The sequence below is a fragment of the Thalassotalea atypica genome, from assembly GCF_030295975.1.
GTDB lineage: Bacteria > Pseudomonadota > Gammaproteobacteria > Enterobacterales > Alteromonadaceae > Thalassotalea_F > Thalassotalea_F atypica.
The window spans coordinates 1,845,486-2,306,858 of sequence record NZ_AP027364.1 but is presented as its reverse complement, the minus strand read 5'-3'; the positions used below and the strand labels follow the sequence as shown (position 1 = coordinate 2,306,858).

The window sequence follows — 461,373 nt, the reverse complement described above, 5'->3', positions numbered from 1 at the left end:
GAATACTTCATCACCAACAGTAAGTTCAATCTTCCCTTCCACAATATAGCCTGCTTCTTCAGCATCGTTTTCTAACATCTCTGTGCCTGTATCGGCTTCAGGGGGGTAAGACTCTGCAAGAAAGGTCATTTGTCGGTTTGGAAAAGCTTTACCTACCAGTGCCATACACACATCGCCTGTACCAATGTTCATCAATTCTTCAGGAGAATAGACAACCTGTTGGGCATGGTCTGACTCTTCTTCTTCAGCAAAAAAATCAACCAATGAGATTGGAATACCATTAAGTACTTTTTTAAGTGAACTTATTGAAGGACTAACACTATTTTTTTCGATCATTGAAATTGTGCTATTAGTCACCCCAGCTTTTTTAGCTAATTCTCGCTGGGATAAATTGTTTAACATTCGAACTGTTTTCAGTCGGGCACCAACGTCCAATGGAATATCCTTAAAATACGCTTTTACAAGAAGTTAAATGATATCGATGTAAGCCTAATAAAGCAATTGTGTTCAATATATTGTTCGAATTACTGGACATTAAATTATTATTCGATAGTATGTTTTATATAATTTACGCTTGGGTAATATAATTTACAACAGGGCTTCACAATGACCGTTATTCATACTAACGAATATCCAGAATCTTATTATGTTTCTAGCATTAATAGAGTTCCTACATACAGTTCACTAGAAGAGTCGTTGACGGCTGATGTTTGTATTGTTGGTGGTGGTTTTAGCGGTATTGCGTCGGCGCTTGAGTTGGCAGAACGTGGCTATAGCGTTGTAGTTTTGGAAGCAAGAAAAGTCGCCTGGGGAGCATCTGGTCGAAATGGCGGCCAAATTATACGAGGCGTAGGACATGACTTATCCATATTTAAAAATCAAATCGGTCAAGAGGGGGTTGATGCGATATCAGCCATGGGCTTTGAGGCAAACAAAATAGTGATTGACCGTATCAAAAAGTACGATATTAGTTGCGATCTACGCCTGGGTTATTGTGACTTGGCTACTCGTCCCAAAGACATGCGTTCGTTGGAAAAAGATTACGAGCATTTAAGTCAAACCTATTACGGCCGCAATGTTACATTGCTAGACAAAAGTCAATTGAAGCAAAATGTCGTCGGCTCTGATCGCTATATAGGGGGGCTCGAGGATTTGGCGAGTGGCCATTTGCATCCACTCAATTTTTGTTTAGGGGAAGCAGAGATCGCCGTATCCTTAGGTGTTAAAATTTTTCAAGACTCACCTGTTGTAAAAATTGATAAAGGTTCAACGGTTACAGTAAGTACCAGTTCGGGCCAAGTGCATGCCAAACAGCTTATTTTAGCGGGTAATGCATATTTAGGTGATCTAGAGCCTAAAATATCAGGGAAAGTATTACCTGCGGGCAGTTATATCATTGCCACAGAGCAGCTTCCTGAATCGGTTTATCAAACATTGCTACCGCAAAATCATGCGGTTTGCGACATGAAAATCGACCTTGATTACTTCAGGCTGTCAGCGGATAAACGAATGCTTTTTGGCGGAATGTGCAACTATTCAGGCCGAGATCCAAAAAGCATAAAAGCTGCGTTATTGCCTAAAATGCTGAAAATATTTCCTCAATTAGTAAATACCCAAATCGAGTACCAATGGGGAGGAATGATTGGTATTGGTGCTAATAGGCTACCTCAAATTGGCAGGATTGACCGCAATATATACTATGCGCAGGCGTATTCTGGACATGGTGTTAATGTGACACATTTAGCTGCTAAGTTGTTGGCAGAGTCAATTCATGGCGAAACTCACCGATTGGAGCATTTCGCCAAAGTAAAACATATGACCTTTCCTGGCGGAAAATACTTACGCTCTCCATTGCTTGCGCTGGGTATGATGTATCACAAAATGATCGATGCCTTTTAAATAAAAATTTTCATTAACAATAAGAAGAAATGACTATGAAACACTATTTAGTTTTAGCCTTAGCTGGTTTTTTAATCACTAGCCAAAAGGCTGACAGTAAAACAACTTCAGCGGATCTTATTCTAACCAACGGCGCTGTTTACACGGTTAATGAAAAACAACCATGGGCGCAAGCGGTAGCGGTGAGTAAAGGTGAAATAGTAGCGGTTGGTACGAACCAAGAGATCCTATCGTTAGCCGGAAAGGGCACTAAGCAACAGAATCTGAAAGGTAAAATGTTATTACCTGGATTTATCGATTCACATGCTCATCCTGTTATGGGCGGCGCATATATGAGAAGCCTGTCTTTAGACAGTTTTGCTACACCTGAACATTGGGTTAAACAATTAGCTGAATTTTCAGCACAAAACCCTAATGAACGCGTTTTATTTGGCTATGGATTTTTGGCCAGCGCCTTTGGCCCTCAAGGCCCAACAAGTGCGATGTTAGATAAGGTGGTTACTGATCGTCCGGTGATAATCATGGACGAAGGATTTCATGGCGCTTGGGCTAATACCAAGGCAATGAAGATACTTGGTGTTAATCAAGATACACCGGATCCCGTTCCTGAGTTTAGCTACTACAAGCGAGATGAGCATGGTAGGCCAACAGGTTACTTGCTTGAAGGCACGGCAACGGCAGCGATAGAAAAACTCGAAGTCATAACCGCTGAGAGTATTGCACTTGGTACAAGTGATGTGATCGAGCTTATGAATCGCTATGGCATAACCTCAGTATTTGATGCAGGGGCGTTAGATGTCGATTCTTTGCAACTTGAAGTCCTAGAAAAATTGACCAAGCAAGGAAAAATGACGGTTCGCATGGTTGCCTCTCATATGATTGGTAAAAGTGAAGCCGCCAAGGATGCCATTAAGATAGCAAGTCATAAACGCGCTGTTAGCAAGCATGAAATGTATCATATCAATACCTTAAAAATCATGAATGACGGTACTATTGAAGGGAAAACCGCAGCCATGTTTGAGGATTACCAAGGAGAAAAGGGCAATAAAGGCGTTAGTGTATTTAGCCAAGAGCAAATGAATGCACTGATTGAACAGGCCAGTGACGCGAATATGGATGTTCATATTCATGCGTTAGGAGAGCGTGCTATTTCTGAAACGCTTAATGCCATTGAGCTTATTAGAAACAATCCTAAACATAATCAAAGTACTAGTCGTTACGCAATTTGTCATATCCAAGTGATGACCGATGAAGACGTTAAAAGGTTTGCCAAATTAAACGTGGTCGCACAAAGTACACCGCTTTGGGCTTCATATGACGAGTACGGGAAAGCCTTTGTCAGTGATGATCAATTTAGCCGTTATTTTCGATTTAACAGCTTAAAAGAAGCCGGTGTCAAAATGGCATTTGGTAGCGATTTTCCTGCATCGGGTGCAGGTACTTTGGGTATGTCTCCGTTGTTTAATATGGAGATTGGGCACACAAGACAAACCCCTGAGCAAGAGAATGCGCCTATTCAGCCAGGTATAGAAGAACGACTAGACATCGCATCGTTAATCAAAGGTTACACCTTAGATGGCGCTTACCAATTGCACCTTGAAGATCAAATAGGCTCAATCGAAGTAGGTAAAAAAGCGGACTTTGTTTTACTTGATCAAAATTTATTTGCAGTAGACAAATACAACATCCATAAAGTGAAAGTACTGCAAACGATACTGGCGGGGAACACGGTATATTCATCAGGTGCATTAAACAACTAATAGCACTGAATGCTGTAACATATAGGTTATTTCGTATGGAATACTCTAAAGGGCTACCTAACGACGAGTTATTTAATGATCGAAAATCGCTTGATTTTGCGGGCTTAAAGCGAGTGATAACACACCCGCTTAGAGAAAAATTATACAGTGAGCTGCACAATCGTCCGTTTCAATCTTTGACTAATCCTACCCAAATTAGCCATATTGCTATTCAACATGAAGGAAAACTAAAGCAACAAGAATATGATTTCTTATCACTCTTGTGCGAAAGGTTTCAAGTAAACTCACCAACCCAAGACATGCCTTGTTTTTATCAATGCTTTGGTTTGTTTCGTTTGCGTTGGGAAAGACATATGGAGTATTCAACCTATACAATAATCCATGACACGCCCCAATCGATATTACCTTTTACAAAGAATGCCATTGATTATGTTCCTATGGATTGGTTAGAGAAGATTCCAGGGCAGGTGATAGCGGCGGTGCATTTGGTCGTTGGCAAAGAAGAAACAATCGATGAAAAACAAATTACCAATTGTTTTGATAATATGCGATTGATCGCCAGCGCCCCTTATAATGGACTTGCTAAGGTATGGACATCCTACAAGCTGCACGAGGATGGCTTTGCACGCTTTCTGGTTTGTACCAACACCTTATCGCCAGAGCAACTTGGTCGGTTAATTCAACAATTGTTGCAACTAGATACCTATCGCTTAATGGCCACGCTCGGTTTACCTTTAGCGCAAAAGATAAACGGCGAGTTAAATACAATTGATATTGAGCTTAAACAGGTCACCAGTCTAATCGCGATGGGCAATGAACATGATGACCGAGAGCTACTCAATACGGTGTTAGCGCTCGCGGTAAAAGTTGAAGGCTTGCGTAGCCAAAGCAATTACCGATTTTCAGCCACGAATGCGTATTACGATGTTGCCTTGCAACGCATGGAAGAGTTAAAAGAAGATGAGCTGTTTGGCTACATGCGACTGCAAGAGTTCTTAATGCGTCGTATAACCCCTGCGGTAAAAACATGTCGAACAGCTGCAAATCATTTAGAAGATATTTCGAGAAGGGTAAGCCGCGCAAGTGACCTACTCAGAGCACGTGTAGAAATGGTGCTACAAGAGCAAAATCAAAAACTGCTTAAATCAATGAATCGTCGAGCACACATCCAAATGCGACTCCAACAAACCGTTGAAGGGTTGTCGGTCGCAGCGATTAGTTATTATGCCATTCAGTTACTGGATATATTACTTACCTCAACGACAGGTCTAGGATTGGATGTTGATCATAACCTTGTTAAAGGAATTGCGGTGCCTACGGTAATTGTGAGTGTTTTTATTGGTACCAGATATATACATCACAAATTAACGAAACAACCAGCCAGTTAGTTAGTATATGTTTGCATTTTCAGTGTCCTGTTGTTTTCGAAAATAGGTGAATAACAACAACCCCTAAAACAATAAAAAACATGCCTAACATGGCTGGAATATCGGGCTTTTGTTGATAAAGAAAGAGGCCGGCAATGGTCACTAATACGATGCCAGCGCCAGACCATATCGCATAAGTAATACCGACCGGTAATTGCCGCAATACCAACATCATAAAATAGAAAGAGGCCAAATAGCCCAATATCACAATGAGACTGGGCCATAGCTTAGTGAACTCGTCGGCTGACTTTAACGCACTGGTTGCAATCACTTCGGTGACAATTGCGCATATTAAGTACCAATACGTTATGGGCATCTAGGTTATTCCTTCACTTACGAGTGAGTATTTTCATCGCTAGCATGGCTGTTTCGTTCAGCGATTTCCGCCTGCCATTCAAAGATATTGCGCTCGATTAACACAAACGCGACAATCCATAAAAATGCATCCCAAAACTCAAGGAAATTACCGGTAACACCCCAAAAAACAGCAGCCATAAACAAAATGCTGTAAATGGTGACCTTGACATACACATTGTATTTTTCCCATAATTTACTGGAAATATTACCTAGCTGGGTGTGCACATCAATCTCTAGCATGATCACAACACCAACCCAAGCACTGGCATTAATGACGTCAACCCAGGCCAACATTTTGACATCAGTTAAGGTGCTACTGTCAACGATAACTTTAAAAGGTGCATGGATATAAAACTCTGTACTAGCTGCGGCAATGGTTTTACAGGTTTGCGGCGTAATTTCATTGTAAACGTTCAGCGTTTCCATAAACTTCCACTCTTTAACCATGTCACATAAATTACCGACTTGATGCGGCGTAAATTGGCCTATTAATCCCACTTTGGTCATGTAACCGTACAAAGAATATAAAATGAAGAGGTAGCAAAATGCGCGTATACCGTGCAGTACTCTTTTCGTTCCGGCGGTAAGTTTACTATCGTCAATAACATAAGTTTCTAGTTCAAATAACAACAGCAATACTAGCCACGCACCGGTATCAATGGTAGAAGAAAATGCTTCAATCAAATTGCTAAACGTAATACCGCCAGCAAATACCACGCTACTTGCTAGCCACTCTTCCTGAAAAAATAAATACACGTTATAGGCGAGTGCGGTATAGACCAAGTATTTGAACGCTTGAAATCCCCACGCGTGAAAATGTTTTTTCATGGTTTGATTCATCGTAAGTTCCGACATCTGATTAACCTTATTATCTTTCTTTTCTTATTTTTATTCGGCCATAAAAAAGCCGCTATAAGTTAGCGGCCTATTTAAATTATATCAAGTTGTAAAACTTAGCAGTGTCATCTAGTGTTTTTAACGCTTTGTTTATCAACTCATCCACTTCTTGTTTTGAGATAACCAATGGCGGCGAAATAATCATGGTATCGCCACAAGGTCGCATGATTAAGCCGTTTGCAATCGAGAAGTCTCGACAAACACCTCCGGCTGCACTTTTAGGCGCGATACGCTCATTGGTGTTTTTATCTTTCACTAACTCGATACCGGCTACCATACCTAATCCGCGCGCTTCACCAACGATTGGATGTTCTGCAAGTTCTCGCCATCTTTTTTGAAGATAAGGTGAAATTTCATTTTTAACCCGTTCAACAACACCTTCAGATTCCATTAATTCGATATTTTTTAATGCTACAGCTGCTGCAACAGGGTGTCCTGAATAAGTATAGCCATGGTTAAAGTCACCACCTTGACCAATGACCACATCAGCGACTTTGTCAGAAACAATCACGCCGCCTATTGGTAAATAGCCAGAAGACATACCCTTAGCAATGGTAATCAGATCTGGCTTTAAATCAAAGTACTCACTAGCGAACCATTCACCCGTGCGGCCAAAGCCTGAGATCACTTCGTCGACAATCAGCAAGATGTCGTATTTAGCCAGTATTTTTTTGATTTCCGGCCAATACGAGTCAGGAGGCGTGATTACACCACCTGCACCTTGAAATGGTTCGGCGATGAAAGCGGCAATGTTTTCTTCACCAAGTTCTAAAATTTTACTTTCTAATGATTGCGCGGCTTTGATACCAAATTCTTCTGGCGATAAATCACCACCTTCGGCGAACCAGTATGGTTGATCTATATGCGTGATGCCTTCAATTGGCAGGTCACCTTGTTCATGCATGTAACCCATGCCGCCTAAACTAGCTGCAGCAACGGTTGAACCGTGATAAGCGTTTTTTCGGCTAATGAATACTTTCTTTGATGACTGACCTTTTAAATCCCAGTAACGACGTACCATTCTAAAGTTGGTGTCATTTGCTTCTGAGCCAGAGCCAGTAAAGAAGACTTTGTTCATATGAGCTGGTGCAAGTTGTGCTATTTTTGCAGCTAATTCGGTAGCTGGTGCAGTCGTAGTTTTAAAAAACAAATTATAATAGGGCAATTCGCTCATTTGTTGAGTCGCGGCTTCGACTAACTCTTGTCGACCGTAGCCGATATTTACACACCATAGGCCTGCCATACCATCAAGCAGTTTATTGCCTTTATCATCGTAAATATAAACCCCTTCAGCTTTACTGATGAGTTTTATTCCTTTTTCAGCAAGCTCTTTATTATCACTAAACGGTTGAAAATGATGTGCATTATTTTTTAGTTGAAATGCATTTTGTTGATTGTTGTTTTGCATAATAAAACCTTACTTATACTGCTGTTAATAAAAAGTGGCGTTCCCACGCACTAATCACATTTTTGTAGTTTTCGTAGTCCGCGATACGTGTTTGGGTAAAGCCTCTAATAAAATCATTACCTAGATATGTTTTTAACGCACTGCTGTTTTCCATCATGGATATGGCTGCATCGATATTAAGCGGTAGTTCGGTACATCGTTGCTTATTGGCCTTGGTGGATGTTTCAGCCGATGGCTCAATTTCTTCAACCATACCAATGTATCCGCACAGCAAGGTTGCTGCGACTGCCAAATAAGGGTTTGAATCTGCGCCTGGAAGTCTATTCTCAACACGTCTTGCGTGAGGGGGAGACTCTGGAACACGCAATCCCACGGTTCTGTTTTCAACACCCCAATGTAGATTTACCGGTGCTGCGATGCCTGCTACAAATCGACGATATGAGTTAACATTTGGTGCAAAAATTGCCATAACTTCAGGCGTATAACGTTGCAGCCCACCTAGGTAATGTCCAAACGCTTTTGTGTTACCTGACTCGCTAGTAAAAATATTATCGCCTGTTTCAATATCGACAATGCTTTGATGGATGTGCATGGCATTACCCGGCTCATTACTGATTGGCTTTGCCATAAAAGTAGCGGTAAAACCATGTTTTGTTGCGGCCTCTTTGACCATAAGCTTGAACATGAACACCTGATCCGCAAGTGATATGGGATCACCGTGATTAAAGTTAAACTCAAACTGTGCAGGGCCTTCCTCGTGAACAACGGCATCTATATCTAGCCCTAACTTTTCTGCCCAGTCATAAACGTCATTAATAAACGGGTCAAACTCACTAACCGCTTCTATTCCAAATGATTGTCTGCCTGACTCTATACGTCCTGAACGGCCTGTAGGCGGCTGTAATGGTTGGTTTGGGTCATCAGACGTTTTAATTAAGTAAAGTTCCATTTCCGGCGCAACAACAGCTTTAAGGCCTTTCTCTTTATATAAAGCGATTACCTGCTTCAAAATATTGCGAGGAGAGAGTGTGATTGGTTTGTGCTGCTGATTGAAACAATCGTGAATAATCATAGCCGTTGGCTTTTTAGTCCAAGGTAAAACATAACAAGCGTTATTGTCAGGTTTTAAGAACATGTCTAAGTCGCGAGGATCAATCAAAGAAAATAAAATATCATCTTCTATCAAGTCACCGCAGGCAGCTTGTAATAAAATACCTTCTGCAATCCTGAATCCCTCGTCTGCGACAAAGGTTTTAACAGGCAAAATTTTTCCGCGAGCAATGCCCGTATGATCTCCAGTAACACATTGTACTTCTTGGATATTATTTTCATGCAACCATGTTTTTATTTTATCCATTATTTTCTCTCATTTGCTTTCTGGTTATGCAGGCTTGGCCAAAGGCGCTAAATAATTTACTACTAATCGGGTTGTTTTCTACTTGCCATTCCGGATGCCACTGAACGGCTAATGCAAAATTGTTTTCGCCGTTAACTGATATTGCTTCAATCAATCCATCAGGTGCGGTTGCCTCAATCGTGAGGTTTTGACCTAATTGATTGATGCCTTGAGTGTGCAGTGAATTTACTGTTAACGATTGCTCACCAACGATTTGGTATAGTTTGCCATTAGTATTTACAGACACCTCATGACTTGAACCATATTGCTCGGCTAGAGGCAGTTCTTTGTTTTCTCTATGCTCAATAAATTCATCTTGTTGATGCAGTTTTTGATGCAACGTGCCTTTTTGAGCGACATTCATTTCTTGAAAGCCACGACAGATCCCTAATAAAGGCACGTTGTTGGCAATCGCTTTCTTAATCAGTAGTAAACTTGTATTGTCTCGATGGTTGTCCAGTTTGGTGCCTTCCTCAGCTATTTCATCCTGATAGTGCAACGGGTTGACCATTGAGTAACCACCTGTTAACAAAATGCCATCAAGCGTCTGTATCAATTGCTCAATATGTGACTTGGTTGCTAGAGCAGGGATTAATACCGGCAGACAATTGCTATGCTCAGCAATAGCATTTAAGTATTTTTCGCCCGCCACATGAAAAGGGTGAGGACCGATCATTTCTCGATCACAAATCAATCCCACAAGCGGTAACTCACTTTGTTTCATATTGTTGATTATTCTTTAAGGTGTTCAATTTAACAAACAGTAGCATATCAAAATAATGAACGTCTAATGTTTTTTAAATGAAACAGTAAAATAGTCTATAAATATCGCTAAAAAGTAGCGGTTAGTCTCTAATACGATATTGATTTTATCTAACTATAACAGAAGCTTGCTGGGGTTCTTTTGATGGTATAGGGAAAGAGTTTGTGATTGAAATATTTTACAGTAACAGCCACTCTCCATTGATAGTAAAGCGGCTTAAGTAGATTAGACTGAAGTGGATTAGCTAAAAGGTTTGGATAAAGTGAATATGCAGCTTTTGCTTAAATTCATTAGTAATTGGCTGTGGTTTCTTCTCTTTATAATTATAATGTACCATCACTGCTGTACCAGATACGTGCTTTACGTTGTTTTGCCATGCTTCTTGATAAATGTCTAAAGATGTATTACCGATACGTTTGATGTAGGTTTTAATTTCAACATCATTGCCAAATTTAAGTGGCGCATGAAAATCAATATTCATGTTTGCCAACGTTAAATTCCACTGCGTTAAGTTAAGTGATTGATCAGGATTAAAAAGTTTAAAAATAGGGTTTCTAGCGGCCTCAAACCATTGTGGAAATACGGTATTGTTTATATGGCCTAACGCATCCGTTTCACCGACCCTAGGTTTGATTACTTCGTAGAACATTAACTTTTCCTTAAATGGCACTTAATACATTTGATATATTACACAATATGTTTGATAAGTTGAACAAAAAAGAAAACAAACATTGTACTAAATCATGTACATTTGTTTTGTTAACTAGGGCGCTACATTCTTAAATAGGTGCAGAATTTTCATGAGTTTTTTTGGCAGAGTTACTGTAGGAGTGGATCGCTAGTGCAACTCCCATAACACGACTACCATTTCCAAAGCTTAATTCTTCTGTCTTTATCTAATTGTTGAATAACTATTTTTAATGTTCAATCGTTCAGTGTTTGTTATGCATTGTGGTGTGTATTGGTTATTATCAATGACCACATAAGTCCTAGTGTTAATAATAAAACTAGTATTGATTTAGGCTCAGAAACATCTATCGATTCTTCAGGTCGCTGCATAACACCATGAAAGCTAGCGCCTTGACCATCACCATTAAAATATGCTGTAACGCCACTCATATTAAAATAACCAGAGTTTTCAATAATAGTGATAAAAAACTGCTCTGTTAAAGGCGTTAAATTTAGCGTGTCACCGAAGCCAAAACCACTAATGTTATCTACATCAAAGTTTACATTTAGTGCAGAAGCAAGCTCGCTCGATCCAGGCGATGCACCAGTCAATAAGTCGAATGAATCACCTATATCTAGTTTGTCTGGTCCAAAGAATAAATGCACTCCAGATGACTCAATACCGACAAAGCCAACGTCAGTAATTATAGCATTATCAAATTGACAAATTAATGCTGCATAGGTATGCGAACTTACCACTATTAAACAGCACAAAGTAACCGCTTTACATATTGTTTTTATGCTAATTTTTACCACGTTCGTCACTCCACTTATCTACATCGGTTGATTAGTTTATTATTTAATGCGTTGGCCAAAATGGGATCACGCCAGGCACTCTTTTCTTATAATCAAGATAGGTATCTCCAAAATGTTTGATAAGCGATTTTTCTTCAAAATATAGGCCCACAACGATATAAAAAGTTAAACCAATTGACATGATGAACTGGGTCATACTCATGTAAGCAGTTGACCAAACCCCCATTAATACGCCGGTTTGAATCGGGTGCCTTACTATGCTGTATAAAAAGTTCTCTTTGAGTTTTTTTCCTTCAGCAACATCGGTGGTGATACTTTGTTTTAACCCCATTAAGTGAAAATGATCAATTTCAAATGTCGCGCCAACCAAGACAAGCCACCCGATAATATGAACAATTTTCAGTAAGATTGTGATGACTGCATTGTCTATATTCCAAACAGTGCCCGCTACAGGCTGCCAATAAAAACACAAAATGTACATAAAAATGCCTGATACAAGCACATAAGTGCTACGTTCTAGTTCTGCGGGAATATACTGTGTTAACTTTTCTTTAAATGAGGCTCGAGCAGCAATACTATGGTGCAAGCCAAATAGTGTTAAAATTAACAGATTAACTATAACGGCCTGCATCGAACTACTTGAAGCAATGTTAGAGTTAATGTGGATGGGTAGAATTTGCCATCCCCCCATAAAGAGAATAAAGGCGGTAAGCCCAGACAAACCGATGAGGTACGCGAAAATTCCGTAAAGAGAAATAACAAGTTTTTTCATTTTATCGACTCCATTTTAAAATCATTCAATACACTAGTACGTTACAACGCTGGTACTTCACATTTGATTTAATGCATCCATTGGCGAATAGCGTATCGCCGCACGTACTAGCAGTAAAATTAATAATTTTAATAGGGGTATTAATTAAGCTTTAAAGCTATATAAACAAAAGGTTAGGGGAGTTAATTTCAATAACTTTTATTTAGGAGAATAAGAAATTAGTTGCTCACTATAAATAGGAGGGGACATTTTGCTCTAAATGTTCAATGATTTGTTTTTGTAAAGTAGACAAGTATCGGTCTTTGACATAGCCAAGTACAACAGGGCTTTGAAATGGATTCTCATGTGGAACCACTTCTATACAATCATCTTCTTTTATCATGTGCTGGGAAATAATCGCTTCACCAAACCCTAGTCTTACGCCGTCTAAAATGCCATATACATCATCATAAAAACTACGATCAAACTCAAAATCCGAAAGACCTTGTGCCGAGAAAAAGTTAAAGGTAGTCATGTCGTGCACGTCGTGATCTAAAAAACAGGGAGGTATGACTTGATGGGAAAGCGTTTTATTACGAACATGTACTAATGTTTCAGCACCAAGGACAATAGATTCAATAAGCGGATCATCCAGCACTTCGTCTGTCACAATAAAATCAACCTCCCCAGACATCAACAAGGGCAATAATTCTCTCAATTCCTTTGAATAAAACTCAGCTTTCAATTGATGTGGGGAATTTATCAGTGGGATGAGCGACGGCATGATCACTGAACGCATCACAGAGCTAAATGCCCCAATACGCACTATACCATTGGCTATAGCACTGCGACCTGAAATACCGTTTAAAACATCTTGTTCTCTTGCTTGCTGTTCAGATGCATACTGAAATAGCTGTTTACCCTGTTCAGTTAAACCAATGCCATCATTGCCACGTATCAGGAGTTTACTCCCAACTTCTTGCTCCATTTTTAGTACACGTTGAGATAGGGCAGATTGAGTAATACAGAGCGTATCCGCCGCTTTGCAAAAACTTTTATCAAGTGCTACTTGATAGAAAGCATTCAGCCTGTCGGTATTGAGTTTCATCATTTACTGTCTCAACTTGCTTTGTATTTTGGCACCATATTAGACATCGTCTGCGCTTATTTATTAGTCATAGCTCATTAAGCTTAGCTCTACTGCTTATATTTTGAAATGAACAGGATAAAACTACTTTTGTCGAGTTGGGTATATATGAGCGTATTAGCCTCTCGATCAAAGTTACGTATAAAAGCTTTGCGCCATATCTCTTTAGTAAAGTTAGTTTTATAATCTACGCCAATGTATTTTACGTTATCATGAGTTAGCGCCAACAATGAATTTATATCATCAACAGTCAATTGCTCTTTTAAAAGCCTTGTTAAGCGTTTTCCCGCTTTGAACTAAAATGATAGCCTGTTGAAAACTATGCCAATTCAATAGATTTTCTTAATACTTTCAGACCTTACCCTTTAGCTCGTTAGCATAAGAATCGAATAAAAACATCAACTAATCCAGCGGAGCACAATTGATCATGAGTTGCGGAGTTGCCATGATAATGTGGTTGCTGAAAGCTTTTCGGGCTCCATAAGCGTGAGCGAATTAAGTGATGCAAATACAAAAATAGAGAAAAGGCTAAGGAAGATATTTTCGATTACATCGAAATGTTTTATAACAGTAAATGAAAACATGGTTATTTAAATAATTAGTCACCAGCTGACTATGACAGAACCAATTTTATGAACCAATAAAATGTCTAGGTTAGTTTGGTCGATTCATCCAGCGCTTCTTTTTTATTTATTGCTGACATTGTAAGGGTAATTGCTTTTGATAATATTTCTGTAGGCTGCCATCTTCGCGCATGCTGTTTAATACTTTATCAAATTGCTCCAAAAATACAGCAGAGACTGAGTTTTTGTTAAAAATAAAATGCACAGATGTTTCAAATAGTGCGATTGGATGGATATTTATATTGTTGTAGGTGGGTAGCAGCAATTCGGTGCATAAGACAATCTCATCTTCGACCACGATGTCGACTCTATTCGCTGTTAGCATTTTCAATCGCCTGACCAACGTTGGACTGTGGCTAAAATGGGGGTAGTTCTTTTTAGCTTGTTCGATTTCTTCGCCATACCAACCTGCGTCATTAATGGCGATAACCTTGTTCATATCTAGTAACTCTTTTAACGATGAACTTATAGCAACATCTTGATCATCAGCTCTAAAGGCAAATTTATTACTTTCATGACGATAAGGTAATGAGTATAAAAATTTCTTGAGACGATTCGCATTTTTACTAGCCCCGACGCCAATATCAAAATGCCCTTGGCTTAGCTCGTATAGTGCGCGACGTTCTGGAAAGTGGATAACCTCTAATTCACAACCCATGCGCTTTAAAATAATGATAAGTAATTCGACATCTAAACCGGTACTTTCTCCTTTATCGTTTTGATAAATATAAGGGTGCCATTGTGTTGTAGATGATAATTTTAAAGGTGAGTCGCATTCGGGCAAAGTTGCCATTGCTTTACCTGAACTAAACATAGTTAAAACAATGGTTATTAGAACCACGAGTCTTGTGTAATTCATTATTTGCATGCATAGAGCGTTATCACTACAGCTTAATTTTAGTTGGTAGTGTTGTCAATTGGATATCTTTGGCACGAATGTTTAACTCACTCTTTCTGTCGATAACTATTTGAAGTTCAAATTGTTGAGAACTAATCACCCGTAGCTTGATAATGAAATAAGGCTGTCTTGCACTAGATAATTTTTTATTTACAATTCGAAACTACTCATTGCACAGTCATAAAACCGTACATACCAAGCATAAACCCCAAAACAGCACCCATAGGGGGCGCCCAATGATTTTCTAATTTTACCTGAGGAGCTATGTCTTGGAATACTGAATAAAGAATACCACCTGAAGCAAAAAGCATAATACTAGCAATAACCTCTGGGTACCCTGATAACCATAGATAACCAGACACTCCTGCTACAGGTCCAAATAGTGCCATCAAAGAAAATATAATGATAATTTTACGAGGGCTATATGTTGAAGTAGTATTTAGCTCCCGATATGCACTAAATCCTTCAGGTATGTTTTGTAGTGCAATTAAACCTGCAAGTAATAAGGCGCTATTACTTCCAATTGCAAATGCCGCACCTAGCGCTATAGATTCAGGGATAAAATCAGATAACATGGCTGCTAATTGACTTGCTTGAGTATTTATTTTCTTAAGATATATATCGAGAAGCATAAAAGCGATACCGCCCAGTAAGAACCATATGCAAGCAAATAGTGGATTAAGTGCCTCTACACTATCAGGCACCAGGACTAAAGCTACGGCTGACAATAAAGCTCCTCCACCAAAAGCCAGTACACCATGCCTAAACTCTTCCCCAATTTTTTCAAAACATGCAATCACAGCACCGAATGGCATTGCTAATCCAGCAAGTAAAGTTGATAAAATAACTATTAATAAAGGATGCATTGCCTATCCGAACTGGAGTGTAACGCCCCATTTAGGGGCTAATAAAAGTTTGCTGAAATTGTATATCGGGGCAAAACTGAGCAAACTGTTATCAGTCATGAGCTTAATGCGCCTGTTATACATTACTCGCCACTTTCTTCACGAAATTTTAAGCCTAATGTTTTTTGGTCAAAACGAATTTGCAGAGGCTGCTTTTCCTTCCATGCAGCGATATGTAAATGAGGATTACGGCTATAGCCGTTATTACCAATGGTCGCTACAGCATTACCTGCGCTGACAACATCACCTTTAGATACATTGGTGTTATCAATATGAGCGATAAGAACTATAGTTCCATCAGCTTTTTTAAACGATATTGAACCCGCTCTTCCAGGAGTCATAATTCCTGGTTCATTTGTTACATTATTTTTATTAATAGATTCAACGGTGCAATCACAAGGCGCTAGTACATTTTTACCAAAACCATACCAATCTTCATTTTTATGTCCGTTGTTTTTAAATGTTCTCATAAACAAACGTTCACCAGACTCGTAAAAATTTTGGACTACACAGTCAGTACCTAGGGCGTCCCCCACATACTTAAATTGACCATCCCAATGCTCTGTACAATTGAATGATTCTGCGACGGGAGCGTGAATTTTAACAGTGTTATTAGCGAATACCTGAAAAGAATAAAACATACTTATAAATAGAAAATGTGACTTCATTGAATATCCTTATATGCATAACGATTGATATGAACCCCAACTCGGCATCTATCGCTAGCAAATGTGCCATAGTGAAATTGATTAATAGCTTCAATTGATGAAAGTCCATACGTCACTAACTAAAGCAATTGGCATCCTTAATATTAGATAAAAGGCGTCAAATTAGTTTCAGTATTCATGGCAGTAATTAATATAGCAAGTGCAAATTACGTAAAACAGTCAAGCGAACCAATCTGTTAGCACAAATTGCTAAATACTTGATGAGTATTCCCGCGGGGGTGATGAAATTGCTGCAATCGCCGTTTTTGTGAAGGTCAATGCTGCTAAGCACTTTGACACCAGTCGCTTGTCCGCCGCTTGGATAGGTTTAGTCCCTAAACAATACAGCACAAGTGAAAAAATGCATTTAGCCCACATTAGTATACGATACGCAGCGTTTGCTACAGATTCATGAATCTAGTAGCACTGAAAAGAAAGCTTGTTTCTCGTCGCCTGCGTTTTTATTTTTCATTTCGTGACGCTGTTACGTCTGTCATGACCTGATCAACGTTTAGCGTTTAACGTTGAGAATTTCAAGGTAAAGCATTAATAAATGTGCGGCGCTCCAACTAAAATTATTTGCCCCTTGTACCGCGCCTGTTTCTGGGTTGTAGTTTTCCCTTATAGCTCCTTTCTTGCTTAGTCCTTCAGCGTTGACCAGTAATTTGCTTATTAGATGTTTTACGTGGGTTTGATAGCCGTAGTTGTCTAGCGCGATTAACCCAAAATACACTTGATCAAGCCATACACGTCCACGCCAATAAATATCGGGATCATAAGCAGGGTTTGATAGTGATGCCGTTCCAAGTGGAATTTTAGTATTAAACTCTTGCTCGTTTAGCATTACATTTTTTACTTTTTCGGCTTTGTCTTTATCAGCTATGTTTGCCCATAATGGACTCCAGCCTTCAGGCCCTCGACCACGTTTGGTTAATAACTCACCGTTGCATTTGTTGCTAGTTTTTCCGTTGCTCTTTGTTATTTTTCTATCATAGTAAAAGCCCGATACGTCGTCGAAAAAGCATTGGTTAACTCGCAGTGCTAAAGCATTGGCTGAGATCTCGTAATGTTTCGCGAGCTCAAATTGTTGAAGCAATGTTGCCATTTTCGACAGCAGTAATTTTTCATGAGCTAAATACGAGTTCAGCTCTACGGATTCTTGATTGATAGAAAAACCCAGTAATTGGCCTTGCTCATCTCGGTTTTCAAAAAATTCGACTTGCCAGTCTTTACGGGCTTCTTTGATATCTCCTTGGTAATGATTTCTGGCGTAGGCGTTTAGTTGTTCGTTGGTGATAAAGCCAAATCTTGCGGCATTGTCCATGCCTGACTCCCACGCCGCACCATGCTGAACACCAATATCGATATCGTTGTAGTTCGCTTGAGCAATTATTTCCTGATATAACTCTATTCCAGTGCACTGATACCATGACTGCTCTATTAGTTGACAGGGGGTTAAAGCGGCTTTTGTTGCTCGATCTGGCGTAGTGTATTGCACTTTGAACTTAAGATTGCCTTGCTCATCATTATGGTAGCGATGCTTTGTGGCGCCATATTCTACAAGGCCGTTTTTATTGTGGTCTCGATTCCTATACCACCACTGATGATAACGCTGAAGTTTGGGGAACATTTCCTCGATGAAAGCTATATCGTTAGTGGCCAAGTAAACTTGCCATACAGACCAGCTAGCCAGTGGTGGTTTAGTGTTTCGCTCATTCCAATTACCACCATCACCACCACGAGGAAGGTCTTTGTTGTAAAATATGGCATCAATTACCATGCCTTCATCTTGTGGCCTTACAGCATCGGTTGACGCTATTTGATAGTCAAACATGGCTCTTATATTGTCTTTTGCTGTGTCACCATTAAAACTTGCCATGGCATAGGCGTGTTTCCAACTGTCCCATGCCCAAGTACCATTAAACCACCTTGCAGTGACTGACGGGGTAACGCTGTCATGTAGTAAGCTGCCGGCGGCACTGCGCCAATTTCCCGTTAAGGTCTCAATCGACTTAACCGCTATTTTAGTGTGTTGTGGATTAGTGTTTTTTGTATTGGTTAACGACTGTAGGTAATTTTGCCACCTGAGTTTTGTTGCATTGATGTGCGGCGCTGGGGAACTCAGTATGTTACTGATAAGTGTTTGCTCTTCGTTGGCTTCTTGTTGAGTATGGAAGTAGCTTTGGGTGGTAAATAAGGTTAATTCATTATTGGCTAAAATGTCGACTTGTGCTGTGCTGGTGTAGCTATGGTTGTTTGAATCAACTTTACTCTTACTCGCGATCGAGCGTTTTATTTGAAATTGAGCGCTGTCACTGGTTAATGCATTCCACGTTGATCTCACTTTACTAAAAGCGATAACAACGCCATCCTCAGCAGGTGATAGTGTTCTTGTCCAATTTGGCATCGTCCGTTCGACAGAGCTTTTATCATCCCAAGCGGCTAGCAATTTGCCTTGCCACCTAAGCTGCAACGACAGAGGTTTGCTAGTTTTGTTCTCAAAGTGCGTAGTCACTAGCGCTGTGCGGTTGCTGACGTAGCGTAATACCAGCTTAATGGACAACTGTGGGAATCTATATTGCTGAACAAGTGCTCCAGGTTGTGAATATACTTCAGCTTTTGCTGTCGCAAAATCAAATGCCTTTTGTGTTTTATTATCAACTACGCTTAGCTGCTCAAACGCGTTGGAAATAAATAAACCATACTCTTGAGCGATTACTAAAGGCCCTGTGAATGTGCCATAAGTATTTTGGTTATCAGGTAGTAAATAACCATGCCATGCGCCTAAGTCAAAAAACGGGTTAAATTGCTGGTTGCCGTATTTATCGTAGTCTTTGTGTTTAGTAGGATTGCCTGTGCGATCAATCACATTTCGTAAGACCAAGCTATCGGGGTTTATATGGCTAGGTTTGGGTAGCTCAGTATCAGGTGCTAAATGATCTTGTTTAGCATGTAGACCTAATGGAACGGTTAGCCATAACCCCAAAATATAGGCCATTCGAACTGGGTAAAACCTTCGTTTCATTAAAATTCTCCACACTGCTTTGTCTATTTTACTCGCGCCAATGTACTCAATCTTTTTGATTCTATCATCGCGCAATTAATTGTCATTCTTCGAATATACCAAAATAAATAGCATTTTTACCACTAATATTATTTGTATGATAAATATTGTAATATGACTTTTGTCGATATAGTATTGACGTGATCGATTATAAAATCGGCAGATTATACACATAACAATAAAACATGATTTGGCGAGTTATTACCCGATAGCGCCGCCATCGGAGAGTTTACAATGCACATTAAAAAGCCAAAGCTCAAATATCTATCAATGCTGATAATGCTGAATTTAGGGATTGCTAGTTCAGTAAATGCGGCAGATTTGAACGATAAAGAGAAAGCAGAAGATGAAACTGAAGTGATCACAATTAGTGGTATTCGCGGAAGTTTAATTAAATCACAAGATATTAAAATGGATGCAGATACCGTTGTTGATGCTATTACGGCGGAAGATATAGGTAAGTTTCCAGATCAAAACGTTGCCGAATCATTACAACGCATAACCGGCGTTTCAATCGACCGTAAAGGCGGTGAAGGTCAGTTAATTACTGTTCGTGGTATGGGGCCAGAATTTACGTCAGTACTCCTTAACCGTAGAACATTAGCGACAACCAGCGGTGGCCGTGCTTTCAGTTTTGACATCTTAGCGTCTGAGTTAATCAGTGGTGCTGAAGTACACAAAACACAGTCGGCACATTTGCAAGAAGGGGCGATCGGTGCAACAGTTAATGTTACAACGCTTAAACCTTTTGATATTGATGGTTCAACATTGATCGGTAGTGTTAAAGCACAATACGATGATATGACCGAAGATACTAAGCCGCAGTTTTCTGGTTTATACAGTAATACCTTTGACGATGATAAATTCGGCGTTCTGTTCTCATTCGCGCATAGCGAACGTAAAAGCCGCTACGACTCTGCAAATACTGCATATTACTGGCATACCGATTTAACCATGGATGACGGAACGTATTACGATGATGTTTATTTTCCTCAAAACTATGACCAAATAGCACAAACGGAAGAACGAACGCGTACAGGCGGTACTGCTGTATTTCAATATAAACCTAACGATGATTTAGTGTTTACTGTTGATGCTTTGTATTCAAAATATGATGTTGAATACCGTCAGGATATACTGGCGCATTGGTTCACTAAAAGTCAGTTGACTGACGTGCAACTTGATGAAAATGGCACATTGGTCAAACTTTCAATGGGCAAAGGTAGTAACAGTGATGTAATGGTTCGCCAATCAGAAACATCAAATGAGTTGATGGCCTTTGGCTTTAATGCTGACTGGCAAGTGCAAGATGACTTAAACCTCAACTTTGATGTGAGTTATTCGGAGGCAGAATCTGATCCTAAAAAGGGCTCAACTGATACTGTTGCGTCAAGGCCGGGTGATTATACTTACGACCGTACTTCTGGACAATTGCCTGAATTAACGTTTGATCGAACGGACTCTACAGCTGGCTTAAAAGCAGGGTGGGGAGAACGATTTGGATCAGTTCGTAAAGATGATGTACTTGAGCTTAAAGTTGATGGTATATGGACCGTAGATACAGGCGCGCTGGCAAAAATTGGCTTTGGCGCAATGATGTCTGATCGTACGTTATCAAGTAAATACCAAAGAACGACTAGACCAATGCCTTGGTTGTGGGGTGATAACAGCACGCCAATCTGGTTACCTGAGAGCATGTTTAGTGAATATGACGCAGACGGCTTTTTATCAGGCGGTAGCGGCTCACCAGAGCAAAGTTGGTTAACGTTCGATTCTGAAGATTTCTTTGACTACTTAACGTCAGATGAAGTGATCGCGATGATGGACGATCCTGAATATACCCGTCAATTAATTGAAGAAAATGAAGGTCATACCATGCATCAAGTGCCATGGACCTATGAAATTCAGGAGGAGCTAAAAGCAATTTATGCTGATTTCTATTTTGATGGTGAAGTAGCCGACATGCCTTGGACAATCACCACAGGTATGCGCTACGTAGAAACAACCAGTACGGCTGATGGTTTTGCTATTCCGTTACTTGACCTTGAACCGTCTACGTCTAAACCAGGTTTTGTGAATGCTATAGAAGGTGATGATTATACACCCGTTACGGTAAAGCATACCTATGACAATTGGCTGCCAAGTGTAAATGCCAAATTAGAAATTACTGATGACATTATTGCGCGCTTTGCTTATTCACGAAGCATCACTCGACCAGAATTAGACGAAATGTCACCAGAGTCTGGTTATGGCGGTGGCGATGTTAATAACTTAACTGGTTGGGGTTCAAATCCTAAATTAATGCCATTTGAGTCTGACAATTTAGATTTGGCCTTGGAATGGTACTACGATGAAGGTAGTTATGCGGCTGTAGCGATGTTTACTAAAGACGTTGATGGTTACTTAGCTTCAGACGAAGTCGAAGAAGTTGTAACGGTGCCTAGTGGTACATACAACTACAAGATTTCTCGTCCGGTAAATTCAGACGAGGCAGAAATTGAAGGCGTTGAGGTTGCTATTCAGCACATGTTTACTGGCCTACCTGCACCGTTAGATGGTTTAGGCTTCATAGCAAACAAAACATTTGTTGATAGTGAATCAACGGCTGATGATGAAGACAACCCATTACCATTAATTGGTTTAGGTGATTCAGCGAACTTTATCTTATTCTATGAAAAGGACGCTATTCAGTTCCGCGTTGCTTACAACAAACGTGACCGCTTTATGCAATCAAAGCCACGTTCATGGCGTGACGGACATTATGTTGATGATTACTCACAAGTGGATATCAGCGGTAGTTACGACATCAATGAAAACTTCACTGTTTTCTTTGAAGGCATTAACGTAACTAATGAGCTTTATACAACTACAGCTAAATACTCGAATCAGTACCTCGATATTACTGAAACGGGCGCTCGTTACTCTGTAGGTATACGTGGTTCATTTTAGGGTGTAACTTGCAAAAGGATTTGCATTTTTTATCAGGTGCTAAGATTTTACGTGCCTTAGCACCTTTTTTTTAAAGTGACGTATTTGAAATTACAATCATGACTAAACTACATATTTGGCTTCGAGCTGAAACTAAACCAGATGAACAAAGAACTGCGCTAACACCTGAGGGGGCAGCGACTTTGATTGAAGCTGGTTTCAAAGTGACCATTGAGCGCTCTTCTCAAAATATTTTTCAACAGCATTTATATGAAGCGCTAAATGTTGACATAGCCCCACCGGGCAGTTGGGTTAGTGCCCCCCAAGATGCCATTATTTTAGGCTTAAAAGAGTTACCTGAAGATACTTTCCCACTGATTCATCAGCATATTTATTTTGCCCATGCTTATAAAGAACAGGCTGGTTGGCAGGCGTTATTGTCACGATTTAAATCAGGTGGTGGAGAGTTATTTGACTTAGAATATCTAGTCGATGAGCAACAAAGACGAATTGCAGCGTTTGGTTATTGGGCAGGTTTTGCAGGCGCGGCATTATCGGTGCTCGCTTGGATTAATCAGCAAGAAGATACCGCCAAAGAACTCACTAATATTTCATCTTATCGTGACAAACAGCAACTACTTTCAGAGCTAGGGAATGGTTTAGCAACATGTATCAACAAACCTAAAGTATTGGTGATTGGCGCTAAAGGCCGAAGCGGCAGTGGCGCGGTTGACCTAGCAAAAGCATTATCGTTAGAGGTTATTGAGTGGGATTTGGCTGAAACGAAAAAGGGTGGACCTTTTATTGAAATCAACCAAGCAGATATATTCATCAATTGCGTGCTTATTAATAGGGACTTACCGCCATTTATTACCCATGAATTGCTACGCAAAAACGATAGAAAACTATCCGTAATTGCTGACGTTAGCTGCGACCCTTACGGTAGTTATAATCCATTACCCATTTATCATCAATGTACAACCTTTAAAGTGCCTTGCTTAATACTTGATAAAGTAAACAGGCTTGATTTAATTGCAATTGATCATTTACCTTCATTGCTACCTAAAGAAAGTAGTGAGGACTATTGTCAGCAGCTACTGGTACATTTACTGACCTTAGCCGATAATACTCAGGGTGTGTGGTCACGTGCACTCGCACTATTTAATGAAAAAACCAAAGCAATATAGAATTAAAGAGACACTATGAAAAATACTATCCATTGGCTAGGTGCTGGACTTTCTTCTGCCCCTGGTATTAAAGAACTAGCCAATAAAGAAACGCCGTTAATTGTTTGGAATCGTAGTTTAGAGAAAGCTCAACGAACATTAGCAGATAACACCATCGATATACGTCAATTAGACTGGGAAGCATTAACCAAGGTGGTTAAACAAGGTGACGTTCTTGTCTCAATGCTGCCAGCAACGTTACACACTAAAATTGCTGAGTTTTGTTTGGAGAAAAAGGCACATTTTGTATCAAGCAGCTATATTTCACCAGAAATGGATGCGCTAAACAATCAAGTAAAATTGGCGGGGCTGTGTTTTGTTAACGAAGTAGGGTTAGACCCAGGTATCGATCATCTTCTTGCTCACTTGCTAGTTGATAAGTATCGCCAAAGCGCTGAGTTTTCGCCACAAAATCATCATTATTTCCGCTCATACTGCGGCGGTTTTCCTGCCGTGGCTAATGATTTTAAATATAAATTCAGCTGGTCTCCATTAGGGGTGTTAAAAGCTTTACGTTCTAAAGCGCAATGGCAAGAAAATGGTCGCCTAAACACGTCAAATGCGCCATGGGAAGCGTTAAGTCGTTATGAAGCACAGTTATCAAATGGCAAAGAAGTATTTCAAGCGTACCCTAATAGGGACTCTCTGCCATTTTTAAAACAGTATCATTTTGGTGACGATTGGGATGTGCAGCAGTTTGTTCGAGGGACATTGCGTTTAGACGGGTGGTCAACTGCTTGGCAGCAACTGTTTGATGAAATTGCGACGCTAACCGGCGAAGAAGGTGAACAGCGACTGTGTGCGCTAAGCGAAGAGCTTGAAGCAAAATACAGCTATCAAGGTGGAGAGCCTGATAGGGTGGTGATGTGTGTTGAATTAGAAATTAGACAAGCCGGTAAAGCCGTTTGGCATCAAGGGTATTATCTTGATAGTGAAGGTGATAAACGAGGTCAGGCTATGGCTCGTCTTGTTTCACTACCTGTGAGTCTTGCGATTGAATCTATCATTAAAGGTGAAATGCCATTTGGCGTAACCGCCGCACCAGATGAGCCTGAGCAAATTAATGCTTGGTTAAAGTCACTGGAAGAACTCGGTGAAACCATTGTTCATAAGGACTATTTGAACTAATAAAAGCCCCGCTTAACATCGACGTTGAACGGGGCTTTTTATTAAGCGACAATTTTAATAGCAGCTAAGGGAGCGCATAAGGTGAGCTGGTGGACTTAAAAATCCAACTTACCCATCGAGACTTACATGGATAAAAACAATAAAAAATCAGCTTCATTATTCGATGCACTTTTCCCCATTGCCATATTGCTAGTGCTACTTGCATTAGCGGTCTATTTTTTTGGTAATGATTCATCGTCAGGCCCTAATCAAATAGCGCTAATTTTATGCGCAGGTGTTGCCTGTTTGATCGGTTTGAAAAATGGCTACACTCGTCAGGAAATTGAGGAGGGGATAGTCAAAGGCATAAGTCTGACCTTAGGCGCTATCCTAATTTTGCTCGCGGTCGGCTCTCTTATTGGTACGTGGTTATTGGCCGGCACGGTACCGACCATGATCTACCTCGGTTTACAGATAATAGACCCTCAATATTTTTATGTAAGTTGTACTATTCTTTGTGCGCTTGTCGCGCTGTGTATAGGTAGCAGTTGGACTGTCGCAGCAACCATCGGCGTTGCATTGATGGGGGTTTCTGCTGGGTTAGGTGCATCGGCACCCATAACAGCGGGTGCTATTATTAGCGGGGCCTATTTTGGTGATAAATTATCACCACTATCTGATACGACCAACCTTGCTGCAGCGGTCTCTGATACTGAACTTTTTACCCATATTAAAAATATGCTTTGGAGCACAGTACCGAGCTTTATCATTACTTTGGTGATATTTTTCTTTTTAGGCTTAAGCAGCGCAGAACAGGAAAGTACCAGACAAGTAGAGCTGTTATTAACTAGCTTAGAAAGCGAATTTCATATTGCTTGGTATCTTTTATTACCATTAGTTGTCACACTATTTTTAGCGATGAAAAAAATGCCAGCCTTTCCCGCCATAGGTATCGGGGCATTGGCTGGCGCAATTTTCGCTATATTCTTTCAACAGGATCTCATCGTAGATTACGCGAACGAAGGCATGCCCGTTATTGAAGCGAATATTATGGTGGTGTGGCAAGTGATGTTTGCTGGCGTTGCACTTGATACTGGCAATGAAATGGTCGACGATTTGCTCAGTGGTGGTGGTATGGCATCGATGCTCAATACCATTTGGTTGATCATTTCGGCCATGGTATTTGGCTCGATCATGGAAAAAGTGGGTTTATTACAACGCGTTGTAGAGAGCTTACTCAGCGTCACGAAAAAAGCAGGCTCGTTAATTTCCACTACGATTGTTACCGCCTTTGGCATTAATTGTATTTCTGCGGATCAATATATTTCCATCGTGATGACCGGCAGAATGTATAAAAATAACTATAAAGAGCGTGGGCTGAAACCCGAGAATTTATCTCGAGCTATAGAAGACGGCGGTACAGTGACTTCTGTACTGGTTCCGTGGAACACTTGCGGTGCGTATATGCAATCAGTTTTACTCGTTAGCCCGTTAGAATTTGCCGTGTTTTGTTTCTTTAATTGGTTGTCACCGTTAATTGGTATAACGTGTGCGCTTGCTGGCTTTAAAGTGAAGACCTTACTTGTTCCCGCTAAGACAAGTACTGTGCCTATATCGAGTTAACTTTTAAAGGTTTGTATTAGCCTTCTAAAATGACAAAACTGATTCAAATAATTTTCTAAGGTAAATATTGAGAGTTCTCAGTAATTCGCCAGTGCAATGATGTACTCTCTATAATGTATTGATAGTAATGAATAAATTGATTTTATGACTTTGGGATATTACTACGAATGCTCAGTAATAACTCTGTATTTGTTATTTAGCATAGTTATCGTGAATTTAACAGGTTGAATTATTTGATTTTTCTGATAATTTAAGGGAAAAATCGTAGACGGATATTACTGAGACGTCTACATAATATACTGTTAACTGGCTTACTATTTGCCATTATTTAGGTTAAGGATAAAGAAAGAATGGCAAATCAAAAGTGGTATAAAAACCCGGAAATGATAGTTGCTCTATCAGCATTATTGATCGGATTGGTTACAGCTTTTACTTCAATTTATTCAGCTTACGTTGACCGTGAATATGCTAGATCTTCAGTTTGGCCTAGGTTAGAAATATTTAGGAGCGTTAGTGGAGATTCATTTAGCTACGGCGTGAGTAACAACGGTACTGGGCCTGCACTAGTGCAGTACGCGAAAATTTATGACGGTTCAAAATATATAAAAATGTGGGCGGATATAGAGCTATTTAGAAATATTAGGCAATCACATATTGGTAACCGTACATTACCTCATCAAAATACTATTACTCCAGTTGTATATAAAGGTGAAAATGTAGAAGAGCTTGTAAGTCTTGATAATTCAATACGTATAGAGCTTTGTTATTGTTCAATTTACGAGGAGTGTTGGATCATAGATAGAGCTAATCAACCTAAAACTGTAGAAGCCTGTTTTATCAATGATGAGCAGAGGTTTTTACAATAAGTAGCCAGTTAACAAGTCGTTATAGCTGGACAGTGGCCTTCGTCCACTTTAGTGGGCACCACCTCATCACAGTGAGGAGGTTAAATACCAATAGATAGAGCCAAACCGCCAATAGATTGGAACCGCTACTTCTGTAATTTCATAGATGTATAAGCATTCGATGAAGGGCGTGCTGTTTCAACTGATTTTTAAATACAGTTGTTAATATAATCCAATACTACGATAACAGGCGTTTTCAAGCGCGAAGTTAAAAATATGCCATCGAATATTGGACAGGTGATAATGTAAAACCTGTAACGCGCTACTCTGTTGCAAAATAACTCAATAGCTAGATTGAAATAGGCGCCTAATGGCGCCTCATTTTTCTTGCTTAATCAAGATCGGCGAGTGTAATTAGCGGAAATGAATTAGCTCTAATAGGTGTTTAAGGTCCACGATCAAGCTCTGTGCATTGCCTCTAAATAGGCAAATTATTGTTGGCTTAGTTCTTTTAATCCTAGCTCAAGCACGTTAATAAATTTATCCGCATCAGATTGAGTAAAGGCGAGCGGCGGTTTTATTTTTAATATATTGTAAAATGGGCCTTCAGTGCTTAGTAGTATTTGGTGTTGTTTGAAGAACTCAACCAACCACGAGGTTTTCTCGGTTGCGGGTTGTTTAGTGAGCTTATCTTCAACTAGTTCAACTCCAATGAACAAGCCTAAGCCACGAACATCGCCAATCAACTCAAAGCGTTGCTGAAGTTGTTTTAGTTTCTCTTGAAAATAGTTCCCTGTGTTTAGCGCATGTTTTTGTAAGTTTTCTTGCTCAATCACATCAAGTACAGCGTGTCCTATGGCACAAGAAACGGGATTTCCGCCAAAGGTGTTGAAATACTCCATACCCGTGACAAAAGCGTCGGCAATGGCTTGTGTGGTAATAACTGCAGCCATGGGGTGGCCGTTACCAATCGGTTTTCCTAAAGTGACGATATCAGGGGTTACGTTTTGCGTCTCAAATGCCCACATATGCGTACCCACTCGGCCAAAACCTACTTGCACTTCGTCGGCAATACAAACACCGCCAGCAGCTCTAACATGCTGGTAAACTGAGGACAAATAACCGTCAGGCATAATAATTTGGCCAGCGACTCCCTGTAGTGACTCACAGATAAAAGCACTTGGTTTTTTGCCTGCTTTAGCTAAGTTTTCAAGTGTTTCTTTAACACTCCTTGCGTAGTTATCCGCGGTTTCTTGAGTATTCCCTTGAAACTTTCCTCGATAAGGGTCTGGCAAAGAAACAGTATGAACATAAGGTTGTTCACCTTCACCGCCTGGGCCATTAAACTTATACGGACTGGCTTCGATACAGGCATTGGTATTGCCATGATATGCGCCATCAACCACCAAGAGCTCTTTGGACTTGGTAAAACAGCGAGCAAGACGAAAAGCCAATTCATTGGCTTCACTTCCTGAATTTACAAGCATACAAACGGACAACTCATCAGGCATTGTCGATAGTAGCTTGTTTGAATAATTAATGATGTTATCGTGTAAATAGCGTGTGTTAGTGTTTAATTTTGCTAACTGTTCTTGACCGGCGGCAACAACTTTAGGATGACAGTGACCTACGTGACAGACGTTGTTAACCATGTCCAAATAGGGCGTTCCTTGCTCATCGTATAAGTACGCGCCTTGGCCTTGCACTATTTTCAAGGGAGCTTGGTAACTTAGGCTAAGTGTTTTGCCTAAGTGTTTTTTTCGGTAGTTTATGATGCTGTCTTTTGATTGCCCCGTATCAACGGGTAAATGACAAGCGCCGCGCAGTTGACACAAAACGGCAAAAGGATTTAACGCTTTTAGTTGCTCAAGCAAATCCCATGCGGGCTTAATTGAAACGAGTAAATAGTCGTTATCTGGTTGCTGAGAAAACGCCACCGCACCATTACAGACTGTCGTACATAAACGTAATGAGATTAAAGAGAGCAAGACTTCGAGCTCAGCATCTTGTAAAGGACGAACTTGATAATAACTAGCAACGATTGTTTTAAGTACGGTAAGCACGTCGTACGTTTCGTTTTTCTCGTTCATTAATGCATACGCACATGCTATGGCCAATTCATTAATGATATGGCTGTGAACCATGTCGCCAAAATCAATTAGCCCTGCAATTTTTGATGGTGCAGTTTTGCAATCAATTAGCAAATTGTAGTCGTTAGCATCGTTATGAATAACCCCTTGTGGAAGGTGAGTCAGTAACGGTAAAGTTTGTGTTTGATAACGTTTTAAATAATATTCAACGAGTTCGCGTTGTTGGTTATCAAGTATATGCTTTTTGTTCATGCATATACGATAACCTTGTGCTAAATCCCACTCCAAATATCGATAAGCACCTGCATGGTCAAAGTCAGCTAAGGCAAGGTCAATTTCTCCAATGAACTTGCCTAAATCAGACCACAGTTGTGGCGTATGCGTTAACGATGGCGCATCAACGTAAAAGTCTCCCGGTAGATAGGTTAATACCCGCAAAAAACAACATTGTTGGTCTTTTACTATACGTAGTAATGATTCATTATTTTTGTTAACAAGCGCATGAGGCACTGCACATTCTTTGGATGCTAAATGTGCCATTGCAGCGTTTTGCATTTCTAGTTCAAGTCGTGGTTCGTCAACGTTGGCAATTTTTACTATGTATTGATTACCATTTTCGCAATTGAGTCTGAAATTTTGATCACAATAGCCGGGTAACTTTTTTAATTCGCCGGATAACTGGTACTGCGCTGACAGTATCGTTAAGAGCTCGTGGTCAGAAAATTCAACAGGGGTTAAAGTTGTCATTGTTTATCTCTTCGGGATTGAACGAGCTAATTTACTAACGGTTAATTTATTTTTATGTAAATCGGTAACGTTAAACGGTACCAGAGTAAAGCCATATTGGTAACTCTTTGCCGGTATTGTGTATTCTTTATGAACCAATCGGCCCCAAGATGTATCGCCACCTACGCCCATTTGTTTATGGTCAATATTAAGTGTAACCAAGTTGCGCATCGGCACTTCGGCGCCTCTTTTTGTAGTCACTGGCACTAATCCAGATGCTGATGCTGAGCCATCTTTTCCTGCGATAAAATCAATGTCACTTTGCCTGTAAGGCCAGGCACTGGTGCTTAGGGGGTTATCACCAACGGCAACTATACCTGTTCCTTGTTCATTTTTAAGGGCAACCCAACGGACATCTGTTTTGTTTGCATTTTCCTGTGGGCGCGCATAGTGGTGAATTTGATCTTTCACAGCGTTTTTATATAGAGAAACTTGTGCTGATGTTTTTCTGTCGGCATAGCTTTCATGTGGACCTCTGCCATACCAAGAAAGCTTTTGGAAGCTGCCAGGTAACGTTAGCTGCATCCCTAAGCGTGGGATATTGGGTAGTGTTTGTCCAGTTGTTATCTGTAAGTCATTTAACACATGAATCTGACCCGAGTGATTAATACTGTATTCAACAGCATAATGTCCTTTGAATGCATCACTTGTGTATCGAACACTGACATTAAATCCATCGGATAGAGACTTATAACTGATGTTTTCAAGCTGTAAGCTTTCTGCTGCCGTTTGCCATATTGCAGCCCAATTTTGCATACCATTACCTAAATCATTATCGGTGGGGGCACGCCAAAAATTTGCTTTCATAGGTGATTTCAATAATGACTTGTTTTGGTGTTGATACTGGGTAAGCCAGCCTGTTTTCTTATTAAATCCTATTTGAGTTTCACCGTTATCAAAACGAAGCATTTGTTCATTGTCTTCAGTCATCTTGACTTTGGTTTTCGTGACTTGGGTTGGTGCTAATTCTAAACTGACCGGCAGTTTAAACTGTTCAAACGCTAACTCATGACCACTATTTAGCAATCCGTCTGGCTCACGTAATACCGCACTAAGGGTAATGAAATATTCTTTGTCATCACTCTGAGGAAGTTTAGGTAATGAAAGCGATATTGCTTTTTTACTGCTTGGCTTTATTGCAGGTAAGGGCTGTTGACCTTTTGCAAAAGTCTGACCATCCACTTCTATTTTCCAACGTAAATCAAACTGAGCCAAATCGATGAAGTCATATCGGTTTTCAACAATAAATTCGCCACTGGCGCTTGCTTTGTCATGGAAACGCACGGCTTGGTACACCTTTTTAACTTCAAAGGCATGAGGGTGTGGTTTTCTATCTGGCGTCATTAAACCATTATTTAAAAAATTACCATCGCTCGGTAGAGTGGGGTGAAAGTCTTTTCCATAAGCCCAAAACCTCACACCGTCTTCATTAGTATATTCGAGAGATTGATCGACCCAATCCCAGATAAAGCCACCTTGTAGTACGTCATACTTTTCTATTGCGTGCCAATAGTCTTTTAGGTTGCCGACAGAATTCCCCATCGCATGAGCATATTCAATCATAATGGCTGGGCGTGTCGGGTTTGATTTCGCGTAATTAACTAAACGTTCAATTGATGGATACATCGGTGCGAAAACGTCAGTGTAATGTTCTTTCTCGGCTGGCTCGTATTGCACTAATCGGCTGCTATCATTGTCTTTCAACCATTGATAGGTTGCCTCAAATATCTTTCCTTTTCCGGCCTCATTTCCCAATGACCAAATAATGATCGAAGGGTGGTTTTTATCACGTTCGAACATTCGTTGAGTTCGATCTAAATGAGCTGGTAACCAACTCATTTCATTGCCTAGCTGAGTTTTGTCACTAATGGCGAGAGGATGAGATTCAATATTGGCTTCATCAATAACATAAAGACCATATTTGTCGGTGAGTTCGTACCAATAAGGGTTGTTTGGGTAATGACTAGAGCGTACGGCATTAATATTGAACTGTTTCATTAATTTAATGTCATGTTCCATCGATGCTTTGCTCACAACGTGGCCTCGGTGAGGATCAGTTTCATGGCGATCTACGCCGCGAATAGTAATCGCCTTGCCATTGATGGTGAGCTGGCTATTAACGACTTCTAAATGCCTAAAGCCAATATCATCACGAATAGACTCGATGACCTCTCCCTGCTCATTCTTCAAATTGATCAATAGGGTATACAGGTTTGGTGTTTCTGCTGACCAAAGGGCGGGGCTATTTACTTTATCCGCAAGCGAGACTTCGGTTGATGTATTTTCTTTTAACTTAAGCGTTTGCTGTTGAGAAAGTAAAACTGACATATTATTTCGTGGGTCGAGCAGTTGTAGCTCTACCGTTTGAATTGATGTTTTCTGTTCAAAGTTTTTCAGCGTAATATCGACGGCTAAATTACCCTGTGTAAATTTATCGTTTAGTGTTGGTTTTGCGTGAAAGTCAAAGATATGCTGTTTAGGGGTAGCATATAAGTATACGTCGCGTTCGATACCCGAAATGCGCAACATGTCTTGGCTTTCTAAATAACTCGCGTCTGTCCAGCGGCGTATTTGAAAAGCAAGCAGGTTGTCGTCTTGTGTTACGTATGAGGTGAGGTCGAACTCAGCTGGGGTCTTTGAACCTTGGCTAAAACCAACTTTCTCTCCATTTAGCCATACATCTAACGATGATTTTGCGGCGCCGACATGAAGAAATATTTGCTTATTTTTCCATGATGCAGGTAAGGAGAAGGCTTTGCGGTAAGAGCCTATAGGATTGTAGTCCTTTGGGGCATCAGGCCATGTTGTTGTGAAAGGGAAACGTTCATCCAGATATATCGGGTAACCAAAACCTTCTGTCTCCCAATTTCCCGGTACAGGGATACTTGACCAGCTTGTGTCGTCAAATGAAGCTTGCTCAAAACCTTCCGGTTTGTTCTTTGGCGAACGCTGCCAATCGAACTTCCAAAGCCCGTTGAGTAATAGAAAATTATTACTTTGTTCTTTGTTATTTGTGAGTGATTCATAGGTTGATTGAAATGGAAACAGTGTCGCGTGCGGATCTTCTTTGTTAATAGCAAAAACTTGGTGGTTTTCCCACGGCGCACGCGAATCGGTATTTTCTTGTGCGCTTGAGGCAAACGCCAATAAAGCAAAAGGAATTGCGGTATATAATTTCATTCTGAATGTTCACTCAATATACAATACTATTTATAATACAAATATAAAAACTGAGCGCAAGTTATTTCTATTTTTGACTAGATTATCGGGCCAATTAGATAGTGCAATTAGCATGAGACTCATTTATCATACAATTAACAATAAGATAGAGTTAAAACCACAACATGCAGCCATCACACCTTAATTTAACCCAACAAGTTGTACATGAATTGGGTAAAAAGATAATGCAGGGTAAATACAAAATTGGTGATAGCCTGCCATCTGAAGCTGACCTGTGTACAGAGTTTAATATTAGTCGCACGGCAACGCGTGAAGCGGTTAAAATGTTAACAGCGAAAGGACTGATCAGTTCTCGCCCGAGACAAGGTATCAAAGTTGTTGATTCTAAACATTGGAATCTGTTTGATGTAGATGTTCTAAATTGGATACTCCTTGGTAAGCCCGATTTATACTTACTACGACATTTTTTACAATTGCGACTAGCGATTGAGCCGGAAGCCGCGTTTTTAGCAGCGCAATATGCACAAGAAGCTGATTTAAAAGCAATTGAAGAAGCATTACTTAGAATGAAAGACGCGACTAATGGTCAAGACGATACGCATGAAGCGGACATAGAGTTTCATCAGAGTGTATTAACGGCAAGTAATAATCCGTTTTTTATTCAATTAATAAATTTCATCACAACGGCACTTAAAGTCAACATAAGGTTCACTAATCGCATGATCCCAGTAACGATGGAAGAGTATCAAGCCCATGTTGATATTTTTGAACATATCAAAAATAAGGAAGCCCAAGCGGCATTTGATGCGGCATTACTGACTCAAAAAGCTACTGTTGCGATTGTAAATGCACAAATTTCCGAGATGGAAAATAAGACATCTTAGATAAAGGCGTATTTACTAATGCCGACTATAAGGCCAGTTAAAAAGGGTTGCATAAACTTTTGCGTTATTAATGTGAATTAACGATTGCGGCGACTGGTAATGAAATTGTTGCAGTAACGCCTTGCACATCAACACGGTTTTGTAGATTCAATAATCCACCATGATTAGACATGATTTGCCGACAAAGGGTTAAACCTATGCCGCTCCCTTGAGGTTTTGTACTATAAAAGGGGACAAATAAGTTGCTTTGGTTAGCGATGCCTGTACCGAAGTCATGTATGTGGAGGTGAAAATATTTGCCTTCTTGGCTGCAAGTTATTTCCAACAAGTTAGCAGCAGTTTGTTGCATTGCTTCATGAGCGTTTTTAAATAGATTAATTAGCACTTGCTCTAATTGATTTTTATCTGCCTCAATCCAAATAAGGGATAAAGGCTCAGTGTCTATAGAGAAATCAACTTTTGTGTCAAATAAGGCTGCAATCTTAGAGAGTACATCAAGTAACGAGAATGCACTTTTATTAGGTTGAGGTAAATGGGACAGTTGGCTATAACTGGCGATAAAAGTACTTAAAGATTCTGCTCGCTCATTAATGATGCTGACGCCGTCATGGAGTGATGTCCTGTTTAATGGTTTTGTCTTATCCTTGAGTTTTTGTTTCATGGACTGGCTAACACTGGCTATTGGTGTCAATGAATTATTCATTTCATGGCTTAATACCCTGAGCAAGCTTTGCCATGCTTTACGTTCTTTTTCTAGCAACAAACGTTCTGCGCTAGTGATCAAATAGAGCTGATGACGTTTACCTTCACTTAAAAACGTTTCTTTAAAAAGAAAATGCTCGCCTTTAAGTTGAGGATGCAAAAAATCAACGATGCCTGTTTGAGACTGATGAATGATTTTGCCTATATCAAATGAGTCAAGTTTAACGTTGTGATGCTCATTGATATTACTCAAGATCAGCTTCTTAGCTGATAAATTAGCCATAACAATGCAGTTTTTCTCGTCAACGGCTAGTACCATGGCGTCCATTTGCTCCATGATTTTTTCTAATAGCTGGCGACTTTCCTTAGCTTCAATTTTATGTTGTGCAAGAGTGTCGGCCAGACTATTAACTAAGCAGAGTAATTCTTGAAATGCTTGATTGGTTTGCAAACGTCCCCTTAACGAGTAATCTCCACCAATCATTGATTCGAGTATATTGGATAAGGTTCTTATTTGTTGCTCAGCGCGTTGTCGGCTGTTAATGATGACAAAACTGCAAAGCAGTATTAGAACAATAACAATAAACGTGATCAGGTAGGGTGAGGTATCCGCTTTATACAACGAAAAGCTGGTGATAATAATGCTAGGAATACAAATAACCCAAGCCAGTTCATTATGATCTGACGCTTGTGCGCTTTTCCTTTTCAATGTGCTTATAAAGCGATTAAGCCAAGCCATATTTACTCATGCGTCGATAAAATCCGCTTCTACTTAACCCTAAAGATTTTGCTGTTTCAGAAGCATTACCTTGATAGTGCTTTAGTCGATTGATTAGTGCTATCTGTTCAATTTCTTCCATGGTCAGATTCAACTTCTCAGCCCTGTTTTGGGAAATGTTTGTATCCTCGAGCAATAAATCACGTGCAGAAATTGTAGGTTTTTTGCAGGTGAAGAGGAGCTTTTCCATCAAATGGCTTAATTCTCTGATATTGCCGGGCCAGCTATATTGTTGTAATGATTTAGTCGCATCTTCGCTTAATGCCGGAGTGGTTACATTATATTTAACGCTAAAATTGCTCAGAAAGTAGTTAGCTAATGGGACAATATCTTCTTTACGTTCACTTAATGAAGGAACGCGCAATTGTATTGTGTTTAATCGATAATATAAGTCTTGGCGAAATTTTTGTTCACTGATCGCTTGTGGTAAATCGCAGTTTGTCGCTGAGATTATGCGTACATCTGCATGTTGTACTTTGCTGCTGCCGACCACTTCGTATTGTTGCTCTTCTAATACCCTGAGTAATTTTGCTTGTTGAGCAATAGGAATATTGGCCAGCTCATCTAAGAACAATGTGCCTTGCTCTGCCATTTCAAAGCGGCCAATGCGGCTTTCCTTGGCATCTGTGAAGGCACCTTTAACGTGTCCAAACATTTCACTTTCAAAAAGGTTTTCAGGGATAGCGCCCATATTCACGGCAACAAATGAATTATCTGCTCTTGAAGAAAGTTTATGGACATAAGCAGCAAGCATGCTTTTACCCGTTCCATTATCACCGGTTAGCAATATACTCATGTCGCTTTGAGCCAAATCTGACAGGGTTGCTAGCAACTGTTTCATTGCCGGGGATTGCGCGATAATACTGTCTTGAGTTTTTGGATGATTTTGCGATTTTAGCAAACTGTTTTCTTGGCTTAACCGTTTTAGTTTTTTATTGGCAACTGCTAACTTCAATTGAGTACTAATTGCTGTAATTATGCGTTCATTGTTCCAGGGCTTTTGGACAAAATCTTTAGCACCAGCTTGCATTGCATCTACGGCAATGTCTATAGTGGCCCAGCCGGTCATGACAATAATGGGCAGTGAACTGTCGAATTGTCTGATTGCTTCAACCAGTTGTAAACCTTCAGTACCAGAGGTGGTATCTTGTTGAAAATTCATGTCCAGTAAGACTAAGTCAACTGCGGTTTGTTTTAGGTTATCTAACACCGCTTGTGGCGTCGTTACGGTAACGATATCGAAATTTTCTTCTGATAAGATATATTTCAAACTAGCGATAATATTCAAGTCATCATCAGCTATCAGTATTTTTTTGTTTTTCACTTAGTGTTTAACCTAGGTATACGTGGGATTACGATAGAAAATATCAATCTTTAATGCAAGTTATGTTGCGTGCAGAATTTTGTTAGCCGCCATATAAGCGGCTAACAAACAACACATTAATAAAGTTTACTCGTACCTTAATGCTAAACTAGGCTCCATCTTGACTGCTCGCGTGGTAGGCATAAAAATGGCAAACATCACAACCACAGACAAGGCGGTAACCACGCCAATCGCCAATATAAAGTAGAAAGACACAGGGAAAAGCCCTAGGGTAAAATTATGAAAGCCATACGCCAGCAATGCAAATATGACCAAAGCGAGTCCTAGACCAATGATGAGCTGTCTAGCGCCTTGCTTTAAGAACATGTAGATAATGTCCCTATCGCTTGCACCTACAGCGCGTCTAATGCCAACTTCATGAGTACGTTGGGCGACTGCATTTGCAGTTAAGCCATAAATACCAACCATTGCCAATAACAGCGCGATAAACCCAGTACCAAAGGTAATATTGGATAGTAATTTCATCGACTCTCGCATTTTATTTCGGTTATTAATCGCCGGTTGTACTTGAAACGTTAATTCGATATTCCGATCGACTTTGAACATGGCTTGATAAAATATCTCTTCAACGTTTTTGGCGTTGGGCAAAACATGATAATAAAAAATTTGAAATGTACTGGCGAATTGTAAGCCAGACACGTATATCTCGTCTGCACTGTCTAGTTTGCTAAATAAGGTGCTTGGATTCATTCGATCGGTAACAACACCAACGATATACAACTGCTCATCTTTATCGTCTATCGTAATAGTAAAGTCCTTTTCTAACGGTGACTCGCCGGGCCAATATCTATTTGCCATTGACTGACTGATGATTGCTGTTTTGCGACTGCCCAACTTATCGAGCCTTGAAAACTGGCGACCAGCCACTAAGTTTACACCGACTGTAGACGTTTCACCGATCACACTGATGGTATCAACCAACGGCTTGTCTTCTTCCGCGCCGTAATCAAGCCCTGTGATGGTTAACTTCATTGAGCCTATCCAATTATTAGTAACAACATTAGTCACTTGAGGGTGCTGTTTTACTTGTTCCATTAATGTTTGAATTAGCGCCGTTTGCTGTTCAGGCTGAGAGTATTTGTTCTCAGGAATAGTCATACGTGCAGTGATAACGTCAGTATAATCATCACCTAACTCCAAATTAATGAACTTATGTGCAATAAACCCTGAAATAGAACCGATGAGCATTAATAGGGCCACTAGAAACACTTGTGTTGTTACTAAAATTTTGGAGATGCGTCCTGCTTTTTTACTTTTTGCACCTCGGGTACCGTCTCTTAATGCTAGATTAATGTCTTGTCTGGCTGAGCGCCAGGCAGGGAGTAATGACGACAGAACAATGGTGACTAAAGTAAACACCACTGCCATCATCACGGTTTCGCTGTCCATGCCCCAATGCCACCAAAAGGAACCGCCACTAGGCAACCAAGAGTGCAGTAATATCTCGGTATAATCTAATGCCGCTCCCACAAGCAACAATGATAAGATGCCGCCAATAATTGAAATGATGATCCCTTCCCACATGAGTTGACTAACCAAACGGAAGGTGGTAGCTCCCAGTGCCGCTCGTATAGCGGTTTCTTTTTGACGTTCTACCGCTCTAGCCAATAATAAGTTACCCACGTTGATACAGGCGAGTAACATGATTAACCATGAAACGGTATTTAAAAATGCGAAAACAACAGTACCTTGCCCACCCGTTTGTGCCATTTGAAAGGTCATGATCTTTGCTACTTTATCCACGTCGGGTAAATCGTATAGCTTGATATTATTTTGATGCACTCGGTTTATTGCTTGGCTAAGCTCTAGTTCGGCCTGGGCTAAATTAACTGAGCGTTTAATTCGGCCAAATGCGTAATAACTATCTGTCGATTTGGGTGTTTCATTAAGTACGTCATCTGATAGAGGCAACCAAAGCTGCTCTTTGTTTGGAAAACGATAGCCTTTAGGCATAACGCCAATGACGCTAGTTACTTGCCCATTGAGTATTAGGGTCTTCGATAACACATCTTCATCACCATTGAGTTCATTTTGCCAAACTTGGTAACTGATGAGTGTCACTGGCTCCGCGCCTATTTTTGTGTCGTCGGCATTAATGGTGCGTCCGATAATTGGTTGGGTGCGGCTAAATTCAAAAAAACCAGCTCTTACATAACTTCCGTCTATACCTTTGCCTGACTGCTCGATTGACAATCTGATATCACGATTAATGTATATACCAAACTCAGAAAAACTAGTCAGTTGGTCTTTTACATTAGCGTATTCATTCCCGGTTATTAAATCGTATTGGCCATCTTTAAAGACCGAAACAGACATGGCTGTTTCACCTTCAGGTATGGGTAGGGCTTTGTATACAACAGAATAGAAAAATGAAAAGGTGAATAAGCTAATAGATAACCCGCCTATTAACACTGCTAAGGTCATCGCCGTAAATTTAGGTGATTTGTAAAGCAGGCGAATAGCGTACTTAATATCGATTAATACTGACATGGTGGTGCTCCTATCCCGCTACTAGTTCAGGTATTTCTTTGGCTAAAGTAGCTGGACTATCGAGTTTTTCCTTAGTTTGTGGGTTGGCATTGTCGGCAATAAGTCTACCATCGAACATTTCCAAACAACGGCTAGCGCGCTTCGCCGAAGCGGGGTCGTGAGTCACCATACAAATGGTTGCGCCATCTTGATGTAATTGATCAAAGAGCTGCAACACTGCTTCAGCGTTAGCTGAATCTAAATTACCTGTCGGCTCATCAGCAAGGATAATGGTTGGGTCATTTACTAAGGCCCTTGCCACCGCGACGCGTTGCTGTTGTCCACCAGAAAGTTGAGAGGGGTAGTGATTTTTTCGATGGGACATTTGTACTTTTTCCAAGACTTCATTCACCTTATCTAAGATCGCTTGTTTTGATAGTCCTGACTGGTAAGTTAACGGCAGCATGACATTTTCAACAACCGTGAGATCAGAAATCAAATTAAATGACTGAAAAACAAATCCAATTTGTTCGCTTCTAATTTTTGCCCTTTGATCTCTGTTTAATCCCGACATATCGGTATCGTTGATTAGGTAGCGACCTTCTGTAGGTGCGTCAAGTAAACCAAGTAATGACAGTAAGGTTGACTTGCCACAACCTGACTGTCCGCTTAATGATAAATATTCACCTTTATTGATGGTTATGTTGATATTATTTAGCGCGCGCGTTTCAATTTCTTCCGTTAAAAAGGTTTTGCTGATATTGGTTAGTTCAATCAATGCCGTCATTTTGTCTCTCCGTAATATTTGTCTATTATTCAATGTCATATGCACATTTAATATCAGTTAATCATTATTTCGTTATGTTCTTGCCAACTAGAGGTGTCTGAGATGATCACGTGATCACCAGCACTTAATCCTGAAATTATTTGAATTTGGTTGACCGAACTTTGTCCTAAGCTAACAAGATGCTTTTGGGCGAATTGATTGTCACTGGACAGTTTGTACAAGTTAGTCTGACTAAAACGAGGTGCAAAAGCAGGGCGCTTCAGATACAGCGCGTTTTCAATGTTACTGATTTCGATGTTACCGTCGACAGTTAGATCTGGGCGTGCTTCTTGTGGTAATTCGCTCGTTAGCGCTACATCAACTTGTACCATTCCGCCATTCACGGCAGGATCAATTCGGATCACTTTGCCAGATATTTGGCTTGTTCGAGTATCAATAATTACTAATTGATCTATAGCAATGTCTCTCACTTTAACTTCTTGAACTTGAAGCTCGGCAAATAACGTACGTTGATCTGCGATTAACATGACACTATCACCGACTTGTGCTCTTTCACCTAACTCAAGTGATACGGTTTGTACTACGCCGTCTGTTGTAGCTTTTATCGTCAAGGCACTTACCTGATCTTTAATGCGTGAGTGATTGTTTTCTAATAGGCCAAGGCGAGCATTATGAGCCGTTTTTGTAGCTGAAAGGTTAGCTTTCATCTTCTCGACTTTTTCTATCTGAGATTGCCAGTATTGGTGTTGTTGTTTAACTGTCAGTTGACTACGTTGATAATCTAGTGCTGACACCGTGCCATTTCCTTGTTTAAGTAATTGGGTTTCCGCATCAAGTTTTAGTTTGGCGCCTTGATAACTGTAATTTGCTGCCAATACTGTGTTTTCAAGATCGACAAGTTGTGACTCTAGGGCAACATAAGATGCGTGGCTTTCTGCTCTGGTTGCAGCTAGATCCCACCGAGCCTGTTCAAGTGAACGATGTAATTCAGGGTTAGACAATTGCATCAGAATTTGCCCCTTGGCGACATGCGTGCCAGCTTTAATGAAAACCTGTTCAACACGTCCTGAAACTTGTGAAGATACCCAACGTATGTCTTGTGGTTTTAATACGCCAGTTGCTCGCACATTGACGCGAAAATTGCCTTGCTCTACCGTGGCTGTGAGCAATTCATTTCTTTGTACAATATATGATGCATCACCAAGTATGCTCTTGACGACGTATAGGCTAACAATAACCAAACTAATGGCGGCTACATACCAATACTTGCGCCACCAAGGGGCTGAACTACTTTTTCGTACGACATCCATAATTTATCTATAAACCTATCTAAGCTTAGTTATTGAAAAATAGTTACAAGTAGCATGCCGATTTGGTTAATTGCTGATATTTATGAATATTATTGAATTAGCGGCCAGCTCAGTAATATAGGTGTGTCGATATCGGGACAGTTATATAGCGATGGTTTCGCATAATTGCGACACATGAGATAAACAAAGTAAATTCAAAATATACATGAGACAAAACCATTCTTGGAATGGTGCTACATATATTGTAGCATTAGGTAATCAAAACAACTGATAGGTGGTATATGCCATTACCCATTCCAGGTACAAGAGTTCGAGGCTCCGCCACGGGTAAGCCTATTATGGCGTTGCTTGATTTGCTTGGCCGAACATGGGGCTTAGGGATTATTTGGAATTTGAGCGAAGGTCCCGCTACATTCAGAGAGCTTCAACAACGCTGTGAAAAAATATCACCGACACTATTAAATACCCGATTGAAAGAACTAAAAGCGTTGCAGCTAGTTGAGTTACATAAAGAGGGATATCAACTATCAACATTAGGGACACATTTGTTTGAGATTGTATTGCCGTTAGGTGATTGGTCAAAACAATGGGCAAATCATCTAAGTAAGGAAGTATTGCAGTGAATTTACCGTATACCCATATGCCGTTAGAGCGCTGTACTAATGAGAGAAAGAATAGCGCATGGCTTAAAAAGCAATTTAATCATAAAGATACCGTATTTTGCCTAATTAATGATGGAAAAAGTTTTTTCGCTAAAGAGTCAGTTGAACCACTTTTTATTGAAAAGTCGAAATTGGCAACATTGAACTTAGACAGCTGTATTTATCTAGGGAAGAATAGTGATCACACCAATAATTCAGGCTCCTTTTTTGCCATTGACTTTAATAAGCTTAGGTTTTCAACTCAGGAAGAGTTGATGGAAATAGGCCAGTGGTTGCCTTTACGTCAAGCAACCCCATTACTCAACTTACTTGATGCTGCTATTTTGGCCTTAGCTAAAGGGCTGGTGCACTGGCACAACACGCATCAGTATTGTGGACTTTGCGGTAATATGAATCGCTCGACAGAAGCGGGTCATGCAAGAAAATGTACTAATTGTCGTAACATGAGCTTTCCTAGAACGGATCCCGCTGTAATTATGTTAGTAGAGCGCCTTTTCGAAGACGGCATTCCGCGATGTTTGCTTGGTCGACAAGCCAGTTGGCCACAAGGTGTTTACTCAACTTTGGCTGGTTTTGTTGACCCCGGCGAAACTTTAGAACAAGCGGTCATAAGAGAGGTCGATGAAGAAACACACGTTAAAGTGGAAAACCCTGTTTACGTAACTTCGCAGCCCTGGCCGTTTCCTGCGTCAATCATGTTGGGATTTGTCGCTACAGCAACGAGTCAAGATATTGATGTTAGTCATGATGATTTAGAGCAAGCGCATTGGTTTACCAGACAACAACTACAAGAATTTGCTGATAATAAAAATGCTGAAAACCAGATGGGATTCAAAATGAGCAGTGGTGATTCGATTTCTTCGTTTTTGATCAACGCTTGGAAAGATAAAACGATAGGACAATATTAGTCGTTGTATAGTCTTTAGGTAGATTAAATAGTTTATAAAGAGGCTAGCTATTACCGTTTTGACCTTTTTGGTGCATAGTTTTTGGGCGCATTCAATGAATTAGAAAATAACTTAAGGCAAGTTATGCTCAACTATCGTCAAATTTGTATTTGACTTAAAAATGAGCAAGTATAGACGCATAATAATAAAAAGCAGTAGTATGAAATGCTTAAGACGATACCGATTGATGAACTTGAAGTAGGTATGTTTGTTCAAGACATCAAATTAAAAAACAGCAGACATAAAGTTAAAAATCAGGGCAAAGTAAATTCACCTCGCACGATAGAGCTTCTTAAAAAGCAAGGAGCAGTAAGTATTGTTGTTAAGCTTGAACCTGAAAACCTATCTCATGCCGCGAATGACAACTCTAAATCTCATACACAGCTCCAGAGTAGCGAAAGCTATACTAACGCGCTGGCTCAGTCACAGCAACTTTATGACCAAGCGACTGAAAATGTTAAAAAGCTGTTTTCTCAAGCGGCAACAGGCCAAAAACTAACGACTGATAACATTAAGGTGTTAGCGGGTGAAATTACCGAATCGGTTATGCGTAACGAATACGCGATAACTTTGCTTACCCGCATAAGACAGCAGTCAAACTATCAGTGGGAACATTCTATCAATACAGCTGTACTCGTTTGTGGCTTTGGTTTGTATTTAGGCATGGGTAAAAATACGCTGACCAAAATAGCGCTTGGTGCATTGTTTCATGACATAGGCTGCGCTCGAGTGTCGAGAGCAATACTCGATAAGAACTCAGCGTTAAGCAAAAATGAAACCTCGATAATTAAAAAACACATTCATTGGGGCATTGAAATGGGTAAGCGTGACAAGTTTCTCGATAACGTCATTATTGACATGATGGTTAACCATCATGAACGACTTGATGGATCAGGATATCCAAGGGGGGTTGATAAAGCACAATTATCTAAATTAGCGCGTATTATTGCCATTGTTGATGTTTACGACGCAATGACCGCCGATAAACCATATAAAAAAGGTCTTCAACCTATGGCTGCGATGAGGTATTTATTGTCAAATAAGGATAAGTTTGATGCTGAATTGGTCCATCAATTTATCAAGTTTTTAGGCGTTTATCCCGTTGGCTCTTTAGTTTCACTGTCAAATGATAGGCTAGCCATTATCACGGAAGGAAACAGAAATAATCCTTTAAAGCCTAATATCGCTATGGTTTATAGTACTAAGCTTAATGCTATGATTAAGCCAAAGTTTTGCAATCTAGCATCTACTGCAATTGAAATAGTAACTGAAGTGAAGAGTGAAGATTTTCAAATTAACTTGCCGAAGTTGATTCGATCGTTTGCAATATAAGTTGTGCTAAATGAATGAGTATTTGGCTGTTTTTTTGAAATGAGTGTTACGACAGGTGAGTTGATTCTTTAAATATTTTCATTAGGTTTTTTACAAATTGATTGTTGTTGATGTCCAGATTCGAGACAGCTAGACCAAGCGGGGCAGATTTTAAAATCCTTGCAAAGTCATCTACCGACATATTGACTCGCTCTAAGGTTAATCGATTGGCATTGATCTCTTTGTTTAACCTCAGCTTAATACAATTAAATAAAGAGCTTTCTTCTGCTTCAATAATGTCTTGGCAAAACTCTTGTCCAGCGTGCATCAAATCGGCCCTTACTAATGCACTTCGAACTTCTTCAAACATTTCTACGCAACGCTCTTGAATAATATTTTCAGTTTCTTGCCAAAAATTTTGTTCGGAGTTGCGATAAACAGTGAGATTGGCCATGCTTTCATCTATATGCTGGCGTACAACGGCTCTAAAAAGATCTTCTTTAGATTTGAATTGTTTGTGGATAGTGACGCGAGATATTCCAGCATACCGACTGATCATTGATATATTAGCGGTGTTATAACCATGCTGGAAAAAACACTCGACGGCGGCTTTTAGTATTTTTTCAGTCGAATTTGGCAAAGCACATTCTCTGATTGAACAAGGATTTACACATAGTAACCTCACTTGACAAAAGAAACAACAGGTTTACATAAGTTGTTAATGTGTAAACCTGTGTTATAATTGTCACAACTTAGTATCTGGCTAACCCCAGACCAAAATATGTTGGAGCTCGCGTGATTCGAATTTTAGCCATAGGTATTTGCTTGTTATTGCAAGCCTGTACCGAACCAAACAACGTAAACATCGAACAAGAAATGAAAGTGGTGCAGCTCTCTCGAGCGACTTTAACGGGAATTGATAATGGTTATGAATTTCCCGCAACGGTTAAAGCGGTAAAAGATGTAGATTTGAAATTTGAAGTGTCCGGTCGTTTAGTCTATGAGAACTTAATTGAAGGAAGTGAAGTTAAAAAAGGGCAAGTGCTGGCTAAAATTGACCCAACTCCTTTTCAACGGAAAGTTGATGAGAGTAGAATTCGCTTTGAAGATGCTATTCGTGATTTAAAACGTGTTGAAGAGGTATTTGCCAAACAAGTGGCATCGCAGCGAGAGCTTGATGATGCTAAATCTCAATATTCAATCACTAAATTGGCGTTAGAAAATGCACAACAAGATTTGAGCTATTGCACGATCACTGCGCCGTTTGATGCGGTTGTGGGAGAACGATACACTGAAAACAATAGTTATATTAGAGCTGGTGATACTTTAGCTAACTTGCAAGATAGATCAAAACTGTATTTTTCCTTCGAAGTACCCGAGCGCATTATGACCGCGAACGCTGGAAACCGTGACTTAGTTGCTACTGCTCGCATTATTGGTCGTGAAGAAAAAGACTTTGATCTTTACTATGTAGAACACCAAACCACGCCTGACCCAATAACACAAACCTATGGTGTTACTTTTGCACTTGAAGGTGAAACTACCACATCCTTTTATCAGGGCTCTAGAGCGACAGTCACTGTGATGTCGAAACAAACACAGCAACGTGTTTTACTTATTCCTGTTAATGCACTTGTCGGTGATAAAGCGTCAGGGTTTAGTGCCTGGTTATTTAATGGCGAAAATCAAACGATTCATAAAACCGAAATAGTTGTAGCTAAATTGCTTGGAGACACCGCTGTTATCTCTGAGGGGTTATCTGATGGAGACAAAGTTGTTTCAGCTGCGGTAGGGCAAATGCGAGAAGGACTGAAAGTTAAAGAATATAAGGCTGAATATTAATGGATATTGCTCGTTATTCTTTAACTAAACCGGTTAACATTTGGTTGCTTACGCTTTGTTTTATTATTGGCGGTGTTGTTGCCATGAACAAAATAGGCAGGCTAGAAGATCCTGCGTTTACCATCAAACAAGCGGTAATCTATACCTACTATCCAGGTGCAAGTGCTGAAAAAGTAGAAAAAGAAGTTACTGAGCAAGTTGAAATTGCTTTACAACAAATGTGGCAATTAGATTTGCTTGAGTCTGTTAGTAAGCCTGGCTTTTCTAGAATTACCATGGAAGTTCAGCCGAAAATTGATGGTCCTTTATTGCCACAGATTTGGGATGAATTACGTAAACGCTTACGTGATGTGCGTTCATCATTGCCATTAGGAGCCAGTGATCCCATTGTTGTTGATGATTTTGGCGATGTATATGGTAATTACTATGCACTTTCAGCACCTGATTTTTCTGCTTACCAAATGCGTGAATTTTCACGCACTATTCGACGAGAGTTGCTTACGGTAGATGGCGTTGCCAAAGTTACTGTTGACGGTATCATCGAAGAACAAATTGTTGCAGAAATCGACAGCTATCAAATAGCGGGCCTAGGGCTTTCCTTTCCCGATATTCAACAGGTACTGGCGAGTAACTTAAAGCCGTTTAATGGCGGTCGATTGTTCGTTGGTGATAAACAAATACGAATTCCCGTCGCCAATTCTACAAATCGGATTGAAGAAATTGAAAACCTGTCTATCGTGATCCCCGGCAAAAACGCGTCGATAAAAATTGGTGACATCGCTAGCTTGAGTATACAACCGGTTGATATTCCAAGTGGGCTAAAACGATACAACGGTCATAGCGCGATTACTTTAGGTATTTCAGCTCAAAGTGATGTCAATATTGTAAAAGTTGGACGTGAAATTGAAACAAAGTTAAAGGATGTACTAGCGCAGCTTCCAGCGGGTATTGATATTTCACCGATCTATAACCAAGCAAGAATTGTTGAAAAGTCAGTAGACGGCTTTATCTTAAACCTAGAAGTATCAGTTGCGGTTGTCACCATCGCATTATGTTTGTTTATGGGCTGGCGTTCAGGTGTAGTTGTTGGCGGAACATTACTTGTTACCGTGTTAGGCACGGTCCTTATCATGTGGTTGTACGATTTACAGTTGGAGCGTATTTCACTTGGCGCCATGGTAATAGCCATGGGGATGCTTGTTGATAATGCTATAGTTGTTGCCGAAGGCATGATGCTGCGTATGGAAAAAGGCAAGTCAGCATTAGAGTCGGCAAGCTTTATTGTAAAGCGAACTCAGTGGCCTTTATTGGGTGCTACGGTTATTGGTATCGCGGCTTTTTCAGGCATTGGCTTGTCTGATGATGCAACTGGTGAATTTTTGTTTTCGTTATTTGCTGTTGTGCTTATCTCCTTAATGCTCAGTTGGGTATTAGCTGTATCGTTAACGCCCTTGTTGGGTCGGTATTTTTATCAAGTTTCAGAAAATTCATCAGAAGATGATAAGCCTTCACTTTTTCATCAATGGTATTTGGTTGCATTAAAATTTGCATTGAAGTGGCGAGGAGTAACTATTGCGTTGTTGGTTATGGTAACTTTGGGCGCATACGCTAGCTTTGGTTTATTAAAACAAGGTTTTTTCCCTCAATCAAATACACCTGTTTTCTTTGTTCATTATTGGGGCGCACAAGACTCAGATATTCGAGCCACTGAAAAGTACATGAAATCGGGTGAAAGATTCATTTTAGAAACAGAAGGAATAGAATCGCTGACGACCTTTGTTGGCGAGAGCTCTGATCGCTTCACGTTAGTGTTTGGGCCTGAAATGCCTAATGAAAGTTACGGTTTATATTTGGTGCGTGCAAAGAATGCAGCTGATATTCCAATACTAGCCAAGAAAATAACGGAGCAATTGAGGGCTAATACACCACAGGCTGAATTTTACTCAGAGATTATGCAATTTGGCCCAGGTGCAGGGGCTAAATTACAAGCTAGATTCTCAGGTGAAGACCCTGAAACGTTGAGGAAATTAGCAGAACAAGCAAAAGCGATTTACTTTGAAGATGGGCTAATTCGTGATATTCGTGATGATTGGAGAGAGAAAGGTATCGTTTTGTCTCCTGAGTATGATGAAATTGCTGCAGGAATTGCCGGGGTGTCTCGTAACGACTTTAGTGAAGCGATTCAGTTTTATACTGACGGCTTAACCATTGGGCAACTTCAAGATGGTGATTACCTTTATCCCATTGTCGCTAAAAACAGTAGTGGCATGATTGACCAATTGGTCGGTATAGAAAACAGTTTGGTTTGGAGTAGTAGCCAACGTACCTATATACCGTTTAAACAAGTCAGTGGAAAAATGATCTATACCAGTGAAGAACTATTGATCAATCGCCGAGATCGAGTACGAACAATTACGGTAAAAGCAGAGGCAGGTTATAACGAAACTGCTGGTGAAGCATTTGCCCGAACGCAAAACAAGATTGAGTCTATTACATTGCCCGATGGCTATACATTTGAATGGGGTGGAGAATATGAGTCATCAAGTGATGCGCAAGCCGCACTAGGACAAGGGTTACCTATGGGCTTTTTAGTGATGTTTATTATTAGTGTCTTACTCTTTGGCCGAGCAAGGCAGCCGCTAATTATCTGGCTAATTGTTCCGATGGCGGTAGTTGGTGTTGTTGCAGGACTTTTGTTAGCAGACTTGCCTTTTGGTTTTATGTCTTTACTCGGGTTTTTAAGCTTATTTGGTATGCTGATTAAAAATGCGATTGTATTGCTTGAAGAAATTGATCTGCAAATTGATGAAGGTAAAGAGGAGGCTCTAGCTATTGTTGAAGCAAGCCTAAGTCGGTTGAGACCTGTCTCTTTGGCCGCAATCACGACGATACTGGGCGTTATGCCATTAATTTTCGACCCATTTTTTGCTGATATGTCAGTAACGATTATGGGAGGTTTGGCTTTTGCAACCATACTAACGATGATTGCAGTGCCAGTACTTTACAGCGCTCTTTATAAAATAGACGTGAAAGCCTAAATTTCTATTTTATAATGCGATTTAAATGTGTAAGGCTGACTGACACAAAAAAAGCGAACTGAATTCAGTTCGCTTTTTTTATTGAAACGGAGAGTACATAGCACTAATTCAAAAGAGGGTGGTCAGCAGGTAATTGTTTGCTGATCCAGATAGCCAGTTTATGTTTCATGTGTAGCAAATTTTCTTGGTCTTTGGCCAACGGAGTTACCAATTTGTCTTGTAGTAGTAAGCGATACAAACATTCTATTTTCTGATCGGCAGAAGTTGTTCCTTCAAATGCTTTGAAACCACGATTACTGGCATAGGCTTGGCCCACTTGTAATGCTTTTTTGAGCAATTGATTTTCATTCTTTATTTTTTTCATAATAGATAATTTACCTTAAAGCCTGCTATGGCGTCTAAGATAGCAGGCTTTAAATGCAAAATAACCCTCTAATGATATTTAATATGAAAAAGATCGTGTATAAAAAATATGTACTAGGTTGTCGACATCCCCGGTATTTGGTGCCAAAAGCCATTACATTCTTTTTGATTGTTCAAAGTATGCTTTGTGGGGCTTTCTAGTTGCTGCTTATATCGATTAATTTTTTCAAAAGCTTCGATGCTATCGGCGCTCACGCGTGCGATATCGACGCCCATTTTTTCTAATTGTGGTAGCTCATTTATGAGGTTGTATTGATAACCTGACATGGTTTGAATACCGTTGAGTACGAAAATTTCATCACCTTCTTGGCTTTTCATCGTTCGTCCTTGAGGGTAATTAATACAACAGTACTGGCAATCATCTTTTGGTCTATCTTCAGAACGCGCAGTAAAACAACGGGCGGAATAGGCAAGCGGTAAATACCCCCAAGAAAACACCTCGCATTCAAACTTGTCTCGTAGGTTTTCTGCTTCTGCTTGTTGTAATAGCTGATTTAGCCAATCACCTGATAATTCGACGGGCATGACCCACCGCGTCATTCCTTGTTTAATCAGTACTTTTAGGGTGGATAAGTTATAGCAATTAATCGCAGGTCCCGCGACAAAAGGCAATTTAAGATCACGCATGATATTTACGGCACTTAAATCATTTGCTTCAATGAGAAAGTCACCGTTGTCACACAGGTGACGCATCACTTTAAGTTCAGGGGCTGTTTCAAGTAAGGTCATGGTTGAAACAACCACTTGTTTATTGCAGTTCTTTGCTAAATCAGCAGCCAGAGTTAACCAATCCTTTGCTTTTAGCTCGCGGCGTTTTGAACAAACGGTTTCGCCTAGATAAATGATATCAGCATTTGACTCTGCCGCTTGTTGATAATAATTTTCTACTTCGGCTTTAGGCCAGAAAAATAGGCTAGGGCCTAATGATACTTTCATAATATTTCCAATTCGTTAGGTTACTAGCGTTAACTACTTCCATTTACGATGATAAGCGCCCAATGTGGTTTGACTACCTTCTGATAAGTTGGCCAATGTTTGCATCCATTTTGACTCAACAGCGAAATCCTCAGGTGCTTGTTGACAGGCGTCTATTGCTTGTCGCCATGTTTTTGCCACCTGTTCAACATATGCAGGACTGCGTTGTCTACCTTCAATTTTCACTGACGCAATGCCCATTTTTATCAGCTCAGGAATAAGTTCTAATGTATTTAAGCTCGTTGGTTCTTCAAGGGTATGATAGACATTGTTATCGACTTCAAAGCGTCCTTTACAAAGCGTCGGATAACCTGCGTTTTCTCCTTCTTGGTAGCGATCAATCAATACATCATTTAAGCGGCTTTCCAACCCTTGTTCAGTTTCTTCCCAACGAACATATTTAGCAGGAGAGCAAGCGCCTACAGTATTAGGAGATTCTCCGGTCATATAAGAAGATAGGTAACAACGACCTTCAGCCATGATACACAAGCTACCAAAAGCGAATACTTCTAAAGGAACAGGGCTTAGTTTTGCCAAGTGCCTAACTTGTTGAACAGACAGTACGCGGGGTAATACGACTCTATCGACGTCAAAGTTATTTTTAAAAAACTTAATTGCTTCGATATTAGTGGTAGAGGCTTGAACGGAAACGTGTCGTTCAATATCAGGGTATTTGTTCGCGGCATAATCAAGTACACCCAAGTCGGCAATAATTAAAGCATCAGTACCGATTTCTACAGCAGTATCTACAGCCTGTTTCCATCTTGTTTCATTGTCAGGGTGTGCGAAAGTATTGATGGCAACATGGAGTTTTTTACCATGTTCATGCACGTAATCTGCAGCTTTAAAGAGTTTTTTATCGTTAAAGTTTAAACCAGCAAAGTGACGGGCATTGGTATCGTCTTTTAAGCCAATGTAAACGGCGTCAGCACCGTTATTAATTGCTGTTTTTAGCGCAGGAAAGTTACCTGCGGGGCATAATAATTCCATGTTTAGTTCACATGCTTAAAATTTTAGAGAGCAATCATAAAGCAATATAAATTTTAAAATTTGATATAGATTAAGTGATTAGATCATTTAAAAGTACGGTGACATATTTAGCCGTCTAGTGTTGGAATGTTGTTCAGTGACCCTCTTTTTTGATCTGGTTCACAGATGAACTTTTGTAGATAGGGTAGTCTACTCATCTTATTAACTTGTCGGAAGTATAGTGTTGTCTGTTTTACTGAGTTTACCTTTATCAATTCGTTCAAATTCTTTGAAATTTATACCAAGTATTGCTCGCCCTGCATTGAAATACTGTCCGTTTAATGTAATCAGATCTATATTATTGCCTGCACTTAACTCAATATTTAGAGAAGCGTTAGATGATGGAGATTTTGAATTTCTTGAGAATAAGTGGCTATCTATCTTGGTACCTGATTTGGGGTTTGAATTTTGGATAAGTTTTTCCGATGATAAACTGGTGTTGTCTTTACCTGTTGATGGTCAAAATCAAGACGCCAGCTTTAAAGCTAACTCTGAAGATCTTCTACTTATTGCTGGGCGCAAACAAGATCCGGATACCCTATTTTTTCAACGCCGTTTGTTGATTGAAGGAGACACTGAACTCGGCTTGGAAGTTAAAAATTTGATTGACTCTATTGATTTAGATAACTTGCCTAGTATTGTTCATTACTTTGTCGAAAATGCCGCAGGAATGATTGAACATACTCGAAATGAAGAGAAAGGGATTTGACAGTAACTTTGCGCTATTGAATCATAAATCTAACGCGTAAGTGATTTATTTTTGCATTTGAACTGTTTAAAACGATTAACCACATCCCTTGTTATGAAATAAGGGATTAAGACTATAAGAACAATCACCAAAATAGTCATTACTACATAAATGTAATGAAAAATTTCCCATTGTGCGTATAAGTCTAAAATAAGAGCAATTATTGTTACAGGCAAAATATCACGAAAGGCTTGTTTAAAAGTAGCTAGTTTCTCGTTACCGCTGAACATTTTTGTCAGCAAGGGCGAAACATTTTCTTGTGCATCACGATGACCGTGTCTAAAGCCCCTTATTAAGGCCATAATCGGTTGGAAATAAAAACGAAATGCACCAGCGCCTTTTAATGCGGCAACAAACATCTTAAACATACAAAGTACCTTTCACGGGAAACAGTCTGATTTAGAACTCCTGTAAATTAAAGGCATCCTTACGTTAAATCAGTTTTAGAGCTGAACCATTTTACGCAACCATTATTTGAAAATATAAGCCAAAAATGTATTGGTTCTGTGTGATTTTGTAACCTGGAAGTGTTGTTGCAAGCGGGTGTTTTGAACCACACTTTGTGTAGCTATGTGTTTTGTTTTGGATAAGTTTATTAGTGCCATCTATAGGTCGGCCACTTTGAGTATGCCATGGTTTTTAAATATACTAGGTTCCATTTCATTGACTTAGCTTCGTCTTTGTTTGTAAAGGTCTAGTTGAATTTATAGTGTGGGAGATTAGGTGCCGATATAAACTTTAACTAAACAAACGAAAATCCGATGAGTTATATAGGTTACATCGAAAAGAGAAGCTGACATGTAATCAATGAGTAATGGGCTACTTAACTCGAGTGAAATGCTTTACGCCTTGCTCATTGATTTGTTCAGTGACTCTGCCACTTTCAAGTAAGTAATTAAAATGTGCGAAACTCTCACCTGTTGCCATGATCCTATTATTTTTATCGATCTTGGCTTTAAACAGAACAGGGAATCCTTCAACAACAGTACGTGGCACGTCACAAAATTGCTCTAATTTATCAAGATCTTCATTATGTTCATCAATTAGCGCTTGTAGACGGTGCTTTGCTCCTATGAAAGGGAGCCCATGGGCGGGTAAAACTGTAACATCATTGCCTATAACCTGCTTTAAAAATTCACAAGATTGTAACCACTGTTTTAGTGGATTAGAAAATGGCTCCATTGGCCAAACGCTAATGTTTGATGAAATATTGGGGAGAATTTGGTCACCAGAAATAACCAGCTTCAATTTTTCGTTATATAAGCAAACATGCTCTGGAGAATGGCCTCGACCCACAAGTACTCGCCATTGATGGCTACCAATTTTGATAGTATCGTCTTGTTCTAAGCGTTTGAATTGATGGGGCAGTGCTTTAACTAATTTGCCGAACCAGCCAAAATGAGCGCTGTAATGGAATATTTCTTCTTTGGTAAATCCAGCGCTTCGATAAAATGCTATTGCCTCATCAGGCGCTTCTCGGCCTTTCTCTGCTAAAAGTGTTCTACAGTATGTATATTCGGCCAAAGACATGTGTAATATGCCCTTGTCTCTTTTGCAAAGCCATCCGGCAAGGCCGACATGATCAGGGTGCATGTGAGTGCAGATTACCCGTTTAATAGGTTTGCCTTTTAAATGATTCTCAAAGATATCTTCCCAAATTTCGACTATGGCATCTGTGGCTAAACCACTATCGACTACTGTCCATTGATGCTCCTCCTCTAATAACCATAAATTGATATGATCCAGTGCAAAGGGCATCGGCATACGTATCCAAAAGATACCTTCAGCGATTTCTACTAACTCGCCTGGATTTGGCGCTTGTTCATATGGAAAGTTGATCGATGAAGAAGTGTTGGTCATAACTACTGCCTGATTCTATTTAGGTATGCGAATTGAAACGATGAATCGCGCTCATCTCTAAAAGATAACATTAGTGATTATAAATAGATATTACCTTTAGTCGTTGAATTGAAACGTAGTTTTGAGGTTTAACTTTGATTGGCAAGAGAGTCTCGCATGATTAAGCTAGGTTTAAAAACGAGATCAATATCAAGGTTCTTATTCTGATAAACTTCTTTGAGCACAAGCTTTGCCGTCATTCTTCCCATTCGCGCGACAGGGTTATCAATAGTAGTTAAGGTAGGATAGAGGTAATTGGCAAAAATGACATTATCGAACCCGATCACCGATAAATCTTCTGGCAGTTGGTAGCCGTGTTCTCTAGCGTACTTCATCGCGCCAGATGCCATTTCATCATTGGCACAAACTAGTGCGGTAAATTTGTACTTTTTATCGATAAAGTGCTTTAGTGCGTCACTTCCGCCAGTTTCCTTAAAGTCGCCAATGTAAAATAGATTTTCATTGAAAGGAAGATTATGCTCTTCTAGTGCACGCTTATGACCCAACAAGCGATTAGATGCATCCGCCTTAAATTGGGGACCTGCGATGTAGGCGATATCTTTATGACCATGCTCGATCATTGACTTTGTTGCTAAATAACCACCTAATTCATTATCTAAACTAATGCATTGATCCTTTAGTTCTTCTACATATCGGCTCATTAAGTATATTGGTGTTTTTCCTTTACTTAGTTTAATTAGATATTCGTCAGATACAGCTTCAACATGAGCAATGATAGCGTCACAATTGCGGCTGATTAAGAACTCAATGCCGTCTTTTTCTTTGTCTGCTTCACTGTGACCAGTGGTAATAATGACGTGTTTTCCAGCGGCTCGTAATTCTGCTTCAATTCCCGCCATCATTTGACCGAAAAATGGACCATGTAGTTCAGAAACAAGAACCCCAACACTGTTGGCACGGCTTGAAGCTAACGATTGTGCAATAGAGTTCGGGCGATAACCTAAGCTATCCATGGCGTCTAATACTTTTTGTTTCGTTTTTTCACTGACACGGGCATTTTTATTCATTACACGAGATACCGTTGCTAATGAAACGCCTGCAAGTTTTGAAACTTCGTATATTGTTGCCATATATTCCCTATGTATTTACGACGTATGAATTAAAACCGAGCAAAATAATACCTCACTCTTATCCTATTAACTAGCTGTAATAGATAGCTTTCCTTGTATCTTCTCGAGCTTGTCATTGGTTAATGTATATTTTTTCATTATCGCTGCAACAAAGAAAGAGCCTAGTGCAGGTAACACGGTAAAGGATAACAAGATACCTTGCTGAGTGGCAGCAGTTTGCTCTACGTCAGCTTGATATCCATAAAAAGCCAATAACCACCCGGCAATCGCGCCACCAAGGGCCACGCCCATTTTAATGAAAAATATCACACCAGAATAAACTAGTCCTGTAATTCGGATACCTGTTTTCTCGTGGCCATAGTCAATGGTGTCTGCCATTTTTGCCCATAATAATGGCGTGGCCATATCTAGGAAGAACTTCCATAAAATAAAGGCGGCAAAGGCGAGTATGATTTGATCTGATTGAATAAAGAAACTTAACGCACAAATGATGGCTGAAATGACTTGTAGCCAAATATACGCCTTAATTTTACAAACCCTTTTTGCTAACGGTTGGGCAACCGCACAGCCTATCATACTGGCGATAACGCCTAGTGTCATAAATGACGTAATTAAGTCTTCTCGCCCTAGAAAATACTTTACGTAGTAGACAGCAAGTGTAAAACGTAGCACTTGCCCAGTTAATAGAAATACAGCCGCTAAACATAAAATACGCCATTGGTCGTTTTGCCACAGTGACTTGGCGCTTTCTTTAAAGGTTACACTTTGCGACTTTGGCTGTTCAATACGTTCTTTGGTACCTAAAAAACAAAGTAAGAACATCACTAAGCCCAAGGTGCTCATCGCCGTCATGGTGTATTGATAACCTTTAGCGCTATCACCTTGACCAAAATACTCAACCATAGGCATAGTGCAGCCTGCAACGATAACGCCACCTAACATGCCAAAGACGAATCGGTATGATTGAACGGTTACGCGTTCCTTTGCGTCGGCAGTAATAACACCGCCTAGCGCACAATAAGGAATGTTAATGGCAGTGTAGGCCACCATCAATAATGTATAAGTGGTAAAAGCGTAAATTATTTTATTATTTCCAGTTAAGTCAGGAGTAGTAAAAGCGAGAATACTGATTATGGCGAAGGGGAGAGCAAGCCAAAGGAGGTAAGGTCTAAAGTGCCCCCATTTGGTATGAGTTTTGTCTGCGATGTTACCCATTAAAGGGTCGGTTACAGCATCAAATACCCTAACCAAAAGGAACATTGTACCGACGACAGCTGGGGACAATCCGACAACATCGGTATAATACAACATCAAAAACATCATCACGGTTTGAAAGATAATATTACTTGCCGTATCGCCCAAACCATAGGCTATTTTTTCTCTTACACTGACCATATTCTTAATACTCGTTATATTTTTAATTATTTGAATAAGATTGCGCTAAAATCGTACGCTTAGAACTAGCGTGACGTTATTAAATTTTTGTATGCCTTACCACTTGCTTTTATCGTACGTAGTTGGTTTTGATAATCAACATAAACTATGCCGAATCGTTTGAGGTACCCCTCAGCCCATTCAAAATTGTCCATTAAACTCCAAGCGAAATATCCTTGAACATTTACACCTTGAATCATGGCATCATGCAGTGCGTTTAAATGTTCTTGATAGTAATCGATTCGGTCGGTGTCATTGACGATTCCGTCAACGATCTTATCATCCATTGCTGCACCGTTTTCGGTAATATAGATGGGTGGCAAGTCATATTTTTCGTTCAATGATACTAGTAACTCGGAAAATGCTTTAGGGTAAATTTCCCAGCCAATATCAGTTAATGGTGCTTTAGCTGGTAGTACTTGATAAATTTCTTGCTCGTCTGCTTGATAAATACAGCGTGTATAAAAATTAATTCCTAGAAAATCAACTGCGCCTGAAATAATTTCCATATCACCAGATTCAATCTCTGGTTGTATATTTTCCGGCATTGTGTCGATGATCTCAGGATATTGACCGTCGAAAATAGGCTTGATGTACCATTGGTTAATATAGTCGTCTGCATAGCTTGTCGCTGCTTTATCTGCTTCACTTTCACTGGCGGAATAGCACGGGGTAAAATTCAGAACAATACCGTTTAATGTGTTTGGGCTATTTTTCCGCAACACTTGCATTGCAAGTCCATGAGCAAGTAGCAAATGATGTGCGGCTTTTCGGCCATATTCTTTACCTACTTTTCCTGGTGCATGAATACCTACCTCATACCCTAAAAAAGCACTACAAAATGGCTCATTGAGTGTGGCATAAGAAAATACACGATCGCCAAATGCCTTAGAGATAAGGTCAGCATAGTGTTGAAACTGATAGGCAGTTTCTCTGTTTAACCAGCCTCCGTTATCTTCAAGATGTTGGGGGAGGTCCCAATGATAAAGTGTCACGTAGGCTTTAATATTACGACGTCTAAGTTCGTCCAAAATCTCAATGTAGAATTGAACACCTTCAGTGTTTAGCCTTCCATTTTGAGTTATGACGCGTGGCCACGAAATTGACATACGATAGGCATCAACACCTAATGAATCAATTAGTTCTATATCTTCTTTCCAGCGGGTGTAGTGTTCGCATGCGAAAAAGCCATTAGAGTTGTCGGCTATCTTTCCATCGGTTGCGCAAAATGTATCCCAAATACAAGGAAGTCTATGCTCATGTCCGCCTTCAATTTGAAAAGATGCTGTAGCCACGCCGTAAGTAAATTCTTTCGACAATAACGGGGAATTAAGTGGCAGTGATAGTGTTGTCATCAAAGGTAACCTTACTTAGCTATATTGAATACCTGCATATTACTTATCAAGTATTCGATTAATCGTTATATGTTAATTTTGAAAGCGCTTACAATTAGGTTGAAAATTTTTCATTATTCGTATTAAATAAAAGGTGAAAGCGCTTACATTTTTAATTTAGTGCTTATTTGGGCTAAGGTCAACCGTTTAATAAATATTACTGTTGAAAATACGCTCATAGTAAAAAAAGGCAATACATAAAAACTAAAAGTCTATAAACAATAAGGAATTAAAATGGCGGTCACATCAAGTTATCCAACACAATCTCTGCACCAGAGCAACGGTAATAAAGACCATGGATTCGCGTTAACGTCTTTAACGTCGTTATTTTTTATGTGGGGCTTTATTACCTGCCTAAATGATATTTTGATCCCTCATTTAAAAGCCGTGTTTGACCTAACGTATGTTCAAGCAATGCTTATTCAGTTTTGTTTCTTTGGCGCGTACTTTTTAATGTCTATCCCTTCAGGTTTAATTGTAAAGAAAATGGGATTTCAAAAAGGTATCGTTATTGGATTAGTCATAGCTGCTGTAGGATGCTTGGGATTTTATCCTGCGGCATCAATGAATAATTACAGCGTATTTTTAATCGCTCTGTTTGTATTGGCCAGTGGTATAACGCTATTGCAAGTAGCGGCTAACCCTTTTGTAAGCTTACTTGGCGCCCCTGAAACCGCATCTTCACGTTTAACAATGACTCAAGCATTTAATTCTTTAGGCACTACGGTTGCGCCTTTTTTTGGTGCATTTTTGATTTTAGAATCAACTGCAAACGCCATGTCAGAAGCCGCCTCAAATGCGGAAGCAGTACAGCTACCTTATGTGCTGTTAGCGAGTATGCTTCTTATTTTAGCCGCGATATTTTCTTGGCTGAAACTACCCAATACAGCTGCAGATGAACCTGACGAAAATACTGAAAAAGGTTTGAATGATATTGAAGGAAGTGCATGGCAGTACCGGCACTTAGTGCTAGGCGCTGTAGGTATTTTTATGTACGTAGGGGCTGAGGTATCAATAGGCAGTTTTCTTGTTAATTTTATCGGTGAAGCTAATATCGCGGGGCTAGCTGAATCAGAAGCTGCACATTATATCCCGTATTACTGGGGCGGAGCTATGGTTGGACGCTTTATAGGCGCAGGTGTTATGCAGCGTATAGCAGCAGGTAAAGTGTTAGGGTTTAATGCCATCATGGCGGTGGTGCTGATCAGTGTCACCATTTTTAGCTCAGGACAGGTGGCGATGTGGTCAATTTTATTAGTGGGTTTGTGTAATTCAATCATGTTTCCAACCATTTTTAGTTTGGCATTAACTGGTCTAGGCAAACATACCGCACAAGGCTCAGGCATTTTATGTTTGGCTATTGTTGGCGGTGCAATTGTACCTTTATTACAGGCATATTTTGCCGATACTATGGGGGTACAATTGTCATTCTTCTTACCTATATTCTGTTATTTATTCATCGTTTACTACGGATTAAAGGGCAGTAAACCAGCGCAATGTCACGTGAACTAGCGTCTAGATGTCAAATAACACTTTAAAAATAACTACATAAAGATTAACAGCATGAATGATAAATTTACTCAAAATAGAAAATGGTTAACATCAACATTGAGCACACTCGTGTTAGCAGGTTCAACGTTAGTGCTAGCCAGTTGTGATAATACAAAACAAGTACAACAAAACAGTACAGCAACCCAAAACACTAAACTACAAGCTACAGAAGCCAACCAAAGTGCCAAAAGCATATGGCCAAAGCTCCAATTTGAAGTTAAGCAAGACCCCGTGATAGAGAAACGAGTCAATGCGATATTGGGTCAAATGACGTTAGAGCAAAAAATTGCACAGATGATCCAACCGGAAATCCGTGATATTACGGTTGAAGACATGAGAAAATATGGCTTTGGCTCGTACCTTAACGGTGGCGGTGCGTTTCCTAACAACAATAAGCATTCGACGCCTCAAGATTGGATAGCCCTAGCAGAAAGCCTTTATCAAGCATCAGTTGATGACAGTATAGACGGCAGTAATATCCCGACTATGTGGGGAACTGACGCTGTTCATGGTCACAATAATGTTATTGGCGCAACATTGTTTCCACATAATATAGGTTTGGGGGCAGCCAATAACCCCGCGCTTATCGAAAAAATAGCAGAAATTACCGCACGAGAAGTAATGGTTACAGGTATTGATTGGGTATTTGCACCTACCGTCGCTGTTGTGCGTGATGATCGGTGGGGTCGAACTTATGAGGGTTACTCTGAAGATCCAGAGATTGTAAAGAGTTACGCGGCGTCAATAGTGAAAGGACTACAAGGACATGCTGATGGTGATTTTTTAAGTGATCAACGAGTAATTAGTACCGTAAAACATTTTCTTGGCGATGGAGGAACGGTTGACGGAGATGATCAAGGGGATAATATTGCCTCGGAGCAAGAATTGTTTGATATTCATGCTCAAGGGTATGTAGGTGGTCTAACGGCTGGCTCTCAATCTGTGATGGCATCCTTTAATAGTTGGCATGGTAAGAAAAACCACGGCAGTAAGTATCTGTTAAATGATGTGTTAAAAAATAAAATGGGCTTTGACGGCTTTGTTGTGGGTGACTGGAATGGTCACGGGCAAGTTAAAGGATGTTCCAATGAGTCTTGTGCACAAGCAGTAAATGCAGGGTTAGACATATTTATGGTACCAACAGCAGCGTGGAAACCTTTATATGAAAATACTATCGCCCAAGTTCAAAGTGGCGAGATTGCATTATCCCGTATTAATGATGCCGTCAGTCGAATTCTACGGGTTAAAATTAGAGCAGGGCTGTTTGAAAAACCAAGCCCAGCACATCGCCCGTTCTCTGGTAAAACAGAGTTAATTGGTAGTGAAGCGCATCGAGCTGTTGCCCGTCAAGCAGTACGTGAATCTCTAGTGTTACTTAAAAACAAGAATAATTTGTTGCCACTGTCTCCAAAACTTAACGTGTTGGTAGCAGGCGATGGGGCAGACAATATTGGTAAGCAATCTGGCGGTTGGACTATCACTTGGCAGGGCACAGGTAATAATAACAATGATTTCCCCGATGGGAGTTCAGTGTTTGATGGTATAAATCATCAAGTAACAAAGGCTGGCGGCAAGGCAGTATTGAGCGTTGACGGTAGTTTTGAGCAAAAACCAGATGTTGCAATCGTTGTTTTTGGTGAAGATCCTTATGCTGAAGGTCACGGTGATAGAGAAAACCTATGGTATCAGCAAGGGGATAAGCACGATCTAGCGCTACTTCATTCACTAAAAAAACAAGGCATTCCAGTGGTTTCATTGTTTGTTAGTGGTCGACCAATGTGGGTTAACGCTGAGTTAAATGCGTCCGATGCATTTGCTGCAATTTGGCTGCCAGGATCTGAAGGTAATGGTGTTGCAGAGGTGTTATTTACCGACATTGATGGTCAAACCCAATATGATTTTACCGGTAAGTTGTCTTATTCATGGCCTAATTCAGCGCATCAAACCGTTATTAATAAAGGCGATAAAGACTATCAACCGCTTTTGCCTTTTGGCTTCGGATTACGTTACGGTGATAACAATGTACTTGAAGATAATTTAAGTGAACGAGTCATTATTGATGAGAGCCAAATTGGTACTCGGTCACTGTTTACTGGCGGTAAAATGCATAAACCATGGTTGATGTGGCTATTTTCGGAAAATGAAAAAATTCAAACCAGTGCCAATACCCACCAGCTAGGATCATTATCTTATAGAACTATCGATCGAGATGTGCAGGAAGATGCAATACAAATTACCCTTTCAGGTAGTGAAAAAGCAGGTGTTAGGTTTGTCAGTAAGAGTAACTTTAGAGAAGACCTACGCTCTGTTATCGAACATCAATCATCATTGAATTTCTGGATAAATTTAAAGGCTACACCGCAAGGTCAAATCAAGCTTAGCACTCACTGTGATATAGCTGAAGGTTTTGAGGATAATTGCATAGGTACAGTCGATCTCACTAAAAAGCTTAGTACGTTTGAACTCGGCAGTTGGCAAAAAGTCAATGTTGACCTTAAATGTTTTGCAGATCAAAAGATGCAATTTGCTAACACAGTAAGTCCGTTTGAGCTGTCTTCGTCGGGCAAAAACATATTTGGACTGTCAGATGTTACTATTGAGCCAAATGTGGGAAGTAATGCAGATATTTCATGTCAGTAAAGAAGCAAGGGCTACATAGGTAGCCTTTTTTAATGGAATATGAAGATGAAAACTCTAATTGGGTTACTGCCGATAATATTTGTTATTGGGGGCTGTGCAGGCTCTGAAAAGTCTGCATTACAGGTGTCGATGAATCTAGAGCAAAGAAAGGGAGATAGTGGAGACAATACAGCTCCAAGTGTGAGTGAACATTGGCAGCTCGTGTGGTCTGATGAATTTGATAGTGCGGCGTTAGATTCTGAAAAATGGAGCGTTGAAAATAATTGTTTTGGTGGCGGCAATAATGAACGTCAATGTTATACCACACGATTAGACAATGCCTTCATAGAGAATGACAAGTTAGTTATTACGGCGATCGAAGAAGACTACAGGGGACCTGCGAGTCATGATGATGCGCCTGACTACAATGTAAATATCACAAAAACTCAGCCTTATACTTCTGCGCGTTTAAGAACCTTGCATAAAGGCGAATGGCAGTATGGCCGCTTTGAGATTAAGGCCAAGTTACCGCATGGGCAAGGCACCTGGCCTGCCATCTGGATGTTACCATCACATTGGTTTTTTGGCGGTTGGGCAGGCTCTGGTGAGATAGATATAATGGAAGCGGTAAATTTAGGGGCTAAGTCTGATTTACCTGATGCGTTATCAACTGGGACTGAAACCAGAGTACATGGCACATTACATTACGGTAGAAAATACCCTGATAATATATATTCCGGTACCTATTATTTACTCGAGGATAATCAGAATCCGGCAGATGACTTCCATGTTTATGCAATTGAATGGGAGCAGGATGAAATTAGGTGGTACGTCGATGGCATTCACTATGCGACTCAAAATAAACAAGGCTGGTATACACAATACCTTAATGAACAAGGTGATTGGATCAATGGAGGACAACATGCGCCTTTTGATCAAAAATTTCATTTGTTGATCAATTTTGCAGTAGGTGGGGCTTGGCCAGAGAGCGTCAATGAAAAAGGAATAGATAATTCAGTTTTTCCTCAGCGATTCGAAATAGATTATGTTAGGGTTTACCAGTGCAGTTTGTCTCCAACCACAGGTGAAGGCTGTGCGACGGTAGGAAATAGCCCTAAACTTGTTAGAGGCCATTCGCGACCAGCTCTTTGACTAAATTTATTGTTTAGAACTACGGCATTAAGGTAATAAAACGACTAAAATTATCAGCTATTTTAGCGACATCATCAGGGGCGAACTTAACATGAGATAGCGATGCCATATCAATTGGTTTGCTTTGTTGAGCGTTATCTTCGAGGTTGTCAAATAGTGCGAGCAAATCTACTTTAAAATTTACGATTTCTTTATTTTCTTGGAATTTGCTATCCAGTGTGAATTTGACTCTGGTATAACTTTTATCAAAGCCTATGTGGTAAACCAATGGAAGTTGTTTTTTCGTTGTGGTTAATGTCCCTTCTACCAAGAGAAACTTATAGCCAACTTCCCAGTTCCATGCCATTCGGCTATTCGGATCTAAATCACCTGCAATGGTAATCGTACCATTAGCTTTAGGGTCTACTCCAATGCCGAATGAAACTGATGAAACGGACTCTTTATTCGTAATTGGTACTGTGAATTGGTAATGTGGCTCGTTACCATCAAATCGCGCTAAATGATAGCTTTCGTTCTCTCGCTCTTTTTCCGTTTGAAAGTGGAGTACAACATTGCTAATAAAGACCTGGAAATCCCTTACAGAAAATTTGCCTTCACCGCCGGGGTTTTGGTAGCTTCCTGTATTTAGTGCTAAAGGTGTATCTCCAACGTAAGGATGAAACCGCAGTGTAAGTGTTGAAGGCGTATTGTTTGAGCACCCTATGAGCATAAACATGATTGTTAAAAGGCTGATTGCTCTAACTTTGGTGATGTTAGTCATTTCGGTCTTCTTGATTAAAAGGGCTTGAAAACTGTACGTCAGTTAAAAAATCGTGATCAGTTAACGTATGTAAAAATGCAATAATAGCATCTTCTTCTTCGCTAGTTAGATTTAAGCTGATGTGGTTCATTTGAGTGCTAGGAATGTTATCGGCTTCGATAATTAAAGGGCTTAGTGTTTTACTTCGCTTAATCCCGCCATTGTAATGCCCGAGTACTTCTTTTAAGGTTTTAAAGCGCCCATCGTGCATGTAGGGCGCAGTTACCGCAATATTGCGTAGCGTTGGTGCCTTAAATAGCCCTTTATGGGCAATATTGTTGGTTGTTGCGTACAAGCCAGAGGGCAAATTATTGTCGTTATCCAAACCGTTATTACTAAAACCATCAAAAGCAGTACTGAATCCACTGGTTAAGAATTGGCTGTGACAATCAATGCAATTGCCTCCGCGTAATGATACTTTTACGTCGGGGTGAGCCATAAATAGCTTGCGACCTTTTTCCTCATTAGCTGATAAGCTAACTTCACCGCGTAAATATTTATCGTATTTTGAATTGGCTGAAATTAGCGTGCGTTGAAAATTAGCCAGCGCCTTTGCGATAGATTGTGCATTGATATCACCATAGGCCTTGTCGAATAAAGTGACATAAATAGGATCATTTACTAAATCGTCTACTAAGTCATCAAGGTTTTTGTTCATTTCATTTTTGTCTTGAATTGGTAGTAGTGCTTGGTGTTCTAGCGAGGGTGAGCGACCATCCCAAAATAACTGCCTAGGCCCCCACAGTAAATTGACCAAACTCATGGCGTTAAACGCTAAAGGTTTTGCTGATACACCTATCGAAGTTGTAAGCCCATCAGTAAAAGCCAACGATTGTTGATGACACGTAGCGCAAGAAATTTGTTTATTGCTAGAAAGAACAGGATCGTAAAATAGTCGCCTGCCGAGCTGTACTGACTCCTCCGTTAATGGGTTATCAGCGGGGATATTAAACCGGCCGTATATAAACGGTGCGGTAAATTCCAGCAAGTGCGTTGTTGGTTTTTGTTTTTCTAAAAAACTAAAGGTTGCCGCAATAATAATGAGACCGGCAACCACTAATATAATTGCTCTATACATTTTAGCTAATGGTGATGTGTAAACCCTGAGCCAAATAATGCCTCAATATTATCAATGCCTTTTTTATATCGTTCTTTAAAGTTGATTTCGCCTAAACGTTCACCAGTGTTTAAGTCGTGTACCGTCACTGAATGATGATTCAGCTTCGCGATAAAATCTGTGTCAGTTGGATCGTTATCTGCCGCATCTCCTAAATTTAACAGGTTATTTTGCACGGCAATGAGTTGACGTCCAGCGGAGTTTTTATAAAAAATCATGTGATGCGCGCCGCTTTCAGCCTTAATATCTTCCCCTGATGAAACCAAATCTGGTAGCTGATTTAAGTCATAGCGTTTTACGACTCCAGGAATCCCATGACTAATAAATAGCTCTTTTTCGTTACCATAAAACTCTAAAGGTACAGCAGTGCCTTCGGTTGCGCCGTCATAGAGTTTTATAGGCTCTCCGAAGGTTTTATCTTGTTCATTGTAGGGTATTTTCCAAGTTTCAAAACCAAACATGGTGTTAACCAAAATGGCAGGGGGGACGTTTTCTACTATGCTAGGTCTGACAAATAACACTTCAACGGGAGATGATGGAAAGCCAACAGGCGTAGCATCTTGAATAACTATTGTTTCAATCGGCTCAAAAGTATTTAAATTAATAATCGTCACGGTATTGCCGACTTCTGTCGCAATGGTGGGGTGAATAGTAGAGGCGACTACCATTCTGTCACCGTATGCAGAGATGCCGTGTGGATACATTATATACGGAGCTCCTTCAGCGACTTGAGATTTCCTTGCTTCGATGATCTTCACTACTTCATTGGTTTGAGCGTTAAAAACACCAACAGAGCCAGCATCAATATGTGACAAATCGGTGCCGCCCATAAAGGTGACAAACATATATAACTCACCGTTTACACTATGCCACATGATATCTTCACCGACATTTTGCCCTTTGGTATCAAGGCAATCAAAACTGCTAATGATTGGCGCTGCACTGGCGTTTCTGACTAATCCAATTTCAGCTAAACTGCATTCTGTACCAAGCCCTGTTGCGTATAATCTGCCATTTGGACTGTAGTACAAGTGGTGCATAGGGGCGTCGAGTTTAGGTAAAGGGTAATCGTATAGAATATCACCAAATTTTTCGGATGCTGGATCAAGTTCGATGATGGCGATGCTGTCTGTTGTATCGAGGGTAGGTAGGCCGCTTAGCAAGACAATAGCTTGCGTTTCTTCGATGTTAACTGGTTCTTTAGGCAATACCTGTGTTTCTTTTTCTGCCAGCGTTGAGTTTGTATCTGCGCTATTTTTGTTTGGTTCGCTACACCCAATAATCGCGACTAGCAATATTGGCAAAAACATTTGTTTATAAGCGTGCATAACAATATCCCTTTCCTTGGTTTGTATGTTTCGAACAATCTCATGAAAACAGAAGCATAGTTGATAAATATAAGTTAACTCTAATGTTGTACTGTTGCTCAAATACACACGGTTTATTATGTGGTTAAAGGTACTGCAAGGTTCACTTTTTACGATATTATTGCAAGTGAATCTTCTATTAGATTAGTAGAAAACCTAAGTAACTCAACTGTTATTATTACGTAGTAATACATCTACGTTTTTTTTAGGTAAGGTCATCTGCGAGTAGGACATTGATGGAAAGGCTTAGTTTATCTGAGATTGGACAGATTGTTGACGGGTAATACGTTGATTGTATTGATTCATATAAATGCTGATATTGCGATAAGTATCAACCCAGTAATGTTCCGAGTGATTAGCTAAGTACCTTAACAATTGATTATGGGCATGCTTCGATACCGACAGATGATCTCCACCAATACCGTGGAAAGTAATGTTGGCAACGACAGGCTGATCGTTATCAAGAGCTATAGTCTTGATTTTCTGAACATGGGCAATCAGTTGTTCTCCTGTAATAGCGTTAGGTACCCATACAATACCTCGTAATGGCGAGAACGATGTCACGTCTGTGTGTTTATCAATTGGTGTTTTTAAGACGTGGGTTTTCATGCCGACAAACAGGTGCTCAACAAGTGGGTAATAAGATCTACTATCGACAAATTCATCAGCACAGGGCGCAGTATAGGTGCGAAGTGTTTGCCCATCGATGGCATAAAGAAAACTATTGGTTAACTTGATATCATCTATTAGTGCTTCCATCGAAATATTATTTAAATTCTGGTGTGGCTTGACCCATCCTCTATCTGTACCTGAGCTACTGCAATAATGGTAGAGTGTATGATTACCAAGTTCGTGACCATCAATAGCGGCCTGTTGCCATTCCTTAAGCCGAGAATAAATGCTGTTTGCGTTCATGGTTAAATAAAATGAGCCATGTAATTGAAAGTGATTCAATGATGGAATGGCGTTATCAAGATGAGAATCTAATGCGTCATCGTAGGATAGGCTGACGGCAATTTTGGCCTTATTCGGCCACGTAAAATAAGGCGTGTTTACATTTCCGGAGTTGGCAAATCCGCACGTGGAAGATAAGCAAAAAGTGAGCAACAAAGAGTGTGTTTTTGACATTTTACTTATCAAGTTTACGTTAGAATTATGTTGGACAAAACTGTTCAATAAATGCTTGGTGGGGTGGTAATTGGTTTACCACGCCACTCACGTTTGATTTTATATGCGCTAAGAAGCGTTTGAGCTCTTCATCGCTCATGTTATCAACAATAGGGTGATAGCTTTCTGGAATTAACCCTTGGCCAATCATCACCTGCATCCATGAGTCATCGAATAGTTCGTTGTTCTTTCTAAATACTCGTCCCGTTTCCTTGAAGAGCTGAATACGGTGAGCAAGCTTCTCGGGTATTTCCATTTGACGACAATGATGCCAAAACGGAGAGTCATCTCTGTTATGTACTTTATAATGAAGGATGATAAAGTCGCGCGCGGTTTCCCATTCGAAACGGTTTTGTTCGTTAAACTCGTCGATATCGTTTTCACTGATGCCGTTTTGGGGAAACATGCGCAACAAGCGAACAACAGTCTGTTGTATTAAATGAATGCTGGTTGACTCTAATGGCTCAAGGAAACCACTAGAAAGGCCAATGGCAATACAGTTTTTATTCCAATGTTTTCGGCGCATGCCTGTTTTAAATTTGATTACGCGAGGCTCAGTAAGTTTATCACCCTCAATGTTACCAAGCAGTGCCGATTTTGCGTCTTCATCACTGACATATTTACTGCAGTAAACGATGCCATTGCCGACTCTGTTTTGTAGCGGTATGCGCCATTGCCAACCAAATGGATGTGCAATAGAACGAGTGTAAGCCTTAGGGGCTTCGGTTGATGTGGTTTGTACAGCAATCGCAGAATCAGATGGTAGCCAATGTGACCAGTCTTCATAACCTGTATGTAAGGCTTCTTCAATTAACAGTGCGCGTTGGCCGGTACAGTCGAGAAACAAATCCCCACTGATGTGTTCACCATTAGTCAAAACAAGTGTTTGTATGAAACCTGTTTTATCGTCTTTGACGACCTGGTCTATTTTACCTTCTACACGTTTAGTGCCCTGTTGTTCTGCTATTTTGCGGAGAAATTGACCATAACGAGTCGCGTCCATATGGTAAGCGTAATTCAATCCATTGTTTGGCAGTTGAGCGAATTTGTTATTGATCGCAGCTTCTCGCTCTAAACAGTAGTCACCAAAATCACCAGCAAAACCCTTCTCTCGACCTTTTAACCAAAAATGCTGAAAACCTGCGGCCCAGCAATCATTGCCAGTCACGCCAAAGGCATGCAGGTAATGTTCATCAATATTGCGCCAATGTTCAAAATTAATCCCTAACTTAAAAGTCCCGTGAGTCTCTTTTAAAAACTCTGCTTCGTTTATCTTGAGTAGTTGATGAAAGTACTGCAGCGTCGGAATCGTGGCTTCACCAACACCTACAGTGCCAATTTCATCCGATTCAACTAAGACGATATCTAAGTGTTTACCGATGGTCTTGGCGATCGCTGCTGCCGCCATCCAACCAGCAGTGCCGCCACCAGCAATCACGACTTTTTTAACTTGTGTATTTTTCATAGTAACCTTCGTATCTGTTACGCTAGTTAGCGATTGAGTTTATTTAATAACATGGCTCTGATTTTTCGGACTGATATTTCAGATTTTTTATCTAAGATACCCAAAGCCTCTTTCGGGATATGATCAAGTGCGGTTTCGTCTTCATTGAACACGTAAAAATCAAAAAGATGCTTCATTGCCTGTTTTTGCTGAGCAGAGAGCGAACCAATGTTCATGATGGCGTGCGTTAGTGCATCTATTGGTGCTCCAGTTGCCTTATTGCTTTCCTGCCACCAGTAGTTAATCAATACATTAAATGATTCAAGACTTTCAACATTATGCCACCATAGGCTTGGTAAAAATAACGCGTCACCGGCGGCTAACTCGGCCACTTGAGCATGTTCAAGTGCAGTTTTAAATTTTGGAAACACGTCAAAATCTGGAGCATTCAAATTAACTAAGCTGATCGGTTGTCCTGCTGGCGTAAGATCTATAGGCCCTATGTATAAATTGTCGATTTGCGATGGAGGAAATAGAGTAAAGCGCCGTCTACCCGCGATACCACACGCAAGGTTATCTGGTAAATCCTGATGCGTTGCAACTTGTGTTTGATTGCTGATCCAAATACTAACTAAGGGGGATTTAGATGCTAATGCACCGATATCATTAATCAGACGAAATTTGGGCATTAGTCTGTCAACCGAAGTTGAACCCATATAGTGTCCGTCACCATTTTTTTGAGTTATTACCGTGTTCATTGTTTCCAAAAATGTTGAGAACTCTTCGCTACGGCGCTCAAAATTAAAACCGTCAAACCGTTCATTATAAAATAGGCGTCCTGCAGCCTGCTTTGGTATTTGCCCGACACCAACTTGCATTGGCTCGCTACGCTCCGCCAAATATTGGATTGAGGACTTAGGAGATGCTTTACCAGCCTTTACTGCGGGCCAATCGTTAATGAGCCCTTTGAATAAAACTGGTTGCTCGATGCCAGTACTCAGGAACTCAGCTAATGAATCGGGTGAAACATCATTAACTTCTTTTACTGCTGGAAGCTGTTTTAACATGATCTATCTATTTACCAACTCAATTCAACTGAGCTAGTTTGTCTTTCTTTTGGATTAATGACGTTAAATTAGCATGTGAAGCTATCACCATATAAATAAGGTGCAACAGTCCTGATTTATTAAGCTCTTCTAACTGTTGTCCGTTTAAACTCGTGAGTTTGTCTTCATTGATGGTATAAAAACCGCTAAGGCGGTTATTGGTGCCGTCGTTGAGTTTAATATCTAAATTTAACGGCTCGATAAGTTCAAGTTCAGTAACGCGCTTAATGAATAACTCGGTTGACGCCTTGCTGTCATGGATGGTTTTTAAAATAGTGCTGATTCGATTAATGTAATCGCTGTTGCCACCATGTTCTAAAAATACCGATGTACCAGATTCCGTTCCAACTCGTGGGCTTTCCATATCTATGTGAATGACGGGTTGTACTTCACTTGCTTCATCGTTTTTTTGATAACCGATGAGAAACGGTTCACGTTCAATCATCATTGGGATATAACTTGCCTGCCAGCCTTCATCTGTTAAAAACAAATTCTCGCTTTGCTCAAAGCCAAAAAGGGCAATAGCATTGAAGGAATCTGATGATTTATCTTTAAGAAAAAAGATTGGGTAGTCCGCTTGAACATGTTTGAACTCAAACGGGTAGACCAAAGTGTAAGTTGTGTTGTTTCCTAAAACAGCCGATTTTTCCGTGTTGATTTTTAATTCTTTATGTTCGATGTTGTTTAGTAATTCGTGTCTAGCCATACAGCCCCCTTAAAATGGTTTTGATAAGATCATATGCTAACTTGCTTTTTGTTGTTTAAATTGTGAAACAAGGTAGTTGATCAGCTCTCGATTGGTGGGTAAACCAGCCAAGTATTTTTGTGTTAGTGATTGATTTTCTTTGAAATGTTTTTCGCTAAGTAATTCATTGTTTAAGCGCGACTGTGTAACTCTTGCTTGCGTATGAAAGCCCATGCCATAAAGTATGTATTGGTAACTGGCTGCTGGGAAAACTTCTTCTATTTGGGTAAAGTCATTGTAACTTGGAGGTTGATAAGCCCATAACTCTAGCAGCTCTTGCAGTCTTGATGGGATAGAAGATGCGGCTCTGTTATCTTGCCAGTAATCGCTTGTTCGCTGACTTAAAACATAATGTAATTTGAGAAACTCGATAACACGTTGCCAACGATAACTAAAACGGTCATTAAATCGTTTAGCTGTAGTGGCCATGATTGCAGTATCTGTTGGTAGCTCTTTGGCGATCATTTTTGCAGCTAATTCAACAAGGGCAATGGCTGATGCTTCGAGCGGCTCGATAAATCCTGCGGCCATACCTACGGCTACACAGTTCTTATGCCAAAGAGTTTCGCGATAACCGGGCGTAAATTTGAGCGACTTAATTGATAATGTATCAATGTGCTTTGTTGGCATGAAAGATGAAAGATGCTGATGCAATGCTTTCGCTGCTGCTTCTTCATTCATGTGCTCGCTAGAGTATACACAGCCAATGCCTCGTCGTGCTGGCAAGCCGATGTCCCAAAACCAGCCAGCGTCATGGGCGGTTGAGATAGTATGGCTAGCAATTTTAGCCTGTGGATTTTCTTGCTCACCATCAAAGTAGGGCACTTGTACTGCTAATGCACAATCATTAAATAGGATATTCTTTTGTTTAATTAATGGTATATGGTAGTGCTTATTGATGAGAAGGCCATTCATGCCAGAGCAATCGATAAATAAATCAGCACCCACTTTCCCATGTTCTTTTGTTATCAGCGCTTCTATTTTCTCACTTTTATCACCAACGATTGATTGAACGTCATCCAATATGTGTTTAACGCCTAACTTAGTCGTGCAATGTTTTGTTAACAGCGCTGCAAATTTTCCCGCATCTAAGTGGTAGCCATAGTTCGCTACGGCGGCGAATTCAGGTGTTTGAATTTGTTTTGGAGCCTTGCCTCTATCGCACAAATGTGGTTGAAAGCTTAGTGCATGAGCAAAGGGGGTGGTTTGGTGCTTTGCGTGCCAATAATCTACTTGATTGCTGGCGCCAAACCCATGTGGGGCAATAAAAGGGTGGTAGTAACTGTCATGGACCTCACCGGTATTCCAACCAACAAATTGCGATCCCTGTTTAAATGACGCATTACAACAGCTGATAAATTCTTTTTCACTGATACCAATTGTACTAAGTGTTTCACGCATGGTGGGCCATGTACCTTCGCCAACACCAATGGTTTTGATATTTTTTGATTCGATTAAGGTTATTTCTATGCCTTGCGCTAAGTGCGCATTATGTTCGGCAGCAATTATTCCCGCTGTTAACCAGCCCGCTGTACCGCCGCCTAGGATGACGATTTTCTTCAGAGGATTGTTCATACGACTTCGACAACCTGATTAAACGAAATTTTGTATAATTTCAGAGTAATAAAAGTGCCTCTATAAATCAAAAATAAAGGCTCTTTATGTAGTAAAAACAATGGCGGCGCTAATTTTACCGCCATTGTCTTCTTGCTCGCTAGAACTTGTAGCGAAGACCAATGTTATATCGAGGGCCCATTTGCTGAATGTTTTTAACCATCAACTTATGACGACCATATGAACGAGTATATTCATCAGTGAGGTTTATCCCTTCAACAAACACGGTCAAATTGTCGTTGTAGTCATAACTGATATTTGCATCTAGTTGACCATAATCTTCAACATAGACCGGGTTTGAACCTTGACCATCATTCAGACCTTGTAAGAAGTCATCACGCCAGTTGTAGGCAACACGTACTTGAAGGCCGTCTTTGTCATAAAAACCGACGATGTTGTATGAATCACTTACGCCAAGTAATGGTGTATTTTCATCACCATGATCAGCATCATCATACTCAACGTCGCTATCTACGATCGTGTAGTTGACGATAGCACCGAAGCCGGTATCACTAAACAAATGTTGAACAGCAAACTCAAAACCATCAACTTTGTTTGAGCCTTGGTTATACGGCTGGCTAAACAAAACGCTTAATGGGTCGTTGCCCGTAGGGTGACCCCAAATTTGGTTTTTAACCGGGTCACCGCCTGGATCTACAATTACGTACTCTCCGTCTGCGTAGTTAGCGGCAAGATAAGCGCGAATCGCAGCACTATTAGATGGATCACCACCTGTTGCTGCCACAGCTTCTTGGTAACGAGCACCTTCTACGGGGCTTGTTGTGTCATAAGGTTGTTCAGTGACTTCTCGTGTACCAATAACATTATCAACATCTTTACGGAAGTAGCCAATTGACGCATAGCTACCTTCGTCGTAGTAATATTCAAATGACAAGTCAATGTTTTGAGACTCTAATGGCTCTAAACCAACGTTACCACGTGAACCACGTCCGTTATCAACATTACGTACTTCGTCTAAACTAGAACCTGCTGTTAGGTTACCGTAACCAGGGCGGGTAATAGTTTCGCTGTATGACGCACGGAATACCATGTCATCAGTGACTTCAATGTCAAAGTCAACACTAGGTAGAATGTAATCGTAATCACCTTCATCAGTAAAGAACTGTGCATCACCACGAACAATTTGGAACTCATTCGTTGAAACCCAGCCTATAGCATTAATTTCAGGCAATAACGTTTTTGACGTTACATCAGTTTGTTCATAACGTAAGCCAACGACTAAGTTTGCTGGTCGGTCGCCAATTTCAAAACTCATGTTTGCTTTAATATAAGCGCTAACAGATTCTTCTTCAGTACGACGATCAGTTTCAAACTCACTTGGTGCACAAATCGTTGTACCGCAAGGCCACGCAGTAGGGTCGTTTGGATCACCGTATAGGCTTCCGACTAAATCAGCAATGGTATTGAAATCTGTAGCCCAGAACTGGTTAATCATGTTCGATTTATCACCGGGTAGGTTGTCAAAACGGTCAACCATAGTATCCATGCTATCAAGTAAGAATGCATCGTCGATGTCATCTGGTGAACCTGTACCACCCCAGTTAGGACGTTCTGCACGGCCAAATGCGTTACGGTTGTCTACCTTATTGAAACCAACACCAAAATCGATACTTTCAACAATACCTTCATCAAAGATGTATGTACCGTTTAGTTGCAATTGGTCGATTTCTGATTTCATGTAACTGTTTCTGAAGCTTGTACCTGTGGTCATTACACCTTCTGGTGTTAAACCGGCAGTGCCATCAGGGAAAACTACTTCTACAACAGGAAAGCCCGAAGAAAAGTCAACTTTGGTTTCAGCACGTGTCCATGTCGCCATTTGGATGGTATTACTGTTACCGTAAATGCTGTCTGGTTTTGCTTCAGCTTCTGAACTGTGGAAATCCAAGTTGAATGATAAGTTAGCATTCACAAGGTATTCCAAGTTGAAACCTAACGACTTGTTTTCATTTACTTGGGCACTTTGCTCAACTTGACTAACTAAGTCAGAAGGACCGTCCATATCGTGAATAAAGATAGGTGCAGCAACATTACTACCGTTTGGATCAGTCCACTCAGAGCCTGTAGGTTGGCCAGCATAGTTTAAGCTCATCCAAACAGAGTGAATATTCTGATTCAATTCTTGTTCAAGCTTAGAGTAGGTATAGTCAAAGGTAGCTGTTACGTTTTCAACTGGTTGGTATTGTAACGTTAATTGACCATTAGTACGGGTTCTCTCTGTTTCGCTAAAACCATAAAGTACGTTATGTGGTACAGCGTAAGTAACACCATCAGCAGGTACGTTGATTTGATTTGGACCGTCACCAACAGAGCCCCAGTCACCAACGCCTCCAGTTTGTGGACGCCAACCGTTATCAACACCAGCTCGAGCAGAGCCACTATCGCGTTCTTGTACGCTTGCAGTCAGTGCAATACCAAACGTGTTATCCGCAAATGTATTACTATATAAGGCTGAAATTTCAGGAGTTAAGCTTCTGCCATCTTCTGACGAAGTATCATGAACACCTTTAACACCAATAGAAGCACGTTCTTCACCAATGGCCAGTGGTTTAATTGTTATGATGTTAATTGTTGAACCGATACCACCTGTCGGTATATCAGCGCGACCTGTTTTATAGACTTCAACAGCGCTGACGCCTTCAGAGGCGAGGTTTGCGAAATCAAAAGAGCGAGAATCTGACGCACTAGTATCGTTAATGTTAGCTGTTGGCATTTGGCGACCATTTAACGTTACTACGTTATAGTCAGGGCCAAAACCACGAACAGTCACTTTTGAACCTTCGCCGTTGTCACGGTCAATAGAAACACCCGTAATGCGTTGCAATGATTCTGCAAGGTTAGTATCTGGGAATTTACCCATATCCTCAGCATTGATTGCGTCTACGACACCATTTGCATTACGTTTGATATCCATCGCTTTAACAAGGCTGCCACGAATACCTCTAACTTCAATTACTTCAATTTCGTCTTTCTCATCTTCTGGTGCAGCGTGAGCAGGTATTGCTACTGATGCGCCTAAAATCAAAGATAGACTGGTAGCTAACTTTGTTTTATTAAACTTTTTATACGTCATTTTTCCCCCTCGATTTCCTTTTTTATCATTATTATAAATTAATGACTATTTGTAAGCGCTTACATTGTATTTTAAAAAAAATACCTCTTCTAAAGAGGGTTTTAACTTTGAAAGCGCTTACATAAAGCTAGTTTAAATTAAAATAGACGTCAATAGTTATTTTGATTATTTGTTAACAATACAGGTTGTTTTTTCTCCAGCTGTAACTTAACTGTAACGCAACTGGCCGGCTAACTAATTGAATATTAACCGTTAAAAAGCAGTAATGATATGTTTATTTGTGTAATTTTATTAGGGTTGTGTTTTTTTTATACAAAAGCTATATTAAATGAAAGCGCTTACATTGGGTTTGTTTTTACTTATAGATTTTCACTCTTAAATTAATGAAATAATTTGTTTAACTATTAGCTTTGGGATGTAAGCGTTCTCATTAGGTTTGCAGTTTATAGATATATCATGAATACCAAGTAAAGGTTTTTGTCACAAGGACGTGACTCTCTTATAAGAACAATAGAGGAAGAATAGAGTTGCTTATCCGAAACACACATAAACTATCAATATCCGAAAAAGTGGGGTACGCCTGTGGCGATGTCGCTAGCAATTTTTATTGGCGGGTATTTGATGTATTTCTTTTTATTTTTTATACCGATGTTTTTGGTCTACCTGCCGCGGCAGTTGGGACTATGATGTTGGTTACACGCGTTATTGACGCGGTTTCTGATCCACTTATGGGCGCTTTTGCTGATCGCACTAATTCTCGATACGGGAAGTTTAGACCTTATCTGGTTTGGGGCATATTACCGATAATGGCGGCTGGGGTGCTCACTTTTACCGTGCCTGATTTGGGCGACGATGGAAAACTTATCTGGGCCTACTTTACTTATATTTTGATGATGCTTAGTTATACGTTTATTAATGTACCTTATGGTGCATTACTAGGTGTTGTTACAAGTGATACTAAAGAACGAACAGCACTTACAAGCTTTAGGTTTATCGGCGCTTTTTCTGGTGGCAGTTTGGTCGCTTATTTGACCCCAGAATTAGTGAGTTATCTGGGGCAAGGAGATGAAAAGTTAGGGTGGCAAATGACGATGCTGTGTTATGGCGTAGTGGCAGCTGTTTTATTTTTTGTAACGTTTAAAACGACTAAAGAACGTATTCATCCTCCTAAACATCAAAAAACTGCTGTGCTTGATGATATTTTGGACCTTACAAGAAACAAACCTTGGCTGATTTTATTTGCTATGGCACTCATTATTATGATGACCATAACTCTTAGAGCCAGTACTGGCACCTTTTACTTTAAATACTATGTAACACGGCCCGATTTAATAGGCAGTTTTTCTATGGCCTATTTACTTGCTTTAGCAACGGGCGCGGCAATAACGCCCATGCTAACTAGATGGCTAGATAAAAAAACATTATTGCTGATTCTGATGAGTATTGTTGCAGTGTTATCTGCATGTTTTTATTTTGTCGACAGTCAAAGTATAACCACTATGTATGTCTTACAAATTATGATTGGCTTAGCTTTGGGGCCAAAGTCGCCCATTGTTTTTTCTATGTATGCTGACTGTGCAGACTATTCCACCTGGAAAAATGGTCGTAGAGCTACAGCCATGGTGTTTTCTGCTGCTGCATTTGCACAAAAATTAGGTGGTGCTATTGCAGGTGCGATGATCGGCTGGGTACTCGCTTCTATGGGTTATGTGGCTAATATAGAACAAACGGATGCATCTGAGCAGGGGATTGTTTTATTGATGACGATTATTCCTGCGGGATTTGCGTTTGTTGCTGTAATGCTAATTCGTTATTACCCGTTATCTGATGAGCAACTAAGCAAGATACAAATGGAATTAGCTGAGGAAACAGAAAGTGATTTGCAGTTTGAAGCACAGCAACTGGATGAGAGTGGGTTGAAGCATGGCAGATCGTAATTCAACGCCACTTGTTGTTATGCCGAATGATAATCGAATGGTAAATTTAACCTGCCCACTCGCTATGCCAAATGCGTGCGGCTATTTATGGAATAGTGAACTGTTAGTTCAAATGAATTGTCGAGGATATGCTATTGCACAATTTTTGCAACCAGAGCCGAGTAAATATAGCCAAAGTCCGGCATTAGAAGCGAAAACGTTTGTTCAGCCGGAGCATCCTTATTTTGCTCATCATCCAGGGAGATTTATTTACGTTAAAGATGAAAACAGTGGTGAAGTATTCTCTGCACCTCACGAACCTTGTCGTAAAAAACCAGATGAGTTTGTTTTTTCCGTAGGTCCTTCAGAGATTAGTTGGACGGTCAAACGGCTTGACTTAACAGTGTTCCTATCGGTTTCGTTACCAATTAATGGAGCTGAAGAGATCTGGACAATGAAACTTAAAAACAATAGTAAAACGGTCAGAAATATCAGTGTTTATCCCTATTTTTCAGTTGGTTATAAATCTTGGATGAACCAAAGTGCGGATTATGACGCATGTTTAAATGCTATTATTGCAAAATCAATAACTCCCTATCAAAAAACTGAGGAATATCAAAAGAATAAAAAGTTGAAAGACATCACTTTTTTGCTTTCAAAAAATAAACCGTGCGCATGGACTACGATAAGTTCAAGCTTCGAAGGTGAGGGTGGTTTAAGCAAACCTGATCAAATTCGAAAGGCTTATTTATCATGTCAGCGAGCCGTATATGAAACGCCCGTTGCTGTGATGCAATTTCAACATAAGTTGTCTGCTAAGCAATCTATAGAACATCAGTTTGTTTTCGGTGCTGTTAAAGATCAAACTGAGCTAAGTAAGATAAGAGATAAGTATTTTTCACACGATAATAACGTGACGAATATTAAACAGGAATATGAGCAATATATTTCCCAATCTTTTAATGTTCTGACTATAGACTGTGAAGATAAGGAGTTTAGTCAATTTGCAAACACTTGGTTACCTCGACAAGTATTTTATCACGGTGGTGTGAATCGTTTGACCACCGATCCGCAAACGCGGAATTACTTGCAAGATAATATGGGCTTATGTTTTATCGAACCAGCTAAAGCTCGAAGTGCATTCTTAACTGCATTAGCGCAGCAAAGTGTCGATGGTTCAATGCCGGACGGTATATTGCTCCACCCTGAAGCAACACTAAAATACATCAACCAAATTCCACATGCGGATCACGGTGTCTGGTTGACGATATTTTTGCAGGCCTATTTAGATGAAACAAATGACGCTAATTTACTAACCCACACCTTGCCTTTTAGTGATAGCCAGACACCACAAACTGTAATCACTCATATAGAAAAAGGGCTAGCGAGATTAATTGCTGCCAGAGATCATAGGGGCCTTAGCTATATAGAACAAGGTGATTGGTGTGACCCAATGAATATGGTTGGTCATAAAGGAAGAGGGGTGTCTAGTTGGTTGTCGTTAGCCACGGCTTATGCCATCAATTGTTGGTGTCAAACTGCTGAACAGTATATTGAAAACTATTCAGCCGAAAAAATATCGGATTATAAACGCACAAGTCATGATATTAATAACGCTGTAAATCATTATCTTTGGGATGGCAGTTGGTATGCTCGAGGGATCACAGATGATGATACGGTTTTTGGTGTCAAAGATGACGATGAAGGTCGTATTTATCTAAACCCTCAAAGCTGGGCATTGCTCAGCGGGGCAGCAGGAACTGCTAAAAAGTTTAGTATGCTCAATGAAATTGAACGTCAGTTAAACACGCCTTTTGGCGTGATGATGTTAGCGCCCAGTTATACCAAAATGAGAGAAGACATAGGGCGTTTAACTCAAAAACATCCGGGAGTTGCTGAAAATGGCTCAGTCTATAACCATGCTAGCGCATTTTATGTATATAGTTTGTATCAGGTTGGTGAGTATAATCAGGCTTTTCAATTACTAAAAAAGATGATTCCGACAAAATCAGACATGATTAAAAAGGGACAACTACCGGTCTATATTCCGAATTACTATCGGGGAGCATATTATCAGTTTCCTGAGCAGGCAGGGCGTTCGAGTCATCTATTCAATACTGGCACAGTTGCATGGGTTTATCGCTGCATTATAGAAGAATTGTGCGGTCTTAAAGGCTATAAAGGTCATTTAACTGTAAATCCTAAATTACCTGATTGCTTGGATACAATATCAGGGAAACGCCAGTTTAAAGGCGCTTGGTATGAATTTACGATTTCAAGACATGAGCAACAAGAGGTTCAGGTGATACAAGACGGTAATTTACTAAATGACAACGTTATTACGGATGCAGAGCTTGGCAATACCTACGTCCTTGAAATAAGAGTACCGAGAAAATGACAAGAGTTCTGTTAAACACTAAACCCTTATTGATTATTGTGATGGGAGTCAGTGGCACCGGTAAATCTACGTTAGCAAAGCATTTGTCAGAAGCATTTGCCTTTGATTTTATCGAGGCTGATGACTTCCACACGACTAAAGCAAAATCTATGATGTCAAACGGTGTTCCATTAACTGCGGCCATCAGGCAGGAGTGGGTTAATAGGTTGTGTTCGTACTTAGCCAATGGAACTAAAAGTATTGATTCTGTTATTCTCGCTTATTCAGGTTTGAAAAAGGCGCACCGACAGCAGTTTAGAGAAATAGGTTTTAATCAACTTTTTATCATGTTGACTGCGAACAAACGTACGATCAAACAACGAATGGAAAATAGAGAAGGACACTTCGTTAGCGTAGACTTTCTTGATAGCCAACTGACTGATTTGGAATATCCCACTATAGAAGAGTCAGATGTCGAAATACTCGATGCTAATGAGAGTTTTACGAATTTAACTACGCGCGCATCAGAGCTTTGTATCGCTCACAAAATTACTTCGGAACTGACGACATGAAGATAGCAACATGCTTTAAGAAAACCACACTACAAATATTGTTTGGTTTGTTGATTTTGATTATGTGTACTACGTCAAAAGTTACAGTGGCAGCAACATCAAAGAAAAGTGCGAGCTTGTTGAATGTTGAGCGCAGTAGCGCGCCAATAAAAATTGACGGGCAACTAGCCGAATCAGCGTGGAATAGCGCAGATTGGCGAGATATCAACCATCATATTTTAGGGGAAATGCCAACAGAAAAGGACTTCTCTGGTCGTTATAAATTGTTGTGGGATACGAGTTATCTATATATTGCTGCAGAAATTACCGATGATATTTTGTTTGACCAGCACGCCGATCCTCTAATTAAGTATTGGGATGACGACTGTTTAGAGGTTTTTGTCGATGAAGACAATTCAGGAGGCGATCACCAGTTTAATTTTAACGCTTTCGCCTACCATATTGCGTTAGACAATCAAGTGGTCGATATCGGAAAACTAGACGAAAGAAAAGCACCAACATTTCTTTTACTAAATGATCACGTTAATAGCCAATGGCGAAGACAACAGACACCACCTTATCAAATGGTTTGGGAAGTCGCTGTGACGCTATATGATGATAGTTATGAATTAGGATCAAATGATAATCACCCTGTAGAACTAAAACGGGGTAAAAAAATTGGTTTTATGTTGGCGTATTGCGATAACGATGGTAGCACTGAACGAGAACACTTTGTTGGCTCTACTGCTATAACCCCAATAAACGGCGACAAAAATTTAGGGTATAAAACAGCGGATGTCTTTGACACCATTTTTCTTGTAGACAAGGTAGGTTCTCAACCTAAATAAAGTGCTGTCACGTCGGCTTCCTGCGTTTTTTAATATTTGTGATAACCTCAATATAAAGAAAGTGGAGTGTTACAATGGAAATGGGCCGTGATCACACATTAAAGTACTTATTGTGGGAAACCAAAAAACCACAACGTACGTTAGAGCAATACTATATTAATCTTGAGGTTAAGTTCTATAGTCATTCAGTCACAAAAGAAGCCCAAAACAATGTTGTTTTTGACAAGATTCACGAATTGTTGAAGGAACAAAAACATTCTTGGCATAGCGCTTACAAAATAGAACAGTACCTCGCTAAAATTTGTGACGAGCAAACGCTAAATAGTGATTTGAATTTGACTCTAGTCAGTGTAAAACACCACCTTAGCGCCAATAAATTTAATGCGTACAAAAAAGAAGTCGATCAATGTCATCGTGATAATATTGTCGAGCATCGACGTATTATATTACAAAAAATGCTGTCCGAGCTGCATTCGTTCTTTATTAATCGTTCAGAAAGTTATGAGTATGGCCTACTTATTCGAGTAAGATTGGCGTTTATTTTGTCTATAGGGTTATTTTGCTTTGTCATGTCATTGGTTTATACCTCCTACATACATCATATTCTGACAGCCGGTGAAATGTTAATTATCGCTTGTGCTTCTGGGTTTTTAGGAGCAGGTTTTAGTATGATTGCACGGCTTAAGGGTCAGTTGTCTCAATCTTCAATGGAACAGCTTAAAACCATGCATTGTAATATTTATTTGATAAAAAGGTTGTCGCTTGGCACAACCGCTGCCTTGGTGGTGTACTTTTTAATTCAGTCCGGATTTTTAGGTCAATTGATTAATCCTGATTTACTACCGAAGCTTCCTATAAATTATCTACCATCAATAGTTAGTGAACACACCAATACTTTTAATGAGACAGTTAAAGAAGTATATCTAAATGTTAGTGTACTGATCGTCTGGAGTTTTGTTGCAGGTTTTTCAGAGATGTTGGTGCCTAATCTAATCTCGAAAGTAGAAAAACGGTTTAGCACCAGTAATTAACGCGATTGAAAAAGCAATTAAGTGGCCTTCGGCGAGGCCACAGGTTTCAGCGAAATATTGGAGTGAACTAACCCAACGCTGGCACTACTGCTGTTTTGTAGATTAACTCATGAAACAGTTGAATACCTTTGATGTAATCGTCTGTTGGAATTCGTTCATCGATACCGTGCATACCTGAAAGAAGCTCATTGTCCACTTTTACACGCATAAAGCGGTATATCGAGTCTGAAACACGATAAAAATATTTAGCGTCTGTTCCACCTTGAACCATATATGGTGCGACTAATACATTTTTATCAAATTCTCTTATCGTTTGTTCAAGCAATTTGTAACCCAACGCCTCTGTAGTTGACACTGGCGAGGCATTATTCGCCATGAATACTTCTAACTTCACTTTTGGATCGTCGATCACTTGCTCAACGTAGGATTTTATTTCGTCTATTGAGTGGTTTGGCATGATTCTAAAATTGACTACTGCGGTAGATTGGGTGGGCAATACGTTTGACTTACTGCTAGCCGATAACATGGTGGCGGCTGTTGTTGTTCGAATGCTTGCTGCCGTTTTGCTATTTGAAAGCAGTACGTGCTTAACAATAGGCGCTGTTAACCATTGGTTTGACATCACCACTCTTGCGCCGAAATCCGCATAACTGCCAAGTTTATCAAAGGTAAGGTTTGTAAAAGACAAATCCGCTGGGAAGGGGGCGTTTTCCAATTTTACGATTGCCTGCGCTATTATTCCTGCACCTGTGTGCTCAGGAGGTGTAGAAGAATGCCCACCATCTTGTTCAACAACTAACCTAATATTCATGAAGCCTTTTTCAGCAACGCCTATAATAGCCACCTCTTGACTAATGTTGGGCATCATACCAGGTTTTAAAATCACACCGCCTTCATCTAATACAAACTCAAACTTCGTACCTGATTGTTCAAAATATTCTGCAATGCGTTTAGCCCCTTGTTTACCGCCAACTTCTTCATCATGGCCAAAGGCAAAATAAATGGTGCGTTTTAACGTATGACCCTCTGTTAAATGGTGTTCCATTGCTTCCATTAAGGCCATAACAGTGGACTTATCGTCTATAGCGCCACGACCATAGATCATGCCATTTTCGACTGTGCCGCTAAAAGGCGGGTGGGTCCATTTATCGAGCGTTATTTCATCGACCGAAACAACGTCCATGTGCCCCATAAATAGCGCCGGCTTTAATGACGGATCGCTGCCTTTAAATTTATACACAAGACTGTAATCGTTGATTTTTGTTCGTTCTGCAGCTGTGTGTATATTGGGAAATTCATCCACTAACATTGATGCCATTGAGTTAAATGAGGCAGGCTCAAAATTTTCAGGATCATCATACGATACTGTTGGGATCCTGATTGCTTTAGCTAGGCGATTTATCGCTTTTTGTTCATTAAATACAATGGGGGTTATGTAAGATTTTGGATGGTATTGCTGATCAGTATAGTGCGTCACACCTTTAACTAATGCGACAATGACAATCAGCGAAAATACGCCTAAAACAGATAAGCCAACTTTTTTCATTTTTGTTGTTATTAATGATGGAAATTACTAAATAACCTAACAGTTTTTTATTACATGATTCAAATTATTCATAATGTTTAATTCATTACATAGAATATGAAGTATGCTCTTTTATATATGCTGATCAAATAAGATCGTATTACCGTCGGGATCTTCTATGGAAAAGCTTGCAGGCCCGCTATTACTGTCTATTGATGCTTGACTGATTCTAACCCCTTGCGCCAAAAACTCACGATGTAGATCTCTAACATCATCATAAGAAGATAATGTATTACATGATTTATCCCAGCCAGGATTAAAGGTCATGATGTTGTTTTCAAACATGCCTTGAAATAGACCTACGGTATGATCGCCGTTTCTAAGTACTAGCCAGTTTTGATCTTGGTCTCCACCAATAATACTAAAACCTAATTTTTGGTAAAATACTTTTGAATTTTCTATGTTATTAACCGCTAAACTGATTGAAAATGCGCCTAGATTCATTATCTGTTCCTGTTTAGGTTGAGAATGTTACTATTCATATCATAGTCAACAAATCCCGGTTTACGTGGATATTAAGTTTTTAGTAGAGAGTTTTTATGCCTGAACATGTTCAGCAGAATATTTTAAATACGGCATTGGTGGTAGAAGATTATGATGATGCTATTGCGTTTTATACCACCAAACTGCAGTTCACTGTTATTGAAGATACTCCTTTAGGACAGGGAAAGCGTTGGGTGTTGATTGCTCCTCCTAATTCTACAGGAACAAATTTACTGCTAGCAAAAGCGAGCTCGAAAGAACAAGAGTCAGCAATCGGTAATCAAAGCGGTGGCCGGGTCTTTTTGTTTCTACAAACTAATGATTTTTGGCGAGATTACCAGTTGATGAAAGCAAATGGTGTTTTATTTAATGAAGAGCCAAGGCTAGAGCCATATGGAACCGTCGTGGTATTCCAAGACCTTTATGGCAACAAGTGGGACTTACTTCAGTTAACAAATTAGTACATTTTGAGTGGCAGAATAATTTTTGATAGAACAATGTTCTAGATTATTTTTGCTTAGCTGTGCAAAACTGAGGCCTTCTACTTACTTGTAGAAGGTTCGTTTTTAATTATTAAATCATCAGCGCCAGGCCCTAAAGGCTGCCCATAACTAAATTCAACGAAATGGCCGTCTGGATCCTTGACGCCACAATAATAGCCAACAGGGTAAGGCTCCTGCTTACAGGGCCAAACTAAGATTCCTTCGCGTTCTGCTTGAGCAGCTATTTCATTTACAGCAGCCTTTGATGCTAATGCAAACCCTAAATGCGAGAAGTCGTCCTCACTTTGTTTCTTGGGCGGACCACCAGGTAGAAGAACAAGAATAAATGACGTTTCTCTTCCTTGTTCACAAAGCCAAACGATGCGTTTGCCATGTGCGCCATGTGGGCGACGATCTCTGAGCATGCACAGTCCAGCATATTCGGTATAAAAAGCGATACAGGCGTCAAGATCTGTAACGTGCAGAGCAATATGGGTTAATGAACAAGCACTCATTCGTTTTTTACTCTCTTAGCAATCACTCGTTAAGTGTAAGTATAGTCGAGCAAAAACTTACAACTTTCCAATTTATGTCTTGCCTATTTCTAATGTAAATCTAAATAAGAATAATTATCACTTGCAATAAAGGGCTGCAGCAGTAGAATACTCTAAAAAATAATAAGTCATCTCGAAATATCATTGGATTTACAAAAACATGAGAAAAAAAATAGCTAAAGTTACTTCTACTATCGCAATCGCTTTATCAGCATCAACTGTTGTCGCGGGTGAAAATTTATGGGTTTACGCTAAAGGTACCGATACCAGACCCCAAGGCAGTTATGAATTTAAACTCGCAGACACGATTCGATTAAACAAAAATGCTGGAGATCACTACACCTTTCACGATATTCGTCCGGAAGTAGAATACGGTATTACTAATAGTTTAACCGTGGCTATTGAAGCCATTATTTTTGACCATGATTACGATGTGGGTACCGAGGAAGAGGGCGCACCATGCCCTATGTGTGAAGCTAGTGATGGTACGGGTAAGTTTGATAAAACTCAGTTTGCTGGTTACGAATTATCGATGAAATACAATGTACTAAGCCCTTACAAAGATGCTTTTGGTTTCTCATATGGGTTGAGTTATGAACGTCGTGATAAATATCGCTTGGATGGTGCTGATATTGATCAAGACTCTTTTGTTGGAACGCTTTACTTTCAAAAAGATTTCTTAGACGACACGGTCGTGACGGTACTAAATATCAAAACAGAATTTGAACGTCGTAAGTCAGGTACTGTAGTAGAAGATGAATTTGCTGTAGACATTGCCATGGGTGTGTCATACCGCTTTGCGCCACAATGGTTTGCTGGGCTTGAATTTAGACACCAGTCTGATTACTTAAATCCGCAAGACAAAGCCGAAGCCGGCAACACTGAGGGTGGGTTTGATAAAGACGGGTACACGCTTGGGTTGTCTAAAACCAATTTTGACTTATCGGATTTTCGAATTGGTAGCCAACATCAAAATGGTAACTACTTTGGGCCGACTTTACATTTTGCTGAACAAAAGTGGTGGGTAACCGGTGGTGTGTTATGGCAAATCAGTGGCGGTGGCTCAGAGCATGCCGATGTGAGAAATGGTCGTAACTGGGATGAGCACGAAAAAATGCACATTGGCTTGTCGTATGGCTACGAGTTTTAATTAACTTCATATCTGTACGCATGGCCTGAAATGCTCACCTTAAGGTTTCGTTTCAGGCTGATTTTCGTTTAATTTTCACCTAAAGTGAACACAAAGATGTTAAGACGACAGTTTATTAAGAGTATGTTTGGCACCGCAACCGTGTTTGGACTACCGATCCGATTTGCTTATGCAAAAACATACTTAACCATTGAACAAGCAAAGCAGATCATTTGGCCAAACTTGCTATTTTCTCCTTCACCAATAACGCTAACGGATGCACAAGCGGAGTTAATTGAAGAAAAATCTGATATTCGAGTGAGAAATTTAAATATCAATGCATGGAAGAACAGTGAGGGTGATTGGTTTATCGTCGATCAAGTCATTGGTAAACATGAAAACATTGATATTGCAGTTGGACTAGATAATAAGGGTAAGGTTGTTGGTATTGAAGTGTTAACGTATCGAGAAACTTATGGCGATCAAATAATGAACCCAAAATGGAGAGCTCAATTTCATGGCAAAGACAGCTCAGAGCATTTGAAGCTCGATCATCAAATCAAGAATATCTCTGGAGCGACTCTGTCTTGCAGGCATGTTACCGATGGTATTAATCGCCTTACACAAACATGGGATTTGGTCTTAAAACACGTTTAAAATGAATAGCCTTACTCGTTGTAAACCACTACTTGGAACATTTGTTGAGGTAAGTATTGGCTGTAATTGTCCAGATAAGTTACTGGTCGATTATAGCCAGCGCGCTTTTAATGAAATTAGTCGTATTCATGGTCTATTGGGGTTCCATGACGAAAATAGCGAACTATCAGCACTAAATCGTTTTCTATTGACAGCCAATAATACTTTCATGACGATCAGTGATGATTTAGTTACTGTACTTGATTTAGCTTTTTCATTAAGTGAAAAAACTAATGGCCGATACGATGTTGCTATCGCTCCTTATCTGGTACAGGCCAATAATTTGCCTAACCATTTGAATTTAAGTGATAAAATTCATGGTAATTCGGCTGATATTCAATTGTGTGGAAACAATATTAGATCTACAAAACCTGCTTGTATCGATTTGGGCGGTATTGCCAAGGGGTATGCCGTTGATTGTGCAATTAGAGCTTTACCAAATGGCCTTGATGTTACCATTAATGCAGGCGGTGATATATATAAACGTTATTGGAAAGAGGCAAAGGTTGCGATCAAGTACGCGAAAAAATTATCAGCACTCAAAACAGTTAAAATGCAAAACGCCGCAGTCGCCACCAGTGGCGATTACGAAGCAAACCTACACAGACATATTGTTGATCCACTAGATGGAACACCTGTTTCAATCTGTGGCTCAGTCTCTGTTTTTGCTCATTCGGCGATGATAGCTGATGCATTGACTAAAGTGGTTACACTAGTCGCACCAAAAGTCTCAACTACTATATTAAACTCCTACCAGGCGAAGGCGGTTAAGCTAAACCGTTTAGGCTATAGAAAGCTACGTTAAAAATTAAACTAAATGCAAAAAATAAACACCAAAATCACCCGAGCATATCGTTATTTCTTTTACACCTTGCTTGTATTGCTAATAACAACAGGGAGTAGTTTTTGGCTTTTAAGGCGCTTTGGCATGGTAGAAGGTGATTTTGGTCCTGAGTCACATTATCTACAATATCCAGCACTACAGCTTCATGGGTTGTGTGCGTTTTTAATGCTGATGTCATTAGGGGCTATTTTTGCTTCGCATGTGCCGCGAACATGGTCTACCTTGCGAGCAAGAAAATCTGGGATTAGTATTTTAGTTGCTGTTTCTGTGAGCGCCTTGTCGGCCTACAGTTTATATTATTTGGTGAGCCAAGATTGGCACACTTTATTAGGGAATAGTCATGCCATTGTAGGCTTAGTTTTACCTCTTTTTTTGTGGCTTCATATATATTCAGCTAGCCACTCAATACGCAAAAAAACTAAGGAAAAGGTCATCAAGAAATCACGATTTAAGCAGAAAGTAAAAAAAGAAAAAACATGAAGCGTAGGTCTTTTCTAAAATCTGTTGCAACAATCACTACCGTGTCTCTAGTTGGTTGTAAGTCTACGTCCGCTCATTACCGACCTTTGCATTTAAATAATCGCTTGGTGATTAATAAAAGTCATCTAGCAAATAAGAGTCGATTCACCGTTGCGTTCAAAGATCAGATCATTGCCATCATACAGCATGGTGCTGATAGTTATATTGCCTTAGGCATGAATTGTACGCATTTGGGCTGTGAAATATCGCCGGTTGAAGACGGCTATATTTGCCCATGCCACGGTGCTAAGTTTGACCAAGTCGGTGTCGCTCTTAAAGGGCCAACAAACATAAATCTGCCTCGTTTTAAGACAGATGCCGATGATACAAACATTTATGTCGAATTTTAATGACATTTATGTACTTAAGAGACGATTTAAAAAGAGGTGTCATCAAAATAACAATGAGGTGTTATAAAACTTGGCTATTTAGCCGTCGTTTGGCTTAGTATGAGCATGGAATTACCGAGTAAAATGTAAATGATGACTCATCAATTTAAGATTATTGAACAAGATTGGTACAAACGACGTGTCCCAACGAATAAACGAAATAGGCCGGTATCTGTTTCAATTCCTGATTATCAACAAGTACCCAATCATATGTGCCAAATGATTGTCACTTATGACGATGGTTTTAAGAAAGAATTACTCGCAAGAGTCATTCAAAATCAAATAACGAAAAATTGGACAGTTGACGCAATGGAAGTTGCTGTGCAGGTATTGCCTAAAGGTTAAACACTTTAAAAGGGTGAACGACGTTGACATTAACGGCTACAATGAATTGAATTGTAGCCGTAATCATCGATTATTTTTTAGGTATCTTTGTAGCTTGCCATGCAACGACTTGCCACGTTCCATCTCGTTTTAGTAAAGTACCTGTATTAAAATATGATTGTGTTTTAATTGCATCGTCTTCTTTCCATTTTGCTTGAAGCTTGAAAGCAACAATTGCAGTGGTACCGTACAGGCGGATATCAGTTTCTTCAGCCCAATATGTTGGGGCGTCAGTAATTTCATCTTTCCCATTTTTTTCAGCTTTAATGCCTTCAATTATCACACTCTTATCAAAACGAGTACCTGATGAGCTGGTGTAAACTAAATCATTAGCCCAAAAGCGCTGATGATTTTTTAAATCATCTTGCACCTTATTGGCGAGAAAGTCATCGAGTAGCTGGTTAAGCTCGCTTTTATCGTCAGCTGAGGCAACGGTACTTAAAATGGTAAGTGTAACGGCTGTAATCAGGTGTAAGAGCTTCATAATATAATTTCCTATTGTTATTGTTTTAAATGGTAAAATATAACGATTAACACACTTTGTCAGTATTTAATGGTCTCTGAGCCATGATGCCTATGAGTGTTTCATCAGGATCGCGAATGAACCCCATCCATAATCGGTGATCAGCCATGTCAGCAACAAACTGAGGCTTCTGCTCTGACGTTACTCCAAGCGCCTTTAGCTGTTCAAATGTCGTCTCAATATCACTGACTCTGTAGTAAATTACTGAATTTTGGTGCTCTCGCTCTTGGCCTTGACAGGTAGTTAACATCAATCGAACATCCCCAACCTGATAAAATGCTAAATGTGGTGGAGCTTCAAAGAGCAATGGTAAACCGAGTACCTTGTTGTAAAAATGACATGATTTGTTCAAGTCACTGACGGCAATAGCGATCTGGCCTATATCATTAATGTTGATTGAGTCTGACATTTGCTCTTAACTTTGATTCGTTTTATTAGTTTACTAAAAACCGTTTACTCTTCAATAAGCTGCTGGAGAGTATATGTTGAATTTTCATTACCCAGTTTTGATGTTAAGTATGGAAGAATTTCTCCTAGTTGTTCTGACAATTGCCAAGGTGGGTTGATAATAAACAGCCCTGTACCTGTCATGCCATATTCAGGAGAATCTGGTTTTAAACATAACTCTATTTTAAGTAAGTTTTTGATATTGCTATCTAAAAGCTGTAATTCCATATTCTCAATGTAGTCACGCGTAACTACTGGATACCACAAAATGTAGGTACCGCTACTAAATTTACTGTACCCTTTTACTAGCGTGGCCACCGCTTTTCTATAGTCTTCTTTTAGCTCATAAGGAGGGTCAATAAGTAAGACGGCTCGACGCGTTGGCGGTGGTAATTGCCCTAAAGCACCTTTATAACCGTCACTTTGGTTTACACGTGCTTTACGCCATCGTTCGCAAAAGTTAGTTAAATGAGCAATATCTGTATTGTGAAGTTCAAAGAGATGAGCGGCGTCTTGACGGCGTAATATTTGTTTCGCTATACCAGGCGAACCAGGATACAAGCTCAACTGTTTTTCGCCATTGAGTTCTTTTATCAATGATATATATGGCATTAAAGCAGAAGGGGCTTTAGAGTCGTTGAGTAACTTCTCAATTCCGTCCTTATATTCTCCTGTTTTTTGAGCATATTCATCGCTTAATTGGTACATACCTGCACCAGAGTGACTATCAATATAGCTAAACCCTTTCTCTTTTCGAGTCATGTATTCTAAGGTCAGTGTTAAGACACTGTGTTTGAGAACATCGGCAAAATTTCCAGCGTGAAAGGCATGTCTGTAGCTTAGCAAGGTGAATCCTATTGTAATGAAGGAGGTAACGTTTAGTGAGTATTTTATCAGGAATAGCCCTGTTAACGCATTCTTTGTTCAGTATCTATTGAAGTAAATTGCAATCGACTAGGGAGTTATAATTGCCGCACGCTCCTATTTTGTGTGATCAACTCCTTGACTCCGTTGAATTGATCAAACAGTTTTCTGTGCGCTAGGTAAGAAAATTCATCAGTTCGATCTTGATATTGTGAGATCCATTGAATTAGCATGTTTAGATTTTCATCTTGCGCTTGTTTGCTTGGATATTTATGCGGCTCCCAGGGCCTTGCTTTTGCGTTTTCTATGCATGATGCAATTGGCAAATTTAGAAAATAAACCTTAGTTGCATTAGGTAGCACTAAAGCTAATATGTCTGAATAACACCCTTCAATGACCCAGTTTTTTGTGTGCAGCAATTCTTGGCATAGCGTGGTCTCTACTTCCTCTATTGGTGAACGGGTAGGAGGTTTATTGCCTTTGGCAGGTTGCCATGCGTAGGTATCTAAATCGACATGTTGTAACTGGTGTCGGTGTGACAGTTGCTTTGCTAATGTGGACTTCCCAGAGCCTGAGTTACCGAAGATAACTATTCTTGTTTCCATAATTTAATGTATCAAATTAGTGTAGGGCACTTTCGGGTAAAGCACCATATTGAACAAGGGATTGCTTAGCAATAGTTATGCGCTTAGTTTTAAGTTCATTAAAGGTTTTATCGTTCATATTGAAGGCGAAATAAAAGGGGACATGGTTGTAAATAGTGTAACCAACATACCAACCAAGTGCTTTACTAGCAGCTATTTGTCCTCCACCAGTTTTTGCATACAGTTGATAAGTTTGAGATCTCTCGGCTTCCATAATTTGTTCTAGTTTTTGATAGCTTTCATCTTTTAGCTCAAATTCACGTTTATGGAGTTTTTTAAGGAACTGCACCTGTTCAATGGCCGAAATAGCAATGCTTTTGTCTAGCCAAAAAGAATCTAACCCCGATGAGATATCGCGGTTTCCATAATTGAATGCATTAAGTTTAATTTGCATTTCTTTCTCCCCAATTTTCGTTGCTATGGTGCGATAAATGGGGAGTACCGAATTTTTAAAAGCTTGCTCAAGCGTATGTTCTGTTTTGAGCCAAGACTGTGGCCACCAATTTTGAGCTGGATAAACGTCAGCATTGTAAACAATTGGTTCATCTACGGTATCGATAATGCCTGTTTCTAAGGCGATTAGTGAATTTGGAATCTTGAAGGTTGAAAACGGAGGTAACCTAGTTTTGGCTCGTTGCTTATTACTAATGATCAGCTTGTTAGTTTTGCCGTTTAATAACACGAAAGTACAATGATTATTATTATCGTCACAATACATATTAGGCTGTCTTGCAGAGACAGTAATAGTTAACATAGAAAAGAGCAATGCTAATAAATAAAGGGTAGAGGAGTTGTAAAACGCCATAAAGATTGAATTCCTTTTCAATAATTAAATGAGTAGTGAAAGGTTTATCCATTAATATGCAACGGCTATTACTCAACGCTACTCATGATAATTTTTTTATATTAATGTAGTGCGGCTCTAAATGGTAGTTGTTCACAGATTTTAGCTTCTGCGATCAGTATTTCTTCAAGTCGTATGTCTACTTCTTCTTTGTCGAAATATTCATATGCTAGTTCAACAAATAAATCTTTATGCTTAGCTTCCGATTTTGCTATCGCATCATAAAACTCCTTGTCCTTGCCAGGCTCAAGGGCTTGTGCTACAAGCGAAAAACGTTCGTAACCGCGCGCTTCTATGACGGCTGCTACTAATAGCCGATCCATCAAGAATACATCTCTGCCGTTTCTAAATAATTTGCGAATATCAGATATGTATTTATCTTTCTTGTCATCCGCAAGGGTAACATCTCTGGCAGTCATTAATTTTAAAACTTGCTTAAAATGTATGAGCTCTTCTAGCGCTAGATCAGTCATCGCTCTGACGAGTTTTTTGCGATCAGGGTAATGGGATAACATGGACATCGCCATGCCTGATGCTTTTTTTTCAGCAGCGGCATGATCTTGTAAGAAAGTGTTAAAATCAGCTAATACGGGCTCGGTCCATTCAAAAGGAGTGTGATATTTCAGTTCAAACATGATTACTTCTATGCTGGAGTTAGTTAAATGGCGCAATTCTACCTGTAATCAATGCATTAAAACAGTATATATGTGCTTATTCGAATAACAATTTATCTATTTTGCCAAGGGTGGTCGAAGCTATTTTATTTGGATGTTTGATGTCATTCCAAGCTGTGACTTTACCTGCAATATTGATCCTCTTAAAGTTTTGTTCATTAACATTCTTAGGCTCACTCTCTAAAAAATTAACAAGTTTTTGATAGCTGTCGTTCTTAGCAACGTCTATTGATAATAAGTCCTGAGGGCGATCTAGAAAGTACTGCTTTATTTTTCGCTCATGTTGCCGGTAACAATGAATTAAAAATTCGTCGTTATTTATATTTGGTAAAGTAAAAGGAGAGAATACTTCACAATAGCTTTTCTTTAAATGAGGATTAAAACCACCGTCAGTGCGCAACAGATTTTTCGACATCCGATTTAATAATTGCTTAATTGACGGCAACCAAAGTTCTAAATCACGTTGTAAATATATAAATTTGGCGCCAGGAAATTTATGATCGAGTTTTGGATATTCACTGAAAATAGGCGTGTCAGCAATGACTTGAGCGTTTGACAATGCCGCGTTGGTATAGGCGGTATGAGCGGTTTTAAATCCTAGCTCTAAACAGGCAACGCATAAACTAGTTGTTGCTGTTCGAGGTAGGCCAATTATGAATATTTTCTGCACGTTCATGAACAATGTTGTTTCTTGGCGCTTTGTTTATTAGTTGTGTTAAACGTGTAGGCGACTATTCTAGTTCTATATTGTTGTATTGTTCGTTCAACCACTGCAGCGCTTCACTCTTTTCACCGAACAATAAAAATTCACCAACGACAACCTTTCTAACCAACATACGTTGAACTGCATTACTTACAACAAAAGTAAAACTGTCACAACCGTTCTCGTGATACCAATTAAAAAGTCCATCAGCAATTTCTAAAGCTTCCGGTGTACCAAGTGCGTTTTCTTCAAAGACGGCTAAGAATTGCCAAGACGAGACTTCTCTCGAAAGTACAACCTCTTTAATATCTTGAATATAATTTTGTATTCCTTCACGATTAAACGCGCTACAAAATTCAACCATCAATAAACTGCCGCACCAACAAATTCTCCAATCACCATGAGCTGCAAACCTTTTGGGACTCAATTTAAAATCCTTTTAAATATATTAGTTGGTATAGGTTTTCTACATCAGTTAGTCAATTTAGCAAAGTACTCAATCATCACATTATAGCTAGATACTTTATTTACGCTAACTTTCATGAAACTCTTAGTTAGTCAGTAGTTGTTTGAATAACTTTTTAGCTAGATCGGTATTGTCTTGAGAGCCAGCAAATATTTGTCTATTTTTTCCTAAGGCAATTACAGGAACATCAATAGCGATATGCCCACTGGTTGTCCATCCGGTATTAGTGCGGACATCTATGATAGCTTTCATCGCTTTTTCAATGGTATAGGCAACACTAGGTTTACGATTTTTCTTTTGTTTTTCCTTAGATAGCGCTAGATAGTCGTTCAACTTAGTTTGCCCATCGCTTTTAGCTTGTTGTAGTTTTGTTAATTCTTTGTTAGTTAATTCAAAGCTTAATAACTTGTTTGCGGCTTTCTCTGTTAGTTCGTTCTGTACGAAGTGTTTTGCAAAGAAAACAGGGGTATGGCGCAAAGTTTTAAGTATTTCAGGGTTCCACTCATATTTACCATTGAGGCCTAAAGTCATGCCACCAGTACTATGATCGGCTGTTAGGAGTACAGTCGTATTGGGATGTTGTTGTACATAAGATTCCAAATACTCCATGGTTTTCGCTAAGTCATCCATTTCTGACATTGCACTTGCAATATCATTCGAATGCCCAGCCCAATCCACTTGGCTTGCTTCAACGAGTAAAAAATAACCTTTGTCATTTTTTAAAATACGCAAAGCTTGCTCTGTCATTAAAGAAAGACGGTATTTATTTGTATCATCTATGGCAAAAGGAAGGCCAGTATCGGCGAATAGACCTATAGCAGGATTTTTTGTATCTAACGATGATAAATCATCATATTGATCAATATATTGAAAACCATCCGCTTTCATTTCATCAATAATGTTTCTGTCATCTCTCAAAAAATACTGCCATCCACCGCCGAGTAATATATCAAATTTGTACTGGTTGTTGATTCTATCATCAGCATAGCTATCAGCAATTTCATTGTAGTTTCTTCTGTATTCATTGTGAGCTATAAATGAGGCAGGAGTCGCGTGATTTATTTGTGATGTCACAACTGCGCCAGTTTTAAGGCCAATAGCTTTTGCTCTTTCAAGTACAGTTTCAATCGGTTTTTTGTTTACGTCAACTGCAATTGCTCCGTTGTATGACTTAACGCCAGTAGAAAGGGCAGTTGCGGCTGCAGCTGAATCGGTGACATAACCGGACACTGGAGCAGGGTACGTACTTGCGCTTCCAAGCAAGTATTTGTCGAATATTGTCCGTTCTACTTCAGGCGTACTCTTATCGTCTTTAAAGTAACGATAGGCTGTAGTGTATTCTGGCCCCATTCCGTCAGCAATCACCATAATAACTTGTGTTGGTTCTTCTGCGATTGCGACTTGGCTTACTAAAAGCAAGCTTGTTAATAATTTCTTCATAAATTCTGTATCTCGCTATTTAAGTTCTACGTCTATCCATACAAGGCGATGGTCTGAAGAAGCCGCTCGATCTTTTATCAGTCTATAGTCTTCGGATTCGATAGTTGGCCAAAATACACCAGAATTAAGCAAATTCATACCATAGCTTGAGGGTAATACGTAATCTGCACGCATGCGCCAGTGTGCAGTATGATGTTTACCGTGTTTATTTTCTAGAGAGTGAGCTTTTGCACCGTCACTCGCAGGCATAGGATCTATGAGGAGTCTATTTGTTGTTAAGCCGTTAATGCCGTCGTTGATTGCATCACCATCTACACTTGATGCATTCAAATCCCCTAAGATGACAAAACGCTTGTTTTTACCTAACCCCCCATAACGCTTATTATCATCATAAATATAGCTGTCTTTTCCTGTTGAAATGTAGTCATTAACCAAGCGAATTTCATCATGGTTTCGTTTACCGTTTCTATCTTCTGGCCCGTCAAACACTGGAGGTGTTGGGTGACTAGCTATAATATGTAAGGTTTTATCACCAACTTTTACTGGGATATCCCACATTGACTTAGATGGCAACCTAAACTCTTGCCATGCTTCATCGTTGTAGTAGTTTGAATTGTCCGAAGGATTCACGGGTTTTAATGCACCGGGCATATCTTTCCATTTGAAGTATTGGAATGTTCTAATGAGCTCTTCATTGATAGGGTATTTAGATAACATGGCCATACCAAAATGACCTGGGAATAGGCCAAAACCATAGGTGTCTGTAGGAGTTTCAGCAGATTTCCCGTTGTTATTGAAATCTACACTACTTTTAACTCCGGTATTTACAGGTCCTTGGAATAAATACGGGTATTTTATTGGTGTGGAATTTTGCTGACTCTTTTCTAAATATTTATCCAAAAATAGTTTTAATGTCGCTAGATTATCGTCTTGGCGATCAAATTCATTGAGTAGAATGATATCTGGGTTTGTTTTTTGAATGATCTCCGCAATGTTATTAATCTGCTTATGATTACTGGTTAATGCGTGTTCAAGCTCTTTGCCAGTTGGTTTTTGCGACCGATCACCTAAATAGTTAAACGCTTCCATACTGACGTTAAACGTGGCAATACGTAATTTTTCGCCACTATTGGCTATTGCGTTAAATGAAGAAAGTAACAAACTACCGACAGCAAGGCCGGTGGATATTTTTTTCATGTCTACATCCATTTTTGAATTTTAAAAATTAATTGAATACTATTTTTCGCCTGAATTTCATATGCATTGCTATTTTTTCACCGTATTTGAGATCCATTTATTAACTGAAAATAATATCATTACACAGCAATTACTAAGTGAATAAGATAGTCATTAACTTATTGAACAATAATAATCTCTGTGGCTGTACGACTTCAATATCTCACTTTAGCTGACTCTTTTACTCGTTTTATAATTGTTAACGACATATTCGCGCCCTATATAAACACTATCGACATATGCATCAATACCTAGATCAGTAGTAATAATATGATCTTGTAAACTCATACTACGAATAAATACCGCGGTATTAAAAGAGTTATCAGCTCAATAGCGATTAATGCTTAGGTTAGGAACGTATTTACAAATGTCATCTAAGATTCCAATATTGGCGTCTTCTATAATAAATCACTACTAACAGCAGTGATTGCTGTGGGTGATTTATATAGACTCTTAATACGCTTATGAACCGTTGCCTTGAACGTTTCTATCTCTTCTTGTTTTAATAATAGTCACTAGTCAGACCTGACTAATTGGTTAAGTATTATACCCAACTAATAAATGATAAGAAACGTTAATTAATGTTATTGAAATTTAGGCTCTTTCATTCACTTTTCTTTGTAAGATAGTGGACAGACTATATTTAGTTAAACAGGATGGTTCTAATAAAAAAGCTTCATTGGTTGATGAAGCTTTTATTGAAGGTTGAATGTAAAGAAGAGTGGTTGGCGTATTATTGTTGAATACCGCAACCTCTTAAAACGAAGTCCGTTAAAAATTTAGTGATTAGATCGGCATCCTCTTCTTCAAATTCATTTCGGTTCATCACTGTCAAAATTTGCGTTTCAAAGTCAGCGTAGTGTTGGGTCGTAGACCAAATTAAAAATATCAAACCGTATGGATCAACATTACTCATTTCGCCACGATCTATCCATGCTTGAAACATCGCTACTTTTTCTTTTACCCATTTGCGTAAGTAAGTTCGAGTGAATTCTTTTAGGTGCTGAGCCCCTTGAATAATCTCCATAGCATAGATTTTAGATGCTCGTGGATTTTCAAAAGACATTTTAATTTTTGAGGCAACAATTTTTTCAATTGCTACTTTAGGCCCATCTTCGATTCTAATGTCGCCGATACCTTCATCCCACATATTCAGTGTTTGTTCTAACACCGCGTGATAAAGATTTTCCTTATTTTTGAAATAATAAAGAATGTTTGCTTTAGGTAACCCAGCTCTGTCTGCAATTGATTGAACCGTAGCACCTTTAAATCCTTGGATAATAAACTCTTCCTGAGCGGCTTCAATAATTTTGGCTTCACTTTTTATTCTTATTTTTCCCTGTTTAACGGCTTTGATAGGGTCATTCATTGTGAGTATTCCAATAGACTTTGATTAGGTATTTTTTAATTATTTTACACGAGTTTACCTGAGAATGACCAAACAACACAACCTATTAACCAAATAGTCAGATTTCTGATTCACCTGAGGGGTTAAGAACAATAAACAAGCTTAAAATGATGGATAATTAACCAGTTAAGCACGTAAAATTGCAACAAAAGTTTAATTGTTTTGTAATTAAAATGTTAGCGAAAATAGAAAAAACTACTATAAATAATGATGTCGGTAAATTTAAAAGAAATACAAAAACCTAACAAAATAAGGGGGTGCGTAAATATAGAATCGTCTTTAGAAGCTGGTAGTCCAGTTGTTATTTATTTTATTCATATTGGCAATAACAAAAAATAATCTAATTATGTTGACCAAATAGACAAGATGTAATGATTTTGTCATAAATTTCTGGTTTAATAACATGTGTAATTAATTGTAATTGTCTTCAACTGACTAATTACAGAATAAAAAAATATAAAAACATTAAAACACTCAAGGGAAAATAACTGATGAAAAGTCATCGTCTCTCTCAAATCGCTGGTGCTGTGGTTATTGCACTCGGCCTATCTACTTCGGCTATGGCCGCTGATACAACATCTGCAGGTATTCGCGGTAATGTTGTTTCACCGGCAGGTGAATTCGTAACTGGAGCGGAAATTACAGTTTTTGACAACAGAACGGGTAGCGTACGTACCTTTAATTCTAACGAATCAGGCTCTTTTAGTGCTCGCGGTTTGCAAGTAGGTGGTCCTTACACGATCTCTGTTAAAAGCGGCGCGGGACAACGGGTTATTAGCGATGTGTACCTAACATTAGGCGATACACTGAACCTAAGTTTGAACCTAGAACAGCAAATGGAAACGATTCAAGTCACTGGTGCTCGTTTTCATCAAAGTGCAGGTGAAAAAGGGCCGTCAACTAATTTTGGTTTGACAGATTTAGAAAACGCTCCTGCTATTAACCGTGATATTAAAGATTTGGTTCGAATCGACCCTCGTATTTATATTAATGAGAGCCGAGGAGACGGAATCCAGTGTGCTGGTGCAAGTTCTCGCTTCAACAGTTTCACGGTAGACGGCATCCGTACAAATGATAACTTTGGTTTAGGTACCAGTGGCTACCCAACGATTCGTATTCCATTTTCTTACGATTCAATTTCGCAAGTCAGTGTTGAACTAGCACCATTCGATGTTCAATATGGTGGTTTTACCTCTTGTAACATCAATGCGGTAACAAAATCAGGTACGAATGATTTTGAAGGCAGCTTCTTCTACGATTACACCAGCGACTCTTTACGCGGTGACCAATTAGAAGGTGAAGACATCGCAACGGGCGATTTTGATGAAAAGCGTTATGGTTTTAATGTGGGTGGCGCGCTAATTGAAGATAAATTATTCTTCTTCGCCTCTTACGAAAAACTTGAAGGCTCTGACCTATTTGACCGTGGCACTGCTGACTCAAACGCTGCTGTTCCGGTCGAAGGGTTTTCACAAGCTCAGTACGATGAAATTTTAGATATCGCGCAGAACATCTATGGTTATGAGCCGGGTGACTTAATTACAAGCAAGCCGGTTGAAGATGAAAAAATCATGGTAAAACTTGATTGGAACATCAACGATGACCACCGTGCCGCGTTTGTTTATAACTTCAACGATGGTAACGCTATTCGTGAATCTGATGGTGATTCAAATGAATTTGAATTTTCTAACCATTACTATGATCAATACGCAGAGTTTAAATCATACGTAGCATCTGTATATTCAGATTGGACGGATGATTTCGCTACTGAAGTTCGTATTGGTACATCTGAATTTGAACAATCAGTTACACCATTAGGTGGTACTGACTTTGGTGAAGTACAAATTAGAACTGAAAACGATGGCTCTCGAGCGACTGTTTACCTAGGTGCTGATGACTCACGTCATGCTAACCGTTTGACGTATGATACAGATACCATAAAAATAGCCGGTACTTATTTAGTGGGTGATCACATTATTACTGGTGGTTACGAGTACGAGAAGTTAGACGTATTTAACTTATTTGTTCAACACACTGAAGGTGAATTCCGTTTCGATTCAATCGATGATTTCAGAAACGGTAATGCTGCCCGTGTTTATTATTACAATGCAACAGGCTCAAACGATCCAACAGATGCTGCTGCAGAATTTGGCTACGAAATTCATACCGTTTACTTACAAGACGAGTACTTCTCATACGAACATGACTTAACAGTTACTTTCGGTGTACGTTATGACTGGTATACAAGTGATGACTTCCCAGAAGAAAATACACAGATTGAAGAACTGTATGGCTTCTCAAACCGCCAAAACTTAGATGGTGAAGGTCTACTTCAACCGCGTTTAGGTATTAATTGGCAACCGTATGAAGATATCGAAGTGCGTGGTGGTATCGGTCTATACTCAGGTGGTAACCCGAATGTATGGTTAGGTAATAACTACCAAAACAATGGTGTTGTCCAAACACAAACACAAGAACGTGGCGTTGATTTATTCAATACACCTCACACCGGTGATGGTCGTCCAGTTTGGAATGTTCCACAAGGTCAATTTGATGACGTAACTAACGGCGTTGGTGCTGCTGGTGGTATCAATATTTTAGACCCTGATTTCGAAGTACCTTCTGAGTGGAAGTATGCAATTGGTGCAACGGTTTACTTAGAAAACGACTATGTATTCATGGCTGATTTCTTATATACCGACGTTAAAGATGCAGCGATCATCAGTGATGTAACTCGTGTTGATACTGGCGTAAATGCTCCTGATGGACGCCCAATTTACGACAGTGTAAACGGCCGTAGCCAAGACTTTATGCTAACTAACGTTAAAGGTGATTCTGGTAGCAGAAAATCATTCTCAATGGCATTATCAAAAACTCATGACTTTGGTTTAGATTGGACATTAGCTTACGCATACACAGACACGGAAGAAGTAAGTCCAATGACAAGTTCAGTAGCGTTCTCTAACTACTTGAACAATACCTCAGATCCAGAAAACCCTGGATTAGGTACGTCAAACTACGAGATCCCTCATCGCTTTACGTTAAAAATGAACTACACACATGAGTTCTTTGATAACTACGCGACTAAGTTCACCATCTTTGCTTCTGCAAACGAAGGTCGTCCTTATAGCTATACCTTTGATGGTGGTTTCCAATTTGGTGACTCGGTTGGTTTCATCGACCGTCACTTAGTTTACATCCCTGACGGTGCAAACGATCCAAACGTTGTATTTGGTCCTGACTTCGATCAAGACGCGTTCTTTGATTATGTAGACAAAGAAGGTCTAAATAAATACAAAGGCGGAATCATGGATCGTAATGGTATCAATAGTGACTGGTGGACTAAAGTTGATATTAAAGTGACACAAGAGCTTCCTGGATTTACACCAGATCATAAAGCAAGCGTATTCTTTATGATTGAAAACGTTGGTAACTTTATCAATGATGATTGGGGTGTGATGTATGAAACTAGCTTCCCACGTGCACAGGAAATGGTTGATGCTTCAATCAATGCTAATGGTCAATATGTATTTGAAGAGTTCATTCAACCGGTTGGTCAAACACGCGTAGCTGATGCTTCATTATGGGAAATGCGTATGGGTGTTAAATACGATTTCTAATAAGCTAATACTGTTTACGTACATAAAGCCGCGCTTCTTGCGCGGTTTTTTTATGCCTTTGTCAGACTGACTTGTCCTATTATTAGTATTATTCGCAGTAATTGCTTGATCTAAAGGTAACATTAAGTATAAAGTTGACCATATGGTCAGAATTATTTGAGCGCACGGTCTAAGGAAAATATGTATGTCAGTAATTAAATGGCAATCTTTGGTAGAAGCTGCCAAAAAAGGTTATCAACGAGCTTATGCTCCATACAGCAAATTCCATGTCGGTGCAGCAGCGCAGACAGTGAATAATGAAATATTAAACGGATGTAATGTAGAAAATGCTTCGTATGGCTTAACGGTTTGTGCCGAGCGAAACTGTATTGCACAAGTGGTAGTTTCAGGTGAACAAAAGATTAACGCACTTGTTGTTTATACCGAGCAGGAAAAATTAACGCCTCCGTGTGGTGCATGTAGACAAGTGATTGCGGAATTCATGGCGCAAGACGCTCCAGTCAAAGCGGTCAACCACCTGAATAATGAAAAAACATGGACAGTAGCACAGTTGCTGCCCGATGCCTTTACGCCAAAAGATTTACTATAGAGAGTTTATGTCAATGTTATTACCTCAAGAAGTGATTAGAGCAAAAAGAGATGGTTTTGTACTTTCCCCTGATCAAATACAGTACTTCGTTGACGGCTTGTCATCAGGTCACTTTAATGATGCACAAGTGGGCTCTATGGCGATGGCTATATTCCAGCGTGGTATGCAAACTCAAGAAATCGTCGAGTTGACCAAAGCAATGATGCATTCGGGTCAGGTGCTTTCTTGGCCAGAGCTAGATAGACCTGTGGTAGATAAGCACTCCACTGGTGGAGTAGGTGATAAAGTCAGTTTTATGCTTGCAGCTATCGTTTCGGCTTGCGGTGCATATGTACCGATGGTATCTGGGCGTGGTTTAGGCCATACAGGCGGTACTTCAGATAAATTAGAAGCCATCAAAGGCTTTAATGTTCAGCCATCAATCAGTGAGTTTAAATCCATTGTTAAAGAGTTGGGTATGGCGATAATTTCACAAACTGACGACTTAGCTCCTGCAGATAAACGCCTATATGGGATCAGAGATGTTACAGCGACGGTAGAATCGATTCCATTAATAACCGCATCAATACTTTCAAAGAAACTAGCATCAGGTTTAGATGCATTAGTTATGGATGTAAAAGTGGGCAATGGTGCGATGATGCACAATATCGATGACTCTGTTGCATTAGCGAAAAGTATTTGTAATGTTGCTAATGGTGCGGGGGTGAAAACAGAAGCTGTTATCACTGATATGAATCAGGTATTAGGCTTCAGTGCTGGTAATGCGCTTGAAATGATAGAAACAGTTGATTATCTCACGGGTAAATCAAGAGAGTCACGCTTGCATGAAGTGACAGTAGCGTTAGCAGTACCTATGCTTGTTAATACAAAACTGGCAACAGGTAAAGATGATGCGATATCTAAGGTAAACAAGGTTTTGGCTAATGGTAGTGCGGCAGAGCTGTTTTCTAAAATGATTGCAAGGTTAGGCGGACCAAGTAATTTGCTTGAAAATCCTTGGGCTTCAATGTCTAAAGCGAATATTATTCAAGACGTTAAAGCTTCGAAAAGTGGCTATATTTCAGCCATGCAAACCAGAGATATTGGTATGGCGATTGTTGAGTTAGGTGGTGGAAGACTTGCAAATGGCCAAGCAATTGATCACAGCGTAGGTCTCGATCAAATCTTACCGGTAGGTACTAAAGTTGAGGCCGGTGATACTATTGCTAGGCTTCATGCCAGTACAGAAGATAAAGCGAATGTAGCGACCGCGCACTTATTCAAAGCGATTGAAATAGGTGATCAAACGCCAAATGAATCACCTGTGATTTATCAGACAATCGCATAATCTATTTAGGATTAAACCTTAAGATAATGAAAAGGCAGTGCCAAATGTAGCACTGCCTTTTTACTGTATAACGTTTGGTTAATTGGTTTACTGAATCAAAGCGTACCGAATAGCTTATCGCCAGCGTCACCTAGTCCCGGCAAGATGTATCCTTGTTCATTCAAATGATCATCAATTGAAGCAATATACATATCAACGTCACCGTGTAATTCTTGCATTTTAGCGACTCCTTCCGGTGCGGCAACTAAAAAGAGGGCGATGATGTTTTTACAGCCAGTTTGTTTAAGTAAATCTACAGTGGCAATTGCAGAGCCGCCAGTCGCTAACATCGGATCAATAATAATCGCGGTGCGTTCACTAATGTCATTCACAATGTTTTGATAGTAACACTCAGGCTCTAATGTTTCTTCATTGCGCTGTAAGCCAACTACACTGACTTTAGCGCAAGGTAACACTTTAAGTGTGCCATCCATCATACCAAGACCCGCACGTAAAATAGGTACCAAGGTTGGGTTTTTATCCGCTAGTAATGGCGCCGATATCGTACCCGACCAACAATTAATTGGTTTTTGTACAGTGGCTAAATTAGCAGTTGCTTCTACGGTCAACAACATTGCTATTTCATTGGCCAGTTCACGAAACGATTTAACGGAGATATTATCTTCTCTAAGTAAGCTTATTTTATGCTTTACCAGAGGGTGGTTACTTTCAAAAACAGCCATGAGCGTCCTCAAATATTAAAGTGAAAATTATTGCTGCCAAACTAACTCTCTAAAGTGCTTTCGGCACATTGACTCGTAACGATCATTACCACCAACTTCAACCTGTTCACCTTGAGTCATGGCATGACCAGCCTCATCTAAACGTACAACAAAATTTGCCTTTTTGCCGCAATGACAAATAGTTTTCAGTTCAATTAACTTATCTGCCCATGCTAACAAAGCGGCTGAGCCTGAAAATGTTTCACCTAAAAAATCTGTTCGAATACCGTATGCGAGCACGGGTATTTTTAGTAAATCAACTATTTCACAAAGTTGCTTAACTTGTTGTGCCGTTAAAAATTGAGCTTCGTCTACTAGTACACAGTCTATCTGTTTTTGACTGCAGGCACTTTGAACTTGATCAAGAATATGCGTGTCATTATTAAATAGCTCAGCATCGGCATTAATACCCAAGCGTGAAGCTATTTTACCGGTTTCAAACCTATCATCAATTTGAGCGGTAAAAAGCATGCAAGACATGCCACGCTCTCGATAGTTATAGCTAGATTGCAACAGGTGAGTTGATTTACCTGCATTCATCGCAGAATAATAAAAATAAAGTTGAGCCATAAACTTAACGCCGGTTAATAGTTACTAGTAGGTTGGCTGGTTGAACAGCCTTTACCAAGCGTTTCCAATAAGTTTGCTAATAGGCTACTCGCGCCAAACCTAAAGTGATGAGCGTTTAACCAGTCATTGCCTAAAAGTTCGCTGGCCAAATCTAGGTATATTTTTGCATCAGCAGCGCTTTTTACGCCACCAGCGGCCTTGAAACCTACCTTTGGATTATGTTGTTTAATCTGGTTCAACATGATTTTAGCAGCATCAGGCGTAGCATTTACTGGTACTTTACCGGTTGAGGTTTTAATGAAATCTGCGCCGGCTTTAATACAAATTTCACTTGCCTGTGCGATGAGCGCTGCTGTTTTTAATTCACCACTTTCGATGATGACTTTAAGTGCGACATTGCTTTGTGCACAAACCGTTTTACAAGCTTTCACCATATCAAAACCAATATCAGTGTTACCTTGCATTAATGCTGGGTATGGGAACACTAAGTCGACTTCATCAGCGCCATAAGCAATTGCCGCTTTTGTTTCCGCTAACGCGATATCTAAATCATCATTACCATGAGGGAAATTGGTCACGGTTGCTATTTTAATGTCACTTGCATTTAATTGACTAAGCGCTTTTTTTGCTACAGGTATAAAGCGTGGAAAGATACAAATTGCCGCAGTATTTCCGGCCGCCGATTTCGCTTGCTGACATAAGTTAACAATGTCTTGTGAAGACTCTTGATCCGTAAGACTTGTTAAATCCATTAAGTTAAGTGCTTGTTGAGCGTAGTCTTGTAATGATGCAGTCATGAGTGTTCCTATAATCCGATAAATACGCCGGCAATCGCCGCGCTCATTAAGTTGGCAAGGGTAGCCGCAAGCATAGCTTTAAAGCCTAGTCGTGCGATATCCGGTCGTCTGTTTGGTGCCATTGAGCCAATACCACCGAGTAAAATAGCAATTGACGATAAATTAGCAAAGTCACAAAGAGCGAAAGTAATAATGGCTTGTGTGGACGCTGAAAGCGTTTCTTTTATTTCGACAAACTGTACGTAGGCAAAAAACTCATTCACGACGACCTTTTGCCCGATAAAACTACCGGCAACAAGCATTTCGTTCACTGGAACGCCGATGATAAAGGCAATAGGGGCAAACAAGTAACCTAAGAACCACTCAATGGTAATGCCTTCAAAACCCAGCATATTACCCATGCCATTTACTAAGGTATTGAGTAAAGCAATTAAAGCGATAAAAGCCAATAACATTGCGCCAACATTAACTGCCAATTTTAATCCAGATGCGGCGCCTTGTGCTGCTGCATCTATGACATTGGTCGGCTTATCAGAATCATCAGTGATATTATCAATGGTATTACTTTCATCAACTTCTTCAGTTTCAGGCATAATGATCTTAGCCATTAATAAACCGCCTGGCGCTGCCATAAATGAAGCAGCTATCAAGTACTTAAGTTCTACGCCTAAACCGGCATAGCCTGCGAGCACGGAGCCTGCAACTGAAGCTAAACCACCAACCATAATGGCAAAAAGCTCTGATTGCGTCATTTTAGAAATAAACGGTCTAACCACAAGTGGCGCTTCTGTTTGACCAACAAAAATATTGGCGGTCGCTGAAAGCGATTCAGGTTTTGATGTTTTTAACGCTTTTTGCAGGGCACCACCAATAACAGCAATAACCTTTTGCATGATATTTAAGTAGTAAAGTACAGCAATAAGAGAAGAGAAAAAGATAATGACAGGTAGTACGCGAATAGCAAAAACAAAACCTACACCATTATCAAACATAGCATCAGTGCCTAAACCTCCAAAAAGAAAGTCTATACCTGCTTTGGCACTGTCAATGACTTGTTGCACCCCGTTAGACATCGAGGCCAATACGTCTTTACCAAAGGGGACGTACAGAACGAAAGCGCCAAGACTTATTTGAAGCAAGAAGGCGATTGAAACAGTTCGCCAATTGATTGATTTTTTCTTATACGAAAGTGCATAGGCTATCACCAACAATGCAATGATCCCTAAAACGCCCCTTAATGCCGTAATATCCATGTATTCCTCGTTATTATTATTTTGATAGCTGACGGATTTTAGCTTTTATTAATTCTATCGCCATTCTGTTTTTACCGCCGCGAGTAATGACAATATCTGCAAATGTTTTTGCGGGCTCAATATGTTGATAATACATTGGGCGCACTGTTTCTATATACTGACTCGTGATCGACTCTAATGTGCGACCGCGTTCGATAGTATCTCTTTTTATCCGTCTAATTAAACAAATATCTAACGGTGTATCCATATAAACCTTAATATCGAAGCAATTTCTTAGTGCAGCATTGCTTAACAGCATAATACCTTCAATCAATATAATAGGCGTTGCATTTAGCGTATTTGTTTCTTTGGTACGCGTATGTGTTTGATAGCAATAAATAGGGCTGTCTGCGGCTCCGCCGTTTGAAAGTTCCTGTAAATGCTCTTGCAATAACTCATGTTCAAACGCAGAAGGGTGGTCATAGTTAGTTAATACCCTTTGTTCCATAGGCAAATGGTCTTGGCATCGGTAATAAGCATCTTCTTTTATAATGGAAATGCCATCTTCACCGAGCTCTGGTAATAGTTCATCGTAAACTGTTTGTGCAAAAAGGGTTTTACCGGATGCTGACGCCCCAACAACGGCAATGATTGTTGGCTTTGTGTTTGTGCTTGAAGAATCCAAAGCAGAATGTTCCATAAGTAATTGTATGAATCTTAAAGTGATACTATGAGCGAAAAATAGTTAATTTAATTATCTAGATTTACTACCTATACTAATAATTCAATTTTGAAGTCAATAATATGAAGGTATTAGCTAAATTATACATCACAAGATTGTAAATTTATTCTTGTGTAATAAACTATCATATCCTGACCATTTGGTCATGTATTACTTAGTGAATTTAGATAATAAGTTTGTAGTCTGTAAATATAGCCTACCAACACAATAAGGTGGAGATAATATGGCGAGAGTCATAATAATGGTAATAGATGGTTTTGGCGTAGGTCATGCGCCAGATGCTGAACAATTTGGCGATGTTGGTGCTAATAGTTTTTTTAATATTGGCGAATGTTACAAAAATGAATTCAATAAACCCATGGTGTTGCCTAACTTAGCCCGTATGGGATTAGTTAGAGCGTGCCAGCAAGCGTCGAATAAAGTAATTAATGTCGAAGATGTCGATCAACATAAAGGCGCATATGGGTATGCCGCCGAGATAAGTACGGGTAAAGATACTCCGTCAGGTCACTGGGAAATGGCAGGGGTACCAGTACTTTTTGATTGGCACTATTTTACTGATAAAGAAAACAGCTTTCCTAAAGAGTTACAACAACAAATCAATAGTGCCACGGGTTTTGAAGGAATGTTAGCCAACTGTCACGCGTCAGGCACTGACATAATAGCTAAGTTAGGTGAAGAGCATATCAAAACAGGATTGCCTATTTGTTATACCTCCGCCGATAGCGTTTTTCAGGTAGCGGCTCATGAAGAACATTTTGGTTTGGATAACCTGTATCAATATTGTCAAACTGTACAAAAAATTGTTGGTCCGATGAATATTGGTCGTGTAATTGCTCGTCCATTTATAGGTGATAATGCGAGTAATTTTGCGAGAACAGGCAATCGCCGCGACTTTTCAATACTGCCGCCAGCGAAAACAGTATTAGACAAGTTAACCGATGCAGGTGGCACAGTGATTAGTGTAGGGAAGATTGCTGATATTTTCGCTCACCAAGGTGTAAGTATTAAAACTAAGGCGACGGGTATAAATGCGCTTGTCGATGCAACTATCGAGCATATTAAAACTGCTGACGATAATAGTCTCATTTTTACTAACTTAGTCAATTTTGATCAAGATTTCGGTCACCGTCGTGATCCCATTGGTTATGCGCAGGCTTTAGAGAGCTTTGATAAGAGGCTAGACGAAATCAAAACTACTATGAATGATGATGACGTATTGTTTTTAACCTCTGATCATGGCTGCGATCCGACATGGCAGGGCAGTGATCATACTCGCGAATACGTACCTGTATTAGCTTATCATCATCATATAGCAAGTGTAGATTTAGGCGAAAGGTCAACGTTCGCTGATTTAGGTCAAACAATTGCCAGCATATTTGAATTGGAAAAATTAACTTATGGGACAAGTTTTTTAGACGAACTTGGTTTTAACATGTAAAATGCTGTTCGAAAATGTAACCGGTCACAATCACTTAATAACAACAATATGACCGAACTATAAAAATACACTAACCCCTTGGGAGAATACAATGAAAGCCTTCAAGCAATCTACCATTGCTTTGTGTGTGCATGCGTCTTTAATCGCGGGCATGGCAAGTTTCACAAGCGTAGTACAAGCTGCAGAACAAGCAGATAAAGTAGTCGGATTAGAAGTTATTGAGGTTACAGCACGAAAGCGTGTTGAGAATGCTCAAGAAGTTCCTGTAGCAATCTCTGCACTTCAAGGCGATAACCTTGACGCGTTTAGTTCAGCTGCAATGGATATTCGTTTTATGAACGCTCGCGTTCCAAGCCTTTCGGTAGAATCTTCATTTGGCCGTACTTTCCCTCGTTTTTATATGCGTGGGTTAGGTAACTCAGATTTTGATTTAAACGCATCACAACCTGTTTCTTTAGTGGTAGACAATGTTGTTCAAGAAAACCCAATTTTAAAAGGTTTTCCTGTATTTGATATAGAGCGTATTGAAGTATTACGTGGTCCACAAGGTACATTATTTGGACGAAACACACCGGCAGGGCTTATAAAGTTCGATTCTGTGAAGCCTTCACAAGATTTTGAAGGATTCGCCTCATTATCATATGGTAGCAAAAGCACGACAGATTTTCGTGGTGCAGTTGGCGGCGGATTAACAGATAAACTTTCTGCCCGTGTTTCATACTTAAGACAAGAACGTGATGATTACATCGACAATGAAGCACCAGATATTTTTGGTGAAGACTTCAAACGTAAAGATGTTTTAGGTGGTTACACTGATGAAGCGTTACGAGTACAGTTTTTGTATGAAGGTGACGACTTTAACGCCTTATTTAATTACCACATGCGTGATTTGGACGGTAAGCCAGTCACATTTTACGCTAATGCGTTCAAACCAGGCTCTAATGATTTAGTGAGTGGCTTTGACCGTGACACAGTAACCCATGATTCTGCAGATCGCGCAACTCAGCAAGTTGAAACTGAAGGTGCGAGCTTAACGCTAGATTTCGATCTTGACGATTATACCATTACTTATATCTTCGGTTGGGAAAGTGCTGATATCTTCTCTCGCGCGGACGTTGACGGTGGTTACGGTACTGTATTTACACCAATACAAGGCCCTGGCGTTATTTCTATTAGCTCTGAAACAGCAGATGCTATTCCAGATCATGATCAATTAACGCAAGAGCTACGCTTGACAAGTAACTTCGATGGTCAATTCAATTACCAAGTAGGTGTATTCTATTTCGATGAAGACCTAGAAATCGAAAGCTTTGCATACGATGCATTATTTGGTGCAGGCGGACCACAAACGGGTTATGTAGTACAAAAGCAAGAAACTAAAGCATGGGCTTTATTCGGTTCATTTGATTATGACTATACTGACGAAACTCAAGTGACCTTAGGCTTACGCTACTCTGCAGATGATAAGCAATACTCATCACAACGTTTCCAAGCACCATTAAATGGCTGTTGTGGACAACCTAATGAAGCATACGGTGAAGTTAACCCTGACGATAGCCACGTAAGTTGGGACATCAGCGTTACGCATAAATTAAATGACGATGTTAACGTATATGGTCGCGTGGCTGATAGTTTCCGTGCACCAAGTATCCAAGGTCGTTCTCTATTTGCATGGGATGACGGTATTTCTGTTGCAGATTCTGAGACTATTTTATCGTTTGAAACTGGTGTTAAAGCTGACGTATTAGACGGGTTTGGTCGTGTAAACGCGTCTGTGTTCTATTTCACTATGGATGATCAACAATTGACATCTGTAGGTGGTGACAGTAACACGGCTCGTTTATTAAATGCTGATGAAACTAAAGGGTATGGTTTCGAGGTTGATTCAGAATTTATGATCACAGATAACTTTTTTATTACTGCAAGTGTTAGCTACAATAACACTGAACTTAATGACAAAGGTTTAACCGTTCCTGTATGTGCTCAATGTACTGTTACTGATACGGTTGTTGACGGTCGTGCTATTATTGATGGTAATAGCCTACCGCATGCCCCAGAGTGGATCAGCGTATTTACAGCACGTTACATGAAAGAAATTGGTGACGGTGAATTCTATGCTTACACTGATTGGTCATACCGCGATGACATTAGCTTCTTCTTATACGAGTCAAAAGAATTTACTGGTAAGTCATTATTAGAAGGCGGTGTTCGTGTAGGTTATAGCTGGTACAGCGGTGATAACGAATATGATGTAGCAATCTTCGGTCGTAACATTACTGATGAACAACAAGCAATTGGCGCGGTTGACTTCAGTAACAACACCGCCATTGTTAACGAAGAACGTTTTGTTGGCGCAGAGTTCAAGGTGTCTTTCTTCTAAAGAACCCTTTTCAATACACAGAAACTAAAAACGACTCCATATGGAGTCGTTTTTTATTAGTGGGTAATAAGTTTACAAGCTTGCTAATTTAGCCTTGTACAATAGGTACTTCAGATTTTTCTATTACTGTTTTACTGTTTAATAAAGCATTAGCAACATCGGCAGGAATAAACCCTTGGGCAGAAGAAACGATGTTCTTTTGTGACATACCAACCACTCGTGCGTTAACTAAATATCCACCTTGATGTTTTACCAAATTGCCCGTAAACACATATTTGATGTTCAACTTAGGGCTTAATTCCAAAAAATTCTTGGTGTAAATAAAGTCGCCATCTTCTGTAACGCGAATATAATCTGTCACTTTGTGATCTAATACAGGTATTCCCGCTTTGTAGATCTCATGTAAAAGGCTCTGTGATAATTGATTACCTAATAGGCTTGATTTATCTTCGGGTCCATCCAAATATATAAAGCTAGTAACGATAACTGGCGTTTCATTTTCAACGTGTTGTAGGTTTGCAACTAAGTCTTGCATTAATCCACGAACATAAAAATTTATGTTTTTTGGTAAGGGGTCACTATTAAAATGCTCCTGGACGGACTTATCTGTACTTACTTGTTTAGGGAACTGGTATATCCCATCCCGCATTAGATCTGTTGCACTCATCACGTCGTGGCTAAGCTGCTCTTCTTGAATGTTCGAACATGATGCCAACAAACTTGTGGTCAGAGAAGCGAAGACTAGGGAGGCTATTTTTTTCATGGTTATTCCTTAATACGCTTTTCTATATAGCATTTCATGTTTTATTGATGTTTTTTGGCTCTTGAATAATACGTTTAATGGTATGTAGTCAGTAGCCGCTGCAACAACTGTTTTGGTTTCTAAGTCGATAATACGCGCATTGACGATATAACTGTGTTCTTGCTCTGTGTAAGTACCGGTTAAGAAGTACTGTGCATTGATGGATTCATCTACACGTTTGGCATCACGTGACAGCATAAGATCGTGGTTTTCTTTGAATGTAATTGCAGGTGTAGTTTTGAATTCGATTATATTTAGCCCAGCTTGAGTCCCAACGGTGACAAAGCTTTCCTGTATTTGGTGTCCCAGGAAGTCATCGCTAGGCAAAGAGTTGCCGTTTAACTTATTAATTGGAATGAATGTGCCAATAGCGACACCTTGCTTCAATTTAATATGTTTAGAAGATTTGAAGAGCTTATTTCCAATTCGAGTGACGTGGTCATGAATTGTTAACGTTTGATCTTGGTTTGCCTCAACTAACGTTGTTGATGAAACATCCTCGTAGGGTGTTTGAGAGCAACCTAATGCAAATAATGATAATGAGATAGCAATCGTTAATTTCATACTTAAACCTTGTATATCTTAATTCTTAACTTTAACTGCAAAGTAAGAGATTATTTTACTAATTTTGCGATTAAATACTGTGGTATTAACTTTGATGTTGAAGCAACAACAAGTTCGGAATTTAAATCGATTACTTTTACATAAAGCATAACGCCAATATCGCTTGTTCTAATCGTACCTTTTAATAGATAGCCAAATTTTTGACTAAACTTTAACGACTCAACAAGCTCGTTAAAGTCTTCATGAGAATTAATGCTATCATGCGTTAACTGATACTCAGCAACTGGAAAACCAATGTTTTGGAGATCAGCGATAAAAAATTCTGGCAAGTCTCGAGTCATTGCTTGTTGATTTGGTAATTCGTCTGCTAACGATAAGAATGGTGGGACTGCAATTATCCCAGAGATATGCTGAACGCTAAGTCTTTTGTTTAGCTCATGCACCATCTGTTCTGTGTATTCACCTAATGTTTGAAAGTTTACCGCAGGCGTAAACAGGGTTGAGGCTACTACTTTTTTGTCGGTAACGTTATGTTCGTCTGGGCACTGATTGTCATACTGTTGGCTTGATTCACACCAAGTAAATTGACTCAGCCATGTCGTAGAACAGGCAGATAAAAGCATTGGTAAAGCAAAAAATACACTATAGCGCTTTAACTTTTGCATGATAAGGATTCTCTACAATTATATATCTTCAGTAATACTAGCAATTACCATGCCTAAAGATAGCGTAAAGTACTTAAAGGAAGGGGAGCAAGCCCAGTATTATTACTGAACTTGCTTATTGAAATTAGAAAACAAGCGTTTAGATAATACTCTCTAACGTCAGCTCCATCATTTCTTTAAAGGTATTTTCACGCTCATCGGCGGTAGTTTGTTCACCAGTTTTTATATGGTCACTTACTGTTAATACTGTTAGTGCCTTTTTACCCAATTCAGCAGCTACGCCATATAGACCAGCAGCTTCCATTTCAACTGCCAAAATACCACGACTCTCCATTAAGCTGAACATCTCAGGTTGTGGGGTGTAGAATAAATCTGCAGTGAAAATATTCCCAACATTGACTTTTAATTCCATTTTTTCGGCAGTATCTACAACACTTTTCAATAATGAAAAGTCAGCACATGCAGCAAAATCAAAGTTATTGAATCGACTACGGTTTACATTTGAGTCTGTGCTAGCCGCCATACCAACAATAATATCACGAACTTTTATGTCATCACGCACAGCGCCACAAGAGCCGATGCGAATAATATTTTCCACGCCATATTCTTTATAAAGTTCAGTAGCGTAGATTGAAATGGATGGAACACCCATGCCTGAGCCCATCACTGAAATGCGCTTACCTTTATAGGTACCCGTATAGCCGTACATGTTTCTTACGCGAGTGACACATTTAGCGTCTTCAAGAAAATTTTCAGCAATAAATTTAGCGCGCAGCGGATCACCTGGCATTAATACCGTTTCTGCAAAATCACCTGCTGCTGCTTCAATATGTGGAGTTGTCATTAATAAAACCTTTTTTGTTTAGGTTTCAGTAAGTTTCAAGCCAGATAAACCTGCTATCAAGGATGTTTTACTGAGAGTTGTTTATTATAGTTTAGCTAAAAAATCTTTCGATAATCCAATTATAACCGACGGCGCCGATATAAATACCGAAAATGCCCGCGATGCCGGATAAAACTGGTGGCGCTGGAATAGGTAATTTAAGTATTGAAAAAATTAAACCTACTATAGCACCCGTTGCTAAGGCTAGAAGTACTTCAGTCATACTGCCTCCATTTATTTGACTATGTTACTTATCTAACAAAGCTTTTTTCTCACTATCTGATAAGAAGCTCATGTTTAGTGCATTGAGTTGCAATTGCTTAAATTGCGCTTCGTTCAGATTTAATTTGTGCTTTGCTACATCAAACTCATGTTTTAATTCTATTCCTGATACTGCGGGATCATCAGTGTTTAAACACACTTGAACGCCTTTTTCTAAGAACGTAGTTAAAGGGTGTTTAGACAAATCAGTAACCGTACCTGTTTGGTAATTTGAGGTTAAACATGATTCAACACCAATATTATAACTGACCATATGGTCAAGTAAATAAGGATCTTGACAACTTTTTACGCCATGACCAATTCGTTCGGCTCCAAGCAACTTTATTGCCTTCCATACACTCTCTGGGCCCGCGGCTTCACCTGCATGTACCGTAATACGAAAATTGTTATGTCTGGCTTTAGTGAATAGGTCTTCAAACAACTCGGCAGGAAAATTAACTTCGTCGCCCGCCAAGTCAAGGGCAGTTATGTGCTGCTTATGGGCTAGTATGCCATTTAATTCATTAGTGCAATGAGCTAAACCAAATGTTCTAGACAAAATTCCAATCAAATTGATTTTAACGGGAAAGTCTTTCTGGCCAGCATTAATACCGTCGATTACCGCTTCAACAACATCGGCTACAGGAAGATTAAAGGCCTTTGACATATAATAGGGTGAAAAACGCAATTCCGCATAATCTAGGCCTGCACTATGCGCATCTTCGACATTTTCATAAGCAATGCGACGGCAATTATCTAATGATTTTAGTACGTTAACGCCCCAATCCAGCTTGGCTAAAAAAGCCATAAGATCAGGTTCACTGCGCTGTATTTGAATATGTGGTAAAAACTGTTCGAATGAAGATTCGGGTAATGTTATTTCATTTTCTTGAGCCAACTCCCACACAGTTGACGGTCGGATATTACCGTCTAAATGACGGTGTAAATCAATGAGAGGAAGAGTAGGATCAATTGCATTCATAAAAACTCTGTATCCTTTGGTTGACGTAATATACTTGGTAATGTTGTTTTAAAACAACAGAGAAGTTTGTAATCCTTAAATTATACCGTTTTTTCTCAATATATGTTGGTAATCGCAAAATATCCTTGTTAGATTAGCTTTGGGTTTAGTCATCTAGGTGTCTAGAAGTAAATATAAATTAATTAAATGTAGTAAAAGAGAGTTTTCATGAGTTATCAAACCGACGACGTTCGCATCAGTAAAATCAAAGAATTACTTCCTCCTGTGGCTCTTATAGAACGATTTCCTGCCACTGAAAAAGCGTCGGGTTCGGTCGTTGCTGGACGCAATGCAATACACAATATATTAAACGGTGAGGATAAGCGCTTATTGGTGGTAATAGGTCCTTGCTCTATTCATGATACCAATGCGGCTATCGAATATGGCCAGAAGCTGGTAGAAATGCGCGAGAAGTTTAAAGATAATCTCGAAATTGTTATGCGTGTTTATTTTGAAAAACCACGCACAACGGTTGGTTGGAAAGGATTAATTAACGATCCATATCTGGATAATAGCTTTAAACTTAATGATGGCTTGCGGATGGGTCGCAAATTATTACTCGACCTTAACGACTTGGGATTACCCACCGCAGGCGAATTTTTAGATATGATCACGCCTCAGTACATGGCGGATTTTATGTGTTGGGGAGCCATTGGCGCTCGAACAACAGAATCTCAAGTTCATCGTGAGTTAGCATCTGGTTTATCTTGTCCAGTTGGCTTTAAAAATGGCACTGACGGTACCATTAAAGTTGCAATTGACGCCATCGGAGCTGCTAGTGCTTCACACCATTTTTTATCAGTAACTAAATATGGTCATTCTGCAATTGTTGAAACCGCCGGTAACTCAGATTGTCACATCATTTTACGTGGTGGTAAGACGACTAATTACGATGCTGATAGCGTTACTGATGTCACCACACAACTTAAGAATGCAAACTTGAATACTAAGATCATGATTGACTTTAGTCACGCCAACAGCAGTAAGAAATTTGAAAACCAGATGCTTGTTTGTAACGACGTATGTCAACAAATTAGCCAAGGTAATGATGATATTTTTGGTGTTATGGTAGAAAGCCACTTAGTAGAAGGACGTCAAGATTTGATCGATGGCAGTGCGTCAACGTATGGGCAAAGTATTACTGATGCATGTATTGGTTGGGATGCTACAGAGACATTGTTATCGCAGCTAAACGATGCCGTAGCTGCCCGAAACTCTTAATCATTTAATTGAAGAATCCAAAACCGTATCAGCTTAATTGTTGATACGGTTTTTTTTATTTGAGATAGTGTCCAAAAAAGAGAGGTCGTATGGAAACACTCGTTGCAAAAGTATTAACGCAAATTGGTGCAGTGGTGATGGGCAAACCTCATCAAATAAAGCTCGCTCTGTCTTGTTTATTGGCTAAGGGCCATATTCTTATTGAAGATTTACCCGGCATGGGTAAAACAACGCTTGCACAAGTATTATCAAAAACATTGGGATTAAGTTATCAAAGAACCCAATTCACTAGTGACTTGATGCCGTCTGATGTTATTGGCATATCCATTTTTGAACAAGCCAGCAATCAATTTGTGCTCCATAAAGGACCTATTTTTAATCAAGTCGTCTTAGCGGATGAAATCAATCGTGCAAGCCCAAAAACCCAAAGTGCTTTGCTTGAAGCAATGGAAGAGCACCAAGTGAGCATCGACGGTATCACGCATCCATTGCCTTTACCGTTTTTTGTCATCGCTACGCAAAACCCATTGTTTCATTCAGGAACTAACCCTTTGCCAGAATCTCAACTTGATCGGTTTATGATGCGTATTTCGATAGGGTTCCCAAGTGTTCAAGCAGAGCGTGAAATATTACTTGCGCAAGAGTTACACCAAAAAGTGGAAAATATTGGCCCAATCCTGTCTGGCGAACAACTTAAAAGTCTCCAAGAAGCTGTTGAAAACGTCAGTGTTAATGAACAAATTATTGATTACATTATTGGCCTTTGTCGATATAGTCGAAGGGATGTGTTTAACGGTAACCCATTATCGCCAAGAGCAGGGAAGTCACTGCTAAAAGCTGCGAAAGCTTGGGCTTTTATAGATAACCGTGATTATGTTTCACCAGATGATGTACAAGCGGTATTTCCATCCGTTTGCGAACACAGATTAGACGCTGGTATCAACACTATTGATCAAGTGAGTGATGTATTGTCTAAAACCATTTTAGAACGTGTTGATGTATTGAATCCGCTTTGATAATGAAAGTGTGGAACAAGTTAATGTCATCAGTTAAAAAACGTTTACATCATCGGTTTGACCAATGGTTAAAACGCAGAGTCCCGCCATCTCTTCATAAAATATTAGATAATCGTTCTATCTTCATTTTTCCTACGCGGCTTGGTTTTATTTACTTGTTCGTAATGATATTAGTGTTTGTATTGGGTACAAACTATCAAAACAATGTCATTATTTTATTGGCTTATTTGCTGGCAAGTATATTTATTACCGTTATGCTGCAAAGCTATTTTAATTTCAAAGGACTCTCCATAATAGGCACGGCTCAAGTAGTGGGGTTTGCCAATCAGCAATTTAATATACCGTTCACATTGGAATCGAGTAAACCGAGACAGTCATTGAATTTACGGTTTATCGGTCAACCGACTACCACTGTTGATTATCTTGAGAATAAATTATCTACTACTGTCGTATATACTCCTCTTCGTCGTGGTGAAATCAGTCTTGAACGGCTCAATATTAGAAGCCAACATGTTTTAGGGTTATTTAATACATGGACATGGTGTGATTTTGGTATCACCGCGATTGTGTACCCGGAAGCAAAGCCTGTTTCTACCCGAACCTTGAGTAAAAAACTTGAAACTGGAAAGGTTGAAGATGGCGACAGTGGTAAATTTATTGACGGGAATGATGACTTCCAAGAGCTAAATAGATACCGACAAGGCGAACCCTTAAGTCAAATTGCATGGAAACAATTCGCTCGAGGTCAAGGTAAATATACCAAGAAATATCATCAACCCGTATCAAATGATGTTTGGCTAAACCTAGATGATATGCCTACATATGATATAGAGGTAAAACTCTCGTACTTATGCTATCTCGTGGGTCAATATGCGGGTCAAAACACTAATTTCGGCTTGAACCTTAAAGAGAAAATAATAGCTCCTAGTACTGGTCACGAACATATCCAATCCTGTTTATACGCATTAGCGACTTACGGCAAACAAGGTGAGTTGTGATGTTTGGTCTATTATCAACAAAGAAATCAGCGACGCGGCCTAAAGCTATTCCCGCTATTAGATTTGAGCAAAACCATCGCTGGCTTTTATTACTCAGTCAAGTGTTAGTGCTGTTGTCATTAGCAGTTGAACTACAACTGTGGATGAATGCAATAATTAGTTTGTGTTTTGTTTGGCAAAGCGCCTTTATTTTAAAAGTGCTGGCAAAGCCAAACAGAGTGTTAGTTTTTACTATTGCATTGACTGGTGCAGTCGTTATTGCGTTATCAGGGCCCCAGCTTGGTTTGCTGCTCAGTATGATCCACTTGATTTGTTTTGCTTATGCCATTAAGTCGATGGAACTCAATAGTAGGAAAGATCTGCTTCAAATAGTTTTACTTGGCATATTTTTACTTGCTTGCGCATTCATCTTTCGCCAGTCCATATGGTTTGCCTTTGGCGTTACTGTGTTTTTGATCATTAACTTAACCGTACTGTATCTATATTTTGCACCGAAAGAAGACTGCGTTAAGGCGATCAAAAACAATGCTGCAATAGTAATGCTAAGCATACCATTAGCATTGACTATGTTTGTTTTGTTTCCACGCCTACAGCCCTTTTGGCAAATGCCTATCGCTAAATCTGCAAAAACAGGGTTAGGAGATCAGGTTAAGCCAGGAGATATTGCTTCACTAGCGAGATCTAGTGAGTTGGCGTTTAGGGTAAACTTTGTCTCCTCAGTGCCCGTTCAAACACAAATGTATTGGCGTGCAATGACGTTACCTTATTATGATGGGCAAGGGTGGCAGCTTAAGCGAGATCAAAACTCAGAAACAAATTGGAGCCTTTTACAAGCATACAGTCGCGCACAAAATATTTCTGTAGATACCACAGGGCCATTTTATCAATATCAAGTTATTGCGGAGCCGAGCTATCAACATTGGCTATTTGCGTTGGACGCAGCGCAAATTCAAAATCCAACTATTTTTCAACTCAGCGACTATAGTATTCGTTCAAATAAACCCATTTCCAAAACCATTGCATATGATATTAAGAGCTATCCGTCTTCACAGCTAGAGCCGAAATTATCAGCACACCGTAAACAACGTTTTTTGACGATACCCGTAGACGCAAACCCTAGATTGGTTGCGTTTGCAAATAATCTAAAAACACAACATCAAAACTCGGAGCAAATTATTGCATCTGTATTAAACACATTTGCTACACAAGCTTATGTTTATACCTTGCAACCACCAATGTTGATCAACAACAGTTTGGATCAGTTCTTTTTCGACACTAAATCAGGCTTTTGTGAGCATTATGCCAGCACGTTTAGTTTCATTATGCGTGCTGCGGGCATTCCCTCCCGTGTTGTTACTGGCTATATGGGGGGAAAATATAATCCAGAAGGTGAATATTATAGTGTCTATCAATATGATGCCCATGCATGGTCTGAAGTGTGGTTAGCGGATCAAGGGTGGACCAGAGTTGATCCCACAGCAGCAGTCAGTCCAGAGCGCGTTTCTTTAGGGCTTTCACTGGCGTTGGCCGATGAACAATCAGCGCTAGCCAATGATTATTTTAACTTTTCTACGTTTTCACATTTGGCAATTATTGCCAAACTTAAATTGCAGATTGAAGCTATTGATTATCAGTGGACACGTTTAGTCGTTGGTTACTCAATGGATAAACAATCTAAATTACTTAAAGAACTATTAGGTAGCGGGAAGTTATGGAAAACAGCGCTCATATTTGTTTGTTCACTATTGTTAGTTATCGGGGTGCTCTATTTACTGAATCAACGCACAACTAAACCGAAAGGGCAAGAAAAATGGCAACGTGAATTTGACAAGCTATTAAATCTTCTGAATAAAAGAGGCCATGTTCGTCAATCAGGACAAACGATAAAATCATTTTTACAAGCACTTGAAAAGCAACTCAAACATAAAGAGGGAAAAATCACCTGTCTTTGGCTAAGTTATTACCGCCTAAGCTATCAAAACTTATCGCCTGAAGATAAGAACCAAGAACTGATACTATTTTCCCGCTACCTAATAGAAATCAAAACACTGGTAGGTACTACTGACACTGTGTCGCATTAATCTAGCTTAGTACTGACATAGTTTTGACAATCTCTTAACAATTGAACGAACAGAGTTATTTCTCGATCTAGTGCAGTATTTGGAATATACAGTTGGAAGCCAAAAATTTGTTCCAAAATTTTTGTTTGATGAAGAAACGCTGCTAGTGGCCCTGTAACTTCCTTCTTATCTGTTAATTTATAAGGGGTAAAATTAATCAGGCTTTGCTCGTATGTGATCATGTGATGATTTACAGCCCAAATTAATAAAAATTTTTGCTCGTGTAACAATTTATTCGCTAGCCTTGCGGACATAACATTTACTAAGTGTTCAGTGTCTTTTAATTTAATGCCAATATACGGTAGTGTTACTTGCTCAACACCTTGGGTAGTCTTGACCACTGAAATATGAGCTATGTCACCCCACGGTAGTCTCCAACATCCTGACAATTGGATATATTGTAAGGCATCCTTACTGATGATCATGCTATACCTTGGCTGTAGTTTTTTTAAAGCCCCTGTCACAAAGATTATGCCTGAAATCAAATAAGCGCCTATCAAAGACAGCCGCCAATTGGGCCATAGCCATGAAGAGAGCAGCAGTAGAAATAAAATCATGCACAACGCGAGTGTGATTAAAAATAATCCATGATGATTTGATTGTGGTTTTATTTGAATAACATTTTTGAGCATACACGCTAGTTGATTGATTATTATACGCTTAACCAATATGGCAAAAAAAAGGCTTGTTGAATAGAAATTTTACGGCTAAATTTTAATAAGGAAGTAGTTGTAATAGGGGGTGATATGTCACAGTTACATGCACAGTCACACACGGATGAAGATTTAGCGAAAGTTATAGCAGTAGTTAGCTATATGACCTTAATTGGCTGGTTAATTTCGGTCTATATCTACGGACAACATAAATCGTGCTTGGCGCGGTTCCACATTCGTCAATCACTTGGTTTAATTGTTACGGCAGCGTTTTTATCCTTTATACCATTTGTTGGTTGGGGCTTGACTTTTGTACTCGCCATTTTCTGGCTAATTGCTGCCTACCATGCCTTTAAAGGTGAATGTTACCCTGTGCCAATATTAGGGCAATTATTTCAAGAGCATTTAGATTTTATTACCTAAAACTTTTGTGTGTAAGTAGCGGATATGGTTAAATTTGAATACTTAATTTTGCCATATCTGAGCTACCATTGATTTACCTTTATCCCGCTAACAAGATGGAAAATCTTTTAGCCATTTTCAATAAAATTCAGCAAGTCTCTCCACTCCCGTTTTTTAGTCAAGAAACCGTTATCGTGCAAAATGCCGGCATGCAGCACTGGCTCAATATGTCGGTGGCAAAAACTCGCGGTATCTCTATGAATATTGATTACGCGTTACCGGCTCAATATTTATGGAAGCTATTGAAATCCTTGGCTAGTGAGGACAACGCATTAGATCAATCACCATACTCTAGAGAGGTATTAACGTGGCGAATTTATCAGTTAATGGCTGACAAAAGGGTGATAAATGAACCAGTTTTTAACCATGTAAATCAATATTGGCAAAACGAAACGTCATTAGAGCAGGGGCTGTTTAAACGGTATCAATTAGCGCAAAAACTGGCAGACTTATACGAGCAATACTTGATTTTTCGCCCTGAATGGATTGATGCATGGTGTAGTGGCGATTATAAGCTAGAAACAGTCCTATTTAACCAGTGTTCAAATTCTATACCATTAGACGCGACAGATATTCAGTGGCAAGGTCAATTGTGGCAAATGCTACACCAACATATATCTTATAACCCCGTTGTTATGATGCAAGATGCTATTGAAAATTTAGAGCATAAACAGGATTTTTTACCTAAACGCCTTTCGCTATTTGCCATTAATGCTATGGCGCCAATGTGGCTAAATTTCTTAGAAAAAATAGGGCAATACACGCAAATTCATTTTTACCATTTGAATCCATGTTTTGACTATTGGGGGGATTTAATCACGGAGAAAACTGCCATTAAACGCCTTAACCAATGGACAAAGGATATTGATGTCAGCATGAACGCTGATATTGAAGTGGTTTCAAATAACGAAGAAGTTGGAAATCCGTTATTAGCAAATTTAGGTCAACAAGGAAGAGAATTTATCGCTTTGCTACAGTCAATTAGCACCATTGACGTAGAAGCCTACGAACAATTAGTTGTTGAAGAAGGCAAGGTAAGTGATTCAGTATTAAAGCACGTTCAACAGGATATATTGACCTTAGTTGATCGTCGAAAATCACCAGTACTAAAAATAGATGAATCGATTATTATAACAAGCTGTCATAGTGCTTTGCGCGAAGTTCAAGCACTCCATGACTGGCTGTTACATCAATTTAATGATGACAGTAATTTAACGCCGAAAGATGTTTTGGTAATGTGCCCGCAAATTGAAGACTATGCGCCATATGTCAACGCGGTATTTGCGCGTGGCTGGCAAGATATTGATGAAGGGATACCTCCTTTGCCTTGCTCCATTGCCGACAGAAACTCAAAGGATTCAGATCCTATCGTTGCAGGTTTTATGGAATTATTGTCATTGCCTGACAGTCGCTTTCAAGTGACCCATATCCTCGGCTTATTAAGGTTACCCGCGATTCAGGAAAAACTCGATATTGGCATAAATGAAGTTGATATCATTGCCACTTGGCTAGATAAAGCCGCGATACATTGGGGCTTAAACGATGAACATAAAAATACACACTTAGAAAGTGAATCATTAAACAGTCAATACACTTGGCAGCACGGATTTTCGCGTTTACTCAGAGGATTTGCCTACAGCGATCATGATCAAGTAGTAGATCAGCAATTACTAATTGGTCATGTAGAAGGGCAAGCTGGGGAATTGCTGGGTAAGATGATGTTGTTCATTGAACAATTACAAACTTATTTAGCAAAACTAAGTAAAACAAGAACCGTGAGCCAGTGGCAGCTACTATTATCTGAAATGTTAACGCAATCTTTTGCGGTAACTAATGAGTACAGTATCGATATCATTGTCAAAGCAATCACAGCGCTTGGTGAATACACAACGCAAGCCCACTTGGCAGAAGAATTACCCTTGACCATTGTAAAAGACTTTTTATCAAGCCATTTCTCTGAGCCTGATACCAGTCGCCAATTTATGGTCGGGCAAGTTACATTTTGTTCAATGCTACCCATGCGAAGCATTCCGTTTAAAGTTATTGCGGTGCTAGGGCTTAACGATGGACAGTATCCTCGTCAACGCCAACCTTTAGCATTTGATTTAATAGCTAATACAGCGCCTCAATTAGGTGATCGTTCAAGACGAGGTGACGACAGGTACCTCTTTTTAGAGGCCATAATTTCAGCTAGACAAGCGCTATACTTGAGTTTTCAAGGGCGAAGTATTAAAACCAATGCCTCTCAGCAACCCTCTATCGTACTCAATGAACTGTTCGATTATCTCACTCAAGGCTATGGTTGGAATTTTACCTCTGGTGCAAATTCACAGCTTCGCCAAACACCAATGCAGCCCTTTAGCGAGCATAATTACATAATCGAGTCAAAAGATAGTCACAATGACAATATTGCAACAAATCCTTATCCAAGTTTCGATGCAAAGTGGCTTACATTGGTTGATGATACACCGATAACAGAGTATATCTTACCTGCAACTAATCAAACAGCGAATGCAGCGACCATAAACACTGACTATAGCAGTGACGAACTCATCAAGTTTTATCAGCATCCAGCAAAAGAATACGCAAAGAAAATACTTGATCTTAATTTCGACGACTACGACACCAGGCTCAGTGATGATGAGCCATTTGTCGCAGATGGCCTTGCAACCTACCAATTACGTGAACAATTGCTGGACGCTTATGTGCAAAATGACGACTCAGAAAAGCAAGTTGAAGATGTAATAGAAACTGCAATTCTAAGTGGAAAATATTCAGACACTCCAGTGACAGATCTCTCCATAGAAAGTTGGCGTCATGATAGCGAAGAATTTTCCAATCTAATAACCAATTGTTTCAACCCGCCAGTCATTGGCGAATCTATATCAGTGAGCCTTGCGTTTACAGATGAAAAACAAATAGTTTGGCACTCACTTTTGCCAATTACAGATGGCTGCGTACTGTGTTATCGAAGTTCAACGCCAAAATTTAAAGATTTTTTGACCCTATTTCTACATCAAATAAGCTTACAACTGGCCCATTTAGAGGGGTTACTATCTAACGTGAGCACGGTGCAAGGTGCGTATTTTAATACCAAATCTCAAAAAATAGTGCGTTATCAAGTGAGTGAAATACAAGATCCCTTATGTGTACTGGAACAACTGGTAAACACTTTTGAAGTCGGTCAATCACAACCCTTGCTACTTAATGGCGCGCTGGTCGACAAAGTATTAACCTCGAAGAACTTTACAGATAACGCTCTCAAGAAGTTTTGGTCTGGAGATCAAAATACCTTAGGGTTTGGCCGCGACCATTATGTTCAATATTTTTGGCAAACATGCCCGCCTCTTGACGAAATTGAAGCGCCAATCTCTGAGTTGTTTCAGGTCGTTTATGACCATGTAGTGAGGGCCAAATAATGGAATTTAAACCGCTTATTGCCCAGCAATTACCTCTCGACGGCAAGCACTTAATTGAAGCGAGCGCAGGGACAGGTAAAACATTCAACATCACACGTATATATTTGCGTTTACTACTTGAAAGTGAGCTGTGTGTTGAGCAGATATTAGTGATGACGTTCACTAAAGATGCCACAGAAGAAATTAGAGGCCGCATTGGTGAAGTTATTCGAGACAGCCTAACAAACTGGTCATCATTAGTTGAAACTGACGAATTTTATCAAGCGCTGTCTAAAACACTAAATGAACAGCAAGCAAAAAGTCGACTAAGACAAGCGTTGTTGTATCTTGATGAAGCGGCTATTTTTACGCTGCATGGGTTTTGTAAAAGACTACTGAGCCAGTACGCGTTTAATACTGGTTTAGCTTTTAACCTAAATATGGAATCGTCTGGTAAAGATTTGACTCTTGAAGCCTGCCAAGATTGGTATCGTTTGTTGGCCAAGGAAGCACCAGAGCAATATATTTTACTGAGTCATTACTGGTCACACCCGCACAGTTTTATGCAACATTTTGCTACTGCTATTGGCAGACATGAACAGTTACTTCTCACCGATGAACATACGGTAAGGGAAAAATTTAGGGCGCTAGTCATGGCGGTGCAACAAGATTTAGCATCAAACCACTGCTTTATCGTCGAGAATTTAATAAATAATAAAAAAAGCAAAGACAAAGCAGTACGCGAACAAGAGTTTGAAGCGCTCAACCTTTGGTTGTCAAACCAACTAGGATCAAGCGAAATTACAGAGCAATCATTAAAAGAAAATCCATATCCGGTTAAGTTTTTTAATGGTGGTAGATTTCCCAAGGCGCTAAAACCGCAACTTTATCAAATATTTGCTAATGCTAACCAGTTAAAAGATGAAGTAAAATCACTTGGCGATAGAATAACTAAGGCCAAAGCATACCTGGTCGTAAAACAAGGACTTGGTAAAATCGCCTCACTTGTTGAGGCAAAAAAATCCCAGTTAAAATTACTGACCTTTGACGATTTGATAACAACGTTAGCAGATCAATTGGCACAAGATGATGCAGGCAAACTGGCACAGCTTGTACGCCAGCAATATCCAGCTGCCTTAGTTGATGAGTTTCAAGACACCGACCCAAAACAATTCAGCATACTACAATCTATTTACCCTTCATCTATGCCTAACGCACTTTATTTGATTGGCGATCCTAAACAAGCCATTTATGGTTTTCGTGGTGGCGATATTTTCACTTACCTAAGTGCACGAGAATACTGTCAGTACCATTGGGTGATGGACACTAATTGGCGTTCAAGCCAGCAAATGATCACAGCATATAATCGTTTGTTTTATGGTGATAATCTTGCACGGGCAGGTAAAGAGGTGTTCGGCTACAACATTCCTTATCAACCTGTCAAAGCTTCGCCAAAGGCTAGTTCATTCTCCAGCAGTAGTTTAAATGACAAAGCATTACAATTTGTTCATTTTAAGCCAGCTGATGTAGAAGAGGGGGGAGTGGTTAAGCAAAGCTACCGTACAGAAATGGCCACTTGGTGTGCGAACAAGATTGTCGAATTGCTATCCACTCAGTCTAAAGAATATCAGGCGCAAGATATCGCAATACTTGTACGCGATGGCGGTGAAGCCCAAGAAATTAAAAATGCACTAAGTGCCTCAGGGCTAGCGGGGGTGTTCTTATCAAACAAAGCTAATTTGTGGCAATCTGAACAAGCATTGCAATTGACACGGCTTTTAAAAGCGGTGTTATTTGTCGAAAACGATCATTATTTTATTGCTGGACTAGCCTGTGGCTTACTCTCTTTTAGTCACCAAAAGTTACTTGAATTACAAGCGGATGAAAAACAATGGCAAACATTAAAGTTCGCCTTTCTAGCGCTAAGAGATGATTGGCATTATAAAGGTTTTATCGCCATGGCGATTCAATTATTGCATGATCATATGCGTGTGCCAGCCCATGACAATGATCGCGTGCTGACCAATATCCTTCATTTGTTTGAGCTATTACAGTCTGCTAGCCAACGATATAAGCAGCCGCAAGAACTGCTCTACTGGCTAGAGCAACAAATGTCACTAGACCTTGTTGAAAATGAAGCGGAATTGCGCTTAGAAAGCGACGCCGATTTAATTAAGATAGTCACACAACATGGTTCTAAAGGGTTAGAGTACCCTGTGGTTTTTGTACCATTTTCCGCGAGATATAAAGATCCAACAAGAGTGGGCGCTCGAAAAGTCAACGTTATTGACTACCATGACAAACAAGGGAAACAGCAAGTAACGCTCGGTGCTGATTCTATCTTTTTACAAAATATGGCCGCTGAAGCATATGCGGAATCGATAAGGTTATTGTATGTTGCGGTAACACGGGCAGAGAGACAGTGCTACATGTTGACTACTCAGTTTGATAAATGTCATTTATCACCGTTAGGACAAACGTTAAAATGGCAAGCAGAGGAAGATATTGAACAGTCATTATTAGGGTTAGAGAATGAATATCCAGAGGCTATCGGTTTAACAACTGTCGATGCGGTTGAAGAGGTTAAGCAGCTTGATGTCAGACAATGTATTGATAAACCAGAAGTTCCTGTATTTAACGGCAAGATTGAACGTGATTGGTGGTTGAGTTCTTTTACTGCCCTAAGCAAGAATCTACGCCATGTTGGAATGTCATTACCCGATCGCGATTTAGAAACAGTACCGTTAGTTCAAATCAATGAAAACCCATGTGCTTCAGCTATGCGCTTTCTACTGACGAAAGGAGCTAATGCCGGTAACTTATTACACGAAATTTTTGAATATACTGATTTTAGCAAGCCTGAATGGCAACAGGATATTGCACAATATTTTGAACGCTACCCTGAGTTACTCAATTCTTGGCAGCACAGTGAGCTACAAATATGGCTGGAAGAAATAGTAAGTGCCAAATTTATTGGTGATACAAGTTTTAGGCAATTGGATCGCGCCCATATGCTTCACGAAACGGAGTTTTATTTTCCTATGTCAGAAGCAAATGGAGCGGCGCTGACCCAATTGTTATGGCACCATCGCCAGCAACATCGGGTTGATGAAAGTACCGTTAGGCAAGTTCAGCTTCCTCATTACCAGCAACTTAAAGGTATGATGCATGGGTTTATTGATTTAATTTTTGAACATGAAGGTAAGTATTTTGTTTGTGACTACAAATCAACTTACCTCGGCGACAGTTTTATCGGCTATCAGCATCAAGCGATGCTTGAAAATAATGAGAAGCATCATTATGACTTACAATATTTGATTTACTCTCTTGCTTTACACCGACAGTTAAAATTGGCTGTTAACGACTACGATCCTCAACGGCACTTTGGCGGTGTTTATTACTGTTATTTGCGCGGTATGAGCAGTAAATCAGACGTTCAATACTCTGGTGTATTTCACCGAGAAATAACAGCGGATGAATTGAATCAACTAGATCTAATATTTAATGGCGAACAGGGGAGTAAGTCATGATGAAATCAATTGTCGAGAATACTACAGCTGTTTATCCTAGTTATGCCATGGTGAGTCAAGAAATTAATGAAATAGCGCCGATTGATTATTTCTTTGCTAAAGAAATGTTGATGTTCCATAAAAGCCACAATAAAAGTTTAACATTTCATTTGTTACTTGCCCTTAGTCAAAGTGCGCGTTTAGGCCATACGTGTTTACCGATAGTAACAATTGCTCAGCATTGTTTCGGCTTTAAAAGTGATGTTAGTGGGGTAATCACTCATCACGGTTTTAACTTTCCAGCACTTGGTGAGTTAGAAAAATTTGTCGAAGATACATTTTTTGAACCCGATCACAATAAACCTGTATGCCTTTTAAACGGTTGTTTGTACATGCGTCGTAATTTCAAGTTTGAACAAGAACTACAACAGCAATTAAGTCAACGTGCTCAGCTAACTACAACCAAAGAAATAAACGCATATAAACAAGTAATTGAGGAATTATTTCCAGATAATTCAAGTAATGAAATCGACTGGCAAAAGATTGCAGTAGCCAATGCACTCAACAAAAAAATCAGCATCATTGCAGGTGGCCCAGGTACAGGAAAAACCTATACGGTGACTAAACTTATTGCCGCTATTATCTCACTACAGCAGCGATCTTCAGACAATACAACACCACTTTCAATTTCTTTAGTTGCACCAACTGGGAAGGCGGCGCAACGTTTATCAGAATCAATAATTCAAGCGATAACTGGCTTTAAAGGTCAAATAGATCAAGAGGTTTTAGAATTAGTTCCAACAGACGCTCAGACTCTACATCGATTTTTAGGAGTGATCCCCAACCAGTTGCAATTTAGACATCATCAAGACAATAAATTGAATTGTGATGTGTTGATTCTTGATGAAGTGTCGATGGTCGATTTGGCGTTGATGACTCGATTGTTTAGAGCGTTACCCAAACACACACAAATCATTATGTTAGGCGATGCTGATCAATTACCGTCTGTCGCTTTAGGCAGCGTTTTAGCTGATACCGCGCCTAAACCTCACCCAGGCTATTCTGGCGAAAACTTAGAATATTTAGCACAATGCACGCAAGAAAAATCAATCGACAACGTACTCAAGAAGCTAGCTAAAACTGATAATACTAAACAGCGTATTGGCTACGCAGATCATTTATCGTTTTTATATAAAAGCCGACGATTTGATGGCGAAGGAGGCATAGGCTTAATTGCTAATGCTGTGATCAACAGTAAAAGTGAGGCAAGTTGGGCGCTGCTTGAGAGCAAAGCGCCAAACCCTCAATTATCTTTTACGAGAAGTGTTGAACAATCATTACCTGCGCTTGTACAAAAATATTACATGCCGCTTTTAACGGCCAAAGATATCAATCAAGCATTTATACAGCTTAACGCCTTTCGAGTGTTGTGTGCCGCTCGAAAAGGCCTAAACGGTGTTGAACAACTTAATGAAAAAATAGCTGAATTGTTAGGTAAGACATTGAATCAAAGAGAGTTATTATATCACGGCATGCCTATCATGATAAACGAAAATGATTACACGCTTGGATTGTATAATGGCGATATTGGTCTTGTTTGGCGAAATGAACAAGGGCAATTATTGGTTGCTTTTGAGGATGCAGAGCAAGGTTATCGATACATTATGCCAACACGTTTACCAAGTTTTGAGCCGGTATACGCGATGACCATACATAAAACGCAAGGCAGCGAATTTAGTCATGTTTATATGGTGCTATCTAATCAACTTGAGAGTAAACTTCTTTCCCGTGAACTCATGTATACAGGGATCACTCGTGCTAAAAAGCACTTAACCATTACCGCCACTGAACCCGTATGGTTTAACGGGGTAGAGACCAAAGTGAAACGATTCTCCAATTTATCCTTATCGACAACTGAATAACGACCGAGTAAAGCTGAGTATTTAATGAAACTACAAGATATAAACAAAGCCCACTACCGTAAACGATTAAACACAGTCATAGCTGCCTTTATTAGCTGTTTCGCGCTATTAGCGGTGATTTTTGGTAGCCTTTTAATAACCTTATTTGCAACACCCATTGTAGACCCTGAGGTGCAGAGTAACTTCAAGTTCAATATCGCTGGGGTGATCATCGCCTTGTTAACGATGTCTGTCATCATGAATCATTTTAAAAAACACCCATTGATGACTGAGGTTTATTACGTGTGGCAATTGAAACAGATTCATAATCAAATTTATCGAAAACTCGTTAAAATTAAAGATGCAGCGACAGAAAAAGACACTAATGCATTAGTTATATTATCGTTCTATTACTTGAGCTTAGAGCAGGTTTACCATCTTGATAATAATACCTTGACTATGTCAGCAGTTAAAAAGGATCAGGTAAAAATACAGACACTGCTTGGTGACAAAAAGATTGAACAACAGGCTGAACAATTCCAGGTAGATTTAATCAAAGAATTCTAATCGTTACTTTAGGTCAGTTAATTGTTGGGGCGGTAGGAGATGCATCGAAGAGATAAAAATCGAAAAATCAATACCTACCGCTGTTTTTAACATATGATTTCGCTTCAAAAGGCACTCCATATATGGAATTTGAGAAAAGCTCAACAACATTACAATATTCTTAAAATCATTAAATTCTATTAGAGCAATGTTCGAAAAGTAACGACCTGCTGCGTGCAATATTGTTATTAGGTTAGCTTCGTTTTCAGGATCAAGATTAATACTGACGATCCCATCTTCGCTTACTGAATGACTTAGTCGTTGATAAAATGATATTTGGTTAATACAAAAAACATTTTTTTGTTCACTGAAAATATCACACAGGATGACATCGAAGCGCTGTGTGCATCCAGTCAAATATTCTTCGGCTTGCTGACAATGCGTAGTCACTTGGTTCGGTAAATAAAAATAGCGCTTAGCTATGTCTATCACTTCAGCTGAGTTGTCTACTGAAGTGATATCTACATTCTGGTTTTTACTAAAAAATCGCTCAAAGGTGGCGCCGCCAGTGCCGAGATTTAGAATTGATTTAGGCGAATCTTGCCACAACAAAAACATCAACATCGCTTGACAAACCGGCATTATTACTTGCTCTGTTTGGTTTTTATTCATTAATGATTGAATGATAGAACCGCCAAAATTAAACCAGCGATAGTTTTCTGCGTCTCTCACTTCAAGACGAGTGCCATTTATTTCTTGTGAATGAATTACCTGACTGTTCAGTTTGTCTAACGATGAAAAATTCAATTGATTAGCCCAAGATTAATAAACTCATGCACATGGTAAGCAATACTTTAAGCATAATATTCCATAGTATCAATATATTAAGAACTGAAATGAATTCGTATGCATGATCTTCACTACAATAGCCAATTGTGGTTAAAGTAGATTAACATTCAAATATAGTCGGATTTATGACCAACTCACCCTCATACCTACACCACCTGCATGCTTTTAGAGGCTTTGCAATTTTGAATGTGGTTGGCGCACACGCGTGGTCATTTATGATTTTTTGGACTGGTGATTTAAGCTCAGAAGGGATTAGTCGGCTATTCTGGCTCACTGAAACCATTTTCCATGGCTCCACAGTATATTTTGCTCTTATTTCTGGCCTGCTATTTAGCAAAATACTCGAAACGCGTGGATGGCAAGCTTTCTTTACCAGCAAGTTCACAAATGTGGTAATTCCTTACATCATTATTTCACTGTTTCTAACTTGGCATTATTGGCAATATTTAGTTCAAGATCCCGTTTTAAACATCTCACTTAAAGACTATTTAATCGTTGTCTGGTCAAACTTAATTTCAGGCAAGGCATCAATCCACTTTTGGTATATTCCCGTACTTATGGTAATGTTTTTAGTGACGCCACTTCTGGCGTGGATTCAAAAGCACTCCATTATTGCAATGAATTTAATCGCGCTTTTGCCTTTGGTTATTTCGCGAAGTCCTTTTCCAGACTTTTTAAAACCTCAAACCTTTATTTTCTTTATTGGCGCTTATGTTTTAGGCATGGTCGTGGGGCAGCACTACGAACAATTTAAACTCTTTGTTGCGAAGTACCAGCGATGGTTGCTTGTTTTGGTGTTATTGACTTCTTTTGTTTTGTTTTCGCTTTATCTGTATGGCTATCAAGCCGAAGGTTTTTATTCCGTTCGACAAACCTTGGTGTATTTACAAAAAACAGCTATCTGCGCGTTAGCCCTATACTGGCTTTCACAAAGAGAAGATAAATTACCCAATTGGCTATTAAACCTTGGTAGCTACGCTTTTGCGATATTCTTTTTACACGTTATTTTTATTGACTTGGTTATTCAATCTTCGCGTGACATTGTAGCTGCATCAAGGACGGTAGAGTTAATTGCTTTGTTAGGTAGCTTGAATTTTGTCGCTGCAATAGTTGGTAGTATGTTGATAGCGCTTATTGTAAAACGTATATTCGCTCGCCATGCCAGAAAAATAGTAGGGGCGTAGTTGCGAGCGCTCTCTTTTGACTGAAAAGCTAGGTTAATAAAGTAACTAAAAGTTAATATCAATAATCAAGTTATTGTCGATTGGGTTCAAATTCGTCATATCGAGGTAAATTCTCGTCAAAATTATCCCAGTTAGCTTTCGACGAGACAAAGTTGTGAGATATAGGCCTTTCATCTATGTCTGAGTCTAAAATCCCTAATCTTATTCGGAATCGACTTGGATCTTGTTCGTTTGAACTGTATACCGGAGAGCCGCAATGAGTGCAAAAATGTCTATTTCGCCCCGGCTTAAATGAAAAAGTACTTAAGCTGTCATGGCCAGCTAAGATTTCAAAGTCTGCAGAATTAATAAAACCATTTGTCGCATAAGCTGTTCCACTGTTTTTCCTGCATAAGGAGCAATGGCAGTGAATGATATCGCTTATTGGTCCATTGATCCTAACTGCCACCTTTTTACACAAACATTTTCCTAAATACATCGTTAACTTAACTCTTGTATGTAATTGGCTATTAATGGAGCACAATAATCAAAATGTTCAGTACAATAAAGTAAAAACAGATAAATACTGGTTTTTCTTTAAAACAATGGCTTAAAACCAGCATACACCATGCGGTTAGCATCAAAACCTGAACTAGCTTGTGCGATTAACTCTTCCATTCTTGGGTCTAGCGCTACTTTCGCATTAATGGAATCTCGTGCGTCTTTGTTTTTAAAAGCTACCCAACCAAATATGACCACCTCATTTGTTTTTGCTTCCACAATTTCAGTGAATGACTTAGTTCCAGCCAACGTTAGCTCGTCACCTACAAACTCTTGGTAATCAAGCGCTCCATATTCCTTCCAAATCAGCGCGATTTTTTGCGAAAGGTGCTTGTAGTTGTTTAAGCTTTTGCTTGGAATGGGTAGGGTGAACCCGTCAATATAATGCGTCATAACGTTTTAATGGTTATCGTTGAATTATTTAATCTATAAGTGTAGTAAGATTTTGCCGAAAGGCTTTTTACGCGTGTACTTATATGCCTGCATTACACTTGTTGGACTGAAAGGAAACATAACCGCAAAATGATTCTGACAAACTAAACATCAGTTTGTTTGAAGTCACTACAAACTTGTACCAACATATTTCTTATCCAACGTTGCGGCTGACTGTGCTCAACGTTGCCGTGCCAAGTCATGTAAACGGGCATTACTTGGGAATCTGTAAAGGGAATGACAAATAATGCAAGTCTATTCTGTAATGTTAGAATACTCTGCTTAGTTGTAATCGCCAAAAAATCAGTCCGAAGTACCGCTTGAATAACATCTTTTAAGTTTGCAGCACTAAATCCAACCTGACGTTCTGCAATGGATTGAACAAGTTGGCTTGCAGGATGTTCTTCTGAGCTAATTGAAGTTAGCACTGCGTGTTTCTCTTTTAAATAATCATCAAGTGATATTTTGTCTTTATTACTTAGCCTAGGATGATCTTTACGGCATATAATAACGGGATTATCGTTGTATAAAATCTTGTTGAAACATGCTTTGCTTCTACTTTCGAATACATCTATATGTAAGTCATACTCTTTGTTTCTTAGCTCTTTTTCAATGTCTTTAGGCACATTATTGGTAATAATAATATTAATGTTAGGTGACTCTTTTGAAGTAAGTTCCAGCAAATCAAATATATAAGGGTAATGAGCCAAATAAGGAATATTGATCTTAATTTCCATGTCAATTTCTTTAGGATCAAATCGTCCTTTTATGGGTAATGTATCACGGATATTGTCCAACATATTTGCGACAATGGGCGAAATTTTTTTAGCTTTCCGTGTTGGCTTCATCTCCCGGTTAGTACGAACAAAAAGTGGATCATCATACATTTGTTGTAATCGCTTTAGTGCCTGTGAAACTGAAGGTTGGGCGAGCCCAAGCGCCTCTGCCGTGTGGCTTAAGTTATGCGTTTGCATCAAAGATTCAAAAATCGTTAATAGATTTAAGTCAACTTGTCTTAGGTTAACGCTCATTTGCTGTAATCTCTCTTTTCTGCTGCATGATTATTATAGGTCTAGATATAAGTAATATAAAACTTTTCTACTATAGTTTCTGTCTATATATGTATAAGGAATATCCATTTCCGCTGTCGCTAAGCTCAGGCTACCATTCCCTTGAAATTTGATTCCAACAGAAAACTACTAAGTTACTGTTCACTTCGATTATTTAAGAGGTATTTATGAAAGGTAAATCACTATTAGCGCTTGCTTTAGTTTCAGTCCTTGCGACAACGGCGACAACTGCTAACGCAACAACTGACAAATCACGTCCAAATGTCTTAGCTATTTGGGGTGACGACATTGGTATTGATAACCTGAGCGCATACACTCGCGGTCAAGCCGGTCACTGGACACCAAACATCGATCGTATTGCAAACGAAGGTGTACTATTCACTGATTTCTATGGCGAAAATTCTTGTACAGCGGGTCGTTCAGCGTTTATTACCGGTCAACATCCTATTCGTACTGGTTTAACTAAAGTAGGTATGCCAGGTGCTACCCAAGGCTTAAGAGCTGAAGATCCTACTATTGCAGTGATGTTAAAAGATAAAGGCTACATGACGGGTCAATTTGGTAAAAACCATTTAGGTGATTTAGATGAGCATTTACCATCAAACCATGGTTTTGACGAATTTTTTGGTAATTTATACCATTTAAATGCAGAAGAAGAACCTGAACATTCAGATTATCCTAAAGCACCAGGCTTTAAAAAGCGTTTTGGACCACGAGGTGTTATACACTCCTATGGCGACGGCCGCATTGAAGACACAGGCCCGTTAACTAAGAAACGTATGGAAACTGTAGATGAAGAGTTCTTGAGTGCGACACTAAATTTTATTGATAAGGCTCATGAAAAGAAAAAACCTTTCTTTGTATGGTTTAACTCAACACGGATGCATGTATGGACCCACTTAAAGGATGAATCAGAAGGGATTTCAAACGGTGGTGGTCTATACGGAGACGGCTTAGTTGAGCATGACGGACATGTAGGTCAACTGCTAGATAAGCTAGATGAATTAAAAATAGCAGACAACACTATCGTAACGTATACAACAGATAACGGTGCAGAAAAATTAACTTGGCCTGACGGCGGAACATCACGTTTTCGTGGCGAGAAAAACTCTACATGGGAAGGTGGATTCCGTGTACCAGCAATGATGCGTTTCCCAGGTAAAATTCCAGCGGGTAGTGTTGCTAATAAAATGGCGTCACACAATGATTGGGCACCAACATTCTTAGCAGCTGCTGGAAATGACACTATTGTTGCGGACCTTAAAAAAGGCAAAACACTAAACGGCAAGCATTATAAAGTACATTTAGACGGCTATAATATGCTACCTGCCCTTAAAACGGGTAAAGCTAACACGGCAAATAACATTGATTGGCCACGTAAAGCTTTCTTTTACGCTACAGATACGGGCGACATTTCAGCAGTGCGTGTTGGTGACTACAAATTAATGTTCTCAGTGAATAACTGTCATGGCCTTGAGACTTGGATGTGTAGCTTTGAAGAGTTAAGAGCGCCTAAAATGTTCAACTTACGTCAAGACCCTTATGAAATTGCAGATCACGAAGCTGGCGGCTATGACAAATGGTTTATCGAACATTTACCGTACATGTACATGGGGGCAGGTGCTACAGCTCAATGGTTACAAACATTTAAAGCATTCCCACCACGTCAAGTACCGGGTTCTTTCTCCATCGACCAAATCGTAGATAAAATGCAAATTTGGCAGAACGCTCAGTACAAATAACTGAGTAGGTAAGTGGTATCATTTAGCCTCTAAATTGATACAGCTATTATTACAAAGCCCGTTCAAATTGAATGGGCTTTTTCTAGTTTATAGTGAGTTTAACTATGCTTATTAAAAAACTCGATCACCGCTTGATTAAATAACTCAGGTTGTTCCCATTGCACAGCATGGCCAGCTTCTTGTACGACAAGCGTTTGGCTCCCAGGTATTTCTCGTGCTGCCGCTCTCATCATAGAAGGTGGCTGATATAAGTCAGCTCCACCGGCAATAAAGAAAGTAGGGATATTACCGGCTCGAATTTTTTCCCACGTGATATTACTTTTGGCACTTTGGCCATGCCGTTTGCCATCACCACGAGATTTTTTTTCCATTTTTATCCATTCTCTAACTCCTTCAGGATGTGCCCAGCGATATGAAGGCCCAATTTCTTTAAATTCAGGAGGTAAACCACCAAAGCTTTTAGGGAGAATAGCATCAAGGCGTTCATCAATATTTTTGTCCCATAAACCAAAAAGGCTACAAACAATAACCATGCTAAGTAACTTCTCTGGATAAGAAACCGCATAATCTGATACGGCAAAACCACCCGCGGCAAGACCTAAGATATGAAACTTCTCGACATTTAAATGCTCAACCAAGGCATTAAGATCGTCAGCATAATTGCCGGTATCGTCTTTTGAGCCAGCAGGGGAACCATAATAACCACGTCTTGAATACGCGATAACTCGATAGCCAGCGGCCGAAAATATCGGTTGCTGATAAGGCCAAGTTAATGCACTGCCTCTACCCGGATGGGAAAGCACAATAGCGGGACCATCGCCACCGGTATCCCAATAGTAAAGTCCCGCACCACCAGATAATGCTAATACCCCCTCGGTTACAGGAGCCTGTTTAGGGCTTGGTAAGTACTTGGGCTCTGTTTTTCCCGTATGGCTGAGTGAGTTTTGGCGATGCGCATTAACATTTCGGGACATTCCACAAGTCGCAGCAAGGGCGACAACCGCAGTCGCTTTTTTTAGCATGCTTCTGCGATTGGTACTGATTTTATCTGTTTTTGTCATAATCTCTTCCTTGTTTACAAACTAGGCTGCACTTTATTCGTTAATAACTATTATTTTTGAGGTTTTCTCGTGAAAGTACTTAACGCTATAAATGCATTACCATAGGTAGCTTCTGCAGTAGGCGTGGTGTCTTTTTTATCAGCCCAAATGCTCAAATAATGTGTGGCTCATCTGGTGCAATGAAAGGCTGAGCAGTTAATTTAATTAAAATCATGTCAAAATACCTGATGTTCATATGATTTTTTTATGATTTTCTACTGACGGTAATAGTCAGCTTATTAGGGGTTATAAAGCGCTCTGGTTTGTCTTCAATTGGACTTAACTATCAGACACTAATAAATTTCGGTTAGTTTTATGCCTGTTAATCGCTCGAACAGCCATTGAGTAAACTTATGTGTATTTTCAAGGATTTTAAACCAAGGGGATTTGTTATTGAGGTGTCTGATTTAAAGCGGAACAACTATTGTCCCGCTTGCTAAATGCCTAACTATAAAAAGCTTCAACCGTTCCTTTTAGTTTAATTAGCATGGGTTGTCCTCGACGATCTAATGATTTAGGAGATGGAATTTTTATCCAACCTTCACTAATACAATATTCTTCAACATCAGTACGTTCTTTGCCGTTCAATCGAATACCAATATTGTGTTCGAAAATTTCTGCTACATGATGAGGGCTACGAGGGTTTCCTGAAAGGCGATCAGGTAAAGCAGGAAGAGATTTAGTATCGTTCATAGTTTTAACTTAACATTTAATAAAAGTACGCCATTGTAGATAATATAGATTTGGCGCTCAATAGTTTACTACTTGCTTACGCATATGACGACCATATAAACGAGTAATTTTCATTCTGAAATGAACGGGGTAAAACCACTTTTTTCTAGGCATTTAATCCTCCTCACTGTAGAGGAGGTATCCACTAAAGTGGGGGGAGGCCACAGTCCTGTTGAACAGCTTATTAGCTTGTATGTACTACAAAGCTATCCTTTGATATCACATGTCTTTAGCTTAATGCTCAAAGGTCTCAATATTCCCTCGCTCAGTACCGCGGGATAAAATAAGACAACTAAATTAACAGCTGATGCTCTTAAAAACACAAAGTTATCATAAGTATCAATGTTACCAAGTATTCCGATAAAACCAATGATTAAACCAATTAAAGAACCACCGTATAAAAATTTAACCTGGCTATTGTATAGCTCGCCCAAGTATTTTGCTTGAGAGCCACCTATCATTTCTTCTGTAAACAAATATTTAAATCCAGATAATGATTGGAGCATTCCTCTTGTGCCAAAGCTAACAATAGTCGCGTACATAACGAGCTATTTGAGGCGCTTTGCCAGAAAGTGATGTATTGTGGCTTTAATGTCGCCAATATTTTTACGAAGCCTGCTATACCTTTAGTTAATAACCACAACATATCTGTTACAGATTGTAGTTTTTACCGGTTAATCCATTCAGATCAATAAGTGAAATTTTTCAGCCTATATACTCCTTGTTTTTGTTTTGACAGAGCATCGCGATGATTTTAGATTTGAACGGCCTAACGCCACAAGCTTTCCTTGATGAGTATTGGCAAAAGAAACCATTTGTGATCAGACAAGGGTTTAAAGATTTCCAAGACATACTCTCACCAGAAGAACTGGCAGGTCTTGCTTGTGAAGAGCGAGTAGAGTCTCGTCGCGTGTTCAAAGAAAATAATCAATGGCAGGCTGAGTTTGGCCCGTTTGAGTCTTACGATCATTTAGGCAGTGAAGGGTGGACCTTTATCGTTCAAGCACTGAATAATTGGGTGCCAGAAGGTAATGATTTAATCAAATGTTTTGATTTTATCCCACGGTGGCGTTTAGATGACTTAATGGTCAGTTATGGCACTCCCGGTGGTGGCGTAGGCCCGCACATTGATTTGTATGATGTGTTTATTTGCCAAGGCTCAGGCAGTCGTCGATGGCGAGTAGGGAGTTTAGGCCCACACAAAGAATTTGCCGCTCATCCCGCATTGTTGCATACCGAAGCGTTTGATCCGATCATTGATGTTGAGTTAAAAACAGGTGACATTTTATATATTCCACCAGGATTCCCACACGATGGCGTTTCACTTGAAAACTCGATGAGCTTCTCTGTAGGTTTTCGCACAGACTCTGCCCAAAACATGCACAGCGCGTTAGCAGATCACATGATTGATCATGGACTTGCTCAACAGCAAATTAGTGATCCGGTACGTAAAGTAGCAACTCAATCGGGCCTTATTATTGATGAAGATCTTGAAAAGATTAAGCAGCACCTATTTGATGCGCTAGATGATAATTTAATAGCCTCGTTTGCTGGGGAGTTTTTAACACGCTCAAAATGTCCACTAGACATTGATGAAGACGGTTTATCTGGGGATGAAGAATTTACTTCTGCTGAAATTGTTGAGCTGCTAGATCAACAGCCTTTAGTCAAACTAGGGGGGGTACGTTGTTTATATTTTGAAAGCTACAATGAAACGGGTGATTTTTATGTTAATGGTGAAAAAATAACATTGCCAAAAAAACTGCGTCCGTTAATTCCTGCTTTTTGTAATGAGTACGAAATTAGCATACAACAGTTGTCCGATTTCATAGAGCATAACGAATTGCTTTATCTATTAACGCGTTGGGTAAATAATGGCTACTGGTATTTTGAAGAATAAACGATAAAACAGTATAAGCTTATATTTAGAAATGTTGATAGAAGAAGGTTGACAGTAATTTTTAGTGTTAACCTTCTTTTCAATCACTAATATGAACTTTTTTAGCTCAATACGTATTGACTGATTAAACGGTTAAACGAGACGATATCGAAGCTCCCGTTAATTTCAAAGGTAACCTTGCCAACCGCACTGATATACAGCTGAATTTCACAGTCGAGATCCAAACTGCCAGAAGTTTCAATAGAAAATGTCTGAATTTTACTGAATGGGATAGACGTGTAATCCACTTTGGAACCAGTGATCCCTTGTACATTTGCCGCGATTACGCGCTTATTCGTAAATACGACCTGATCGCGAATGGTTTTAAACGAGGCAAAAATTTCTTCATCGTCAATTAAAAAGGCCGAAATGTCGTCACGCGCTTTATCGTTAGATATAGGCTTAAGTTTAAATACCGACGAGTCATCAAAATCAATCATGAAATTTCCTTATTATAATTTGTGCTGAACGTTTAGTTTGTTATTTACAAACCTAGTTTGAGTTTAATCATAACGCTATCTAAAAATTTAACTAGGCGAACTACCAAGTTTTTCTATTTTTAAAGGGTTTAGCCCTGTCAGCGTCGTGAATTTGATTATAGGTTTTGATCCGCTGATTTTTACCCATAATAATTTTAATTTGATACCACGACTCCTTGGCCAACGCATAGGCTTGCGAGCGCCAAGTACTTTGATTGTATAATTTTTTTACTCCTGCAACTGAGTCTGGCGATTGCATTTTAATATCATTTACAATTGACAATGCACGTGACAAAGGCTTATCAGATACTTCCGTCACTAAATTGTATGATAACGCTTGTTCTGCGCTGAGCTCTTTACCAGTCATTGCAAGATACTTTGCCTTATCGGTCACCATTTGCTCACGCAATGCTAGCGATCCTCCCATATCAGGAATTAAGCCCCATCGCGCTTCTAAAATAGATAACTTTGCGTCAGCATCAGCAATTCTAAAGTCACCACCTAAAGCAATTTGTAAACCACCGCCCCAGCATTTTCCATGAATAACCATGATCACCGGACAAGGAATCTCTCGCCATCCTGTGGAAACAAACTGCGCCAAATTGGCTTGGCCGGGTAGCCATTTAAACAATAATTTTGCGGCATTTTTCTTTGAACCCAATGCTGATTTAACATCTATACCAGAGCAAAAACTTTCGCCTTCACCTGCTACGACAACTGCCCGCAACGATTTGTCTCGTTTGAGCTTTTTAATCAACTGCTTTATTTCTTCAAACATTTGCATATCAATTGCATTATGTTTATCTGGGCGATTGATTAACACTCTTGCCACATTATCTTCAACCGACAATGTTATTCTTTTTGTAGTCATGGCGTCACCTCTGGTTAGACCAGACAAAAGTAAAACAATCTCATCTCAATGTAAATGCAATTCATCGTTTCTTTGAGGTAACTTACTTTACTGATAGAGAATATTTGCTAATGTGAAGGCACAAGCTAAGTTAATTAAATATAAGAAGTATCATGAAATTAAATTCATTTAAAAAGCTCTTTGTTGCCACATTGTTGACCTTACCCATTTCTACTGTCTCAGCATTTGAAGCGGATTTTGCCATCGCGATCCATGGTGGCGCTGGCACCATAAATAAAGCGAAAATGACGCCAGAAAAACGTGCCGGTTATGAGAAAAAATTAACCGAAGCAGTGAACGCAGGTTACCGCTTACTTGAGCAAGGTAAATCAAGTCAAGCCGCTATTATTGCAGCAATACAAGTACTCGAGGACTCACCATTGTTTAACGCAGGCCGTGGTGCTGTGTATACCTTTGAAGGTACTCACGAACTAGATGCATCTATCATGGACGGAAGAACGTTAAACGCAGGCGCTGTTTCAGGGGTTAAAAATGTAAAAAGCCCAATCGCATTGGCTGAACAAGTCATGGAAAACTCAGTTCATGTCATGTTAAGTGGCGACGGGGCGGAGACCTTTGCTGAAAAACAAGGGCTTGAGCTTGTTGAAAATAGCTATTTCAACACCGAAGCGCGTTATAAATCATTGTTACGAGCTAAAAAGAAACTTGCCGTAAAAGAGAAAGAGTTAAAAGACTTTCAAGCAGCTCATGAAACATTAGAGAATGAATATAAATATGGTACGGTTGGCGCAGTTGCCTTAGATAAAAATGGCAATATTTCTGCTGGTACGTCAACAGGAGGCATGACAGCTAAACGTTACGGACGTATTGGTGATGCGCCCATCATTGGCGCTGGTACATATGCCAATAACAACAGCTGTGCTGTATCGGCAACTGGACACGGAGAATATTTCATTCGTTACCATGTAGCGGCTGACATTTGTGCTCGTATGGAATATCAAGGTATTTCATTAGAAGAAGCATCAAGCAAGGTGGTTAATGAGGTGCTAGTTAAAGCGGGGGGCTCAGGTGGCATTATCGCAATTGACGCTAAGGGTAATATCAGTATGCCGTTTAACAGTACAGGTATGTATCGCGCGTATCGAAAAGCCGGCCAACAAGCTCATGCCGCAATATTTAGAAATGAATAAAAAATAGTGGAATATGAGTGATTTGCAGCTAAAGTTAAGGTAAAGACTTGTTAAATTATCGGTAATTCAAGGTATAAAATATGGAATCAGTACAAGTACGAGAATATATGAACCATTATCCGGTCACTTTCACACCAGAAATGGTGGTAGAGGAGGCTTCGTTAAGGTTTCTAAAAACAAAACAAATCGGCGGACCTGTAATTGATAGCAATAAGCGCTTAGTGGGCTTTTTATCAGAAAGTGATGTGTTAGCGACGATGCTTGAAACCATTTATCACAATGAACACAAATCGAATGTTGAAGATTTAATGCGCAAGGATGTGTTATCTGTAAAACCCTACGACAGCGTCATAGAACTGGCACAAAACATGTTAAAAAACAAACCCAAAGTTTATCCTGTGGTTGACGATGACGGTAACTTAGTCGGCACTATTTGTCGAAATGATGTGCTGATGGCGCTTGATAAGCATATGCGCTCTAGCTTTCAGGCAGGGAAATAATAAAACACTAGATAGTAGAATCATAAGATGTGTTTGTTAAGCGCCATGTACAAACATGGCGTTTTTATTTATAGCAAATACTGCTTATTACCCTTCAATTTGATAATATTCGCGCCAAATAATTCCAATAGGCTGATCAATTGTTATGGTCTGGCCAATCAAGAAAAGAAAATATGATCTCAGCGCAAAGCCTTTATCCATTACTTGCAAACGTTAAATTGGCCGACAAAGCGCGGTTGAAAAAGCGCATTCAAGGCGTGTCGAAAATACAAACGCCAGAAAAACAACAAAAAGCCCTTGCGACAATCGAAAACGCTATTAATAAATCGATAGAAAATAAAGCATTAAAAATTGCGTCGCTACCTAAAGTAACATATGCCGAAGGGCTACCTGTTTCTGAACACGTTGATCAAATTGGCCAAGCCATACTTGAAAACCAAGTTGTGATCATTGCGGGTGAAACTGGCTCAGGTAAAACCACTCAAATTCCTAAGATTTGTTTAGAGTTGGGTCGCGGTATTGATGGCATGATTGGCCATACACAGCCAAGAAGAATTGCTGCCCGTACCGTCGCTAATCGTATTGCAGACGAACTTAACTCTCCACTTGGGGAAACTGTCGGTTATAAAGTGCGATTTAACGATCAAGTCAGTGATGTCAGTTTTATTAAATTAATGACTGACGGTATTTTATTGGCAGAAATGCAAAAAGATAGGCTTCTGCGTCAGTACGACACAATCATTATTGATGAGGCGCACGAGCGTAGTTTAAATATTGATTTTATTCTTGGATATTTAAAACAGGTTTTAGTAAAACGCTCTGACTTAAAAGTAATTATTACGTCCGCGACAATTGACCCTGAACGTTTTTCAAAACATTTTAATAACGCACCAATTATTGAGGTTTCCGGCCGTACCTATCCAGTAGAAATGCGTTACCGAGCGTTAAATGAAGAAGATGAAAATCAAGATATAATCTCAGGCATTATTGGTGCTGTTGAAGAGTTGTCAACTATCAGTCAAGGCGACATTTTAATTTTCCTGAACGGTGAGCGTGAAATTCGTGATACTGCGGCGGCATTAGAGAAAGAAAACTTACGCAACACCAATGTTTTACCTTTATACGCAAGGTTAACAGTTCAAGAACAAAATAGAATATTCCAAAGCCACAGTGGCCGTAATATTGTATTAGCAACAAACGTAGCGGAAACCAGTTTAACAGTACCGGGTATTAAATACGTTATTGACCCCGGCACGGCGCGTATATCAAGGTACAGTTATCGTACTAAAGTACAACGATTACCGATTGAGCCGATATCCCAAGCCAGCGCAAACCAAAGAGCAGGGCGTTGTGGTCGAGTATCTGCGGGTGTTTGTATTCGTCTTTATTCAGAAGACGATTTTTTATCTAGACCTGAATTTACCGATCCGGAAATATTGCGTACTAATCTTGCTACTGTGATATTACAAATGTTGTCATTGGACTTAGGTGACATTGCCGACTTCCCATTTGTACAAGCGCCCGATAACCGAAATATTAATGATGGCGTGCGGTTGTTAGAAGAGCTAGCAGCAATAAAAAAAGTAGGGCAATCATCAAAGCTTACGCCTGTAGGTCGTCAATTATCACGATTTCCTATTGATCCACGTTTATCTAAAATGGTCTTGGCCGCAAGCGATTTAGGTTGTTTACAGCAAGTTTGCGCTATTGTGAGTGCGTTAAGTATTCAAGATCCGCGTGAGCGCCCACACGAAAAACAACAGGCAGCAGACGAAAAGCACAATCGTTTTAAAGACAAACAGTCAGATTTTGTCTCTTTACTTAATCTATGGCACTACGTCACTCAGCAGCAAAAAACGCTATCACAAAACCAGTTTAGAAAGCTTTGTCAAAAGGAATATTTGTCCTATATCAGAATTCGAGAGTGGCAAGACATTTACAGTCAATTAAAGCAAACACTCCGTGAAATGGACATTAGCATGTCTACCTTGGACGTTGAGTTTACTCCGCAATATACTGACAACGACTCTAAACAAGAAAAAGCTAAGCGAGAAAATAGCCTTAATATTATTCACCAAGCATTGTTGTCAGGTTTATTAAGTCACTTAGGGCAACTTGATGAAAATAGAGAATTCAAAGGCGCGCGAGGCAGCAAATTCTTTATCTTTCCTGGCTCAGGCGTCGCTAAGAAGCCACCTAAATGGATCATGGCCGCAGAGCTAGTGGAAACGAGTCGACTGTTTGCTCGTATGGTTGCCAAAATTGATCCGTTATGGATTGAACCGTTAGCTGGTCATTTAATGAAGAAAAGCTATAGCGAACCGCACTGGGAGAAAAAACAAGGTGCGGTAATGGCATATGAACAAATATCGCTATACGGCATGGTCATTGTGCCAAAGCGTAAAATTAATTTTAACAAAATTGAACCCAAAACCTGTCAGGAACTATTCATCAGAGAAGCACTTGTTAACGGTGATGTAAACCTTAATGAAGCATTTTATACATATAATCTAAAATTGATTGATGAAGTTGAATTACTTGAAAAGAAAGCCCGTCGTAAAGGCATCTTAGCTGACGAAGAAATACTGTTTGAATTTTATAAAGAGCGCTTACCTGAGCAGGTTATTTGCTTACGCAGCTTTTTATCTTGGTGGAAAAAAGAAAAGCAGAAACAACCAAAACTGCTTAATTTTACCAAGGCATTTTTATTGCAAGATAATACGAATAAGGTTACTAAGCAGCTGTATCCAGAAACTTGGCAACAAGACAATATCACGTTGCCACTAAGCTATCATTTTTCACCTGGCGACGAAGACGACGGGATCAGTGTCCATATTCCTATCGGTATTTTAAACCAAGTACAAGATATTGGCTTTGACTGGTTAATCCCTGCTTTACGCGAAGAATTGATAATTTCTTATATTAAGGGGCTGCCAAAGGCCTCTAGGCGAAATTTTGTACCAGCACCTAATTATGCACAAGCGAGCTTAGCTAACATGCAGCCATTCGATGGCCGGCTTTCAGATTCCTTAGCTAAACAGTTGCTTAGAATGACTGGCGTTCGTCTACATGAAGATGTTTGGAAAGATCTATCATTGCCGGCTCATTTAGTGATGAATTTTAAAGCTCTTGATAACAAAGGCAATGTTATCGGACAAAGTCGTGACTTGAGTAGTCTGCAAGAGAACTTACAAGGGAAGGTAAAAGCGACGATTCAAAAAGTCGCTGAAAAAGGCATCGAGCAAAAACAATTAACAACATGGAGTTTTGGTCAGTTACCTAAAAGCTATGAAAAGAAAATGGCGAATATCACCATTAAAGCTTTTCCAGCGATAGTTGATCATCAAAAAGATGTCGCAATTGAACTATTTGAACATCAAGCCCAGGCAGAACTGGCTAATTTAAAAGGGATCAGCCGTTTAGTTTTATTGAATATTCCATCTCCGGTTAAATATTTGCAGGAAAAATTGCCAAACAAAGCAAAACTCGGTTTGTACTTTAATCCTTTTGGCTCCATTGCTGATTTACTAGAAGATTGTATCGTAGCAGCTAGCCAATACTTAATAAAAAACGGTGCCGCGTTACCAAGTTCAGAGCAAGAGTTTATTGCCTGCAAAGATAGAGTACGAGCGGAGTTGGCCGACTGTGTGCTTGATGCAGCAGTGAAAGTGGAAAGGGTTTTGTCATTAAGTCATGAAATCCGTAAAAAGCTTAAAGGTGCCGTTTCGTTAACCATGATTCAAGGCCAAGGAGATATAAAAGCACAAATAGAGCAGCTAGTCTTTAAGGGCTTTGTTACTGCATCCGGGGTTGATAAATTAGATCATATCGTGCGCTATCTAAATGGTGTATTGAAGCGATTAGAAAAGCTACCCATCGACCCGAATCAAGATCGGTTAAAAATGATCGAAGTTGAAAAAGTGACGAAATTGCTAGATAGCGAAATCTCGAAACAACGTAAAGATCAGCCAATACCACAATATTTAACCGATTGTCGCTGGATGATTGAAGAACTGCGAGTCAGTTTATTTGCACAAAATTTAGGTACGGCTCAACCGATATCAGTTAAACGTATAGAGAACTTCATTAAAGAGCATCAAGAATAAATGAGCAGTAATTTGACATTAAATGCTGGGCTCAAGTATAAATGGGTTAGGAGCTAAAAATAAATCACTTGGAGTAGTCATGGTAAATTACGATGATAAGCGCGGTTTTTATCGAATGCTGTTAAATAGCGAAGTCAGCATCACGGTAATTGACGATGAAGTTAATAGTAATTTCGTTGCGACGTGCAGGGATTTAAGTGCCACAGGCATGGCGATTGAAATGAGTCATCCTATCGAGGAAGGGACTAATATTCGTGCTAAGGTCGAATCGTCGAACAGTAGTATTCAAGCATTGGATGTAAGGGGGCGCGTCATACGCGTTGTCGAAGACTCTCCTGATTGCTATCTTGTTGGTTTATCAATTGACGATATTGATTAGAAAAATATAAATAACTTTATGATTAAAAAAAGCTTGTCGGTAAAAACCGCAAGCTTTTTTAGTTTGATACGTCAATTAAACGCCTGATCGTATCGATTAACTCACTTGGCAAACTAGCCCTTTCAAATAATAACCTTCAGGGTAATTCGATGAAATTGGATGATCCGCAGCTTGTTGTAATCGCTCGACAAAATGACATGACTTATTCGCATCTAACGCTGCATCAGCAACGACTTTTTGAAATAAACCAACATCGAGTAGACCTGAACATGAAAACGTCAGCAGTAGTCCGTTAGGGTTTAGTAGCTGCATAGCTAACATATTGATGTCTTTGTAACCGCGACAAGCATTAGTCAGTTGTGATTTTGAATCAACAAATTTTGGAGGGTCCAGTATAATCATATCAAACTTCTTGCCTTCATCACGATAACGTCTTAACAGTTTAAACACGTCTTCTTTAATAAAATCAACAGGCTTATCTGAAAGGCCGTTCAGTTCTAAATTTCTGGCAGCTAAATCGAGTGCTGTTTGTGAAACATCAACGTTAGTTACCGACTTTGCGCCGTTAGCAGCACAGTGCAGTGAAAAAGTACCAGTGTATGAGAAACAGTTTAATACGGATTTACCCTTCGCGTATTTACCAGCAGCAAGCCTGGAGTCGCGTTGGTCAAGGTAAAAGCCCGTTTTATGACCTTTTTCCACATCAACGTAAATCTTAATGCCGTGTTCGCTGATCACACGCTCAGTCGAGTCAGTCTCTTTTGATAGCCAACCTGTTTGTTTTGGTAGCCCTTCTTTCTTGCGGACATCAACATCGGAACGTTCGTAAATAGCATGTTGAGGGTATAGCTCGTTTAAGCAATCAACTAAGGTGTGACGATGAAACTCAGCACCAGCGCTGAGTAACTGACAGACAATTAAGTCGTCATATATGTCGATAGTAATGCCCGGTAGCCCATCTGACTCACCAGCAATAAGCCGATACCCCGTCAATTGTCCCTGCTCGATAAACCAGTCTCGGCGAGATTGTGCACTAATCAGTTTATTTAAGAAAAAGGTACGATCAATTTCTTCGTGTTCATCAAAACTCCAAACACGAATACGCATTTGGGACTCAGGAGAATATGCACCTTTAGCGAGCCAATTTCCTTTATTATCAAACACGTCAACGGTCTCTCCCTGCATGGGATTTCCTTTAACTTTGTTAATAGCTTTTGAAAAAATCCAAGGATGATTTCGCAATAATGACTTTTCTCTGCCAATATTTAAGTAAATTCTTGCTGACATATGCCTATACTTATCAGTAATAATAATTGTCGCAGATTGTAGTTGTTGCTTTGCACAGGTGCAACACAGGAGAGCAAAATGATGATGTGCTGTTTAGCTAATGTATCAGGAAAAGTACAAGGGGTGTTTTTTAGGGCATCCTGCCAACAAGTCGCTATCGACTTTCAATTAAGTGGTTATGCAAAGAACCTGTCTGACGGGGATGTGCAAGTATTGATGTGCGGCGAAGAAGAAAATATCAATAAAATGTTAGCTTGGTTAGAAGAGGGGCCTGAGCAGGCTGCAGTTAGTTCTGTGCAACATAAAAATGTACCCTGGCAAGATCACAATCATTTTTCGATAGGCTAGTGCTATTATTTTACGCTTTGCTTCGTTAAAGTGACAAGGCTATTTTACCCGATAACTTGTAAGAGTAATGCTGTGCAGTATATTCAAGTAAAGCAAGGTCTTTTAGGCTTTGCTGAAATGGAAAAACCAACACCTGCTGTTGACGAGTGTTTAATAAAAATCAAAGCAATTGGCGTTAACCGTGCAGATATTTTACAGCGACAAGGGAAATATCCCGCTCCAGCGGGCGAATCAGAGGTACTTGGATTAGAGGTTTCTGGCGAAGTTGTACAACTAGGGGCACAGGTTACTAACTGGCAAATAGGGCAACGAATATTTGGTCTTGTTACAGGTGGTGCCTATGCACAATACGTTGTCATTAAAGCTGCGCATATGATGTTATTACCGGAAAATTTATGTTTTGAGCAAGGCGCCGCAATTGCAGAAACTTATTTAACTGCATATCAATGTTTATTTCTTTTAGGCAATATTCAGGCATGCCAAAAAGTATTAATTCACGCAGGGGCAAGTGGCGTAGGGACAGCCGCAATCCAACTCGCCAAGCAAGCTCATTGTTTTGTTGCGACAACCGTAAGCTCAATCACTAAAGCGGAAGCGTGTCAAAAAATTGGTGCAGACGAAGTAATTTTATACAAAGAAAATGATTTTGAAGAAACGTTTAAACAATTTAAATTAGAATTTGATGTCATAATCGATGTTGTTGCTGCTAACTATATTAACAAGAATGTGTCTGTTTGTGCTTTGGATGGAAAAATCATTGTGCTTTCCATGTTAGGCGGACGATACGCAGAACAACTGGATGTTGCTAAAATGCTACTTAAACGTGTACAACTCATTGCCTCAACATTACGTAATCAGCCTATCGAATATAAAAGTAACTTGGTTAGCCAATTTAGTCGTAGATTTTCAACTGCATTAAACCAAGGCCATATTAGCCCAGTAATTGACAGCGTAATGCCTTGGCAAGAAGCTGAAATTGCGCATCAAAAGATGATGGACAATAAGAATATTGGTAAGTTGGTGTTAAGAATAGAAGATAACTAAATATCAGCGACAAGAATGACTTAGAAGAAGGAGAACGATATATCGCTCTTTATCCCGACTAAAGGATTAACGAAGAATTATTTGTCGCTAGAATTGCTAACAACGATTAATCTGCTACTTTAGCAAATCGTTTTATCGTTTTACCGTCCCTTTCAATGACTTCATCAAACATTGCTAATGGTCTAACCCAAACATCTGGCTTTGTTCCATATAACGGTAAGTAAACTACCATCCATTCTTCTGTTTCGCTGTGTTTGGCGACATTCAATACTTGGTAAAAATTTCCCTTAAAATGTTGATATTTTCCTAGTTCAATCATGATTCGTATTTTGAGTGATGTTTGTAATAGTCAAAGAATATCATGGTTTTCAAAGAGTATTTACTTTAATTTTAAGGTATTGATTTCATGAATTTTCACTATAAATAGGAGTTATAACAACTTAATTCGTACAAGCGTTTGAACGCAAAGCTAGCTCACACACTGGTTTAACCAGTGTGTCCAAATAATAGCCCTTCTTTAAGCCAATGAAAATAGAGTGGGTACTCTATCGGAATCGTTGACATATAGCGTTTGTCTCTACAAATTAGTAATTGATTAAAATACAGTCGCTTTGAATGAAAAATAATTAGTTTCACAAATGCAGTGCATTTAAAAGTGAGCGTCAAACAAGACTGAATCTTAAAAATAATAATGAGCGGGCATAAATCTGCCAATGTCTATTAATGGGGAAAGAAAATATGAGTAAACGTGCACCTATATTTTATAAGCCGTCAAAGTTAGCTATAGCAATTACCACATCGTTAAGCCTTGCATCAGGAAGTGTTTATGCTGATGACGAGCCCAAAAAGGGTGAAGAAGCAGGGTTGGAAGTAATTACAGTAACGGCACAAAAACGTATTCAAAACTTACAAGAAGTTCCTATTGCAGTAACTGCTATTTCAGGTGATGAAATGACACAAGCTGTGATAAAAGACATCTACGATTTACAATCATCAGTTCCTGGCTTAGGGGCGTTCCAATCGCAAAGTGCAACTAATTCGAGTTTCTCTATCCGTGGTGTTGGTACATCATCTCAAAACTTTGGTTTGGAATCATCTGTCGGTTTATATGTAGATGGCGTTTATAGAGCACGTCAAAACTCGATGATTAACAACTTGGTAGATGTTGAAGCGGTTGAAGTACTGCGCGGTCCGCAAGGTACTTTATTCGGTAAAAATACCCCTTCTGGGGCAATTCAAATTAAAACCGTTGCCCCTAGTCATGATGGCGAAGATGGTTTTGTAGAAGCAACTGTGGGTAACTTTGGTTTAGTGAACTATTCAGGCGCAGCGTCATTTTCCGCAATTGATGATGTATTGGCTTTTCGCGTCACTGCGTTTGGTAGTCAACGTGACGGCATCATAGACGATGTTAATTTAGGTGAAGAGACCATTAACGATCGAGACAGATGGGGTACTCGATTGCAGGCTCTATATACACCGAGTGACGACTTATCAATCCGTATTATTGCAGATTACTCGGAAATTGATGAAATTTGTTGTGGCGCACCAGTACAACTAAGTAATCTTCAAGCGAATGAGATACCTGGTAAGTTTGGTAGTGATGCGGTTTTACCCCAGTTAGGCGGTACCGTATTTCCTGGCGGCAATGAATTCTACGACCGCGAAGTTGCTCTGTCGTTTTTACCTGAGTCCACGATGACTGATAAGGGCCTTTCATTAGAGCTAAATTGGGATATTGATGACAATTACAGCATAGTAGCCATTTCTGCTTTTCGTAGCTTTGAGTCGTACGATAATATTGATACTGACTTTACTGATGTAGACCTGTTTGGTACGAGTAATGACTCTGAGCAAAGTTCATTTTCACAGGAAATTCGCTTAAATTACGTCGGTAAAGATCTAAACTATATTGTTGGCGCATATTACTTTAGCCAAGATTTAGATTTAGACTACAGCCTGTACACAGATTCATTATTTAACCCCTTCGTTATGTCTAGTTTTGGCGGGGCATTAGATCCGTTACTCGGTGGTATAGACGCGTTGAGCGCAGCGACAGGTGGATTGATTGCACCGTCAGCTGAAGCAGGTCCTGCTGGCACAGGCTTTGATCATGTCGCAGAGCAGGAGCATGAAAGTTATGCCATTTTTGGCCAGTTTGACTACAAATTGACGGATCAGTTAACGCTAACCGCTGGTTTACGTTACACCGATGAAACGAAAGACTTAAGCACTAAGTTTTATGAAAATATGGCAAGTGGAGCTGAGTTCCCAACCTATTTCTCATCAATTGGCGATCCTTCAAATCCAGATACTGTAGTACCGGGCACATTGTTATATGGTGCTACTGTTGCGGGTGCGATGTTAGGTGCAGTCGGTGCGGGTCAAATGAGTCCGTTTGATCCTGCATTCCAGCAAGCTATTTTGCCCTTCCAATCAGAAGGTTGGGCATTAAAAGCACTAGGAGCGACCACATCAGATCGACCTGATATTAATGAAACATTAGATGATGAACAGGTTACAGGTACTGCGAAACTGAGTTACCAATACGATAACAATACCATGATGTATGTATCGTATGGTACGGGTTATAAATCAGGTGGTACCAATACCGACCGTATACGTGCGGGTTTTGAACCTGTGTTTGAAGCCGAAACCTCAGAGTCTCTTGAAGTTGGTCTAAAGAAAGACTTTGTAGAGCAAAACGTACGTATCAATGCTGCGGCACATTACACAACGGTTGAGGACTTCCAAGCGAACACCTTTACTGGTAACGGCTTTAATTTGCAAAATGCAGGTGACTATAAAATTTCTGGTTTTGAAGTGGAAGCAACATGGTTCCCCACAGACACGATGGAAGTTAATTTTTCATATGCTCGCGTAGATGCTGAGTACGATAGCTTCGAACGAGGTAACTGTTGGGTTGCTTATACATGGCACACAGGTGTTGTTGATCCTGGCCAAGAAAGCACCGACCCTGCAAACCCGAATCCATACTGTAATCGTAAAGGCGACCGTCCAGGTGGAGAACCGGAAAATACTGCAGTGCTTAAGGTGAAACAAGAGTATTACTTAAGTGAGTCTGTCTATTCTTATATTCAGTTAGAATACAGCTATACAGGTGATATGGTTCTTGATGGTAGTAATGATCCATACGCAGTACAAGATTCATACAATCTGTTGAATGCACGTTATTTCATTAACTTTGAAGAATATGACATGGATATTATATTGTGGGGCCGAAATGTCTTAGATGAAGAGTACATTAACCGCACTAACTTCAATACTCCACTTCAACCGGGTAAGTTAAATGCATACGTTACTGAACCAGCAACATATGGCGTGACCTTTAAAAAACGCTTTTAAGTTGAACGGTTTAGATAAGGGCTCGTACTTTAATTAGTACGAGTCCTTATTATTTGGAGTCTGTCATTATTTTGTGGTCAATTGTAGCCATTGATTTATTTTTACGTTTTAATAAATTTCCCAGTAAATAACCTGTTATAAGGTTATTGCTTTTTTAGATTTAATCTCAAGAGTAGTTAAGATGTCAGTAATTAATGCCTTAGAAAAACGAGTTTCTACCCGCGCCTTTAGCCCGAATGAAGTATCAAAAGAGTTATTAGCAACAATTTTCAAGCAAGCACAATCATCGCCATCGAACTGTAATGTTCAGCCATGGCAATGCTACGTGGTATCGGGGAAAACTAAAGATTTACTAAAAGACAAATTGATCTCTTGTGTTGTGAGTGGTGCAAAACCAAATCCAGATTTTAATTGGCTACCAACATATGAGGGCGTTCATCGTGACCGCCAATTTGGCTCTGCTAATACATTATATACTGCCATGGGCATTGCACGTGAAGATAAACAAGCACGGCAGATGGCAATGATAAGAAATTGGTGCTTTTTTGATGCACCACATGCCGTGTTTTTCACGATGGATAAGTACTTAGATATCATGGGAGCGGTAGATTTAGGAATTTACGCTCAATCATTGGCATTAGTTATGACCGAAAAAGGAGTGGCGAGTTGTATGCAAGGAGCACTTGGACAGTTTCCTGATCCCGTACGGGAAGTGTTGGGTATACCAGAGCAGCGCGGAATATTGTTTGGTATGTCATTTGGTTATGCTGATGATAGTGCCCCTGCTAATTCAGCAAAAACAGAGCGAGAGCAGTTAGATAATGCGGTTAGTTTTTTCGATTAGTTAATACATAACGTTTAGCGCAGGCCAGATTGTTTTCCTTGAATAATTTGGCCGAACCCTTTCTAAAGTTTACAAATAAACCGACCATAATAAAAATGTAAATAGGGGCATTATATGGCAATAGAACATAAAAATACTCTTATCGATGGGGTAAATATTCATTATGTGCAAGCAGGGCAACACAATGCTCATCAAAAGCCCACGGTATTTTTTTTACATGGTTTTCCTGAATATTGGGAAACATGGTCAGCACAACTCAAGCATTTTTCAAAGCAATATCGTGTAATAGCGCCAGATTTACCTGGCTATAATCTCAGCGATAAACCTAATGAGTTATCGTTTTTTTCGGTACCTAATCTGGTTAAGTTCTTTGCTAATTTTATACAAGCCGTTGCGCCTAATGAAGAAGTCTATTTGGTTGCTCATGACTGGGGCGGGGCAATTGCTTGGCCGTTAACTGCGTTCTTTCCACATATCATTCAAAAACTAGTTATTTTAAATGCCGCTCACCCAAGTGCGTTCACACGTGAGATGATCAATAACCCTGAACAACGTAAGAAAAGTGAATACATTCACGAATTGATAGCGGAAAATGCCATCGAAAAATTATTAGCTAATGAGTGTGACTACTTGTTCAATAAAATGATGTCAACAATGCAGGTCAATGTCTTAACTGAGCAAAAAAAACAAGACTACTTACAAGTATGGCGACAATCAGGATCCATTAATGGCATGTTACAATATTACCGAGCGATGCCTCAAATAGCCCCATCTCTAAGATATTCAAACAAAAGTGATAGCAAAGCAGGACCTGTCAAAGATACCGGTGATATGGTTATTCCAAATATTCGAATTGATGTACCCACGTTGATTTTATGGGGAGAACAAGACCAAGCTTTTGTAAGAGAAAATTTGTTGGGTTTAGAAGAGTATGTTAAAGATTGCACCATTAAGCGTTTTCCTCAGGCAAGTCACTGGTTACAACATGAATACCCGGAACAGGTTAATGAAAACGTCTCCGTTTTCTTCGAACGTTAACGTTGTGATTAGCTCAAGTTTTTATTAGTCATACGCTAATGAAAATCCCTTGAACGCGTTGTAAAGTTGGGCAAGGTATCCGTTAGATCAATCAACTTGCCAGCAATGATATGAACGACATCACCTTCACGCTCAAGTATGCCCGTTACCTTTAATATTTTTGCTGTTAGGTAAGCTTGTTTTTGCGCTCTGGCGGTGCCTGCCCATACAATGACATTAATATTACCTGTGTCATCTTCCAAGGTGAAAAAAGTAACGCCAGCAGCCGTTCCTGGCGATTGCTTTCCGGTAACAACACCGACAACAGAGACAAGTGATTTATGTGATTTTTCATGGAGGTCTTGCATGCGAATAAACCGACCTAATTTACCCGCTTGGGTTAATAATGTAATGGGATGATGGTTTAGCGAAAGTCCTAATGCCGCATAGTCTTCGTGCAGTTCATCGAACAAATTCAGAGTCTGTTGATGATCAGGTGCTGAAACTGCTGTTTCATTAAATAAAGGCAGGCTATTTTCCGTGTTCATGAGCGACCAGCGCGTTGCATAACGATCGCCGCCGAATACCTTTAATGCATCGGCAGATGCTAATAATTCAATGTCTCTCTTATTCAGCTCTAACTTATTCAACTGTTGAATATGCGTGAAACCGAGTTGTGGGCGATTTTCAATTACTTGAATTGCTGTTTCCTTACCTAAGCCTTTAATTAGTCGCATACCTAAGCGAATAGCCATGTTGCTGGTAGTTCTCTGTTCTTTATTTGATGGCTGGGCGATAAGTGTGTGTTCATATTCGGAATGATTGATGCAAACGCCATATACTGTAATTCCATGGCGACGGGCATCTTGTATTAATTGAGAACTACTATAAAAGCCCATCGGCAAACTGTTCAGCAAAGAGGTATAAAATACTGCTGGGTAATAATGTTTTAGCCATGCTGAAGCATAAGCTAATACAGCGAATGACGCAGAGTGACTTTCTGGAAAACCATACTCACCAAAACCTTGAATTTGCTCAAAAATACGTTCTGCAAAAGCAACATCGTAGCCTCTTGTTTGCATACCGTTAATCAGCTTTGTTTTAAATTGCAGTAATTCGCCATTTTTCTTCCACTTTGCCATTGCTCGCCTGAGTTGATCCGCTTCACCACCCGTAAAACCTGCAGCAACCATCGCCAGTTTAATCACTTGCTCTTGAAAAATAGGAACACCTAAGGTGCGCGACAATACATCTTTAACCGCAGCAGACGGGTAGGTGACTTCTTCTTCTCCATTACGGCGTTTTAAAAAAGGGTGGACCATGTCACCTTGGATAGGACCTGGCCGCACAATCGCTATTTGAATGACTAAATCATAATAAGACGCAGGCTTTAACCGAGGCAGCATACTCATTTGTGCTCGAGATTCTATTTGAAAAACGCCAACGGTATCTGCTTTTTGAATCATCCTATACACATCCGCATCATCTTTTTTTCGAGTAATGTCGGCAATAGAAAGTGTTTGTTGATAGTGACGTTCAATCAATGAAAATGACTTCCTAATTGCCGTTAACATGCCTAATGCCAATACATCAACTTTAAGCAGCCCTAAGCTTTCTAGATCGTCTTTATCCCATTGAATTACAGTACGTTCAGCCATTGATGCATTTTCAACCGGTACTAACTCATACAAGGGGCCAGATGAAATAACAAAGCCCCCAACATGCTGGGATAAATGACGAGGAAAGCCGATAATTGCTTCAACCAACGAGATAAAGAGTTGCCCTTGTAAAGACGTAGGTTCTATACCTAATTCGATAATTTGCTTTTGCCAAGGGAGTTCTCGGTCACGTCGGTTGACATTCTTTATGAAGTAATCCAATTGCGTGTCGTTAAAACCAAGCGCTTTACCAACATCACGTACTGCACTTTTAAAACGATAGGTGATCACAGTTGCTGCTAAGGCGGCTCGCTCTCGACCGTATTTTTTATAGATGTACTGGATCACTTCTTCACGGCGTTCATGTTCAAAATCAACATCAATATCTGGTGGCTCATTACGCTCTTTACTGATAAACCGTTCAAACAGTACTGAAATTTGCCTTGGATCAACAGCGGTTATTTCCAAACAATAACAAACTATGGAATTAGCTGCTGAGCCACGACCTTGATACAAAATACCTTGTTGCTTAGCGAACATCACAATGTCATGAATGGTGAGGAAGAAAAACGGATAATCTAACTCTTCAATCAGTAGCAATTCTTTATCAATAACACTTTTAATTGTTTTATCAACCCCTTGCGGGAAGCGAATTGTAATGCCTTTATCCACCAATAAACGTAAATGTTCCATCGGCGTTTTTCCTGTAGGAACTAATTCATTGGGGTATTCATAACGTAACTCTTGTAAATTGAAAGTGCACCGTTTGGCAATAAGAAGACTTTCGGTTAACCAGTTAGAAGGATAAAGTTTGCTTAACTTTTCTTTCGAGCGAAGGGCTCGCTCGGCGTTACACAATAGCGCATGGCCAGCCTTTTTAATTGGAGTACCTAATCGGATCGCTGTTAGAGTATGTTGTAAAGGTAAAGAGTGGGGATTATGCATTAGTACACCACCACAAGCGGTTATTGGTATCTCATAACACTGCGACAATTGTTCACAGTGGTGCATATAGTGCTTATCTTCAGACTTTAAGTGCCGCTGAACACCAAGCCATAATCGTTTGTCGTGATACTTTTTTAACCATTTCCCCCAATGACGATCAGTCGTACTACCTTGAGGGAGCCACAAGTAAAAGCAGTATTGTATCGACATCAAGTCCCATTGTGAGATTTGATAAGCACCTTTATTTGCTCTTCTGCGTGCGTTAGTGATGATGCGACAAAGCTCAGCGTAGGCAAGGCGGTTGGGGCAAATTAGAATAACGCTTAATTCACTTTCAATATGAAACAAGCTACCAACGATTAATTGAATATTAAGTTGTTCTTTTTCAATGACCGAATAAGCCCGAACAACTCCTGCTACAGAACATTCATCCGTTATAGCCAGCGCTTGATAACCCAAAGCACTTGCTTGCTTGATCAATGCTTCAGGGTGAGAGGCGCCTTGTAAAAAGGAAAAGTTACTTTGGCAAAAAAGCTCAGCATATTGCATATTCTGATAACCTAACTAAACGTGCCGTGGGTGAACCATTCTTGCTCAGGGGTTCGGTACACCCAAAGCCAGCGCCCTTGCTCAGATCGTGCAATAAAGTAATCTCGTATAATAGGAGAACCATCCCACCAACCTGTAGCGATTCGCTCTGGACCTTGCATTACAGTCACTTTATCTTTTAACGGCTCAGGTACGGGAAACAATAAACTTGGGCGTAACTTAGTGGCTGTGCTGGGAGTATTCTTTGGTGCTGATAAAGGTTGGCATAATTTATTGGCGTTTTCTGGCCGTGCATCGGGTATATATTGAACTCCCATGATGGCAGCTTCGCCTAATTTTGCCTGTAACGTTGAAATGAGCTCAGTCTCGGTTATTGCTCCTTGTTTATCTGAAAAGAGAGTAAATTCCGTCGCTTGCTTAGCCACTTGATGCTTAGTTTCTAATGTTAATCGAGTAATAGGTGCATCTAACTCAACAGACCCTAAACGAAGCTGTAAAAGCACCAACCATTTGCTTTGTTGGTATTCACCCGCAGCAGAACATAAGCTAAGTGAAATATCTTTGGTGTCCCGTTGGTGAAGTATCAACTGCAATTCATGTGCAACTAATCCTCTAATAAACAAAAACTGCTCTAATTGCTTTAACAATATACTCAAAGGGCGCTCTAGCCATAAAAGGTTTTCAATATCGTACAGGCATTCAATATGGCGCTTAAATGATTCCGGTGGTTGATAAAACACCACAGGGTGTTTAAATTGTCCGGATAATTGACCAACGTAATTCACTAAATCACCATCAAAGCGTTTTGCTAATTCAACTAATGGTGTATCAAGTAAAGCTTTGAGCTGCTTAATGCCTACTCGGGTCAACTGCTTAATTGTTTTACTTGGTAACTCTGTCATTACCAATGGCTGTAATGCGATGCGCTCAAGGACAAGGGTTTGGTTGTGAGTGATCAAATTGGTTCCTGCTTTGGCCAGCAATTGAGCTGCATAAGGAGTAAACCCTGTCGCATAGTGAAAATGAATCCCCAAGTGAACAATATGCTCTTTTAACGCCCGCCAGTAGTTCTCTAACCCATCATATAATGCCAACATATTGTTAGTTCGAAGCAATAGCCCTTTGGGTTCTACCAAGCTAATGTCAGACGTATGCATATAAAGCCAATCAGCAATTTCACTCAATTTTTCTTGCTCAAGCTGTTCGTTGTACGGGTGTATTTGCAGTTGCTGACAAAGCGCTGTTGCGGTGCCTATCCCCATGCCGAGTGTTATGCCAGAGTGCAAAGCAACATGATTGAGCTGTACAATGGTATTGTTACGACCGTCAACAATTACAATCGCGGCTTGATTGTCTACATGATAAAGCGTATCTAGCTGTAATATTGGAAAATCTAAGTAAAGCCATACCGTCATCTCTATAACACATGTGCTTTTGGAAACGGGACAACATTCTCCGCAGAAGATGGTACGATAAGCTCAGACCAATGCTTAGACATATCTACTGAAAACTTCGGGATAGGCCAGCCACCTTTGCGTTTAGGAATAGAAACATTTACCCCTTTGCTATGTGTCGTTAACTTCATACTCAAAGTGACAGGTAAAGACAGAGCATATTGCTGCTGTTTTTTAAACAATACATGAAGGCTTTCACCGACATTGGTGGCATTTTTCAGCCGTTTAACTTGATGTATCGCTAAATTTTGATACCACTGTATAACTGCACAACAAGCACCACTTTTTAGACATTGTTCAGCAGCCCATAATGCGTCTTTCTCTAGTTCTACCTGAATGATGATGACTTGAGCTAAGGCGATTCCTTCGCGATATAAGTACTCCGCACTGATGTAAGCAGGAGGATTAATAAAAACGACAAGCCGTTGTTGAGCCAGCTGTGCGACATATGGCATCATTAATCTCAATTCACCAATTCCCATGTCAGTATCAATATCTATAATGCCTGTTTTTGGTAGGCCTCCTTGAAGCTTTTCATCAATTTCTCGGTAGCCTGAAGGAACTTGCTCTGGCTGAATGTTTTTTCGGGAGCCTTGCCAAACAAGCTGTTTTTTCTTTAGTTCTTGAATTAGTTTATTCATAAGTTCACCTGTATATATTTACAGTATATTTTTAAATGGAAGATCCTGCAAGCTGACTGAAGCGTGAAAATTAAAATTATGGCTAGATTCAGTGCAACATTTAATACAAGGTGATGAAACTGTTTACTTTTCAATATGGTTAAATACAGTTTAATAAACCATTATGTAACGGATTATTAATAGTAGAGTGCAGGGCAAGCCTTTTTGATGATTTTGTCATATGCTTAATATATGAGCAATTTGTAACAGAGGGGCAGTATGCTTAAATTTCCAGTATTGGGATGGGTTTTCTTTTGTCTCTTTGTTAGTGGCTGTCAAACGACCAAGATTTATAAAACTGAATTAAACCAAACCCCTGAATCATTGCTCAAAGATGAATTGTTTATTGGCCAAGAGGCCGTATATATAGAACCTCCCCAGGAAATTTTTGCACTTACCGATGACATTAAGAAAACTGTCAGGGGTAAAGTACTTATAGAAAAAGACTTTCATGCCCGTTCAGTAAAGCTGATTAAATTTATTTTTGGCACTGACAGTAATAATTTAGCATATCGCAGTAATGCCACCATGATTGCACAAGATGCTTACAATCAAAAAACCGCAAATTGTATTTCTTTAACCATATTAGCCTATTCGTTAGCAGAACTTGCAGGCTTAGATGCTGAATTTCAAGACGTTCGTGTGCCAGAATACTGGGTACGCAATGGTGATTACAACATGTTGTCAGGGCATGTTAATTTACAAATTAAAAGACCGAAACAAGTATCAAGCCTCTTATTGTTTGATAGCAAAGGCATAGAAGTCGACTTTGATCCTTTTATTCAAAAGCAAAACTTCCCTAAAACACCCGTCAGCAAAAACACCGTAACGGCTATGTTTTACAATAATAAAGGGGCAATGGCATTAGTTGATAAAAATTACATTGAAGCGTACCGCTATTTTAAAGCAGCTATCGAGGTTGAACCCAAATACCATGCGTCATGGGCTAATTTAGGTATTTTATATCGCTTCAATGATCACGTTAATTTAGCCGAACAAAGCTATCGTCATGCCATAGCTATCGATCCTAACAGCTTAAACACCTTAACGAACTTGTCGATATTGTTAGAAATGCGTGGTGATTTTGACGAATCAAGAAAAATTGACAGCGCCATTATTAAACATCGCATTAATAATCCCTATTACCATGCACTTTTAGCTGATGAAGCCATGTATGACGGTTTGCCATATCAAGCCATTAAACACTTTAAACGGGCCATCAACTTAGACTCTCGCTTACATGAACTCTATTTTGGTCTAGCCAAAGCTTATACTGCTACAGGAAACAACGAAAAAGCTCAAAGTGCCATGAGAAAAGCAATTAAAACCAACAGAATTCAAAGTATTGATGACAAATATATCGCAAAATTAGACTTACTAAGACGACGTGATTAAAGACCTTTATTCATTATTATTGTTCTTATTACTTATGGGCTGTGCAGGCTCTCCACCTGACGCCGCCCACACATTACACATAGCTAACTATCAAATAGACAAAACAGTATTACAAAAACATTTGGCTTATTTGTCTTCTGATCAATTAGCTGGACGAAAAGTGGGGACTACTGGTAGTCAATCAGCACAGCGCTATTTAATCGCTCAATTAACTAAGTTCAATATAAAACCTTTTCTCTCGAACGAATACCTTCACCCATTTAGTTTTGAATATGGATTAACGAATTATCATGCGAATAATATTGTTGGTGTGATTGAAAGTAAATTGCCATCTAATAAGTTCATTGTGTTATCAGCACACTATGATCATTTAGGTGTAAAGAATAAAGCCATTTACAATGGCGCTGACGATAATGCATCCGGTGTATCAGCCTTGCTTATGATAGCGCAACAAATTGCAAAATCACCATTAGCGCAAAATGTCATCGTTCTATTAAGTGACGCAGAAGAGAATAACTTAATGGGCGCAACTTATTTTTTGAAACACCACCGTACGCTGACCCAACACATATTGTTGAATATGAATTTAGATATGCTCTCAGGTAGCAAAACGACAAAAGCCTTACATTATATTTCAGATGATCTATTACAGATATTAACTCGAAAAGAATACCTTGAGTTTAAAGACAGACACTATCAACAAAACATAAAAATAAAACGAGGTTTTAAGAGAGCTGTAGGCTCTGGCTCTAGCGCCAATTTAAGAAGAAGTTGGCAGACGGCTAGTGATCATGGCGCTTTTTACCGTAAAAACATTCCTTTTATATACTATGGAGTCGGCCTACACGAAAATTACCATACCAAAAACGATGATTATCTTCATGCAAATAAGCCTTTTCTTTGGCATTCAACTAATATTATCTATGATCAACTACGCTTTATATCTGAGCATATTAACAATAAATAATTAACCAATTGGTCAATTAATTGTATAATGGTCCGATATCTCTGCTATTCATTTTTATAAGGTACTTTGTGCAATGGAAAAAAAATTCATCACAGCGCAAGAATTACTCGAAGACTCATTTAAAGTTGCTGCTAAAGTTTACGAAGACGGCTTTCGCCCTGAATTTATTGTAGGCATATGGCGTGGTGGTGCGCCTATTGGTATTGCTGTACAAGAGTTTTTTGACTTTAAAAAAGTAGAAACGGATCATATTGCGGTACGTACTTCTTCTTATTACGGCATTAATCAACAAAGTAAGGAAATAAAAGTACACGGTTTGCATTACATTATTGAAAATGCAAACGCCTCTGATAGCTTACTTATTGTTGATGATGTTTTTGATTCTGGCCGCAGTATTGACGCACTGATCAAACAGTTGTCTCATCTTATGCGTAAAAATATGCCACAAGACATACGAATTGCTTGTCCTTGGTATAAACCTAAGAATACTAAAGTCGATATTGTTCCTGACTATTACGTACATGAATCTGAAGACTGGTTAGTTTTCCCTCATGAGTTATCAGGCCTTAGCCCTGATGAGATTGCAAACGGAAAAACAGACCTAGCCAATATAAAAGAATTATTTATCTAATTTTGACATAACAAAAGCGTCATCTATAAATGCTATCATGATGACGCTTATTTATATTGCTGCAATTAAAGGAAGATTGCATGAATAAATTTCTCTTTGTATTTTCTTGCATATTTTGCGTAAATGTTGAAGCCAGCAGTGCACCAGTCGTTGTACTATCAATCGACGGTTTCTCTGCAGAATATATAGAGCGATACCAGCCCAAACACTTACTTGATATAAAAAATCAAGGGCTATCAAGCCCAGCATTAGCACCTGTTTTTCCAACCAAAACCTTTCCAAACCATTTAACCATGGTTACCGGAAAATACCCCAGTCAACACGGTATTATTCACAACAGTTTTTACGATCGAGTGAAACAAAAAAAATATAAAGTAGGGGATGGACGAAAAGACTCGAGCTGGCTTAAGGCTGAACCCATTTGGATCACTGCTGAAAAAAATGGTATTACCTCGGCAAGCTACTTTTGGCCAGAATCAGAAGCAACAATAAATAACTTCAAACCAACATATCGCTACGCTTATGATGAAGCAATTACAAGTAAAGAGCGGCTAAACCAAATTATACGGTGGTTACAAATGCCAACCGATACAAAGCCTTACTTTATTGCCAGTTATTTTTCGTTGGTCGATAACGCAGGCCATCGCTTTGGCCCTAACTCGATTCAGGTAAAAAAGGCCGTTGCACAAATTGATCAACTCATTGGTGAATTTACCCAGCAATTAGCACAACTTGATATTGAGGTAAATTTAGTCATCGTCTCAGACCATGGCATGATCAACATTGGTCAAGATAATGCCATTTTATTAACTGATTTACCTTTATCATCAGCGTTAGATTTGGTTCACAATGGAGAAAGTCAGCTTTATATTTATGAACAAAATAAAAGTTTAGTAAATGAAACCGTTATAGCGCTAAATTCGTCATCGAAAAATAGATATCAAGCCTATGCTAATGGTCAGTTTCCAAAGCATTGGCACTTTAACCAGCTTGATGACACTATGCCAGATATCATTGTTAATGCGTTACCACCGTATAGTTTTAGCTATGGTGGCAGTGGCTCAACAAATAAAGCAACGCATGGTTATGATCCATTATCGAGCAAAAAACTCAATGGTATTTTCATTAGCCAAGGGCCAAATATTAAACCTGGCCGAGTTAGTGGCTTTAGCAATATATATATTCACTCGTTCTTATGTGCGCTACTTAATTTGCCCACTACTGAGCACTCGAATACCAACCCATTACTTGAGTATAAGGTAGAATAAAGTGGGTATTGCTGTCGACTTAATGCCTTTTACAGTAATGAAAGGCCATCAAGTTGCTTCGGGGCTTGCTATAAACTCTCCATACCCTCAGGGTACAATTGCATTGCAATCGCCTTTTTTTAGACAACAAGGATTAGATCTAACGCCATATTTCATGGGAACAATTAATGCCGCTTTCGCATGCAAAAGCATTAAGTTAAAAGCATGGGATCATGAAGTTAAGCGCTTAGTTTGGTTCCCTGAATTGCCTTGTGAAGATTTTAAGTTTGCCCATTGTCACGTTATATATCAAAATCAAAGCTATCCTGCGCTAATTTACCAACCAACGGCAGAAACAAAAATTGGACATTTTCAACCAAAAAACACATTGGAAATTATCAGCGAAGAAATTAAAGGATTAAAGTACGGAGTACAAGCGACATTACAAATCGCCAAGCAATACCTTATTTTTGAATATGATTAGTAGTTTTAACCTATGAGAGAACTCAACTTAATCGTTGTTTTCTAGCTATATCCTTTGCTCTGTTACAAAATTCAGTAATAAAAAAGCCTATATCTCTATAGGCTTTAGTTTTCAACGATGAAGTTAAAAAATTACCTGCGCCTTCTCGTTCGACGTTTTAGTTTTTTATCTTGTTCATCTTCTGCAATGTTTGGCTGATTAGCCGCTTTTTTTTCTTCTTCAGCTTCTTCCATCGCAAGTAATTTACTTAAGCTGTTTTCTTGAATTTCCGAGCTGTCTTCATCGCCTTTAAAGACTGACTTAATTAGGCTTTTCATACCGGTAAAACCAGTCTTATCTTGTTGCTCTTGTGGTAAGGAATTCGTTTCATCAACAGTTTCGGTTGCAGGTTGAGTGACACTAGTGACTTCCTGTGCAGCGTCTTGTGCTAACGCATTCACTTCAACCAATTTTACTTTGCGTTGGTTAACCTGCTTAGTTGGTGTTGCGTCAATATCAACAATTTCTTCAGGCTCTGCATTAACTACTAGAGCAGGGGGCTCATTCATCTGCTCTTCTAAAAAAGCTTCAGCTGTTTGCTCTTGTTTCTTAATGTTTGCCTTAATCACCTTAGCGTTACTTTGATTCGCTACATCTTTTCTTGCAACGTTATTTGCATTAGCTTTATCGCTAATGCGGCTATTAAATTCATTGACTAAAGTATCTATTTCCATCATTGAAATAGAAGACGCCTCATGCAGTCGAGATTGTTTCTCTTGTAATGCCAAATACTGTTGTTCAATACCTTTTATTGCCCCTTTAACGCCATCACTCAGGTTAGCTGTCAATTTTTTATAAACGGTGATTTCTTCATGTAGGGTGGAAAGGAGGTTTTCATTTACTTCAATTCGTTGCTCAATCACCGATAATTTCTTATCTAGTCTTTGCTTCTTAATTTTAAATTTTTCTACTAACTCTGTTAACAGGTGAATTGAAGGTTTAGTTGTCGCAACAATATTACCTAACTCCATGATAAGAGAAACAGGTTTCCATTGTTTAAACGATGGGTGCCACCCATAAATGTCTGGATTCGCTTGAGCGTATGCCTGCGCTTCTTCCAAATTCACTGGGCCAGTGACACTACCGTTTTTTGAAAAATACCATTTTTTCATAGTCATAATATTTACTTCATTAGTTGAAAAATCAATCTGTATACTGCATTACAGCATATATGAGAAATTAAACGCTTTACTAAACGTCAGCAATATTTTTTTGTAGAGCTTCAAATTGCTGCTCAATATTACGTAACGTTGTTCTAACTTCTTCGTTCAAGTGTTTTGATTTTGAGATATAAGAATCAATATCTAATTCGCTCAATGACGTAACCGTATTAGCTAGCGTACTTTCAATTCGAGACATGGTATTAAGCATTTCTCGCTCTTCATTGATAAAATTTTCAAATAATTCCGTAGGAATTGCTTGGGGTGGCTTGGGAATAGATATCTCAGTATCGAATTCATCAATACAATCGACGGGCAACCATTGCGCATAGCTCGGGTGCCAAGCGTATAAGTTTTCATGTTTAGCAATAAACTTATTTGATTCTTCCAATCCTAATGGTCCGCTAATATCGCCATCTTTGGAAAAATACCACTTCATCATTGTCACAGTCCTTTTTTATTTTAATTTTCGAGCCGAACAGTTGCTTAAGGCTAAAACAGCAAATTCACCATTCGGAACCTTAAAAACTAACAACTTTTAACCAAATAATCACGATAAATTTTAACTAACTTGCAATAATTTCAAAAAATCAGTTTGCGAGAGCTTTACTTAAGAGCGACCAAACTGGCGATAAAACCACTGAAACAGGGTGCCTGAGGCAAAAATTCTAAAAAATGATGCTGATATGAAAAAAAATACGATCAAATAATTGCATAACTCTCTATAGATTTTTGCGAACATAAACTAAGCTATTCTTTGATCTTTTTCTTCCTTCCTGATTGATGGCGCTCACGTAAATCTGAGTCTATATATCTATCTGTTGTCGCCATACTGGCATGACCCGCATCATCACGAACATGCTCGCGAGGACGGTTTTTAACGTCTTCTGAAATACCGGTATGCCTTAACCAGTGAACAGTTGCCGCTTTTAATTCCATCGCATCATCTTGTAAACCGTGGCTTTTCATGCGCTCAAAAGCCGTGTCAAAACAATGTTGTACAATGCGCCTAATATGACGCGTAGAAGAAATAGGGCCTTTACCTTTTGATTTTATAATCAGTGGCTCATATTCACCTGGTACTGGAAAACGCGATAACCCACGCGAACCACGATAACGACCGAGTGCATTTAGTACTTCATCACAAACGGTAATAATGCGATTCTTATTACCTTTACCTAAGACGTGAAACCACCAACTTCCGTCATGATCCTTTCTAAAATCGTCCATCATAGGTGTAGAGCGTTCATCAGCGGCCAGTTCAGAAATACGTAAATACATGCCAAAAAAGCAATTCATCATAAACAGGGTGCGTTCATGTTCGTCAGGGTTTTCTTGTGCCATTAATTCAGCCGTTTCAATAACATATTCCCATTGTAAGGTACTGATCCTACGAACAGTCGGGCGAGACTCTTTGCGTATAAACTTACTTTTTTGACGAATGAGTGCAATGGGGTTTGATTCAGTTAATCCTTCTTGGATTAAAAACTCATAAAAGGAAGACAACGCCGTGAATATTGCTTTTACCGCAGCTTGCGACAATTCGTAGTCACTATGTTCAGCCGACAATCCTTTTTTATGATCGGTCTTAGAAACGCTAACAACGAAAGGTTTCCATTCGGGGTTGGCAATACGATGGCCAGCATTAGATTTAAAGCGAGCGACATTTTTAAGGCCAATCCAGTGTTTAGGTGGCGTCTTACAAAATTCTATATATTCTTCAATGTCGTGTCGTTTTAATTCACTGATCGATAATCTGGCAATGTTCCAAGACCATTGCAGCAAACGTTCAATCTCACGACGATAGCTATTAAAAGTCGCTTTACTACCGTTATAGCTATAAAGAAATTTTAAAGAGAATTCTAAATCTTCTTTTTGATTTTCAATGCCGCGACATTGCTCAGGAATAGAAACAACAATTTGTTTAAACGGATTTCCAATGAACTCAATATTATCAATTATGGGTACAGGGTTATTTTTAGATTTAGCCATAAACAACAAAGATATAGTAATGATGGACGCATAGTAGCGTATCTTAAGCACCTTTACAATAAGTCCGATATTCACAAATATCGGACTTATTGGGTGTTAGTAAGAGCCCTCAAATTTAGCTTCTGTACAGTTATCTAGTTAATTGATAAATAACGTCATTACTACAGGCGCGAAATTTAAAATCTAGTGTGTAATGTATGACAAACTGACTCAGATTTTAAAATCGGGTATGTTTTGTTATCCGTCCCACCTAATAATCAAAAATCTTATTTAAATTCGAAATTTAAAATCTAGTACTTAATGTGTGCCATCCTGACTCAGATTTTAAAATTGAAGGCTCGCTTTCAATCTACATACCAAATTCTTAATTAAAGCATTGGGCAAACACACTATTTTTGGGTTTTTATTAGTCTAATTCTACTTTTGAAACTGAGAATTTATAATTTTGCCTAACTCACCGTTAGCTTGTAGTTTTGATATCGCTTGGTTGAATTGCTGTAATAATTCAATCGAGCAAGACTTCTTACTCAACATTATGTGGATAGTGTCTTGATAAATAGGTAAAGAATGCAATTCAAACTCTTCTTCCATTTGATACTTTTTAGCAAATGCAGCCAGGGTTAATGGATCAACAAGAAAACCGTCAATATGACCTTTGATTAACATGGTTACGTTTTCTTCAATGTCAATCACTTCACTAATATGCTCTTGAAATTTTGGATTCTTAATGAGTTCTTGATATTCAGCGCCGTAAAAATAACCACCTTCAACGCCAATCAAATATGAACTGTCAACAAGATCGGATAATTGCGTCAGCTTGATGTTTTCTACATTTCCTTTTCTTACAAACAGATTAACTTGCTCTTTCCGGTAAGGCTTTGTGAAATATGCATACTCTTCACGTTCTGCAGTGAATGAAGCACCAAATGCAATATCCATTTGACCATTTTTAAGGAGTTGTAAATGACGCTTCCAGGGTAATTCGTCATACGAATACTTTATGCCAACTTGTTTACCGATGGCATTAAACGACTCGATATCGATGCCAACGAGCTGACCTTTTTTGTCATGGTATTGATAAGGGTACCAAAGCTCCCATCCTACGTGCATATTGGCATGTTCAGCGTAGGCATTGAAACTGCATATAAGTGCTATGTAAACAGAAATTATATATGCAGTCTTTTTCATATTATTGAATGGGCTTAATTTTTAACGCTAAGGCTGGATCTAGCCTAACATCAAACCAATTAACTCTCCAATCCAAATGAGGTCCTGTTGAACGCCCTGTTGAACCTACAGCCGCAACCACATCTCCCTGCTTTACTGCGTCGCCTACTTTTACATAGGAGTCACTTAAATGTAGAAATGTAGAGTTAATACCATGTCCATGATCAATAATGATAGTGCCGCCTGAATAAAACATATCTGGGACATTCAAGGTAACAACACCATCAGCCGGAGCTTTAACAGGATCACCCTTTTTTCCTGCATAATCTAAACCAAAGTGAGGCGATTTAGGTATACCATTGTATACACGATGACTGCCATAAACCCCGGTAATAATCCCTTTGATGGGCGGAATAAATCCATAAGCAAAGTGAACTAATTCACTGTCAGCTTTTCGTGCTGCTTTGACTTGTTTGCTGTCTTTTTTAGCTCGCGCAACGGCTTTCGGATCTGGGTTCATAATTTTTTTTGAAATCCCATTGACCTTTTGTACCTTGTAATTTTGTTTTGTAGGGGTAAGGACTCTTTCTTCCACAGCCCCTGAAGCAGATACAATTTTCAAAATGTGTTTTTCTTCATCCATCCAGCTAAAACCAAAGGTATAATCACCGTCACGAGAAACTTTAAGTGGAATATCATCTAAATAAACGGTTGCACTAGGAGATGTCTTTCCTACCATCAAACCGCCCTGCTTTATTTCACCCGTTAGCTTAATCTCAGCCGTGCTATAAAAGCTCACCGTAAACATCAAGGTACTTAAACAAACAGGCCATAATTTAAACACTTGCTATTGCTCCTTTACCAACGCCTTCATACGCAACAACCTTTAGTTGATGTTCAGGATGCTGCGCTTTTAACTGCCTTGCGATGTAATCAGCTAATAGCTCAACTGTCGAATCACAATCGACGACCTCTAATACACATTCTTGCACCGCAATATCAAATCGGCCTTGTGGTGCCATATAGGAAAAGAAACGGTGATCGGGTTTCAAATTTTCAATGGCATACTCAGATAGCTGAGCTTTCTCCTTAGCTATTTCATCTGAGTCAGTAGCAATATAGATATCACGCCAGCGCTCGCACCAATAACTTTCCAACCCTTGATCCCGTCGTTCGTCCTTGAACAGTTGAATGGTAGAGCGGTGACCGTGAGCAATGCGCTGACAATTACCATCATGCTTTTTAAGACCATGAGTGTAATGATAATAATCACTTGTTATGTGTTCAGGTCTTAATGTTAATACTAAGTTTTTTACGTTAGTAGGTAGCTGCTCTAAAATGATTTCTTTGAGGTGTTTAGTTACGGACTCAACGGCAATCTCATCCGTATCAATTTTGGCATAAGCACACGCTGGAGATTGTAAGTAGAAAACAGCTCTTTCACTTTCAAAGTCTACAAATTCGTGACCTTCATTATAGACTGAGTTGGTAACACGTAACGCGCAATCTTGAGTTGGTAACAATAATTTGTGATCTACTGCGTCATCTATAATGGCTTTTATCTGTTTTTTAACAATACCAAAATCTAACACCATACTTTGATCGTTTAAGTCTCCATCAAGAAGTACATCCACTATCCAACTTTCCCCCACCACACCACGTTGACGGCAAAGATAAGAAAAATCTATTACAGTGAGATCATTAACAAATAATTGCATCGACAAATTACCCTTTTACTTTCCAGTTCATTTGCTCGCCAGCCTTAATTGGCACAACTTGGTTTGGACCAAAATTCATTGTTTCAGGCACTTGCCAAGCTTCTTTTACCAAAGTAATGGTATCTGAGTTTACTGGTAAACCATAAAATCCAGGTCCATTTAAACTAGCAAATGCTTCTAGTTGCTCCAGTGCATTTTCTTGCTCGAACACTTCTGCATATAATTCAATGGCGGCGTGAGCCGTATAAGAGCCTGCACAACCACAAGCACTTTCTTTTGCTTCTTTAGCATGTGGTGCAGAATCTGTTCCTAAGAAAAACTTTGCATTGCCACTTGTTGCCGCTTCTACTAATGCTTGCTGATGAATATTGCGTTTTAAAATAGGCAAACAGAAAAAGTGCGGTCGAATTCCGCCTACAAGCATGTGATTACGGTTGAACATTAGGTGGTGCGCTGTAATAGTTGCAGCAACATTAGTTCCAGCACTTTTAACAAAATCCACAGCATCTTTTGTAGTAATGTGTTCAAGTACTATTTTCAGTTCAGTGAAGCGTTCTGCTAATGGCGTGAGAATAGTTTCGATAAAACGTGCTTCTCGGTCAAAAATATCTATATCATCCGTAGTAACTTCACCATGGATCAACAAAGGCATGTCATTATCTTGTAATGCCTGAAGCGCAGGTAAGACATTTTCGATGTCTGTCACGCCTGAAGAAGAGTTTGTTGTTGCCCCCGCAGGGTAAAGTTTTGCTGCATACACTAAACCACTTTCTTTTGCTTTGACAATATCTTCTGCAGTTGTGTTATCTGTAAGGTATAGCACCATCAAAGGCTTGAAATTAGGGGTCGGATTTACAGCCATAATACGGTCATAGTAGGCTTTTGCGTCATCGGCATTCACAACTGGTGGTACTAAATTTGGCATCACGATAGCGCGACCAAAATAGCGACTAATATCAGCAACTGTATTGTTAAGCGCTTCACCATCGCGTAGGTGAACATGCCAATCGTCTGGTCTTGTGATTGTTAAACTACTCATTTTCTATCCTATAATTTAGTGCAAATAATATTCAGTTAGTCTTGGTTGTTAAGCAACTGAAGTAATTGTTCTTTTAAGTTTGGCGGTACTTTATAAATGGTCAAACTGTCGTTAGCTGCATTATATACTACATCTTCTCCAAAGTGACTGCGTTCGAAGCTAATACTGATACCATTTCCATAACCAGAATATTTCGTCACCTTATTTACTATCGCTTGTTCATGAGGGAATGATTCTTCAATCTCGTAGTTTTGTTCTTGAACAAACTGATAAAAATCTTGTTCACCATTGTCTTTGCTGATGACTTTACCAATTTCTTGCAGTGAAACGTCTTGTGAAGCTTCTTTTTGCTCTTTGCAGTAGCCTAGCAGTTCCTTGCGAGTTTGTTGTTTTTCTTGAGCATCAAGTTGATTAACACTGACGTAATCTTCAACGGCCTGAACGAGGTTTTGTGTTTGCTCTTTAGTATTTAGACCTTCCTCGCAGCCAAGAAAATCAAGGAAAAAGTCAGAAACTTTTCTGCCTGCACGGCCACGAATAAACGACACATAACGATTACCCTGAGCGTTTTGTTGGTAATCAAATAAATCAATACGAGCAGCCAACTGTAGCTTATCAGTATCTAGGTGTTTGGCCGCCGAAATATTTAGTTCACTATCAACTGAGTAATGCTCACTGATCGGGATAATAGCCGCAATAATATACCGTCCGCCCATGTGTTCGTAATGACAAAGCACCAAATAGCCAGTTTCTGCTAGGTCATATTTAGTGAGCTCATTTTTCAATAAGTTGGTTGATTGCACACCGAACTCATTAAACCCTTGGACATCATTTAAGTAGCTTTCCATCACATCAACAAAACACGCTTGGTCTCCTTCGGCGGGCATGGTTGAGAAATGACCATACCCTTTATTGCCTTTTTGGTTATAAATGCCATGTAACGCTTCAACAAAGTCTTGAATTTTTGTATCTACTTCTAGCGACTCAGGTCCAAAACGTACCTGAACTTCACCTGTTTCTTCTTTTTTTGTTAGAAAATGCAGTGCAATGTTTGAAATTATTAAACTCATAAATAAAGGCCAGTATTATAATGTGATTGCATTTGATAAACTTCGCTTATCAATCACTAAAAGTATTTAAAGATGCCTATTGTATCCAAGTATTCTAACGAACGTGTAGAAAAAATTATCGAAAAATTAATGGATGTCCTTGTTGACGAGTCAGTTTCAGCTGATTTAGCATTAATGTGTTTAGGAAATACCATTACCGAAGTTATTACACAGCAAGTTCCGGAGGCGCAACGTCAAGCAATTGTTGACAATTTCACCAGCGCACTGAAACAATCAATTAATTCTTCAAAGTAACCAAATAAAAGAGAATAACAAAAACAAATGGTATCTTTTGATTCAAAAGCTTATAGCAAAAAACTATTACATTTAATAAGTTGGAGCCATTGGTTTACTTTTTTTAATATTATAGCCGCGATATTGCTGTCGTCGGTTTATCTTATCAATGAAGTAAGCCCAACCACTGTTACTGGTACTATCTACTTAGTAACGAATTGGTTGAGTCATATGGCATTTTTAACCTTTATTACTTTTGTATTAACGGTATTTCCCTTAACACTCATTTTTCCAAGAACGCGATTTATACGCGCGAGTGCTTCGATAATATTCACCATTGTTTTGTTATTATTGTTACTCGATGCGTTTATTTTTAACCGCTTGGGTTATCACATAAATGCATCGTCTAACTCCCAAATCATTGATTTAATCGCACAGGAAATACAGCAAGACCGCAGAATGTTTTGGTTCTCTAGCCTTATATTATGTCTATTGATCCTAACCTTTGAACTCGTGGTCAGTAACTATGCATGGAAGCACCTTAAAAGTTTACAAAAAACAGTTTTTGCACGCTATACCGTATTTGGCTTGGTTGCTTGTTTTTTTACTAGTCATATCATGCACATCATTGCCGATGCAAATTTAAACTACGACATCTTAAAGCAAGATACCGTGCTACCCGTATCTTATCCTACAACAGCTAAAACTCTATTGACCAAGTATGGGCTATTCAACCAAGCTGATTATTTAGAGCGTAAGACCAGTCCATTGTCTTTTAGTAAAGATATTCCGACATACCCTGTTATTGAGCAGCAATGTAAAGGTGTTATTAACAAACAGTCAGTGTTTATGGTGCTAACTAAAAATGGGCTAACTGAACGACAAATGAATCAGTTCTCACAACGTTCAGATGCTCAAACGATCAACTTAACCCATCATATCGACAATGCACTGTTTAATGATGCCTGGTTTAACTTATTATATGGTTTACCTACGATTTACAAACAAGGCATTGTAGAGCAACAAAGTGTTCCACCTATTTTGATGCAAGCCATTAAGCAGCAAGGGCTATCGACAAGCTTGGCAGTCATCAGCCAAAATGTTCAAAGCATCGATATACCTTGGCTGTCACAACTTTTTGACCAGCAACATACAATCAATAACATCGCAGACTTTATCTTCTCTAACAAGCTTAATGATATGGATACAGGTTTACATGTGATCTACTTTGATGACGAAGACAGCTATCAATTCGAGGTGTTTATGGACGCCCTGTTACTTGGACAACGCTACAGAGATGCTAAAGATATCATTTGGATAAGTTCAATTGGTAATGCTGATCAAATCAGTGGATTGTCTATTAAGCCTGCGTTGTTGTTATGGCCAGAGAAGAGAGAGCGCACCATCTCACATTTAACCAGCCAGATGGATGTGTCGTCGACGCTAACTCGACATTGGCTAAATTGCGGAAAAACCTATCAGCCATACACTAACGGCACCAGTTTGCTAAAACTTAAGAAAGATCGCGTGATTGCCAACACCATGACTAACGGCATTATGGTTTTTAATAAGGATAAGTCAGTATTGATCGATCAAAATGGTAATTTCCAAAGTTATTCAAGGCAATTACAAGCGCCAATCAGTGAAAGTTCAGACTTCCCGTTAATGATAGATGGTGTACATTTTATTAAAAAATTTAGTGATTTAGCCGAAACTGAACAATAAAACATCGGTTAACTAAAATACAACGATAATACGTTGCAATACTCATTTAATTTATTATTATACATACCCTCATCGGGATATAGCGCAGTCTGGTAGCGCGTGCGTCTGGGGGACGTGAGGTCGCAGGTTCAAGTCCTGCTATCCCGACCATATTCAATAAAAAGCCTGTTTTTACAGGCTTTTTTTATTCCTAATTTTTGAGCTTGCTAACTGCAGACCTTTGCATCGATTATCTTAAAGCCCTCTGATGCCTTTTCTTTTGCTAGACAAATTGCCCTGCTCATCCATTACCTTATACTCAACGTCTCGTAATGCATACGGTCGATATTCTGGCAACGCCTTAAATCGCTTTACGACAGAATGGTGAATAATGGGACATTCAGCTGATTTTGCATCATCAATATTTACCCGTGGCACTCGTGGCGCTAGTGTTTTAGCATTGGTATTGGTTCGAACTTGCGTATGCATTTTTCCTTTTGCTAAAGGCAATATATTTAAATCGTCTTTACATATGGTATCTTGTGCACCCTTAATTTTAAGGCGTTCAAAGTCAATGTCATCAACATCTAATACAGTTAAACCGAATTCAGCAACGACCCTATCAATCATAAACTGCAAGGTAATGTCTGATAATCCATCAAACCAGTAGCCACCACCAATATCTGAATGAACACCAGAGAACCATACTTCTTGCACGCGATCATCTGCATTAAATAACGTCGGTTGAAACAAAATGCGCTTTTCATCTAAAGACAGCAGATGCAATGCATTTTCAATATGATCAGCAATTGTGCCGTTCTCAAAAACTATACCGCTAGCTGGAAAGCTTTCGGGGTTGAGATCGAGCGATCCTCTTGTCGCCGCTACGGTATCAAATACACCTAAAAATGTGACCTTCATCGGCGGTTTAATATTGGCGGCAAACATTCTTGCCAAAGCAGCTCCGCGGCTAAAGCCAAAAACGAAAATTTCGTCATCGGCTAGCCACTTTACGTCACGTAAATCTTTATCCGCTTCATCCAATATGTCGTCCATATCTCCATACGGCGGCGCAAACATCGCGTTAAACTTTTGTTTTAACCAATTACCACGCGTACCAACGCCACTGTAATAAAAACTGCGTTGATTTGGCATGTTTGAATTTTGTTCATTAAGTGGAGTGAGTGCACCACCAAAAAAAGCGTGAAGTTTTAAAATATTACTGACACTAGAATCTTCGAAATAGTCATCTGAGTCTTCAGGAGAATTACAAGTGCCGTCAAAACAAAATATTAATTTTCTCATTTTTGATCTCCATATCCCATCTTAAGCCTAGTAGCTTAGGGTGTTTCTTATACAAAAAGTCTAGGGGAGAACAAAAGAAAAGCAAATAACACTAAAGCTTCTATTGTTTATCAGAGATATTGCTAATAAAAACTTAAAATGCTACACAAGGAAAACAAAGTTAATTACTTGATCTTGAGAAGTTTTTACTAACCTAATTTATAACCGCCAATCAGACAATATCGCTCTTTTTATAATCCTGTGGCTCCTGAATTTTAACAGCAGACTGACAAAATTGTTAAAGAATACATTAGGCGATATGGTATGCAGGCTCAGCATATGACTTGCAGTAAATCACCTACAACCCGAACAAATACAGTGAAGCACATATGCATTAAATTAATCAATTTTAGTACGGTTTATGATATCGACTTAGTTGAGTGATGAAACTTCACGAGCTTTTTTTATTAACGCGCCACGGCGGATTCAAACGATTTTCACCAGCCCAATATAACTTAATTTTATTGCCTGATGGATCGTACAATATAGCTTCACGCCAAAGATGACGCTGGTCTTTAGGATCCTGCTCAAACACTAGTCCTTTATTCTTTAGAGCGCAGACCCATTCGTCGAGTTTTTCATGTTCAAAATAAACAATAGCACCGTTATTAAACTCATTTTCACTTAATGATAGTGAAAATGTTGCCCCATCATCAGGACATTCGAAACGAGCATAATGTGGCGTTTCCACAATTTGCGTAAAGCCGAGTGTTAGGTAGAACTCGCAGGCTTTATTCATGTCTTTTACTGGTAGGGTTACTTGGTTTAGGTTCACCGTATTTCCTTATAATATGTATGTTAGACACTCCTCTTTGTATCAACACACTAGCATAAATACTTTCACCCACAAATGTTAGACAGAACAAGCGGTTTGAACTTAATTGAAATCTAATTTTCTTAATAGAGGAGCTATTTATGAGATCAGGCAACGCTAAAGCGATTAATTCTGTTTTTTGTCGAGAATGATTAGCTTAAAGATTGCCAGTAGGTTTACAAACCTACTGGCAATCATTATATTTTGGATGATGAACGAATTGTAAACGAACGATTAATCTAGGGGAATGACCTTACCTACATAAGGTAAATGCCTGTACTTTTGTGCGTAATCAATCCCGACACCAACCACAAATTCATCAGGTATATCAAAACCAACCCACTCAACATCTACGGGGACTTCACGACGACTAGGCTTATCTAACAGAGTGCAAATTTTAATTGACTTAGGTGAGCGTAGTTGGAGAATTTCTAGGACCTTTTTAAGCGTATTACCCGTGTCTATAATATCTTCTACAAGTAGAACATCTTTACCTTCAATGCTGTCATCGAGATCTTTTAATATATGAACTTCTCGAGAGCTCTCCATGTTATTGCCATAGCTAGAAGCGGTCATGAAATCAACACTGTGATTAACATTAATAGCGCGCGCTAAATCCGCCATAAATACAAACGATCCCCTTAACAAGCCTACCATTACTAGATCACTACTATCTTTATAATAGTCGCTAATTCTTACGCCTAGCTCAGCTACTCTGATTTTAACTTGTTGTTCAGAGAACATAACATCGATTTTATGTTTCATTAAATGCCTTAAATTATCTTGATAATGCTTACCAGCGGATAATATCACTGTACTAAAATTAATATACACAAACTACATCAATAAATTTACTAATTAATTGTAATGCCATAATTGTTCGCTACTAATACGACAAATAGCTCATATACATACAACAGAGTAATCTAACAACAATAATGTTGCGTGCAATTGCTATTTTTATTTTCGCGTATTAATCATCATCCATTACATTTGGTTTGTAACTGAACATCTATCTAGACTTTTTGCCAATGACTCGTTTTTTCTCCTTTAGTTAACAGCTTAGGCGAAACAGATATTGGCTCCAATAACCTATTTGATGAGACAATAAATTACTGTTGAGTGCACCTAGCAAGCCATTTGGCCCCTCAATGGTCACGTCGCATAGCGAGCAACTTTAAAATTTGGCCTGTTCTGCTCCTTGACGTTCAACAGAAAGTCTCTTGATGTAATTAATGAACAAACTAGCTTGAGATCTGATAGATATGATAAATGCCTCGCCTTGCAGTAATCGCAATCGCATTCACGCGGATGATACATTGACAATGCATTAGGCAAGGTTAATGTAAAATCAACATCGCCGCAATCACACTGCCCTATATAATCAGACACTACTTATCCCTTTTATACTTATCTAAATTTTTCTCTTCTTGAATATCTTCGATATGATAATAAGCAGTAATTTGTCAATAAGCCCATGTTGAAATTTGTACTATTCACTAACCTCTAAAGTGGAGTCATTTTGAACTGCTGTATAGCGAACCCTGGCCCTATCACTCTCATAAAGTACATTGTGAATAATAAGCGATAACCTAGAAATTTGTCTTTGTACTCGCTAATTCGAAATAAGATTGCTTACCTTTAACGGTACCAAAGGGACTTGTATGTTCAAAATCATCGCCGATTGGTAACTCGATATAGCCATTTTTCAAACCAACTTTCTATTAGCTTTTTGAGCTCATCTCCTACAAACTGACTCAGCAAATCACTCGTTTACTATTAGCTTACTTTAGCAATAGTCCTGGGAAAAATAACTTCAACTGTACCAGACCAACTTTATTAATTAGCCCGACATATAGCATCAGTCGCTAGTTAGAAAATATGACTGGTATTCTGAACATATCTCACACAGCTAATATGATTTTGTTGAGTTCTCTCGCAAAACGGCATTTCAATTTGTTCCGCTACAGCATTCAAAATTTCTAAACTTCGATTATTTACCTATTTATCTAAATAGACCGTTCAATAAACCTATACACCTATAAACAAAGCATTAATTTGAAAGTGAACATTTACTAGCTTTACGTAGCAGAGTTACTAGAGTTACCACCCACACCACACAGGGAGTTACCAGGGTTATTTTGAAACACCCAGACGGGGTTGTTGGGGTTATTACCAAAAAAACATACAGAGTTAGCAGGGTTATCAATTTTGGTTGAAAAGGAGGGTTATTGGAGGTACTATAAACGCTAAAATAAACGAGGTAATTACATGTTCTACCCTGTTGTATTGCGCTTTGATTCTGAGCAAAATCACTATCAAATATCGGTACCTGATCTACCAGGATGTGATGAAATTTGTCAGACAATAGACAATGGTTTGCATCAGGTAAAATTTACGATTGCTAACCATTTATCAATTTTGGCTGAATATGGTGAGGCTATTCCTCAAGCAAAGGAGGTTGGCTTTTGGCAGCAACAACAGCCTACGGGGATATGGGCTCTAGTAGAAATTGATATAACTCCCTATTTGGGAAAAAGTCATAAAATTAATGTCACGTTACCTGAGCTGTTGATCAAACAGATTGATGATAGAGTCAGTAAATCAGATAATTACAAAACCCGCTCAGGGTTCATTGCAACAGCTTGTATTAACGAGCTCACTTTAAAAGATTAACATCCATGAAAAATTTATTATTACTTAGCAGTTCTCGTGAAAATCAATCTGGTTATTTAGAGCATGCATTAGAGATGATCACCGAACATTTAGGTGGGATAGCAGAATTGCTCTTTGTTCCTTATGCTGGTGTATCGATTAGTTATGATACCTACACAGATATGGTACAAACAGCACTTTCACCACTTGGCATTAAAGTGACTGGTATACATACTTGCTCTAATCCCAAACAAGCAATTAACAATGCCAAAGCCATCGCCGTAGGTGGCGGTAATACTTTCCACTTACTGCATCAATTACAAGAAAATGGATTAATTGAAATCATTCAAGAAAATGTTGAGCAAGGTATGCCGTATATTGGCTGGAGTGCAGGTTCAAATGTTGCAGGCTTATCAATTCGTACCACCAACGATATGCCAATCATTGAACCAAAAACTTTTAAGGCCTTGTCTTTAGTTGAATTCCAATTAAATCCACATTACACCGACTATAACCCTCCGGGCCATAATGGTGAAACCAGAGAGCAACGATTGAATGAATTTATGGTAATAAACCCTGAAATGCCAATTGTAGCTATTGTCGAAGGTACTGCCTTGAAACGCACAGGGGATAAATTGCAATTAATTGGACCGAGCCAAGGGTATTTATTTAAGAATGGCAATAAATCAGACCTACTAGAGAATGCTGATTTATCTTATTTATTATAGGTAATTTGTCAAAGGTACTAACTATTATAGAAGTGGTGTAACATCTAATTTATCCACCACTTCATCAATATTGTTTACAAATGGAATCACCCCTAATAAGGGCGCGTCAAGCAATTTTGTAAGTTCATCAATATTTTCTTTTTGATAATTCATTGTTTCTGGGCAATTTGCAACCCAGCCTACACAATCTAGACCATCATTAATTATCGACTCGTAACTAAGTACCGCATGATTTAAGCACCCTAGTTTCATATTCACAACAAGGATCACCGATTGTTTAGTTTGCTTAGCAAACTCAGATAAGAATTTGTTATTCCCTAGTGGTAACCGCCAGCCTCCTGCACCTTCTGTTATTAAGACATCAGGCATTAAGGATTCAATAGCGTGAAAGTGTTTAGTAACGTCTTCTAATATAATATCAACACCGTTATTTGCAGCTGCTATATGTGGTGCGATAGGCTCCTTAAAAGCAATTGGATTGACACTACTTATAGATTGCTGACAATTAGCCTGAGCTGTTAGTAGTGCCGCATCTTCATTAATTAGTTGATCACCAACTAACTCGCAACCAGCTGAAATAGGCTTGAATGCGGCGACATTATACTGTTGAGCCAACATCTTAATCAAAGCGCTTGCGATAAGTGTCTTTCCTGCGTCGGTATCAGTTGCGGTGATAAAGAATTTAATCATTGAGTTTTACTGCTAGCCCTGAAAATACTTTATACGTTGCAGGATAAATTTCACCTGGTTCTAAAAAGTCTTGATAAGACTCCATCATTTTTTTCCACTTATCTTTGCCTGCCAACCCTTTAATCTTTTTATTAGGTAAATGATTTGCCCCCAAGCCTTTTAACTCATGAGCCAAGTGCATAGGATTTTCATATTCTAAAATTACATCATCCACTTGGCTTTGCAGCAAACTAGAAGTCGGCGTATTAACTATACGTTCTAATTCCTCAGGTGTTCTAAAGTCGATCACATGTTGATCGTCATCCACTTGGCGCCAAGACGACTTTAATTCAAACAAGGTACCGTCAACTAGAGTTGAAAAGATTAAAAGTCCGCCGGGCTTTAACACTCGAAAAATTTCCTCAAGTGCTTCTTCTAATGGATTACACCATTGGATCACCAAATTCGAATAGATACAGTCAATGCTGTTATCAGCGAATGGCATCTTGTATGCATCACCCGCCACTAACTGTATTGACTCATCGCGATTCTCTTGCGTAAATTGCAACATTTTAGAAGAGATATCCACGCCAATCACACGTTTAAAAGTGCTTGCAAGTAACTCGGTAAAAAAGCCAGTACCACAGCCTAAATCTAGCACTGTAATATCATTTCTATTTGGCATTAAAGGTAATAGATGTTTGCCACTAAAGCGCTGCAATCGAGCAGAAACATCATAAGAGTCTGTGGCCGAATCAAAAGATTTCGCTATTTTTATTCTATTTAATGTATTTGGCATTACACCAAAACCTCATTCAACATGTTTGCTAATCCTTTGATATCCTTATCATTATGATGAGCACAAATGGTAACACGTAACCTTGAACTGCCTTTAGGTACGGTTGGTGGGCGTATTGGTGTAACCCAATATCCACCTTCTTTCAATTTACGACTTACGTTGATCGCTTGTAATTCGTCTTTTAATACAACAGCGTGTATTGACGACTCTGTTGGTAACACGTCAATAGTGTCATCTAGTGTTGCTAAAAACAGCTTGCTCAGTTCAACTATTTTATCACGGCGCCACTGCTCTTTTTGCGCAAGTTCAATACTTTTTATGGTTGCCCAAGCGATAGCAGGAGGTACTGCCGTTGAATAGATATAATGCCTAGCCACATTAATTAAATAGTCATGCAATGCTTCATTGCACGCGACAAAAGCCCCACTTGTTGCCAATGCTTTACCAAACGTTGCCATAACAATATCAACGTTGCCTTGTGCAACACTACCTTCACCATGTTCACCACACACACCTATACTGTGAGCATCATCTAAATACAGCCATGCTTGGTGTGCTTGTGCTATTGTTGCGAGTTGTTCTACATTGGCTTTGTCGCCATCCATACTAAAAACGCCCTCAGAAACAATGAGTTTGTTTGCACTTGGGTAGTGATTTAGAAGCTGCTTTAGGTGACCATAATTATTATGTTTAAAGCGCTTTAACATAGCATTGCTAGATAACGCTCCATCAATAATAGACGCATGGCTCAATTTATCCAGCAGCAATAACGTTTCTTTTTCACCTAACGCATTTAATACAGCTACGTTAGCCGCAAAACCACTTGAAAACAGTAAACAACGTGGCATGTTTAGCCACTGACAAATGTCTTCTTCTAATGACTGATGGGCGTAATGAAACCCTGTGATCAGGCTCGATGAACTAGCACTTGTACCAAAACGTTCAGCGCCTTCTTGCAGGGCTTTTTTTAGTTCTGGATGCTCATTCAGTCCTAAATAGTCATTAGATGAAAAATTAACATAAGGTTGGCCATCGATTACAACGTGACTACCACCATGGTTTTCTACACAAACGCGTGAGCGAAACAAGTGTTTGCTTCGTTGTGCGCTAAGCTTTTCACTTAAGAATTCAAAGGCCACTGGAATTAGTCAGCAGCGTTATAAAACAGATCTGAATTTTGTTGATCGGACATCTTTGTTTGTAACTTTACAGATTCCAACCCTTCATCAATAGAATCGATTGTTTCTGTATTAATGCCTAATCGTTTAAACAACGCTATATCCTGATTCGACTCAGGATTTGCCGCGGTAAGTAATTTACAACCGTAGAATATTGAATTTGCGCCGGCTAGGAAACACATTGCCTGCATTTGCTCATTCATTGCATCTCGACCCGCAGACAAACGAACATGACTCTTAGGCATCATAATGCGTGCAACGGCAATACAGCGAATAAAGTCAAAATCGTCTAAATCAGCGACTTCAGCTAATGGCGTACCATCGACTTTAACTAACATATTAATAGGAACACTTTCTGGCTGTGGTGATAAATTAGCCAGCTGAGCCAGTAATGAAGCACGATCGTGTGCTTTTTCACCTAAGCCAACAATACCGCCACTACACACCTTCATGCCAGCAGAGCGCACATTACCAAGCGTATCTAAGCGATCTTGATAACTACGTGTCGTAATAATTTGATTATAATGCTCAGGCGACGTATCAAGGTTATGGTTATAATAGTCCAAACCCGCGTCTTGTAAGGTATCGGCTTGCTCTTTAGATAGCATGCCTAAAGTCATACACGTTTCTAATCCAAGTGCTTTCACGCCTTTAACCATATCAGTCACGTATGGCATATCGCGCTCTTTAGGATTTCGCCATGCAGCGCCCATACAAAAACGTGTTGAACCTTGCGCTTTTGCTTGTTTTGCAGCTTCAAGTACTTTTTCCACTTCCATCAGACGCTCTTTGTCGATGTCTGTTTTATAGCGAGCGCTTTGCGAACAATATTTACAGTCTTCGGGACATGCGCCTGTCTTAATCGACAATAAAGTACTCACTTGCACTTCATTAGGATTAAAATTTGCTCGATGCGCTAATTGCGCTTCAAACATTAAATCGTTGAATGGAAGATCAAAGAGCTTATTAACTTCTTCTACTGTCCAGTTGTGTCTAATTGGTGTACTTGATGATGGAGATAACGACATATTTTCACGATTGCATCTGTATAGGTTAACGGGTAGTCTAGCCATCTAAAAATTGTTGTCAACGTAGTCAAGAGCATTTACTTTACAAATGAGCAAAAAACACACAATCAGTTTGGCCTTTGATAAAAATCATATTTGGCATCCATATACGTCAATGTCTAATCCTCTCCCTTCTTATATGGTTGAGTCTGCTCAAGGCATTAATATCAATTTAGCTACTGGCGAATCTCTTATTGACGGTATGTCGTCTTGGTGGTCAGTCTTACATGGTTATAACCATCCAGTGCTAAATGACGCGCTGCACAAACAATCCCAGAAAATGTCTCATGTTATGTTTGGCGGCCTTACTCATCAGCCGGCGATTTCACTTTGTGAAACACTAATTGATATAACTCCATCAGGGCTTAATCGCGTGTTTCTTAGTGACAGTGGCTCTGTCGCAGTTGAAGTAGCGATGAAAATGGCTATTCAGTATTGGCAAAGTTTACAAAAACCTGAGAAACATAAGTTGCTCACGGTAAGAAATGGCTATCACGGTGATACTTTTGCCGCGATGTCAGTTTGTGACCCGGTAACAGGTATGCACCAAATTTTTGAACCGGTGCTGATAAAGAATTATTTCGCTCCTGCCCCTAAATCTGCATTTCACGGAGAATGGAACGAGGACGAAAGATCTTCACTCGAGCGTTATTTTGAACAACATCATCATGAATTAGCCGCATTTATTATCGAGCCAATCGTACAAGGTACAGGTGGTATGCGTTTTTATCATCCTAATTATTTAAAAGCGGCTAAAAAGTTATGCGAGCAATACAATGTACTTTTCATCGCAGATGAAATCGCAACAGGTTTGGGCAGAACAGGTAAACTATTCGCCTGCGAATGGGCCGACATCTCGCCTGATATTATGTGTTTGGGTAAAACACTAACGGGCGGCTATCTATCCCTTGCTGCAACCTTGTGCACTGAACATATTGCAAATGTTATCAGTAATGGCGAAGCCGGTTGTTTTATGCATGGACCAACATACATGGGTAACCCTTTAGCATGCGCGGTCGCAAATGCAAGCATAAACTTGCTGTTATCCTCACAGTGGCAAGACAAAGTTACTCGTATTGAATCAGTACTCGAACAAAACATATTGCCTCTTGCCTCTTACGATAGAGTTAACGCCTGCCGAGTGCTAGGCTCAATCGGCGTGGTAGAAGTTACTGAAAATGTTAACGTGGCTAATATTCAAAAACGCTTTGTTGAGCTTGGCGTTTGGATTCGCCCGTTTGGCAAACTAATTTACATTATGCCACCACTGATCATTAACGATGAAGATATCGTTACTTTAGTGAATGCGATTAGAACCGTACTTAATGAAGACGATTGTTTTAACCAACCTGTAGGTATTATGTCTGAGCTTGGATAGCGATATATATCGCCCAAGTGACACAAATGATCATGAGTAACCAAAAGTTGTAGTATTTATCGTCAGATGCGCGGCGCACCCGAAAATGACTGACGATAATACTGATGAAGCTAAACAGCGCTGTTAACCACAATAAAGCGTATAAATAATCTGTCAGCGGATTGAGCCATACATCTCTAGTTTGAATATTATGATAGCTAAGTAGGCCAAATTTTTTATCGGGCGTCGCATAAAACGAAATAACCAATGAAATGGTAAACAGCGTCCAACCAATGAGCGATAAAACTCGAAAAATTTTTACCCAAAAGCTATCGCCTGTTCTGCGTTCAATTCCGTCCCAAACCAAGTTAAATGACCCTTTTTACCATTATTTTAATTTTTTTCGTTAAAAACCGCATTTTTAGCAAGTTTTTACTTGTTAAAAGCAATTGTGACGTTAACATATTACGCCCTTAATTTAAGTAAATTTGATAAATAAACGAGGTCGATAAATGTCAGTCATATCGATTACTGATGTACTAGCCGGTAAGTATCCGGTTGAAGAACAAATAACCGTACACGGTTGGATCCGCACACGTCGTGATTCTAAAGCCGGTATTTCATTTTTAGCCATTCACGATGGCTCTTGCTTTGACGCAATTCAAGCAATTGTTCCTAATGATCTTAATAATTATCAAACTGATGTATTAAAGCTAACTACAGGTAGCTCAGTAAAAGTTACTGGTAATCTTGTAGAGTCTCCAGGCAAAGGTCAGTCATTTGAAATTCAAGCCACTGAAGTGGAAGTATTAGGTTTTGTAGAAGATCCTGACACTTACCCTATGGCAGCAAAACGTCACAGCATCGAGTTTTTACGTGAGCAAGCTCATTTGCGTGCGCGCACCAACTTAGGTGGCGCGGTAACACGTGTAAGAAACACTTTAGCACAAGCTATTCACCGCTTCTTCCATGAAAAAGGTTACTTCTGGATTGCAACGCCTTTAATCACGGGTAGTGATACTGAAGGTGCCGGTGAAATGTTTCGCGTAAGTACGTTAGACATGGAAAATTTACCGCGTGACGATAAAGGCGCGGTAGATTACAACCAAGACTTCTTTGGGAAGGAAACGTTCCTAACAGTTTCTGGTCAATTAAACGTTGAGACGTACTGTAACGCCTTGTCTAAAGTATATACCTTTGGTCCAACATTTAGAGCTGAAAACTCAAATACCAGCCGCCACTTGGCCGAGTTTTGGATGGTAGAGCCAGAAATCGCGTTTGCCAACTTATCAGATGCTGCTGATTTAGCGGAAGATATGCTTAAATATGTATTAAAGGCATTACTTGAAGAGCGTGCTGATGACATGGCGTTTTTCCAACAACGTGTTGATAAAACGGTATTAGATCGTTTAAACGCTGTGATTAATTCAGAATTTGTTCGTATGGATTACACTGACGCCATTGAAATCCTAGAAAACTGTGGTAAAAAGTTTGAAAATCCTGTCTCTTGGGGCGTAGATTTAAACTCTGAACATGAGCGCTACCTTGCAGAAGAACATGTGGGAGGTCCTATTGTCCTCCAAAACTACCCTAAAGATATCAAAGCATTCTATATGCGCTTGAATGACGACGGTAAAACTGTTGCCGCTATGGATATTTTAGCACCAGGCATCGGTGAGATTATTGGTGGTGCTCAACGTGAAGAACGTTTAGATGTACTTGATCAACGCCTAGAAGAAATGGGCTTGGCACAAGAAGATTACAGCTGGTACCGCGATTTACGTCGCTACGGTACCGTGCCTCATGCTGGTTTCGGGTTAGGTTTTGAACGTTTAATTGCCTATGCAACAGGCGTTGCAAACGTAAGAGACGTGATCCCGTTCCCTAGAACTCCAAATAATGCGGCATTCTAGATAGCATTCACAAATAAATAAAAAGCCCTCTTCTGAGGGCTTTTTTATTGGAAAGTAAATACTTAACAAAGTACGTACATTAGCTCATTTTTTATAGAATTGTTATATGCCCTTCTGCTGGCTTTCTTTGTTTAGGGGGAAGTTGCTTCTCCACTGTACCAATATATAAAAAACCAACAATATCTTCACTGCATTCGATACCTAATCCCGCTTTAACGATGTCACTATACGCCATATCTCCAGTGCGCCACATCGCACCAAAGCCAAGAGAATAAGCCGACATTTGCATTGCATGTGCTGCACAACCTGCCGCAATCAGTTGTTCTTGTTTTGGTACTTTGGGGTGATCTTTATATTGTGTTGAAACGGCAATGATCAAAGGAGCTCTGTATGGCATTTTAGCCGCCTTCATTACCTTAACGTCATCACCATTTTCTGCTTTAACGGCTTTAACAAATACATCACTTAATTTAGCTAAACTTGCTTCACCTTTGATCAAGGTGAAATGAAACGGAGATAATGCGCCATGATCTGGAACTGCCATTGCACTGGCGAAAATGGTCGCAATTATTTCGTCATTAGGCGCAGGCGCTATTAATGTTGGGTTAGATAAACGGTGTAACAAAAGTTCTTGGGCTGAAAGTAATTCAAACATAAATTTATTATTATTCTTAATTAAATTAGTGACAGTGTAACTGTTTTACAGAGAATAAAAACCCGCAAGTTATGCGGGCTTTATAAATTTAAAACTTAGATGGCTCTTTGAAAAGCCTTTGCGCGGAGTAGTAATCAATACTCGTGAAACGTCCAGCACCAATAAAGAATAGCGCCAGCAACATGATAAAATAAGTTACTGCAAATTCAACACCGTTGTTAAGAACAACGATACTGCCTTTTTCATATAGCCACTCTGTATTGCCATTGTCTTCCAATATACTGCGCATTCGGTTAAGGCGTTCGCCAGTGTCTGTACTATTCAGAAGGCTCTGCTCTGCACTATCAAATCCTAACCAAGACACCATTTTAGCTGGGCTCGTGTCGGGGTTAGTTGGTGTAATAGCAAACCAACCATTATCGGCATGAACACTGGTCGCTGCGATAAACATGGTAAACATTAACGGGATCGAAACAAGGCGTGTCAATACACCAAATAGTAACATCCAACCACCAAGAAACTCTGTCCATGCTGCTAGATTAGCCAGCAACGAAGGAAATGGTAAACCAAGCCCCCAATCTGCATTTCCAAACCAACTGACGACATTAGGATCTGCCATGAGACTAGCAATGCCAGTGACATCAGGATTTCCTAGCTGAAGTTTGCTATAACCAGCCATCACGAAAATAGGCGCTAAATATATGCGTATCAGTAATGCAGGAACGCCGTCTAAATAGTGTAATTTGTCAATTAAGTTTTGATAAAGTTTTACTAAAGCCATAGTGTTGCCGTGTTTCAATATTTGAAGGATAAGACCCTGTTAATGTAGAATTTATTTCAAACCTATGCAACCAGCTACAACTATTTACAAAATAAGCTAGGTCGATAGTGAAAGTTTCAGTAGCATAGTATGATCATGTAAATACGTGGTACATCCACAGACTCAAGACTAAGAGCCAAACTAAATGAAAAAACTTTTCGCCGGTATATGGCACATATTTAATACCTTCAAAAAAATTGTGTTGAATTTAATTTTCTTCACATTTTTGATCCTATTCGTTGTCTTAATTAGCTCAGGGAAAGAAGAGGTTATTGTTCCTCAAAACACTGCCTTAGTACTTAACCTGTATGGCGATATAGTCGAACAAAAGCAGTACGTGGATCCGATGGACGCTTTTATGGCTGAAGCGTTAGGCCGGAAAGAAGAAAACCCTGAAATATTACTCAGTAACATATTAGACGTCATTGAGACTGCAAAAAGCGATGACCGCATTTCTCTACTTGTACTTCATCTTCAAAATTTAGATCGTACTGGACTGAGTAAACTTCAAGAGATTGGCAGCGCGCTATCTGACTTTAAATCTTCAGGAAAGCAAATTATCGCGCTAGGGGATTTTTATTCTCAAACGCAATATTATTTAGCAAGTTATGCCGACGACATCTGGCTTAATAAAAAGGGCTATTTGTTACTAGATGGCTTTGGCCGTTATCAACTTTACTTCAAATCCGCGTTAGAAAAACTCGCAATATCACAACACATATTCCGTGTCGGCACGTTTAAGTCTGCGGTTGAACCTTATATCAGAGACGATATGTCAGATGAGGCCAAAGAAGCAAATAAGCTGTGGTTAAATGATTTATGGGCACAATACAAACAAGACGTCGCCGAACAACGAAACATTAAACTCAACGACTTTGATGAAACAACCGATGCACTATTGACTAAGTTTAAAGCATCAAAAGGCAGTTTTGCAGAATACGCTCTAAATAATCACTGGGTAGATGCACTCAAAACTCGCGAAGAGATGCGAAACGACATTATCGACATAGTCGGTAAAAACGACCACGGCGACAGTTTTAAGCAAATCGGATTTAAGGAATACCTTACCTCACTAACAACTGAATCACCATTTAGCTCTTCAAAAGACAAAGTGGGTATCATTGTTGCGCAAGGCGAAATTCTAGATGGTAATAAAGCACCGGGGTTAATCGGTGGTGATAGTACCGCAAGACTATTAAGAGAAGCTCGATATGCCGATAATGTAAAAGCAGTCGTTTTAAGAGTAGATAGCCCTGGCGGTAGCGCTTATGCCTCAGAGATCATTAGACAAGAAGTTGATTTATTAAAGGCTGCTGGAAAACCTGTTATTGCTTCAATGGGCAATGTCGCAGCATCAGGCGGATACTGGATTTCTACATCTGCAGATAAAATTTACGCATCACCTACAACAATTACTGGCTCAATTGGTATTTTTGGCATGATGATGACCTTTGAAAACTCGCTTAGTAAATTGGGCATCTATACTGACGGTGTAGGCACAACTGAACTTGCTGGGTTTGGTATCACCCGCCCAATGACAGATGGTATGTCTGAATTATTCCAGACTAGCATCAATCGTGGCTATCAAGATTTTATTTCTTTAGTTTCAGAGCACAGAAACATGAGCCTTGAAGAAGTTGATGCTATTGCTCAGGGCCGAGTATGGTCAGGTATGAAAGCCAAAGAACTGGGCTTGGTTGATGAACTAGGGAATTTAAATGATGCAGTGTTAGCTGCAGCAAGCTTGGCTGAATTAGATGATTTTGAAACAGAAATCATTGAACAAGAGCAAAGTGCGCAAGATAAATTATTACAGAGCTTATTAGGTGGTAGCGCATCATATTTAACTCCAGTAATAGAAAACAACACCGGTCCTGCGACAAAGCTGTTGAAAAACCTGTCGAATGAAATCAAACGACTTGATCGATTTAACGATCCTCAAGGAATCTATTCATTTTGTTTGACATGTGGCACGTTTTAATCCTTAATGCCCCGATTATTCGGGGCAACCCTTATTGATTAATTACAAACTGGTTCAACAATGAAAAAACGCATTTATGTCGCCTACACTGGCGGTACTATCGGAATGAAAACAAGTCAGCAAGGATATGTTCCTGCAAAAGGCCATTTAACTGAGGCGATCAATAATATGCCTGAGTTTCACCGTGAAGAAATGCCTGACTTTATCATTAATGAATATCATCCATTAATTGATTCTTCCAATATGACCCCAAATGACTGGCAGCGTATCGCCGATGACATCAAAGCTAATTATGATGCTTTTGATGGTTTTGTTGTGCTTCATGGCACAGATACAATGGCTTACACAAGTTCTGCGCTATCTTTTATGTTTGAGAACTTAGCAAAGCCCATCATAGTAACTGGCTCACAAATTCCATTCAGTCAGCTCCGCTCTGACGGACAAGTTAATGTACTTAACTCTTTATTTATAGCCGCAAATTACCCTATCAATGAAGTTGGGCTGTTCTTTAATAACAAGTTATATCGCGGAAATCGTTGCATCAAAGCTTATGCAGACGGCTTTAACGCTTTCGACTCACCTAATTTGGAGCCTTTGTTGGAAGCCGGTATCAACATTAAGTTGATTCAAGGACAAATATCACCAAATGTCACTCAATCGCCCAGTGATATAAAAATGTCTTCAATAATCCCCCAGCCTATTGGCGTGGTTCACTTATACCCCGGCATTAGCGTTGAGTTGATAAAGAATGTACTTAAACAACCTGTCAAAGCACTAATATTAAGAAGCTACGGTGTTGGAAACGCACCACAAGATGAAGCGTTATTAGAGACACTAACAAATGCAACAGCCGAAGGCATCGTAATTATTAATTGCAGTCAATGTATTAAAGGCCAGGTCAATATGGAAGGCTATGCTACAGGCACAAGTTTAAGTCGCTGTGGTGTCGTAAGTGGCCATGACATGACGCTAGAAGCCACTCTCACCAAACTACATTACTTGTTAAGCAAAGAGTTGACTCCTGAACAAATTCGGGTGCAAATGGAGTTAAGTCTTCGTGGTGAACTAACTCGATAAACGCCCAAAACACCTGTCATTATTCTCATTTGTTTGAATGTATTAACATAACAAAAAACAAAATCTATGACTTAACGATTAATATGCGCCGTTTTTATTTAAGTCACTTTTCAACTCGAGTAAGTCTAATGGAGACAAGATTCACTATACAGCGACAAGAATTCTTGAGAGTGGCTTAACTCATCCAAAATTAAGTTAATCGCCTTGATGACTAGTTTTCCTTGATCGCTTTTAGAGCAAGAAAATTACGCATTTAAGTATTTAGGTGCATTTGCAATAGTGTACCTTTGCAATTGTTGCTTTTGAAATTGGTTTGTTTTATTGAGAGAGAAAATCGACATTTTCTTCTACAAGCCATAGACGTGTCTCTTTATGTTGGCTTGCGCTACTCTCCTTTTGTGCTCAGCCGCAGAGCTTGATAATGTAATAAAGGCTAAAAGCACAAGGTAGAGCAACATCAAAACATACTCATACTCTACTTTGGATTTTCCACTCTTTAATTTCTGATCTCAACACGAAAGTTGTTTCATGGTTAACTTGAGGTATTTTGACTAAAGCATGCGGTTACATCTAATCACATGCTTTATTTGTTAATTATCGCCGTATAGTTATTTAATAAAAATCGGCTTAATGCGTGCCAAATAAGCTTGATCATCTTCGCCAATATGCGCAACGGCAATCCAGTCAACAAACGCTTTGTTTAAATCAACTGATTGGCCAGACGTCATTTTCTCTTGCATTAGTTCCACTTGTACTTGCATTCTCGTTGCTTGATCACTAGCTGGCGACTCTACCCCTGCCATGACTTCAAGTTCAATGGTTTTTACTAAGCGATCTCCGCCGTTTTCTTTAGTTAATGCATCGATTAAGCGCTTCTGTTTAACATGAGGTAAAGCAATAAATTCTTCAACATTTTCAAGCTGTTCAATTGACAAATTACCACTACTTAATTTTTCAAGTATCGCAAAGGTATCTAACCAACTTTGTTTTTCTAGGTTAGCGTTTAGTGCTTTAATCTTGTCATCTAGTAGTTTTTGCTGTGCTTCTATTTTCACCATGATTTGCTTGAGTACGGGTTTCTTTTGCAATTGCTGGTCACGTAACTCATTAAGCGTGTTACCAAGCATTTGTAATTCAGTCTTGGTCGTTGTTGTTTGAATACGTTGCTCGTACGCTGTTATCACGGCTGATACTTTTTCAACTCGCGCATCTATATCACTTTGATGTTTCGATTTCTCTTCATCTCGTTGAGCAAATATCACATCGTTGGCTTTTCGAAACTCATTCCAAAGCTTGTTCTCAAGTTTTGCACCAGCATAGCCAATCGATTTCCATTTAGATTGCAACACCTTAACTTGGTTTACGGCATCATAAATATCTTCATTATTATGTTGTGCTTTTACTTGCTCAATGAGTTTGTCTTTTAGTTGTGCATTGTCTTGATGATAATCAAAAATATACGTTTTAACAGGCTTAATAGCATCAATAAACTGTTTGTTCAGTTTTTGATATATAGTGCGATCAACATCACCAGCATCTTTCCATGCCAACAGCAGTTTATTGAGGCTAACTTCTACGTGTTTAACTGCCATGTTGTCGTGTTTATATTCATTCCCTAATGACTTTGCTTGTTCCACTAACTGATTTCTGATCACTAGGTGTTGTTCACGAGTTTTTTCTTGCTCTGCATACCATAATCTGCAAGGCGCAAATGCTTTTTCTAATGCATCATTGAACGAATCATTAAATGCTTGATCAACGTCTTCATCTGCATGACCTAACGAATTCCATATTTTTCGATATTGCTTAACTTGATTCGCTTGTTCGTTAGGATTGTCCAGTGGTTGTGCCGCTAATTTTTGCACTTCTTCCAACAGCTGCTGCTTTCTTGGTGTTGCGATGTAATGTTCCCAATCACTTAGCTCGGTAAGCTTTTCGTTTAATTGATCATAGTCACGTTGTAAACGGTGCTGGTGGTGGTTAGATAATTGTTCAAATATTTTTTTAAGTCGTTTGAAAACGCCAAAGCTAGCATTGTATTTACCTGTAGATATCAACCGTTTTAATTCTGCTACTTTCTTTTGAGCCTGATTGAACAATTGTTTTTGTTCTTTTTGTAATGGTGCCAATGCCTCTCGCCATTGATTGTCAATCTGAGCTTTAGCATCAGCGATAGATTGAGGAATCACACCACTAATGACCGCTTCAACTGCTCGCCATTGTTTTTGCCACTCATTAAAATAAGCTGAACGTTCAGTAAACTGTTCCATCGTTTCTGGAGGCAACTGTTGAGAAATTTTAGAAATAAGGTGTGTCGCTTTTGTAACAGACTCAGCTATCTCTGGAATTTGTTCTAATTTTTGTAATTGCTTACTAAATTGTTCAGTAAAATTTGATTTTTCCTTGTTATTGAGCGCTGAATGCTCTATTTCGACCAGGATTTCATCAAGTTCATTTTTTAAAGCAATTTCATCAATCTCTTGGTTTTCAAATACCGCATTAGCAATTAACTGGTTATAAGTAGACAGTTTTTCCCTAAATTCCTTTATAGTTTGTTCTTTTTGCTCATCAAGCTTTCTAACGATCTGGGCTTGTTCAAACTGCTCTTTTATGTGAGCAAAGGCTTTATCTAATTGTTCATTGATGGTGCTGTATTTAATTAATGCTTGTTCTTTATCTGATTGAGATAAACAAGCAAAATCCTGTACTAACCAATTCCACTCATCATTTAACAAGGTTCTTTTTTCTAACACTAATTCGTAATCATTTTGTTCTTTTAAAGCTAACAGTTTAGACAACACCATTTGCGTATCTTTTAACAACTTAACCGGCTTTTCTTTTTCCAGTGCTATAATTGCAAGTTTTTCTTTGATCAACGACTTAACTGCGTCACCATCCGCTTTCTTAAGTAATTTTTCTAGTGTATTGATGTCAGATGTTTGACTTAAAATATACTGCTGCACAGTAAGATCAGTTTTCTTCACAAACAAGCTGGGCCATGTCTGAGGTTTGTTAATTTTATCAATCAGCGCAATTATGATCGTACTACAATTGGCCTTCTCTAACACTTTTTCAGCCATGCTAGTGGTAATATGTTGCTCAATATAAGAGAGCTTATTTTCTTTTGAATACACATCAGAAGAATCACTGGCTAAGATATTGATCAAATTATCGTATGCAAAATTCTTTACGCTGCTATTTTTCTCTTGCTCAAATGCCTTTAGCCAAACGGAAAAGTCATTTAATTTGATTAACGCACTTCGTCGAACAAGATCATTTTCGTCTTCGGATGCTAGTCGCTTAAGTACTTGCACATCCTGGCTATTTGATAATTGAAGTTCGTCTTTGATAGCCGCAATACGAATATTACTGTTTTTGTGTTGCCACTGCGCTTTAGAATTGAATAATTTAGAAAAAATCATAAATCTTTAAACCTAGCAATAGAGTCTTTTTCTTTGAACTCTCTTCTTAATTGAGATTTAGTCTTGTCAACGATTTCACCGTTAGAGCCAACCGAGAAAATTTCATCCATGTCGAGTCGACGTGCTTGATACGCCATTACTATTTGCATTGCGGATTCACGTTGGCTTTGCTCAACAGGTGCTCCTTCAGGCCACTTTCCTGTTTCTACTGCACTTTTAAAACGTAAATACATCTCTTCAGTTAAATTATCAACTACTTGTATTAAATCCATAATGTCTATTTTTTCCGCTTTATGAGGATAAGCCTAACACGAGTTACAAGGTACATAATAAAGCCAAGGACTGTACTCGTAATTGAGGTAATATACTGCCAACTACCAGGTTGGGCGTTTTGCCAAAATAAGAATAAAAAACCACCACAAAAAAGCAGCATGGCAAAAAACGATTGATTCATTAATGACTGCTTTTTCTTAAGACGCTGTTCGAGTTCTATAGCTTTTAATTTGTCTTGATCAATATTTTGTAACGCAACACTGCAATGGTTACAAGTTTTAGCTTTATCTGAAATTTTCTTATTGCAAGCAGGACAGTTAATTATGGCCATAGTTTTCTCTATAAAAATTTTATGCTGTATTTTAACCAAAAAAAACGCCCTTGCGGGCGTTTTATCTTGATTAATTTATAATTAATTCATTATTTTTTGTTTTGCCACAACTCTGCGTTTTTAATCCCAAGCTTTTCAGGATCAAAGGTGTATTTTTCAACACCAGCTTTTTGTTGCGCTTCGTAATCTCTTAAGGCTTTGATTGCCGGTTTTGCCATAAAGAATATTATTAATATACCTATGATGTTTAACCATGCCATTAAGCCAACACCAATATCACCTAATACCCAAGCAGCGCTTGGTTCAGCTACGGTACCGTAGAATACTGCTGCCATAATTCCGATTTTTAAGACAAACCGAAGGAATGGTTTCTTAAAGGTTCTGTTGATATAAGAAATATTATTATCAGCGATAAAGAAATAAGCCAAGATGGTGGTAAAAGCAAAGAAAAATAAGGCTAAGGCGATAAATGGTTTACCTACACCCGGTAATACACTATCTACGGCTAGTTGAGTAAATGCAGGTCCATTAATTTCCGTAGCTAAAGCGATATTACTAACTATAGCTTCAGTCGCTCCATCAGGCACAACATTATACTGCTGTGTTATCAAGATCATAAACGCTGTAGCCGAACATACAAACAAAGTATCAATATACACTGAGAATGCTTGAACTAAACCTTGTTGCGCAGGGTGGTCTACTTCTGCCGATGCTGCTGCATGAGGGCCAGTACCTTGTCCCGCCTCGTTTGAATAAACACCACGTTTTACGCCCCAACCAATAGCTGCGCCTACACCAGCCATAGGTGAAAAGGCATCAGTAATGATTAAAGAAACCACGCCAGGTAACATATCAAGGTTAAGCGCAATAATTGAACAGGCAATGATAATATAAGCTAATGCCATAAACGGCACGACAACCTGCGTAAAGCTAGCAATGCGTTTAACACCACCAAAAATGATAAAGCCTAACAGTAATACGATGAAAACCGCTGCGTATACTTTAGTTAACGCCAGTTCACCTAAGAAAGAATTAACTGTTCCACCATTACCAAATACGTTAACAAGTGAGTCACCAATACCATTTGATTGCACTACTGGAAGTAACGCTCCACACGCTAGAATAGTAGAAAAAGCAAATATCCATGCATACCACTTTTGTCCCATAGCTTTTTCAATGTAATAAGCTGGACCACCACGATAAATACCGTCTTCTTCTTCTTTGTATATTTGTGCATTAGTCGATTCAACATACGCTGTTGCAGCGCCTAAAAAGGCAACGACCCACATCCAAAAAACAGCACCCGGACCACCAAAACCAATTGCAGCGGCAACGCCTGCAATATTACCGGTACCGACGCGACCAGAAAGAGATACGGCTAGTGCTTGAAACGATGAAATCCCCTTTTCTGAACTCTTGCCTGATAGCAGCAGACGCCACATTTCTCGAAAATGCCTGATTTGTACAAAGCGTGTAATGATGGAAAAGAACAAACCTGCACCTAAACATAAGTAAATAAGCGCTGGGCTCCAAATCACACTATTTAGTGATTGAACGAATTCTAACAAAATTTAAACTCCGAATTATTATAATTATTAGTAAAATTAATTGGTTATATACTTTCTACAACATGATATATTGCCGTTAGCATATCACGGCCAAATATTGCACTGCGTGCATCCGACCAACCTACAGCATAGTCAGGCAATAAATCATTATCTTTAAAAGGCATTTCTACGGTATAAGCCAAACATTTAAAATTCTCGCCTACCCAATTACTACCCACTGTCAGATTAGCCTTACCCGGCTCATCTTTGTCGTATCCTTTGTCATCTTGGAACTCTGGGGTAACCGCGAGAAGTATTTCCTTAAATTTCTCTTCTAGTTGATGATGTCTTTCGTCATATGAAGGGCACCCTTCACAGCCCGCAACAAAGTTAAACGGCAATGCTTCATCACCATGAATATCAAGATGCATATCAACGCCGGTTTCTTTCATCTTATTTCTAACGAGGAATACTTCTGGTGATTTTTCCATTGAAGGCTCTTGCCACTCACGGTTTAAGTTCACACCAATTGCATTGGTTCTAAGATGGCCTCTAACACTCCCGTCTGGGTTCATATTGGGCACTAAATAAAACACGGCATTATCTAACAAAGAACGCGCAACACCATCGTCTTCATCGAGTAAACGGTCAATAAAACCTTCCATAAACCATTCGGCCATAGACTCACCGGGGTGCTGTCTTGCCGTTAACCATATAATTTTCTTACCCTCGCCTTCTTCTCCAATTTTTAACAGAGACATATCACGGCCATCATGAGTTTGCCCTAACACCTGTAACTGACAATCAATATGTAACTGAGCATTGTGAATGAGGTCTTGATGACGGTCGTAGCTATATGGTGCAAAGTAGGCAAAATAGATAGAGTCGTGTTCTGGCATAAAGCTGATGGTGAGTTTAGCGCCATCAAACTCTGTAGGTACTCTAAACCAATGCTCACGATCATAAGACGCTACGGCTTGATAATTTTCCCAGCCTTCAATATAAGCTGATTGACCTGCATTATTAATATGCATTACGTGCTCTTGATGCTCATTGTTATGCAGTTTAAAGTGAAACCATTGGTAAAATTCAGATTGGTTATCTTTTTTAATTTCTAGTTGGATATTTTTTGGATCAGAGATATCGATTACACGAATGTTGCCGCTATCAAAATTATCAGATATTTGCATAACTTAATTCTTATACCATCAGTAATGAAAGCCTAAGTGTACACAAACAACTATTAGATCAGAAGCGTTAAAGTGATCTTAAGTAGATCCCTAGCTCTGTGGAGTAGCCCATTGATTTACTAGCGATTAAATTTTGTTCATTTATAACATAATAACTGGGGTAACCTTGTACCTTAAAATTTGATTTGGTGCGATGATCGCCCAGTGCGATTGGAAAGGTTAATTTATGCTGGCGGGTAAATTTTTCTACTTCTGCTTGAGATGTAAAATCCATAGCAACCGCTATCACATCAATAGCATCGTTCTTTTCATAAATAGATTGTAAATTACCAATACTTGCGTGACAGACTTGACACCAAGGCGCAAAAAAATACACCACCAAAGGCTTATTGTCGGAACTCAGGGTAATTTCTTCACCATGTAACGTTGGCAATGTATGGTTTGTATTAACAGGGCTATCCGTCGAAAGCATACTGGTTTCACGAATGAATGAAGTAAACTGAAAAATGCAGATAAATATGATTGTTTGTATGGCAAGACTTTTAAACAAAACACCCTCTTTTATACGGTTGATAACGCTTACAGCAGATATGACCTGAGATAGCCTTTTTTAATTCGATCAAAAGTATTGTTTCGTTAAAACACATTCAAAACCACTGAAAACAAAAATGCCAGTAGCACACAGCATACTGGCATTTATCAAATCGACATGAATATGATTGTCTATATATTAAAAAAGCCTTCAGGCTTTGCCAATATGAGTTTGTCCACCCATGTATGGTTGCAATACTGTTGGAATTTCAATGCTACCATCAGCTTGTTGATAGTTTTCCAATATAGCCACTAACGTACGTCCTACCGCTAAACCAGAGCCATTTAACGTGTGCAGAAGCTCAGGCTTGTTCGTCTCACTGTTTCTATAGCGTGCTTGCATGCGTCGTGCTTGGAAGTCGCCCATATTTGAACACGATGAAATTTCACGATAAGTATTTTGTGCCGGTAACCATACTTCTAAATCATATGTTTTAGTCGCGCTAAAACCGATATCACCCGTACATAGAATCACTGTTCTAAATGGCAATTCTAATTTCTTTAAGATATTTTCAGCATGAGAGGTTAACTGCTCTAACGCTTCAAATGAATCTTCTGGCTTAACTAATTGCACCATTTCAACTTTGTCGAATTGATGCTGACGGATCAAACCGCGAATATCACGGCCTGATGAACCGGCTTCACTTCTAAAGCACGGGGTGTGAGCCGTCATTTTAATTGGGAGCTTATTCTCGTCAATAATCTCATCACGAGCCAAGTTCGTTAACGGCACTTCAGCTGTTGGAATAAGAGAAAAAGTGCGAGTAGCAAGATCGGTGTGGAATAAATCTTCACCAAATTTAGGTAACTGACCCGTTCCATACAAAGAATCGTGGTTAACCAGATACGGAACATACATTTCTTCGTAGCCATGTTCTAATGAATGCACATCAAGCATAAATTGTGCTAACGCACGATGCATACGAGCAATTTGACCACGCATAACAACAAAACGAGTTCCGGCAAGCTTTGCACCGCTTTCAAAATCTAAGCCTTTATCAAGCGCAGTGGCAACATCAACATGATCTTTTACTTCAAAATCAAATTCACGTGGTGTCCCCCAAGAACGCACTTCAACGTTATCGTCTTCACTATCACCAGCTGGGACTGATTCATGAATTAGATTAGGTATTGCTGCAGCTATATCGTTAATCTTTTTAAGAATAACGTTCTGCTCTTCTTTTGCAGATTCTAATTCATTACCCAGTTGAGACACTTCAGCTAAAAGAGGCTGTATATCTTCACCGCGTGCTTTTGCTTGGCCGATAGATTTTGAACGCGTATTACGTTGGCTTTGTAATTCCTGCGTTTTTACTTGAATGGCTTTGCGCTGCTCTTCTAGCGCTATAAGCTTTTTGGTATCAAGTGTATAGCCACGTTTCGCTAATAAACTTGCTGTTTGTTCGATATCTGATCTTAAAAGTTTTGCGTCAAGCATTTTTCTTCACTTGTTTATTGGTTAGAGACGATAAACATTCCTAATGCCGCAGCGCTCACGCAAAACACAACATTAAAAACAATATTCGCCATTGCTTTAAAAATTTCACCTTGTTGCATCAGCAACAAAGTATCTAATGAAAACGTTGAAAATGTGGTAAAGGCACCTAGAAACCCTATTCCTATGAGCGTGCGATATACACCAAGCTCAATTGTACCTTGTTCAATCAACCCGTATAAAAGGCCCATTATAAACGAGCCGGAAATATTAACCATCAATGTTGCAAAAGGGAATCCTTTTCCGAGCCAATTTAAGATTATTTGTGAAAAAAAGAACCGTAAACTGGCACCGCAGGCTCCTCCTATGGCAACGAAAAAATACAAATTTAGATTACTTATAGCGCTGCTCATCACTTTGCCTATTTAATTCATCAAGGTATCGTTGTTTTTCTTTGAGCTGTTTTTCCAATCCCCTGTCCGTTGGCTGGTACAACCTAGTATCTGCTATTTCTGGCGGGAAATAATTCTCGCCAGCCGCAAATGAGTTCTGCTCATCATGAGCGTACCTATAACCAGCTCCATGACCAAGCTTTTCAGTTATTGAACTCGTCGCATTTCTTAAGTGAAACGGTACTTCCAAAGCTGATGTTTCCTTCGCTAACGTTTGTGCCTGTTTAAATGCTGTATATACGGCATTACTTTTAGGTGCAAGTGCCATATAGACTGCAGCTTGGGCAATAGCGCGTTCTCCTTCAGCCGGTCCAACACGTTGAAATGTATCCCAAGCACTAATAGCAATTTGCAAGGCACGAGGATCTGCATTACCCACATCTTCACTAGCAATGGCGAGCAGCCGACGAGCAACATACAAAGCATCGCCACCTGCAATAATAATTCTTGAATACCAATACAAGGCAGCATCAGGGTCGGAGCCCCGTACAGATTTATGAAATGCACTAATCAAATCATAAAAAGCATCACCACCTTTATCATACAACGGGATATTACTGCCGCTGATTTCCAGTATTAACGCTTCATTGATGTTTATTAGTGTTTCACTCGGATAAATATCAAGACAATTCTCAAAGAGATTAAGCAACCGCCTCGCATCGCCATTAGCGATGGTAACTAAGCTTTTTTTTGCTTGTTGTTGAAATTCAACCGTACAATTTCGATCGACCTGTTCTATTTCTATTGCTTTTTTCAGTACTAATTCAAGGTCTTGCGCTGTTAACTTATTAAGTGTGTATAGGCGTGTTCTCGACAATAGTGCTCGATTAAGCTCAAATGCTGGGTTTTCTGTGGTCGCACCAATAAAAATAACCGTGCCATCTTCTATGTGTGGTAAAAAGGCATCTTGTTGGCTTTTATTAAAGCGGTGTACTTCATCAACAAACAAAACAGTTCGTTGTTGATGATGAATTAGACGTGATTTGGCATTATCAATGGCTTGTCGAATTTCTTTAATGCCTGATGTTACCGCTGATACTCGTTCAATTTCGGCATCAGAATGCGTCGCGATTATCTCTGCAAGCGTTGTTTTGCCTGTGCCAGGAGGTCCCCAAAATATAACCGATTGACATTGTTTGTTTTCAATTGCGACGCGTAAAGGCGAGCCTTTGCCCAAGATATGCTGTTGACCTACATAATCACTTAATTGCTTAGGTCGTAGCTTTGCCGCTAGCGGTTTAAAGCTTCCCTGCTCTTCAAATGATAAGTCTAAGGTACCGTTATCGCTGGTCATCTAATTGAACACCTTCTGGTACAACGAAATTAAATATCTGATTGCTTAATGCGGGGTTTAACGTAAAAGCAGATAAAGCTATTTCACTGCGCTGTCCTGTTGCATCCAATATGATAAATTTTTTGATCGCTGTACCAGTTTCATCAAATACTATCGTTAATTCTTTGACTTGCGAGTTATCATCGATTGATTTAATCACAAATTCCATTATGGCCGTTTGTTTTATATCATATTGTTGCCACAAGGATTGGTCATTACTCGAAAGTAGTAAAATCGGCGTATTAGTCAAAGACGCATCTAAAGCATACGCGGTAACTTGTTCGATAAATGGATCAAACAACCATAGTGACTTACCATCAGAAAGTATTTGATTTTCATCGGGAGATTTTGTGTGCCAATTCACAAGGTTTGGCTTCTTAACGATAATATTCCCTATAGATACTTGTAACGCGTTACTTTCCTCATCATAGATACTTTGTTCAAAATCAGCCGTAAAGGAAGTAATTTTACTTAATATTTCCAATAACTTAGCTTTATCAATTTCATCTTGACTCGCTTTTTTAACGCTACTTGAATTTTCATTAAGCAAGGTAATGTTTGGCTTAGCTATATTGGCTGTCGCTAAAGGAAGTGCCAATACATTCCCAGCCATAATGATTGATGTAATGGGAAATACTAACGATTTTTTCAATTTTATAATCATAAATTCTTTATTTATTCTTTTACTGGAGGTGGCGCTATTACTTCACGCGCCCCATTGTGCCCTGGAGTAGATACGACCCCGTGATTTTCCATTTGTTCCACGATACGTGCGGCCCTATTGTAACCAATTCTGAATTTACGTTGGACACTTGATATTGATACACGGCGAGTTTCTGTGACAAAACTTAATGCTTCATCATAAAGCGCATCTAACTCATCATCTTCCGTCGCTTCTGCTTGCTCACCTGGAAGTAGGATGTCTTGATCATTCTCACCTGACAATATTTCTTCTACATAGTTAGGCTCGCCTCGAGATTTCCAATCACTGACAACGGCGTGCACTTCGTGATCATCAACAAAAGCACCATGCACTCGAATTGGAACGGCTTCTCCTGGTGGCAGATAAAACATATCCCCCATCCCCAAGAGTTGCTCCGCGCCTTGTTGGTCGAGAATAATTCTCGACTCAATACGTGATTGTACTCGTAATGCCATACGTGTCGGGATATTTGCTTTAATTAATCCGGTAATAACATCTGCAGAAGGTCTTTGAGTTGCAAGAATTAAGTGAATGCCAGCTGCACGCGCTTTTTGGGCTATACGTGCGATAAGCTCTTCAACTTTTTTACCCACAATCATCATCATATCGGCAAATTCATCAACGATGATCACAATAGAAGGTAGTTTCTCCAAAGTTGGTGGTGTTTGGCTAAAGGCATCACTAGGTTGCCATAAGGGGTCAATAATCGGCTCGCCTGCAGTAATCGCAGTAGTAACTTTTTCATTATATCCTTTGAGGTTTCTTACGCCCAATTTAGACATTAACTGATAGCGCCTCTCCATTTCACCAACACACCACCTAAGCGCGTTTGACGCCTCTTTCATGTCTGTTACCACTTCAGAAAGTAAATGAGGTATACCGTCATACACTGACAATTCTACTTGCTTAGGATCAATCATGATCATGCGCACATCTTCAGGTGAAGATTTATACAATATACTGACGATCATGGTATTAACTGCTACAGATTTACCCGACCCCGTCGTTCCTGCCACTAACAAATGAGGCATTTTAGCCAAGTCAGCTACAACAGGCTTTCCTGAGATGTCACTACCAATGGCCATTGCTAAATTCGACGGTGACTGTTCAAACTTTTCACAGGCTAATACATCTGCGAAAAATACCGTGTCTCGATTCTTGTTCGGTAGTTCGATACCAATGACTGACTTACCTTCAATCACTTCAACAACACGAACACTTTTAGCAGATAGAGAACGTGCAATATCTTTTGAAAGGTTAGTGATTTTACTAACCTTTACACCAGGAGCTAAATCAAGCTCAAACCTCGTAATGACGGGCCCTGGAAAAACATCAACCACATCCGCCTTAACACCAAATTCAATCAATTTGGCTTCAACTAGCCTAGAAACTTTATCCAATTGCTCTTTATCAATTGGGTTTTTAACGCGATCAGACCGGTCAAGTAAATCTAAAGACGGTAATGAAACATAATCCGGTTCACTTTCTTTTGCGTTTGCCAACTGCTGATGAATTTTGTCATGCAGAGTGGCTGGCTCTTCGACCTGTATTTTCTCTACTGGTTCAAATGCTGCTGCAATTTCTTCTTTACTGACATTTTCCTGGACATTAACGGATAGAGGCTCATTAAGTAAATCGTCAATTTCAATAAAGGGTTCAATACGTTCTTCATTCGGAATAACTTCATCATCATTGTCTTGTTGAGCTAAAACCTCTGTTTGTCCAAATGCATCTCTTACTCTTTCACGACTTTCATCAAGCTCTTTGTTAGCTTCATCTTTAAGGCTTTGTTCTTGTGCACCAACTAATTTAGCCGAGTCACTAAAAGAAGGTTCAATATCACTTGTGCCAAATTTGTCTTGCAATAATTTGGGTAAAGCAATAAGGAATAAAGCGGCTGATATGGTGTATTGGCCTATGTTATCAATAATAGTAAGCCATGAAATACCTGTAAGAAATACAAAGCCTGTACACGTTAACATCAAAAATAAAAGCGTACTGCCTACAAAGGAAAGGTACACGATAAAGGTACCGCTTATTATATCGCCTAATATCCCTCCCGCAGAGAAATAGAAGATATCGTCAAAGTTCATACTGGCTAATGATGTCACGCCAATATAAAACATAAAGAAGCCGATAAACTTGAGGCCAAGGGTTAAGTAATCTAATTGCATCAATCGATAGAATTTTTGGAAGAGTAACCAGCCAATAAAAGCAATAACAAAGGGTAAGCTATATGCGATAACACCGAAAAAATTTAACAGCAAATCAGACAAATAGGCGCCAACAGAGCCACCTAAATTTCTCACCGGTGTTTTGTACCCTGTTTGAGACCAACCAGGATCTGCAGGGTCAAAAGTAAATAGCGCTAACATAAGGTACATTGCAATGACGGTGCAAAATAACAACCCTGCTTCAAGTAAGCGTTGAGCTCCTGATAATTTTCGAGATTCTGAAGACAATATGGCAACCATAGTAATTTCTTTTTATAACTACCTAAAATAACAAACTATTACGCTATAGAAAACGACTTATCGTCTGATCGGCAAAACATTAGACGATTTTACTTCTTCCATGACCACATATGTACGACTTTCACTCACTGCAGGCAATCTTAATAGGGTATCACCTAATAATTGACGATAAGCGGCCATGTCTTTAACTCGTGTTTTTAATAAGAAATCAAAGTCACCTGAAACTAAATGACACTCCTGTATAACATCGAGTTCATGAACTGCCTTCGAAAAATCATCAAACACATCAGGACTAGTTTTAGTCAACGTGATCTCAACAATAACCAGTAACGCCGCGTCGAGTAGCTCAGGGTTTAAGATCGCTTTGTAGCCTGAAATATAACCTTCGTTTTCAAGCCGTTTTACGCGTTCTAGACAAGGCGTTGGACTCAAGCCTACTCTTTTTGATAGTTCAACATTCGATAAGCGACCATTTTTTTGAAGTTCATCTAAAATATTACGATCGATGCGATCAATTTGTTTGACTGTAGACATCATAATAGTTTTTTATTCTTTATTTGCGCATTTCATTAGTTCTATATATCGCAAACTAACAAATAACAGCAAGTTATTCTATAAAAACATCATTATACTAGTTGGTAATTTCAATTCAAATAAGCCTGAGAGTTTAAAATTATGATTATTGGTGTACCAAAAGAAATTAAAAACCATGAATATCGTGTTGGTATGGTACCAGCAAGCGTACGTGAGTTAATTAACCATGGCCATAGTGTGATTGTCGAAACTAATGCTGGTATGGGTATTGGTTTTACAGATCAGAACTACATTGAAGTTGGCGCCACGATCTTATCCACAGCTGCAGAAGTTTTCGCACAAGCGGAAATGATCGTAAAGGTAAAAGAGCCACAAGCGGTTGAACGTGCAATGTTGCGTGAAGGACAAGTATTATTTACTTATTTACACTTAGCCCCTGACTTACCTCAAACTCAAGACTTAGTTAAAAGCAAAGCAATTTGTATTGCTTATGAAACAGTTACTGACGCATCTGGTGGCTTACCATTATTAGCACCAATGTCTGAAGTTGCCGGTCGTATGTCAATTCAAGCTGGTGCACAAGCATTAGAAAAATCTAATGCAGGTCGCGGTATGTTATTAGGTGGCGTACCTGGTGTAGAGCCAGCAAAAGTTGTTGTGATTGGTGGTGGCATGGTAGGTAACAATGCTGCACAAATGGCTGTTGGCATGGGCGCTGACGTTGTCATTCTTGATAGAAATATTAACGTACTTCGTAAGTTAGATGCTCAGTTCGGTAACAAAGTGAAAGCGATTTACTCAACAGCTGACGCTTTAGAAAAACATGTGCTTGAAGCAGATCTAGTTATTGGTGGCGTATTAATTCCAGGTGCTGCGGCGCCAAAATTAGTCACTAAAGAGCACATAAAGAACATGAAGCCTGGCTCTGCCATTGTTGATGTTGCTATAGATCAAGGTGGCTGTATTGAGACTTCCACGGCAACAACCCATGCCGACCCAACGTTCATCATTGATGATGTTGTTCATTACTGTGTAGCTAACATGCCAGGCGCTGTACCTCGCACGTCAACGTTTGCATTAAATAATGCCACATTGCCATACATCATTAACTTAGCCAACAAAGGCTATAAGCAAGCTTTACAAGATGATAAGCACTTGCTAAACGGTTTAAACGTTATTGATGGCAAAGTTACCGTAAAAGAAGTTGCGGAAAACTTAGGTTTTGAATTTACTGCGCCACAAGACGCAATCGCATCTGTTTAATGTGCATAATTGCACTTAAAATACACTGCTCATCCGTTAAAAGGTGAATAGTGTAAAAAAAAGAGCGCACTTTATAAGTTGCGCTCTTTTTATTTGTCTAAAAGTTATTTTACCCTCTTGATATATTTCCTTAGAATCCCAATCAATTAATTAATTGTATTGATATATTTTGGAGAATTCATGAGCGACGTAAGACATTGTCCTCTACTTATTTTAGGCTCAGGCCCAGCAGGTTACACTGCCGCAGTTTACGCAGCCCGCGCAAACTTAAACCCAGTTATGATCACAGGCATGCAACAAGGTGGCCAATTAACAACAACAACAGATGTTGAAAACTGGCCGGGTGATGCGGACGACTTAACCGGTCCAGCATTAATGGAACGTATGCAAAAGCATGCAGAAAAATTCGACACTGAGATTATTTTTGATCACATTGAAGAAGTTGATTTAGAGTCTCGTCCATTTAAGCTCAAAGGAAGCAGTGAATATACGTGTGACGCATTAATTATTTGTACTGGCGCTTCAGCACAGTATTTAGGTTTAGAATCTGAAACTGCGTTCATGGGTAAAGGTATTTCAGCTTGTGCAACGTGCGACGGATTTTTCTACAGAAATCAAAAAGTAGCGGTTGTAGGTGGCGGTAACACTGCCGTAGAAGAAGCACTTTATTTGTCAAATATTGCTTCTGAAGTACACCTTATCCATAGACGTGATACATTCCGCTCTGAAAAAATCTTGACCGATAGGTTAATGAATAAAGTAGCTAACGGTAATATTACCTTGCACACAGATCGTACTTTGGATGAAGTGCTGGGTGATAATATGGGCGTTACAGGTATTCGTATTAAAGATACAAATTCTGAGGCTACCGAAGAAATTGATGTAGCAGGTTGTTTCATAGCTATTGGCCATAAACCAAATACGGATATTTTCAAAGGTCAGTTAGACATGAAAGATGGCTACCTTACGATTCAAAGCGGTACAAGCGGTAATGCAACGCAAACGAGTATAGAAGGTGTATTTGCAGCAGGTGATGTTGCAGACCATATATACAGACAAGCGATTACATCTGCTGGTGCAGGTTGTATGGCGGCACTTGACGCTGAGCGATACTTAGACGCTAAATAAGGTCATAAAACGACTGATGACCAATGTAAACCAGACTCTTACTTTCTTATCTGAAGAGAGTCTGGATTTTCCTCCTGTTAATAACGCCTTGCCAGATCCAAATGGGTTATTAGCTGTTGGTGGCGATCTCTCTCCTCCTCGTATTTTAAATGCTTACAATCACGGCATATTCCCTTGGTATAGTGACGGGGAGCCCATTATGTGGTGGTCTCCGGATCCAAGGGCAATTATTTTTACTCGTGAAATCAAAATAAACCGTACCTTAAGAAAATTCATTAATCGACAACCGTACCAAATAACGTTAAACACCGCCTTTGATCAAGTTATTTCATTATGCGCAGACGCTCCCTTTAGAAAAGAAGACACTTGGATCGTCAACGAGATGCAACTTGCTTATCAGCAGCTCCACCAACTTGGCTACGCACACTCTATCGAAGTTTGGTTAGAAGATGAATTAGTCGGTGGGCTATATGGTGTCGCCATAAATGGACTGTTTTCTGGTGAATCAATGTTCTATAGAAAGGCTAATGCATCAAAGTTTGCACTTGTAGCAATGTGTCAACTACTTGCAGAGCAAAATATCTCATTTATTGATTGCCAAATATCCAATGAATTTCTACAAGATATGGGCTGTGTTAGTATTTCAAGAAATAAATTTATATCCTTAAAACAAGAAGTACTTAACGTTGAATTGTCAAATCAGTTTTGGCACGCTCGGCCTTTAACATTGAAGTAGTAAATGACTCAAGATTTTAAACTAGGGATAACACAAGAGTTTCCTTGCAACTACCTTTCGAACAAAAACGAACGACTGCTAATTGCAGTAGATGAACGGTTTCATGACCAGTCCCATTACAATTGGCTGATGCATCAAGGCTTTAGACGTAGTGGCGATCAAATATACCGCCCTCATTGCCAAGCATGTACGGCTTGTCATTCGTTAAGAGTAATGTGTGAACTATTTACGCCAAGTAAGAGTCAAAAGCGTTTACTCAAAAAAAATGCCCAGTTCAATATAAAAATTTCTGATACTGTTCAAGATAACTATTATCCGTTGTACGAACAGTACATCAATACCATACATAGTGATGGGGCTATGTACCCGGCAACTAAGGAACAATTTGCCGGCTTTGTAAACTGCACTGTGTGCCCGGTACGGTATATTGAAATATGGGACAGCAACAAATTAATAAGTGTCGCAGTGACAGACGAACTTAAAGACGGGTTATCAGCGGTTTATACTTTTTATGATCCAACCTATCGACAATCTGGTCTCGGTGTTTATTCCATTCTCAAACAAATAGAAACTAGCGTCAATTTACAAAAACCATTTTTATACCTTGGTTACCAAATAGATGATTGTAAAAAGATGAACTATAAAAACAAATATTTCCCGCACCAAAGATTAATCAACCAAACGTGGCAAATCATAAATAAATAGTACTCTGTGCTTTACATTGTCCTCGCAATTGGGCATGATCGCGGCAGTTTTTTATTTAAGCACAATTTAGAGGGTTACCGCCCAATGGCGAAAGAAGAAAATATTGAAATGCAAGGTACTGTGTTAGATACACTGCCTAATACTATGTTCCGCGTTGAATTAGAAAATGGACACGTTGTTACTGCACATATTTCTGGCAAAATGCGTAAAAACTATATTCGTATTTTAACTGGAGATAAAGTTACGGTTGAATTAACACCTTATGACTTATCGAAAGGTCGCATTATTTTCCGTGCTAGATAATTAAAATTCATTATCTTATGAAAAAGCCCTGTAATAACAGGGCTTTTTTTTTGTCCGCTATTTAGAACTTGAAAAACTAGTGCTCGACTAATTCCTTTTTACTTTCCGTGTTGATGACGAGCTTTCCTTTCTTCACGCCAACTTTAGCCACGCCACCTTGAGTAAGGTCACCGAACAACAATTCGTTAGCTAATGGTTTCTTGAGCTGCTCTTGAATTAAGCGTGCCATTGGGCGAGCACCCATGGCCTTATCATAGCCTTTGTCTGCTAGCCATGCTTTAGCATCTTTAGTTAGCTCTAACGACACACCTTTTTCATCAAGAAGTGCTTGAAGCTCAACAATGAATTTATCGATCACCTGATTAATCACTTCGGTCGATAAATGATTAAACCACACAATGTTATCTAATCGATTTCTAAATTCTGGCGTAAACACTTTATTGATTTCATTCATAGCATCGACACTGTGATCTTGTTGTTTAAAACCAATTGATTGGCGTGTAGTTTCTTGCACACCCGCATTGGTTGTTAGTACAATCACTACGTTTCTAAAGTCAGCCTTACGACCATTATTATCAGTCAGTGTTCCGTGATCCATAACTTGTAATAAGATGTTGTAAACGTCTTCATGGGCTTTTTCTATTTCATCTAACAATACAACGCAATGAGGGTGTTTTATAACGGCATCAGTTAACAGCCCACCTTGCTCATATCCAACGTATCCAGGAGGTGCGCCAATTAAGCGACTAACTGCATGTTTTTCCATATATTCAGACATATCAAAACGAAGTAACTCCAATCCCATAGTTTTAGCCAATTGCTGTGTAACCTCTGTTTTACCAACACCAGTAGGGCCAGCAAATAGAAATGAACCTACAGGCTTTTGCTCATTACCTAACCCTGCCCTAGATAAACGTATAACTGAAGAAAGTTCTTCAATGGCATGATCTTGACCAAACACTACTAATTTTAGATTACGATCTAAGTTTTTAAGGCTATCTTTTTCCGTCGAAGATACAGATTTTTCCGGTATCCTGGCTATTTTTGCAACAATAGATTCGATTTCATGATTGTTGATCACTTTTTTACGCTTAGATGGTGCTACCAATTGTTGCTTTGCTCCAGCCTCATCAATGATGTCTATGGCCTTGTCCGGCAAAAAACGTTCGTTAATATATTTGTCAGCTAATTGTGCAGCCGCACGCAATGCTTTATTGGTATATCGAATACCGTGATGGGCTTCATACTTGTCTTTCAAACCCAACAGTATTTTCGTGGTATCATCAACACTTGGCTCAGCGATATCAATTTTTTGGAAACGTCTAGCTAATGCGCGATCTTTTTCAAAAATACTTTGATACTCTTGATAGGTTGTTGAACCGATGCATCGTAATTTACCGCCAGATAATAAAGGTTTGATCAAGTTAGACGCATCCATCATACCGCCAGATGCTGCACCAGCGCCAATAATGGTGTGAATTTCATCAATAAACAAAATAGCTTTCTTATCTTGTTCTAATTCTTTTAATAACGACTTAAACCGTTTTTCAAAATCGCCACGATATTTGGTGCCAGCAAGTAATGCCCCCATGTCCAACGAATAAATAGTTGCCCCATTTAAAAAGTCAGGTACCTTATCCGACTCAATTAAGTTCGCTAGTCCTTCGGCGATAGCTGTTTTGCCAACACCTGCTTCACCAACAAACAACGGATTATTTTTTCTACGACGGCTTAACACTTGAAGTGTTCGCTCTGTTTCGTCATCACGGCCAATAAGCGGATCAATATTACCTTTCTTGGCTTCATCATTTAGGTTAACGGCGAAACTTTCTACAACACGTGGTTCTTCTTCAGTTTGCGGTTCAATATCATCTGAAATTTGGCCTGGCTCACCGTGATCAACTTTTGAAATACCATGAGAGATATAATTAACAATATCTAAGCGTGTAATATCTGATTTTTTCAGGATATAGGCTGCTTGAGATTCTTGCTCGCTGAAAATGGCAACTAATACATTTGAACCGTTTACTTCACTCTTGCCTGAAGATTGGACATGAAATACAGCGCGTTGTAATACACGCTGAAAACCTAAAGTTGGCTGAGTTTCTCTTTCCTCTTCTTCAACTGGAATAACGGGGGTCGTTTCACCAATAAATTCCAACAGGCTTTTACGCAGTTTAGGCATATCTGCACCGCAAGCTTTAAGTGCATCAATTGCAGAAGGGTTATCCAATAATGCAAGTAATAAATGCTCTACCGTCATAAATTCGTGTCGAGACTCCTTAGCTTGACGGAAAGCTAGGTTTAACGAAATTTCTAAATCTTTATTTAGCATAGGTTACTCCAATCAATACCTTGCATTTTATGCTTGCTCCATTGAACACTGCAACGGGTGTTCATTTTCGATAGCAAAACGAATGACCTGATCTACTTTTGTCTCTGCAACTTCTGCAGTAAATGTGCCACAACGGGCCTTACCTTTGTAGTGAATCGTCAACATAATATCGGTCGCCTTATCAGAGTCCATGTTAAAAAACCGATTTAGAACTTCAACTACAAAATCCATTGGTGTGTAGTCATCGTTTAACAAAATCACATGGTATCGAGGAGGCTCTTCTAATCGTTCCTTTACTAGCTCCTCTTCAATTGCCTGTGATTCTGTTAATTCTTTCCAGTTACTCATAAATTTATTTTAGTCTCTACTAGTTAATTTTGCTCATTCTTTTTCGAATTTACAAACATTAAAAATTTGTAAATATTTTTGTAATTCTCTTGACTAATTCCATATTTTATCTACGATTTAGAAGTGACTAATTTTTAGTCATCTTTTCGTCGCGCAACAACACTTATGGAAGCGTAACGAAAATATACCGCAGGAAAAAGAAGGAAGTAGAAGTATGGCTCACGGTACAGTAAAATGGTTTAACAATGCTAAAGGGTTCGGTTTTATCCGACCTGAAGACGGTGGTGAAGACATTTTCGCTCATTACTCCACTATTCAAATGGACGGTTACAGAACTCTTAAAGCAGGACAGGACGTTAACTACGAGCTCAATGAAGGTCCCAAAGGTCACCATGCTGCAAGCATAAAGCCATCAGAAAAAGATTCAGAAAGCTAATTTAGCTGAATCTGCGTTTCAAAGCAAAAAAACACAGCTTAAGCTGTGTTTTTTTATAGTTTATTTTGTAACTTTAAGCTTTTATAGGTGATTTATAATTTCTTCAGCGAATTCTGAACAAGACACCAATGTCGCTCCTTCCATTAAACGTTCAAAATCATAAGTCACCGTTTTGGCGCCGATTGCGCCTGACATACCTTTTAGCATTAAATCTGCAGCCTCTACCCACCCCATATGCCGTAACATCATTTCCGCCGATAAAATAACGGAGCCAGGATTTACTTTGTTTTGTCCCGCATATTTAGGCGCAGTGCCATGTGTCGCTTCAAATACAGCAACTTCATCACTGATATTTGCACCAGGAGCAATGCCTATCCCACCTACTTGTGCTGCGAGAGCGTCTGAAAGGTAATCCCCATTTAAGTTTAACGTTGCAATAACGTCATACTCTTCAGGTCTAAGTAATATTTGCTGTAACATTGCGTCGGCAATCACGTCTTTAATGATAATTTCTTTACCTGTATTCGGGTTGGTTAATGATAACCACGGTCCACCATGCAGTATATCAGCGCCGAATTCATCATGTGCCAATTGATAGCCCCAGTCTTTAAAAGCACCTTCGGTATACTTCATGATGTTGCCTTTGTGAACTAGTGTTACAGAATCACGATTATTATCGATAGCGTATTGTATTGCTTTACGCACTAGCCGCTCAGTTCCCTCTTTTGACACTGGCTTAATACCAATACCACATTGTTCAACAAATCTTATAGAAGACACACCCATTTCTTCTGTTAGGAAGTTAATAACCTTAGTCGCGTCTTCCGTACCGGCTTTGTATTCAATTCCTGCGTAAATATCTTCAGAGTTTTCCCTAAAAATAACCATATCCACAGCTTCAGGATGTTTAACTGGGCTTGGGACACCAGTAAACCACTGCACAGGACGTTGACACACGTACAAATCCAGTACCTGACGTAGTGCTACATTCAATGAGCGAATACCACCGCCAACAGGGGTGGTTAATGGGCCTTTGATGCCAACTCGATACTCTTTGAACATTTCGAGGGTTTCTTCAGGTAACCATGTTTCAGAGTCATACACCTGCGTTGCTTTTTCTCCTGCATACACCTCCATCCAATGTATTCTGCGTTCCCCTTGATATGCTTTATTTACCGCTGCATTTACTACTTTCATCATTTGCGGAGTAACGTCAATTCCAATTCCATCGCCTTCAATGTAAGGAATGATCGGGTTTTGTGGGACAACTAAGCATCCGTTATCTAAGGTAATTTTTGAGCCTTCACTTGGAACCGTTACTTTATTAGACATATGCGTATCTCCGAGAAGAAAATGATTTTTGATTTGCGATGCAATATAAGCAAATTAATTTGCTTCATGGTCTAAAGCTAAACGAAAAAGAGCATTTACACTAATCACCAATGCGTGATAGTGAACATTTATTAGGTGAATAGTGAGTTTTATGATGCATAAATATTCAGCTATTGATTAATAAAGACCCATATAAATGATTATAGACAAAATAACTAGTCAATCGAGAATGCAAAAAATTTAGCTTAACAATTCATCAACTATTTTATTGGCTAGCATTTTGCAGCTCTTTGCTGAAGGGTGGTATCCATCTATCGCAAACAAGCTTTCATCCGCTTCAATATCCACCCTCATAAAGCTCACTTGATGAAATTTCTGGCAAAGCGCTTCACTAACCAAATTTAATTTTTTACTTCGGGAGCCAAGCACTTTGGCAAGTGGATTTGGTAAAAGAGGAAATTGCTCCATTGGAGGAATAGCCAATAAGAGTATTTTGCTGTTAGGGCTTTGAGTAATTAACTTTTGAAATAATTGACGCATGGTATATTGCCACTTATCAGCAGATGTAAACGCCGTAACATCATTAACACCAATTGAAATGACGATGTAATCAGCTTGCACATCTATATCATTTAGTTTCGCTGTTAAGTCTTTTAATTTATCTCCTGATTTCGCATATACATACCATGAGATATTATCAGTCGTTAATTTCATAAGTTTGTTTTTTAATGCGCCAACCAATGAGCTATTAATGTCTTCGACACCTACGCCTGCAGCCACAGAATCACCAATTACAGCGACGCAAGGAACGTCATCAATTTGGTGCATCCTTGTGCCTGCGGCTTCGGGTAGTTTTATAGCCCGCTGTTTTACTAATATCGCTTGAACAAACCATATCGGAAACGTAATGATATATTTAAGAGTTGTATACATGAATGAATCTCTTATTTTTACAATCTACTTATTTATAAGTTGGTATTTATTCAAAATTAGATTAATCCTGCCGTCAGCTTTTATTCTTTGAATTGCGTCATTAATACGAGGTAAGAGCCCTTTCATATCTGCTCTTAATCTGATGTGTAGTTTTCCAGCTGAATGATTTGGACCAAAACTAACGGGAATTCTTAATTTAGAAGACCAATAAATGGCGGGCAAATCCCCCATGATTGCATACTTAATTCTTTTTGAATAAAGCGCAAATATTAGTTCCCTTTCAGAGCTAAAATCAGCACGAATAAATTTGTCATCGTCATGGTAATAGTAGCCTCTTATTGTCCCTACTTCTTCTCCAAGAATAATTGATTTAGATGGTAACTCTTCAAAGGTGTTAGGCAAATAAATGATAAACTCTTGAATAGCAATAAGTGGTTTACTAAAAACATAGTTAGCTGACATCTCTTCTTTATTAAGCCAGCTAGGGCTGACTGTATCAAAGTCCAATATACCGTGTTGTAAGGCTAAATTAGTACGCTTAGGAGGCAATGTTACTTGACGACCTTCTATATTCGCTTCTTCAAGTATAAGTGGGATTAACTCACCTAAAATCCCTGGGGTTTCTTTGTTATCAATATAGTATGGGATCCAGCTACTGGAACCTGAAAGATCATATTTCAATACGAAAGATGTATCATTCGCCAAAGTCCTACAGGTAACTAAAACTAATAATAATGTGTAAATAACACGATTCATTTAACGACATGAACCCAATAACAAAGCAAACTTATCTTTAGTATGGTCGTTATTATTATGAATTAGAAAGAAAATACAAAAAATTTACAGAACTTTTATCAATTAGTTTAGGAATTCTCATCGGAATTAAGTGATGTAGAATAATACGCGCTAGTTCAGGGGATTGAGGCTACATCGACACGCCCTTACCAATGGCGGGTTTTAAATTCTTGAATTAAGGAAACTGTGAAGAGTTTATGTTTAAATGTTATTTGATTTTCACTATAAATATTATTTATGAAAGTTAACATTGCTAAATATACGTATCAAATCAGTATAACGTCTTATTAAACCAAAATTTAAACGAGTTAATACTTATAAATCAATATCAATTACATAAGAAATGATAAACTTCACATCATCATTATCTAAATCAGTATTTGATACTCCAAATGAAAAGCCATTTTTACTCAAACTGGCACCATATTCAACAAACGATTCCCCTGCATAAAAATCATCTGTACCTGCTCCTACATGCAAGGATAATCCAATACCCGACGCTACTGTGAAGTCTGCATCCAGAGAAATGTATGAATCGTCACCAAAATCGACACCTTCTGCATTGGCTAATACGGCATATCCAAATGTAATAGCACCATAAGCCACACTTGCATTTACTTCGGTAAAATCTACATCATTTAGACTATCTGGGTATGCATAATGTACAAAACCTACATCATAACTTAAATTTTTTATCACTCCTGTGTAACCACCATAAAAATCAAGTTCATAGGTCATTTCTTTATCCCAATCCGCATTAGAAACCCATGTACCTACATAAAACCCTGATTGACTTTCATAATCAATACCACCCGATATCGCAGAATCTCCGTTAGTCTGTTCTAGACCTCTCCACAAATAACTATTAGTAAAACCAACATTTGCATACAAACCATCAACGGCATAAACCGATGTTGGTATTGCAATTAGCGAAGATAATATTACCATTGACGACATATTGAGAAGCTTAAATTTATTCATGGTACACACCTTTATTTATTAGCTAGTTATTTGGTTTTAAATGCGGTTGATTCTTTTTCCAACTCGGTTGCTAAACGAGCTAGCTCTACACTTGATTCTGAAATATTATCAGTTGCATGACTTGTTTCAGTTACTCCTGAGTTTAACGTTTCAACGTTTTGTAGAATTTCTTCTACAACCACTGATTGTTCTTCAGCAGCAGTGGCTATTTGCGCACTTAGATCACTAATTTCATTTATATCACCTGCTATTATTTGATTAAGATCTCTAGCTTCTTTAGCATGTTCCTGTACAGAATTAGCTTGGGTTACGCTACTTGCCATAACTTCAACTGATGAATTAGCACCATCCATGATGGTATTGATCATATCGTCTATCTCTTTAGTTGAATCTTGCGTTCTTTGTGCAAGTTGACGAACTTCGTCGGCGACTACCGCAAAACCTCGACCTTGTTCACCAGCACGAGCCGCTTCAATCGCAGCATTTAGTGCTAATAAATTCGTTTGATCGGCAATACCTTTTATTACACCGAGAACATTAACAACTTGATCGAAATCTTTTCGTACTTGTTGAACACTTAACTCCGACTGCTGAATGTGTTCAGTCATTGATACGATTGAGTGATATGTTCCGTCTAACTTACTCGCACCATCATTTACTTTTTCTTTAATATTATTGACCGCAGATGATGTACTCGTCGTACTAGCGGCGACTTCATTAACGGTTGCCCCCATTTCCTGCATCGCCGCAGCGAGTTGCTCTGAAATCGCCTGTTGTTCGCTAACCGTAGTGCTTGTTTGCGTAGTTATTGCCGCAAGCTCTTCAGAAGTAGAAGCTTGTTGAATGGCTATCCCTGATATATTGCTAACCATTCGAGATAAGTTGGCTATCATTTTGCTAATAGCTCCCTGTAGTTGACCTACCTCATCATTAGATGATTGTTCAACTTCCATGGTTAAGTCGCCACGGGCTACTTTTTGTGCGACAACTGAAATGTCAATAATTGGGGTAGTAATTCGTTTAGCAACAAATAAACCTATTAACACCACCACAGCAATTATGGTCATCATTAAGATGACCATAAATAGCGTATTAGTGCGAATTGAGGCAAACGCTTCTGGCTCATCGATTTCCGATAATATCGCCCAATTAAAATGACCAAACTCTATATGATCAAAGGACGAAAGTACCGGGTTGCCATTATAATCAATGATAATATCGGTGCCTTTTTCTCCATTAAGAGCTCTTTTAGCAGCTTCAGTGTCGACGCCATTTTCTGTGATCGAACCCGCAAAGCTTGCTTTGACGTTATGACCTTTAGGATCAAGAAATGAATTGCTACGCATTCTCAAATCATTACCGACTAAATAGCTTTCCCCCGTTTTTCCCATGCCTTCCCTAATGCCCATAATTTTTTGTATACCCTCAAGTGGCAACTGCAAAGCAACATACATCATGGTTTGTCCATCAGAGTTTAGTAAAGGCTGTGCAATAAATGAGGCAGGATCACCGTTGCTAGGTTCGTAAGGAGCAAAATCAACAAAACCGTATTGCTTGCTTTGTTTAATGTCTGTAATTAAACGGCCCAAATTGGAAGTTGAATATTTACCCGTTAAAATATTTGTATTAAAATCAGCCTCTTTGGTTACTGTGTAAAATATATGACCGTTTGGTTCGATCAGAAATAAATCATAATAGCCATACTTTTCAATATAACTTTTATAAAAATCTTCATTATTAGCTGTTTTAGGGTTATATGCTTCAGAGACATCAATTTCGGAAATTATTGCCCAACGTACACCACTACCAATATCAATATAATCCCAACTACTCACTACAGGATTACCGTTATAATCCATAATGACATCGGTGTTTTTTATTCCATTCAATGCATTTTGCGCAGCCTGTGTTTGTACCTTATTTTCATTAGCGAAAGAGGCTATAACAGAATATTCTGTCGGGTTTAAGTAAGAGTCTGAGCGCATGAGTTTATCTTGACCAACAAGATATGACTCACCCGATATCCCCATTCCTTCCCTATCACCTAAAATGCTATTAATTCTATCCAATGGTTGCTGATAAGCAATGTAACCAATACGTTTTCCATTCACCTCTACTGGTTTAATTACGAATGCAGCAGGGTCGTTATTACTGGGGGCATAGGGAAGAAAGTCAGCAAATTTAGCTTCTACAGTCCCCGATTGCTTGGCTAAATTGAAAGCTTGATAGAGTGAACTGTCCGCTAAATCTTCAGGAATTTTTTTCCCTAAATCATTTTCTCGAGCGACAGAATAAACAATGGTACCTTTAGTACTAATGATAAAAAAATCGTACCAGCCAAAATACGACAACAACGGTTTATAATTTTTATCGTATTTATTAAGTGAGTTTTGCCATTGATTCTTATTTGAAAAATTATTAACTAATTCAGTGATAGCTTGGTGAGTACTTTCTTCTTTTGCAAGAATTTCCAATTGAACAGTATTGTTAATAAAATAATCACTAAGCTGAGATTTTTTAAGTTTGTTTATTGCCGATAACTTCATAAAAGCTTGTTGTTGCATGGTATCGGCAATATTGATAAGAACTCCCATGTCCCCTTGCCGTTCAGCAAAGTAGTTTTCAATGGCCTGCTTTTTAATTTGGTTAATCGCGGTAAGTTGGTTATAAACTTTCTCTGTTACATCTGTTGAGCTATTTATTGTAGAAATAACACTAGTAACTATTGCTGGAGTTAAACCTATCGCAATGAAAATCAGTATAAATTTTACTTTTAAACTTCGTAGATTCATCATAAAAATAACAACTTAAAGATTATTACAAAGTCATCCTTGAGCCACTAATTGTCCATAACAAACAATATATTTATGTTTTCCAACCTTTATAGTAGATTAAATTTACAAATAGCGCTGAATATTCCGAAAATTTAGAAGGGTAGTTTTTAGTTTTTTTACTAATCAAAACAGTATATTTTGCAAAATCAATTGTTAGAAATCTAATTTTTTAAAGTTGAATTGAGTATTCATTAGTTAGAAATCGATTTATTGCTTACGTTTATAAACGTAGGTTTTAAGAGTATGAAGTTATTGAAATTATCGAACTGATATGACAGTAATAAAATGGTACCCGGAGACGGACTTGAACCGTCACGCTTATTCAGCGAGGGATTTTAAATCCCTTGTGTCTACCAATTCCACCACCCGGGCATAAGGGAAGTTTTTTATACTAAGTATTGGATCACCTAGTTCTTTTAATAACTAAAAGGGAGATTGGAGCGGCTAACGAGACTCGAACTCGTGACATTCACGTTGGCAACGTGATGCTCTACCAGCTGAGCTACAGCCGCTTCATATGTTCAAAGATGAAATGGTACCCGGAGACGGACTTGAACCGTCACGCTTATTCAGCGAGGGATTTTAAATCCCTTGTGTCTACCAATTCCACCACCCGGGCAACGAATTGCCTAATTTTCATCTCGAACGAATAGTAAAATTTTGGAGCGGCTAACGAGACTCGAACTCGTGACATTCACGTTGGCAACGTGATGCTCTACCAGCTGAGCTACAGCCGCTTAAATTTTTCTTGCCTTAAAAATAAAGACTTTTACTGTTGAAATTGGAGCGGCTAACGAGACTCGAACTCGTGACATTCACGTTGGCAACGTGATGCTCTACCAGCTGAGCTACAGCCGCTTAAATTTTCAACACTGTAGACGCTAATCTACATTTCTTCTATACAACCAATGTATGTGAAATGGTACCCGGAGACGGACTTGAACCGTCACGCTTATTCAGCGAGGGATTTTAAATCCCTTGTGTCTACCAATTCCACCACCCGGGCATTGTGGAGGCGGGTCCCGGAGTCGAACCGAGGTCCACGGATTTGCAATCCGCTGCATAGCCACTCTGCCAACCCGCCATATTTCACTACAACTGGATAGTATTTCCTTAGATCATCTTTCAAACCTTACGATAAGAAAGAAATTGGAGCGGCTAACGAGACTCGAACTCGTGACATTCACGTTGGCAACGTGATGCTCTACCAACTGAGCTACAGCCGCTTTACTGGTTGACTCCCTGTCAACTGGAAACGCATTCTACATTGAATTTAAAACGAGTCAACCATTAAATATCAAATTTATTTCAACTGATTAAAAAGCGTCTAAAATGATGATTTTTTAACTATAAGTGACTAAAAACAACCAATAACTAACTGCTTTTTAGCTCCGGCCATGCTGCTTTAAAGTAAGACATCATTGACCAAACGGTTAAAATTGTAGCAACAAAGTAAAAACCGTATGCTGCAAACATTAAAATTTCCCAAGGGAAGTTAAAAATGATTAGGGGAATATCATAATCAGGCTGCCAAATTAAACCCATAATCCCCAACATTTGTGCTGCCGTTTTATATTTACCCATTGTTGAAACTGCAATAACGTCCCTTTTGCCACGAGAAGACATAAATTCGCGTAAGGCACTAATAAATATTTCTCGAGCGATCATAATCATTGCTGGTATGGATATATACCAAACTCCATAATCATCGGCTAACATAATTAAAGCTGCTGCGACCATTAATTTGTCAGCAACGGGATCTATGAACGCCCCAAATGCTGAAGATTGATTTAGCTTACGCGCAAGATAGCCATCTAGCGCATCACTAATAGCTGCTAGCCAAAAGATAGCGAAAGCACCAAAATTATTCCACGAAATAGGTAAATAAAAAACAATGATAAAAATAGGTATTAGAATGATTCTAAATAAGGTGATCTGGTTTGGAATGGTCCACATAGTACTTCACAAGTTGTTTCTGCTTAATTACAGAGAGCTATTTCACACTTTTTTTATATATGACTAAAAAAAGTATACTGCTTTTTAACGTTGAAACTATTCTACACGGGTTGCACTTTAGTTGTCATGTAATGCATCGTAAATAATCTGTGCAAGGGAGTCACTAATACCAGGAACCTTTGTTAGTGTCCCTATATCTGCCTGTTTAACTTCTTGCATCCCGCCTAAATACTTTAATAACGCTTGTCTTTTCTTTGCACCAATACCAGGAATAGATTCTAGCGTTGACGTTTTGGCGACTTTTTGCCGCTTTGCTCTATGTCCTGCTATGGCAAATCGGTGAGATTCATCCCTAATATGTTGAACCAGATGTAACGCAGGAGATGTAGCGGGAAGTGAGATAAGTTGATGGCTGCCTGCTAAAATTAGCGTTTCCAAACCTGGCTTTCTAGACTCCCCTTTTGCAACCCCAACAAGCAGCGGTATTTTTTCTAAGTCCAATTCTGCAAAAAAATGTTCCGCTTTAGCAAGTTGCCCTTTTCCACCATCAATAAACACGATATCAGGTAACACACTTTCGTTAGTTGATTTGCCATAGCGTTTATTTAATGCAAAAGCCATTGCGGCATAGTCATCGCCCGGTGTGATACCGGTCACATTGTAGCGGCGGTATTCACTTTTCAAAGGGCCATTGGGGTCAAACACTACACATGAAGCAACTGTTTGTTGTCCCATTGTATGACTGATGTCGAAACACTCTAACCTTGAAATCTCTTGATCAAGTTCAAACACTGCATTGAGTTGTGTAAAACGAGAAAGCATAGACTCTTTATGGCTGTTTTTAGCTGCTAAGGCATGTTCAGCATTAGTCATAGCTAGTTTTAAGTATTGACCTCGCTCCGTTCTAACTTTACCCGAAATTTTCACTTCATAACTGGCACGAGCAGTGAGTAACCCTTCTAAATCTTTTTGATGTTCTAAGGTTTGTCCAACCACAATTTCTTTGGGTATTAATCCGTGAAATGCTTCATTGACTAAATAATGTTGTCCAATGAATGCTGAAATTATCTCTTGTTCAGTATTGTCGGCTTGAATGGAAGGAAAAAAGCTTTTGCTGCCGAGTACTTTATGATCACGAATAAAAAGCAAATGGACACAAACTTGAGCTTTATGTTTATATAAACCAACAACGTCTAATTCTGAAGCAATACCACTTACAAACTGTTGCTGTTGCACTTTCCGTAATGTTGCAATTTGATCTCTATATTTAGCTGCACTTTCAAAATTTAACGAACTGCTCGCCACTTCCATCTTCTCAACCAATGTATCAACAACAGTTGAACTTTTCCCTCTAAGAAACAATTTAGCTAAACTTACCTGTTCCTTATATTGCGTTTCAGTAATTCGATCAACACATGGTGCTGAGCAACGACCTAACTGATGTTGTAAACACGGACGGGTTCTAGCTCGATAGTATGAATCTTCACATTGTCTGACAGGAAAAAGCTTTTGCATTAAGCGTAGTGATTCCCAAACAGCACCAACTGTAGGGAAAGGGCCAAAATACTCTCCCTTAATCCGTTTGACTCCGCGATGCAGCGCTAATCGAGGATGTTTATGATCGGTCACTAACAAATAAGGATAAGACTTATCATCCCTTAAAAGAATGTTGTATTTCGGCTGATATTTTTTGATGTAGTTATTTTCAAGAATTAACGCTTCACCTTCAGTGTGCGTTATTGTTACATCAATAGCAGTGATTTGTTTGACTAACGACTTAGTTTTAGTGCTTGATACGTTTTTTTGGAAATAACTGGACAGTCTATTCTTAAGGTTTTTAGCCTTACCTACATAAATAACCGTTTGCTCTGCATTGTACATCCGATAAACCCCTGGTTTATCGGTAACTGCAGCTAAAAAGGCTTTGTGATCAAATGTAGGTTTTGATGTATTTTCAGTATCTGTATTCAACGTTAGAGTTTTTCGGTTTTTAACATTCCGTGGCGTATAGCCAAATGTGTTAGCTCAACATCGTTACTTACTTTCAATTTATCAAACATTCTATAGCGATAACTGTTTATTGTTTTAGTGCTTAATACTAATTGCTCAGAAATGTCGGGCACTTTTTCTCCCCTAGTGATCATCAGCATAATTTGCAACTCACGTTCAGACAGTGAATTGAACGGATTCTCTTCAGCTGACTTAAATTGATTAAGTGCCATTTGTTGAGCAATTTCAGGTGTAATATAGCGTTGACCACTGTTAACAGCTCTTATTGCATTAACCATTTCATCAGGACCAGTGCCTTTAGTTAAATAACCCGCTGCGCCAATTTGCATCACTTTTGTCGGGAATGGATCTTCACTATGAACAGTGAGCACAATGACTTTTACATCAGGTGCATATCGAATAATTTTCTTAGTTGCTTCCAAGCCACCAATACCCGGCATATTCATGTCCATTAAAACGACATCAGGCTCTTCTTTTCGACAAAATTGAACAGCTTCCTCACCCGTTTCCGCTTCACCAACAACTTTGATCCCTTTAATATCATCCAGTATCTTACGGATTCCGGTACGGACCAGTTCATGATCATCAACGAGCAAAACATTAATCAATGGAAAATACCTTCTACTTTTTCAATTTAGTTTTTTAGAAACTACGAAATAATTCTTATAATCCAACTGAATATATAGTGAAATGTGGCTTAACTCAACGAAAACTCGACCAAGTGTTTTATATTTCAGCTAATGAATTGATTTTATAAGTCGTTTTTTGTCAGCCAATTATTTAACAAACCGATTTGGCCGTTTTTATAAGCGGCATATGTTAGACGAACGGCATTGCTTAATATGGTCGAGTCAGACCAATTCGTTTGCTCCGCTATCAATTTATAGCACTCTAACGCCTCTGGTGACAGGTAGCCACGCATTTCTTTCTTACCAATGTCTTTTTGTCTTTCACGGTAACGTTTTTGCTTTTCCGCGTTAGTTAATGCTTTCTTTTTCTCTGTCATGTTTCAAACCTTAATATTATTCATCCACAATGGTTACGCATAACTAAAATAAATGCAACTTTTTAACTGTTCGGAGTTGTTTAGCGTACAAGTGTTCGCTAAAGTAGCGCTTTGATTTTACACAAGCAATTTAAAGACTATTTATGGAACAGAAAAACGCATTCTCAAAAGAAGACTTAGTGCTGGCGGGTACAACTGATTACTTTGGCGAAGGAAATAGTAAGTTACCTAAAGACAACATGTTAATGATGGACCGTATTAACCTAATCACCGAAGAAGGCGGCGAGTTCGGTAAAGGCGAGATAATTGCTGAATTAGATATCACACCTGATTTATGGTTCTTTGATTGTCACTTTAAAGGTGACCCAGTAATGCCTGGCTGTTTAGGCTTAGATGCTATGTGGCAATTAGTTGGGTTTTATTTAGCATGGGCCGGTGGTCCAGGTCGTGGCCGTGCCTTAGGTGTAGGTGAAGTTAAATTCACAGGTCAAATTTTACCAACGGCGAAAAAAGTTACCTATAACATTCAATTAAAGCGTGTAATTAAACGCAAGTTATTTATGGGGATCGCTGATGGTACCGTGTCAGTAGACGGTAAAGTGATTTACACAGCTAAAGATCTAAAAGTTGGTTTATTCGAAGATACAACTAAATTCTAAAGAAAATAGTCGTTTAAATGCTAAAGCCCAGTATTGCTGGGCTTTTTTATGAATGAAAAAATTACTTGTAAAGGCCTTGTTGCCGATCCGAAATTGCCTCCCGCCAACCGCCTAGCCACTCCGATTTAATTTCTGTAGTTTGATACGGACATGTTTCTTTTGATTTTCCTGCTACGCCAGCTTGATATCCCCTTGAATAAGCTCTGTCTTGACGATCTCTTTTCTGTCTTTTCATCATCAATAATATCTCCTTTGTATTTAGTCACCACTTTAACGAATAGCTAAGGAATCAAAATAATTCAATGTGATGATCGGGCATTTTTATTAAGATGCTGAATTGAATTGACTTTTAATTTGATCTTTTTTATTGGTATGAACAAATAAAAAAGGCGCCTTAAGCGCCTTTTAATATAACGTCTACAATAAAGACTAAGCTTTGCGTCTAAAGCCAAAGCTGATTAATAAACCTAATAAGCCCCAACCCAAAGCGCCACCTTTGCGTTCAACTTTATCTTCAACCTTAGAACAGTCTTCGACTTCACCTGGGATAGGCTTTAAGGTAACTGCACGAACAACATCTTCAACCAGCTGTTCACCGTCTTCACCTAACATTAATTCGCCTTTCGAATCTCTTCTAGGCGCTTTCACGATAGCTGTGGCTGAAATTTCATTTAATTCGTTAATATCACGTGCTTCAATAATGGTGTAATCTGAATTACAGCTTAAAAACGAATTCAAGTCAGTAAACTTATCTTCGGCAATGTCATATAAAAAAGCATGGGTACGGCGTGGGTTTGATGCACTATCATTATGAGTTTCAACTTCCCCCTCACCTACAATAAAGCCATTTTCGTTTATCGCACGTGCTGTACTTGACGAGCCCTCAAAGAAATCATTTGGTGAAACAAAGGCCATTTCTGATGCTGGAGCATTAGTATCAACATAATAGAACTTTGTACGTAAATTGCCGTTAATATAAGTATTTACATGGCCTACAGCGATACCACTATCATTTATATCGTACGCACGTGAGTCAAAATGCTCGTTGTGATCAGGTGTAAAGCTAATCACTTCTCCATCTTTAAATACTACGGCATAAAATGAACGAGCTTCATTGTCACTTGGCGTCGTTTCTTTTTCATCTATCCAACCGTGTGAGAAGCCTACTGCAACGCCATGTGAATTCACCGATTGAGCATAACTCTGGAAAATTCGATCATCATTTTCATGAGGTGTCACTAACAAACCGAGTTCTTTCTCATCGAGAAGCTGACCATCATCACTAAAGTTCCATTGATAGGCCATTAAGTGGTAAAGATTGTTCGCCTGGTTTTGAACACAGGCATTAAATGGTAAATCTTCAAGTACATCAGGATCAGAACACCCACCAGTGGTATCCAAAATGTAATCTTCCACTAAATCAGTATTAAGCTTGTTACTGACATAACCTACAGCGGTACGATTAGTTGCATCTAAAAAAGCTGAACGCCCGCCAGCAAAACTTGCTTCAGGTGGTACGAGTTCGAATATTGTTTGTCCCATATCAGGTGAAACATAACCACGTTCTTGGAAGTCTCGGATCCAATGAGTTACTTCATCACCATCACTTTCAGTAAAAGGCTCAGGGAAATAAGGTGCTGAGCCTGTTCCGTATACCCACCCTTCATTGGTAATACCTGCAATACTGTCCTTAGTTGATCGCGTTAACGTGTCAGTGCCTTCAAATGGCTTATCGTAAACAACAAATTCAGTACTCTGGCTGCCGTCATTTACCATGGAAACTTGATCACCTACTTTCTGATATAAGCTGCTTCCATTTGCTTCAAGAAAACGAATTGCCCAAGACAAATCGTTCGCTGTAGGGTTGCCCGCTTTTAACGCTTCGAAGTCTTCTAAATCTTCTAACTCATGAACCAGTTCATGTTGCCTGTCTGCAAGTGATTCAATATCATCAAAATCATCATCATCTAGATATTGAAATTGAACCGGAAAATTGTACACATCTGTACCTGATATCGCCGCATCTCCGGATTCATTCGCAGTATGTGAATAGGTGTACTTAAGTGAGTCAACATCCCCTTTGTCGAAAACTTCATACGTGGCAGCATTTGCTATGGTAATTGTACATGCACTAGCAACACTCAGGGCAACCAATGACTTAAACATCTTATTCATGTATTTCTTAATCTCACTTATTGTTTAGCATCTAACTCTTGCCACCTTTCATAGGCAGCCTCGAGCTTTGACTCACTTTCAGTTAGCTGGTTCAATATTTTTGTCGTTGCTTCATTTTCTTGCGAAAAGAAGTTTGGATCATTCACTTGTTCTTGTAGTGAAGCAATTAAAGATTCCAGATTATCTATTTCATTTGGCAAAGACTCAAGCTCTCTGTTCTCTTTATAAGATAATTTTTTCTTTACCTGTTGTTTAGTTGCTACTTTAACAGCCTTATCTTCAACAGTAGGCGCGTATTTTTTTTCTAACGCTTGAGCTTGTTTTGCTTTATATTCTAGGTGTTGGTCTACATCATCATAACCACCAACAATTTGTTCTATACTGCCACTACCGTCGAAATACAAACAGGTATTAACACAATTATTAACAAAATCCCGATCATGGCTCACTAAAATGACCGTGCCATTATAATTGGCAACAACTTCTTCTAAAAGTTCAAGTGTTTCTATATCTAGGTCGTTAGTTGGCTCATCGAGAATCAATAGATTACTTGGTCGTAAAAACAAACGTGCCAGTAATAATCTGTTCTTCTCTCCTCCGGAAAGCGCTCGAACAGGCGTTCTAGCACGTTTTGGACTAAATAGAAAATCTTGTAAGTAACCTAAGACATGCCGAGAGCGACCATTAATCATCACTTCTTGCTTACCGTCTGCAACGGTGTCTTGCACTGTTTTCATCGGGTCAAGTTGTTCACGATGCTGATCAAAGTAGGCGATATCCAAATTAACACCAACTCGCATTTTTCCAGAGCTTGGCTGAATTTGTTCCATCAGCAGCTTAATCAACGTTGATTTACCTGTTCCGTTAGCTCCAATAAGCGCTAAACGATCGCCTCGGCTAATCAACAAATCCAACTGTTTAATAACATGCTTGTCACCAAATGACATAGACAAGTTTTCAGACTCAAACACTAATTTACCTGAACGCTCACCACTGGAGATTTGCATATCTCCTTGAGAGCGAAGCTCTCTACGTTGCTGACGCTCAACCCTGAGCTTCTCTAATGCTCTTACGCGGCCTTCATTACGTGTACGCCTCGCTTTAATACCTTGTCTGATCCACACTTCTTCATCTGCTAAGCGTTTATCAAACAACGCATTCTGCTGTGCTTCAACTTGTAAATCATGTTGTTTTTGCTCTACATAAGTATCGTAGTTACCAGGGTAACTAGTGAGATTGCCACGATCTAAATCAACAATACGTGTCGCTAAAGAGCGAATGAATGCCCTGTCGTGACTAATAAATACAATAGTACCGGTAAAGTCTTTTAAAAAGTTCTCTAACCACAGAACACTTTTAATATCTAAGTGGTTAGTGGGCTCATCAAGCAACAATACATCAGGGTTTGTAACTAACGCTTGTGCAAGCGCTAGTTTTCGAAGCCAACCTCCGGATAAATCACTGACTTTTTGATTAGCGTCGAGCGATAAAATAGACATTACTTGCTCTATTCGCTGTTCATCTTGCCATGCATTGGCTTGTTCAAGTTGTAATTGAACTGATGATAGTTTTTCTAAATTGTTCTCTGAAGGTTCAGTGGCGACAAGGTTAACTAAGTCGTGGTATTTTTGGATAAGCGTGGCGTTTTCTTTTAAACCTGATGATACATAATCAAAAATACTCAGCTCACAAGACTCTGGTGGATCTTGCGCTAACATTGCTATTTTAATGTTATTTAAATTGATGATCTGACCATCGTCGAGTTGACTTTCGCCGCTTATCACTTTAAGTAATGAAGACTTACCGGCGCCGTTACGCCCCACTAAACAAACTCTTTCACCTTTGTTAATACGGACATCGGCGTCATCTAGTATTTTATCTTCACCAAAAGCGAGTTCGGCATTAGTAATTCTGATTAATTCCATCTTAGGTTTTATTTCTCTTCAATAAATTTACATAGCGTGGCTAAATCAAAAGGCCAGAACAGCTCTTTGCCATCAAAGTCACGCTGTAGGACAGGAATATGCTGGCCATATTGTTCAACCAGATCATTATGCTCAACAATATCAACTACGGTTAACAGTATTTGACTAGGTACTTGATGGCAAAGCGCAAGCGCGTCTTCGCACAAGTGGCACCCTTCACTGCTATATAAAATAAATGCGTTTAACATCTCTATATAAGTTCCTGCATTAACTGAGTGTCACTCGTGATCACTTAATTCTTTTCAAAGACCAACTATTATGAATGTGCTTATTTCGAGCAAAATCTTTGTCACGCGTTTTTTCTGTTAAACTCTCGACTTTAAGACCAATTGCTTGCAGCGCATCTGTATCTATTTTGAAGTTGCGCTTGTTATTAGTAAAAACAATCTCACCGTTATCTGCTAATACATTGAGCGCATCTGTCAACATAGCAACGTGATCACGTTGTACGTCAAACGTATCTTCCATGCGTTTAGAGTTTGAAAACGTTGGAGGATCAATAAACACAACATCGTACTTTTCGCTTTGCTCTTTAAGCCATTGTAAGCAGTTTGCTTGTATAAACTGATATTTATGTCCCACCAGTTTGTTAAGTGCAAAATTCTCTTCAGCCCATTGCAAGTAGGTTTTTGACATATCAACCGTTGTCACTTGCGAAGCACCATGTAAAGCAGCTTGCACAGAAACGGAGCCCGTGTAGGCAAATAAATTCAACAGTGATTTATGTTTTGACTTTTTAGCGACCATTTGACGTGTTTTGCGATGATCTAAGAACAAACCCGTATCGAGATAATCCCAAAGGTTAACTTTTAGCTTTGCGCCATACTCATTGACGACAAGGCTTTGATTTTTCTTATCTACACGCTGATACTGACTAGCACCCTTTTGTTTTGCTCGTGTTTTTAATACCACTTTGCTGGTATCAACACCAGTGATTTTAGGAGCCCAAAATATTACTTCTTGTAGGCGTTTAGCGGCTTTTTCAGGCTCGATATTTTTAGGTGGAGCGTACTCATGGATCACTAAATAATCGCCATATAAATCGACCGCAACATTAAACTCTGGAATGTCGGCGTCGTAACAACGGTAGCACTCGATACCTTCCGATTTAACCCAACCTTTAAGCGTTTTAATGTTTTTCTTTAAGCGATTAGCAAAATCAGAATTTTGATCACTTAAATCAATATTTCCAGTTACCGCGTCTCGCTCAACCTGTTTTTCATTCATATGATACAAAGCAAACTGACAATCCAACGGCCCGTTTTTAAACTTATATCGTTTTGTCGTCGCCAACTTTAGCATCGCCAACAATTCTTTATTCGCCGTAAGTATTGCAACTTGCCATTGCTGATATTGTTGTTTGAGTTTTTGCCCAAGCATGGCAAAGCTCTCTACAAGCTCAGGTAGTTCACCAATACGCTCACCGTAAGGAGGGTTAAACAGCAGAACTCCAGGTGTTGAAAAAACATTATCGACTCTGTTTACGTCTTTCACACTAAATTCTATGTTGGCAGAAAAGCCAGCATTTCTGGCATTTTGTTTTGCGGTATTTAGCACTCTGCTATCTAGATCGCTACCGTAAACTTTGCCCGTATAATTGTCTAAACCTTTTTCTGAAGCTTCTTGTGCTTCAATGACTTTTGATTGCCATAAGGCTTCATCATGATCAAGCCAGTTATCAAAACCCCACACAGTACGAGCAAGTCCTGGCGCCTGTTTCGCCGCCATAGACACAGCTTCGATAACAACCGTGCCTGAACCGCACATAGGATCCACAAGAGGCTTACTTGTATCTTCTAGCCAACCAGAGCGTTTTACCATCGCTGCTGCTAGGTTCTCTTTAAGTGGTGCAGCACCGGTATGCTCTCGGTATCCACGCTGAAATAAACTACGACCAGAAAAATCAAGATATATAGCGATGTTATCTTTTAATAGACGGGCTTGAAATCGAACGTCTGGTTGATTTTTGTCAACTGATGGCCTTTCATCATTTAATGCCATGAAATGATCAACCACAGCATCTTTAACCGTTAACGCACCAAATTGCGTGTTACGTATGTCTTCGCTTTTACCTACAAAATCAATAGCAAACGTATGCTCAGGAGCAAAAATACCAGACCAATTTACCGCATTGGCACTTTCGATCAATTTATCTTTCGAGCTGGCATCGCCTTCTCCAATTCTCAGAAGGATTCGTGTTGCAAATCGAGTCCATAAACAAATGTGATAACCTGTCGCAAGATCACCATCAAAATACACGCCCTCAGGCTTTTGCACTACATTAGTAGCACCTAATGTTTTAACTTCATCTGCAAGGAGTACTTCAATACCTGGAGAGGTTAAAGCTAAATAACGAAACATGGCGAATTTCCACAAGAAATAATGGCGGCGATTATACTTAAACCTTAAGTGTTTGTCTCAATGTTCGGCAAAAATTAGAACTTATCTACGTTTAATTAACATAATGAAATATAAACTGAATGTGACTTACTATTTCACCGCTTAAAAACGAGCGATAAGGTAGCTTGAAATTAGCCAAATAGATATTGCTTCGCACAATGGTTGAGCAATCTGTATTATCTTTAAACAATAAGGCGTTAATTGTTATTTTTTTCATGAAACGTCTTGCAAATTCAAATAGAGATCACTATGATACGCCTCGCTTTCAAGGAAGCAGTTTTTACAAACATTTTCTTGAAATCTAAGTAGTCTATAATCTTTTTATATACTGCGTCGGACGCGGGATGGAGCAGCTTGGTAGCTCGTCGGGCTCATAACCCGAAGGTCGTTGGTTCAAATCCAGCTCCCGCAACCAATTCTTTTAGAGTGAATTAAAACTTCTAAGGCTTATTTAAGTGAAAACTTAAATCATTCGGACGCGGGATGGAGCAGCCTAAAAGTTCAACCTCGTCGGGCTGTTATATAAAAGAATAGCCGAAGGTCGTCATGTTTATTTTAAAATCTGGCTGCCGCAACCAATTCTTAAGTTTGAATTAAAACTAACTTGGCTTCCTACAAATGTAGGTCATTCGGACGCGGGATGGAGCAGCCTGGTAGCTCGTCGGGCTCATAACCCGAAGGTCGTCAGTTCAAATCTGGCTCCCGCAACCAATTCTTAAGTTTGAATTAAAACAACTTGGCTTTCCTACTTTTTGTAGGTCATTCGGACGCGGGATGGAGCAGCCTGGTAGCTCGTCGGGCTCATAACCCGAAGGTCGTCAGTTCAAATCTGGCTCCCGCAACCAATTCTTTTAGAATGAATTAAAACTTCTAAGGCTTGTTTAAGTGTTCACTTAAACCATTCGGACGCGGGATGGAGCAGCCTGGTAGCTCGTCGGGCTCATAACCCGAAGGTCGTCAGTTCAAATCTGGCTCCCGCAACCAACTTTTATCTAATTCTGAAACTTAATAAGTATTCATTTCATTATGTACGACCTTAGGTCGTCAGTTCACTCTTTTCTAAAACAGTGGCTCCCGCAACCAATTCTTTTCTATTTCTTTAATTAAGCAAGCAAATATATTTCCATAGATTGTCAGAATTAATGAGTAAATAAATCAAAAACATTACCGAGCGTGCTTGTCTTGCCTCGGTAAAACTCTGTGTAAGAGCAATTCGAGCAAATTACCGCTGTAAATTTACGATTTTGCATATCAAATATTTTTGACCAACCACTGCCCGTAGTAGCAATAGTATCAGTATCAAATTCTCGGCAATCGCATTTAGGACATTTCCATTTATTTGACATATTAACTCCTTGTTTATTTTATCATTAATTTATATCTGGTAGCCTAACTACAACACTTCTACACAATCACATCAATATTGGTTTCCACAACGTTTCCATGCTCAACGAAAACCATAGAAACACTTTTGGCTTGTTCTGCTGACATCCTTCGATACAGGCCGTCATTGTCATTGTTTTTATCGCCCGAAATATAAAATTGTGTCGTTAACAATTCGTGGTCGCTATCAAGTACTTTGACGTGAATATGCGGTGTACGGCCAGGGTAAACGGTAGGCTTTATAGTGGTAAATCTATAATTGCCGTTTCCATCGGTAATATCATGGCCAAATCCTTGAAAGCCATTGTCATAGCCATCGTGTCTACTATCACCAGAATGTAGGTACCTGCCATTAACGTCACACTGCCAGATTTCGATGCGGTGCTTTGCCAAAGGGTTTCCTTTTCTATCTAAGATCTTGCCTTTAAGGTGGATGATTTCACCACCCGCTTGTTCTACTTTGCCTTTGATCTTCACGAGGTTGTTGTCTATGTCGTCAAACCGCATTGATGAGTTTGGGTAAAAAGGTCCCTCCGTTGCGCTAGGTGTTAACACTTGAGCAACCGCACTGCGTGAAAGTACGGTTAAACCCGTAATCGCCGCAAAACCTTTTAGTAATCTTCTGCGAGTAAATAATGTCATTTAGACTATCTCCTTAATATCTAAACCAATTTAATTAATAAGCAACTCATACAAATAAACACATCAAAATAAATAGCCACGGCAGTTTATCTAACTTTTAATGATCTCTGTTATTGACTATGTAGATTCAATTTCATCAGTAGAATCTCGTAACATTGCGAGACCTAACACTAAAAACCAAAGAATTTGCCCTAAACCGAAAATAGCCGTGGTTAGTTCGAAAAATGGATTTTGCGATAAAAATGAAAGGCCAGAAAAAAGCGTTAAAATGCCCGCAACACCAACCAGTACGCCCCAATAATGCAGTAAAGCGCTATATATTTTATTTTTTAAACCGACATAACTAATAGCAAGCACCCATACAGCGCCTACTAATTCAATGCCGCCTCCCAGCGCATCCACAACGATGGAAATACTACGATTAATTGCCAACGCTTGTTCGGGATCTAATGCATGGTATTTGGCAATTGCGCCAAGACTGGTCAGAAATATAAAACTACTTGCTAGTACTATACATACCCACAGATAACCCACTGTAGTGGTAAATTTCATAAACTCTGGAGAAGCATCCTTAAAACGTTGATAAATCGATTGAACTAGAATGATGAGCGCAAAGCTAAATAAAATGCCACTGACAAGGTAACCGATAAAATAGGTGTCTCTATTCTCAATAAAAAACTCTAAATACTGCTCTGGCGTATTGTGCCCACTGGCATCTAGTACGCCGAAAAATAAGATGAACCCAAATATATAAGTACAAGCCTCAGTAATTGCGGCAACCCCGCCCCATTTTTGCAATGTCATTAGCATTATCCGTATTGATGTTATTTTTATAGAATTATTGTTTGAGTATCTCTGATGACAAATAACAACGCCATACGTGGCTAAATATTACTTGTAAAAATGTGTTGCAAAAGAAAGCTGCCAAATAGCTCGTCGGTTCTTAGTAACTTAGCCGAGTCGCTTGATAAGTCTACTTACAAGCAAACTTTTAGCTTTCGTCCAGTGAATGTAAAACCGTTTTTCTCATAAAACTTAAACGTACGATCCCACTTCTCACGCGCAGGTGCAGACACATCAATTCGTTTCCAGCCTCTCTCAGATCCTAGTATACGATCTCGTGAATTACCTTTTCACCTTCGCCTTTAGATCTAGACTTTTATTAACCCAAAGCCCATTAATAACCTCGTATGTTCCATGCGCAAATATTGATAACGACTCCCACAGCCTGAAAAAGGCAATTTTTATCTACTACTTTTAGACAATAGGCATCATGGTTATTCTCAGACTGTTCTAACTGAGAAAAAAGCTGCTCAATTTCAAAATAAGCTTCCTTGATTTATTCATTGTTCATCAAGCTAGCCTATTCATCTTTTCTTTACCAATCAGATGGTTAATTAATTTTTGATTAATTCAGGGGCACAAAAGTAAGTATGTTGCTTACATTCATGGTAGAAAGGAAGATTCTTTCTTATTTGGTGCCAGAATAACCTTCGACACCTAATACGTGAGTAAATTTTCGTTAGTAAAAACGAATAGACATTGTTAGAAAAATGCCGAAACGACAATCAATGATGGGAATAAAATCAGATAAGCGCGCATTAAAAAGCGCAAATTTTTGTGCCCTCCTTTAAGTTCCATAAAATGATCAATCACCACTAATCCTTTGTACATTACCGTCAAAGCAATTAACACGCTCACCAAAACTGTTGAACTAAAGTTTTCACCAACAAAGGTATTTAACAACGTTATACCAATAAGGCCGAGCCAAAATATTTCTAATTTTCCAAATTTCATGATCTGTCCTACCTTAGTACATATAACAGCGGAAAAATAAGGATCCACATTAAATCAATCATGTGCCAATAAACGGCAAGTGCTTCAAGCCCTGAATGTTCTTTGCTTGAATACGCGCCTGAACGCAAGCGAAAAATCACGTATACAACCGCACAGGCTGCCCAACCTACATGTAAAAAGTGGTTAAAGGTCATGTAGTAATAAACAGTAAAAAACGTGCTGGTATTGGTGTGAATATTTTCTAAATCATTCCAATAAAACTCATAGGTTTTTAAAATTAAATAGGTAGCACCACATGCCACGGCTAGCCATAAGTAGCGTTCACAACGCTTAAAATTGTCAACTCTAATGTTGGCCATTGCTTTGGCCATAAAATAGCTACTTGATAACAAGACTAAGGTATTGGTAACACCAATGCTGGTATGGAGATATTTAGGGCCTTCTGAGAAAGCCTCCGGGTAATGATATTTTGCAATAAAATAAGCAACAAAAAATATGCCGAACTCTGTTAGCTCAGACAAAATACCAACCCAAATAGGAATGTTCCCAGGGATTCTACCAGCTTTATCTTCGCTCCAAGAACGAGGAAATATGCCTAATGATTTTTGTTGAGTTGTAATACTCATAAGCTTACCGTCTAGTCTAACGATCCAATTTACATCGTCTTTGTCTATTTGGCGCATATTATACACCTAAAGATGCATTTTGAATACCTCTTTAAATACTTTGATCTAATTTAGCTAAGAACTGCTTTAATCATCTGCTCTCGAAGCCAAATGTTTGCAGGGTCTTTATCGACATTTAAGTGCCAATATAAGTGCACATCAATACTAGGAAGTTCGACAGGAATATCAATAATTGTAAGGTCTAGCAGTTCACTGTAAATTTTGGCGGCATTTTCTGGCAGCGTTAACATCATATTACTGGTGGCAATAATGCGACAAGCCGAAAATAAGTGCTGGCACCTTAGCCCTATCTTACGCTGTAAGCCTAAGCGGCCTAGTTCGAAATCTTCAATACTAGGGCCAGAGGTTCTTGACGAAACCAATACATGAGATTGAGACAAATAATTATCAAGATCGAACGCTTGTGTAAGTGCTGGATGGTCTTTCCGTGCAACCGCCACTAACCTATCGCTTTTGATTTGTTTATGCATTACGTTGTCGTTGACTGGCAGTAAAATATCAAGTGCAAAATCTATTTCACCGCTTGAAAGTTTATTCTCTAACTCACTACGTCTTACTCTATTGCTGATCAAGTTAATTTGGGGAGCGTTTTGACTAAGGCGTTCCATAAACTTTGGTAATAACGATGCATCTAAAGCACTGAGTAAAGAAACCGTACAAACCTTTCTTGAGCTTTCTGGCTCGAAATGGCGCGACTGAACTAGACTTAGCTGCAATTGGCGTAACGACTCCCGAACATCGACAATAACGTTTTTAGCCAAAGCAGTGGGCCGCATTAAATTAGCCTGCCTTACAAAAAGCTTATCATCAAAATGTACTCTCAGTTTTGCCAACGCATGGCTTACCGCCGGTTGCGACAGATTCAAGGCCGAAGCGGCTTTACTGATATTACCTTCACAATAAATCGCTTCAAACACCGTAAATAAATTTAGATCTACTTTCATGATACCTCTGTTTATCTTTTAATTGAGCGACTACTAAACACCTATGTATTCGTAAAACTTATAGTTTGTTATTCACATTATTCATTTGTTTAATTTTAATAGCAAGCTTAGGATAAATTAACGATTGGCATTTAGTTTCAACAACAAGGTATAGGGAATACGTGGCTGCTCTTTATTTAGTACGACATGGTCAAGCCTCTTTTGGTCAGGCTGATTACGATCAATTATCAGATAAAGGCATGAAGCAAGCCGAAATACTCGGGAGTTTTTGGCAACAACAAACGCCACCAACAACCTGTTACACGGGCAGCTTATTGCGCCACCGACAAACTCATCAACATTTTTGTCAAGGTTTTGAAAAGTCACAAGTCTCTTCAAAAGAGCTTGAAGAATTTAACGAATTTGATCACCTAGAAATCATTACTCGTTACAATCCAGAATGGGCTAACTTTGAAGTAATGAATACATTTTTCTCCAACCTAGCAGCACCAAAACAAGCATTTAACATCGAGTTTAATAGTGCAATTGAACGCTGGATGTCACCAGAATATCAACATGATTATCAAGAAAACTGGCAACAATTTAAACAGCGTTGCGTGTCTGGTTTATATCAAGTCATCGAACAAAGTCTAGCGACGAAAAGCAAAGTTAAAGAAGAACCCAAAGATATTATGGTGTTTACCTCAGGCGGCCCAATTTCGGTCATCGTGCAACATATCCTGCAGCTTGACGACAGCTACAGCCTTAAACTCAACCAAATGATACGAAACACCAGTGTCACCAAGATTTTGTTTTCAAAGAACAAGTTAAGTATTGATTACTTCAATAATTACAGTCACTTAGAACAAAAAGGTAATAATTGGGCAACGTTTCGTTAGCACAACGAATTACATTTAAATAGAGAGAGAACTTTTATGAGCAACCAGCAACTATTCGATTTAACCGGGAAAGTCGCGCTTGTTACAGGCGCAAGTCGAGGTATTGGCGAGCACATTGCTAAAACACTTGCACAAAGTGGTGCACACGTCATTGTATCGAGTCGTAAGCTAGAAGGCTGCCAACTGGTTGTTGACCAAATTATAGAAGCAGGCGGTAATGCACAGGCGATTCCTTGTCATATTGGTGAAATGGATCAAATTGACTCAATTTTTGCTCAAATAGAAAAAGAACACGGTCGTTTAGATATCCTCGTTAATAACGCAGCGGCCAATCCTTATTTTGGTCACATTTTAGAAACTGATTTGAGCGCTTTTCAAAAAACCGTTGATGTGAATATTCGTGGTTATTTTTTCATGTCGACGCAAGGAGCAAAACTGATGAAAGAAAGTGGCGGAGGTGCCATTGTTAACGTTGCTTCAATTAACGGCGTGACACCAGGCGACTTCCAAGGGATTTATTCAATCACCAAAGCCGCCGTTATCTCCATGACTAAAGCGTTCGCTAAAGAATGCGCACAGTTTAATATCCGCGTTAATGCCCTACTACCTGGCGCTACAGATACAAAATTTGCATCTACACTGGTTAACAATCCACAAATTTTAAAACAAGCAATGGCCCATGTGCCTATGAAGCGTGTCGCTGAGCCAGGTGAAATGGCCGGAACTGTGTTGTACTTAGTTTCGAATGCATCAACTTATACAACAGGCACAAGCATCAATGTCGATGGCGGATATTTGATCGGCTAAACATAAGCCAGTAAACAAGAATGGCTAATCGACAATAGTTGAAACTACAGGAATACAATGATGAACTTTGAATATAGCGACAAAGTAAAAGACTTATTAACACGTGTTTGTGCATTTATGGACGAATATGTCTATCCCAATGAACAAGCAATGCATGAACAAGTAGCCAACGACCCGTGGAATACACCTCCGTTAATGCAAGAGCTTAAAGCCATTGCAAAAGAACAAGGTTTATGGAATTTATTTTTGCCCGTTAGTTACGGAAAATATAGCGCGGGGCTAACCAACTTAGAGTACGCACCACTTGCTGAGCAAATGGGTAAAGTGATTTGGGCCTCTGAAGTGTTCAACTGCGCTGCACCAGATACAGGCAATATGGAAGTTTTAGCAAAATATGGTAATGAAGAGCAGAAAAAGCAATGGCTTGAGCCATTACTCGCCGGCGAAATACGCTCTGCGTTTGCAATGACTGAGCCAGAAGTCGCATCGAGTGATGCAACCAATATTGAAACCTTAATTGAGCGTGATGGCGATGAATACGTCATCAACGGACGTAAGTTTTACATCAGCGGTGCTTGTCGTAAGCAATGCGAAATCATGATCGTTATGGGTAAAACGGATCCTACCAATGCCAACCGTTATATTCAGCAATCCCAAGTATTAGTCCCTATGAACACGCCGGGCGTAAAAGTGGTTCGTCCGATGAAAGTGTTTGGCTATGACGATGCACCAGAAGGTCATGCAGAAATTATCTTTGATAATGTCCGTGTGCCTGTAGGTAACATTATCGTTGGTGAAGGAAAAGGGTTTGAAATCGCCCAGGGCCGGTTAGGGCCAGGACGTATTCATCACTGTATGCGTTGTATTGGTGCAGCTCAACGTGCTTTAGAAGCCATGGGCAAACGCGTTTCTGAGCGTGTTGTCTTTGGTCAGCCAATGATCAAACAACAATCCGTACGTGAAGATATGGCCATGTCTGCCTGTCAAATTGAACAAGCTCGATTATTAACCTTACAAGCCGCTGAAAAAATGGATACTGTAGGTAACAAAGCAGCTCAAGATCTAATCGCGATGATAAAAATAATTGCACCGAATATGGCACTAGACGTGTTAGACCGTGCTATTCAGTGTCATGGCGCAGTAGGCGTTAGTCAAGATACCTTTTTGGCTCATATGTTTGCCGCCCTGCGCACATTACGATTAGCAGACGGGCCTGATCAAGTACATATGATGCAGCTAGGTCGAAACCTGGCAAAAAAATACGCTCAATAAAAACGCATTAACGAGGAAAAGCATGTCACAACAGAGTGTCGATAGTACAACAAAACAAATTGATATCGAAAAGCTAACGCAATACCTTACGGCGAATATTGATGGCTTTGAAGGCCCAATCACGTTGGAGAAGTTTGCGGGCGGGCAATCAAACCCTACATTTAGGCTAATCGCGAACTCTGGCGTGTACGTTCTACGTAAACAACCGCCAGGGAAGTTACTTAAATCAGCGCACGCTGTCGATCGTGAGTATCAGGTTATCAACGCCCTGTCTAATACTGACGTGCCGGTAGCTAAAGTATTTCACCTTTGTGAAGACATTGATGTTATAGGTTCAATGTTTTACGTCATGGAATTTTGTGATGGCAATATATTCTGGGATGCAGCTTTAGAAAAAATCACGACAAATGAGCAGCGCAGCGATATGTACGATGCGATGAACAAGACACTAGTCGCCATTCACAGTGTTGATTTATCTAAAGCGAACCTAACAGAATACGGCAAGTCGGGTAATTACTTTGAACGACAGCTTGCGAGATGGACTACGCAGTATCGTGCATCTGAAACCCATAAAATTGAAGCCGTCGACCAATTAAGCGAATGGCTAAACGTAAATACGCCAGAAGATGACGGTAAACTCTGTTTAGTCCATGGCGATTATCGCCTTGATAACATCATGTTTGCCAAAGGCAGTGCAGAAATAATCGCAGTGCTTGATTGGGAGCTATCAACATTAGGACATCCCTACTCTGATTTGGCCTATCAGTGTATGCAACTGCGTATGCCTCAAGGTTTAGGTGCTGCTGATGGGTTACTTGGTATCGACCGCGCGGCGTTAGGGATTCCTTCAGAACAAGAGTATGTTGATAAATACTGTCAACGAATGGGTATTGATCGCATAGACAACTGGCACTTTTATCTAGCGTTCAGTTTTTTCCGCCTTGCAGCCATAGTTCAAGGCGTAGCTAAACGCGCGAGCCAAGGCAATGCTTCAAATGACAATGCCAGTAAAATTGGCGCATTTGTAGAGCCATTGGCACAAATGGCCTTGGGTGTCATTAAAGAACACAAAGCACAAAATAACAAATAAATAATTTATAGACGAAAGGAATAATTCATGGACAGCTTGTTAGATTTTCAATCCAAAGTAGTTTTGATTACTGGCGCAGCTCAAGGCTTTGGCAAATTGTTAGCACAAGAATTTGCACAGCGTGGTGCACGCCTTGTGATTAGTGATGTTAAAGAAGATGCAGTGATGAAAGTGGGCGAAGATATTAACGCCAATGGTGCTGAAGTCGTTGCAATGGGCTGTGACGTTTCAAAATCAGAGGACTGTAAGGCCATGGTCGATAAGGCCGTCGAAGTGTTTGGTCGAGTGGATATTGCCGTGAATAATGCAGGTATAGCACCCGCTATGTCGCCACTTCATTTAACCGATGAAGCAACCATGGATAGGCAATTTGGCGTTAATGTTAAAGGTGTTCAATTTGGCATGCGCTTTCAAATCGAACAAATGCTAAAACAAGACAGCGGCGCCATATTAAATGTCAGTTCAATGGCAGGTTTAGGTGGCGCGCCGATGGTTGCATCCTATTCTGCCGCAAAACATGCTGTTGTTGGGCTAACAAAAACTGGTGCTGTTGAATATGCCGCAAGCAATATCAGAATAAACGCTATTTGCCCATTTTTTACCTTAACCAATATGGTTACCGATATGGCAGACGATGACTTGCAAAGTACCTTTGCACGTCGCGCGCCGATGAAGAGATTAGCAGAGCCAAAAGAAGTTGTTGCAACGATACTACTTATGCTTTCACCTGCAAATACTTATATGACAGGCCAATGTATCGCAGTATGTGGTGGCGTTTCGGCAATGTAATTGCCCCCCTTTACGCCAATCACTTAACGCTAAAATAAAATCGGAACAAGAAAATACTATGACTGCCCCCATGCTTAACGAACGCGACTTGGATTTTATGCTGTATGAATTTTTTGATACGGAGTCGCTAAATAAGCGTGAACGTTATCAAGATCATGATCGTCATACCTTCAATGAGGTGATAAACACAGCCAAAGTGATCGCCGAAAAGCACTTTCTACCTATCAGACAAAAACTTGATATTCACCAACCAACATTTGATGGCAAAGAGATTAGCTTGATCCCAGAATTAAAACCGGCAATCGACGCAGTCATTGAATCAGGCTTAGCTTCTGCTACCGCTGACTATGAATTTAGTGGCATGCAATTACCCCCTATCGTTGCAAGTGTTGCAGGAGCGTATCTTTCCATCGCGGGTGGCAACAGCATGGGCTATACCGCACTAACCAATGCAAACGCCAATTTGTTGCAAGCACATGGTAGCAATGAACTAATCGAGAAATGGGTTCGTCCGATGCGAGACGGACGTTTTGCAGGCACTATGGCTATGACCGAGCCAGGCGCAGGCTCAGGCTTGGCTGATTTATCAACCAGTGCAGTTAAAACTGATGACGGTAATTATCGTATTTCAGGATCAAAAATATTCATTTCCGGTGGCGATCATACTTTAAATGAGAACATCGTACATTTAGTGCTTGCTCGCGTGAAAGGTGCACCAAAAGGAATTAAAGGGATCTCTTTATTTGTTGTACCTAAATATCTAGTTAATGATGACGGTAGCTTAGGCAAAGACAACGAAGTCGCCCTGTCTGGTTTATTCCACAAAATGGGTGGTCGTGCGCAAACATCGACTGCACTTAGTTTTGGCGAGCAAGAAGGCTCTGTCGGCTATTTAGTCGGTGAAGAAAACCACGGCCTTAAATACATGTTCCATATGATGAACGAAGCACGCGTCATGGTGGGTACCAGTGGCGCAGTTTTTGGTCTTGCAGGTTACAACTACTCACTAGATTATGCCAGAAACCGTCCACAAGGACGCCTGCCATCATGTAAAGATCCTCTATCTCCGATGGTTAACATCATCGAACATGCGGACGTAAAGCGTATGTTACTTGCACAAAAGTCTTACACAGAAGGTGCTTTGGCCTTGGTTTTATATGGTAGTCAGCTATCAGATGACGAACACACCGCGCCTACAAAAGAAGAACGAGAGCAGGCACATTTGTTATTGGACTTTTTAACACCAATCATTAAAACATGGCCATCAGAGTACGGGCCTAAAGCCAATGACTTGGCGATACAAGTACTTGGCGGTCACGGTTATATTAACGAACATCCAGTCGAAATGTTTTATCGCGATAACCGATTAAACCCGATACACGAAGGGACGACTTGTATTCAGTCATTAGATCTGCTTGCTCGCAAAGTACCGATGAATAATCTAAAGGGTTACATTGCTACTTTGACTGAAGTAAACAAAACCATTGCCCTCGCCAGCAAATATGATGAACTAACTCCGTATGCTGAGCAGCTTAAGAGCGCAGTTTCAACATTAAAACACACCACCAATACGCTATTAACCGCAATGGGCGAAAAAAACATCGACCTTGTTTTAGCCAACTCTGTGAAGTATTTAGAGTTTTTTGGTCATGTCACTATCGCATGGATTTGGTTAAAACAAGCCATGATAGCCAAAACGGCCCTTTCGAAAGCACAACACGAAAATGAGCAACATTTTTACCAAGGTAAATTGCAAGCTATGAAGTATTTCTTCAAGTTTGAACTGCCTAAGGTAGAGCATTGGTCAAAAATACTTAGTGAGTTAGACAGCACAACTCACGACATGCAGGACGCATGGTTTTAACCATCTAACAATAATAGCAAGCGATACAACGAAACTAATTCTAGGAGTCAACATGCCGACCATGATCAACAAAAGCGATATAAACGACTACATCGGTTTCCAAGCGGAGCCAACACAATGGCACCAAGTAACGCAAGAGCAAATAGATCAATTTGCCGATTGCACGCGAGATCACCAATTTATTCACATTGATCCTGAGAAAGCTAAACAAACACCGTTTGGCTCTACCATTGCACATGGTTTTCTTACGTTATCAATGCTTTCACATTTTGCTGAGCAAAACACTGTCATTATTGATGGCTTTTACATGGGTATTAACTCCGGTTTTGACAAAATCCGTTTTTTGCAACCCGTCACTGTTAATAGTCGCATTCGCTCACATGCTAAAACGTTAGAAATTGAAGAAAAGAAACCTGGCCAATATCGATTAAAAACAGAAGTAAGCATTGAAATAGAAGGTGTAGATACCCCGGCCCTCATTGCAGAGTGGATTTCAATTCAAATGGTGAAATAGCCAATTCCCTGCATCTACATAAAAACACAAAAGATAGGAACCGATCAAAATGACAATTAGTTTCAAAGGAAAAGTCGCTATAGTTACAGGCGCAGGGAATGGTTTGGGCCGTTCACACGCATTAGAGTTAGCCGCTCGAGGAGCAAAAGTTGTAGTTAATGATCTAGGCGGTGCAAGAGACGGTACGGGACAATCTTCGGCCGCCTCTGAAGAAGTCGTAGCATTAATAAAGCAGGCCGGTGGCGACGCCATTAGCCATGGTGCTAACGTAGCTAATTTTGATGAAGTACAAGACATGGTTCAGCAAGCCATGGAGAAATGGGGACGGGTAGACATTCTGATCAACAATGCCGGTATTTTACGCGATAAATCATTTACCAAAATGTCCCTTGAAGAGTTTCAATTGGTGGTTGATGTTCACCTAATGGGCAGCGTTAATTGTACTAAGGCAGTATGGGACATCATGCGCGAGCAAAATTATGGCCGCATTGTCATGACTACCTCTTCAAGCGGTATGTACGGAAACTTCGGACAATCAAATTACGGCGCGGCAAAAATGGCCGTGCTCGGACTAATGAACACCTTAGTACTAGAAGGTGCTAAAAATAATATTCGTATCAATGCCCTTGCCCCAACAGCAGGCACTCGCATGACAGAAGATTTGATGCCAGAAGATTTAGTTAAATTACTTTCCCCTGAGTCAGTGACGGCAGGCGCGCTAACCCTATGTGATGACGACGCGCCAAATCGAATGATTTTAGCCGCTGGTGCTGGCGGCTATGCCAGTGCTTCGATGTTTGAGACCGACGGCACTTTTATTCCTGCCCGCCAACAAACCCCAGAAAGTGTTCGAGCTGCTTTGTCAGAAATTTCAAATATTGAACATCAAAAAGCACCACAATCAGGCGTTGAGCAAGGCGAAAAATTTGTAGGCAAAGCCATGGCTTACCTAGCAAGCAAAAACTAGAAAAGGACTATAGTCGTGAGAGAAGCAGTAATAGTTTCAGCAGCAAGAACACCCATTGGCAAAGCATATAAAGGTGCATTTAACAACTTGACCTCACCTTCATTAGCCGCACATGCGATAAAAGCGGCTGTTCAGCGCTCAGGCATTTCAGGTGATGAAGTTGACGATTGCATAATAGGCGCTGCAATTCAACAAGGGACTCAAGGAATGAACTTTGGTCGCCAAGCTGCAATGGCTGCTGGATTACCCACATCAGTGGCTGGTATGACAATCGATAGACAATGCTCTTCAGGGTTAATGGCGATTGCCGCAGGTGCACAGCAAATTATTGTTGATGGTTCGTCAGTTATCGTCGCTGGTGGCTGTGAATCTATATCATTAGCGCAAACAGACAAAATGAATATGTTCAAGGCCGTTGATGCACAAGTTAAAGCCTTAACACCTGCTGTTTATATGCCAATGTTAGACACCGCTGAAATCGTTGCTGAGCGCTATAACGTGTCACGCGAAACACAGGATGAATATGCGCTAAGGTCACAACTACGTACTGCGGCTGCGCAGTCTGCTGGTAAGTTTAATGACGAAATTGTGCCGGTAACCTGTACGAAAGTAGCATTTGATAAGGCCACGGGGGAAACATCTAAAGTAGAAGTCACATTATCGCAAGACGAAGGTAATCGCTCAAATACCACGTTAGCAGGTTTATCCTCATTAAACGCAGTAAACAACAATGGCACAATTACGGGTGGTAACGCATCGCAACTATCTGATGGTGCTGCTGCGGTAGTATTAATGGAAAAAGACCTTGCTGAGCAGCGAGGTTTGGCTCCACTTGGCAAATATGTTGGTTTGGCCGTTGCAGGTTGTGACCCCGACGAAATGGGCATAGGTCCAATTTATGCTATCCCGAAACTTCTAAAACGCCATACCTTAACCATCGATGACATTGGTCTTTGGGAGATCAATGAAGCGTTTGCGGTTCAAGTGGACTACTGCGCAAAAACACTCGGCATTAATGAAAATAAGCTAAACGTAAATGGCGGTGCTATCTCCATTGGCCACCCCTACGGCATGAGCGGTGCTCGTATGGTAATGCATGCGCTTATCGAAGGAAAAAGACGTGGCGTTAAATATGTGGTTATCAGTATGTGTATAGGCGGTGGTCAAGGAGCGGCGGGATTGTTTGAAGTGCTTTAGCATGTAATACTGGTCTTATCTGTGGTTAAAATGAGCAATAAGTTGTATAAAATCACTGATAAAACATAAAAACTTATAAAAATAGAATAAATAATTATTACACGAATGCGATTAGAAGGAAGGAAGAATGGAAAAGTTTTGGCTTGAAAAAAGTTATCCACCCGGTGTTCCCTTTGAAATAAATCCCGATAAATATCAGTCTATCCCAGAGATGTTCACAAAGTACACATCGATGCACCGTGAGAACACTGCTTATATCAATATGGGCGCGGAAATCACCTATAGTGAGCTTGCCGAGCAAGCAACAAATTTTGCCGCTTACCTGCAACAAACGTTAGGCTTCGAAAAAGGTGATAAGTTTGCCATTATGCTGCCTAATACCTTGCAATACCCTGTTGCGTTATTTGGCGCATTATTGGCAGGCTTAACCGTGGTAAACGTTAATCCGCTCTATACCTCCAGAGAACTTCAACATCAACTTAAAGATTCTGACGCTAAAGGTATTTTAATTATTGAAAATTTTGCGTCAACGTTAGAACAAGTCATTGATAGCACAAACGTAAAACACGTCATATTGACAGGTCTAGGGGATCGCTTGGGTGGCTTAAAAGGCATCATGGTGAACAGCGCGGTTAAATACATCAAAAAAATGGTGCCAAGCTTTAGCCTGCCTAACGCATTAAAATTTAACGCTGTATTAAAAAAAGGCAAAAACCTTTCTTTAACACCTGTTACTGTCAATAGTGAAGACTTAGCCTTTTTACAATATACGGGCGGTACTACGGGCGCATCGAAAGGCGTAATGCTCACCCATCGCAACATGATTGCTAACATTGAACAATCTAACGCGATGACAGGACCTGTTTTTGATAACGACAATGAGTTTATGGTTACAGCATTGCCGCTTTATCATATCTTTGCACTCAACGCGAACTGCCTATCCTTCCTTTGTTACGGAGGCAAAAATTTACTGATCACCAACCCTAGAGACATGCCGGGCTTTGTCAAAGAGTTGGCTAAATACCCATTTACCGCCATTACCGGTGTGAATACGTTATTTAATGGCTTACTGCATACTGAAGGTTTCGATAAGCTCGATTTTAGCCAATTAAAAGTTGCGTTAGGCGGCGGTATGTCGGTACAACGCCCCGTTGCAGAAATGTGGCAAAAAGTGACAGGAACTAGACTACTCGAAGGGTATGGCTTAACAGAATGTGCGCCAATGGTCAGCATGAGTCCCTATAACCAAGAAGAATATAACGGCACGATTGGTATCCCTGCTGCATCTACAGACATTCGTTTAGTCACCGATGAAGGCAAAGACGCTGAATTTGGTGAGCCTGGTGAAATGTGGGTTAAAGGCCCACAAGTAATGCAAGGCTACTACAATAGACCTGATGCAACTGCCGAAGTGTTAGAAGATGGCTGGTTAAAAACTGGCGATATTGCAACGGTAGACACTGACGGACATTTTACTATCGTTGATCGTAAAAAAGACATGATCATTGTCTCAGGCTTTAATGTATACCCCAATGAAATTGAAGAAGTCATCGTAATGCACGAAGGAATACTAGAGGCAGCCGCTATAGGCATTCCTTGTGAGGCGACTGGCGAGCTCGTGAAAGTCTATATCGTTAAAACTGACCCCGAAATTGATGAAAATGCGGTTATCGAGCATTGCCACAAATACTTGACCAACTATAAGGTGCCTAAGCAAGTCGAGTTTATCGATGAAATGCCGAAAACCAATGTAGGCAAGATTTTACGTAAAGAACTACGACCTCAACCTGCGTAATGCAGGTTGATTTTTCCACTCAAAAAACGAAGTATAAAGAACACATGATAGAAATTTATGCGGGTGAAAACGCGCACAAAACAATCTTAGAAAATGGATTCTCTGCCAGTATGTTTAATTCATTTTTGGGCGCTAGCGGCGGGCCAAAATGGTTTACACTTTTTGGGCTAGACCAGTACGTTTTTGGAGAGTTTTTCAAAGGACGTCAACAACCACTGAATATAATAGGATCTAGTGCGGGTGCTTTTAGGGCTGCCTGTTTTGCACAAAACGATCCGGTTGCCGCTATAAAGCGTCTAGCTTATCGCTACGCGGACACGGTCTATTCAGATGATGCTAAACCTGCTGAAATCACTCAAAAAGGCCGAGAGCTGCTCGACTATGTTTATGGTGATAATGGTACAACTGAAATCATTAACAACCCCATCTTTAGGGCTCACTTTATCGTTGCAAAGTCTAATGGGCTGGTTGCATCTGAGCGAAAAGCACTGCAATTATTGGGGCTTACAGGGAGTTACCTTAGAAATAAGATTAGTCGTCCATTGCTTAAAGCTCAATATGAGCGCTTTATTTTTCAACCCAAAAGCTCGACTTTAGACATTCAAGATCCAGATAACATTCCAACTACAATTATTCATTTAACCGAAGCCAACATCAAAGATGCGCTGATGGCGTCAGGCTCTATCCCTATGGTGATGGAAGGCATTCCAGATATAAGCGGCTGCCCTTCGGGTATGTACAGAGATGGTGGAATTATTGATTATCATTTTGATTTCGATATCAACAATGACGGATTAACGTTATATCCCCACTTTAGTTCAACAATTAAAGCCGGTTGGTTTGACAAAAGTTCATCACGAAAGGTACGAGCACAGCATTACAAAAATACCGTACTTATTTGCCCTACTCAGCAATTTATTAATTCACTACCGCACAATAAAATACCCGATAGAACAGACTTTACCAAAATGTCGTCACAAGCACGTATTAACTATTGGTATCAAGTGCTAGAGGCGAGTGAACGACTTGGCGAGGCATTTCGTACTTTTGTAGATAATCAATCAATTGAAATGATAAAGCCCATTTCATTGTTAACAGATTAACACGGCACAAACCTAGATTAGTTATTTAAAACGTTCAAATAAAAGCAAAGTTAACAGGAACAATACATGAGTACATTTACAGCTATTAATTTAGTCGCCCGTCCTGATGGCGGCCCCGTTGGACCACATTGGTTTGAAGTAGTACAAAAAGAACGACCAACTGTAGGTGCTGGTCAGTTTTTGGTAAAGCAAACACATATGTCGCTCGATCCAGCGATGTTCGGTTGGATGAGCCCTGATACTGAAAGTTATATTCCACCTGTAGCATTAGGTGAGGTGATGCGTAGCTCAGGTATCGGTGAAATCATAGAGAGTAATCATGAAGGCTTTAACGTTGGCGATCGCGTTATGGGTTTATTGGGCTGGCAAGAGTTGATCCTATCCGATGGACAAGGTTTAAATAAAGTTGAAGCCCCATTACCCGATGAAGCTATTTTATCAGTGTTTGCCCTGCCCGGCCTGACCGCAACTCAGGGCTTGTATAGCATTGGGAAACCAAAAGCTGGCGAGACAATAGTCGTTTCGGGCGCTGCGGGCTCTGTTGGCTCAATTGTGGGCCAATTAGCAAAAGCTGACGGTTTAACGGTTGTTGGTGTTGTTGGCACCGATGAGAAAGCTAATTGGATTGTAAATGAACTTGGTTTCGATGGTGCCATTAATTACAAAACCGATAACCTCGAACAAAAGCTCGCTGAGCTAACACCAAACGGTATCGATATCTATTTTGAAAATACGGGCGGCCCTATTCAACAACACGTTTTTGAGCGCATGAATACTCATGGACGAATCGCCGTATGTGGCATGATTGCAGATTATCCTAAACCCGTACCAACGCCCGGCCCTAACTGGATCCCAATGATTAAAAAACGTTTAACCGTTCAAGGTTTTGCGATGCCAGATCATTTTGGTGAAGTGCCAGCGTTATTGGCCAAATTGACACCTTATGTGATGCAAGGAAAAATAAAACATCGCACGCATGTGCTTAATGGACTTGAATCTGCAATGACAGGCTTAAACTTATTTTTTACTGGTGAAAATAAAGGCAAGTTGATTGTTAAGTTATAAAAATAGACACCATGGCGAGAGTTATCACTTTCGTCATGGTACTGTTACAAAAATTGCGAACAAAATAGAGCTATTTATTTAAACGATTCGATCTCCGCTAGCGCTTGAGTAAAGTCGGCCAATTCAACTTCTAAACAAGTTTCATCACCCGCCCAATTAACACCAATAATGATGTCATCTTCATTTAAGTCTTCGACCCAAAACTCAAACCAGTCGGACAATGAAATTTTATTTGGAACATAATCAGCCCACTCTTCAACACAGTGCACCATTGCTAAGTCGCTACTTGACCATAATGGCATAGCTTCAGCGTTTTCAAAGTTGATTGAGTCCAATACCACCCAGTCCTCACCATCTTTTTCTTGCAGCGCCCAGATTTCCTGTGATTCCTTCACAGCGTCTAAAAACTGCGTTAGTACATTTTTACTTTCTTGTGTCATGCGATTTCTCATTAATATTTAATGGTGAGATTATACCGCATAGTTTAGGTTAAGGTTTAAATGCTACTCAAATAAGTGGCCTTATTTATAACATCACTACTAATTGAGGGCCTTAAACCGATTAACTCGCGGCGATAAGTGCCATCAACAGATGTACAGAGACGAAGCCCCCGATAAAGAAAATTAAGCTAACGCGGTTAAAAAGTTTTGCTATGCTTTGCTGGTTCTCGTTGCTCGCTATACCTGAAGATAAGGCAGAGCCTAGCAATGTTAAAAATATCGTCCCCATCGTCAAGCCATTAGCCATATCAATAAGGGTAACAATACCAACACCAGGTAAGTGATTCATGTTCATGTAGCTGCTACCGACAGAGGCAAAAAATGCACCTACACCTAAACTAAACCGCTCTTTTGCGGAAGAACCTAGAATGAAAGCCAATAAGGCAATCGCAACAGAGGCAAATAACCCTTGGAACATTTTAAAATAAAGCCCCCAATCAGGGCGTTCGATATTTATTCCGTAGGTGATTTGTGAATAAACGGCTTGATAATTATCAGGTAGGGCTGGGTTACCACGATTTGTCTTGTACGCATGAGGTTTGGAGATAATATCAACGTTGGTTAGTTTGTAACCCGGTACTTTTATTCGTGAACTATAAGTCGTTGCACGTTGATCAGGAACATAACGAAGCATATGCCATGGATGCTTTTTATCTTCAATATGGATAGACAACATATGATGATCGAGTGGGTAACTAACCACATTAAAAAATTTAGTAATTCGCGCTTTTACTCGGTACAACGCATAATATTGGCCATCATGACTCATGTTTTTAAGGCGTACTTTTGACTTAATTTCGCCGTCAACTATTTGGAATGTTTCTCCAGGATTTAACGCTTCATTATCCCAGTTAAACCAGATGTAAAAATCAACACTCCACCCGGTTAGTTTAGCTGAGAGATCGATAATACGATCCGCATAAATACCTACAATAACTTCATCATAATCGTCGTTAGCCTGTTGTAACAACGCCTGTGCATTTACTTGGGTTTTCCCATTTTCAGTCATTTTTGGGTCAATTCGCTGTTTCTGCCTTTGCTCAGATTCTACTTTGTCATCATAAATTCGGGTGGTCGCAATGTAACCCGAAGTTAAATAAAATATTGTTAAAAAGATTATCCATACAATGGTTATAAGTCTTCCGTTACTCGCTAACATGTTTTCTCAACCTCTATTGTAAGTTATTAAAGTGATCGGCAATGACATCAATTAGCCCCTATGTCGCGACAGTACGACGTTTGCGCAACGACTCGTTGTATTTGCTTGGTAAATATTCACGTTCATTCGTTTAAGTCACTATTCAAATTTACCTTTGCTGCAATGTTTTCTTCAGCATTCTTGGCCATAAATAACTGAATCCAAACAACAGAAATTAATAAGAAAAGTATTAATGATGATAAAACCATGATTAGTGTTAGCATCCAATCGGTTCTATACCTAACATCTTGAGCATTTCTACTGACTCTATTTTGCATGGTCTCAATAAAGGTACTTATAGGGTTCATGATCTGTAACTTCGTTTGATAATATTGTTCATCAAACATAATCTCGCGGGCTTTTTTTACCTTTTCACCATCAGATAATGCATAGTCATCAACGGTTAGACGAAACTCACGAACTGCATTTGGCATCATTTGTTCTGGAACACCAATCACCAAAAGTATCAATTTCATACTTCGTATTTCTGTTAACACTAAATTGTCAGAGTTTCTTTTGGCTTGTTCCAATAAAGCTAATTCCTTACTAGGTGCACCTAAATATTCCAGTCGGTCCAGTACTTTTTCTCTCGTTCGAGTCTTATCTATTTCAACCCAATAATTTTGAAGATGTTTACTTGCCCCATTCATTACAAATGCCCGCACTTCGGTGGTTAGGTAGTCTGACGCGTTAGAAAGATCATTGCTTAAATTAGTGTATTCCACCTGATGTGCTAGCGCCTGCCTTTCTGAAGTTATATCGTTAGAAAAAAGCCAAAGTGAAATACATAATGTAATAGATAAAATAAATAAACTGATCCATAGCCAAGTAATATCGGGTAAGTTCAGCTGTAGTTCTTTATGTTGAGACATATTCAATCCGATCACTTGATTAAATAGTTGAGTATGAACATGGCACATATCAATCCTGTAGCCATGGTGAAAAAGATGTATACGTTAACAAGTACATGATCACTTCTAAAATGCGTAAATTCGTATTTAATTCCAAGAATACCGGCAAAGAAAATAACGATGGTGTATATAAGGCACAAAGGGAAGCTCATCACGTAGCGTATTAATATGTTTTTGTGCGCAGGCATTCTTTTAATAAGGGGTAGTAAAAAGGTCACAGCAAAGGCATTTTCCATCAACCAAATGACAAAAAAATTATTAATTGCGGTATACAATAGTATGAAAATAGCAATCCAAACAAAAATACGTCCTCTATCAAAACCGTAATCCCACCAATAATGCTCAATCTTGTCTCTTAACCACTGATTATTTATTTTAAAATCATAGCGTTGCTGCTCTATTGAAAGTTTTCGATAATCTTCATACATTCCCCTTTGCTCAAAGTCATTCAATAAAGCGGCATATACGTCAGAACGATTCTTTGCGGTTGTGTTACTTGGGAAATATAATTTGAAATCTTGGTAGTTAATTTTAATTTTGTTGATGTTTGCACCCAGCAAATTGATTGCTGTCTGTTCTCCGTATGCAGGAGGTTTGGCTACTGTTAAATCTAAAATATGCTCAAGTTCATGAAGGCCAGTAAGGTTTAATTTTTCAGGTAGTCGAGCACCGTAAAAGTTAATTCTCCCCATAAATTTAACGCCTTCTAAATTCAAATAGCGTATAAATATTGCACGAGAAAAACTCACATCGCCTCTGAAAGTACTATGACTTAGATCGACTTGCTGATTAAACCGACTATTATAAAAAGTGGCCTCCTTATTAAATTGGCTGTTGTAGTATGTAATCGATTGATAAGCCGTTATATTCGAAAAATCGAATGCACCGTCAAATACCGAGCCACTAAAGTCTGTTTCTCCAGAAAATTGGCTACCATAAAATGAAACGGAATGACCTTCAAAACCGGATTGATAGAAGCCAACTTCACCGTAAAAACGGCTATGAGAAAAGTTAGCTTCTCCTTTGAACTTGGCCCATTCGAACTTAACGTCATGTCGAAATTTAGTACTTTTAAATAAAGCATCCTTATGGAATTGTACTAACGAGAAATTGATTGATTGGCTGAAATCTGCAAGTACAGCCGAGAAAGATCCATCAAAATGATATTTTTGATAGTTGCTTATTTCGTCCCTTAGAACACTATAATCGTCCGCTATTACAGCACCAATACTTTGATAATTTAACGCTAATTTGTCAGCATTAAGTTGACTTAGATTCGCAAGCCGCTCAATAGCATGACTGTCTTCTGCAATTGCATAATCCACGGCTATTCCGTTAAACACCGTCAATAATATGAACAAAACAAACGAGGAGCGCTTTGACAAACTAAAGTCCATTTGATTTCTCTTTTTATTACTCAATTAAGTGTTTTTTGTTTGTCGCTCGCTGTAATGCTTTATTCCCAAGCTCTGTCGCCTCATTTTCAAGCGAAGGATTGTCATTTACCGCTACCCCATCGACATTTGTCGTCGCTTGTACCCTACCTTGAGCTTGTTGTACAACATGTCCTAATTCATGGGGCAAGTGTTTTTCTTGACCACTCCCTAGGTGAATTTCACTACCTTGTGCATATGCATGAGCCTGAACGGCTGCCGGTTTAGCTGAGTTGTAGTGAACTTTAACGTGATCCAATGACATGCCCGATAGGTTTTCCATCCCTAATTTCAGGTTGTCGGGTAAACCCGTTTTGTTGGATGTTTTTTGCATAGGTGGTGTTGTTTTTGAACAATCTGACTGTAAATAACTAAGCTGTTGCTGTACTGATTTCAATTTCCTCTGGTGCAATTTACTTTCATCAAATTCTTCATCTTCTAAGGCATGTTTTTGTACTAAAGTTGTAGCATTGGCTGCAGACTTTAATTGCCTCTGAATAGCGGTAGTAGCCCTTTTATCCGTAAAAAAGTGACTGCCGCTTTTGTTATTTTGACTATAGCTATTTGAATTGGCCTTTACTTTACTGGCAACTTGTCGAGATTGTTCACTGTATGTTTTCATCATTTATCCATTCGATTAACACAGCATGTTGATTAACACCTGACAACTGTTCTACCTATATTTTAATCCACATAGCTGCCGCTATTAGTACAATCACGGCAACTGCTTTTTTTTGATATTAATAATGTAGTTGCCAATAAAATAAAACACAATTGTGACAACCACCCCAGACATTGCTTTGTCTGCATGTTCTTGAAAAAATCGATCACAACCAAGCATCGCAAGTACCAAAACTAAAGTAGCAATCCATGAAGATAAATACGTACGTTGGTATTGTTCAATAATTTTGCAGACATAACATGATGAGCTTTTGGCGAAAGCAGAAACGACTAGAAAAAACACAAGCGTCCCTAATACGGTTCTGAAGTACCCCCGCTGAGTGCAGATGAAATCACACATTTCTATAGGCAGTACTTTACTAACAAGTTTCTCTATGTATTTTTGTTCGGCATTGTTAAAAAGGTGCGTGTTGATAATACCCTGTAGTTTTTTGAACGAAGGCTCTCCCTCAAGTGGAAGTGGCCAAAAACCAATGCCGCCAAAATTATGTTTCGCATAGACGATATCATCTTCAACTTGTTCGAAACTCTGTTCTTGAGATAAGTCGTAAGGCACTATGATAGGGATGATTTTATTTAACATTTTACTACGACCTTCTCCTTTAAAGGTGTTTTCTATTACTCTTCGTAAGTGCTTTTTGGTTTCGGTTGTTTTCTCTGGTAAATAAATCAATACGTAATTTAATGTTTCCATATCGACTTTGTGTTTAGCGGCCTCTTGCTCTTCTATCGTGGCGCCCTCCGATTTAACCACAGCGCATCGGCTACTTTCTTCTTGCTTCTTAATTTTTCCACCAATGGCAATTTCACACGTTTTCAAGTCAACTAGTGGTGTGTTCAATTTCGCGGTAGAGCAATCGATATTGGCCCCGCAAATTGCTATATCTAGCAAAACGTTGACATGAAATTCAGCGTGATCCTTCTTTAAGCTAATAAATTCATCAGCGATTTCTGATAATTGAAGATTAAACTCTGAAGAATAGTCAGGAAAATATAAAGTAACACCATCTATTGGCATGGATTTGGAGCTGGCAGCATAGTGTTCAGGGTTTAAGATATTGTATTTAAAACTGGTAAGCGCTTCCTTAATAGTTAATTTATCCCACGATTTCCAGTTTTCTAATTCTACGATAATATCCTTTTTACTGTAGTGCTGGTTAGCTTGCTTAATAAATTTTTCACTGGCCTTATACCAATACTTTAAAGCTGTTTCGTGATTAAATTTGCCATTTTCACTAAGGCTTAGCCCTTGATAACCTATCCGGGAAATAGTGCTGTAATCAATTTTCTTTAATTTGTCTGTCTTTGCTTTTTCTTTATCCTTCGACATTGGTGCTACGTGTTCTTTATCAGCTGCAGAATACAACCAACCAGGATATATGTTGTAAGTTACTTTATTATCTTCAATATTTTTTACACAACCACAATCAGCACTGCCCAAAACCGTATTATTAATCTCTATACCTTTGTTAGCCAGAGATTCTACACCCGCGAATTGTGGCGATGTTAAATCTTCCTTTAAAATAGAATGTAATGTTTTGGCAAATAGTCGATAAGTTGGAAATGGTTTATCTTGTACTAGTTTCAGGGTATCCAATATTTTCTGTGGAAATTCAACTTCCATAGTTAAATTGTTTGGCGCTTTATTCGATTCATCTTTTTTGGAGATAGTTTTCATGTCTTCCGCCGTTAACATGTAGTAGTTTGGTTTATATGACTTCTGCCCTATCAATGTTTCTGCTGAATCAAGGCTGCATTGGCGCAGCAACCCTTGGACCCACTCTTTTTCTATCCCTTGTGTTTGTTTGTTAAACCACTGATTTAACATTGAAATGTTACTGACGGCTTTACAATCTGGCTCAACTTTTTTAATGGCCGAATAAATAAATAATGTAGCGATCACGTTGGCTTTCTGATATTCAATTAACGACGAACAAAAACTACTGAGCCATTGGCGAGTTACCTTTCCGACGACACTGTCTGAGAGTAGTTTTGCGTCCTGTTTGTATTGTTGCACATCGTCTTTGAACTCCATATTGACATGGTACAGCCCCACTTGAATTAACATATTTTGTAATTTAGTTAACTGATGATTTTCGTCCAACGCCTGCTCACAAGACAACTCAGCGCTACTGCTTTTGACATCATTAGCAATTGTAAGAGTTGAAATACAACTCAATATGAAACATATATAAAAGGTTCTCATATTGAAGCAGCTAATTTTTCGAACTGATAATACGGTGCTCACGATATCACCTTCCCTTCTTTAAGCATTTCCTTTCTAATGCCTTGAATAAAATCCTGTTGATGAAACAGTTCCTTTTTATTGCGTAGCACATTGATGGCTGCGTGTCTGACAACATTGATAATAGAGCCTCCAGATAATTCGTAGTGCTCCGCAAGGGCATGTATATCAACATCATCGGCAAGGCGGCACCTGTCTCCGATAATATTTCGCCATAATTTTGCTCTAAGTGTTTCGTCTGGCATTGGAAAATAGATGACTGACTGAAACCGTCTGACAAATGCGTCATCCATATTACATTTTAAGTTTGTCGCTAAGATGATGACCCCTGGAAAACTCTCAGTTCGCTGCAATAAATAAGCGATTTCTTGGTTAGCATGACGGTCATTCGATGAAGATTCTCCAGTGCGTTTTCCAAACAAAGCATCAGCCTCATCAAAAAACAGTATCCAGTTTTTATTTTCAGCCTGGTCAAAGACATTTGCTAGGTTCTTTTCCGTCTCGCCAATATATTTAGAAACAATAGCAGATAGATCAATTCGATAAACATCCATTCCTGTTTTCTTGCCTATCAATGTTGCAGTCAGTGACTTCCCGGTACCTGGGGGACCGTATAGTGCAGCGCGATAGCCCGGCTTGATATTCTTTGATAATTCCCACTCGCCCATAATGGTATTTTGAAAATTAACCCAACTCGTGATTTGTTCAATTTCGTCAAGCACATTATGATTTAAGACAAGTTCTTCCCATGCTAACGGAGTTGAGATCCTCTTGGCTGGAAACGACATACTAAAATCAGGTTTGTGTACTACACCAGTAGTAAATAGATTGAGATAGTCGACACCAATTCTAAGACCACTTGATAAAAATGGCTCATCCTTGTGCTCACGGTTTATTTCCACCACTTTGTTCTTTATTAAAGTGCTTTCGTCATCAAACAAGTGTAATGCTGTAAAGCGTTCATTCATGTTGTTCCCTGACAAAATAAAAATTAATGTTTCAACTGTTGGTAAGAAGCCTGTATGCGCTTTTCCTTGAAGTCCTCCAAACTCGGTATAATTTCTTTCAAGGTTAGTATTCTTAATAAAAAATGTATCCAGAACACCCGGCTTAACATGAGGCATTAACGCCAATAAAATAGCTAATCGTTGGCAGTAATTTAAGTTGTTTTGACATATAAATTGCGCATACGCCGAGCTATGTTCATTAATATTTGGAGGGACAATGGTTGAAACATCAAATTCCTGATCTAATTCGAAATAATGAGTTAGGCGTTGTGTCAAAACTGTTTGAAACCATTGCACTTCAAATTCCATCACTTCTGCATTGAGCGCTTTGAGATCATCACTTTTGTTTAATGCGATATACAATTGCTGGGCGTTTATCATAGATAACTCCTTTTGAACCACCACAAGAAGAAATCATGTACGTTATCCGGATTCACTATGAATCCCTCCATGTAGTTGATAATAAACCCGTCATCCAAGAATACTTAAACGTTGAATAGGTCCATGGAAGCCCGTCTAATAAGATGTCAAATGGCTCTGGTAATACGTCAAGATGCCAGTTGTTTTCTTCCCTATACAATGCACCTTCCCTGGCTAAAAATGTTTGGCGTAAACCATTAATACTGGTATTTCCAAGTGCTGGCCATTGTTTGATTACTTCAGAGAGTAAATCATTGATGACTTCTTTTTGTTTATCGCTCAGAGTGGGATCTGGCTTTACGCTTTGGCTTAACTCCATGCCACACATTAATTTGTTTAATGCCAGTTGATGCTCATGAAATTCGCGTTCAGGCGCTATAATATGTTGTAAGACATTTACTGCTTTTGTTTGGTGATATTGATCGCGAAATTTTCCGTGTTGTGTCAACTCCATAATCGAGAATAATCTAGGTAAATATGGAGATAACAACACTAAACCTGCATTATTGATATACGCGATTTGTGGTTTATCATGTTTAAATGCGTCATCTCTCACATTATCTTGTTGATGAGTATCCGTTGCCACTAATGGTGCTTGCCCCCTTTCATTTGAAATATTTCCCGATAGGGTTTTAACTAACCCTTCAACAGTCTTTTTGAAAGAAATTTCAGCAAAGCCAAGTTGATAAAACGAAAGTTCACTGATCAGTAATTCAAGCTCAGAGCTCAATTGAGTAGATACGTTTTTGTACTTAAGAATATATGAATGAAAGTATTGATGAATAAACCAGGCAAGATTAAAACTTAGTCCTTGAATTAGGAAATAATCAAAAATAACTTTCCATTGATGCAGGTTTATTTCTGCCTGAGTAACACCAATGTTCCTCCTCGATAGCAGCATCTGCAATATTGTGGTCAATTCTAGCGTCTTACCTAAGCTCTTAACGTTAAAATAAGACAAAATGATAAGTAAGTCAGATTCCGACACACAATTGGTTAGCTGCATAAACACGTTATCATTAGTCAAAAAGTCAATTAACTCATAATGATTGGCATGCGTTTCGATGTATTGTTGTATTTCAAATACAATTTTCTGAGCGTTTCCCGCTTTAAGGGCAGCACTCAATGCGGGCAGTTTAGCAAGTTCAGGTGAATGTTTTTCCAAAGTGAGCTTTTTATAAGTCTCGTCGCTTGGAATATTCTTATTCTCTTGATAATCATTAATACGGTTTTGGATTTCAATACTCGAAAAATCTATGAACTTCGTTGTGACTAATTGTATTAAACTATAAATTAGGGCCTGCTTTTCATAGCTATGCTTTGTAATATATGTCGCCAATTGAATCATATAATCAGCACATGTTTGCTTGTCTTGGATGATCAAATTCAAATAGTTTTTAATTAGTTCATTAAGCTGATTAACCGATAATGCATTAAGGTTTTTCTTTGAAAGTTGGCAATTCACTAGCCAGTTGTAAAACGCTAGTGCTTCCATAGCGCATTGCTTGCACATTTGACCAATACTAGAAAGTAACTCTGCGGAAATGGGTAATATTAAGAACTGATTCTTTATTTGACTCAATTTCTCACGTTTAGCCATTAATGCTGTAGTATCTTCACTGTCACCACTTGATGCTTGACGATTTCTGACTTTTTCCCACATAGCACAATATCGGTTTCGAACGTTGGCATTATCGTCAAGGCATACACCGGGCTCGGTTAAATAAATATTATTCCTTTGAAACTCGGTAGATAAATAATCAATACACTGTTCAAGTACGAAGTCTTCAGTCCCTTGATTATGAAAGTAACTCAGTAAGCAAGACCATATGATGCGGTCTACACTTTTTGTGCCTTGTAGCCCACCGCAATAAGTATTTAAAGATAACTCATCAAACAGTTTGCACAATAGACCATCGTATTTTTCGTTGAACAATATCGAACAGGTCTGTTGAAGTGCATTGTTCGATATGTTGCTAATGAAACAATTGCGATGCTGAGTATTCCCCACGTATTGAGTGAAGTATTGCCTGACTATATCAGCACTTGCCTCTAAGACTCTGATATACGCTGACATCGAAATGTTAGCGTTTTTCCTGGTAAACAGAGTGAATAGTATTGACTCAAAGTAATTATATTCACTGTGATTGCTTGACAGTTTTGGGCTTAATTTCTTTTCAAAGTCTATTTCACGTGCGGAATTTACGAGCTGATTTGTGGTATCTGTTCTAAAAAAATCCAACACATTTTTATCATCAAGATATTTTTCATCGATGTAATATGATAGTTTTTTCATGATGATATTTTTAGTCAGTCTGCGTGGTTTATCTACTTTATTAGCAACCTGTTTGACCCAGCTATCTACACCATCAACGCCATTATCGAAATGCACATCAGCCTGCAACTGAAGAAATAAGTGATTCCATTTCAATAAATTAAAGTTACCTCCTGAATAGACGCTGTTGTACGTAGCCATATATAACCACTTGTAACGACGGTAGATATCAACAAATCGATTACTATTGAGTAACATAGCTAATCGAATTAACAATGACTCTTTCAAGTGCTGAATGAAACTATAAAATGATGTCTCATTATGTAGTGCGTGTTCGACTTTTTTGCGCAAAAAATCAGGGCACTGCTCAAGCGCTCCCATAACCATGTCGTTGTGAAATAGTTTTGCTCGTTCAGAGCTTTTCATCGCAATAGCCAACGCATTGTTAGGCTCTAAAAATTCAGTTAAGTAGTTTACAATTTCATTCCTCTCAACTGGCTCAGCATCATAATGGCTAGTAGCAGATAAAGAGTTAGTTTGGTCAAGACCTGAATTTAGGACATTTTTTTGCACATACTGGCTTAGCAGCCTTATATCAATAGCCTCATTTAGTAAGTTTTTTTCGAGTGACAATAGGTAATACTTTGACTTTTCATGCTCATTTACCGCTATTCGATTTATTGAGTTCAATAGCTGATTGCTGTTTTCTTGACTCCAGTGACTTAATGTCATCAGGCTAGTTTTTAGTAACTCAGATAGTGTTTTATTGCTCAGTTGAACGTCAATCCCAATACCCTTTATTACTTGCGCTTTTAACGCTTGAAATAACATCAACTTGGTAAATGACGAACCGTTTAGTAACGAAATCACAATTCGATTTAACTGCTGTTCTCTATTATTTTTTAGTTTATAGGTACTTTCTATCAATAGCTCTATGTCTTGATGGTGAACAATTTGCTGATCAATATCGTTGATATATTTTTGTTTCACCGATTCAGACTCATAGTCACTTTCTAGTGTTATAAATAAACTATCCAACAAACATTTAAGAGAATTAGCTCCTGATAAACTGCGGATGCTAAAACGAAAATACTCAAGCAACGACGTTGGTTTTAAACCATTGTTGTTGGCCAAGTTGTAGAGTAAGTAACACAAAAATGCTTGTTGAGTATTAAGGTGTCTTTTTTGAACAAAGAGATATTCAAGCGTTATCGACCAAAACAAATGTCGCCATGCCTCTTTGGCGATTATTGATGCAATGCTTTTACTTTCTTGTCTGCTAATTTTCATCGAGGACAAAGGCAATGTTTCTAATGATATCGACAGGGTAAAAAATGGCAGCCAATCGACTAATTCTGTATGCTCTTTGTCATAATGCGTAATGACATTTATCAGCTGTTTATCTAGTAAATGGTGGCACAATGTTTTAATGATCAACTGCTTATTTTGATAGCATCGAATAAATTCAACTAGTGCGAGTGGAGAATTAAGTAGCAAAAGTTCTAGGTATTTTCTACAAGCATCGCGATCATTTGTTTTTAACGCTCTGGAAAATCCGCTCAGCAATGAACAGCCTTCATTATTTTCATATACAATTGCTTGGTTAACTCTTCGACAATGCGAAGGCTCTGTGAATATAGATGATAATGTATCATCAGATATGGTGTTAAATTCTAGTTTTAGTCCTAATTTTCTAATTATGTGTTTTATGTTATAAGCATCAAAACCACTGAAGTTAGATTGGGCTGAGAAGCAAATAAGCGACGCAAGTAACTGCTCTGTATGATATTTTTGCGCCGTAGTCAATTCTCTATTTTCAATCGTTTTACTAAAAATCTCTTGCAGAAAATGAATTTTCTCAGTACTCAATTTTTTACACAATTCTTTAAAAATTTTCGTTAGTTGTTCATGGTCAATCAAACTGACTAGACGCTTTACGTTTTCAATGCTATCTACATGCTCACGTAAAACTATTGCAATAATACGTGGCTGTAGTTCAATTACTTTCTTCAACAAATTGTATATATCTTGGTAGTGTGCCGCTAATTCTTTGTCTGAAAAGCTGGCTACATTAAGTAGCCAGCTGATTAATTGACACTTTTCTGAATCCTGTAGTTTTTCTTTTTTGGTGCATAACTTGACTAAGTCTTGTTCATTTTTAGACTTATTGCTATTTACTTCACCTAAAATCCGTTCTAACTCAAAGGCCAATCTGAATGTCATCTCATTTTGCAAATTTGCGCTATTTAGCGTGCCCAAATTAAGCTCGAGGTAGTCAATAGTTTGCGACTTTAAAGACAATGCCGAGCTAAGCTTACGTTCAATAATGGGCAATAACGAATCCTGACAAATTGCGGTCAATTCATGCTCGTAACTTGTTGCCTGAGTATGATTTTGAAAAGTTACTTCAAGCGCTGCTTGATCTATGACAATGTTATTGTTCATTTACCCCCCTCTCTTCACTAATGTGAAGATGGTAGATAAAATGAAGCAATTGCTGTGTGAGCTTATTTGTCTGTTTTACATCAACATCATTAGTTGCTATAGCCTTAAGCCACTTCCGGTAACGCACTTCCAGGTGATACATTCGTCTTAGATCTAACCACAAAAACATAGGGTATATATGCGCAGGACAATGCATAGCAATTGTTTCCTCTGCCAGTTTTTGAAAAGTTCGAGTAGAGGTTTTAGCAGTCCAATTTGGCAATATAACTGTCACTCTACTTCCAAAAAAGCTAATTGGATAATTCTCTTTCAATTGCTCTACATCACTGTATTGAGCCAAGAGGCTGTGCTCAATAATGTGCATACCTTCAGATTGTTTACTGATACTTTGGAAGTAGGATATTAATGTATTAGCTGCGGTGATGGCGGTAGCTAAGTCTTGAAAACTGCCAATTGAAAAGTGGCTATTTTCTTCTTGGTCGTAAAAAGCAATATGGGACAAATCTTCAAATGACTCTATTGCTGAAATATCAGAATTTCCTTGAGTAAAGCGTCCTATTTTATAATTTTCAATATTAGTCGCTGATTGAAGAAAACGTTGACTGATAGGTTTTTCTTTACAAGTAAATTTAAGCGGGAAATACTTGTTAATCGACGTCAGAGTCACTTGTTTTATAGCTTGATAAGGTAAGGCGTGGAAGTGTTGATATATATCTTCTGTATCAATATGAAAATCAAAAAATGACTCTGACAACGCTGAGTCCAGTTTATCTTTACTTTCATGGTCTTGAGCAAAATCTATATTTACGTCGTTTCTAAAGACACCAAAGCTTAACGATTGTAACTTCAAGCAACCAAACCCAAGTAAAATGCTGACTTTAAGTTGCCAGCCACTAATATTATCCGTATTCCAGGCAAATTGCGTTACATCCGTTGCTTTAAGTCTGTTTTTGGTTACCTTACCAATATGTGATAACAGCCTTAATTTATGTTCATAGGCGATTCTATCGGTAATCTTATTACCATTATTCGTACCATATTGCTGAAATATATATTGACCGAACTCCTCACCATATAATGCAAGCAAATAATCGACAACTTTATTAGCACGCCGATAAAAACTACTGAACCTGCCATCCTGCTCCATTAGTTTTTGCTCATAATTCTCGTTTTTGATTTGATCAAAATCCGGGATGATGTTGTTATTTAGGAAAACTGAAGTTGGATCTTTATGGACGTGCAATAATGGCGAAAAGAGATATCTTATTTCATCTATTTTATGGATTTGATTTAGTATGATCTGCTCAAAAATCGCCAAATATCCTTTCAACTGAAATGCTTGTGCTCTGCGTTGAGCCGTATATGAAATCGGTATACCTCGAAAATTAATACCATAGTTCGCAGGAAATTGATCTTGAAGTCCTGAATATTGTGTTAGGTAAAGTTCTTTGCTTTTGGTTTTTTTGGAAAAATCATCAAATTGCCTTTTATGGTATTTATTACTGAAATGTTCGGTGATTAACTCGTGATATTTCATTTGATAATTTGAAAAATTAGTCGGTATAATCCGTCCATTAGCAACCAGATTAATTTTAATACCTTCAGAACTGTCAGGGAGTGTAAGACGAATATGCTGTTTATAGTTTTCTACAGATAAGGCATCAACTCGATTTCCTTTCTTGTCGAAAAATGATAACGATTTGATTGCTTTGACTTCAGAAATTTCGTTGATTACCGCATAAAATTCGAATACTGGGATTATCGTTTTATGGCTAATATCGTAGTGTTGACGTTCATGAATAACGCTTGGGCCAATCAATGACTGCTGTAATGATAATTCTTTAGTGTCCTCTGACGCTTTACTTGAACTAATTTGATTGGCTATTTTATGGGTGCAATTCAAGTATATGTTTGCCAAAACTTCAGCACTATTATTGCTATCGTCAACTTCAATTTCAGCCTCAATGGTAAATGGAACATCTTCACTGATATGTATTTCATTTATGTTTTCACACAAATTTCGGTTGGCACCATAACAAGCTAAGACCCTATGTTTGAGGGCGGACTTTTCGATGTCTGAGTTCTCTATCTTGGCTAATGGACTGATGCTGATATATACGTTGTACAAACCAAAACGGTAAGGTTGCTCTCCTATTGTTTCGATATGTATATTGTCCAATTCGGGGACAGCGTCTAGTATTATTTGCTTTAGATCCATTAACGTCGTAGCGTGACACGGAAATGCATCTTCCGGTGCCAGTAGCGAGGAGCGGTTTAATAATTGCTTTACTGTATTTTCGCCTAAGTAATCAGTAACATCTGCACCTGCACGATAAGAGACATCAGATAGTACAAAGCAGAGTTGCTCAAGAATAGTAACGCCGGGATCATGTACGTTATAATCCGTCCAAACATGCCCTGATAGTTCTTGTACTTTTAATAAGCCTTGTTTTTTAAGCGCGTCGAATGAACATGGGTCAACTAGGCTGTGTTTGTCTATAAATACTGATTCGGCTTTCATCCGCTGGCCTTACTCGCACTTATCTGCATTAGACGCTGTATCGCTATTAGAAGCTTTCACGTTATCCAAGGTGTTTTCATCCGGCGCTGTTTCTAAGCAGCTCGACATAAACGGATCATGCCAAAGAAATGTTAAGTGGTATCTGACCCTGACTTTTTCACTATTTGACTTGGCTGTGTCTTGGTGTTTTTTTGAATAATCGCAATGAGTTCCTAATTGTAGATAATATTTTCCATCAACTTTTTTGTGCCATCGCAACTTAATTCGGTGGGAAAAAGAAGAATAATAACTGTGCTGTTTTTTAATCCTTTTTTTAAATGAAAATATTTTTTCGAACAAATTATCTGGATGAAATGTGTTCATTGCCGTTGCGTGTAAGAGTGCATACATGCCTGAGAATTTAAGACCAACTCCAGCCACTACATCAATGGCATGACAGCCGTCTAGGCCTTCAGTAATATCATAAAATGTAGAATCGGCATAAACAACTTTTGGCTCAGCTCCTTCCCTGCCATGTGCTCTGATATTACCATTGACATCTAGCGCTCGCGCAGGAGAGTCATTATTGATGCCGACATAACCTAAAGGATTAAATGACACTATATTACGAGGTTGCTTTTCGTTAATCTTTTGTACCAGATCCAAGTTATTTAGAGTGCTTTCATTAAACTTGAACGACCATATTGGCTCATTAAAGTCATTACGTTGATAAAAGCTGATTAACGAATTTTTGTTCGCCAAAGTAGATATTTGAAAACCCTCTTCAGGTGTTTTGCTAAAACCGTCTTCCCGCATATTCAATGATGAATCAATAAAATCTGAAAAATGATCTGCTGAAGGTAAAGCCCCCCGTTGAAAGAATCGCTTTAAAGTTTCTCTATCACGCTTTGCCATATTCCGGTTAACTCCCGACAATAAAGTTATTTCCAATTTCCATTTCATTAATGCCTGTAACATTAGCCATTTGTACTTTATTTTCCGACAGAATTTCTATGGCATGCACCTTATCAGGTACAGGTAAACACCACGGATAGGTAGATTCGATTACTGTCACGCCTTGCTGTTTCATGGTTACCGTATCGTTAAGCACATAACGTTTTTTGGCATATTCAGAAATATGCAAAACAGAAAAATTAGTTACCGCAGAAACATTCGTTTGTTGCAGTATGAAAGAAACAATCTCTTCGCAAGTAAGCTGCCAGCCAAATAACATAGGTTTTCCTATTGATTTCCATACACTAAAATATTCAGACACTTTTTCATTAAGTTCTTGGCAGTATTTTCCTGAAAGTATTGGGTTATCAAAAAGTACTGAACACCTTACCTGTATCCGCTCGTATCTTGGGTTACTGACTTCAATGGTTGAATAACCAGAGATATAAGGTTTAACTTCTTGGTATATGCTTCTGAGTAATGTGGTATCTGCTCGCACACCGTCAGATATGTTTTGTGATGTTTTTAGTTTTGGAACAACAATTATCAAAACATTGCCTGGCTGAGGCTCTACAGATCGAGAAGACAAGTTTGAAAAGCATTTAACTAAATGCAATTCCGGAAATTTATTCAAAATAAACCGTTCATAATCCCATGGTGTTACCAATCGGTTTTTGTGTCGTAACGATTCACTTGTAGATGTTATTAGTTGCCGTTTATTGGTTTGGTAATGCAAAGGTCTATGCGTTATTACTGCCTTTAAGCCTCTTATACCTTCGATTGGAATGCTTGGCGTCCATTTGTTACCTATTTGATGTTTTTCTTCTCCGTTATGAATGCGTTCTACTTCAATACAGTTGGTGACCACTCGCGCTACGCTGGAAAAATACTCTAAACTAGCATCCGCTGAGAGTCTTACCCAATAGAGATTATTAGGTACGGCATTGATATCAATGGCCATATTCGCGGGCAAACTTAGTGTCACGACTCCCGCAACAGTTAAGGATGAAGTGCCGTCATGTAAGATCTGGTTTGTTGAAAGATTAACCCAGCCAGATAGCGTATAAACAGCCCATTCAATGCCTGGAGTCTTCTCTTTTACTTGTAATGTACTGTCATCAAGTAACTGGAAAAACAAGGAAAGCGTTTGGGGTAATTTTTCACCAGAAAGGCCAATGTATAAGAAACCATCTTTGCAAAAATCAGGCAAAACGGTTGGCAAGAAATTTTTACTTTGTATATGAGCCAGAGTATTGCCATTACCGTGGCAGTGAATAAACTGACTTTTTGAAAAATTTCTATTTTTCTTCTTAAGGTTAAAGTCTATTTTTTCTGTTGAACTATAATCAAGTGATAACGACTCAATATTGGGTGTAAAAGGTTTTTGAGGTAGTTCTTTCGGTACCTTTAACTTGGTATTCTGGGTCATTATCGAAGACATAATTTTAGGGTATACATCATGTCCGAACCCCGTAAATGGCTCTGATAAAGAAAACTTATAGAACCCATTTTTCACATGGGTAAAGCCATTAAAATCTTCCTCACTGACGTGCTCTCGAATTGGTGAAATAACTTCGGCCATACGATATTTTAATGTTTTATATTTTGAAAGAAATTCTTCATCCTCCATTGAGAACATGTTGATATTATCAACGAATTTCCATTGACCATCTTGTAAAATAGATTGCGACAGCTTAAAACTGTCATTGTCGATATGTAGATCATAATCTTTAAAATATGAATAAAAACCACCAGATATTGCCGGGAGGTTTCCCCATCGAATATTCAAAGATAATTCTGTGATATTTTTTTTAGCCGGTTCAAAACTACCTATCATTAAATACGAATGTTGATGAGGGATCGGGCCAAAGACATCAAACGGTTTACTACTATCAATTTGCCCATATTGATTAAAAGCAACAAACGTAGAGAGATCTTTAACGCGCGTATCAATGGTGAGAACGGAAAGGTTAAAATCTGAAAATAACGAATAAGCGTAAAAATTAGCCCCGCTGTTAAGAGAAAATTTCAATATTGGTAACTTGGAATGAAAATGTTCCCCATGAATTTCCGGTTGATAACCTATCACCGACTCTTCACCAGCAGATAAGTGCAATACTACTTTTATTTGAAAGTTCCCGTTAGCATTAGGTAGTATTTCCAAACGTTGATGATCAACCTCTGTCCAGCCACTTTCCGTGGTAATTCTTAATGTAAATGCATTGCTGATAATATGATTGTGTTCGTAAGGCTCAACACTTGTTAAAATATTGTGTATAGCTTCATAGGGGACTTTTTCAAAGCCTTGCTGTAGAAGTTTCTCCTGATTAATAACAAGAATTTGTGACAACTCTTTGCTAGTTAACCATTGAGTTTTAGATAAAAGTTGACGATTAAAGATTTTACCAATTGCAAAGAAGTAATCTTTAGTAGCAAATGAATGCTCTAACAAGTTCAAAAGGAAAAACTTCAATAGAGCATCTTGTTGCCTCTTGATACTTTGTCCAAAGTAATTGCTGATATAACAACGATTAATTCTCATGCTCAATTCATCAAAATTCATGATCGGCTCAAATGACATTGATTTACATACTTCATGAAAACAATTGCTTAAACATTGCAGATTCAGCGCTTCTTGCTGATGTGGTAAGGCTGTTTGCTTGCGCTCTGCATTTTGAATTAACGTGTGATTTATCGTTGAGTTATGCTCATCTTTTTCAACAAGTTCAAACTCTAACGAAACGGCCCGGCAACCTTCTTTCAATTGAAACGAATTGGATGCAATAGCAAAACCTAAATCGGCATCTATTCCTTCTGTTTTGTATGACGAACGACTGTTTTTCCCAAAGAGAGGCCAACTTTTCAATTCAGATTCATCGAGTTCTAATGTCTGCAGCAGCAGGTTATTTCGCTTAATACGAGTCACATAATTAAACAAATACTCAGGTGAAATATAGCTATCACGCTCTAGATAAACGGTAAACAATTGCTCAACTTTCATCTGGCTGACTAAATAATCAGACTGGCTTTTAAAAAGGTTACTGTCCCTCGTTGTTGCTTGGTCTCTAAACTGTTGACCTTTAACAATAGTGGCATATGGTACTTGCACTTGGGGCTCAACCCTCAATATGGCGCGTTCAAAGTTTTCGCGTTCATTCCTAATTTCTAATAGTTCAAAATAATAATGATCCCGATGATTTGATGCATATGCGTTTATCTTATTTTGAACTTGTTCATAAAGCGTTAGAAACGTAATGAAAAGTGCGATGGTTGGTTCATGTTCTTGCTTAGATAAAGTTTCGCACAATTGAGTTGCACATAAAGACTTAAGATACGAAATACGGCTTACAACAGACAAATATATACCGTCATTCACGGTATGAAGTTGCTCTTTATTAATCGAATCATCTACGTTTGAATACGGAAATAAATCATCACATGAAAGGCCAAACTTCCATAGACGATCAAACTCATGAAAAGGTTGCGTTATATTAACGTTGAGAAAAGTTGGAAAACGCTCAATTAAGAATCCTAACGTATGAATTTCCCTAGCCAGTTTATCCTCAACCAGATTTTTTATTTCTTCGGCTAAAATACTGCCTTCATGTTGCCCATATGCGCATAAACGACGATACCACTGATCTAATCTAACTGCATGTTCATAGCTCATTTGTGCTTTTTCATTGGCACCTATACAGGCTGAACTTGACGACTTTTTCTCAATGCTAATATCACAATAACTAATAATATCTGCAAAAATTGATACTTTACTGTGTTCAAATAAAGAAGACCAATCCCCCTCGCGTTGAAGGTTTAGATTATAAAAACTGAATAAACTCGACAACTCAGCACTGTATGCAAGCAACTCTTCAAATGTTGCATCATCAACCAACGCATAATTGTCTTCTAAAGCAGGCGGGTACCTTTGTTCCTGAAAAGAAACACGATGAATATTATATCGCTTAACGTCTGATATTTTGTTTTTCATGATGATGGCAAGTCCGTGCCTTCAGAGAAGTAAAATGGGTAAACCATGTTACTTCTGGTATTGATTTTTCTGATCGTATAGTCCAATAAAATATCGATCCGCCCTTCATAAAAGTCATCAATATTTACAACGACTTCATTGAGCGTTATACGTGTTTCAAAAAACAGAATCGCTCGTTCCACTAGATCGATGATTTCAGTCACAGTACTTTCCGTTATAACATCAAACACCATCAATTTTAGCCCGCAACCAAAAGTCGGATGCATTACTCTTTCTCCAGGATTAGTAGAAAGGATGATTATTAAGCTTTGATAAATGTCGTCTTCATAGGAAACTATATCAACACGTTTATTTTGTTGACTAAACGTAGGAGGAAAGCTCCAACCCTTGCCTAAAAATAATGTTGTAGACTCACTCATTATTAACCTCCTATGATCACAGTCGGTAAACCAATAACAATTGAGCCACCATGGGCAGTGTTATCACCTACTCGGGCTGCAGGTTTTCCACCTATCATTACAGTCGCCGAGCCCTTTATAATGGTGTCAGGAGGGCCAACACAAATAGCACTATCACCAACTACAGCAGCGGGAATACTTCCTATCAATACAGTGACAACACCAGGTCCTATAACTGGACCGCCCACATGAGGGATCGGCGGTAAGCCAGGTGTTACCATAGGACAGGCATGTAAGTCGGTAAGTCTTGCTGCTGGAGGCATAATTTATCCTTACATTGTTCTAATTTAGTTAATCATGACGATCGCACCTTTTACGGTGGTTTGTCCCGATGCAGATAGTTCGGCAGTTGCATTACCTTTTGCAGTAAAACCAACGTTGGCAGTATTACTTATATTTAAACCTGACTGCGCAATATCTGCCTTTGATGAAACCGAGATTTTCCCTACAGCATCAATATTAATAGTCCCCTTGGCTTTGATTGAGATGTCTTTGGGGCTGTCTAACGCAATACCGCTGGTATTTAATGTCACCGTATTACTATTTTGGTCAGCTAAGGTGATTGATTTATCGTCATCACTTAAAACGATCGAGTTTTCACTCGGTGTGACAATAGTGATAATTTTTTTATCATCATCAAATTCCACCTTATGACCACTTCTAGTTACTAAGGCCTTAATAAAGTTATCAGCAGTAAGATCGTAAGGTGGCGTGTGTTTGCTGCTATATAAACTCCCCAAAACAACAGGATTTGAAGGGTCATTATTGAAATAGCCAAGCACCACTTCATCGCCAATTTCGGGAATAAAGAAATTACCAAACCCCGACGAACCGTAGTATTGAACTAGCCTCGCCCACACTCCTTGTGTTTCAGCTTGTAAAACGGGTACCACCACTTTGATCCTATTTTGCCCTTGAGGATCTTCGTCTAACTGTTCTACTATTCCTGTCATTAACCCTTCAACGCCTGGTGTTAGGCCAGCAGCTTTTGAGCTATGAACATTATTCTCATCGGTATAAAATTTTGCATCTAAGCCAAACTGGACTTCGGTAATCCAATTGCCATTGACCACTTCATGACGCACACCACTGATAAATACATTGCCACTAAATCGTTTACCGACACCCTTTATTTCAATAACACCAGCAAGTTTCGCCTTTGCACTTCCTTGAAATGTCATACGACCACATATTTTAGAGAGACTGGATTTTTGTTGCTGTCCGGTCGCCCATTCTTTAAGTGCAGATTGCTCTAATGGCACAGTAGTTTGTAACCTATATGAATCAAGTTTTAATATCTCAGCGAGCGTTGATTCAGTTAGGTTCCCTTGTTTGTTGAGAGCTAAAGAAGAGATTGCTTCTTCTTGTGTTGCTAAATTATCTAAATTCCAACCAATCGATTTAACCTCTTTATATAATTGCTGGGCGTTAATATCGGCTTCAAATTCGATCAAGTCTTCTCCGTATGTAACCGTTAACAGAGCATCACCTTGTGTTTTTGGGTTAAAAACTGACACTTTACCGTCTTCTACAGCCACCAATAAACCGCTTGATTCTGCCCTTGCCACCATAAAATCCCAATCACTAGCATTGTATTGAACTAGCTCAGCAAATTTAGTGGTGCTTTCAGTCACTTCATTAGTAATTTGGTTATATTGATTGAGGATTTGAGAAATAATGTCACTGTTTTTCAAATCGATAAAATTGGCGTTTTTGCGGCCAACAGTCATTGCCAACGCCTCGTCGAAACAATGTATTTTCAATATTGATGTGCTTTCATCTATATGCAAACCGTGTCTTATCACGATACCTTCAAAAATCTGATCTTCAGAATTACCATAGCCCACTTTGATAGTGATTTTTTTTCCTGGACTAACTTCTTCAGCATCACTTAACGGAAATTTTTTGTTGGGCATATCACCGTCGCTAAACACTAATTCAGCTCTGGCAATCTTATTAATCCTCTTTTCGATAACAATGGATATCAACCGATAGTTTTGGTTTAACGAATTTCCTTCGCTAAAAATGGTGCATTTGATCACACCGCTAGAGTTAAGTGCTGGAGAGTCGGCCATGATTATCTCAAGGGCGGAAAGTGGAGTTTGGTACCAGGCTGTAAGTGGCGAAAATCAACTAAGTTGTTTACTCTGGCCACTTCTCGATAATAGCTACAATCTTTGTAAACTTGATAACAAAGCAACGGTAGTGTATCGCCTGCTTTTACTTCAATTAAATGCGATAAATCGGGGGACGAACGGTTTGCTTTTAATGCCTCTTCTTCTTTACTTAAAAAGCCAACAAACGCCAAATTCACTTTGGCGCGTAAAGGATCGCCATTGGGCTTAAACAAGGTAAAGTCAGTCGTCATAGACTCTAAGCGACCAAATAAAATAAAGCTACCCCATAGTAAGCGAACTTGATTCGGTTCATGGTCATTACCGTCATATTTATAAACAACACTATTGAGTTGTCTAATTTGGGTTTTAACGTCCGGTGAGCCAATTCCTGGAATAGGTAGATTTACGACTCCAGTTCCATCAATCATAATGGAAAAGTTAACGTTATCTGAATTAAGTGCGTTAAATTTATTTTCGCTGCCTAATTGCCCCAATGTCTTCTTCTTATTGTAGCAAATAGACTGCTTATGCGAATAATTTGACGGATTTAACATCACTTCAAATTTATTGCTTTGAACAATAGAAATTTGACCATCGTTGAGCTTACATTCATTAATGGTTAACTTTTGTTTCAACCCTGTACTAATACCGCTCACTTACCTTTCCTTAGATTTTCGTAGTTGTTCAGCTACAATTTTACGGCAATGATTTAGTAGCTCTGTTTTAAATTCATCCAATTCACAACTAATATCAGCACCATTTACTTGTGCGATTTCATTATTATCTTTGTCTTTAACTTCAGACTTAATAACCAATTGTTTTATTTCTAAACTCATAAGTTAAAGCATCCGATTTGAATAGTTATACCTAAGTTCAATCTTCTCAATCGCTACTTCATTTTTAGTTGAATTAAATGTTTCAACTTCCCAATTGACCGGATACGCATTGGCAAAAGACCAAATACGGCTTGGCATGCCTTTCTCGTTTACCAAAAATACGAGAATCGGCATGGGTACAATTGGCACCATAAAATCACCTTCAAAAACACTTTTACACCAAATCACCAAAGGCGAACTTAGCTTCGCAATACCGCGTTTAAGCACCAATTTGGGGTGTTTAACAGCTTTGGGTAAATTGTGTAGATATCTGTTTTCACCGCCCTCTGCATATTCTTCGGTATCTATTTCCGAACTAATGCCAGAGACTTCCTGAAACGCCGTATCAGAAAGTCCAGCCGTGGCAGAGAAAACCACCTTAAAGTGAAATGCTGGTGGTGGATATTCATCACTTTTCAATAATGAAGGGACAGATAAAGACAAACTTAAGCTCCTTAGCAAAGCAAGTGTTGTTAACAACACAACTAGCAATTAACTAACCATTAGCAATCACTAAACCTTCATGTGCAATTTCTATCGACTCGATCGCCACTTCATTACCGTCGGACTTAAGATCAGTCCCTGTTATTTTTGTTGGCCAAGCATTTGCTAGAGTCCAAACCATTGTTGGTGCGCCCGTTTCATCTAGCAAGCTAATAGTGACTGGTACTCTTTTAATGGTGTTCATCTTAATTTGACTAAACCAATCCCAAAACTTGTTGTCTGATTTAAATACCCCTTTTTTCATGGTGACATTGCCTGATTTTTGTATGCCTGGCATTTTCACTGTAGAAAATTGTTTGCTATCACCTGAGCGATACTCAATGATTTGAGCTTCAAGATCCAAGCCTGAAACCTCTTGAAATGACATGACCTCCGAGTCCCACTTCACTTGAAAGTGAAATTTGGGCATTGGCCATACTGTTGTTGATTGTGCACTTCCATCATCAGCCATGATGTTCTCCTAAACTAGACGTTTACTTAAATGAGTTAATATGCAAATTAAGATTTTTGCATTTGTTGTTTAAAGGTAATTTCAATAAATTCTGCTGGCCGGGTCATGGCAACTAAAACAGAAACTCTCATGATCCCTTCTAAAATATCTTCAGGTGTCATGGTTTCCCCTAACCCTACATGAACACTAAAGGCATCAGACGGAGATGCACCAGCGAGTCCTCCTCGTTTCCAGATACCCGTTAAGAAATTACTGATCATGCTTTTAACGGTAACCCAAGTTTGGGCGTCATTGGCTTCAAAGACATAAGCCTTGGTAGCAAGTTTTATCGATTGCTGAAGCATTATCATCGTGCGGCGCACACTGATGTAGCGCCAATCTAGGCTGTTGCCATCAAGTGTTCTTGCACCCCAAACAAGCGTTCCTTCACCGATGAACGAACGAATAGCGTTGATTGACTTACCATTTACATCAACATTTAAGGTTTCTTGTTCTTCATGTGAAATTTCAATTGAAGGTCCACTAACACCATTGACGCCGACATTGGCAGGCGCCTTCCAAACACCTCGTGAATTATCAATGGCAGTGTATATACCTGCCATAGCACCTGATGGCGGCATCAAATTCAATGCACTTTGAATTTCCTTAAGTAGCATTTTGTATTCATCACTCATTGCTTTTAAGCTGTTATCAAGCTCTTTTGATTTTTCATCGTCTTTGATCACTTCATCATCAAGTATTAATTGGATTTTATCGTTTTTCTCTTGAGCTTGGGGTTGTTCCTTTTCTGGCAATGCAGCAATTTCAGCATCACTAACACCAACATCTTTTATAATGATATCAACCAGTTTCGCCGCTCCGCCGTCGTCTGTTTCATCTGTTTCGCGACTAAAGTTCTTATAACTGACTTCGTATTCTGCAACGACATTGGCTTTTAACCACGGGTAATATGCCGCGCCAAAATCTAATCTATTACCAATAATTCCATCTCGAAACTCCTTAACCGAATCGCCACCGTCTGCACCGTTATAGACGTCAAGTAAAGCAACTCGGCTTTTCATGACTTCACCACAGTGCTTTAACATTGCTTGTTGTACGGTATAGCAAACAGTCCCTGTGCTTAACGATACCGCATCAGGTATAACGACCATGGTAGGCTCTTGCTCTTTTAGTAGTGTTTTAATGCCATCTGTCATGTCGCTTTCTTTTATGGCTTCAATCGCATCATTTCCACTTTTGTAGTCACCAACAGAAACGATATAACATGGCCCACCACCGTTTTGAAAGAACATTTTCATGCTGTAATACAGGCGATATACAGGGGAAAACTTAGATCGTTCTAATGTATAATTGATTGAACCTATTTGAAGATCGGATTCCAATTTAGTATCTGAACCATCACCTTTAAATTCTTTAATATAAAACGTCGGCTGTGGCGCCTCACCAAAATAATTGTGAAATTCAGCCATCGATGAAATTCGAATCGGCTTTTTAGTCAATGACTTTTTGTCTTTTATCGCTTTTTCTGTATATCCAATAAAAGCAGGTACTGCTGTCGCTACTTCAACCACTGAATTAGGAAAGGCATTTTTTTCTAGAATATAAACACCAGGTGTTTTCATGGTTCCCATCTTTTTTTCCTCAAATTAGTTATAAATTTACAAATATTTCAGATACTACTGTTTGTTTACCATTGAGTGTCTTCGAATTTACTTGCGTTATTGACGCTAAAGGCAGCCGCTTTATTAATATGGTCTCTATTTCGTTAACTTCAGCTTTTAGCTGAAAGCGTTGATTAGTATTTTCCTTGAGTTTTACTGGTTCTTTAGATGTGTAAACTAATGATGTTTTTCCACCTACAGTTTCGCTTCCTTCAAATTGAAAGTTGACGTTGTTATCTAAATCTTTGATTGTGATTCCTTGATATTTTTCCGCACCAAAAATTAGATACTTCCAAATGTTTTGTCTTGGTTCAAAGCCTATGGTGTAGTTAAGGCCATGGTCACTTTCTTGGTTTTGATTCAATTGGAGCAAAACATCGGAAAGATAAAAGCAAAAGAGGATGACAGGTGTATTAAACCAGTCCTTTCTAACTAACCAAGGCATCAGTTCAACATGATTTAAACTCTTAACGTTTTCTTCACCAACATATTGATTAACATGTAAAAATGGTAAATTACTCAACTGGGCAGTTATGTTGGATATGAAATAACATGTGTTATTAGGGCGTATGGATGTACTTGTTAATTGAATAAAACGTCTATCTACATCATAAGCCCTGACAATAATTGCAGGCGGTGTCGGCAATGCGACTTTTTCGTCATTTTTCGTTTTGTTAACGTTTACCTTTTTAGCTTCAATAACGTCGGTTTCGTATTCATTAACCAACTCTTGAAATATGTTTCGCGTTTCCTCTGTCGCTAATATTTCAAAGCCGTTAATATGTGTTCGAAAAATCGCATCAGCATTATGAAATAGGATCTTGGATTGATTACTTAATTGATAATCAAACGCCTGCAAAAAGCCGCCTACATAGTAGTCGTGTCTAACTGATACATTCACAATAGTGCTATGCATGGCGATTACTCGGCACCTACATCGACAGAAGGAGAATCAGCAAGTTCTTTACGCCCGATGATATTGTCTGAATTCAATATCACGGTTCTGAGTTTGTAAATAACAGAGGGAAGATATTTACCACCAATGATACTCCATAAACTACTGAGATCTTGAAGGCTTAAATTTTCAAATTCCAAGATTAGCTTATGGATATTGGCATCGAGATCGGGAGAATTATGGTGATCAAAAACAGGTTGGATTTGAAAATACTGACAGGTAGCAGACAGTAACTTTAGTCCCTCGGAATATTTTGCAAAATTAGCAGAAACTATAATATTAAAATTAATATAAAGCGGAGGTGATTTAACGCCGACACTGTCTTTCCCGGGTAAAGCTTGTCTTTGATTTTTGAAGCCGTGATCTTTTTCAATATTAATGATTGAAATAACGATTCTATTTTGAATATCAATAGGTGAAGCGCCGTCGATACCAACCAAGTTTGAAACCACAACTATATCTTCATGCAGCTCAAACTGACGCTGTAGAAACTGGTTCAAATAGTTAGCAATATGCGATACGGCCAAGTTAAACAAAGACAACACTCCCTGTTATTGTTACTTTCCTAGTAAAAGTGATTTAAACCAAATCACCTCCCATGCATCTAAATTGCATTGGGTGCTAATAACAATAGTAGAAATAATTTCTATTTCAAAAAATTGACATAAAAATTTTATTTTGGCAGTTATGTTATTGATTGGTGCTGTTTACCAAACGTTAAAAAACTATGGCTATGTGGTTTTGTCTTTTAAGGAGGTGTGGCAATTCACGCAATTGATCATGTAAATGGGATTTTTACGGGATTTAAGCTTGGGACTATTTTGTAATATAGCCACTGCCAATTGCGCTAAATGGTAAGTCTAATTCAAGCTCTGGGACTTGCTGCCCTACCCATGCAACAAAAGTGTTACTGTTTGGTCCTGGGAATACCGTGTATTCATTTGCCCATGGGTAACGATGAATCGCATCTTGAATTTTAGGGATAAGCTTAGCCGCTTGCTCTCCTTTTATTGAAAGTAATAACTTAGGTTTTGAGCCATACCAATATCTGTCTGGCGTCTCTGTTTTATAATCCCTAACTACGGAAAGGCCACGATTCAAGCGCCAACCAATCACTTCATAGACCGTATATTGCGATGCATTAGCTCCCTTTAATGCAATCCAAGGGTGAACCGCAAACCAACCTCGCCAGCTAAAGGCATCAGCAGCATAAAATTCAATTACCGCCCTAGTATCTTCCTTAGGCGTAGAAGCTATTCCAGCAGGCTCTCTACTTGCCGTTCGCCAATCCTGATTACTACAGCTAGACAGCAACAATACAAAGCACAACAAGACAATACGATTCATCATGTATTTTATCTCTAACAAAGATTAAAAGTCATAAAATGTTAATTTGATTATTGCGTAGGTTAACAAATCTGAGCACAGACAAAAGAAACAATAATGGTAATTTGTAAGCAGACCTTTCGTCTGAAAACATTAATAAATTTTTAAAAAGAATGACATCAAAATGAAACAAATATGTTGCTGTCATCCTAAACAATAGCAAACGATTTTTTGGTCATATAATTCCTTATTATTATTAATTATTTTGAGTAAATGTGGTATAAAGTAGCCATAGATTTTATGAGTACAATCACGAATAGATTAGAGAGGGATTATGAGACGTTCGTCATCAATATTAAAGAAACATCGCGCCGGAGAACACGTGTATTTGCCAAGTGATTCACGTGACAACCAATACATTTTAGCTGAAATACCACTTACCGATAAATTAATTGAGTTAGTTTGCGGCAACGTTGACGAGTCATCAGCTAAACCTTACCAAAAATTTTACCAAACGCTATCACATAAGATCTTTGAAATTGTCGAAAAGCATGGACTTGCACATGTAAATTTTGTCGCTAATAACCGTTTAATCCGTGTAAGGTATAGTGGCGAGCAACAAGTTCTGCATTCTGAACAACAATCATTTTTCTTCTACTGCCCACAGCACAACAGTACGTTCAAATGCTACTTCGACGCAAATGTACGAGCTCGTAAAGTAAAAGTACTCTTCTTAGCAACAGGTGAAGAGCTAAGATTAAACTCAGGAAAATTCCATAATCAGGTGTATAAAGCTGTTAAAGACATTTCCAATAGCATTGGTCTAGCAGAGCATGAAATTAAACTACGAGATCATCAGCATTTAACTTTTGATGTTTTCGCACGTGATAAAGGTGCTAGTAATACGCTTAGCCACACTTTCCGTGAAATAGCTGATCGTTATAAAAGCCAAGATCAAGATATAAAAGATGAGCATACGTCAATTACTTACGCTGTAGCCAGTATTCCAATGGCACGTCGATTATTGAAAGGTGCCGATATTGACTATACGTCAGATACACCTTTTACTAAGCTTTATGAAAAAATTGAACAGGCATTCAGTTCGTCATGTAATGCCAACAAAATTAACCAAGCCGCATTGCTTGCAAATGGCGTTTCACCATTTGTTCGATATGACGAAAGCGAAACATCAGAAATCCGCGGCGAGCTTATTTCCATTGGCATAAACCCTAACAATGCTGAAACGCGTTTTTGCGTGCATTGGGATGCCGACAAATTGGTAGATACACTACGTTTTGTCTTTATTGCAGATAATAGCGATGAAACTCATCACAACTACGGTAAATTTGTTAACCAAGCCATCAATGCGGTTAGAGCCTTTGCTGATGAGGTTAATTGGAAAAAAGACAGTGATGATATTATGGTTCGTGTTCATCAACACATTATGATGCAAGTGTAGTTTTTCTTTTAAACGACTGATCATCAAACCACAAAGAAAACCAGCAACCATTGCTGGTTTTCTTATTTAGGTCTCTCAGTTTATTACGTTATGCGATCACCTTTAAACGCGTTAAGTTTTGCACGAGCTCCAAATTCAATCGATTGCATAATAAGACAACAACACAATAGCACCATACCCAACCAGCCAATCATCTGAAGTTTTTCACCTATAATAATTACAGCCAAAATAGTCGCCACCAGTGGCTCAATCAAAGTAATAAGTGTCACTTTACTTGCTTCGATGCGTTTCAGTCCAAAGCCAAACAGCAAATAACCCAAAAACATCGGGATAATCGCCATGTACAAAGATACACAAATATTACGTATACTAGAAAAGAGATTTTCACCCGTAAACCACAACGATGGCAGCAATATCAATGCGGCGAAGCCAAATAGGCTCGCCACTGCTGACTGAGCATTTACGCCGCTATCAATGAAGTGTTTGGCAGCCCAAGAATAATTTGCATAAGTTAAACCTGCGATTAAACCAAGCACTATGCCAATGCTTTGCAAAAGCGCATCATCTGACGATAGGCTTCGAAGATCTTTTCCCATCGTTAACAAAATAATACCAAGTGCGCCAATTATAAAACTAAACACCCATTGCCGCGATATTAGCTTTTTACTGATAAGGCACTCCAATATAGCAGAAAACATTGGTGCGCTGGCCAAAGAAACGACGGTACCAATGGCAACGCCTGACAATCGCATTGAGCTATAAAACGCCAATGGATAAATTGCCACAGAAAAAGTACCTGTCAGCAATACCCAAGGTTGAGCTACCATCACTTTTAAATGAGAAAACAATGCTTTTCGAGCAGTAACAACTAGTAAAATTCCAGCACTTCCCGTTGAAAACGCGCCGATTGCCATCGCACTAATATCAGGAGAAAAACTAGCGACAGTCCCTGTTGTTCCCCACAGAAAACTTGCCAAGATAATGGCAAACACTCCGTTTAACTCTTTATTGTATCTAATCATAAAAATACTGAGTCTTGATAAATTTTTAATAGTTACAAGCGTACACTTTTATCAACATAATAATTGACAATTACGACGCTATTATTAACTAATGAGACTGAAGTTATTTTTTGAATTGTGTAGGAGGAAGGCCAAAATACTGCGAAAAACGTCGGCTAAAAGTAGACAGTTCTTTATAGCCGACTTTCTCGCCAATGATCTGTAACGGATAATCTGTATGGGTAAGTAATGCTTGGGCTTTATCCATTCTCTGCTTTGTGACATATCCCATCACCGTCAAGCCGATTTGTTGTTTAAACAGCTTTTTAAACTGTGTTTCACTTAAGCAAGAAATTTTAGCCAAAGACTTAATATGGAGAGGCTCCGCAATATATTGTTCAATAAATAAAAGTGCGGCACCAATTCGGCTGTCAACCTTAGGCAGCAACGCTTGCTCTAACAGTAGTAAATTAAATGTTTCAAGCATTGCCTGTTCCAAAAACACATTTATTTGCTGCTCTAACTGTTTCTCAACAAAAGCCAAGTAACTAATTAATGAGCTATTTATTGCGAAAACAACACGGGAAGTCGAACAAATATTATTTGGAAGGTCTTGCAAGTCTGCGACAACAAATCGCGCTTCAGTGTTGGCGGTAAAAAAGTGTTGTTCATTGGCTTTTACAACGACACATTCGCCAGGAGCTACTTTGCCGTTAAAATTGCCAACCTCAATTTGTATCACGCCACGTAATGGCAATACCAATTGGTTATAATAATGGGTGTGACTAACTGGTTTTGTGCTGTATGAGCGAATTGATAATGAATTTTCCATATTAGCTATACGGTCAACGCTAACCTTTCACTATTTATTGTGTTTGTAGCATAACGAGTATTTAGACGAATTGTTACCCATTCTAGGTAATATTTTATTTGACATAACAGACGCTAACTAAAGAAATGTTAAAAGGCCAATAATGCGCAATTGATTACTGGCCCTTTATCAGTTAAAACAATAATTAATAGCCAACAACGTCTCAGTGATTAGCCCTCAAGTTGAAAGGTTAACCCGGCATTTTCTGTCAGGCGTTCAATGAGTAACGTGCCCATGGCCGAAGCAGGCGTCCAAATTCCACCACCGGCTATGTCTAAATTCTTTAATAAGCAAACAGCACTTTCACTGATCATTTTACAAGTAGAGCCATAACCGGGATCTTTATCACCTTTGACGCTCGCTATTAACGTATCTCCGTTATCGTTACTTCCAACGAATAACACATCATAAAAACCTGTTTCTCTCGATTCTTTGGATGGGCCTTCGCCCGGCTTCATTGGATCATTGGCCATAGACTTGTCTTCAGCCACCATATTTGCCATAGCTTCGCCCTTTTCACCTGCGCCCGTTAACATCATCTCATCGTAAACAAAATCTTCACCATATTGATGATCCAATAAGAAATTACTGCGATGGATATTCTTAGTATTAATCGTTGCCATGACAAAAGGCGCTGACCAACTATTTAAGTCTTCTTCAAAAATAGGTTTCATACCAGACGGTTGTTGTGGCCCGGTAAATGAATCAGACAATGAGAAAGGATTGGTTAATACTTTAATTAATTCTGGGTTTTTGGCTGCGGCTTTCATGGTTAAGCGAAAACTCTCTAACGTGCCCCCAGAAAATGTGCCTTTCATTGCACGGACACGACCTTTTACTCGCGGAAGAGCTTTACCCAGCTTATCAATAGCGTGTTTTTGTAGAAAATGAACACCTAAATCAAACGGTACGGAATCAAAGCCACAAGAAAACACAATACGTGCACCACTCGCTTTTGCAGTTAGAGCATGAGCCCTTATCATTTCGTGCATCCACGCAGGCTCACCACATAAGTCAACATAATCAGTGCCTATTTCACTGCACAGCCTCACCAAATCACTACCATATTTTTGATAAGGTCCAACAGTTGTTAAAACTACTTGAGTGCTTTCAAGCATGTCTTTTAGTGAGTCAATATTATTTGCATCGGCAACAACTAATGGCACAGTATGTGGTATCTGCATTTCATCACGAACTTGCGCTAATTTATCAAGGCTTCTACCTGCCATTGCCCAATTAACCTCACCATTAACGCCGTACTGTTTATTTAAATATTCACACACTAGCCGACCTGTGTAGCCTGTAGCGCCGTATACGACAATGCCAAATTGCTTTTCTGTAGACATAATATTTCCTTAATTTATTTTTTTGACGCGTCCGGTCAAAATATGTTTTTTACTCATTTAGCGTAAAGCGCAACATCTTCATCGAGAACACTACTTAGCAATTCACTTTGCTCCGCACGGGCAAAAGCATCATCAATCGCCTGAAAGCGTTTATTCACGACTTTGCGATAATTTGGATGGGTAAAAATGTAAAGTTCCTTATTACCGACAGCTTCAACAACACGTTCACCAACAAGCTCTGGCGACAAACCATTGTCAATCACTTTTTGCATATGCTTAGCCGCCGATAAAAGTGACGCATCGCCACCTTTTTCTCTATGACTCTTAATCTCATCAGGTTTATTTCTGCCGGATAAGTTAATTCTCGTTTTAACGAACGCAGGACAAAGTACAGAGACTTGGATATTGTGAGGTTTTAACTCCACGTACCAACTTTCAGACATGCCTACTACCGCAACTTTAGTAGCGGTATAGGCGCCAGCAGTAGGAACGCCGATCATACCGGCCATAGACGCTACGTTGATGACCCAGCCTTGTTCATCATGTTGTTTCATTAAAGGCACCATGGTTTGCGTACCATAAATAACACCCATGAGGTTAACGTCGAGTACCCAACGCCAATCCTTATCGTCAGTTTGCTCTACCGTACCAGGAATACTGCCAACGCCAGCATTGTTAACTAACATATGAATTTGTCCAAAACGTGTTATGGCTTTATCAGCTAGACTTTGCCACTGAGCAAGCTGAGTCACGTCCATTTGAACCGTTAATACCTCAATTCCATCGTTCTCTAGCTTTGTACGGGCAATATCAAGCTGCTTATTGTCAATGTCTCCGAGTACCACATTCATGCCTTGTTTTCCCATAGCACGAGCAATACCAAAACCAATACCTTCTGCGCCGCCTCCACTAACAACAACGGTTTTTCCTGAAAACTGATTCATTTCTACGGCCTTCTTTTTATATTGTATTTGTCAATTAAGGTATCGCCAATGACAATCCATCTCTCATACAACGTTCAGCGATATACGACCACATTGCTTAACGTATCATTTCTAAGCATGGTGTATAAATTATGACAAGTTTTTGAGCTAGCCTTATCTTCACACAGGCAATATGAAATCAAAAATTCTAATTTCGAATAGAGCTGTATAAGCTTGGCGAATAAAACACCGGCCTTAAAATCAATTCATCTAATAATTTATTTATCGAGGGCAAGAATGTGTTGGTGTATCCGCTAGCCAAAAAAAACTAGAGGATAGGTTAGTTACGACTAGAGCTATGTATTAAACTGAAAACACGTTTAACTTAGCCAAACTCAAATTAAAGCTGGACAAATACTAGCATGGTGTATGTGGAAAAGTTTGAACGCTGCATCAGGTGTAACGCCGAAAGGCCGTAATCATTGATCATGACAACCGTTTAATAACTTTTGATAATGTCTTTAGTGTAGTCATGACACTAAGTAACGGTTTAGGTTGTTTGATTGGCAACGTCAAGTCCCCCCCCCGTAACTAGTACTTTCACTTTATTACTTTAAGACGTCAAAAAGGCCAATGACTTGGCCTTTTGTTATTGATATTCCTTTTTATAATTTATCGGATAGATTTATTACCACCATGTAGCATATAAAGCGCTAAGTATAAGCACTACGCCCACAGCAGCCACATTAAATGACTTGGTCGTATCAAAGCTCACTTGCGCTAGGCTAACACTGCTGTCATTTATGTCTGTTCTACTGTCTTTGCCCATCAATGAAACGATATAACAAAGCCCTAAACACAGTAAAAACACTAAACCAACACGGTCCATAAACGGTAATTCTGGCCATGCAAATTTAAGAACTAAAGAAAAGATAGCTGAGCCTAAAGCTGCTGATAGCGCCCCCATAGAACTCGTACGCTTCCAGAACATGCCCATAACAAAGATCACCACAATGCCAGGGGTAAAGAAGCCTGTGAACTCCTGGATGTATTGGAACGCTTGATCAAACTTACCCAGTAATGGCTGAGCAACAATGAGCGCAATACATAGAGATACTAAGGCAGCAATTCGGCCAATATGAACATAATGACGCTGACTTTCATTCGGCTTGAAACGGCTATAAATATCCATAGTAAAAATAGTGGAAATACTATTTGTCATTGAGGCCAGTGAAGAGACAATTGCTGCAACTAAAGCGGCAAAAACTAAACCTTTGATACCAACAGGCATCAATGCCATCATTGATGGATATGCTTGGTCTGGCGTGGTTAAAGACGGATAAAGAACTACCGCGGCAATACCTGGTAACACCACAATTAATGGCATTAATAATTTAAGATAAGCAGCAAAAGCGATACCCTTTTGCGCTTCTTTAATATCTTTAGCGGCTAATGCGCGCTGAATAATATATTGGTTAAAGCCCCAGTAACTAAAGTTCATCACCCACATACCACCGATTAATACTGAAATACCTGGCAGGCTCATGTAATGTTCATTTTCAGGGCTTAAAATCATATCAAAGTGCTCAGGCATTTTTTCGGTAAGAATACCAAAGCCCGCTAATACACCTTGGCCATCAGCAACTGCATCTAGAGCTAAGTAACTCAGTAATAAACCACCAAAAACTAACAGCACCACTTGTAAAATATCAGTAAAAGCAACCGCTTTTAAACCACCGTATAGCGAATAAGCCACTGAAAATACCGCAAGGAATATCATGCCAAACATCCAATCAACGCCAGCAACAGTCTCAATAGCTAAGCCGCCCAGCCATAACACCGCAGTTAAGTTAACAAAGGTATAAACCGCTAACCAAAACACCGCCATGGTGGTTTTAACTTTGTTATCAAAGCGCTGTTCAAGGTATTGCGGCATAGTGAAAATTTTATTTTCTAAGAAAATAGGCAACATGTACTTACCCACTAATATAAGGGTAATAGCAGCCATCCATTCATATGACGCTATCGCTAGGCCAATAGCATAACCTGAGCCTGACATACCAATGATTTGCTCAGCAGAAATATTAGCAGCAATTAATGATGCCCCAATTGCCCACCAAGGTAATGATTTACTAGCCAAAAAGTAATCTTCAGTATTAGCGCCTTCCTTTTTCTCATTACGAGAAATCCAAAGCGCAAGGCACAGTAATCCAATGACATAAACAATAAAAATAGTACTGTCTATCGTCCCCAGTTTATTTGCGAAATCCATATTATTTTACCTTTTCGTTATAGTTATAATTCTATGTTCGAGCTAATTTTTAGTTTGTGAATTATTGTTATTTTTTACATCAAATAATTGCTTAGTTAGCTGACCTAAACGCACCTTGAGTGGCGGTACATAAATAGATGCTAGGCTTTAAGCCAAATTCACTTTCGTACTTGTCATTCACCACCTCATTGACTTTTGTCACAAGGTCATTAGGTACTAAAGCGATAACACAACCACCAAAACCGCCGCCTGTCATTCTAACGCCGCCCTTATCACCTAATACGTCGTCAATCATTTCAACCAAACCATCCATCTCTTTAGTGGTTACTTCAAAATCATCACGTAAAGAAATATGAGAGGCTTTCATTGTCTCACTGATTGTCATCATATCGTTAACTTTCAATGCCTTGAAGGTATTAACGGCTCGGTGATTTTCCGTAATGACATGTCGAGCTCGCTTATATAATATCGGTTCAATTTGTGCTTTGGCTGAATTTAGTTGGGCTAAAGTAACATCACGTAACGCGGTCACACCAAAATACTGGGCAACTGTTTCACACTGTTCTCGTCTTAAGTTGTATTCACTGCCCACCAAACCACGCTTAACATTAGAGTTAATAATAACGAGCGTTAGTTCATCAGGAATGGGCGCATCTTCAAAAGATAAATCTTTGCAATCAAGTAACATAGCATGACCCTGTTGTCCCATTGCCGAAATAAGTTGATCCATGATGCCGCAATTACAACCGACAAAATCATTTTCAGCTTGTTGACCAAGCAGCGCAGCCTCAACTCCCGTTAGATCTAATTGATAAAGCAGAGCAAAAGTTTTCAACAAGGCGATTTCAAAGCTCGCTGATGAACTTAACCCAGCGCCTTGCGGTACATTTCCTGTAACGACTAAATTTGCTCCTTTAATATCTGGGTATTTTTTCAGTAATGCTTGTATTGTACCTTTAACATAATTACTCCACATCATCTGCTCATCAAACACTATCTCATTGAGCGTAAACTCGCTGATTTGCTGCTCACAATCGTGCGCATAAACCTTAACAATACTGTCCTCACGCTTTGCTGAAGCGATACTCGTGCCATAGTTAATTGCGGCGGGAAGGACAAAACCATCGTTATAATCCGTATGATCACCAATCAAGTTAACGCGACCGGGTGCATAACAAACTTGCACCGCAGAACATTGGAACTGTTGTTCAAATAAAACTTTTACCAAGGCTTGCTCGTCAAGCTCCAATTGCCCTAAAACAACTGACGTCATTAATTTTCCTCCTTATAGTGAACTGTCGGCAAATCTCGTAAACGTTTTGCTGCTTGCTCTGCAGTTAAATCACGTTGTGCTTCAGCCATCATTTCGTAGCCCACCATAAATTTTCGTACCGTTGCCGATCTCAACAGTGGTGGAAAGAAGCTCGCATGCAATGTCCATTCATCATGCTGCTGACCATCAAAAGGTGCGCCATGCCAGCCCATTGAATATGGAAAAGAACAATTAAATAAATTGTCGTATTTGATGGTTGTTTGTTTGATAACATCAGCAAGAGACAGCTTTTGTGCCTCGGTTAACTCTGTCATTCGGGCAATAGTAAAACGTGGAAGTAGTAACGTTTCAAATGGCCACGCCGCCCAATAAGGTACAACGACAAGCCAATCTTCATTAGACACTACAATCCGCTCTTTATTTTCAGTTTCCCTTGCAACGTAGTCTTGTAATAAATTACTGCCATGTTCTTCGAAATAAGCTAATTGTGCTTGTTGTTTTCTCTGCACTAACGAGGGTAATTGCTGTTGCGCCCAAATTTGACCATGAGGGTGAGGATTAGAGCATCCCATAACACTGCCCTTGTTTTCAAAAACTTGCACTGATAAATACGTTTTTCCCAGCTCTTCACACTGACGCTGCCAGGTATCAACCACGCAAGTGATTTCATTTACGGAAAGTTGAGGCAACGTTTTACTGTGATCTGATGAAAAACATATCACTCTACTTTCACCTTGCTCCGTTGCCATCTTAAAAAGTGGATCGTCAATACATACTTGAGGGGTATCTTGTTTTATCGCGGCAAAGTCATTGGTAAAAACAAACGTTTCCTTATAGTCATCATTTATTTCACCATTGATACGAGTGTTACCGGCACATAAAAAGCAGTCTTTGTCATAGGCTGGCTTTTCTAATTCATCAAGCTTTTCTACTTGTCCCTGCCAAGGCCGTTTAGCACGATGTGGGGAAACCAAAATCCATTCATTGATTAATGGGTTATATCTTCTATGGGGATGTTCCGTCGGATCAAACTCAGTTGTCATAGTACTTTTGAACCATAAAGATTGAAAACATGAAGCAAGGGTAATCGTTTACCCCTGTTTGTACAAGTAGTTGTTATATATTATTGTTCACTTGATGAACATATCAGTATTAGTGTATATTTCAAGCATGATTAAGAAGAACATTAGAAATGTAAACATTTACCCTTATGGCAACAATTAAAGACGTAGCTCGTGTTGCTGGCGTTTCCGTCGCATCCGTCTCACGAGTATTAAATAACGGTCCTAAAGTCAGTAAAGATACAATTGATAAAGTATCAAGGGTAATGCAAGAGCTGAACTATACCCCTAATGCTAATGCTAGGGCACTAGTGACTCAAAAAAGCACCACCCTCGGTGTTGTTATACCTGATTTGGTTGACCCTTTTTTCGCCTCGTTGGCTCACGGTGTTGAACAAGTCGCCCGACAAAAAAACATGCAATTGTTATTAAGTACTGGCTTAGTGAGCGCTGAAACTGAAATGCAGGCCATCAATTTACTCATTGAGAGGCAATGTGATGTCATGGTGGTACATAGCAAAAAGCTATCAGATCAAGCCTTAATCGAATTGGCTAATAAAGTGACCGGCTTAGTGTTGATTGACCGTTTTATTGAAGAAATTGCCCCTCGATGTGTTTGGCTAGATAACCTTGAGGGAGGAAAAATTGCGGCGCGTCACCTACTCGCATTAGATCACAAAAACCTTGCCTGTATTTCAAGCAAACATCAAATTGACGATCCGCTACTGAGGTTACAAGGTTTTCAAAGTGAGTTAACAGCTGCTGGTGTTGAACTAGATGCAGAGTTAGTTGAATATGGAGAGCCCACGCTGCAGGGGGGAGAACTTGCCACACAGAAACTACTGTCCTCAGGAAAAAGATTTTCTGCGTTGTTTGTGTACAATGACGCTATGGCTATTGGCGCTATTTCAACATTAGAAGATAATGGTTTTAAAGTGCCTTCAGATATTTCAGTTATTGGTTTTGATGATGTTTTACTATCAAGGTATTCACGACCTAAATTGAGCACATTAAACTACCCTGTTGAAGAAATGGCAATTCAAGCAGCGACAATTGCTATTGAACTAACTCAACAGCGAGAAAAGGAACTACCTAAGGTCAACTGCAAGTATATTCCAAGGCTTGTGAAACGTGAATCTACTAATTTTAACTCAAAATAACGACCTACATTTGCAAGTAAATATGTTTGTGTTGGAGTAATACGCCCTATAAATACGATACCAACATTAGGTTAATTGTTGAATTAACCAATCGTGTGCTTCTTGCCAGCCAAGGTCTAAACCATTAAATGATTTAATATTGAGTTGATCCGTAGCGCGAATGTCTATGATACTTTGCGTTATTGCTGACGAATTCTCATTGTAATTAACCGATGCTATTGCCTTCATTTTCTCCATAGAGCCTAAATTTAACTTAGCTTCAAGCGTGTAAGAAAAAGGAAATAGTTTGTTCACCAAAACCCCAAAATCTTGGTCAAACTTATCGCACACAAAGGTTTCAATATTTTCCATCATTTCGATTGAAACATTAACACCCTTATCAAAAACAACTTCTGCAATACGATCATTTAAAATATTTATTTTGGCAAAACTCAGCCGATGTTTTTCCACTTTTTATGCCCTTATAAGAAAGTATTATAATTACCAACCTCAAACGAGTTAAACTTAACTTAAGACACGGTATAAAGGAAATCAATTTATAATATAGTATTACATAAAAATTGTAGACTATAAGTTAGCCTATTCGTATCTTCCCCGTTAATTATATAAGAGCTAACACCCTCACCTTATCGCCTTAGCTATTAAGCTCATGTCTTAAATACGTAATCCAAAGCTCACGTTATGTTTACGTTAATACATATTTAAATGAAATGTTACATTCCACGCTGAAATAAATAGTGGTGATAGGTTATCTTTCTACTATCGTCAAAAGTAATAGCTAACAAAAAGAAATGGAATACCCAGAAAACTTTTGCTTCAACAAAAATAAACTCAGTCATCTGATATGGAAAACAAGCCTTCCAATGTTAGGCGCAATTCTTGCCTTGCTCTGTTATGACCTTTTTGAGTCCAGTTTACTTGCCTTGAGCGGTGTAAACACCCTAGCCGCGCTTGGCTTTACCATACCTTTAACAACCGCAATGACAGCCATAGCTATAGGGCTAAGTATAAGAACCAACAATAAAGTGGTTAAGTCGGGCTGTTTAGAAAGGTCAAACGTAAATAACGTCATTACCACGTCATTACTTATGTCCGTGCTGATCGTTGGATTTTTAGCATTATTTGCTTACGCAAGTAATGCACAACTACTTGCATTGATGGGAAGTGAATCATGGGCGCAAACAAATTTATCCAATGAAAAGCTCGCATTAGTCAGTCAGCAAAATCAATATATGGCCGCGCGATATTTCGGCTGGATATTTTTAGCCCTAATATGGCAAGTTAACGCCATATTGAGAGCGCTTGGCCACGGCGTACTGGCAAGTAACTTAATGCTGAGTTGGTTAACCATAAAAAGCATCTTAGCGTCGTTATTGCTGTTACCCTCAAGTGAGTTCTCTATTGTAGCAATTAAGGCACTAAGCTATGTACATGTAACTAGTGATTTACTGTTCGCGTTACTGTCTGTTGCCATTTTAGCTAAAAAATTGAAGTTGGTTTTTCCTCGCGTTAACGTAATGAAGTCACAACTAAAGACGCCAAAAAAAGACGTTATCGTTGTTTTGCTACAGCAACTTATAACGCCTGTTAGTATTTCACTACTAACCATTATTGCCGCGAGTATTGACTACGCGTATGTTGCTGCCTTTGCATTTATTTTAAGAATGGAGTCACTGTTTCTATTAATTCCGATGGTGCTTACCACATCGATACCGGCGATCATTGGGAGTAATTACTGGGTAGGTAATAAGCAACGCGTTGTACAAGCGTATTTGATCACGTTTTCTTTTATTATTTTAATCCAATTTATTATCGCCGCACTGTTGTATTTTTATATCCCTTCCCTTTCCCATTTTGTATGTAAACAAGATACGGTTGTCACTTACATCAGTCGATATTTCATCTGGGTGTCATGGGGCTACCTATCAGTGGGCTGCATCATGGTTTACCAATCGTGCCTAAACGCAAAAGGCAAAACCATGCAAGCGCTGGTGTTAGGCGTATTACATAGAATTGTACTATTGCTACTTTTTGCTTACGTTGGCTCCCAATTAGCGCTGCAAGAAGACTTTTATCAAGGTATAGAATACGGCCATGTGATCAATGCCGCTGTCAGTATCAACGATAATTTTTACCAAGGCATATTAATTGGGCATATCGTTAGTGGCTTGCTGGTCTTGCTATTCCTATACAAAAATAGAACCCTAACGAATTCAGCAGCGCATCAACGAAATACTACAACGCCAATGAATGTACTTAACGAAAACCACTAACCAACATAGAAGTTAACTTAAATTAAAAAGGTAACAAGCATATGAACAAGATAATATCTACACCTTTGATCGCACTAGGATTAATGAGCATTTTGTCCTCTGCCATCGTACAAGCAGGTACGCCAGCTGATAAGCAATTTATGGCAGCAATGCAATCGAGCGAACGTGCCGATGCTGACAAAGCTAGAGATGAAAATAGAAAGCCTAGCAAAGTGATGAAGTTTTTTGGTGTAAAGCCCGGCATGAAGGTATTAGAAGTCCTGGCAAGTGGCGGTTACTACACCGAGGTACTTTCTCACCGTGTGGGCGGGTCAGGCAAAGTGTATGCGCAAAATAATAAATTCATTCTTGAAGTATTAAATGGCCGATTTGCCAAAGAGTTTGCCGAGCGCACAGCGAACAATCGTTTAAGCAACGTTACTCACTACAAGAGTGAATTTGACGACATTGACCTTAAAAACGAAATTGACGTTGTTACCATCGTATTGAACTACCATGATTTTTACTCCAACTTTTCAAAAGAGAAACGCATAGAAATATTAAAGACCTTAAAAGCTACCCTAAAACCCGGTGGCATTTTAGGTTTGATAGATATGGAGTCAGGCACTACGGTACACAACAAAGATTTACACCGTATACATCATCAAGATGTTCGTGACGACTTTAAAGAAGCTGGCTTTGTATTAGATGCAGAAGCCGCCTTTTTAAGAAACCCTAATGACGATTACAGTAAAATGGTTTTTGAACCGTCTGTAAGAGGCAAAACCGATCGCTTTGTATTCAGGTTTAAAGCGTAGCGTTACTCAATTGTTAGTACGGCTGTATCGCGATCTAAAAAAAGTATTTTGTATGTAAGTATTTAACTTATAAAGCTTTAAACTCATCAGCATTTTTAATGCGTTTAAAAGCAAAAAACCGCTAATCTTTCGATTAGCGGTTTTTCTAAATATGGCGGTGAGATAGAGATTTGAACTCTAGAAGGGCTACAAACCCTTGCCGGTTTTCAAGACCGGTGCTTTCGACCACTCAGCCATCTCACCTGAACTCTAAAGCGAGCATTGCTGCTTCAGAACGAGGCGAATATTAATGACTGTAGATTTATTTGTAAAGGGATAATTGAGATAAATTTCACTTTTTTTACTGTTTGATGAAAAATAACTCAAAATGGATAAGTTATGACTCAGCTTTCACTAATATTTATTCTAAATACAGCTTTGCAGGCTTTGAGCAAGTGAGCTGCTCTTGCAGCTTTTTCACTTCATTTTCTGTTATCAATGTATTTTTATATAACGTTCCAAACATACTGATAACGTTTCCTTCATAAACCGCTGCAGCAATAGGTTAATTTTTTGTTGTGCCTCATTAAGTAATTTACAGGATATAATTTTTGTTTGTATACCCTATGCTGTCTAACCTAGGGTTCGGCAACTTCCAAAGCCTTTAAGCACTAGAAACAACATCGTAAAGAGTTTAAGGCTGACTAGTAAGGCATCAGTTAAAAGATAAGGCGAAACGGTTAGCCGCCATAGAAGAAATGTTAAAATCAAATCAACATTAATCAATAAATACAATTAGATAAGATGGAATCATTAGGTTACGCGTAACCACAGAGCGGTTAGTTATTGACTCCTTTTACTTTCTAGCAATGAGCTGAATTGTGCTAGTCGAGCGTTCTAAAAATGCACCTTCGCAATACGCAAAATAATATAACCATAAACGCTTGAAAGTGTCATCGTACCCCAATGTTTTTAGTTCAGCCCACGAAGACAAAAAGTTATCTCTCCAATCGCTCAAGGTTCTTGCGTAATCTAAACCGATGTCATCGAGAGATTCAAACACTAAACTGCTGTTTTTTGTTAAGTGCTCTGACAAGACATTAACGGAAGGTAAAAACCCTCCAGGAAAAATATAACGCTGAATAAAATCCACGTTATTCTTGTAATAGTCAAAGCGCTGATCAGCAATAGTAATGGATTGAATTAATAACTTTCCACCGTATTTAAGGCGATCATTACATTGCTTAAAAAAACTTGGTAAATACTGAAATCCAACGGCTTCAATCATTTCAATAGAAACAACTTTGTCGTAGCTACCAGCTAAATCTCGGTAGTCGTCTTTCAATAGTGTGATTTGTTCACTTAACCCTACTTCTTCAATACGTTTTTGCGCATATGCATATTGCGCGTCAGAAATCGTCGTTGTGGTGACACGGCATCCATAATGTCGAGCAGCGTATATAGCCAAACCTCCCCACCCAGTTCCAATTTCTAATAGGTGGTCGTTCTCGGTCAATTCAAGCTTGTCACAAATGGTTTTTAGTTTGTACAGTTGTGCTTCATGCAGTGTTGCTTCTGATGACGGATAAACCGCAGATGAATACATCATGGTAGGATCTAAAAATCGTGTGTAAAGCTCGTTGCCTAGGTCGTAATGTGCAAGAATGTTTCGCTTTGAACCCGACTGGCTGTTTCTATTTTGCCAATGAGAAAATGAATTTTTCAGTTTAGTAAACCATGATTTATTTTGTTCTAAACTATCGGTTTGTTGTTGCGCTTTAGCAAATATTCGTATGACGTTAGTTAAATTTGGGCTACTCCACTTACCCGCAATGAATGCTTCTGCAGCACCAATACTGCCGCCTTTAACAAAGTCTCTATAAACACTCATATCATGAACACATATTTTGCCTGTAATACTTGTATCACTAGAGCATTTCGGAAAAGTATATTTAGTCTCCTTTTCTACAATTTCTAGCTGCCCATAAGTGAGTTTTGAGAAAACAGTGTGAACTATGTTACGACAACGTTTGTCTATCCAACTAGCTGACTGTAACGTGTTTACCATTTCAACTTGTTCCATTCTTACGCCCCAATATGTATTTCGTGTGACTTCGCTTTACAAGCGTTATTTTTGATAACCAATAAACGGTATACGCTTCACTAATAGCTTCATTGCTTGCCAATAAATAGTGGCTACTACCTTAACTGTCATTATTGGTAACTGGCACCAAACCTTAAAAAGGCTATGGCTTGAGAACTCTTGTTTATGCATCACTAAGCTGGCGTCAAATAATTTTTCTAACGGTTGGCCTTGTGAATTTGTTCTTTTATTTTCAATTTTGACCAATAACTTATCGCTGTCTTTCGACGGCGGCGTCACCTGCCAAAAGTAGCTCATGTCTAAATCCATAAATGGAGAGACTTGAAACGCTTTTTTAGTGACCTTGTCATCTGTCGTTTGTAAATCAACCCAATAATAATGTCGTTCGTTCCACGGCGTATTACTGACTTCTGCAAGCATTTGAGTACATTGCCCTCTACTGTCATAGCAAAAGTAGAAATTAGCAGGACTGAAATAAACGCCGAAACATCGGACTTGCACTAACATCACAATACTTGAAATATCCGCATGTCCCTGCAATTCGGCTACTTTACTGGTTATACGTTGAGATAGTGTTTGTGGTTCACCTCGTAAGTAATCTTTTTCAACAAATCGTAATGGGTGATACCAAGAAAAACCAAATATGCCCTGTGATGTCGTATTTTTCTCAACATCAGATACATTCAGAGCAAGCATGTACAATGAATAGCTAAAGCAATGCTTTTTAGGACTAAAACGTCGATGATTGATTTGTCCTACATAAATGTAGCTCTTTGAAAAAGGTGTATTCATTAGCTTTTAGGTTCAAACTCTTTTAAATAGCAATGAAAGCGTTGAGCAACTTCAACACCGCTTCTCACACCATCTTCGTGAAATCCGCTATGCCAGTAGGCACCAGCGAAATGCGTATGCTTTAAGCCACATATTAAATGCCTTTGCTTCTGAGCGTTAATTGAGGCACTAGAAAATGTAGGATGATGATAGGTGAACTCCCGTAGTATTTTATTAGGATCAATATCAGCTTTTTGGTTTAACGTGACGCAGAAAGTATGTTCGCTTTCTATACCTTGTAAAATATTCATGTTGTAGGTCACACTGGCGGCTTTATCTCGATCATCACTGAGTTGATAGTTCCAGCTCGCCCAAGCGTTCTTTCTATTAGGCAATAACCGCTCATCAGTATGTAAAATAACTGAATTTTCACTGTAAGGCATGGCCGAAAGCACAGAGCGTTCAGCATCACTTGGATCGAGTAAAAGAGCTAATGCTTCATCTGAATGGCAGGCAATAACCACCTCATCATACGTTTCAGCATCGCCATCTTCCATATGAATGATTACCTTTTCGTCACTTCTAGATATGCCTGAAATACGAGAATTTAGTTTAATTTGATTCGCAAATGATTTAGTTAACGGTGGTAAATAGTTCCTAGAACCTTCTGGGATAACATACCATTGCGGGCGGTCGGCAATATTTAACAGGCCATGATGGTGAAAGAATTGCACAAAAAATCGTAACTCAAATAATTCCATTTGCGCTAAAGAACTGGACCATATAGCAGCGCCCATTGGCAGAATATAGTGATCCGCAAAAAACGAACCAAAGCCATTGTCTTTTAAAAATTGTCCTAAAGTGTATCCGTCATAATAATCTTGTCTTTCAAACACCGTTTTACATAACTTATTGAAACGCAGTATTTCTTTGACCAACATCCAGAATTTGGGTCTAAAAATATTTCGTCTTTGAGCAAATAATGTATTCAGGTTATGTCCGTTATACTCCAAACCAGTTATACAGTTATGGACAGAAAAGCTCATCTCTGTTGCTTGTCTACCTACGCCTAGCTCGGATAGTAGTGCTAAGTAATTAGGATAGGTTTTATTATTAAATACAATAAAACCTGTGTCGATTGCATAATCTTTACCATCAACATTGACATCTACGGTGGCCGTGTGACCACCAATTCGATCATTCTTTTCATACACAGTCACTTTATACTTTTTAGACAATAAGTAAGCCGTTGTTAGGCCTGATATGCCTGAGCCGATAATTGCTATATTTTTCATGTAGTATGATTCCTTAAAATGATCGACTGCCAAACAACTGCGGGCAAATAGGAGAACAACTTCAGTAGCAATGTTAACCGCTTAGGAAAATGTAGATATTTTTTACGAGATTGAATGCCTTTGAACATGCGTTTAGCCGCTTGTTCACTCGTTAACAAGAATGGCATAGGAAAATCATTCTTATCGGTAAGAGGCGTTTTAACAAACCCTGGGTGAACTAAAGTCACATCGATTCCATACTTTGCTATATCGAGTCGCAAGCTGTTTGCCAAATAATCCAGCCCGGCTTTCGAGGCGCCATAAGCTTCACTGCGAGGAAACGGTAAGATAGTTGCACTTGAACTCACCAGAACAACTTGTCCCCCTCGTTTTACTTTGGGCAACAAGTATTGCAAAAGCCAACCGATAGACGTGAGATTAGTGCCAATAACATTAGCAAAAGATTGGCCGTCGAATTTCATTACATCGTCTATATATATACAATCACCAGCGTTAAGAATGAGTAAATCTAACTCACCTATCGATTCAGTATTTTGCTTAATGGATTGTGGAACAGTTACATCAAAGGCACATACCTGTGCCCCACGTTGACTTAATGTAGATAACTTCTCTTTGTTTCTACCACACGCTATAACTTGATGTCCTGCATTAACATATTCTTCAAATAAAGACAGCCCAATACCTGAAGTAGCTCCCGTTATTAGCACAGTTACCGATGCCATTATTGTGCAGCCTTCTTTTTTATCCACTTCACTACTCGGCCGAGAATCGGGAGTTGTTCATAGATCATTGCGCCCAAATCAAGATAGTCACGGTGATAAAACACTTTACCTTCGCTGCCTTTAATATGTGTACAACCATTAATGGTGACTTTTCTCCCATGATTCAGGGTTGAATGTTCATAAACCATTGTCCAATAAATCGATGCCTGCTCATTATCGAATATCATGTTATCTATGGTGAAATGACATGAAGAAAGATTTTCATAGAGCTTTTCAAAATAGACATATAAATTATCAAAACCATGGATTTGATGAATGGGATCAACAAACGTGACATCGCTATGATAAATTTCTTCCAACAAGTCGAGGTTGTCTGTAGAAAGCTCTTGATAAGTATTGACGAAAATCCTCAACCAATAAGGCTCGTTTGATGGAATTATGTCATTATCTTTTACTGCGTGTTGTTCCATGATAGTTACCATAAGGGTATGAGTATTTTTGATTGCTTTTCAGTGTGATTTTTCAATTAAAAGCTACCAATTAAGTTGTAACGGGCTGAGCAATTAAACTTTATAGAACGCAAGCGCTTTTATCCTTGCTTCTTTGTGTTCAACTATTGCCGGCCAGTAGGTATTGATTTTGTTTTCGTTAATATACTGATGAGGAAAATGAATTTTTTTATCAGGGATATCATTTAGCTCTGGTATATATTTACGTATGAATTTCCCATTTGGATCAAAACGTTCACTTTGGCGAATTGGGTTAAATATTCTAAAATAAGGTTGAGCATCACACCCCGTACTAGCAGCCCACTGCCACCCACCATTATTTGAAGCTAAATCTCCATCGATAAGGTGTTTCATGAAATATCTCTCGCCTTGGCGCCAATCTATCAACAGATGTTTGGTTAAAAAGCTCGCCACCACCATTCTGAGTCGATTATGCATCCAGCCCGTTTGATTAAGTTGCCTCATCGCTGCATCAACAATTGGGTAACCTGTTTTTCCCGCACACCATGCGTCAAAAGCATTTTGCTGGGCAGGCCACGTAAAGGATTGATATTTTTCATTAAAACACTGGTGCTTGCATAAACGTTGTTCATGGAACAGTAAATGACGATAAAACTCACGCCAGATAAGTTCATTCAACCAAGAAAATTCTGCGCTGTCTGTCGCTAAAAGTATGTCTGGAAATTGTGTTAATAATGTCATTAATACAGCACGTGGGCTTATAACACCAGCGGCTAAATAAGGTGACAGGCCTGAAGTTCCCTTAATGGATGGAATGTCTCGATTCTTGTGATAATCATGCAGTTTTTGTTGATAGAATAGTGGAAGAACATCGCGTTCGAATACCGTAGACAATGGCCAAGCTTCCGACAAACTATAGTTAGCTCTTTTACTGTCCACCGATGATTTGCTTTTCCTCAAAGACCTTTCATTGCTTAACTGCAACTGGTTATCATCAACTATTTTCCCTTCATAATCGAACCCATTTTCTCGTACGTATTTCAACCAGGCACGTTTAAATGGCGTGAATACCTTAAACATATGGCCTGATTGGTTAAGTACTTTGCCCTTTGGAACAACGACATCAGACTCAAACAAACGCAGGTCAATTCCTTTCTTAGCAAGCGACTTATCGCGTCGCTGTTCATTATATTCAACTTCGCCATTAGCAACTACGGTAAAGTCACCATTTGTTGTGCAGTAGTTATCGATAAAGGTAGCTTGGCTTTCAAAATCAAGGACAGTAATTAACTGGAGATCTACGCCCAAAGCTTTAAGTTCTATAACCAGTGCTGCAGCATGGCGCTTAATAAAGTCAATTTTTATTGGTGCCCAGTCATGTTCATCCCACTGTTTTTCTGTAATGAAAAAAAATGCCTTACGCTCAGTGCAATCAACTGTCTGATCGATAAAGTAGCGTAAGGCAGGATTATCATGGGTTCTTAGGTCATTACGAAACCAAAAAATCAAAAGTGTTCCTTAAAACGTCAAATAGTTTAAAGACTAATAGGCATACCTGAGTTTTAGTGCATCAGGATAAGGAGATAAATACGATTGTTTTGCTAGATAATCTTTCGGATATTGAAGTAAATAGTGCTTTATCAATGTTAACGGAGCAATTAGTGGAATTAACCCTTCACGATAGGCATCGATCTGTTCACATAATTCTTTTCGCTCATTTTTTTTCAGATGCTTAGAAAAATACCCTTGAATATGAGACAGTGTATTCGCATGCTTTTTGCGAGTCGCTTTTATTTTAAGCGCCGCCATTAGCCCTGAAATATACAGTTCAGCCATTTTTTCTAAAGGCATTCCAGGTTGTGCCAACAATTGTCCTAGCTCTTTATAAGCAATTAAGTCATGGCTCATCACCGTATACTTATATTGACTGTGAAATGTCATCAACTTGTGCTTAGTTAAATCTGATGCAACTAAATTCTGCCAATGCTTGTACGCAAAAATTCGGGCAACAAAATTTTCTCGGATCAACGGATCATTCAAACGACCGTTCTCTTCGCAAGGTAGCAGTGGATTAGCATCCATGATTTCTTTTGCAAATACACCGATGCCGTCCGACACGAGTGCATTGCCTTCAGGTGAATACACTTTCACACGCTCCATGCCACAACTAGGACTTTTAGCACAAAAAACGTAACCACTTAGATCGTTAGTTAGCTTCGCTACTTTTTGACCATAGGCTTTCAAAGCGGATGTAACATCACCACTACCATCTGGTCTTGAAACCTGAATAATATCATCTTGTTTTATTTGACGAATGGTGGGTCTAGGAATAGGCAAACCAATAGCAACTTCAGGGCAAAAAGACTTATAGGTCACGTGCTGACCAAGCTCATTAATACAAAATGTAGACGGTTTATTACTTGCATCAAATCGTACTTTTTCGCCGATAAGACAAGCACTAATCCCTATTTTCAGTTCTTCTTTTCTAACAGAATGAATCATTATTTTCGCCCTCTAATAAATAAACGAGCCAATTGGGTTCAGTAACCTATTTATCCCCTGTGTAAATTGCAACGCATCATTAGCTACTGTGTAACACAAGCAGCCATTTTCTGATACAGGGTTATGCTGATGGCTACCATCAAGCATAATAAAATCGCCTTTTACATACTCACCATATTCATCACTAAAAGAGCCTTCAAGTAACACAGTTAGTTCAAACCCCCTGTGCGTATGTTCTGGTACCCCACCACCGGGGTCAATATGTAGTAAACTGGTGTGAATTTCACATTCATTAAGGTGAATTCGAGATCTCGAAAGTTTTCCAATGTTTGCTGCTTTACCAACATCCATTTTGCTTAGTACTGACGGTAACGAATAGGTGCTTTCTTTAAATGAAACTATTTTTTCTATTTTAGGCTCTACTATATCGATGTCCGACGAAGCAGTAATCCCATCAATCATTTTTTCAATATCAAACTCAGCAACCCGTTCATTACATTGCTTCTCTTCTACAATAAACCTATCAAGAAATGCTTCTTCAAAGCTCACCTCGGCGACTTGTTCAGTGAGTTGTGCAATTTTTTGCTGGCATACCGGACACAAATCGGCATGAATAGCTATTCCGGCTGATAAAGAGGCAGGTAAATCGCCGTTTACAAATGATTGAATCAACTCAAACTTAGGGTGATGTTTAATCATGGTTGTCTCCTAACTGCAATTTGAGTTTTGCTATTGCTAAACGCAAACGGGACTTTATAGTTCCTAGAGGTAAATTGAGATGAACTGCCAACTGTTCTTGTGACATTTCCATGAAGTAAAAACCTTTTACCACTTGTTGCTGAGTTTCAGGTAGTTTTTCAATGACACTCAGCAGCTGCCTTTTACCTAAATGATCATCAAAGGATTCATCGTTAGTGACTGCATTTTCCGCAAGTGGCCAAATATCATCACTTAAATTATCTTCTTGATTCCCTTTAATTTTCCTTAAGCTATCAAAGGTGACATTTCTCATCACCGTGTATACCCACGTAGTGGCTGCCCCTTTGTTTTCATCAAATAAATGCGCTTTTCGCCAAACGTTACTCATTGTTTCTTGAACAACTTCACTCGCTTGAGATTCGTTCGGAAACTTACCACGGGAGATTCGTAATATTTTGGGAGCAAAAAACTCAAACAAATGGGTAAACGCCTGTTTGTCTCGTTGGTTTGCAACGGCATTAAGCCATTGGCAAAGCTGTGTATGATCTATTTTTTCGGACATATTAATAGATTTAGCATTTGTCTCTTTTCTTAGCAAGTTAGTTTGCATTGTTCTCAGGTGCCTCGCTGAATGCTATTCATATTGTTAATACGCTGCTTTTAATAAAAAGATCACTAGAAATTAAATTTATTTTAAAATAATTGCCTGTATGAAATTTTTTGCTTCCGTATAGGTGTGTTTTGAGACAAATGAATTTTTGATATTTATTGCCAAAGGTAGCAATTCTAACCAACGTGCAAGTACCCAGCTTTCATTATCAATTTCTTTTATTTGATACAGCTCATTAAGCCCTTTGTCATTTTCAAATACTTTTTGCAATGAATAAGAAAGATCTGCTGAAATTGTACCTATGTCATTTTCTGACCAATGTTCTATGACTATCACTTGCCCAAACATCAATTTATCATTGTCTGGCTCCATACCTTTAATTTCAACAAGCGATTTACATTTGACGTCAATCTCTAGCACACCGTCTTTTCCGTGATCAAAGTTGATGATTTCAACCCAACTCCCCCATAAGACTTTTTGTTCTTGTACACCATCAATATCTGACCAAATGATGAACCCCGCCCCTTGAGAGGCGACTCGAACCATTTTTAAATAGCGGCGTTCGAAGATTCGCAATCGTGTAATACCACCAGGAAGTAAAAAAAGCGGCAAAGGAAAAATCGGTAACTTAAATTCAACACAGCTCATTGACGAAAACATTTCTTAATAGATTCATAGTAACCAATACGTAATGAACGCCATAATTGATCACTTAATAAATATTTGACATAAAAAAGCCCCTTTTAAAAGGGGCAAAGAGCATATGTGTACATCTAAACATGTGCACAGCTAGGAATTTTTCTTAGTCAAGAATCACCGTATCAATGACATGGATAACACCATTGGTGGTGTATACATCTTCAATTACAACGGTCGAACCTTCTATGACTAACATGCCAGTATCAGCATCTATTGTGACGTCAATCGTTTCACCTGAGGCAGTTGTTAAGGCTGAACCATTTGCAGCAAAGGCATCTAATGAACCAATAGCGGTACCACTGACTACATGTGATAATAGGACATTGGTAAGTGCTGTCGTATCACCTAATAGCGCTGAAAGAGCATCCGGATCAATTTTGTCGAAAGCGGCATTAGTTGGCGCAAATACAGTAAATGTAGCACTTTCATCTGATAATGTTGTGACTAAATCAGCGGCTGTTAGAGCAGTGACAAGGGTAGAAAAGTTTTCGGAGTCCGCAATTGCAACTTCTACAATATTCTGAGTAGGTGTCCCCATCATTGCTGGAGGTAAAATTACAGTATCAACAACATGTATCACACCATTATCTGCCATTACGTCAGCGGCACTAACTTTTGAACCATTTATAAATAACGTTGAGTCAACAAATGAAAGCGCGATTTCACTAGTGTTAGCGGTTATAGCTTTGTTGTCTGATGATTGAGCCAATGTAATGGCAGCATCTGACAATACTTTTTCAGGTACTACATGATAAAGCAGAATATTAGATAATTGTTCTGTAGTTAAATTCTCAATTGTTCCCGCTGGTAATTTTGCAAATGCAGCATCCGTTGGTGCAAATACCGTAAAACTTGCATCCAAATCAGCCAGTGTTGAATCCAAGCCCGTTGACTGGAGGGCTGACACTAAAGTAGTAAAGCTACCATTGGCTTGTGCAACATCCACGATACTCATCGCTGGTGTTGGAATATCAACATTACCCACAATCACAGCATCTATTACGTGGATAATGCCGTTAGTGGTGTGTAAATCTTTAATAACAATATTTGCTCCACCGAATGTCAACATATCAGTGGTTGAGTTAATACGAAGAAGAACATCCGCCAGAGAAGCTGTAGTAACATTGGTATTGTTCAAGCTGTACGCTGTAATCGAATCAACAGCTACATCAGCGATAACGTGCTGAAGCAGGATATTTGACAATACATCAGTGTTTTCAAGTAGCGTGGCAATTGTCTCTGAACCAATGATTGCAAACGCATCGTCTGTGGGAGCAAAAACAGTAAAGGTACTACTTTCATCAGCCAACACCGAATCTAATCCTGTTGCTTGAAGCGCTGCGACCAGTGTAGTAAAACTGCCATTAGCGACGGCTGTTTCAACGATGTTTGCTGTTTGTGTCATCACTTTTTCAGGTGGAAGCAGCACGGCATCAATCACGTGAATAATACCATTATCTGTTTGTATGTCTGTCGCCGTTACTGTTACTGTATTTACTAATAATTCGCTACCATCTAATGATAATGCCAACTTATCTCCATTGACCATATCTATGGTAGAGCCTGCCAAGTCTATCGCCGTAGCAGCATCAACTTCGCCGTCAAATACATGATAAGTTAGGATATCTGATAATGTTTCAGTATCTGCTAAAAGCGCGTCTATTGTTGCGCTTCCAAGTAAAGCAAATGCATCGTCAGTTGGCGCAAACACCGTGAATGAAGCGCTTTCGTCATATAGTGTCGCGTCGAGACCTGTCGCTTCTAATGCAGCGACTAACGTAGTGAAGCTGCCATTACTTTTTGCTGCATCTATTATTGTTGTTGCTACGGGCGTTGGTGCCTCTTGAACAGTGGGTGTTTCGCTATAAGAATCATTATCATTGCATGCTTGAATAAACATTATACTGAGCATTGTTACGCTTATCATTCTGAAGTATTTCACAGGTATTCTCCGGTTGTTTGTTAAGCAGATTTACGTCAACAAACTGAACAAAGATCATAAATTTCAGTAGAGATTAGAAATATATTTTTAAATGATCCTGATTGATGAATATTACGTATTAAATGTGTTAAAACGGAGCTTCTATAATGACGAAAACATACTTGATTACCGGCGGCACAGGCCTTGTAGGTAAAGCGTTTATTGAATCCTTATCAACACGATGTGCGACCATTATGGTCCTGACTAGAGATGCTAATAAGGCACGTTATCTGTTGGGTAATCACATAACAGCTATTGAAAAATTGTCTTTGTATCATGTAGAACAAGCAGATGTTATTTTAAACCTTGCTGGCGAGCCTATTGCCGACAAACGTTGGTCAGAGAGTCAGAAAAGTGTTATTTGCCAAAGTAGATGGGGCATTACGCGACAACTAGTCGAATTAATAAAAAGAGCTGAAACACCACCAAAATTACTGATTTCTGGCAGTGCGATAGGTATGTATGGCAGGCAAGCTAAATGTGTCGTTGATGAAAGTTATACAAATTACCATCAAGAATTTACACATGATGTATGTACCCATTGGGAAAAAATAGCTTTATCCTTGCCAGATAAAGCAACAAGAGTAGCAGTAATAAGGACAGGTATTGTGTTATCGAGTCAAGGTGGAGCGCTGAGAAAAATGTTATTTCCGTTCAAGATAGGCTTAGGTGGTAAAGTGAGTGACGGTAAACAAATGATGTCTTGGATACATATTCAGGACATGGTGGATGCAATAAAGTACATCGAAGAGAATAAGACACTTGTAGGCCCAATCAACTTAACGGCACCAACGCCAGTATCGAACAAAGTATTTAGCCAAGCACTAGCAACGCAGCTCAATAGACCAGGTATTTTTACAACCCCTGCGTGGCTACTGAGACTTATACTCGGGGAAATGTCTGACTTGTTGCTGTTTGGTCAAAGCGTTATGCCTAAAAAGCTAATGGATGCGGGGTACAAATTCAAGCACTCAACAATTGATCAAGCATTCAAAGATTTGTTTTAGTCCAACTTTTTTAGCCCAATAGAGTATCGCCCGATACCCTACTGACATTGCTGGTGAGGCGTCTCTTTATCGAAAAATATACTTATCTTAGCCACGGTAATACCTAGCTTTGACATAGTTGTATGATTTATTACTCTGTATTCATCTATTTGGTACATCCAATCATCCATAGATACTGAATACGTGTCATTTTCCACTGCCAACAATAAGTCATATGTAAATTGAAAGGCGAAGCCACTGAGTCTGCCCTTTGCTACCCCCTCGACATCTTCAGCTGTTCCTTGATAGTGCTTTTCTGACACTTTAGTTAAATTCCAATTCCGATAGCTTATCTCACCATCTTGAAAGAAAAATTTTTCGGCTAATATGCCTTTACTTTTATCCCATGTACCATTGAGTTCAACGCAAAAACGTCTAGTCACCTTTTGGGTATAATCTTGTACGATACCATATGCGATAAGATCGCCGGAAAAGTACGTTTTAATATCGAAACTCTGGCTTTCAACTTGGCGCTTGTATTCTGTTATATCCGTCGTACAACCCGCTAATAACATTGATGAGCTTGCGGCGACCACAGTGATGAATCTGTAGCGAGAAATAATACTTTCAAAATATGTATAGAACTTTTTCATTGAGGAAGCTAGGTTAAACACGTCATTCATTATAGATTTCTCCCATTAGTTGCTTTCTTAGCCTTGGCTGACTTGTTCTCTCTGATAGCCAAATATCGATAAACATTTGTCCGAACATACTTGATTGGATCTCCCCAAGATAATCACGATTGAAGTAGAAATAGCTTCGATTGTTATTGATAAGAAGCGAAAGACTGTCCCCGTCTGTGATATCAGGCCATAGACGTTTTAGCTCAGGAATGAACTTCTGATAATGTACATCAATAAACCCTATATATTGCCATTGCTCTATCGTTCGCCTAATCAACTCTTCATTTGAAATATCAGTTAAATATTTAATTTCAAATAAGAGTTGCTCATTTACTATATCGATAGGGTACCTACCTGAAGACGTATATAGTTTGCTCTCATAAATGTCCCAAAACAGGACAGTAAACATAGCTTTCCCCATAGGCAACAGTTTACTACTTTCAATAATGTCACTGAGATTACAAGGCACTAGCGAAGTTTCAAACCTCTTACAGGCTTGTACCTCTTGTGGAACAAACATAAGTGCTAATGTAAAAATAGAGTGCCTCAGCGTGCGACTAACGAATGCCATACACCCTGCTTTTGATGAAAAAGAAAACGAGAAATAAACAAGCCCATACTGTGCTCAAAGTAATGTATGTAATAAGTATTGACTGAGCAAAGTCGACCACATTTAATTTAAATCCGCCAATGTAACTTAACGGAGCGAATACAGCACCAACCGTGCTCTGTAATACGTAAGATGAATCGAGAAACGATAAACTATGACCCAATGTGGCAGCAAAACAAGCCCATAACGTCATTAGCCAAAATGGAATATGTTGAGTTTCAGAAAATATGAAGAAACCAAGGTATTGGAAAACTGAGTCAACACAGATACCAATGCTTGACGTAATAAGAATTAGTAGTAGTTCATGTTGGCGATGGTTAACACTTACGATGTGTGCAATTAACATTATCAAAGCTACTGGAATAAAGCTGTTCTCCCATATAACCAATCCAAACCAGCACAAATTAAAACCTATAACGTTTATCAACATTCAAATTCTCGTACATGAATTTAATAATCTGTTATACGGTGAAATGATCTAATTGGATTAGTTGTAGATAAATATTTTCTTACATTCTGCATACTGTTCATTTATACAGTCACATGCTATATCTATATAACAATAAACATTTCACTCAAACAAAGAAGGCAAAGATAATGATCGGATACGTAACTTTAGGGACAAACGACTTTGATAAATCAGCTAAATTTTATGATGAGTTACTCGCAGAGATTGGCGCAAAAAGATTTATGGAAGATGATACTTTTATTGCATGGGCTGTAGACCCAGAGAAGCCGAGCATCGCTATCATCAAGCCCTTTAATGGTAAGCCTGCAACAATAGGCAACGGTGTAATGGTTGCTATAGTGCTAGAAAACCCACAACAAGTTGATGCCTTATACACAAAAGCGATTGAACTTGGGGCAACAAATGAGGGTACACCTGGCAATCGCGGTGACAATTTTTATGCTGGCTATTTCCGCGATTTAGATGGCAACAAACTTAATTTTTTCTGTATGACATAGCCCCTGTATCGTTTTACTTAAAGGCACCAGTTAAAACGCATAAAAAGGTGCCTTTAAATTTTCTGTGGCAGAAGATTGAAGTGAATGAAGAGCAAACAAATATTGGTTAAACAGACTGGTTAAATAATACTGATCAATTAATATTGGCGGATTGACTGTTTGGTGATCGCCACGGATTGTATTAATGACATCTTCAGTGGTTTGTTTCTCGTACTACTGAGTTTGAGAAAAAACGAACAATTAGCTTTAACTTCGCTTTCTGTAAACGACAGATAAAGGTGTAAAAGGAGTGGGTTAAGGCTCTATACATTCCCCAACTCTATATAGTCAGCGAATATACTCATCTAAAACCTTCTATCACCCCTCCTTTAAAATAACATTTTTATTTCAGTTAGTTAGAGGTGGGGAACATAACTCGTTACCTAACAAGTAAAAGTTTGTCTTGTTTTCTAGCAGGAAATTGGACTGATACATATGCCACAGCGGTAAATAGAACGATAGCGCCGATATAGCCGATGTATTGATTATCAATCGATAGAATATCAAGTTTCAAAAGTCCTTTTTCACTTAGCCCTACTGCTGCACCGTAAGCAAATAAAAACAATCCACTTGATCGCCCTTTTGCCTTAAACATCTTGGCAATTACGTAACCTAAAAAAGGAATAAATGACCAAATTAAAAAAACAACAATGGAGAATACTATTGCGTCTATCGACATTGTCGCACTCCCCATTACCTTAACAATTGTAGTGAGTTGAACAATTAAATAACCAAAATATAAGTACAGCATAACAACTAAACCTAAAAGTATTTTGATTATTGTGCCCGACTTACTCAATTCTGAAGCTGATCTTAGTCAACATAAAGAAAGAAATAGATACAATTACCCTTTTATATTGAATAGCTTATAATCCAGAAATCAAGACGATTAGAAATGGCAATGCAATATAGTAATTGGCCTAAAACGTAAAAAAGCCACTAACGCTGTAAGTGGCCTTTATTCATTATTTTTTTGTGATTATATTTAACTGAAGATCAGCAAGTTATCACCTAGTTTAAATTTTTCACGCTTTACAAAAACTAAGCAATAATGAGAAGAAAATTTATTCCCAGTTAATGCATTGATCTTTGGCTAAACCATTAATGGTTTCAATATAACGCTCAGCAATTGAATTGCGTCTTAACTTCATTGTTGGTGTTAATAATTCATTTTCAATTGTCCATTCACTATTCACCAATAATACTTGCTTAACACGCTCGAACGGCTCAAGTTGCAGGTTAATTTCTGGAAGCTTTTCTTCAATCATCGCAGTAACATCCGATTTACTCATCGTAACGCCTAATTCAGACAAACCGGCTATTAAAAATGGTGCATCCATACCATGACCAATTACACACATTTGTCCCAAACAGGTGACATTAGACAACAGGTCTTCAATGTTTGTTGGCTTAACAAATTTGCCCTTAGTTGTTTTAAACACTTCACTTAAACGTCCTGTAACGTGCAACAAGCCTTGCTCGTCTATCATTCCGGTGTCTCCGGTGTGATAGTAGCCGTCACGTAACACCTCTGCTGTCTTTTCTGGGTTCAAATAATAGCCCTTCATTAGCGCCTTACTCTTAAACAAAATTTCGTTATTGGTGCCAATTTTAACTTCACAACCATTAAACGGTTTACCCACGGTGCCTGGTACGGGGTTATCATCTAGGCAGATACAGCCATGAATACAATTTTCGGTCATGCCATAACCATTTTTTAATGCTATACCTAAGTTTTGGTACCACATTTGTAATTCTAATGGCGTTGGCGAAGAGCCAGTAATAATAATATCTGCGCAACTTAAACCCAGTTGTTCTCTCATTTGTTGTTTAAAATGCGCAACTTTTTCTTTGTCTGGATCACTCAGCATTTTCTCTATATTTTCAGGCGATACTTTACTTTCTATTGCCTCTTTAAATTTTTGCCAAAGCCTTGGAACAGAAAAGAAGAACGTTGGTTTTGCTCGTTTTAGATCATTACTAAATGTTTCCATGGACTCAGGAAAAGCTACGGTACCACCAGTGTATAAACTATAAAGCAACACAAGCACCCGCTCTGCGGTATGAGATAAAGGTAGGTACGAGAAAAATCGAGTATGCTCATTAAGATTAAAGTCTTCAGCCATATGGGTTACCGCTAAAGAAACATTGTCAAAATGATGCATAACACCTTTAGGATTACCGGTCGTTCCAGAGGTATACATAAGAGTATAAAGCGACTCTAAATCACGTAAAGGCTGCCCATTTATAGGCTGATAGTGCTCAATGATATCAGCCAAATAATCATCACAAGGTGAATTACACCCCATTAAGCCGACTCGTTTAATGCACGTACCGTCTAATGCTTCTTCAATCGTTATTGGTGTATCAGCGTGTCCAATAAAAATAAGTTGGCAATCGCTATGATTTAGCACATATTTCATCGATTGCTTTGACTGTCCCGTATATAAAGGAACGCTTACATGCCCACTCATCATTATGGCCAAGTCTACAATAAACCAATCTGGGCTGTTTTGAGCGTAAATGGCAATTCGTGTGCCAGCTGGATAACTGAGCTCTTGCAAATAGGCCGTTAGTTGACGTGCTCGACGAGCAACGTCTCCCCACGTATATTCAATAAATTTCTCCTGATAGGATTGCCTTAAATAGACCGTTTCAGGTTTGGTTGTTTCCCAGTAATACAAACGCTCCAATGGTTGTTGTAATTTTATAGACATTTGTCTTCCTTCTATTATTTTATAATTATTTTCAATTAGTTAATAAACTATACTTTGGAATACTTTGTCGGCTAACTCTTGCTCTGTAAGGGTTCCGCTAGGCTTATACCAATTGCATGTTTCCAATAAAGAACCGCGAATAAAGTGCCTTTGAAATTTTGCTTCAACATTCACAACGCCCGACAATAGCAAAGTATCTAGAATCTCATGCCAATGAGCTTCATAACGTGTTCGAAGTGACAAAATATATGCTCGATTATCAGCATTAAGGGAGCGCCATTCTGGCACCATCAACTGAAACCCCGGTGAGTTTTCATTATGTAAAGCCCTCACTTCACAATGAATGAGTATTCTTAATTGTTCTTTAGAGTCACCTGTGCTTTTCAGTTCTTGCTCCATAGAAGAAATTACTTTCAATATGGCTTCTGCCATCGCTGTGCACAAAATAGCTTCTTTATTTGGGAAATGATGAAATAGACTACCCGAGAGAATGCCCAATTCAGCCGCAATATCTCTCACAGTGGTTCTGGCATACCCTTTGGCTTTGAACAGTTTTGCCGCCGTGTTAATTAACTTGCCTTTCGCAGAATTGGCATCTGTAAGCTCAATACCATCAATGCACTTGTCTTTCCCAACCATATGCCCCCTAACTTTGTCCTCTCACTCCGAATATTTAGCTTTTTGATAATAACCAAATTATTTTATTTGACAACCAAGCGCTTGCTTGGTTACCGTAGTATTAAATAAATCGCTCTTAATAGCAATCACGTTAATCATATTTTTGGAGAGTATAAATGTCTGATAAAGCGGTCATCACTTGTTCTTTAACTGGAGTACTAACAGACCCAAAGCAGCACCCTGTGCCTGTGACTCCTGCTCAAATGGCTGCTTCAGCTAAAGAAGCTTACGATGCTGGCGCCAGCTGTATGCATATTCATTTTCGCCAACAAGAAGACGGCAAAGGACATTTAATGTGCTGGGATCCTGAAATCGCACTTGAAATGTCTGACGCTATTCGAGCCGCTTGCCCTGATGTGATCATCAATTACACCACAGGAACGATAACACGTGACCAACAAGGGCCGATTGATTGTATTCGCCGTGGTAAGCCCGAAATTGCAGCATGTAACGCTGGTAGCCTCAATTATCTAAAAGTTAAAAGTAATGGGCAGTGGGCATGGCCACCGATGCTTTTTGAAAATCCAGTCGACAAAATCGAAGAAATTCTTGCGGTAATGAAAGAGTCTGGTACGCGAGCAGAATTCGAATGTTTTGATGTTGGGATCGTACGTGCCGTTGGGATGTTTCAAGAAGTCGGTATTATCGACCGCTTAGATTACAACCTAGTTATGGGTGTTAATTCGGGTATGCCAGTTGATGCTGACTTACTCCAGTTACTGATGAAATACCTTAAACCAGGGGCTCACTGGCAAACTACTTTGATCGGGCGAGAAGAGATTTGGCCCGTACACCGCAAAACCGCAGAACTCGGTGGTCACCTGCGAACGGGTGTTGAAGATACCTTTTATTTACCAGACGGCAGCCGCACCAGAGGTAATGGCCAACTTATTGAGACTTTAGTGAAGTATGCTGAAGACGCAGGTCGAACAATAGCGACGCCAAAAGAAGCCAGAAAAATTTTCTTATAAAACTTAACGATAGAAATCAATTATGCGTTATCAGTCAACACTAGCGGCAAATACATTCAGTGGACAAACCATCATTATCACCGGTGGTGGCAGTGGTATAGGCCGCTGCACCGCCCATGAATTGGCCAGCCTTGGAGCCAGAGTCATTCTAGTTGGCCGCACTCAATCCAAGCTAGATAAAGTTGCTGCTGAAATAGGTCAAGATAACGGTTTAGTTGATAGCTATAGCTTAGATATTCGAGATGAAGAAGCTGTGAGCAATTGCGTCAGTCGACTAATAGATAACCATGGCGTTATTCATGGCTTAGTCAACAATGCTGGCGGCCAATTTCCTGCCAAAATGGAGAGTATCTCCAAAAAAGGGTTTGAAGCTGTTATCGCCAATAACCTGACTGGCGGCTTCTTAATGTCTCGTGAAGTGTTCCGTCAGAGCATGAAAAAACATGGCGGCGCCATCGTCAACATTACTGCAGATAACTTAAATGGGATGCCAAATATGGGACATTCTGGAGCAGCGAGAGCTGGAGTTGAAAACCTAACAAAAACCCAAGCTTGGGAATGGGGGCAATATGGAGTTCGTGTAAATGCGGTTGCGCCGGGTTGGGTCAATTCTAGTGGTTTTGATACTTATGATGAGTCAATGAAAGCCATGATTCTTAACCTTAAAGACCATGTGCCACTGAAACGTGTTGCTACCGAAGCCGAGATCAGCTCAGTACTGTGTTTCCTAATCAGCCAAGGTGCCAATTATATCAGTGGTCAAACAATCAGAGTCGATGGCGCATCTTCTCTGGGTTCAAGTTCAGTCGTGTGTCCATTGTCCAATAAAGAAGCCACTAACAGTAATTCCTTCTCAGGCTTTCATCGCGCTGAGTTGCCGAAGGTATTTGACACGACCAACAAATAAATAGGGCTCAAATTGAGTCAGCAATATTTAAATTTATGAGATTAACCTTATGCCAATATTAGCATCGAGTATCGATACCAACAGCCTTGAGTTTTTAGAAAGCCGCAACGCAATGACCAAGGCAATAGACTGTTTTCGAGATATCGAAAATAAGGTCATAGAAAAAGCGGAACATGTGCGTGTTCGTTTTGAGAAAAAAGGCATTTTGTTGCCCCGAGAGCGTTTAAATTTACTACTCGATCAGGGCTCAGTTTTTTTAGAATTGAGCTCTCTTGCTGGTTTCATGATGTATGACGATACCGATGGCACCGGTGCTGGAGCTGGAGTTATTTCTGGAATTGGCTACGTTAGTGGCGTTCGGTGCCTAATAATTGTAGACAATTTTGCTATCAAAGGCGGCACCATCACCCCGATTGGTTTGCAAAAAAAATTACGCCTACAACAAATCGCACTAGAAAATAAACTACCGATTGTGTCGCTAGCACAAAGTGGTGGTGCAAACTTAACGTATGCTGCTGAAACATTTGTACAAGGTGGCCGAGGGTTTGCCAACCAAGCAAGACTATCAGCAGCGGGCATTCCGCAAATAACCGTCGTTCACGGCAGCGCAACCGCTGGTGGCGCATATCAGCCAGGATTATCTGATTACATCATCATGGTACGAGAACAAGCCACTATGTACCTTGCAGGTCCACCACTATTGAAAGCGGCAACAGGTGAAATTGCTGATGATGAGACACTCGGTGGTGCCAACATGCATACCAGTGAATCAGGTGTAGGTGATTACCTTGCAGAAAATGATGCTGACGGCATTCGCATCGCCCGTGACATTTTGGCACAAATACCATGGAATGAACAAATTGAACATCAAGATACTCATGATTACTCACAGCCGCTTTATAGCGAGGAAGAGTTAATTGGTATCGTACCCGCAGACCCTAAAACGCCTTATGACTGTAGAGAAATCATCGCTAGAATTGTTGATGGCTCAAACTTCTTAGAATTTAAACAAGAATACGATCATCAAACGATTTGTGGTCACGTCAAAATGGCAGGAAAAAGTTGTGGAATTATAGGTAATAACGGTCCTATTACTTCCGCTGGTGCTGCAAAAGCTGGACAGTTTATTCAATTGTGTGAGCAGTCTAACACCCCGCTATTGTTTCTACACAATATCACGGGCTTTATGGTCGGTACTGAGCCAGAGCACAGCGGCATCATCAAGCATGGCTCAAAGCTCATCCAAGCGGTGGCTAATGCGACGGTGCCCAAATTAAGCATTAATGTTGGCGGTTCATATGGCGCAGGAAACTATGCCATGTGTGGTCGAGGTTTCGACCCTCGCTTTCTTTTTTCTTGGCCTAATAGCACGACAGCTGTCATGGGCGCAGCACAAGCAGGTATGGTGTTGCGTATCGTTTCAGAAGCAAAAATGCGTAAACACGGCAAGGTAGACGAAGAAAAGTTGGCTTCTATTGAAAAAGCAACCAGCGACATGATGCAAAGTAAAACAACTGCATTGGCCTGCACCGCTAGAATTGAAGATGACGGTCTTATTGACCCTAGAGATACCCGCAAGATAGTCGCCCTGCTACTAGATATTTGTCTACAAGCAGAGCGAAGAGAAACTCGTGCCAATACGTTTGGTGTTTCGCGCTTTTAATCAAAGGTTTTATTAAGGATCCTCAAATGATATTTACTCAAGAACATGAAGAGTTACGAAGAACAACAAAAAGCTTTATAGAGAACGAAATTAATCCATTTGTTGAAGAATGGGAACTGGCTGGTCACTTCCCAGCCAAAGAGGTTTTTAAAAAAATGGGGAATCTCGGTTTACTAGGCATCACCAAACCAGAACAGTTTGGCGGAATCGCCCTTGATTACAGCTATGAAGTTGCCTTTGCAGAAGAAATTGGTGGGGCTATGTGTGGTGGTGTTCCCTTAGCTATTGGTGTTCAAACTAATATGGCCACACCCGCGCTAGCTCAGTTTGGTAGCAATGAACTTAGACATGAATTTTTAGCGCCCGCTCTCGCTGGAGAGATGGTCGCTAGTATTGCAGTATCCGAGCCAGCAGCAGGCTCTGATGTAGCTTCTATCACGACTAATGCAATCAAAGATGGTGATGATTACATTATCAATGGCAGTAAAATGTGGATTACCAACGCCACGCAGGCTGACTTTTTTTGCTTATTGGCCAATACCAGTGACGGTAGTCGCCATCGCAATAAATCGTTGATCATTGTGCCTGCTAATTTACCTGGCATTACTATTGGTGAAAAGCTAAATAAATTAGGCATGCGCTCTTCAGATACTGCGCCGATATTTTTTGATAATGTTCGCGTACCACAGCGTTATTTAATAGGTGAAGAAGGCAATGGATTCACCTACCAAATGCTCCAATTTCAAGAAGAAAGGTTATTTGGTGCCGCCATGAATCTCAAGTATTTGGAATTGTGTATCAACAGTACCATTGACTACACCCGGGACCGCAAAGCCTTTGGCCAATCTTTACTGGATAACCAAGTCATTCATTTTCGTTTAGCTGAAATGCAATCCGAAGTAGAAGCGTTAAGATCTATGTTGTACCGCTCAACTCAAATGCACGTTAACGGTGACGATGTCAGCCTACTTGCTTCAATGACGAAGCTAAAAGCCGGAAAATTAACCCGAGAAATCCCAGACGCTTGTTTACAGTTCTGGGGAGGTATGGGTTATATCGAAGAAACCATCGTAAACCGTATCTATAGGGATTGTCGCTTAACGGCTATCGGTGGCGGTGCTGATGAAGTAATGATGGGTATCATCAGCAAAATGATGGGCACACACCCTGGAAAAAATAAGTAATGAATAACTTACCTAACTGTGAGCATCTCATACTAAACGAGCACAATGGTGTGCTCGATATCACCTTGAATCGTCCTGATGTGCGTAATGCTATGAATTTAGCATTGGTCACGCAACTTATGGAAGTTTTTACTGCCATTGAAAGCAATACCGAAATCAAAGCCGTGGTATTAAAAGGTGCTAACGGTAACTTTTGCGCTGGCGGCGACCTTAAAGATATGACGAATGCGCGCAAGGCACATAAAACAAGCAATGGAGATGGTAAAGATCCATTTTATCTTTTAAATCGTGAGTTTGGAAAAATGATCAGCCAAATTAATGCCGCCCCTCAAGTGGTAATCACACTACTTGAAGGCATTGTACTTGGCGGCGGTTTTGGACTTGCTTGTATTAGCGATATCGCCATTGCTGACAGTGATACACAATTTGGATTGCCAGAAACCAGTTTAGGTTTACCGCCAGCTCAAATTGCACCATTTGTTGTACAAAGAATTGGTTTAATGCAAGCCAGACGCTTGATGTTAACCGGATCACGTTTCAATGGTAATGAAGCTAAAAACTTAGGTGTAGTCCATTTTGTTAGTAACAGCACTAAGGAAATGTTAGGCATTTTAGCACAGCAAATAAAACAAATTCAGCGCTGTGCACTTCATGCCAATCGTACCACTAAACGACTCATGTTAGCCGTTGGCAAAGTAGACAATGATACCTTACTCGATAACGCTGCTGATGACTTTTCATCGGCAATTCAAAGTGAAGAAGGTATTGAAGGTACCAATGCTTTTATTGAAAAACGCCCAGCCTACTGGGTCAGATAAATGAAAACGAAACTAATCATCCAATAATGCGCGGCCAGAAAGAAAAGAGTATTCCTATGACAGATTTTTCAAAAATTTTAATTGCTAACCGTGGTGAAATAGCCGTTAGAGTAATAAAAACGGCCAAAGCAATGGGCTATAGAACCGTTGCAGTTTACAGTAAAGCAGACGAATCAGCTTTACATGTTGAACTTGCCGATCAGGCTGTCCTAATCGGCGCTCCTGCAGTTAGTGAATCCTATTTGGTTGCACAAAAACTCATTGATGCCGCTAAACAAACTGGGGCTGATGCCATTCACCCTGGATATGGCTTTCTATCAGAAAACGCTGACTTTGCTAAGTTATGTGCACAACACAATATTACATTTATTGGCCCATCAGCAGAAGCTATCGAATTAATGGGCAGTAAGCGGTTATCGAAATTAGCCATGATTGCAGCGAATGTACCGTGTATTCCTGGCTATCAAGGTGATGACCAAAGCGACGAATGCTTACTCAAAGAAGCCAATAAAATTGGTTTTCCATTGATGATCAAAGCCTCCGCCGGTGGTGGTGGTCGTGGTATGCGATTGGTGTTTTCAGCAGATGAAGTGGCTGCAGCGCTCAAGAGCGCCCGCTCTGAAGCACAATCAGCTTTTGGCAGTGGCGAACTCATATTAGAACGCGCCGTGATAGAGCCACGCCATATTGAAATTCAAGTGTTTGCTGATAATGCTGGTAATACGGTCTATTTAGGTGAACGCGATTGCTCGATTCAACGCCGCCATCAAAAAGTAGTCGAAGAGGCCCCTTCCCCTTTTGTTGACGAGAATTTGCGAGAAAAAATGGGAAACGCTGCCGTTAATGCTGCGAAAGCTTGCCAATATTCAGGCGCAGGTACCGTAGAGTTTTTAGTTGACAATGACGAGCACTTTTATTTCCTAGAAATGAATACGCGTTTGCAAGTTGAGCACCCAGTTACTGAATTAATCACGGGCTTAGATCTTGTTGCATGGCAATTAAGAGTAGCAGCTGGTGAAGACCTCCCTTTATCTCAACAACAAATAGAATTGACTGGTCACGCCATGGAAGTACGCCTTTACGCTGAGGATCCAAGCAACAATTTTATGCCGCAAACGGGTGAAATATTAGGGTGGCAATTACCTGAACAAGATGGCATTCGCGTTGACCACGGCATTCGTAAGGGACAAACCATCAGCCCGCATTATGACCCAATGCTGGCAAAAGTAATCACCTTTGGTCAAAACAGAGCTGAAGCAAGACGCAAACTAGTTTGCGCAGTTGAAGATACTGTTTTAATGGGTGTTAACAATAACAAGCGCTTTTTAATCAACATATTAAAACATAAGGTCTTTGCACAAGGTGAAGCAACTACTGCATTTATAGAGCAGCATTTCTCAGATGATGTGAGTTTACACAAAGCTCAATTGCCGCTGAAAAACCTAGCCATTGCCACAATATTGATGCACGAACAAACCAGTAAAAAAATTACGCCTTCGCATGAATTATTACGTTGGCACAACGGCTTTTCTGCTCCTTGGCAATACACATTAACTGATGGTAGTGATAATTACTCTTTAAAACTAATAGTCGATGGTGATAACGGTTCGCCTACCTACACCGTGATTTCAAACAACAATAATATTGTCATTGAACGTGTTGAAATTAGAGAAAATCAAATGAAATTTCTTCATAACAATGTCCTTGAAAGCCTACCATTTGTTTTTCATGAACAAGCATTGTTTATCGATTCAGACGTCGGAAACATCTGTTTAGAAAATATTACCCATGCACCGGTTTGCGCGGAAGAAAAAGCAGGCAATGGCAACATAAAAGCGCCGATGGATGGTGCGATTGTTGATGTCATGGTAGGACCTGGTCAACAGATCACTAAAGGTGAAAACATATTGGTATTAGAGGCGATGAAAATGGAACACACCATCAAAGCTGATGTTGATGGCGTTATAGCATCTATTCATACGAGCTCAGGTGAGCAAGTTAAAAACAAACAGTTATTAGTAACGATTACGAACGATAACAATGATTAATGATAGCTAGCTGAGTGCGGTTTAATTATTACATTTACGACCAAAGAGAAATACGATGAATAACTTAAAAGGTAAAACAATTTTTATTACTGGAGCCAGTCGAGGTATTGGCAGAGAAATAGCGCTAAAGTGCGCTAAAGATGGTGCAAATATTGTGATCGCCGCCAAATCAACCGAGCCTCACCCTAAATTGCCTGGCACGATACATACGGTGGCTCAAGAAGTTATCGAGGCAGGAGGACAGGCATTAGCAGTTAAACTTGACGTTCGTGACGAAGAAAACTTCACCGAGGCATTAAAGCTTGCTGCTGACACGTTTGGCGGTATAGATGCAATTATTAATAATGCTGGCGCAATTCGATTAACTCCAGCAGAAAAAACTGACATCAAACGATTTGATTTAATCTATCAGATCAATACAAGAGCAGTACTGTTAGGCTCAACACTTGCGTTGCCTTATCTAAAAGCGTCAACCAACGCCCATATCATCAACTTATCTCCACCATTAAACTTAGGTGCCAAGTGGCTGAAACCCTACATCCCATATACCATCACCAAATATGGCATGTCTTTACTAACACTGGGCTTAGCTGAAGAATTTAAAGATTATGAAATTGCAGTTAACTCATTATGGCCACAAACCACTATAGCGACCGCGGCGGTCGAATTTGAAGTAGGAGAGGAAATCTTAGCAAATTCTCGCACGCCGGAGATTATGGCGGATGCTGCTTATCAAATGCTAATCAGCAAGAGCACTGAATTGACAGGTCAACTGCTACTGGATGAAGCTTTGCTTAGCAGTAAGGGCACGACTGATTTCACGCATTATCAACACGACCCCGATTGTACAGAGCTACACAAAGATCTTTATGTCGATTAATTGGCTGAATAAAGACTAAGTTGAAATTTCAGCTTAGCCTACTAACTTGGAATAATTATGCCTCTAAACTTTGATGATACCCGTCTGCCTTCTCCTTTTTTAAATAAGGATCATGACGCTTGGCGTGAACAAGTCAGGCGCTTTGTTGATAACGAGATCATGTCCAGCATCAAGCAATGGGAAGAAGACGGCTACATACCGGATGAACTCTGGCCAAAAGCAGCCGAAATTGGCTTATTACAAATGGGCTATCCAGAAACATATGGTGGTATTAGTGAAGGTATAGATATCTTCTTTAAGCTTGTTGCCTATGAAGAACTTGCTCGTTGTGGCGCCGGAGGTATCATCGCAACATTGATGGTTCATTCAATTGGTTTACCACCCGTGGTGAAGTATGCAAGTGACGCCATAAAAGCTATGGTTGTACCGCAAGTCCTAAACGGTGAAAAGAAAATAGCATTAGCCATAACGGAGCCTTCTGGTGGTAGCGATGTCGCAAATTTACAAACAACAGCTCGCAGAGAAGGCGATTACTACATTGTAAATGGCGCTAAGACCTTCATTACGGCAGGTATGCGCGCAGACTATTTTACTACTGCCTTACGCACAGGAGATGACGGCGCAGGCGGAATTTCATTGCTGCTCATCCCCGGTGATTTACCCGGTATTAGTCGTTCACAATTAAAAGAAAAACAAGGCTGGTGGTGCTCAGATACCGCCATTATCTATTTTGATAATGTCAAAGTACCTGTAGAAAACATTATCGGCGTTGAAAACAAGGGTTTTACTGCCATTGTAGGTAATTTTAATAGCGAACGTTTAACGTTGGCGGCGGGGGCAATATCTGCTGCACGCGTATGCATTGAAGAAGCTTACCTTTGGGCTGTTGAACGAAAAACCTTTGGTAAACAATTAAGTAAGCATCAAGTAATCGCCCATAAATTTGCAGAAATGGTAAGACGAGTTAACGCATCACAAGCCTATATGGATAACTGTGCTTGGCAAATGAAAACGGGCAATGCTCGTGCTTCAGATATTGCGTTATTAAAAGTTCAGGCGACGCAAACCATGGAATTTTGTGCTCGCGAAGCGATGCAAATTTTAGGCGGTATCAGTTTCATTAGAGAATGTAGAACAGAGCGAATTTATCGTGAAGTACGTGTCATGGCCATTGGTGGCGGCTCAGAAGAAATAATGCGAGATTTGGCCAGTCGCCAAATGGGCCTATAGCTCATAATCCTTTATCGAGCGCTCTATAAAAGCGACATAACTACTGATTATGTCGCTTTTTTTAGCGTGTAATATTAAGACAGAAGACTCGCTACTGCAGATTGGCAATAATCCGTTTTAAGTAATCGCATCACTTCTTTGCGCTCATTTTCCACCACCTCCTCAAGTAAGTTATCTGTGGCATTTCGTAGTAGCTTTCGACTTGTGCAAACAGAATCAGCAGGCATTTTTGCAATTTTCATTGCAAGTTGACTTGCGGTGGCCAGTAACTCACTTGGCTGACATACCTGATTAACAATCCCATACTGATACGCTTTTTCTGCATCAAATGAACTGCCTAACACACCCAATTCAAAGGCTCGGTTGTTACCTACTTTTAGCGGTAGCAATACACTTGCTCCTGCTTCTAAACAAATGCCAATATGACTAAAAGGTAAGCTAAAGTTACTGTTTGTGGCAGCTAGCACCATGTCACAATGCAACAACATCGTAGTGCCTATACCAATAGCTGGCCCTGCGACTGCTGCGACCAAGGGCTTTTTAGACTGACAAAGCGCTTGAATAAACCTAAAGGCAGCGAGTTCTTCGTTATTATTCGCTGAAGTTATAAAGTCTTTAAGATCATTGCCTGCACAAAAACAATTCTCATCTCCTTGAATCAGTAAGCAACGAATTTGATCGCTTTGATTAGCATACGTAAACAACCGACAAAGCTCGTTATACATATCGGTATCAAGCGCATTCTTTTTATCTGTTCTATTCAAACTAATAGTGAGAACACCGTTTTGTTCTTGGTAATTAATAAACTCAATCATTTGATCTCCCAGAGTAAATGGTAATATTTGCAGTGACTAGTGAAATCACAACTATACCTTTTGAATTTTTTTCAGGGTTAAATAGTGGAACACACCAAACAGCATCATTTGCATGAAATGATAGCCCAACGATTGCGAAGCCTTTTTAAATCTTGAGATGAACACAAAGTATTCAACAATATGTGTCACCAAGACGGTAAGAATTAAAACAGTTAGCCAATAAGTATTTAAACCCAGATCAAGAATGAACAGGTGAAATAACATGATTGACCAAATCAATAAAATAGCTATTTTTAAGTATCGCATCTAGTAACCTTGCAAAATAACCGGCTTTTTAAACACACCGCCGGAATCGGTGTATACGCTATCTATTTATCAATAAGCAGCTGATTAACGAATGATTTTTTTCAATAAACTAACTTTATTACCGTATGGCGCATAACGAAGTGGAATGTCTAACCATGTCGCAGACTTTAGTACACTTTTCTTATGGCTAAATAACTCAAATGAACATTTGCCATGATATGCACCTATACCACTTTGACCGACACCACCAAAAGGCAGATGTGGGTTAACTGCATGTAGCAAGGTGTTGTTAACGTTTACGCCACCACAGCGCACATTGCTGATAAGGGTCTGCTCAAACTTTTTATCTGCGGTGAATAGATACATGGCCAACGGGTGTTGAGGTAGCTTTTCAATTTGCTGGCAAACATCTTCCAAATCAGAAAAATCAAGAACTGGTAACACGGGCCCGAAGATCTCTTCTTGCATAATATCGTCAGCAAAAGTAACGTCTTGCACTATCGTTGGTGCGATAAACTTTTGTGCTGCATTTACTTGCCCTCCAACGACCACCCTATCTTTGGGAATAAGAGCGCTGATGCGTTCAAAATGTCGGTCATTGATAATACGACCACAGTCATTACTCTCTTGCGGGTCGTCGCCATACCACTTCAAAACAATTTCTTTCGCTTTTGCTAGAAATTCTTGCTTTATGTCTTGATGGACATAAACATGATCAGGGGCGATACAAGTTTGCCCCGCATTTAAAAATTTACCAGACAATATACGTTTAACGGCTTGTTCTAGGTTGCAGTCTTTATTCACTATCGTTGGCGATTTGCCGCCTAACTCTAACGTTACAGGGGTTAAATGCTTAGCAGCGGCGGCCATAATAATTTTTCCAACAGATGGGCTACCCGTAAAGAATATATGATCAAACTTATGTGTTAATAATTCGGTAGTAACCTCTGTACTGCCCTCAACGCTATTAACATAATGCTCGTCAAAGATGGACTTTATTAACTCACTAGTAATTGTCGAACAAGCAGGAGTTAGTGACGAAGGCTTAATGATGATGGTATTGCCAGCGGCAATAGCGCCAATTAGCGGTTGAAATGCCAAGGCCACTGGATAATTATAAGGAACCAGAATTAAGACATTGCCTAAAGGTGTATGCTCAATTCTACTTCGGCCCGGTTGTGCTAAGAGGCCGGTGGTCACCTTCGTTGGCTTCATCCATTTTTTTAAATTAGCAATGGCATCTTTGACATCGTCGTATAGCACAGTCAATTCAAAGTAGGCTTCAAATTCCGGACGTCCTAAGTCCTTGTGCAATGCCTGAACAAATTCCTCCGTTCTGTCGACAATAGCTTGTTTTAGTTTTTTTAACTGAGCCAGTCTAAATTCATAACTTTTTGTTTTACCAGTTTTAAAATACTCTCGTTGTATCTCGACGACTTGTTCGAGACTGTGATTAGTCACTTGGTTATTGGGAGAATTTTCAGCTCGAATGTTATCGATATTTGTCATTTTAATAGCTTCCACAATACTCTCTTCTTGTATGAAATTTCAACATAAATGGGCTCAATTTCACCTAGAAACTGAGTCTGTTAATTTTAGATATCACTGCAGTACAACTTCACCTTCAACCTCTAGGTATTTATATATTGTTAACCTGAACTTAAATCGCCCCAATATTTTGATCGATTTCAGAGAATGCTGAATCAACGAGGTTTTTGCGAAATTGGTCTTCGTCATTACGCACACTTATCTGCTGATAAAATCATGTCTGCTGCTTTTTCTGCAATCATTATCGTCGGTGCATTTGTGTTGGCAGATATCAGGGTTGGCATGATTGAGGCATCAACAACACGTAAAGACGCTATGCCATGTACCTTCAACTCACTATCAACCACCGACATAGCGTCTTGCCCCATTTTACAAGTTCCAACAGGGTGGAAAACATGAGCCACTTTTTCTTTGATCCCTGCGATAATTTCTTCGTCACTTTGGCGATGTTTGCCTGGAAAAACTTCTTCGCCGCGATGACTGTCTAGCGCAGGCATACTGATGATAGTCCGCATTTTCTTTACGGCTTTAAGCAATACATTCATATCATCAGGGTGAGATAGTAAATTTAATTGAATTAGGGGATCTGAATTAGGATCCTTATTTAGCAATTGAACACTACCGCGACTTTTAGGGCGCGCTACATTGACATGAGCTGAAAAGCCATGCTCGATAAGGTATTCGATATTTCGACCCACATCATCGAACATCAGCGGTAAAAAATGTACCTGAACGTCTGCAACCTCAACATCATCGCTTGATTTATAATATGCACCAACGGCAGTGACAGAATTTTGTATAGGCCCATTTCTTCCAAAGAGGTACTGTACCCCTTCTTTTATTCTGGGCACTAACGCTGACAATGAATAACCATCTTTACGTGTGCTTTTATAAACAACTGGAACTTCTGGGTGTTCTTGTAAATTTTGCCCTACACCTGCTAAGTGATGAAGAGGTTCAATGCCGACTTGTGATAAATGATTGGCATCTCCAATACCTGATAACATCAGTAATTGAGGAGAGTTAAATGCCCCGCCGCTGAGAATAACTTCCTTACAAGCATAAACTTCTTTTGTTTCACCATGCTGCTCATAAGTAACACCTGTTGCTTTTTTTCCGTCTAACAATATCTTACTTGCACGGGCCTCGCTGATAACGGTTAAATTACGACGTTGCATAGCTGGCCTTATGAAACATTTCCCTACACCAGAACGCTTACCGTTACGGATAGTAAATTGATAATTCCCAACACCATCGAGCTGATTATTATTAAAATCATTATTTAACGGTAGCCCCGATTGATGAGCAGCATCGATAAACAATTTTTCAATTCGATAGTAATTTTTAGGCACATCAGAAACCGTTAGCAAGCCACCTTTTCCGTGATACTCACTCCTACCTCGGGAATTATCCTCAGATTTCTTAAAATAAGGTAGAACATCGTTAAAGCCCCAACCTTTATTGCCCAGCGCTTCCCAAGCATCGTAATCACTGCTGTGGCCTCGGGTATATACCATGCCATTGATCATACTGCTCCCACCCAGTCCTTTGCCTCGTGGGCAAAAACTACCCCGCTGATTAGCGTTTTCGTCTGGCTGACTGGTAAAAGACCAGTTAAACTTCTTCCAAAACATGTGAACACCAAATGCACCAGGAACATCGACTGCAAATGATTTGTCCGCACTGCCTGCTTCAATAAGGCAGACCTGATTATTTGGGTCTTCACTTAAACGGTTAGCGAGTACACCACCGGCACTGCCAGCCCCAACAATAATATAGTCAAACATTTTTCCATCCCTCACTGCTGTATAATTAGCTAGTTCCTGTTATTTTCATGAACTGTGACGCTCGCTACACAACTTTAAAATCGTGGGTTCAGCGGGTCATTAACCGCTAATTTGAATAGGGTTACTTAACAAATAAGATGGCTTCATTAATTGGGCGAATAGCTGTTGTTACAACATACGCAAAACAAAGCCCATAAACACGACTCAACAAAGTGGACAATGTTCTAGGAGCAATATCAAAACCGCCTCAGGCATTAGTGCTTCATTGAGCTAATTTAATTCAAAATAAAAAAGGGGAATATGAAGTACTCCCCCACCTTTACGTGCTACTCAAACAAGTAGCTAAGCTGCACAGTTACCGTTCGAGGTATGCTGTAGCTTGCGAAGTGTGAACCCGCAAATAATGGCATATCAGCAGCGTAGTAGTAATACGACTCGTCAGTAATATTCTTAACAATTAAGTCCGCCTGCCAGTTACTTTCAACCGAAGTCAAACTGGCAGAGAAATTTACCAAGGTAAACGCATCTTGCTTTGTCAATGGGTCAAGGTCAGCCGTGGCAAAGTATTCATCGCTGTAATTAAGGTCAAGGCGACTAATCACTTCATATTCGTTGAAAGCAAACTCATGTTGTAAGCTCGCAGACATTGTTAACTCAGGAACATCTTGCGTGGTTTTACCGCTAAGATCATTAATACCAGCCAAAGCACATGCCGCACCATTTAACCCAGATTGTGCGATTTGAAGACCTGTACAACCTGCATTAGTGTAGTCTTCAAATTCAAAATCGATATAACCTAAGTTAACATCCAAAAGAAAATTATCATTAAGTACCCACCTCATTTCTGCTTCAAGCCCTCTGGACGTCGCTTTTGCTGCATTATCAACAACAAACGTAGTGCCACCTGTAAATAAGGTTGTTTGCATATCCTCATAGTCAACAGAGAATATGGCGGTATTGAGCATTAAATCTCCGTCAAAAAATTCAAACTTAGCACCAATTTCAGAAGAGATTGCTTTTTCATTTTCGTATTCTATCTCACCCGTTTCTGCTGACATTGCAAATGAGTTGAATCCACCGCCTTTAAATCCTTTTGAAACTGAAGCGTAGTAGTTTGCGGTATCAGATTGCTGCCAGGAAAGACTCACTGAAGGAGAAAATAGGTTTTCTTCACGTTCAATCGGGGTGTCATGCACGGTAGCTTCTAACAATGCAATGCTCCAAACATAATATTCCGCGGGGCTTGAAAAAGCTGAACCTGATTTCACACCATCACCTGCGCCACCGTAGACATCAACAAACTGTTTACCTGTCTTCTCTTCTTCGGAATAACGAGCCGCAAAATCTAGTTTAAAGTTTTCAGCAAACCCGACGGATACTTGGCCAAAAATAGCTAATGTTTCTGTGTCTTGATGCAATCCATTTAGTCGACTGGTCACCGCATATTCAGGGGCAAAATTTAACGCTGCCAATTGCATGGCAACAGGTGTACCTTGAGCGGTCGCGACATCAGTGACTGCATCTACGCGCAATTCACTACTTTGCCAATAAGCGCCGAATAGATATTCAAAATTCTCATCATCTTTTGAAACAAACCTAAGCTCAGCGCTGTCTTGCGTATAATCTTCTGTTTCGCTCAGTTGCATTAATGGCAAAGGCCCTAAATCAGCATCTTGAGTACGGACAAAATCATACTTTGATTGTGCAAGAAGTGCCGTAATTGTGCCTTCTTCGGTTCTATATTCCGCTTTAAGGGCATTCTCGTTATAATCAGCGGCCATAAAATAGTCTTTGTCTTTACCGTTGCGACCAAGACCTGGGTAATTTTGATTGGAAATTAAGTTCTTCCCATCGTTGTCATCTTCGGCACCCATTTGTCTAATAAGTGCGGTTAACGGGAAGTCATCATTCAGATGTGGGTTTTCATATGAGGCGCCGTTATTCTCAAACTCGCCTTGTTCTACTCTGAGGTTAAGCTTGAATTGGTCATTTATTTGCCAGTTCAAAATACCACGAAAAGCGTCTTCTTCTTGCACAGGAAACTTCTTGGAAGTAGCTAAATTCTCTACCCAACCTTCTTTAGTTTCAGATGTTTGAAAAGCTAAGCGACCCGTTAACGAACCACTCTCATTTAGCGCGCCAGATACATAACCAGAATAGTCAGTTTTATCGAATTCAATTTCGTGGGCTGCAGTTAATTTTGCTTCTAAATAATCAGTAGGTTGCGCCGGTAATATACTGATAACGCCGCCGATGGTATTTTTGCCAAATAAACTACCTTGTGGGCCACGTAGCACCTCAATAGCATCAACATCCATAAAAGAAAAACGAGATTGCACACCGCGACCATGGTATACACCGTCGACAAATATACCGACAGACTGCTCGCCACCCGCTTGCAGATCGGAGTTAACTCCACGGATTGAAATAGTGTCTTGGATTGCGTTTTCAGAAATACTGACGTTAGGTAATGATTGCGATACATCACCTAATTTGTTTATTTTCATTTGCTTTAGTGAATCACCTGTTAACACAGATACTGATGCGGGCACTTCTCTCAAGGTTTGCACTCTTTGACCACCCCTAACTTCAATCACTTCTATTTCTTTGTCTTCTACTGCAACTTGACCTGATTCTTCGGCATAAGTTGGTGCAGCCATTAAGGCACTTGCAATAGATACACTTAAAAACGTTTTTGCCATTGTTCTTCCTTTCATGCTATCCCCTGTTATATTTTTATTGTTTTATTATTTTGTTTTTTATTACTTTCTTCGTGCCACACAACAAGCATTTACTAAACAAATACCTGCCTATGTTTCTTTGACTTATCTTGTACTGCCTGTAAATAGCAGCCTGCGGTCATTGAGTGTTCAGGAATAATTCGCTCAATAGCCTTATTCTTAAATTCTGATAGACATTTAAGGTGCGTTACATAGCTTCAAAAGGAAGAAGCCATCATTTGCTTTTACATTCTTAATCCACCGCCAACAATGACGGTTTGACCACTGATATAATTAGATTCCGGTGTGCAAAATAAGTAAATGGCATCTGCAGCCTCGCGAGCAGTACCACTTCGTCCCAGAGGCACCATTTTAGAAAAGCCCGCACTGACCTTTTCCGGAATGCCAATGCCCACCTCATTACCATCAACCACTATGGTTTTCTTTTCATCTGTTGCTTGAGTGAGTCGTGTTTCTATCACACCAAAAGCAACACAATTGACATTAATTTTGTGGCGTCCTAACTCTTTTGAAAGCGTTTTTGTCATACCGCCAAGAGCTGATTTCATTGAGGAGTAGTTAACTTGGCCGACATTACCGTACTCGCCAGCAACAGAAGAAATGTTGATGATTTTTCGGAAAACTTCCTTTCCAGTGTCTGCTTCTAATTTTGCAACAGGAGTCACGGCTTGTGTGAATGCGCGGTTAAGCTGAAAGGGTGCCTTTACATGAATGTCATACATGGCATCAAATTGTTTATCTGTTGCTTTGTGAAGCATGGCATCCCAGGTATAACCTGCGTTATTAACCAAAATATCAGGCGTACCAAACGATTTTTCAGCCGCGACAATGAACTCCTCAGCAAAGTATTGCTCCGTCACACTGCCAACATAAGCAATGGCTTGGCCACCAGCAGCAATAATTTCTGCTACGGCTTCTTCTGCTGGAACGCTGTCTAAATCATTAATAACAACTTTTGCCCCTTCACTGGCAAGCTTTAACGCTAGTGCTTTACCAATGCCGCGGCCAGAGCCAGTAATTAACGCCACTTTGTCATGTAATTTTCTCATAGGTTCACTCCTAATTTTTACATCAGCTTTTGCTGATGGGGTCAGCCCCTTTTAACCAGCTATCTTTTCCATTCAATTGGCGTTCAGTACAAAAACGTTGTCGTCATGAATCATTCAAACACTTCTTTTTTGAACCAATAAAGTAAATAGAAAACAAATATAGTCAGTTAACCGCTGGTTATATCTAAAGAAAATGGTTTGCCTATAGTGACTTTATTCAACATACTAACTGCAATAAGTTGCATTAAAACAAAGCCTGTTTTTTGTTTTCTTTTTAAACTAAATGCTTGGTGACTATTAAAATCTACAAGTTTCAAACTTGCTTTTACATGACAACAAATGCCATATCAGAGATTTATTGGCGTAAAAAGACAAAATAAGACTAAAGCAAATTGAAATTGGTTTGGGAGTACCTTCAATATGAATAATAAATTGCGTAGCAAAGAGCAGTTATTTATTACGAATAAATTTGTGCGTGATTTTAGCCTTATAGGCGAATCTATTGGGTTAGACAGAATAGAGTTTGCTAAAAGAGTGGGCCTTTCTTTAGCTGAAATAGACGAGCCTCAGGGCATTGTTTCTAAGAACTACTTACTTAATAGCTACGAAACATTACTCGAATATTCGAATGATGAGTTTTTGGGTGCGGGTATCACAAAAATCCCCAGAGGAACAGTCGCACTGATGGTCAAATCTTCATGTCTAGATTTGAACTTAGAACAAGCATTAAAATCAATAGCGCAAGTGTTGGAAATATCCCAAGGAACCGTTGGGTTGCAAACGGTAATTGAAGGTTCATTAGTCCGAATTCAATTTCTACCCGGCGTTAAAGATCCCCGTTTTTATAATTTGATTTGTAGTTTATTTATTTATGTTTGCGCTGACGTGTTGTCTGTATTGATCAAAAAAGAAATCCCGTTAGTTTATGCCTATTTTTCATGCGCTGATGCGGTCAATATTAGTGACTACCAATATATGTTTGACTGCCCTATTACCTTCAATCAACCGCAATGTGAAATTGCCTTTGACATAAGTTTGCTTAAACAACCCATTCGCTGCAATTATCATCAAGTTGAACAATACTTAAAAGTGCCCCTGTCTCTTTTAAAATATAAACATGAAACGTTAGATGTTATTCGTCAGATAAAAGATATTTTAGCCAATACTCCCAATGCTCAATTCCCGACACAGCAGGAGCTTGCTATGCAACTGGGAATGTCAGTAAGAACACTGCAACGAAAGCTTAACAACGAAAATCAAAGCTATATGACTATAAAAGACACCGTTCGCCAGCGCAAAGCTACGTTTTATCTTGAACATACCGAGAAAAGCATTAATGAAGTGGCAGAAAAGTGTGGTTTTAGTGAAATAGCGTCGTTTACTCGCGCTTTTACACGCTGGACGGGCATGACACCGTCCAAGTACGCTAAGCCAAGCTAGAATAAAGATTAGCGATCAACATCACTCTTTATAGCTAATGTCAAAAATCGTTCCGTTAGGTCATCAATAGAAAGTTCGCCATCAGCTTGATACCAGTGAGAAGTCCATATCAACGCGCCATGAAGCATATGCCTAAGATAGGCGGGTTCAACCTCCAAAATCCCCTCTGACTTTGCCTGCTCCAATACCTCTTCCCATAAGCTAAAGTAATTTTCTTGCGAAGAGAGTATTTGCTGCTGTTGCTCAGGTTTAAGCGCACGCCATTCATGGATTAATACAGCGGTAGCATTGGATGTTTTGCCGTGTATAAACTGTAATTCAATATAAATTAAACTACGCAGCTTATCTAATGTAGTGCCTGCTTCTTCAATTTCAGATTTGAGTGCAGCATCCATGGCCACAACCACCTCACTCATCACCGCAAATAAAATTTCCTCTTTATTTTTAAAGTGATGAAAGATACTGCCTGAAAGTATGCCAACCTCTGCAGCCAAGTCTCGCACGGTTGTTTTGTTATAACCGTTTTTTTTGAATAACTTTGCAGCTGATGCTAGTAACTTGCCTCTTGGACTACCAGGGTCAATGATTTTATTTTCCGATATCAATTTTCTTAAAATTACGCCGACTTGCAACCTACGCCCAACTTTTATGATGATAAATTGAAGCATAGTATATTACAGGACAAGCGGTTTAAACCAATGTTTATAAGTAATAAAATGGCCAAATTAGTTGCGCACGACATTTTATCCCTATGTACCGTACACAACACGACTTAACCCAATTGCTTTTTTATAGGGACTTGGGTAATTCAACAATAAAGTATAATGTAATATAGTAGTGGCTAAACTATTAAGAACTAAGATAATTGCTCAAATAAATAATCCACCAACAGCCTTATTTTCGGTGATAAATGACGATTTTGAGGATAGACCGCCCAAATACCTTCTTCTGGCATTTGATATTTGTCTAGCAAGGTCTTTAACTCACCACTTTGAATATGATTCTGAACATAATAATCCGGTAGTTGTACGATACCCAACCCCTTCAGCGCAGCATCAACTAGCCCAAAACCACTGTTATAACGAAGCCTCCCGGTTACCCGTATATTTTTGTCTACTCCTGCCGCTTTAAAGCGCCAGTAATCTAAAGTACCTAAAAGGCAGCTGTGATCATTTAGCTCTGATAAGGAATGAGGTATGCCGTATTTATCAAGATAAGCTGGCGAAGCACAAACATAGTTTGTCCTTTTACTTAGTTTTTTTGCCATCATCGTAGAATCATTTAACGTACCAAGGCGGATCGCCAAATCATAACCTTCTTCAACGAGATCAATCTGTCTGTTGCTCAGGTTTGCATTCACCTCTACATCACTGTATTGCTGCATAAAATCATTGATTAACGGAAGGATTTGTTGTTCACCATAGGTCACAGGAACTGATAACTTAATTTTGCCCTGAGGTTTTGATTGTAGATTCGTTATTGCTCGCTCAGCTGCTTCTAGTCCATCGAGAACACTTCGACAGTGATGGTAAAATATACGCCCCTCTTCAGTGAGCGAGACTTTACGCGTAGTCCGATAAAATAGTTTTATATTCAGTCGCTGTTCTAACGCACTTATCTGGCGGCTAACCTGTGCAGTGGATATCGCCATCTTTTTTGAAGCTTGAGTAAAGCTTTCCTTTTCTGCTACGTAAACAAACTCACTAATACCTTCCCACTGCATTATTATTACCCACGTGTAAAAGTCTTTTGTATAACCAGCATATTATCATCACACAAGAGATAGTTATAATAGTTTTCATCAACAGACACCAATGTAAATAAAGAAATGAATTATTTTGGTGCTATTACACACGCTAATACTATATTTATAGACGTACAAAGGATGAATGCATGAGTTGGTTATTTCTTTTCTTTGGTGTGGTCGCTGAAACCATGTCTCACGTTGCCTTAAAGGAAACTGAAGGGTTTACTCGCCCCGTACCTAGCGCCATGGTGCTATTAGGACACTTAGCCGCTTTCATGTTTTTAGCGCAAGCAATGAAAGACATGCCTGTTGGCATTGTCCACGCATTATGGGCGGGATTAGCCATTGTCAGTGTAACTCTCCTATCAACCATTGTTTATCGCCAACACCTTGATTTTACAACATGGACAGGTATGGCATTTGTTGCTGTTGGTGTGGTGTTAATTAATTTATCTCAAGGACATGCACATTAGGTAATGCGCCAACATATTAAAAAAATAACAATAATTAACGAGCATATTAATTATTGAACAAAACAACAGTGAATAACTTTTAAGTTATCTACATAAACATTAATTAGAACACAGTGAGAACTATAATGACTGACAAATTTATTAAATCAAAAGCCGCCATTGCGTGGGGGCCTAAACAAGCTTTATCTATTGAAGAAGTTGATGTAATGCTTCCTCGAAAAGGCGAAGTGTTAATTAAGGTTATTGCTTCTGGCGTGTGCCATACCGATGCCTTTACATTATCAGGAGAAGATCCGGAAGGTATTTTTCCTGTGATTTTAGGTCATGAAGGTGGCGGTATTGTAGAACAAGTTGGTGAAGGCGTAACTAGTGTGCAAGTTGGTGACCATGTTATCCCGTTATATACACCAGAATGTGGTGAATGTAAGTTCTGTTTATCTGGTAAAACGAATCTTTGTCAGAAAATCCGTGAAACACAAGGTAAAGGTTTAATGCCTGATGGAACGACACGTTTTTACAAAGATGGTCAGCCCATTTTCCATTATATGGGGTGTTCAACTTTCTCAGAATATACCGTACTACCTGAAATTTCGTTAGCGAAAGTAAATAAAGAAGCACCATTAGAAGAAGTTTGTCTACTTGGTTGCGGTGTCACCACAGGTATGGGTGCAGTTATGAATACTGCAAAAGTTGAAGAAGGCGCAACAGTAGCCATTTTTGGCTTAGGCGGGATTGGTCTTTCAGCCGTTATCGGCGCAACCATGGCTAAAGCCTCACGCATCATTGCTATTGATATTAACGAAAGTAAATTTGAGTTGGCAAAAAAATTAGGCGCTACTGACTTTATTAACCCTAAAGATTACGACAAACCGATTCAAGATGTCATTGTAGAGTTAACCGATGGTGGTGTTGACTATTCTTTTGAATGTATTGGTAACGTGAACTTGATGCGATCTGCGCTAGAATGTTGCCATAAAGGTTGGGGAGAATCAGTAATTATTGGCGTTGCTGGAGCTGGACAAGAAATATCAACACGTCCATTCCAGTTGGTGACAGGTCGAGTATGGCGTGGTTCCGCATTTGGTGGTGTTAAAGGTCGTACTGAGTTGCCAGATTATGTAGAGCGTTACTTAGCTGGCGAATTCAAATTAAGTGACTTTATCACGCATACAATGGCGCTGGAAGATATCAATGAATCATTTGAATTGATGCACAAAGGCGAAAGTATACGCACTGTCATTCATTTTGATAAGTAATATCTATAGTTACCCTATTGCTCAACAGTTCTTATAAACGTTGAGCAATAACCTGAGGTTTTATGATGACAATTGACTTTCTATTAGAAAATATAAGTGTGAACAAAAGTTTTGGTGGCTGGCACAAGCAATATAGCCATCAATCAAAAACGTTAAATTGTACAATGCGATTTGCGATTTATTTACCGCCACAGGTAACTAGCGGAGACAAGGTTCCTGTGTTGTATTGGCTTTCTGGCCTCACCTGCAGCGATGAAAATTTCATGCAAAAAGCAGCGGCACAACGCGTTGCTGCCGAGCTTGGTATTGCTATTGTAGCACCTGATACCAGTCCTCGTGGTGAAGACGTGGCAGATGATGAAGGTTACGATTTAGGACAAGGCGCGGGGTTTTATGTTAATGCAACTCAGGCACCATGGAATCGTCATTATCATATGTACGATTATGTGGTTAATGAATTGCCTCAAATAATCGAAGAGACGTTTCCTGTTTCAGATAAGCGTGCCATTAGCGGACATTCAATGGGCGGTCATGGCGCATTGACCATTGCAATGCAAAACCCTGAACGCTATTGCTCAATGTCAGCGTTTAGTCCGATTTGCAATCCTATGAATGCTCCATGGGGGCAAAAAGCTTTTTTCACTTACCTAGGTAAAGACAAAGCCAACTGGCACCACCATGACGCAAGTGAATTGATGCGACGAGCCACACAGTTTATTCCGGCTAAAGTTGACCAAGGAGGAAATGACGACTTTCTAACTGAACAGCTAAAACCTGAATCGCTAATAGCCGCAGCAAGTATTAGTAATTATCCGCTAGATCTACGCGTACATGATGGTTATGACCACAGCTATTATTTCATCTCGTCATTTATTGAAGAGCACCTGCGATTTCACTCTGAACACCTAAAAAAATAGTGATTACGGCCATTCACTAACTAAGCTTTTTTTGGGTATTGAGGCGACATTGATTCGTCTTAATTGATGCCGCATCAACATTCCATGATTATGTTGATGGGGTTATCTCCACTGCTTAACATTATTAAGCCCTACTATTATCTTTAGAATTCAAATAGCAAAAAGCTGCTAATCTTTCGATTAGCGGCTTTTCTTAATATGGCGGTGAGATAGAGATTTGAACTCTAGAAGGGCTACAAACCCTTGCCGGTTTTCAAGACCGGTGCTTTCGACCACTCAGCCATCTCACCTGAACTCTAAAGCAGTGATGCTTCAGAACGAGGCGAATATTAAAGTGTTAATTTTGCATTGTAAAGATTAAATGATTAAAAAAAGTTTGTTTGGTAATATTTTAATCAAATTGGCTCAGTTTCAATCGCTTTAGGATAATAAAAAAACAATGTCTGACAAAAACATTAAGAATGACACCCCGTGTCGATGCCCTTGGCTGGATACGTCAAAGCCCGATTACGTTGAATATCATGACAAAGAATGGGGAGTGCCTGTGCATGATGATCAAACCTTGTTTGAATTCCTGACGCTTGAGTCAGCGCAAGCGGGGTTAAGTTGGTATACCATTTTAAAACGAAGAGAAGGATACCGTAATGCGTTTGCACAGTTTGATATAAACAAAGTTGCGGCGTTTTCTGATAGTGATATAGAGGCTTTAGTGCAAGACACGGGCATCATTCGTCATCGAGGAAAAATTGAAGCTGCGGTGAATAACGCAAAACAATTTATTAAGATACAACAAGAGTTTGGCAGTTTCTCTAAATACCAATGGGGTTTTGTTAATCACCAAACCATTGTTAATGATATTAATGAGCTGGCTGACTACCCTGCTACAACACCAGAGTCTGACGCTTTTAGTAAAGATTTGAAAAAACGCGGTTTTAAATTTGTTGGTTCCACCACCATTTATGCGCACATGCAAGCATGCGGCATGGTCAATGACCATTCACAGGATTGTTTTCGACGAACACAGGTGGTACAAGAGTAACAAGAATATAATCGCAACTTTTTACAATTTTAAATGTCATAATATGTCACAGAGTGATATATTTACTTGAAACTGGTTTAAATGACCCTTATTTATAATAATAAGTAAGATCTTAGAGGAAAATTTATGCAAACAAATATGAATCTTGGTGCAGCTAGTCAAAGCTCAGCAATCGAAATCAACAAGGTGCTTAGAAACACCTACATGTTACTTGGTATGACATTAGCATTTAGTGCTGTGACTGCTGGTATTTCGATGGCGATGAATTTATCGCACATGGCAGCGTTGGTAATGATGTTAGTGTCATTTGGTTTATTATTCGTGGTAAACAAACAGGCTGATAAAGCAAGTGGCCTATTTTGGATTTTTGCATTCACTGGTTTAATGGGAGCTTCATTAGGTCCATTACTTAATATGTATGCTGCAATGCCAAGTGGACCATCACTTATCATGCAAGCATTAGGCGGCACAGCGTTAATTTTCTTCTCGCTTTCTGCATATGCGTTAACAAGTAAAAAAGATTTCTCTTTCATGGGTGGCTTTTTAATGGTTGGCTTGATTGTAGTATTGGTTGCCGGTATTGCTAACATCTTCTTGCAAATGCCTGCGCTATACTTAGCTGGCCGCGCTGCAATCGTTTTATTGATGTCAGGCTTAATTCTGTTTGATACTAGCCGTATTATTCACGGTGGCGAACGTAACTACATCCGTGCAACGGTTTCACTATACTTAAATGTATACAACTTATTCGTTAGCTTACTGCAACTACTTGGTGTATTTGGTAGCGACGATTAATTAATACCAAAAAATAGTTTACAATAAAGCCTCGTTTTAACGGGGCTTTTTTTATGGCCTAATTTTAGGAACAATTAGTGGCTAAATTTGCAGTTGTCGTTACATCCCCTGCTCATGCCAATCGCACAGCAACCGCTGTCGCTTTTGTTAGAGAACTACTTCAAAGTCCTCATGAATTGATCGGTGTATTCTTTTATCAAGACGGTGTCACCAATGCCAATTTATTGACCTCTATTCCGGCTGATGAATACCAAGCACCGGCGCAATGGCGTGCATTAAACAAAGAGCACAAGCTGAATTTACATTTATGCATTACTGCCGCTGAAAAAAGAGGAATGACTGACGATGCCGCGCAGAATAACATCTGTGGCGACTTTATCATTTCAGGCTTAGGTGAATTAGTTGAATTAACCAATTCATGTGATCGGGTAATACAATTATGAACAAGAGAATCAAATGACATCAACTTCAGTTGCCATCATCAATCAGCATGCCCCTTTTGATGCGTCACATGGTAAAGAAGCGCAAGATTTAGCTTTAATTTTTGGCTCTTATGAACAGCAAGTGTCGATGTTTTTCATTGGCGACGGTGTTTATCATCTTGTTCAAAATCAAAGCCCTGATCAAATTAGCGCAAAAGACTATTTGAAGACCTATGCGGCATTTAAATTCTACGATATTGAACACATTTATGTATGCAGTGACTCGTTAGCTAAAAGAAGCCTAAGACCAGTGTTTTCAATCGATAACGTGAGTGCATTGTCACCACAAGAGATGGCTGAAAAAATCAAACAACATAAAGCGGTATTTACATTCTAATGACAACATTACATTTAGTTCGCTGCTCTGCATTTAAAAGCCATACTATCAACAACTGTTTGTCGGTATTGGGCAGCGAAGACATAGTGATATTATTGGACGATGGCGTTTACAATCTTCAGCACCCTGTGCTTCAACAATTCCAGACAGTAATCCCTGATAGCAACCTATTGGTGTTACAGCAACACGCGCTCGCTAGAGGCGTTAAATTAGTGCCTGAACACCAAGCAATTGAGCTTTATGAGCTCATTAAGCTTAGTTTAGAAACTGCGCAGTCCATTACTTGGCAATAAACTTTACGTAAAATATGAATATGAATCCTTTAGACAACATTCCTTTAGATAAAAACGGATACATGACCGATCATACGCTATGGTCAAAAGAGCTAGCGATTGCGTTAGCAAAAAAAGATGAATTAGAGCTTACAGAATCCCATTGGGAAGTGATTATCTTTGTTCGAGAATTCTATCTGACGTACAACACTTCACCGGCAATAAGAGCTTTAACAAAAGCGATGAAAGAATCTTTCGGTGAAGACAAAGCGAGCAGTAGATATTTATACCGACTATTTGCTGAAGGGCCAGCAAAACAAGCCACTAAATATGCAGGCCTGCCAAAACCTGCACGATGCATCTAGGTTCTTAAAAAATTAGACTTTAATGTTAATTGTGTGTCCTGCATTACCCGTAGGTGCAGGGACAGGTTGCGTAATTGCAGCAGTAGCCGATTGAATAAGATCTAATGCCATCTTACCTTCTAATTCTTGCTGGCCTTGCGCTTTCTTTGCGGTTAAAACACCTTGTGCTGTTTCAGTGTTTGTTTGAACTGAGTCAGTGCTTCCAATTGTAATAGACATAGATACCTCTTATTAGCTGTCAACTTACAGTGCCTCTTTATCGGCTCCTATTCAGATTTCATTAATAAAAAAAAGGCGCTTTAAGCGCCTTTTTTATTAATAATTAACAATAACGTTATTATTCAACAGGTAACGTTGGTACGTTAATACCTGTCATTTCGTTCATCACACGAACAACCTGACAGCTGTAACCAAACTCGTTGTCATACCATACGTACAGTACAGCTCTGTCTTCATCAACAATTGTTGCTTGTGAATCTACAACACCTGCAAAACGAGAACCAACTAAGTCAGTAGATACAATTTCAGTTGACGCTGTATAGTCAATTTGATTTTGTAAATCTGAATTCAATGACATATGACGTAAGTAATCATTTAAACCGTCACGATCAGTCGATGATTTAAGGTTTAAATTCATGATAGCCATAGAAACGTTTGGTGTAGGTACGCGGATTGCGTTACCCGTTAACAAACCTTTTAGCTCTGGTAATGCTTTCGCTACTGCTTTTGCAGCACCAGTAGAAGTAATAACCATGTTTAATGGTGCACTGCGTCCACGACGAGGTGACTTATGGTAGTTATCGATAAGGTTTTGGTCGTTAGTATAAGAATGAACCGTTTCTACGTGGCCGTTTTTAATACCAAATTTATCGTTAATCGCTTTTAACACTGGCGTTATAGCATTGGTTGTACAACTTGCTGCAGATACAATTTTGTCTTCAGCAAGAATCATGTCTTGGTTAACACCGTATACGATGTTTTTGATGTCGCCTTTAGCAGGAGCAGTTAAAAGAACTTTACCTACACCTTTTGATTGAAGGTGCTGCCCTAACCCGTCTTCGTCACTCCAAATACCTGTGTTGTCAACAACTAAAGCGTTATTGATACCGTATTCAGTGTAATCGATTTCTGATGGAGAGCTTGCGTAGATCACTTTAATGAAAGCACCGTTTGCTTTGATGACTTTATTTTCTTCATCAATAGTAATACTGCCATTAAATGCACCGTGAATTGAATCACGACGTAACAAGCTAGCACGTTTTTCTAAGTCGCCGTCTTTACCTGGGCGAATAACGATTGCGCGTAGGTTTAGTTTTGAACTTGGACCTGTGCTTTCGATAAGTAAACGAGCCAAAATACGACCAATACGGCCAAAACCGTATAACACAACGTCTTGTTGTTCATTTGCAGCGCTTGCTTTAGCAACGTCTGTTAATTCTTTCTCTAAATACTGTTCAATTGATAAATCGTTAGCACCACCTTGGAACAAGTAACGGTAAGCAAGTTTACCGACATCAATGCGTGCTGGAGATAAAGACATTTTGCTTAATGCTTCAACAAACGGGAAACTTTCACGTAAACGCAATTTGCTATCTTCATGCAATGCAACAGATTTATGCGCTTTGATGATGTCAATGGCTGACGCATTCAATAATGGACGACCGTATACTGTGATTTCAATCCCTTTGTTTCTAAATAATTGACCTATAATAGGTTGCATATTTTCAGCAAAAGTTTGGCGTTCCTGCCAGCTTGATTGATATTGTTCCTCTAATTGAGAAGTCATTTAATAAACCTTTTTGTTACAGTTAAATAAACGAAAAACTATTACCACATGTGGTATGGTTTTACTTTATGATAATAGCGAATAGCTTGATGCGGCGCACATTGTAATGCAACATAAAAGTTTTCGCCACCTATTACATTTTTTAAAATACAGAAAATAAATATAAATGAAGTATATATTCCCTTTTTTAGCCTTATTACTTTTTTTGTCTGCTTGTGACAGTGGTCCTGACTTGGCGCAATTATGCAGCGATAATCCAGATATATGCGAAGAGTTTTCTGAAGATAATTGGTGTCGACAAGAGCGAAAAGATACCGCATTTGCACGCTTTAATCTCAATCAAACTGGGGCAGATAAACAAAAAGCTGATCTACTACTCGCCTATGAAGATTATGCCAATTGCATGGACCATGCATCAAAAATTGAACATATAAAACTAAAACATAAAAAGGCAGTACGCGTAGATAATTATTTAAAAGCAAAAGAAAAAATTAACGAATTGTCCACCCAAACGATAAACTCTCTACATCCAGAATTACTTTATTATCACTGGTCAAGATATTTGGACAAGGCAGCATTAGGTAAGTTTTTAAACCTCGAGGGGACCGCTCAACTTGAAACGCCTCAATCTCAGTATAATCTGGCCACTTATTACGTAAAAAAAGACCTAAATAAAACATTAGAATTGCTGTTTCATGCGTTAGAGCTCTACAAACCAGAACAAAAAATAGATCCTGAAATTTTTAAAACATTAACCACTATTTATACTGATAAAAAAGAGTTTAAGCAGGCATATGTGTGGTTAAAGATATTAGGTTTATATGCACCCGAGGATGAAACATTTAGCAAGAGCTCCCTTAATCAAATGGCAAAGGGTTATCAATTAAACCAAGAGTTTTTAGACCGTGTAGCTGCGTCCACGTTAGAAAAGATAAAAACAGGGAGTTTTGTCAGCCCACGTAGATAAGGAGCATTAAGTTTCGATAAACTGTAAACTGAGTGAGTTCACGCAATAGCGCTTACCTGTTGGTTCAGGCCCATCATCAAACACATGGCCTAAATGAGACTGGCAGTGGCTACATTGTATTTCTGTTCTTACCATATTATGTGAGTTATCTGGTAAGTAACTCACTTTATCAGCAACGGATTGGAAAAAGCTTGGCCAACCGCAACCAGCATTAAATTTTTTACTTGATTCAAACAATTGCTGCTCACAGCACGCACAAACGTACGTGCCATCAAGCCAATGATCGTTATAAATACCAGTAAAAGGTTGCTCTGTCGCCGCTAGCCGGCATACGCGATATGCATCTTCACTCAATTTGTCCTTATATTGATCATCACTCACATTGATTACCTTAAAGTGTCTTTATTCATCAAAGTTCAACAAGATCTCGTTCTTTGGTAGACCATTGAACATGGTATTTTTTACCTGGTGTTTGATCTAAACGCTCAAACGTATGGGCACCAAAAAAGTCACGCTGTCCTTGTAATAAGTTAGCCGGCAATACTGCTGTTCTTACTGAATCAAAGTAAGAAAGTGCTGAAGACAATGCACCAACAGGAATACCCAACAGTGTGGCATCAGCAATAGATTGTCGCCAATTTTGTTGATGTAAATTGAGCTGCTTAGCAAAAAACTCATCCAATAATAAATTTTCCAAGTCTGCATCGCGCGTAAAGGCTTCAGTTATTGACTGCAAGAAGACAGCACGAATGATACACCCTGCTCGCCAAATCTTTGCAATGTTGGCAAAATTCAGTGTCCAGTTGTGCTCTTTTTCTGCTAACTTCATCAATTGAAAACCTTGCGCATAGGCACAAATTTTTGAACAATAAATAGCATCATGTAATCGCGAAATAAACTGAGTTTTCTCTTGTTCAGTTAAGGTCGATGGTGCTGGACCTTCCAAAATTGTTGATGCCTGTTGACGAATCTCTTTAAATGAGGATAACGAGCGTGCATAAACAGCTTGAGAAATTGTCGGTGCTGGACACCCAACCTCTAAACTACTAACCGCTGTCCACAACCCTGTACCTTTTTGACCCGCTTTATCCAAAATCAAATCAACTAAAGGTTCATTGTTATCGCCCACAGTTTGACGTAATACTTCAACTGATATTTCCATCAAATAGCTATCTAATGGGCCTCGATTCCACTGCTCAAACGTATCAGCAACTTCTTCACATGACATCCCTAGGCCATTTCGAAGTACGTGGTAGGCTTCACAAATAATTTGCATATCTGCATATTCAATACCGTTATGAACCATTTTTACGTAGTGACCAGCACCTGCTGGACCAATATAAGCTGCGCACGGATCGCCATGTTCAATTGTTTCACCTGGCGCTGTACGTTCTATAGGTTTACCTGTAATAGGGTCTACTTTCGCGGAAATCGCTTCCCAAATTGGTTTAATTCGTGCCCACGCATACGGAGAGCCACTTGGCATTAATGCAGGGCCAAATCTAGCGCCTACTTCACCGCCTGAGACCGCAGAAGAAAATAATATAAACTGGCTTTTGTATTTCTCCTCACGAGCTACTGTATCAACCCACAAGCTATTGCCTGTATCAATGACAATGTCGTCCGGTTGAATACCAGCGCCAATTAAACTACCACAAACCTGGTCAACCGGTGCTCCTGCAGGAACAGACAAAACGATTAAGTGAGGCGCTTTAAGTTTTGAAAGCAACTCTGTGTACGACGAGCAACCAAAAACACGGGCTTTACCGCCTTCATTTTCAGCGCGATCTTGATCAATAACACCTTTAACTTTTTCATTATCTAAATCAAAAGCGGCGATATTAAAGCCGTTGTCAGCCAAGTTTAAAACGAGGTTCTTCCCCATTACACCTAAACCAATAAAGCCGATGTCACACAAAGCGTTCTCTTGTGTCATATTTAAATTCCAAGGTTAGCAGTAAGTAGTGATGTAACGAGGCCATGCGTGCAGGTGTATTTCATGTTAAATACAGTACAAGTGGCGACACCACATATAAATTTGCGGCAGTTTACCACGCTCCTAAAAGGAGCGCATTCAAATAAGGTGATTTTTTTAAAGAATATGTGACTAAATTTTGTAATTATTCATAATTTACATATGGATTATTGGTAAGAAAGACAAATAACGCTTGTATTTTTTCAATAATGGTGTAATTTTACTACATTATTTTTTATTAGGAACTCACCATGGCTATCAAAGTAGGAATTAACGGGTTTGGTCGCATTGGTCGCTTTGTTTTCAGAGCCGCACAAACGCGTGATGATATTGAAATTGTCGGTATCAACGATCTAATCGACGTAGAATATATGGCATATATGCTTAAGTATGATTCTACTCATGGCCGCTTCAATGGCACTGTTGATGTCGAAGGCGGTAACCTTATCGTTAACGGAAAAACTGTGCGTGTAACCGCAGAGAGAAACCCTGAGCAATTAAAGTGGGATGCCATTGGTGCCGAGGTGGTGGTTGAGTCTACAGGATTATTCTTGACTGATGAAACTGCACGGAAACATCTTGCGGCAGGCGCTAAGAAAGTTGTACTTTCAGCACCTTCTAAAGATGACACACCTATGTTCGTTATGGGGGTTAACCATAGCGATTATGCGGGTCAAGATATTGTTTCTAACGCTTCTTGTACCACAAACTGTTTAGCTCCTGTTGCAAAAATCCTTAATGATAACTGGGGCATTAAAGATGGCTTAATGACCACAGTACATGCGACAACAGCAACACAGAAAACAGTTGATGGCCCTTCTGCTAAAGATTGGCGCGGTGGTCGTGGAGCAGGTCAGAACATCATTCCTTCTTCTACTGGTGCAGCCAAAGCCGTGGGTAAGGTGATCCCGGAGCTAAACGGTAAATTAACTGGTATGGCATTTCGAGTACCAACACCTAATGTTTCAGTAGTTGACTTAACCATTAACCTCAATGAAAAAGCATCTTATGAAGAAATATGTCTAGCGATGAAAACGGCAGCAGAAGGTGAACTCAAGGGTATTTTAGGCTACACCGAAGATGAAGTGGTATCTAATGATTTTATCGGTGAAACTTGTACTTCGGTATTTGATGCTAAAGCTGGTATCGCATTGACAGACACTTTCGTGAAAGTGGTTACTTGGTACGATAATGAAATTGGCTACTCAAACAAAGTACTAGACCTAGTTGCACATATTGTTGAATAACAATAACTAAAAATTCGATATGAGCCAGCTGATGCTGGCTTTTTTATACCTGAATTTTATTAAACCATTGTATGATTAAACCGCACCCTACCGATGACACTCATATGTCTAAACAACAGGCTTTAGATAAAACGAAAGATAAAAAAACCAGCCGCAGCTGGTTGTTTTTAATTTAGGTGAAAACTACTTAGCAACGTGAGCTAGCGCTTCTCTTGCTAATTTTGTGATTTGGCTCCAATCTTTATCGGCAACAATCGCCTCTGACACTAACCAAGAACCACCACAGCAAGCGACGTTTTTAAGTGCCAAGTAATTATTGATATTGTTAATATTAATGCCACCTGTAGGGCAAAACTTAATATCAGGAAAAGGTCCACCAATTGATTGAATAGCTTTTACGCCGCCAGATGCTTCTGCAGGGAAGAACTTAAAATGATCATAGCCACAATCAATTCCGTCCATCAACTCAGAAATAGATGAAATACCAGGGATCAATGCAATATCACCCTCGCTTCCTGCTTTGAGCAAGTCTTTGGTCAATCCTGGGCTAATAGCAAACTTAGAGCCTGCATCACGAGCACGCTTTAACATATCACCGTTCGTGACTGTTCCAGCGCCAATCACGGCCTCAGGTACGTTATCTGCAATCGTTTTTATCACATCTAATGCTGCTGGCGTGCGAAGCGTCACTTCCAGTACTTTAATTTCTGCTTCCAACAACGCTTCAGCAATAGGCACTGCATCTTCAACGTTTTCAATAACTAAAACAGGAACAACAGGTCCCATTGCAAATAACTGCTGTGGCGGTATTTGCCAATTTTTTAAATCCGTCATAAAGCCTCTTTATTGAATTGAAGAAGGTACGAAGCTGCACCAAGTATTCCCGGTTGAGATTCGGTAATAACATAGGTTGGAATATTTTGATTAAAACCAGACAGACGCCCTTTTTCTTCAAAACGTTTTCTAAATTCACTGTTATTAAAGTAATCGATAAATCTTGGTACGATGCCGCCAGCGATATAAACGCCACCAAAACTACCAAGGGTTAATGCCAAATTGCCTGCAAAGCTGCCTAAAATACGGCAAAACTGAGCTAATGTTTCACTACAAAGTTCACAATCGTTGGTTAGCGCTTTCTTTGAAATCTCTTCGGCGCTCACCACCGGAACATCAAGTTGTTTTGACCAAGCAATGGCTTGATATATTTGCTCGATCCCTAAGCCAGACAGTAATTGCTCATACGAGACATGGCTGTATTTGGTATGTAAATAACGCAGTATATCTAGTTCTAGCCTATCGATTGGGGCGAAATCGACATGTCCGCCCTCACCGCTTAAGCTGATCCATTTACCATTATCAGAAATAAGGTTTGCTACGCCAAGTCCCGTACCTGGACCACAAATTGATATTGGTTTTCCAGCAACTTTTTCGCCTTGTCCAATTTTGACTTTTTGATTATCCGACAATAAAGGAATGGCATGCGCAATCGCTGTATAGTCATTAATCAATAACAATGTCTTAAGCTGCAATTCTTGCTTAAGTTGAGATCGCGAAAACTCCCAAGGCAGGTTTGTCATGGTGATCAGATCATTTTCAACAGGACACGCAATAGCTAAACACGCGTGAATATCATGATGTTCCAGTTGTTGCTCAGACAGGTATTGGCTGATCACCGCCGATAAACTTGGGTATTGATTGCATTGATATACCGACAAAGCGTCGATATTTCCGCTTGAATCAGATAACCCAATACGAATATTAGTACCACCGATATCTGCGACAAGATTAATTGAATTTCCCATAGTCATTAGCTCGTCTACTTCTCTTCATCCGAAAACAATGAACAAGCGCCAGTCTCAGCTGAACTTAAGTTACGACGCATAAAGCCAAAAATCTCTCTACCCATTCCTTGATGATGTCCATTGACTTGAAACTGTGAAAGCTCGCGTTTAGCCAACTCAGCGTCATCAACCAGTAAGGTTAATTCACCTGTTTCACCATCGAGTAAAATCATATCGCCTGTATTAATCTTGGCGATTAAGCCACCGTCTAACGCCTCTGGGCATAAATGAATAGCAGCAGGCACTTTTCCTGATGCCCCTGACATTCGGCCGTCGGTAACTAGTGCGACTTTATAGCCTTTATCTTGTAACACACCAAGCGGTGGTGTTAGTTTATGCAGCTCAGGCATGCCGCGCGCTTTAGGGCCTTGAAAGCGAACCACAGCGACAAAATCTTTATCTAATTCACCGGCTTTAAAAGCAACGTCAAGTTCATGTTGATCTTCAAACACAACGGCTGGCGCCTTGATGACAAAACTACCATCACGCAGCGAAGATGTTTTTAACACTGAAATACCTAAATTACCTTTAAGTACTTTTAAGCCGCCGTCTGCTTTAAATGGTTTGTCTGTTGTTGCAATCACTTCAGGATCACCAGACGTTGTTGCACCATCAACCCAAGTAAGCTGACCGTTTTCTAGCACAGGCTGCTTGGTGTAGCGAGTTAAACCGCGACCACAAATCGTCTCAACATCTTCATGTACCAAACCAGCTTCAATTAATTGTTTGAATAATAATGCCATGCCACCAGCTTGTTGGAAGTGGTTGATATCAGCATGTCCATTCGGGTAGATACGGGTAATTAGTGGTACCGCATCAGATAGGTCATTAAAGTCTTGGAAGTTAATGATAATGCCTGCCGCTTTAGCAAACGCGATAATATGCATAGTTAAATTGGTCGAGCCGCCTGTTGCTAACAAAGCAACAATCGCATTGACGATCGAACGCTCATCAACCATCTTTCCAATTGGCATATAGTTACCAGATTGTTGCGTTAATCGGGTGACTTGGCGCGCCGCCGCCTTTGTTAACTCTTCACGTAGCTCTGTATTTGGCGCAACAAAAGACGCACCTGGTAGGTGTAAACCCATCACTTCAACAACTAATTGATTTGAATTGGCGGTACCGAAGAAGGTACAAGTACCTGCACTGTGATAAGAAGCAGACTCAGCTTCTAACAGCTTGTCTTCACCAATTTCTCCTTTGGCAAATTGTTGTCTAACACGTGCTTTTTCTTTATTTGGAATACCTGATGGCATAGGCCCAGCTGGTACGAATACGGTAGGCAAGTGACCAAATGTCATACTCGCAATTAATAAACCTGGGACAATTTTGTCACAAATGCCTAGCATTAAGGCGCCATCAAACATATTGTGCGATAAGCCAACCGCTGATGCCATGGCAATAACGTCACGACTCATCAGGCTTAAATCCATACCAGGTTGCCCTTGCGTTACCCCGTCACACATGGCCGGTACGCCACCAGCAAATTGCGCAACACCCCCGGTTTCCGCTACCGCTGCTTTGATGATATCAGGGTAAGTTTGATACGGCTGATGTGCAGAAAGCATGTCGTTATATGCTGATATAATTGCTACATCTGAGTGGTTTAAGCCACGTAACTTTGCTTTGTCTTCTTTGCCACACGCAGCAAATCCATGCGCTAGGTTGCCACAAGATAAGCTAGCACGATGTACCGTTTCTGATTTTTCACGTTCAATTTTTGCTAAATAGTTTGCGCGAGTCGTTTTACTGCGCTCAACAATACGTTCGGTAATGGCTACTATCTGTTTATTCATGATACTACTCCGCCCAATAAACATCGGTTTGTAAGGTTGGATGGTGTAGGAATGCACGAATAGGCATTGCTAACGTTTCTTCACCATCAATGGCTTTGTCCAATACAGCTTTTTTTCCGTCACCGCAAATGTGCAAAATTGTATTTTTACTCTGTGCAAGCGTTGAAAAACTGAAGGTAATTCGATCATGAGGTGCCGTTTTAGGTGTCACTTTTAAAAGTGCCGGTGCACCTTGTGAAAGTGCCGCATTAACTTCATCACTGCAAGGGAATAAAGACGCGGTATGGCCGTCTTCCCCCATACCTAAAATCAACACATCAAAAGGTAAAACTGTTGTGTTTGCCGCCAAATTCAAATCAGCCAATGTTTCAGCATTTAATGCTTCACCTTGTTTGATATGAAAAAAATTAGCATCAACCGCTTTATTCTGAATTAAGTTTTCATGAACTAATTTTGTGTTACTTGCATCACTGTCTATATTTACCCAACGTTCATCCGCCAAAGTAATCGTAATTTCTCGCCACGGTAAATCTTTTTGAGAAAGTGCTTCAAAAAAACCTTTCGGGGTTGAACCACCTGAAACGGCAATACTTGCTTTACCTTTTAATTTAACTGCTTCACGCAAAATAGCTTCAACTTTGTCTGCTAACGCGTTATCTAAATTTTCTCGGCTTTCAAATTGATTAAATTGGTACATTATTCTACCCATTGACGATCGTCACGTGCGATCAAAGATATAGAAGAAACAGGGCCCCAAGAGCCTGATGCATAAGGCTTAGGCTTATCATTAGTTGCCTTCCACGCTTCAATAACACTGTCGGCCCATACCCAAGCTGCTTCGACTTCATCGCGACGAACAAACAACGACTGATTACCATTAATGACTTCAAGCATTAGACGTTCATAGGCGTCAATAACACGTTCATTGCCATAAGATTCAGAAAAACTTAAATCAAGCTTATTTTCGCTAATGGCCATTTGCTGTGAAATTCCTGGCACCTTATTCATCACTTGTAACTCGACACCTTCGTCAGGCTGCAAGCGAATAGTTAATTTGTTAGCGGGTAGGTCTTCATAGCTGTCTTTGAAAATGTTGTGAGGTTGCTCTTTAAATTGCACCACAATTTCACTGTGTTTCGCTGGCATACGTTTACCGGTTCTTAAGTAGAACGGTACACCTGTCCAGCGCCAGTTATCAATTTCAGCCTTAATAGCAACAAAAGTCTCAGTGCTACTTTTTTCAATCGCGCCGTCTTCTTCTAAGTAACCTGGTACAAGCCCACCTTTTAGGTACCCTTCCGTGTATTGACCACGAACGGTTTTATCTTTGACATTCTGACGAGTAATAGGAATAAGTGCTTTAAGCACTTTGAGTTTTTCATCACGAACACTGTCAGCACTCAAATCAGCCGGAGGCTCCATGGCAAGCAGAGATAAAATTTGCAACAAGTGGTTTTGAACCATGTCGCGCATTTGGCCAGCATCATCATAAAAACCAAAGCGGCCTTCGATACCAACACTTTCAGCAACCGTGATTTGTACATGGTCAATATGGTTTCTATCCCAGTTGTTAGTAAACAATGAGTTCGCAAATCTAAGGACTAATAAATTGAGCACCGTTTCTTTACCTAAGTAATGATCGATACGATAGATTTGATTTTCGCTAAAACGGCTAGAGACCATGTCGTTAATCACTTTAGACGAAGCTAAACAGTGACCAATAGGTTTCTCCATAACAACACGATCTGCTGGTTTAATAAGACCAGCTTTAAATAAACCTTCAGTCATATCACCATATATGGCAGGTGGCGTTGAATAATAATAAACCCGAGTATCATTTCCTTGTTCAAGCGTTTTAGCTAATGTGCCGTAACTATCCAACTCTTTAAAATCTAACTTTTGATAGACTAATCTAGCAATAAATCGCTCGAGCACTTCTTCATTAAGCCCTTCAGCTACGAAAGTCGTTAGGTTTTCTTTAACAAAAGCAGTAAATTCTTCTTGGGTATGTTCTTGACGCGCTACCCCAATGACTCTGCTGTCTTGATGAAGTAGGCCTTCCATGTCGAGCTGATAAAGTGCTGGCAGCAATTTACGTCGCGACAAGTCACCTAAAGCACCGAATAGGACGATTTCCGCATTAGACTGAATTTCAGTTTGATTCATAGGTAATTCTCTAGTTTGCTCATTGTAACTAAGCTACATTTACCGTTAATTTAGCGCTTGTTAACACATCAGTAAAGAACTTTTTGTAATTTTACTACATTTATTCAAAGGCACTGGTATCTCTATACTCTATTATGAATTCTTCATGATTATTTATTAAACATTTGCAACTAACTGCTATTTTGATTTATATTGCGGTTCAATATGAAAGAAAATTTCATTTTTTCTGTTATTTATCTAGAAAATAAATTACAGTTAAGAAAAAGATCTAGGATCACATTAAATGAATATATTAGAAAAGATCACGACAGAACTAGACACTTTCAGTAAATCAGAAAGAAAAGTTGCTGAAGTTATTCTAGCTTCACCAAGCACTGTTATTCATGCAAGTATAGCCGCACTCGCCAAACAAGCTAATATCAGTGAGCCCACCGTTAATAGGTTTTGCCGCCGATTAGACACCAAAGGTTACCCTGATTTTAAATTACATTTAGCGCAAAGTTTGGCTAACGGTACACCTTATGTAAATCGACATGTTGATGAAGATGATACGGCTGACGAATACACAGCTAAAATTTTTGAATCAACAATGGCCAGTCTTGAATTAGCACGTAAAAGTTTAAGTACTAAAGGCATTAGTCGCGCAGTTGACTTATTAACCCAAGCAAACAAAATTTCATTTTTTGGTTTAGGTGCATCCGCTGTTGTTGCCCATGACGCACAAAATAAATTCTTTAGATTCAATGTTCCTGTTGTTTATTTTGATGACATATTAATGCAGCGCATGAGCGCTATTAATAGCCAACAAGGTGATGTGGTTATTTTAATTTCACATACCGGACGTACTAAATCGCTAGTTGAAGTGGCTAGTTTAGCCAAAGAAAATGATGCAACAGTTATTGGTATCACCTCTGAAGGTACACCACTGGCGAAGGAATGTTCCATAGTATTATCTGTAGATGTTGCAGAAGATACTGATTTATATATGCCGATGTCATCACGAATTGCGCAGTTAACCCTGATCGATATTTTAGCTACTGGTTTTACCTTACGTCGTGGCACTAAATTTAGAGACAACCTGAAAAAGGTTAAAGACAGCTTACGTAGTTCGCGCTTTGACCGCAAAGAATAGCATTGTAAGGCATACAAAATTTGTATGCCTTTTTTAATTACTACCAAAGAAATATGAAGGACTAAGATGCCAAGAAGAACGAAGATTGTTGCCACACTCGGCCCGGCAACAGATGATAGAGAAGTACTAAAACAGATCTTAGAAGCTGGCGTAAACGTAGTACGTTTAAATTTCTCGCATGGTATTCCAGAAGATCACATTAACCGTGCCAATATGGTTAGAGAAATAGCAAAAGAATTAGGAATTTATGTTGGTATTTTGGGCGATTTACAAGGTCCTAAAATTCGAATTTCGACGTTCAAAGATGGACCTATTCGCTTAAATATTGGCGATAAGTTTGAATTAGATGCATCACTTGCCAAAGGCGAAGGTAATCAAGACAAAGTAGGAATAGATTACAAAGAGCTTCCTCAAGATGTTGGCACAGGCGATATTTTGTTACTTGATGATGGTAGAGTTCAATTAAAAGTGTTGAGCACTAAGGGCCAATCAGTATTCACTGAGGTTACTATTGGTGGTCCATTGTCTAATAACAAAGGGATTAACCGTCAAGGTGGTGGTTTATCTGCAGCCGCGTTAACTGATAAAGATAAAGAAGACATCAAATTAGCCGCAAAACTTGAAGCAGATTTCCTAGCCGTATCATTCCCACGTGATGCCGCTGACATGCGCGAAGCTCGCTTGCTTGCTCAAGAAGCCGGTGCGGATGTTCGTTTGGTTTCAAAAATTGAACGTGCTGAAGCAGTATCTGACGATAAAGTCCTTGATGAAATCATCTTAGCATCTGATGTTGTTATGGTTGCTCGTGGCGATTTGGGTGTTGAAATTGGCGATGCTGAGCTTGTCGGTAAGCAAAAACATATCATTGCGCGAAGCCGTCAATTAAACCGTGTTGTTATTACAGCAACGCAAATGATGGAAACCATGATCGAAAGCCCAATGCCGACACGTGCTGAAGTTATGGATGTAGCCAACGCCGTGCTTGATGGTACTGATGCGGTAATGCTTTCTGCTGAAACCGCTGCAGGTCAGTTCCCAGTAGAAACTGTACAGGCAATGGATAATGTATGTCTTGGCGCCGAAAAGCATCGCTCAGTCAACACTTCTGGTCACCGTATCGAACTCATGTTTGAGGAAGTCTCAGAAACTGTTGCTCTATCGGCAATGTATGCAGCTAACCACTTAAAAGGGGTTAAGGCAATAATTGCGCTTACGGAATCGGGCCAAACAGCTAAAATTATGTCGCGTATTACCTCTGGCTTACCGATTTTTTCTTTATCGCGCCACGAAAAGTCATTAAACAAAATGGCAATTTACCGTGGTGTCTACCCGGTATCATTTGATTCAACGACTAGCAGCAATGAAAGTTTAGCTAATGACGTCTTAGCGCAAGTAATTCAAAAGCTAGATCTTGAAGTGAATGATAAAGTGATATTCACCCACGGTGACTTAATGGAAACCGTCGGAGCATCAAATACTGTGAAAATTCTTAAGATTACTAAAGAGATGTTAAAAGCTTAGTTTGACTCTTACTATCAGATAAAAACAAAAGCCAGTCTATAAGACTGGCTTTTTTATGCTTGATTAAATAGAACCACTATTGGTAATGACTAGGTAATCGTCTTTTCAACTCGGGATGTTCGTTTAGTATTGGCCCTTTGAATAATTTATCCGGCCAATTTAATAAGGCATACGCCAGTACATTTCTATGCTCGCCTTTGCTTAAATCATCATTCCCTTTTGACGACAGTACCCGATCCTTTGTTGGGTGAATCGCATTCTGAATTGATACTTTCATGGCTTTTAACGTTTTATGTTGCCCCTGCTCGGTCAGTAAGAAACTCAAGCCTACTTCAGCTTGTATGTCTGCTTTAGTCTTATTCACGATTCTATCTTCATGCCGCTCAAAATAATCCAAAATCCATTGGTGCTCCGTCGCACTCACTAAGTTTTGATAGTAGTTACTATCGGCCAATATGATATGAGTTAAACCATAAACCTTGTTGTTAAATTCGCTTTTCGTTAATTTTTGATCGTAAGCGTCAGGGTAAGCCGACTCAAAGGCCATTTTTAGCTCCCCTGTCCAATCAACCACATCCATGGTTTTCAACCAGTAAACGTAGTTCGCTACTTGGGCCGCATAGGCTTTAATGAATTGTGGTGACATCAATAAGTCATGTAAGTCAGCTTGTTTTAAGTATCGTATAAATTGCTGATGAGCAGGATGTTCAAGTCCATACTCGTTTAATTTTGCCAATTGGTACACTAAATAAAGCGCAAAGCGTTTATCGCCCGTGTTAGCGAGTGCATTTTTGCGACGCTTACCGCGCTTTGTTGTTGGCAATCTATCAATCATTGCTCTTGCTTGTTCAACACGCCAAGTAGCACTGTCTAGGCTGTTTGCGTAATCATCTAACCGTTCAGAGATTTGATAAACTTCATTTACCGCCTGACTCGCATAATGCGTATCTCCCGTTAACCGGTACATTCTTGCCGCATAATGATTTTGGGCAGATGTTTTAAGCTTTAAAAAGTTACTATCGTACTCGGCTCTGATCTTATTTGCCGATTGCTGGTAGGTTTCCTTATTTTCGATATTTTTTGCTTTGTTAATTTTTTGTTTATTATCAAGCAATTGAACAGGGACATACTTATTCATTGATTCAAGTTCGTTAAAAAACGGTCCGGGGGTTAACTGTTCTGGCCAAGTCATCAGCATATAAGTTAATACATTGCGGTGCTCGCCGGACGACAAAATCAACTTTCCTGATACTGACGGTATCATGCCAGCTTCCACATTATAGGCACGCACGAGCCGTTGTTTAGTCAGTTCAACCAAAGGGTGGCTCTTCTTATCCATCAATAAAAAACTAATGCCTACCTCTGCCACAATATCATCTGTAGCATCGTTTAGTATGCGCCGCTTGTTCTGATCAAAATAATCGAGTATCCAACCAAATTCATTAGACGATACGTTGTGCTGATAAAACCCAGAGGCTGCGAAAATAAAATGGGTCAAACCGTAAACTTTGTTTCTAAAATGCCAGCGAGATAACTTATCATCTTCTTTATCGGGGTATGCCGCTAGAAAAGCTTCTTTATATGCAACTCTATGATCAGCAATGCCCAATTGATGTAGCCAGTATACATAATTGGCAATTTGCGCCGCCCAAGCTTGGATCATAGTTTTATCGGTAATTGCAGGTAAGTAGTCGTACTGAGCAATGGTGCGTTTAATTTTTCCCGGTAATTCAACACCAAAAGCGTTCAACCTTGCCGCATGTCTCAATAACTCATCCGCATAAAAAATGAATTCAGGAAATGCTTTCAGTGCTTTTCTGCGCGCTTTTCCCCTTTTACCCTTACTCATCGCGCCAGTTAGGTACTCACTGCGCTCTTTGATAAAAGATTTATTATCAATACCATCAACAATCGCATGCATGCGATCAGCAACCACATAATAATCATACAGTGCACTGGGTAAATACTTTTCATCACCGGTCATACGATATAGGCGTATTCCATAATGTCCTTGAATTCGTGGTGGCAATTCAAATAGCCGAGACTCAAACGTTTGTTGAATTCCATTGGCCACATCTTGGTAAGATAATGACTCGCTTTCTTTGGCCTGTGCGGCATACGAATGCCCCAAAATGACAAAAATGAAAACGATGTAGAGCAACCTATTGTCAAAGCTCATCATGGCTTACCCAGTTAATGAATTGATTGATAGTTAAGGGCGAATGATATAAATCACTTAGCATTTCTGCCATTGTTTTACTTCCCCCCTTTGCTATTATTTTAGTCAAAAAATCTGCTCCTTTAAACTTCCTAGCCTTGTAGTCACGCAGTAGTTTTCGCGCAACAAGCTCAGAAAATATGTAGCTAAAATATCGAGGGCCATAGGTCGCCAGATGTGAAAAGCTGTATTGGCTTGAGGCGCTCTTAGGATAGTCAAAACCCGTATACTGCCTGAACAGTCTTTGATTGATTTGTTCAAGCTGCAGCGAATTTCCTTCTGGCGACTCAGAAAAATATGCCAAGGCCATTGCCGCGCGATAGAGTCTTAACTTAAATGGCGTTTCTTGCGCCGCGCCTTGACTATCAACGATGACTTGACCAAACATTTGCTGTTGTACTGCTGGGTCAAAACTAAGCCATTCAAACCATTTTGCTGGCATTTCGATAAGATCACTCTCAATACTGATCCCAGCATTAACGTGATAAGGCTGAGTTGATAACATGTTATGCAGTAAGTGGCCAAACTCATGGAAGAACGACTTTAAGTGCTTTTGTCGCCAATTTTTTTTCGGCAAACTTAAGATCAAAGCGCTACGAGGCAACTGAACATTTGTAACGCCTCGTTGTATCGCCCTATGACGGTTTTTTTTGTATTTGCCTTCTCTGCTATAAAGATCTAAATAAAACTCGCCTATCAGTTTATCGTTCTGCGTGAGTTCGTATGCTTGAACGCTACTATGCCAAGTGGGCACAGCAAGTTGAGTAATTGTTAAAGCGAACTCCGACTTTAGCAACTTAAACAGTCCTTGATGGGCTATTTCTGGTGTGATTGTTTGCGCGGCTGATTTTTTATTGTTACGGCCATTGGCCATTTTCTCTTGCTTTGCGTCAAAGCGATAATCCCAAGGCGCTGAAGATGATGGTAATTTTGAGGCAATTTCAGTCAATAACGCGTTGACGTTATCAACAGATTCAAGCTGAGTGTTGCGCAACGAATATTCAGCAAAATTCTGATAGCCCAAGTATTTTGCACCTCTATTTTTCTTCGTGATAAGTGCAGCTAAATGCGCTTGGTTGCCTTGTTCATGACGTCTTTGGTATTGTCGATAAACCTCTTGACGACAATTAGACACAGGATGTTTATTCAATAGTGATAAATACAGACGCTTATTGATCGCTAGTGATGAATGTCCTGTTTCATCAAATTCAGTTTTTAGCTTTTTAGGCAATTTTTGAAGGCAGGCATATGAAAGTTCAAATGGCTTATTAACCTTAGCCGTTGTCCCTTGACGGAATGCAGCAGCGACTTCTTTAAGCTGTTGCTTATTTACCGCATAGTCTTCATTTGCTAAAGATAAATGCTGCTGTTGATACCTATCCAACACTCGTTGCTCAGACGAATTGGTTACCCTTTGTTTAGCAAGCTTTAATAGTGATGACATAGCCTCACTTCCTATGAGGAGATCCATTGCGGCACTTAACTTAAGCTGACATGCACGCGCTTGTTTCTGAATGTCTTTATCTGGCGAAACATCAGCCATGAGATAGCTTTCAAATAGGAGGTTTTGCGCTGGGATCAGCGTTTGTTCTAGGGAATGAATAGTATCGAAGAAAGTCGCCGATTTATTGCTAGTCACTAGCTTTGATGGCTGATTCGCTGCGCTTTTTAGTTGCCCAAAGATAATACCACAACGCTTTCCAATGTCGTGTCCATACAGATCCCTCTGAGCGGATTGCACTCCGCCAGCATAAGCTAAGTTGTGACCTAGTAGCCCAATAATAAAAAATAGACGGCAAATAGCGCTAATCGTTGAACTGACTTTTTGCATAATCTACCCGTTGCTTAACATCAGGTCGGGCTTTAAAGCCCCTCGCTTTAGCGAGTGCTTCAATCGCCTTTAGCCTTGGTAACATGCCCATGCCATTAGCAATCTGTATGGCTAATCCTGGCCTAGCATTCAATTCCAAAACTAATGGTCCTAACGTCTTGTCTAATACAATATCAACACCTAAATAACCCAAGCCCGACATTTCATAACAACTTGCTGACAATCTGAGTAAACTCTCCCAATTGGTAATCTGTACTTGATCCAAAGGTTGTTCGGTATCAGGGTGGAATTTAATGGGTTTATCAAATTGTACGGCATGTTTAGCTTTGCCTGTCGCTATATTAATGCCTACCCCAACAGCCCCTTGATGCAAATTGGCTTTGCCATCGCTAGCGTGAGTTGCAAGCCTTAGCATGGCCATCATAGGATAGCCTTGAAAGACAATCATTCTTATATCTGGCACACCTTCATGACTTAAACCATCAAAAATAGGATCAAATTCGATTAATGCTTCAATCACAGCGACATCAGACGCACCGCCTAAGCTAAACAGACCCGCCAAAATATTCGAGATATGCCTGATAATTTCGTCTTTACTGACATAATCTCCACTGGCTTTCTTATAACCCTTTTCATCTGTCGACAAGATAACCAAAATCCCTTTCCCGCCACTACCTTTTGCCGGCTTAATACAAAAACCTTGATGCCTTTTAAGTAAATCAAAGACCTTTTTCACATCATGTTGAAACCTGACTACGCCAATGAGCTCAGGCACGGCTATTCCATTACCTATCGCAAGATGCTTAGTTTTTAACTTGTCATCTACATTCGGGTAAAGCTCTCGCTTGTTATAGCGCGAAATATAGGAAAAATTTCGCTGATTCATCCCCATGACGCCACGGTTTGCTAACACAAATGGGTTGGCAAAGTTAAAAATCCCCATCTTAATGTTTTCGTGCCATTGGTCTAAAACGATAAAGCTCTAATAGACGATAGCCGGTGTATTGCCCCATCATTAAAATAGCTGCTAGTATAATTAAGTGAACACCGAGGAAGTTAAACGCCCAGTGACGGATCAACATATTGTCCATCATCAAGTAAGCGATAATGGCAACTATTAAGCTTCCGCCACCTTGTATGAGTACTTCGCTGCCTCCTTCTTCTTCCCAAAGGATAGACATACGCTCGATTGTCCATGCCATAATCACCATAGGGAAAAAAGCAATGGTTAATGCATCCGTTATCCCTAACCTAAATGCCAATACTGTTGAGATCAAAATAATCGCGATAACGACCATCACCACCGCGGATATTCTAGAGACGAGCAATAGATTCAAGCGAGACAAATAGGAGCGGATCATAAGACCAAGTGAAACGATCAATAAAAAGCCCATTAAGCCATTGAGTAAATTCGTTTGGGTAAACGACGTAGCAATTAATATTGGCATGAATGTGCCGCTACATTTTAAGCCAACTAGCACCCTTAAAAATACTACTACTAGTGCTCCTATTGGTAACAGCAATATCCCTTTAAAGACATTTTGCTCTTCAATAGGCAATTGGTACATACTAAACCCTAAAATGTCGTCTTTGTTTGACGAATCTACGGAGTCTTGCAACGCTTCTTTCATGCTGTGAGCAATAGAAAAGCTGACTCTCGACTGCCTACCACCTTCTAAATCAAGCAATGCTGGTGAGTCTTGCTGCCAAATCAATACTTGTTCAACTTCACCAACTACATGAGATTCTACGTTAATTGTGTGCCACTTTTCATTGATGAACACTTTCACTAACGGCACTAATTGTTGATTTCGGCGGCCATCTTCCAGCACTAAGCCTTTAACAAGTTTGGCTGGTATTCGTGCTTTATGCATAAAATGAACGAACAATTCCGTTTTACCAAACTGTGACTTCAATAACGTAATTTCTTGATCCTTAGTGTCTAATCTATTTAAGATTTCTGTGATCAAAGACTCTTCATTGCCAGATTTAGCATAAGCGGTTTGGAAGAATGCATTAGCAGCACTCTCGTACGGCTCTTCCAGAATATCTGCAACGGGCAATGTGTTATAGTCTGGTGCAGTTTCAACGTTTGAAACTTTTTTGTATGTGCCTTGGTAATATAATATTTGGCGCCCTTGAACCGCCCTTTTATTCCAGTTCACTTCTGCTTGGTTTTCATTTCTGATAACACTTACGCCATAAGCTGGCGATGCCGTGAACTCATCGACCAGCTCAAAGTTTACATCTTTGGGCAGCGTTAGCTTTGCGTTAATTGGTGCTGACGTGCCAATAAATTCAATTTTCGCCTCTACTTGCCATGTTTCAATTTGTTTGCCTGGAATTATAGGGATACCAATCTCAACATGACGAAAATAGGTGCTTATACTGCCTAAAAATACTAAAACAATGACTAAAAAGAAAAAAGGCGCACGTGACATCATGTTATTTCTTACCTAGTAAAAATTGTTTGCTTACATCGACTAGCGCATTATTTTCTAAAAAAGAGCGTCCGATCATAATTTGATAATCTAGGTGGCTACGATCTGCTAGATTGAACACTTGGTGACGATATTGTTTGTCACCCAGCACTACGCCAATCTTTATTTCCAACCGCGTCACAGATTTTTTGCTGCTTTGTTGTTTAATTTGAACCTTGCCAATTACTGGGTATTCAAAGCCGATCGCGACCTTAGTGTTTTCCAGTTTAAACCGAACCCAATCAGCCCCGTCCCGTTCAAATGGTGTTAATTCATAGACACCGATAGAAGATGTCGCTGCACCAGTATCTATGCGTGCATCGAAGCTTAACTGTTCTTTGATAAAGCTGACATGTTCAACCGCGCCAACAATCAATGGCTGCTCTTGGTTGCATTGCTCCACGACAATTTTCTCAACGACTTTGGCTGATTGAGGTTGTGTTTTTTTTACTGGAGCATGTTTAACATTAGCCTGTGCAGTCAATAGGTTCGACAATTGGGCATTTTCATCTGAGCTATTCTTTATCTGGCACTTCGATTCTATTTGCTCAACGATATTTTGCTCTATCAATGTCAGTCGCTTATTTAGCTGAGTAAAACTCTTCTCATTGATTGATTGCTCTGACGTTGTATTAGCATGCAACGGCGATGCTTTGTGTGCTGTATCAGGGCTCGCAACACAAGCACTTAACGACGCAATCACTAACGGTATAGCAAGTCTTTTTAACATATCAACTTCATGTCTCGGTTGTTAATTAATTAAAAACAATGAAAGTACACTATTTTCAAGTTGATCAAAGTGATGATCCTTTAGGTTATTTTAAACCAAATTCATGAGTTAACACTGTAATTAACTGTAACTGTCACAAAATTGTTATGAGTACACTACGGTAACTAAGAATAAACTCTACGATCAAAAAAATTGCTGAAAGAACAATGAAATGAATTAGTTGTCCTAGTTCAATAAAATTATATATCGACTGATTCATTACTTGATTATTAACGCTAGTACGATAATGATATTTAATAATCTTTAACAAAGTGTTAAATGTGCTTATGAATAAGAAGTTAAAAATCGCCATACTAACAAGTGGTGGCGATGCGCCTGGAATGAATGCCGCCATACGAGCTATTGTATTGGCCTGCAATCGCTACAACTATGACTGTATAGGTGTTTATCATGGCTATAACGGCTTGATAAATGCGGATATCGCTAAGCTTAAAATTGAAGCAGTGAATAATATCATTCAACAAGGTGGTACCTTATTAAAAAGTGCTAGATGCCCCGAGCTAAGGACAAAAACAGGTGTTCAACAAGCCATAAACACGCTTATCAAAGAGCAAATAGATGCATTAATTGTCATTGGGGGTGACGGCTCCTTTACTGGTTTATTAGCAATTGCTGAACAATGGCGTGGTCAGGTGATTGGTTTGCCTGGGACAATAGATAATGACTTAGACGGCACAGATTATACCATAGGGTTTGCTACGGCCATAAACACAGCCATTGAAGCCATAGACAAAATAAGGGATACAGCCAATGCCTTTGACCGTGTTTTCATTGTCGAGCTCATGGGCCGAAACAGTGGCCATATTGCTTTTAATGTTGGCGTCGCCTGTGCCGCAGAACAAATCATATCATTTGAAAATTTCCATCCAAGCCAAGCAGAAGACAAGCTAGCTGAGCTCGCCGAAGAAATATATGCTGAGCAAAAAAGTAAAGACAATAGTTATTTGGTTGTCCTTGCTGAAAACCTTTGGCCTGGTGGTGCTATGCATTTGGCCGAACAATTGAAAGAACAATTTAATATTGACTGTGCAGCTTGTGTACTTGGTCATATCCAACGAGGGGGTTCTCCGGTAGCTAAGGATAGAATTTTAGCTACCAAACTAGGTGTTGGGGCAGTACAAGCTATTAAAGTTGGTAAGAGCTTATTGATGCTGGGCGAACGTGACAATGAAATCGTTGAAGTGGCTCTTAGTGAGACGATAAAGCACAGTAAAACTGTTAACGAAAACCTAGTAGCAGCCCAGCAAAACATACTGGCATTAACGGCTCGATCAAATTAAACCATCATCAACCTATCAGACAAGGTTACGCTGCAGCATCAAACAGTAGTTAATACAAAAAGAATTGTTAATTAGTGACTGCTTGTTTAACTTTTTCTTTATAGCTTCGACTGACTTTAAGCTCTTTACCATTACTCATTACTAAGTAATACTCACCGTTTAACTGGCTACAGAATTTTTGGATATATTGCTTGTTGACAATAGTTGAGCGGTGGCTACGAATGAACTGTCGAGGATCCAACACCTCTTCTAGCTGTTTCATTGTTTTACGTAGTATGTGGGTATTTTCATCAGTATGAACACACATATAGTCACCTGCAGCGTCAATCCACAAAATGCTATTTACTGGCACTCGACTCAGCTCGCCGCCGTCTTTGATTGGTAATACATCAGAGTATTTGGATATTGATAACTCATCATTATTAGAGAGCTCTTCAAGTATTTTATTAGTATCACTACCCGTGACATTACTGACTAACTGTACCAGCTTGTTTTTATGATCAACATCCGTCTGCGCTTGAATGGCTAAACGTACTTTTTCCAATGATTGGGCAAGTCGGACTTCATCAGCAGGTTTCATTAGGTAATCGACGGCATGAATATCAAACGCTTTAATGGCATATTGATCAAATGCAGTGACAAAAACTACCATTGGTAGCTTTAATCCTTGAGCGACAATTTCGTCGAGCACTTCAAATCCATTTAGACCGGGCATTTGAATGTCTAAAAACATCAAATCGGGTTGATAAGCACGGATTGCTTCAATGGCTTCTCTGCCATTGCCACATTGTGCAATAAGATCGATATCATCGTGCTCCGCTAGCCGTATTGCTAAACCTTTACGGGCAAGTGGTTCATCATCAACAACTATCGTTGACAGTGACATACTAACTTCCTAATTCGTAGGGAATTCTAATGTTTACTTTAACACCTGACGGATTATTTTGGGAGACGACAAGTGAATAATTATTTTTATAGAGCGCTTGTAGCCGTTCACGTGTATTTACTAGCCCAACCCCGCTTTCTCTATACAAGTTGCCATTTTTGATTTCAGCTCCTGGTCCGTCATCAGCAAGTTCGAGTAACAAATCATTACCGAATCTATTGACAGAGATAGTAATGGTGCCACCATTTTCTTGTACAGCAATTGCATGTTTAATCGCGTTCTCGGCTAACGGTTGCAAAATCATACTCGGCACAAGTGCTTGCTGACAGTCTGATGCGATATTAACCACGACTTGAAGACGCTCTTCAAATCTCACTTTCTCAATATCCAAATACAACTTAAGGGCTTGCATTTCATTTTCTAAAGAAACGCGTTTCATTGGATCTTTATCTAACGAATAACGTAAAAACTCACTGAGCTTGGTGACCATGGCGTTAGCGGTCGTATTCTCTTTGACTAAAATTAACGTTGAAATAGCATTTAGTGTATTAAACAAAAAGTGAGGGTTAAGTTGGTAGCGCAACATTTTTAGCTGCGCTTGGTGCGCTAATGTATTAGCTTGCAGCACGTTTTGCTTTTCTTTTTGCAGCATTTGATAATACTTAATACCAAAGTACAAGCCACTCCAGCTTAAGATAATATAGAAAGACCAAACACTCGACTGCGTATAGTACAACCAGAAATCAGGTTTATAGCCGTGTTTGTATATTTCCCAATAATTTACATTACGTATCACCTGCCACAACACAGCGGTGACGTACGACGTTAAGACAATAACCCCCGCAATTTTTAGAGGTGACAGATTCCATGCACGTCGATAAACGTAACGTAATGGCACGGTCAACATCCAGCCAGCATATGAATTCAACAAAATGACCACGACAAAAATATCTCGCAGATCATGAAGTAGCGAGCCAAGAAATTGGATCAAAGCGAAACCCAACCATCCTGCGGTGTGTAACACCCAGAAGAAGCGATTTCTATTCTCTATTAATTCTTTCCAATTCACATGATTTAACCGTTAGATAACATAGTTTAATTATGAAGTAGCAAGGCTAGACCTGCACTACCTTTAATCGTAACTTTTCAGCGTCTTATCTCATTTCCTTAATGAGTAAATATTTCTCATTTGTTAATAAATCGAGGTGTTCAAGCTGAGCAAAAGCCGTATTTTTAAATACTTGAGTGCCATTTTCATGATCATGGGTAAAATACCATAACACATTGATAATAGATGACATTATAGCGTTACGCGTTACCTTTTTAGGGCATAAAGCACACAAATAACTGCTTTGTTTTAACACTCTAAAAAATGTGTCTGGGTGTATAAAGTTCACTGACATCATCATTCCTAATTCGTATTCCATGCTGGCATAGCTCGCGGCTTCAAAGTCAATTAGCTTCGCTGTGTTGTCCGCTTGATTCACTAGCACATTGGTAAAATTAACGTCTCCATGAACTAAGTTTCCACAATCAGGTTGAGGAAGTAGGTGTTCCACTGTTACTGTTGAGAGAAGTTGCTGGTGCTTAGGAGACAAACCACTTTTGCTGATGAGTTTGTCTATGACCTGCTGAAGATTAATTGAAGTGGCGCCGTGCTTGACTGACTGATGGAACTTGGCCACTAATGATAACGCAATTTCTAATTTTTGTTCAATATCAAGGTCTAATGACTCCAAACAATCACCATTAAAATATTCGGTAATAAGCCAGTTATCGTCTACATAAATTGGTTTAACACTTACGCCACATTGGAAAGCTCTTTGCAGCGCATCAAATTCTGCGTGGCGAGTCTCTCTATTGGCAACGTGTTTGGCGACAAAAAGCGGCGTGATTTTTTGCTCTCCCCGCTCTATAGTTGCAAAGCTAACCTTAAACACTTGATGGCTAAGACCTGTATCAAACGACTCTATAACTGGCGCACCTATTATAACCGGTTGCCAATGAGAAAATGGAAGTTGCTCTAACGTGCTCGTTATTGGACTATTCATAAATACTCTGAAATATTGTCACCTTTATTCATCGTGCCTTCTTTAAATTTGACCACAGAACGTACTAATTAAGCTTATGCATTTGCAAGATTTGACTGAAAAGTAAGGTTTCTTCGCCAACTAAAATAGCCAATCAGCGCGATCACCACATAGACAACAAAAAGCCCTGCTGTTGGCGTTAACCCCTTCTCTAGATAAAGGTAAATAGATACAAGATCAATGACCACCCAATACAGCCAATTTTCAACAACTTTTTGAGTGACTAAGTAAGTCGCAAATACTGCATAAACCGTGGTAGCAGCATCCAAATACGGAAAATGTGTCGGTGTAAATGTTGCCATTATATAACCTACAACCAGCGAAATAGCTGCCAACATTGCAATTACTTTACTGTGAATGGTAAAAGACCAACTTGAAATCATTACCGCTTTGACCTGTTGGCTCTGAGTCATGGATTGATTGTCCACACTCATTGGATGTTTTAGCTTCTGCCAGCTATACCAGCCATATCCCGCCATTACCAAATAATACACTTGTAATAGGCTATCCATCCACAAATAAACATCATAAAAGATTACGGTATAGATCACCGTACTAACTAATGCTGCGGGCCAACACCATACGCTCTCTTTAGCGGCAAAAATGACATAAGCCATTGATGCAGCTACAGCCATTAACTCCCACAAAGGCAGTTCAATTAAATACGTTAATGTTTCATTAAACACGATTATTCATACACCCGGTCACGATCGGCGGCAATCAATTTAATTATAAATACGGCGCTGCCCACGGCTTGATGAACACGCTTAATTTCTGCCATCACATTGGTGACGGCATAATCGTATTCACCAAACACTTGGGTACTCATTCCATTAGACACCACTTTTATCTCTTTGATCTTTTTTAGGCGTTCTATAAATTGCCAAATTTCATCTTTGTATTCTGTTTTAGCTAGTGGATATAAGCTTAAATCAATCGATACTTGCATTGTGGCCCCATTTATTCGTTTTAAAATATTTTGTGCTTAGATTAAGGCTTAGACAGAAACAACTAAGCCTTTGTCTTTGAACTATTGCACTTCATCGAATGTTAAAACTGGTAATCTAATGAAACACCAAACACTGCTGGCTCACCATATTGATGATATGACTTCGCTGTGTAACCATCTCGAGGATCGTTACCAAAGTAGAAGCCACGAGTCTTGTAGTTTTCATCTGTTAAGTTTCTTGCCCACGCTTTAACTTGCCAATCATTAGCGCTATAGGTTAAGGACGCATTCACTAAGTTCACTGAATCAGACTGCTGTTCATGACTGTCTGAGAAATAAAACTCGTCTTTGCCGTCGATTGAAAGATTAAAAAACCACGCTGATGTTATATAATAATTCACGCCAACATTATAGGTATACTGCGGCGCATGTGCTTGTTCACGGCCAGAGAAGTCTTCACCATTAGCATTCACATAGTCAGTCAATTCAGTTTCTAACAATCCAAGCGCGCCATACAACTCAAAGTTCTCATTAATTTGCCAAGCACCGTCGAGCTCTAGCCCGTAGTTTTCACCTTCGGCCGCATTGCCCAAGTAGATAATAAATTCTGAACTACCGTCTGGGCGTAAGATGTCCTTAGCGCTTTTAACCTGAACGTCTTTTCTGTCCATATAGAACGCAGCGGCTCTAAGGTATGCCTTATTGTCGAGTAAATTAACCTTATAACCTATTTCGTAATTCCATAAGTACTCCGGCTCAAACTCACGAAGTTCAGTTGGTAATGTACCATCGGTGTTCACACCACCAGCTTTATAACCGCGATTAATTGAGCCATACCAAAAGGTGTCTTGGTTTTGCTGGAATGACAAAACCGCTTTTCCCCCAACCATGGTGTCAGTCGGGTCAAAAGTTAATTGTTCAGAGTTTTTATAATCAGCACTTCGGTCTTCAACGCGCAAACCTGCGGTTAACACAACTCGCTCTGACAACCGCTTATCAACTTGTGCATATGCTGCCATTGTTTCAGTTTCGAATGTTGATGAAAAGTCACTGTCTAAATAGGTGTATTGCCTAGTTAAATCTTCATCATCACTTTTAAAATATAGACCAGCAGTCCATTGAACGTCACTGCCGTATGCTAGCGTCGTTTTTGAGTTAAAGCGGAACTCTGCCGTCGAGGTAGTTTTATCTCTAAAGTAATGATCGGTTGATGAATATTCCCACGGGTGAAGGCCTACATAACTCCAGTCCTCGTCATAACCATAGCCTAGTTCACTGTCAGCGAACGTTACTATCGTGGTAAGATCGAAATGTGGTACGCCGATATAATGTGATTTTAGCGCAATCGCCTTTGTGTCTTGCGTGTCAAAGCCGGGTTGGTCTGATAACGTTTCTCGGGTATTGTCCAGTGAAAATGCGTCATAACCGTTATCAAAATCAAAGTAAAAAGTTGAAATGTCCAACTTCCACAGTGGATTAATTTCAACTGCAAACTTTAACCGTGCGGTTAATTCATCACGGTTATTGGTGTCTTCCACGTCCAGATACGTATTTTCAATGAAACCATCACTTTTATATTGCTCAACGGCAAAACGATAATTAACCGCTTCAGTTGCAGGACCTGATAAAGCAAGGCCAGCGCCATAGCTATCGTAGTTGCCGGCAGTCAGCTTAACCTTTCCTTCAAATTCATCGGTCGGTGCATTTGTTGTGATATTGATTAATCCAGCCAACGCATTAGCGCCAAAACGTGTACCTTGAGGGCCTCGAAATACTTCGGCTTGGCTGACATCAAACATTGAAGAAACGCTGCCAATACCAGTAAAGTCTATGCCATCAATCATCACGCCAACAGATGGGTTAATTGGCTCATTAAATTGACTACGCTCGCCAATGCCGCGAATTTGGTAATAACGTGCCCGTTGAGAGCCACTGGCGAAATTGACGTTTGGCGCTAAAGCAATTACTTCTTCAAGATGCTGTGCATTGCGTAACTCAGCGTCTTGATCTGAAATAATCGAGATAGAAGCAGGTGTTTTTTGCAAATTTGTTTGATTAAAATCACCAACAACAGTGATGCTTTCAATCGCGTTCTTTTCTGAGTCAGCCGGTGCCAATGAGGCGGCTAAAAGTGAAGATGGTAAAATGGTTGCGCTAATCGCTAACGCTATGGTCGACTTTGCTAGTTTCATTATGTTCTCTTATAAAGCTAGCGTAGGGGGGCGATGTAAATTTAAACCAAACAATCGCTAAACCATTCCTACGCCAGTACAATCTGGATCAGGTTCTAAGGGTTTGCGTTGCATCTCAGCTAAATCATTGGTCAAACAATTCAGCACCCCTTGGTTCGCGGCAGCATAATACCAGCAAAGTCGTTAAAAATACAAAGGAAATTAGATCGAAAGCATAGGGCCTAACGGTTGACCACCTAAGAGGTGCATATGAATATGATAGACTTCTTGCCCCCCATGTTTATTACAATTAATGATCAACCGATAACCGTCTTCATCAATCCCCTCTTGCTCTGCTAACTTTTTAGCGACGGTAATCATCCGTCCTAGCGCAAGCTCATCTTCTTCTGTCACCTCATTAATCGTAGGGATAAGCGTATTTGGGATGATTAATATGTGAGTATCAACACGCGGCGCGATATCACGAAAAGCAGTGACTAAATCGTCTTGATAAAGCAATGGTGTATCAATTTCTTGGCGAATAATCTTTGAAAAAATAGTTTCTTCAGGCATTGGGTAACTCCTTGTTGTAAAGGATAAATAATAATATCACTACCTGAGAGTTTAGCGATTCTTACACAAGGAACAAAGTGTTTTTGAACACTCATGCAAGAATCTCGCTGGACTAAGCCGCTTGTGGTTCTGTCGGCTGCTGTTTGAACACACTTTTTACGTCTTCCACCAATAAGTAGTTTACCGGTACTAGTACTAGTGTAATGAGTGTGGCAAAAACAATACCAAAACTTAAAGATACCGCCATAGGAATCAAAAACTGGGCCTGTGTTGCCTTTTCAAACAGTAGTGGCATCAAGCCGATAAAGGTGGTCATCGAAGTCAACATGACCGGTCTAAATCGAGCTTGACCAGCAGTGACCACGGCTTGCATCAACTCAACACCTTTAGCGCGTTGTTTGTTGATAAAATCTACGAGTACTAAGCTGTCGTTTACCACTACCCCTATTAATGCCATCAAACCAAGCATACTCATGATCGTTAAATCCATGCCCATGATCCAGTGCCCAACTACCGCACCAATAGCACCAAAAGGTATCACTGACATAACGATGAGCGGCTGCAGGTATGAGCCAAATGGGATCGCTAACAAGCAATAAATAATGAAGAAGACAAAGATTAAGCCCCAATATAAACTGCCAAACGATTCAGCTTGCTCTTTCGCTTCCCCTTCTAGCGTGTAGCTGATACTTGGGTATTTCAACACAAGATCATCCATAAATGGTTTCAAATCAGCCGTCAGCACAGTCATGTTGGTGCTTTCTTTATCAACATCTGCGGTAATATTCACCGTACGATAGCGATCGATACGCTTAATAGTAGATGGGCTTTTACCCGGTTTTAATGTCGCCACATGTGATAAAGGCACTTGGCCACCTGTTGGGGTAATGATCAGCATGTCTGATAAATGCGACACAGAGACTCGCTCACTGAGTGGAAATCGTAGCATCACCCTGACATCGTCTCGACCGCGCTGAATACGCTGGATTTCGGCGCCAAAAAAAGCATTTCGAACCTGCCTTGTGATGGAAGAGCTTGACATCCCCATCGCATGCCCTTGTTCATTAAGCTCAATTTGTAGCTCTTCCTTACCATTAGATAAACTGTCAGCAATTTCAAATACTGTAGGGTATTGCGCAATATAAGTTTTAACTTCTTCTGCTGCGGTTTTAAGCAAGGTCAAATCATTTGCAGCCAGTTGCACATCAATAGGGTCACCGCCGCGTCCAATTTCTGCCCTAAAGGTTAAACCCTCGGCGCCTGGTAACGGACCAATAAGCTCTCGCCATTCGTTCACTAATTGCCTGATGGTGATTCCTGTGTCATTTTTATCGGCAGGAATGATTTCAAACCTGACACGACCTTCGTTATCTGATCGACCACCACCAGTAATTGCAAGAATATTGACAATGACACTATCGCCAGCTTCGTTCGTGTACTTTTCTTTAAGCAACGCTGCAGCATTAGACATTTTCTCAACGTAACCGTCAATTACATCGAAACTAGTACCTACCGGCATAGTTAATGTCGCTCTAGCCGTTTCGCTAGGAATACGAGGAAAGAAGGTAAATTTTGTCCAACCACTGGTTATGAAAGCTAAAATTAAAACAAAGGTACCTATGAAGAGAGTTAATGTTGACAAGCGATTGTTGACTGCCCTTTCCAGCAATGGACGGTAATATTTGATGATTGAATTTTCAAAACCATCAGCAAAGCGTTCTTGCCACTGCGACAATTTTGACGATTGTGTCTTCTCATGGCGTAACTTAAGACGCTTTAAATGCGAAGGCAGCACAAATTTTGATTCAATTAACGAGAACAATAAGACTGGTATAACAACGACTGGGATTTGAGCAAACAAGGCCCCTCGCATACCTTCAATGAACGCCAAAGGTAAAAAAGCTGCAATAGTGGTTAAGATACCAAATGTTACTGGTGTTGCGACTTCTTGTGTCCCTTTTACTGCGGCTTCTAGGCCAGAATTGGCAAATTGCGTGTGCCGATATATGTTCTCACCTGTGACAATGGCGTCATCAACAACGATCCCCAACACCAATATAAAACCAAATAAACTCATGATATTAAGCGAAATATCAAAAAACGGCATAACAACAAAAGCGCCCATAAAGCTAATAGGAATACCAATAAACACCCAAAATGCAATGCTAGGTCTTAAAAATAACGTCAATAACAATAAGACCAAAAAACCACCTTGCATTGCGTTTGAAATCAAGGTTTCCAAACGGCTTTTAACTATTTCAGAGTCATCATCCCAATAACTTAATTCAAAGCCTTCAGGTAAATCATTTTGCCTTTCTTGGATATAAGCTTTTACTGCATCAGCCACTTCTATCGCATTTTGTTGGCCAATACGGTAAATTTCTATCATAGCCCCTTGTTGGCCATTGAACCTTGCCCTTAACGGTGTCTCTTCAAAGCCATCATTTACCTCGGCGATGTCTTTGACCTGCACTATTGTGCCATCTGGATAGGTTTTGATAACGATTTTTTCAAATTCATCCTTTCGATAAGCTTGCCCTTTACTGCGCACTAACACATCACCGCCTTCTGTGCGAACATTACCTGCAGACATATCCAAAGAGCTATTACCTACAGCACTGCTGATATCAGCAAGGGTTAAATTGTATTCACGAAGTTTGTCTTGCGAGATATGAATACCAATTTCATAATTTCTCACCGCGTCCAGTTCCAATTGCGTTACTTGCGGTAACTTGAGCAAATCATCGCGCACTTGCTCGGCAAATTCTCGGATTTCTTTTTCAGAATAAATAGAAGCAATAGACACGGTTATGACATCGCGTTTTCGTTCGGCGATTGCAATGTTCGGTTTCTCCGCATCAGTCGGCAAGGTATTTATCGCATCTACTCTCGACTTAATGTCCGCCAATAAATCTCGAGCATCGAAACCGGAATCCGCTTCTATCGAGACAACTGATGTCCCTTCAACCGATGTACTGGTGATCTTTTTAACGCCTTCAAGATCTTGTACCGCTTCTTCTACTTTTATCGTGACACCTTGTTCAACGTCTTCTGGCGTCCCGCCACGCATCGAAATTGCAACATTGATGACATCTGACTCAAATGAAGGAAATACTTCTAACGGAATACGTGTATTGAGTGACATTAGGCCAATAAGTAAAATGGTGATCATCAACAAATTGGCGGCAACGTGATTTCGAGCAAACCAAGCTATCATTATTCTGCTCCGTTCGTTGATTTATTATTAGCGCTAGATGACATACGCTTTTTATCACTGCCTGATCTCTGACGCTGCTCGTTTTCCTTTTTCGTTTGCACAACAACCAATTCTCCATCTAGCTTACTAATACTGACAGGCGTACCAGAGTTCACTTGACCTAGCGCGGTCAAAACCAGTTTATCCGAAGCTTTCAATCCGTTGCTGATCAAGGCAAATTCATCGCTTTGCCATGCAATATCGATGTCTTTGCGAAGCAATCGCCCATTCTCTACTAAGTAAACATAGCTACCTTGATAAATCGCTTTATTTGGAATTATTAAAGCGTCATCGACAATTTTCCCCGTAATTTCAGCGGTAACATATTGGCCTATTTTAATCGGTAAGGCATTGACATTGTTTCGACCATAAGGGTCGTCTATTTGCGCAACAACAAACAATTGTTGAGAGTTTGCATCAAAGGCTCCTTCCGTACGTACAATAGTTCCTAACCATGTTTGGCGGTCAATTAAGTCGGAATAAATTGCCACCTTTGGTAACACTGTGCCTTGTGCTTGGTTATAGCGAGAACTTTCTGGCAAATTCAGGAAAGCCAGATCTTTGTTTTTAATGGGCAGCCTTATTTCTACGTAGTCAACGGCGTATATTTCTGCCAACTTTGTACCAGAAGACACCACTTGACCAATATCAACTTCTTTTGAAAGAATGCGCCCAGTAAAAGGTGCAATAATTTGGGTTCGCTCTAAAGCGAGTTTTGCCTTTACTAAGCCTGCGTCTGCGGAGAAGACATTAGCTTTTGCAGCAAGCAGTTGAGGTTTTCGTAATACTAAATCAGGCGCACTTTTTTTATTGCCTAAACGGATCCAGTCCTGTTGTGCTTGCTCTACTCTCGCTTCTTCTTCGCTTAAAGCTTGTTTAGCATTAAATAAATTTGCTTTGGCTATTTCAATTTCCGCTTGATAATCACGATCATCCAGTTGAATCAACACTTCGCCTTTTTCAAAGAATCCACCCTCTCGAAAGTTGACACTGATATTAGTTATTTGACCAGAAACTTGAGGAAATACATTACTTTGTGTTCTTGGCTTTACCGTACCATAACTGGCTATTTTCAAAGGTAAGTTTTGACTTTTTAACGTTTGCACTTCGACACTCAATTGTGGCGCAGAGCTTGGTTTAAACTTTGTTGAACTTGGCGGGTTATTTTTAACGACATACGCTAGCGTTAAAAAACCAACAAGGATGAATATGGGTAATAGTTTTTTATATTTAATCATTATTCAAAATCCACGTCATGAAATTTTTTGACTTGTGCTAACCCACTATTTGCTTGGGGAGTTTTCAATGTTTGTTCTAGCTTTTCACCACCAAGTGCCGCATAAATCAGTACGCGGTTTTGAATCACTTGATTTTGTAATTGAATAACCGATGTCTGCGTATCAAATGCTCGACGCTGAGACTCTAATACCGTGGTATAGCTGACCAGCCCCTTTTGATATTGATTAAACGACAACGACTGCGCTGCGACGGCATTTTTCTCTGCTTGCTTGAAATACGTCAGGCGCTTATTTAACGAACTATGATTGCTCAGCTTATTTTCGACATCTTCAAACGCACTAAAAACAAGCTCTAAATAGCGTTGTTCTTTCTGCTTTACCTGCAGTCTTGCTTGCTGCTCAAGTGACTTTAATTTACCGGCATTAAATAGTGGCGTAGTTATATTAGCTAGCAACGACCACGCTAATGCGTCGCCACTAAGCAAATTCGACAACTTGTCAGATGAATCCCCTGTTGATGCCGACAACGTAAATTGAGGAAAACGTTGTTTATGAGCAACTGCAAGTCCTGCATCTGCTGCCATCAATTCAAACCAACTCGCCCTTATATCGGCGCGTTGAGTCATTAAAGTCGTAGGCAAGTTTGCATACATATCGTCTTTTATTGTCGGCCACGTTTTTGAATGCTGTAGGCTAGGCTCACTACCTGAAGGGTATCGACCAACAATGGTTTGTAAGCTACGCTTATTTTCAACCACACGTTGTTGTTGTTCGACAACACGCGCCAACTCAGAGTTGACTTCATTTTGAGTCAAATAGACATCAAGTGCCGAGCTTAACCCTAAGCGATACGAACCATTGATGATCTCAAGGTTGTTTTTTAAGTTTTGTGCCCGCTCTTGGTAGAGCGATAACAATGTTTCTGACTCGAGTAAATTAAACCAAGCCTTTACCACATCAGTGATCAAGTTTATTCGTTGATTTTCATAACTTGATTTAACCGCGGCTAACGACAATTCAGCCTGCTGCTGCTCATCCGACAGCTTGCCCCATAGATCCAACTCATAAGAAAGGTTGAGCGATAACTCGGCATTGTTATTATAATTCTCACTGTCTCCATTAACGGTTTTCGATCGTTGCTGGGTCAACGCCATAGAAAGCTCTGGAAAATCAGTTGATTTAGAAACGGCTAAGCGCTCAGTCGCAAGTTCTACCTCATAGGCTGCCGCTTTTAGGTTAAAATTGTTAGCCAGAGCCAAGTCAATGACTTGCTGTAAATGTTTATCTTTTGCAATACCAAGCCAATCGTTCATGACTTGGTTATCAACGTTAATTAAGACACTCTCTGCCGCCCATGATTTTGGCGCTTCAAACGCTTTCACATGAGTTGATATGGCAGAATTTGATGCACAGCCTGACAATACACTAAATAACAAAACACTTAGGTAAGTCTTTGTCATTTTATTTGTGTGACTAAATGTCATATCAAAGTTACTTCTATTTAATTTTAAGGAATTTTCAGGGTTAATATTATAGCCCCCCTTTGTCTAAAAAAAGTCACTTTACAGTGCTTTACAATTCAACAAGTGCATTACAACTCGTCGCATAAAATGAACCACTTATCGACGATAAATCGCCAAATTCCATAGTTATAAGTAACTTTTTAGTATAGTAGAGAAAGCCTTGTAGTTTGAGGTAAACTAAGTCGTATCTTATGGCCGACAACAGACGAGAAAATTAGCGACCTTGAAGCCGCGTCCTTAAACACAATCAAATTAAGTATTGAGAAAGTAATACTATTTCAGAAGATTAACTAGTTTTCTGAAAACGAAAATAACAAGCACATAAAACAGATATTGACCAATCAAAAATATTGCCAATTTTGGCCAAAAAGGTGTTTCTTCACTAAATGGCATTAAGGCGAGCATAGCGGGCCCTGCAATTAACTCGTAGGCCGGTAATGAAGCTGGGTACATGGTGAAATTGAAAATGAATGCGCTAAGCGCCAACACTAAACCAATGACAGCCCATCTAAGCGCAAACTGAACATCTGACATATAATTCCCTTAATATAATCAATGACTCGAAAATAACTGAATAACTTAACTGGGCAGCGAGTTAAGTCTATGGTTCCAACGGCCACCGTCTTGTTTTTGACACTGCTCTTCGCTATCAAATGTAATCTGCTTGTTCAAGTGTTTTACATTTATCCCTATCTCACTCAACTTCGAAGACACTAAGTTGCAAATATAGTTTGTTTTATCTTGTGAAATACAACGAGCAAGACTTGCTTGGCTATCAAATACACAGATTACTTTAAGGCTGCTCGGAAAATTATCGTAATTGACTACATGAGTTAACCACTGAAAACCGGAAATATTTTCAAGCGCATTATTACAAACATCTGTTAATGCCAGTCTAATCTCGTTATCTTTCTTTTTATCTGATTTCCGCACGATTACCTCAACCCGAACATTATTTTTTTAACACAGTAAGCGAGATTTTCGCACATTTAAATCATCGATTGAAGATACAAACTGCTTTGCATTCAAGAATCGCCTGATCAAAGCAGCACTCAGATCAATAATGATTGACCAGTTCAGAAGGCACTAGTGCTCTAACGCCAGTGCACAATTAAGATATATAATTTATGCTACGCTCAAACACTTTATTTGATAAAGCCATATGGCTTTTTATAGTGGTGAATAAAGTGACCTTAAGTTTAAATAACCCCTTTTGATTTTAATAGTTCAGTTGTTCAAGACCTTTAGCCACGACTTTCGAGTCTATAGTGAAGGTAGCTCGACAATTGATATCAAGATCTTATGAAATCTAACAAAAGTGACTACTTCATCAGGAAATATATGATTAATTGATAGGAAATTAGCGAGTAATGAAAAATACAGTCAACCATAATTGCTTTCTAGCGACAAAAAAGCCCAAGCGATGCTCGGGCTCTTACTAAATCACAATGAAGTTAGCGCATTTTGGCTAGTTCACTAAGCTTATAAAAGCGTCGATAATATAGTATTCAATGTGTCACTTGGACGCATTGCTTTAGATGCTAGCTCGTCACTTGGGAAGTAGTAACCACCAATATCCATTTGAGGGCCTTGAGCGGCATTCAACTCATCAACAATCTTTTCTTCTTGCTTAGTCAAAGCTTGAGCCACTGGACCAAATGCCTGAGCAAGCTCAGCATCACTTGTTTGTGTCGCTAGTGCTTGTGCCCAGTAAAGGCCTAAGTAGAAGTGTGAGCCACGGTTGTCTAATTCGTTTACACGACGTGACGGCGACTTGTTCTCTTGTAAGAACTTAGCTGTTGCTTGATCAAGTGTATCTGCCAAAGTTTGTGCTTTAACATTGCCAGAGAAGGTTGATAAATGCTCTAAAGAAGCCGCTAATGCTAAGAATTCACCTAAAGAATCCCAACGTAAGTGATTCTCTTTTTCGAACTGTTGAACGTGCTTAGGTGCTGAACCACCTGCCCCCGTTTCAAATAAGCCACCACCATTCATTAATGGTACGATTGAAAGCATTTTAGCACTTGTTCCCAACTCCAAAATAGGGAATAAATCCGTTAAGTAATCGCGCAAAACGTTACCCGTAACAGAAATAGTGTCTTCACCTTTAGCAACACGTGCTAGTGTGAACTTACAAGCTTCAACAGGCGCTAGAATGCGAAGGTCTAAACCTGAAGTGTCGTGATCTTTAAGGTAAGTATTGACCTTTTTAATCATCTCAGCGTCATGGCCACGGTTTTCGTCTAGCCAAAATACTGCGGGTGTATTACTTGCTTTTGCACGTGTGACCGCTAATTTTACCCAATCTTGGATTGGAGCATCTTTCGCCTGACACATTCTCCAAATATCACCTTCAGCTACGTCATGCTCAAGTAATGTATTGCCATGACTAACAACGCGCACTTTACCTGTACCAGACATAGTGAATGTTTTATCGTGTGAGCCATACTCTTCAGCTTTTTGTGCCATTAAGCCAACGTTAGGTACTGTACCCATAGTAGTTGGGTTGAACGCGCCATTTTCACGACAAAAATCAACAACAGCAGAGAATACACCTGCGTAGTTGCGATCTGGGATCATGAATTTAGTGTCTTTTTGCTTTCCATCAGGGCCCCACATTTGACCAGAAGCACGCAGCGCTGCTGGCATTGAAGCGTCGATGATGACGTCACTTGGTACATGTAAATTAGTAATGCCTCTATCAGAGTCTACCATCGCCATGTCAGGACGTGTTGTGTATACCGCTTGTAAGTCTGCTTCTATTTCAGCTTTTTTGTCTGCAGGTAAACGAGAGATTTTTGCATATACGTCGCCAATACCATTGTTTGCATCAACACCTAATTGCTCAAAAGTCGTTGCGTGTTTTGCAAAAACGTCTTTGTAGAATACTTTAACCGCGTGACCGAACATGATTGGATCAGAGACTTTCATCATGGTCGCTTTCAGATGAAGTGATAACAAAACATCTTGTGCTTTAGCATCATCAATTTCTTTTTCAAAGAAAGAAACTAATGATGCTTTGCTCATCACAGAGGCATCAATCACTTCTTGATCAAGTAACGTTAGGTTTTCTTTTAATACTTTAACGTCGCCGTTTTCAGCAACAAATTCAATATTGACTGTAGTTGCGCCATTAATTGTGGTTGACTTTTCACTGCCGTAAAAATCACCAGATTCCATATGTGCAACATGTGATTTAGTTGTTGAAGACCAAGCGCCCATAGAGTGTGGGTTATTCTTAGCATATTGTTTAACAGAGCCAGGAGCACGACGATCTGAATTACCTTCACGTAAAACAGGGTTTACTGCTGAGCCTAGTACCTTAGCGTACGTTAACTTGATTGATTCTTCAGCTTCACTTTGTGGCTCTTCTGGGTAATCAGGTAAGTTATAACCTTTAGCCTGTAATTCTTTAATGGTTGCCTGTAACTGTGGAATTGAGGCACTGATGTTAGGTAGTTTAATAATATTAGCTTCAGGCGTTTTTGCTAACTCACCTAATTCTGCCAAAGCATCGCCCATGCGCTGCTCTTCCGTAAGGTATTTTGGAAAATTTGCAATAATACGACCAGCTAAAGATATATCGCGAGTTTCTACATCGATACCAGAAGAAGCAGTAAAAGCTTTGATAATAGGTAATAACGAATGAGTTGCTAGCGCAGGCGCCTCATCTGTAATTGTATAAATGATTTTAGAAGTGTCTTTGCTCATTAAAATTCCTAGTTTCGTTTCGCGTTCAGGTCAGAAAAAAGTGAGTATTTATGTCGCTCACTTAGCCTGTTAAATAATTATTTTAGCCGGCGCATATTACTGGAATTCAAAGTACATTAAAATAGTTGAATACAAACCAATCAAATAAAAACGTGGAATTTTATCTTGACGTCATACAGAAACAGACCAAACACTAGGGTTGGCTCGAAAAACGCCCGAAAGGTACGACCAGAAAATAAAAAACCTCCAGTGACCCCTCAAAACAGAAAAGTGGTGTTATTTAATAAGCCTTTTGATGTTTTATGTCAGTTTACTGATGATCAACAACGTAAAACTCTAGCCGACTTTATCACCGTCAAAGATGTTTATGCTGCAGGCCGATTAGACAAAGATAGCGAAGGACTGCTGTTACTGACAAACGATGGCAAATTACAACATAAAATCGCCAGTCCAAAATTTAAATCCCCCAAAACTTATTGGGTGCAAGTGGAAGGTGAACCAACGGAACAAGCGCTAGAAAAGCTTCGACAAGGCGTTGAACTAAAGGATGGCATGACATTACCAGCTAAAATCAAGCGAATGGATGAGCCCAACGTATGGCCACGTAATCCCCCTATTCGCGAACGAGCCAGTATTCCAACAACATGGTTAGAAATCATTATAACTGAAGGCAAAAACCGTCAAGTAAGGCGCATGACTGCACATATAGGCTTTCCAACCTTGAGACTAATAAGAGCTGCAATAGGTGATTGGACTTTATCAGATCTAGCCTCTGGCCATTTTAAAGAAGTATAACGATGCAAATAGAACAAACGGAATCAGCACACGGTGCTAAGCAGTTTAAGCCCAATACCACTGTTGCAGCCATAGTACATTGCCAAGGGAAATTTCTTGTTGTTGAAGAGATTGAACATGGCAAACGTGTCTTTAATCAACCCGCTGGACACATTGAAGCAAACGAAAGCCTTGTTTGTGCGATTAAGCGAGAGTTAAAAGAAGAAACCGGTTTACGCCTTGAGCCGGACTATTTATCGGGTGTTTACTATTTTCACCGCTCTGATTTGTCACTTTACTTCCTGCGTTTTTGTTTTGTTTTTGAACTTGAAGAGCAACAAGCAGGCACGCCGGAAGACGATGAAATACTAGCAAACCACTGGTTTAGCTACGATGAAATCATCGAGAAAAATGACCAACTAAGAAGCGCTATGGTACTTGATTGTATTGAAGATTATTTAAGTGGGCAGAAAATGCCACTTTCTATGCTAAAAAGTAATTTATAACCTATTAAAACATCTTAGGGCTATGCTATAATTCCGCGCCTTTTTTAGCCGAGTTACAACGTTTTGCTGGTTCAGCGACATAACTAACTCACAATCTAAATTGTCACATGACATAGTAGAAAACATGACATCTTCAAATCAAACAGTAAATATTGAATCAACATTAGGGCCTAATGCCAAAGCACCACAAGATACACGCGTTATCGTAGGTATGTCAGGAGGCGTTGATTCATCAGTTTCAGCCTATCTTTTACTTGAACAAGGGTTTCAAGTTGAAGGATTGTTTATGAAAAACTGGGAAGAAGATGACAATGATGAATATTGCGCCGCTGCTGAAGACTTAAAAGATGCACAAGCCGTTTGTGACAAACTTGGCATTAAATTACACACCATTAATTTTGCCACGGAATATTGGGATAACGTTTTTGAATACTTTCTCGCCGAATATAAAGCGGGTCGTACGCCCAATCCTGACATCATGTGTAATAAAGAAATTAAATTTAAAGCTTTCTTAGAATTTGCTTGTGAAGATTTAGGCGCTGATTATATTGCTACCGGTCATTACGTTCGTCGCGAGTACCGTGATGATAAATGGCTCATGATCCGCGGTTTAGACAACAACAAAGATCAAAGCTACTTTTTGTATACTTTAAGTCACAAACAAGTTGGCCAAACGCTATTTCCTGTTGGCAATATTGAGAAACCTGAAGTACGAGCTATTGCCGAGAAAGCAGGTTTAGTGACGCACAACAAGAAAGATAGCACGGGCATCTGTTTTATTGGCGAACGTAAGTTCAAAGATTTTTTACAAAAATTCCTACCTGCTCAGCCTGGCATCATTGAATCAGCAGAAGGCGTTGAAGTAGGCAAGCACGATGGTTTGATGTATCACACACTAGGACAACGTAAAGGACTTCGCATTGGTGGTTTAGCTGCTGCGGGTGAAGAACCATGGTATGTCGTTGAAAAAGATTTAAAACGCAATGTATTAATTGTAGGGCAAGGACATAATCACCCTCGACTATTTTCTAAAGGTTTAATCGCCAATCAATTACATTGGGTGAAGCGAGACGAAATTACAGAAAGTTTCACTTGCACCGTGAAAACTCGTTACCGTCAAGACGATGTTGAATGTACGGTTAAGCCACTAATTGATAGCGCAAATGATGATCCAACTTTTGAAATAATGTTTGATGAGCCACAAAGCTCGGTAACACCTGGACAGTCTGTTGTGTTTTACCAAGATGACGTATGCCTTGGTGGCGGTATAATTGACACACTGATCCGTTAATTCGATATTTAAAGCAACGACCTATAGATTGAGCGAGAGCCTTAAACGACCCATGAATTTTTCAACGCAGATGAACGAACAAACCGTTACTTTCGCCGCTATTTGTCAAATAGCTAGCGCGGTACAAAAAATTTCACGTACAGGCGAATACAATGAAGAAGCTTTAGCTCTTTTGTTAAATGGTATTACCGTGACATCGCCAAAAAACACCCTAGACGTGTATGGCAGTGATGCCGAAAATGTGAAAGAAGGCCTACAAGTTTTAATCAATCACTTAGGTGACGAAAACAAGCAAAAAGATCCTGAGTTAACTCGCTACATTGTTAGTTTGCTCAATTTAGAACGACGCTTAAGCAAGAACAAAAAGCAATTGAGCCAATTGGGTGAGCGAATCAGCCAAGCAAAACGTCAACAAGATCACTACGACATCACCAGCGATACCATGTTGAACAGTCTCGCTAGTATTTACAGTGATTTAATCAGCCCGTTAGGGGCCAGAATTCAAGTGGCTGGTGAACCCGCTATTTTAAAACAGGAGGCCAATCAACATAAGATCAGAGCCTTGCTGTTAGCAGGAATTCGCAGCGCCGTGCTATGGCGTCAAGTAGGCGGAAAACGTAGAAACATTTTATTTGCACGTTCTAAAATATTGAACTGTGCGAAAAATATATTAAATCAAATACATTAATTCTTATATTGGGAACTCATTATGGAACTTTCAGCATTAAGTGCAATTTCACCTGTTGATGGTCGTTATGGTAGCAAAACTGCAGCCCTACGCCCTATTTTCAGTGAATTTGGATTAATCAAATACCGTGTAACTGTTGAAGTTCGCTGGTTGCAAAAACTAGCGGCTACTGCTGAAATCAACGAAGTCCCTGCTTTTTCAGCAGAAGCTAACGCCGTGTTAGATGCGATTGTTGCTGATTTTAGCGAAGAAGATGCACTACGTGTAAAAAACATTGAAGCAACAACAAACCATGACGTAAAAGCAGTTGAATACTTTTTGAAGGAAAAAGTTGCAGACAACGCAGAGCTTAATGCAGTGACTGAATTCATTCATTTTGCCTGCACGTCTGAAGACATCAATAACTTGTCGCACGGTTTAATGCTAAGCGAGTCACGTGAGCAAGTGTTATTGCCAATGATGGAAGAAATTCTTGCTGAGCTAAAAGCATTGGCAATTGAATATAAATCTATCCCAATGATGTGTCGTACACACGGTCAACCAGCTTCTCCAAGCACCATGGGTAAAGAAATGGCTAACGTTTACGTTCGTTTGAAACGTCAACGTGACCAGATTGCTAACGTAGAAATGTTAGGTAAGATCAATGGCGCTGTCGGTAACTACAACGCTCACGTCAGTGCGTACCCAGAAGTGAACTGGCATGGTTTTGCTAATGAATTTGTTACTTCATTAGGATTAACCTGGAATGCGTTCACTACTCAAATTGAGCCACATGACTACATAGCTGAGCTTTTTGATGCTGTAGCACGTTTCAATACCATCTTAATCGACTTTGATCGTGACATTTGGGGCTATATTGCATTAGGTCACTTCAAGCAAAAAACCATTGCAGGGGAAATTGGATCATCAACTATGCCACATAAAGTTAACCCGATTGATTTTGAAAATTCTGAAGGTAACTTAGGCATTGCCAATGCTTTATTCTCACACTTAGCACAAAAACTTCCTGTATCTCGCTGGCAGCGTGATCTAACTGACTCCACCGTATTACGTAACTTAGGCGTTGGTTTTGGTCATGCATTAATTGCTTATGCTGCCACATTAAAAGGTATTAGCAAGTTACAAGTGAATGAAGAAAATCTTCGTGCAGAGCTCGACAAAAACTGGGAAGTTCTAGCTGAGCCAGTGCAAACGGTAATGCGTCGATATGGCATAGAAAAGCCATACGAGAAACTAAAAGAGTTGACGCGTGGTAAGCGTGTTGATGGCGCATCAATGCGTTCATTCATCATGAACCTTGAATTACCAGAGTCTGTTAAAGCTGAGCTCTGCGAATTAACACCTGAAACTTATATTGGTCGCGCCGAGTCTTTTATCGCTGAACTGGACTAATTCGCCACCGTTGCCAACAATAAAGGGGTTCTTTTGAATCCCTTTTTTATTGAGAAAAAAATATGTATGAACTTAATTGGGGCGACTTAACCCCTGAATTATTTCTTAAAGAATACTGGCAGAAAAAACCACTGATCATTAAGAATGGTTTCAAACAGTTTGCCGATCCCATTGCTGCTGATGAATTAGCTGGGCTCGCGATGGAAGAAGAGATAGAGTCTCGCATTATTGCTCACCAAAATTTTTCTGATTGGCAAGTAAGCCATGGCCCATTTGAAGACTTTTCAGATCTTAAAGAGCAAGGCTGGACGTTGTTAGTGCAAGCCGTCAATAACTGGTCTGATAAAACGAATGACTTGCTACGTCCATTTAAATTCGTGCCTAACTGGCGCATAGATGACGTCATGGTTAGTTTTTCAACACCCGAAGGTGGCGTTGGCGCACATTTAGATCAATATGATGTGTTTATAATCCAAGGCTCTGGCAAGCGTCGTTGGCAAGTTGGACTGCCAGATTCTTCACTAGAACAACTCGTGCCGCATCCAGATTTAAAGCAAGTTTCTTCTTTTGCCCCCGTGATAGATGTTATCACTGAGCCTGGTGATATTGTCTATATTCCGCCCAATCATCCACATAATGGCGTAGCATTAGAAAATTCACTAAATTACTCAATTGGCTTTCAGGCGCCAAGTGGCCAAGAACTCGTTTCTGCATTTGCGGATACTTTGATTGATCAAAACATTGGCTGCGAACGCTTTGGTGATGCTGGTCGAAAAATAGCAAAACAACCTGAATTGTTAACCAGTGGCGACTTAGCAAGTTTAAAACGATTCATGCTTAGTCATTTAAATGATGATGAATTGTTTAGCCATATGGTGTCTACGTTCACAACGAGTTCACATCACGCGTTAGAAATTTTAATGCCAGTAGAAAAATTTACTGAAGAGACAGTTACAGATTTTCTCAATACAGACGGTATTTTGGTTCGCCCAGTATTGGGGTTGAAATCTCTAATCAACCAGCAAAACAATTGCTTGTACATTAATGGCGATCAAATCGTACTAGATAGTGATACGAAAGCGCTTGGACTTTTGCTAGCACAAAACGCAACTATGACCACAGAAAAGCTAAAAAGTTTCTCAGATTGTTTGAAAAACGTACAAATGTTAACTACTGTTTTAAATATGGGATATTGGTATATAGATTAGACAAGTGCCTTATAGTGTAAGCCGAGTACCTTGGGAACAAGCGGAGCCTTTACTTAAAGACGTGCGAGAGCGCGTCTTTATATGCGAATACCGAATTCCCAAAAGTATTGAATTTGATCGAAAAGATCGTACGGCTTATCACATGTTAGTTTGTGATGACATAACCCAAGAGCCTATCGCTACGGGACGCATTTTAAATACTGGAGAAATAGGTCGCATCGCTGTCGTGATGGAACATCGTAAGCTGAAATTAGATCAAATTGTCATTCAAGGGTTGATGCAAATAGCTAAAGAACTCTCCTTAAATGAAGTGTTCATTCATAGCCCATTAGATGCTGTTGAATATTTTAGGAAAAATAAGTTTTATACGGTTGGCTCTGTTTTTATGGAGGCGGGATTACCAAAGCAGCGTATGGCCTGCCCTATTGATTGCATCAACTATAACAAATGCTACCTAAGTCACTGAATATCGTCCTGATCACCGACTGCCTTTAGGCTATTTTAACGTCCAACCTTAAACCTTCTCTATACATTCCATTGATTGTTATTCAATCAATAATTATTGCCACAGTACATCATCATTATAAAGATCGTATAACTTGTCAGCCTGACTAACCAAGCGCTGGCCAAATTCATGTTGTTTACAGTCTTCACTCGAAAGCATATTTTCTGCTTGTAGCTGCCACTTCATTGAAAAATGCCGCATTGCCTCCCTAGCATTATTTGCTGTTTCAGCATGGACGTGATCAGTAGAAAGTTGAGCACTTAGTACCCAATACAACTGCCCTGTTGCATCTTTAAGTAACCAAACAGCGATCGAAGGTACAAGATAACGACTTTGTTCAAGGATTACGGTAGATGTAATAATTCCTTTTGTTGCAAGGTACTTAGTAGCAGCCTGGTATTGTTCTTTAATCCATGCGGATTGTTGTTCTTCAGTTAGTGCCGCGTTATCGGACATTTAGTATCGCCTCTTATTATCTGTAATTGAGTATAAAACATTTCATTAAGATACTTAATATGTACTTAATAGTTAACACTTGAACACAAGTTTATTTGAGCTATTAGCTAGATTGCCTAAAATCTAAATGCTATGGTGCGCGCCGAAATATTACAACAATGTTCAAGTAAATGTGAATCAGAAGACTAAAATAAAATAACCCTTTTGAGTATAGAAATACTCTACTTGAACACCTTTTAACCTTGGAGACATACAGTGGCTTTTTTCGATTTAGTAGACTTTGATCATCATGAACAAGTCGTTTTCTGTAGCGACGAAGAAACAGGCTTAAAAGCAATTATTGCGGTACACAGCACAAAGTTAGGTGCTGCGGTTGGTGGTTGTAGAATGTGGGACTACGCAAGTGATGAAGAAGCGTTAGTTGACGTTTTACGTCTATCTCGTGGCATGACATATAAAAATGCCATGGCAGGCTTGACCATGGGTGGTGGAAAATCAGTTATTATTGGTAACGCTAAAGAAATCAAATCTGAAGCACTTTTTAAAGCATTTGGTAATGCGTTAAATGGCTTAGGTGGACGCTACGTTAGCGCTGAAGACGTCAATATCACTACAGCAGATATTGCCATTGCTAATACAGTAACACCTTATGTAACAGGCACTGAAGGTAAAAGTGGAAACCCTGCACCATTCACAGCATTAGGTACCTTTTTAGGCATTAAAGCCGCTGTTAAGCATAAACTAGGCACAGGCGATTTAACTGGACTGCGCATCGCTATTCAAGGGTTAGGTAGTGTTGGTTATTACTTGTGTGAACATTTACACAAAGCGGGCGCAAAATTGGTAGTTACCGACTTAAATCAAGAAGCACTTGATAAAGTAGCCACTGAGTTTGGCGCTGACGTTGTTGGTTTGAATGAAATTTACGACCAAGATGTTGATGTATATGCGCCGTGTGCACTTGGCGCAACAATTAACGACAGTACCATTGATCGCATTAAGGCTAAGATCGTTGCTGGTTGTGCCAATAATCAATTAGCAGAGCCAAGACATGACCACGCTTTAGTTGAACGTGGTATTTTGTACGCACCTGATTATGTAATCAATGCCGGAGGCATCATCAATGTGTCTTTCGAAGAAGATTACTGCATTGATCAAGCGACCGCTAAAGTTGAAGAAATTTATTCTACTTTGTTGGATGTATTCAATAAAGCTGATGCTGAAAACAAACCAACGGGTATGGTAGCTGATGAAATGGCTCGCGAAATAATCGCTCGAGGCGGTAAGTAATTGCTGTAATGTTGTTAATAAAAAAAGGCGCTAAAGCGCCTTTTTTTATTGAGTAAATCTATGTCTTTATATGCAACTCGTTAATCGCTTCTAATAATGCCTGTACGGGGTGACGAGACTTAATGCTAGCAAACCGTTTAGCTTGGCTTCGACATGAAAAACCAGTCACCAACACTTGTTCATCTGATAATGCGTCAAGAGGTGCTTGCCAACTCATTTCAAACAATGACCTTGAGTTATCCAAATTAACCGCTTCATGGCCATAAGTACCCGCCATACCGCAACAACCCACACTCACTTTTTCAACCACTAAGCCAAACGTTTTGAAAATATCAATCCATTGGCTTTCACTTTTAGGCAGTGCTGTTTTTTCCGTGCAATGACCAAACAATTTAAACGGTGTTGGCTGTTTAGCGACTGGTAGCGCGAATGATTCAACATCTATTGTACCAATCGCAGTAACAAGCCATTCATGAGCTAGCTGGACATTAAACTCGCCGCGCTGATCTCCTAATATTTGTTTATATTCATCTCGATAGCAAAGCACTAATGAAGCGTCCATGCCTACCATAGGTAAGCTGAGCTCATGTAATTGGTTTAAGAAATCTGCACTATTCTTGGCAGTTTTAGCAAAACGTTTTAGGAAACCTTTAACATGCTGTGGTTTACCATTAGGCTTAAACGGCAATAATATTGGATTAAAGCCAAGCTTTTGAGCCAGCAACATCATGGATTCCACGGTATTTGCGTCATAAAATGAGGTAAAAGGATCTTGGACAATAAGCAACGTTTTAGCTTTTTCTTCATCAGAAAAATTGGTTAACGCGTCAATATCGAATCGTTCGAATCTATCTGCTACACGTTTATTAAGTGTTGGTATAGATAATAACGGTGTATCCACATAGCCAATAAATTTACGGCTAAACGACTTATATAATGGCGTATTTAATACACTATTTACAATTTTTGGCATCGTTGCCATCACGGGCGCCAATTGCTCAACATTTGCGACAAGATGGTCAGTTATTGGTCTAAAGTACTTTGAATGATAAAGGTTGATAAAACGCGATCTAAAATCTGGTACATCAACTTTGACTGGACACTGACTAACACAGGCTTTACACGCCAAGCAGCCTTTCATCGCAGACATCACTTCATGAGAGAAATCCTCCTTAGTGTCAGCGCTAAAACCATTCGAAATTTTATTCAGCAAACGTTTGACTGACCAACCGCTGATTTCCTGCTCAAGCGACAGAACATCAACGCCTTGGCTCTCGACTAGTCTAAGCCATTCACGCATTAACCCTGCTCGACCTTTAGGAGAGTGTCGTCGATCGCGTGTAACTTTACTCGATGGGCACATAGGGCTTGTGACGTCGTAGTTAAAACACAGACCATTGCCGTTACAGCCTAGCGCTGACTCGAATGAGGTTTTAACTGCCGTTGGGATTTGACGATCAAAATATCCACGTTTTACGCCATCAACAGAAACAAGCGCTTCTTGAGAGTCAATTGGCGTACAAATTTTACCGGGATTCATTTTATTGAGCGGATCGAACGCCGACTTTATTTTTCTCAGCTCAGTGAACAGTACCTCACCAAAAAATTCAGGGCCGTATTCACTACGATAACCCTTCCCGTGCTCACCCCACATTAAACCACCATATTTAGCAGTTAATGAAACTACTTGATCGGAAATTTGACGAAGCAATTTCTCTTGTTCAGGATCGCACATATCAAGTGCAGGCCTTACATGTAAGACACCGGCATCAACATGCCCAAACATGCCGTAATGTAGGTTATAGCTATCAAGCAGAGCTCTAAATTCAACAATAAAATCAGCTAAATTTTCAGGTGGCACTGCCGTATCTTCAGCAAAGGCTAACGGTTTTTGGCTTCCCGCTGTATTACCGAGCAAGCCAACCGCTTTTTTACGCATAGCGTATAAGCGATTGATACTGGCTAAATCGTAAGTTACTTGAAAGCCGATAACGCCCTTATCACTATCGATGTCTTGAGCCAATGTTTGCTCTAGTGTCCCTATACGTGATTTTAATGCGTCAATATTATCATCGTTGTACTCGACAAGGTTTATACCATCCATGACTTTACCAGGCACTTCCGTGATTAAATCACTAACCGAGTGCCAGACAATATCTTGTTTCGCTAGATTCAGTACTTTGCTGTCTATCGTTTCTACTGACGTTGCATTTGCCTTAACTAGGCTTGGTGAATGACGAAGTGCCGAGTCAAAACTGTCGTATTTAATATTGACGATCGCTTTGGCTTTTGAAATGGGCGTTAAGTTAAGTTTAGCTTCGCAAACAATGGCAAGCGATCCTTCAGAGCCCGTGATCACGCGGGAGAGATCAAATGTTGTTAAGTCAACATCGAATACGTTTTCTAAGTCATAACCCGTTAAAAAGCGATTGAGACGTGGAAACGTTGATAAAATAAGCTCACGGTTGTCGCGACACGTATTGTAAACCTGCCCGACAATTTTCCCGAGACTAGTGTGCTCTTGACCAACACGCTCAGCTTCTTCAATAGGCATTGGAAATGTTTCTATCAATTCGCCATTAGCCAGTACGCTACTCAGTCCTAAAACATGGTTGGAGGTTTTACCATACACCAAAGAGCCTTGACCGGATGCGTCCGTGTTGATCATGCCACCGATGGTTGCCCTATTACTAGTCGATAAATCAGGTGAGAAGAAAAAACCGTAAGGACGCAAGTAATCATTGAGTTGATCCTTAACCACACCCGCTTCTACTTTTACCCAGTTTTCTTGAACATTAATTTCTAAAATACGATTCATGTATTTTGATAAGTCAATAACAATCCCTGGCGTTAAACTTTGACCATTGGTACCAGTACCGCCGCCTCTTGCACTGAATTTTATGTTTTGGAAACGTTGTTGGTTTGCCAGCCCTGTAATAAGTTGAACATCGTTCTTGGTGCGAGGGTGAAGCACTAATTGTGGGAGCTGTTGATAAACACTGTTATCTGTTGCGACAGCGAGTCGCGCGCTGTATTGGTTATTAATTTCACCCGTAAAAGCAGTTTGCTTTAGAGCGTTAATGAAATCTTGGTAAATAGGTTTAATTAATTCAACAGGGTCTAACCGAGGTAACATAGCGTAATTTTGCGTAACAACATTATTGAGGTGATGAAGTATAACACGCTAAAAAGTGATGTTTAGGGGTTGTGGGAGAGAAAAATAAAAAAGCTTAAGAACATTTAATTTGCTCTTAAGCTTTTATCAATATTTTTGGCTAGTATTTATTCGCTAGCTTACTTTACCTTCTTGCTCAGCCAAATATAACCAAGTAGGTAATACTGTATCTGGGTTGAGTGACACACTATCGATGCCCTGCTCCACTAACCAATGAGCAAAATCTGGATGATCTGACGGCCCTTGACCACAAATACCGACGTATTTTCCACGCGCCTTACAAGCTTTGATTGCCATTTCTAATAGCATCTTAATAGCAGGATTACGCTCGTCAAATAAATGAGCAATCAAGCCTGAATCACGATCCAAACCAAGTGTTAGCTGAGTTAAATCGTTAGAGCCAATTGAGAAGCCATCGAAATAATCTAAGAACTGATCAGCAAGCAATGCGTTAGATGGCAATTCACACATCATGATAATTCTTAAGCCGTTTTCACCACGTTTTAAGCCGTAGCTTTCAAGTATCTCAATAACCGCTGCCGCTTCGTCTAACGTACGAACAAATGGGATCATGATCTCGACGTTACTAAAGCCCATGTCATTACGTACACGTTTAATCGCTTCACACTCTAGTGCAAAACACTCTCTGAAATCTTTTGAGATGTAACGTGACGCACCACGGTAACCAATCATTGGGTTTTCTTCATCCGGCTCAAACTCTTCACCGCCCACTAAGTTAGCGTATTCGTTTGATTTAAAATCAGACATACGTACGATGACTTTTTCTGGTGAGTATGCCGCCGCTAGTGTTGAAATACCTTCAGTTAGTTTCGCAACGTAAAACTCTACAGGACTTTCATAACCGGCAATAATATCAGTAATTTCTTCTTTTAAATCACGTGACTGTTCATCAAAGTTTAATAATGCCTTCGGGTGAACACCGATCATTTTATTAATAATGAACTCTAAACGTGCTAAACCAATACCTGCATGTGGTAATCGAGCAAAAGCAAATGCTCGGTCTGGGTTGCCGACATTCATCATTATTTTAAGTGGTAGCTCAGGCATAGAGTCCACTTCTGATGTTGTCACGGTGAAGTCCAGTTTACCTTGGTAGATGAAACCGGTATCACCTTCAGCACAAGAAACGGTCACTTCATCACCATTAGCAATTTTTGAAGTTGCATCACCACAGCCAACAACCGCCGGGATCCCCATTTCACGTGCGATGATTGCTGCGTGACAAGTACGTCCACCACGGTTAGTAACAATCGCAGAAGCTCGCTTCATGATAGGCTCCCAATCAGGATCTGTCATGTCAGTGACTAATACATCACCCGGCTGGATTTTGTCCATTTCGTCTAATGAAGACAGTACTTTTGCTTCACCTGAGCCAATTTTGTGACCAATTGAGCGACCTTCACAAATAACATTAGCTGATTCTTGTAATTGGAATTGTTCCATCACATTGGCATTTTCTCGGCTGCGCACTGTTTCAGGGCGGGCTTGAACTATATAAAGCTTACCGTCGAGACCATCTTTTGCCCACTCAATGTCCATCGGACGTTGATAATGCTTTTCAATGATCACTGCTTGTTTGGCAAGTTCCATTACTTCATCATCTGTCAATGAGAACTGGTTTGACTGTGCTGGTTCAATATCAACAATTTCAACCTGCTTGCCATGCTCTTGCGTGTCTGCATAGATCATCTTAATCGCTTTTGAGCCGATATTACGACGAACAACAGCGGGGTTGCCTTTGGCCAGTGTTGGTTTGTGTACATAAAATTCGTCAGGGTTAACTGCGCCTTGTACAACCATTTCACCTAAACCAAAACTTGAAGTGACAAAGACTACATCTTCAAAGCCTGATTCTGTATCAATAGAGAACATTACACCACTTGACGAAATATCGGAGCGAACCATACGCTGAATACCCGCAGATAAGGCCACGCCACGGTGGTCGTAGCCTTGGTGAACACGATAAGAGATTGCACGATCGTTAAAAAGAGAGGCAAAAACGTGTTTAATCGCGACCATGACCGCGTCTAAACCTTTTACATTGAGGAAAGTTTCTTGCTGGCCCGCAAAGGAGGCATCAGGCATGTCTTCTGCCGTTGCTGATGAACGTACAGCGAATGAAGCATCTTCGGTGAATTCGCCAGCAAGTTTAGCATAGGCTTGTTCAATATCGTCCTGCATTTGCGGTAAGAACGGCGTATCAATAATCCATTGACGGATTTTAGCCCCACATTCACCTAAGGCATGAATATCGCTTACATCAAGAGTATCAAGCAATTGATAGATCTTGTCGTTGAGGCCACTTTGCTCTAGAAATTCATTAAACGCGTACGCTGTAGTAGCAAAACCACCAGGCACTTGTACGCCAACATTGGCAAGGTTTGATATCATTTCACCAAGCGATGCGTTCTTTCCGCCAACTCGCTCAACGTCATTCATCCCTAATTCTTCATACCAAAGTACGTTTTCTTGCACGACATAATCTCCAAGATAAATAAATAAAAGTGTATACGTAAATCCCTTAATTTCATGCAAAACTAAGATGCTTACGTATAAACCTTTATTTACAAGCGCGCTCATTCTACACTGCCCCCTAAATATTCCAAAATACTATTTAAAAGTTTTCACAAGTGAGATCATGATGCGCGCAGCTTTTTACATTTCCGATGGTACGGCCATTACTTCTGAGGTATTTGGTCACGCCTTACTGTCTTTGTTTCCAATGGAATTTGAACACCACACCATTTCATTTGTAGAAACGCTAGAAAAAGCACAGGAAGCCAAAGAACGAATAAACAGAACCTCACGACAAACCGGTGAACCGCCGCTAGTTTTTCATACTTTTGTTAACCCCGAGATCAGAGAAATTATTGATAGTTGTGATGGCATTATTTATAACTTTCTTGAGCATTTTGTCTCACCGCTGGAACAACAGCTCGGAATTGATGCAAAACCTAAAGCTCACCGCACACATAGCATCCATGAAAATTCATACGATCACAGAATTGATGCAGTCAACTATGCGCTTGCCAATGATGACGGCTCTAATATCACAAACTATGAAGGCGCTGATGTCATTTTAGTTGGAGTGTCCCGTTCAGGTAAAACGCCCTCATCACTCTATTTGGCGCTACAGTACGGTGTTAAAGCTGCAAATTACCCATTTACTGATGATGATATGGATGACTTGAAACTGCCGGATTTTCTCAAGCCATATAAAAAGAAAATTTTTGGTTTAACTATCGATGCCGATCGTTTAATGGATATTCGAGATAATCGCATGGCGAACAGCAAATATGCGTCCGCAAGGCAGTGCCGAATGGAATTAAGAGAAGTAGAAAAACTGTATAAGAAAGAAAAAATCCCTTTTATCAACACCACTAAGTTCTCAGTTGAAGAAATAACCGCCAAAATCCTCTCGGAAACAGGCCTACAACGCTATAAATACTAGTAATTTTAGTTTTATATCAATTTATACTAATTAACCCTGTAAAATCGGTTCACTTACGGGGTTAATTTAGCTATCTTAGCGCGCAGTATTATATAAAAAGCATAGACGCTTTAAAGACTGTTAAATGACTATAAAAACCGATGAAATTCGCACGACGCTAATTGAGAATTTAGCATCGCCTGCCGAACTTGCACAGCAGATCCCATTAGACCCTAAAACTGCACAATTTATCTTAGATAGCAGAACTGCTGTAGAAAACATTATAGAAGGCAAAGACGATCGCCTAGTAGTTGTTATTGGACCTTGCTCAATTCATGATCCTGTAGCCGCGGTAGACTATGCAAAGCAACTTAAAACACTCCATGATAAATACCAAGATGACCTGCTAATTGTAATGCGCGTTTATTTTGAAAAGCCGCGCACCACAGTTGGTTGGAAAGGATTGATTAGTGATCCCGATCTAGACAAATCATTCCATGTTGCCAAAGGACTCACCTTAGCTAGAAATTTACTTGTCGACATAAATAAACTTGGTTTAGCTGCAGGTACTGAATTTTTAGATATGGTAACGGGCCAATATATCTCAGATTTAATCAGTTGGGGGGCCATTGGCGCACGCACCACTGAAAGCCAAGTACACAGAGAATTAGCGTCAGCGTTGTCTTGCCCCGTAGGCTTTAAGAACGGTACCGATGGCAACGTAAAAATTGCTGTTGATGCAATAAAAGCTTCGAGCGTACCTCATGTACTTTACTCACCAGACAAAAATGGTCAAATGTGTATCTACCAAACTCATGGTAATCCTTTTGCCCATGTAATATTACGTGGTGGAAAGCAACCGAATTATTCATCACAAGACATTAGCAACACCGTAAAAACATTGACTCAATCAGGCATAGATAAACCCATCATGGTCGATTGCAGTCACGGTAATAGCTTTAAGGATCATAATAAGCAGATGGATGTTGCCTCTGAACTTGCTAATCAAATAACAGAAGGTAGCTGTAATATTTTTGGCGTGATGATAGAAAGCTTTTTAGTGGCTGGGAATCAAAAAGTTGAAGCAAATAAACCGTTAATTTATGGCCAGAGTATCACCGATGCGTGTGTTGATTTAACAACCAGCAAAGAAATGCTTGAAAGATTAGCTCAATCAGTGCGCAATAGACGAAATAGTTAGTGACGTAAAAAGCGGCTTTGCCGCTTTTTTTTAAACGCTTTAAGAGTTCACCGTTCGTGATTCTACTAGTTTACCCACTAGGCTATCACTGGCTGCTTCAATTAATTCAACCACGTACCTAAATCCACCAGCACCGCCGTAATAAGGGTCAGGGACTTCTCTTTCTTCTATGCCTTCAATAAAATCAAGAAATAACATAATCTTATGGTGGTATTCAGGCCTAGCAACTTTCTTTAAATTACGAACATTGTCTTCATCCATTGCAAGTATGAGATCAAATTGGCTAAAGTCTTTTTCGATAACCTTTCTCGCCTTGATCCCATCAAAAGAATAGCCCTTATCATTACCCACTTTTATCGCTCTATGATCTGGTTTTTCACGAGCATGCGCTCCAAGCGTGCCTGCAGAATCTAATGACAGGTTTAAATTCGCTTGCTTGGCTTTGTGTCTAAAAATAGCTTCGGCTGTGGGAGAGCGGCAAATGTTACCCATACAGACAAAAAGAATGCTTTTTATTTCTTTATAATTCAGTGAGTTTTTCATGATTTAGGCGACTCCATACGCTGAGATTTTATTATTCCAACTCAATGAAAACAGCAACAACTTACAATTCTGTGTTGGGAAATTCTATCACTTTCTTATCGATAGGCTACATTTATTTAACAAGAATAAAAAGACCATGAACCTACTAATAATAACGCGCCAAAATAACGACTCTCTCAGAAAACACCCAAATACCCCCTCCAACGAAGCGAACAGCATGCCTTGATCATTTTAACTTTGACAGGATATCAGCTGTATGTTGCCCTAACGTAGGTGGTGCGTTTTTATATTCAATAGGCGTCTCGGAAAATTTCACCGGATTTGCCACTTGCGGTATTGCACCAATTTCTGGGTGATCAAGATCAAACGACATTTGGCGATGTTTGACTTGTTCATTATCGAATACATTATCTATGTTATTTATTGGGCCGCAAGGCACATGAACGGCTGCAAGCGCTTTTAACCAATAAGCTACATTTTGTTGTATAAAATATGATTCAAGTATTGGCAATAACTCATTTCGGTTTTTAACGCGCAAGCTATTTGTCAGATATCGTTCATTTAACCCAATTTCTGGACAACCTAATACTTGGCAGCATTTTTTGAACTGTCCATCATTGCCTACCGCTAAAAGAATATAACCATCTTTCACTTTAACCGATTGATAGGGAACAATATTAGGGTGCGCACTGCCCAATCTATTGGGAATATCACCTGAAACTAGATAGTTGCTAGCTTGATTTGCCAGCCAGGCCACCTGCGTATCAAGCAAAGCTAAATCAATATGCTGACCACTACCGGTTTGGTTTTTATAATGTAGCGCTGCTAATATCGCGCTAACTGCATACATCCCCGTCATTAAATCTGCCACAGCAACGCCTACTTTTTGAGGGCCACCACCTGGTAGTTCATCTTTTTCACCAGTAATACTCATCAAGCCACCCATTGCTTGAATCATGGCGTCATAGCCCGCTTGTTTAGCATAAGGGCCCGTTTGGCCAAAGCCCGTAATCGAGCAATAAATGATATCGGGCTTAGTTGCTTTTACACTGAGATAATCTAGGCCATATTTCTCAAGCCCCCCGACTTTGTAATTCTCAACTAAAATATCAGCGTCTTGAACTAGCTGTTTAATCGATTGCTGACCATCGCGCGTTGTGATGTCTAATGTGATCGATTTTTTGCCTCTATTGGTGGCAATAAAATACGCTGATTGTTCCGTATCATTGCCTTTTTTATCTTTGACATAAGGAGGTCCCCAATGCCGGGTATCATCCCCTAATTTGGGCCGTTCGATTTTCCAAACTTCTGCGCCATAATCCGCTAACACTTGTGTCGACCAAGGCCCAGCCAATATGCGACTCAAATCCAACACTTTAATACCTGATAAAGGACCTGCCATTAAACTTCCTCAGTTGTTAATTGATATCTAAGATACCGTTAGAGCAATCTTAAAGATACAACTCAAGGTTATTTATCTATTAGAGCGAGTAAATGTAAATCACAATCTAAAGCACTGGTTAGATATAGTTTCATTGACAACGCGTTAACTATACAAACGTTCTTTTGAAGGCACTAAAAAAGGCTAACAACTTCTTGTTAGCCTTTCAACCTGAGCGCTTTCTAATTTAAATTACATTCTTCGTCTTAATAAACCCAACATTAATAACGATAACCAAGCCATACCTCCACCAGAAGAGCTGCCAGAATTATTGGCTGCTGGCGGTGTGGGCGTGGGTGTAGGAGCGACCGAAGGCACAGTGAACATTACATTTTTAATGTAACCTTTATCATCTAACTCAGTCGCGGCGGGATCTTTGTTATATTCCCAAACCACTTTATTGATGCCTTCAGCTAAGCTGATTGTCTTCGCTTCAAATGCAACATCACCTGAGATAAAATCAACAAGCTCATCATTTACGTATAGGTATAATGCATCATAAGGCTCTGTGGGATCGTCAACATTTTCTTCACTTGATACCGACCATTCAAAGGTTAACTCACCTTCACCATCAATTACTGCCATCGCAAAGCTACTTTGATTATGCGTAATACTTCCGCTAGTAATACCGCCATTGGCGCTATCGGTTACCCACGACAGAGCCCCTCCTGAATACCAAACTACATTTTCATCGCCAGTATTTAACGCGGTTTCAATTTCACTAGAGGTTTCAATAGCAACCGCTTTAGCAATCGCTGAACTGGTTACAATATCTTCTACATCAGCAGCAATATCAATGCTGACATTTTCGCTTAGTGCACTATTAGCAGTTAATGATACTTCTACAGTACACGACTCTGCGGCCGCTAATGTTGCACAGTTTTCACCATCAACTATAAAAGCATCATCGCCCACAACTGAGAACGTTAAATTCGCTGTCATACTTGCATTATTTGTGACTTCAAGTGATGTCGTAAAGGTTTGACCAACAGGCACAACGCCAAAATCAGCGACTTGTTCAATTGCTATGCCCTGATAGATACCTTTTAACCAATCATCAAAGCTTGATGCTCTGGCAAAAACGCCAGGGTAACCATCCGCTGCACAACCTATGCCCCAACTAACGACTCCAACTTGCTGCCAGCCTTCGTTAGTATTCACCACCAAAGGGCCACCACTATCGCCTTGGCATGAGCTTTTGCCGCCACCAGCTACAGTGGCACAAATCATCCGTTCAGTAATACCAACGGTTTCAGGATCAATTCCACCTTGACCGTTAGTAAAGCTATCAACAAAAGTATCTTTACATGCTTTGTTTGTCATTAATGACAGTTCAACCTGATGTAAAATGTCTGGAAAATTCGACGTCGGCCCTTCACCAGGTCCATAACCTGTACGACCACCCCAACCGATAACCGTCACTAAGCTGTTTTCCATTTCAACGAGTTCTGTTGTTTCAGTGCTCGCTAGCGTTACGGCTGGAGAGTCTACCTCTTCGGCTAACTCAATAAGCGCAATATCATAATCGAGTGACACATCGTCATAATTTGGATGCATATATATACGTTTAATTGATGAGGCGTTATTCGCCCCGTCAGACAAGTCAAACTCACCAACATTGACCTTTAATAAAGCAGGATTAGCGTCATCTACACAATGTGAAGCGGTCAAGACCCAGCGTCCACCCAAAAAGCTAGCGCCACAGTTCGAGTCTTGCGCTAATGATTGTGATGCCGACACACTCAAGTTTGCTGTCAAACCAAGTTTTTCTTTCAACACTTGTCCATCAGCTTGACTCACTGAAACAACAGGAATTGCGCCACTAAAGTCGTCACCTAATGTACCGCTTATCGAACCAGCAACATTGTTATAAATAACAACACCTACACCACCACCAGCTTCACAATTTAGCGCTTTCTCGGAAAAGTTTATTTCACCGCGCTCAATAAGACAAACGTTGCCTGTTGCATCAGCACAGCTTTGATCACCAATTCCACAATCAACTAGGCTACCTTGCGCATTACCTGCGGGACTGAAAGTAAAGGGCTCTGTAGCATAGCTTTCATTATCGACTGACAGCGAAGTGCTGACTTCATCAAATGTAAAAACAAGCGCAGACATCCATGGCCAGCTACCTTCTTGTGCCTCTTCACCGCCAACAATTTTTGGTTTAATTGGTGATACTTGGTTATTTGCTGCCGCAACATAGCAGGAAGCGAACACAGCAGCAGGGATCGCTGCTAGCAAAAACAATTTCATTAACATTTCCTTAACATTTGATAGATTGACCAAACATAAACGAATTTCCAAGAAGTTAAAAGATATATTTGATCTAGTAAATGTTGTTCCAAAAAAAATCGCCTTTCGGCGATTTTTACACTTTATCAAATAGAGTCTGATGATCGTCCAAGCTGCATCATATTTTTAAGCAACATCACTTCTTCATTTATATCATTTAGCGCTTTACTGAGCCTCATCATAGATTCATCAGAGCACTCATCTTCAAATAAACTATTTTGAAGTTGATCCAATGAATTTTTAACCTGGCTCACCCTGTTTCCAAAACTGACTTCATGTGACATAAGCATACTTCCCTATTGCCAATTACATTATCCTGAACCCCTAACTATAGTCTAAATAGAATTAATAACCAGTTTGAAATTTGTACTTGCATTATATCAAAACACAAAGTACTGTACATACATACAGCACAATTAAAAAGGCAATAAAAATGAACCGTACAGCAACTACTATAGATAATTCTTTATTTGAACACGTTAATAACGTCGACACACTTGAACCATGGATTGACGTAAAGGAAGTTAAGCAAAGTCAAAAATTGTCAAACGAATACGCTCAGCTATGTCAAAAACACGATAAAAGTAACAAGTGGATTTTGATGGTAGATCCACAAGTGAATTCACTAAGAAAAGTGAGCCATACAAGTGTTGATAAATCCAAACTACTCTTGTTAAATTCTCACAAAGTTAAAGTAGACATTGCAGCGATAGAAAAGGCGCTTTGTTCAGGAAACTGTTCCGCAGTTATTTTATGCGATGCCATGTTTGAGCAAGAGGAAATTTCAAAATTATCTGCCAGTGCACGCAAAGGGAAAACAAAGTGTATTTTGCTTAATCATTCAAATCAATTGCATTAAAGGCCTGACATGCATTACTATTTTGCCAAAATATTGATGAAAGAAATTAATAATGCTTTGTCCTTGCGGCTCTGGTGGCTCGTATACTGATTGCTGTTCTATTTTTCACAATAAAGATAAAAGCGCAGTACAAGCAGAAAAACTTATGCGTTCACGTTATAGCGCGTACGTATTAAAAAACTATGATTATGTCTTGCAAACATACGGCGCAAAGCAACAGCTGAACCTAAGTGTTGAAGAACTGGCGCACTCGGCCCAAGAACAAAAGTGGGTAAAGCTGATCATTCATCATTCAGATGAAAATTCAATACCTGCAACGGTTGAGTTCTCAGCCTATTTTCTAATAGGCAATACACTGCACGAATTTAAGGAACACTCAAGGTTTCAGCAAGAGCAAGGTCAGCTTAAATATATTGATGGTGATATTCTTATCAATGATAAAATTGGGACTATTTCTCGTAATGATGTATGCCCCTGTGGTAGCAACAAAAAATTCAAGAAATGTTGTGCCAATTAGTATCTTTTCGAATCATTATTGTTAATCGTAGAACTATTAAATTTGGTATTATGCTGTTGCAATAATAGATTGAACGCGAGTATTTTTTACCGACTTTAACCATTCATTCGCGTTAAAGGCCTCACGTCTGACTGCTTTTTCGTCATCGGCCTCAAGCTTGTGCTGACAATATAATGAAGTATTCGATTTAATATTAGTTTCTATGAAATGTTTATCGTCTCTAAAGCACAGAGGCTTAGGTGACAGTGCGTCATTAAGTTTCATTACAAATAATTGTTTTTCACTGAGCTGACTGGCCTGGTTAAAATGGCTAATTTGTGCAAAATCAGTTAATGACAATGGTTCTTTATCCGGTAATTCGAATTGTTTTCTTAGCTGCTGTTCAGTGCAGTCTGTTGTTGAGTCCTGTGTTAGAGGAGTTTTGAACTGGCTAAATTCTCGGGCATCTTCCACTAGCATTGCTAACATCAAAGAAAAATCAGCACGCCTTTTACTATGAATACACTTATTAAGTGTTTCACCAAGCTGTAATTCATGAATCAGAAGATTATTTTTGACCAAAGGACTGCCTTACTTAAGTACTACAGTCCTTTATCGGAAGTCCGTGATTTTTCTTTAGAAATTTTATCTAAGTATTTTCTAAATCTTTTGGCCACTTAAGGCCAAATTCTGCTCCACCCAATGAACTATCGCCGACAAAGGCTAAGCCTTCATGCCATTCCATTACACGTTGCACGATCGCAAGCCCTAAACCAAAGCCGCCAGTTTCTTTATTTCGACTGGACTCTGCACGTGAAAATGCATCAAAAGCAATCTCTTTGAATTCTTTCCCAACACCTGGCCCATTATCATGCACAACTAAAGTGGCATATTCATTGTCATACTTCGCCTCAATGAGGACCTTATCACCACCGTATTTAATGGCATTGGTAATATAATTACTGACTGCCCGTTCAATAAAGTGACTATCACAATTAACCTCAAAATCGCCGCTTTGAATCTCCACTTCAATTTGGTCAATAAAATTACTGTGCTGAGCAAGCTGATTATCAATAATGGATTTAACAGAATGACGCGAAATATTTATTGCCGGTTTATCGCTGTCAAATGATGCGTATACCAACATCTCATTAATTAATTCTTCTAGCTCATGAATATCAGACTTTATTTGTTGTAAGTACTTTTCTTGTTTTTCCCTATCATCAATACCCTCTAAGATTTGAATCGCAAATTTTGAGCGTGCAAGTGGTGTCCTTAATTCATGGGAAACAGCGTTGGTTAGTTCTTTATGCGCATCAACTAAACGTTTTATATGACTTGCCATCATATTGAATGCATTGATGGTTGCACCAAGCATGGCTGATTTAGGGGTGCCGGCTCTTGCTTTGAGATCCCCTGTACCAAATGCCGTTGCGGCAGCTTTTAAGCGGTCTAAATCCCGAGTTATAGGCCACAATAAGATCAAGATTAGTAAGGCTATCACACTTAATATTACCGCCCTCATAACTGCTTCTACCCTGGGTCTCGTTGGCATTTTAGTTGGGCCGAGAGCAAGTAGCTTGTTTGAGTCCCCTATTGCATGGAGTAAAATGACCGAATCATCATCATAATGAACAACTGTATTACCGCTTTCAATTTGCTCTCTTTCAGCAAAATGGTTTTCATCAAAGTCGCCTACATCACCTAAAGTTAATGGTAAGTTGTATTTCTTAGCGGCTCCTTCAATTATAGTATCCCACTCATCATATGGGTTTCTCGCAGCATAGTCGGATAACGCATGCAACAGAGTTTTGTAGCCAGTGTAAGAATCAATATCTTGCTTTAAATACCCTCGCCATACTTCATCTAACAACCACCCTGCGATGATAAATATAATTAAAAATGACGAATACAGACCTAAAAATGATCGACCTAGCTTCATAACAAATTTCTTCAAGTGACCTAAAATTGTTTACCGATAAAAAAACGCCTCAACTATATAGTTAAGGCGTTATATTTAATAGGAGTAAATTGTTAACTCCAAGCGTCTGGCACGAACAAGTATCCTTGTCCCCAAATCGTCTTAATTCTAAACGGTGTTTCATTGCTGTCATGTAGCTTTTTACGTAATCGAGAAATACGCACATCGACACTTCTATCCATGCCGTCGTATTCACGACCTACTACCGCTTTATAGATATAATCTCTATTTTGCACTTCACCGGAGCGACTAGCCAATAACCACAATAAATCAAATTCTTGGCTGGTCAATTCAATGTTTTCACCATGCAAGGTTACGTGTCTAGAACCACGGTTAATCGACAACTCACCACAATGTATTTCTGCCTTTTCTTTACTGTCTTGAGGCAGTTCGCCACGGCGCAATAACGCAGATACTCGTGCTAGCAATACGCGTGGTTCAACCGGTTTAATAACGTAATCATCAGCACCGATCTCTAACCCAAGCACTTGATCAAAGTCGGTACCTTTGGCGGTTAACATTAATATAGGTCCACTAAACGTAGGGCGAATATCTCTACAAACAGCAAAGCCATCTTTACCCGGCAGCATCACATCTAGGATGATTAGATCCGGTGAAAATGTTTCTATGCGTTTTGCTACAGTATCTCCACGAAACTCTTGTTTTACGTGAAAACCTTCCGTTGACAAAAAGTCAGTCACTAGATCAGATAACTGTCGATCATCTTCAACTAATAAAATTTTCTTAACTGATGACATATTCTCAGGCATCACATTTCTCCCAGGTAATTGTAGTATTCATTTTAGGCTTGTTAGCGTTGAACTTATCAACCTGTAAAACACTTCGATTGTGTTTAGTGAGTATAGCCGTGTAACGCTAGCCAACAAAGTGTGTTTAACTTGTATCTGGTTAACAAGCTTAAAGAAGTTACAAATGTTTAACAACTGTTACTACAACCTGTTACTGCAATAATACATAATGTTACATCTTATAAATGTAGTTCATTATCACAATTAGTCACATTATTTATATAAAACAATGCGATACCTAAGAAATTAAAAAAATGAGTCCTGACATAATTCAAGCGAAGAAATCATTAACCGCCGCCATGTGTGCCGTATTATTAAGCTGCATCGGTATTTCTTTGCCCTACCCGATACTTGCACCTTACTTTATTCATGAGTACACGCCACTTACGCAATACCTAGGGCTACCACCAAAATTATTGTTGGGTATAGTACTTGCTGTATACCCACTTGGCGTATTATTTGGCAGTGCTATTATCGGTGCGGCTTCAGATATTTGGGGTAGGAAAACAACGCTATTAACAACTTTGTTTTTTAGCGCTCTAGGTTATATAGGCTCTGTTTTTGCTTTTGTTTATGATTCTTTTCCATTACTCATTCTTACACGGTTTATTACGGGTTTTTGTGAGGGTAATATCAGTGTTGCAAAAGCGATTGCTGTCGACTTATCACCAACACTCGATAAGGTTCGTACCTTTAGCTTAATTAATGCGACAGGCTACGCAGGTTGGCTACTTGGGCCACTACTCGGAGGGTTATTACAACCCTTTGGGATCGAGTTTGTTTTTATGATTGCAGTTGTAATTACATTTTGCGCTTTGTTAAGTATTTGGTGGTTATTGCCTACCGAAAGTAAAAAAATAGCAGGAAACAGCAGCATTCTTAGATTAATCAGTAAACAGAACTCATTTTTGCTACTTAATCACAGTGATTTGAAATCAATTTTCTTGATCTACTTGCTAGCCACATTAGGGCTAAACGCCTACTACGAATTTTACCCGTTATTACTGGCAGAGCAATTTCATTTTACCAGCCCACAAATTGGCATGATCACGGCGGTGCTCACCACATTTATGATCATCACCAGCATTTATGGGGTCACTAAGATAAAGCAACATTGGGGGCTGGTTAATGGCTCTATCATCGGTCTTTCGCTATTGACGAGTGCCCTTGTGCTCCATAATTTTATTCCCGGACAATTTATTTGGCCATACTACGCCCTAGTTGGAGTGTGCATTGCCGTATTTAATGGCTTTATTCCTGTATATATCTCAGACAGGTACAGTGAATTAGGGCAAGGCCAGTTAATGGGTCTCGTTACTACCACTTTCTCATTAGCAAATGTCATTATTGCATTAGCTGGCAGCGTCATCGCCATCATTGATACGCGATGGTCAATCAGTTTCGGTGCATTGTTGGCTTTTATAAGTACCTTGTTATTCATTGCTCACACAAAGAAAGAATAAAAGCGTGTAAACCTCTATTTCTCGTTTTGCTGCTTTGTACTTAGTGCTATTATTTGCAACATAAAACTGTGCGAAACATTTATTAGAAATAATTTTCTATTGGTTGATAGCCAACAAATGTTTAATACGATAAAAACTACACCAAATAATCAATGCATTATTCTTTTGGAATTCACTAACACTATGAAAATAATCTCATTTAATATCAACGGATTGCGAGCAAGACTTCATCAACTTCAAGCCATTATTGACAAACACCAACCAGATGTGATCGGCTTACAGGAAATTAAAGTACATGATGAAATGTTTCCTGTCGCCGATGTCGAGGCGATGGGTTACAATGTCTATTTTCATGGTCAAAAAGCACATTACGGCGTCGCCATGTTAACCAAAAAGCCAGCCGATGTTGTTCGCAAAGGGTTCCCTACCGACAACGAAGAACATCAAAAGCGTATGATCATGGTTGAGACTACTAACGATGCTGGCGAAAAAGTCACCGTGCTCAATGGCTATTTTCCACAAGGGGATAACATTTCACACGAGACCAAATATCCATACAAACGCCAATTTTATAAAGACTTAATGACTTATTTAAACGATCATCACCAAAATAATGAACATGTTGTAGTCATGGGCGATATCAATATTTCCCCCACTGATTTGGATATAGGTATTGGTAATGTAAACCGTAAACGTTGGTTAAAAACCGGTAAATGTAGCTTTCAACCGGAAGAGCGTGAATGGTTGAAAACGCTAATGGACTGGGGCTTTAAAGATACGTTTAGAGAGCTTCACCCCGCTCGCACAGAGCGCTACTCGTGGTTTGATTACCGCTCAAAAGGATTTGTTGATAACCGTGGACTGCGAATTGATGTCATCCTAGCCACTGAAGAAATGGCCACCTGTTGTGTTGAAGCCGATGTAGATTATGAATTAAGAGGTATTGAAAAGCCTTCTGATCACGCCCCTATTTGGTCTACCTTTAAATAATCCCTTTGTTGATAACGTAAACTGGAAAAGACTTGCCCTAGAGGGCAAGTCTATTTATAAAAATGACCGATTCTCCTGAATATATTTGTCCGCTGTGTGAAGCTCCACTCTCGCCATCGCATGGCGCATTAAGGTGCACGAATAATCATAGCTTTGATATCGCCAAAGAAGGCTATGTAAACTTATTGCCAGTACAGTTCAAGCATTCAAAAAATCCAGGTGATAACAAAGCCATGGTCAATGCTCGCAGAGAGTTTTTGGAAAAAGGATTTTATCAACCATTGGTCGAACGATTAGCAGCGTTACAAATGGAGTTCGCTGACAATAACTTGCCAACATTAGATGCGGGCTGTGGTGAAGGTTATTATACCCACCAACAAATGCATAGCAGCGCAGTTTACGGCGTTGATATTGCTAAAGAAGCCATTAAAAAAGCGGCAAAAAAATATCGTCAATGTGACTTTAGTGTCGGCACTTTGTCACAACTCCCGTTTACCAGTGAATTCTTTGGCTGGATTGTATCGATTTACGCACCTATTCTTGAAATTGAATTTTCTCGTGTTTTAAGTCAAGGGGGATATTTACTGACTGTCACCCCAGCGGAGCAACACCTGTATGAATTAAAATCCTTAATTTATCAGCAGGCACAAACGCACGATGTCGAGAAATGTCCTGTAGAAAATCTTACATTAGTGCACCAAGAGCAACTTTCTTATCCCATGATGATTGAAAGCGGCCAAGACACCTTAAATTTATTGTCAATGACACCTTTTGCATTTAAAGCAAGCAAAGAGGTTAAACAGCAAATAGCCAAGACGGCAAAATTTACGTGTCAAGCAGACTTTTTAATTAGACTGTTCAAAAAAGAGAACTAAGTACGAAACACCTTGTCGTTATGCGCGCTAATAGGAGCTTTTATAGGAGAGATTCAATAATGTGGCTAAATCAATGTACCTTGGTTTATCAACAGACAGCTTAATATCACCCCCCTGTTGAATATATTTAGCCACGCCTTCTTTATACCAGCTTGCCAAAGCAGAAGGTAAAAATTTATCTGCTTTCACTCCCAACATGACAAACGCTTGCAACGGCATTGATCCAATGAACAAACCATATACCAACATTTGCGGTACTAGGTCAGTGTAGCCTAAACCTAAAGGCATTATGACGGTGAGAAGGGCTAAACCTGGAAAAAAACGATAGGTGAAGCGGCTCATTTGCACTGCGCGATAATCAGCGAAGAAATTTGCTAATTCAGCACGTTCTGGCCACAACTTCATATAGTTCATACCCAATTTAATGAGCGATACAACACTTATATTCATATGGAAATAATAAACCAAATTAGTGGCTTTTTACAAATTAAAGATGTAACACCCATTTATATATGTAAACACAATACACAATTAAGCCATAATTAAAGCAAATATGTAATTTTATTTGCATTACATCAATACTTTTGTGAACAGTTAGCGCTATAGTTAGGGCATCAATGATTTAGCACCTTTTCTATATGAATCAACAATTAATTCTAGTTATAAATTGCGGAAGTTCTTCGCTTAAATTTTCACTTATTTGCCTTTCAACAAAGCACACAATTTTAACCGGTCTTGCCGAATGTTTAGGAACGCCTGAAGCACAGCTGACCATCAAAAAAAATGGTGAAAAAACAAAAACAGGCTTAGTGGCCCCTCACAATCACCGTAAAGCGATTGAAAATATATTAACCTATTTGAAAGAGCAGCAGCTTGATCAAAGTATTATTGCCTTAGGCCATAGGTTCGTGCATGGCGGAGAAGTTTATTCTGCTCCCACGCTAATTAACGACCAAGTAATTGAAAAAATTGAGGAACTTTCATCATTGGCACCACTCCATAATCCTGCAAACCTGATTGGTGTCGATGCAACTCAAGCCGCCTTCCCAAAACTACCGCAGGTTGCAGTATTTGATACCGCTTTTCATCAAACCATGCCTGAACAAGCATTTTTATACGCGATACCTTATGAACTATATACGAAGCATGGCATTAGACGTTATGGTTTTCATGGCACAAGTCACTATTTTGTTGCTAAAGAGGCTGCAAAAATACTAGACAAGAAATTTAGTGCAGTAAACTTAATTACAGCCCATCTAGGCAACGGCTGTAGTATCAGTGCGATAAAAGATGGACGAAGTGTCGATACCAGTATGGGCCTAACGCCACTTGAAGGTGTAGCAATGGGTACCAGAAGTGGTGATATTGATCCTGGACTGTTGCTGCATTTGCAACAGGAGTTAGGTTATACCGCTGAGCAGCTCAATCAATTACTGAATAAAGACAGTGGTCTAAAAGGGTTATCGTCGCTCAGTAATGATTGTCGTGCACTTGAAGATGCAGTCCTGAAAGATAATCATCCCCAAGCGACCATTGCTTTATCGGTGTTCTGTTATCGTATTGCAAAAACCATCAGCAGCTACATCGCTGCGTTAGAATCTCTCGATGGACTTGTATTTACCGGCGGTATTGGTGAAAACTCTTCGTTCGTAAGAACACAAGTCGTTAAAAGGCTATCTCTGTTAAATATTCATCTTGATGAAGAGAAAAACGAAGCCACTCGCTTTGGTGCATCTGGCAATATTGCTAGCCCAACATCTCGCCCCTGTTTAGTTATCCCTACGAACGAAGAATGGGTGATCGCCGAACAAACTCAACAAGTACTCAATAAGGAATAATCATGGCGCCCATTAAAAAATCACATCGTGTCATGCTCGTCCCCGTCGGTTTCGGTGTCGGCTTAACCAGCGTAGTGTTAGGCATGGTTCATGCCTGCCAACAACAAGGCATCAAAATTGGTCACTTTAAACCAATCAGTCAAACTGCGCGCAACAAAAGGCTGGGTTCCAAAGATGATGCATACTTTACAGAGCATGAATACTCTATTCCATTAAGTCATGTCGAAGAAAAAATGGGCGACGGTGACACCGAAGTTATCCTAGAAAAAATTGTCGCCAATTGCGAAGCATTAGAGCAAGACAATGAATTGGTTATTATTGAAGGCTTGATCCCCACTACACGGCAGCCGTATGCTGCTCGAATTAATCGAGACGTTGCACAAGCATTATCAGCTGAAATAGTGCTTGTTGCTGCACCTGATAGTGATGATACCGAGCAATTTGAAGATCGGATTGAAGTTACCGCACAAACTTATGGTGGCATAAAGAATAAGAGATTGCTGGGTTGTATTATCAATAAGCTAAACTCCCCTGATAAAGATGAATTTGGCTTACTCCCCCGCGAGCATGAAATAATCGAAGATATTGATTTGAGCCCCTGGCAAAATCTATCAATTTTTAGAAATTCCAACTTTAAATTATTGGGCTCAATTCCTTGGGAGCTAGAATTAATCGCACCACGCGTAAAAGACATTGCCGATTACTTAGAAGCAACGGTACTGAATGCTGGGGACATGTCACACCGAAGAATTCGGAGTGTGACATTTTGTGCTCGCTCGGTAGCAAATTTAGTAAGCCATCTTGTGCCTGGCCGATTAATTGTAACTCCCGGTGATCGCGTTGATATTATCATCGCCACTTGCCTTTCTGCGCTCAATGGGACAAAAGTTGGAGCTTTGCTACTGACCAATGGCTACATACCTAACGAAAATGTCACCGCCTTGTGTAAACAAGCACTAGATGCTGGTTTACCAATACTGTCAGTACCTTGGGATACGTGGCAAACATCTCGCTATATAATGAATTACAATCCTGAAATTCCGAGTGACGATATCCAAAGGCAAGACCGTATCAAGCAATATATTGCAGATAATATCAGTAGTGATTGGTTAGATGATCTTAAAGCGTACGCAGGTGGAACTGCTTTAATGTCGCCGCCAGCCTTTAGACATAAACTCACTCATCTCGCACAACAAGCCGATAAATTGATCGTGCTACCAGAAGGAACAGATGTTAGAACCATCAAAGCGGCCGCTATTTGTGCGCAAAGAAAAATAGCACGGTGCCAATTACTCGGGAATAAAGAAGAGATTTTACTGATTGCTGAACAACAAGGGATCAGCCTACCCTCAGGAGTATTGATCACGGATCCTACAAGCATCATTGAAAATTATGTTAATCCAATGGTCGAGCTTAGAAAACATAAAGGATTAACAGATGGGCTGGCTCGACAAGAATTACAAGATACAGTAGTACTCGGCACTATGATGCTACAGTTAGGTCAGGTTGATGGCCTAGTCTCTGGTGCGGTGAATACAACAGCCAATACCATCCGACCGGCCTTACAACTTGTGAAGACCGCAGAAGGATGTTCACTGGTCTCCTCAGTCTTTTTCATGCTCTTACCGGACCAAGTACTGGTTTATGGTGATTGTGCAATAAACCCTGATCCTAATGCAGAGCAGCTCGCCGATATTGCAATACAATCAGCAGAATCTGCGATCAGTTTTGGTATTGATCCTAAAGTTGCGATGATCAGCTACAGCACTGGCAGCTCTGGGCACGGCGCAGATGTTGAAAAAGTAACTTTAGCTACAAAACTTGCTCAAGAAAAACGACCAGATTTGGTGATCGATGGACCACTGCAGTATGACGCTGCTATCATGGAAAATGTTGCCAAGAAAAAAGCGCCAAACAGCCCTGTTGCTGGTAAAGCCAATGTCTTTATATTCCCTGATTTGAACACAGGAAATACAACATACAAGGCAGTGCAACGCTCTGCTGATTTAATTAGTATAGGTCCAATGCTACAAGGCATGGGGAAACCTGTAAACGATCTTTCACGTGGCGCTTTGGTTGACGATATTGTATACACTATTGCCTTAACAGCTATTCAAGCAAAAAGTAACTAAAAGTCATCGATTTAGCCTAAACACAAGAGTTTAAGTTCAATAAATCTTTATATAGGTCTATTTACAGAAGATTATTGTTATTTTTGACACTTTAATGACAATAACCATATCAAATTATAGTGTCAAAAAATGAACCATGTTTTTATTTTATATTTTACAATGAGATAGAGAGTTGAGCCGAGCTTGTTCACAATGATATCCACAGCTTTTGTGGATATCATTTCTAAAGTGTTTTTAAGTATTTGTCAAAATAATGCGGAATTACTTAGAAGATAAATATATATTTTCAACTGCTTCAACTTAAAACGATCCTTAAACCCTAATATTTTAAGTTTTTGACATGTAACAATCTTTACCCTCTAATTTTATTGAATTAATTACCTACACATCTGCGCCAACTTCACGGATATGATAGTCATTGAATAACAATCTGGTATAGTAGATAGTTAGTCTGTTTTGAAAGCTAAAATCCTAATGAGCAAAAAACTTACCCTGCAATTATTATCCGAAAATTTTTCAATTCACAGTATGGCGGTATCAACCCCTATTCCTCAAAAAGTTTTTGATGCACCAATATTTTTTATTGCAAAAACCTTTGATGAAGTTTCTATTGTTTTACCGAGCAGCTTTGAAATCACCAGTGATGATGTTGAGCCCGACTGGCGCGCACTTGAAGTTGTAGGTCCACTAGGGTTTAGCTTAACGGGCATTCTTTCGAACATTTCCACAGTACTAGCGAACGAAAAAATTAGCATATTTGCTATTTCAACCTTTGATACCGACTACATATTAGTAAAAGAGAATACAGTAGAAAAAGCGGTTGAAGCACTAAATGCAAATCAGTACCAAGTTATTCTAGACTAATCAATTCAAAGAGTAAGGGCGATAAATGACCACCATCTATGGTATTCACAACTGCGATACAATAAAAAAAACACAAAAATGGTTAACCGATAATCAAATAGAATACACTTTTCATGATTTCAGAAAAGACGGGCTCACACCGAAAACATTAACCCAATTTTTCGAATATTCAGACTGGAATTTGCTTCTGAACAAGCGAAGTACTACCTATCGCAATCTAAGTGATGAACAAAAAAGTAACATGAGCCGAGACAGTGCTTTTGAGTTATTCCTTGAACAGCCAACATTGATAAAGCGACCGGTCCTGATTAAAGACAATGACTTGACCGTAGGTTTTAAAGCAGCGCAATACCAAGAGATTTTTACGTAATGAATCAAGACGTAATCGACCTAGCCAAAGCGCTTATCACTAGAGAGTCTGTAACGCCAGAAGATGCAGGATGCCAGCAGTTAATGGCCGACATACTTGCGCCACTGGGCTTTGATATTGAGACCATGGTATTTGATGACACCACGAACATGTGGGCAAGAAAAGGTCAAAGCAAACCGGTTTTTTGTTTTGCTGGGCACACAGACGTTGTACCAACAGGGGATTTAACCTTATGGCATACACCTCCATTTGAGCCAGTCATTCATAATAAGATGCTCTTTGGTCGTGGAGCAGCAGACATGAAAGGTAGTCTTGCTGCAATGCTTGCCGCTACCGTTAAATTTGTCACAGATCATCCAGCTCATTCGGGATCTATCAGTTATTTGATTACCAGTGATGAAGAAGGCCCATTTATTAATGGAACAACACGGGTTATTGATACATTAGAAGCAAGAAACGAAAAAATTGACTATTGTATTGTAGGTGAGCCCTCAAGCTCTCACCTAGTCGGCGATGTAGTTAAGAATGGCCGTCGAGGATCCATTTCTGGTGAGCTCAAAATCAAAGGAAAACAAGGCCATGTCGCCTACCCTGAGCATGTTAAAAACCCCATTCATTTTGCGATGCCTGCTTTAGCTGAGCTAAGCCAAACCCACTGGGATCATGGCAACAGTTATTTCCCTGAAACCAGTTTTCAGTTAACCAATATTAAATCGGGGACTGGCGCCACTAATGTGGTACCTGGTGATTTGACCGCGTGGTTTAATTTACGTTATAGCACAGAGTTAAACGATCAAGTCATTGTCGAAAAAGTTGAAAACATTCTTCATGCACATGAGCTAGATTTCGACATAACGTGGACGTACAACGGTAAACCCTTTATCACCGAACCAGGAGTATTACTCGACGGTGTGACAGATGCTATATCGAAAGTTACAGGGCGTGAAGCATTGCTTTCTACCTCTGGTGGTACCTCAGATGGTCGATTTATCGCTCCGACGGGTGCAGAAGTATTGGAACTAGGGCCGTGCAACGCAACAATCCATCAAATCAATGAATGTGTTTCTGTAGATGATTTATACCAATTAGTCGACATTTATTACCACAGCATGGTCAATATTTTATGCCCCGCATCTTAACGGCAGAACTCGTTGGGCAAGCACAAACACATATCCATTGGTTAAAACCCAACATTGGCATTAACCAAGGTATGCTCGCTGCGTGGCAGCGTATGGTAAGGGCAGCACAACAAGATAATATTGAGTTGTCTATCGCCAGTGGCTATCGTTCTTTTGAGCGTCAGCTAAGTATTTGGAATAGAAAATTCACGGGTGAATTAGCTGTGCTTGATATCAACGAACAGCCTTTACAAATCAGTGAATTATCAGAGCTTGCATTAATTGAATCCATTATGCTCTTTTCTGCACTACCTGGTGGAAGTCGTCATCATTGGGGCACAGATATTGACGTTTATGCCCCTAACCTATTACCAGAAAACTATAAGTTAAGGCTTGAAAAATCAGAATATTCCGCTGGTGGTCCATTGAGTGATTTGCATATATGGTTACAGGACAACGCCAAGACATTTGACTTCACTTTTCCTTATGACACTTTTAAAGGTGGGGTCGCTGGTGAGCCGTGGCATATATCGTATCAGCCCGTCGCACAGCAATTTGAAAAAGCTTTCGACGTCAGCGCACTGATATCAACACTTTTAGACGCCGACATTAAAGGGAAACAAACTCTGATCGACAACATCGATATGTTGTATAATCGCTTTATTAGCAGTGTTTTTAACCTACAGGACACAACCAATGGATAATTGGCTCCCAATCATAGTCGTGATTGTAGTCGCGCTCTTTGTAATTGGTAATTTCAGTACCCTTCACAAAAATTCGGCCATGCCTTTGCGCAAGAAAGGTTTGAATGAACTAAAAGAAACATTACCGAGAACCAATAAATCGAAACAAGAGCCACCGAGCTTTTCTGAAAAAAAATTCTCAACAAAAAAAAACTCCGACTAGCGGAGTTTTTTTTGCACAATACGATTATAAATCCCTAAACGATAAACCCGGCTCCATCACTGGGAAAATCAGTTCAAGCTTATCTTCATTTAACACTAAACCATCTTCATCATAAATCGTGACAAAACTTGAGCTCTCTTTTTTCGACAACACAAATTGATATTTCCGATTCTCTAAATCGACAACTGGTACTTCATCACCCCAAATTGAATCCCAAATACTTGTTTCCGGTTTGACGAAATCAACAAAATAGATATGTTTAGACTCATTAATATCAGCGACTTTAAAACCATGGCGTTCAAAGAAAATAGGAAGGTTTTGCCATAACAATTCAAGCTCCATTTCAACAAGGTATGCTGCTTCACCTTCGTTGTTTTCTGCCAATGAAACGATTTTTTGGCTCGCTCTCAGTAAGTGGTTTTCACGTTGTTGCAGTCGGTATGTATAATCAACTTGTGAAGTGATAGCGTTCAACATCGCCATTTCAGCACGTACTTGATCAATAGGATCTGCTTGTTTAGTCGAGCCTGACTTATTCGTCAACATGTAATCAACTAGTTTCACTTGTACCGAAACACTTCGACCATGAGGCTTTGTTCCAACTATGATATCGAATTTTTTACTTTCCGATAGCACCGTGTCTTTTAGCAAAACACCTTCTTCTTTTTCTCGGTGTATCCACCCTGTTGTCAGCGTCAGTCCGTCCGCTGATTCGCTCTCAATAGTTGTACCGCTTTCACTTACTTCCTTTTTAATAGCATCAACAATAAAGACTTTCAAATCCTTGTCTTCAAGTACTTTATCAAACCAAATAATTGCGTCGCTTGATTGAGTGACAACTCGTGAAGAAGCGGCAACAGGCAGTACTAATGATGGCGCTCTCACATCGACTTCTGCACCTGTGGGGCCACTGACTTTGGCTTCATCTACTATTTCAAAATCATTTTTGGTAACAGGTTTGTTTAAATTTTCAGGGACTTTAATTACACTAGCTTCTTGCTTATTTGCATATTCAAAGTCACCAGTCGCTCGTCTAGCATCATTACCACTACAGGCGGCAATAGATAAAGATAAAATTGAATAATAAAAAATACGACGACTCATTAATTCTCCTGCGGATATAAATTCGATTTAACTATTGTTTGTTCTATTTTTTGTTTAGCCTGTGACGATATCATAGTCAAAGGCAAACGTAATAAGGCATTTGGTATTTTTTTCAAATAATACAATGCCCATTTTACTGCAATAGGGTTTGATTCAATAAATAAATCTCTGTGTAATGCAACCAAATCTAGTTCTAACGCTTTTGCCTGCTTAATATTATTGTTATTTAAGTGTGCTTGTATTGCAGCCATGGTTTGTGGGACAACATTTGCTGTTACTGAGATAACACCATCTCCCCCTAATCGACAAAATTCAAAGCCTGTCTCATCATCACCACTGAGCAATGTAAACGATGCACCACATTTAGCTCTTAACTTATCGATACGCGATAAATCAGCTGTAGCGTCTTTGAGTCCAACAATGTTAGAAAGTTCAGAAAGCTTTGCAACAACCTCGTTTGGTAAATCACACGCCGTACGGCTAGGCACATTGTATAGAATAATGGGCAGTGTTGTTGCCCGAGCGATTTCACTATAATGAGCTATTAGGCCTTCATTTGTCGGCTTATTATAATATGGGGTCACCGTCAGGTAGCCGTCAATATTCAAACTATTTAACCGGCGTGTTAGTTGGCAACTGGCATAAGTATTATTGCTACCGTTGCCAACAATGATCTTTATTTTTCCTTGGCTTACGTCAACAACATGTTGCGCAAGTTCAAATTTCTCATCGTCAGATAATGTTGGTGATTCTCCAGTAGTTCCGGCAACAACTATGGCTGAAGTGCCGCTGTCTATATGCCATTTAACTAGCTGGGTAACACAATCAAAATCAATACAATTTTCAGAGGTAAATGGCGTAATCAACGCTACGATACTCCCAAAAAACATATCTTTTACCCGTATAATCTCTAATTGCGCCACATGGTACTTGTCCACATATACAAACACAAGTTGTGAATGTAATTAAATTAATCCCCTCAATGTTGAACAAGACAATGGCTGTAACGCACTAATTTAATGATACACCACATTTTTTTAACGTGTGGCAAATCTGTGATTTTCGAGATGAATATCCGTGAACACGCACCAAAGGGTTAAAATTTGTAATTATTCTGGTTACAATAGCGCCCTTTTCCATTAATGGGGTATTACTACATGTCTCAATATTTAGTACTAACGGCCATGGGCGCTGATAGGACGGGGTGTGTAAGTGAGCTAACCAAATTAGCGAGCGAATGCGGCTGCAATATTATGGATAGCCGAATGGCAATATTTGGCCATGAATTTTCGTTTATCATGCTACTAAAAGGCGATGTTCGCGAAATAAACCAATTGGAAGCAAAGTTGCCAGCGCTAGCGCACAGCCTGGATTTACTCACCATGATGAAACGCACTTCTGGCTACAAAACTTTAGATATAAGCCAGTACTATCAAGCCCAATATTCAGGTATAGATCAACCCGGTATTTTAAAATCGGTCACATCATTTTTTGCCCATCACAATTTGGATATCTCCTCACTCAAATCGGACATATCTCCACAAACCAATATGATGAGTGCAGTCATTGAATTTACAGTCAATGAGACCGCTAATATAGATACCCTAGAAACACAATTTTTAGAGCTTTGTGAACAGTTCAATGTTCAAGGCTGTATTAAGCAGATTAAACATCAATAGGATCACACATGAAAACGTTACAAGCCGGTGACAAAGCACCCTCTTTTGAGCTAGCCGATCAAAACGGCGAGATGGTCAAATTAGCTGATTATATTGGCAAACAACAAGTACTGGTTTACTTTTATCCAAAGGCTATGACACCAGGCTGTACAGTTCAAGCCCAAGGGTTACGTGACAGCAAAGACGCGCTGAAAAAAAACAATACGGTAGTGTTTGGTATTAGTCCTGATGAACCGAAACGATTAGATAAGTTCTGTCAACGCGATGAATTGAACTTTACTTTGCTTTCGGACGTTGATCACAAAGTAGCCGATGATTTTGGTGTCTGGGGTTTGAAAAAATTTATGGGACGTGAATATGATGGCATCCATCGCTTGAGTTTTCTTATTGGCCTAGACGGTAACATCAGCCATGTGTTCAATAAGTTTAAAACTAAGAATCATCATGAGGTAGTCTTAGAGTTTTTAGAGAATAACTAAAAACCTGATTACCTGATAAATGCCATTTATAAAAGAGACTATAGGTTAACCCAACCTAGTCTCTTTTAAATTCTTCTATTCGATAATTGAGCTCTGTTCAATTTTCATAAGCATCACATATTATTTGTAATTGGCCCAAGGATCAGATGAAGATTTTGACGATGATTTGCTAGCTCTTTCTCTGGTTTTTTCTGCCCTTTTCAACCGCAATCGCTCAGCATCTTCTAAGCTTAGCTCTTTCGGTGCCCCTGTTTTTTGATGGGCCGGAACTACTCTATCGCGTGGAGGTAGTTCAAACTGCTTATCATCGGCTTTGGGCAAGCTTTTATACTGGTACATATAAAACGCTTCCACTTTGTCTTTCGCCCATTGTGTTTTTTTCAAAAACTTAATGCTTGATGGAATGCTTGGGTTGGTTTTAAAGCAATTTAAATTCAAATACGCATACAAAATTTCAAAACCATAATGATCTACTAATTCTTGTAATACTTGCTCCAGTTTGACGCCATGAAGCGGGTTGTTTTCGTAGATATTATCTGAATTCATGAATTACCTTTAAAATGTGCATAGAGTGAAGAATTGACACTAGAATTATAAATAAGGGTTTATTAATTTGATAGTTTTACTTAAAGAAAGTCTGGCTCCTAAATACATTATTAACGAGAAGTAACACTAAAAGCGCCCAAGGCGCTTTTTATAAATGGGTGATGACCTAATTATTTTTCTTCGATAAACTCTTGTGGCTGGCTTGTCTTTGGCCAAGCGTTTAAAACCGCTTTGACCAACGTTGCCAATGGTATGGCGAAAAACACCCCCCAAAATCCCCATAAACCACCAAACAAGATTACTGCAACGATAATAGTCACAGGGTGTAAGTTAACGGCTTCGGAAAATAAAATAGGTACTAGCAAATTGCCGTCTAAGGCTTGGATGATGCCATAGGCGATCATTACAGTGCCAAACTCTGGGCTAATACCCCATTGGAAAAAAGCAACCAACATAACCGGCAATGTCACTAGCGTAGCACCAACATAGGGCACCAATACCGACAAGCCAACTAAAACACCAAGTAATACTGTATAGCGCAAGTCGAGCAACGCGAAGGTTATCATCGACACACCGCCAATGATTAAAATCTCTATGAGTTTACCACGAATATAATTTAATATTTGACGATTCATTTCGTCGCTAACTTCTGTAGCCATCTTTCTATTTTGTGGCAGAAAATTGGTAAATTCATTCAGTAGTGTTTTTTTATCTTTCAAGAAGAAGAAAACCATAATTGGTACTAAAATCAAATAAATAATTAAGGCAACCAAGTTGGAAATAGAGTTGAGTGATACTTGTAAAATAACCTCCCCCCACTCTATAAATTTATCCCTAGTGGCTGAAATAATGGTTTCAATTTGGCTTGCTTGAATAATCTCAGGATACTTTTCTGGTAATGCCAACAAATAGATTTTCACTTCCGAGATCATCGTTGGCAATTCTTGTAATAAGTTACTTCCCTGCTGCCATACTAACGGCATTAAGCCCAATAAGGTGACCAATGAAAAACCAACAAAAGCACTAACCACAATGGTCACACTCATAGTTCTAGAGAGCCCCAAGGCTTTAAGTCGATTAACCGGTAAGTCCAGTAGAAATGCAATAGCCAGTGCGACAAACACAGGCATTAATAGATCACTAAAGAAATAAACAAACAAAAAGGATGAAACTAAAATCACCAACAATGTGACTGCTTGTGGATCTGAAAACTTTCGGGTGTACCACTCCGAAAAAAACCTAACCATGAATAATTACCTATTATAAATATGTAGTTCGACTACATTGTTGCTTAGCTGTTTAGTGGTGAAAGGGTATTGTTGTTTATACAATAACTTCGGAATATCACTTTTTGAACCACTGTCCGCCAAGCGAATGATACAACTGTCTTTTGCCGCCATCTTTTTTAAAACAACCCTAAGTTTGACTAAAGGCAAGGGACATTTATCTAAAGTAGCATCATATTCGTAAATCATTTTAAAATTTTTAAACAACACTTTAGTTTAATTATCTAATTTGCGACAATCGAATACAATGATTGAATTTCCATTTATCCAAAAAACTGAGTTTAAACTAGCAATTTATGAATTCACTACCTGAAAACCCAAGTTTAAAAGAAATTAATGCCTATAAAAAAAAGCTTACTTGGGGAGAGTCATCAACGCTTTATCAGATGGCTACCAGCTCGGCTAGTGAACTGGATGAACTACTTACTCACGGCTTTGATAGCGGCTATAAATCAATATTAAATAAAAACAATTGGAACTTAAAAAAGCTAGATGGTTCTATAGATGAGTTTGGGCGTATAGATGTTAAATTTAAGCCAAGAGTTGTATTAAGACACATTTATAATGAAATGGGCTACGAATTACATTGTTATCCCTACATTGACGGTGAAATAGCGCTGTTGCCTATGATTGACTCACCTCATTGCCCGTTTATTAAGTGGCACCCTGAATCAATGCGAAGGTTATTTCGCGTTAGCAGCTTGCCCAATTTTGCTATTCAAACAGTCCAAAAAGGCGATGAAGCAGATTTTGCCTTAATTAAGCATATTTACGTACGTGTTCAAGAACTTCTAGAGCTACTCAAAGTTCATTTTGATGTCATAGAAATAAGAGGCTATAACATCGCTGAATTTTTCAAAGAGGTTAACAAAAAGCACAGAAACCCAAGTTTGTAGAGAAAATCAATTGCTCTACGAACATAAATTTGAATGGAATTACCCTTGTTTAAGATTAAACCTTTAGTATTAAGTTGTGCATTTGCTTTGATGACCACCAGCGCGATTGTTCCAGCTCAAGATAGCTCTAAGAACGACTTGCCAGAAATTGGAGCCGCTGGCTCAAGCATACTTTCTATCGACAAAGAGCGCATAGTCGGTGATGCAATGATGAGACAATTAAGAGCTTCTCAGCCGCTGATTAATGATCCTGTTTTAGATGAATACATGAATCATTTAGGTAATTTACTCGTTCAAAATGCCCAAGACGTGAACTATAAATTTGAGTTTTTTGTGATTGATAATAAAGAGCTTAACGCGTTCGCCTTTTTTGGCGGTCACGTGGGGGTTCATTCAGGTCTGATCACTACAGCATCGACAGAAAGCGAGCTAGCATCAGTATTAGCCCACGAGGTCTCTCATGTGACTCAACGCCACTTAGCGCGTAGACTAGAAGCACAAAGTAGATCACAACCAATGACCATGGCCACCATGTTAGGTGGTGTTTTACTTGCTTTAGTAAACCCAACAGTGGGAATGGCGACATTAAGCGCATCAATGGCAGCATCACAGCAAGCAGGTATTAACTATACCCGAGGCAATGAAAAAGAAGCGGATCGTGTTGGTATTCAATTGCTTGCCAACAGTAATTTCGACCCCATGGGCGCGCCTGATTTTTTCAATAAAATGTCTGAAAAATATCGCTACAGCACAAAGCTGCCAGCTATGCTGTTAACTCACCCATTACCAGACTCGCGAATCACTGATGCAAGGCTGAGAGCGCAGAATTATCCGAACAGAAATATTGCGCCAAGCCTTGATTTTGAACTAAGCAAATCACGAATAAAATCACGTTATCAAGGAAACGCAACGGATAATATAGCTTATTATGAAGATTTGATTAAAAAACAAAAATACACGCTTAAAGTAGCCGCTCAATACGGCCTTGCATTGTCTTATTTTGAAAATAAAGAATCTCAAAAGGCGCTTTCAATACTTACTGCTCTGCATAAAGACGACCCAAACAACTTGTTTTTCGTGGACGCCCTATCTGACGTTTATATTTCTTTGAAGCAGTTTGAACCCGCATTAAAAATGCTCTCAGACTTAAACTTGCTGATGCCTAAAAACCAAGTGGTGGCACTTAATTACGCCAATGTATTGCAAGAAGCAGGTCAATTAGAAGCTTCATCAGAAGTATTACAAGACTTTTTGGTCATACAACCTGGCCACTTCATAGCCTATGATTTATTAACCACTATTTATCGAAAACTTGATAAAAAAGCGATGATGCATTTATCTAAGGCAGAAGTATATGCGCTATTAGGCGCCTATCCTCGCGCTATCGATGAAATGCAAACAGGCTATACTTTTACCGAAGACAAATTGTTGCAAAAACGCATTAAAGCGCGAATATTACAATTTAAAGATCAACAAGAAAAACTGAAACGTTTATAAACCAAGAAAAGAGTATTATGTTAACGATATACCACAACCCAAGATGTTCAAAAAGCCGTCAAACACTTCAACTGATCGAAGAAGCAGGAAAAGAGGTAAGAATTGTTGAGTACCTTAAAACACCACTTGATGAGCAAACAATCAATGCATTATTGGCTCAATTGGGAGTCAGCCCAATTGAAATGATGCGTACCAAGGAAGTCGAGTTTAAGGAACAAAATCTAAAAGGGGTAAGCGACGAGCAGCTTATTTCTGCGATGGTAACTACCCCTAAACTTATTGAGCGTCCAATTGTCACCAACAATGACAAAGCTATCATCGGCCGTCCGCCAGAAAATGTTAACGTCTTTTTATGAGTCATAACGTGAACGAACAATTAGAAAAGGCTCAGCCTTTTGCAACCAGTACCTATCGAAGAATTGCCAAAATAGGCTATTTCGGCTTACTTATTCTCATGCCACTGTGGTTGTTTGTTATTAACCCCGGTTCATTAAGTCCGCTTTTATCTTTTGGGCTGTTTATTTTGCCCTTACTATTGCCGATGAGAGGCATAATCCTTGGCAAACCTTATACCTATGCTTGGGCTAATTTCGTCGTGCTGATTTACTTTTTACATAGTTTGACCACCCTTTGGGTCAACCCAGAAGAAACATTTTTAGCGTCACTTGAGTTTGTGTTGTCAGCACTGATGTTTTTTGGTGCGACCTATTACGCGAAATTTAGAGGCAAAGAGTTAGGTCTTGGTATTAAGAAGCTCTCGGTAGAACTTGCTGAAGAAAAGAGCAAAATGTCAGCAGGGAGTAAAACTAGCCATTAAAAACAATAAGTCAAAATTTAGAGGGAAATATGGATTTTAAACTGAAACAATTTGCATTATGTGCTGCTATTGCACTACAGGGCTGTGGCGGTGGTGGTGGCTCTAGCGATACCAACACGCCAATTGTTACCGATCCTGATTCCCTAGAAATTTTGGTGAACGAACAAACCGTTTTACGTAAACAATCTACAGATTTATTGCTTTATTTTCCCCAACAAACTGTGAGTGATATTAAATGGCAACAAGTTTCAGGGCCTAATGTAGAGCTATTTGCCGCCAACAGTAAAGTCATTTCGTTTGTCCCTGATGTGGCAGGCGATTATAGCTTTCAAGCCAGCTTTAATCTAAATGGACAAAACCAAAATTTAACGAAAACCATCACCGTCAATGAAGAAGAAAATCAGATTACCGCACGTTTAGGGCATGCAGTGGTTGAACAAAATAAAGTCTCGCTTAGAGTCGAATTAGCCGATGATATAGATTTAGACAGCGTCAGCTGGACTCAATTATCTGGCCCCAGTCTTAGCTTTTCTGACAGTGACGATCCCGCGGTTGTATATTTCAATGCCCCAAGTGTCGAAAGCGATCAAATTATAGAATTCGACGTTAGCGCTCGTGATAACGGCGACAACACATATTCCGACAAGATAAGTGTCTTGATTGAAGACAAACCGACCATTCAATCCAACGCCTATTTTGATGACGCATTAGCAAAGGTAGCCCCATTCAATAGCAACAGTAAATATGCTGACGTTATAGTTGATTGCGTCTATTCAAATACCTTAACCAGCTCATGTCAGTTGGATAGGCTACCTTTAATTGCACAAGACACGCTATCACCCACTGTTGAAGACATTATGGATCGCGTGGTGGTTTCTCATCCATGGATGGGGGACAGATTTAGAGACTTTATCGAACAGCAAGACCCACATGGAGACTTCAAACGCCTTCTTAGGGCAACTACGGCAATTGTCATCTCTTATGATATTCGTCCTGCATTTTACTGGGCTGCCACTGGCGCTATATATTTAGACCCTGAATTCTTATGGTTGACACCTAGTGAACGAGACACAATAAATGAAGCCCCTGATTATCGTTCAGGGTTTGGAGAAGAATTACAGTTTGAAATGATTTGGCGTTATGTCAAAAACAATGACTATGCCAGTGCAAATTATCCGTGGGATGTCCGCGTTGAGCGTTCATCAGCCGACACCCTGTATGATTTGGGTTATCTGCTTTATCATGAATTAGCGCATGCCAATGATTTTTTTCCCAGCTCACGTTGGTCGAGCCTATCCACGAGTAAACGCATTTTAGATGAAGCAGTTGAACACAGTACACAATCAGATATTTTAGATGTCACTCACCCGCTCGCGAGTCAAATCATGAAAGATTTGGCGCAAGTTCGGTATGCAGGAGAAGACGCAACCACGCAGCAGAAGTCGTATTTACCCGTAGATATTGAATTACTTTTTGAACCTGATGGTGCGGTGTATTTTTATAGCTATCGTTCAATACGTGAAGACTTTGCGATGTTGTTTGAAGAGCTTATGATGCAATCTCGTTATGGTATTTCTCGTGATATCGCGATCACAAATAACCCTGCGTCGGGTGCTTCTTCACAAGATTTTATCGTACATTGGGGACAACGCGGTCGTATTGAAGAGTCGCAAATATATGACCGAGTGTTATTTGCTACAGAGCGTATTTTGCCAGAATTTGATGCGCACACAGCACTACAAAACTTGCCGCAAGTGATGCCATTACGACAAGGTGATGATTGGTTAGCCAACTTAACGTTAAACCAACGTAGTATGTTTAGTCTAGCTAAGCAAATGTTGCAGCAACAAGACAACAACATTCAACATAGCAGAAGGCAACATCAATATTATATTAAGCCCCTGCCGTCACATTAATCGAACAACTCCCTTTGGTTTAATTATCACCCATTAACCGTATAAAAATACGCCGCTTTTAAAAGTAATTAAAAGCGGCGTTCATTTATTCGCCGAATGACAAAAATTGCGCTTGCACTGCACTGTGTAATCAGTATTATGCGCCCCTCATTTTTGATTACTCATTCTGGATACCGACTTCGTTTTATGAGAGCATTTTTAACTTCCCCAAATGCAATGTCGCTAAGCGATACTGAGCAAACCCTTTATCAAAACTCTCTAATTTTTATTGCCGAACTCAGCTTAAACTTGATGGCCGTAAAAGTAGAAAACTGCCCAACCGATTTTCTTTCCTGGTGTAAGGAATTGCACCACATTTGTACGCACAAGGTAAATCAAGAGTTATTGGAACCTGAGCAATTTAAACCACTCAAAAAACTAACAGAATTGCTAGTATCAGGCATTAGCATTAGCCAGTTAAAACTCGCTCGCGTATTACCTTGGCCAGTATTTGCTAAATACATTCATGATAATGCAAGCATTCAAGCACTAGACGAACGTTTAGCGTTGTTGAGCTATGTCGACGAAATCAAAAATACTGCAATGAATGAATTAAGCTCAGAGGATGTTTTGGTCCTTGCTGGAAAACACACTGCGCAGCATGACCCAAGTATATATAAGTTCGATACTGAATGGTTTGGAGCAACTAAAGGCGCGAAGGTATTTCTACATTTACTTGCTGATTTCCCAGAAGAATTTGGGCAAGCGCTTCAACATATTCCTGTTGAAGGCAATGTTGACTACAGCCACTATCAAGCTTTTGTAAACGCGTACAAAACAATATTCTCATTACACGCTAATGGCGAAAAAATTCCACTATTCCCTGCGACTCGATTATTGTCGATGCGTCGCCCTGATCAATTCATTGTGGTCACTAACAGCAAGCTAGACGTGCTATCCAAAGGCTTAGGTATTGTTAAACTCAATAACCAAAGTTTTGATGACTATTGGCACGAACTTATTGTTACTCTTCGTCATTGTCCATGGTGGAAAGCAGCTGCACCAGACGATGCTCAAGAGTTAGCACTTTGGCATAAGCGCGCTATTTTGACTGATTTATTCTTATTCGCGGACGATACTCTTGCTCAAGGCTCTAATTACATCAAACTCAGAGACAAGCCTAAACGCACTTCAAGTGGTCAAACGCGAACAATAAAGCGCACCAAAGCCTCGGCAGAAGAGCTAGTGAATAAAGCGCTTGCTCAAGACGATATCCCAAAATACTTACTCAATATGCGCAGTACCATCATAAAAAGTGTCCAAGACGGTAAAACAGTAGAACAAGCGATTACGTTAATGCGCAACATTTTCGGGTAAATAGATAATCAAGAACGGTTAGCCAATAGTTAAGAATTGGCTAACTCTCCTTATATAGATAGTCAGAAACTATCAGAATTGTAGAATGAGGTTTTCTTGGCCGTAACCAAATTTTGAAGTATTCAAGGTCTGCTATTAGCGATCAGCGGACCTTCAAAACCTCATTTTTAATTAATAATATATATCTCGCTTTGGGGCACAAACCGAGATAGATTTTATGTTTATTTGTCCCCTCGTAAGCAAATTGTCTGATTAGAGTCAAGAGTTCCACGATAATTGGCTATTTAGCATGCCTCAAGACTTAAAATAGACACTTGAATAAATATATCTGTTTATTTTTCGAAACGACTAAATTAATGCTCATCTCTCATCTTTTTTAAATATGTAATCAATAAGCGACTTAATAACTGAGTTATGCTGGAGGTGATACGGATAAACAATTGAAACAGGGGATGGCTCAAATTCAAAATCTCTAAGAATTGGAATAACCATTCCTGAATTTAATTGATCATGCATTAAAAAGGTAGGTAAAAATGCTATCCCATGTCCTTCTGCTGCAAGTTTAGCCGCAGATACACCATCATTGACCTCCATAAATGGTTTTAATTGGATATGTTTTTTGATGCCATTTTCATTATAACGCCAACGATATGGCTCTTGGTTTGACGTATCTAATATGCACCTATGTTGTGACAAATCTTTTGGGTGTTTGGGTACACCATGGCTATCTATATACTGAGGGGAAGCAACATAATGTATGTGTGTGGAGCCGTAACTTTTGGCAATTAGATTAGAGTCTGAAAGAGTACCAATTCTAACACTTATATCGACACCCTCTTCGACCATATTCACAAATCTATTTACAAATACCCATGAAATATTTATTTGTGGGTTTAATTTAACAAATTCACTGGCGCGTTTAAAAATACCTAAAGACTCTGAATCTACTGGCGCTGATATTCGAATTTTTCCTGAAATTTTGTTGTTACGACTTTTTGAAATATTCTCTAGTTCTTCCACTTTTGCTAATATTTCATTAAAGCGTTTTAAGTAAAATTCACCTTCTGCAGTTATATGCATTGCTCGGGTTGTTCTGTTTAATAATTGTGCCGAGAAATGCTGTTCAATATCGCTAATCTGTTTACTAATTGCAGAAGTTACTATACTCAGCTCTTTCGATGCTTTACTAAAGCTTCCGCACTCAACAACAACAGTAAAAGTTTTCATTGCTTTTAGTAAGTCTATTTTTCTCATATTTCGAATAGTCTTTTCAAATTATTGATATATAACAGTTATATATTAAAAGTTAGTATACATGAATTAATAGTTAGCCAATAATAATTAGCTAACTATTAACTACTTAATAAATATAACAAGATGGAAGTGAATAGTGTGAACAATCATATAGTTCATTTATTAGATAAATGGTTTCCTGATAAAGACAACTTTCAATGGGTGTTAGGTACAATATATTCAACGGAAGGCTCCTCATATCGTAAAGCTGGATCTCACATGTTGTTTAATGATTTTGGTGGGAAGCTAGGTTTATTGAGTGGAGGGTGTTTAGAATCTGATTTGCATAGAAAAGCAAATCAGGCGTTAATTGAAAATAAAGCACTTAAAATTTGTTACGACACATCAAGTGAGTTTGATAACGGATTTAATTCAGGTTTAGGTTGTGGCGGAATCGTAAATATTCTTTTACAACCGGTAAATATAAATAACAACTACCTTAACCTTGAGAGTATTTACCGTTCTCTAAAAGTGAACATACCCGTTATTTATAGGCAAAAAATCCCAACTGGATCTATATGTGAAGTTGAAACGGGTTATGCTCCTGCACCTTTATTATCTATAATAAATAAGAACGCTGCGAGTATTGAAATTGTAGGAGGTGAAAGCTGGTTAATTTCAAGTTTTGCTCCGCCACCTTTACTATTGGTAATAGGAGGAGGTATTGATGCTAGGCCTCTAGTAACAATTGCTTCTCAATTGGGTTGGCAGGTAATAGTAGCGGACCCCAGACCAACAAATGCAAGGCTTGAGCACTTTCCATCTTCACAAAAAATAGTGAAGTGCAAAATAAATGAATTACAAAATGAACCTTGGCTAAAGTATGTTGATGCTGCAATAGTTATGTCTCATAACGTAGAAATGGATGCAAAAGCATTAAGAGTCTTATCAGGAATAGCGTTAGAATATTGTGCATTATTAGGCCCCTCTCATAGACAGGATATAGTGTTAAGAGAGGCAAATATTTCAAAAGCAGATTTAGCATTTAAACTAGCTGGCCCTGCAGGTTTAGACATTGGTGCTGAATTACCAGAAAGTATCGCTCTATCTATACTAGCAGAATGCCACGCTGCCATTTTTAATGGCAATGCTAAATCATTAAGTCAAATACTTTAATGTGGATCTAATGATTTAAATTGACCATTGTCTACGCCAATGACTGTGATTTAACAGGAAGAGAACGGATCCTTTTTCCTCTTGCGGCAAAAATAGCATTAGTTAACGCTGGTGCTAAAGGTGGCATAGCAGATTCTCCGGTACCTGCTGGTGGTGTATCACTTGGCACTAGGATAGTTTCCACTTTAGGCATTTCACTTAGGTTTAATAATTGGTAATCATGGAAGTTACTTTGTTGTACCTGACCGTCTTCAAAGGTGATATTTCCTTTTAGTGCAGCGGTTAAACCGAAGACAATCGCACTTTGAGCCATAGCTTCTACTTGTGCAGGGTTGACTACTGTTCCGCAGTCCATTGCACAATAAACCTTATGAATATGCAACTGTCCTGAGTCGCTTACTGAAACTTCAACAACTTCAGCAGCATGGGTTGTCCACTCTAGGGTTCTACCAGTGTAGGGGTGATATGCAATACCTTGGTATCGACCTTTAGGTAATGGCTTTCCCCAATCAGCAGCTTTTGCGACTGCATCTAAAACAGCTAATCCTCGCTTATTGTTTTTCATTAAATTACGTCTAAAAAGATAAGGATCTTTATTGGCTGCATGAGCCATTTCATCAAGAAAACTTTCTAGAAAGAATGCGTTAGGACCTCGGCCAATAGAGCGCATCCAACCTAGTGGGATATAAGCGTTAACGTCGACGATATCAACAGATAAATCATTGAATTCATATGGCATGTCAGCGATGCCTTCAACGGAACTTTCGTCAACACCATTGACAATAGCATCAGGCATTATTTGCGAAAATAGTGATTGAGCCGCTATTTTTATTTTTAATCCAGAAGGGTTTCCGTGATTATCTATACCGGCTGTTAATTTAGCACTATAGGCTTGACGATAATTATCCTGCCTCATATCTTCTTCGCGAGACCATATTAATTTTACGGGTTTACCAACTGCTTTTGATGCAAGGGCTGCTTGCACAACAAATTCAGGAGTTGCACGTCGACCAAAACCACCGCCAAGAAATGTTGTATTAATTTCAATTGCTGGGTAAGGAAGCTTTAATGTTTCAGACATTGCCCAATGAGTATATGACTGGTTTTGAATAGGAGCCCAAATGATTGCCTTGCCATTTTTAACACTAACTGTTGCGGTCATAGGCTCCATAGTTGCGTGAGCTAAATAAGGTACTTCATATTCTGCTTCTATTTGAGTCCTTGCTGTAGAAAGCGCCTTAGTAGCATTTCCGTCTGCTCGAGCAGGTACACCTGGTTGTGTTAAGGCTTGTGCATATTGTTTTTTTAAGCTGCTAGTTGATACGCCTTTGTTATAACCTTTATCTACTTCCAGTTTTAAAGCATCAGCCGCTTTCTTGGCATTCCAGTAACCGTCAGCAACAACAATTATCGTATCAGGTACACTAAAAGTATGATTTAGTGGCACATGTACTAACGCTTTTACACCACGCATTTTAATAACTTCGGCTTCATTGTAGCTAATTATTTTACCGTTTAAGGTTGGTGAAGCCTTAGCTGTGGCGTAGAGCATGTTTGGAACAACGACATCAATGCCAAATTCAGCGGTACCGTTAGTTTTTGCCTTGGTATCAAGCCGATGCATTGGTTTTCCAATAAACTTGAATTCAGCACTGGTTTTTAGTTTAGGTTCCTTTGGTAAAGGTAGCTTGGATGCAGCCGTAGCTAACTCCCCATAGGTTAACGTTTTATTTGAATTTTTCAGTTTTATGTAGCCAGATTCAGCATAACATTGTGATTCATCAACAGACCAATGATTAGCAGCAGCTTGCAATAATACATGCTTAGCTGCTGCACCTGATTTACGTAACGGCAGATAAAATGTTGATGTACTTAAGCTACCTCCTACAAATTGAGCGACGTAGCCATTAAGATCTGTTTTGTATTTTTCTTCGCCGTAAGCTGTTTCAACACTTATTTGTTGCCAATCGAGATCGAGTTCATCAGCAAGTATTTGCGGTAAGCCTGTATAAACACCTTGTCCCATTTCTGATTGGCTGAGATAAATTGTTGCGGTATTATCTGGAGAAATTAATAGCCAAGGCGTAAGTTTTGCGATGTTTTTTTCATCAGCAGCTAAGGCATTTCCTGCTAGCGGAATGTTTATGGCTACTGCAAGCCCAATAGCTGATTTAGCACTGTGGCTAAGGAATTTACGACGGCTTAATTGAATGTTTTTAATGGAATTACTCATTTTCCGCTCCTATGCTTTTAGCTAAATGTATTGCTTCACGAATTCGCTGATATGTACCACAGCGGCATAGGTTAGTTATTGCATTGCTTATTTCCTCATCAGTAGCATGAGGTTTATCATTTAATAGCGAGGTAGCAGCCATTATCATGCCTGACTGGCAATAGCCGCATTGAGGAACATCAACTTCTTGCCATGCTTTTTGTACTGGGTGAGATGCGTCTTTAGATAACCCCTCAATGGTAGTTATCTCTTGCTCATTAACGGCTGCAACAGGTAATACACATGAACGAACTACACTGCCGTTTAAATGTAAAGAACAAGCACCACACAAGCCCGCTCCGCAGCCAAATTTTGTGCCAGTTAAACCAATTTTTTCACGTATCACCCAAAGTAAAGGAGTGGTGGGATCTTCATTAAATGATACATCCGTATCATTAACTTTAAATTTTATCATTATTCTTTCCTTTACGATGGTTTAACAATATCTGTTAAATCTAACCATAGTTAATTAACGGATATTACTTTGTTGTTCTTTAATTACATAAATAATAGGCTTCATAGCGGCGTTGATAAATACGATTGTTGTGTAAAGTCTTTTCACTTTTTTAGAAAAGTAGTGTTCTAGTTTAGAATAAATAATGTATGTCTAAGTGCAAAAGGCATACACTATTGATTAATTATAGTTATTTAATGTCTATAACATGGTAGTTTGCGAGCTAGATAGCTATCGATTGAAAATCGACCAGCACCTTGAATGACCAGTGTCAATGAGCTAATCATCAATATTAACGCATATTCGTAGCCACCATTCATTGCAAAGAAGCCTTTCTCTAAGTGTGTGAAAATTGCAATAAGCATTGTAAAGGCTGTAAGTAGTGCTGCCGGACGAGTTGCTATACCTAATAACAAGGCTATCCCGCCAAAAAACTCAGCTGAACCCGCTAATACGGCTAAGAGGTAACTTGGTTCAAAGCCTATGCTTGCAAGCCACTGACTTGTCGCTTCTAATCCATAGCCACCAAACCATCCAAACAATTTTTGAGCTCCATGGGCAATGAAAACAATACCTATAAATAGACGCAATAGTAAGGAGCCGGTGTTGTCATTTGTTGCTAATATTCGGTTGATAATATTCATGGCGAATTCTCTTGTTTAAACTGTTAATGTATTTGTTGCATATTGGTATGATCTAGTAATAATTTTTTTTATTACTTCAAGTTCCTGCTCATCTCTTGGTGAAAATACCATGACTAATCCAGTAGGACGTCGGCCCCATTGGACAAGTAAATGATCTTCACCCCAGCCTTTTATTATTACCTCTAATGCATCTTTTTCCGGCAATGTTAAATGCATACTGCCTTGATCTGGCGCGGGGTGGATATGGGCAAACTCTTCGCCGATCATTAAGGCTTCGTGATTACATTTGTCACAATTAGTTAATATCATTGCTCGTGCACCAGGCACCGAGATACGACTGTGCTCTTCTTTCACATCAGTTAATGTAAATGCCCAATCAGCCATAGTGTTAGCCAGCTCAACAGTACCATGTTGATTAAGCTGACTGTGTGGGAATAGATCGGTTGTTGTAGGCTTGTTGCCTTTTCTTGAAGGTAGAATCCAGTTTGAGGTCATGTGATATCTCCGTGGTAATGTTTATGTAGTTTTAATGACTAAATTTGAGTTTGCTTACAGAAGTAAACTTTATGCTTAAACAAATTATTAAGGATAAGGTTGCCACAATTAAAAAGCTGATAGCTAACGGAACAATACTGCCGTCATACATATTGCCGATAGTAATACCTATACTGGTGGAAATAAGTGTTTGTATTGACGATATAGTTGATGATGCTGTCCCTGCTATATGACCTAGCGGCTTCATGGCTAGTGCATTGAAATTCCCAAATAAAATGCCAAAGCAGAAAAATACAATAGCAAGGTAAGCCAGTGCTGAGTAAAAGCTTGGGTTGTTTACTACTGATTGCGAGTAAGTAAAAAAAATACCTGAAGTGATGATTAGTACCGTAAGCGATGAAATACAGAGGTGTTCCATGCTAAATTTCGATAAAAGTTTGGCGTTTAATAGCGAAGATAAACCAACAGCTAGTGAAAGTAAGCCAAAAACGAAAGCAAATGAATCGCCCAGCTTGTACTCTACTTGAAGTAAAGGCTGTGACGTTGCTAAATAGCCAATAAAGCTCCCAAAAACTAATGCTGAAGCCATCATATAGGCTAATGTCGTTGATGTTGTAACGGTTTCAACAATACCTTTATAAATTGTTTTTAGAGAAAATTGAATTCGCGATTCAAGCCTTAAAGTTTCAGGTATACGGATATGCAATAAAAATACCCCCAACAATGAAACAGCCATCACAAATACAAAAATTGCTTGCCAGTTAGCAATAAAGAGAATGAGCTGGCCAATCGAAGGAGCTAAAGCTGGCACAACAATAAAAATTGCCGATATTAACGACATAATTTTTGCCATCTCTTGACCTTCAAACTTATCTCTAATAAGTGCCATTGAAACAACACGACAAGAAGCTGCGCCAAAGCCCTGTATTAGCCGCCCAATAAGCATAGTGTTAAAATCTGTAGCAACCAATGAAACAATGCTACCAATAAGAAAAATGGAGAGCCCTAGGTAAATTGTCTTTTTTCTACCGTAGGCATCGGATAGCGGTCCATAGATCATCAGGCCAAAGGCCATACCAATAAAAATGGTTGATAATAATAGCTGGGTCTGATGCGAAGCATCTGATTCAAGTCCTAGATCCACGCCTATTAGGGAAAGTGCAGGTAATATAGCGTCAATAGAAAGCGCGACTAATGACATTAACATGGCCATTATGGCAACAAATTCGACTTTGTTAGTTGGTGTGTGTTTTTGTGTAAATGTCATTAGGTACCTCGAATTTAAAATTAGAGCTAGAAAATACATATTTGCCCCCTAGACGGTAGCTAGGAAACAAATATGCATTCGATTAAATGTTAAACGTATTCAGGAGCATCTAACGTTTCACCCGTCATCGAGCCTGTAACGGCAGCAACGTAGGCTTTTGCTGTGTCATCAGCTGATAAACCACCTTCCGTATCCATGCCCATCATTGCCATTGTTTCTTTAACAAAAATTGGCGATACAGTATTGATACGCACATTGTCTAACTCTAAAGCGGCGGCTTTTACATAACTTTCTAAAGCGCCATTTGCCATAGCAATAACAGCACTGCCTTGCATAGGTTCACGAGATAAAATGCCAGAAGTGAAGGTCACAGAGCCATTATCATTTAAGTAGTTTTGTCCTAAACGCAGTAAGTTAACTTGTCCCATTAACTTGTTAGCTAATGCTAGTTCATAATCGGCATCGCTTAGTTCAGCTAATGGAGCAAAGTTTGCCAGCCCAGCTGTTGAAACTATGGCGTCAACTTTTCCCACGTTATCAAGCATTGCTTGAATAGAAGTTTTATTGCCAAGGTCAACATTTACATCACCACCAGAGTAGTTGGCCGCGATCACTTGATGTTCATTCGATAATGCTTTAGCTACTGCTTGACCAATTGTACCGCTTGCTCCAATAAGTAAAATTTTCATTTTTGTCTCCAAGGTTTAGTTTATTTATTAAGCTTGAGGTCATTATATTTAAGTGTTTTAATTGGATAAATAACTCAAAAAAGAAATCATTGTTCTCTTATTGAGAAAGGTGGTTTATGGAAAGAAATAACTAACTGAGTATGTGCCAGCTGCATTATTTGTTGTTTGCGTAATAGGGAACTTCATGATTAACCTAATTACACATATGTCTATCAAAGTATTACTAATTAAATTTTAACGGTTCCTTTATTTATCTTAACGTTGGAAAACAAAATCTTTATCCGCTACATCTTTAGTAACCTTTTTGAAGAAAGTATTGAACAAAACTTATTACTAAGCCAGCTGATGAAAGTGACTTCATGTATCAAATTTCAATTAAATGCACTTATAGAATTTTCAGTAGTACAGATCAATTTCTATGTTGGATATGAATAACGGCTAAATAAATTCAGTATCAAAGGGTGAATGAAAGAGCATTAACTTATTAGTGAAATATTACCTTTAATAACAAGAGGTTATTTCTATTTGGAATTTTGTGGTGAATATTATCAAACAATTATCTTCTATTTTTAAGTCAAAAGCTAAGCGGTGTATAATTATTCTAGGCTATCTGTTACTTGTTCATAATACACTGATATATGCAGAAGAAAGGAAAGAAGTAAAAGTTGCTACTATCAAATTTACTAATGTTGGAATGATTGAAAATGGCTACGTGAAGGGGTTGTTCTATGACATTGCAAATCTCATCATTATGGAAGCGGGTTATAGGCCAAATAACCATGTTGTTCCTTACTCAAGAGTGCTTAAATTATTGCAACATGGAGATATTGATTTTTCAATAATGTACTCTAATAAGGAGGTAGAAAGTTATGCGAAACAGTTGGTAAGTATTATGCATTTTGACAATATTATTGTTGGTTTGCCTGGGGTTAATTATCAACAATTAAATGACCTGGAAGGACAAGTAGTTATTAGTATCCGCAATGCAGTTTTTGGTGAAGAATTTAGTTCCAATGACAAGGTTAAAATTTATACAGTAGGAAATTATCAACAAGCATTACAGATGCTATTATCCAAGCGTGCTGACGCAATCATAGGGGCAAAAAATAGCATTTATTGGACACTAAATGATCTGGGTTTATCAAGAAACGTTTTGGGAAAACCGTTATTGGTTAATAGCAAGTCGGCGTATATTCAATTTTCATACTTATCTAAAAAGCCTGAGATAAAAGAAAAGTTGAAATTGGCAGCTGAAAAGCTAAAACATCAAGGCGTGTTTGAAGCTCTGAAACTTAAATATACTAACCAGAAAATGTGAACTAAAAAACACCATGTCAGTTACAATTAACTAACAAGAGCAATATTTTCATCGCAAAAACTCCCTTAAAAAGAACTTATTAATCTTATGAAGAGAAAAATAGATTTATTAAAAGCAATAACTACTTTTATCAAAGTGGCTGACAAAAAGAGCTTCACCGCCGTAGCTAGAGAATTAAATATTGTGACTTCCGCAATTAGCAGACAAGTTGCTGATTTGGAAAAACACTTTTCATGCCAGCTCTTATATCGAACAACAAGAGCTATGCATCTTACCGCTGAAGGTAAGCAATATTACAAAGAGTTTAAAGAGATAACTGAGAAAATTGAACATCTTGAAAATAAAGATGAAGGGTTAGATGGTTCTCTTAAAGGGCATATTACGGTTTCTGCTCCTCAAGGCTCAGAGTCATTGGGCTTTTTAGATGCCGCAAGCGAGTTTATGAAGAAGAATCCAGAGGTAACTGTGTCTTGGTTATTTGTTAATCGCTATGTCAACATGGTTGAAGAAGGAATTGATTTGAGTATTAGAATGGGTGAACTTGAAGACTCTAGCTATATTGCTAGGCGTTATAAATCAGTTGATATTAACTTTGTCGCAAGTCCTAGTTATATTAAAAAATATGATGAGCCAAAAAACCCAAATGATTTAACAAAACATTTATGCATAACAGACAGTTCTAATCGACATCCTAACAAATGGCGGTATTGTGAGAACAAGAAAGAAAAGTTTATAAAAATTACCAGTTATACAGATTCAAACAATGGTGAAACCGCAGCTCGACTCGCAGCAAATGGCAATGGCATTGCTTATTTACCATCATTTTTCACGCACAGCTACCTTTCAACAGGAGAGCTTGTTCCTGTGATGCAAGCTTATGAGTTTGAATCGCTACCTGCTTCTTTAGTTTATCCAGCAAACCTAATGATGAACAAAACACTTAAAGCTTTTGTACAATTTCTATTAAGTTATGAAGATTAAAATTAGCTCAATATGAATTGATATAGGGCTAATCAATAATAAGCGTTACTAAATATCGGCCACCTTTAAATGCGCCCTCTGTCGACGTGTATTCAAATGAATTAAAAGGTATGTTTGATTGAGTTGTTGTCATCATTAAGTCTCCAAAAAATAAATTTTTTCATTGTTGCGTTAAGTGCTTAATCAAGATAGAGCTTTACAAAATAAGAGACAATAACTACATTTGGATGATACTGTTACAAAAAATAATACAATATGTTTGACAAAATAACTGCTTTCATTGTATTTCGTGCCATCGTTAGAAATGGCAGCCTGACTTCTGCTGCAAAAGAACTCAATATGTCTAAGGCCTCTGTATCTAGATACCTGAGGTATTTAGAGAGTTGGTTAAAGTCAAAACTATTATTGCGCACTACTCGCTCATTAACCTTGACTCAAACAGGTGAGCAACTGTACGACCAGTGCCAAGAAGTCTTGGAAAAAATGGAGTTTATTGAAGACAAGCTGCCTAAGCTTGAAAAGAGCTTGATGGGGCGCTTAAAGGTGTCTTTACCAAGAGAAGTAAAACACCTTATTTTCTCTCATCTGCCTGATTTTCAGCAACAACATCCCGATCTGCATATTTTATTTGATTTCAGCGACAGGTATGTCGATTTATACAATGAGCCGTTTGATGTTGCTATTAGAGTGGGAACTTTACAGCCATCATCACTTTTTGCGAGAAAGCTTAGTCAATTTAACGATGCACTTGTTGCTGCCCCTTCATATCTTGCAGAGAATAAAACACTAACTACGCCACAAGATCTTGTTGATCACCGTTGTATTCTTGATATCCATCGTACTCCACCAGACTCATGGACTTTGATTGGCCCTGAAAGAGAGAAATTTGATATCCACGTTAAGGGTTTGTATACAGTAACTGATACTGAAGCGGTGCTAACCTTAGCAAGACAAGGTGCAGGGATCGCTAACATACCGGAATACATCGCTATTGAGGCTTGTACTGATGGTCGACTCGTACGTGTATTACCAGCCTATAAAGGGCAACAATACGATATTCATGTATTATTTGCCGAGCGACAGTTCATGCCTGAAAAAACCAGAGCGTTTGTCAATTTTTTAGTCACTGTTTTTAATAAGTAATACGAGATGATGTAAGATATTTCTAATTATTGTTCCATAATTTGAAACAGTTCTTTTCAAAAGTGATGATTGTTTGTTCATTCTGTAAGGCTAAACTGTACCTCGTCAAATCAACACTCTTACATAAACAAATAGGAACGATGATGAACAAATTATTTACTAAAATTTCAGTGATTCTTTTAGCTGCAATAAGCTTACTACCTTTCTCTTCGCTATCAATGGCACATGGTCATGATTTTTCATCTGTGACATATACATGGACTGAAGGCGCTTTTAAAGGTGGTAAATACAAACTTGATATTTTGGGAGAGAAAAAACTAAAGTGGGAAGGTCTAGCAGGACCAGAAAAGGATATGTCAGCTATCGAAGAAAAAGTTAGCATTATCAAGCTTGACGACAACCGTACATTAATCACTTGGCTTGAAGCTGTTGGTTATACAGTAACAGTTATTGTTAATACTAAATCAGGTGATGTTCACGGTGTAGTGTCTAACCAAAAAGAACATTATATGTTAGTTGGTAAAACTGACAAGCTTAAGTAAGGTATCAGTGATGCAACCTGTCTTGTTTTTATCTCATGACGACCCTTCACAGGTCGTCAACAAAGAGCACCCGAGTTATCAGTTTCTTAGCTCGTTATCGCCTCAACTATCAGCACCTAAGGCAATTGTCTGTATTTCAGCCCATTGGGAAACGAGCACACCTACCGTTAGTGGCGCGAGTAAATTAGAAACCATTCATGACTTTTATGGCTTTCCACCAGAATTTTATCAATTGAATTATGATGTTGATGGTAATCCGCCGCTAGCAAAACAGGTTGCCAAGTTGCTTAAAATCAAAGGTATTGATGCTAAAATGGATTTAAGGCGCGGTATAGACCATGGTGCTTGGTGTGTACTAAAACCGCTGTTTCCAGAAGCAAATATTCCAGTTATTCAGCTATCCGTTAATCCATTGGGGACAGCAAAAGAACATTTTGCTATTGGCAATGCTATTAAGTCATTGCGAGAACAAAATATACTAATTGTAGCCAGTGGTACTGCGACTCATAACTTATCAGCTTGGAAGCCGGGTATCGCAATGCAAAGCCCTGTTGAAGAGTATGTAACGAGCTTTAGGGATTGGTTGGTAAGTCATTTGAAAAGCAAAAACTTAACTAGCCTGCTTAATTACCTTGAAGAAGCCCCTTTTGTATTAAAAAACCACCCTAGCCAAGAGCATATTTTGCCACTATTTACTGCTTTAGGTGCGGTAAATGACGATGAAGCGGCACATCTGATTGATGATAGTTATATCTACGGCCATTTTTCTATGGCGAGCTTTGTCTGGGGACAAGATAATATTAGGTTAGTTAGGTTTGGCCATAAGTACTCAAGGTAAATTGAAAAATTTCTATGGGGCTACTCTTGCAGTTTTTTCGGCTATTACTTAGGAACTAGCTAAAACATAAAACCTATTAAAATCCTATGGTTGAAAATATTTTCTAAGTTAACTTATGTGTCGGGTTTTGTTTTTATATAAGTGTCAATTATCAATCATTTAATTATGCCAATAAAATCCCTGTTTTTTATTTAAAAACACACAATTGAGGTAACACTTCAATAATCTTTCTATGGCGTTTTGGGGGCGAAAGCGAGATAGATAAGAGCTTTAATAATATTGAATTACAAAGGTCCGTTTCTGGCACAAATACGAAGTTCGGCTAAGAGCAAGTTAGAGACGATTTAAAATGCTAACCAGTGATTTATGTCTGAATATTAACAATAAAAAAGACGTTAAATGAATTATATATTGTTAATACCTTGTCGTAGTTACTTACATTTACAAATACGTTGTTGTACTCACTTACACTTATAAATAAGTTATATTGTTGAGAATTTAATAAAAATAATAGGAACATGGATGATAAAACTAGCACTAGGTTTTCTAATTTTAGTAGCACAAATAACCACAACGCACGCAACAACCACTGATGATTATGATGCTGTATTAGCACGCTATATTGAAAAAACAGGCCCCGGTGTAGCAGTCATTGTTACGCAAAATGGTAAAACACTTTATAAGAGTGCGCGAGGGTTAGCGAATATAGAATTACAGGTGCCGTTAAATACCGACAGTATTTTTCGCTTAGGCTCCATCACTAAGCAATTTACAGGTGCTGCTATTATGATGTTAGCAGAGCAAGGAAAACTCTCTTTAGACGATAATATCCACAAATACGTGCCTGACTTTCCTACCGAAGGTAATGAAGTCACTATCAAGCATTTACTAACTCATACTTCTGGTATCGCCAATTACACAGAAGATGAAAATATTTGGAAAAATGAACTTCAAACGCCTACCACTATAGACAAAATGTTAGAGCGCTTTGCAAAGCACCCTATGGCCTTAAAAACGGGAGAAGCCAATCGTTACTCTAATACAGGGTATGTGCTTCTTGGTAAGATTATTGAGGTCGCCAGTAAAAAATCCTACCCTGAATTCATTGAGCAAGATATCTTTGCCAAATTAGGTATGACCAATAGTCATTACGGCGGGCATAAAATTATCCCTAACCGTGCAAGTGGTTATTCTGCATCTAAAAACGGTTACGTTAATGCTAATTATGTCGACATGATGTGGCCACATGCAGCCGGTTCTTTATTATCGACCGTTGATGATATGGATACTTGGTATAGTGCATTACGTAATGGCAAACTCATTTCAAAAGATAGTTATCAACAAATGATTTCGCCGACTCCATTAAACGATGGTAGCTTTGCGCAATACGGCTTTGGTCTTGGCTTATTCAAATTAAATAAATATGATGCAATAGGTCACGGCGGCGGTATTCATGGTTTTGTAACGAATGCTTTTTATCTCCCTGAAAAAGATCTTTATGTTGCCGTATTAAATAACTTTGACTCAGGGAATCCGGGTGACATCGCAAGAATGTTAGCGGCTGTAGCGCTTGAATTACCTGTGCCTAAATTTACAGAGGTTAAGTTAAGTAAAGATGCATTAACGCCAATGATGGGTGAGTATAAATTGCCGTCTGGCGATATAAGAAAAATATTTATGGAAGAAGGTAAAGTATATTCAGTGCGAGGTGAAGGTGATAAATGGCTGATTTTACCCATGTCTGATAACAGCTTCTTTTATGAACGAAGCTTAAGTTATTTTACTATTGATAAAAACGATAAAGGTGAGCAAGTCATGAACTTTTACAGTGGATTATCCACTGAGCCTCAGCCCGCGATTAAGCAATAATTTTTTAAATCACAATTCACATTATACAAGCTGAAATTCAATGACTAAAACCTAATAACCTTTGTTTAAATACAAAGGTTATTTTTCAACTGATTATCAAAATATATGCCTTTTACGCTAAGCCTACATAGCTCCTCTATACGTATGCCGCTTAACGAGGCGTAACCGAACTTCTGCTATTAGCATTGTGTCGTCTATTTGTGAATATTCAGTCCTGCTCTGCTGGTAGTGACATGCTAAATTTTCTGATGACTTTATGCATTTCTGATAATTGGTGGTGTTCCACATCAAAACTAGGTATTAAGTTCAGGCAATGCTTCTTTTATAAATGGGATAGTTATTTTTCGTTGGCTTTGAATCGATAAGGTATCTAGCTTGTCTAAACAGGCAATTAATGCTTTCATGTCACGGCTATAGCGGTTAAACAAAAAAGCTGTTGAGTCTTGTTGAATATTGATGCCTCTTTGCGCCGCTCTTTGTCTTAGCGCCGCCATTTTTTCTTCATCTGTTAAGGGCTTTACTTGTAACGTCAACCCCCACGACAATCGAGACACTAAGTCCGGCAAGGTCAATTGCAAGCCTGTCGCTATTTCGTTACCAGAAATAATAATCAATTTGCCCTGCTCTACCACACGATTATACAAGTCAAAAATGCCCTGTTGCCATTTGTGATCCTCTGCAATCAACTCAATATCATCAAAACAAATCACATCAATAGACTCTAAACCATCAAGTAATTCGATAGACAGGGTTGTTAACTCGCTCAACGACAAGCAGAGCGCCGTCAGTCCCTTTTCGTTTGCATAAGTTGCTGCGGCATTAAGTAAATGAGATTTACCAACACTGCTGTTACCAAAAAGGTAAAGGCTATTTACATCCCCTAAATCACGGTCGATAAAACGCTGGAGATCGACAACCGCATTGTTATTTGTGTCACCGTGATAACTCGTAAATGTTTCTTCATCATGTAACTGTACTGCTAGCGCAAGTTGCTTGTCCTGCATTACTTTCTCTCCCAGTAAAACACTGGAATATCATCAATACTCGGCACGTTCAATGGATCAATATATTGTTTTAATTGATTATTTAGTTCAAGTGACGCTAATAACACTTGTCTAGAGCCTAGTAATTTAAGTTTAATTCGGCGATTATCACCACTAACTTCGACCAACGTTGCCGCTTCCACCGAAGATAGATCATTTAGAAATCTCATTACCGCGACATAGTCTGACAAACCTGCAATATTAGCAACGTCTATAACGTACTCATTGTTTAGCCCTGTACTTAGCGCATAGCGCTGATAAATATTGTTTGAAACATCTGACAATACTTGAGCTAAAAGCACATTTTTATCTTCACCTTGATAGCTTTCACTGAACAGTTGATTTTGTGAAACTAGGCTCCAATCCATAACATATTGTGGGGCGACTTTTACTGGTTGTTCACACAAAACAACAGTGCAGTTTTCTTCTATCATTTTTTCTTCGTTACCACCTCCATCAAACTGGTCATCAGTATTATCTAGCAAACTACTATTTGAAGAGCGAATAATAAGTATGGCGTCACTCATATAACGTGATGACATTTGCTTGGTGGGCTCGGAAAATCGTCCCCAAAGATCACTAACACTTAACGTTAATGCATCATCCAAATCCATTAAGGGCAATGTTAGCGGCAGGCCTCGTACTTTAGAAAAAGATAATATTTGCTCGGGCATGCTCGATTCAGCACCTTCTGACAAGACATCTCGATTAAAACCGTCTTCTTCTATTAACCAAACCAGTATTTGCGGCCTTAACCGGCCCCAAATAGGTAATTTAGCTTGTTGAAACAGTTGATTAATTTTATCTTCATTAAAAGCAGCCACTAAGTACAGCGCTGTTTGAGCGCGGCCGGTCGTTTTGTTTGGTTTTAGTTTTCGATCATAATGAAACTGCGTAATATAATTATTGTAACGGTTAATTGCCGTTTTAACGCTAGGATTTAGTAATACACTCTCTTGCCCCCCTACTTTAAGGACAACAGCGCGCATCGCTTTTTTTAATGCGGCAACACGATCAGTTTTAGACTGGCTAGTGACGAGGACCTCAGACTGATATAAGTCATTAACTTCTACAGCAAAAGTCGGGCTACATATGATAAAACCGAGGAAAAAAGTAAGTAACTTCACTGTTTTGTCTAATTGAATCAATTTCATAACCTCGATCTTACCATAACAAAACAACATTTTTCATCGGATAAAAATAATTTCTGATAAAGATTTTAACCTAGCCCGCGCGCTGGTAGAATATGCCTTTTCAAAATCCCACAGTTAGTTTTGAGGTTTCAAGTGAGCGAACAAAAACAGTCCCTTAGCTATAAAGACGCCGGTGTAGACATTGATGCTGGTAATGATCTTGTAGAAAACATTAAAGGGGCAGTAAAACGTACTACCCGTCCTGAAGTCATGGGTGGCCTTGGTGGTTTTGGCTCTGTATGCCAATTACCAACCGGTTACAAAGAACCCGTATTAGTTGCTGGCACCGATGGTGTCGGTACAAAATTACGTTTAGCGATTGATTTAGAAAAACACGACACTGTGGGCATCGACTTAGTTGCTATGTGTGTTAATGACCTAATAGTACAAGGTGCCGAGCCATTATTCTTCCTTGATTATTACGCGACTGCTAAGCTAGACGTTGAGGTAGCATCATCTGTTGTTGCCGGTATTGCTGAAGGTTGTGTACGCTCTGCATGTGCTTTGGTTGGTGGTGAAACCGCTGAAATGCCAGGCATGTACCACAAAGGTGATTATGATATCGCCGGTTTTTGTGTAGGTGTTGCTGAAAAATCTCGACTTATCGATGGCACCAAAGTTAAAGCAGGCGATCAGCTTATTGCACTTGGCTCGTCAGGTCCTCACTCAAATGGCTATTCATTAATTCGTAAAGTGTTAGAAGTTAACAATACTGATACTAATGAATTATTGAACGGTAAATCGATTGGCGATCATTTACTTGAACCAACAAATATATACGTAAAGTCAGTGCTTGAACTACTTAAAGATGTAGATGTTCATGCGCTTTCTCATATTACCGGTGGTGGTTTCTGGGAAAACATTCCTCGCGTATTGCCTGAAAGTGCTCAAGCAGTAATTAATGAAGGTAGTTGGGAATGGCCACAAATTTTTAACTGGTTACAAGAAAAAGGCAATATCACAACACATGAAATGTATCGTACATTTAACTGTGGTGTGGGTATGATCATCGTTGTACCAAGTGATAAAGTTGAACAGAGTTTAGCTGTTTTAACCGCGCAAGGTGAAAATGCATGGCATATCGGTGAAATCAAAGATAAAGCTGCTGACGCCGAACAAGTTATCATCACCAAGGAATAAGTAAATGCCAAGCCGAATTGTAGTATTGATTTCGGGCAGCGGCACAAATTTGCAGGCTATCATTGATGCCTGCAAATCTGCTGACTTTCCTGGAGAGGTTGTCGGTGTTATTTCCAACAAAGTTGACGCTTATGGTCTTACTCGAGCTCAGAACGACAACATCCCTGCCATAGCGTTATCTCACAAAGAGTACGACTCTCGTGAGGCTTATGACATTGCGCTTATGGATCAAATTTCCATCCTTAAGCCTGACTTAATTGTCCTTGCTGGTTTCATGCGTATTCTTACACCAGCGTTTGTCCAAAGTTTTTCTGGAAAATTATTGAACATTCATCCTTCTTTGTTGCCTAAGTATCAAGGATTGAACACCCATCAACGTGCAATCGATGCTGGCGACAGTGAGCATGGCGTCAGTGTTCACTTTGTTACGGAAGAGCTCGATGGTGGCCCGGTAATTTTGCAAGCAAAAGTACCCGTATTTGATGAAGACGATGCAGATGATTTAGCACAGCGTGTTCATGAGCAGGAACATCGTATTTACCCACTGGTTGTTAAATGGTTTTGCGAACAGCGATTAACCATGCAACAAGATAATGCAGTATTAGATAAGCAAGTTTTACCAACATCAGGTTATGCTAGCGAATAAATAAAAGAGGAAGGTTTAATGCTAAAGAAATTCACATCTCTTGTTTTGGTGTATTTCATACAAAGTCATTCAGTATTAGCGCAAAATAATGAACCTCCCTCTCTTCTCATTAAACCTTTTGAAGCAACCTACAATGTTCTACATAAACATGACAAAGTAGGCGAAGGTACACGCAAACTCGAAATTCTCGACAATGGTTTAATTCAATATAGCTATCACACTGATATTGAATGGTTAATTTTTTCCGACGAGCGCTCTGAAACCTCAATCATTGATTGGCAAAACAACAACGTTGTACCAACGCATTACGTTTATAAACGTAAAGGAACTGGGCGTGATAAAGCCTATGAATGGACTTATGATATCACCGAAGATAAGGCCACGAATGTAAAAACGAAAACCAACATCTCCGTCGACTTCCCAGAAAATATTCAAGACAAGTTGAGTTATCATTTTCAGCATCGCCTTAATATGCTGAAGGACCCAACACAAGACCACTTTGTTTATCCGGTGATCAGCACGTCTGGCTCAATTAAGAATTATGTTTATGAATACGATGGTGAAGAAGAACTAATGCTGCCTTACGGTTTAATTAAAACTATTCGCCTTAAACGTGAAGTCGTTGATAAAAAAAGAGTTACCTATGCTTGGTTTGCCCCAGAGCTAAATTACTTAATGGTTAAGGTTTATCAAACAAAAGGTGGCGCAGAGCAGTTTGAGGCGCAACTAAAAGCGCTTAGATACCTTTAACAAAAATAAGTACTCAGCAGCTAAAATATTAACAATAAAAAAGAGCCAACAGGCTCTTTTTTATTGTTAATGGGGGATTCTGCTATTTAGGAATGAATGTACTCGCCACATTAGCAATTTCATCGACGCTGCGTTGTAATTCGGACATTTCACTTGCTACATCTTCAGTTTGCGACCAAGTCGTGTCTAATGCTAGCCGCACTTCATTAATATGAGTGTTTATTTCACTCGAGAGTACTTTTTGTTGCTCTGACGCTGTGGCGATATGGTTTGCTGCACCAGCTACCCTTTGTACACTGTCAACCACTCGTTCAATTTTATTATTAGAAAGCTCAGCCGTTTGCAAACAAAATTCAGCGTCGTCACGGTTTTTAGCCATGAGTTTGACCCACTCATCAATAATCGCAAGCATCGCTGACAAACGCTCGTGTATTTCTACTGCTGAGTCTTGAGTGCGTGATGATAGATTTCTCACTTCTTCTGCAACCACTGAGAAGCCGCGCCCATGCTCCCCTGCGCGCGCAGCTTCAATTGCCGCATTCAATGCTAATAGATTGGTTTGATCAGCAATGGATTGAATGTCATTCATTAAATCGCCAACGCCGCGGGCTGAGTTGGTTAAGACTTCCGCAGACGCAGAAGCTGATTCAACTTCCTTTGCGAGGGCACGAATTTTATCTGTTGTGTTAAAAATATCTTGTTGTGCATCTTCACATTGACTAAACGTACTGTCCAAATCATTTGCCGCAGATACTGTATTGTCAGCTATTTCTGTCGTTGATGCGCTCATTTGTTCCATCGCTAAGGAGAGTTCAGTTAACTGCTCTTTCTGATGGTTTAGGTTATCTCGAGTTTCCCCAATACCCGCCGTTACATTATCCATTACGCCGGAAATGGGTTTGGCTGCATCAATTGTACGCTCTAAAACTGCTCGCAATTTTGTTTTAATCAGTGAGAAATTAAAATTGAATACACTGGCGGTACCTCGACCAAAATAAACTTGGCGTGAAATGGAGTCATAGACAGTTTGCATATTTTGCGCTTTGCGCGCTGTAGGAATAATGTCATGCCAAAAAATCACAATTGGCGCTAACGCACCAAATGCCACAAGCATTGAGGTAGTCAAACCCAAATGAAGGAAAATAAACGCCTGAGAAATCACAGTGAGCAGCACTAAGGCAGCAAATTTGTGGTTTTTACTCAGTTCGAAAGTGCTTAGTTTATTATTTTGGTTAATACCATCATATATCCGCTTGGCGTTTGCAGACAGTTTAGGCTCTGCAACGCGACATATATTTTGATACCCTATTACTTCGCCATGATTATATTGGGGTGTGATAAACACATCTAACCAAATATCATCTCCGTTTTTACCTGTAACTCTTAAAACGCCCTGCCACGAAAAACCTTTGTTTAAGGTTGCCGAGAGCTCTTTGATCGCTACTTCAGGCATATCTGGGTGAGTTACTTGGCGGCTATCTAATGTCAGCAACTCTTGTTCAGAGTACCCAAGAAGTTGGCAAAAGTTATCATTGACATAAATATACTGACCACTTTTGCTGGTCACATAAATTAATTGTTTAACTGACATTATTACACTCGTAACTACAAATTAACGAATCAGGTTTTATAGGGTGTTTTCGCTGTCATTTCCTTGATCTAGCTCATACTATTGACAGTCATTACCGCTTAGTTACAAAGCGTATACAAATTCGTAACCTTACAGGTCAATCCTATCAATGCAGGCATAATATTTAGCGACTCGCAGCAATTGACTGGCCTTGTTTAAACAAGTGCCAAGCTGAAGGAGACATTTTATGCCATTGTTCATTGTCAGTTAATGGTTGTGTTGCAACAACAGTGACAATATCATTGCTAGTGGTCACTTCTTTAAAATCAACTACAACTTCGGCGTCAATTAAACTCGCTTCACCAAACGGTGCTTTTCGAGTGATCCAATGCAAGTTATTTGAGCAATAGGCAAACAAGTAATCGCCATCAGTGAGTAATAAATTAAATACCCCCAATGTATTAATCTTGCTGGCTTGAAGCGCGACAAATTCAAATAGTGCCTGTGTAGGTGGCTCTTGACTACCAAACTTAAAATGCAATTGATCAAGCAACCAGCAAAAGGCATGTTCACTATCAGTCGTTCCTACGGGAATATGCACGGAAACAGGTAATGCCTGTTTAAATCCTTCAAGTTGCCCATTATGCGCATAGGTCCAGTTTTTTCCCCACATTTGACGAGTAAATGGATGGGTATTTTCAAGGCAAACGTTGCCGGAGTTGGCTTGGCGGATATGGCAAATTACAACTTCACTTTTGATCGGGTATTCGGTAACAAAGGTGGCAATTTTAGATTCAGCACTTGGGATCGGATCTTTAAAACTTCTACACCCCTTACCTTCATAAAAAGTAATACCCCAGCCATCTTTATGAGGGCCTGTATTCCCCCCCCTTTGCATTAAGCCACTAAAACTAAAACAAATATCAGTCGGTACATTGGCACTCATCGCGAGCAATTCACACATTTACTACGTCCTTACAGGTTATTTACTACAATTAATTAAATGACAACAATTATGCTCTTGCTTAAAAAGTGTTTGAAAATGTTACTTCAACACATTAATCTATCCTTAACTAGTGGTCTGACCTCATAGGTTTGTGACCGTGAATACAAAAGGACAATTATGGAAATGTTAATTTGGGTTGCCAGCGCTGTTACTCTCAGCTGGTTCATGGCTTATCATAGAGCTTCACTTTCTACATACACTGCATGTTTTACTATTCTAATGGTCATTGGCTCAGTGTTTCAATTGGTATCTATCGCTGGATGGATAATATTTGCATTAATCGCCGCGCCATTAAATGTGACAAGCTTTAGAAAGGAACACGTCAGTAAACCTTTGCTTAAAATGTTCAAAGGTATAATGCCAGAAATGTCACGTACCGAAAAAGAAGCTATTGATGCAGGTACGACATGGTTTGATGCTGATTTATTTCGCGGAAATCCTGATTGGAAAAAACTACATAACTTTCCTAAACCACGATTAAGTGCAGAAGAACAAGCCTTTTTGGACGGACCAGTTGAAGAAGTTTGTCGCATGCACGATGAATGGGACACCACCCATGAACGTGCCGATCTTGCTCCCGAGATTTGGCAGTTTTTAAAAGATAACAAGTTCTTCGCGATGATCATCAAAAAGCAATATGGTGGTTTAGAGTTCTCTGCGTATGCCCAGTCTCGTGTTTTACAAAAGTTAACGACTGCTGGCAGCACATTGGCAAGTACCGTTGGTGTGCCTAACTCTTTGGGCCCTGGTGAGCTACTACAGCACTACGGTACAAAAGAGCAACAAGACTACTATTTGCCACGTTTAGTTGTTGGTGATGAAATTCCATGTTTTGCATTAACTAACCCTGAAGCGGGCTCAGATGCAGGAGCTATTCCTGACTTCGGTGTTGTCTGTAAAGGCGAGTTTGAAGGCAAAGAAGTGTTAGGTATGCGCCTAACATGGGACAAACGATACATCACTTTGGCTCCCGTGGCCACTGTGCTTGGTTTAGCGTTTAAACTGCAAGATCCAGACGGATTATTAGGTGATGAAAAAGACTTAGGCATTACTTGTGCTTTGATCCCAACAGATATAGAAGGGGTTAAAGTAGGTCGACGTCACTTCCCACTAAATGTCACGTTCCAAAATGGACCAACGCAAGGTAAAGACATTTTTGTACCGCTTGATTATATTATTGGTGGTCCTGAAATGGCCGGTCAAGGCTGGCGTATGCTAGTAGAGTGTTTGTCGGTCGGACGTGCTATCACTTTACCTTCGACCAGTGCTGGAGGTGTTAAATCTGTTGCAATGGCAACAGGCGCATACAGCCGTATTCGCCGTCAATTCAAACTCCCTATTGGTAAAATGGAAGGCATTGAAGAAGCCTTAGCGCGAATAGGGGGAAATGCCTACTTAATGGATGCGGTCACGACTTTGTCTACTGGTGCCATTGATTTAGGCGAAAAACCTTCTGTAATATCTGCTATTGCTAAATATCATTTAACGGAGAAAATGCGAGACTGTGTTAGTGATTCAATGGATATTCACGGCGGTAAAGGCATTTGTATGGGGCCTAATAACTATCTGGCTCGAGGCTATCAAGGTGCCCCCGTTGCAATCACCGTTGAAGGTGCAAACATCCTTACTCGTAGTATGATTATATACGGTCAAGGGGCAATTCGATGTCACCCTTACGTATTAGCGGAGCTTGAAGCCGCTGGAAACAGCAATTTCGAGCAAGCATTAAATGACTTTGACCATGCTCTATTCGGTCATATTGGATTTGCTACCAGCAACATCTTACGCAGCCTTTGGATGTCATTAACTGGTGCCCGCGCAGTAAATGCACCATATCAAGATAGGACTAAGCGTTATTATCAATTGATGACTCGCTTTAGTACTAACCTTGCCATGTTATCAGACATTGCAATGCTATCTTTAGGTGGTGATTTAAAACGAAAAGAGCGTATTTCAGCGCGTTTGGGTGATGTATTAAGCTATTTGTACTTAGCTTCAGCAACGTTAAAGCGCTTTAATGATGAAGGTCGTCAAACGGCTGATTTTCCTCTTGTGCAGTGGGCCGTAGAAGATTGTTTATATAAAGTCCAACAAGCAATTGATGAGCTGATCACCAACTTCCCTAACAAACTTGTTGGATTTACCTTGCGTGCTATCGTCATGCCGTTTGGTAAATGGCTAACTAAACCTTCTGATAAAACAGACCATAAAGTGGCGCGCATCTTACAAACTCCGAGTGAAACGCGTAACCGCATCGGGCAAGGACAATACTTAGCACGTGAAGAAGGTAATATTGTAGGTCAATTAGAGCAAACGTTAGATGATATCATTGCGGTAGAGCCAATTTTTGACAAGGTTTGTCAAGCAGTAGGTGAAAAGCTACCGTTCTTTAGATTGAATGAGATTGCAGATATTGGTTTAGACGCCAATGTGATCACTGAAGATGAAGCAAGTTTGTTGCGAAGAGCTGAGCTAGGAAGGAAAGCCGCTATTGATGTAGATGATTTTGAACCCGCCGATTTAGCAGCAAATAAATCATTACTTGAGCAAGTCAAGCAAAGTCAAGAACACGCAGCGTAAGTTGTAAACTAAGACAAAAAAAACCTGCTATTGCAGGTTTTTTTATGTCCATACCCAGATTGATTAAAGCCACAGCACTTAGCCTTACTGAGACAACACAAAACACATAAACCACTGATTTATTAACTTTTTATAGATAATGCAAATTAATTCAGCGTACATGTGTGACAAACATAACAGTACACCTTTTAGCAAAAGTCTTTAAAATACAACTTCGCAAATTTTATTGTTCGCTAAATTATTGAGGTTCTGCTTTTAGATGTTGTCCTTTTTACCCAGTTTCATCACGATGCCACTGGCTTTTATTTTGTTTTGTATTAATGTAACACTGTGTGGCTCGCTCGTGTTCATGGGGGGGATCTTAAAATTACTTGTTCCAATAAAAGCTTGGCATCAGTTGCTATATAAGCCAATGCATGCGGCCTACCGTTTATGGCCGCTTCTCAACTTGCTCGTTGTAAGACTGTTTAACAAAGTACAATGGCAAATCATTGGCGCGGAGCAGCTCGATAAAAATTCATGGTACTTACTCATTGCAAATCACCAAAGTTGGTTAGATATATTTGTACTGACGTGTTTTGCACGCGATAGAATTTCTGAGCCTAAATTTTTTCTTAAAGATAGCTTAAAAAAAGTACCCTTTGTTGGTATGGCCTGCTGGGCGTTGGACATGCCTTTTATGAAACGTTATAGCAGTGAGTTTTTGGCCAAAAACCCTCATCTAAAAGGTCAAGACATAGAGACAACTAGAAAGTCTTGCCAAAACTTTAGAGAACAACCTACCACTATCATTAACTTTGTTGAGGGAACAAGAATAACCCCTGAAAAGCATCAACAACAACAAAGTCCTTTCCGTGCGTTGTTATCACCTAAAGCTGGCGGTATTGCATTTACCTTAGCTACATTAGGTGAACAGTTTGATAAAATTTTAAATATTACTATTTTATACCCAGATAATGATGGGCATGTCATGAAAGATATGCTTACTGGAAAGTTAACAAAGGTCGTTGTTCACGTAGAACAACTGGATGTCAGTGAGCAAGTCATTGGTGATTATTTTCAAGATAGGGATTTTAAAGCAAACTTCCAAGGTTGGCTCAATCAACTTTGGTTAAAGAAAGATCAACTTATTTTGGATTTAAAAGCCAAATATTAAGGCGAAAATTTAACGCCTTCACCACTGCGACAAGGGGTTTACCACAAGCGTCTATTGTCAACATAGGCTAACAATTTAGCATTTGTATAGGCACCAAAAAAAGCGACTATTGCTGTCATTTCCATTCCATCAAATAAGGTCAATGAAATACAACCTATTGCAATCATTAAGTATTCTATTTTTATCATATAAGAACGTTTTTTAATTCCTAGCAAAGAGAACTTTATCCACCATGGCTCTGACTTCCATTGTTGGCTCTCTTTGTCTATCAAAATAACCACCTCCGTTAATTTTGAAATATCCACTTCAAAAACAGAGGCTAGTGACTTTAACGTTTCGATGGATGCTTTGTTCCCAGCTTCGACACGCTGAATGGTTCTTAGACTCAAACCCGTAATTTGCGCAAGCTGTTCTTGAGACCAGTTATTTCTCGCTCTAAGCTTTTTAACAATCATCTTCTTCCCCTTTTCCTTTTCCATTTAAGCAAATCATCCATTAATTTGTTTATTGTCGGTGACGAAAAACACCCGCCACCATAACGACACACGCTGAAAAACCAAAAAAATAAGACAATCACACTAAAGAAAGCAACAGAGTGAAGGTAAATTACAATGCCCACATCTCGTAATAAGGCTATTGCAAAAACACCTTCTGCTCATTGACTTGACAGCTTTCAACGGTTTTAGCTTGATTTAGGCGATCAACAAGCCTACATTCATCTTAAATAGAGCAATATCATAGTTCAATACTAACCAGTTGATCGGCGGCCAGATAAGTATCTGCATTGTCTCCTCTATGAAGTATCGGTGTAACAGTACGTTGTGATGATATAGTCCGGTTGCTAATATAAGATTGTGTGAAATTCTCTAAATTTGGGATATCGTGCCAGTATTGAATGGCCTTTTCGTTATTTTTGACAACAGCAAATTTAACTAAGGCAGGTCCATTACCACTGTTTGTTACGCCGTATTCAAATTTATTAGCGCTGTGGCTTCTGAAAATCTCCAATCGTGGTCACATAGACGCTCTTGCATATGATCGATCAATGTGTGCTGAATATATAGCAACTATTGTCATAACAATACTGATTAACAAGGCAGATAGCGCCACGATCATCTCGGGGATCTTATACCAAGCAACTGTATCCGTATTTTTCATAAATTATTTTTCTTATATAAGTCAGTTGTTTACACAGTTTATGAGGAGTATCATATTCACTTTCATTAGACTGTACAATAATCTTCATTTGTATAGTTAGTTCAAGCGTATTGTTTAAGTGAATATGGATTGGTTTCGACCCGCCTCTTTTGCCTGATACAGGGCGTCATCTGCCTGTTTTAAAAGTGCATCTAGACTATTCAATGCTGGCTTGTACATTGCCAAACCAGCACTAACGGTAAATTGAATTTTTTTTCCTGATTCATGTTTTACAGTTGCCTTAGCTATCAATTTTCTTATCGTTTCCACTAAGGAACAATTGTCCTCCCATGATAAGTTATAAGAAACAATCGCAAACTCTTCTCCTCCTAATCTTCCTAAAATCGCGCCGTCAGGCACATTAGTTGACATTATCTCTGCCACTTTTTGAATCACGCGATCGCCAAAAGGATGACCGTAGCTATCATTAATGTCCTTGAATTTATCGATATCTAGCATCATCGCACATGATTTATTTGGTTTTTTGTCAAATCCTTCTTGCGCTTGCTCGAAGAATTTTCTGCGATTGAAAATACCTGTCATCACATCGAATGATGATAAATGTTCTAGGTGTTCAATAAGGCATCTTATTTTAAGTTGTGCTTTAACGCGTGCCAGTAACTCTTTCGGCTTGAACGGCTTTGTTACGTAGTCTATTCCGCCAAAATCATAGGCTTTTTCAATGGAGTCTTCGTCATTTTTTCCTGTGATAAAAATAATAGGCACATCTTTTGACGATTCGATTTCTTTTAATTTTAGGCAGGTTTGATAGCCATCAAGCTCTGGCATTACTATATCAAGCAAGATAAGGTCAATGTCCTCCTCTATTGCTAATTCAATAGCGGTTTCACCATCTAAAGCAACAAGCACATCATAGCCATCGAGTAACTCTACCAGAATATCAATATTGCTACTGGTATCATCCACCACTAGGATTGTTTGCGATGTGTTCTCCATTGGATAATTCCTTTTCTTAAAAGGTATGCTACGACTCCAGCGCAGTTAATAAAATAATAGCCTCTTTAAATTGATACTGCCCAATTAAAGTCTTGACTTGCATAAAGGCCGTCTGTTCGCCTCTATTTAGGCTATATTGTTCAATTTCCTCAATTATCGGAGAGCATTGTTTAGGTCTTTTACTTTTTGCTGCTTCATGCAATTGTGCAAAAAGATCTTCTTTAACTCGTGCAGATATTCTCGGTTTTTCAGTTTCAATGGTTGTAAGATCTGTCGTTGATACTGTTTTACCAATTTCAACAATCACCTCATTTAGCACCTCAACGAAACGTTGAGTATTTGCCTTCGACATATCATGCTCAGCTTGCTGGCTAATTTGATAAAGTGTTTTAGCACCAATATTGCCGCTTAACCCTTTAACTGTATGTAAGGTTCGCTCTTTTTCTTCACGCTTTAACGACTGAAAGTCTAGTTCTTTATAGTTGTCGGCAAAATTACTAAGCACTTTGAAATATAGTTGTGCATTTCCGTAAAAGTTATTCTTGCCCAACGTGGTATCGACAAGTTTTAGATCAGATAGGTCGTTCCGATCAACTTCAGTCTTATTTAAGGTGCTATTGTATTCATTGCTCGCTAAATTCAGTGGCACTTTTTGGGAAACAGTTTTTGCATTTGTACCTATACCCTTTTCTCCGATTGGACGCATATAACTAAGTAACGCTTGATAGAGTTTTTCTACATCAATCGGTTTACCAAGGTGTGCATTCATACCTACGCTTTTAGTTTGTTTAATTTGCTCCGGCATAACATTGGCCGATAGCGCCACTATCGGTATCACCTGATCTAGTTTACGGATCTCTTTTGTCGCTTCAATGCCGTCCATCACCGGCATCTGCAGATCCATAAAAACTAAAGCATATTTGTCTACGGAAAACATATCTAATGCCTCTTCCCCATTATTTGCCACATCTATTTCAATCCCACTGCCTTTGAGTAAACCAATTAAAATTTCTTGATTGACATGATTGTCTTCAACCAGCAATATTCGATTCCCAGCGAGGCAAGTGAGTTGGATTTTCAGATTTTGCACCAGCTCTTGACTGCTTGTAGGCCTTTTAATATTTTTTTGCTGCTTCATTAATACTTTAACTAACACATCAAATAAGGTGGAGGGGTCGACCGGCTTTTGAAGAAATACATCGATACCGGCAGTTTTAGCAGATCTAATGATGTATTCTTGACGATGTACACTGACCATAATGACAACGGGTGGTTGCTTATCAATAAGCATGTTATCTGCGTTATACAACTGATTTAACCTCAATGTTGTCTCTATACCGTCAAGCTCTGGCATGTTCCAGTCCATCAATACAACATCATATGTTTGAGTGTTTTGTTCCAATAACTTCAATGCTTCTTCACCACTGCACGCTACATCAACATTTAAACTAAACTCTTCGAGTTGGCTCACTAATATTATTTGGCTCGTCTCATCATCATCAACAATTAACACCTGTTTTTCTGCAAACTTAGCTTCAGTCAGGTTATCTATTGCTCTTGCCAACTCAATTTCAAAATAAAACACACTTCCCGCACCAATTTGCGACTCAACATGGATATGACCTCCCATAAGCTCCACTAATTGTTTTGATATCGCTAAGCCAAGCCCCGTCCCCCCATAACGTCTTGTTGTGCTGTCGTCCGCTTGCGAAAATGATTGAAACAACTTACCTGCTTGTTCGGTGCTCATGCCAATGCCAGTGTCCTTAACAGCAAAACTCAGCTTGTCGTTGTCTACGCGTTTTACCGCAATGACGATTTCCCCTTGCTCAGTAAATTTGATCGCGTTACTGATCAAATTCGTCAAAACTTGAGAAATACGCAAAGGATCACCGATGAAAAATCGACCAACCGTCGCCTCATAAGAAGAAAATATTTCGAGATTTTTTAGCGTAGCGTGGTACTCCATCATCGAAATCACTTCATCTACGATTTCAACTAAATCAAATTCAATTTTTTCTAAGTTAAGTTTCCCTGCTTCAATTTTTGAGAAATCAAGTATGTCATTGATAATATTTAATAAAGACTTTGCTGAGCTTTCAATGTTCCTAACGAAACGGTTTTGATCCAAATTGAGCTCTGTTTCTAAAGTTAAGTGTGACATACCAATAATTGCATTCATCGGCGTCCTAATTTCATGGCTCATGTTGGCGAGAAATGAGCTCTTTGCAATGCTTGCTTCTTCAGCGATTGTTCTTGCCTCTTGTAAGGCATGCTCTGCTTTAACGCGTGAACTGATGTCTCGTGCGAAAGAAATAATGCGCTCTTCACCACAATGTTTTATGTACCTTGAGGTAACCTCCGCATCATATTCTCTTCCATCATTGGTTCGATGTTTAACCCTTAACTCCGTTGGTGTGCCGTCTTTTAATATATTAAGAAATGATTGCCATTCTTCGGACGTTAAATCAGGATTAAACGCGAACACATCAAGTTGTTCGAGTACTTCCCTGCTATACCCAAGTGAATGACACGCCGCTTCATTGGCATAACAAATTTTGGCATCGCTAGCATCAATCCAGAATGCCATATCCCCTGCATTATCAACAGCATACTGAACGAATTCCAATTCTTTATTAGTTTGTTCAGCTTGTTCTCTAGCAACAATTAACTCCTCATTTAAATGTCTTAGCTTACGATTCCAATACAAGACGGCACATAATAGAAAAACAAAAACTACAACAATTTTTATCACTAATTGATAGTCAATTTCTTGTTCATGGTTCACCACAAACCATTTATTGGCCAAGGTATCAATTTCTTCTGGAGGAATACTATCTAAAGCTAGTTGAATAACATTGGCCAAAGGACTGGCTTGTTTACTTACACCAACGGCATATTCCACTTCAAAGTCAAAACTACCCGAAATTTTTAAGCCTTTCATTATGTCTTGACGCGACAAAGCATTGATCGCCTCAGGAGAAGCAACTAACCCAAAAATTTCACCACTTTTTACTTGTTTCAACCCTTCTTCTATATTGATAACACTTTGAATATTCAATTCTGGGTTGTTCAATGAAATGAGTTCTTGAAAGGCATGGGAAGCTTCTACCCCTACGGTCTTTTGTTTCATAGTACTCAAACCTGGCTCAAACCCAGTATCTTCAAGAGTAACTAATACCGCATATTCTCGACCATAGGTCGATGTAAAGTCCAAAAACTCCTCTCTACTCGGCGTTTTTACAATTATTGGTGTTAAGTCACATTTTCCCTCTCTTAGGAGTACTAAAGAGTTTGCCCATGTTTTAGCTATTATTGGACGAAAGGAAATGCCGATTTTGTTAGTTAATAGGGTGATTAAATCGGCAGAAAACCCCTTATAATGACCTTCATCATCAACAAAGAATATTTGCTTTCTTGCAGGTACAATACAGTAAGTAAGCTCATCTTTGGATTTTAGATATGTGGCGAGTTCTGCTGGAAATTCAATATCAGGCGTGTGCAATTGAGTGCTGTTGCTACCACCGAACCAACGGCTGAACAGTGAAATTTTTTTACTATTGGGTATCACATCTAGTGCTTTATTCACTATAGAAGTAAGCTCTGGCCAATCTTTTCTTAAAGAAAATACCAAAGCGGCGGAAAGCTCCGTCAAAAAGGCTACGTCGATGTAATCAATCCCTTCACGTGACGCAAGACTAGAGAGAGATTCTGAGTACAATGTATAATCAGCTCTATCAGAAGCAAGTGTGATAATGACTTCTTCTAAAGTATCAACATAAATAACTTCGCTATTAGGGAAAGTTTCAATGTATTTAATCAGCGCTGGCGTCGATCTAGAGACAACAACCTTTTTATTCAACAAATCCTCTTTGGTATAAATCTGATGAGGATTACCATCTTTCACATAAACAGCTAGGCGTTGTTTTAAATAGGAGTCGGTGAAATTCAAATAACTCGCTCTAGCGTGAGTTGCTAGTGATATGGCAAAGCCATCAATCACTTTAGCGTTAACGACCTTTTCCAATGTAGATATATCGTATGATTCAAA

401 protein-coding genes, 15 tRNA genes, 2 pseudogenes and 1 riboswitch (2 of these 419 running past the window's edge) are annotated in these 461,373 nt (G+C 39.4%); of the genes and pseudogenes, 165 read left to right on the top strand and 253 right to left on the bottom strand.

The window, feature by feature from the left end; translation table 11 throughout:
- Positions 1–435, bottom strand: partial view of a cupin domain-containing protein gene (locus QUE03_RS10670; protein ID WP_286261223.1) — the 5' portion only. It extends 114 nt beyond the left edge of the window; 435 of the gene's 549 nt are visible here — the first part of the coding sequence; the start codon lies at positions 433–435; the stop codon falls past the left edge of the window.
- Positions 436–606: 171 nt separating this feature from the next.
- Here QUE03_RS10670 and QUE03_RS10665 point away from each other — a divergent pair, with 171 nt between their 5' ends.
- From QUE03_RS10665 to QUE03_RS10655, 3 genes are read left to right on the top strand one after another with little or no spacing between them, the layout of a single operon-like run.
- Positions 607–1,899, top strand: coding sequence for an NAD(P)/FAD-dependent oxidoreductase (locus QUE03_RS10665; protein ID WP_286261221.1), 1,293 nt, complete (start codon positions 607–609; stop codon positions 1,897–1,899).
- Between the two features lie 35 nt (positions 1,900–1,934).
- Positions 1,935–3,659: an amidohydrolase gene (locus tag QUE03_RS10660; protein WP_286261219.1), complete on the top strand. Its 1,725-nt coding sequence runs from the start codon at positions 1,935–1,937 to the stop codon at positions 3,657–3,659.
- A gap of 35 nt (positions 3,660–3,694) precedes the next feature.
- Positions 3,695–5,047: a DUF3422 family protein gene (locus tag QUE03_RS10655; protein WP_286261217.1), complete on the top strand. Its 1,353-nt coding sequence runs from the start codon at positions 3,695–3,697 to the stop codon at positions 5,045–5,047.
- Between the two features lie 19 nt (positions 5,048–5,066).
- Here QUE03_RS10655 and QUE03_RS10650 read toward each other — a convergent pair whose 3' ends face one another.
- The 9 genes from QUE03_RS10650 to QUE03_RS10610 all read right to left on the bottom strand — a co-directional run bounded on the left by QUE03_RS10650 (position 5,067) and on the right by QUE03_RS10610 (position 13,254).
- Positions 5,067–5,402 carry a DMT family transporter gene (locus tag QUE03_RS10650; RefSeq protein WP_350227384.1) on the bottom strand — a complete coding sequence of 112 codons (336 nt, stop codon included), beginning with the start codon at positions 5,400–5,402 and terminating at the stop codon, positions 5,067–5,069.
- 17 nt (positions 5,403–5,419) lie between these two features.
- Positions 5,420–6,298, bottom strand: a complete 879-nt coding sequence (locus tag QUE03_RS10645) for a hypothetical protein (RefSeq protein ID WP_286261215.1) — start codon at positions 6,296–6,298, stop codon at positions 5,420–5,422.
- 79 nt (positions 6,299–6,377) lie between these two features.
- Entirely contained in the window at positions 6,378–7,748 is a 1,371-nt protein-coding gene (locus tag QUE03_RS10640; protein WP_286261213.1) for an aspartate aminotransferase family protein, read from the bottom strand.
- 13 nt (positions 7,749–7,761) lie between these two features.
- On the bottom strand, positions 7,762–9,105 hold the full coding sequence (locus QUE03_RS10635; RefSeq protein ID WP_286261211.1) for a glutamine synthetase family protein: 1,344 nt from the start codon (positions 9,103–9,105) through the stop codon (positions 7,762–7,764).
- Positions 9,098–9,868 (bottom strand): gamma-glutamyl-gamma-aminobutyrate hydrolase family protein, encoded by a 771-nt coding sequence (locus QUE03_RS10630; protein ID WP_286261209.1) that lies wholly within the window; start codon positions 9,866–9,868, stop codon positions 9,098–9,100. Before QUE03_RS10630 ends, QUE03_RS10635 begins: the two co-directional genes overlap by 8 nt.
- A gap of 283 nt (positions 9,869–10,151) precedes the next feature.
- The gene (locus QUE03_RS10625; protein WP_286261207.1) at positions 10,152–10,556 is read right to left on the bottom strand and encodes an acyl-CoA thioesterase; all 405 of its coding nucleotides are present in this window, start codon (positions 10,554–10,556) and stop codon (positions 10,152–10,154) included.
- A gap of 293 nt (positions 10,557–10,849) precedes the next feature.
- On the bottom strand, positions 10,850–11,335 hold the full coding sequence (locus QUE03_RS10620) for a hypothetical protein (RefSeq protein ID WP_286261205.1): 486 nt from the start codon (positions 11,333–11,335) through the stop codon (positions 10,850–10,852).
- Between the two features lie 100 nt (positions 11,336–11,435).
- Positions 11,436–12,164 carry a methyltransferase family protein gene (locus QUE03_RS10615; RefSeq protein WP_286261203.1) on the bottom strand — a complete coding sequence of 243 codons (729 nt, stop codon included), beginning with the start codon at positions 12,162–12,164 and terminating at the stop codon, positions 11,436–11,438.
- Between the two features lie 229 nt (positions 12,165–12,393).
- Positions 12,394–13,254 (bottom strand): LysR family transcriptional regulator, encoded by an 861-nt coding sequence (locus QUE03_RS10610; RefSeq protein WP_286261201.1) that lies wholly within the window; start codon positions 13,252–13,254, stop codon positions 12,394–12,396.
- 474 nt (positions 13,255–13,728) lie between these two features.
- On the opposite strand from QUE03_RS10610, the pseudogene QUE03_RS10605 reads away from it, so the two are divergent.
- A pseudogene (locus tag QUE03_RS10605) lies at positions 13,729–13,865 on the top strand (IS3 family transposase); the annotation flags it as partial.
- A gap of 115 nt (positions 13,866–13,980) precedes the next feature.
- On the opposite strand, the gene QUE03_RS10600 reads toward QUE03_RS10605, so the two are convergent.
- From QUE03_RS10600 to QUE03_RS10590, 3 genes are all read right to left on the bottom strand, one after another.
- Positions 13,981–14,772 (bottom strand): substrate-binding periplasmic protein, encoded by a 792-nt coding sequence (locus tag QUE03_RS10600; protein ID WP_286261197.1) that lies wholly within the window; start codon positions 14,770–14,772, stop codon positions 13,981–13,983.
- 206 nt (positions 14,773–14,978) lie between these two features.
- Positions 14,979–15,677, bottom strand: a complete 699-nt coding sequence (locus QUE03_RS10595) for a ZIP family metal transporter (RefSeq protein ID WP_286261195.1) — start codon at positions 15,675–15,677, stop codon at positions 14,979–14,981.
- A gap of 122 nt (positions 15,678–15,799) precedes the next feature.
- Entirely contained in the window at positions 15,800–16,384 is a 585-nt protein-coding gene (locus QUE03_RS10590; RefSeq protein WP_286261193.1) for a M23 family metallopeptidase, read from the bottom strand.
- Positions 16,385–16,632: 248 nt separating this feature from the next.
- Between QUE03_RS10590 and QUE03_RS10585 the strand changes: the two are divergent.
- Positions 16,633–16,811, top strand: a pseudogene (locus QUE03_RS10585) (transposase); the annotation flags it as partial.
- A gap of 123 nt (positions 16,812–16,934) precedes the next feature.
- Here the strand turns inward: QUE03_RS10585 and ygjK are convergent.
- On the bottom strand, positions 16,935–19,448 hold the full coding sequence (gene ygjK / locus QUE03_RS10580; RefSeq protein WP_286261191.1) for an alpha-glucosidase: 2,514 nt from the start codon (positions 19,446–19,448) through the stop codon (positions 16,935–16,937).
- Positions 19,449–19,721: 273 nt separating this feature from the next.
- Between ygjK and QUE03_RS10575 the strand changes: the two genes are divergently transcribed.
- From QUE03_RS10575 to QUE03_RS10555, 5 genes are all read left to right on the top strand, one after another.
- The gene (locus QUE03_RS10575) at positions 19,722–22,436 is read left to right on the top strand and encodes a TonB-dependent receptor (RefSeq protein WP_286261189.1); all 2,715 of its coding nucleotides are present in this window, start codon (positions 19,722–19,724) and stop codon (positions 22,434–22,436) included.
- 98 nt (positions 22,437–22,534) lie between these two features.
- A complete protein-coding gene (locus tag QUE03_RS10570) occupies positions 22,535–23,602 on the top strand; it encodes a saccharopine dehydrogenase (protein WP_286261186.1) in 1,068 nt (355 codons plus the stop codon).
- Positions 23,603–23,617: 15 nt separating this feature from the next.
- On the top strand, positions 23,618–24,769 hold the full coding sequence (locus tag QUE03_RS10565) for a saccharopine dehydrogenase family protein (protein ID WP_286261184.1): 1,152 nt from the start codon (positions 23,618–23,620) through the stop codon (positions 24,767–24,769).
- A 126-nt stretch (positions 24,770–24,895) separates the two neighbouring features.
- Positions 24,896–26,371 carry a Na+/H+ antiporter NhaC gene (gene nhaC / locus QUE03_RS10560; RefSeq protein WP_286261182.1) on the top strand — a complete coding sequence of 492 codons (1,476 nt, stop codon included), beginning with the start codon at positions 24,896–24,898 and terminating at the stop codon, positions 26,369–26,371.
- A gap of 350 nt (positions 26,372–26,721) precedes the next feature.
- Complete coding sequence (locus QUE03_RS10555) at positions 26,722–27,237, top strand: hypothetical protein (protein WP_286261179.1); 516 nt, start codon at positions 26,722–26,724, stop codon at positions 27,235–27,237.
- Positions 27,238–27,707: 470 nt separating this feature from the next.
- Here the strand turns inward: QUE03_RS10555 and QUE03_RS10550 are convergent, their stop codons facing one another.
- Both QUE03_RS10550 and lacZ read right to left on the bottom strand, forming a co-directional pair.
- Positions 27,708–30,053 carry an aminotransferase class III-fold pyridoxal phosphate-dependent enzyme gene (locus QUE03_RS10550; protein ID WP_286261178.1) on the bottom strand — a complete coding sequence of 782 codons (2,346 nt, stop codon included), beginning with the start codon at positions 30,051–30,053 and terminating at the stop codon, positions 27,708–27,710.
- A 3-nt stretch (positions 30,054–30,056) separates the two neighbouring features.
- The gene (gene lacZ / locus QUE03_RS10545; protein WP_286261177.1) at positions 30,057–33,272 is read right to left on the bottom strand and encodes a beta-galactosidase, LacZ type; all 3,216 of its coding nucleotides are present in this window, start codon (positions 33,270–33,272) and stop codon (positions 30,057–30,059) included.
- A 164-nt stretch (positions 33,273–33,436) separates the two neighbouring features.
- Here lacZ and QUE03_RS10540 point away from each other — a divergent pair, with 164 nt between their 5' ends.
- Positions 33,437–34,156, top strand: a complete 720-nt coding sequence (locus tag QUE03_RS10540) for a FadR/GntR family transcriptional regulator (protein ID WP_286261175.1) — start codon at positions 33,437–33,439, stop codon at positions 34,154–34,156.
- 67 nt (positions 34,157–34,223) lie between these two features.
- Here the strand turns inward: QUE03_RS10540 and QUE03_RS10535 are convergent, their stop codons facing one another.
- The 5 genes from QUE03_RS10535 to QUE03_RS10515 all read right to left on the bottom strand — a co-directional run bounded on the left by QUE03_RS10535 (position 34,224) and on the right by QUE03_RS10515 (position 41,586).
- Positions 34,224–35,597 carry a sensor histidine kinase gene (locus QUE03_RS10535; RefSeq protein ID WP_286261172.1) on the bottom strand — a complete coding sequence of 458 codons (1,374 nt, stop codon included), beginning with the start codon at positions 35,595–35,597 and terminating at the stop codon, positions 34,224–34,226.
- Positions 35,584–36,960: a sigma-54-dependent transcriptional regulator gene (locus QUE03_RS10530; protein ID WP_286261169.1), complete on the bottom strand. Its 1,377-nt coding sequence runs from the start codon at positions 36,958–36,960 to the stop codon at positions 35,584–35,586. The genes QUE03_RS10535 and QUE03_RS10530 overlap by 14 nt, the downstream gene beginning before the upstream one ends.
- Positions 36,961–37,086: 126 nt before the next feature.
- On the bottom strand, positions 37,087–39,510 hold the full coding sequence (locus QUE03_RS10525) for an FtsX-like permease family protein (RefSeq protein ID WP_286261167.1): 2,424 nt from the start codon (positions 39,508–39,510) through the stop codon (positions 37,087–37,089).
- 10 nt (positions 39,511–39,520) lie between these two features.
- Entirely contained in the window at positions 39,521–40,276 is a 756-nt protein-coding gene (locus QUE03_RS10520) for an ABC transporter ATP-binding protein (RefSeq protein ID WP_286261165.1), read from the bottom strand.
- 53 nt (positions 40,277–40,329) lie between these two features.
- The gene (locus QUE03_RS10515; RefSeq protein ID WP_286261163.1) at positions 40,330–41,586 is read right to left on the bottom strand and encodes an efflux RND transporter periplasmic adaptor subunit; all 1,257 of its coding nucleotides are present in this window, start codon (positions 41,584–41,586) and stop codon (positions 40,330–40,332) included.
- A 281-nt stretch (positions 41,587–41,867) separates the two neighbouring features.
- On the opposite strand from QUE03_RS10515, the gene QUE03_RS10510 reads away from it, so the two are divergent.
- The 3 genes from QUE03_RS10510 to QUE03_RS10500 all read left to right on the top strand — a co-directional run bounded on the left by QUE03_RS10510 (position 41,868) and on the right by QUE03_RS10500 (position 44,527).
- Entirely contained in the window at positions 41,868–42,209 is a 342-nt protein-coding gene (locus QUE03_RS10510) for a winged helix-turn-helix transcriptional regulator (RefSeq protein ID WP_286261160.1), read from the top strand.
- Complete coding sequence (nudC, locus tag QUE03_RS10505; protein WP_286261158.1) at positions 42,206–43,156, top strand: NAD(+) diphosphatase; 951 nt, start codon at positions 42,206–42,208, stop codon at positions 43,154–43,156. Before QUE03_RS10510 ends, nudC begins: the two co-directional genes overlap by 4 nt.
- A 204-nt stretch (positions 43,157–43,360) precedes the next feature.
- Positions 43,361–44,527: a cyclic di-GMP phosphodiesterase gene (locus QUE03_RS10500; protein WP_286261156.1), complete on the top strand. Its 1,167-nt coding sequence runs from the start codon at positions 43,361–43,363 to the stop codon at positions 44,525–44,527.
- A 46-nt stretch (positions 44,528–44,573) separates the two neighbouring features.
- Here QUE03_RS10500 and QUE03_RS10495 read toward each other — a convergent pair whose 3' ends face one another.
- A complete protein-coding gene (locus QUE03_RS10495; protein ID WP_286261154.1) occupies positions 44,574–45,146 on the bottom strand; it encodes a TetR/AcrR family transcriptional regulator in 573 nt (190 codons plus the stop codon).
- Between the two features lie 155 nt (positions 45,147–45,301).
- Here QUE03_RS10495 and QUE03_RS10490 point away from each other — a divergent pair, with 155 nt between their 5' ends.
- Complete coding sequence (locus QUE03_RS10490; protein WP_286261152.1) at positions 45,302–46,348, top strand: efflux RND transporter periplasmic adaptor subunit; 1,047 nt, start codon at positions 45,302–45,304, stop codon at positions 46,346–46,348.
- On the top strand, positions 46,348–49,386 hold the full coding sequence (locus QUE03_RS10485; protein WP_286261150.1) for an efflux RND transporter permease subunit: 3,039 nt from the start codon (positions 46,348–46,350) through the stop codon (positions 49,384–49,386). Before QUE03_RS10490 ends, QUE03_RS10485 begins: the two co-directional genes overlap by 1 nt.
- Before the next feature lie 103 nt (positions 49,387–49,489).
- Here QUE03_RS10485 and QUE03_RS10480 read toward each other — a convergent pair whose 3' ends face one another.
- From QUE03_RS10480 to ubiU, 3 genes are all read right to left on the bottom strand, one after another.
- Positions 49,490–49,750 (bottom strand): DUF5062 family protein, encoded by a 261-nt coding sequence (locus QUE03_RS10480; RefSeq protein WP_286261148.1) that lies wholly within the window; start codon positions 49,748–49,750, stop codon positions 49,490–49,492.
- Between the two features lie 113 nt (positions 49,751–49,863).
- On the bottom strand, positions 49,864–50,745 hold the full coding sequence (locus tag QUE03_RS10475; protein ID WP_286261146.1) for a U32 family peptidase: 882 nt from the start codon (positions 50,743–50,745) through the stop codon (positions 49,864–49,866).
- A 33-nt stretch (positions 50,746–50,778) separates the two neighbouring features.
- Positions 50,779–51,774 carry a ubiquinone anaerobic biosynthesis protein UbiU gene (gene ubiU, locus QUE03_RS10470; RefSeq protein WP_286261145.1) on the bottom strand — a complete coding sequence of 332 codons (996 nt, stop codon included), beginning with the start codon at positions 51,772–51,774 and terminating at the stop codon, positions 50,779–50,781.
- A gap of 223 nt (positions 51,775–51,997) precedes the next feature.
- Here ubiU and ubiT point away from each other — a divergent pair, with 223 nt between their 5' ends.
- Positions 51,998–52,522: a ubiquinone anaerobic biosynthesis accessory factor UbiT gene (gene ubiT, locus QUE03_RS10465; protein ID WP_286261144.1), complete on the top strand. Its 525-nt coding sequence runs from the start codon at positions 51,998–52,000 to the stop codon at positions 52,520–52,522.
- Between the two features lie 29 nt (positions 52,523–52,551).
- Here ubiT and QUE03_RS10460 read toward each other — a convergent pair whose 3' ends face one another.
- From QUE03_RS10460 to QUE03_RS10440, 5 genes are all read right to left on the bottom strand, one after another.
- Entirely contained in the window at positions 52,552–52,929 is a 378-nt protein-coding gene (locus QUE03_RS10460) for a hypothetical protein (protein WP_286261142.1), read from the bottom strand.
- Between the two features lie 451 nt (positions 52,930–53,380).
- On the bottom strand, positions 53,381–54,421 hold the full coding sequence (locus QUE03_RS10455) for an MBL fold metallo-hydrolase (protein ID WP_286261140.1): 1,041 nt from the start codon (positions 54,419–54,421) through the stop codon (positions 53,381–53,383).
- 128 nt (positions 54,422–54,549) lie between these two features.
- On the bottom strand, positions 54,550–55,551 hold the full coding sequence (locus QUE03_RS10450; protein WP_286261139.1) for a LacI family DNA-binding transcriptional regulator: 1,002 nt from the start codon (positions 55,549–55,551) through the stop codon (positions 54,550–54,552).
- Positions 55,552–55,617: 66 nt separating this feature from the next.
- Positions 55,618–56,946 carry a glycoside-pentoside-hexuronide (GPH):cation symporter gene (locus tag QUE03_RS10445; protein WP_286261137.1) on the bottom strand — a complete coding sequence of 443 codons (1,329 nt, stop codon included), beginning with the start codon at positions 56,944–56,946 and terminating at the stop codon, positions 55,618–55,620.
- A 65-nt stretch (positions 56,947–57,011) separates the two neighbouring features.
- Positions 57,012–58,340, bottom strand: coding sequence for a GH1 family beta-glucosidase (locus QUE03_RS10440; RefSeq protein ID WP_286261135.1), 1,329 nt, complete (start codon positions 58,338–58,340; stop codon positions 57,012–57,014).
- Between the two features lie 273 nt (positions 58,341–58,613).
- Here QUE03_RS10440 and QUE03_RS10435 point away from each other — a divergent pair, with 273 nt between their 5' ends.
- The 3 genes from QUE03_RS10435 to QUE03_RS10425 are packed head-to-tail and all read left to right on the top strand — an operon-like array spanning position 58,614 to position 63,701.
- Positions 58,614–59,891, top strand: a complete 1,278-nt coding sequence (locus QUE03_RS10435; protein WP_286261133.1) for a sugar MFS transporter — start codon at positions 58,614–58,616, stop codon at positions 59,889–59,891.
- Positions 59,892–59,942: 51 nt separating this feature from the next.
- Positions 59,943–62,570, top strand: coding sequence for a glycoside hydrolase family 3 protein (locus QUE03_RS10430; RefSeq protein WP_286261132.1), 2,628 nt, complete (start codon positions 59,943–59,945; stop codon positions 62,568–62,570).
- A gap of 45 nt (positions 62,571–62,615) precedes the next feature.
- Entirely contained in the window at positions 62,616–63,701 is a 1,086-nt protein-coding gene (locus tag QUE03_RS10425) for a glycoside hydrolase family 16 protein (protein WP_286261130.1), read from the top strand.
- Positions 63,702–63,720: 19 nt separating this feature from the next.
- Here QUE03_RS10425 and QUE03_RS10420 read toward each other — a convergent pair whose 3' ends face one another.
- The 9 genes from QUE03_RS10420 to QUE03_RS10380 form a co-directional block, all read right to left on the bottom strand.
- Positions 63,721–64,461, bottom strand: coding sequence for an MbnP family protein (locus QUE03_RS10420; RefSeq protein WP_286261128.1), 741 nt, complete (start codon positions 64,459–64,461; stop codon positions 63,721–63,723).
- The gene (locus QUE03_RS10415; RefSeq protein WP_286261126.1) at positions 64,454–65,578 is read right to left on the bottom strand and encodes a cytochrome-c peroxidase; all 1,125 of its coding nucleotides are present in this window, start codon (positions 65,576–65,578) and stop codon (positions 64,454–64,456) included. Before QUE03_RS10415 ends, QUE03_RS10420 begins: the two co-directional genes overlap by 8 nt.
- A 5-nt stretch (positions 65,579–65,583) precedes the next feature.
- On the bottom strand, positions 65,584–66,945 hold the full coding sequence (locus QUE03_RS10410; protein WP_286261124.1) for a hypothetical protein: 1,362 nt from the start codon (positions 66,943–66,945) through the stop codon (positions 65,584–65,586).
- 285 nt (positions 66,946–67,230) lie between these two features.
- Entirely contained in the window at positions 67,231–68,112 is an 882-nt protein-coding gene (locus QUE03_RS10405; RefSeq protein ID WP_286261122.1) for a polysaccharide deacetylase family protein, read from the bottom strand.
- A gap of 25 nt (positions 68,113–68,137) precedes the next feature.
- Positions 68,138–69,616 carry a tryptophan halogenase family protein gene (locus QUE03_RS10400; protein WP_286261120.1) on the bottom strand — a complete coding sequence of 493 codons (1,479 nt, stop codon included), beginning with the start codon at positions 69,614–69,616 and terminating at the stop codon, positions 68,138–68,140.
- Positions 69,617–69,642: 26 nt separating this feature from the next.
- Positions 69,643–70,662 (bottom strand): cupin-like domain-containing protein, encoded by a 1,020-nt coding sequence (locus QUE03_RS10395; RefSeq protein ID WP_286261119.1) that lies wholly within the window; start codon positions 70,660–70,662, stop codon positions 69,643–69,645.
- 19 nt (positions 70,663–70,681) lie between these two features.
- Entirely contained in the window at positions 70,682–71,407 is a 726-nt protein-coding gene (locus QUE03_RS10390; RefSeq protein ID WP_286261117.1) for a SapC family protein, read from the bottom strand.
- 36 nt (positions 71,408–71,443) lie between these two features.
- Positions 71,444–73,021 (bottom strand): tryptophan halogenase family protein, encoded by a 1,578-nt coding sequence (locus QUE03_RS10385; protein ID WP_286261115.1) that lies wholly within the window; start codon positions 73,019–73,021, stop codon positions 71,444–71,446.
- 139 nt (positions 73,022–73,160) lie between these two features.
- Positions 73,161–76,154 carry a TonB-dependent receptor gene (locus tag QUE03_RS10380; RefSeq protein ID WP_286261113.1) on the bottom strand — a complete coding sequence of 998 codons (2,994 nt, stop codon included), beginning with the start codon at positions 76,152–76,154 and terminating at the stop codon, positions 73,161–73,163.
- A 527-nt stretch (positions 76,155–76,681) separates the two neighbouring features.
- On the opposite strand from QUE03_RS10380, the gene QUE03_RS10375 reads away from it, so the two are divergent.
- The 5 genes from QUE03_RS10375 to QUE03_RS10355 all read left to right on the top strand — a co-directional run bounded on the left by QUE03_RS10375 (position 76,682) and on the right by QUE03_RS10355 (position 82,877).
- Positions 76,682–78,091, top strand: a complete 1,410-nt coding sequence (locus tag QUE03_RS10375) for an MFS transporter (RefSeq protein WP_286261111.1) — start codon at positions 76,682–76,684, stop codon at positions 78,089–78,091.
- Positions 78,078–80,468 (top strand): GH36-type glycosyl hydrolase domain-containing protein, encoded by a 2,391-nt coding sequence (locus QUE03_RS10370; RefSeq protein WP_286261108.1) that lies wholly within the window; start codon positions 78,078–78,080, stop codon positions 80,466–80,468. Before QUE03_RS10375 ends, QUE03_RS10370 begins: the two co-directional genes overlap by 14 nt.
- Entirely contained in the window at positions 80,465–81,019 is a 555-nt protein-coding gene (locus QUE03_RS10365) for a gluconokinase (protein WP_286261106.1), read from the top strand. The genes QUE03_RS10370 and QUE03_RS10365 overlap by 4 nt, the downstream gene beginning before the upstream one ends.
- A gap of 62 nt (positions 81,020–81,081) precedes the next feature.
- Entirely contained in the window at positions 81,082–81,846 is a 765-nt protein-coding gene (locus QUE03_RS10360; protein WP_434020177.1) for a sugar-binding protein, read from the top strand.
- A 74-nt stretch (positions 81,847–81,920) separates the two neighbouring features.
- The gene (locus QUE03_RS10355; RefSeq protein WP_286261102.1) at positions 81,921–82,877 is read left to right on the top strand and encodes a hypothetical protein; all 957 of its coding nucleotides are present in this window, start codon (positions 81,921–81,923) and stop codon (positions 82,875–82,877) included.
- A 67-nt stretch (positions 82,878–82,944) separates the two neighbouring features.
- Here QUE03_RS10355 and QUE03_RS10350 read toward each other — a convergent pair whose 3' ends face one another.
- Both QUE03_RS10350 and QUE03_RS10345 read right to left on the bottom strand, forming a co-directional pair.
- Positions 82,945–84,423 carry a M20 family peptidase gene (locus tag QUE03_RS10350; protein WP_286261100.1) on the bottom strand — a complete coding sequence of 493 codons (1,479 nt, stop codon included), beginning with the start codon at positions 84,421–84,423 and terminating at the stop codon, positions 82,945–82,947.
- 111 nt (positions 84,424–84,534) lie between these two features.
- Positions 84,535–84,906: a VOC family protein gene (locus QUE03_RS10345; protein ID WP_286261098.1), complete on the bottom strand. Its 372-nt coding sequence runs from the start codon at positions 84,904–84,906 to the stop codon at positions 84,535–84,537.
- A 95-nt stretch (positions 84,907–85,001) separates the two neighbouring features.
- On the opposite strand from QUE03_RS10345, the gene QUE03_RS10340 reads away from it, so the two are divergent.
- Entirely contained in the window at positions 85,002–85,406 is a 405-nt protein-coding gene (locus tag QUE03_RS10340; protein WP_286261096.1) for a VOC family protein, read from the top strand.
- Positions 85,407–85,486: 80 nt separating this feature from the next.
- Here QUE03_RS10340 and QUE03_RS10335 read toward each other — a convergent pair whose 3' ends face one another.
- A complete protein-coding gene (locus tag QUE03_RS10335) occupies positions 85,487–85,942 on the bottom strand; it encodes a VOC family protein (protein ID WP_286261093.1) in 456 nt (151 codons plus the stop codon).
- Between the two features lie 199 nt (positions 85,943–86,141).
- Here QUE03_RS10335 and QUE03_RS10330 point away from each other — a divergent pair, with 199 nt between their 5' ends.
- From QUE03_RS10330 to QUE03_RS10305, 6 genes are all read left to right on the top strand, one after another.
- Positions 86,142–87,131, top strand: coding sequence for a DUF6662 family protein (locus QUE03_RS10330; RefSeq protein WP_286261092.1), 990 nt, complete (start codon positions 86,142–86,144; stop codon positions 87,129–87,131).
- Positions 87,132–87,227: 96 nt separating this feature from the next.
- A complete protein-coding gene (locus QUE03_RS10325; protein ID WP_286261088.1) occupies positions 87,228–87,767 on the top strand; it encodes an FMN-binding protein in 540 nt (179 codons plus the stop codon).
- Between the two features lies 1 nt (position 87,768).
- Positions 87,769–88,611, top strand: coding sequence for an FAD:protein FMN transferase (locus tag QUE03_RS10320; protein WP_286261086.1), 843 nt, complete (start codon positions 87,769–87,771; stop codon positions 88,609–88,611).
- Positions 88,612–88,623: 12 nt separating this feature from the next.
- Positions 88,624–89,130 (top strand): hypothetical protein, encoded by a 507-nt coding sequence (locus tag QUE03_RS10315; RefSeq protein ID WP_286261084.1) that lies wholly within the window; start codon positions 88,624–88,626, stop codon positions 89,128–89,130.
- A complete protein-coding gene (locus QUE03_RS10310; RefSeq protein WP_286261082.1) occupies positions 89,127–89,519 on the top strand; it encodes a QcrA and Rieske domain-containing protein in 393 nt (130 codons plus the stop codon). Before QUE03_RS10315 ends, QUE03_RS10310 begins: the two co-directional genes overlap by 4 nt.
- A 129-nt stretch (positions 89,520–89,648) precedes the next feature.
- A complete protein-coding gene (locus tag QUE03_RS10305) occupies positions 89,649–89,903 on the top strand; it encodes a hypothetical protein (RefSeq protein ID WP_286261080.1) in 255 nt (84 codons plus the stop codon).
- Positions 89,904–89,973: 70 nt separating this feature from the next.
- Here the strand turns inward: QUE03_RS10305 and QUE03_RS10300 are convergent, their stop codons facing one another.
- The 11 genes from QUE03_RS10300 to QUE03_RS10250 all read right to left on the bottom strand — a co-directional run bounded on the left by QUE03_RS10300 (position 89,974) and on the right by QUE03_RS10250 (position 99,152).
- A complete protein-coding gene (locus QUE03_RS10300) occupies positions 89,974–90,426 on the bottom strand; it encodes a nuclear transport factor 2 family protein (RefSeq protein ID WP_286261078.1) in 453 nt (150 codons plus the stop codon).
- 46 nt (positions 90,427–90,472) lie between these two features.
- A complete protein-coding gene (locus tag QUE03_RS10295; RefSeq protein WP_286261076.1) occupies positions 90,473–90,874 on the bottom strand; it encodes a VOC family protein in 402 nt (133 codons plus the stop codon).
- A gap of 44 nt (positions 90,875–90,918) precedes the next feature.
- Entirely contained in the window at positions 90,919–91,758 is an 840-nt protein-coding gene (locus QUE03_RS10290) for a 23S rRNA (adenine(2030)-N(6))-methyltransferase RlmJ (protein WP_286261074.1), read from the bottom strand.
- Between the two features lie 116 nt (positions 91,759–91,874).
- The gene (locus QUE03_RS10285) at positions 91,875–92,381 is read right to left on the bottom strand and encodes an AAA family ATPase (RefSeq protein ID WP_286261072.1); all 507 of its coding nucleotides are present in this window, start codon (positions 92,379–92,381) and stop codon (positions 91,875–91,877) included.
- A gap of 16 nt (positions 92,382–92,397) precedes the next feature.
- Positions 92,398–93,225 (bottom strand): penicillin-binding transpeptidase domain-containing protein, encoded by an 828-nt coding sequence (locus tag QUE03_RS10280; RefSeq protein WP_286261069.1) that lies wholly within the window; start codon positions 93,223–93,225, stop codon positions 92,398–92,400.
- Between the two features lie 101 nt (positions 93,226–93,326).
- Positions 93,327–93,899: a MiaE family protein gene (locus QUE03_RS10275; RefSeq protein WP_286261067.1), complete on the bottom strand. Its 573-nt coding sequence runs from the start codon at positions 93,897–93,899 to the stop codon at positions 93,327–93,329.
- 76 nt (positions 93,900–93,975) lie between these two features.
- On the bottom strand, positions 93,976–94,608 hold the full coding sequence (locus tag QUE03_RS10270; protein ID WP_286267814.1) for a sulfotransferase family protein: 633 nt from the start codon (positions 94,606–94,608) through the stop codon (positions 93,976–93,978).
- A gap of 61 nt (positions 94,609–94,669) precedes the next feature.
- Positions 94,670–95,068, bottom strand: a complete 399-nt coding sequence (locus QUE03_RS10265) for a hypothetical protein (RefSeq protein ID WP_286261065.1) — start codon at positions 95,066–95,068, stop codon at positions 94,670–94,672.
- 123 nt (positions 95,069–95,191) lie between these two features.
- Positions 95,192–96,547 (bottom strand): alkaline phosphatase, encoded by a 1,356-nt coding sequence (locus QUE03_RS10260; RefSeq protein WP_286261063.1) that lies wholly within the window; start codon positions 96,545–96,547, stop codon positions 95,192–95,194.
- Positions 96,548–96,562: 15 nt separating this feature from the next.
- Positions 96,563–97,744, bottom strand: coding sequence for an endonuclease/exonuclease/phosphatase family protein (locus tag QUE03_RS10255; RefSeq protein ID WP_286261061.1), 1,182 nt, complete (start codon positions 97,742–97,744; stop codon positions 96,563–96,565).
- Positions 97,745–98,516: 772 nt separating this feature from the next.
- Positions 98,517–99,152 carry a TetR/AcrR family transcriptional regulator gene (locus QUE03_RS10250; protein ID WP_286261059.1) on the bottom strand — a complete coding sequence of 212 codons (636 nt, stop codon included), beginning with the start codon at positions 99,150–99,152 and terminating at the stop codon, positions 98,517–98,519.
- A 530-nt stretch (positions 99,153–99,682) separates the two neighbouring features.
- On the opposite strand from QUE03_RS10250, the gene QUE03_RS10245 reads away from it, so the two are divergent.
- From QUE03_RS10245 to deoA, 3 genes are all read left to right on the top strand, one after another.
- Entirely contained in the window at positions 99,683–102,811 is a 3,129-nt protein-coding gene (locus tag QUE03_RS10245) for a TonB-dependent receptor (RefSeq protein WP_286261056.1), read from the top strand.
- A gap of 184 nt (positions 102,812–102,995) precedes the next feature.
- Positions 102,996–103,400 carry a cytidine deaminase gene (locus QUE03_RS10240; RefSeq protein ID WP_286261054.1) on the top strand — a complete coding sequence of 135 codons (405 nt, stop codon included), beginning with the start codon at positions 102,996–102,998 and terminating at the stop codon, positions 103,398–103,400.
- A 13-nt stretch (positions 103,401–103,413) separates the two neighbouring features.
- Positions 103,414–104,727: a thymidine phosphorylase gene (gene deoA / locus QUE03_RS10235; protein ID WP_286267811.1), complete on the top strand. Its 1,314-nt coding sequence runs from the start codon at positions 103,414–103,416 to the stop codon at positions 104,725–104,727.
- Positions 104,728–104,822: 95 nt separating this feature from the next.
- Here the strand turns inward: deoA and upp are convergent, their stop codons facing one another.
- Genes upp through udk form a run of 5 tightly spaced genes read right to left on the bottom strand, consistent with a single transcriptional unit; the run spans position 104,823 to position 108,787 of the window.
- The gene (upp, locus tag QUE03_RS10230; protein WP_286261051.1) at positions 104,823–105,449 is read right to left on the bottom strand and encodes a uracil phosphoribosyltransferase; all 627 of its coding nucleotides are present in this window, start codon (positions 105,447–105,449) and stop codon (positions 104,823–104,825) included.
- 27 nt (positions 105,450–105,476) lie between these two features.
- A complete protein-coding gene (locus tag QUE03_RS10225) occupies positions 105,477–106,058 on the bottom strand; it encodes a thymidine kinase (RefSeq protein WP_286261049.1) in 582 nt (193 codons plus the stop codon).
- Positions 106,059–106,072: 14 nt separating this feature from the next.
- Complete coding sequence (gene deoC / locus QUE03_RS10220) at positions 106,073–106,855, bottom strand: deoxyribose-phosphate aldolase (RefSeq protein WP_286261047.1); 783 nt, start codon at positions 106,853–106,855, stop codon at positions 106,073–106,075.
- A gap of 8 nt (positions 106,856–106,863) precedes the next feature.
- Complete coding sequence (locus QUE03_RS10215) at positions 106,864–108,102, bottom strand: NupC/NupG family nucleoside CNT transporter (RefSeq protein ID WP_434020175.1); 1,239 nt, start codon at positions 108,100–108,102, stop codon at positions 106,864–106,866.
- A gap of 22 nt (positions 108,103–108,124) precedes the next feature.
- Positions 108,125–108,787 carry a uridine kinase gene (gene udk / locus QUE03_RS10210; RefSeq protein ID WP_286261042.1) on the bottom strand — a complete coding sequence of 221 codons (663 nt, stop codon included), beginning with the start codon at positions 108,785–108,787 and terminating at the stop codon, positions 108,125–108,127.
- A 265-nt stretch (positions 108,788–109,052) separates the two neighbouring features.
- Between udk and QUE03_RS10205 the strand changes: the two genes are divergently transcribed.
- Entirely contained in the window at positions 109,053–110,270 is a 1,218-nt protein-coding gene (locus QUE03_RS10205) for a phosphopentomutase (protein ID WP_286261041.1), read from the top strand.
- A 91-nt stretch (positions 110,271–110,361) separates the two neighbouring features.
- Complete coding sequence (locus QUE03_RS10200; RefSeq protein ID WP_286261039.1) at positions 110,362–112,650, top strand: TonB-dependent receptor; 2,289 nt, start codon at positions 110,362–110,364, stop codon at positions 112,648–112,650.
- Between the two features lie 88 nt (positions 112,651–112,738).
- On the opposite strand, the gene QUE03_RS10195 is transcribed toward QUE03_RS10200, so the two are convergent.
- The 6 genes from QUE03_RS10195 to add form a co-directional block, all read right to left on the bottom strand.
- Positions 112,739–113,413, bottom strand: coding sequence for a FlgO family outer membrane protein (locus QUE03_RS10195; RefSeq protein WP_286261037.1), 675 nt, complete (start codon positions 113,411–113,413; stop codon positions 112,739–112,741).
- A 9-nt stretch (positions 113,414–113,422) separates the two neighbouring features.
- Positions 113,423–114,016 carry a FlgO family outer membrane protein gene (locus tag QUE03_RS10190; protein WP_286267705.1) on the bottom strand — a complete coding sequence of 198 codons (594 nt, stop codon included), beginning with the start codon at positions 114,014–114,016 and terminating at the stop codon, positions 113,423–113,425.
- A 50-nt stretch (positions 114,017–114,066) separates the two neighbouring features.
- Positions 114,067–114,681, bottom strand: coding sequence for a FlgO family outer membrane protein (locus tag QUE03_RS10185; RefSeq protein ID WP_286267703.1), 615 nt, complete (start codon positions 114,679–114,681; stop codon positions 114,067–114,069).
- Positions 114,682–114,820: 139 nt separating this feature from the next.
- The gene (gene deoD, locus QUE03_RS10180; RefSeq protein WP_286267701.1) at positions 114,821–115,525 is read right to left on the bottom strand and encodes a purine-nucleoside phosphorylase; all 705 of its coding nucleotides are present in this window, start codon (positions 115,523–115,525) and stop codon (positions 114,821–114,823) included.
- 91 nt (positions 115,526–115,616) lie between these two features.
- Positions 115,617–115,787: a XapX domain-containing protein gene (locus tag QUE03_RS10175; RefSeq protein WP_286267700.1), complete on the bottom strand. Its 171-nt coding sequence runs from the start codon at positions 115,785–115,787 to the stop codon at positions 115,617–115,619.
- 24 nt (positions 115,788–115,811) lie between these two features.
- Complete coding sequence (gene add, locus QUE03_RS10170) at positions 115,812–116,807, bottom strand: adenosine deaminase (protein ID WP_286267696.1); 996 nt, start codon at positions 116,805–116,807, stop codon at positions 115,812–115,814.
- 207 nt (positions 116,808–117,014) lie between these two features.
- Here add and aroG point away from each other — a divergent pair, with 207 nt between their 5' ends.
- From aroG to QUE03_RS10150, 4 genes are all read left to right on the top strand, one after another.
- Complete coding sequence (gene aroG / locus QUE03_RS10165) at positions 117,015–118,067, top strand: 3-deoxy-7-phosphoheptulonate synthase AroG (protein WP_286267693.1); 1,053 nt, start codon at positions 117,015–117,017, stop codon at positions 118,065–118,067.
- An 89-nt stretch (positions 118,068–118,156) separates the two neighbouring features.
- Complete coding sequence (locus tag QUE03_RS10160; RefSeq protein ID WP_286267690.1) at positions 118,157–119,083, top strand: AAA family ATPase; 927 nt, start codon at positions 118,157–118,159, stop codon at positions 119,081–119,083.
- Between the two features lie 23 nt (positions 119,084–119,106).
- A complete protein-coding gene (locus QUE03_RS10155) occupies positions 119,107–120,081 on the top strand; it encodes a DUF58 domain-containing protein (RefSeq protein ID WP_286267688.1) in 975 nt (324 codons plus the stop codon).
- The gene (locus tag QUE03_RS10150; protein WP_286267685.1) at positions 120,081–122,162 is read left to right on the top strand and encodes a transglutaminase TgpA family protein; all 2,082 of its coding nucleotides are present in this window, start codon (positions 120,081–120,083) and stop codon (positions 122,160–122,162) included. Before QUE03_RS10155 ends, QUE03_RS10150 begins: the two co-directional genes overlap by 1 nt.
- Here QUE03_RS10150 and QUE03_RS10145 read toward each other — a convergent pair.
- A complete protein-coding gene (locus QUE03_RS10145) occupies positions 122,159–122,626 on the bottom strand; it encodes a DUF2982 domain-containing protein (RefSeq protein ID WP_286267684.1) in 468 nt (155 codons plus the stop codon). The genes QUE03_RS10150 and QUE03_RS10145 overlap by 4 nt on opposite strands.
- Before the next feature lie 321 nt (positions 122,627–122,947).
- On the opposite strand from QUE03_RS10145, the gene QUE03_RS10140 reads away from it, so the two are divergent.
- The 5 genes from QUE03_RS10140 to QUE03_RS10120 all read left to right on the top strand — a co-directional run bounded on the left by QUE03_RS10140 (position 122,948) and on the right by QUE03_RS10120 (position 132,691).
- Positions 122,948–123,277, top strand: a complete 330-nt coding sequence (locus tag QUE03_RS10140; protein WP_286267682.1) for a magnetosome magnetite crystal formation protein family — start codon at positions 122,948–122,950, stop codon at positions 123,275–123,277.
- A gap of 68 nt (positions 123,278–123,345) precedes the next feature.
- Complete coding sequence (recC, locus tag QUE03_RS10135; protein ID WP_286267680.1) at positions 123,346–126,735, top strand: exodeoxyribonuclease V subunit gamma; 3,390 nt, start codon at positions 123,346–123,348, stop codon at positions 126,733–126,735.
- Positions 126,735–130,244 (top strand): exodeoxyribonuclease V subunit beta, encoded by a 3,510-nt coding sequence (recB, locus tag QUE03_RS10130; RefSeq protein WP_286267678.1) that lies wholly within the window; start codon positions 126,735–126,737, stop codon positions 130,242–130,244. Before recC ends, recB begins: the two co-directional genes overlap by 1 nt.
- Complete coding sequence (gene recD, locus QUE03_RS10125) at positions 130,241–132,145, top strand: exodeoxyribonuclease V subunit alpha (protein ID WP_286267676.1); 1,905 nt, start codon at positions 130,241–130,243, stop codon at positions 132,143–132,145. Before recB ends, recD begins: the two co-directional genes overlap by 4 nt.
- A gap of 24 nt (positions 132,146–132,169) precedes the next feature.
- A complete protein-coding gene (locus QUE03_RS10120; RefSeq protein ID WP_286267674.1) occupies positions 132,170–132,691 on the top strand; it encodes a DUF3087 family protein in 522 nt (173 codons plus the stop codon).
- 3 nt (positions 132,692–132,694) lie between these two features.
- Here QUE03_RS10120 and QUE03_RS10115 read toward each other — a convergent pair whose 3' ends face one another.
- A complete protein-coding gene (locus tag QUE03_RS10115; protein ID WP_286267673.1) occupies positions 132,695–133,477 on the bottom strand; it encodes a spermine/spermidine synthase domain-containing protein in 783 nt (260 codons plus the stop codon).
- Positions 133,478–133,644: 167 nt separating this feature from the next.
- Here QUE03_RS10115 and QUE03_RS10110 point away from each other — a divergent pair, with 167 nt between their 5' ends.
- A complete protein-coding gene (locus tag QUE03_RS10110; protein WP_286267671.1) occupies positions 133,645–134,703 on the top strand; it encodes an acyltransferase family protein in 1,059 nt (352 codons plus the stop codon).
- A gap of 70 nt (positions 134,704–134,773) precedes the next feature.
- Here QUE03_RS10110 and QUE03_RS10105 read toward each other — a convergent pair whose 3' ends face one another.
- The 3 genes from QUE03_RS10105 to QUE03_RS10095 all read right to left on the bottom strand — a co-directional run bounded on the left by QUE03_RS10105 (position 134,774) and on the right by QUE03_RS10095 (position 136,706).
- Positions 134,774–135,181, bottom strand: a complete 408-nt coding sequence (locus QUE03_RS10105; RefSeq protein WP_286267669.1) for a GFA family protein — start codon at positions 135,179–135,181, stop codon at positions 134,774–134,776.
- Positions 135,182–135,279: 98 nt separating this feature from the next.
- Complete coding sequence (locus QUE03_RS10100) at positions 135,280–135,636, bottom strand: DUF1428 domain-containing protein (RefSeq protein ID WP_286267667.1); 357 nt, start codon at positions 135,634–135,636, stop codon at positions 135,280–135,282.
- Positions 135,637–135,779: 143 nt separating this feature from the next.
- Positions 135,780–136,706, bottom strand: a complete 927-nt coding sequence (locus QUE03_RS10095; RefSeq protein ID WP_286267664.1) for a LysR family transcriptional regulator — start codon at positions 136,704–136,706, stop codon at positions 135,780–135,782.
- Positions 136,707–136,912: 206 nt separating this feature from the next.
- Between QUE03_RS10095 and QUE03_RS10090 the strand changes: the two genes are divergently transcribed.
- The gene (locus QUE03_RS10090) at positions 136,913–138,487 is read left to right on the top strand and encodes an arylsulfatase (protein ID WP_286267662.1); all 1,575 of its coding nucleotides are present in this window, start codon (positions 136,913–136,915) and stop codon (positions 138,485–138,487) included.
- 98 nt (positions 138,488–138,585) lie between these two features.
- On the opposite strand, the gene QUE03_RS10085 is transcribed toward QUE03_RS10090, so the two are convergent.
- The 3 genes from QUE03_RS10085 to QUE03_RS10075 all read right to left on the bottom strand — a co-directional run bounded on the left by QUE03_RS10085 (position 138,586) and on the right by QUE03_RS10075 (position 140,861).
- Positions 138,586–139,548, bottom strand: a complete 963-nt coding sequence (locus tag QUE03_RS10085) for an alpha/beta fold hydrolase (RefSeq protein ID WP_286267660.1) — start codon at positions 139,546–139,548, stop codon at positions 138,586–138,588.
- 483 nt (positions 139,549–140,031) lie between these two features.
- Positions 140,032–140,280: a DUF3297 family protein gene (locus tag QUE03_RS10080; RefSeq protein ID WP_286267659.1), complete on the bottom strand. Its 249-nt coding sequence runs from the start codon at positions 140,278–140,280 to the stop codon at positions 140,032–140,034.
- A 245-nt stretch (positions 140,281–140,525) separates the two neighbouring features.
- The gene (locus QUE03_RS10075; RefSeq protein WP_286267657.1) at positions 140,526–140,861 is read right to left on the bottom strand and encodes a hypothetical protein; all 336 of its coding nucleotides are present in this window, start codon (positions 140,859–140,861) and stop codon (positions 140,526–140,528) included.
- A gap of 206 nt (positions 140,862–141,067) precedes the next feature.
- On the opposite strand from QUE03_RS10075, the gene QUE03_RS10070 reads away from it, so the two are divergent.
- Positions 141,068–142,219, top strand: a complete 1,152-nt coding sequence (locus QUE03_RS10070; protein WP_286267655.1) for a ribosomal protein uL16 3-hydroxylase — start codon at positions 141,068–141,070, stop codon at positions 142,217–142,219.
- Between the two features lie 101 nt (positions 142,220–142,320).
- Here QUE03_RS10070 and QUE03_RS10065 read toward each other — a convergent pair whose 3' ends face one another.
- Together QUE03_RS10065 and QUE03_RS10060 are read right to left on the bottom strand one after the other, a co-directional pair.
- Positions 142,321–142,698 carry a PH domain-containing protein gene (locus tag QUE03_RS10065; RefSeq protein WP_286267653.1) on the bottom strand — a complete coding sequence of 126 codons (378 nt, stop codon included), beginning with the start codon at positions 142,696–142,698 and terminating at the stop codon, positions 142,321–142,323.
- A gap of 100 nt (positions 142,699–142,798) precedes the next feature.
- Positions 142,799–143,608 (bottom strand): crotonase/enoyl-CoA hydratase family protein, encoded by an 810-nt coding sequence (locus tag QUE03_RS10060; RefSeq protein WP_286267651.1) that lies wholly within the window; start codon positions 143,606–143,608, stop codon positions 142,799–142,801.
- A 152-nt stretch (positions 143,609–143,760) separates the two neighbouring features.
- Here QUE03_RS10060 and QUE03_RS10055 point away from each other — a divergent pair, with 152 nt between their 5' ends.
- The 4 genes from QUE03_RS10055 (at position 143,761) to QUE03_RS10040 (ending at position 149,783) form a co-directional block, all read left to right on the top strand.
- Entirely contained in the window at positions 143,761–144,798 is a 1,038-nt protein-coding gene (locus QUE03_RS10055; protein WP_286267649.1) for an isoaspartyl peptidase/L-asparaginase family protein, read from the top strand.
- Positions 144,799–144,878: 80 nt separating this feature from the next.
- The gene (locus QUE03_RS10050) at positions 144,879–145,298 is read left to right on the top strand and encodes a CBS domain-containing protein (protein WP_286267647.1); all 420 of its coding nucleotides are present in this window, start codon (positions 144,879–144,881) and stop codon (positions 145,296–145,298) included.
- A gap of 173 nt (positions 145,299–145,471) precedes the next feature.
- Positions 145,472–149,404 (top strand): ATP-dependent RNA helicase HrpA, encoded by a 3,933-nt coding sequence (gene hrpA, locus QUE03_RS10045; RefSeq protein WP_286267645.1) that lies wholly within the window; start codon positions 145,472–145,474, stop codon positions 149,402–149,404.
- Positions 149,405–149,483: 79 nt separating this feature from the next.
- A complete protein-coding gene (locus QUE03_RS10040) occupies positions 149,484–149,783 on the top strand; it encodes a PilZ domain-containing protein (RefSeq protein WP_286267643.1) in 300 nt (99 codons plus the stop codon).
- A 96-nt stretch (positions 149,784–149,879) separates the two neighbouring features.
- Here the strand turns inward: QUE03_RS10040 and QUE03_RS10035 are convergent, their stop codons facing one another.
- Positions 149,880–151,070, bottom strand: coding sequence for a class I SAM-dependent methyltransferase (locus QUE03_RS10035; protein WP_286267641.1), 1,191 nt, complete (start codon positions 151,068–151,070; stop codon positions 149,880–149,882).
- Positions 151,071–151,148: 78 nt separating this feature from the next.
- On the opposite strand from QUE03_RS10035, the gene QUE03_RS10030 reads away from it, so the two are divergent.
- Entirely contained in the window at positions 151,149–151,418 is a 270-nt protein-coding gene (locus QUE03_RS10030) for an acylphosphatase (RefSeq protein ID WP_286267639.1), read from the top strand.
- Between the two features lie 72 nt (positions 151,419–151,490).
- Positions 151,491–152,462: an NAD(P)H-quinone oxidoreductase gene (locus QUE03_RS10025; protein WP_286267638.1), complete on the top strand. Its 972-nt coding sequence runs from the start codon at positions 151,491–151,493 to the stop codon at positions 152,460–152,462.
- Between the two features lie 106 nt (positions 152,463–152,568).
- Here QUE03_RS10025 and QUE03_RS10020 read toward each other — a convergent pair whose 3' ends face one another.
- Entirely contained in the window at positions 152,569–152,781 is a 213-nt protein-coding gene (locus QUE03_RS10020) for a DUF1653 domain-containing protein (protein ID WP_286267636.1), read from the bottom strand.
- Between the two features lie 419 nt (positions 152,782–153,200).
- Here QUE03_RS10020 and QUE03_RS10015 point away from each other — a divergent pair, with 419 nt between their 5' ends.
- The 3 genes from QUE03_RS10015 (at position 153,201) to QUE03_RS10005 (ending at position 157,710) form a co-directional block, all read left to right on the top strand.
- A complete protein-coding gene (locus QUE03_RS10015; RefSeq protein ID WP_286267634.1) occupies positions 153,201–155,828 on the top strand; it encodes a TonB-dependent receptor in 2,628 nt (875 codons plus the stop codon).
- Positions 155,829–156,009: 181 nt separating this feature from the next.
- Positions 156,010–156,672, top strand: coding sequence for a nitroreductase (locus QUE03_RS10010; RefSeq protein WP_286267632.1), 663 nt, complete (start codon positions 156,010–156,012; stop codon positions 156,670–156,672).
- A gap of 114 nt (positions 156,673–156,786) precedes the next feature.
- On the top strand, positions 156,787–157,710 hold the full coding sequence (locus QUE03_RS10005) for an alpha/beta fold hydrolase (protein WP_286267629.1): 924 nt from the start codon (positions 156,787–156,789) through the stop codon (positions 157,708–157,710).
- 35 nt (positions 157,711–157,745) lie between these two features.
- Here the strand turns inward: QUE03_RS10005 and QUE03_RS10000 are convergent, their stop codons facing one another.
- The 3 genes from QUE03_RS10000 to imuA are packed head-to-tail and all read right to left on the bottom strand — an operon-like array spanning position 157,746 to position 162,936.
- Entirely contained in the window at positions 157,746–160,841 is a 3,096-nt protein-coding gene (locus QUE03_RS10000; RefSeq protein WP_286267627.1) for an error-prone DNA polymerase, read from the bottom strand.
- 11 nt (positions 160,842–160,852) lie between these two features.
- The gene (locus QUE03_RS09995; protein ID WP_286267624.1) at positions 160,853–162,256 is read right to left on the bottom strand and encodes a Y-family DNA polymerase; all 1,404 of its coding nucleotides are present in this window, start codon (positions 162,254–162,256) and stop codon (positions 160,853–160,855) included.
- A gap of 2 nt (positions 162,257–162,258) precedes the next feature.
- Positions 162,259–162,936 (bottom strand): translesion DNA synthesis-associated protein ImuA, encoded by a 678-nt coding sequence (gene imuA / locus QUE03_RS09990; RefSeq protein ID WP_286267622.1) that lies wholly within the window; start codon positions 162,934–162,936, stop codon positions 162,259–162,261.
- 258 nt (positions 162,937–163,194) lie between these two features.
- On the opposite strand from imuA, the gene QUE03_RS09985 reads away from it, so the two are divergent.
- From QUE03_RS09985 to QUE03_RS09965, 5 genes are all read left to right on the top strand, one after another.
- Positions 163,195–164,370 (top strand): tetratricopeptide repeat protein, encoded by a 1,176-nt coding sequence (locus tag QUE03_RS09985; protein WP_286267620.1) that lies wholly within the window; start codon positions 163,195–163,197, stop codon positions 164,368–164,370.
- Positions 164,363–165,337: a M28 family peptidase gene (locus QUE03_RS09980; RefSeq protein WP_286267618.1), complete on the top strand. Its 975-nt coding sequence runs from the start codon at positions 164,363–164,365 to the stop codon at positions 165,335–165,337. The genes QUE03_RS09985 and QUE03_RS09980 overlap by 8 nt, the downstream gene beginning before the upstream one ends.
- Before the next feature lie 73 nt (positions 165,338–165,410).
- Complete coding sequence (locus tag QUE03_RS09975) at positions 165,411–165,968, top strand: phosphoribosyltransferase (protein WP_286267616.1); 558 nt, start codon at positions 165,411–165,413, stop codon at positions 165,966–165,968.
- Positions 165,969–166,048: 80 nt separating this feature from the next.
- A complete protein-coding gene (locus QUE03_RS09970) occupies positions 166,049–167,236 on the top strand; it encodes an alkaline phosphatase family protein (RefSeq protein WP_286267614.1) in 1,188 nt (395 codons plus the stop codon).
- 1 nt (position 167,237) lies between these two features.
- A complete protein-coding gene (locus tag QUE03_RS09965; RefSeq protein WP_286267613.1) occupies positions 167,238–167,699 on the top strand; it encodes a hypothetical protein in 462 nt (153 codons plus the stop codon).
- Positions 167,700–167,830: 131 nt separating this feature from the next.
- Here the strand turns inward: QUE03_RS09965 and QUE03_RS09960 are convergent, their stop codons facing one another.
- The 8 genes from QUE03_RS09960 to yejK all read right to left on the bottom strand — a co-directional run bounded on the left by QUE03_RS09960 (position 167,831) and on the right by yejK (position 175,884).
- Positions 167,831–168,856 (bottom strand): DUF4339 domain-containing protein, encoded by a 1,026-nt coding sequence (locus QUE03_RS09960; RefSeq protein ID WP_286267611.1) that lies wholly within the window; start codon positions 168,854–168,856, stop codon positions 167,831–167,833.
- Positions 168,857–168,929: 73 nt separating this feature from the next.
- The gene (locus tag QUE03_RS09955) at positions 168,930–169,340 is read right to left on the bottom strand and encodes a GYF domain-containing protein (RefSeq protein WP_286267608.1); all 411 of its coding nucleotides are present in this window, start codon (positions 169,338–169,340) and stop codon (positions 168,930–168,932) included.
- 308 nt (positions 169,341–169,648) lie between these two features.
- A complete protein-coding gene (locus QUE03_RS09950) occupies positions 169,649–170,890 on the bottom strand; it encodes a tyrosine-type recombinase/integrase (protein ID WP_286267606.1) in 1,242 nt (413 codons plus the stop codon).
- 417 nt (positions 170,891–171,307) lie between these two features.
- Positions 171,308–172,078: a substrate-binding periplasmic protein gene (locus QUE03_RS09945; RefSeq protein ID WP_286267604.1), complete on the bottom strand. Its 771-nt coding sequence runs from the start codon at positions 172,076–172,078 to the stop codon at positions 171,308–171,310.
- A gap of 1 nt (position 172,079) precedes the next feature.
- A complete protein-coding gene (locus tag QUE03_RS09940) occupies positions 172,080–172,901 on the bottom strand; it encodes a M23 family metallopeptidase (protein WP_286267602.1) in 822 nt (273 codons plus the stop codon).
- Positions 172,894–173,775 (bottom strand): 6-carboxytetrahydropterin synthase, encoded by an 882-nt coding sequence (locus tag QUE03_RS09935; RefSeq protein ID WP_286267599.1) that lies wholly within the window; start codon positions 173,773–173,775, stop codon positions 172,894–172,896. Before QUE03_RS09935 ends, QUE03_RS09940 begins: the two co-directional genes overlap by 8 nt.
- A 7-nt stretch (positions 173,776–173,782) precedes the next feature.
- Positions 173,783–174,814: a dihydroorotase gene (pyrC, locus tag QUE03_RS09930; protein ID WP_286267597.1), complete on the bottom strand. Its 1,032-nt coding sequence runs from the start codon at positions 174,812–174,814 to the stop codon at positions 173,783–173,785.
- A 35-nt stretch (positions 174,815–174,849) separates the two neighbouring features.
- On the bottom strand, positions 174,850–175,884 hold the full coding sequence (yejK, locus tag QUE03_RS09925) for a nucleoid-associated protein YejK (protein WP_286267595.1): 1,035 nt from the start codon (positions 175,882–175,884) through the stop codon (positions 174,850–174,852).
- A 72-nt stretch (positions 175,885–175,956) separates the two neighbouring features.
- Here yejK and QUE03_RS09920 point away from each other — a divergent pair, with 72 nt between their 5' ends.
- The 3 genes from QUE03_RS09920 (at position 175,957) to QUE03_RS09910 (ending at position 178,032) form a co-directional block, all read left to right on the top strand.
- Complete coding sequence (locus QUE03_RS09920; RefSeq protein ID WP_286267593.1) at positions 175,957–176,178, top strand: YejL family protein; 222 nt, start codon at positions 175,957–175,959, stop codon at positions 176,176–176,178.
- 27 nt (positions 176,179–176,205) lie between these two features.
- A complete protein-coding gene (locus tag QUE03_RS09915; protein ID WP_286267591.1) occupies positions 176,206–177,882 on the top strand; it encodes a DUF3413 domain-containing protein in 1,677 nt (558 codons plus the stop codon).
- A 73-nt stretch (positions 177,883–177,955) separates the two neighbouring features.
- Positions 177,956–178,032: transfer RNA gene (locus tag QUE03_RS09910), tRNA-Pro, on the top strand.
- Between the two features lie 84 nt (positions 178,033–178,116).
- On the opposite strand, the gene QUE03_RS09905 is transcribed toward QUE03_RS09910, so the two are convergent.
- The 3 genes from QUE03_RS09905 to hpt all read right to left on the bottom strand — a co-directional run bounded on the left by QUE03_RS09905 (position 178,117) and on the right by hpt (position 180,784).
- Positions 178,117–179,166 carry a phospholipase effector Tle1 domain-containing protein gene (locus QUE03_RS09905; RefSeq protein WP_286267589.1) on the bottom strand — a complete coding sequence of 350 codons (1,050 nt, stop codon included), beginning with the start codon at positions 179,164–179,166 and terminating at the stop codon, positions 178,117–178,119.
- Between the two features lie 430 nt (positions 179,167–179,596).
- Complete coding sequence (locus QUE03_RS09900; RefSeq protein WP_286267587.1) at positions 179,597–179,980, bottom strand: VOC family protein; 384 nt, start codon at positions 179,978–179,980, stop codon at positions 179,597–179,599.
- A gap of 273 nt (positions 179,981–180,253) precedes the next feature.
- A complete protein-coding gene (hpt, locus tag QUE03_RS09895) occupies positions 180,254–180,784 on the bottom strand; it encodes a hypoxanthine phosphoribosyltransferase (protein WP_286267585.1) in 531 nt (176 codons plus the stop codon).
- 1,506 nt (positions 180,785–182,290) lie between these two features.
- On the opposite strand from hpt, the gene QUE03_RS09890 reads away from it, so the two are divergent.
- Both QUE03_RS09890 and pepE read left to right on the top strand, forming a co-directional pair.
- Positions 182,291–182,695 (top strand): type II toxin-antitoxin system HicB family antitoxin, encoded by a 405-nt coding sequence (locus QUE03_RS09890; RefSeq protein ID WP_286267583.1) that lies wholly within the window; start codon positions 182,291–182,293, stop codon positions 182,693–182,695.
- 5 nt (positions 182,696–182,700) lie between these two features.
- Positions 182,701–183,402 carry a dipeptidase PepE gene (pepE, locus tag QUE03_RS09885; RefSeq protein ID WP_286267582.1) on the top strand — a complete coding sequence of 234 codons (702 nt, stop codon included), beginning with the start codon at positions 182,701–182,703 and terminating at the stop codon, positions 183,400–183,402.
- A 24-nt stretch (positions 183,403–183,426) separates the two neighbouring features.
- Here pepE and bioD read toward each other — a convergent pair whose 3' ends face one another.
- Genes bioD through bioB form a run of 4 tightly spaced genes read right to left on the bottom strand, consistent with a single transcriptional unit; the run spans position 183,427 to position 187,076 of the window.
- The gene (gene bioD, locus QUE03_RS09880; protein WP_286267580.1) at positions 183,427–184,092 is read right to left on the bottom strand and encodes a dethiobiotin synthase; all 666 of its coding nucleotides are present in this window, start codon (positions 184,090–184,092) and stop codon (positions 183,427–183,429) included.
- Positions 184,085–184,870 (bottom strand): malonyl-ACP O-methyltransferase BioC, encoded by a 786-nt coding sequence (gene bioC, locus QUE03_RS09875; RefSeq protein ID WP_286267577.1) that lies wholly within the window; start codon positions 184,868–184,870, stop codon positions 184,085–184,087. The genes bioD and bioC overlap by 8 nt, the downstream gene beginning before the upstream one ends.
- Entirely contained in the window at positions 184,870–185,958 is a 1,089-nt protein-coding gene (locus tag QUE03_RS09870; protein WP_286267575.1) for an aminotransferase class I/II-fold pyridoxal phosphate-dependent enzyme, read from the bottom strand. The genes bioC and QUE03_RS09870 overlap by 1 nt, the downstream gene beginning before the upstream one ends.
- A gap of 56 nt (positions 185,959–186,014) precedes the next feature.
- Positions 186,015–187,076, bottom strand: a complete 1,062-nt coding sequence (bioB, locus tag QUE03_RS09865; RefSeq protein ID WP_286267573.1) for a biotin synthase BioB — start codon at positions 187,074–187,076, stop codon at positions 186,015–186,017.
- A gap of 88 nt (positions 187,077–187,164) precedes the next feature.
- On the opposite strand from bioB, the gene bioA reads away from it, so the two are divergent.
- Positions 187,165–188,493 carry an adenosylmethionine--8-amino-7-oxononanoate transaminase gene (bioA, locus tag QUE03_RS09860; RefSeq protein ID WP_286267571.1) on the top strand — a complete coding sequence of 443 codons (1,329 nt, stop codon included), beginning with the start codon at positions 187,165–187,167 and terminating at the stop codon, positions 188,491–188,493.
- Here bioA and QUE03_RS09855 read toward each other — a convergent pair.
- Entirely contained in the window at positions 188,474–188,839 is a 366-nt protein-coding gene (locus tag QUE03_RS09855; protein ID WP_286267569.1) for a hypothetical protein, read from the bottom strand. The two genes, bioA and QUE03_RS09855, sit on opposite strands and share 20 nt — an antisense overlap.
- A gap of 145 nt (positions 188,840–188,984) precedes the next feature.
- Between QUE03_RS09855 and asnS the strand changes: the two genes are divergently transcribed.
- Positions 188,985–190,385, top strand: a complete 1,401-nt coding sequence (asnS, locus tag QUE03_RS09850) for an asparagine--tRNA ligase (RefSeq protein WP_286267567.1) — start codon at positions 188,985–188,987, stop codon at positions 190,383–190,385.
- A gap of 91 nt (positions 190,386–190,476) precedes the next feature.
- On the opposite strand, the gene QUE03_RS09845 is transcribed toward asnS, so the two are convergent.
- Both QUE03_RS09845 and QUE03_RS09840 read right to left on the bottom strand, forming a co-directional pair.
- Entirely contained in the window at positions 190,477–191,040 is a 564-nt protein-coding gene (locus QUE03_RS09845; protein ID WP_286267565.1) for a nitroreductase family protein, read from the bottom strand.
- Between the two features lie 88 nt (positions 191,041–191,128).
- The gene (locus QUE03_RS09840) at positions 191,129–191,821 is read right to left on the bottom strand and encodes an HvfX family Cu-binding RiPP maturation protein (RefSeq protein ID WP_286267563.1); all 693 of its coding nucleotides are present in this window, start codon (positions 191,819–191,821) and stop codon (positions 191,129–191,131) included.
- Between the two features lie 184 nt (positions 191,822–192,005).
- Here QUE03_RS09840 and sppA point away from each other — a divergent pair, with 184 nt between their 5' ends.
- Together sppA and ansA are read left to right on the top strand one after the other, a co-directional pair.
- Positions 192,006–193,841 (top strand): signal peptide peptidase SppA, encoded by a 1,836-nt coding sequence (sppA, locus tag QUE03_RS09835; RefSeq protein ID WP_286267561.1) that lies wholly within the window; start codon positions 192,006–192,008, stop codon positions 193,839–193,841.
- 60 nt (positions 193,842–193,901) lie between these two features.
- The gene (ansA, locus tag QUE03_RS09830; protein WP_286267559.1) at positions 193,902–194,918 is read left to right on the top strand and encodes an asparaginase; all 1,017 of its coding nucleotides are present in this window, start codon (positions 193,902–193,904) and stop codon (positions 194,916–194,918) included.
- 608 nt (positions 194,919–195,526) lie between these two features.
- Here the strand turns inward: ansA and QUE03_RS09825 are convergent.
- From QUE03_RS09825 to lrp, 12 genes are all read right to left on the bottom strand, one after another.
- Positions 195,527–198,340 carry a DUF349 domain-containing protein gene (locus tag QUE03_RS09825; protein WP_286267557.1) on the bottom strand — a complete coding sequence of 938 codons (2,814 nt, stop codon included), beginning with the start codon at positions 198,338–198,340 and terminating at the stop codon, positions 195,527–195,529.
- Positions 198,337–198,612 carry a YeaC family protein gene (locus tag QUE03_RS09820; protein WP_286267554.1) on the bottom strand — a complete coding sequence of 92 codons (276 nt, stop codon included), beginning with the start codon at positions 198,610–198,612 and terminating at the stop codon, positions 198,337–198,339. Before QUE03_RS09820 ends, QUE03_RS09825 begins: the two co-directional genes overlap by 4 nt.
- A 5-nt stretch (positions 198,613–198,617) precedes the next feature.
- Positions 198,618–198,983 (bottom strand): hypothetical protein, encoded by a 366-nt coding sequence (locus QUE03_RS09815; RefSeq protein WP_286267551.1) that lies wholly within the window; start codon positions 198,981–198,983, stop codon positions 198,618–198,620.
- 50 nt (positions 198,984–199,033) lie between these two features.
- Entirely contained in the window at positions 199,034–200,512 is a 1,479-nt protein-coding gene (locus tag QUE03_RS09810; RefSeq protein ID WP_286267550.1) for an alanine/glycine:cation symporter family protein, read from the bottom strand.
- A 44-nt stretch (positions 200,513–200,556) separates the two neighbouring features.
- Complete coding sequence (locus QUE03_RS09805; RefSeq protein ID WP_286267548.1) at positions 200,557–201,681, bottom strand: M14 family metallopeptidase; 1,125 nt, start codon at positions 201,679–201,681, stop codon at positions 200,557–200,559.
- A gap of 67 nt (positions 201,682–201,748) precedes the next feature.
- The gene (locus QUE03_RS09800; RefSeq protein WP_286267546.1) at positions 201,749–202,231 is read right to left on the bottom strand and encodes a TlpA disulfide reductase family protein; all 483 of its coding nucleotides are present in this window, start codon (positions 202,229–202,231) and stop codon (positions 201,749–201,751) included.
- Positions 202,232–202,423: 192 nt separating this feature from the next.
- Complete coding sequence (gene serS, locus QUE03_RS09795; RefSeq protein WP_286267544.1) at positions 202,424–203,710, bottom strand: serine--tRNA ligase; 1,287 nt, start codon at positions 203,708–203,710, stop codon at positions 202,424–202,426.
- A 14-nt stretch (positions 203,711–203,724) separates the two neighbouring features.
- Entirely contained in the window at positions 203,725–204,120 is a 396-nt protein-coding gene (crcB, locus tag QUE03_RS09790) for a fluoride efflux transporter CrcB (protein ID WP_286267542.1), read from the bottom strand.
- A complete protein-coding gene (locus QUE03_RS09785) occupies positions 204,101–205,453 on the bottom strand; it encodes a replication-associated recombination protein A (RefSeq protein ID WP_286267540.1) in 1,353 nt (450 codons plus the stop codon). Before QUE03_RS09785 ends, crcB begins: the two co-directional genes overlap by 20 nt.
- Positions 205,440–206,144 carry an outer membrane lipoprotein periplasmic chaperone LolA gene (lolA, locus tag QUE03_RS09780; protein WP_286267538.1) on the bottom strand — a complete coding sequence of 235 codons (705 nt, stop codon included), beginning with the start codon at positions 206,142–206,144 and terminating at the stop codon, positions 205,440–205,442. Before lolA ends, QUE03_RS09785 begins: the two co-directional genes overlap by 14 nt.
- Before the next feature lie 23 nt (positions 206,145–206,167).
- Positions 206,168–208,669 (bottom strand): DNA translocase FtsK, encoded by a 2,502-nt coding sequence (locus QUE03_RS09775; RefSeq protein ID WP_286267536.1) that lies wholly within the window; start codon positions 208,667–208,669, stop codon positions 206,168–206,170.
- A 57-nt stretch (positions 208,670–208,726) separates the two neighbouring features.
- Positions 208,727–209,203 carry a leucine-responsive transcriptional regulator Lrp gene (lrp, locus tag QUE03_RS09770; RefSeq protein ID WP_434020173.1) on the bottom strand — a complete coding sequence of 159 codons (477 nt, stop codon included), beginning with the start codon at positions 209,201–209,203 and terminating at the stop codon, positions 208,727–208,729.
- 141 nt (positions 209,204–209,344) lie between these two features.
- Between lrp and ald the strand changes: the two genes are divergently transcribed.
- The 5 genes from ald to infA all read left to right on the top strand — a co-directional run bounded on the left by ald (position 209,345) and on the right by infA (position 213,338).
- Positions 209,345–210,466 carry an alanine dehydrogenase gene (ald, locus tag QUE03_RS09765; RefSeq protein ID WP_286267532.1) on the top strand — a complete coding sequence of 374 codons (1,122 nt, stop codon included), beginning with the start codon at positions 209,345–209,347 and terminating at the stop codon, positions 210,464–210,466.
- Positions 210,467–210,646: 180 nt separating this feature from the next.
- On the top strand, positions 210,647–211,594 hold the full coding sequence (trxB, locus tag QUE03_RS09760; RefSeq protein ID WP_286267530.1) for a thioredoxin-disulfide reductase: 948 nt from the start codon (positions 210,647–210,649) through the stop codon (positions 211,592–211,594).
- A gap of 16 nt (positions 211,595–211,610) precedes the next feature.
- Positions 211,611–212,330, top strand: coding sequence for a leucyl/phenylalanyl-tRNA--protein transferase (gene aat / locus QUE03_RS09755; RefSeq protein ID WP_286267528.1), 720 nt, complete (start codon positions 211,611–211,613; stop codon positions 212,328–212,330).
- A gap of 3 nt (positions 212,331–212,333) precedes the next feature.
- Positions 212,334–213,035 (top strand): arginyltransferase, encoded by a 702-nt coding sequence (locus QUE03_RS09750; RefSeq protein ID WP_286267526.1) that lies wholly within the window; start codon positions 212,334–212,336, stop codon positions 213,033–213,035.
- A gap of 84 nt (positions 213,036–213,119) precedes the next feature.
- Positions 213,120–213,338, top strand: coding sequence for a translation initiation factor IF-1 (infA, locus tag QUE03_RS09745; RefSeq protein ID WP_011043571.1), 219 nt, complete (start codon positions 213,120–213,122; stop codon positions 213,336–213,338).
- A gap of 76 nt (positions 213,339–213,414) precedes the next feature.
- Here infA and clpA read toward each other — a convergent pair whose 3' ends face one another.
- The gene (clpA, locus tag QUE03_RS09740; protein ID WP_286267525.1) at positions 213,415–215,673 is read right to left on the bottom strand and encodes an ATP-dependent Clp protease ATP-binding subunit ClpA; all 2,259 of its coding nucleotides are present in this window, start codon (positions 215,671–215,673) and stop codon (positions 213,415–213,417) included.
- A 27-nt stretch (positions 215,674–215,700) separates the two neighbouring features.
- On the bottom strand, positions 215,701–216,021 hold the full coding sequence (gene clpS / locus QUE03_RS09735; protein ID WP_286267523.1) for an ATP-dependent Clp protease adapter ClpS: 321 nt from the start codon (positions 216,019–216,021) through the stop codon (positions 215,701–215,703).
- A 214-nt stretch (positions 216,022–216,235) separates the two neighbouring features.
- Here clpS and cspD point away from each other — a divergent pair, with 214 nt between their 5' ends.
- Positions 216,236–216,457: a cold shock domain-containing protein CspD gene (gene cspD, locus QUE03_RS09730; RefSeq protein ID WP_286267521.1), complete on the top strand. Its 222-nt coding sequence runs from the start codon at positions 216,236–216,238 to the stop codon at positions 216,455–216,457.
- Between the two features lie 81 nt (positions 216,458–216,538).
- Here cspD and icd read toward each other — a convergent pair whose 3' ends face one another.
- The 17 genes from icd to QUE03_RS09645 form a co-directional block, all read right to left on the bottom strand.
- Positions 216,539–217,789 carry an NADP-dependent isocitrate dehydrogenase gene (gene icd / locus QUE03_RS09725; protein WP_286267519.1) on the bottom strand — a complete coding sequence of 417 codons (1,251 nt, stop codon included), beginning with the start codon at positions 217,787–217,789 and terminating at the stop codon, positions 216,539–216,541.
- Between the two features lie 240 nt (positions 217,790–218,029).
- A complete protein-coding gene (locus QUE03_RS09720) occupies positions 218,030–218,722 on the bottom strand; it encodes an SGNH/GDSL hydrolase family protein (protein ID WP_286267517.1) in 693 nt (230 codons plus the stop codon).
- A 24-nt stretch (positions 218,723–218,746) separates the two neighbouring features.
- Entirely contained in the window at positions 218,747–219,478 is a 732-nt protein-coding gene (locus QUE03_RS09715) for a substrate-binding periplasmic protein (protein ID WP_286267515.1), read from the bottom strand.
- A 354-nt stretch (positions 219,479–219,832) separates the two neighbouring features.
- The gene (locus QUE03_RS09710) at positions 219,833–220,498 is read right to left on the bottom strand and encodes a TorF family putative porin (RefSeq protein ID WP_286267514.1); all 666 of its coding nucleotides are present in this window, start codon (positions 220,496–220,498) and stop codon (positions 219,833–219,835) included.
- A 26-nt stretch (positions 220,499–220,524) separates the two neighbouring features.
- Positions 220,525–223,293 carry a methyl-accepting chemotaxis protein gene (locus tag QUE03_RS09705; RefSeq protein WP_286267511.1) on the bottom strand — a complete coding sequence of 923 codons (2,769 nt, stop codon included), beginning with the start codon at positions 223,291–223,293 and terminating at the stop codon, positions 220,525–220,527.
- 325 nt (positions 223,294–223,618) lie between these two features.
- A tRNA-Leu gene (locus QUE03_RS09700) sits at positions 223,619–223,704 on the bottom strand.
- Positions 223,705–223,768: 64 nt separating this feature from the next.
- Positions 223,769–223,844: transfer RNA gene (locus QUE03_RS09695), tRNA-Gly, on the bottom strand.
- A gap of 21 nt (positions 223,845–223,865) precedes the next feature.
- Positions 223,866–223,951, bottom strand: a tRNA-Leu gene (locus QUE03_RS09690).
- A gap of 42 nt (positions 223,952–223,993) precedes the next feature.
- Positions 223,994–224,069: transfer RNA gene (locus QUE03_RS09685), tRNA-Gly, on the bottom strand.
- A gap of 45 nt (positions 224,070–224,114) precedes the next feature.
- A tRNA-Gly gene (locus QUE03_RS09680) sits at positions 224,115–224,190 on the bottom strand.
- 62 nt (positions 224,191–224,252) lie between these two features.
- Positions 224,253–224,338 (bottom strand) — tRNA-Leu (locus tag QUE03_RS09675).
- A gap of 4 nt (positions 224,339–224,342) precedes the next feature.
- Positions 224,343–224,416 (bottom strand) — tRNA-Cys (locus QUE03_RS09670).
- A gap of 66 nt (positions 224,417–224,482) precedes the next feature.
- Positions 224,483–224,558 (bottom strand) — tRNA-Gly (locus QUE03_RS09665).
- A 148-nt stretch (positions 224,559–224,706) separates the two neighbouring features.
- Entirely contained in the window at positions 224,707–225,288 is a 582-nt protein-coding gene (pgsA, locus tag QUE03_RS09660) for a CDP-diacylglycerol--glycerol-3-phosphate 3-phosphatidyltransferase (RefSeq protein ID WP_286267508.1), read from the bottom strand.
- Between the two features lie 117 nt (positions 225,289–225,405).
- Positions 225,406–227,259, bottom strand: coding sequence for an excinuclease ABC subunit UvrC (uvrC, locus tag QUE03_RS09655; RefSeq protein WP_286267506.1), 1,854 nt, complete (start codon positions 227,257–227,259; stop codon positions 225,406–225,408).
- A gap of 2 nt (positions 227,260–227,261) precedes the next feature.
- Positions 227,262–227,906: a UvrY/SirA/GacA family response regulator transcription factor gene (gene uvrY / locus QUE03_RS09650; protein ID WP_286267505.1), complete on the bottom strand. Its 645-nt coding sequence runs from the start codon at positions 227,904–227,906 to the stop codon at positions 227,262–227,264.
- Positions 227,907–228,049: 143 nt separating this feature from the next.
- Complete coding sequence (locus QUE03_RS09645) at positions 228,050–228,304, bottom strand: hypothetical protein (RefSeq protein ID WP_286267503.1); 255 nt, start codon at positions 228,302–228,304, stop codon at positions 228,050–228,052.
- Positions 228,305–228,447: 143 nt separating this feature from the next.
- Between QUE03_RS09645 and fabA the strand changes: the two genes are divergently transcribed.
- Positions 228,448–228,963 carry a bifunctional 3-hydroxydecanoyl-ACP dehydratase/trans-2-decenoyl-ACP isomerase gene (gene fabA, locus QUE03_RS09640; protein ID WP_286267501.1) on the top strand — a complete coding sequence of 172 codons (516 nt, stop codon included), beginning with the start codon at positions 228,448–228,450 and terminating at the stop codon, positions 228,961–228,963.
- 61 nt (positions 228,964–229,024) lie between these two features.
- Here fabA and rmf read toward each other — a convergent pair whose 3' ends face one another.
- The 5 genes from rmf to rlmKL all read right to left on the bottom strand — a co-directional run bounded on the left by rmf (position 229,025) and on the right by rlmKL (position 235,484).
- Positions 229,025–229,198: a ribosome modulation factor gene (rmf, locus tag QUE03_RS09635; protein WP_286267809.1), complete on the bottom strand. Its 174-nt coding sequence runs from the start codon at positions 229,196–229,198 to the stop codon at positions 229,025–229,027.
- A 194-nt stretch (positions 229,199–229,392) separates the two neighbouring features.
- Positions 229,393–231,138, bottom strand: coding sequence for a DUF3466 family protein (locus tag QUE03_RS09630; protein WP_286267499.1), 1,746 nt, complete (start codon positions 231,136–231,138; stop codon positions 229,393–229,395).
- Between the two features lie 17 nt (positions 231,139–231,155).
- Positions 231,156–233,063 carry an ATP-binding cassette ATPase Uup gene (gene uup, locus QUE03_RS09625; protein WP_286267497.1) on the bottom strand — a complete coding sequence of 636 codons (1,908 nt, stop codon included), beginning with the start codon at positions 233,061–233,063 and terminating at the stop codon, positions 231,156–231,158.
- A gap of 8 nt (positions 233,064–233,071) precedes the next feature.
- Positions 233,072–233,311 (bottom strand): glutaredoxin family protein, encoded by a 240-nt coding sequence (locus tag QUE03_RS09620; RefSeq protein ID WP_286267495.1) that lies wholly within the window; start codon positions 233,309–233,311, stop codon positions 233,072–233,074.
- Between the two features lie 40 nt (positions 233,312–233,351).
- Positions 233,352–235,484 carry a bifunctional 23S rRNA (guanine(2069)-N(7))-methyltransferase RlmK/23S rRNA (guanine(2445)-N(2))-methyltransferase RlmL gene (gene rlmKL / locus QUE03_RS09615; RefSeq protein ID WP_286267493.1) on the bottom strand — a complete coding sequence of 711 codons (2,133 nt, stop codon included), beginning with the start codon at positions 235,482–235,484 and terminating at the stop codon, positions 233,352–233,354.
- A gap of 377 nt (positions 235,485–235,861) precedes the next feature.
- On the opposite strand from rlmKL, the gene QUE03_RS09610 reads away from it, so the two are divergent.
- From QUE03_RS09610 to QUE03_RS09595, 4 genes are all read left to right on the top strand, one after another.
- Positions 235,862–235,938 (top strand) — tRNA-Met (locus QUE03_RS09610).
- Between the two features lie 219 nt (positions 235,939–236,157).
- Positions 236,158–236,234: transfer RNA gene (locus tag QUE03_RS09605), tRNA-Met, on the top strand.
- A gap of 57 nt (positions 236,235–236,291) precedes the next feature.
- A tRNA-Met gene (locus QUE03_RS09600) sits at positions 236,292–236,368 on the top strand.
- A 62-nt stretch (positions 236,369–236,430) separates the two neighbouring features.
- A tRNA-Met gene (locus tag QUE03_RS09595) sits at positions 236,431–236,507 on the top strand.
- A gap of 155 nt (positions 236,508–236,662) precedes the next feature.
- On the opposite strand, the gene QUE03_RS09590 is transcribed toward QUE03_RS09595, so the two are convergent.
- The 6 genes from QUE03_RS09590 to QUE03_RS09565 all read right to left on the bottom strand — a co-directional run bounded on the left by QUE03_RS09590 (position 236,663) and on the right by QUE03_RS09565 (position 240,975).
- On the bottom strand, positions 236,663–236,869 hold the full coding sequence (locus QUE03_RS09590; RefSeq protein ID WP_286267491.1) for a zinc ribbon domain-containing protein: 207 nt from the start codon (positions 236,867–236,869) through the stop codon (positions 236,663–236,665).
- Positions 236,870–236,927: 58 nt separating this feature from the next.
- A complete protein-coding gene (locus QUE03_RS09585) occupies positions 236,928–237,548 on the bottom strand; it encodes a dioxygenase family protein (RefSeq protein ID WP_286267489.1) in 621 nt (206 codons plus the stop codon).
- A 117-nt stretch (positions 237,549–237,665) separates the two neighbouring features.
- Positions 237,666–238,352 (bottom strand): DUF4386 family protein, encoded by a 687-nt coding sequence (locus tag QUE03_RS09580; protein ID WP_286267487.1) that lies wholly within the window; start codon positions 238,350–238,352, stop codon positions 237,666–237,668.
- A gap of 741 nt (positions 238,353–239,093) precedes the next feature.
- Positions 239,094–239,345, bottom strand: a complete 252-nt coding sequence (locus tag QUE03_RS09575) for a cytochrome C oxidase subunit IV family protein (RefSeq protein ID WP_286267486.1) — start codon at positions 239,343–239,345, stop codon at positions 239,094–239,096.
- Positions 239,346–239,353: 8 nt separating this feature from the next.
- Positions 239,354–240,028, bottom strand: coding sequence for a cytochrome c oxidase subunit 3 family protein (locus tag QUE03_RS09570; RefSeq protein ID WP_286267484.1), 675 nt, complete (start codon positions 240,026–240,028; stop codon positions 239,354–239,356).
- A gap of 53 nt (positions 240,029–240,081) precedes the next feature.
- Positions 240,082–240,975, bottom strand: a complete 894-nt coding sequence (locus tag QUE03_RS09565) for a LysR family transcriptional regulator (protein WP_286267482.1) — start codon at positions 240,973–240,975, stop codon at positions 240,082–240,084.
- A gap of 161 nt (positions 240,976–241,136) precedes the next feature.
- Between QUE03_RS09565 and QUE03_RS09560 the strand changes: the two genes are divergently transcribed.
- From QUE03_RS09560 to QUE03_RS09505, 12 genes are all read left to right on the top strand, one after another.
- Positions 241,137–241,853 (top strand): histidine phosphatase family protein, encoded by a 717-nt coding sequence (locus QUE03_RS09560; protein ID WP_286267480.1) that lies wholly within the window; start codon positions 241,137–241,139, stop codon positions 241,851–241,853.
- Positions 241,854–241,889: 36 nt separating this feature from the next.
- Positions 241,890–242,660, top strand: a complete 771-nt coding sequence (locus tag QUE03_RS09555; RefSeq protein WP_286267478.1) for an SDR family oxidoreductase — start codon at positions 241,890–241,892, stop codon at positions 242,658–242,660.
- 60 nt (positions 242,661–242,720) lie between these two features.
- Positions 242,721–243,932 (top strand): acyl-CoA dehydrogenase family protein, encoded by a 1,212-nt coding sequence (locus tag QUE03_RS09550; protein ID WP_286267808.1) that lies wholly within the window; start codon positions 242,721–242,723, stop codon positions 243,930–243,932.
- 22 nt (positions 243,933–243,954) lie between these two features.
- Positions 243,955–245,022, top strand: a complete 1,068-nt coding sequence (locus QUE03_RS09545; protein ID WP_286267476.1) for a phosphotransferase family protein — start codon at positions 243,955–243,957, stop codon at positions 245,020–245,022.
- A 27-nt stretch (positions 245,023–245,049) separates the two neighbouring features.
- Positions 245,050–245,811: an SDR family NAD(P)-dependent oxidoreductase gene (locus QUE03_RS09540; RefSeq protein ID WP_286267474.1), complete on the top strand. Its 762-nt coding sequence runs from the start codon at positions 245,050–245,052 to the stop codon at positions 245,809–245,811.
- Between the two features lie 58 nt (positions 245,812–245,869).
- Positions 245,870–247,675, top strand: a complete 1,806-nt coding sequence (locus QUE03_RS09535; RefSeq protein ID WP_286267471.1) for an acyl-CoA dehydrogenase — start codon at positions 245,870–245,872, stop codon at positions 247,673–247,675.
- Positions 247,676–247,727: 52 nt separating this feature from the next.
- A complete protein-coding gene (locus tag QUE03_RS09530; RefSeq protein WP_286267469.1) occupies positions 247,728–248,189 on the top strand; it encodes a MaoC family dehydratase in 462 nt (153 codons plus the stop codon).
- 49 nt (positions 248,190–248,238) lie between these two features.
- Entirely contained in the window at positions 248,239–249,156 is a 918-nt protein-coding gene (locus QUE03_RS09525) for an SDR family NAD(P)-dependent oxidoreductase (protein WP_286267467.1), read from the top strand.
- Positions 249,157–249,171: 15 nt separating this feature from the next.
- Entirely contained in the window at positions 249,172–250,353 is a 1,182-nt protein-coding gene (locus QUE03_RS09520) for an acetyl-CoA C-acyltransferase (RefSeq protein WP_286267465.1), read from the top strand.
- A gap of 127 nt (positions 250,354–250,480) precedes the next feature.
- Positions 250,481–252,148, top strand: coding sequence for an AMP-binding protein (locus QUE03_RS09515; protein WP_286267463.1), 1,668 nt, complete (start codon positions 250,481–250,483; stop codon positions 252,146–252,148).
- Between the two features lie 44 nt (positions 252,149–252,192).
- On the top strand, positions 252,193–253,251 hold the full coding sequence (locus QUE03_RS09510) for a patatin-like phospholipase family protein (protein ID WP_286267461.1): 1,059 nt from the start codon (positions 252,193–252,195) through the stop codon (positions 253,249–253,251).
- A gap of 66 nt (positions 253,252–253,317) precedes the next feature.
- Positions 253,318–254,316 (top strand): NADP-dependent oxidoreductase, encoded by a 999-nt coding sequence (locus tag QUE03_RS09505; RefSeq protein WP_286267459.1) that lies wholly within the window; start codon positions 253,318–253,320, stop codon positions 254,314–254,316.
- Positions 254,317–254,390: 74 nt separating this feature from the next.
- On the opposite strand, the gene QUE03_RS09500 is transcribed toward QUE03_RS09505, so the two are convergent.
- From QUE03_RS09500 to QUE03_RS09395, 22 genes are all read right to left on the bottom strand, one after another.
- Complete coding sequence (locus QUE03_RS09500) at positions 254,391–254,756, bottom strand: DUF2750 domain-containing protein (RefSeq protein WP_286267457.1); 366 nt, start codon at positions 254,754–254,756, stop codon at positions 254,391–254,393.
- A gap of 121 nt (positions 254,757–254,877) precedes the next feature.
- The gene (locus QUE03_RS09495; RefSeq protein ID WP_286267454.1) at positions 254,878–255,975 is read right to left on the bottom strand and encodes a ligand-gated ion channel; all 1,098 of its coding nucleotides are present in this window, start codon (positions 255,973–255,975) and stop codon (positions 254,878–254,880) included.
- A gap of 122 nt (positions 255,976–256,097) precedes the next feature.
- Complete coding sequence (locus tag QUE03_RS09490) at positions 256,098–256,886, bottom strand: hypothetical protein (protein WP_286267452.1); 789 nt, start codon at positions 256,884–256,886, stop codon at positions 256,098–256,100.
- An 11-nt stretch (positions 256,887–256,897) separates the two neighbouring features.
- Positions 256,898–258,250, bottom strand: a complete 1,353-nt coding sequence (locus QUE03_RS09485; protein ID WP_286267451.1) for a pentapeptide repeat-containing protein — start codon at positions 258,248–258,250, stop codon at positions 256,898–256,900.
- 88 nt (positions 258,251–258,338) lie between these two features.
- Positions 258,339–258,983 carry an eCIS core domain-containing protein gene (locus tag QUE03_RS09480; protein WP_286267449.1) on the bottom strand — a complete coding sequence of 215 codons (645 nt, stop codon included), beginning with the start codon at positions 258,981–258,983 and terminating at the stop codon, positions 258,339–258,341.
- A 90-nt stretch (positions 258,984–259,073) separates the two neighbouring features.
- On the bottom strand, positions 259,074–261,218 hold the full coding sequence (locus QUE03_RS09475; protein ID WP_286267447.1) for a hypothetical protein: 2,145 nt from the start codon (positions 261,216–261,218) through the stop codon (positions 259,074–259,076).
- Between the two features lie 65 nt (positions 261,219–261,283).
- On the bottom strand, positions 261,284–262,672 hold the full coding sequence (locus QUE03_RS09470) for an ATP-binding protein (protein ID WP_286267445.1): 1,389 nt from the start codon (positions 262,670–262,672) through the stop codon (positions 261,284–261,286).
- A gap of 55 nt (positions 262,673–262,727) precedes the next feature.
- Positions 262,728–267,431, bottom strand: a complete 4,704-nt coding sequence (locus QUE03_RS09465; RefSeq protein WP_286267443.1) for a contractile injection system tape measure protein — start codon at positions 267,429–267,431, stop codon at positions 262,728–262,730.
- Positions 267,421–269,952: a hypothetical protein gene (locus QUE03_RS09460; protein ID WP_286267441.1), complete on the bottom strand. Its 2,532-nt coding sequence runs from the start codon at positions 269,950–269,952 to the stop codon at positions 267,421–267,423. The genes QUE03_RS09465 and QUE03_RS09460 overlap by 11 nt, the downstream gene beginning before the upstream one ends.
- Before the next feature lie 9 nt (positions 269,953–269,961).
- Positions 269,962–270,846: a hypothetical protein gene (locus QUE03_RS09455; RefSeq protein WP_286267439.1), complete on the bottom strand. Its 885-nt coding sequence runs from the start codon at positions 270,844–270,846 to the stop codon at positions 269,962–269,964.
- 7 nt (positions 270,847–270,853) lie between these two features.
- Positions 270,854–274,873 carry a baseplate J/gp47 family protein gene (locus QUE03_RS09450; protein ID WP_286267437.1) on the bottom strand — a complete coding sequence of 1,340 codons (4,020 nt, stop codon included), beginning with the start codon at positions 274,871–274,873 and terminating at the stop codon, positions 270,854–270,856.
- Positions 274,870–275,292: a GPW/gp25 family protein gene (locus QUE03_RS09445; protein WP_286267435.1), complete on the bottom strand. Its 423-nt coding sequence runs from the start codon at positions 275,290–275,292 to the stop codon at positions 274,870–274,872. Before QUE03_RS09445 ends, QUE03_RS09450 begins: the two co-directional genes overlap by 4 nt.
- Before the next feature lie 2 nt (positions 275,293–275,294).
- Entirely contained in the window at positions 275,295–275,594 is a 300-nt protein-coding gene (locus QUE03_RS09440; RefSeq protein WP_286267434.1) for a PAAR domain-containing protein, read from the bottom strand.
- 24 nt (positions 275,595–275,618) lie between these two features.
- Entirely contained in the window at positions 275,619–277,406 is a 1,788-nt protein-coding gene (vgrG, locus tag QUE03_RS09435) for a type VI secretion system tip protein VgrG (RefSeq protein WP_286267432.1), read from the bottom strand.
- A 2-nt stretch (positions 277,407–277,408) separates the two neighbouring features.
- On the bottom strand, positions 277,409–278,104 hold the full coding sequence (locus QUE03_RS09430) for a CIS tube protein (protein ID WP_286267430.1): 696 nt from the start codon (positions 278,102–278,104) through the stop codon (positions 277,409–277,411).
- Positions 278,105–278,284, bottom strand: coding sequence for a DUF5908 family protein (locus QUE03_RS09425; protein WP_286267428.1), 180 nt, complete (start codon positions 278,282–278,284; stop codon positions 278,105–278,107).
- Positions 278,285–278,287: 3 nt separating this feature from the next.
- Complete coding sequence (locus QUE03_RS09420; protein ID WP_286267426.1) at positions 278,288–278,767, bottom strand: phage tail protein; 480 nt, start codon at positions 278,765–278,767, stop codon at positions 278,288–278,290.
- A gap of 52 nt (positions 278,768–278,819) precedes the next feature.
- The gene (locus QUE03_RS09415; RefSeq protein WP_286267424.1) at positions 278,820–279,278 is read right to left on the bottom strand and encodes a phage tail protein; all 459 of its coding nucleotides are present in this window, start codon (positions 279,276–279,278) and stop codon (positions 278,820–278,822) included.
- Positions 279,279–279,325: 47 nt separating this feature from the next.
- Positions 279,326–280,909, bottom strand: a complete 1,584-nt coding sequence (locus QUE03_RS09410; protein ID WP_286267422.1) for a phage tail sheath family protein — start codon at positions 280,907–280,909, stop codon at positions 279,326–279,328.
- Positions 280,910–280,928: 19 nt separating this feature from the next.
- The gene (locus QUE03_RS09405; RefSeq protein ID WP_286267420.1) at positions 280,929–281,855 is read right to left on the bottom strand and encodes a hypothetical protein; all 927 of its coding nucleotides are present in this window, start codon (positions 281,853–281,855) and stop codon (positions 280,929–280,931) included.
- A 5-nt stretch (positions 281,856–281,860) separates the two neighbouring features.
- Positions 281,861–282,430: a Pvc16 family protein gene (locus QUE03_RS09400; RefSeq protein WP_286267418.1), complete on the bottom strand. Its 570-nt coding sequence runs from the start codon at positions 282,428–282,430 to the stop codon at positions 281,861–281,863.
- 280 nt (positions 282,431–282,710) lie between these two features.
- Positions 282,711–283,241 (bottom strand): DUF3750 domain-containing protein, encoded by a 531-nt coding sequence (locus QUE03_RS09395; RefSeq protein ID WP_286267806.1) that lies wholly within the window; start codon positions 283,239–283,241, stop codon positions 282,711–282,713.
- Positions 283,242–283,554: 313 nt separating this feature from the next.
- Here QUE03_RS09395 and QUE03_RS09390 point away from each other — a divergent pair, with 313 nt between their 5' ends.
- Positions 283,555–284,679 (top strand): DUF3083 family protein, encoded by a 1,125-nt coding sequence (locus QUE03_RS09390; RefSeq protein WP_286267416.1) that lies wholly within the window; start codon positions 283,555–283,557, stop codon positions 284,677–284,679.
- 83 nt (positions 284,680–284,762) lie between these two features.
- On the opposite strand, the gene QUE03_RS09385 is transcribed toward QUE03_RS09390, so the two are convergent.
- From QUE03_RS09385 to QUE03_RS09355, 7 genes are all read right to left on the bottom strand, one after another.
- Positions 284,763–285,701 carry a DMT family transporter gene (locus tag QUE03_RS09385; protein ID WP_286267414.1) on the bottom strand — a complete coding sequence of 313 codons (939 nt, stop codon included), beginning with the start codon at positions 285,699–285,701 and terminating at the stop codon, positions 284,763–284,765.
- Between the two features lie 103 nt (positions 285,702–285,804).
- Complete coding sequence (locus QUE03_RS09380; RefSeq protein ID WP_286267411.1) at positions 285,805–286,512, bottom strand: helix-turn-helix domain-containing protein; 708 nt, start codon at positions 286,510–286,512, stop codon at positions 285,805–285,807.
- Between the two features lie 209 nt (positions 286,513–286,721).
- Positions 286,722–287,897, bottom strand: coding sequence for a saccharopine dehydrogenase family protein (locus QUE03_RS09375; RefSeq protein WP_286267409.1), 1,176 nt, complete (start codon positions 287,895–287,897; stop codon positions 286,722–286,724).
- 53 nt (positions 287,898–287,950) lie between these two features.
- Entirely contained in the window at positions 287,951–288,841 is an 891-nt protein-coding gene (locus QUE03_RS09370; RefSeq protein WP_286267407.1) for an SDR family NAD(P)-dependent oxidoreductase, read from the bottom strand.
- Between the two features lie 667 nt (positions 288,842–289,508).
- Entirely contained in the window at positions 289,509–291,092 is a 1,584-nt protein-coding gene (locus QUE03_RS09365) for a sodium/sugar symporter (protein ID WP_286267405.1), read from the bottom strand.
- 91 nt (positions 291,093–291,183) lie between these two features.
- Positions 291,184–292,365, bottom strand: coding sequence for a galactokinase (gene galK, locus QUE03_RS09360; protein WP_286267402.1), 1,182 nt, complete (start codon positions 292,363–292,365; stop codon positions 291,184–291,186).
- Complete coding sequence (locus QUE03_RS09355; RefSeq protein WP_286267399.1) at positions 292,365–293,408, bottom strand: UDP-glucose--hexose-1-phosphate uridylyltransferase; 1,044 nt, start codon at positions 293,406–293,408, stop codon at positions 292,365–292,367. Before QUE03_RS09355 ends, galK begins: the two co-directional genes overlap by 1 nt.
- A 167-nt stretch (positions 293,409–293,575) precedes the next feature.
- Here QUE03_RS09355 and QUE03_RS09350 point away from each other — a divergent pair, with 167 nt between their 5' ends.
- Positions 293,576–294,586, top strand: a complete 1,011-nt coding sequence (locus tag QUE03_RS09350) for a LacI family DNA-binding transcriptional regulator (protein ID WP_286267397.1) — start codon at positions 293,576–293,578, stop codon at positions 294,584–294,586.
- Between the two features lie 66 nt (positions 294,587–294,652).
- On the opposite strand, the gene QUE03_RS09345 is transcribed toward QUE03_RS09350, so the two are convergent.
- On the bottom strand, positions 294,653–295,036 hold the full coding sequence (locus QUE03_RS09345; protein ID WP_286267395.1) for a hypothetical protein: 384 nt from the start codon (positions 295,034–295,036) through the stop codon (positions 294,653–294,655).
- A 413-nt stretch (positions 295,037–295,449) separates the two neighbouring features.
- Between QUE03_RS09345 and QUE03_RS09340 the strand changes: the two genes are divergently transcribed.
- Positions 295,450–296,859 (top strand): MATE family efflux transporter, encoded by a 1,410-nt coding sequence (locus QUE03_RS09340; RefSeq protein ID WP_286267393.1) that lies wholly within the window; start codon positions 295,450–295,452, stop codon positions 296,857–296,859.
- 41 nt (positions 296,860–296,900) lie between these two features.
- Positions 296,901–297,656 (top strand): class I SAM-dependent methyltransferase, encoded by a 756-nt coding sequence (locus QUE03_RS09335; protein ID WP_286267390.1) that lies wholly within the window; start codon positions 296,901–296,903, stop codon positions 297,654–297,656.
- 152 nt (positions 297,657–297,808) lie between these two features.
- On the opposite strand, the gene QUE03_RS09330 is transcribed toward QUE03_RS09335, so the two are convergent.
- The 12 genes from QUE03_RS09330 to QUE03_RS09275 form a co-directional block, all read right to left on the bottom strand.
- Positions 297,809–297,899, bottom strand: a tRNA-Ser gene (locus QUE03_RS09330).
- Positions 297,900–298,491: 592 nt separating this feature from the next.
- Complete coding sequence (locus QUE03_RS09325; protein ID WP_286267388.1) at positions 298,492–299,718, bottom strand: SAM-dependent methyltransferase; 1,227 nt, start codon at positions 299,716–299,718, stop codon at positions 298,492–298,494.
- A gap of 45 nt (positions 299,719–299,763) precedes the next feature.
- A complete protein-coding gene (locus QUE03_RS09320; RefSeq protein WP_286267386.1) occupies positions 299,764–300,531 on the bottom strand; it encodes a DUF1365 domain-containing protein in 768 nt (255 codons plus the stop codon).
- Positions 300,531–301,805 (bottom strand): NAD(P)/FAD-dependent oxidoreductase, encoded by a 1,275-nt coding sequence (locus QUE03_RS09315; protein ID WP_286267384.1) that lies wholly within the window; start codon positions 301,803–301,805, stop codon positions 300,531–300,533. The genes QUE03_RS09320 and QUE03_RS09315 overlap by 1 nt, the downstream gene beginning before the upstream one ends.
- Positions 301,802–302,527: an SDR family NAD(P)-dependent oxidoreductase gene (locus tag QUE03_RS09310; RefSeq protein WP_286267382.1), complete on the bottom strand. Its 726-nt coding sequence runs from the start codon at positions 302,525–302,527 to the stop codon at positions 301,802–301,804. Before QUE03_RS09310 ends, QUE03_RS09315 begins: the two co-directional genes overlap by 4 nt.
- Positions 302,527–302,997, bottom strand: coding sequence for a nuclear transport factor 2 family protein (locus QUE03_RS09305; protein WP_286267380.1), 471 nt, complete (start codon positions 302,995–302,997; stop codon positions 302,527–302,529). Before QUE03_RS09305 ends, QUE03_RS09310 begins: the two co-directional genes overlap by 1 nt.
- A 93-nt stretch (positions 302,998–303,090) precedes the next feature.
- The gene (locus QUE03_RS09300; RefSeq protein ID WP_286267377.1) at positions 303,091–304,506 is read right to left on the bottom strand and encodes a cryptochrome/photolyase family protein; all 1,416 of its coding nucleotides are present in this window, start codon (positions 304,504–304,506) and stop codon (positions 303,091–303,093) included.
- Between the two features lie 33 nt (positions 304,507–304,539).
- Positions 304,540–305,499 carry a YbgA family protein gene (locus tag QUE03_RS09295; RefSeq protein ID WP_286267375.1) on the bottom strand — a complete coding sequence of 320 codons (960 nt, stop codon included), beginning with the start codon at positions 305,497–305,499 and terminating at the stop codon, positions 304,540–304,542.
- A 12-nt stretch (positions 305,500–305,511) separates the two neighbouring features.
- The gene (locus QUE03_RS09290) at positions 305,512–306,198 is read right to left on the bottom strand and encodes a ChrR family anti-sigma-E factor (RefSeq protein WP_286267373.1); all 687 of its coding nucleotides are present in this window, start codon (positions 306,196–306,198) and stop codon (positions 305,512–305,514) included.
- Positions 306,191–306,760, bottom strand: a complete 570-nt coding sequence (locus QUE03_RS09285) for a sigma-70 family RNA polymerase sigma factor (protein WP_286267371.1) — start codon at positions 306,758–306,760, stop codon at positions 306,191–306,193. Before QUE03_RS09285 ends, QUE03_RS09290 begins: the two co-directional genes overlap by 8 nt.
- Positions 306,761–306,886: 126 nt before the next feature.
- Positions 306,887–307,456, bottom strand: a complete 570-nt coding sequence (locus tag QUE03_RS09280; protein ID WP_286267369.1) for an LON peptidase substrate-binding domain-containing protein — start codon at positions 307,454–307,456, stop codon at positions 306,887–306,889.
- Between the two features lie 154 nt (positions 307,457–307,610).
- Complete coding sequence (locus QUE03_RS09275) at positions 307,611–309,419, bottom strand: fasciclin domain-containing protein (protein ID WP_286267367.1); 1,809 nt, start codon at positions 309,417–309,419, stop codon at positions 307,611–307,613.
- A gap of 176 nt (positions 309,420–309,595) precedes the next feature.
- On the opposite strand from QUE03_RS09275, the gene QUE03_RS09270 reads away from it, so the two are divergent.
- Entirely contained in the window at positions 309,596–310,495 is a 900-nt protein-coding gene (locus QUE03_RS09270) for a TIGR01777 family oxidoreductase (RefSeq protein WP_286267365.1), read from the top strand.
- 38 nt (positions 310,496–310,533) lie between these two features.
- Here QUE03_RS09270 and QUE03_RS09265 read toward each other — a convergent pair whose 3' ends face one another.
- Genes QUE03_RS09265 through QUE03_RS09255 form a run of 3 tightly spaced genes read right to left on the bottom strand, consistent with a single transcriptional unit; the run spans position 310,534 to position 312,197 of the window.
- Positions 310,534–311,157: a DUF3833 domain-containing protein gene (locus tag QUE03_RS09265; protein WP_286267363.1), complete on the bottom strand. Its 624-nt coding sequence runs from the start codon at positions 311,155–311,157 to the stop codon at positions 310,534–310,536.
- Positions 311,150–311,728, bottom strand: coding sequence for a chalcone isomerase family protein (locus tag QUE03_RS09260; protein WP_286267361.1), 579 nt, complete (start codon positions 311,726–311,728; stop codon positions 311,150–311,152). Before QUE03_RS09260 ends, QUE03_RS09265 begins: the two co-directional genes overlap by 8 nt.
- Complete coding sequence (locus QUE03_RS09255) at positions 311,715–312,197, bottom strand: DUF2878 domain-containing protein (protein ID WP_286267359.1); 483 nt, start codon at positions 312,195–312,197, stop codon at positions 311,715–311,717. The genes QUE03_RS09260 and QUE03_RS09255 overlap by 14 nt, the downstream gene beginning before the upstream one ends.
- A gap of 167 nt (positions 312,198–312,364) precedes the next feature.
- On the opposite strand from QUE03_RS09255, the gene QUE03_RS09250 reads away from it, so the two are divergent.
- Positions 312,365–312,733, top strand: coding sequence for a VOC family protein (locus QUE03_RS09250; RefSeq protein WP_286267357.1), 369 nt, complete (start codon positions 312,365–312,367; stop codon positions 312,731–312,733).
- A 418-nt stretch (positions 312,734–313,151) separates the two neighbouring features.
- Here QUE03_RS09250 and QUE03_RS09245 read toward each other — a convergent pair whose 3' ends face one another.
- The 3 genes from QUE03_RS09245 to QUE03_RS09235 form a co-directional block, all read right to left on the bottom strand.
- Positions 313,152–313,523 (bottom strand): hypothetical protein, encoded by a 372-nt coding sequence (locus tag QUE03_RS09245; protein ID WP_286267356.1) that lies wholly within the window; start codon positions 313,521–313,523, stop codon positions 313,152–313,154.
- A 313-nt stretch (positions 313,524–313,836) separates the two neighbouring features.
- On the bottom strand, positions 313,837–315,489 hold the full coding sequence (locus tag QUE03_RS09240) for an AMP-binding protein (protein ID WP_286267354.1): 1,653 nt from the start codon (positions 315,487–315,489) through the stop codon (positions 313,837–313,839).
- Positions 315,490–315,528: 39 nt separating this feature from the next.
- Positions 315,529–316,128 carry a TetR/AcrR family transcriptional regulator gene (locus QUE03_RS09235; RefSeq protein ID WP_286267352.1) on the bottom strand — a complete coding sequence of 200 codons (600 nt, stop codon included), beginning with the start codon at positions 316,126–316,128 and terminating at the stop codon, positions 315,529–315,531.
- A 155-nt stretch (positions 316,129–316,283) separates the two neighbouring features.
- Between QUE03_RS09235 and QUE03_RS09230 the strand changes: the two genes are divergently transcribed.
- Genes QUE03_RS09230 through QUE03_RS09195 form a run of 8 tightly spaced genes read left to right on the top strand, consistent with a single transcriptional unit; the run spans position 316,284 to position 325,868 of the window.
- The gene (locus QUE03_RS09230) at positions 316,284–317,138 is read left to right on the top strand and encodes a beta-keto acid cleavage family enzyme (RefSeq protein ID WP_286267350.1); all 855 of its coding nucleotides are present in this window, start codon (positions 316,284–316,286) and stop codon (positions 317,136–317,138) included.
- A gap of 22 nt (positions 317,139–317,160) precedes the next feature.
- A complete protein-coding gene (locus QUE03_RS09225; RefSeq protein ID WP_286267348.1) occupies positions 317,161–318,045 on the top strand; it encodes an SDR family oxidoreductase in 885 nt (294 codons plus the stop codon).
- Positions 318,046–318,094: 49 nt separating this feature from the next.
- Positions 318,095–319,708, top strand: a complete 1,614-nt coding sequence (locus QUE03_RS09220; RefSeq protein ID WP_286267346.1) for an acyl-CoA carboxylase subunit beta — start codon at positions 318,095–318,097, stop codon at positions 319,706–319,708.
- Between the two features lie 26 nt (positions 319,709–319,734).
- Positions 319,735–320,892: an acyl-CoA dehydrogenase family protein gene (locus QUE03_RS09215; RefSeq protein WP_286267344.1), complete on the top strand. Its 1,158-nt coding sequence runs from the start codon at positions 319,735–319,737 to the stop codon at positions 320,890–320,892.
- On the top strand, positions 320,892–321,710 hold the full coding sequence (locus tag QUE03_RS09210) for an enoyl-CoA hydratase/isomerase family protein (protein WP_286267342.1): 819 nt from the start codon (positions 320,892–320,894) through the stop codon (positions 321,708–321,710). Before QUE03_RS09215 ends, QUE03_RS09210 begins: the two co-directional genes overlap by 1 nt.
- 56 nt (positions 321,711–321,766) lie before the next feature.
- Positions 321,767–323,758 carry an acetyl/propionyl/methylcrotonyl-CoA carboxylase subunit alpha gene (locus tag QUE03_RS09205; protein WP_286267339.1) on the top strand — a complete coding sequence of 664 codons (1,992 nt, stop codon included), beginning with the start codon at positions 321,767–321,769 and terminating at the stop codon, positions 323,756–323,758.
- A gap of 55 nt (positions 323,759–323,813) precedes the next feature.
- Positions 323,814–324,638 (top strand): SDR family oxidoreductase, encoded by an 825-nt coding sequence (locus tag QUE03_RS09200; protein ID WP_286267337.1) that lies wholly within the window; start codon positions 323,814–323,816, stop codon positions 324,636–324,638.
- Positions 324,639–324,695: 57 nt separating this feature from the next.
- Positions 324,696–325,868 (top strand): acyl-CoA dehydrogenase family protein, encoded by a 1,173-nt coding sequence (locus QUE03_RS09195; RefSeq protein ID WP_286267336.1) that lies wholly within the window; start codon positions 324,696–324,698, stop codon positions 325,866–325,868.
- Between the two features lie 74 nt (positions 325,869–325,942).
- Here QUE03_RS09195 and QUE03_RS09190 read toward each other — a convergent pair whose 3' ends face one another.
- The 5 genes from QUE03_RS09190 to QUE03_RS09170 all read right to left on the bottom strand — a co-directional run bounded on the left by QUE03_RS09190 (position 325,943) and on the right by QUE03_RS09170 (position 334,114).
- Positions 325,943–326,683 (bottom strand): enoyl-CoA hydratase/isomerase family protein, encoded by a 741-nt coding sequence (locus QUE03_RS09190; RefSeq protein ID WP_286267333.1) that lies wholly within the window; start codon positions 326,681–326,683, stop codon positions 325,943–325,945.
- Positions 326,684–327,073: 390 nt separating this feature from the next.
- Complete coding sequence (locus QUE03_RS09185) at positions 327,074–328,513, bottom strand: aldehyde dehydrogenase (RefSeq protein ID WP_286267331.1); 1,440 nt, start codon at positions 328,511–328,513, stop codon at positions 327,074–327,076.
- A 212-nt stretch (positions 328,514–328,725) separates the two neighbouring features.
- Entirely contained in the window at positions 328,726–330,324 is a 1,599-nt protein-coding gene (locus tag QUE03_RS09180) for a GMC family oxidoreductase (RefSeq protein WP_286267329.1), read from the bottom strand.
- 326 nt (positions 330,325–330,650) lie between these two features.
- A complete protein-coding gene (locus QUE03_RS09175; protein WP_286267327.1) occupies positions 330,651–333,026 on the bottom strand; it encodes a TonB-dependent receptor in 2,376 nt (791 codons plus the stop codon).
- A gap of 263 nt (positions 333,027–333,289) precedes the next feature.
- Complete coding sequence (locus tag QUE03_RS09170) at positions 333,290–334,114, bottom strand: SDR family NAD(P)-dependent oxidoreductase (RefSeq protein ID WP_286267325.1); 825 nt, start codon at positions 334,112–334,114, stop codon at positions 333,290–333,292.
- Positions 334,115–334,534: 420 nt separating this feature from the next.
- On the opposite strand from QUE03_RS09170, the gene QUE03_RS09165 reads away from it, so the two are divergent.
- Positions 334,535–335,554: an AraC family transcriptional regulator gene (locus QUE03_RS09165; protein ID WP_286267323.1), complete on the top strand. Its 1,020-nt coding sequence runs from the start codon at positions 334,535–334,537 to the stop codon at positions 335,552–335,554.
- An 8-nt stretch (positions 335,555–335,562) separates the two neighbouring features.
- Here QUE03_RS09165 and QUE03_RS09160 read toward each other — a convergent pair whose 3' ends face one another.
- Positions 335,563–336,222: a TetR/AcrR family transcriptional regulator gene (locus QUE03_RS09160; protein WP_286267322.1), complete on the bottom strand. Its 660-nt coding sequence runs from the start codon at positions 336,220–336,222 to the stop codon at positions 335,563–335,565.
- 188 nt (positions 336,223–336,410) lie between these two features.
- Complete coding sequence (locus QUE03_RS09155; protein ID WP_286267320.1) at positions 336,411–337,277, bottom strand: LysR substrate-binding domain-containing protein; 867 nt, start codon at positions 337,275–337,277, stop codon at positions 336,411–336,413.
- A gap of 170 nt (positions 337,278–337,447) precedes the next feature.
- Between QUE03_RS09155 and QUE03_RS09150 the strand changes: the two genes are divergently transcribed.
- From QUE03_RS09150 to fghA, 3 genes are all read left to right on the top strand, one after another.
- Positions 337,448–337,774 carry a DMT family transporter gene (locus QUE03_RS09150; protein ID WP_286267317.1) on the top strand — a complete coding sequence of 109 codons (327 nt, stop codon included), beginning with the start codon at positions 337,448–337,450 and terminating at the stop codon, positions 337,772–337,774.
- A 125-nt stretch (positions 337,775–337,899) separates the two neighbouring features.
- Positions 337,900–339,030, top strand: coding sequence for an S-(hydroxymethyl)glutathione dehydrogenase/class III alcohol dehydrogenase (locus QUE03_RS09145; RefSeq protein ID WP_286267315.1), 1,131 nt, complete (start codon positions 337,900–337,902; stop codon positions 339,028–339,030).
- Positions 339,031–339,095: 65 nt separating this feature from the next.
- Positions 339,096–339,947: an S-formylglutathione hydrolase gene (fghA, locus tag QUE03_RS09140; RefSeq protein ID WP_286267805.1), complete on the top strand. Its 852-nt coding sequence runs from the start codon at positions 339,096–339,098 to the stop codon at positions 339,945–339,947.
- Positions 339,948–340,146: 199 nt separating this feature from the next.
- Here fghA and QUE03_RS09135 read toward each other — a convergent pair.
- Positions 340,147–340,237: transfer RNA gene (locus tag QUE03_RS09135), tRNA-Ser, on the bottom strand.
- Positions 340,238–340,386: 149 nt separating this feature from the next.
- On the opposite strand from QUE03_RS09135, the gene QUE03_RS09130 reads away from it, so the two are divergent.
- From QUE03_RS09130 to QUE03_RS09105, 6 genes are all read left to right on the top strand, one after another.
- Positions 340,387–340,986 (top strand): DNA-3-methyladenine glycosylase I, encoded by a 600-nt coding sequence (locus tag QUE03_RS09130; RefSeq protein ID WP_286267313.1) that lies wholly within the window; start codon positions 340,387–340,389, stop codon positions 340,984–340,986.
- 126 nt (positions 340,987–341,112) lie between these two features.
- Positions 341,113–341,781, top strand: coding sequence for a Bax inhibitor-1/YccA family protein (locus tag QUE03_RS09125; RefSeq protein ID WP_286267311.1), 669 nt, complete (start codon positions 341,113–341,115; stop codon positions 341,779–341,781).
- Positions 341,782–341,858: 77 nt separating this feature from the next.
- Positions 341,859–342,224: a sulfurtransferase complex subunit TusD gene (tusD, locus tag QUE03_RS09120; RefSeq protein ID WP_286267309.1), complete on the top strand. Its 366-nt coding sequence runs from the start codon at positions 341,859–341,861 to the stop codon at positions 342,222–342,224.
- A gap of 13 nt (positions 342,225–342,237) precedes the next feature.
- Positions 342,238–342,600: a sulfurtransferase complex subunit TusC gene (gene tusC, locus QUE03_RS09115; RefSeq protein ID WP_286267307.1), complete on the top strand. Its 363-nt coding sequence runs from the start codon at positions 342,238–342,240 to the stop codon at positions 342,598–342,600.
- Positions 342,600–342,893 carry a sulfurtransferase complex subunit TusB gene (tusB, locus tag QUE03_RS09110; RefSeq protein ID WP_286267305.1) on the top strand — a complete coding sequence of 98 codons (294 nt, stop codon included), beginning with the start codon at positions 342,600–342,602 and terminating at the stop codon, positions 342,891–342,893. The genes tusC and tusB overlap by 1 nt, the downstream gene beginning before the upstream one ends.
- Positions 342,894–342,913: 20 nt before the next feature.
- The gene (locus QUE03_RS09105) at positions 342,914–343,237 is read left to right on the top strand and encodes a TusE/DsrC/DsvC family sulfur relay protein (protein ID WP_286267303.1); all 324 of its coding nucleotides are present in this window, start codon (positions 342,914–342,916) and stop codon (positions 343,235–343,237) included.
- Between the two features lie 12 nt (positions 343,238–343,249).
- Here QUE03_RS09105 and QUE03_RS09100 read toward each other — a convergent pair whose 3' ends face one another.
- Positions 343,250–343,456, bottom strand: a complete 207-nt coding sequence (locus QUE03_RS09100) for a hypothetical protein (RefSeq protein ID WP_286267301.1) — start codon at positions 343,454–343,456, stop codon at positions 343,250–343,252.
- Between the two features lie 118 nt (positions 343,457–343,574).
- The gene (locus QUE03_RS09095; protein ID WP_286267299.1) at positions 343,575–345,023 is read right to left on the bottom strand and encodes a glyceraldehyde-3-phosphate dehydrogenase; all 1,449 of its coding nucleotides are present in this window, start codon (positions 345,021–345,023) and stop codon (positions 343,575–343,577) included.
- A gap of 166 nt (positions 345,024–345,189) precedes the next feature.
- Between QUE03_RS09095 and QUE03_RS09090 the strand changes: the two genes are divergently transcribed.
- Complete coding sequence (locus QUE03_RS09090) at positions 345,190–345,990, top strand: DUF2989 domain-containing protein (protein ID WP_286267296.1); 801 nt, start codon at positions 345,190–345,192, stop codon at positions 345,988–345,990.
- 6 nt (positions 345,991–345,996) lie between these two features.
- Here the strand turns inward: QUE03_RS09090 and msrB are convergent, their stop codons facing one another.
- Both msrB and gnd read right to left on the bottom strand, forming a co-directional pair.
- Positions 345,997–346,377: a peptide-methionine (R)-S-oxide reductase MsrB gene (gene msrB, locus QUE03_RS09085; protein ID WP_286267803.1), complete on the bottom strand. Its 381-nt coding sequence runs from the start codon at positions 346,375–346,377 to the stop codon at positions 345,997–345,999.
- Between the two features lie 22 nt (positions 346,378–346,399).
- Positions 346,400–347,926 carry an NADP-dependent phosphogluconate dehydrogenase gene (gnd, locus tag QUE03_RS09080; protein ID WP_286267294.1) on the bottom strand — a complete coding sequence of 509 codons (1,527 nt, stop codon included), beginning with the start codon at positions 347,924–347,926 and terminating at the stop codon, positions 346,400–346,402.
- Positions 347,927–348,216: 290 nt separating this feature from the next.
- On the opposite strand from gnd, the gene gap reads away from it, so the two are divergent.
- Positions 348,217–349,212: a type I glyceraldehyde-3-phosphate dehydrogenase gene (gap, locus tag QUE03_RS09075; RefSeq protein ID WP_286267292.1), complete on the top strand. Its 996-nt coding sequence runs from the start codon at positions 348,217–348,219 to the stop codon at positions 349,210–349,212.
- 183 nt (positions 349,213–349,395) lie between these two features.
- Here gap and QUE03_RS09070 read toward each other — a convergent pair whose 3' ends face one another.
- From QUE03_RS09070 to zwf, 5 genes are read right to left on the bottom strand one after another with little or no spacing between them, the layout of a single operon-like run.
- Positions 349,396–350,046 carry a bifunctional 4-hydroxy-2-oxoglutarate aldolase/2-dehydro-3-deoxy-phosphogluconate aldolase gene (locus tag QUE03_RS09070; RefSeq protein WP_286267291.1) on the bottom strand — a complete coding sequence of 217 codons (651 nt, stop codon included), beginning with the start codon at positions 350,044–350,046 and terminating at the stop codon, positions 349,396–349,398.
- Complete coding sequence (locus QUE03_RS09065) at positions 350,043–351,014, bottom strand: glucokinase (RefSeq protein WP_286267289.1); 972 nt, start codon at positions 351,012–351,014, stop codon at positions 350,043–350,045. The genes QUE03_RS09070 and QUE03_RS09065 overlap by 4 nt, the downstream gene beginning before the upstream one ends.
- A 14-nt stretch (positions 351,015–351,028) precedes the next feature.
- On the bottom strand, positions 351,029–352,852 hold the full coding sequence (gene edd, locus QUE03_RS09060) for a phosphogluconate dehydratase (RefSeq protein WP_286267287.1): 1,824 nt from the start codon (positions 352,850–352,852) through the stop codon (positions 351,029–351,031).
- A gap of 4 nt (positions 352,853–352,856) precedes the next feature.
- The gene (pgl, locus tag QUE03_RS09055; protein ID WP_286267285.1) at positions 352,857–353,549 is read right to left on the bottom strand and encodes a 6-phosphogluconolactonase; all 693 of its coding nucleotides are present in this window, start codon (positions 353,547–353,549) and stop codon (positions 352,857–352,859) included.
- A complete protein-coding gene (gene zwf / locus QUE03_RS09050; protein ID WP_286267283.1) occupies positions 353,549–355,018 on the bottom strand; it encodes a glucose-6-phosphate dehydrogenase in 1,470 nt (489 codons plus the stop codon). Before zwf ends, pgl begins: the two co-directional genes overlap by 1 nt.
- A gap of 283 nt (positions 355,019–355,301) precedes the next feature.
- Here zwf and QUE03_RS09045 point away from each other — a divergent pair, with 283 nt between their 5' ends.
- A complete protein-coding gene (locus QUE03_RS09045; RefSeq protein ID WP_286267281.1) occupies positions 355,302–356,150 on the top strand; it encodes a MurR/RpiR family transcriptional regulator in 849 nt (282 codons plus the stop codon).
- 66 nt (positions 356,151–356,216) lie between these two features.
- Positions 356,217–357,671, top strand: coding sequence for a pyruvate kinase (pyk, locus tag QUE03_RS09040; protein WP_286267279.1), 1,455 nt, complete (start codon positions 356,217–356,219; stop codon positions 357,669–357,671).
- Between the two features lie 76 nt (positions 357,672–357,747).
- Here pyk and QUE03_RS09035 read toward each other — a convergent pair whose 3' ends face one another.
- The 5 genes from QUE03_RS09035 to QUE03_RS09015 are packed head-to-tail and all read right to left on the bottom strand — an operon-like array spanning position 357,748 to position 364,930.
- Positions 357,748–359,853, bottom strand: a complete 2,106-nt coding sequence (locus QUE03_RS09035; protein WP_286267277.1) for a DUF3541 domain-containing protein — start codon at positions 359,851–359,853, stop codon at positions 357,748–357,750.
- A complete protein-coding gene (locus tag QUE03_RS09030) occupies positions 359,840–361,720 on the bottom strand; it encodes a M3 family metallopeptidase (protein WP_286267275.1) in 1,881 nt (626 codons plus the stop codon). The genes QUE03_RS09035 and QUE03_RS09030 overlap by 14 nt, the downstream gene beginning before the upstream one ends.
- Entirely contained in the window at positions 361,695–362,663 is a 969-nt protein-coding gene (locus tag QUE03_RS09025; RefSeq protein WP_286267273.1) for an alpha-L-glutamate ligase-like protein, read from the bottom strand. The genes QUE03_RS09030 and QUE03_RS09025 overlap by 26 nt, the downstream gene beginning before the upstream one ends.
- A gap of 1 nt (position 362,664) precedes the next feature.
- Positions 362,665–364,164: a UUP1 family membrane protein gene (locus tag QUE03_RS09020; protein WP_286267270.1), complete on the bottom strand. Its 1,500-nt coding sequence runs from the start codon at positions 364,162–364,164 to the stop codon at positions 362,665–362,667.
- Between the two features lies 1 nt (position 364,165).
- Positions 364,166–364,930 (bottom strand): ATP-dependent zinc protease family protein, encoded by a 765-nt coding sequence (locus QUE03_RS09015; RefSeq protein ID WP_286267268.1) that lies wholly within the window; start codon positions 364,928–364,930, stop codon positions 364,166–364,168.
- Between the two features lie 326 nt (positions 364,931–365,256).
- Between QUE03_RS09015 and QUE03_RS09010 the strand changes: the two genes are divergently transcribed.
- Positions 365,257–366,270, top strand: coding sequence for an ATP-dependent 6-phosphofructokinase (locus QUE03_RS09010; protein ID WP_286267266.1), 1,014 nt, complete (start codon positions 365,257–365,259; stop codon positions 366,268–366,270).
- A 67-nt stretch (positions 366,271–366,337) separates the two neighbouring features.
- On the opposite strand, the gene QUE03_RS09005 is transcribed toward QUE03_RS09010, so the two are convergent.
- The 13 genes from QUE03_RS09005 to QUE03_RS08945 all read right to left on the bottom strand — a co-directional run bounded on the left by QUE03_RS09005 (position 366,338) and on the right by QUE03_RS08945 (position 382,667).
- On the bottom strand, positions 366,338–367,156 hold the full coding sequence (locus QUE03_RS09005; protein ID WP_286267264.1) for a LytR/AlgR family response regulator transcription factor: 819 nt from the start codon (positions 367,154–367,156) through the stop codon (positions 366,338–366,340).
- A gap of 1 nt (position 367,157) precedes the next feature.
- Entirely contained in the window at positions 367,158–368,225 is a 1,068-nt protein-coding gene (locus QUE03_RS09000) for a sensor histidine kinase (protein ID WP_286267262.1), read from the bottom strand.
- An 85-nt stretch (positions 368,226–368,310) separates the two neighbouring features.
- On the bottom strand, positions 368,311–369,207 hold the full coding sequence (locus QUE03_RS08995; protein WP_286267260.1) for a phosphotransferase: 897 nt from the start codon (positions 369,205–369,207) through the stop codon (positions 368,311–368,313).
- A 74-nt stretch (positions 369,208–369,281) separates the two neighbouring features.
- Positions 369,282–369,932 (bottom strand): nicotinamide riboside transporter PnuC, encoded by a 651-nt coding sequence (gene pnuC, locus QUE03_RS08990; protein WP_286267258.1) that lies wholly within the window; start codon positions 369,930–369,932, stop codon positions 369,282–369,284.
- A gap of 2 nt (positions 369,933–369,934) precedes the next feature.
- Positions 369,935–370,195 (bottom strand): hypothetical protein, encoded by a 261-nt coding sequence (locus tag QUE03_RS08985; protein ID WP_286267257.1) that lies wholly within the window; start codon positions 370,193–370,195, stop codon positions 369,935–369,937.
- 101 nt (positions 370,196–370,296) lie between these two features.
- Positions 370,297–372,387 (bottom strand): TonB-dependent receptor, encoded by a 2,091-nt coding sequence (locus tag QUE03_RS08980; RefSeq protein ID WP_286267254.1) that lies wholly within the window; start codon positions 372,385–372,387, stop codon positions 370,297–370,299.
- A gap of 48 nt (positions 372,388–372,435) precedes the next feature.
- Positions 372,436–372,548, bottom strand: a riboswitch (TPP riboswitch).
- Positions 372,549–372,588: 40 nt separating this feature from the next.
- Entirely contained in the window at positions 372,589–372,939 is a 351-nt protein-coding gene (hinT, locus tag QUE03_RS08975) for a purine nucleoside phosphoramidase (protein WP_286267252.1), read from the bottom strand.
- A gap of 112 nt (positions 372,940–373,051) precedes the next feature.
- Positions 373,052–376,156 (bottom strand): efflux RND transporter permease subunit, encoded by a 3,105-nt coding sequence (locus QUE03_RS08970; RefSeq protein ID WP_286267251.1) that lies wholly within the window; start codon positions 376,154–376,156, stop codon positions 373,052–373,054.
- Entirely contained in the window at positions 376,156–377,433 is a 1,278-nt protein-coding gene (locus QUE03_RS08965; RefSeq protein WP_286267249.1) for an efflux RND transporter periplasmic adaptor subunit, read from the bottom strand. The genes QUE03_RS08970 and QUE03_RS08965 overlap by 1 nt, the downstream gene beginning before the upstream one ends.
- The gene (locus QUE03_RS08960; protein ID WP_286267247.1) at positions 377,433–378,917 is read right to left on the bottom strand and encodes an efflux transporter outer membrane subunit; all 1,485 of its coding nucleotides are present in this window, start codon (positions 378,915–378,917) and stop codon (positions 377,433–377,435) included. The genes QUE03_RS08965 and QUE03_RS08960 overlap by 1 nt, the downstream gene beginning before the upstream one ends.
- Positions 378,918–379,229: 312 nt before the next feature.
- Complete coding sequence (locus QUE03_RS08955) at positions 379,230–379,490, bottom strand: hypothetical protein (protein WP_286267245.1); 261 nt, start codon at positions 379,488–379,490, stop codon at positions 379,230–379,232.
- 45 nt (positions 379,491–379,535) lie between these two features.
- The gene (locus QUE03_RS08950; RefSeq protein ID WP_286267242.1) at positions 379,536–379,889 is read right to left on the bottom strand and encodes a Fis family transcriptional regulator; all 354 of its coding nucleotides are present in this window, start codon (positions 379,887–379,889) and stop codon (positions 379,536–379,538) included.
- Positions 379,890–380,438: 549 nt separating this feature from the next.
- Positions 380,439–382,667, bottom strand: coding sequence for an NADP-dependent isocitrate dehydrogenase (locus QUE03_RS08945; RefSeq protein WP_286267240.1), 2,229 nt, complete (start codon positions 382,665–382,667; stop codon positions 380,439–380,441).
- A gap of 129 nt (positions 382,668–382,796) precedes the next feature.
- Between QUE03_RS08945 and QUE03_RS08940 the strand changes: the two genes are divergently transcribed.
- From QUE03_RS08940 to QUE03_RS08910, 7 genes are all read left to right on the top strand, one after another.
- On the top strand, positions 382,797–383,462 hold the full coding sequence (locus tag QUE03_RS08940; RefSeq protein ID WP_434020166.1) for an rRNA large subunit pseudouridine synthase E: 666 nt from the start codon (positions 382,797–382,799) through the stop codon (positions 383,460–383,462).
- Positions 383,463–383,464: 2 nt separating this feature from the next.
- The gene (locus tag QUE03_RS08935; protein WP_286267238.1) at positions 383,465–383,947 is read left to right on the top strand and encodes an NUDIX hydrolase; all 483 of its coding nucleotides are present in this window, start codon (positions 383,465–383,467) and stop codon (positions 383,945–383,947) included.
- Positions 383,948–384,071: 124 nt separating this feature from the next.
- Positions 384,072–385,238, top strand: coding sequence for a tRNA 2-thiouridine(34) synthase MnmA (gene mnmA / locus QUE03_RS08930; protein ID WP_286267236.1), 1,167 nt, complete (start codon positions 384,072–384,074; stop codon positions 385,236–385,238).
- A 52-nt stretch (positions 385,239–385,290) separates the two neighbouring features.
- Complete coding sequence (hflD, locus tag QUE03_RS08925; RefSeq protein ID WP_286267234.1) at positions 385,291–385,926, top strand: high frequency lysogenization protein HflD; 636 nt, start codon at positions 385,291–385,293, stop codon at positions 385,924–385,926.
- A gap of 21 nt (positions 385,927–385,947) precedes the next feature.
- Entirely contained in the window at positions 385,948–387,318 is a 1,371-nt protein-coding gene (purB, locus tag QUE03_RS08920; RefSeq protein ID WP_286267232.1) for an adenylosuccinate lyase, read from the top strand.
- Positions 387,319–387,380: 62 nt separating this feature from the next.
- A complete protein-coding gene (locus QUE03_RS08915) occupies positions 387,381–388,526 on the top strand; it encodes a cupin domain-containing protein (RefSeq protein ID WP_286267230.1) in 1,146 nt (381 codons plus the stop codon).
- Between the two features lie 4 nt (positions 388,527–388,530).
- On the top strand, positions 388,531–388,992 hold the full coding sequence (locus tag QUE03_RS08910; RefSeq protein WP_286267229.1) for a GNAT family N-acetyltransferase: 462 nt from the start codon (positions 388,531–388,533) through the stop codon (positions 388,990–388,992).
- 93 nt (positions 388,993–389,085) lie between these two features.
- Here the strand turns inward: QUE03_RS08910 and QUE03_RS08905 are convergent, their stop codons facing one another.
- Positions 389,086–389,487 carry a DUF4826 family protein gene (locus QUE03_RS08905; RefSeq protein ID WP_286267227.1) on the bottom strand — a complete coding sequence of 134 codons (402 nt, stop codon included), beginning with the start codon at positions 389,485–389,487 and terminating at the stop codon, positions 389,086–389,088.
- 255 nt (positions 389,488–389,742) lie between these two features.
- Between QUE03_RS08905 and QUE03_RS08900 the strand changes: the two genes are divergently transcribed.
- Positions 389,743–390,777: a Leu/Phe/Val dehydrogenase gene (locus QUE03_RS08900; protein WP_286267225.1), complete on the top strand. Its 1,035-nt coding sequence runs from the start codon at positions 389,743–389,745 to the stop codon at positions 390,775–390,777.
- Between the two features lie 58 nt (positions 390,778–390,835).
- Here the strand turns inward: QUE03_RS08900 and ydiJ are convergent, their stop codons facing one another.
- Both ydiJ and ppsA read right to left on the bottom strand, forming a co-directional pair.
- Complete coding sequence (ydiJ, locus tag QUE03_RS08895; protein ID WP_286267222.1) at positions 390,836–393,913, bottom strand: D-2-hydroxyglutarate dehydrogenase YdiJ; 3,078 nt, start codon at positions 393,911–393,913, stop codon at positions 390,836–390,838.
- A 153-nt stretch (positions 393,914–394,066) separates the two neighbouring features.
- On the bottom strand, positions 394,067–396,448 hold the full coding sequence (gene ppsA / locus QUE03_RS08890) for a phosphoenolpyruvate synthase (protein ID WP_286267220.1): 2,382 nt from the start codon (positions 396,446–396,448) through the stop codon (positions 394,067–394,069).
- Positions 396,449–396,614: 166 nt separating this feature from the next.
- On the opposite strand from ppsA, the gene ppsR reads away from it, so the two are divergent.
- Together ppsR and QUE03_RS08880 are read left to right on the top strand one after the other, a co-directional pair.
- Positions 396,615–397,424, top strand: a complete 810-nt coding sequence (gene ppsR / locus QUE03_RS08885; protein ID WP_286267799.1) for a posphoenolpyruvate synthetase regulatory kinase/phosphorylase PpsR — start codon at positions 396,615–396,617, stop codon at positions 397,422–397,424.
- Between the two features lie 124 nt (positions 397,425–397,548).
- Complete coding sequence (locus QUE03_RS08880) at positions 397,549–398,604, top strand: 3-deoxy-7-phosphoheptulonate synthase (protein WP_286267218.1); 1,056 nt, start codon at positions 397,549–397,551, stop codon at positions 398,602–398,604.
- Between the two features lie 39 nt (positions 398,605–398,643).
- Here the strand turns inward: QUE03_RS08880 and QUE03_RS08875 are convergent, their stop codons facing one another.
- From QUE03_RS08875 to QUE03_RS08860, 4 genes are all read right to left on the bottom strand, one after another.
- Complete coding sequence (locus tag QUE03_RS08875) at positions 398,644–399,147, bottom strand: low molecular weight protein-tyrosine-phosphatase (RefSeq protein WP_286267216.1); 504 nt, start codon at positions 399,145–399,147, stop codon at positions 398,644–398,646.
- 226 nt (positions 399,148–399,373) lie between these two features.
- Entirely contained in the window at positions 399,374–400,549 is a 1,176-nt protein-coding gene (locus tag QUE03_RS08870; protein ID WP_286267214.1) for a CaiB/BaiF CoA transferase family protein, read from the bottom strand.
- 231 nt (positions 400,550–400,780) lie between these two features.
- Positions 400,781–402,847: a trypsin-like serine protease gene (locus tag QUE03_RS08865; RefSeq protein ID WP_286267212.1), complete on the bottom strand. Its 2,067-nt coding sequence runs from the start codon at positions 402,845–402,847 to the stop codon at positions 400,781–400,783.
- A 125-nt stretch (positions 402,848–402,972) separates the two neighbouring features.
- Positions 402,973–403,170 (bottom strand): hypothetical protein, encoded by a 198-nt coding sequence (locus tag QUE03_RS08860; protein ID WP_286267210.1) that lies wholly within the window; start codon positions 403,168–403,170, stop codon positions 402,973–402,975.
- Positions 403,171–403,319: 149 nt separating this feature from the next.
- Here QUE03_RS08860 and QUE03_RS08855 point away from each other — a divergent pair, with 149 nt between their 5' ends.
- A complete protein-coding gene (locus QUE03_RS08855) occupies positions 403,320–403,745 on the top strand; it encodes a SulA-like leucine-rich domain-containing protein (RefSeq protein ID WP_286267208.1) in 426 nt (141 codons plus the stop codon).
- A 52-nt stretch (positions 403,746–403,797) separates the two neighbouring features.
- Complete coding sequence (locus QUE03_RS08850; RefSeq protein WP_286267206.1) at positions 403,798–404,262, top strand: YchJ family protein; 465 nt, start codon at positions 403,798–403,800, stop codon at positions 404,260–404,262.
- A 48-nt stretch (positions 404,263–404,310) separates the two neighbouring features.
- Here the strand turns inward: QUE03_RS08850 and QUE03_RS08845 are convergent, their stop codons facing one another.
- The 3 genes from QUE03_RS08845 to QUE03_RS08835 all read right to left on the bottom strand — a co-directional run bounded on the left by QUE03_RS08845 (position 404,311) and on the right by QUE03_RS08835 (position 406,992).
- Positions 404,311–404,823 (bottom strand): VC2046/SO_2500 family protein, encoded by a 513-nt coding sequence (locus QUE03_RS08845; protein WP_286267204.1) that lies wholly within the window; start codon positions 404,821–404,823, stop codon positions 404,311–404,313.
- A 67-nt stretch (positions 404,824–404,890) separates the two neighbouring features.
- Positions 404,891–406,183: an ATP-binding protein gene (locus tag QUE03_RS08840; protein ID WP_286267202.1), complete on the bottom strand. Its 1,293-nt coding sequence runs from the start codon at positions 406,181–406,183 to the stop codon at positions 404,891–404,893.
- Between the two features lie 92 nt (positions 406,184–406,275).
- Positions 406,276–406,992, bottom strand: a complete 717-nt coding sequence (locus QUE03_RS08835; RefSeq protein WP_286267200.1) for a winged helix-turn-helix domain-containing protein — start codon at positions 406,990–406,992, stop codon at positions 406,276–406,278.
- 293 nt (positions 406,993–407,285) lie between these two features.
- On the opposite strand from QUE03_RS08835, the gene QUE03_RS08830 reads away from it, so the two are divergent.
- From QUE03_RS08830 to rlmA, 3 genes are all read left to right on the top strand, one after another.
- The gene (locus tag QUE03_RS08830; protein ID WP_286267198.1) at positions 407,286–408,494 is read left to right on the top strand and encodes an MFS transporter; all 1,209 of its coding nucleotides are present in this window, start codon (positions 407,286–407,288) and stop codon (positions 408,492–408,494) included.
- Between the two features lie 183 nt (positions 408,495–408,677).
- Positions 408,678–409,484, top strand: a complete 807-nt coding sequence (gene xthA / locus QUE03_RS08825; RefSeq protein WP_286267196.1) for an exodeoxyribonuclease III — start codon at positions 408,678–408,680, stop codon at positions 409,482–409,484.
- 62 nt (positions 409,485–409,546) lie between these two features.
- Positions 409,547–410,359: a 23S rRNA (guanine(745)-N(1))-methyltransferase gene (rlmA, locus tag QUE03_RS08820; protein WP_286267194.1), complete on the top strand. Its 813-nt coding sequence runs from the start codon at positions 409,547–409,549 to the stop codon at positions 410,357–410,359.
- A gap of 27 nt (positions 410,360–410,386) precedes the next feature.
- On the opposite strand, the gene yfbV is transcribed toward rlmA, so the two are convergent.
- Complete coding sequence (gene yfbV, locus QUE03_RS08815) at positions 410,387–410,809, bottom strand: terminus macrodomain insulation protein YfbV (RefSeq protein ID WP_286267191.1); 423 nt, start codon at positions 410,807–410,809, stop codon at positions 410,387–410,389.
- A 188-nt stretch (positions 410,810–410,997) separates the two neighbouring features.
- Between yfbV and QUE03_RS08810 the strand changes: the two genes are divergently transcribed.
- The 6 genes from QUE03_RS08810 (at position 410,998) to QUE03_RS08785 (ending at position 417,385) form a co-directional block, all read left to right on the top strand.
- A complete protein-coding gene (locus QUE03_RS08810) occupies positions 410,998–412,197 on the top strand; it encodes an acetate kinase (RefSeq protein ID WP_286267189.1) in 1,200 nt (399 codons plus the stop codon).
- 2 nt (positions 412,198–412,199) lie between these two features.
- Positions 412,200–414,329 (top strand): phosphate acetyltransferase, encoded by a 2,130-nt coding sequence (gene pta / locus QUE03_RS08805; protein WP_286267187.1) that lies wholly within the window; start codon positions 412,200–412,202, stop codon positions 414,327–414,329.
- Positions 414,330–414,803: 474 nt separating this feature from the next.
- Positions 414,804–415,193 (top strand): ACT domain-containing protein, encoded by a 390-nt coding sequence (locus QUE03_RS08800; protein WP_286267185.1) that lies wholly within the window; start codon positions 414,804–414,806, stop codon positions 415,191–415,193.
- A gap of 25 nt (positions 415,194–415,218) precedes the next feature.
- Positions 415,219–415,563, top strand: coding sequence for an ArsC family reductase (locus QUE03_RS08795; RefSeq protein ID WP_286267183.1), 345 nt, complete (start codon positions 415,219–415,221; stop codon positions 415,561–415,563).
- Complete coding sequence (gene dapE, locus QUE03_RS08790; RefSeq protein WP_286267181.1) at positions 415,563–416,702, top strand: succinyl-diaminopimelate desuccinylase; 1,140 nt, start codon at positions 415,563–415,565, stop codon at positions 416,700–416,702. Before QUE03_RS08795 ends, dapE begins: the two co-directional genes overlap by 1 nt.
- A complete protein-coding gene (locus QUE03_RS08785; RefSeq protein WP_286267180.1) occupies positions 416,687–417,385 on the top strand; it encodes a M15 family metallopeptidase in 699 nt (232 codons plus the stop codon). The genes dapE and QUE03_RS08785 overlap by 16 nt, the downstream gene beginning before the upstream one ends.
- Positions 417,386–417,611: 226 nt before the next feature.
- On the opposite strand, the gene bamC is transcribed toward QUE03_RS08785, so the two are convergent.
- Together bamC and dapA are read right to left on the bottom strand one after the other, a co-directional pair.
- The gene (gene bamC / locus QUE03_RS08780) at positions 417,612–418,691 is read right to left on the bottom strand and encodes an NlpB/DapX family lipoprotein (protein WP_286267178.1); all 1,080 of its coding nucleotides are present in this window, start codon (positions 418,689–418,691) and stop codon (positions 417,612–417,614) included.
- Positions 418,691–419,581 (bottom strand): 4-hydroxy-tetrahydrodipicolinate synthase, encoded by an 891-nt coding sequence (gene dapA, locus QUE03_RS08775; RefSeq protein WP_286267176.1) that lies wholly within the window; start codon positions 419,579–419,581, stop codon positions 418,691–418,693. The genes bamC and dapA overlap by 1 nt, the downstream gene beginning before the upstream one ends.
- A 267-nt stretch (positions 419,582–419,848) precedes the next feature.
- On the opposite strand from dapA, the gene QUE03_RS08770 reads away from it, so the two are divergent.
- Positions 419,849–420,370 carry a glycine cleavage system transcriptional repressor gene (locus tag QUE03_RS08770; protein WP_286267175.1) on the top strand — a complete coding sequence of 174 codons (522 nt, stop codon included), beginning with the start codon at positions 419,849–419,851 and terminating at the stop codon, positions 420,368–420,370.
- An 8-nt stretch (positions 420,371–420,378) separates the two neighbouring features.
- Positions 420,379–420,849, top strand: coding sequence for a thioredoxin-dependent thiol peroxidase (gene bcp, locus QUE03_RS08765; RefSeq protein ID WP_286267173.1), 471 nt, complete (start codon positions 420,379–420,381; stop codon positions 420,847–420,849).
- 120 nt (positions 420,850–420,969) lie between these two features.
- Here the strand turns inward: bcp and QUE03_RS08760 are convergent, their stop codons facing one another.
- The 3 genes from QUE03_RS08760 to QUE03_RS08750 form a co-directional block, all read right to left on the bottom strand.
- A complete protein-coding gene (locus QUE03_RS08760; RefSeq protein WP_286267171.1) occupies positions 420,970–421,395 on the bottom strand; it encodes a VF530 family protein in 426 nt (141 codons plus the stop codon).
- A gap of 170 nt (positions 421,396–421,565) precedes the next feature.
- On the bottom strand, positions 421,566–422,642 hold the full coding sequence (locus tag QUE03_RS08755) for an AI-2E family transporter (protein ID WP_286267169.1): 1,077 nt from the start codon (positions 422,640–422,642) through the stop codon (positions 421,566–421,568).
- A 6-nt stretch (positions 422,643–422,648) separates the two neighbouring features.
- Positions 422,649–422,870: a sulfurtransferase TusA family protein gene (locus QUE03_RS08750; RefSeq protein WP_286267167.1), complete on the bottom strand. Its 222-nt coding sequence runs from the start codon at positions 422,868–422,870 to the stop codon at positions 422,649–422,651.
- A gap of 107 nt (positions 422,871–422,977) precedes the next feature.
- Here QUE03_RS08750 and QUE03_RS08745 point away from each other — a divergent pair, with 107 nt between their 5' ends.
- The 6 genes from QUE03_RS08745 (at position 422,978) to QUE03_RS08720 (ending at position 429,163) form a co-directional block, all read left to right on the top strand.
- The gene (locus QUE03_RS08745) at positions 422,978–423,577 is read left to right on the top strand and encodes a hypothetical protein (protein WP_286267165.1); all 600 of its coding nucleotides are present in this window, start codon (positions 422,978–422,980) and stop codon (positions 423,575–423,577) included.
- 45 nt (positions 423,578–423,622) lie between these two features.
- On the top strand, positions 423,623–425,074 hold the full coding sequence (gene bepA, locus QUE03_RS08740) for a beta-barrel assembly-enhancing protease (RefSeq protein ID WP_286267163.1): 1,452 nt from the start codon (positions 423,623–423,625) through the stop codon (positions 425,072–425,074).
- Between the two features lie 17 nt (positions 425,075–425,091).
- Positions 425,092–425,430, top strand: a complete 339-nt coding sequence (arsC, locus tag QUE03_RS08735; protein WP_286267161.1) for an arsenate reductase (glutaredoxin) — start codon at positions 425,092–425,094, stop codon at positions 425,428–425,430.
- A gap of 8 nt (positions 425,431–425,438) precedes the next feature.
- Positions 425,439–425,891, top strand: a complete 453-nt coding sequence (locus QUE03_RS08730; RefSeq protein ID WP_286267158.1) for a DUF2069 domain-containing protein — start codon at positions 425,439–425,441, stop codon at positions 425,889–425,891.
- A 29-nt stretch (positions 425,892–425,920) separates the two neighbouring features.
- Positions 425,921–427,807: a hypothetical protein gene (locus tag QUE03_RS08725; protein WP_286267156.1), complete on the top strand. Its 1,887-nt coding sequence runs from the start codon at positions 425,921–425,923 to the stop codon at positions 427,805–427,807.
- A gap of 186 nt (positions 427,808–427,993) precedes the next feature.
- The gene (locus QUE03_RS08720; protein WP_286267154.1) at positions 427,994–429,163 is read left to right on the top strand and encodes a hypothetical protein; all 1,170 of its coding nucleotides are present in this window, start codon (positions 427,994–427,996) and stop codon (positions 429,161–429,163) included.
- 360 nt (positions 429,164–429,523) lie between these two features.
- Here the strand turns inward: QUE03_RS08720 and QUE03_RS08715 are convergent, their stop codons facing one another.
- A complete protein-coding gene (locus QUE03_RS08715; protein ID WP_286267150.1) occupies positions 429,524–430,417 on the bottom strand; it encodes a LysR family transcriptional regulator in 894 nt (297 codons plus the stop codon).
- 138 nt (positions 430,418–430,555) lie between these two features.
- Between QUE03_RS08715 and QUE03_RS08710 the strand changes: the two genes are divergently transcribed.
- Positions 430,556–431,572: an XdhC family protein gene (locus QUE03_RS08710; RefSeq protein WP_286267148.1), complete on the top strand. Its 1,017-nt coding sequence runs from the start codon at positions 430,556–430,558 to the stop codon at positions 431,570–431,572.
- Positions 431,573–431,603: 31 nt separating this feature from the next.
- Here QUE03_RS08710 and QUE03_RS08705 read toward each other — a convergent pair whose 3' ends face one another.
- The 6 genes from QUE03_RS08705 to QUE03_RS08680 all read right to left on the bottom strand — a co-directional run bounded on the left by QUE03_RS08705 (position 431,604) and on the right by QUE03_RS08680 (position 437,393).
- Entirely contained in the window at positions 431,604–433,805 is a 2,202-nt protein-coding gene (locus QUE03_RS08705; protein WP_286267147.1) for a xanthine dehydrogenase family protein molybdopterin-binding subunit, read from the bottom strand.
- A complete protein-coding gene (locus tag QUE03_RS08700; RefSeq protein WP_286267144.1) occupies positions 433,798–434,259 on the bottom strand; it encodes a (2Fe-2S)-binding protein in 462 nt (153 codons plus the stop codon). Before QUE03_RS08700 ends, QUE03_RS08705 begins: the two co-directional genes overlap by 8 nt.
- Positions 434,260–434,492: 233 nt before the next feature.
- Positions 434,493–434,942, bottom strand: coding sequence for a DoxX family protein (locus QUE03_RS08695; protein WP_286267142.1), 450 nt, complete (start codon positions 434,940–434,942; stop codon positions 434,493–434,495).
- A 15-nt stretch (positions 434,943–434,957) separates the two neighbouring features.
- Positions 434,958–435,437: a luciferase domain-containing protein gene (locus tag QUE03_RS08690; RefSeq protein WP_286267141.1), complete on the bottom strand. Its 480-nt coding sequence runs from the start codon at positions 435,435–435,437 to the stop codon at positions 434,958–434,960.
- 31 nt (positions 435,438–435,468) lie between these two features.
- The gene (locus tag QUE03_RS08685) at positions 435,469–436,704 is read right to left on the bottom strand and encodes a multidrug effflux MFS transporter (RefSeq protein ID WP_286267139.1); all 1,236 of its coding nucleotides are present in this window, start codon (positions 436,702–436,704) and stop codon (positions 435,469–435,471) included.
- An 89-nt stretch (positions 436,705–436,793) separates the two neighbouring features.
- Positions 436,794–437,393 (bottom strand): short chain dehydrogenase, encoded by a 600-nt coding sequence (locus tag QUE03_RS08680; RefSeq protein ID WP_286267137.1) that lies wholly within the window; start codon positions 437,391–437,393, stop codon positions 436,794–436,796.
- A 538-nt stretch (positions 437,394–437,931) separates the two neighbouring features.
- On the opposite strand from QUE03_RS08680, the gene QUE03_RS08675 reads away from it, so the two are divergent.
- The 6 genes from QUE03_RS08675 to QUE03_RS08650 all read left to right on the top strand — a co-directional run bounded on the left by QUE03_RS08675 (position 437,932) and on the right by QUE03_RS08650 (position 444,084).
- Entirely contained in the window at positions 437,932–438,711 is a 780-nt protein-coding gene (locus tag QUE03_RS08675; protein WP_286267135.1) for a substrate-binding periplasmic protein, read from the top strand.
- 87 nt (positions 438,712–438,798) lie between these two features.
- On the top strand, positions 438,799–439,692 hold the full coding sequence (locus tag QUE03_RS08670; RefSeq protein ID WP_286267133.1) for a LysR family transcriptional regulator: 894 nt from the start codon (positions 438,799–438,801) through the stop codon (positions 439,690–439,692).
- 255 nt (positions 439,693–439,947) lie between these two features.
- Positions 439,948–440,835, top strand: coding sequence for a LysR family transcriptional regulator (locus QUE03_RS08665; RefSeq protein ID WP_286267131.1), 888 nt, complete (start codon positions 439,948–439,950; stop codon positions 440,833–440,835).
- Between the two features lie 140 nt (positions 440,836–440,975).
- On the top strand, positions 440,976–441,377 hold the full coding sequence (locus tag QUE03_RS08660; protein ID WP_286267130.1) for a MoaF-related domain-containing protein: 402 nt from the start codon (positions 440,976–440,978) through the stop codon (positions 441,375–441,377).
- A gap of 10 nt (positions 441,378–441,387) precedes the next feature.
- Positions 441,388–442,215, top strand: a complete 828-nt coding sequence (locus QUE03_RS08655; protein ID WP_286267128.1) for a DODA-type extradiol aromatic ring-opening family dioxygenase — start codon at positions 441,388–441,390, stop codon at positions 442,213–442,215.
- A 522-nt stretch (positions 442,216–442,737) separates the two neighbouring features.
- Positions 442,738–444,084, top strand: a complete 1,347-nt coding sequence (locus QUE03_RS08650; RefSeq protein ID WP_286267126.1) for a serine hydrolase domain-containing protein — start codon at positions 442,738–442,740, stop codon at positions 444,082–444,084.
- 293 nt (positions 444,085–444,377) lie between these two features.
- Here the strand turns inward: QUE03_RS08650 and hda are convergent, their stop codons facing one another.
- Both hda and QUE03_RS08640 read right to left on the bottom strand, forming a co-directional pair.
- Positions 444,378–445,088, bottom strand: coding sequence for a DnaA regulatory inactivator Hda (hda, locus tag QUE03_RS08645; RefSeq protein WP_286267124.1), 711 nt, complete (start codon positions 445,086–445,088; stop codon positions 444,378–444,380).
- The gene (locus QUE03_RS08640) at positions 445,088–446,281 is read right to left on the bottom strand and encodes a DUF2066 domain-containing protein (RefSeq protein WP_286267122.1); all 1,194 of its coding nucleotides are present in this window, start codon (positions 446,279–446,281) and stop codon (positions 445,088–445,090) included. The genes hda and QUE03_RS08640 overlap by 1 nt, the downstream gene beginning before the upstream one ends.
- Before the next feature lie 132 nt (positions 446,282–446,413).
- Here QUE03_RS08640 and purM point away from each other — a divergent pair, with 132 nt between their 5' ends.
- Genes purM through QUE03_RS08625 form a run of 3 tightly spaced genes read left to right on the top strand, consistent with a single transcriptional unit; the run spans position 446,414 to position 448,856 of the window.
- A complete protein-coding gene (gene purM, locus QUE03_RS08635; protein ID WP_286267119.1) occupies positions 446,414–447,460 on the top strand; it encodes a phosphoribosylformylglycinamidine cyclo-ligase in 1,047 nt (348 codons plus the stop codon).
- Positions 447,461–447,464: 4 nt separating this feature from the next.
- Complete coding sequence (gene purN, locus QUE03_RS08630; protein WP_286267117.1) at positions 447,465–448,106, top strand: phosphoribosylglycinamide formyltransferase; 642 nt, start codon at positions 447,465–447,467, stop codon at positions 448,104–448,106.
- 18 nt (positions 448,107–448,124) lie between these two features.
- The gene (locus QUE03_RS08625) at positions 448,125–448,856 is read left to right on the top strand and encodes a DUF3108 domain-containing protein (RefSeq protein ID WP_286267115.1); all 732 of its coding nucleotides are present in this window, start codon (positions 448,125–448,127) and stop codon (positions 448,854–448,856) included.
- A gap of 82 nt (positions 448,857–448,938) precedes the next feature.
- Here the strand turns inward: QUE03_RS08625 and QUE03_RS08620 are convergent, their stop codons facing one another.
- Together QUE03_RS08620 and QUE03_RS08615 are read right to left on the bottom strand one after the other, a co-directional pair.
- Entirely contained in the window at positions 448,939–450,447 is a 1,509-nt protein-coding gene (locus tag QUE03_RS08620; protein WP_286267113.1) for a methyl-accepting chemotaxis protein, read from the bottom strand.
- A gap of 163 nt (positions 450,448–450,610) precedes the next feature.
- Positions 450,611–451,390: a class II glutamine amidotransferase gene (locus QUE03_RS08615; protein ID WP_286267111.1), complete on the bottom strand. Its 780-nt coding sequence runs from the start codon at positions 451,388–451,390 to the stop codon at positions 450,611–450,613.
- 159 nt (positions 451,391–451,549) lie between these two features.
- Between QUE03_RS08615 and fadE the strand changes: the two genes are divergently transcribed.
- Both fadE and yihG read left to right on the top strand, forming a co-directional pair.
- The gene (gene fadE / locus QUE03_RS08610; protein WP_286267109.1) at positions 451,550–454,012 is read left to right on the top strand and encodes an acyl-CoA dehydrogenase FadE; all 2,463 of its coding nucleotides are present in this window, start codon (positions 451,550–451,552) and stop codon (positions 454,010–454,012) included.
- A gap of 259 nt (positions 454,013–454,271) precedes the next feature.
- Positions 454,272–455,168 (top strand): 1-acylglycerol-3-phosphate O-acyltransferase, YihG family, encoded by an 897-nt coding sequence (gene yihG / locus QUE03_RS08605; protein WP_286267107.1) that lies wholly within the window; start codon positions 454,272–454,274, stop codon positions 455,166–455,168.
- 38 nt (positions 455,169–455,206) lie between these two features.
- On the opposite strand, the gene QUE03_RS08600 is transcribed toward yihG, so the two are convergent.
- From QUE03_RS08600 to QUE03_RS08585, 4 genes are all read right to left on the bottom strand, one after another.
- A complete protein-coding gene (locus QUE03_RS08600) occupies positions 455,207–455,647 on the bottom strand; it encodes a helix-turn-helix domain-containing protein (RefSeq protein WP_286267104.1) in 441 nt (146 codons plus the stop codon).
- A gap of 256 nt (positions 455,648–455,903) precedes the next feature.
- Positions 455,904–456,176: a hypothetical protein gene (locus tag QUE03_RS08595; RefSeq protein WP_286267102.1), complete on the bottom strand. Its 273-nt coding sequence runs from the start codon at positions 456,174–456,176 to the stop codon at positions 455,904–455,906.
- A 264-nt stretch (positions 456,177–456,440) separates the two neighbouring features.
- Entirely contained in the window at positions 456,441–457,322 is an 882-nt protein-coding gene (locus QUE03_RS08590; RefSeq protein ID WP_286267100.1) for a GGDEF domain-containing response regulator, read from the bottom strand.
- Positions 457,323–457,350: 28 nt separating this feature from the next.
- Positions 457,351–461,373, bottom strand: partial view of a transporter substrate-binding domain-containing protein gene (locus QUE03_RS08585; RefSeq protein ID WP_286267098.1) — the 3' portion only. It continues 1,917 nt past the right edge of the window; 4,023 of the gene's 5,940 nt are visible here — the last part of the coding sequence; its start codon lies off the right edge, out of view — the gene reads right to left on this strand; it ends in the stop codon at positions 457,351–457,353.

Coding starts and splice junctions, on each gene's coding strand:
- QUE03_RS10665 (WP_286261221.1), top strand. CDS start 607: ATGACCGTTATTCATACTAACGAATATCCAGAATCTTATTATGTTTCT.
- QUE03_RS10660 (WP_286261219.1), top strand. CDS start 1,935: ATGAAACACTATTTAGTTTTAGCCTTAGCTGGTTTTTTAATCACTAGC.
- QUE03_RS10655 (WP_286261217.1), top strand. CDS start 3,695: ATGGAATACTCTAAAGGGCTACCTAACGACGAGTTATTTAATGATCGA.
- QUE03_RS10650 (WP_350227384.1), bottom strand. CDS start 5,402: ATGCCCATAACGTATTGGTACTTAATATGCGCAATTGTCACCGAAGTG.
- QUE03_RS10645 (WP_286261215.1), bottom strand. CDS start 6,298: ATGTCGGAACTTACGATGAATCAAACCATGAAAAAACATTTTCACGCG.
- QUE03_RS10640 (WP_286261213.1), bottom strand. CDS start 7,748: ATGCAAAACAACAATCAACAAAATGCATTTCAACTAAAAAATAATGCA.
- QUE03_RS10635 (WP_286261211.1), bottom strand. CDS start 9,105: ATGGATAAAATAAAAACATGGTTGCATGAAAATAATATCCAAGAAGTA.
- QUE03_RS10630 (WP_286261209.1), bottom strand. CDS start 9,868: ATGAAACAAAGTGAGTTACCGCTTGTGGGATTGATTTGTGATCGAGAA.
- QUE03_RS10625 (WP_286261207.1), bottom strand. CDS start 10,556: ATGTTCTACGAAGTAATCAAACCTAGGGTCGGTGAAACGGATGCGTTA.
- QUE03_RS10615 (WP_286261203.1), bottom strand. CDS start 12,164: ATGAAAAAACTTGTTATTTCTCTTTACGGAATTTTCGCGTACCTCATC.
- QUE03_RS10610 (WP_286261201.1), bottom strand. CDS start 13,254: ATGATGAAACTCAATACCGACAGGCTGAATGCTTTCTATCAAGTAGCA.
- QUE03_RS10600 (WP_286261197.1), bottom strand. CDS start 14,772: ATGAATTACACAAGACTCGTGGTTCTAATAACCATTGTTTTAACTATG.
- QUE03_RS10595 (WP_286261195.1), bottom strand. CDS start 15,677: ATGCATCCTTTATTAATAGTTATTTTATCAACTTTACTTGCTGGATTA.
- QUE03_RS10590 (WP_286261193.1), bottom strand. CDS start 16,384: ATGAAGTCACATTTTCTATTTATAAGTATGTTTTATTCTTTTCAGGTA.
- ygjK (WP_286261191.1), bottom strand. CDS start 19,448: ATGAAACGAAGGTTTTACCCAGTTCGAATGGCCTATATTTTGGGGTTA.
- QUE03_RS10575 (WP_286261189.1), top strand. CDS start 19,722: ATGCACATTAAAAAGCCAAAGCTCAAATATCTATCAATGCTGATAATG.
- QUE03_RS10570 (WP_286261186.1), top strand. CDS start 22,535: ATGACTAAACTACATATTTGGCTTCGAGCTGAAACTAAACCAGATGAA.
- QUE03_RS10565 (WP_286261184.1), top strand. CDS start 23,618: ATGAAAAATACTATCCATTGGCTAGGTGCTGGACTTTCTTCTGCCCCT.
- nhaC (WP_286261182.1), top strand. CDS start 24,896: ATGGATAAAAACAATAAAAAATCAGCTTCATTATTCGATGCACTTTTC.
- QUE03_RS10555 (WP_286261179.1), top strand. CDS start 26,722: ATGGCAAATCAAAAGTGGTATAAAAACCCGGAAATGATAGTTGCTCTA.
- QUE03_RS10550 (WP_286261178.1), bottom strand. CDS start 30,053: ATGACAACTTTAACCCCTGTTGAATTTTCTGACCACGAGCTCTTAACG.
- lacZ (WP_286261177.1), bottom strand. CDS start 33,272: ATGAAATTATATACCGCAATTCCTTTTGCTTTATTGGCGTTTGCCTCA.
- QUE03_RS10540 (WP_286261175.1), top strand. CDS start 33,437: ATGCAGCCATCACACCTTAATTTAACCCAACAAGTTGTACATGAATTG.
- QUE03_RS10535 (WP_286261172.1), bottom strand. CDS start 35,597: ATGGCTTGGCTTAATCGCTTTATAAGCACATTGAAAAGGAAAAGCGCA.
- QUE03_RS10525 (WP_286261167.1), bottom strand. CDS start 39,510: ATGTCAGTATTAATCGATATTAAGTACGCTATTCGCCTGCTTTACAAA.
- QUE03_RS10520 (WP_286261165.1), bottom strand. CDS start 40,276: ATGACGGCATTGATTGAACTAACCAATATCAGCAAAACCTTTTTAACG.
- QUE03_RS10515 (WP_286261163.1), bottom strand. CDS start 41,586: ATGGATGTCGTACGAAAAAGTAGTTCAGCCCCTTGGTGGCGCAAGTAT.
- QUE03_RS10510 (WP_286261160.1), top strand. CDS start 41,868: ATGCCATTACCCATTCCAGGTACAAGAGTTCGAGGCTCCGCCACGGGT.
- QUE03_RS10500 (WP_286261156.1), top strand. CDS start 43,361: ATGCTTAAGACGATACCGATTGATGAACTTGAAGTAGGTATGTTTGTT.
- QUE03_RS10485 (WP_286261150.1), top strand. CDS start 46,348: ATGGATATTGCTCGTTATTCTTTAACTAAACCGGTTAACATTTGGTTG.
- QUE03_RS10480 (WP_286261148.1), bottom strand. CDS start 49,750: ATGAAAAAAATAAAGAATGAAAATCAATTGCTCAAAAAAGCATTACAA.
- QUE03_RS10475 (WP_286261146.1), bottom strand. CDS start 50,745: ATGAAAGTATCATTAGGCCCTAGCCTATTTTTCTGGCCTAAAGCCGAA.
- ubiU (WP_286261145.1), bottom strand. CDS start 51,774: ATGGAATTATTATGCCCCGCAGGTAACTTTCCTGCGCTAAAAACAGCA.
- QUE03_RS10460 (WP_286261142.1), bottom strand. CDS start 52,929: ATGTTTAAGATGTTTGTTGCCGCATTAAAAGGCGCTGGTGCATTTCGT.
- QUE03_RS10455 (WP_286261140.1), bottom strand. CDS start 54,421: ATGACCAACACTTCTTCATCGATCAACTTTCCATATGAACAAGCGCCA.
- QUE03_RS10450 (WP_286261139.1), bottom strand. CDS start 55,551: ATGGCAACAATATACGAAGTTTCAAAACTTGCAGGCGTTTCATTAGCA.
- QUE03_RS10445 (WP_286261137.1), bottom strand. CDS start 56,946: ATGGTCAGTGTAAGAGAAAAAATAGCCTATGGTTTGGGCGATACGGCA.
- QUE03_RS10440 (WP_286261135.1), bottom strand. CDS start 58,340: ATGACAACACTATCACTGCCACTTAATTCCCCGTTATTGTCGAAAGAA.
- QUE03_RS10435 (WP_286261133.1), top strand. CDS start 58,614: ATGGCGGTCACATCAAGTTATCCAACACAATCTCTGCACCAGAGCAAC.
- QUE03_RS10430 (WP_286261132.1), top strand. CDS start 59,943: ATGAATGATAAATTTACTCAAAATAGAAAATGGTTAACATCAACATTG.
- QUE03_RS10425 (WP_286261130.1), top strand. CDS start 62,616: ATGAAAACTCTAATTGGGTTACTGCCGATAATATTTGTTATTGGGGGC.
- QUE03_RS10420 (WP_286261128.1), bottom strand. CDS start 64,461: ATGACTAACATCACCAAAGTTAGAGCAATCAGCCTTTTAACAATCATG.
- QUE03_RS10415 (WP_286261126.1), bottom strand. CDS start 65,578: ATGTATAGAGCAATTATATTAGTGGTTGCCGGTCTCATTATTATTGCG.
- QUE03_RS10410 (WP_286261124.1), bottom strand. CDS start 66,945: ATGCACGCTTATAAACAAATGTTTTTGCCAATATTGCTAGTCGCGATT.
- QUE03_RS10405 (WP_286261122.1), bottom strand. CDS start 68,112: ATGTCAAAAACACACTCTTTGTTGCTCACTTTTTGCTTATCTTCCACG.
- QUE03_RS10400 (WP_286261120.1), bottom strand. CDS start 69,616: ATGAAAAATACACAAGTTAAAAAAGTCGTGATTGCTGGTGGCGGCACT.
- QUE03_RS10395 (WP_286261119.1), bottom strand. CDS start 70,662: ATGTTAAAACAGCTTCCAGCAGTAAAAGAAGTTAATGATGTTTCACCC.
- QUE03_RS10390 (WP_286261117.1), bottom strand. CDS start 71,407: ATGGCTAGACACGAATTACTAAACAACATCGAACATAAAGAATTAAAA.
- QUE03_RS10385 (WP_286261115.1), bottom strand. CDS start 73,021: ATGAACAATCCTCTGAAGAAAATCGTCATCCTAGGCGGCGGTACAGCG.
- QUE03_RS10380 (WP_286261113.1), bottom strand. CDS start 76,154: ATGACGTATAAAAAGTTTAATAAAACAAAGTTAGCTACCAGTCTATCT.
- QUE03_RS10370 (WP_286261108.1), top strand. CDS start 78,078: ATGGCAGATCGTAATTCAACGCCACTTGTTGTTATGCCGAATGATAAT.
- QUE03_RS10365 (WP_286261106.1), top strand. CDS start 80,465: ATGACAAGAGTTCTGTTAAACACTAAACCCTTATTGATTATTGTGATG.
- QUE03_RS10360 (WP_434020177.1), top strand. CDS start 81,082: ATGTGTACTACGTCAAAAGTTACAGTGGCAGCAACATCAAAGAAAAGT.
- QUE03_RS10355 (WP_286261102.1), top strand. CDS start 81,921: ATGGAAATGGGCCGTGATCACACATTAAAGTACTTATTGTGGGAAACC.
- QUE03_RS10350 (WP_286261100.1), bottom strand. CDS start 84,423: ATGAAAAAAGTTGGCTTATCTGTTTTAGGCGTATTTTCGCTGATTGTC.
- QUE03_RS10345 (WP_286261098.1), bottom strand. CDS start 84,906: ATGAATCTAGGCGCATTTTCAATCAGTTTAGCGGTTAATAACATAGAA.
- QUE03_RS10340 (WP_286261096.1), top strand. CDS start 85,002: ATGCCTGAACATGTTCAGCAGAATATTTTAAATACGGCATTGGTGGTA.
- QUE03_RS10335 (WP_286261093.1), bottom strand. CDS start 85,942: ATGAGTGCTTGTTCATTAACCCATATTGCTCTGCACGTTACAGATCTT.
- QUE03_RS10330 (WP_286261092.1), top strand. CDS start 86,142: ATGAGAAAAAAAATAGCTAAAGTTACTTCTACTATCGCAATCGCTTTA.
- QUE03_RS10325 (WP_286261088.1), top strand. CDS start 87,228: ATGTTAAGACGACAGTTTATTAAGAGTATGTTTGGCACCGCAACCGTG.
- QUE03_RS10320 (WP_286261086.1), top strand. CDS start 87,769: ATGAATAGCCTTACTCGTTGTAAACCACTACTTGGAACATTTGTTGAG.
- QUE03_RS10315 (WP_286261084.1), top strand. CDS start 88,624: ATGCAAAAAATAAACACCAAAATCACCCGAGCATATCGTTATTTCTTT.
- QUE03_RS10310 (WP_286261082.1), top strand. CDS start 89,127: ATGAAGCGTAGGTCTTTTCTAAAATCTGTTGCAACAATCACTACCGTG.
- QUE03_RS10305 (WP_286261080.1), top strand. CDS start 89,649: ATGATGACTCATCAATTTAAGATTATTGAACAAGATTGGTACAAACGA.
- QUE03_RS10300 (WP_286261078.1), bottom strand. CDS start 90,426: ATGAAGCTCTTACACCTGATTACAGCCGTTACACTTACCATTTTAAGT.
- QUE03_RS10295 (WP_286261076.1), bottom strand. CDS start 90,874: ATGTCAGACTCAATCAACATTAATGATATAGGCCAGATCGCTATTGCC.
- QUE03_RS10285 (WP_286261072.1), bottom strand. CDS start 92,381: ATGGAAACAAGAATAGTTATCTTCGGTAACTCAGGCTCTGGGAAGTCC.
- QUE03_RS10280 (WP_286261069.1), bottom strand. CDS start 93,225: ATGGCGTTTTACAACTCCTCTACCCTTTATTTATTAGCATTGCTCTTT.
- QUE03_RS10275 (WP_286261067.1), bottom strand. CDS start 93,899: ATGTTTGAACTGAAATATCACACTCCTTTTGAATGGACCGAGCCCGTA.
- QUE03_RS10260 (WP_286261063.1), bottom strand. CDS start 96,547: ATGAAGAAATTATTAACAAGCTTGCTTTTAGTAAGCCAAGTCGCAATC.
- QUE03_RS10255 (WP_286261061.1), bottom strand. CDS start 97,744: ATGAAAAAAATATCCACCGGCCTTGCTGTCGGTAGTTTGTTACTTTCT.
- QUE03_RS10250 (WP_286261059.1), bottom strand. CDS start 99,152: ATGAATGACCCTATCAAAGCCGTTAAACAGGGAAAAATAAGAATAAAA.
- QUE03_RS10245 (WP_286261056.1), top strand. CDS start 99,683: ATGAAAAGTCATCGTCTCTCTCAAATCGCTGGTGCTGTGGTTATTGCA.
- QUE03_RS10240 (WP_286261054.1), top strand. CDS start 102,996: ATGTCAGTAATTAAATGGCAATCTTTGGTAGAAGCTGCCAAAAAAGGT.
- deoA (WP_286267811.1), top strand. CDS start 103,414: ATGTTATTACCTCAAGAAGTGATTAGAGCAAAAAGAGATGGTTTTGTA.
- upp (WP_286261051.1), bottom strand. CDS start 105,449: ATGGCTGTTTTTGAAAGTAACCACCCTCTGGTAAAGCATAAAATAAGC.
- QUE03_RS10225 (WP_286261049.1), bottom strand. CDS start 106,058: ATGGCTCAACTTTATTTTTATTATTCTGCGATGAATGCAGGTAAATCA.
- deoC (WP_286261047.1), bottom strand. CDS start 106,855: ATGACTGCATCATTACAAGACTACGCTCAACAAGCACTTAACTTAATG.
- udk (WP_286261042.1), bottom strand. CDS start 108,787: ATGGAACATTCTGCTTTGGATTCTTCAAGCACAAACACAAAGCCAACA.
- QUE03_RS10205 (WP_286261041.1), top strand. CDS start 109,053: ATGGCGAGAGTCATAATAATGGTAATAGATGGTTTTGGCGTAGGTCAT.
- QUE03_RS10200 (WP_286261039.1), top strand. CDS start 110,362: ATGAAAGCCTTCAAGCAATCTACCATTGCTTTGTGTGTGCATGCGTCT.
- QUE03_RS10195 (WP_286261037.1), bottom strand. CDS start 113,413: ATGAAAAAAATAGCCTCCCTAGTCTTCGCTTCTCTGACCACAAGTTTG.
- QUE03_RS10190 (WP_286267705.1), bottom strand. CDS start 114,016: ATGAAATTAACGATTGCTATCTCATTATCATTATTTGCATTAGGTTGC.
- QUE03_RS10185 (WP_286267703.1), bottom strand. CDS start 114,681: ATGCAAAAGTTAAAGCGCTATAGTGTATTTTTTGCTTTACCAATGCTT.
- deoD (WP_286267701.1), bottom strand. CDS start 115,525: ATGACAACTCCACATATTGAAGCAGCAGCAGGTGATTTTGCAGAAACG.
- QUE03_RS10175 (WP_286267700.1), bottom strand. CDS start 115,787: ATGACTGAAGTACTTCTAGCCTTAGCAACGGGTGCTATAGTAGGTTTA.
- add (WP_286267696.1), bottom strand. CDS start 116,807: ATGAATGCAATTGATCCTACTCTTCCTCTCATTGATTTACACCGTCAT.
- aroG (WP_286267693.1), top strand. CDS start 117,015: ATGAGTTATCAAACCGACGACGTTCGCATCAGTAAAATCAAAGAATTA.
- QUE03_RS10160 (WP_286267690.1), top strand. CDS start 118,157: ATGGAAACACTCGTTGCAAAAGTATTAACGCAAATTGGTGCAGTGGTG.
- QUE03_RS10155 (WP_286267688.1), top strand. CDS start 119,107: ATGTCATCAGTTAAAAAACGTTTACATCATCGGTTTGACCAATGGTTA.
- QUE03_RS10150 (WP_286267685.1), top strand. CDS start 120,081: ATGTTTGGTCTATTATCAACAAAGAAATCAGCGACGCGGCCTAAAGCT.
- QUE03_RS10145 (WP_286267684.1), bottom strand. CDS start 122,626: ATGATCATCAGTAAGGATGCCTTACAATATATCCAATTGTCAGGATGT.
- QUE03_RS10140 (WP_286267682.1), top strand. CDS start 122,948: ATGTCACAGTTACATGCACAGTCACACACGGATGAAGATTTAGCGAAA.
- recB (WP_286267678.1), top strand. CDS start 126,735: ATGGAATTTAAACCGCTTATTGCCCAGCAATTACCTCTCGACGGCAAG.
- recD (WP_286267676.1), top strand. CDS start 130,241: ATGATGAAATCAATTGTCGAGAATACTACAGCTGTTTATCCTAGTTAT.
- QUE03_RS10120 (WP_286267674.1), top strand. CDS start 132,170: ATGAAACTACAAGATATAAACAAAGCCCACTACCGTAAACGATTAAAC.
- QUE03_RS10110 (WP_286267671.1), top strand. CDS start 133,645: ATGACCAACTCACCCTCATACCTACACCACCTGCATGCTTTTAGAGGC.
- QUE03_RS10105 (WP_286267669.1), bottom strand. CDS start 135,181: ATGTATTTAGGAAAATGTTTGTGTAAAAAGGTGGCAGTTAGGATCAAT.
- QUE03_RS10100 (WP_286267667.1), bottom strand. CDS start 135,636: ATGACGCATTATATTGACGGGTTCACCCTACCCATTCCAAGCAAAAGC.
- QUE03_RS10095 (WP_286267664.1), bottom strand. CDS start 136,706: ATGAGCGTTAACCTAAGACAAGTTGACTTAAATCTATTAACGATTTTT.
- QUE03_RS10090 (WP_286267662.1), top strand. CDS start 136,913: ATGAAAGGTAAATCACTATTAGCGCTTGCTTTAGTTTCAGTCCTTGCG.
- QUE03_RS10085 (WP_286267660.1), bottom strand. CDS start 139,548: ATGACAAAAACAGATAAAATCAGTACCAATCGCAGAAGCATGCTAAAA.
- QUE03_RS10080 (WP_286267659.1), bottom strand. CDS start 140,280: ATGAACGATACTAAATCTCTTCCTGCTTTACCTGATCGCCTTTCAGGA.
- QUE03_RS10075 (WP_286267657.1), bottom strand. CDS start 140,861: ATGTACGCGACTATTGTTAGCTTTGGCACAAGAGGAATGCTCCAATCA.
- QUE03_RS10070 (WP_286267655.1), top strand. CDS start 141,068: ATGATTTTAGATTTGAACGGCCTAACGCCACAAGCTTTCCTTGATGAG.
- QUE03_RS10065 (WP_286267653.1), bottom strand. CDS start 142,698: ATGATTGATTTTGATGACTCGTCGGTATTTAAACTTAAGCCTATATCT.
- QUE03_RS10060 (WP_286267651.1), bottom strand. CDS start 143,608: ATGACTACAAAAAGAATAACATTGTCGGTTGAAGATAATGTGGCAAGA.
- QUE03_RS10055 (WP_286267649.1), top strand. CDS start 143,761: ATGAAATTAAATTCATTTAAAAAGCTCTTTGTTGCCACATTGTTGACC.
- QUE03_RS10050 (WP_286267647.1), top strand. CDS start 144,879: ATGGAATCAGTACAAGTACGAGAATATATGAACCATTATCCGGTCACT.
- hrpA (WP_286267645.1), top strand. CDS start 145,472: ATGATCTCAGCGCAAAGCCTTTATCCATTACTTGCAAACGTTAAATTG.
- QUE03_RS10040 (WP_286267643.1), top strand. CDS start 149,484: ATGGTAAATTACGATGATAAGCGCGGTTTTTATCGAATGCTGTTAAAT.
- QUE03_RS10035 (WP_286267641.1), bottom strand. CDS start 151,070: ATGTCAGCAAGAATTTACTTAAATATTGGCAGAGAAAAGTCATTATTG.
- QUE03_RS10030 (WP_286267639.1), top strand. CDS start 151,149: ATGATGATGTGCTGTTTAGCTAATGTATCAGGAAAAGTACAAGGGGTG.
- QUE03_RS10020 (WP_286267636.1), bottom strand. CDS start 152,781: ATGATTGAACTAGGAAAATATCAACATTTTAAGGGAAATTTTTACCAA.
- QUE03_RS10015 (WP_286267634.1), top strand. CDS start 153,201: ATGAGTAAACGTGCACCTATATTTTATAAGCCGTCAAAGTTAGCTATA.
- QUE03_RS10010 (WP_286267632.1), top strand. CDS start 156,010: ATGTCAGTAATTAATGCCTTAGAAAAACGAGTTTCTACCCGCGCCTTT.
- QUE03_RS10005 (WP_286267629.1), top strand. CDS start 156,787: ATGGCAATAGAACATAAAAATACTCTTATCGATGGGGTAAATATTCAT.
- QUE03_RS10000 (WP_286267627.1), bottom strand. CDS start 160,841: ATGCAATATGCTGAGCTTTTTTGCCAAAGTAACTTTTCCTTTTTACAA.
- QUE03_RS09995 (WP_286267624.1), bottom strand. CDS start 162,256: ATGACGGTATGGCTTTACTTAGATTTTCCAATATTACAGCTAGATACG.
- imuA (WP_286267622.1), bottom strand. CDS start 162,936: ATGAATAAACTAATTCAAGAACTAAAGAAAAAACAGCTTGTTTGGCAA.
- QUE03_RS09985 (WP_286267620.1), top strand. CDS start 163,195: ATGCTTAAATTTCCAGTATTGGGATGGGTTTTCTTTTGTCTCTTTGTT.
- QUE03_RS09975 (WP_286267616.1), top strand. CDS start 165,411: ATGGAAAAAAAATTCATCACAGCGCAAGAATTACTCGAAGACTCATTT.
- QUE03_RS09970 (WP_286267614.1), top strand. CDS start 166,049: ATGAATAAATTTCTCTTTGTATTTTCTTGCATATTTTGCGTAAATGTT.
- QUE03_RS09960 (WP_286267611.1), bottom strand. CDS start 168,856: ATGACTATGAAAAAATGGTATTTTTCAAAAAACGGTAGTGTCACTGGC.
- QUE03_RS09955 (WP_286267608.1), bottom strand. CDS start 169,340: ATGATGAAGTGGTATTTTTCCAAAGATGGCGATATTAGCGGACCATTA.
- QUE03_RS09950 (WP_286267606.1), bottom strand. CDS start 170,890: ATGGCTAAATCTAAAAATAACCCTGTACCCATAATTGATAATATTGAG.
- QUE03_RS09945 (WP_286267604.1), bottom strand. CDS start 172,078: ATGAAAAAGACTGCATATATAATTTCTGTTTACATAGCACTTATATGC.
- QUE03_RS09935 (WP_286267599.1), bottom strand. CDS start 173,775: ATGCAATTATTTGTTAATGATCTCACTGTAATAGATTTTTCTTATCTT.
- pyrC (WP_286267597.1), bottom strand. CDS start 174,814: ATGAGTAGTTTAACAATCACAAGACCAGACGATTGGCATGTTCACCTA.
- yejK (WP_286267595.1), bottom strand. CDS start 175,884: ATGAGTTTAATAATTTCAAACATTGCACTGCATTTTCTAACAAAAAAA.
- QUE03_RS09920 (WP_286267593.1), top strand. CDS start 175,957: ATGCCTATTGTATCCAAGTATTCTAACGAACGTGTAGAAAAAATTATC.
- QUE03_RS09915 (WP_286267591.1), top strand. CDS start 176,206: ATGGTATCTTTTGATTCAAAAGCTTATAGCAAAAAACTATTACATTTA.
- QUE03_RS09905 (WP_286267589.1), bottom strand. CDS start 179,166: ATGAGAAAATTAATATTTTGTTTTGACGGCACTTGTAATTCTCCTGAA.
- hpt (WP_286267585.1), bottom strand. CDS start 180,784: ATGAAACATAAAATCGATGTTATGTTCTCTGAACAACAAGTTAAAATC.
- QUE03_RS09890 (WP_286267583.1), top strand. CDS start 182,291: ATGTTCTACCCTGTTGTATTGCGCTTTGATTCTGAGCAAAATCACTAT.
- pepE (WP_286267582.1), top strand. CDS start 182,701: ATGAAAAATTTATTATTACTTAGCAGTTCTCGTGAAAATCAATCTGGT.
- bioD (WP_286267580.1), bottom strand. CDS start 184,092: ATGATTAAATTCTTTATCACCGCAACTGATACCGACGCAGGAAAGACA.
- bioC (WP_286267577.1), bottom strand. CDS start 184,870: ATGCCAAATACATTAAATAGAATAAAAATAGCGAAATCTTTTGATTCG.
- bioB (WP_286267573.1), bottom strand. CDS start 187,076: ATGTCGTTATCTCCATCATCAAGTACACCAATTAGACACAACTGGACA.
- bioA (WP_286267571.1), top strand. CDS start 187,165: ATGAGCAAAAAACACACAATCAGTTTGGCCTTTGATAAAAATCATATT.
- asnS (WP_286267567.1), top strand. CDS start 188,985: ATGTCAGTCATATCGATTACTGATGTACTAGCCGGTAAGTATCCGGTT.
- QUE03_RS09845 (WP_286267565.1), bottom strand. CDS start 191,040: ATGTTTGAATTACTTTCAGCCCAAGAACTTTTGTTACACCGTTTATCT.
- QUE03_RS09840 (WP_286267563.1), bottom strand. CDS start 191,821: ATGGCTTTAGTAAAACTTTATCAAAACTTAATTGACAAATTACACTAT.
- sppA (WP_286267561.1), top strand. CDS start 192,006: ATGAAAAAACTTTTCGCCGGTATATGGCACATATTTAATACCTTCAAA.
- ansA (WP_286267559.1), top strand. CDS start 193,902: ATGAAAAAACGCATTTATGTCGCCTACACTGGCGGTACTATCGGAATG.
- QUE03_RS09825 (WP_286267557.1), bottom strand. CDS start 198,340: ATGATTTTTTCTAAATTATTCAATTCTAAAGCGCAGTGGCAACACAAA.
- QUE03_RS09820 (WP_286267554.1), bottom strand. CDS start 198,612: ATGGATTTAATACAAGTAGTTGATAATTTAACTGAAGAGATGTATTTA.
- QUE03_RS09805 (WP_286267548.1), bottom strand. CDS start 201,681: ATGCAAATATCTGATAATTTTGATAGCGGCAACATTCGTGTAATCGAT.
- serS (WP_286267544.1), bottom strand. CDS start 203,710: ATGCTTGACGCAAAACTTTTAAGATCAGATATCGAACAAACAGCAAGT.
- crcB (WP_286267542.1), bottom strand. CDS start 204,120: ATGAGCAGCGCTATAAGTAATCTAAATTTGTATTTTTTCGTTGCCATA.
- QUE03_RS09785 (WP_286267540.1), bottom strand. CDS start 205,453: ATGACCAGCGATAACGGTACCTTAGACTTATCATTTGAAGAGCAGGGA.
- QUE03_RS09775 (WP_286267536.1), bottom strand. CDS start 208,669: ATGGTTGCCATATTGTCTTCAGAATCTCGAAAATTATCAGGAGCTCAA.
- lrp (WP_434020173.1), bottom strand. CDS start 209,203: ATGTCTACAGTCAAACAAATTGATCGCATCGATCGTAATATTTTAGAT.
- ald (WP_286267532.1), top strand. CDS start 209,345: ATGATTATTGGTGTACCAAAAGAAATTAAAAACCATGAATATCGTGTT.
- trxB (WP_286267530.1), top strand. CDS start 210,647: ATGAGCGACGTAAGACATTGTCCTCTACTTATTTTAGGCTCAGGCCCA.
- aat (WP_286267528.1), top strand. CDS start 211,611: ATGACCAATGTAAACCAGACTCTTACTTTCTTATCTGAAGAGAGTCTG.
- QUE03_RS09750 (WP_286267526.1), top strand. CDS start 212,334: ATGACTCAAGATTTTAAACTAGGGATAACACAAGAGTTTCCTTGCAAC.
- infA (WP_011043571.1), top strand. CDS start 213,120: ATGGCGAAAGAAGAAAATATTGAAATGCAAGGTACTGTGTTAGATACA.
- clpA (WP_286267525.1), bottom strand. CDS start 215,673: ATGCTAAATAAAGATTTAGAAATTTCGTTAAACCTAGCTTTCCGTCAA.
- clpS (WP_286267523.1), bottom strand. CDS start 216,021: ATGAGTAACTGGAAAGAATTAACAGAATCACAGGCAATTGAAGAGGAG.
- cspD (WP_286267521.1), top strand. CDS start 216,236: ATGGCTCACGGTACAGTAAAATGGTTTAACAATGCTAAAGGGTTCGGT.
- icd (WP_286267519.1), bottom strand. CDS start 217,789: ATGTCTAATAAAGTAACGGTTCCAAGTGAAGGCTCAAAAATTACCTTA.
- QUE03_RS09720 (WP_286267517.1), bottom strand. CDS start 218,722: ATGTATACAACTCTTAAATATATCATTACGTTTCCGATATGGTTTGTT.
- QUE03_RS09715 (WP_286267515.1), bottom strand. CDS start 219,478: ATGAATCGTGTTATTTACACATTATTATTAGTTTTAGTTACCTGTAGG.
- QUE03_RS09710 (WP_286267514.1), bottom strand. CDS start 220,498: ATGAATAAATTTAAGCTTCTCAATATGTCGTCAATGGTAATATTATCT.
- QUE03_RS09705 (WP_286267511.1), bottom strand. CDS start 223,293: ATGATGAATCTACGAAGTTTAAAAGTAAAATTTATACTGATTTTCATT.
- pgsA (WP_286267508.1), bottom strand. CDS start 225,288: ATGTGGACCATTCCAAACCAGATCACCTTATTTAGAATCATTCTAATA.
- QUE03_RS09645 (WP_286267503.1), bottom strand. CDS start 228,304: ATGACAGAGAAAAAGAAAGCATTAACTAACGCGGAAAAGCAAAAACGT.
- fabA (WP_286267501.1), top strand. CDS start 228,448: ATGGAACAGAAAAACGCATTCTCAAAAGAAGACTTAGTGCTGGCGGGT.
- rmf (WP_286267809.1), bottom strand. CDS start 229,198: ATGAAAAGACAGAAAAGAGATCGTCAAGACAGAGCTTATTCAAGGGGA.
- QUE03_RS09630 (WP_286267499.1), bottom strand. CDS start 231,138: ATGAATAAGATGTTTAAGTCATTGGTTGCCCTGAGTGTTGCTAGTGCA.
- uup (WP_286267497.1), bottom strand. CDS start 233,063: ATGGAATTAATCAGAATTACTAATGCCGAACTCGCTTTTGGTGAAGAT.
- QUE03_RS09620 (WP_286267495.1), bottom strand. CDS start 233,311: ATGTTAAACGCATTTATTTTATATAGCAGTGAAGGGTGCCACTTGTGC.
- rlmKL (WP_286267493.1), bottom strand. CDS start 235,484: ATGTTTCGTTATTTAGCTTTAACCTCTCCAGGTATTGAAGTACTCCTT.
- QUE03_RS09590 (WP_286267491.1), bottom strand. CDS start 236,869: ATGTCAAATAAATGGAAATGTCCTAAATGCGATTGCCGAGAATTTGAT.
- QUE03_RS09585 (WP_286267489.1), bottom strand. CDS start 237,548: ATGACATTATTTACTCGCAGAAGATTACTAAAAGGTTTTGCGGCGATT.
- QUE03_RS09580 (WP_286267487.1), bottom strand. CDS start 238,352: ATGACATTGCAAAAATGGGGCGGGGTTGCCGCAATTACTGAGGCTTGT.
- QUE03_RS09575 (WP_286267486.1), bottom strand. CDS start 239,345: ATGAAATTTGGAAAATTAGAAATATTTTGGCTCGGCCTTATTGGTATA.
- QUE03_RS09570 (WP_286267484.1), bottom strand. CDS start 240,028: ATGCGCCAAATAGACAAAGACGATGTAAATTGGATCGTTAGACTAGAC.
- QUE03_RS09565 (WP_286267482.1), bottom strand. CDS start 240,975: ATGAAAGTAGATCTAAATTTATTTACGGTGTTTGAAGCGATTTATTGT.
- QUE03_RS09555 (WP_286267478.1), top strand. CDS start 241,890: ATGAGCAACCAGCAACTATTCGATTTAACCGGGAAAGTCGCGCTTGTT.
- QUE03_RS09550 (WP_286267808.1), top strand. CDS start 242,721: ATGAACTTTGAATATAGCGACAAAGTAAAAGACTTATTAACACGTGTT.
- QUE03_RS09545 (WP_286267476.1), top strand. CDS start 243,955: ATGTCACAACAGAGTGTCGATAGTACAACAAAACAAATTGATATCGAA.
- QUE03_RS09540 (WP_286267474.1), top strand. CDS start 245,050: ATGGACAGCTTGTTAGATTTTCAATCCAAAGTAGTTTTGATTACTGGC.
- QUE03_RS09535 (WP_286267471.1), top strand. CDS start 245,870: ATGACTGCCCCCATGCTTAACGAACGCGACTTGGATTTTATGCTGTAT.
- QUE03_RS09530 (WP_286267469.1), top strand. CDS start 247,728: ATGCCGACCATGATCAACAAAAGCGATATAAACGACTACATCGGTTTC.
- QUE03_RS09525 (WP_286267467.1), top strand. CDS start 248,239: ATGACAATTAGTTTCAAAGGAAAAGTCGCTATAGTTACAGGCGCAGGG.
- QUE03_RS09515 (WP_286267463.1), top strand. CDS start 250,481: ATGGAAAAGTTTTGGCTTGAAAAAAGTTATCCACCCGGTGTTCCCTTT.
- QUE03_RS09510 (WP_286267461.1), top strand. CDS start 252,193: ATGATAGAAATTTATGCGGGTGAAAACGCGCACAAAACAATCTTAGAA.
- QUE03_RS09505 (WP_286267459.1), top strand. CDS start 253,318: ATGAGTACATTTACAGCTATTAATTTAGTCGCCCGTCCTGATGGCGGC.
- QUE03_RS09500 (WP_286267457.1), bottom strand. CDS start 254,756: ATGACACAAGAAAGTAAAAATGTACTAACGCAGTTTTTAGACGCTGTG.
- QUE03_RS09495 (WP_286267454.1), bottom strand. CDS start 255,975: ATGTTAGCGAGTAACGGAAGACTTATAACCATTGTATGGATAATCTTT.
- QUE03_RS09490 (WP_286267452.1), bottom strand. CDS start 256,886: ATGTCTCAACATAAAGAACTACAGCTGAACTTACCCGATATTACTTGG.
- QUE03_RS09480 (WP_286267449.1), bottom strand. CDS start 258,983: ATGATGAAAACATACAGTGAACAATCTCGACAAGTTGCCAGTAAAGTA.
- QUE03_RS09470 (WP_286267445.1), bottom strand. CDS start 262,672: ATGATAAACGCCCAGCAATTGTATATCGCATTAAACAAAAGTGATGAT.
- QUE03_RS09465 (WP_286267443.1), bottom strand. CDS start 267,431: ATGAACAATAACATTGTCATAGATCAAGCAGCGCTTGAAGTAACTTTT.
- QUE03_RS09460 (WP_286267441.1), bottom strand. CDS start 269,952: ATGAAAGCCGAATCAGTATTTATAGACAAACACAGCCTAGTTGACCCA.
- QUE03_RS09455 (WP_286267439.1), bottom strand. CDS start 270,846: ATGGCAAAGCGTGATAGAGAAACTTTAAAGCGATTCTTTCAACGGGGG.
- QUE03_RS09450 (WP_286267437.1), bottom strand. CDS start 274,873: ATGAAAAACAAAATATCAGACGTTAAGCGATATAATATTCATCGTGTT.
- QUE03_RS09445 (WP_286267435.1), bottom strand. CDS start 275,292: ATGAGTGAGTCTACAACATTATTTTTAGGCAAGGGTTGGAGCTTTCCT.
- QUE03_RS09440 (WP_286267434.1), bottom strand. CDS start 275,594: ATGCCTCCAGCAGCAAGACTTACCGACTTACATGCCTGTCCTATGGTA.
- vgrG (WP_286267432.1), bottom strand. CDS start 277,406: ATGGCCGACTCTCCAGCACTTAACTCTAGCGGTGTGATCAAATGCACC.
- QUE03_RS09425 (WP_286267428.1), bottom strand. CDS start 278,284: ATGAGTTTAGAAATAAAACAATTGGTTATTAAGTCTGAAGTTAAAGAC.
- QUE03_RS09415 (WP_286267424.1), bottom strand. CDS start 279,278: ATGGCTGATGATGGAAGTGCACAATCAACAACAGTATGGCCAATGCCC.
- QUE03_RS09410 (WP_286267422.1), bottom strand. CDS start 280,909: ATGGGAACCATGAAAACACCTGGTGTTTATATTCTAGAAAAAAATGCC.
- QUE03_RS09405 (WP_286267420.1), bottom strand. CDS start 281,855: ATGCATAGCACTATTGTGAATGTATCAGTTAGACACGACTACTATGTA.
- QUE03_RS09395 (WP_286267806.1), bottom strand. CDS start 283,241: ATGAATCGTATTGTCTTGTTGTGCTTTGTATTGTTGCTGTCTAGCTGT.
- QUE03_RS09390 (WP_286267416.1), top strand. CDS start 283,555: ATGAGACGTTCGTCATCAATATTAAAGAAACATCGCGCCGGAGAACAC.
- QUE03_RS09385 (WP_286267414.1), bottom strand. CDS start 285,701: ATGATTAGATACAATAAAGAGTTAAACGGAGTGTTTGCCATTATCTTG.
- QUE03_RS09380 (WP_286267411.1), bottom strand. CDS start 286,512: ATGGAAAATTCATTATCAATTCGCTCATACAGCACAAAACCAGTTAGT.
- QUE03_RS09375 (WP_286267409.1), bottom strand. CDS start 287,897: ATGTCTACAGAAAAGCAATTTGGCATTGTCGTATACGGCGCTACAGGC.
- QUE03_RS09370 (WP_286267407.1), bottom strand. CDS start 288,841: ATGAATCAGTTTTCAGGAAAAACCGTTGTTGTTAGTGGAGGCGGCGCA.
- QUE03_RS09365 (WP_286267405.1), bottom strand. CDS start 291,092: ATGGATTTCGCAAATAAACTGGGGACGATAGACAGTACTATTTTTATT.
- galK (WP_286267402.1), bottom strand. CDS start 292,365: ATGACGTCAGTTGTTTTAGGGCAATTGGAGCTTGACGAGCAAGCCTTG.
- QUE03_RS09355 (WP_286267399.1), bottom strand. CDS start 293,408: ATGACAACTGAGTTTGATCCGACGGAACATCCCCATAGAAGATATAAC.
- QUE03_RS09350 (WP_286267397.1), top strand. CDS start 293,576: ATGGCAACAATTAAAGACGTAGCTCGTGTTGCTGGCGTTTCCGTCGCA.
- QUE03_RS09340 (WP_286267393.1), top strand. CDS start 295,450: ATGTTAGGCGCAATTCTTGCCTTGCTCTGTTATGACCTTTTTGAGTCC.
- QUE03_RS09335 (WP_286267390.1), top strand. CDS start 296,901: ATGAACAAGATAATATCTACACCTTTGATCGCACTAGGATTAATGAGC.
- QUE03_RS09325 (WP_286267388.1), bottom strand. CDS start 299,718: ATGGAACAAGTTGAAATGGTAAACACGTTACAGTCAGCTAGTTGGATA.
- QUE03_RS09320 (WP_286267386.1), bottom strand. CDS start 300,531: ATGAATACACCTTTTTCAAAGAGCTACATTTATGTAGGACAAATCAAT.
- QUE03_RS09315 (WP_286267384.1), bottom strand. CDS start 301,805: ATGAAAAATATAGCAATTATCGGCTCAGGCATATCAGGCCTAACAACG.
- QUE03_RS09310 (WP_286267382.1), bottom strand. CDS start 302,527: ATGGCATCGGTAACTGTGCTAATAACGGGAGCTACTTCAGGTATTGGG.
- QUE03_RS09305 (WP_286267380.1), bottom strand. CDS start 302,997: ATGGAACAACACGCAGTAAAAGATAATGACATAATTCCATCAAACGAG.
- QUE03_RS09295 (WP_286267375.1), bottom strand. CDS start 305,499: ATGATTCATTCTGTTAGAAAAGAAGAACTGAAAATAGGGATTAGTGCT.
- QUE03_RS09290 (WP_286267373.1), bottom strand. CDS start 306,198: ATGATTAAACATCACCCTAAGTTTGAGTTGATTCAATCATTTGTAAAC.
- QUE03_RS09285 (WP_286267371.1), bottom strand. CDS start 306,760: ATGTCCGAAAAAATAGATCATACACAGCTTTGCCAATGGCTTAATGCC.
- QUE03_RS09280 (WP_286267369.1), bottom strand. CDS start 307,456: ATGAGCTGTGTTGAATTTAAGTTACCGATTTTTCCTTTGCCGCTTTTT.
- QUE03_RS09275 (WP_286267367.1), bottom strand. CDS start 309,419: ATGCTCAGTATAATGTTTATTCAAGCATGCAATGATAATGATTCTTAT.
- QUE03_RS09270 (WP_286267365.1), top strand. CDS start 309,596: ATGACGAAAACATACTTGATTACCGGCGGCACAGGCCTTGTAGGTAAA.
- QUE03_RS09265 (WP_286267363.1), bottom strand. CDS start 311,157: ATGAATGACGTGTTTAACCTAGCTTCCTCAATGAAAAAGTTCTATACA.
- QUE03_RS09260 (WP_286267361.1), bottom strand. CDS start 311,728: ATGGCATTCGTTAGTCGCACGCTGAGGCACTCTATTTTTACATTAGCA.
- QUE03_RS09255 (WP_286267359.1), bottom strand. CDS start 312,197: ATGTTGATAAACGTTATAGGTTTTAATTTGTGCTGGTTTGGATTGGTT.
- QUE03_RS09250 (WP_286267357.1), top strand. CDS start 312,365: ATGATCGGATACGTAACTTTAGGGACAAACGACTTTGATAAATCAGCT.
- QUE03_RS09245 (WP_286267356.1), bottom strand. CDS start 313,523: ATGCTGTACTTATATTTTGGTTATTTAATTGTTCAACTCACTACAATT.
- QUE03_RS09240 (WP_286267354.1), bottom strand. CDS start 315,489: ATGTCTATAAAATTACAACAACCATTGGAGCGTTTGTATTACTGGGAA.
- QUE03_RS09235 (WP_286267352.1), bottom strand. CDS start 316,128: ATGGTTGGGAAAGACAAGTGCATTGATGGTATTGAGCTTACAGATGCC.
- QUE03_RS09230 (WP_286267350.1), top strand. CDS start 316,284: ATGTCTGATAAAGCGGTCATCACTTGTTCTTTAACTGGAGTACTAACA.
- QUE03_RS09225 (WP_286267348.1), top strand. CDS start 317,161: ATGCGTTATCAGTCAACACTAGCGGCAAATACATTCAGTGGACAAACC.
- QUE03_RS09220 (WP_286267346.1), top strand. CDS start 318,095: ATGCCAATATTAGCATCGAGTATCGATACCAACAGCCTTGAGTTTTTA.
- QUE03_RS09215 (WP_286267344.1), top strand. CDS start 319,735: ATGATATTTACTCAAGAACATGAAGAGTTACGAAGAACAACAAAAAGC.
- QUE03_RS09210 (WP_286267342.1), top strand. CDS start 320,892: ATGAATAACTTACCTAACTGTGAGCATCTCATACTAAACGAGCACAAT.
- QUE03_RS09205 (WP_286267339.1), top strand. CDS start 321,767: ATGACAGATTTTTCAAAAATTTTAATTGCTAACCGTGGTGAAATAGCC.
- QUE03_RS09200 (WP_286267337.1), top strand. CDS start 323,814: ATGAATAACTTAAAAGGTAAAACAATTTTTATTACTGGAGCCAGTCGA.
- QUE03_RS09195 (WP_286267336.1), top strand. CDS start 324,696: ATGCCTCTAAACTTTGATGATACCCGTCTGCCTTCTCCTTTTTTAAAT.
- QUE03_RS09190 (WP_286267333.1), bottom strand. CDS start 326,683: ATGATTGAGTTTATTAATTACCAAGAACAAAACGGTGTTCTCACTATT.
- QUE03_RS09180 (WP_286267329.1), bottom strand. CDS start 330,324: ATGTTTGACTATATTATTGTTGGGGCTGGCAGTGCCGGTGGTGTACTC.
- QUE03_RS09175 (WP_286267327.1), bottom strand. CDS start 333,026: ATGGCAAAAACGTTTTTAAGTGTATCTATTGCAAGTGCCTTAATGGCT.
- QUE03_RS09170 (WP_286267325.1), bottom strand. CDS start 334,114: ATGAGAAAATTACATGACAAAGTGGCGTTAATTACTGGCTCTGGCCGC.
- QUE03_RS09165 (WP_286267323.1), top strand. CDS start 334,535: ATGAATAATAAATTGCGTAGCAAAGAGCAGTTATTTATTACGAATAAA.
- QUE03_RS09160 (WP_286267322.1), bottom strand. CDS start 336,222: ATGCTTCAATTTATCATCATAAAAGTTGGGCGTAGGTTGCAAGTCGGC.
- QUE03_RS09155 (WP_286267320.1), bottom strand. CDS start 337,277: ATGCAGTGGGAAGGTATTAGTGAGTTTGTTTACGTAGCAGAAAAGGAA.
- QUE03_RS09150 (WP_286267317.1), top strand. CDS start 337,448: ATGAGTTGGTTATTTCTTTTCTTTGGTGTGGTCGCTGAAACCATGTCT.
- QUE03_RS09145 (WP_286267315.1), top strand. CDS start 337,900: ATGACTGACAAATTTATTAAATCAAAAGCCGCCATTGCGTGGGGGCCT.
- fghA (WP_286267805.1), top strand. CDS start 339,096: ATGACAATTGACTTTCTATTAGAAAATATAAGTGTGAACAAAAGTTTT.
- QUE03_RS09130 (WP_286267313.1), top strand. CDS start 340,387: ATGTCTGACAAAAACATTAAGAATGACACCCCGTGTCGATGCCCTTGG.
- QUE03_RS09125 (WP_286267311.1), top strand. CDS start 341,113: ATGCAAACAAATATGAATCTTGGTGCAGCTAGTCAAAGCTCAGCAATC.
- tusC (WP_286267307.1), top strand. CDS start 342,238: ATGACATCAACTTCAGTTGCCATCATCAATCAGCATGCCCCTTTTGAT.
- tusB (WP_286267305.1), top strand. CDS start 342,600: ATGACAACATTACATTTAGTTCGCTGCTCTGCATTTAAAAGCCATACT.
- QUE03_RS09105 (WP_286267303.1), top strand. CDS start 342,914: ATGAATCCTTTAGACAACATTCCTTTAGATAAAAACGGATACATGACC.
- QUE03_RS09100 (WP_286267301.1), bottom strand. CDS start 343,456: ATGTCTATTACAATTGGAAGCACTGACTCAGTTCAAACAAACACTGAA.
- QUE03_RS09095 (WP_286267299.1), bottom strand. CDS start 345,023: ATGACTTCTCAATTAGAGGAACAATATCAATCAAGCTGGCAGGAACGC.
- QUE03_RS09090 (WP_286267296.1), top strand. CDS start 345,190: ATGAAGTATATATTCCCTTTTTTAGCCTTATTACTTTTTTTGTCTGCT.
- gnd (WP_286267294.1), bottom strand. CDS start 347,926: ATGACACAAGAGAACGCTTTGTGTGACATCGGCTTTATTGGTTTAGGT.
- gap (WP_286267292.1), top strand. CDS start 348,217: ATGGCTATCAAAGTAGGAATTAACGGGTTTGGTCGCATTGGTCGCTTT.
- QUE03_RS09070 (WP_286267291.1), bottom strand. CDS start 350,046: ATGACGGATTTAAAAAATTGGCAAATACCGCCACAGCAGTTATTTGCA.
- QUE03_RS09065 (WP_286267289.1), bottom strand. CDS start 351,014: ATGGGAAATTCAATTAATCTTGTCGCAGATATCGGTGGTACTAATATT.
- edd (WP_286267287.1), bottom strand. CDS start 352,852: ATGAATAAACAGATAGTAGCCATTACCGAACGTATTGTTGAGCGCAGT.
- pgl (WP_286267285.1), bottom strand. CDS start 353,549: ATGTACCAATTTAATCAATTTGAAAGCCGAGAAAATTTAGATAACGCG.
- zwf (WP_286267283.1), bottom strand. CDS start 355,018: ATGAATCAAACTGAAATTCAGTCTAATGCGGAAATCGTCCTATTCGGT.
- QUE03_RS09045 (WP_286267281.1), top strand. CDS start 355,302: ATGAATATATTAGAAAAGATCACGACAGAACTAGACACTTTCAGTAAA.
- pyk (WP_286267279.1), top strand. CDS start 356,217: ATGCCAAGAAGAACGAAGATTGTTGCCACACTCGGCCCGGCAACAGAT.
- QUE03_RS09035 (WP_286267277.1), bottom strand. CDS start 359,853: ATGATGAGCTTTGACAATAGGTTGCTCTACATCGTTTTCATTTTTGTC.
- QUE03_RS09030 (WP_286267275.1), bottom strand. CDS start 361,720: ATGCAAAAAGTCAGTTCAACGATTAGCGCTATTTGCCGTCTATTTTTT.
- QUE03_RS09025 (WP_286267273.1), bottom strand. CDS start 362,663: ATGGGGATTTTTAACTTTGCCAACCCATTTGTGTTAGCAAACCGTGGC.
- QUE03_RS09020 (WP_286267270.1), bottom strand. CDS start 364,164: ATGATGTCACGTGCGCCTTTTTTCTTTTTAGTCATTGTTTTAGTATTT.
- QUE03_RS09015 (WP_286267268.1), bottom strand. CDS start 364,930: ATGTTAAAAAGACTTGCTATACCGTTAGTGATTGCGTCGTTAAGTGCT.
- QUE03_RS09010 (WP_286267266.1), top strand. CDS start 365,257: ATGAATAAGAAGTTAAAAATCGCCATACTAACAAGTGGTGGCGATGCG.
- QUE03_RS09005 (WP_286267264.1), bottom strand. CDS start 367,156: ATGTCACTGTCAACGATAGTTGTTGATGATGAACCACTTGCCCGTAAA.
- QUE03_RS08995 (WP_286267260.1), bottom strand. CDS start 369,207: ATGAATAGTCCAATAACGAGCACGTTAGAGCAACTTCCATTTTCTCAT.
- QUE03_RS08985 (WP_286267257.1), bottom strand. CDS start 370,195: ATGCAAGTATCGATTGATTTAAGCTTATATCCACTAGCTAAAACAGAA.
- QUE03_RS08980 (WP_286267254.1), bottom strand. CDS start 372,387: ATGAAACTAGCAAAGTCGACCATAGCGTTAGCGATTAGCGCAACCATT.
- hinT (WP_286267252.1), bottom strand. CDS start 372,939: ATGCCTGAAGAAACTATTTTTTCAAAGATTATTCGCCAAGAAATTGAT.
- QUE03_RS08970 (WP_286267251.1), bottom strand. CDS start 376,156: ATGATAGCTTGGTTTGCTCGAAATCACGTTGCCGCCAATTTGTTGATG.
- QUE03_RS08965 (WP_286267249.1), bottom strand. CDS start 377,433: ATGATTAAATATAAAAAACTATTACCCATATTCATCCTTGTTGGTTTT.
- QUE03_RS08960 (WP_286267247.1), bottom strand. CDS start 378,917: ATGACATTTAGTCACACAAATAAAATGACAAAGACTTACCTAAGTGTT.
- QUE03_RS08955 (WP_286267245.1), bottom strand. CDS start 379,490: ATGTCAGATGTTCAGTTTGCGCTTAGATGGGCTGTCATTGGTTTAGTG.
- QUE03_RS08945 (WP_286267240.1), bottom strand. CDS start 382,667: ATGAGCAAAGACACTTCTAAAATCATTTATACAATTACAGATGAGGCG.
- QUE03_RS08935 (WP_286267238.1), top strand. CDS start 383,465: ATGCAAATAGAACAAACGGAATCAGCACACGGTGCTAAGCAGTTTAAG.
- mnmA (WP_286267236.1), top strand. CDS start 384,072: ATGACATCTTCAAATCAAACAGTAAATATTGAATCAACATTAGGGCCT.
- hflD (WP_286267234.1), top strand. CDS start 385,291: ATGAATTTTTCAACGCAGATGAACGAACAAACCGTTACTTTCGCCGCT.
- purB (WP_286267232.1), top strand. CDS start 385,948: ATGGAACTTTCAGCATTAAGTGCAATTTCACCTGTTGATGGTCGTTAT.
- QUE03_RS08915 (WP_286267230.1), top strand. CDS start 387,381: ATGTATGAACTTAATTGGGGCGACTTAACCCCTGAATTATTTCTTAAA.
- QUE03_RS08905 (WP_286267227.1), bottom strand. CDS start 389,487: ATGTCCGATAACGCGGCACTAACTGAAGAACAACAATCCGCATGGATT.
- ydiJ (WP_286267222.1), bottom strand. CDS start 393,913: ATGTTACCTCGGTTAGACCCTGTTGAATTAATTAAACCTATTTACCAA.
- ppsR (WP_286267799.1), top strand. CDS start 396,615: ATGCGCGCAGCTTTTTACATTTCCGATGGTACGGCCATTACTTCTGAG.
- QUE03_RS08880 (WP_286267218.1), top strand. CDS start 397,549: ATGACTATAAAAACCGATGAAATTCGCACGACGCTAATTGAGAATTTA.
- QUE03_RS08875 (WP_286267216.1), bottom strand. CDS start 399,147: ATGAAAAACTCACTGAATTATAAAGAAATAAAAAGCATTCTTTTTGTC.
- QUE03_RS08870 (WP_286267214.1), bottom strand. CDS start 400,549: ATGGCAGGTCCTTTATCAGGTATTAAAGTGTTGGATTTGAGTCGCATA.
- QUE03_RS08865 (WP_286267212.1), bottom strand. CDS start 402,847: ATGAAATTGTTTTTGCTAGCAGCGATCCCTGCTGCTGTGTTCGCTTCC.
- QUE03_RS08860 (WP_286267210.1), bottom strand. CDS start 403,170: ATGTCACATGAAGTCAGTTTTGGAAACAGGGTGAGCCAGGTTAAAAAT.
- QUE03_RS08855 (WP_286267208.1), top strand. CDS start 403,320: ATGAACCGTACAGCAACTACTATAGATAATTCTTTATTTGAACACGTT.
- QUE03_RS08850 (WP_286267206.1), top strand. CDS start 403,798: ATGCTTTGTCCTTGCGGCTCTGGTGGCTCGTATACTGATTGCTGTTCT.
- QUE03_RS08840 (WP_286267202.1), bottom strand. CDS start 406,183: ATGAAGCTAGGTCGATCATTTTTAGGTCTGTATTCGTCATTTTTAATT.
- QUE03_RS08835 (WP_286267200.1), bottom strand. CDS start 406,992: ATGCCTGAGAATATGTCATCAGTTAAGAAAATTTTATTAGTTGAAGAT.
- QUE03_RS08830 (WP_286267198.1), top strand. CDS start 407,286: ATGAGTCCTGACATAATTCAAGCGAAGAAATCATTAACCGCCGCCATG.
- xthA (WP_286267196.1), top strand. CDS start 408,678: ATGAAAATAATCTCATTTAATATCAACGGATTGCGAGCAAGACTTCAT.
- rlmA (WP_286267194.1), top strand. CDS start 409,547: ATGACCGATTCTCCTGAATATATTTGTCCGCTGTGTGAAGCTCCACTC.
- yfbV (WP_286267191.1), bottom strand. CDS start 410,809: ATGAATATAAGTGTTGTATCGCTCATTAAATTGGGTATGAACTATATG.
- QUE03_RS08810 (WP_286267189.1), top strand. CDS start 410,998: ATGAATCAACAATTAATTCTAGTTATAAATTGCGGAAGTTCTTCGCTT.
- pta (WP_286267187.1), top strand. CDS start 412,200: ATGGCGCCCATTAAAAAATCACATCGTGTCATGCTCGTCCCCGTCGGT.
- QUE03_RS08800 (WP_286267185.1), top strand. CDS start 414,804: ATGAGCAAAAAACTTACCCTGCAATTATTATCCGAAAATTTTTCAATT.
- QUE03_RS08795 (WP_286267183.1), top strand. CDS start 415,219: ATGACCACCATCTATGGTATTCACAACTGCGATACAATAAAAAAAACA.
- dapE (WP_286267181.1), top strand. CDS start 415,563: ATGAATCAAGACGTAATCGACCTAGCCAAAGCGCTTATCACTAGAGAG.
- QUE03_RS08785 (WP_286267180.1), top strand. CDS start 416,687: ATGCCCCGCATCTTAACGGCAGAACTCGTTGGGCAAGCACAAACACAT.
- bamC (WP_286267178.1), bottom strand. CDS start 418,691: ATGAGTCGTCGTATTTTTTATTATTCAATTTTATCTTTATCTATTGCC.
- dapA (WP_286267176.1), bottom strand. CDS start 419,581: ATGTTTTTTGGGAGTATCGTAGCGTTGATTACGCCATTTACCTCTGAA.
- QUE03_RS08770 (WP_286267175.1), top strand. CDS start 419,849: ATGTCTCAATATTTAGTACTAACGGCCATGGGCGCTGATAGGACGGGG.
- bcp (WP_286267173.1), top strand. CDS start 420,379: ATGAAAACGTTACAAGCCGGTGACAAAGCACCCTCTTTTGAGCTAGCC.
- QUE03_RS08760 (WP_286267171.1), bottom strand. CDS start 421,395: ATGAATTCAGATAATATCTACGAAAACAACCCGCTTCATGGCGTCAAA.
- QUE03_RS08755 (WP_286267169.1), bottom strand. CDS start 422,642: ATGGTTAGGTTTTTTTCGGAGTGGTACACCCGAAAGTTTTCAGATCCA.
- QUE03_RS08750 (WP_286267167.1), bottom strand. CDS start 422,870: ATGATTTACGAATATGATGCTACTTTAGATAAATGTCCCTTGCCTTTA.
- QUE03_RS08745 (WP_286267165.1), top strand. CDS start 422,978: ATGAATTCACTACCTGAAAACCCAAGTTTAAAAGAAATTAATGCCTAT.
- arsC (WP_286267161.1), top strand. CDS start 425,092: ATGTTAACGATATACCACAACCCAAGATGTTCAAAAAGCCGTCAAACA.
- QUE03_RS08725 (WP_286267156.1), top strand. CDS start 425,921: ATGGATTTTAAACTGAAACAATTTGCATTATGTGCTGCTATTGCACTA.
- QUE03_RS08720 (WP_286267154.1), top strand. CDS start 427,994: ATGAGAGCATTTTTAACTTCCCCAAATGCAATGTCGCTAAGCGATACT.
- QUE03_RS08715 (WP_286267150.1), bottom strand. CDS start 430,417: ATGAGAAAAATAGACTTACTAAAAGCAATGAAAACTTTTACTGTTGTT.
- QUE03_RS08705 (WP_286267147.1), bottom strand. CDS start 433,805: ATGAGTAATTCCATTAAAAACATTCAATTAAGCCGTCGTAAATTCCTT.
- QUE03_RS08700 (WP_286267144.1), bottom strand. CDS start 434,259: ATGATAAAATTTAAAGTTAATGATACGGATGTATCATTTAATGAAGAT.
- QUE03_RS08695 (WP_286267142.1), bottom strand. CDS start 434,942: ATGAATATTATCAACCGAATATTAGCAACAAATGACAACACCGGCTCC.
- QUE03_RS08690 (WP_286267141.1), bottom strand. CDS start 435,437: ATGACCTCAAACTGGATTCTACCTTCAAGAAAAGGCAACAAGCCTACA.
- QUE03_RS08685 (WP_286267139.1), bottom strand. CDS start 436,704: ATGACATTTACACAAAAACACACACCAACTAACAAAGTCGAATTTGTT.
- QUE03_RS08680 (WP_286267137.1), bottom strand. CDS start 437,393: ATGAAAATTTTACTTATTGGAGCAAGCGGTACAATTGGTCAAGCAGTA.
- QUE03_RS08670 (WP_286267133.1), top strand. CDS start 438,799: ATGAAGAGAAAAATAGATTTATTAAAAGCAATAACTACTTTTATCAAA.
- QUE03_RS08665 (WP_286267131.1), top strand. CDS start 439,948: ATGTTTGACAAAATAACTGCTTTCATTGTATTTCGTGCCATCGTTAGA.
- QUE03_RS08660 (WP_286267130.1), top strand. CDS start 440,976: ATGATGAACAAATTATTTACTAAAATTTCAGTGATTCTTTTAGCTGCA.
- QUE03_RS08655 (WP_286267128.1), top strand. CDS start 441,388: ATGCAACCTGTCTTGTTTTTATCTCATGACGACCCTTCACAGGTCGTC.
- QUE03_RS08650 (WP_286267126.1), top strand. CDS start 442,738: ATGATAAAACTAGCACTAGGTTTTCTAATTTTAGTAGCACAAATAACC.
- hda (WP_286267124.1), bottom strand. CDS start 445,088: ATGCAGGACAAGCAACTTGCGCTAGCAGTACAGTTACATGATGAAGAA.
- QUE03_RS08640 (WP_286267122.1), bottom strand. CDS start 446,281: ATGAAATTGATTCAATTAGACAAAACAGTGAAGTTACTTACTTTTTTC.
- purN (WP_286267117.1), top strand. CDS start 447,465: ATGCCAAGCCGAATTGTAGTATTGATTTCGGGCAGCGGCACAAATTTG.
- QUE03_RS08625 (WP_286267115.1), top strand. CDS start 448,125: ATGCTAAAGAAATTCACATCTCTTGTTTTGGTGTATTTCATACAAAGT.
- QUE03_RS08620 (WP_286267113.1), bottom strand. CDS start 450,447: ATGTCAGTTAAACAATTAATTTATGTGACCAGCAAAAGTGGTCAGTAT.
- QUE03_RS08615 (WP_286267111.1), bottom strand. CDS start 451,390: ATGTGTGAATTGCTCGCGATGAGTGCCAATGTACCGACTGATATTTGT.
- fadE (WP_286267109.1), top strand. CDS start 451,550: ATGGAAATGTTAATTTGGGTTGCCAGCGCTGTTACTCTCAGCTGGTTC.
- yihG (WP_286267107.1), top strand. CDS start 454,272: ATGTTGTCCTTTTTACCCAGTTTCATCACGATGCCACTGGCTTTTATT.
- QUE03_RS08600 (WP_286267104.1), bottom strand. CDS start 455,647: ATGGAAAAGGAAAAGGGGAAGAAGATGATTGTTAAAAAGCTTAGAGCG.
- QUE03_RS08590 (WP_286267100.1), bottom strand. CDS start 457,322: ATGGAGAACACATCGCAAACAATCCTAGTGGTGGATGATACCAGTAGC.